This is a genomic window from Roseburia hominis A2-183 (genome assembly GCF_000225345.1).
Classification (GTDB): domain Bacteria; phylum Bacillota; class Clostridia; order Lachnospirales; family Lachnospiraceae; genus Roseburia; species Roseburia hominis.
In genome coordinates, this window is the sequence record NC_015977.1 from 2652302 (window position 1) to 3095000 (window position 442699).

The following is a 442699-nucleotide window of genomic DNA, read 5'->3' on the forward strand; positions in this document are numbered from 1 at the left end:
TTCCTCCCGGTACGGTTACGCCTGTAAGTGTTAATGTATATTGACCGGCTGTGACAGGGCGTACCGATACGCTTCCTCCGGTCACGCTAAATGAACAGCTTGCACGTCCCAATAAATGAGAGATACCATAAATATCTTCCGCATATCCCTCTACATAATAAGTACCTTGATTATATTTGTGATTGCTTATCTGAAAGTTCGAACTGTATCCTCCAACTCCCACTTTGGTTGCGTGATACCAGTATATATCACTCTGGTCTGCCTTTGACCATACGGCAAATGACACCGCACGCACTTTATCATCCGGACTTACCCCATTGACACTGAGTGTTGCCGTGCCGGCCGCATTATTCAGGTTGGTAATCTTTATACTGTCTGATGTGACATTAACCCCTTTACTTAACCCATAATACTCGGCAATTGCCGTTGCATCCGCCACTCCTAATTTCTGTAATTTTGCATCTGTATTTAAATAATTTCCTGCATCATTACTGTTGCTTACAAATGCATGTTCGACAATGATTGCCGGAATACCTGCCAGTTTACAATTCCGGATAACTCCGTAATAATCAGCTGCTGTTCCGTCCGGATACTTATCCTGCTGCGCATCCTTGATCGTAATACCACGATTATATAATCCCAATGCAACCAGATGGTTCTCTATTAACTGCGCCAATCCCTTTCCGGTCTGTGACGCGCCTGAATTATAATTGGTGTTTGGGTAAAAGACCATTGCACCATGTGCAGATGTATTTGTAGAAGAGTTATTATGTAGACTAACATAAATATCAGCGCCTACGCTTGACGCATATTTTACACGATCTTCATTGCAGACCCCTGAAGTGGTTCCAGGATATGGGCAGCTTCCATCTGTAGGTCGGGTAAGATATACTTTTACTCCACTGTACTCCTCCAATTCCTGTTTACAATATGCAGCAATTTTCAAGTTAATGGTTTCTTCTCTTAATCCATTTCCCTGCGCTCCAGTATGACTGTTGTCATGTCCCGGGTCCAATACGACGACAATGTCCCTGCGGGCACTAAACAATGCTATTCCATCGTCTTCCTCAATGACGCTGTCAAGTGCATCCTCAATGGAATTCTGCGATATTACATTTCCATCTTCATCGATCTGGACAATATCTGCATCATCCAGAACGCTGCCATCCTGTGAACTTTCATCCTCAATAATCGCATCCGGGCTTACATCGACATCCTGTTCCATACCAAATACAGCATCAATTCCAGCGTCCTTGATATTCTCGGTATATTTTTTGCCGTTAACTACGAACGTTACCGCATCAAGCTGATAGGAGCCTTCCTGTGAGGCGTTCTGAAATGCAATTTCAAATAAGATTGCTCCATCTGTTACCCCTTTAGAATCCTGTGAAAGCACTTCTCCCGTCTGCTGATTATGATACTCGAGACTTGCATAATCGATTTCTTTTTCACAGTCAATTCCAAGTACAACTTTTTGTGTCTCATTCAGAGAAATCTTATCAGATTCCATTACCAAATACTGTATGTAGTATCTCGCTTCCTCTGTTTCCTCGGTTTCCTCGGTCTCTTCTATTTCCTCGACTACTTCCGTTGCCTCGGTTTCCCCGACTGTTTCCGTTGCCTCGGTTTCCTCGACTGTTTCCGTTGTCTCCGTCCCTTCAGCTGGTTCTGTCGTTTCGGATGATTCCGTATTTTGCGAATCATCCACATTTTTTTCTGTCTCTTCCGGTATAGTATCCTCCGTTTTATCAGGCACCTGTGTTTCCTCCTGATTTACCTCGGTGGACTCAACATTCACTTGCTCAGTCCCGGTTTCTGCTGCCATTACGAGCACCTGATCATTAGGGCAGATCACGGCACTAACCATCATTGTGACTGCCAATATACCTGCTAATAATCTTTTTCTCATTATGTCCTCCCTATCCTCTTTTTTCCGCTATTGTGCTTTATAGATTGTTTTACCCTCTTTTATCGTTTCAATCACTCTGATCTCCCGGATTTTCATCTGATCAACTTCAAGCGGATTCTTCTCAAGAACTACAAGGTCTGCCATCTTTCCTTCCCTTATACTTCCTTTTTTCTCTTCCTCAAAATACTGGTACGCTGCATTTATCGTAATACATTTCAGAGCATCGTATACATCAATCTTCTGATCTTCTCCCACGATTGTGCCATTCTTACTGATCCGTTTCACTGCGCACCATACAGAATGCATCATATTGGGTTTTGTAACCGGTGTATCCTGATGAAACGTTACGTTCAATCCACGGCTCAATGCATCTTTCACCGGACTGATACGCATTCCTCTCTTCTGCCCAAAATTTTTTATATGAATATCTCCCCAGTAAAAAACATGTCCGACAAAAATTGAGGGAATCATTCCCAGTTCTTTCATCCGGTCCAGCTGATCCGTCCTGGCAGTCTGGCAGTGTATCATTACAGGACGCATGTCCCGCCCGGTCTGGTCGTTTGCAACTGCCTTTTCATAGGCAGTGATAAACTGATCCCCGGCCGCATCTCCATTACAGTGAGCTAAAATCTGGTGTCCTTCATCGACTGCCTTTTTTACATATTCATTTACCTGCTCATCCTTTAGCCATGGATATGCACAATATCCTTTTGGTTCTCCCTCATACGGCTCTGTCATCCATGCCGACCGTCCCTGCGGAGAGCCATCCAGCACCAGTTTATATCCTCCTATCTTTAATCTGTTGTGATATGCTCCTACATATTTCCTGTTTTTATGAAGTACCTCACAACCGTTTGCCGTCATTAATGGGTACGCTACCACATCCGTTTTTAACAAATGCATCGCTGCCATGCTCTTTAAAAGTGCTATATTCTGCGATGTAGACGCTCCATCCTGTATCGTGGTAATTCCATTTTGAATATATACTTCCTGCATTCCACGAATCATTTTTCGGATACTTATCTTCACAAGTTTGCCGATTCGGCTCTGTACAAGAGCCATCGCCGCCTCTTCCAGATAGCCGTTCGGCTCTCTCCCGCCATCTTCTCTTCCAATCACGCCTCCCTCTGGATCATCCATATCCCGGGTAATGCCACACATCTGCAATACTTTGCTGTTTACACACGCCATATGTCCCGATATATGCAGTATCATAATCGGTATATCCTGCGATACCATATCCAGTATCTGTCTTGTCGGATGTTTTTCCTCACACAATGTATTATGGTCATAACCAAACCCCAGCACCGCCTGTTTTGCGGTAACATGATGATCTTTTATATAACTTTTCAATTTTTGAACGATGTCATTATAGTTCATGCATTCCGTGAGATCAGCCAGCACAGACACCTGTCCCGCCATCGTAATATGACTGTGTGCATCAATAAATGCCGGCATAAGACATTTCCCACGCAGATCATATTCTTTTACTCTCTTTCCGGCTATATTTCTAAGTTCATCCAAATGTCCCACTTTTTTAATTACGCCATTCTGAACCAGAACCGCTTCCGGTTTGTCTTCCCGATTCTCCATCGTAAGAATCGGACCTCCATAATACAATGTTTTCATGTTTTAATAAGTCCTTTTTCCAAACGCCTTAAATACCCTCAACAATACCACATAAATTACCACAAGAGCACTCAAAGACACTGCCAGCACTGTTTTTCCCACTTCGCCCGATGCCATTCCCAGCAGTAAAATATACACCGGTGTACTTAGCAGCATAACAAGATTCATCATTCCCAGCTCCAGTGCTGTGGTTGTTTTAAATTCAGGATCAACAATTCTGACTAATGATATACCACTTGCCACGGTTCCTGTGCATGTTCCGTATAAGCCTAAAGTACGCTCAAAATCATTGCTTCCGCCAAATCTTTTTCCAAAGAAAAAGCATACCGCTGCCGTCAGAACCGTAATGGCAATACTGATCACAATAATCGGCATCATCCATTTCCCAAGTACCTTTACTTCTACTGCCATAAAAGAACACACCACCAGATAATCTGCCGTCCAGCCTGTAATTTTGTTTTGCAGTGTGCTTTCCTTCAAAAAGTCCACTCCAGTTTTTTTCATGATCCATTTTACGATATATGCTGCGAACATACCATTCATAAACATCAGACCGCTCATGGAACTGCCGAAAAAACCAGGAATGCAGGAAAAGATCTTTGAAATTCCCAGCGCAAGCATGTAACACACTCCTATGACCGCAAAATGAAATGTCAATGTCTCTATATTACTGTTACAGGTCGTATCCTTTACCATATACTCTGTCTGTTCTTCTTTTCTGTAATACCCGCGCAAAACCGCCGGCTCAATTCTGCCGCAGTTTGAAGCATAGCCCTGTCTGATTCCCTTTTTTGCGAACGGAATTCCCACCAGGAAGGCCATGCAGAATCCGATTACAGCAAATGTAACAGCGATCATTGCTGCATTCTGATACCCATATCCTTCGTATATTTTTCCAAACGCCGCAGATTGGCCCGGTCCCTGGGCAAACGCAAATGCTACGAGGGTTCCATAAGCATTATCCATTCCGTTGTACTTCCCCAGCACGGTAGCAATCAGCATGCCGGACAGCGCCTGTAGTGCGTACAGAATACACCAGACAATTCCCATCCCCCATACACCACTCATAATATTTTTTGCCGTATTTTTATTTTGTCCGGGCGCTGATGTAAGCGTAATAGAAATAAACGAAATTGTAAATAATTGATTAACAATTTCCGTATACATCGCAGAATCTGCTCCACAGTCAATATCCTGCAGTGACAGCACATTCAGGAAAAAGAAACCCAGAATTCCCGCTATCACACTGGAGGGCACCAGCATTTTCTGGAATACCTTCACCTTTGCCCGCAATAACGTTCCTATACAGAGCATAATACTTGCCAGACCAAATGCAAACATGAACTTCATAACGTTCTCCCTTAAGTGCTATTTCATGACACCCGTTGTTTCAAACTCAAAATTCGATCCATCAATGCAGACCGTACCGGTTGCCAATCTTCCCTGCCCAAAGCAATAGTATTTTCTGCTGCCAACCTGTATCCATCCTGCGTCACTTCCTCTTCCAGTCTCATCGAAATGCCACATTTCGCCGTTAATCTGCTGTAAACCTCTCCGCAGTGATCCGTCTTTTCCAAAATAGTAAAAGTCATTTCCAATCTGCTTTAAGCCTCTTTGCATCGTTCCATCCACATCAAAAAAGTACCAGGAAATATCGATCTGATGGAAATTTCCAACGACCAGTTTTCCATCTCCAACGCAATAATACCGCTTTCTGCCTTCTATGATCCAGCCTTCTTCCGCTTTATATCCATCGGCATTCACATAACTGAGCACGCCGTCAATCTCGCATACCCCTCTCTGCTCATATTGCTGTTTTCCAAGGTCAAGGATATCTGCATACTTCCGGCATATTTCCTGCGGCATGCGGTGTTTTAACAGCTGAAAACTTGGTTCATTATAATCTAGTGGATTCTGGATGTGTAACTCACAGATTTCTTCCAGATATTTCTCTCTGTGCACTGCATATGCCTTCAGATCAAATACTTTGCTAAAGTTCTCGAGCTTATCCAGCGCATCAATCGCCACCAATGTTTTCTTACATTTATGGCAGACACCGCAGTTATAAGCTTCTCTCACACATACATGAAGATGTCTCTGTGCAACCTCCGAATCTACAATATCTCTTATTTTCTCAAGGCGATTCCGTTCTCCGCCCTCAGAATAAATTTTCAGCCCCCGCGTAGACAGACAATTCACGGTCAACAGATCATAATGTGCACTGTCGTACATATCATTATCTTCCAGTTGAAATCTGTGAAATCCAAACTCAGAGGATGCCAGATAATAGGTCTTCCACAATTTTTGGAGACAATATACCGCATATAAATTCGCATAGGTATTTACAAACAGATGGTTGATATCCACAATCTCCTCATAGTTCGAGTTTGATATCAACATCGGCAGACCATACTCCTCTGCAACCTGTTTTGCATTTCTAAGGCATATTTCACGAACCTCATCCTCTCCTGCCGTGCTGTATGTATCGTTAAACGCTCCTACATTATAATGACATAAATGGGTTAAATGATAACTCTTACAATGATTATGCAATGACATTTCTATTGCATGAAAAGAGTCTACTCCCATTGAATTTCCCGTTCCGACACCCCAGGCGCCCTCATTGATAATTTCTGTTTCTGTCTCTGCGAATATCCTGCTTGCATACAAATTTTTGCTGCTGTTCACCAATGACGGGATTAGTTCTGTCTCTATATTAAATAAAAGCTCCTCTGTAACCGGGGCATCCAACGATATATCTTCGCCGAAGCGCATTGCGAGTGGAAGTATCCCTATGAGAAAGGCATCGCTTCTCTCGGTACACAGATACTGTTTATATTCAGCGGGTACTTCAAACCACCACTTTTTTGTTTCCTGATCCATCACGACATCTGCTGTCAGCCGAAAATTTTTACCTGCTTGTTCTATGTATGGTCTGCCTATCTGAATCATCGTTTTCTCCTTTGTTTATCTTCTTCTGAACCGTTGTATGAATCTCTTTGCCCAGCGTTTCAACGGGAATTTCTCTTTTATTTGCCTGATTTCTTCCTCCAGAGCCTGATTCTTTCCCTGCAACTCACACAGAACGGAATTCATTTCTTCCTTCTGCTGTCTTAACTGGAGGATTGCATCTTGAAATTCCTGCATCTGTTTCTGCTGTATCTCAAACAGAATTCTTCTCTGCTCGGCATCTTTCTGCAATTCCCCCAATGCACCGTCATATACTGCCAGTCTTGTATCATGTGCTCCAAGTACATTTCCATGTGCATCAATCATATTTTTCTGCCAGAAAAGCTGTTCTTCCTCTTTCATTCTTTCCTTCTGAATAATATCATAACCGGAAAGCCGGTTCTCTTTTCCGGCACAGATTGCATTTTTGAGCCATTCTCCCGATTTTTCTTTTTCTCTCTGCAACGCACTCCGTACTTTATCATACGCAATGCTCTGCCCCAGCTTCTCTTCCAGCGTATCGATCTCCTCCGCGGATACAAGATGATCTTTAAGACCAACTTTACCAAGAATTTCCGTAAAACGGTCTAATCCACGATATGCATTTCCGATTGCCAGAAACTGCTTTTCAAAAATAAGGGCAAAACAGGTTCCGTGAAAAGAATCCGTAATAAAAAATGTGCACTCCCGTATTCTACGCAGCCAATCTTCATTGGAAACATCACTTTCCATATCAAGATCCCACTGTGCACATTTTTCTTCCACATTCACGACATCCGTCATGTTTATTACCGGTAATTCTAATTTCTGTGCTGCTTTTTCAATAATCTGCTGCTTTTCCGGCGAGGGGTCTAAAATATAAGTTGCAATATATTGATTATATGCGGTCTTCTTCCCCTTATCCGCAAGCTTTTCATATTCTTCTGTCGGGCACAAAAATACCGGATCCAGAACAACCACTGCCTCCCGGTTCCACTCCTGTCGACACAGTTCTACCGCACTTTCCTCCCGCACAGATATATGATCGATTCCCTGTATATAAAATGCGGCCTCCGCCTTCTCCTCCCTGGTCGCATGATACTCGCTCCTTCCAAATGATGCTGCGTACGTGATTTTATTTTTGTTTTCATGAATATAGTCCATAAAACAAAATTTATCAAAGCATGCATATAGTCCTTCATACCACAGCTGATCCGAGCCAAGAATAAATGTATCCGCGTAGTCATTCGCCTTCTGCAGTTGCAGTCTGCTCTCAAACAATTCACACAGATCTCCGCTGTCATACGGATTTTCCCTGAATATAACCGGTGTTTCATGCGGAGCCCACCAGGCTGATTTTGGTCGTTCCATCATAAATACATCATATCCCATATGCTGCAATGTCCGGTAAAGTCCATAATAGGACAAGTTTGAACCATGGTTTTCTACTGTTGGAATTCCCACGATTCCTATATCGAATTTATGTTCCAGTACACGTTTCGCAAGGTTCGCAAAGTCATATTTCTCTTCTCTGAGTAAACGAAAAAAACGATCTCTGTATGGATGTTCTTCTATATCTGCACAAATCCGGTTCTTTTTGGAATCCTCCACCGAAATCTCTTTCATCCAGACATTCTCTTTTTTCATCTCATTCAAAAGCATCTGCCCTTTATCACTATTTACGAATATAACGCTGGTTCCTTTATGATCATCCTCAATATCCTGGCAATCTTCTATTCCATGAAAATCTCCCGTAGACAGATCTCCCCTGCGCGGAAACTCCGCAAATTTACAATGATAACAGGATTTTCTTAAGGACATATTATAATGAAATAGTTTTTCAAACCAATCATCGGTAACATCTGCCCGGTAAGCAGAACCGTCCTCATATTCAATACACACGGTATTACAATTCCAGTCACCGTCTTTTACACGAAAATTAATATATTTGGCATGCCTTCCTTCCGATACACCAGAAAGCCATTCCCGAAATACTTTATCTGAAGGTGTACCATGACACAGCATATCTATTGTATATAATCTGCTCTGGTCACATCCTTTCAGGTAGTTATATAATCCCGCGGTCTGACATGGCAATCCTGTAAATAAGACCGTCTTTCCTTCCAGTAAAAGCGTTTTTATCTTACGGTAAATTCCGGTCGCATCTGCCTGTATATACTTTGACCCGTTTATTTTTGCTATATCTTCGACTTGATCTATAACTATGTACTGTGCTTTCAGATCGGGTGTAAGCTGTACTCCACAGACAACTCCCTGTTTCTGCAGGATAACAGATGCCGCCACCGGAACCACGCCGCCTGATGAAGCTGTTTTCCGAACTTCATCGCATGCTCGAAAAGCATATGACGAAACGTCATATGCTTTTCGATTCTCATCATGGGCGACAGGGCAAACTTCTAAACACTTCCCGCATTGAATACATATGGTATCATTTACACCGGCTTCCCGAAATCCATCCTCATTCTCAGATAACTCTATTGCTCCGGCCGGACATGCATCCTTACAACAATAACATCCTGTACATTTTTTATCTTCTACAACATTTTTTATCATTGATTTTCCGATCCTCATTCTTATTACATGTTACAGCAACATATCTGTTGCCGTTCCATTGCATTAACGCACTTCCACTTTACATATCGCCTGCGCACCTGCATACGCTGCAACAATACTGGTCTCTCCCTTGCCGGTTCCACAAACCTCTCCTGCTGCACTTACCTTACATATGCTCCGATCTTCGCTTCTCCATTCCACCTGCGAATTGGCAATCCTGCATTCATTTAAATATGCGCTTAATCTTCCAACCTGTCCAACACTCCATTCTAACTCTTCCGAACTCAATGTCAATTTTTTCTCCTCACAGGCCATCCTTGCGAAACGTTCCGATGGACTCTCATACGACCAGTCCACATTCCGCCTTATGATCTTTGCCGGATTTCCTCCCAGACAGACATTCGACTCTCCCTCAAAATTACCCGTCACGACACTTGCGGCCGCCACAATACTGTTGTCCGGAATTACAGCATTCTTTAAAATGATGGAATCTGATGAAATCCAGCATCTCTCACCGATCACAGTCGCATGTTTTCTTCCGTTAATACATTCTCCGGTATTCACATCAAACATCGCATGTCCGTCAGACCCGTAGATATATACTCTTGCAGAAAACATACATCCCGCTCCGATTCTGATATCCGCATTTTCCGTCGCCAGTATCCCCACATTGTGCATGGTAGTTCCTGCTCCGATCCAAACCCGCTGCTCATTTCCATCATTGCATATAATTCTAACATTATTCAATAGGAAAGTGCTTCCAATCCGGACCTCTGCATTACTGTTATCGATAGTAATCGTACTTCCCACCGCTTTTATCGGAAGTTCCAAATACACCCGGTTATTATTTCCCTGTATTTTAATCTCGATACCTGCAACTTTTTCACTATATGTAATTTCTCTCTCCGTGCCGTTTTCTATAATAAAAATTTTGTTATTTTGTCCAGATAACTTATATACCGGCTTTAATTCCTGCACAGTATCCTGCTTTTTCTTTCCTCTTTTGAAAAACACTCTTCTTCTCCCCATAATATCATCACCTTTTAGTCATCCAGCTCCCATGTCGGAATCTCTTTTCGTCTAATGCCATAATAAAATTTAATTGCGCTCTTTCTACGCTTTGTTCCACGCGGAAACATTCCATTGGCCGCCGGCACAATAAATCCGTATTTAATCTTATTTTTTATCTTTGTGGACTTCTTCTTTCCCACGATCTCACCTGACCAAAACGCCCCACTGGCTGTCATCATTGTTCTGAACAGAATCTGCTCATACAACGGCGACTTTCTCGCTCTTCTCCAAAAATGCTCCGTCTGCATGGTATCTGCAAACAACTCACTCCATGGTTTATTCGGGCCTGTATGATGGCAGATCTTTGGATTCTTTCTTGCTACCGCATACTGTTTCTGCAAATAGTATGGCATAAATTCATATTCATATGGTCCAAAATCCGGGAAACAATCCCACTCAAGATCCAGATGCTTTACCTCACCCTGACATAACACGTTCATGATATCCTGGTCTACATAGCGATACTGACGTTTTGTTGCAATCTCAAAGATTTCTTTCTGTGTATATTTTTCACGAAATCTTGTCAGATTCAACAGCATAACGCCTGCCTGAAAATAATCATGTACATTTTTCAATTTTAGTGATTCACGACAATATTTCGCAAACGACTTATCACTTCCATTTAAAAATGCTGCGCAGCATTGATCATGTGCTGCTGCCACCATATACCCGGTCACATCCATGTGAAACAGTTCTGCCACATCCGCATGTACCGTCATATCACTGTCCAAAAACAGCACTTTATCATAATTGATAAAAATCTCAGGAATCAGCAACCTATAGTAGGTTTCTACACTGATATGGCCTGTCGCCTTCAGATGAATATTTGCCATTTTTTCTTTTACATTGTAGAAACGTATCGATACATTCTCATGCCCTTCGGCAATCAGCTTTAATGCTTCTTTATTATCTGGTCTAATGCCGCTTTCCAAAACATTAATATCATAATTATTTTCATCAGAAGCATTTTCCACAATCGATTCAAGCATTGCTGACAGGTAAATCGTATAAAAATCACTGGATGCAAGTACCATCGCTACGTTATTGTGCTCAAATGCCGGCTTCAGTTCTGTCTTCACAGTTACATCTTCAAACTCAACTACAGGTAATTCTCTAACGGTCACTCCCTGTTTTTCCTGGTATCTGCAGAATGTCGCCAGCATGACCGCAGTAAACATACTGTACTCCTTTGTCTGCTCATAAGATGCATACCGCATATCAAGCTTTTCATCCAATACTGCCAATACACTTTCTACCATCTTATTATATGTCACAAACAACTCCCGTTTCATAAGAAACATATTACACAAAACCATTTTTCCGGATTTCATATAACTTTCAAACTCACTGGAGTATTCTGGATATTTCTCTTTCAGTGCATTCTCAAACACAACAAAATGTTCCGCATCATGCTTTTTATCAAATTTTGCAAAATACTCACGCACATTTCTTGCATCATATGCTCTGGTAACCACCATTTCTGGATATATAATCTGTGCGCTTTTCATTACATCTGAAATGGAAAAAGTGTTGAGCCCATATTTTCTAGCCGTTTTGTCATTTAAGTAAGTTTCTCCAATATATGGCTTATCATATTCTGCCTGTTGGGTAAAAAACCTCCGATACTGCATCATTCCTATATAATCGCCATCCGGTTTGATGGCAAGCTGTGTGCCAATCTCACGATACAGATCCTCTTTCAAGACCTGGTATACTGTCTTATCCTTTTTTGCATTCTCATACACAAATTCATTATTCTGAACCTGATAAAAATCCTTGCCTTCATCGATACCTGCTATTACTACCTTGTTCTCTGACATCTTCATGTTCTCCTATTTATTCATATATGCTTTACATACTGTGTTGACATCCCCCTGCATGACCGCTTTTCCCTTATCAATCCAAATTGCATGATCACACAATGAAGTAACCGATCCCATTGTATGGGAGACATAGAGTAACGTAGTTCCTTGTTCCAGCATACTTTTCATTCGCATTTTACATTTTTCCTGAAACTCATAGTCACCTACTGCAAGGACTTCATCTACAATCAAAATATCCGGTCTCGTCATCGTCGCAACTGCAAATCCTAGACGTGCTGCCATACCGGATGAATAATTTTTAATCGGCATATCCAGAAAATCCCACAACTCTGCGAAATCAATAATTTCATTGAAATGTTCCTTCATGAAAGCTTCTGAATGTCCCAGCAACGTACCGTTGAGGAATACGTTTTCTCTTGCTGTAAGCTCTGCATCAAATCCAGCTCCCAATTCAATCAGAGGCGCTATGGAACCACGGATAATCACTTCTCCCTTATATGGTTTCAAAATACCGCTGATGAGCTTCAGTAATGTTGACTTTCCAGAACCGTTTGTTCCAACCAATCCCCAGGCCTCTCCGGGTTTAATTTTCAGATTAATATCCTTAAGCGCCAAAAACTCCTGGAACATCAATTCTCTCTTAATAAATTTAATGACGTATTCCTTAAGATTATCAATTTTCTCTGATGCCATATTAAACCTGACTGTAGCATCATTTACCTCGATAATATATTCACTATCCATACTTCCTCCACTAAATATACAGAATAAATTTGTCCTGCGTCTTCAAAAATGACCAGATTCCTAAAATTAATGCAATGATTGCTGCAATACAGCCGCCTGCCACACTGTGCATCATTGGGAGCTGCTGTTCCAGCACTACTGTTCTAAACTGATCAATATAAAAATAAAGCGGGTTTATGTTCACAATTACATTTTTAACATAATCCGGCAGAATTGATATCGGATAAAAAATCGGTGTAAGATACATCCATACCGTGATAAACACATTATAGATATACTGGATATCCCTGAAAAATACAGCAGCCTGTGCCAGAAACATTCCAAGTCCTAGGCAGAATACATATAATTCAATCAATATAACAGGAATAAAAAGCATATAAATTGAAAACTGTATTCTTGAAGCTATAAAAACAATCAACATTGCTCCAAGAGAGAACAAAAGATTCACCAGCGAACTTGTCACCTTGGAGAGCGTAAAAATATATTTTGGTACATACACCTTTTTTAGCAATGGCGCATTCCCCAGTATGGAATAAATCGCCTGTCCCGTGGATTCACTCATAAAGTTAAACAGCGTCTGCCCGATGATCAGATAAACCGGATAATGATCTATTTCAAACCGGAAAATCTGTGAAAAGACAACTACCATAACCGCCATAATCAACAATGGATTCAGTATGCTCCAGAAATATCCGAGAAAACTTCTGCGATATTTCAGTTTGATATCTTTTGTAACCAACTGCTTTACAAGGTCTTTATATGCATATAACCCGTTAATTCGTCTTATTAATAACTCCATCTCTTACCTTCCTACACTTATTTTCTTAATCTGTTTTCTTAGCTTACTGTCATATGGAATAACACGTGCGATCTGATCCAGCAGAACCCTTTTCCCGACTGATCGTTTAAACTTTTTTCTCTGAAACTGCTCTGCATAAAGAGAACCTTCTGCATATTTCAAAAATTTGTACCCCAGTGGTACATTTCTTCGATAACAGGGTAGCATCTCTCCGGCATAATGAATAATACATGGTTCTTCCAATGCCCTTTCATAATCCGGGTATAACTTACTGTCGCTCAGATACCGCTTGCGTTGTTTTAGATTTGATATCACAATCACATTCCACTGTAGGTCAAAGTAAAACACGCGCTCCTTATATATATGATTCAATACATCCTGATCTGCCCAGCGCCACTGCCTTTCCCGGGCGCACGCCAACAGTTTTTCTCCATCTTCCCGTAACCTGTCTATATCAAACAGAATCACTCCACCGTTAAAGTAACGCCCCTCGGTTGTAATACCAACGGTCTCTTTCAGATATTGTTTTGTCTCCTCGCTGTTTGGATTATGCCAGGCTTCCATATTTAATACCGTATCTGCCACGGCTCCAAGGGGCTTATCCTGCATATCTGCATGAAACAACTGTGCAATATCACTATTGCATACCATATCACAATCCAGATACACTACACGTTCAAAATTTTCAAATATTTGCGGAATCAGCAATCTGGCATAGGTCATCACAGATAAATATCCGTGAACATACAGATCCTTGCCCTCTATCTGCTCTCTGACACTATAAAATCTTACCGAAATATTTTCACGCTGATAGAACCGGCTGATTCTGCTCTGGTCGCTTTTACTGATTCCGTATTCCAAAATTACAATATCATAATTCTCTTGTGCATCTGCATTTGTAATGATTGATTGCAGCAAAACGCCCATTATATTCTTATAGCTGTCGCTGCATGCCATTGTAATCGCAACTTCGTGCTGCCTGATTGGATACAATTTTTCTTCCATCTTCTCACAACAAAATTACCGCAATAATCCATTCCATGATTGATTGCGGTAATCTTTCTCTATTTAGAATCCTCCATACGTATTCATGAACTGTTCAAATGTCTGCAGATTTTTGTCTTTATCTGCCAAAATTACATTTCCTAATCCACCCACTTTTTCCAATGGCCACTCTACAGCAATGTCCGGATCATTCCACATAATGCCATCGTCATATTCGCCGTAAAACTTTTCTCCACATTTGTAGCTTACGATCGACTTTTCCAACACAAGGTATCCATGTGCGCATCCTGCCGGTACCAGTATCTCATTATGCTGCTCCCCGATCAGATCAAAGCCAAGCCATTTTTTAAATGTGGGGCTATCCTTTCTAAGGTCAACAACCACGTCATAAACGTGACCATATATGCAGCGAACCAGCTTTGGCTGCTGTTTTTCGCGCTGAAAATGTAATGCCCGGATTACTCCCTTATGGGAGGTTGTATAAAACACCTCTGCAAGATCATGGTGTATCCCGTTTGCCTCAAATACTTCCTTGGAATAGTCCTTTGTAAAGCAGCCTCTGATATCATCTGCATTGAACGGAGTGACTTTGATAAGTCCCTTGATCTCTGTCTCTTCAAATTCAAACTTCTGGATCATTTATTTACTCTCCTCCTTCGCGATCTCAAGCCACCAGTCACGTGTCCGGCGACACCCTTCTCCAAAGCTGATCTCTGCTCTAAAACCGGTATCCTGCTCTGTCTTAGAACAGTCAAAGTCCTCTAACGGCTGATTCACGCCTGTAAACGGAATATCTCCAAATATAAAATCAAGTTCCGGAGCAATTGCAGCTTTCATTTCCAGCAAAAATTCTTTTAGCGGTTTTGCATTGGATGAACCGATCAGATATTCATTGAACGGCTTTCCATTTTCACCAATGAGCCGAAATGCTCTTGCCACATCATCAATATAGACAAAGTCATAATTCTGCGTTCCGGCTGTAAACTGAGGTGCTTCTCCCCGAATACATTTCTGGATCGTAGTATTGACCATTCTTGGACTTCTCTCGCCTACACCATATGCGTTAGTAATCATTGCCCACACCAGATCAATACCTATATCAGCCGCCACAGACTTGCACATTGTATGTGCCACCAGTTTTCCGCTTCCATAAATATAGCCCAATCCCGGCTTATTTCCCGGATTAAATACCGCCTTGATTGTCTCAAGTTCCATAATGCTTCCGGCATTCACAAACCTTGTACATCCCAGCTTCTTTGCAAGGCGCAGACAATCTACTGTCCACTGTGCATTTTTTAACTGAAGCGCCGTATCCGCTCTGGCCGGTCCTGCCGATCCAGCCCATGCAAAATGATAAAACGTATCAAAATCCCGGTCTGCCAATCTCTCCTGCAGCTCCTCTGCATTGTCAAGCGAAAACGGGTAAAACTCAACCAGATCACTCTCAGGCAGATTATTATTGTGCCCTTCCATATCTAATGCAACTACTTTTATTCCATTTGCAATCAACTCTCTGGTAAGAGCACCACCTACAAATCCATTTGCACCTGATACAATAACCTTTGTCATGAAATGCCTCCTAAAATCTATTTCAAATAATCGGTAATCTCTTTTTCCATCTCGGCAACCAGATCACCCTTCGCCAGATAGACCTTGCTCCACTGTACACTATTTGCAACTGCATCCTGAATATGCCACTTCGGTTTCCACTGCATCACTCTCTTAATTCTGGAGCAATCCAATTTCAAAAATCCGGCCTCATGCGGTGCATTCGCTTCTGATACATCTTTCCATGTAGCCTCTGGTCCCCAATATTTGCAAAACAGATCTACCAGTTCTCCTGTGGTTACGCAATCGCAGTCATCCGGTCCAACATTGTAGCTGCCTTCATATCTGTCTTTATCCAGATATTGAAGTTCTGCCAGCTTCAAATACGTGCATACCGGCTCCAGCACATGCTGGTACGGTCTGGTTGAATACGGATTACGGACGATAATTTCCTTTCCGGCTTCCTGCGCTCTCACACAATCCGGAATAATTCTATCCTTTGCAAAATCACCTCCTCCGATTACATTACCCGCACGACACGTCGAAATTGCGACAGTTCTGTCTCCAAAGAAAGATTTCTTGTAAGAACTTGTAACCAGCTCCGAACAGGATTTTGAATTAGAGTACGGATCATATCCATCGAGGACATCATTCTCGCGATATCCCCACTCCCATTCATTATTTTTATATACCTTGTCCGTTGTAACGTTGACAAATGACTTTACACATTCATGTAAGCGGACTGCCTCCATAATATTTACAGTTCCCATAACATTTGCTTCATACGTATATACCGGATTTGCATAGCTTTCTCTTACGATCGGCTGTGCTGCCATATGGATTACGATTTCCGGCTGATATTCATCAAACACCTGATTAAGATGTGCCAGATCACGAATATCACCTATTACCGACGTCATCCCCTTCTCCATATGCGTCATATCGAACAGACTTGGCTGTGTCGGTGCTTCCAATGCATATCCGATCACATTGGCTCCCCGCATCATAAGTACCTTGCACATCCAAGTTCCTTTAAATCCCGTATGTCCTGTTACTAAAACTGTTTTTCCTTTATAAAAACTTAAATCCATCTTAGTTCTCCCATATTTTCCACGGTGCTTTATTCTGCTCCAATAACTCTTCCAGTAAATTCTTATCTCTCAGCGTATCCATGCACTGCCAGAAACCATCATGCTTATATGCCTGTAACTGCCCCTCTGCTGCCAGACGCTCCAGCGGCTCTCTTTCAAAAACAGTCTGATCCCCATCAATATAATCAATGACCTGAGGTTCAATTACCATATAGCCGCCATTAATCCATCCGCCATCTTCTTTTCTCTTTTCAGAGAAACGCTCGATCGTATTGCTTTCATCGATATCAAGTGTTCCGAAACGCCCTCCCGGCTGAATGGCTGTCATAGTCGCCAGTTTTCCACTCTTCTTGTGGAAATCATATAACTCCTTGATATTGATGTCGCAGACGCCGTCTCCATAAGTAAGCATAAATGTATCATTGCCAATATAATCGCGCACACGCTTAATTCGACCACCTGTCATTGTATTGAGTCCGGTGTCAACAATAGATACTTTCCACGGCTCCGCCACATTATTGTGTACCACCATCTCGTTCTGCGCCGTAAAGTCAAATGTAATATCCGAACGATGCAGATAGTAATTTGCAAAATACTCCTTGATAACCTGCTGCTTGTACCCTGCACAGATCACAAACTCATTGAATCCGTACGATGAGTACTCCTTCATAATATGCCAGAGAATCGGCTGTCCGCCAATTTCTATCATTGGCTTCGGCTTTAAATGTGATTCTTCTGAGATTCTTGTTCCAAACCCTCCTGCTAATAAAACAACTTTCATTATATATCTCCTTTCACTTACGACATTCTACTCACTTCTAAAGTAATCTGCAAAAACCTATACTATCTTACAATATTGGAAAAATGTATATTTGTCAAGTCACTGTCATCTTCTAGATCGTACAATTTTGTATACAATTGTTCCAATGGGCAGCATCGTATAATTCGTTCTCCGGAGCATGGTAATGCTCTTTTTCCTTGTGGCACTGTAAATCCTGGGATACCTCTTTTTCAACCCTTGATCCCAGTTTCTTAATTCTTTCTTAATTCCAGATTCACACCCCATACTGATATAAATCTGAAACTGATTTTCCACAACCTGTGCAATACAGCGCTCAATATATCTCATACTTCCGTCAGACAGTCCATGCAGTCCCGCATAAAACTTCAACAGGCTGTCCAAAACCTTCTGATGCTGCATACGATTCTTCTGCATACTTCGGATATCCATACTCTGTCCATTTCTGCCAAGTCGATACATGTACAGGAACTTTGGATAAAAATAAACTGTTCTTGCAAACGGAATCGGGTAAGTAATATATTCACAGTCCACATAATAACAATGCTCGTCAATCTGGATGTGATTCTGTTTCAATATCGCCGACCGGATGGTCAGTGCATGCATTTTTATCACATCCACCACCTCACCCTTTGTAAGATCCACAATGTGTCCATACTGCTCTCTGCAAGGCGTACAATGCTTCTCCTGCAGGACGGTGTCCGTCTCATCCTGAATACACAAAAAACCCGCCGCCACAATATCTGTATCTGTCTCCTCCAACAGCTTCACAAACGCTTCCAGCTCTTCTGTATTCAGCCAGTCGTCCCCGTCCACCACTTTAAAATATTTTCCTGTGGCATAACGAATTCCATAATTGATACCTGATCCATGACCACCGTTTTCCTTATTATAAAGAAAATATGTCTCTGGATACTTTTCACAATACCGCTGTGCAATCTCTGCCGTATGATCCTTGGAACCATCGTTGATTACCAATACTTCTATTCTGTCTAAAATCGCTTGTATTTCAAAAGAAGCCAGACACTTTTCCAAATATTTTTCGACATTATATGCCGGAATGACAATACTTAATATCTTCTCCATAACCCTCACTCTTATTTCCGAAGTATTTTCTGATATACAAACTTCCGCATTCGTTCCGGCTGCAATGTCATCCCCATCGTAAGAATCAACGCGACGACATATTCCCTTCCATTCAGCCAGTGCATCTGCTTCTGGCTCTTTCGGAATGCCGCATACCGGCGGAAATACCTAAAACCGCCACGCCGGTCATACACGCCATCGTTGTTGCGCATGCAAACCAGCACCTCCGGAAGATTATAAAACTCCATTCCCTGTACCATCATGCGCGTCCAGAGATCATAATCCTCGAGTAGCGGAACGTGACGATAATTTCCTGCCCGAAGCACTGCGCTCTTGCGAAACATGACAGTCATATGATTCACCGGATTGCGGTACTTTCCATACTTTCTTATCTCGTCATTGTGCTGCGGCATCTGCTTCTGCCTGTGATAAGTACCTGTATCATTGAACTCCTGCATCCAGCCGCCGCAGGCCATCACAGATGGGTGTGCTTCCATATAGACATACTGATGCAGGAATCGATCCGGCATGGCAAGATCATCCGTATCCATTCTTGCGATCAATTCATTTGTGCACATTTCCACGCCCTTTGCAAGTGCGCGTCCAAGCTGTACATTTTCTCTGAGTGGACAAACCCTGAGCGCGGGATACCGTTTTTCAAGCGTTGCGATCATCTGATAGAGTTCCTCCGTCAGCGGTCCGTCCTCCATCAACACCACTTCATCCGGGACAAGCGACTGCGCAAATACACTTTTCACTGCCTCACGCAAATATTCCGGTCTTTCCTTTTTATATACTGACATTAATACTGAAAACGCCATATTCCCTGCTCCCTGTTCCAGCTTATCCTTTTAAGGCCGTCTTCTGTGTCTCATCCACGCCTTCTGTATTCTCTTTCTGAAACAGAATCTTAAACGTCAACAGCATGATCTTAACATCGAGCCACAGAGAATAATTTTCAATATAAGTGATATCGAATTTTAATTTATCGTACGGTGTCGTATTATACTTTCCATATACCTGCGCGTATCCGGTCAGTCCCGCTTTCACCTTGGTGCGCAACACAAACTCCGGAATCTCCTCAGCATACTGATCCGCGATCACTTGACGCTCCGGTCTTGGTCCCACCATCGACATATCGCCCTTTAAGATATTAAACAGCTGCGGCAGCTCATCAAAATGGATGTTGCGGATCACCCTTCCCACCGGGGTCACACGCTTATCTCCCTTTGCCGCAAGTCTGGCGCCGCTCTTCTCGGAATCCATACTCATGCTGCGGAACTTATAGATCATAAACGGTCTCCCATCACGGGTCAGCCGTTCCTGCTTATACAGAACTGGACCGCCATCATACAGCTTAACCGCCAACGCAATGATTAACATGAACGGCGATGCGATCACAATACCGATCAGTGACAGCACAATATCACAGGTCCTCTTGATGATGCGCTGATCAATCGACAATCCCTGATTGCGCGATAACAGCAGCGGCGTGTCAAACAGATGGATGTCGTCCGCCCCGCGGAAAATGATGTCTGAGATCTTCGGTGTCACATATGTCCGGATCGACTCCTGGTAACAGAACTTCATGATCTGGTTTCTCGCCTGTGCCGGCAGATCGCAGAGCACCACCGCATTGTATTTGCGGATCATCGGGTAAAGCTTCTCATGACCGATCTCGTAGCTGACCGATCCGCAGATATTGTACTTGTCGCGGCGCGTATTGATCTTCAAGATCAGCTCGTCCGGCGCATAATGCCCATAGATCACGAGCATCTGCCGCGGCGGATACAGCTTAGTATAAAGTTTTCTTATGATGTAAATCCACGGCAGAATGAAGCCTGTCTCAACTGCCATGACAACAAGCATAGGTGCCGGCTCTACATAATCACGGCAGATCAGGCAGAGTTCCAGATATCCGACGATCCCGCTCAGTAAAATGGATAAAATATGAGACAATGCAATATCCGTCATCCGCATATAGCCGATATTGTACCCACCAAATACCTTCGTAAAAAAGAAGATTACCAGCACATACAGTCCGACAACCGCCCAGTTTCCACGGCGCCAGAAGCCAAACTGCTCCTCGTAAACAATGTACCAGATGTAGCCAAAACACAAGCCTTCCACCAGAAGTGTGATAAGGTTTGCGCCATAATTCAGTAAATGCTTATATTGTTCCTTCAGATTCATTCCATTATTTCCTTTTTCATTGATGAGTAACATCTGTTATTTGTTTCTGTGCACTGACTGCGCTGCCTTCTGCGCATCTGAAGTTCCACAGGAACTTCTAATATAAACTCGTTAAAGTTCATTATATCATAATGTCCATGCTGTCGCAACTTTGCACGTTTTACATTTGTCTCTTATCAAAAATGTAATATTCCTCTGTCTCATCCACACGTTCATACCCAAGTGTTTCCAATGCAGTACATTGCACCTGGTGTTTTGCAAGTACAATCGTATTCACTCCTATTTCTGCAGAACGTATACCAATGTAATATAGCTCATCATAGGAAAAATATCCTGCTGCTGTGCTGTATAGCATATCATATAAATCCTGAACCTCAGGATTTATATTTTCCCGTCCAAAAACAAGCCTTATATTCGCATCATACTGTCTTATATTTGTGCTTACATAAACTGTTGCCAGCGCATATGGTGCATCCTCATATGTCTCGATCTTATCTGCAATCTCGATAATCTCCGAATCTATTTTATAATAATTAGAAGGAGCTATATACTTTTTCAGAACCGGTCCACCTGTTCCCCAGAGTATCACTACAATCGCCGCAATCATAATTGCTCTCACCCACAATTTGCGTTTATCCAACAGCTGTGCACCCACATATGCAATTCCAATAGTAAATGGGAAAAGCCAGAATATTCTGACATAACGTCCTGTAACCGCTCCTTTTAACGAACAGACCAGATAAATCACAACAGGGTTTAAAAATAAAATCAGAATAATCCCACAGACGAACAATAAATGCGTCACCTCTTTTTTTCTATACCGTGTCAGTAACAATAGAATAACGGCACACACCAATATTATATATCCAACATTTTGAAAATACATTTCAAAAATTTCTGCCATGTATGCGATTCCCTGCTGTATCATACTCATCACCTTCTCTAAAGCACATATAATAAAATTACTTCTGCAATCGCCAGTACTATGCATGGCAATGTGCATAAGATCAGTCTGCCTACCACGCTCCATCTTCGCTCACTGATCAAATATTCCAGTCCAAACGCTCCCATTAAAACAGGACAGAGAAAAAGAGCCATGGAGGATGTAAGACATGCTGCTAAAATTGTCACAAATAATTCTACATAAACATATGTGTTTTCCCCTTCTTTGCGCAATCTGATCAATAGATACCACAACATAGGAATCAAAATCGCCGCCAGTGCTCCTTTTCCCTGCCATACACGTTGAAGCAAGAACACGGCGCTTGTACGATCCGAATATGCGCCAAAAAGATTTGCCAGAACTACAATCAGCAGGAAAATAATTCTTTTTCTTTCGGTAAGGAAAATTTTTTTCGCTAACAATCTATATACAACATATGACCATGCGATATTTACAGCCGGAAGAATACTTCTCATCAAGATTGCCGGATGAATTTTTAACACTTTTGACCACATAGCCCAAAAAATCGGATAGGGTGACAGGACATAGTTTGCCATGGTCTTTAATTTTACAGGTGTCCCCAGATAAGGATGATATACTGATATGGTATCCGTCTGAAAAGAAGTCATCGCCATCCCCACATAGTATGCATCATCGGCATCACTCTGTAGTCCCAGACATACAAACAAAATCTGGTACAGAATCCCCACTAACACTATCAGAAGCAACGCCATCTCTTTTTTAGAAAAAGAAGGAATCTTCCCTACAGAAAACACTTTTTTTTTCGTTCTGTTCCCAATCAGCCCCACTATCATGATTGCCGCGGACAAAATCGCAAAATAGAACACTGTAACGTTTTTCAATGTCATTTTTGTAAAGGTGCCAGCTAGAACTACAATTTCAAATATCGCATGCATCAGCACCATACCAAAATTCCATTTTTCAAGCACATCTATGTCGCCTGTTTTGCGATCTAATAATATACATCCGCATCCAACAAAGTATGGTATAAAAGTCATTGCCAGAATAAATATAATACTTTGAATCATTTTTCACCTATTCTCCACACCGGCCAAACATCTTTATTTTAAAATGTTTTCCAGTGCCCTCACCATTCTCTCATTCTCCACACGGTTTCTGATCGCGATCCGAAGGAACTGTCTATCGCCACACTTTATCTTTCCGGTAAGATCCTTTAACAGGATCTGTTCATGGACTAACAGCTCACGCACCACATCGCCGGAACGTCTGCCATCCAGAAGCTCGACCATGAAATAATTTGCCTGGGTCGGATACACCCGCATATGCGCAATCTGTTCCAGTTCGCCAGCCAGCCAGGCACGTTCCTCTCTGAACTTCTCCATGGCCGCCACATAATCTTTTTTATATTTCTCCGCAATCTGCATGTAATACTCGGCAAAAGAATTGATGTTCCAGATCACTGCCCGTTTTTTCAGATCCGCGATCAGCGTCTCATTTCCGGAAGCAAGTACACCCAGACGCAGTCCCGGTACACCGTAGGACTTTGAAATACTCTTTACCACGATAAGCTTTGGATACTGTTCCAGCAGTTCCTCTGTGAGCATCTGATTATCCGGTTCATCCGCAAAATCTGAAAAAGATTCATCCCAGATCAGCGTGATCTGCTCCCTGTCACACCACGTCAGTAGTTTCATCTGCTCCCCGTGATCCAGATAATTTCCGGTCGGATTATCCGGGTTGATCATGACCAGACAGGAGATCGGGTGTGCCGTAAAGTAAGCGATCACATCCTCCGCCGTATAGGAAAAATCTTCCGTCTGCGGCACAAAGATAACCGACCTCTCCGTAGGAAAACGATTTGGATATTCCTCAAAAGTCGGACGGATAAATCCGCAGTTTCCTCCGATCTGCTCCATTACCTCTTTGATCAGCTCTGCCGCACCGTTGCCCACCACGATGTGTTCCGGACGGACAGCAAAATTTTTTGCCGCCAACAGCGCATTCACACGCATGCCGGATGGATACTGGGTCAGAAGTACATCAAAATTCGCCTGCAGTTCATCTTTCAGTTTCTGTGGCGGAAAATACGGGTTAACCAGATAGCAGAAATCCAGAAGTTTCGGATATCTCCAGTAGCCGCCATACCTTGCCCCCAGCAAAGAGACACGCTCATCTTCACTCTCTGCAAACAATGTCGTTGCAATATCCAGATCCTGCACATCATCAATCTCATACCACCGTTCTCCATGCAGCCGCTTTGCTTTTATGACCGGCTCATCCAGAATCGAGATCACACTCAAAACCTGTTCATAATATTCATTATTTCCCAATGCCTTCTGGTATGCTTCGAGGAATGGCACATAACGGTTTCTTGCAAATTCCCTGCTAAACTTATACAGATTGACTGTCTTATAGTAGGAGTCCTGTTCGCTGAATTTAAATTTCTTTCCAGGCACAAATTCTATAATGCGATCTTCTTCATCCAGTTTCACGACCGTACCATCCATCCAGCGTTCATACTTATCCACCAGTGCCAGCGTGTCTCTTGGATCATCGACCAGCGCACGCAGAACGGCTTCCTCAAAAATAATATCCGATTCCAGAAGCAGAGTATCTTCTTTTAGCAGATACTCTTTTGCAAGAGCCAGAGAATAGATATTGTTCGTCTTATCATAGATCTCATTGTTGATATACACGACCGGTGTCTGAACCGCAAGTGTACCGATATAATCGATCAGTTTCTGCCCTTCATAGCCCACCACGATCACGATCTTAGAAAGTCCTAACCGGTCCAGCTGTCCGAGAGCCCGCTCGATCAGAGAAATCCCGTCCACTTTGACCATACATTTTGTATTATCCTGTGTCAGCTCCTTGAGCCGCTTTCCCATTCCTGCTGCTAAAATAATTGCCTGCATCCTTCTCCTCCTTACGCTTCTACGCGGTACGCGGTATAGTTATGCTGCGGTTTTTGTGCTTCCTTCGGTGGAAGCTGCATATAATCCCCATATGATGTCGTAAGCATACGGTCATACTCCTTTGGTACCATGACCTGCATATCGCAGAACGGCAGTCTGGTTACCTCTTCAAAATACTCTTTTTCAAACAGTTCCGGTTCCCACACAATACATCCGGCATACCGGCTGTCCTCCCACCGGTATCTGTTTTTATAGGATTCCAGTTTGTTAAGGAAATAAGCCAGTCCCCTTTTTTTTGCATAGCGGTAAAGCAGATATCGATCCAGGCAACGATAACTTTTTCCCGGCTTTTCAAACCGAATCCGCGAAGCATAGTAACTACCCGCAATCAACTGCTGTCTGTAGTGCATTACTCGCTCCCATTCTTTTTCGTCGCTTCCCATCGGATCGATTGGATAGATATCCACGAAAACGCCCATTCCGCACGAGATCTCATTATCCACTTCGATCGGGTATTCTACATTGCACACCCGGGTAATCATATGTGGATAACCAGCATTGTTACGGTTGTTAAAAATCTTGTATGGCACAAGTTCCTGTTCGTGCTCTTCAAAGTATGCAAGAAATTTTTCATAATCTTCCCGAATCATCATCATATCCAAATCATCATCCCACGGAATAAACCCCCTGTGACGTACAACGCCAATCAGCGATCCATATGCCATAAAATACCGGATTCCGATCTCTTCCGCAATCGCATCGATTTTCTTCAATATGGCAAGTGTTACCTCATGTATTTCCTCGATTGACATTTCTATCCGCTTCATACTCTTTCTCCTGTCATTTTTTCCAAAATCGTTTTCTGATCTTCTCCGTAATCTGAAATTGTTTTTCCAGCCATAGGCATGTCCACGCCGCACATAAAAGCAGTAATCCCCACCGGATCCATCCATGTTCCATTAGAAGCAGGGAGAGTGCCCCGGCTGCCACGGCGGAAATTCCGTACAGGATCATCTTTTTCGTATCAAAAATACAAAAGCCCTGTACCCGCGTGGCAATGAAATAGTGAAATACAAAATACAGCACATAGGTCGCAAGTGTGGTGTATGCGGCTGCAACATAGCCAAAACGCGAAATAAACCACAGATTCAGCAGGATATTGATCCCCGCCGCACACGCGGTACCGATGGCAATATATTTCGTCTTTTCATGATAATACTCCACACTTGACGGCAGTGTATAAAGGAACATAAAATAGCCGCCTACGACAATCGGTATGACCGTATATTTTGCATCCCAATACGCCTTTGCACCAAGCAGCATCACAAGTTCCGGCGTGCCGAGCATAACCATTACAGAAAACAATAGCATTCCAAATGCGTATTTGCTGCTCTGTCTTCGGATCTCCTCATACTTTTTCTGCTGCATCTGCTCGTAAAACCACGGTCCCCAGACATTGTCCAGCGAATTTGCCGTGACATTGATGATTGAAAAAATATTGTACCCAAAACTGTAGATTCCTGCCTCTGCACTTCCGATCATACTCTTTATCATGATCCGATCAAATTGGGATAAGATCACCTGTGAAATGCCATGTGGGATCAACGGTAGACTGTATGTTACTGCATAAGTGACCTGCTCCCGGTTCCATTTGGGTCTTCTTTTTTTCCAGAAATACCAGATCAGCACAACCGCGATCACCATCACTGGCAATGCATTTCCGATGATACGTCCGGTTGCACGGTCATCCTTGAAAAATCCCAGAATCAGGATCACGGACATTCCCAGGTTCCCCAGTGCATTGAATGCGGAGATCTTTAAAAACGAATCATAACGGTAATCCAGCCCGACATACACATTAAAAAACTGGATCAGTGCCGTACCAAAACTGTCAAACAGCAGCAGATTGATGATGAATCTGGAAAAACCGGTCAGTCCCGCATACAGAGGATATGTGAGATTGGCAAGAAAAAGCCAGACAGCCAGACTGACCAGCATCACCAGAATACAGTTGGAGTTATACCGGTCAAATTCTTCTTTGTACCGGTATTTCGCATTTTTCAAACTGGTATGCAGTGCAATCCCCACCAGCAGGAACATAATGCCCTGATAAGCGAGATACGTATTAAAAATACCATAATCCGAGGTATCAAGAAGACGCGAGAACAGAGGAACTGTTAGAAAGCTCAGTCCCTTCAGCAGATAATTTCCGATTGTATAGCCGATGCCGGCCTTGATTACCTTGTTCTCCTCACTCATAGCTGTCCTATTTCGATTCTTTCATCAGACCGAGAAACGCCCGGTACGATTTGGTGATCTGTGTATAGTAAAAAATCTTGGCATCGCATACATCGCTGTACAGCTTCCTTGTCGTCACAGCCTCTTTATGAATGCAGGTGACCTCCGGCGAATACAGCATCCGCAGTCCGCTCTTTGCCGCCAGATAGTAGAGAATCTCCTCCTCCGCATACAAAAAGGTGCCTTCCCAGAAGCCATCATACACTTTGAAGAAATCTCTTGAAAACACAAGGCAGCATCCGTGGAGCAGCACTCCCTCGCGCTCCTCGCCGACTCTGCTGTCCGCCGCTACCGCCTCGCCGTCCACCTCGCGGGTCGCTCCGGTGCCACGCGACAGATCGCCTCCGTTCTTCTTCCCCAAGAACAGCTTGGACATCCGGTAGCTCATCGCCCGGATCCAGGATGATAAGATCTGCTTTCGCATATAGTTCAAGGTATAGCTGCGCTTCTCCGCCACCGGGTTAAAGTGCTGCGTGCGGGTCGCGTCCACAACATCCGCGCCCAGTATCGCATACGGCTTTCTGTCGTAGATCTCAAACAGGCGCTCACAAAAATCCGGCTGTTCAAACAGGATGTCACTGTTTGCAGCGACGATCAGATCCGGATCATAGTGCTCTCTCGCATAGCGGATGCCGAGATTGTTCCCTCTGGCAAATCCGAGATTCTCTCCCGACGCGATCACGCGCACCCGTTTTTCATCGATAAAATGTTCCGCAAGCCACTCCTCGCTCCCGTTTCCGGAACCGTTGTCCACGATGACAATATGCATGTTTTTCCAGGTCTGCGTCGAAAGGATCGACTCTGCACATGCGGCGGCTTCCTCGTATGTTTTGTAATTTAAGATGACATAGCAAATCGTTCTCATCGGCACTGTCTCCCTGAATTCTTATGCGCCCGAGTATCTGGTCTTCGTGCCAAGGATAATGCGGACATACGGGGTGATGGAACGCACGATTGCCGTTCCGAGTCCAAAATACTTGTGCAGGAAATGGAACCAGTCCCGAAACGGCAGTCCCTTTCTGCTCTCCTTGAGCTTAATGCGCTGCATCTTTGGCAGCGACTCGTCCTGCCAGGTTCCCTTCAGGCTGCCGTCGTTGCACTGCCCGATGAACTTCGGGAAAATACGGATCTCATATCCCATCCGGCTGATGGCGAGTCCGTAATCAAAATCACCGATACTGTGCTGATAAAACGGGTCAATCGACACTTTCATGAAAATGTCATGCGGAATGATCGCGCAGTTCGCGTTAAACGTGTCAAAACAGATGTCCTGCGCCTCCGGGCCGTATTTTTTGTACTTGATGCCCTTGACGTACTTGATGCCGCCGTAGCTCATCCTGCCGTCATCCCCGCACATCGCCCCGACCATGACCTTATCCGGTGCAAACAACGGGAGCATCTCGTCGAAAATGCCCGGCACAAACTTCGTGTCGTCGTTCATCAGCATATAATACTCGTAATCGGGATGCACCTTTTTGGCGTGCTCGATCGCCTCATACATGCCGCGGTTCCAGAACAGTCCGCCGTCGCCGTTGATTAAATCGATCTCATACGGCATCGCCGCCAGCATCTCATCCGTGCCGTCCGTGCTGCCGTCATTGACAATCACATAATCAAAGGTGACATTTTTGTTCTGCCCGAGCAGCTCCATGCTCTGCTTTGTGAGTTCTCTCCGGTTGTAACAGGTAAAAATTGCCAATACTCTCATAAGCTCTGTCTCCAACATTTTCTTCTTTATCTCTATGCCTGACCAATATAGTTTTTCCGGAATACGGCATGGTAGATCCTCTTTACCCGGCTCGGCTCTGAGATCTTTATCAGTTCTTTTTTGAGCCGCTTACGGATCTGTGGCATCTCTGCAATCACATCCGGGAACTGTGTGATGACCCGATCCGTCTTTAAGGCATGCACTGCTGTCGGAGCCTCCCCGCCACAGTGTACGCCACTGCCGTCCCAGCCGTCATTCCCGACCAATGATTTTGTCGGAGCAAGGATCAGTCCGTCCAGTAAAAAAGTGCTGTAATACCAGCGGATCGCCCAGGAATTGGTCTTCTCATCCTGCTTCTGCATCTTTAAAAGTTGATAAAAATTATAGGTATTATCATAATTAAACCGTCTTCGGTATGCCGTATCTGTCTTTAACTTCTCCCAGCCAAGTGCCTCCGCATCAAAGTAACTCCACCTGTCTGCCCAGGTCGCCCATGACCAGCTCGTCCCTGTCAGACCGCAGAGATAGGATTCGCTGTCATAGTCTGTTCTATCATCCAAAAAGGAAAACCCGGTGACTCCGGTCACCTGTTTTTCCTTCTCATAACGATCCAGTCCATCGTTCATAAAACGCAGGAAATAACGGTTTGTCACAAGGTCATCCTCCAGGACGATCACCCTGCCATAGCGGTTGACGATCTCCGTCACACCCTCTATCACGTTTCGGGCAAGCCCGTAGTTCTCTTTCCGCACAATCAACGATACATTTGCAAATCCCTGCACCGTACCGACATACTCCCGGATCTCCTGTACTTTTGCTGCATCTGCCTCCTTTTTCGCCGCATCGGAAAATACAAACAGTTCTGTCTTCTCCGCCAGCTCATTGGCAGCCAGTGCTTCGATCGTATGTTTCGTATGCTCCGGCCGGTTATAAGTAAACAACACGACCGGCGCCATCATTCTCTCACTCATATCCACCGCTCCTAATCCTGCGCCTTCGCCCAGTCCACATAAGCCGCAATTCCATCGGAAAGTTCCATCTGCTTCTCATATCCAAGCTTTCTTAACAGGGAAATATCTGCTCTCCAGTTTCTCGGATCACCTTCTTTTACTGCCCCATTAAAAGATACGATATTTTGGGGCGCGCCCAGCTTTTCTGCATAAATCTCTGCCAGTTCCCGGATCGATACTTCTTCGCCGTTCGCCACATTGATGACCGCCTCCGGTCCATCGTAAGATAAGATCAGATCAATTGCACGCATGATATCCGAGACATGAATAAAATCTCTCGTCTCCTCCCCCGTTCCAAACAGTTCAATTCTCCCAGTATTCTGATACTTCTGATATATGTCCCACAACAGCTGCTTGCGCAGTCCGTTTCCATAAGCAGAAAAAATACGGATACTGCGGATGTGATAACCATGAATGCGGTTATAATACTCACACAATTCCTCTCCCATATGCTTGTGCAGTCCATACGGTGACATCGGTGCAGCTACATCGGACTCCCTCACCGGAAGCTGTCTGGGATTGCCATACACACCGGCACTGGAAAGGAATATAATCTCCGGTCTCTTCTCAAAAGATTTCAAGGCAAGCAGCAGCTGATAAAGGCTGTGCAGATTTCCATCCAGATCTGCCATTGGATTGACAACCGAAGCTCCCACATTGGCACTTCCCGCGCAGTGCAGGATCACATCCGGCTGCACACCGGTAAAAATCGCCGCCATCTCTGCAGATTCCTGTGACATATTGCACTGATAATAGGTCATGGTATCGTCCGGTTCTCTCTCTCCACTGTAATTTGCTGCAAGATCCAGTCCCGTAATCTCATATTCTTTTTCAAAATATTCCTTTGCGTGTCTCCCAATAAATCCGTTGACACCGGTTATCACCATTTTTTTCATCGTTATCTCCATTCCGGGGATTTCATGCCGGTCAGCCCTTTGGTCTACACAAAGATATTTTCCAGTCCCCTTGCGTATGCTTCCGCTTCACGGTACATGTTTGCAATTCCCTTCTCCATGTCACCTGCAAAATATGCAGTATGCTCCGGCATGTCTGCCTTTTCTGCCGTCTCGACAAGAAGCTGTGCCAGTGCCTTCGGGTCGTGCGGATCAAACAAAACGCACTTTTCATTTTTCTGCTCCCTGTGCACCGGAATATCCGACAGCAGCACTGCCTTATCCAGTACCTTGGCATCTTCCAGTACCGTTCCCCATCCCTCACATAAAGATGGCTGCACGATAAAGGCAGCATTTTTCATAATGCAAAGCTGCTCCGTGCGCTCCACAAAACCAAGCAGTTTGATACTGCCTGCCACCGGCTGTGCCTCCATGATCTTCTTTAATTCATCGATATATTCCGGGTTGCGGTAATCCTTAAGATTTCCCGTAAATACAAAATCATAATCTGCCAGAAGCCCCTGCTTTTTTAACAGTTCAATCGCTTTTACCGCCACCACATGATTTTTGTGTTTCCAGAACTGGTTCGGCAGATAGATATATTTTCTCTGCAGCCCGAATTTTTCCGCTACCTCGTGCTCCAGCTTTGGCGTGATGGCACGCAGTTCCGGCTCAATGTAGGAAACAAAATGTATGACCTGCACCTTACACTGATGTTCCGGATAAAACCGCTCCAGATCATTCTTTGCATCCTCACTGCTAAGCACGAGCGGATTGGAAAGTTCCGTCATTCTGCGGTCCGTGACATCTTTTCTTGCCAGCTCCTCCGGCTTAAAAAACTCCGGCAGCGTCTTATGCTGGAAATCCGGTATCCAGAAGATCCCTCTGGAAGCAAACAGACTGCCGATGCGGTTGAGTTCCAGTGCGTAGCAATACTTCACGCCGTGCAGCCAGATCAGGTTCATCTCATAAAGTGCCAGCTTCACCTTGTTCGTCCCGTCATAGATGCGCAGATCAATTCGGTTTCCAAAACAGGTAAAAATATCCGCATGTTCCGGATCAATCAGTACCACAATCCGGTATTTCTTTGTGATCTCTTCACTCTGCAGACAGCTGAATATAATATTTTTCAGATAGTACAGACCACCAATCCATCCGCGGTTACCAAGTCCGTTAAATAAAATCTTCTTCATGCTCATGCCTTTCCTGTTACATAATGCAGTGCATCAATACATCCCTTTGCCACTTCCTGGAAAGAAAATGCGTGCGCGAACTCATAGCTTTTCTGTCCCATCTCTGCAAGCCGCTTTTCATCCGCAAAAATCTGATCAATCTTCGCTGCAAAAGCAGCCGTGTCTTCCGGGTCTATAATACAGCCGTTTTCTCCTTCCTGTACCAGGTCAAACGCACCGTCCGCATATTTTGATGAGATTACAGGAAGAGACGCACACATTGCTTCCAGGATCACCAGTCCAAAGCAATCTTCTCTGGTCGGCAGGATAAATACATCTGCATTATGGTAAAGCTCCCGCAGCGGTTCTCCCTCAACATATCCCAGAAAGCGGATGCGGGATGTGATCCCAAGCTTTTTTGCCTGTTCCATCAGTGCTTCCTTCTCCTGCCCTTCACCTACGATCGTAAGGCAGATATCCTCCCTGGTCTGTGCAAGTGCCGGAAACAGCAGATCCAGTCCTTTTCTCTGAATCAGACTGCCCACATACAAAAGTTCTCTTCCACCATACTCCGTTTTCTTCTGCAGATATTTCTGAATATCCACCGTGAGATAGGAAATGAAACATTTTTTTTCATCTGCCCCATAAGCAATCTGCGCCTGTCTCGATGCCGTACTGCTCGCCACAAACGCTGCCGCACGCTTTATAATATAACTGCGGGACATACGCTGCACCTTTCCGATATTTTTTTCGGAATTTAATGTACCGTCTGTCCAGCTGATAAACGGAATCTTTTTTTTCTGACACCAGTGCACCGCTCGCAGGATCGTCGGATTATACTCCATGGCAAACACGAGATCCGGATGGATCTCCTGTAGTGTCTTTTCCACGCCGACCGGAAGAAATATATACCGGTCATCAAAACGTTTGCGGATGATGATCGTCTTTGACTTTAAAAAATGTGCATTTTTCAGTTCGGCAAGTTCCACACTCCACTTCCGGTTCTCCATTCCTGCACCGGAAAAAATAACATGAAACTCATATTCCGGATAATGCTCCTGCAAGTATGCAAAAAAATCCACACGATACGGAGATGGAATATTGGTGATAAATACAGCTTTTATCATTTTGATATATCCTCATAGATCTTTATTAGTTTCTGGTAATTATCCTCCGGGCGCAGCCTGTCGGCGTAAAAAGATCTCGCATTTTTCTTGAGCACAGACAGATCCATCGTGTCAAATTTTCTGACCTTCTCTGCCAGATCCTCCGATGAATTATAGGTAAACTTCACGCCCGTAATCCCATCCTTTACCATACCTTCCATATTCCCGACCCTGCCCGCGATTACCGGAACACCATAAGAATACGCCTCAGCAATGGTCATCGCAAACGCCTCATAACACTGCGATGTCATGATGACCGCCTTCGCCTGATAGAATTTCTCGGACATCTCCTCCTTCTGCAGATATCCAAGGAATTTAACATTGTCCATATGATGCTCCTTGACATAAGTCTGCATCTCTTCCATCATCGGTCCGTTTCCCGCCACATAGAGTTTTTTATCCGGCAGTTTTTCAAATGCTTTTACTGCAATATCAATGCCCTTTAGTGCCTCCACACGACCGGCAAACAGGAAATATTCCTCCTCTGCCTGTACTTCATTCGGCACAATCTCTTCTGCAAAGGTAAAGTTCGGCTTGATGTAGACGCGGTCTGCCTTTACAATCTCGCGTCTGGTATCCAGGGACTCCAGCAGCTTTTTCCGGTTGAACTCCGTCAAACAGATAAAATTGACTTTCCGGTATGTCCCCACAAACCGGTGAATCTGTAAGATCGCCGCACTGACAAAAGACTGCAACTTGCTGTTGCGGTAGCATTTGTGACGGATCGCGCAGTGCATTCCATGTGCCACGCACTCCTCGCAGATGACATTATCCCGGAAAAAGGAACCCGCCGGACAGAGCATACGAAAATTGTGCAGTGTCTGTACGACCGGAACCCTACAGCGGAATGCCGCATAGAACACTGACGGGCTGACCATCGTAAGCGTATTGTGCACATGTACGATGTCAATGTTGTTCTCACGGATCAGCCTTTTTACCTCACGATATGTTTTCAAGGAAAAGACTGCTGTAAACGGCAATAACAGCTTTCCAGCAATTCCCTTTTCATTCAGTTCACTGTTGGAACGGTAATAGGTGTAGACTTTGTGCCCATGCTCTTCCAGCAGACGTTTTTCATTGCGTACAACGACATCTTCTCCGCCCGGGATCTGATAAAAATTGTGTATCTGTAAAATCCGGTAATTTTTCATATCTTCCTCATTTCTCTATGCCCGCAGTGTTCTGGTCCAGAATATCCGGATACAGCAGAATTCCACACAGAAGAATGAACGGATTCATAAAACCGTTCATTACAAACTGCTCTAACACTCCATAGAGTGCAAATGCCGTGATCATAGCCAATTCTTTATAATGTCCCTCACGATAAAGGCGCATCAGTGTCTTCTGCACCAATACAAAGAAGAATACTGCAACAAGCCCGCCGCAATACAGGAATACATACATATAAGTATTATCGATCAGTCCATAATACTCTCCGTAAAAGAGTTCCTGTACCCTCGGAAACAGAGAAACACCCTGTGCCTTATAGTAGCTGCTCATAATATAGCTTCTTCCCGATACCAGATGATTTAACAGGTGCATAAACGAGTTGCCTCCGTCATAAAAAATCATCACCAGAAGGCTGAAGATGGCTCCCGCCGGAACAGAAAGCGTAAAAATTACTTTATACCTGTCCTTTGCAATCTTCTCAAAAATGATCAGTGCCCAGGTAAAGAAAAATACCGCGATTCCTGTCCGGCAGAACGTGAGTTCATAGAAGATCAGCGCCACAGCCGAAGTTCCGATGAACCACCAGAGATTTAATTTTTCATAATTATAGTATAACAAAAGCAGTATTGTCAAAAAAAACTGCCAGAAATGCCGTATTCGGTTCGTTCATGGCAAAACTGTACACCGGAATCTCCACATAATTGGTATCCGGTGTCGTCTTAAATCCGATGTCAAACACACCAAATGCCGAGCCCAGCACCAGAACAAACAGACAAAACACGCGCAGATAGACAGCAATCTGGATCATCTGCCGGAAACTACAGTTTTTCATGGCGATGATCGTCATAAACAACAACAGCCACGTATTCTGTTTGGTGATAACCGAGAGCATCAGACCGATCCCCAGCAACACCGCAATCCATGCAGTCTCACGTATGGTATACTTTGTCGTGACAACCTTGATTGCCCAGAATGTCATGGCAAAAATAAAGAAAAACTTGTAGATATCATCCCCATGATCATAGGCAAATGCCTTCATGAGGATATTGATCGCAAAATATCCATAAAAAGCTGCAATGCCGACTTTTTCCCAGTCACTTGTCCGTAAAATCGTTTTTATTTTTTCCATATTGTCTGACTGCCTTCCTCATATCCCTGCTGCTTATTCGCTGATTCTGCAATACATGGCATAGTTCTCGTCGATCACAGCGACTTTCTCATACCCATAGCCGCGCAAATCTTCCGGTATCTGATGAAATGACGTATTAAATACAATGTATCTGCAGTTCGTTTCCTTCGCAATGTCCGTAATCAGTTCCACATCCGGGTTCTCTTTCGACATCTCCTCATAGACCTGCATCTCCCGATCGCCGATGATCGAGATAAATCCGCCGGCATTCCTTCCATATAAAAGACATGCGGCCGAAGAATACTGCCTGATATCACAGAGCAGTTCATTCGGGACAATCATTGTCTCCTGCCATCCCTCCAGATGTGCCTGCACATAATCGCAGATTCCCATCACTGCATCCGGAAGTTCATAAAGATTCTCTCTCTCCGAGTAAGTCTCTGCCGATAAGACCGGGCGTCCGTTCACTGCAATACAGACACACGCCAGCACCAGTGCCACCATGCGCCATACGTTTTTCCGAAACCGGAACAGAATCCTCGTCAGAGTGTAGGCAATCACGAAAGAGCAGGGGAGCATCCAGAGTAGTCGCCAGTAGATGCCACTTAAAAACCGGGTGCCAATATACTGATAAAAAAACGGATTAAAGAAAAACAGACCGACCAGCACCGATGGCCAGAACAGCTTATTCCGTTCTTCCCTTCCAAGGAAAAAACAGCAGAGTGATGCCGCTGCAAACAATACAAAGTGAATAGCGCCCACTCTTCCCCCTATGAAGTTCAGAAATTCTCCCCAGACACCCAACATGTATGTCATCATTTTCTCTTACCTCAAATAGTACAATAGATACATTCCACACGGAACTGCTGCCAGAAAAATCATAAGTGTCTTTTTCCAGTCCCTGTGACAGCAGAAATCCACAAAACCGTAGATTCCAAGCAGAATCGGTGTCGTGATAATTCCGACTCCCGACAACAGACACGCTCCCACAGCTGCCACATAAAACAGGGGCAGCCATCTTTTCTCATAATCCGGCCTCATCACACGATAAAACAGATAGAAAAACAGCGGGATCATAAAACCGGCGCAGACTGCCTTTCCCTGCCAGATCCGAAGCAGGATCATCGATGCCAGCGTATGCGTCGATGTATATCCCCACAGGTAAATCACTGACAGCAGGATCAGAAAAACGCCTGTCTTTTCCCAGTCACCGTCAAACAGTTTCTGCCCGATCAGTGTATAGAGTGCATAGCACAGAAGGATCAGGAAAAACGGCAGATATGCATGGGAAAGTACTGCCGGAGCGATTCCTCCATCGTATGCCATCATTGCCACGAACATCGTCCACGGTGAGGTCAGATCCTTGCGCACCTCCCCGGTATCCCAGTACATAAAATCTGCCGTGATCGTATCCTCGCGGTACATGCTCCCATGTACTACCGCCGATACTTCCTCCGCAATAAACCTCGCATCATCATCATCACTGTGCTGATATCTCGCCGGGATATATGCCTGTAACAGGATCAACACCGCCGCAGCAATGCCAATTACAGCCGTCCACGCTGTCATCTTCTGCCGTTTTCCCCGGTCATCCCGTTTTCCGCTTTTCTGGATTTCCCTGCCACAGAGCAAGATCAGGGAAATCACCGAGAGCACCTCCAGCAAGATTTTCCACAGCATAACCGCTTCGTACAATGTGCGCTGCAATGCCACCATCGGAACCAGCAGCAGCTGTGCCACAGCCAGCATGGTCGTAAAGCCGAGCACCCAGGCATGCAGAAACCGGTTTACCGTTCCCTCAAGCTGTAACAAGTGTACCCAGAAACTGCCGATCAGCACCGGGACAAAAAGCAGTGCACAACTCAGATAGAGAACGTCACTACCCTTCATATACCAGAACCCCTTCAATTGTGATTTCCTGCGCATCTGCCGTATTCTTCAGGCGACACAGCATCTCATTGTCCACACCGCTTCTTGTGCATACGACAAAACTACTGTTGCAAAGCCTGGAAGCCGCATAAGCATCTGCACTTGCTCCTGCATTTGGGCTGTTAATAACAATATAATCATATTTTTCGCTCATCTCGTTTAAATAAGCGGCGAATTTTTCATGCATCACAACATCAAAATTCTTTTCCTCTGCCGTATCACGACATATAGTATCCAGATAACCATTCAATGCACTCGGTACCGGCTCTCCGCTCTCCCCAAGAATATATTGACTAATTGAATTTTTCGCATCTTTTCCCTCTGCATCGATAGCCAGATCTATAAACAGTGTTTTCTTCTGCTCATTTGCGCAGCTGAATGCAAGCTTTAAAGCAGCGTCTCTCCTCACGGTTCCAATCGGAATGCAATTAATGCGCATGCATCCGTTTGTTCTTTCTTTCATATGCTTTCGTAAGAATAAAGAAACCTTTTTGTATACTTCCTCCTCACTGACCTTTCGTGTTTTCACATCGTCAATCACCGGCACGTCCAGAATCTGGCATACCTCCTCAGCACTCTTTGGTTTTCTATATAACACAAGCCAAAAAGAGTATAATGCCACTTCTGCAATAATTCCCAATAAAAATCCGGCAACCAGTCCCTTCATCACACCACGGTTGAAATCGTCCTCAGAAATAAAGTAGTTCTCTACCTTTTTATTCTCCTGACTTGCATACGGTGCATCGATCACAGAAAAGCACTCCTGTCCGTTAAGTTCTGTTGCACTCTCTGCTGTTGCATCCACAACCGCCTGTGCAAACACAATGGCATCCTCTTCCTCTGCAATACTGAAATCTCCAGTATCAATCGGATACTGTAAATAGAGCAGCACAATATCTCCTGTCTCTTCCTGCGCCATCCGAAACAGGGCCTGATAAGTCTTATAGTCAATATCACAGCCAAGTTTTTCTTTTACCTTTTCAAAGGTACGGTTGCTTTCCGCGATACGAATGAGATTATTTGCACGCTCAGTGGAACTCTCATCACTGTACGTCTGCACATATAAGGTTGCCACAACCTGTCTGACGTTCTCATAAATATTCTGCTCCAGATACGGTTCGAGAGATTTGTACTTATATCCACCAAGGACTACTGCGCACACCACTGCACAGATCAATGCAAGCCACCATCTGCGTAGATTACATTGAATAATCTCCGCTATACTGTATTCCCTGTCTAACTGATACTTCTGGTTCATATGATTCTGCCTCCTTATTCTCCACCTTTTTCAAATACAACCTTGATCGTCTTTAGTATGATTTTGATATCCAATCCAATACTCCAGTTGTCGATATACTGCACATCCAGTTTTACGACATCTTCAAAATCTTTGATTTCATTTCTTCCACTCACCTGCCAAAGTCCTGTAATTCCAGGCTTTGCACTCAGTCTGCGCTTCTGATGAGATTCGTACTGCCGGAACTCATCCACTGTCGGTGGTCTTGTTCCCACCAGACTCATATCGCCCTTTAATACATTGTAGAATTGCGGCAGTTCATCAATGCTGGTCTTCCGGATAAATTTTCCCACTTTCGTGATACGCGGATCATCTTTCATCTTGAACATAAAGCCGTTCATTTCATTCTGACTCTCCAGTTCTTTTTTGCGCTCCTCCGCATCCCTGTACATGGAGCGGAACTTATAGATCTTGAAAAACCGACCATTCCTCCCGACCCGCTTCTGTGCAAAAAACAGCGGTCCCGGTGACTCGATCAAAAGCGGCGGTGCCAGAAATACTGTTACGACTGCTGTGATTGCCAGTCCGACAATCGCTCCTGCGATATCCATCAGACGCTTGACAAATAACATTTTCCAGTCGTAATACTGATTGGAAAATGTTACGACGGGTACATTGCCCATCATATTAAAACTCTTATGATACTCATCAAAATGACGCAGCAGTTCGATCGTTATATGAACCGTTGCTCCCATATTTTCAAAATTATTGACAACCTCTGCCAGTGATTCCCCCGTATCGTAAGGTACATTGATAAATACTTCATCCACAATCTGTTCCTTCACATACTGGTACATGGTATCGTAAGTTGCCACGACCGGAATTCCCTCATACCATCTGCCAATCTGATTGTCATCAATGACCGCGATTCCGGTCAGGCGGTGTGCCCAGTCCTTCGCATTTTCGATCTCTGTCAGTGTATCCAGCACACGGTCCACAGTTGTGACCAGAAAAATCTGGCTGGTTCCTCTTTTATTCCTATAGATCTTTAGAAGGTAATACTTGATCGCGGCATGGGTTATAAAAAACAGTATCAGATTAACCACTGCAATACAGAAATACACTCCACGGGAAGCATCTGCATTATTGTGCTGCAAAAAAATTGTCAGTGCCGTCACAAAGATCATGACTACGCTGGCTTCCACTGCCGCCATAAAATCCCTTGCCAGGTTCCGTCGTATAAAATTCTTCTCAATGTCCGAAAACAGAAGCACCAGCATGTAGATGACCATTACCACTCCGAAGCTTTCCATCAGCTCGGTCTTCATATTTATTACCGACACATTCCGGTAACGCACCAGCCACAGATAACCTCCGAAGAAATAGCTGATGACAAAACATACCAGATCCGCCAGAAACAGCACCACTGTCTGGATCTTTTCTTTTGATTGGTACATATCAATTCCTCACTTTATCCCTCATAGATGATCTCACGGTTTCCCATGGAAAAATGAATACTCCATTTCTGTCCTGCCGGCAGAATCCACACACAGTCAAACCCAAACTGTGGGCGATCCACACGCCGGAGCTTTAACGCTTCTGCCACATCTGCCCGGTCACTCCGGGTTACATCTGCCCGGATCTGCTTTTCATCCGGACCATATATCCGGATATTAACCGGAATGCACCTTCCGTCCAGACATTTTGCCAGTGCCCATCCACTGCAGATCACACTCCCATCCTGCCGTTCCAGTCGATCGATATGATACAGCAGCCTGCGCACCCGGATCCATCGGGATTCTTTCACCACTTCTCCGTCTGTTGTCTGCTCTCCGGCAAGAAGCTCTTCAAACGGTATGACTTTTGTTCCCATAATGCGCTGCATATTGCGCACCGGAAAACCTCCTTCCAGCAGATACTCCTGAAAATGTGTCTCCCACTCTGCAAACTGTGCCGCTTCTTCCACGGTAATGTCCACCATCGCAAGCCACTCCGAAAGGTCTCTTCCCTGAGCCTTGAAAATCTGGTAATAAGCAAAATAGATGGCACGATAGAGAACAAACTTCTTGGGAACCGGAAATGGAAATGTCCACTCGTAGTCAATAACGGTCCAGTCTGCCGATACATCCAAAACCGTCCCGCCATTCCCCGTCTCCACGAAGATATTGGAAAAGATCATATCCACATCACTCACATCCGCACAGATGTACGCATTCTCCTGTCCTGCCGGGCCAAAAACATTCCGGAATTCCTCCGTCACAGTAAACGGGCTGTCTCCCCCCGCCTCCATCAAGCGTCTGCCATATAGACGTATGATTGTCTCTACTGTGCTCCAGTCGCCCTGCCGGAAACTGCGCTCGATCATGCTCTGTAAGGTCTCCCCCCTCACAAACGGAGAGCTGACCCGGCTTCCCGCCTGTAATTCTTCCACTTCACAGGGGCAAAAACGGATCCGACTGCCGCGATAGGCTTCCTGCAGCTGCCGGAAGCACTCTTCTATCCGCCGTACATGCGGATCCGCCGCCTTCGTTCCGGCATATTTATATACTGTTTTTCTTCCGGCAACATCTACCACGATGTCTGTCCGGATGCGGAATCGTTCTGCCCGCTCGTTGGAATATTTGGAATAAATCGTTCTATCCAACCGCTCTATCCCTCCTGCCCTGCCACAATCAGAAATGAATTGGCAAATGTTCCATACACACCTTCTGCCAACAGGGTATCTGCCATTACGCGCTCGTCAAAACATGCGACCCTGTCCCTGTCATAGTTACTTCGCCCTTCTGCAAGTTCTCCCGCGGCGGGCAGCCAGTCATCCGAGTAGATCACGGACGGAAACTTGTGATCCGGATAGGGATAATACCATTTCAAATCATCAAAGCCCGCCTGTGTAAGTAGTCTCTGATACTCACTGCGGGTATATGACCTTCCAGAATTCTCCACACAATCTATATTAGAATAACCATTAATCCCTGTAAAATAGCCGCCCACATACTCTTCCTGACACCCTGCAAGATATTTTAGCCCGATACGGTTCGCATCTGCAAGGTAGAGATACCCATCCCTACAAAGCAGATTTCTCAGATCTGTCAACTGATTCTGCCACCGGTAGAAACTTCCCGCAATAAGAATTACATCAAATGACTGCGTTTCTGTCGGAATCTCCCGTGTGAAAATAAGACGCCCATCGCGGCTGTCCGTTGCAAACCGTGCAGAGAGAATCTGTTCCTGTCTGTCATCCGTTATCAGACAAACTACTTCCTTTGCCATGGAAAGAAGCTTTCCTGTAAGCGCTCCACACTCGGGATTACACTCAAGCACACGCTTCGTCGCGTCAATCGGCAGCCAGCCAATCAGGTTCTGACGAATTTCCGACAAATGGTACAAAAAAGAGTAGGATGCCCGCTCTCTGATGATTCTGGCATACTGATCCGGTGTATTCTGTTTTATAACTTCATACAATTCTGTCAGAATCTGTGCATTCTCCATCTTTTTTCCTCCATCTCTCTGTGCTATATTCTATTCCTCCACACGCTCCACGGTCGTCTCCGAATTCATATCATAGAAACCAACCGTATTCTTGTCCGATATAACCGTAACGCCCACCACATCATACAGCCGGTGGTACGCCCGGAACTCGCCTCCCACGTAGCCGGTACAGCTGATGGACAGCAGATACTCGCCTCCCTGCAGATCCATATTCTGTTTGAAGGAGGCCACGTAGATCTCTCCCGCCCGTGCCAGTCCGACGCCGACCTTCTCGTACATGGTGTTCGTTCCCGTGACAGCGGTTCCCTGCACGGTCTTAAACGTATAGGTAAAAATCGGATCCTGAATATCGGTGTGAAACTGCACCTTTGAGCGGATAGTAAAAGACGTCCCCTTCTGGATACAGCTCGTATAGCTTCCGTACTCGTCAATCACCGCAAAATCAATGATTTCCGCTTCCCCGGTTCCGTATTCATTCACCTGCGGATTCAACTCATAGTTGGATTTCCACAGCTTCTTTGTCCCATTTTCCTTCGCGTCCGCAAGCACCTGTCCGCTCGCAATATTCTGCGACTGATTTAACAGCACTTTCTTGTACAGGTTGATCGTGTCCTTGGGATTTCCCTCCGACAGCTTGACGCCCTTGTTTAAAAGAATCACGCGGTCACAGTATTTTGCCACACTGCTGATGTCGTGGCTGACAAAAATAATCGTCTTGCCCTCCGCCTTGAAATCCTCAAACTTTTTATAACATTTTGCCTGGAAAAACACATCTCCGACCGACAGCGCCTCATCGACAATGAGGATCTCCGGATCAATGTTGATCGCCACCGCAAACGCCAGACGCACAAACATACCGCTGGAATACGTCTTGCACGGCTGGTTTACAAATTCACCGATATCCGCAAATTTCAGAATATCGTCCAGCCTTGCATCCATCTCCTCCCTGGAGAATCCCAGCATCATGCCGTTGAGATATACGTTTTCGATGCCGGTGTATTCCATGTTAAAGCCTGCGCCAAGTTCCAGCAGCGCCGAGATTCTTCCGTCGATCTCGACCTCACCGCTTGTGGGTGAGAGCACGCCTGTGATAATTTTTAAGATGGTGGATTTGCCGGAGCCGTTCGTTCCGATGATTCCGACCGTCTCACCTTTTTTCACATCGAACGTGACATGGTCGAGTGCCCGATGTTCTTTGAATCTGCCTTTTCCCGCAAGCCCCAGTGCGTCAAACAGCCGCTCCGAGGGTCTGTTGTATAGCCGGTATACCTTGCTGACATCTTCTACCCTGATTGCTAACTCATCCATTCAGTTACAAATTCCTCTCTATAATACATCCGCAAAATGCGGTCGCAGCTTCTTGAACACAGTCGTTCCGAGAAACAGTAGCACTGCCGTCACAACCCAGAAATATACGGTAAGCCCCATATCCTCCCAGAATCCGATATGATTGATCAGCGCGTTCCGGTATCCCGAAACAATATAGTACATCGGATTGAGCTTTAACACGGCAATCGCCCATCCCGGTATCTGCACCATCGTCTCAAAGTTCCACATAATCGGCGTCACCCACATGCCAATCTGCAACAGGATTCCCACCACTTCTTTCATGTCGCGGAAAAATACCGTCACCGCACTCGTCGCATACACAAGCCCTGTCGCAAACAGAATCATACAGAACGAATAATATATGACCTGCAGCGCATACCAGTCCGGCATATATCCCATACAGATGAAAAGCACAATCGTAAACGCCACAAAAAACAGATGCGTAAACAGCGCCGATATCATTTTTACCACTGGGAGCATATCGATCTGGAACACAACTTTTTTTACCAGATAGCTGTACTCCACCAGAACACCGGTGCCGCCGTTTAGCGCTTCCTGAAAATAGAACCACGGCACAAGTCCCGCTGTCAGCCACAGCACGAATGGAATCTCAATTCCGGTCCTAAGATCCGTCGCCTTGGAATTCAGTCCCTTCTCAAACACGAACCAGTACAAAAGCACCGTGATTACCGGCTGGACGAACGCCCAGACCACACCAAAGTAGGAGCCTGCAAACTTCTTCTTGATGTCATTTTTTGCCAGATTCCATACCAGGCTTCTACTTCCGATCAGATGATGAAGCAGTGATGTATCCTTCTTCTTTCCTGCCATCTATGTTCTCCTAATCTCTTTCTATCCCTCTGCAGGCGCATGTTTTTCCTTACTTTATGCCGTGCGCCGCCTTATATTCTGCGAAGCTTTTCTGCACTTTATCCTTGTCGGATAAGATCAGATCCGCCGCTGTCATTCCTTCCGGCATCGGCCATTCCACGCCGACCTCGGCATCATTCCACAGAATACCGCCCTCATCGTTCGGATGGTAGAAGTCCGTTACCTTGTAGCAGAACTCTGCCTCCTCCGACAGCACGATAAATCCGTGCGCAAAATTCTTCGGCACGAAAAACTGCTTCTTGTTCTCCGCGGAAAGCAGCACGCCGTACCATTTGCCGAACGTCTTCGATCCCTCCCTTAAATCCACCGCAACGTCAAACACCTCGCCGTTTACCACACGGACCAGCTTGTCCTGCGGATAATTGATCTGAAAATGAAGCCCGCGGAGCACGCCCTTTTTCGATGCTGACTGGTTGTCCTGCACGAACTGGCAGTCAATCCCCGCCTCCGCAAAATCGTTATAATTGTAAGTCTCCATAAAATATCCGCGCGCATCGCCGAATACTGCCGGCTCGATGACCTTCAGTCCCTCAATGCCGTTGCAATTCTCTGTTACCTTGATCTTACCCATGTTCTATAATCCCTCCGCGATTTCCATCAGATATTTGCCGTAATCCGTCTTTAAGAGCGGCTGTGCCAGCTTGATGAGCTGGTCTCTGTCGATAAAACCACGCTTATACGCGATCTCCTCAATGCAGGAGATGTATAAGCCCTGACGTTTCTGGAATGCAGACACAAAATCTGCCGCGGCAAGCAGCATGTCGTGATTTCCCGTATCCAGCCATGCGAATCCTCTTCCAAGCGTCTCCACGCTCAATGTTCCACGCTCCAGATAAGCGTTGTTGACCGAGGTGATCTCGATCTCCCCGCGTGCGGACGGCTTGACGTTTTTCGCAATCTCCACCACATTGTTATCGTAAAAGTAAAGTCCCGGCACTGCATAATTGGACTTCGGGTGCTCCGGCTTTTCCTCGATGGACAGCGCCTTGCCATTCTCATCGAATTCCACGACGCCGTACTCTCTCGGATCTCTGACATAGTAGCCGAAAATCGTCGCACCCTGCTCCTTTTCCGTGCGCTCCGCTGCGCTCTTTAACACTTTGGAAAAGCTCTGTCCGTAGAAAATATTATCGCCGAGCACCAGTGCCACCGCATCATTTCCGATAAATTTTTCACCGATGATAAATGCGTCCGCGAGACCTCTCGGCTGCTCCTGTACTGCATAGGAAAAACTCATGCCGAGCTGGCTTCCGTCTCCGAAAAGCTCCTCAAACACCGGCAGATCCCGCGGTGTGGAGATGATTAACACCTCGCGGATTCCCGCAAGCATCAACGTTGATAATGGATAGTAGATCATCGGCTTGTCATACACCGGCATGATCTGTTTTGAAATCGCTTTAGTCAGCGGATAAAGTCTGGTACCGGAGCCTCCGGCAAGTATTATTCCCTTCATCTGAAAATCCTCCCATTTTATCCAATATACGCCACGTCCATTAACATTTGTAACGGACACAGCTTAATTTTTTCTTAATTTAAAACGCAAACAAGCAGTATCGCCCAAAAGGCGGTACTGCTGCCTGCATCAACTATCTGTTCTGATACATATCCTCATAATATTTCTGATAATCACCGCTGGTAACATTCTTCATCCAGTCCTCGTGCTCGAAAAACCACGCGATCGTCTTGCGGATGCCGTCCTCGAACTTTGTCTCCGGCTCCCAGCCTACCTCTGCCTTGATCTTGTCCGGTGCAATTGCATAGCGTCTGTCATGTCCCTTGCGGTCTGCCACGTAAGTGATCAGATCTTTGCTTACCAGCTTTCTTCTCGGATCGTCCGCCGGAAGCATCTCCTGTAAGGTATCAATAATAATCTCAATAATCTGGATATTCTGTTTTTCGTTGTGTCCTCCGATGTTGTAAGTCTCACCGAGGCGTCCCTTTTCCTGCACCATATCGATGCCCTTCGCGTGGTCGTCGACATACAGCCAGTCACGCACATTCTTACCGTCGCCGTACACCGGAAGCTTCTTGCCCTGCAGTGCATTGTTGATGATCAGCGGGATCAGCTTCTCCGGGAACTGGTACGGTCCGTAATTGTTGGAGCAGTTTGTGATGTTCGCCGGGAACTTGTAAGTATCAATGTATGCCTTTACCAACATATCTGAGGATGCCTTGCTGGCTGAATACGGGCTGTGTGGTGCGTACGGAGTCGTCTCATAAAAATAAGATCCGTCATCCTCCAGGGAGCCGTACACCTCATCCGTCGATACGTGTAAAAACTTCTTGTCCGCCTTAAATGTTCCGTCCGGAAGTTCCCATGCCGCCTTGGCGCAGTTTAACATCACTGCCGTTCCGAGCACGTTCGTCTTCACGAAGACCTCCGGATTCTTGATACTGCGGTCTACATGGCTCTCTGCAGCGAAGTGAACCACACGGTCAATGTCGTTCTCCGCGAAAATCTTCGCAATGGCTTCCTTATCCGTAATGTCCGCCCGGATAAACGTATAATTTGGATTGTTCTCAATGTCCTTCAGGTTCTCAAGGTTTCCTGCATACGTGAGAACATCCACATTGATAATGCGGATCGCATCTCCGTATTTGCGAAACATGTAGTGAATGTAATTAGAACCGATAAAACCGGCTCCCCCTGTTACCAAATAAGTTCTCATCTCAACCTCCATTTATTTTCAATACTTGCAGTCTCTATTATCCATGGCCGTTTCACTGCCATAAGTCTCTTCATTTTATCATAGATTCCGTTCCAGCACAAGCTTGTGTATACACAGACCACCACATCGCCTCTACCACCAGTCTGTCCGCATCTGCTCCTTAATCTCCGACAGCCGCACGACAACACAATCCTCCGTCACCAGAACCGATCCCTCTTCCGGGAAATCGTTCATCTGTCCCGCCAGTTCCACCGCACGCTTCTTCTGCTCTTCCGTCGCATCTTCCCGCAGCACATTGCCAGTGTAAGCCTGTACAAATCCGCAGATGCGGTGTGTCGTACCGGTCGGATTCTCCATGCTGTAATCCCAGCCATAGAACGACCATCCATACATCTCAGTCCGCCTGCACCACTCTGGGAGATCCGCCTCCTGATACCCGACAAACACTACCGGAAGCCGCGGCAGTTCCCCTCCGTCTGCCCCGGCAAGGCATTCTAACAGCTGCTGTGTCTTTTGCTCATCCTCCCTGCAGCGCATCTCATCTGTCACGGTAAGACGCAGATCGTAACTCACCTGAACCGCAATCGCAACGCAGATACACACTCTGCAGACGAACAGCAGCCAGTAACCCGTACCATGGTCTCTTGCATCCCAGAGTTCCGCCAGTCGTTCCGTCACATACATTCCCAGGAACGCTCCCGCCACCGGAAGTGCAAACTGTGATCTTGTCACGATCATCTCCCCCATGTATGCCGTCAGAAGCAGCGGCGTAAGCACAAGTCCCGCGAGCCCCAGCAATGCATACACGATCTTTTTCTTCTCCCACGGAAGATTCCGCTTTTTCCGGCAGGCAAACGCGCTCCCAGCAAGCACAAGCAGGAGAATTACACCACATCCGTAAAAAGAGAAGTTTCTGGGTCCATGGCCGAGCAGCAGATTTTTCAGCGTGCGCAGCACATTCTTGATACATGCGAGCACAGGCAGCCTTCCCCAGCCCATCTGGCTGTCCATATAATCCGAAGACACCAGAAACGTGCTCATATACCAGTGATAGCACAGATACACCACACCGAAATGTGCGATCATCCAGAGGATCTGCCTGAGGTATCCGTCCTTCTTTTGCTCCGCGGTCAGCTCCGCCAGGAAGAAAACCAGGCACACTGCGACATAATAAACCGCCAGCGCCTGATACGCTCCAAGTCCGATAAACAGCAGAACACCCGCCGCAAATGCCCGAAGCAGATTCATTACGGTTCCGGTGCCGATTCCGGTCATCAGAAACGCCGCTGCAATCAACAGCAGCATTGCAAGCGCCACCTCCGCCTGCTGCAGGGAAAAGTAAATCTGATAACACCAGATGTTGGACGTTGCATAAAGGAGCAGGAAAATCCAGTACCGGCTTTTCTTTTTCCCGGAACGCTCATAAATGCCGAACGTCAGGAAATTGGCTCCCAGCCAGAAAAACAGAAAGAACAATACCCCGCTTTTTATGACCTGATGTGTGCCAAGCCCCAGAAGGCGCTTGAGCCACGCCAGCTCCCACCGTCCGATCGCAAGCCATCCCAGACTGCTTCCCGGGTGATTGATTAACTCTTCTGTATCAATGCGGATATTTCCGCAAAAAACAAGACAACCGAAACAGATCAGCATTGCCGCCATTGACGCAGCAAGCAGCCCCCAGTATTTTCTCACATAGTCATGCAAATCCCGCATTACAACACTTTTCATCCGTTCCGGTTATCCTTTCACTTTTCTGTCGGTATCTCTCTCAGCCCAAATGCTGCATATATTCATCCAGCGCGCTCTCCCAGTCAGCCATACGATAGCCGTCCGTCAGGCGCATCATGTAATTATCCAGAATGGAATACGCCGGTCTTTTCGCTGAAGCAGGATTCATCGCTGCATACTCCTCGCTGGTCACATGTCTGACGCAGGTATTCTTCCCGGCACGCGCAAATACCGCCTCCGCAAATGCTGCCCAGTTGGTATCTCCCTCGCAGGTTGCATGAAACAGTCCATAATTCTCCGTCGGTTCATAGTGATGAATCGCACGCGCAAGTTCCACTGCGCTGGTCGGTGAACCGAGCTGATCGCATACCACGCTCACTTCCTCATGGTTCTCCGACAGTCTTAACATTGTCTTGGCAAAATTTTTGCCGTCCCCGTACAGCCATGCCGTGCGGAAGATAAAATATTTTCTTGCGAACGCCTTCACGAAGCGCTCTCCTTCAAGCTTTGTTTTCCCGTATGCGCTGACCGGGCCCGGCTCATCGAATTCCGTATACGGTCTCGTCCCGTTTCCGGCGAACACATAATCCGTGGACACATGTATCAGCTTTGCGTCGACTTCCGCAGCAGCGATGGCAAGGTTGCGCGGACCGATCGCGTTGATGCGGTACGCTGCATCCCACTGTGTCTCACAGGCATCCACATTCGTGTGCGCCGCACAGTTGATGATAACCTGCGGACGCTCGGCGCGGACAAGCGCCAGCACGGCATCCACATCGGCGATGTCAAGTGCTGTGACACCATCGCCCTCCACCACATCTGTGTTGATAAACGTTACGTCTTCCTTTGCATACTCTGCGCGGATTGCGCGCCCCAGCTGACCGTTACAGCCGGTAACCAGTATCTTTTTCATCCGGTTTTCCTCTCTTACTCTTCTATTCTCCAAGTCCGTTCTCAATGGCATGCACAAGCGCCGCAAGCGCTTCCTGTTCGTCTTCCCCCTCGCATACCAGCTCAATCTCATCGCCCGATTTGATGCATGCACCGAGCACACTCAACACGCTCTTGGCATTTGCAGTATTCTCGCGGTATCGGAATGTGATGTGCGATTTGAACTGCATCGCCTCCTTGCACAGGATTCCCGCCGGTCTAAGATGCAGTCCCGTTGGATTCTTGACTGTGACTTTCTGACTTACCATGCTCTCTTCCCTCCAATGAATAATTTTCCTAACAAATCCTCTGACTCTACAACATAATGCGCGTAATCAATTCCGCAAGTCTCTTCGCTTCCTCGTCAATGACTTTCTGATCTTTCCCCTCAATCATAACGCGCACCAACGGCTCGGTACCGGACGGCCGGATCAGCACGCGTCCCTCACCGTTAAACTTTTTCTCCAGTTCTGTGATTGCATCCGCAATCTCCGGATACTCCATAAAATGCTCTTTTTTGTGATTCGGCACCTTGGCATTGACAAGCGCCTGCGGCAGAACCTCCATGATCGCTGCCAGCTCTGACAACGGCTTTCCGGTGTCCACCATCACTTCCAGAAGATGCAGGGCGCTCAAAAGCCCATCTCCGGTCGTATTGTCATCCAGGAAAATAACGTGTCCGGACTGCTCACCTCCGATATTGTATCCGTGTTCCCGCATGTTCTCCAGAACATACCGGTCTCCGACTTTTGTTTTCTCTACGTGGATTCCCTCTTTTTCTCCCATCAGAGTAAATCCCAGGTTGCTCATGATCGTCACAACAATCGTATTCTTCTTCAGTCTGCCCTTCTGCTTCATGTAGTTGCCGCAGATTGCCATCACCTGATCGCCGTCTACCAGATTGCCCTTTTCGTCAACCGCAAGCATACGATCCGCATCGCCGTCAAACGCGATACCGGCATCCGCCTTCTCGTACACAACGCGTGCCTTCAGCTCATCCATGTGGGTAGATCCGCAGTTCGCATTGATGTTGGTTCCGTCCGGGTCGGTGTGAATCGCCACCAGTTCCGCACCAAGATCGCTGAGCGCCTTGACGGACGTGTAATACGACGCGCCCTCCGCGCAGTCCACCACGATCTTTTTGCCGTGCAGATCGACCGGAACACATTTTTCCATAAATTTCACGTATTCATCCTTCAGATCAAAGCGGTATTCGATCTTTCCCACGCCGGATCCGATCGGAAGTACCACGTCCTTCATGTTGTTGCGGATCAGCGCTTCAATCTCATCCTCCAGTGCATCGGAAAGCTTGTAGCCCTCGCCGTTGAAGAACTTGATTCCGTTAAATTCCATCGGATTGTGCGATGCCGAGATCACAACACCCGCATCTACTTTATGCTTTCTTGTCAGATAGGCAATCGCCGGCGTCGGCATAACCCCCACAAAAATGGCGTTTGCACCCACGGAGCAGATTCCCGCCATCAACGCGCTGGCAAGCATTCCTCCCGATATTCTGGTATCGCATCCGACAATGATTGTCGCCTGATGTTCCGTCTCTTTCGTCAGCACATACGCGCCTGCCTGCCCAAGCTTGGTTGCCAGTTCGATCGTCAGTTCCGATCCCGCCACGCCACGCACGCCATCCGTGCCAAACATTCTAGCCATATTCTATTTCCTCCATGTTTCTTACTTTTTACGGATTGTTGCTGCTTCTCTCCACATCACTTCCAGCCGTACTGTTCTCAGTGACCGTCTTATCCGTCTTATCCGTCTTATCGGTTTTATCCGACTTGTCAGCCGCATCGCCTGCAGCGGCGGTGTCGGCTGTATCGTTCGTCTTGCTCTCACTGTCTGTCGTATCCGTATTATCCGAAGTACCCGTTTCGGCGGTGTTGTGGTCGGTAATTGTCACCGGCAGTGTCACTGTTCCAATCACCCAGCAGTGCTCCTGCTCCAGCGTGATCTGCACATTCAGGTGATGCTCGCCCGCTCCAAGGTTGGATGCGTCCGCCGTTCCGGTAATATCTTTTGCAGAGATTCCCGCAAGCTCGCTCTCCGCTCCGCTGATCTCTACCGCGACCGTGCTCTCCATGTAATTTGCATTGTAACCGTCGCGCACATTCTGAATGGTAAAGTTTGCCACTGGCACCTCGTAAGTCGCCTTGACAACCGGCTCCACCTTCGCGATCACTTCTACTTTTGCATCCGAATTCAGCACAAGGGACGTCCCGCTCGGCAGATAGGAACTGATATCCACCGTTGTGGTCAGATCCTCGGTGATACCAGAAATGTCCAGCACCTCCTGCGGAATGGTGATCTTACTGACGGTATTGAGCGTTGCCGCCTCGCCCTTGATACGCACATTATCCAGGCTGCTTTCCACGCCGGTAAGCACATAGCCGTCCGCCGGTTCGCCCTTCGCCTCAAACTCCAGCGGCACATCCTTGGTATTTAAGATCTGTGCCGAAATATTGACTGTGGACAGACTGAGTGTCAGCTTTGTCGTGTCGATCACGTTGCCGTCGGCATCATATAACACCGGCACAACGGAATCCGTCACATCCGTGGACATACCTTCCACATTGATCGTCGCCACCGCCGTATCAATCTGGCTGACGATGGATGCCGGTCCCGAAACCTTTAACAGGTTGGAGCCCACGATCTGTACCGTGCCGAGTGCACAGCCGTCCATCACGGTTCCCTTGGTTGCCGCCGTAATCGCCTTCTGGCAGGTGCCGCGGTCTTCCAGCGCCACTTCCAGATAGAGCTGTTTGGAGACGACGGAGACTTTATTGCTATACCGCTTCGCGGTGATCGTCACCGGCACGCGGTAAATTCCGCTTCCCTCATCGTACTCAATATTCTCCATGTCCGCCGTTGCGGAAAAATCGGCATTGGATAATTCATCGTGCACGCTGCGCGCAGCCGACACGCGGAATGACACTACGTTGCTGCTGTCCAGCGGTTCATAATATTTGTTCTGCGATGTGATATAGTCCGTATTCTCCGCTACAACATTGGTGGTATAGGTCTTTGACGTCGTCGGATCGTCAATGTTAATCACGACTACCCACAGCACAACCGCCAGTATGACCGCCAGTATTTTGAGGCTAAAATTATTTGTTATCGTTTTTCCGAGCCGTTTTAGCATCTTTCAGCCTCCTCTTCCACAATGCAATCTTCGATAATTCCCGTTCCCGCCTCTGGATGTACGTCAGCTTGTTCTTCAGAAACTCGGCATCTACATTGCGGTAAAGTTCACCGCCGAGCGCAATCGACACTCTTCCGGTCTCCTCTGACACAACGATTGTCAGGGAATCGCTCACCTCGCTGATTCCGACAGCCGCACGGTGTCTCGTTCCCAGATCCTTGCTGATCGACAGGGAATCCGTAAGCGGCAGGTAACAGGTCGCCGCCACGACTCTGTCCCCGCGCACAATCACGGCGCCGTCATGGAGCGGTGTGTTTTTTTCAAAAATATTGATCAGAAGCTGGCTTGTCAGAATACCGTCCACCGCGATTCCGGTGCGCTCATATTCCGAGAGAACAATCTCATCCTCCACCACAATCAGGGCTCCGGTCTTCACCTTTCCCATCTCGTAGCACGCCTTGACCATTTCATTAATGGTCTTATCCGAGAACTTCCCCGTATCCTCCTTTGAGGAATCAAAGGAAAACAGGAACGCCAGAACGTTTTTCCGTCCGAGATTCTCAAGCGCCTTGCGCATCTCCGGCTGGAAGATTACAACCAGAGCTATCACCAGGACATTTAACGTATTCCTTGCAATCCAGATGATCGTGTTCATCTGGAACAATGCTGCCAACAGAACGAAGAGCAGAATCACCATCAAACCGCGCAGCAGCATCCATGCTCTGGTATTCTTGATCCACACCAGCATATAGTAGATCAGAAACGCTATGATTATGATCTCCACGATATCTGTTATGGAGATTTTTGGAAGATTCATATAAAGAGACGCTTTCTGCCAGAAAGCATCGAGGGTAGCTAACATGTTCTGCACGCGGTCCACTTCCTTAATCTAATAATTCTTCGTCGATATCCATCTCTTCCGCAAAACGCTTCTTCGTGAGACGTTCCTTTTCGTCCTTCCCGCTGAAACGCTTTACCTGCTTGTTGGTGCCGGATACCACAGCCTTCGGCACTGCTTTTACATAGTAGTAATACTCATCATCCTCAAACTGTAACCGCTCCGTTCTCGAGTAATCCAGGTTAAAGAACAAAAACTGTATCACAAATGCAATCAGAAGAGAGATTACATTGCCCACCAGCACGCTCACCGTCTTACCGGAAATTCCAAGAAGCATATAGCCCGCAATCAAACCTATCGTCTCAAACAGGATACCGGATGCAATCGCAATCTGCCATGCATTCGCAATGGACATTCTGCGAATCAGATACACAATGATCAGCGTCACAGCCATGATGCCGATCACGAGATACATTTCCTTGTTGCCGAGAAGCTGGTTTAACGCCACCACAATCTTGGAATTCGCCTCCGTGCTCTCTTCCGCCGCACCGCCGAGCAGCTTTTCATTCTGCCGGACTCCGTCGAGGAAAAAGTAAACCACCGTACCGCAGATCACTGCAAATACAGAATATGCCTCCTCCAGCAGTCCCATTCCAACCGGAATCACATACGGGATATTCAGCCGGAAGCAGATCGGCGTCAGCAATACGCCCATTCCCTGTCTGGGAGCAAAACGAAAATAGATAAAATAGATCAGCACAAACAGAAGAAGTGCGACCAGACATACCTCAATCGATAATGCATACATATCCGCCAGTATGACGACCGCCGCAATAAAGATCGTGCCGCCCACAGGCAGGATGGCACAGAGCAGTCCTAAAATCAGCGCCACCGGTGTGGAGCTGACCAGTTCCATGTAGCCGATGTTCCTGTCAATCGTCATCAGCGCCGCAAACGCCACGATAAACTTGACGATCGGTGTAATGTACACTTCGTATTTTCCGTAGAAGCGTACTAATTTTTCTTTGAGTTCCAATAAGGTTGTCATTCCATGCCTCCCGCTCTAATCCCAGTCTTTATGATCGGATGTCCGGAGGCGTTCTTCCCTCTCATACATCTGATTCACCTTTTTCAGGTTGTTGTAATACTTCTTCACCTTGCGGCGTCCCTCTGTGTATTTCATGTTAAATATTACCCACGTGGCTCCGAGGTAAATCACCATAAACACCAGATACGGCACTACCGCTGTCATGACAAGCCCCTGGATATCGAACTTGTTCAGCTTTGCAAGCAGCTCTTCCGTCGCATACAGCCCCCACATTCCCATCAGAAGCCCGTAGCAGATGGTTCCTGTCACGAAGCTCCCCAGCAGACGCATGGAAACATAATCTTTTCTCGCATACTGCGTCATCGGCTTACACTGTTTCCCGTCATTTGTATCAAACTGTGCCATCTTAATCAGGTGGCGCAATCGTTCTTCATTTACCATACAGTAGTTATCCTTTCTCCGCCCTGCCGTTCCAGCCTGCGCAGGTCAAAATTGCACGCAATTATGCATTCTTTTTTTATTATAACACAGCACTATTTATTTTCAAAGCAAAAAACAGAGCCCGATACCCAGGCCCTGTTGATTCTCTTGGTATTATTTGAGAAAACGCATGCGGTTTTTATCCCGCTCTGTCTCCTGCGGCGGCTCCGGCTTATGAATCGACTCTGCAAGCGCGTTCGCCATATTGTTCTTGCACTTCTCGCAAAATCTTCCCGTGCGGATCGGCTTCCCGCAGGTCTCACAGACAATGCCGTCTGCTCCTGCCACGGAAAGTGACAGACGCTCCTCGCGAATCCACTGTCTGATCTGCTTCACCGACACATCCAGCTCCTCAGCGACCGTCTCCACACTTGAATTCGGATTCTCCTCCAGGAAAGCCTTTACCTCCTGGAACTTCTCCTCAAGCTTTTTCTGACACGCCGGACAAAGCGGCGCTCCCCCCATATAGTTAAACAGGCGTCCACAGCTCCTGCAATTTCTCACTTCCATACTTCTCAATCCTCCTGAATTCCCCTGTCAAAATCCCGCACCGATGCTGACGCAAATATAATAGATCCGCTCTGCGCCGCCCTTCAGCAGGACCTCCGAAACGGTATCTATCGTTGTTCCCGTCGTATAAATATCATCCACCAGCAATATTTTCTTATATTTTACTATATCTGCTGCTAATTGAAAAGCATTTTTTAAATTTGCCGCTCTTTGTCCGCCATTTAACTCCTTCTGCGGCACCGTGTTCCGCACACGGCGCACAAGCCCGGCGTCCACAGGAAGCCCCAGCTCCCTGCCAAGCGCCCGCGCGAATGTCTCGGCCTGATTGTATCCGCGCCGCCGCTTTTTCCACCGGTACATGGGCACCGGAACGATCACTTCGATTTGATTTTTAAAAACCCAGTCCTGATAAAGCGCTGCCGCCTCCCTCGCATAATACGCCGCATATTCGCGCCGGTTTGCATATTTAAACCGGTACATGGACTGCCGGATATTTCCCTGATACACAAACACGGCTTTCCCCTGGCAGTACGCATGCCTGCGCTTTCCGCAGTCCAGACAGAATTCCGCCCGCTCGCCATCCAGCGGCTTGCCGCATCGCTTGCACACCGGTTCCTCGGCAAGCCGTACAGCATCCGCGCACCTTCTGCACGGGACACATTCCGGCACCGTCACGCGGTCGCAGATCGGACATCTCGGCGGATAGATGAGACCAACGATCGTCTCCGTCCCCCACCGCAGTCCGCGTCCTGTTTTTTCTTTTCCTGTTGCGAAATCAGCCTGCATTGCATTTCCCGCTCTCCCCCCGGTCATCTGATTCCGCTTTATCCTAGCATGTCCGCCCCTTTTTTGCCATAAACATTTTCTTAATTTTTTCTTTCTTTATTTTAAGGAACGGTTGACGAATATACTTTTCCTCATTATAATTTTATCTATTAAAAGCATTAAAGCTTTAATGCAATAAAGGAGGAGATGCTTATGAAAAAAGCACACAAACTGATTTCGGCAGTATTAGTCTCCACGATGGTCTTATCCATGACCGCGTGCGGCAGTGGAGAAAAAACGTATAAGGTAGGTATCCTGCAGCAGCTGGAGCATCCGGCACTGGATCAGGCAACGCAGGGATTTCAGGATGCCCTGACCAAACTGATGGGCGATTCCGTCACCTTCGATGTGCAGAACGCACAGGGCGAGCAGGCGAACTGTTCCAGCATTGCCACCACCTTTGTCTCCAACAATTACGATCTGATCCTCGCCAATGCGACGACCGCCCTGCAGGCTTCCGCGGCGGCCACCAGCACGATCCCGGTACTCGGAACCTCCGTGACGGACTACGCAACCGCGCTCGACATTGACGACTGGACCGGCGCCACCGGAAAAAATATTTCCGGCACCTCCGATCTGGCTCCGTTAGACCAGCAGGAAGATATGCTCGTGGAACTGTTTCCAGACGCCAAGAATGTCGGCATCCTCTACTGTTCCGCAGAACCGAACTCCGTGTACCAGGCAACGGAATTCGGAAAGTATCTGGATGAGGACGGAATCTCCCACAAGGAGTACACCGTGGCAGATTCCAACGACATCGCCTCTGTCGTACAGAGTGCTGTCAGCGAAGTAGACGTCATCTACATTCCGACCGACAACACCATGGCAGGCAACACCGAAGCGATCGACAACATCACACGCCCGGCAGGCATTCCCGTCATCGCCGGCGAAGAAGGAATCTGTTCCGGCTGCGGCGTTGCGACGCTCTCCATCAGCTATTACGACATCGGCTACAAAGCGGGCGAGATGGCTTATGACATTCTGGTAAACGGCAAAGATATATCCACAATGGATATTGAATATGCCCCGAATGTCACCAAAGAGTACAATGCCGCGATCTGTTCCGATTTAGGCATCACGGTTCCGGATGATTACGTGGCAATTGATGCCGAATAATATTTTTCCTTACAAGGGGGTTTTTCCTGATGAATTATTTTATGTCGCTTGACCCGCTTGCCCTCTTCCGTTCCATGCCCGGCGCTTTCGCCCAGGGCATGGTCTGGGGACTGATGGCACTCGGTGTCTATATCACCTATCGTCTGTTGGATTTTGCGGATCTGACCGTAGACGGTTCTCTTGCAACCGGAGGTGCGGTTGCCGTCATGCTGATCCGCGGAGGTATGAGTCCGTGGGCAGCACTTATTTTTGCCTTTCTGGCAGGCATGGCCGCCGGTTTCATCACCGGTATCCTGCATACCGCTCTCGGCATTCCGGGCATTCTGGCAAGCATTTTAACCCAGATTTCCCTGTATTCCATCAACCTGAACATCATGGGCTGTTCCAACCAGGCCGTCAGTGTTGACAAGTACCCTCTGGTGGTCTCGCTCCGCTATCTGTCCGACTCCAACAGCACCCGCGTGCAGATTTTTGCGACATGCATCCTGTTCTGTTTTGCAATCGTTGCGATTCTCTACTGGTATTTCGGCACGGAGCAGGGACATGCCATCCGCGCAACCGGATGTAATCAGCAAATGGCGCGTGCGCAGGGAATCAACACCAACCTTCACACCGTCATTGCGCTCATGATCTCCAACGGTCTGGTCGGGCTTTCCGGCGGTCTCTACGCCCAGTATCAGGGTGCGGCGGACGTCAACATGGGACGTGGTGCCATCGTCATCGGTCTCGCCGCCGTCATCATCGGGGAAGTCCTTTTCGGCAGACTCTGCGCCGGGAAGAATCTCGCTTTCGCCTACACGCTGTTTTCCGTAATCGGCGGAGCGATCATCTATTATATTGTAATGAATGTGGTTTTATGGTTAAAGCTTCCTTCCGACGATCTGAAGCTTTTCTCCGCGATCGTTGTGGCAGTATTCCTTGCCATTCCTTATCTGAAATCCACACGCAAAGGAAAGGAGCGGTAACACCATGGCAGAAATGTTAAAAATAGACAATATCAAGAAAACGTTTAATCCAGGCACCATTAACGAAAAAGTTGCATTAAACGGTGTGAACCTCTCTCTCGAGGAGGGCGATTTCGTCACCGTAATCGGCGGAAACGGCGCCGGAAAATCCACCACCTTAAACGCCATCGCAGGCGTGTGGCCGGTGGATTCCGGAAAAATCTATATCGGCGGCGATGATGTGACACGCCTTTCCGAGTACAAGCGCGCCAAATATCTCGGACGCGTCTTTCAGGATCCTATGACCGGCACCGCGACGACGATGTCGATCGAGGAAAATATGGCGATCGCCGCCAGACGCGGACAGAGCCGCGGGCTCTCCTGGGGCATCACAAAAAAGGAGCGCGACGTCTACCGTGAGATGCTTGCCACGTTAGATCTCGGTCTGGAAGACCGGCTTTCCAGCAAAGTAGGGCTGTTGTCCGGCGGTCAGCGCCAGGCAATCACGCTGCTCATGGCTTCCATCCAGAAGCCGAGGCTTCTGCTTTTAGACGAGCACACCGCAGCGCTCGATCCGAAGACAGCAGCCAAAGTGCTTGAGATTTCCGACAAGATCATTGCCGATCACCACCTGACTGCCATGATGGTCACCCACAACATGAAGGATGCCATCGTACACGGCAACCGCCTCATCATGATGCATGAAGGCCGGGTCATCTTAAACATTGCCGGAGAAGAGAAGAAGAAGCTGACGGTGGAAGATCTCCTCCATCAGTTTGAGAAGGTCAGCGGCGAGGAGTTTGCAAACGATAAAGCGCTGCTGTCGTAACCGCAGGAAAGAGGCATAACGCGGTCGCAGGATATTTCGGGAGGAGAAGCTGTCCGGATGAAGTGAGCGCAGGCGGAAGCCTTTTGTGTTTCAGGATGTAACGGGCACAATCCCTTCTAATCGCAAAATCGTGTATTTCTAATCCGTGCGGCCGTTGCCTTTGCGATGATCCGTGTCTTTCCAAGTTTGGAGCACCCCCGCGGAAGCTGTCCTCAAGCTACAGACAATTTTAGGACTTTTGTGCAGCACTTACCTGCACTCTAAGCATAAAACATAACCGCGCGAAGCCGATGTCTGAGTCGGCATCTGCCCTATTTTCAATAGCAGATGCCGGCGAGTTCCGGTTCGCGCGGTTTTATGATGTCTATGCGTGAGTGCAGTTAGTGCTGCCAGAAAGTCCGCTCATTGTCTGCTGCTTGACGGACAGCTTCCGTGGGGTGTTCAAACGTGGCAAAGACACGGAACCTAAGACAACGATCGCACGGAAGAAATACGGGATTTTGCTCCAAAGAAGGGACTGTGTCCGTTGCATTCTGAAACAAATGGGCTTCTCGCCTGCGTTATCATTCTCCGTATTCCCCTCTCCAAACGCGAAATGTTCTGTAACTGCGGCAGTGCTATGCCTCTTTCAGTCGGTCACACAGCCCGCTGTATCGTTTTTGCTGCGACGTGTTCTGCACCATCTGCTCAAACGTCACCTCATTGCCGACCAGCGTCACACATTTCCGAGCGCGGGTGACCGCTGTGTACAGCAGATTCCGGTTCATAAGCATCGACGGTCCGGACAAAAGCGGAATGACGACCGCCGGGTATTCGCTTCCCTGCGATTTATGTATGGTAATCGCGTACGCCAGTTCCAGTTCATCCAGCAGTTTGTATGGATATTCCACCATTCTGCCCTCATCAAATTCCACAGTCATCGTCTCCGCGAAATCGTTGATCTCCCGGACAATTCCCATGTCTCCGTTGAATACTCCCGTTCCTTTATCCACAGACAGACCGTATTTTGTGCGGATTTCCCACTCTAACTGGTAGTTGTTCCGTGTCTGCATGATCTTGTCCCCCTCGCGGAACAGAATATCGCCGTGTTCCTTTTCACGCTTCTGCGGAGACGGCGGATTCAGATAGCGCTGCAGTATTCCGTTTAACCGCTCTACGCCCAGCAGTCCCTTGCGCATCGGCGTCAACACCTGTATATCGTACGGCGTCGCGTCCACAAATTTGGGGAGTTTCTGCTTGATCAGCTGCAATACCACGCTGATAATCACATCCGCGTCATACCGCTTCAGGAAAAAGAAATCCATGCTTTTGTTGTCCAACGTCACTTCTTCGCCCTGATTGATCTTGTGCGCATTCACAATGATGTCGCTCGTGGATGCCTGGCGGAAAATCTTCGTCAGCATGACCACATTGCACTCGTGCGAGCGAATAATGTCCCGCAGAACACTTCCCGGTCCCACACTCGGCAGCTGATTGACATCTCCGACCAGAATCAGTCTCGTTCCAACAGCAACCGCCTTTAACAGTGCATGCATCAAAGAAATATCCACCATGGACATCTCGTCGATAATCACAACGTCCGTCTCAAGCGGATTCTGCTCATTCCGCTCAAACCCTGCCGCACCGTCCACACCGCCGTTCAGTTCCAGCATGCGGTGTATGGTTCTAGCCTCAAACCCGGTCGTCTCGCTCATGCGCTTCGCCGCACGTCCGGTAGGCGCCGCAAGAAAAATATCAAGTCCTTCCATCTCAAAATACTTGATGATCGTATTGATCGTCGTCGTTTTTCCGGTACCCGGTCCTCCGGTGATAATCAGAAGTCCGTTGCGCACCGCCTCTTTGACCGCTGTCATCTGGTGCTCATCCAGTTCCATTCCGGTCTGCTTCTCAATTCTGCGAACACGCTCCTCGATTTCCAGATCCGGAACATCATAGCTGACATTGAGCTGTTTTAACATGGTTGCCGTATTTGCCTCCATGTAGTAAAAGGACGCCGCATAGATCTGCGTCTGGTTTTCGCCCTGCTTCATGATGATTTTCCGCTCGATCGCCAGATCCATATACTGCTTCTCGATCTGCTCCTCCCCGACCTCAAGAAGCTGTCCAGTTCTTCTGGTCAGTTCCTCCTCCGGCAGGTAGGTATGCCCCTCTGTGGATGCCTGAAGCAGCACATATAAAATTCCGCTCCGGATCCGGAAATCAGAATCCATGCGGATTCCTACCCGGACAGCAATCTCGTCTGCCGTGCGGAATCCCACACCCTCAATGTCGTCCGCCAGCCGATACGGGTTCTCACGGATAATCCCGTATACCTCCTGTCCATACTGCTGATATACTTTCACTGCCAGGTTCATCGTGATGCCGTACTGCTGAAGGAAAATCATCGCCTGCCGCAGATCACGTTTTTCATTCACCTGATCCGCAATCTCCATCGCCTTGCGCTCGCTGATTCCCTTTACTTCCGCCAGCCGCTCCGGCTCCTCCTCGATAATCCGAAAGGTATCCGCCTTGAATCTGCGCACAATCCGCGCTGCCAGCGCCAGACCGATTCCGCGGATCGCCCCGGAACCGAGATAGCGTTCGATGGCTTCCTCATCTTCCGGCGCTTTCTCCTCAAAACTTTCGACTTTAAACTGTTTGCCATAAGTAGGATGATCGGTATAGTCACCGGATGCCTCGATGTTCTCCCCCTCAGCGATTGCCGAGAAGATTCCCACGCAGGTAATCTCCTCCTCCCCGCTTACCAGATTGAGAACCGTATATCCGTTGTCTGCATTTCTGTATATAATATGTTCCACATATCCTGCTAACTTTTCCAAATCATTCCTCCCGCCGAAAAAAGCAGAGAACCCGTCACCTCTAACGGTGACCGCCCTCTGCCTCGTTCATTCTTAACTGCCGGCATCTATTCTATGCCATAGTTCCGTTTCATCTGCTCATAAAGCTGCTGCGTATAATTTTCTCCCACCTGATCCACAATCTCATCTGCCACCAGTTCGATCGTGCTGTCCATGTGAAAATCTGTCAGCGTACTGAGAGAAGAATCCTTATCCTCGTCATCATCCGAAATGAGATTCTCCTTTACTTCCTTTAATACCTCTTCCACAAAGTAGGACTCAAAATCCTTGCAGACCGAGAGCAGTTCTTCCTCGCTCGAGCCGGAGGACACACTACTGATCGAATTCTTCAGTGCCGACGCGCTGCCTGCGGCTGCGCTGTTCTGTGCATTGCTGACCAATGACGAAATACCGTCTATCGAAAAACTCATACTTTACGCTCCATTCCGCTTATCATCCGCTTACCGTTCGCTTATCATCTGCTTATCGTTTCAGGTTGTTCGCCATCTCCAGCATCTCATCCGATGTCGTGATTGCCTTGGAGTTCAACTGATAGGCACGCTGTGCGATAATCATATTGACCATCTCGTCCGCCACCTGTACATTGGACGCCTCCAGATAATTCTGGCGAACCTGGCTTCTGGTAAGACCTGCTGTCGTATTCTCATTCATTGCCGCACCCGAAGCTGCTGTAACTTCCAGAAGGTTGTCACCCGTTTTCTCAAGGCCGCTCGGGTTGTTAAACTGGAACAGTCCAATCTGACGGTTCATATTCACATAAGTTCCATTTGCTGTCGTGTAACCGATTCTGCCGTCGCTCGATACTGTCACACTGCTGGAACTTATATTGGCCGGAAGAACGATCTGCTGGTTATTGCTGTCCAGCACCGGATAGCCGTCCGGATTGGTCAGTGTAACGCCGTTGGTTCCCACTGCCCACACAAAATCTCCCGCTCTGGTATAGCGTGTCTCGCCGTCTGCGCAGCGCACTGCAAAAAATCCGTCTCCGACGATTGCAAAATCGGTATCATTCTCACTCGCCTGCAGCGCTCCCTGTGTGTACACGGATGTGACTGCCGCAACTCTCGTTCCGAGTCCCACCTGTGCCGGAATCGGTTTCTGCTCTCCGTTTGCACTCGTTGTCTTCGTCTGAATGGTCTGGTAAAGCAGCGACTTAAACTCTGCCTTCTCCTGCTTGAATCCAACCGTATTCACATTGGAAAGATTGTTTGAAATATTGTCCACGTTCGTCTGCTGCGCAAGCATACCGGTTGCCGCAGTATAAAGTGCCCTCATCATATGTCAGCTACCTCCGTCTATACATTTCCGACCTGATTGACCGCCTTATCCAGTGTCTCATCAATCGTGTTAATAACCTTCTGTCCTGCCTGATATGCTCTGGAAATCGTAATCATATTGACCATCTCAGAAACAACATTCACATTGGACGACTCCAGCGTTCCCTGCACGATCCTGCCGTCTGCCGCCGTCACCGTTCCTCCGTTCACAAGGTCGTACATATTCTCACCGTACTTCGCCAGATAGTCATAATCCGCAAAATCGACGATGCCGATCGTTCCAACCTGCTGATCGTTCTGATAGATATTGCCAAGCTCATCCACGGTGATCTTCTGGGTCGGATCCACCCGAATCCGTCCGTTCACATTGCCGTTTCTGGCGTCATTTGCATTCAGGACATAATCGCCGTCTTTGGTCACCAGATAGCCCTGGGTGTTGACCGTGAACGCTCCGTCCCTTGTATATTTTACGGATGAATTTCCCTGCTTATCCGTGTAGGCAATCGCAAAAAATCCATCTCCCTTGATTGCAAAATCCGTACTGTTATCGGTAACCTTGAAACTTCCGGTACTGTAATCCGTATACGTCTCACCGATATGAACGCCCATGCTGATTGTACCCAGCTTCTGCGCAAGACCGTAAGACGATGTATCTTTGATCTTGATTGCCAGCTCATCTGCAAATGTCTGGGACGTTGTGCCTTCTTTCTTATAACCATTCGTATCTGCATTTGCAAGATTGTTGGAAAGCACATCTAGACGCTTCTGTTCATTTATCATTCCTGTATACGCTGTATACAATCCCTTTACCATAGACTGCTCCTTTTTCTGTTACCTCTTGTAACTTCTGCCTGCTTCTCACCAGAATCCATCAGACGCTCCCGCATCCCAAGGGCTCTCTGTTGTTTATATCGTCATAACTGCCGTCAAACTTAATCATCGTCGCGCTTTCCGGACAGGAACTCCACGAACTTTCCGGTTCCGACTGCCACACAGGTCATCGGCTCCTCCGCTGTCATGGTATTGATGCCCGTCTTGTCCTCGATCAGTTCCTCAAGTCCGCGAAGCAGTGATCCGCCTCCCGTGAGAACGATTCCGCGGTCCGCCACGTCCGCCGCAAGCTCAGGCGGCGTCTTCTCTAACACCGAGTGTACCGCTTCCACGATCTGCAGTGTCGGCTCCTTCAGCGCCTCTTCCGTCTCCTCGGAAGAAACGGTTACCGTCTTCGGCAGACCGGTCACCAGGTTACGGCCTCTGACGTCCATGGTCTCATTCTGTGCCAGTGGGAAACAGGAACCGATCTTGATCTTGATGTCCTCCGCTGTGCGCTCACCGATCAACAGATTGTGTTTCTTTCTCATGTAACGGACAATCGCCTCGTCAAAATCATCTCCGGCGATCTTGATGGAAGTGCTGACAACCGATCCCCCCAGAGAAATCACGGCGATGTCCGCGGTACCGCCGCCGATATCCACGATCATGTTGCCGCATGGTCTTGAAATATCGATTCCGGCTCCGATCGCTGCCGCAATCGGCTCCTCGATAATCGCCACCTCACGCGCACCTGCAGAATAGGTCGCATCCTCAACCGCTTTTTTCTCGACCTCGGTCACTCCGCTCGGCACACACACGCTGATGCGCGGCTTGCGGAATGTCTTCTTGCCAAGTGCCTTCTGGATGAAATACTTGATCATCTTCTCGGTGACAGTATAATCAGAAATAACACCCTGACGCAGCGGACGGACTGCTACAATGTTGCCGGGCGTTCTGCCGAGCATCAGTCTCGCTTCCTCTCCGATTGCCTTGATTTTGTTTGTATCACGATCAAAAGCCACTACTGACGGCTCCTTTAACACTACACCTTTGCCTTTAATATATACCAGGATACTTGCAGTACCAAGATCGATACCGATGTCCGTACTCATCATATTCTAATCTGCCCCTTTCTTTTCTCTGCCAATGGTTCATCTATTCGTTGAATCTTTCTTCACGTCCAAAAGGACATAAAGATGCATTTAATCATATTTTTACATATACAGCATTATTATATACAAAAACTGGGATTTTTCAAAGCTTTTTTTCGCCCGTGCCGCCATTTTTGAAAAAAATAAGAATTTCTTCATTTTTTGTCCGGAATATCATATTTTTTCATTTTTTTATCACGTATTCATCACATTTGCGGGTTATATTTTTTTACGTACTAAATGGTGTACCAAACATACACCGCCCCGGAAATATTCCTCAAATATTCCGCGGTTAGTATAATTTTTCATAACTCATACCTTCCGGCGCAAACACCAAACGCCGGGAGGTACTCCCCGGGTATAACGAATTTTCATCCATATGAATTTTCGATGCCATATATTTCACAACATTTCTCTGACCGCAGATGCCAGCGCATCTGTTGTCAAAAAAGGCACTGTATGCCGCGTGTTTTCCACGTTTGCGTCCAGTGCCTTCTCCTTATTTCCACTATTTTTCCAGATATTTCTTGACATACTGTCCGGTGTAGGACTCCGGTATCTGCGCCACCTCTTCCGGTGTTCCCTGCGCAATGACCGTTCCACCGCCGTCTCCGCCTTCCGGTCCCATGTCGATGATGTAATCCGCCGTCTTGATCACGTCCAGATTGTGCTCAATAACCACCACGGTATTGCCGCCGTCGGACAATCTCCGCAAAATCTCGATCAGCTTGTGCACATCCGCAAAATGAAGTCCGGTCGTCGGCTCATCCAGAATGTAGATCGTCTTTCCGGTGCTTCGCTTGGAGAGTTCGGTTGCCAGCTTGATTCGCTGCGCCTCTCCTCCCGAAAGCTCTGTGGACGGCTGTCCCAGTTTTACATAGGAAAGTCCCACATCGTAGAGCGTCTGAATCTTGCGGTGGATGGACGGCACATTTTTAAAAAACTCCAGCGCCTCCTCCACCGTCATATCCAGCACATCATAAATGCTTTTTCCTTTATACTTGACCTCAAGCGTCTCCCGGTTGTAACGTTTTCCCTCGCAGACCTCACACGGCACATAGACATCCGGCAGGAAATGCATCTCAATCTTTAAGATTCCATCCCCTCCGCACGCCTCGCAGCGTCCGCCTTTTACGTTGAAGCTGAATCTTCCCTTTTTGTAGCCCTTCGCCTTTGCATCCGGGGTCGCCGCAAACAGATCGCGGATCATGTCAAACACGCCCGTGTAGGTCGCCGGATTCGAGCGCGGCGTTCTGCCGATCGGCGACTGGTCAATGTCAATCACCTTGTCCAGCTGCTCCATGCCGAGAATCGCATCATGCTCTCCCGGAATGCAGCGCGCCCGGTTCAGGTCGCGCGCCAGCCGCTTATAGAGAATCTCATTGGTCAGGGAGCTCTTTCCCGATCCGGACACGCCGGTAATGCAGGTCATAATTCCGAGCGGTATGTTCACATCGATGTTTTTCAGGTTGTTCTCCCGTGCGCCTTTGATCGTCAGAAATCCCGTCGGTTTTCTGCGCTCATCCGGTACCGGGATCTTGATTCTGCCGCTTAAGTACGCTCCCGTGATCGACTTCGGATTCTTCATGATCTCCTGTGCCGTACCGCAGGCGACCACTTCTCCACCGTGTGAGCCGGCTCCCGGTCCGATATCCACAATATAGTCCGCGGCAAGCATCGTATCCTCGTCGTGCTCCACGACAATCAGCGTGTTGCCGAGATCTTTTAAATTCTTCAGCGCCCCCAGCAGCTTATCGTTATCGCGCTGATGCAGTCCGATCGACGGCTCGTCCAGAATGTACGCAACCCCGACCAGCCCGGAACCGATCTGCGTCGCCAGACGGATACGCTGTGCCTCTCCTCCCGAGAGGGTACCGGTCGCTCTGGACAGGGACAGATAATCCAGTCCCACTTCATTCAGGAATCCGACGCGTGCGCGGATCTCTTTTAAAATCTGATCGCCGATCCGGTGCTGCTGCTCCCCCAGCTTCATCTCCGCCAGAAAGGCATTGAGATTCTTCACCGACATGGAAGTCATCTCATAAATATTTTTATCTGCAACCGTCACTGCCAGAGACTCTGCTTTCAGCCGCTGTCCCTTACAGGTCTCGCAGGGGGTAATCCGCATGAACTGCTCATATTCCTGCTTCATGACCTCCGAACCGGTCTCCCGGTACTTGCGCTGCACGTTTTTGATCAGTCCCTCAAAGGCAACATCATAAACGCCTTCCCCGCGCTGTCCTCTGTAATGGACTTTCACTTCCCTGCCGTCCGTTCCGTAGATCAGGACATGGCGGATTTCCTCCGGGTATTCGCAGTATGGCGTCTCCAGTGAAAAATGATACTCCTCCGTCAGCGCCTTTAAAATAGCGTATGTGAAACTGGACGGATCTGTACAGGACTGCCAGCCCATCACCTGGATGGCGCCTTCCGCGATGGAAAGCCGTTTATCCGGAATCATCAGATCCTCATCGAATTCCATTTTATAGCCCAGTCCGAAACAGGTCGGGCACGCGCCGAACGGATTGTTGAAGGAAAAGCTTCTCGGTTCAATCTCGCCGATGCTGATCCCGCAGTCCGGGCAGGAAAAGCTCTCCGAGAACTGAATCGGTTCACCGCCGATCACATCCACGGTCATGAGTCCGTTTGCCAGTGTAAGCACATTCTCGATGGAATCCGCCAGGCGCTTCTCAATTCCTTCCTTTACCATGAGACGGTCCACCACGATCTCGATATTGTGCTTTTTATTCTTGTCCAGTTTGATCTCTTCCGACAGTTCATACATGCTGCCGTCGACAATCACACGCACATAACCGCTTCGCTTCGCCTGCTCAAACAGCTTCTGATGCTCGCCCTTTCTGCCGCGCACAACCGGCGCCAGCAACTGGATCTTCGTGCGCTCCGGCAGTTCCATAATCTGATCGACCATCTGGTCGACCGTCTGCTTTTTGATCTCTTTTCCACATTTCGGGCAGTGCGGCACACCGATCCGCGCGTAGAGCAGCCGGAAGTAATCGTAGATCTCCGTCACCGTTCCCACCGTCGAGCGGGGATTGCGGTTCGTCGACTTCTGATCGATCGAGATTGCCGGCGACAATCCCTCAATCTTCTCGACATTCGGCTTTTCCATCTGCCCGAGGAACTGCCTTGCATAGGAAGACAGCGACTCCATATAGCGCCGCTGTCCTTCGGCATAGATTGTATCAAATGCGAGGGACGATTTTCCCGATCCCGACAATCCGGTCAGCACGACAAATTCGTCTCTCGGAATATCCACATCGATATTTTTGAGGTTGTGCTCGTTCGCTCCTCTGATTTTAATATATTTTCTTTCGGACGTTTTCTTCATTGTCTTATCCTTTCTACAGGTCACGCAGCATCCCTTTGAGTTCGATCATCTTGTCGCGGTATTCCGCCGCCGCCTCGAAATTGAGATCCGCCGCCGCTTTTTCCATCTTTTTCTGGATATCGGCAATCAGCTTCGTCAGTTCCGCCTTGTTCATCGACTCCGGAGACTTCTTGAAATTCATTTCTTCCTTTGCGATCTTCTTGGAAACAGAGATCAGTTCCCGCACCGACTTCTGAATCGTCGTCGGTGTAATGCCGTGTGCCTCGTTGTACTCCTGCTGGATCTTGCGGCGCCGTTCCGTCTCCTCGATCGCAACACGCATGGAATCCGTAATGGTATCCGCATACATGATCACATGTCCCTCGCTGTTGCGCGCCGCCCTGCCGATGGTCTGGATCAGCGACGTCTCAGAACGCAGGAAGCCTTCCTTGTCCGCATCCAGGATTGCCACCAGGGTAATCTCCGGTATGTCCAATCCCTCACGCAGAAGGTTGATGCCCACCAGCACATCGAACACATCCAGACGCAGATCGCGGATAATCTCCGCGCGCTCTAACGTATCAATATCGGAATGGAGATATTTGACGCGGATCCCCAGTTCCCGCATGTAATCGGTCAGATCCTCCGCCATTTTTTTCGTCAGGGTCGTAATCAGCACCTTGTGGTGGTTCTTGATCTCCTTGTTGACCTCACCCACCAGATCATCAATCTGCCCCTCTACCGGGCGCACCACAACCTCCGGATCGAGCAGTCCCGTCGGCCGGATAATCTGCTCCGCGCGCAAAAGTTCATGCTCATCCTCGTATACGTTCGGCGTCGCCGAAACGAACAGCATCTGGTCGATCTTGCCCTCAAATTCCTCAAAATTCAGCGGGCGGTTATCCTTCGCAGACGGCAGCCGGAACCCGTAATCCACCAGCGTGCTCTTTCGTGACTGATCCCCCGCATACATTCCGCGGATCTGCGGAATTGTGATATGGGACTCATCCACGATAATCAGATAATCATCCTTAAAGTAATCCATCAGTGTGTGCGGCGTCGCCCCCGCCGGAAGCCCCGCCAGATGCCTGGAGTAGTTCTCTATACCGCTGCAGAATCCCGTCTCTTTTAACATCTCAATGTCAAAATTCGTGCGCTCCGCGATTCTCTGTGCCTCCAGCAGCTTGTCCTCTCCCTTGAAATACTTCACGCGCTCTTCCAGCTCCGCCTCGATGTTATCGCACGCTCTTAAAATCTTTTCCTGCGGCACAACGTAGTGGGAAGCCGGAAATACCGCAAAATGCTCGAGCCGGCACTTAATCTCGCCGGTCAGCACATCAATCTCCGTTATACGGTCAATCTCATCCCCGAAAAACTCCACGCGGATCGCCGTATCGCCATAGTTTGCCGGGAATATCTCAAGCACATCCCCGCGGACCCGGAACGTGCCGCGATGAAAATCCATCTCATTTCGCGTGTACTGAATATCGATCAGCGCACGGATGACCTCGTCCCTGTCCTTCTCCATGCCCGGGCGCAGCGATACCATCATGCCAAGGTAATCCTCCGGGCTGCCCAGACCATAGATACAGGAAACCGATGCCACAACGATCACATCTCTCCGCTCCACAAGCGCAGCCGTGGCAGACAGGCGCAGTTTATCTATCTCCTCATTGATTGCCGAGTCTTTTGCGATATAGGTATCCGTCTGCGGCACATACGCCTCCGGCTGATAATAATCATAGTATGACACAAAATACTCGACTGCATTCTCCGGGAAAAATTCCTTCATCTCCCCGTAGAGCTGCGCCGCCAGTGTTTTATTGTGAGAAATAATCAGTGTCGGCCGGTTCAGCTGTTCGATGACATTCGCCATCGTAAATGTCTTGCCCGAACCCGTCACGCCGAGCAGCGTCTCAAACTGGTTGCCCTCGCGGAATCCGCGCACCAGTTCTTCAATCGCCTGCGGCTGGTCTCCAGTCGGCTTGTATTTGGAATGTAATTTAAAATGATCCACTTGCAAATCTCCTTTTATGTTCTCATAAAAAATAGAAAGCGCCCTTTCCCGGCTGTGCAGTACATGTCCGGAAAATCTTTGATGCTGCAAATCGGAAATTACCAACGCTTCATGTTCTTCTCAAACTTCCCGGTATATGCCTGCTTCAATTCATCTGCCGTAATTCCGTAACAGAGCATGACATCATTGTAGTACATAAGAACATCAGCCATTTCCTCAACCAGATCTTTTCTCAATTCTTCCTGTGTCAGGGCATTCACTGCACCATGCTTTTTGACAATATCAATCACTTCACCTATTTCGCCAACCATCCAAAGCATCTTGTTCTGTCCTGTTTCCGGACAGATCGGTTCCCATCTGTCCTTGTACTTATCCTGCAAGCTTCTCTGCATTTTCTGCATTTCGTTTATACTAAAATCTTCCATACCACATTCCTCCCCTGAAATAGTTCTGCAAATCAAAAATTTTCACTTTTTTGCAGCTTAATAAGCTGAACCTTGCCATCCATTTTAACATCCTTGACAACAAAATCATACTTCTCAATCAATGAAATTCTGCAAGTGGAAAGTTATACCGTTATTTCAATCTGATTTTCCTCTATTGCAACAACACAGCTTTCATAATAGCCATCGCCTGTTGTGCGTGGACCACTGACGACCGGATATCCTGCTTCTTCCAGTTTCATTGTCAATTCATCCACTTTTTCTTTACTGCCGACGCTGAAAGCAATATGGATTAGACCTGTTCGGTTAAGTGTTTTCTTCATATCCTCCATATCCGGCTTATTCATTATCTCAAGTCTCGAACCGCCCTCAAAAGCAAGAAAATATGGCCTGATTTTTCAGTCTATCTCTCGTTCCAACAGCCCCTAACAATCATGATTTTTCCGATTCTGCAAACTTGAATTTCATGCGCTATTTGTTTATCAACCATTCCATAGTTTCAAAATTCAAATATAGTTCTATTTCTTTTCCCCATGTCAAAAATTCAAAACAACTGATTTTTAAAATATTCTCTCTCCATTCAACAAATTTCAAATTATCAGCATTAATGGGAAGAACTATGTTTTCCATATCGCTAATCTTAGTATTTGCAAACATCTCAATGCCATAGCCGTCTGTAACTAAAATTTTTCCAAATGGTGTGACTGTTATATCTACATATTCTGGTTGTGAATAATATTCCATAATTTCACCACCATAAATATCTAGCACATACATATAATCAGAAGTCAAAACAACAATAATTCCTAATGTTGTAGAACAAGATACCCCTCTATATTTACCTCTAAATTCACCACACCAAATATCGTCTTCTTCGGTAAATTTTATCCATGTCCAATCAGTTGAATTCCATGGACTTTTTATATCATAAATTTTTTCAATATATTCCCCTGAATATGGTTGTTGAATATATTCTGCTCTAGAAATCATTTAAACGCATCTCCAAAATACCGATTTTTATTGCTAACAAGCAGACATTATCTTTCATATAAAATATGTAAATCTCCATCAACAAATCCAATACCTATTGCTTGATATTTTTTTAAACTTCCAGCATATTTCCCAAAAGAAAGGTATTCATTCAATAAACCAATAAAAAATGTTTCCATTGATTTCCAATCACTTTCACGCTCTATCATAAAAGGATTATCTCTTGTAGCAAATACTTCATCACAAGCCCAATCGTCATTATCCCTATCGAATGAAAATGTGCCGACTAATTCAATAGACCATTTATTATCTGTATCTTCATATAAATTAAAGTTAATCGCTTTTATTTCACTATTCAATTCATTCTTTAAGATCAAATCTAACCATTCAAAGAAATCTTTGTTGTTTTTATTCGGTTTTAATTTATCAAATAATCCCATACTTCGACCTCCACAAATATCGATTTCTCGATTTCAAAAACTAGAAGTTATCTTTTTCTTCCTAAATATCGGCATACTTTTGATTTGTATTGCAGGTACTCATTTCCAAATGCTTCTATCAAAAAATCTTCCTCTACATTGACTATCTGTAAATGAAAAAATACCACTGCAAAACCTGTGGCAAAGCAAAGGAACCAATTAAAGAACGAAAACAATATTCCTATATACATTAAATCAAAACCCAAAAATGCAGGATTTCTGCTAATAGAATAGATGCCCGTTGTTACCAAATTGGTCTTTTCTTCTTTTTGCACACCTGCTCTCCAATTCTCCTTCATCTGTGTAACAGAAACAATAAAAGCAAGTACACCGAACATTGTTATTACAACTCCTGTAAATTGCAACACAATATGTGCTGTTTCTGAATAAAAGACAATACTGATAATCTGTATTACAGGAAGCAAATATGTGATTATTTTAAGAGCTACTTCTATAAATTTGACAAATCCCTCTTTTCCTTTTCCTAATTGGCCTGTCTTTATGCCTTGCTTTTTCTGACTAATCAGCTTTGCAAAATAGCAGATGTAGAACACTGCCATCAGTGAAATTGTAACAATTTTTATTATCATCGTGTACCTCCAAATTCCGATTTCTCAATTTCAAAAACAGGAATTGTTCTGCTTAGTTTGGCAACTCGCTTTCTTCAACGGGAACTGCCTCTAAGTCAGTGTTGCTCCAATAAGAGCTAATATCTGCACTTGTAAAGTATTCAAAATTATCTGTGGAAGATTTCAGATTGCCTGTCTTTACTCCATCGCAGCCATAAATCAGTTCATAACTTGTTCCATCAGAAAGGTTAAATCTGAAACTGGTTATCTCTGCTCCAGCGGTTTCCTCTACTTCTTTGAGTTCCAGGGATAGCCCCTCAAACATATCATACAAGTTCTTTATGGTTTCTTCGGCAACAATGACCTTCTTTTCTGCTGACACAGGTGCTCCAACAAAGTGATACATTTCTATATTTTCAACATCACCTACCTCAAAAGGTAAATCAATATTGACTGTCTTGTTGTTGCACCCAACCAAGCCAAGCACACAAACCACTGCTAAAACTAATGCTATCAACTTTTTCATACAATCAACCTCCTTCGTCAAATTCCGATTGAGATTTCACCTGTTTTAGGGAATTTAATAACTGTTATATTTTGTTATTAAATTCTCTGCAAGCCCTTGAAAACACTGGATTTATCGCAGGTGAGCTTTCCCTTATTGTTTCCCTTGTGTTATATCGTCCCGTCAGTGTTTACGAACTCTGATAAGGGCAAATACAAGGGCAAGAAAAATCTATAAAACAGTATAACACAAAATAAAAGTGACATGGTGAACTGATTGAAATGCTTCTGATTTTTGTAACAAATGACTGATTGAATGATAAGGAGATTCTATACGATGAGAACAATATTTGCAGAATACAATCCACACAGAAACAGCATTGATATTTATACTTCTGCTGGTTATATGCTCCGCATTGACTGTTGGGAAGCCGAAAAGGATTTAAAAACCACACCCGGATCAGACTGTGCATTGAACGCACTTGCCATTGATAAACCGCTTGAATATGCAAAATTATATCTTGATGGAACAATGCAGATATGGGTAGATGCAGAAGATTCATTAGAACTATGGTGATTTTTTCAACAGCACTAAGGTTACTTTTTCCCAATCTCATTTATTGAGAATCGTCTTTTTACCGTGCATATATATTCAATATCTTTTTATCTATTATAATGAAATCAAGGGCTGGTCTAATGCCAGCCCTACAAAAATGAAAATTCACATAGAAAATAAATTTACAATTTTTCCGATATAAACCTGTTATCAACAAATACAAACATAATTTATATTATCGTATCTATTGATATGATATGTATTTCAAAGAGTTACCAGAAGTTTTTGAAAACTTTTCCCTTGTGATATTATCTAAAGCTCCTAATTTTATACTTTTCCCATGATGGAGCAGCTTATTTGACCGTATCTCTAGCACCAAAGATGTTGTATTCTATACTGATACATCAATAGAATTGCGAACTAACCTATTACCATTTTTGACAAGAGTAGATTCCACTGATTCTCTTTTGACATTATCAAGAATGCTTGTATCAAACTTTTGTCCCGGTTTCCAATTTGGATTAGCTGATTTCACTGCTGCATACATAGCAGCTCTATACTGTCCTTCGTATTGCTCTAAAGTCCATGTACCACTTAAACGTTTGTCTTTACTTACGCTTAACTGATAATCCTTAAAAATATCTGAACGCTTAGTTGTATCACCATTTGAAATACCGTTTTCCTTAATAAATTCCCTCTTCACATTATCAAACATCTTTTGACGATATTCCTCGGATACACTCGTGAGCTGCTGCCATGATGTACCTTTTCCGGTAACATCCATTCCCGCCACTCCATTTGCATTCAGTAAATCGCCATCCGAATCAAATTGCTTCATCAGATTCTTAATAATGGTATCTCTTCCACCGAATGTTTCATATATCAATCTTTCTTCTGCTGACATCATGGCTTCATTTTGCATAATACCAGATAACCGGCCTTTTTCTTTCAAAGCCTTATATTGTTTACTATTTGTGTTAATACCATTATAGGTATTGCCTAATCCGCTGATATTCATTGACATATAAAACCTCCTTGTAAATAAATTCAAAATCCGTTTAGAATTAACTCAATGCTATATAGTATATATCGTCATAAATCTCCAAGAAATAAGTTTCACTGTTAAGTGCCCTCTTGATTATACAGGTGGTTGTTGCGTGTTCTTCGTTCCTCTTTGGATAACTTTTGACGCAACCTCTTTTCCAAGTTCTCAAACTGGCGGATTTTCTTCTTTCCATCCTCAATCTCGGCTGTCCCTTGTGGGTGTCAATCAAAATTATTTTTCTTGGTCTGCGTCAACCGTTCCAGCACCGTCATCAGTATATAGCTCGGCTGGAATTGAATTGACAGCAAGTTGTTTTTCTGGCGGTATCGAATTATACCACTCAAGCCATTCAAGGGTTTCTTCGGATAAGTCCGATTTGTTAAATAACTGTCCTTCAAATTCAACCGTTTCATTTTCAGCATCTTCCATATGACTATATAAGAAATATTTACCATCAATTAAAACCACAATATTATTTTCATATTGATATACTTTAGCACCTACAATATCGTCATTGGCTTGGAAATTCTCTTTTGGCTCTTGCGATGAGCTAACTTTGCTTTCGATTTCCCCTAAATAAGTGAACTGGCTTTCTTTATCTGTAAAATCGAGTTGACTATCCGTATATTGATACAACTTGTTATTTACATAAACCATAGGAGCCAAATCTCCAGAAATAGGGGGATTAGAGCCATTAAGTAAACGCGGAATTGTAACTACGCAAATTATAAGGCAAAGACAGGCTGCCATAATTCCCCACTTTATCCATATAGGCTTTTTCATTTTCGTTTTGTAGTTGAGTGCTTCATCAACATATTTTGTATCAAGCTCGCTCATAGCGTCAGAAAATTTCTTTGCGTTCATACGAATACCTCTCTTTCAATCAAGTATTGCTTCATTTTCTCGCGGATACGGGTCAGCCGGACAGAAATATTTTTTTCTGAAAGCCCTACAAACTCGGCTATGTCCTTGTAGCTGTCGGAAAACCAATAGCGGCGCATAAAGATAACGCGGTTTTCGATAGTCAGCGTGTCTAAAAAAGACTCAATGATACAGGCTAACTCTCTGACCTCGATTTCTTCTTCAATGTTTTTCTGGTCTGCAATACAGGCTTCAATTTCCTCCAAAGCAATCGTGTAATGACTGCTTCGTTTGGCTGCTTCCTTTCTCCAATAGATTTTGAGCGAAATATTCCGAACGATTTTCAAAAGATACGACAACAATGGGTTAGGTCGTGCTGGGGGAATGGCGTTCCATGCACCTAAATAAGCGTCGTTTACACATTCCTCCGCGTCCTGTCTGCTCCCTACTATATGGTAGGAAAGATTGTGACAGGCTTTTCCATATTTTATGTCCAGTTCCCGTATGCCCTGTTCCGAACGCTCAAAAAACATTTCTATGATTTTTTCATCGTCTATCATCACACCGCCTCCTTTCCGGCTTCACTCATATACTACGGTTTCAGCGGCAAACACTACATCTAATCCGAAACTTTTTTCAAAAAATTACCATTTTGCTTTATTATAAAATACATAATCGCAGAACATGCAACTCCTACAGGATATGTTATTGTCATAGATGCCATTCATATAATTGTTCACACTAGACATTTTATAATACCTCCATTCTTTCATTAGGCTTTCGCATTAAAAACCGCCTCAAATGATATGTTTATAACTGTTTCTGTTCTCATCCGTTACAGCAAGTCCTGTTAATCCGGTATTCGGATCAATCCAGTCTCCATTTTTGTCATACTGGCTCATCAGGTTCTTAATTGCCTGAACATTTGTAAACATTGCACCGTTTCCATTTTTCATCATCTCACTCAGTACTGCTTTATACTTTTTACTGTTTGTGTCGATCCCTGCTGCTTTTAATTGTTTCTGTACAGAACTGCTATTCATTTGATAATCTGGATTACCAAAGACTGTTGGTTTATCCTTCAGAATGTACAAGCGATCAGATAACCACCATTCTTGCACTTGTAGAAGCCTATCTTCGTACATATAAAACCCATGAAACAGAATAGCAGAAAGATTTTGATTTTCTCTTGATTATTTCTGCATTTTTCTGGATAAAAACAGGGCGGTCAGCTCTCCATAGCCTTCCACCCTGTCATCTTATCTTTTCATAGAAGAAACTATTGATTATATTGGCAATTCACAATCTTTTAGCCAAAATCGCAGTTCCAACCAATGCACCAATTTGATATTTCCCTTTTACCGAATCCTTTTATGCCTTAACATCACAACTTCCTCCGATAGATGGAGCTGTACCTACTGCCTGTGCTACAACATTCTCTGTAATGCTTTTCATATCCGTACCAATTGCAAATATTGTGCGTCTATCTTCCTGAATTTTCTTCATCTTCTCTTTTCTTTCAGCTCTCCGTTCTGCAAGTTTTTGTTCATTTTCTTTCTTTTTCTCGATTTTTCTATCTTCATCAGCCTTTTTTTGTTCTTCGCTTGGTCCTGTAATAACCATGGAGCCCATATTACCATCCTTATCTATCCATACCTGACGATACTTAACTTCACTACCAGTCATTGATTTAATCATTGAGTCAGCCCATCTATCTAATGCTGGAATTTTTGACAACATATTTTCATATTTTGTGGCAACCTCTGGATTACTCATCATCCTATTTAAAATCTCAGGAGCAATCCTCACATCTGTTTTTCCTGTACGATTAGCTGTTTTTACATTTTTATCCGAACTTCCTGCCACAATATCTATTTGAGGATTTTTTTCCTGCAATTTTTTTACATAATCTTCCTGACTCTCTTCTGTTTTGCTCACCTGTGAATTTTCCTTTGTTTTTTGAATATCACAAGCTGCCTTTTTAACCGTGTTCTTGTAACCTGATGCATAATACGATGTGTAACTGCTGTTATTGATACCTGTAATTGCCATAATCCTACCTCCCTGTTATTGAAACTTAAAATAATTTCTATTATATTGAACGACTTGGATATTTAATTTCCGTTGATGTAAATTCATCTTCTGCCGAAACATTGATATGCCCACTGCTGTCAATAGCATACTCTTTACCATAAACGAAAAACGTATCTCCTTCTTTATATCCGATTTCTATCCAGTTTATATCATTTAACTGTTTTATCTTTGCGTCAACATTTATGGTCTTTCCTGATTCCTGCAATAAATAAGTGTGTTTTCCTGCTCCCGCATCTATAGAAAAGAATCCCGGAGAAATCCCGACTTTCTCACAGACGGACAATACCTCCTCATTGCTGTAGAGATACCCCCACACACTCTTTCCCTGTGCCAGATCAGACAGGATATTGCCTGCCTTACACATTTCCCACTTATAATTTGTTCCTTTTTGATTTGTATTCTCTGCAAGCAACGATTCCGAGGCTGCCCAGCCTATCCTTCCATTATTGACCGTCCATGTATATTTACTGCCACTTGATGTTGTCCATGCATAATAACTTTTATTACTTAGTACCAGAGAATTATTCGCAGCACAAATGCCTGACATGGTGCTTGTATTCATTTTCGGTACTGCATAATTAGGTACTACCTGTCTGCTCCCATTAAGGTCAAAGGAAATAACCCCGTACTCCTTAAAATCAGAATTATATCCACAGGAAACATTCTCCCCAAAATTGATTGCATCCAAAATAGCACTTGAATTATTATAGTTTGCAAAATAATAAGCTAATTCACTGTTAGAAATATTCGCATTTTTATCTATCAGTGCAGCTATGGATTGCTTTGAAAAGCCTCGTGCAGCATCAGAAATACTTAAACTGTCCTGTTTTTTATTATTTCCTGCTCCAAGCAACATCTGTATTGCTTTTTGGTGTATTCCTGCCCCTGCCTGCTTTGAATATGTCAATAGCTGGTTTACTGTGTTTACATCTGTCACTGTCTTCATAATTATTCTCCAAACCCTTTTTCAACATTAAACGCCAAACATATGCTGCAATTTGTCCAGCATATTATTTACTCTGCCTTCAACAGCTTCTGGCTGATTCCTTAATTCATACCTGCTTCCATAGTAATCATTTAAACGGTCTTTCATCTCATTACAAAATAATTTTTGATCTGTTTTACCATTTAAAAACTGATTGCAGATACCACTTATCTCTTTCTTCTCATTTGTATAAAAAGCTGTCTCATCTGAGATTATTTCTGACTTGTACTTATAAGATTCTGTTTTGCTTCCAATTCCAACAACCATGTAATCTGGTGTCATTTTCTCCATGATAGAATTACGTGCCGAATCATTAAAATGAACATATTCGTCAATCATGTCTGAAAAACCTGCTTGTAATTGATCTGGAACATACATTTCATTTACTTTTCTTAGCCCCGCTTCACTTGCACTTAACAAAAATACAGATTCATAGGAAGTTCCTCTATATCCCTCCTGAGCATTCAAAGAATCTACATCTGCTGTCATTGCATTAATCTTCTCTTTTAAATCTTTCATTTCATCTTCTGTCAAATATTCAGAAGCATTTTCGTCCAGCCATTTTTCAAAAACCTCTGATTGATTTTCCGAACAGCCTTCAAACGCATTTTGTTCTCCAGAAATGGAAGTTGCTTTCAAATCTAATTTGAATAAATTTTCACATTTATATTCTGCTGGTATTTCTTTTATCTCTCCATTGATTGACGAAAAATGCATTGTATGAAAATCCGATACCTTATTACGAGCAGTCTCAACTAACTTTCTTGCTGAATCACTGATTTTCACATCATCCTCCGAAATAATATTCTGAGGAACAGTTGTTTTCTTCTCAACCTTATTTTTTATCATCTCTGGATTATTAATATACCTATTTCCTTGAACTTTCATAGCAACCTCCTTAAGTTAGTCCACACTTTCTATACTTCTTTATCTATCTTGCTCGATGTCAAAGAACCTGCATCTATTTTCAGGTAATCTACATCACTGTCATTGCTCAATGAACCAATAAAACGATTTATATCTACTGACTTTCTGCCACTCTACTCTCTGGTGATGCCATCCAATGCACCAATTTGATATTTTCCTTTTATCGAATCCTCTTATGCCTTAATATCAAAACTTGATCTATCAGGTGCAGAAATACTCACAGATTCTGCTACAAGGCTCTGTGTCATACTTTTTACATCATTACCAGTTATGGATAAGGTATAATCACCCGTTTCTTTTCTTTCTGCCGATTTTTCTGCACGTTGCTTTGCAGCTTTTTCTTCCTCTGCTTTTTTAGCAGCTCTTTTCTCTTTTACTTTTTCCTCTTTTTCTCTGTTCTCTTTTGCTTTTCGTTCAGCATTCTCTTTCGCTATTTTCCCATCTGGATCATTTGTACCAGATATTGCCACCGAAATATTTCCGTTTGCATCAATCATATAACTCAGATTTGTCAAAGTGCCCAAACATCCATTCACCGCACTTTTTGCACAATCTGGAATGGCTGCTAAGTTTTCCTCCAGATACTTTGCTTTTTCTGGATCATTCATACACTTCTGTAAAAATGCACTTGAAACGGATACTGTTGTCGGAACCCCTTGCATTGAAGTCGTTCCCGTATTCATATAATGGTATTTTCCTTGCAAGTATTTTGAATAATCATTTACATTGCTATACCCCGTCTTAATCTGCTCTGTTTTTGTCACACCGGGACGTGATGTTTTTAATTCAACTGTACTTGTTGTCACGTTGCCGTCTTTTGTATTTGTACTATCCTTTTCACTATCTGTTTTTTTTACAGTATTCTTATAATTTGAAGCATAATACGATGTGTAACTGCTGTTATTGATACCCGTAATTGCCATAATCCTACCTCCCTGTTATTGAAACTTAAAATAATTTCTATTATATTGAACGACTTGGATATTTAATTTCTCTCAGCCTCAATATGATATGTAATCCAAGTTCTCTTTTTTCCCTATGTTCAAATGACTAAGCACTATTTATACTTACTATTTGCATTTGGCAAATTAAGATATGTATCCATACTTTTCGTCCAAAGCAACGATAAGTCAAACCTTCCCAATTTGTTTAAATCTTCTATGCTTTTTTTGAACATTGAGATAAAATCTCTTCTGTCGTTAAGTCCCATATTACCAGCTTCAAGCGGCAAAGATGTGAAACCTCCCTGCTTCTCCACTTTGTAATGTGCCTCCAATGCACGCATTTCGACTACTGTAGCACTTGATGGATTAACGTCATTGATATATATTCTTTGTTCAAACTCTTTTCCATTTTCATCCACACCTTTCGCTAACACCACCGGATTTTCATCCGTTGAATCATCCGCATATTTAAGACAATAAGAAAGACCGGTGCCATTACCTCCTGTCCACAACATATTATCTGTTGTGAATATCTGATATACCTTCGGTGTTTCTGCCGTATAAAATGTCTTTTCCCCAGATGCAGGCGTTTTCATATTATTGCCTTTTTGTTGGCGGTACATTGAAGATACCGTATTTAGACCAGAACCAATGTGCATACTTCTGTTCCTCCAATCATTTTATCTGAATTGTAAATGTACTGCTTGTATTCCACCATCGTCATATCTTTAGCAGACACAGAACCTATTTTTGAATTGCCCACTATACTTCCACTAGCTTCGCTCTTTTCTCTTACACTATCCGCAAACCTTGTATCTTCCTTCTCCTGATCTTTAGCCGCATTTTTCTGCTGGTACTGATTGTAAGCCCGTGTCATATAGTTCACATTAATTGTATTACTCATAGTAACCTCCTTTGCTTTCTTTATCGGATAAAATAACCTGTTCTCCTAGTCCCATATCATCAAACGACCATATTACGCACACAAAGACCATATTTTTACAAGATGACCACTGCCTTAGTAGAAGCTCTGTATCTCAAACTCTTTGAAATACAATGCTTCCCTGCATTTTCTATATCGGCATGTTGATATTATTACTTTACTATCCTGCACACTCTCTGAGAGTGACTGTATCTATCAAAAAAGAAGCCAGCAGTTTATTCACGCACTGCTGACTTCTTATAATACTACTCATTTTATTTACTTCGCTGCGTCTCAGACAATTTTTTTATTTTTAAACATAACCTCTGTTTTCCCGCCATCCCTTTACATACCACCTGATTCCAACATATACCAGTTGCACGAATAATAAGAGAAATAGCAGATTGATTGGCAATACTTCCTTTATCCAATCCCCAAAGTAGATAGCTATTGCCATACTTACAAGTATCACCATTATGGTAATCATATCCCAACAGTATTTCTTATATAGCCCTGCAATCTTTATTTCGATGAATGCCAAAAGTATTCCCACACCCACCAGACATCCACCGCAAATCAATATTCTTATCAGCCAGTTTATAATTCCAGCAACGACAGGATTGGATATTCCATCACTAATCTGTGCCACGTTCTTTCCTGCCAGTACAACCCAGCCAGCAATGGTCTGTGTGAAAGTTGCGATTGTATCAAAGAATACCACGCAATCAGAAATAAATATTTTTGACCGTATCATCTGAAAAAGAGTAGTTGATACGGAATACCATATCAGCAGAAACATCAATGCTTCATACATGGCTGTTTTTGTTTTATATCTGCCTGCCAGTTTTTCCCTCTGCATATCATACTTTTCCTTAGCTTTCAGATAAGCTGTCTGTTTACAATTCCCGCACTTTTGATAGAGTACCGGCTTTTCAACCGGTATCTCTACTTTTTTCTGATGGGAGAGTGCATAATCCCGTTCCTGTTCTGCCTGTCTCTGCTTATCTCGACATTCCTCTATCATGGCTTGGACGGTGTGTGTTTTCTCTTTCTCGCTCTGCAACAATTCTTTTGTTTTCCTCAAGTCGTTCTTTAAGGCTTGAATGTTCTCTGTTTTGTTCTCGCTGTTTAACTTCTCGTTCAAGGTCAGCGATTCGTCGAGCTGCACTTTCAGTTCCCTGATAGTCCGGTCTTTCTGGTCGAGTTCTTCCTGCATCTGCTCTGTCAGCAGAAGCAACTCTTCCAGTTGATCGTCGCTCTTTGAGTTTCTTAATTCGTTCATCAATCAACCTTCCTTTCTCTAATTGCTGTTCAAGTTCAGTAATTCGCTGTTCTGTTTCTGCAATAGCCGGTTCTCGCTGTTTAATTTCTGTGCCAATTCCTGCCATTGCTGATTTTCGTCTGTGAGTTTCTGTATCTGGTCTGTCTTTTCTTCCAGAAGCATCAACAGTTCTTCTGTATCCGGTAAGATTTGTAGCAGCTCTGACAATTCTTTCTCTAATTGCTGCAATCGTTCTTCCTGCTCCTGAAAGCACATCAGCTTCTCGTCCTTTTCCTGTATCTCCTGAAGCATCTCTGCCATGATATTCTGCTGTTCCTCTATCTGTGTAATCATTGCTTCCATCATGGGAATTACTTCTTTGCTTTCTTCTAATGTCATTCAACCACTCCCTCCACATCGACAATGCACCGGATACCTTACCAAAGGTTGCAATTACCTTTTGCAGCAGTGCATTTTGTTTTTTTATCATCTGGTTTTCCTCGACCTTCCATGAACCTTTCCTTATCTGCCCGGTGAGATATTTTTCCTCAATCTTCCTTGCATCTGCACCCTCATGAATCGTAGGGACTTTCAATTTGCCCTGTCTTTCATAAGAGCGGTGGTCAATCAGATTGTCTATGGATAAATGCCGGTTACACATCTTTGCCCATTCGCTTCGCCATAACTCACAATTCTTTGGATTGTTCCAGCCGGTAGCGTCAGTCAGAACCCTTTTCCATTGTTTTCTGTTTCTTGCCCCGACTTTCTGTACTCCGTTTTCATCAAGTACCGGAATACGGATTCCATGACGGTCTGGATTTTTCTTATCCTGCCACCAGTCCGGGTGGGATTCATCAACCACGATATTTCCGTCAGTATCTCTGACAAAATCCCAGTCCTTGACTTCCTTGCTGCCCCATGAGTGGTCTGGATTGAATGGTCGCATGGTTACAAGTAAATGCACATGTGGGTTCCCGTCGCCCTTATCGTGTATGCTCCAGTCGGCACACATTCCCTCGTCCACGAAAGTCTTTTGAATATATTCGGTTGTATAATCAATCTGTTCCTGTCTGCTCCATTCTTTCGGCAGGGAAAATTCAAATGAGCGTCCAAGCTGTGCATCTGCATTTTTTTCTATCTTCAATACCTCATTCCATAGACGCTGTTTCTGAAATGTGATTTTAAACTTTTCCAGTGCGGCATCTTTATCATCCGCTCTTTTATAACGGATAGACTGTTGAAACCTTTTTATATTTTCTTCCGGTACATGCAGCCATTCAGGAGGTGCATTTTCGCACATCATCAGACTGGTGTAGACGACTTCCTTTTTGGAAGTATAGTAACTGATTCTGCCTGTTTCCTCATTCTTCATCACATCTCCATTAAGATATGCCGATGCGGATATGACAGATTTTCCTTTACTGCGCCCGACAATCTTTACTGTAAAGTGAAATATCGCCATGATACGATTCCCCCTTTCTGCCGTATCCGGCATTGATTTCCGACAGCATCTTCTTCTGGTTTGGCAGAAGTGAAGCTGTCGGAACGCCCTCTGCGCAAGAGTGCCCCCTGCGGCATGAGCAGGTCTGGCTGAAAGCCCCGCCGACGGAACGAGCCCGGCAAGCGTAAGCGCAGACCGGTTGCCACTTGTGGCAAACTTATAAGGACGACCTCTGGTTGTCCATAAGTGCGCCCTTCATTCAAAGGCAATGAAGGGAATGGAAAAACCACTCCCTCCGCCATTACACTTCCTCCATATCTGTAAGTGGCTCTTTCTGCATCGCCTTTGAGAAAAACTTTCCGTTTGTTTCCTGCCTTTTTAAGAAGCCTATCAACTTTGGTAAATCTTCCTCCTCAATCGGACAGCCAAGAACCGATTCCACCGCACCGCCAATCTGACAGAGCCTGTGGGTTCGTTTTTTACTTTCCTCGGCTTTCTTTCTCTTTTCCAGTTCCTTTCGCTGTGCAATGAGCTTTTTGGTAGCTTCGATGCTTTCCTGTTCCTTTTTCTCTAATGCACGTATTCTTTCTTCATAAGTCTTTGTTGATTTCGCCATATCGTCTTCATCCTTTCTCTTATAATCAAATCTTGCTCTGCTAAGATTTGGCACACGATTCTGGTCAGCTCTGTTGACATAATTCCAATCAGAATCGTGGTGCATCCTTGCGGAGCATTATCTTGTCGATGTTTTTCCGACAAGATAAACATTAGTTCCCGGTTGCATATCAGGAGAAGCACATGGTATAATCCTCTTGCGTGTAGGTATATCATGGCTTCGGTCTGATAGAACCTTTGGCGGTTTCGTAGGAAGCCGCCTTTTTAAGTTGCCACATTTCTTGTGACAGTTTTTACATTTCCTTTATCCCTCAGATCTCGCCCCTCGTTGGCTTCCATGAACTTTTCCAGAATGTCAGTTTTAATAAGGACTTTTCTTCCGACTTTTAATACCGGAAGTTTCTTCCATTCAACCAGCTTTCTCAAAGTGTTTCTGCCAATTCCTGTATAGTCGGCTGCTTCCTCGATGGATAATGCAATCTTTCTTTCCGTCATCTTGTCACCTCCTTATGAATTGCATTATGCAATTTTTGTTGTGCTGTTAGTATAGCGGTTTTATATTGTGTTGTCAAGCGTTATGAAATTTTAAAAATAATTATTATATTGCATATTGCAATTATGTGAGGTACATGCTATAATTCATACATACCGAAAAAGGAGGCAATCAGCATGAAAGATAAAGAACTACGCAAGCTGATAGGCAGCAGGGCAAAACAGCGTCGTCTGGAATTAAATCTGACACAGCCTTATGTTGCAGAGAAGATGGGAGTTACCGCTTCCACAATCCTGCGTTATGAGAATGGTTCGATTGACAATACCAAAAAGATGGTGCTGGAAGGTCTTTCGGAAGCACTTCATGTATCTATTGAATGGCTCAGAGGGGAAACCGATGAATACGAAACCGATATTACGGATAAGAAAGAATTACAGATTCGTGATGCAATGGGCGATATTCTCAAACAGTTACCTCTCGACCTTAGTAAAAAGGAAGATGCTTTTTCCAAAGATTTACTGCTGTTGATGTTAAAGCAATATAACCTGTTTCTGGAATCATTCCAGTTTGCCTGCAAGAATTACAAGGGCAACACGAATGAAGCTGATATTGCAAAAGTAATGGGGTTTGAATCGAATGATGAATATAACGAGATTATGTTTCTCCGGGAGATCACCCACACTGTTAATGCCTTTAACGACATGGCAGATATCGTAAGGCTTTATTCCAAGAAACCGGAAATGGCAGAACAAAGGCTTGAAAATCTTTTATCAGAAGTTTTGTATGAGGATTCCGATTCGGTATAGAACGACAACCGGAGTTATGATATACTTACACGCAAGAAGCATTTCATCAGTTCCGATTGTCTGATATCGAAAGGAGACACACGATTATGGCAAAAGGATCTGTAAGAAAAAAAGGAAAGAAATGGTACTACCGCTTCTATGTAGAAGATGCAAGCGGCAATCTGGTTCAGAAAGAATACGCTGGAACAGAAAGTAAAAGTGAAACGGAAAAACTGCTCCGTCAGGCAATGGATGATTACGAAAGCAAGAAATTTGTCGCAAAGACAGATAATCTTACTGTAGGAGAACTTCTTGATATGTGGGCGGAAGAAGAACTGAAAGTCGGAACACTCAGCAATGGTACAGTGGAAAATTATCTTGGTGCAATCCGTTGTATCAAGAAACATCCGATTGCAGAACGCAAATTAAAAACCGTTACTGCTGAACATTTACAGGCATTTCTCGATCTGCTTACATTCGGTGGGGAATTTCCAGATGGAAAAGTGAGAAAAGGATACAGTAAAGATTACATCCATTCCTTTTCAGCAGTATTACAACAGGCTTTCCGGTTTGCAGTATTTCCAAAACAGTTGATTACTTTTAATCCTATGCAGTATATTAAGCTGAAAAAACAGGCAGAGGATGTGGATTTATTCTCAGATGATGAGGTAGAAGAAGGCATACAGCCTATTTCCCATGAAGATTATGAGAGACTGATAGAATACCTCAAAGTAAAGAATCCACCTGCAATCCTGCCAATCCAGATCGCATACTATGCGGGACTTCGTATCGGTGAAGTTTGCGGATTGACATGGCAGGACATCAATCTTGAAGAACAATGCCTGACCATTAAAAGAAGTATCCGCTATGATGGCACAAAACATAAAAACATCATCGGACCGACCAAGCGAAAGAAAGTAAGGATTGTTGATTTTGGCGATACTCTGACTGAAATACTGAAAACCGCCAGAAAAAAACAGCTTAAAAGCCGGATGCAGTATGGTGAACTTTACCACCGCAATTTCTACAAGGAAGCACAGGACAAAAACAGAGTGTATTATGAATATTATCATCTGGACGGAACCGAAGAAATCCCGGTAGATTACAAGGAAATCTCCTTTGTCTGCCTGAGACCGGACGGATGTCTGGAACTGCCAAGCACACTCAGCATTGCCTGCCGATCAGTTGCAAAAAGGCTGGACGGATTTGAGAATTTCCATTTCCACCAGTTGCGACACACCTACACAAGCAACCTCCTCTCAAACGGAGCTGCCCCAAAAGATGTGCAGGAACTGTTAGGGCACTCTGATGTCAGTACCACAATGAATGTCTACGCCCACTCTACAAGAAAGGCAAAGCGGAACTCCGCCAGACTTCTTGATAAAGTGGCAGGCAACGACTAAATAAAAAATTCCCTTATTTCCCTTGCTGATTCCGCATAAGGTCAAAAATAAGGGAAAATACATATCATTTCACTATTTAAGGGGCTGGAAAGCCCGTAAAATAAGGAAAGTTCAAGAAATCTCTCCACAAATTCCGATTTATCCCTCTGCCCCATGCTTACATTGCTCTTCTTCCCCCTCAAGTTCCTGCAACGCATGATAATAATTTTCCATCCACGCTGCCTGTTCCCGCGCTTTTAACGCTTCTGAATCCTCCTCCTCGATGTCCTCAGGCCACTCTTCTCCTTCTTGTAATCCCTGCATAAGCAACCAGTTGTGAGGCATTTGAAATTGAAGTATTTCTCCCAGATCACTTTCCAACGTAACCGCTGTCATCATCGGCTCGCCCGGCAAGCGTTCCTCATCTCCATCATCCATTTCGTCCATTCGTTGTATTGTCCACATTTCAAAGTTCCTCTATCCCAGTGATAAGCCCCTCAAAAATATCACGTTCATATTACGCTCCGGCAAAAGTCCGGGCGAGGCGCGTTCACATGGCGCATATCCGTCTGCCGCATGCAAGCATGCGCAACCGTCTCTGTTCATACCCGCAGTGCTCGTCCGAAAAATCATAGATTTTCCGGACTGACGGGCATTCGCCCTATCATCCGCAACATCTGCGATATATAGCCTGCAAGCAGACATATATCGCAGCCGTCACGTCTGGCACTGCTCATTGCATATGCACATTATATCACATCTTTTTTCAATTGCAAACAAATGTTCGCTTTTGTTATAAAAAGAGTTCTCTCCACAGAATGCATTTTCTTATAAAGCAGAAAAAGACACCCATCCACTTCGTACATATTACTTTGTACACGCAAACAGGTGCCTTTTCCCAACCAGCGATCCTGAAACGATCGCGCTATTTCTTCTTTTGTTATCCGTTATTTATATGAGAAAGTCTTTGCTTCCCACAAAACGCAATGATAAAGTCAGTAACACAATTACTGCTTATCCATGCTCGCTACGATCGCATCCGCAAGTGCCTCAAGCTGTCCTTCCTGCTCCGGTGCCATCGCCGATTTTATGGTGATCTGCGTATCCAGAATCGTCACATTTTTCAGTTCCGCCAGTTTTTCTCTCATCTGCTTTGCCGTCGTCGGTGCCCAGGTGCCGTTCTCCATCAGTGCTACGGTCTTGTTCTGAACCGCAAGTGCCTTCATGTCGGCGAGCAGGTTCTCCATCACCGGATAGATGCCTCCGTTGTAAGTCGGCGCTGCAAACACCACATGGCTTGCGCGGAAGATCTCACTGATGAGCTCCGACACATGGGTGTTCGAGACATCATAAACGGCAATCTTCTTCACGCCCTTTGCCGCAAGTCTTCCTGCAAGCGCATCCGCCGCCGATGCCGTGTTACCGTACATCGTTGCATACAGAATCACAACCGCCTGATCCTCCGCCTCATAGGTGCTCCACTTCTGATATTTTTCCAGAATATAGCCCAGATTCTCCCGCCAGATGGGTCCGTGGAGCGGGCAGATCACTGCGATCTCCAGCCCGGAGGCTTTCTTTAACAATGCCTGCACCGATGCACCATACTTTCCGACGATATTCGTGTAATATCTTCTGGCATCATCCAGCCAGTCGCGGTCAAAATCGACTTCATCCGCAAAAATATTGCCGTTCAATGCGCCAAACGTTCCGAATCCGTCCGCAGCAAAAAGCACCTTGTCCTTCTCATCATAGGTTACCATTACCTCCGGCCAGTGTACCATCGGCGCCATCACAAAGTGCAATGTATGCGCACCGGTTGCAAGCGTATCTCCCTCTTTTACCGTCACGGCTCTCTCCGCGAAATCCGTTCCGAAGAACTGTTTTATCATTCCAAATGTCTTGGTGTTTCCGACCACCTGCACTTCCGGGTAACGGCGCACCAGATCCCCGATCATCGCACAGTGATCCGGTTCCATGTGATTGACAATCAGATAATCCAGTTTCCGTCCGTCGAGCACATGCTCCAGATTTTCAAAAAACTGTCCCGCCACGGACGCATCGACTGTATCCAAAAGTACCGTCTTCTCATCCAATAATACATAAGAGTTGTAGGATACCCCGCGCGGAATTGGAAATATATTTTCAAACAGCGCCAGTCTTCTGTCACTGGCTCCAACCCAAACAATATCCTCAGTCACTTTTCTTACGTTGTACATAGTGTTCCTCCTTCTGTCCGGCAGTCTGCCGTCTCATATTCTACCTGTTTGGTATGAATTATAAATCAGATTTCTGGAAATTGCCACCCAAAAATGCACTCTGTATGTATTTTTCTGCATACAGATGAAAATATGCAAAAAGAGCATTCCCGGCAATAATTATCTACCTGAAATGCTCTCTCTTCCTTATGCTGTTCTGTCGACTTTTCTGCCGGATAAACAGCGTTCTGCCGTCCGCCCGTCATTGCAGTCTGCCGTTTGCAGCACTCCTACTGCGCTGCGTTTCTGCCGCAGCACTGCTTATACTTCTTGCCGCTTCCACACGGACACGGATCGTTCGGATATACCTTTGCCGCAGCACGCTTCTTCGGCGTGTTCGTCGCAGACTCATCCTTGTTCGTTCCGGTCACTTTCGCTACCTGCTCACGCTCAACCTTCTGCTCAATCTTCACATGATACAGTAGCCGGATCGTATCCTCCTGAATGCTCGCCGTCATCTCGTCGAACATGTCAAATCCTGCCATCTTGTACTCGACAAGCGGATCTCTCTGTCCGTAGGACTGCAGTCCGATACCCTGACGAAGCTGATCCATATCATCAATGTGATCCATCCACTTGCGGTCGATCACCTTCAGGAGAACGACACGTTCAAGTTCACGGAACTGCTCCGGCTCAGGGAACTCCGTCTCCTTCGCCTCATACAGCTTCACTGCACGCTCCTTTAACAGATGCTTCAGTTCCTTATTATTCTTAACGCTGTCCACGTCCTCCGGCGTCACTGCCTGCATCGGAATCATGGAGAGGATCAGCTGGTTCAGTTCATTCAGATCCCACTCTTCCTTCGGAATATCAGAAGAAATACAGGTATCTACACAATTTTCCACACGATCCGTGATCATCTTGAAAATCGCATCGCGCATGTTCTCTCCGTCCAGTACGCGGCGGCGCTCCTTGTAGATAATCTCTCTCTGATCGTTCATAACCTGATCATACTCAAGAAGATTCTTTCTGATACCGAAGTTGTTGCCCTCGATCTTCTTCTGCGCTTTCTCAATCGCAGATGTCAGCATCTTATGCTGGATCTGCTCACCTTCCGGAACACCGAGTGCATTGAAAATGTCCATCAGCTTCTCAGAACCGAACAGACGCATCAGATCGTCTTCAAGAGAAATGAAGAACTGGGACTCACCCGGATCTCCCTGACGTCCGGAACGACCGCGCAGCTGGTTATCAATACGTCTGGATTCATGACGCTCTGTACCGATGATCTTCAAACCGCCTGCAGCCTTCGACTCATCATCCAGCTTAATATCGGTACCACGTCCTGCCATGTTGGTCGCGATCGTCACCGCTCCATGCTGTCCGGCACCGGCTACAATCTCAGCCTCTTTTTCATGGAACTTTGCGTTCAATACCGTATGCGGAATTCCCTCGCGCTTCAGCATGCCGCTGATCAGCTCGGAAGTATCGATATTGATGGTACCGACAAGTACCGGCTGTCCCTTTTCATGGGATTTTACCACTTCCTCCACAACCGCCTTGTATTTTTCATTCTTTGTCTTGTATACAACATCATGATGATCGATACGGGCGATCGGGCGGTTGGTCGGGATCTCGACGACGTCCATGCCGTAGATGTCGCGGAACTCCTTCTCCTCCGTCAATGCGGTACCGGTCATACCTGCTTTCTTCTCAAACTTGTTAAAGAAGTTCTGGAATGTGATCGTTGCCAGAGTCTTGCTCTCTCTCTTGACCTTCACATGCTCCTTCGCCTCAATCGCCTGATGAAGTCCGTCTGAATAACGGCGTCCCGGCATGATACGTCCGGTAAACTCATCGACGATCATAACCTGGTCGTCCTTCACCACGTAATCCTGGTCGCGGAACATCAGGTTGTGTGCGCGCAGCGCCAGAATAATGTTATGCTGAATCTCCAGATTCTCCGGATCAGCCAGGTTCTCTATCTTGAAGAACTGCTCAACCTTCTTCACACCATCCTGTGTCAGGCTGACCACCTTATCCTTCTCGTTTACGATGAAGTCTCCGGTCTCCTCCTGCTCCACGCCCATGATGGCATCCATCTTGGAATACTCCGGCATGTCCTCACCGCGCTTCATCTGGCACGCCAGAATATCGCATGCTTCATACAGTCTGGTGGATTTGCCGCTCTGTCCGGAAATGATGAGCGGTGTACGCGCCTCATCGATCAATACCGAGTCGACCTCGTCGATGATGGCAAAATGCAGTCCGCGCTGCACCAGCTGCTCCTTATAGATTACCATGTTGTCACGCAGATAATCAAAACCAAGCTCATTGTTTGTCACGTAGGTAATGTCACAGTTATAGGCATCCCGGCGCTCATCGTTCGTCATCTCGTTCAAAACCACGCCGACTTTCAGTCCCAGGAATTCATGGACCTGTCCCATCCACTCAGAGTCACGCTTTGCCAGATAGTCATTGACTGTGACGATGCACACGCCCTTGCCCTCAAGCGCATTTAAGTATGCCGGCAGTGTCGATACCAGAGTCTTACCTTCACCGGTCTTCATCTCTGCGATACGTCCCTGGTGGAGAATGATACCACCGATAATCTGCACGCGGTAATGCTCCATGCCGAGCACACGCTTCGCCGCCTCGCGCACCGTCGCATATGCCTCCGGAAGAAGATCATCCAGCGTCTCGCCGTTCTCCAGTCTCTCCTTATATTCCTTCGTCTTGTTCTTTAATTCTTCATCGGAAAGTGCTCCCATCGCCTCGCGGTAAGATTCCACCTTGTCGACAAGCGGGTAAATCCGCTTTAACTCACGCTCGCTGTGGGTTCCGAAGATCTTCGTTATTGCACTCATAAAAAGCTCCTACTCCTGTTTTTACACAAAACTGTGTCAAAATCCATTCTCCTGCGGGACACCTGCAAAAGGGTATGACCCCGCACAATATTGTTATTGTAACACTTTTCCAGCACCACCACAATAAAAACAGGCGTAAAAGAATTGTAAATTTTTTATTAACTGCCGCTTTACTGCAAATTTTTCTTGCACACTTCCGGTTCCATGTTATACTCAAAAGTGATCTGAACGATCTATTTTTTCAATAAAGGAGGATTTCAAAATGACATACACATATAAGACCAAGGGCACCTGCTCCACACAGATTGATCTTGAATTAGAGGGCAACATCGTGCATAACGTAAAGTTCACCGGCGGCTGCAACGGCAATCTTCAAGCGATTCCGAAGCTCGTCGAGGGTCTTACCGTCGAGCAGGTTGAGGAGAAAATCGGCGGCATCTCCTGCAACGGACGCCCGACTTCCTGCGGCGATCAGCTGGCTAAGGCCTGTCGCGAAGCCTACGAGGCATCCAAGCAGGCGTAAGGAAACACCTGTAAACGCAAAACGCGCCTGTCCCGGGACAGGCGTATTGATTTTTGTGGACTAAGTTGCAGGAGTAGAAACCGAGCGCTCAATGTTCCGGCTGTAACGGAGGCGGCATTTCTAATCGCAAAATCCGCCCCTGCCAGAAGCGGCCGGAACATAAGATGCTCTGATTTTTTGCATAATAAAACGTCCCCGGCATTTTCCGTCTCTGTCTCCGCCCGGCTCCGTCAGATCTGCGTTACGTCGGGGTCTGCAGAATCGGCTGGATCTGTTTGCCGGCGAGCGCCGCCTCGATTGTGTCCGGCAGGAGCTCCATTTTTGCAATCATGGAGTTCGGCTTGCTCTTGCAGTTGTCCTGCCCGAACGGAACGAAATAAATATTTTTCATATTCATCAGCATTCCGATATTCTTAAAGCTGGCGCCGAGCGCATCGTTCGTCGAGATGGCAATCACAAGCGGCTTACCGTTGCGCATATGCGCTTTGGTCGCCATCAGCACCGGCGTATCCGTGATTCCGTTGCAGAGTTTTGCCGCCGTATTTCCGGTGCAGGGCGCAATGACCATGATGTCCAGAAAATTATTCGGTCCGATCGGCTCCGCCGCACAGATGGTACGGATGCCCTCATTTCCGGTAATCTCGCAGATTCCGTCCACATAATCTTTCGCACTTCCGAACCGCGTGTCACACGTCTGCGCATTAAATGAAAAAACCGGCACCACATTGGCGCCCATATCGCACAGCCGCTGTATTTCTTTTCTTGCTTTCGCAAACGTACAAAACGAACCGGTAATTCCAAGCCCGATATTATAATTGGAAAAATCCATCACATTTCATGCTCCTTTCGCACGAATCTCTCCACCGCCCGGTCCAGAATATAGGCGCTCTCCTTCGGCGCATATTTTCCCGGAAGTCCAAGTGCCAGATCCGCACGGATGCCGCACTCTCTGGCGCAGGCAAAATCCGTACCGCCCGGTTTGGACGCGATGTCTAAAATATATGCATCCCGCGGCAGTTCGCGGATGATCGCACCTGTAACCACAGGCGCAGGAACCGTGTTGACCAGCATTGCCGCCCCCATCGCTTCCTCCGGTCCAAACGCAAAATCCGCGGCATAAAATCCATCCTTCTTGGCAAGTTTGCGCACTTCCCGTCTTCTTGCCAGCACCGTCACGCGCGCGCCGAGCGCTTTCAGCCTCGCAGCCACCGCTCTGCCGCAGCAGCCGTAACCGGTGACGATAATTTTTGCCTCCTCAATGTTATAAGGGCTGTGGTTCACAAGCTCCGCGATCACGCCCTCCGCCGTCGCCACTGCATTTTCTTCCGTCACAATCTCATCTTTCATAAAATCCAGATAGTGAATGTCCCGGCGCTCCAAAAGCTCCTGCTGTTCTGTGGAGAAGCAGCCTCCAAGCACCAGCGTATCGTTCGTCAGGTTTTTATTCAATATATCGTTCAGCATTTTCTGTTCCGGTATCTTTGTCACCGGAATCGGGAGGATCAGCATATCCGCCTCCGCCAGAAAACTTTTCAACTTCTCGATTTGTTCTTTTACCGTCCCGCTGTTTCTGATATCCAGGCAGCGTACGTTGAGTCCTCTTTTGGTCATAATCTCCGCCAGATAAACCTGGCGCATGTCACTGATGAGAAGTATGGTCTGTCTATTCATAGAATTACGCTCCCTTCTCTTTATTATATGAAGCGCACGCTCTTCTGCCACAGCGAAGCATTTACATGTATTTTACGAAAAATATATATTATATCTATTGCATCTATATTTTCAGAATATTTTTTCGTTTATTCTTTGTTTATTGTTTTTAAATATTTTTTATTATAATTTTCTCATTTTATGCTTGACTTTTTCTCATATATCAGATAGAATAAAGACAACAAAAAGAAAGGAAAACGAAATCGAAGGAAAGGAAGGTACAAGCCACCAGAAACGTAACGATTTACCCAAAACGATATTAAGGAAAGAGAGGTACAGACCACCGAAAACGTAATTGCATTCGTTTTTTTCTAACTCCCGAAAAACACACGTGACAATCCAAATCATGGAAAGAGGAATCAGTATCAGATGAGTTAATCAGATATGATGCGATATCCACCGTCATAAGAAGAGTGATACAAGGTACGAAGGAAGCGAAGAAGTCCGAAAGAAAAAGAAAAGAGAGGTACAGTCCCATGGACGAGATAGTTTAGAAGGCGACATCGATTCAAATGAATAGGATGTCGCCTTCGTCGTTTTATTTTTTCTATTTTATCTGTTTTTCCTGCTCGCTCTCCGTCACGGACGTCTCCGTCTGCTGCCAGGGATTTTCCTCATCCGGATCAGTCGGATCCCAGTGGCAGTCCGGATCTGATTTATCCAGTTTTTGTGCCTCCGGTTTCCCGAGCGGCCCCGGGTCTTCCCCGTCGTATATTTCAACCGTAGTGCCTTCCGGGCAGTTCTCCGCAATCCATTTTGCATCCTCCACCGTCAGTCTTACGCAGCCCATCGACGCCTGCTGTCCCAGCTTGTTATACTTGTCCGTACAGAGTGTATCCTTTGCGCGCTTGTAATAGGGCACAGAATGGAACAGGATTCCCCCGTGAATCCGCGTCGCGTACTGCCCATACACACCGCCATAGAGTTCCCGCCACAGATACTTGGTGGAAATCTGGTAAGTTCCGCGCGGCGTTGCGTTGTAAAGTCCGGTCGAGCATACCATTGCCTTATAGGGTACCGTATACTCCCCCTCCTCATCCTGGGTGTAGATCGTGACGCAGTTCTGCTTGCGATTGATGCGGATATAATACGAAAATTCCGGTGTCTGCGTCTCCTTAACATCCGCTTCCGCTTTTCCGGTTCCGCTTACATCCGGCGTCTCAGTCTCTTCCTGCCGCACCGCTTCTGTCCCTTCCACCTGCAAGTCTTCCCCGTTCCCTGCATTTTCACCGGTCTGCGCCGTCCCGCCGCTTCCGTTTTCCCCCACATTCGTTTTGGCATTCTCACCACTTCCTGTGAGCGGTGTCTCTCCATCGTCTGCGAGCAGAATGTTTTCCGTGCTGCCGTCCATCACCAGTTCTTCCCGCTGGTACTCCCTGGTCCACAGTCCGTTGTCGCCGCTTAGCACCGCCAGTGCAGGCACATTCCACTCCATCTTGAGCGCAACAAATTCAAACAATGTCAGTACGCACAAAAAGACAGTGACTGCAGCCGCAATCATGCGGGCAGCCCTGCCTTCCATCATACGCTGTAATTCATTTTGCTCGTGCTTGTTGTTCTTCATATCTTAATCTTAAAGCTGGGTCTCCACGAAAATGTCATAGATCGCACGGATTGCCGGTTCAAAATCCGCATTGCTCACACCGATAATAATGTTAAGCTCAGAAGATCCCTGATCGATCATCTTGACGTTGATGTTTGCATGTGCCAGTGCCGAGAAGATACGGCCTGCCGTTCCTCTGGTCGACTTCATGCCGCGTCCCACAACCGCGATCAGCGCCAGATCACCCTCCAGCTCGATACTGTCCGGCTTTGCCAGACGGTGAATTGCTGAGATCACTGCCTGCTCCTTGCCCTCGAATTCCGGCTGGTGAACGAAGATTGTCATCGTGTCGATGCCAGACGGCATATGCTCGAATGAGATATTATTCTCCTCAAACGCGGACAATACTTTTCTCCCGAATCCAACCTCGGAATTCATCATATCCTTATCAATATTGACGGAAACAAAACCTTTTTTGCCGGCAATACCGGTAATGGTGTATTTTGACTGATGGCAGGTGCTCTCCACGATCCAGGTTCCCTCGTCATCCGGCGCGTTGGTATTGCGGATGTTGATCGGAATTCCTGCTTTTCTCACCGGGAACACTGCGTCCTCATGAAGCACGCTGGCGCCCATATAGGAAAGCTCGCGCAGCTCACGGTATGTGATCGTCTTGATCGGCTGCGGATCCTTAATGATGCGCGGATCTGCAATGAGAAAGCCCGACACATCCGTCCAGTTCTCATAGCAGGTGGCATGTACCGCACGCGCCACGATGGATCCCGTGATGTCGGAACCGCCTCTGGAAAAGGTCTTGATCGTTCCGTCCGGCAGTGCCCCGTAGAATCCCGGAATTACCGCACGCTCGCATTTCTCCAGACGCTCTGCCAGCACCTTGTTGGTCTTCTCCGCGTCAAAAGTTCCGTCCTCCTCGAAGGAAATCACCTCTGCCGCATCCACAAACTCGTAGCCAAGGTAATTCGCCATAATAATACCGTTCAGATATTCGCCGCGGGACGCCGCATAGTCAACCCCCGCTTTATTTTTAAAGTTCTCACTGATCTTTTTGAATTCTTCCTCCAGTGACAGCTTCAGATTCAGTCCATTGATAATTGTGTCATAGCGGTCCTTGATCTTCATCAGCGGCACGCGGAAATCCTCCTCCGCCTCCACCAGCGCATAACAGGCATATAACATATCTGTGACCTTGGTGTCCTTGGCATTGCGTTTTCCCGGGGCACTCGGCACTACATAACGTCTTTCCTTATCCGCCTGAATGATCTTCCCCACTTTTGCAAACTGTTCCGCACTTGCCAGAGAGCTGCCGCCAAACTTCACAACTTTAATCATTTTTCTGCTCCTCCAATTACCAGCTATCGTCAGGGACGCTTCCGTCCTCGCTTTAACGATTTAATATAACGATATATATATTATCATAAATGGCGGTTCCGTCAAATGATTTTTTTGAAAAATCGCGTTTTTCCTACAAAATGGCAACCGGTCCGGCAAGCTTCTCACGTACCACATACATGGTCATGTCCGGGCGCGTCGCCACCTTCCATTTCACAAGCGTCATCTGCATCTGTTCCAGTTCGATGGCAGTGATGCACCCGGGATGCACACAGCTTCCCGCATTCAGATACAGCTCCCCGTTTTCCGGCAGTCTCGGTCTGTGTGAATGGCCGGCAATCAGATAACGGTCGTGAAGTCTGGTCCAGCCCGCCAGGCACTGTTCATACCGGACCGCCTTTTTATAATTGCGCGCCGCACTCGTGGGATCATTCACGCCGGAGCGCTCCAACGGTTTCCACACGTAGCGCACCAGAGCTCTGGAGAGCCTCCAGCACACAGAATTAAAAAAATCCGCCTGATGCCCGTGAATCATGCAGACATCCCTTCCGCCCTCGCAATTATCTAATATAATCGCCTCCGGCAGGATTTTTCTCAGCTCCATATTGTGGTTTCCATAGATGCGGCACAGCGCATTCCGGCTTTGCAGACAAGCAAACATCTCATACACGGTCTCGTGATAGTGCACAATCCGGTCCATGCAGCGGTTTTCCCAGAGTTCCTCCCCGTCCCCCAGTTCCAGATAGAAGAATCCTCTCTTTATATAATGTTCCATCGCCGCCTCGTACAGGTACGCGTTTTTCAGGAAATTGTCATTTGTTGTCCCTTCCCCTCTGTGGCAGTCACTGATCACCACATAGCGGCTGCCCGTGCCAAGCGGAAGGTGCAGGGCATGTTCCAATGCCCTGTCAATCCTTCGATAACATCCCATGTTTTCACCTGCCCCGACATGATCTGTGCGGTTTCCTGGTCCTGCAGCGCGGTTTGCATCGCCCGCCCGAAAGCACCAGAATCTTCCGAAACCATCCCGGAAGCAGATAATATAGAAATACCATTCTGTCCGCCGTCCGTTTCCACGGGTATGTCACGATCCTAAATCCTCTGCACAGCAGCCTGTTCCAGAGAAGCACCACGCTTCTGCAGATTCCCGGAATCAATCCGTGTTCCTCCGAAAAATTCATCCGCACACTGACTTCTCTTCCGCAGATGCGAAAAAGGCTGCGCGGTTTTCCGGTTTTGTGGAGACCTTCCCAGAACGCCAGCGCCATCTCCTGCTCTGGGAAAATCAGCGTCGTGGCAAGTCTGAGGCGCGACGGTTTTGTATACACGCCCATCCGAAAGCCGGTGAGCCACCAGTGTCTGGCACAGATTTCATAAAACGTTTCCTCTGCCGTATCCAGACAGCTGCAGATTCTCGGGAGTTCTGCATCCGATACCGCTTCAAAATGCGCCGTGTGATAGGCGTGCGGCGGAATCACGCCCTTCGCATGGTAAATTCCGACCTCTCCGCCGGTGTTGATCCCGTACTGTCCCTTCCAGAATTCCACCAGCCAGGTTCTTCCCTCATAATTAAAGTACACGGGAAATGCGTCAATCACCATCCCGGCACCCACCGTCATGGTATCATATTTCGCCTCATATCCCTTGTCACGCTGCCAGGCATCCAGCCTTGAGGTAAAAATATCTTCCGACGGCAGATAAGCAAATCCAAAGGGTTCCGCCAGTTCATTGAGCAGCCGCACCCGTTCCCCGGGAGTCAATGCAAGAACTTTTTTCTTCGCCCGCACTCTGTGCACTACTGCCAGGATCAGCAGCGCCGCAAATAGTACCAGAAAGGCGATGCACAAGAGGCACCGCCCGTTTGCAAAGCACATCAGCGCGCCAGAAGTCCTCTTGCGAGATAATCAGCGAGTTCCAGCACCAGATCACTTAAATCCCGGAAGGTATCAATGCTCTGGTCATACTCACCGTTCATCTGATGTTCTATAATCTCGCGCGTCATATCCAGATAATTCAACAGAAGATTCCTCGTCTCTTTTCCTGCAAAGTAGGGATTCTGGTCAGCGAGAAGTGTTGCGATCTGATTCGCATTAGCATACCACTCCCGGATCTGCTGTTCATAATTCTCCTTATCCCCGGATTTTAACGTGCGGATGATCTGCCCCGTCATCTCCACATGTTCCACGAGCAGATTGCGCAGCTGTCTTGTGACAGCTACCGGCAGCCGCTCTGCAAAAACATCCGTGATTGCATCTGCAGTTTCCAACAGGCGTCCCTCCACTGCATACTGCTCTTTTGCATCTGCCCCGGAATCCACACTCATCATATACATCCGTGTCCAGTAGATCAGTTCCAGCCACGCCAGACGCATTGTCTCAAACAGCTGATTCACTGAATTCTGCCTCTCTCCCGCTGTCTGATTTCCGCCCGGGCGCTGTCCACCCGGAATCACCACTCCGATACCGATGTTTCCGCCCACGCCGGCATTACTGGTATTTCCACCATTTCCAGCATTACCGGTGTTCCCGGTGCTTCCGCTGTTTCCCGTGTTCCCGGTGTTTGCGCTGCCTCCCTGGGGCGGTACGTAGCTTTCCCCCGGGCAGACATAGAGCTTCATTCCTACCTGCAGGTTGTAGGGGTTTACCCCCGGATTTCCGAGTATCAGTTCCGTGACGGTTGTGTGGTACTGTCTCGCAAGGCGATACAGTGAATCCCCCTCCTGCACGGTGTGTACCATTCTATTCTGACAATACATAAAGATTCCACTTCTTTGTTTTCTCTCTTTATCTTATGTCAGATATAAGATCCTGGTGCATAATGATCTGCATATAGGGCAGGCAGACCGCGTGCTACATAATTCCTGCAAATACCGGTGCCAGCACAACTGTCAGAAGTCCCGCAACCGCAATGGCAAGACTGCTCATCGCACCTTCGATCTCTCCTATCTCCATCGCCTTGACTGTACCAACCGCATGGGATGACGCTCCGATTGCAATTCCCTTTGCCACCGGCTCCTCAATCTTAAATATACGGCAGACCGTCTCCGCCAGCATATTGCCAATCACTCCGGTAATAATAATCACAGCAACCGTGATGGTCACATAACCGCCAAGCTCCTCCGATATTCCCATGCCGATCGCGGTCGTGATGGATTTCGGCAGAAGCGTCACATACTGCGCATGATCAAAATGAAACAACAGTGCCAGTACAAGCACACACACAAGACTCGTAATCACACCGGAGATCAATCCAAGCACGATTGCCTTGGAATGTTTTTTCAAAAGCTCCACCTGCTCGTAGAGCGGGATCGCCAGACAGACCGTTGCCGGCGTCAGAAGATAGCTCAGATATTTTGCTCCCGCGTTATAACTCTCGTAAGGAATATCAAACGCGACCAGAAAAACGATCACCGCGACGATCGAAATTAAAAGTGGATTACATATCGGCCACTTCAGCTTCTTTTTCAAAAATACTCCCAGTTCATAGGTCAATACGCTGATTGCCACACCGAAAAATACAGACTGATTTAAAAATTCCTTCATTGTTTTATGCCTTTCTGTTTCTGCGAATTACAAACTGTGTCACTCTTCCCGAAATCACCATAACCACAATCGTGGATACAAACATGATCACAACCACCTGCACACAGATCGGCTTTAAAGCGCTCCAGGACTCGACCAGCCCCGCCCCCGCCGGAATAAACATCACCGGCATGATCTCTATCAAAAATTTCCCTGCATCTTCCACTGCAGAGAGTTTTATTATTCCAAGCTCCAGTGCCGCAAACAACAATACCAGTCCATAGATGCTTGCCGGTACCGGAAGTGGAAGCAATGCCTTTAATCCTTCTCCAAGAAATGAAAAAAGTAAAATAATCAAAAATTGTTTCAAATGCTTCATCCTGCCGTCTCCTCTCATCGGAACTTATTATAGCAACAGTATCACAACTTTTACATCGACATTCCGACGAAATGCATGCCTTTCTTTTTCTATTTACAGTGCAACTTTCTAGTTCTTACTGCCTATATACCCCGCAAGTGTATCCAGAATCACCTGCGGTTCGATCGGCTTTGCAAGATGAGCGTTCATCCCGGCCGCCAACGACTGGCTGACATCTTCCTCATAGGCATTGGCCGTCATAGCAATTATGGGCACAGTCTGTGCATCCGTCCGGCTCATTGCCCGGATCTGTCTGGCTGCCTCCAGTCCGCTCATCACCGGCATCCGGATATCCATCACGATTGCGTCAAAATATCCCTCCGGATTCTGCTCCACCATTTCCACCGCTCTTTTTCCATTTTCCGCATGTTCCACAATAATTCCCCTTGATTCCAGAATACGTCTGGCCACAAAAGTATTGATCTCATTGTCCTCTGCCAGAAGCACCCGTCTGCCTTCCAGGTTCTGTTTTGCCATGACTGCCTGTGGCATTTTTTCCGGAGCATCGATGCCCGAGATCGTAAGCGGCAGATCGAGGATTACCCCGGTACCCGCTCCTAATTTACTGTGAATTTCAATCGTGCCGTGCATCATGACCACCAGTTTCTTTACGATCGCAAGTCCAAGACCGGTTCCCTGCCATTGCAGGGCAAGCGTGCGGTTACCCTCCTGCGAAAACGGTTCAAACGCATGCTCCAGGAATTCCTCACTCATACCGATTCCACTATCCCGCACCGTAAAACGCACCCATTCAACGTTTCCTTCCGTGCGGAGCCTTTCGGTCAGAAGCCACACATTTCCGCCCTCTGGCGTGTATTTTGCTGCATTGGACAGCAGATTGAAGAAAATCTGCTTGAACCGCACCGCATCAGTGTATATCATTTCTTCCATATGCTGCAGATCACACTGGAACGTAATGTTTTTCTGCTCCATCAGCGGGCCGATCGTGGTATTGATTGCCGTTCCAAACGTCTTTCTGCTCATCTGCTCCGACTTCAGGTTCAGATTACCGCTCTCTATACGTGAAATATCCAGCATATCATTGATCAGTCCGAGAAGAAACTCACTTGAGGATTTGATTTTATCCAGATATCCGCAGATCGTCTCATCCTGACATTCCTGCCTTGCAACGGATGTCATGCCGATAATCGCATTCATAGGTGTCCGGATGTCATGACTCATATGGGCCAGGAATTCACTCTTGGCGCAATTCGCCCGCTCCGTTTCTTCAATTGCCCGCTCCAGACGTTCCTGCTTCTTCTTCTCCTCCGTTACGATGTCTTCGATGTCCACACAGCTTTTGAATACCGTCCCCATCTGCTTATCCATATAGGTATAACGGATCATTTTACGCCGCACTGAGCCATCAGACTCTCTCACATCAATTTCCTGTATGTAAAGTGGCTCTGCCTCAAGGTTACGACGGATTTCCTCTGTCTGCATTGCCCGGATGTGTGCTTCCAGCTGATCCGTCACTGCGACTCTGGTAAGATAATCACGGATATCCGCATCGTAGTCTGTTCCTCTGGCGCTCGGACACATGGAACTTTTTTCCTGCGCCATAATCTCGAAATGACCATTCTGCAGACAGATGTATTCCACATAATCATAGTCGAACTCAATGATCAGCTGCATCATACGGTCACGGTTTTTCTCATGCGTGACATCCCAGTTATTGTAAAAGGCAAACAAATCTCCCGTATCCAGCTGCGGTACAATCCTCACGTCCACACGCACCCAGATAATGTCGTCCGTGTCCCGCCTCTTTGCCCAGTAGTAACGCGATATCATTTCCTCTCCCTGCCAGTAGGCTTCCATCAATGCCTCTGGCTGTAGATCCGCATACGTCTCCCCAGTCATATGAATTTCCGAGAAAATCTTTTCAATGCGCTTCCGGTAGTCTGCTTCCTCACGCAATTCTTCGGTAAAATCCCCCAGACCATTGTATTTGACGGATTCCACATAACGCTGCGTGAGATTGACGCGGCTGGTTCCAATATTCGCATCTGTTCCTTTCTGATCCAATCCTCTGTCGATTATCATACTTCCATCTCCTGCCATACATTATCCGCAGTTTATTTTAACCCTGCCTGACCGGCCATCGCTCTTCTCTCCTCATACTGTTCATAGAAGTCCTGCTCCGGTTCATATGGTTTTATAAAAAACAGATTTAACAAAAACATGTTGATCGTCTTTGCCTCCTGTTCACCAATTCCGTCTTTCACCTGCTTCTCCAGCTGCTTCCGCAGGCCATGCCAGTCCATCAGAAACCGTTCGTATCGTTCCATCTGCGGAGTATCGAGCCATTTTCCAACCTTCACTTTGCTGCGCCCGGGCTTCTGACAGGCATCCATCTGCAGAAAGTAGCGGATTCTGCTTTCCTCATAGATTCTGCCAAGCGGAAATACACGACACAACCCGGGACGCATTGCGTGGATCCTGCATCTTCCCTGTTCATTCAAGAACACACACTGCTCTTTTTCTCCGTCCATCCTCAGGTTCGGAAGAATCACGCCGTCCACTACCTGCAGCTCTATCGTATCGACCAGCAGCTGCTCAAAATTTTTCCCGGTCACGGTCGTCAGACGCCATATATCACAGGGATCAAGCACAATGGATGTCCCCATTTTCTCACAGCAGGCATGACATCCCGCGCAGTCTCCGCACGCCGCCCGAACCATATCATTGCAGCCATATATTTTTCCATCTGATATTTCCTGCAGATCCCGTAACATTGCAATCTCCTCATTTCTTTTTTCTGTGTCTATTTTAACTGTTTTTTGCAAAAGAAGCAATAAACTCACATAGCCTATAGAGTGAAAAAAGAAACCGCCACAAAAGTGACGGCTTCTTAAATCCTGATTTTATAATATCTGTTCTATGCCCCTATGCAGCAGCTTTCTCAGAATCATTGTCTTTCATGACAAGCTTTAAGAGAATCGGGGTGATCAGCGTCGTTACAATAACAACGAGAACGATCGGAGCAAACAGGACATCATCTAACATACCGCTTGCATATCCCTTCTGCGCCACAATCAGTGCAACCTCACCTCGGGAAATCATACCGATACCGACCTGGAACGCTTCCTTTCCGGTACATCCGCATATCTTTGCACCCAGTCCGCATCCGACAACCTTGCTTAAGATGGCGATAACAAGCAGAATGATTGCGAAGATCCAGATGCTGGCATCCATTCCGCCGAGTGTTACCTTAAGACCTACACTGGCAAAGAATACCGGTGAGAAAATCAAGTAAGACGGGATCTCGCATCTTCTTGCAACATACGGTCCAACTTTCATCGTGCAGAGCATCAGTCCTGCGAAGTAAGCACCGGTAATATCTGCAATACCGAAGTATTCCTCTGAGATATAGGAAAGAATGAAGCAGAGCGCTACACAGATGATAGCGGTTCTTCTCTTCTCATCCTGCTCTTCCACAAATACCTTTAACTTTGTAAGCACGAAGATCAATACTGCAATAAATACGAAATACAGTACAATCTTTAACACAACTGTGATCGGGCTTACGCTGGTATCCTTTAAGCTGGTTACGATTGTGAGTACGATAATACCGATGATATCATCGATAACAGCTGCGCCAAGGATTGTCGTTCCGACTTTTCCTTTCAGCTTGCCCATCTCACGCAGCGTCTCAACTGTGATACTTACAGATGTTGCTGTCAGTACAACACCGACGAACACTGCCTTTAACACCTCATCGTAATCGCTGAAGTCTGTGTGGAAGAAAAATGCATACCCCAGGAATCCACCAATCAACGGAACAATCACACCGATCAATGCTGTTACGAAAGATGCCACACCATTTTTCTTAAGTTCGGACAGATCCGTCTCCAGTCCTGCGTTAAACATCAGGAGGATAACACCGAGCTCTGCCATCTGCTCAAGAAAGACGCCGGTATCTCCGGTCAATGTAATCAAGTTCAGACAGGACGGTCCTAAGATCACACCTGCAACTAATGCACCGACAACCGCCGGCATATGAATCTTACGGGTAAATAAACCCAGAATCTTGGTTGAGATCATAATGATCGCCAAGAACAGTAAAAATGAATACGATTCCATATCTATACTCCCTTTCTGTTAATAAATTATTAAATATGTATAAAGTATTCTTATAGCATAGCTATTCTAACGCTTTATCTCACAAAATGTAAGTGGCGTTTTTCAAGAAAAAACATCAAAATAATAACATTTTTTAGGAATTTTCAACAGATTTTCGGGGGATTTTACAGAAGATTTCGTTCGCATGGAATATATATTTCATTATTGTGTGTCCACAACTTCAACTACTTTACCTTTGCTTCTTCGACATATCTGTCTCATGCACAAAACTCTTGATGTTGATAAATGCACCAGCAAAACCAAGTCACATCAAAGCTATTATTTCATCCCCCCTATTACGTAGTGAAGAGGGATAGTTTTTTAGTATCTTTCGCTATCTCGAAGATGTAATAGTTGCGACTTTGGCCAGAAGTGGTAGATACAAACGTGTTTTCTTCGCAGAGTACGAAACACAGCCATGCTATCCCTTCTATATTATTAGCGATATTTCAACCCACACTCCCCTCTCTGGGAATAACTCCACTCTCACGCCTGTCTCCAAGCTGAGATCAACCTTCCAATCCACACTTTCCTCGCTGCGAGCGATCCAGAACGGGCAACAACATCAGCCATCTGACTACTTCAATCCTCGCTCCCCTCACAGGGAGCGACAAAACCAAACAATACAACGAGAGATCGTTGTAAAATTTCAATCCTCGCTCCCCTCACAGGGAGCGACCCAGAATATCGGTGATCGTGGTTGCTTCTTCCAATTTCAATCCACGCTCCCCTCACAGGGAGCGACTAATAAAAACGCAAATGGGTCATACTGATATTAATTTCAATCCACACTCCCCTCACAGGGAGCGACTTTTCTTGTTGATACTATCATATCACTTTAAAAAATTTCAATCCTCGCTCCCCTCACAGGGAGCGACACCGTGAAATCCATGTTCTGCTCCACATATCCAATGATTTCAATCCTCGCTCCCCTCACAGGGAGCGACAGTTGCGACCGTGGAGTCCGGGAACACTACAAAATTTCAATCCTCGCTCCCCTCACAGGGAGCGACAAATAATGACTTGCCCTCTTTCATGTAATTCGTATTTCAATCCTCGCTCCCCTCACAGGGAGCGACGCCACAGTTATCTCCTGTCCCGGCAGCCACTGCGATTTCAATCCACGCTCCCCTCACAGGGAGCGACGTAGCTCCGCTGTTTTTATAATTGTAGCAAGGGATTTCAATCCACGCTCCCCTCACAGGGAGCGACACACTATTCCCTTGGTGCTTTGCCTGTATCTGTGATATTTCAATCCACGCTCCCCTCACAGGGAGCGACACACTATTCCCTTGGTGCTTTGCCTGTATCTGTGATATTTCAATCCACGCTCCCCTCACAGGAAGCGACACAAAGATGCTTCTTTTTGGTGTATATCCGATCAAATTTCAATCCACGCTCCCCTCACAGGGAGCGACGCGCGTGCGATGGAAACTTTGAAGTACAGGTCGACATTTCAATCCACGCTCCCCTCACAGGGAGCGACCGATCTGCAATGCAGTGTATTTTTTCAATTCAAAATTTCAATCCACGCTCCCCTCACAGGGAGCGACTGATTTTTGTGGCGGGAATTTTAAAAAATCCTTCAATTTCAATCCACGCTCCCCTCACAGGGAGCGACAAATCATAGTGAAGTTAAATTTGTAAAAGATATATTTCAATCCACGCTCCCCTCACAGGGAGCGACAAAAGGGGTGGTGCTAATGATAATTAAATACATAATTTCAATCCACGCTCCCCTCACAGGGAGCGACTTGGAAATAGTATACGCAAGTCAAATTGCAGATATTTCAATCCACGCTCCCCTCACAGGGAGCGACATAGCTGCGCCACTTGATATTGCTTCGCCATGGCGATTTCAATCCACGCTCCCCTCACAGGGAGCGACATATATCCGCATAACCACTCTATATCTTCAAAATATTTCAATCCACGCTCCCCTCACAGGGAGCGACGCACCTTGCGGAACGGAAATTCACTACACAGTAGATATTTCAATCCACGCTCCCCTCACAGGGAGCGACGACAACGCCATTGACCTTGTATGCGACAAGAAAATATTTCAATCCACGCTCCCCTCACAGGGAGCGACTGTTGCAAACATGAGAAACGGCATGGGAGTATATATTTCAATCCACGCTCCCCTCACAGGGAGCGACAACAGCTTCGGAGCTCCCCAAACTTGGAAACGGATTTCAATCCACGCTCCCCTCACAGGGAGCGACTTATGACGCGGGAAACTATGGACGGTTAAATGCATTTCAATCCACGCCCCCCTCACAGGGAGCGACACGCCGTGCTGTCGGCATCTGACATGGAGTATTTTATTTCAATCCACGCTCCCCTCACAGGGAGCGACATCCTTTACAAACATAAATTCATAACCTAAATTATATTTCAATCCACGCTCCCCTCACAGGGAGCGACATTGGATTACACCTAAAAGCATCAATCAATGAGATTTCAATCCACGCTCCCCTCACAGGGAGCGACATATACGGTCTCGCAGCGGAAAACGCAGAAGAGGGAATTTCAATCCACGCTCCCCTCACAGGGAGCGACCACAAGCGACGGTAACAACACATCACAAGCAGATCATTTCAATCCACGCTCCCCTCACAGGGAGCGACCAGTAGTCATTGATCTGATTTCTTACGTTTGCCATATTTCAATCCACGCTCCCCTCACAGGGAGCGACGTGTGAAGAACAAGGTAACAGATGCCGGATGGTCAATTTCAATCCACGCTCCCCTCACAGGGAGCGACCGATTAAACTTATATTTCACAAACACTTTCGACAATTTCAATCCACGCTCCCCTCACAGGGAGCGACTGTGACTCGTCTTGATCTTGCTATTGACAATGTATTTCAATCCACGCTCCCCTCACAGGGAGCGACACAGCTCCTGGGTGGTACTTGATGCAAACTGGGGCATTTCAATCCACGCTCCCCTCACAGGGAGCGACATCGTGACTGCGTGTATGTGCAGACCAAGACGGGCATTTCAATCCACGCTCCCCTCACAGGGAGCGACTGATAACGCCTAGACTTACACCGTAGGCGCGCAAATTTCAATCCACGCTCCCCTCACAGGGAGCGACTTCTTTGGTGAATTGTATCGGATAGGTGCATCAATTTCAATCCACGCTCCCCTCACAGGGAGCGACTTGGACTCACGGAAAAACACCGCAAACATCTGAAAATTTCAATCCACGCTCCCCTCACAGGGAGCGACGGGCATCGGGCAATGGATGATGCATGGAGCCATAATTTCAATCCACGCTCCCCTCACAGGGAGCGACGATGGCGTACTGGCTGTCAGAACTTGCGCTTAGTATTTCAATCCACGCTCCCCTCACAGGGAGCGACGGCGTTAGGGTCTGGCGTGCTCCGTGGCGATGAGTTATTTCAATCCACGCTCCCCTCACAGGGAGCGACCATATAAGACGCCCTGGAATTCTGCGCCGACAGATTTCAATCCACGCTCCCCTCACAGGGAGCGACGACATGGCTATTCTGAAGAACTGCGGCATCTCCAAGATTTCAATCCACGCTCCCCTCACAGGGAGCGACCGGACAGATGGGCGGTAAGATGCTCGGAGGCGGAATTTCAATCCACGCTCCCCTCACAGGGAGCGACGGAGATCGCACAGGCAATAGCTGACGGAAACCTTATTTCAATCCACGCTCCCCTCACAGGGAGCGACCGATCAGACAAACGTGACGATCTCCGTCGATCTCGATTTCAATCCACGCTCCCCTCACAGGGAGCGACAAAACAAACTCATGTTACGGTCGATTATGTACATGATTTCAATCCACGCTCCCCTCACAGGGAGCGACAAACGGGCGTAGCTTGTCACGTATGACGCTATTTATTTCAATCCACGCTCCCCTCACAGGGAGCGACTTTTGCGGCGGCAAACTGGGATGAATACCTCTGCATATTTCAATCCACGCTCCCCTCACAGGGAGCGACTGTCAAAGACGGAGTAACCAACTTGGACAACATATTTCAATCCACGCTCCCCTCACAGGGAGCGACCAGACACGGTAAATCTTGCCAGCACCTATAACTTCTATTTCAATCCACGCTCCCCTCACAGGGAGCGACGGCGTTTGGAGTTATCAAAGAGATAATTCAATCATTTCAATCCACGCTCCCCTCACAGGGAGCGACGACAACGCCACAGGATAACGACGAGGAGCAGGTTATTTCAATCCACGCTCCCCTCACAGGGAGCGACTCTTGCAAGCCGTCAAAATCGTCTGCAATAGACTATTTCAATCCACGCTCCCCTCACAGGGAGCGACCACAAGCCTGTCATCCTCAATGTCGGAATATGATTTCAATCCACGCTCCCCTCACAGGGAGCGACATCTGCAATTCAGCAGCGGATTCAGCAGATTGAATTTCAATCCACGCTCCCCTCACAGGGAGCGACTGTCAAAGATGGAGTAACCAATCTAGATAATATATTTCAATCCACGCTCCCCTCACAGGGAGCGACTTGTCCAAACGTCCATTATAAAATGCACACGACAGATTTCAATCCACGCTCCCCTCACAGGGAGCGACGACGAACCGAACGGCGAATCGACGTTAAGTTTTATTTCAATCCACGCTCCCCTCACAGGGAGCGACATCGAAGCGGCGGCACAAGCTAGGCATATAGCGATTTCAATCCACGCTCCCCTCACAGGGAGCGACGAAGAAAGCGTTAAAAGCCACATGAATTCCTATATTTCAATCCACGCTCCCCTCACAGGGAGCGACCTCAACCTTTGCTTCCATATCAATCATCTGCATATTTCAATCCACGCTCCCCTCACAGGGAGCGACGTGTTTCCTGTTCATTAGCTTTCAATGGAATCAGGGATTTCAATCCACGCTCCCCTCACAGGGAGCGACTCCGTCTTGATGTGCTCGTCGACCCTGCTCGCAGATTTCAATCCACGCTCCCCTCACAGGGAGCGACTCACAGGAGCTAAACGTTTAGGTCACTTTATAACAATTTCAATCCACGCTCCCCTCACAGGGAGCGACCTCTGCTCCATGATCTGCTCAACTAAAGCGTTAGCATTTCAATCCACGCTCCCCTCACAGGGAGCGACATTGCTGCGTTGGAATCCGTCATCATCATTTTTTATTTCAATCCACGCTCCCCTCACAGGGAGCGACAGCTGCGCGAGGAGTACAAGGATTATGGTTATGCATTTCAATCCACGCTCCCCTCACAGGGAGCGACCATCATGGTAAGAGTCATCAAAAAAAGAGTGAGCATTTCAATCCACGCTCCCCTCACAGGGAGCGACGCCAGACAAGAAAAACATGGAAAAATGGCTTGATATTTCAATCCACGCTCCCCTCACAGGGAGCGACGAAGCATAGGGGGGGCGGTTTTATGGATATTATGAATTTCAATCCACGCTCCCCTCACAGGGAGCGACGAATATTGGCGATAAGATTGTCTCTATTATCAATATTTCAATCCACGCTCCCCTCACAGGGAGCGACGCATACTTTGCGTCCGTCTGTGCCAGCTCTACATCTATTTCAATCCACGCTCCCCTCACAGGGAGCGACGTATAATATGTATAAAAGAGATTACCATCCAGACATTTCAATCCACGCTCCCCTCACAGGGAGCGACCCGTACATGCCATTCTTACGCCGTGCAATGCCGTATTTCAATCCACGCTCCCCTCACAGGGAGCGACTCTGCTCCATGATCTGCTCAACTAAAGCGTTAGCATTTCAATCCACGCTCCCCTCACAGGGAGCGACTCGCTGTGGAGTGAGCACCTGTGTGCCGGTATAGCATTTCAATCCACGCTCCCCTCACAGGGAGCGACTCGATCAAGTATGTATCTTGCCACTTAAGACCAGGATTTCAATCCACGCTCCCCTCACAGGGAGCGACATGAACACAAGTCCAATAGCGGCGCCCGTAGTAATTTCAATCCACGCTCCCCTCACAGGGAGCGACAGCAAATATACACATAAAATTCCTTTGTGACCTCCTGTTTTCAACGCTTTCTTCCAAAAATTCCTTTACTCTTTCACGTTTTCCACAGACGATAACTTGATTTTGTGCTATTTGCACTGATAAATTGTGCGCGAATGTTCCGCTGTATTTATGTACACTTTACATTCGCACTACTCTAAAAACTCTCAGATAATCAGCGGCGCCGTGACATCAAATGCCCTTTGCACACCGATATGTTCCACCTTACTCTTATACTTTTCCCCCATGACATAGTACCTCACACTGTCTTTATCCACATCAATGATATCCTTCAACTGCTTTTTCAACATGACATACTGCGTCTGATCAACAATGCACTCAAATACAGAATTTTGTACCCGCTGTCCGTAATTCGTACAGATTTTCGCTACCCGGGCAAGTCTTCGTACTCCCGCCGCAGTCTGTGTATTCACGTCATAAGTAATCAGCACTAACATAACTCACCTTCCTTCCAAACAGCATACAGTTTATCTTTACCGTTTAAAATATGGTGGATATGCATTGATATCTCCCCGCAGATACCGGGCAAGCAGCATCGCCTGCACATATGGCAGCAGCCCGACAGCTACTTTTTCTTTTAGGTAAGGATGCATGATCTCTTCACTCTTTAATTCCTGCCAGTTCTGTATCAGCACTCTGCGTGTGTCATCATCCATAACAACCGCTCCGCTTTCCATTTTTCTGAACCCTCTTGCATTGATCTGCTGCTTGTTAATCATTGTAAGAACAAAACGGTCTGCCACGGGTGCCCGGAATTCTTCCATCAGATCTAACGCCAATGACTGCCTTCCCGGACGGTCGGTATGCAAAAATCCAACATAAGGATCAAGTCCGACCGAATAGGCTGCGCCTGCGCACTCGTTTACCAGCAGCGCATACGTAAATGATAACATTGCGTTGACATTATCCAGCGGTGGACGTTTATTCCTTCCGTGAAATACGAAGCTCTCTTTGTTCTGAAGAATCAGTTCATCAAATACACTAAAATAAGTGCTTGCCGCTTTTCCTTCATATCCCCGCAGTTCCTCCGAACTACCACTGTCTTTCACCGCTCTTAGATACTGTTTTAACTGCTCCGACGCATCTTTTAGCTTTTCTGTATCAAGGCGCAATGCATGATCCCGGATTGCCCGTTCAAGTACATAACGCTCATTATGTACCTTTCCGAGAATCATATTTCTTGCAATCGCAAGACTTTCACCTTCCCGCTCCGACAGCCGATATTGTATTTTCCGCAAAACGACATTACCGTTTTCCTGTCCGATCATTCTGGCACAAAACGAATCATTGTGAAAAAAGCTCAGATTCACATTGTTCTCATTGCATTTGCGCATGAGCGCCGGACTGGCACCTACATAATTAAACGCAACGATTGCTTCTACATTGTGAATCGGTATCCGCATTGCCACCCGATCCTCTTTTTTGACGACAACGTTTTCTCCATCCAATGCAAGATATACATCCGGTGTTGTTACATAAAGAGTATTCAGCAATTTCTTCATTGCAATTCCTCCTTTAACATCTCCGACACATAGGCATCCGCAGGCTGTGCTCCGGAAAGTTCCGGCAGACAGATGTTGTTTAAGGAACACTGCCTGCAATATGTGCCTGTCTTTACCATCGGTGTATATTTTCTGCTGTAATATGCATGCATTTCTTCAAAACAAGACCGTACACTCTGTCTCAATTCCTCTGTAAACAGCACTTCCGTTCTGCGTCTCGTTTCTCCATAATACAAATAGCCCTTTGGAATTCTGGTCATAAGCATCTCTTCCAGACACATTGCCTGCGCCATAAGCTGCATTTCATCTGCATTGTGCGGCTTTGGTTTTCCGCGCTTATATTCCACCGGCACGGCAATGTACGTTCCCTTTTGTCCAGCTAATGTGATGCCCTCCGGTGCCGGATGAAACTCCACAACATCACATTCTCCGCTGATTCCCATCTCTCTGGAGAAAACCTTCATCGCCCGCACCATGATAACCCCGTTTCTTTTTTCGTGAAAGTCCGCATTGTGCGCATTTTCATGCATGACCCTTCCCTCAAATGTCCGTACATTCTCTTCCCACTGCTGCTCAATATGAATCAGAGCCCATTGTCTGCGGCAAAAAACGAAATGCTGAATTCCCGATAATAATAAATAATCCTCCTCCTGATATTCCATATGTTTCTCCCTGCGATAGCCACGCAATACTATTCCATACAGGTACAGGTAACTCCCTCAGGCAGCTGCTCCGGCAATGTAACCTCATAATCTGAAAACGCCCTTGCCAAATCAACTCCAGGTTTTCTTGCCACCTTGACAGCTTCAAACAATTTATAAGACGGTGCATTTCCAAGTTCGCTGTCGTGCTTAAAAATGATCAGTTTTCTGACTGCCATCTTGCCGCGTGCCGCCGCATGATCATTCTCAAACATATTCAGAATTGCTTTCCAGAGCAATTCCAGATCCTCTTCCGAAAAACCGGTCACTTTTCTCGCCAGATTTGCAGACACATATCCCTCTACCCGGTACAGACCATACGGAACAATATATTTTCTTCCCATTTCCGTTCCTTTTTTGGCAGCATCCTCCTCCGTCGTGATTGCCACTCTGGTAATCGTGATCTCCTGTGGAAGAATCGGATCAACGGATTTCGCAAATCCCATCTGCACCGGTCCGCGTACCTGTCCACAGTTTAAATTTGCTTTCACAAAAGTGGTCATAACTGCTCCGAATGTACGAATATCATAGAAATTCTGACACATAAAGTCACGAACCTTTACGTCCAGCATTGGATCTGTCTTCTTTAAATTCTTAATCTCCTTTTCGTCAATGCCAAGTGACTGGAATGCTCCAAGATCACTGCGGTTTAACGGCACATTGTCCTTGATATAGATTTTATATCCGGTCGTATCCTCCTTGAGTGTCTCCACATAGTTGCGGATCTTTCGCTTCAGGCACACATCTGTCACGAGACCGTAACCCGTTTCCGGATCAATTCTCGGCATATTGCCGGCATCCGGATCTCCATTTGGATTTCCATTCTCCACGTCAAATAGTACTACAAAATCATATCTGTTCCTAATTGCCTCTCCCATCTTAGTTTTCCTCCTTCTTTGTATATCGTTTCTGTGTCTGGCAATAATACCCCAGCTGAAAGGCTCCCTGTTCCGGCAGATTTAAACGCTTTGGGAAACTCTCCCCAATCACTTCCGCAAGTTTCCCAATCTGTCGGTTAAAATAAACTTTGTGTCCTTCGTTTGCCAGTTTCCGCAGATGCTTCTGCGCCAGATTCAGCAATAGCGGAAAAATCTGTGCCGGGGTCGCTGCTGCCGAATTGAAGTACTTGTCTTTGATCGTCGTGTTAATTCCTGGATTCGCTTCCTGCTGCAAATGCTCTAAAACCGCAAACAGGCGCCCCAGTGTGTATGGTACATTTTTGCTCTCCTCATTTATCATTTCCTGCAATACCTCCTTGGGACAGTCTTTGTTCTCATTCTTCAGATAATAGGCCTTTATCATAGCCGCTCGCTCTCGTGTTATCCTGTGTTCCGCCCGGATTCTTAACATAACGGCGTTTAGCAGCGATGCCGGATACTTTCCGCCTGTCAGAACCGCTTTTAGCGTATCCGCTGCCATCTGTGGTGACGGAGACTTGTCTCTCGCATTTTGGTTTACGGTCTCTGACATCAATTTCCAGATTGGAATGATGGGATACTCCTTTTGCCGCGCATTAACAATCCGCAGACGCTCCTGATGTTCATTGACATGCCGGATCATAGTGCCAAAAGAATCCCTCATAAAAAATCGGACAGTCAGTCTGGCCGCATTCGGTGCAAGTCCCAGCACATAAAAATGTCTGTCGGGATCCAGTCGTATATCCTCGATCTGTACCGGCTCCCCGTTTGCCACCTTCCCGATAATTGCCCGAAGTTCGCCATCTGTCATACCACTCTCATCTGTCAGACCGAACATCGCCATCATACCGACATCCTGATAGAGGCTCTCTCCTCCTTCCGCCCAGCATACCACGGTTGTATCCCCGATAGTTCCCGTGTGAGCCCGGTCATTCAGAAGTTCATTTAACGCTGTGGTGTAGGCAAATGCCGCATACTCACCCACCGGAGCATTGGCACCCTGTTCCTTCTCATAGGAACAGAAGGACGCTGCATTAAAAGATACCAGTGACGCTCCCATCGCCTGTGCGCCGCGAACCCCCTTAATGCTCGGATGCAGCACTGCAAGCTTGTCTTTTTTCCCGGTAACCAGACACAACGTCTGCCCGCTTTCATCCTTCCTGTCATAAAACTGCTGCCATGCTTCACGTATTGCAGGATCCTCTGTCACTGCTTCTCCTTCATAATAAAATAGAAGATTTACTCCTGCCATCAGATCGCTCCAGTTATCCTCTATGTCAGTACACTGGCGCGCCGCATCCGGGCTCCAATACTCGAAATAATGACAGATCGCTTCTGCTGCCGGCGTGTGGATATCAGAAAGCAATTCCATGTGCTTTTCCATGCAGGCTTCATAGCACTGACTGGTTCGCTCTGGTTTTCCTTTTTCATCAACACCAAGAATATAGGTCGCATTGTCGCACAAAAAGTTCGGGCAAACCGCCACGGATCTCTTCTCCGGATGAGGTACTTCCATCATCCGCGCAACAAAAACCGTTTTTTTCTTGCTGCCTCCCGTCTCCTGCGCCACCTTCAACGGGATCAACCCTAGTACGTGTCCCTGCCGATCCAGATTCAGTCCATAGGAAACTTTTACTTTTCCCCAACCCGGCTTTGCAATCCGCCCCTGCTTCAACAAATCTTCATAATGTTCCACCAATGCCTGTAAAATCATCGCAGCACCTCGCAATCTGCCACATGGATCACGCCGTTTTCCATCTTTGCACGAAAGAACAGCGGACGAATGTTTGCCGGATCTGAGAAGTCAAGATCCCACAACATATAGCCGAGATCCCTTGTCTCCTGAATAGCCGGAATCTCTCCGCCCTCCCACTCCTTGAAATTCGCCGGGAATTCCCGACATCCAAAATATGGTTCGTGATAGCACTGTCCCTTTCTCAGGCGGCGCTTTATGATATCCTGAAACTTTCCCGGATTATCTCCGGCTGCCGCCTTCTCTGTAAGGGTAAAATGTGCTTCAATCACATATCTGACATCCTGCAGAACCAATGATGCTCTCTGCACAATATCCTTTGATGTGTTAATATACAGTTCTGTGCGTCCGCCGGTCATAGCTGCTCTTACACTGCTCCCCAGCACCTTGGACTGCACCTCATTTCTCCGTATGTTTGTCATCTGAATAGGCGCCAACACATAAATGTTGTCAATATGCCACTGCAGGCCTGGGTGCCAGTATACTGCCTCGAGCATTCCCCGCGCCGCCGACGGTGTCATCACATCATAGCTGACGCGTTCCACCTTCATCTCCGGCCGGCTGAAGCATGCAAAATTCCCCCACACTTCCATTTTTACTGCCACATATCATTCCTCCTTTCATTTATTTTTTCATTTAATATGTTTTAAAGTATTTATACAATATAATATATTATTATGTTTGTCAATACATTTTTTATTGAAAAAAACGTTATATTTGTATACACTGATTTTGTCACTTTATAAGTGTGGATTGAAATATTTAATATGTTTTTCTTTCATCAGGGCGGCAGATTTCTGCCGCCTTTTGACCACTCTTTTATCCGAACAATCCATATCCTGTACTCACATCCATCTGAAGTCCGGTATCCTCATGATACTGGTTCATATCCCGAAGCACATACATCCCCTCTCCGATTCCTTCCACACAGCCGGCATCGTACAATGCTTTTAAATGATTCGGATATACATTCACCGCATACTGCCCCAGCTTTCGCATAAGTTCTCTTGAGACCTTTCCCTTTTCCATCTCCTCTATCCACAATTCCGCTTCACCGACCGGAATATAAATCGTCTGTGTCTCACTCTCAATCAGATGAAATTCCCTTGCCACCGTTGCAAACGGAAAGCAATCCCCATTGATTCCTTTTCCGGCAGTAAATGCATCCATTATCTTCTTTTGATCCAGATTCTCTCTCCCCAGAATCTCACGATACTGCTTAAAATAGAATGCGATCGCCTCCGGCGCTGCCGGATCTTCGTAACAACGCAGGGTCTGCCTTAACGCGCTGATGTTCTGTGCAAAATATACCGATGCATCGCCTTTCAAACCGAACAGATATACCTTGCTCTCCTCTGGGGAATGCGTCCCCTCCCGGTTGCATCTGCCCGCCGCCTGTATGAGTGCATCCAGTCCGTTCTCCTGACGATATACACACGGAAAATCCAGATCTACGCCCGCCTCCACAAGTGAAGTAGCGATCACCCTGCAGGGCACATGATGTTCCAGTCTCTCTTTGATCTCGCGCAATTTCTCTTTGCGATGCTCCGGGTACAATAATGTTGTGAGGCAAAATGCTCCCTCTCTCGGAATTTCTTCAAAAAGTTCCTGTGCCAGATTTCGACTGTTTACAATGCAAAGCACCTGCTCCTGCGCAGTCAGACAGTCGATCAATTTTTCCCGTTCCATATTGCCGGCTGCAACAATCGATGTTCTGCGCAGTTTTTGAAAAAGAATATCTGTATGTTCACAGATTTCTCTTACCTGCGTCTGCGGTATATATTTTTGGATCATTTCATCCAATACCGGCTGCGTAGCCGTACAAAGAACGATTGTTGAATGGTAATGCGCCGCCAGTTCTGCGATTGCCGCAACACACGGTTCCAGATATGGAATCGGCATTGTCTGTGCCTCGTCAAAAATAATGACACTGTTTGCCATGTTATGAAGCTTTCTGCATTTTGAACTGCGGTTCGCATACAACGATTCAAAAAACTGCACCGCAGTCGTCACGATCACCGGCATGTCCCAGTTTTCGGTGGCCAGAGCCTTGCGGTATGCCGCTTCATTCTCCGCCTTATCCTCCGTCAGATCGTAGAGAATTCCGGAATGATGTTCCAGAACATTTTTCTCTCCTAAAATAGAGCGGAACACCTCTGCATTCTGGTCTATAATCGATGTGTACGGTATCACATAAATAATCCGCTTCATCTTTGATTGTATCGCATGCCGCAGTGCAAAGCCCAAAGATGCCGTGGTTTTCCCGCCTCCCGTGGGTACCGTCAGCGTATAGATTCCGGGCGGCAATTCACTTCCTTTGCTCATACAATCCTGCAAAACCTGATTTCTTATACTGCAGAGTATTTTCTGTTTGTCGCTTTTGAAATCCGTTTTTTCCAGCCATTGTTTTATATGGTTGTCAAAACGTTCTGCCAAAACCTTCAGGGAATCATATTCTCCCCTGACTGCCTGATTCTCCTTCATAAACGCTTCCGTATCCAGATAATCCGCATCTACCAGGCAGGAATACATCATCCGAATAAAAAAAGACATCGTAAAACAGGGATTGCTTCCATCCCTACAAAATGCAGGAATATTCACATCCTCCGGTACGATATCTCTCTTCCATGCCGCATAATCCGGCAGACTTTCCGCTCCTTTTATTCTTCCAAAAAACGTGCCGTCTCCTTTATTGGAAATCCGGTAGACGCCTCCGTTCAACAACCCAGAATGATGCTCGGCAATCGTCATTGCAAGCGGTATGTTTTCTTTTGCTATTTTCATCGCCTCAACCGCCCCCGCAGTCGAATGATCCACCTTTGCCGTGTGTTCCGGATCCGCAATCCGCCTCTGAAATGCCTCGGAATACTTTCCAATATCGTGAAGAAGTCCGCAAAAATATCCCTGTTTTCCACAACCGAACTCCTCCGCAAACTGCTGTGTCAGACATGCGGTCCCCTCAGAATGGCTTTTTACTGTCTGAATCTTTCCGCTCGCATTGATGTGAGCAATCATACGCTTCCCCGTCACCTTATCTTCTACCACCAGCGTCCCCCTCTCTTTTGTGCCTGCCGGCGTTCCAGCGAATATATCATCTTTTTTTGCGCTGCTTTCTGCGCATCTGAAGTTCCGCAGGAACTTCTAATATGAATCTGTCAAGATTCATTATATCACAAGCATAGTAAGTTCAACATATAAAAACTGCATTTTACATTCTTTGTATGTTCCCCCCAATGAAAAACCCCCGGGACATCTCTGTCCCGGGGGTTTTTCGAGGAGTTTAGTTATGAAAATGTTAATCTATATAAAGGAATCTTCACCGAAAGGTTCTGCAGAAATATGACCTTTATTCCACATCTCTGAGCTGCTGGGAACGAAGCTCTGGGAAACCGTCCTCAGCTCCTTTCGATGATGTTAGTATACGGAAAAAATGTGTCCGAAGTATGTCGATTTTCATAAAGCTTTCTAAAAAAACGTTCAATGTTATTTAGATTTCTTTAATATTTTATTTCTATTTTTTTATAATTGCCTGCACCGTGCCCGACTGGAGCAGCCGGATCTCCAGCTGTTTCATCTGCTCCGACGCAAGACTGTTGCACAATTCCACGGTTCCTTGCTGCGCTCTGCCACTGCACAGACCGCAATCCTTAAGCCTGCGTTCTGTCTCCCGCGCGGTCCCCGCTCCGCCGTCAAAGATCTGCACTCCGGCTCCGAGAAGCTTCTGGATTGTCTCCCGCACAAACGGATAATGCGTGCAGCCAAGCACGACACAATCCACCGGATGGCTTTGGTACGGTTCAAACAGATTTGCAAGAAACGCTTCGAGTTCTGCGCCCTCCAGCACGCCCTGCTCCACATACTCCACCAGCCCCGGACACGGCAGCCGGAGAATCTCGGCATCCGACTCAAACCGCTGCATCAGGGCGTGAAACTTCTCCTCGCGCAGGGTCATCGGTGTTGCCATGACCAGAACACGCGGGTGTCCGCCCGCGTGCACTGCTGGCTTTAATGCCGGCTCGATTCCGATTACCGGCATATCCGCATATTTTTCCCGAAGGATCCGGATGGCCGCGCTTGTCGCCGTGTTGCATGCCACCACGAGCGCCTTTACGCCGCGTGACAGCAGATATTCGGCATCCGCACAGGTCAGCTTCTGCACTTCCTCCAGCGTCTTTGTACCGTAGGGCGCATTCTTAGAATCCCCAAAAAAGATATAATTCTCGTTCGGCATCTGTGCCACCAGTTCCCGCAGCACACTGATTCCTCCGACTCCCGAATCAAACACACCAATCGGACATTCCTGTCTGTTTTCATACTTTTCCACTGCTATTCCTCCCAGACTGCCTCGCTTCCGTTCTCCGTGCGCGTGACATAAAGTCTGTGTTCTATCTGTTCTTTTAATTCTGTCACATGGGAGATGATTCCCACCAGGCGCTCGCTTCCCGCGAGCTGTGACAATACTTCAATCGCCTGTTTTCTGGACTGCGCATCCAGCGTACCGAATCCCTCGTCGATAAACATCATGTCCAGATGCACGGCCCCAGCCTTGCGGATAGCAATATCCGAAAGTCCCAGCGCCATGGCAAGCGCTGCCAGAAACGACTCGCCGCCGGATAAGGTACGGATATCGCGCTCACTGTCCGTGACCAGACTGTACACCGACAGATCCAGACCTTCGTTGGATTTGCGTCCGCTGTTTTCCGTCTCTTTCAGTTTTAGCATAAACTGATGTCCGCTCATCGTCAATAGCCGTCTGTTCGCCTCGTAGATCACCTGCCGGAAATACCGGCGCTGCACATACGTCTCAAAATCAATCTTCGCCGAGCCCGCCAGGCGCCCATCCGCCGTGCAGTACAGTCTTTTCAGCACCTGGTTTTCCGCATCGAGCCGCTCGTGTGCGGCGAAATATTCCCTGCAGCGCTCCACCACTTTCGCATCCGTCTCGTATGCGGTGTGCATTGCAAGAATCTCCTCATGAAGCTCCTGCTGGCGCTGTTTTTGCGCCTCCAGTTCCGTCTCCCATGCCAAGATCCCAATCTCCTGCTTTCCCTCGGTCAGCTTCTGCATAGTCAGAAGCCTGCCCTCACTTTCCACGCGATTCCGGACGTATGCCTCAGACTGCTGCACGAGCGTCTCCCGCCCGCTCTCTGTAAGGAATGCTTCGTGGTATGCCTCCTCCGAAGAAAATCCGGCATCACGCAGCGCCTGCCGGTATTCTTTCTCCAATTCCAGACACTCCTGCACAAGTCCGGCATTCTTCGTCTGCTCCTGCGTCAGCATTCCCTCTTGTCTGGAAATGTCTTCCTTTTTCTTTTGCAGTGTTTCCTCTGCATCAGCAAGGCGCTTCGTACGCCGGTCTGCCTCATCCGTCAGCTGCTGCAGCGCTTCCTCTGCCCTTTCTTTCGTCTCAAATGATAACTCTGCGCGGATCCGTGCCGTTTCCCGCTGGTCTTCTTCCCAGTCGCGCTTGAGCGACTCAAGCTTCAGGCGGTCCACCGCCTCTCCCGTTTCCCCGGGATGTTTTTTCCCCTCCCGTGAAAATCGCTCCGCCTGCCGTCCACGCTCTGTCAGAGACCTCTTTTTTGCTGCAGGTTCTTCTGCCGCCTGCTGTGCGGCAAACGTATAAAGTTCTTTCTCTCTGTCACCGCACGTATCTCCCGCAAGCGCCAAGAACTGCTGCTTCGCCTGCTCCAGACGCAGTTCCTGCTCTGCCGCCGCGCTTTTCTGCCCGTCAAATTCCTGATACGCAGCATCGCGCGCCGTCTCCGCCTGCTCCCGCTGTTCCTTCGCCGCCTTTACCGCCGCTTCGCTGACCGCATTCTCAGCAAGGGACGCCGGATGCGGATGTGTCAGGGAGCCGCAGACCGGACAAGGCTCTGCCTCCCGCAGATTCTGTGCCAGAATTCCCGCCTGTTCCTTTAAAAACAGCTGGTACACGTGCTCATATTCCGCAGACGCCTCCGTGGACCGGGCGGATGCCCGCTCCCACGCTTTTGCGGCGCTGACATACTTTTCCTCGAGCAAAAGCTGCCTGTTTTTTTCCGCGAGCAGCCGGCTGGCTCCTTCCCGCACCGCACGCTCATAATACTGCTTCGCCGACTCGTACGCCTGCTTTGCCTGCTGTTCCCGCTCTACTGCCTCTCCCAGGCGCTCATACACCGGAAGCTGTTCCCGGATGCGGAGCATTTTCTCCGCGTCGGCTTCCGCCGCATCGGCGCTCTGCATCTTAAGCGTATTAAAGTCCTGCTCCTGCCTGCCATGTGCTTCCTTTTCCTCCGCGATAAGGCTCTTCATCCGCTCCACCGTCTCGTCGGACTGCCGCCGCTCATCCAGACGCTCATTGCAGCGCAATTCCTTCACATGCACCCTCTCCGCACGTACTGCCGCCTCCAGCTGTTTTTTCCGGCGCGCTTCCACGGGCTCTTCTTCCTTTAACTTCTGTACCTGCTGTTCACAGTCTCTTAACCCTTCAAACAGTTCATTGACTTCCTTCGCCTTAGAGATTTCCGCAGTCAGCCTCCGTATCGCCTCCCGCACGGTCTCCTGTGAAGCCGTCAGCTCCCTCTCCCAGATACCGATCTGCTCCACCGCTTCCGGAAGCGGAAGTTCTTTCAGTTCTTCGCGCGGCAGAATCACGCGCGCCCTCTCCTGCTCGGCAGCCCGCTCATTTTCCGCAAGCACCCGGTCCATCTCCAGTGAACGCCGCTTTAAGTTCTCCTGGATTCTCCAGTATGCATCCGTGTGAAACAATTTGGAGAAAATCTTTTTCCGGTCGTCCGACTTTGCATACAGAAGTTTTAAAAAATCGCCCTGCGCGATCATGGCAGTCTGTGTGAACTGCTCCTTTGTCAGTCCGATCAGCTCTTCGATCTTCGCATCGGTCTGGCTCCTTTTTTCCGGATACACCGTTCCGTCCGGCAGCGTCAGTTCCACAACTGCCAGAACCTTCTGCTCCCGCAGTTTTCCGTTTTTCAGTTCTTTTACGATCTTATATTCCGGATTTCTCCGCACGCGGTATGACTCGCCCGCATACAAAAAAGAGAATTCCACATAGGTCTCCGTCACACTTTTGGCATACTGGCTCCGCATCATGGCTCCGCTTCTGCCTCCGCCGCTCGCCTCCCCGTACAGCGCATAGGTGATGGCATCAAAAATTGTGGTCTTCCCGGCGCCGGTATCCCCCGTGATCAGAAATAGTCCGCCTGTCTGCACCGTAAAATCAATCTCCGTGCGTCCCGCATACGATCCGAACGCCGACAGGATGAGTTTTTCAGGCTTCATTCGTCCCCCTCCATTTCCTGCGCAATCACCTGACGCATCAGTTCCCGCTCCTCAGGCGTCATCTCTCTCCCGTTCATCTCCGCAAAAAACATGGCAAACGCCTCCTCCGGCCGCACTTCGGCAAGCTGCTCTTCCGTGTCCGACAACAGCTTCCTCGTCCGCGCATTGTCAATCCGTATCTCCAGGATGTGGTCGTATTTTTCCTCCAGACGCTCCTTCGGCTGGAACGCCTCCACGTCATCCGTGAGGGTAATGCTCACAAATGCGTGGCAGACCTCCTGCCCCGCCTGCTCCAAAATCTCATGCAGCGTCCCGGTCAGCTTTTTTACCTCCCGCACCGGCGTAAGCGGAATCTGCCGGATCACGGGCGGCTGTCCCTTGGCTCCCAGTTCCACGACCGTCACGCTCTTCTCCTCCCCCGCCTCGCTAATGGAATACGGAAAAGGCGTCCCGCAATAGCGGTATTTTTCCGCTCCTATATGCTGTGCGCGGTGGATATGTCCCAATGCTGCATAGTCAAACGGCGCAAGCACGCCGGCATCGACATTTTCAACGCCACCAACATAGTGGATTTCGGAGTCACAGGTCGCAGGCTCCTTTCCGCCCGCCGTATAAAACTGGTGTGACAGGATCACGCATCTCCGCGCCGGATCTATCTCCTCGCGCTCAATCAGGCGCCTTACCGCCATGTCATAGCCTTTTATTTCCTCGTCAAACAGCTTTCTCACATAACCCGGCTTCACAAACGGAAGCAGATAAAAATCCACCTCACCGTATCCGTCCGCAAGCGTCACGCGGCGGATCGTCTCCCCCTCCTGCATCGGCGGAAGTCCCGCGATATACACCTCATGTTTTGCAAGAATACTGCTGGCAAAATCAATTCTTCTTGCACTGTCATGATTCCCCGCAATGATCATGACCGCAATCTGCGGCTCTATCTCGCATAATGCCGACAAAAACGCATCAAAGACAGACACTGCCTCCGCCGAAGGCACCGGTGTGTCGTAAATATCTCCCGCAATCAGGATGGCATCCGGGTGCTCGCTTTTTGCAAGCGCCACAATCTGCGCCAGTGTCTTGCGCTGCTCTGCCGCGAGATTGTAGTGATGCAGCTGTTTTCCTATATGAAGATCCGACAAATGAAACAGTTTCAAATCGTTTCCTCCCCGCTAAGCTTCTGCTAAGTTTCTTTTCTTTTCTACGTGATAAAAAGTTTTCATTCACCGTCGTTCATGGTATAATGAATCTATAAACAGTGAACATGGAGTAAAGACGAACGCCCATGCCTGCATGCGGCGGACGGATGTGGCAGCATACTACCGGAGGTGACAGACGATGGAACAACCACAGGATTTATTTGGGAACTATAAATATTGTGAAGAATGCAAACGACCGCTTCCATTGACATATAAAGAGAATCTCTGCCCGTCGTGTATCGAGCAGAAGCTCTTCCGCGAAGTCAAAGAGTACATCCGTGAGAACGATGTAAATGAATACGATGTCGCACAGCACTTCCACATCCCGCATATGCAGGTCAAAAAGTGGATCCGCGAGGGGCGCATTGAGTACAAGGATGACCATCTGAACACGATTACCATGCACTGCACCAGATGCGGCGCACCGATCTCTTTCGGGACTTTATGTGCCAAATGCATGCGCCAGAAGGATGTCTCCATTCACTCCTCTGCCCGTGAGGATATCTCAGACAGCCGGATGCGTTTCATTGAAGACTGATCCACGGATCTGTCCTGATTCATCATATATGATATAAAAAGGTGTCCCGATCGCTTTACCGATCCGGGCCACCTTTTTTGTTTTCTACTTTATGACCGCACGCGGATACTTCACCATGACTGCGTCGAGCATCTCCTCATCCGGTTCAAATTCATAGCGGTTGATTCCCTTCTCGCCTTTGAAAACGAGTTCGTAAATCTTCGTGCCGCTCTCGCCGGAAGTCAAATCCTTACAGGCAAGAGAATTATCATTCTCATACTTGTATACACTCCGGTCCCCCTTCGGTGCCAGTGCAAGGACATCTTCCATCTGAACTCTTCCAAGTCCCTTTCTCTTGCGCTTCGCCTTGATTCTCGCGAAACGGAACTCTCCGTCATAATAGGTGTACTCATACTCAATATCAGAGCGGAATGCCTGAAAATACCAGATGATGGCAAAAATAATTGCCGGCACCGCAAATAAAATCGGCACCCACATCGCAAATAAAAAGCACAGGCATGCCAACACAAACCATACCACGTTTAAAATCTTCTTCACCGTAGATTTCTTTCTCGGAACAATCACTAATTTCTCGTGCATGTAAAACCTCTTTCCGCGCAGTATCCCGCCTGCGCCTCTTCCTTCCAAAAACTGCTCACTGTGCTATATTTTAGCATGTATCCCTTTTCCCGAAAAGACCTTTTGTGTTTATTTTTCAAAAATTTAAGATTCTTACAAAACTTTTTTCTTGACATCCTAATGGCTTTCCTGTAAAATAAATTTCTGTGAGACGCCCAGTTAGCTCAGTTGGTAGAGCAGAGGACTGAAAATCCTCGTGTCTCTGGTTCGATTCCGGAACTGGGCACTTCATGCGGGTGTAGTTCAATGGTAGAACACCAGCCTTCCAAGCTGGATACGTGGGTTCGATTCCCATCACCCGCTTTTCTTAATTGGAGAGCGAAAAAGAACAGAGCAGATGGAGAGATTCTCTCACTGCTCTGTTTTTTTATAATTTTTTCATTCTTTTTTCCTTTTTAACCTTCCATTTCTATGTTATTCTTGTACTAGTTCATTTTAGAAACGGAGTACCATTATGGAGAAAAAGGCTGATTTTCATTCACTTTCCCGCAAGGCGAAAGTGCAGTATGTCTGGGATTATTACAAGTGGCCGATCGCCGCTGCGATCGCTGCGCTCTGCTTTGTCATTTACCTCATCTATCATTACGCGACCTACCGCGACCCGCTGTTAAACGTCATCATGATGAACTGCAACGATTCCATAACCGCCGACAGCAAGGGCTTCGATGAATTTCTCGAAGCCTGCGGCTACGACCCGAAGGAAGATTCCGTCTCCCTCACATCGTCCTTACAGTTCTCGGACGGCGAGTATTCCACGTCCTACAACGACACGCAGGTGCTGACGCTGATGCTGGCAGCCGGCGGACAGGATCTCTTCTTCGGAACCGGCGGCGAATATCTCGATTACGCCAACCAGGGAGCTCTTATGGATCTGTCCACCGTATTATCCGACGAACTGCTGGACCGCTACCAGGATCATCTCATCTACACGACCGAGGACGGTGCCGTCGCTTCCTATCCCTGTGCGATCGAGCTCACCGACAATGCCTGGCTTCACAAGTACAACTATTATGATTCCTGCTATTTCGGCATACTCTATCAGAATCAGAACTTAGACGCCGCCTTACAGTTTGCGGACTTTCTTCTGAATTATAACGACTGATCGTTTTCTCTCCTGATGCTGCCGGCAGCAGAGCGGCTGATTGTTTTTTCAGATCTCTACTTCAGGATGGCAACACCGTACGCCGGAAGCGTCAGCGTTCCATCCTGCCAGGAAGCCGCACGGATTCCGGTCAGCAGTTCTCCTGCCAGCTTCAAATCCCCGCTTTCACTGTCTGCAGATATCTGTGACAGATCCACGGTGCGCTCGTCCTTCGTGCAGTTAAACACGACGATCACCGAGGAATCCTGCCAGCTCTTGCGCAGCACGCACACTGCATCATCCGACAGATTTTCAAGGAACTCTGCCGTTCCGTGCGAGATCTCCGGATAAGCATTCCGCAGACGCAGCGCCTCCTTCACATACCAGTAGATGGAATTGCCGTCGTCCTGCTGCTCCGCAAGACTGTCATAGATCATCGTGATCGCATCCATATCCTGCGGTCCGAGACACATCCCCTCTGCACCGGCATCCTTGCTCCAGTACATCGGCGCACGCTTGTTCTCATCTTTTCCGGCGCCTTTCATTCCCAGTTCTTCTCCATAATATAAGAAGCTGCTTCCGGACATCAGAAGATTCATCGCCTGCGCCAGCTTGGTCTGCGCCTCCATAGTATCGCCGGAGTAATACCCTGCGCCCCTTCCCATATCATGGTTGGTGTAAAACGGCGCATCGATATAGCTGTCACTGTAAGTTCCCAGCGCGTCCTGCAGCCGCACGATCGCTTTTCCGTAAGAAGAGGCACCGCTCGTTCCCTTGACCGCCTTCGCAATCACACCGTCCTTGTCTGCAAACGTAAAGTCAAAGCTGCTGTCAATTCCGCTCTGGTAATACTGTGCGTATGTCTCCAGATCCGACCACACCTCTGTCACAATATACGTATCACTCTTCTTTTCTTTTACCATATTATTAAACCAGGATAGAATTTCTATGTTCGAGTCGATGCTTCCGGTCTCATACTCTTTTGCCGCATCCAGACGGAAACCATCTACGCCCTTTTCCAGCCAGAAGTCTGTAATCTCATCAAACTCCTGCCGCACCGCTTCACTCTCCAGATTCAGATCCGGCATCTCGCTCCAGAACTGTGCCTCATAATACCAGTCCGTCCCTGCCAGCTGGCAGTATCCGCTGCCTTTCTCCCTGGAAAAATGATAATAATCCACATACGGGCATGCCTCTGTATCCGGCTCCATTCCCTCCGGCAGATCCTTCAGATACTCTGCCGCCGTCTGAAACCACGGATGCTGAGACGAAGTATGATTCATCACAAAATCAATCATGACACGGATTCCCCGCTCATGGCATGCGTTCACGAATGTCTCGAAATCCTCCATTGTGCCATACTGCTCATCGATCGCACAGTAGTCCGTCACATCATATTTGTGGTAAGTCGTCGCCGGCATCACCGGCATCAGCCAGATCCCATCACATCCCAGATCTGTATCCGTTGCCGGATTACCGTCATTGATATAGTCCAGCTTCTCCGTCAGTCCCGGAAGATCTCCGATGCCATCCCCATCGCCGTCATAGAAGCTGTAAACGAACACCTCGTACCAGCTCCGGTAGAGATCATCCGTTCCTGCAGCTTCTGCCGGGTTTACCTCCCGCATCAGAGACAGCGCCGTCTCTTCCATGTTCTCCTGTGCTCCCGTCTGCGCATCCGTGCCCTGCCCGGCTGCCGTCTCCGTGTCCTGCCCGGCTGCCGCTTCCGCCGTACCTGTTGCCGCGTCTTTCTCCCCGGCATCCGCTCCGCACGCCGCACTTCCAGCAAGCAACGCCACTGCCAGCAGTGCCGCCAGTTCTCTCTTTCCTCTTCGTCTCATCCAAACGCCCCTCTTTCTGTCAGATTTTCTGTATCCTTTTTCCTTATCATACAGGACTGGTAACGTTTTCACAAGCTGTTTCTTCCTACTTTTCTCTGTCAAACACTTCACCCACCACCTTGAAGTTCTGAATCACGAACGTCGGCAGCACCGCCATCACACCGACACAGCCCAGCTGCATGCCATTCATCGTCTCCACCTCAAAAAGGGTTTTGAGTGCCGGCACAAACAGAACGAGTGCCAAAAGCAGCACACCGAGCGCAAAGGCTCCCAGACTGTACCGGTTTCTCCGGAATCCGATTTTTACAATGGAGTGACGGCTTCTGCAGTTAAACCCGTGGAACAAGCGTGCAAGTGTCAGTGTCGCAAACGCCATGGTGCTCGCCAGCGCCGCACTCTCTTTCAATCCCACCTCAAAGGAAATCATGGTACAGACGGCAATCAGCGCCCCCTGCCCCAGAAGCAGCGCCATAAAGCGCCTTTCCAGAATTCCGCCTTTTGGATTGCGCGGTTTTTCGCTGAGGACATCTCTCTCCGCCGGTTCCATACCGATGGCAAGCGCTGGAAGGGAATCGGTCAGCAGATTGATAAACAAAAGATGCACCGGCTGGAACGGGACCGGAAGTGCTGCAAGCGAGGTGTAGAGCACCGCCAGTATTCCCGCCATATTTCCGGAAAGTAAAAACAGGATTGCATTTTTAATATTCTTGTAGACATTTCTTCCGTTCGCGACCGCCTTGATAATCGTGGCAAAATTGTCGTCGGTCAGGATCATGGCTGCCGCGTCTTTGGACACCTCGGTTCCGGTGATTCCCATCGCCACGCCAATGTCCGCCGCCTTCAGTGCCGGTGCATCATTGACGCCGTCTCCCGTCATGGCGACCACACTCCCCCTGCGCTGCCACGCTTCCACAATGCGGATCTTATTTTCCGGGGAGACGCGGGCAAACACGGCGATGTGTCCGATCAGATGGTCCAGCTCCTTATCCGGCATGGCGTCCAACTCGGGCCCGACCAGTGCGATATCCCCCTCCCCGAAAATGCCAATCTGCTTTGCGATCGCCGTCGCCGTCACTTTATGGTCCCCCGTAATCATGACCGGTCGGATTCCCGCTCTCTTCGCATCTGCCACAGCCGCCGCAGACTCCGCGCGCGGCGGGTCGATCATCGCCACAAGTCCAAGAAAAATGTAATCACACTCCCCGGAAAGCGTCAGCTCCTCGCTCTCTTTCAGTTCCCGGTAAGCAAACGCCAGCACACGAAGCCCCTCCCCGGAAAATCTTTGATTCTGCTCTAAAATCTCCGTACGGTCTTCCTCCGTCATCCGCCGGATGCCCTGCTTCTCCCTAAGATAGACCGCGCGCTTCAAAAGGACGTCCGGCGCCCCTTTGGTCAGCAGTGTCGGTACACCGTGCAGCGCATAGACCGTGCTCATCAGCTTGCGGTCCGAATCAAACGGCAGTTCCTGCTGTCGTTCCATTGCTCCCCGTAAGAAATCATCATCCACGCCACATTTCCGCACCATCTCGAGCAGTGCTGACTCCGTCGGGTCGCCAATCACTTTCCCGTCATCCATGCGCGCATCGTTATTTAAAATCGCATCATACATCAGATAACGATGAAGCTGATCGTTGATCTGCAGCGCCTCCGGCATGATCGCCGTATGATCCAGATAAATCTTCTGCACGGTCATTTTGTTCTGTGTAAGCGTGCCTGTCTTATCCGAACAGATTACCGACACACAGCCCAGACTCTCCACCGCCTTCAGATCTTTGATGATCGCATGCTCCCTCGCCATTTTCTGGGTTCCCATCGCCTGCACGATCGTCACGATCGAACCGAGGGCTTCCGGAATCGCCGCAACTGCAAGCGCGACCGCAAACATCATCGCATCCAGAAGCGGCATATCCCGGTACATGGACAGACCAAACACCAGCGCACAGACAGCCAGAATCAGATATGACAGCTTTTTTCCAAAATCATCCAATGCAATCTGCAGCGGCGTCTTTTTTTCCTTCGCATTGCTTAAAAGTCCTGCGATCTTACCGATCTCCGTGTTCATCGCAGTCTCCGTCACAAAAACCTCTGCCCTTCCGTAAGTCACCAGACTTCCCGAATACACCATGTTCACGCGGTCGCCAAGCGCCGCCTCCTGTTCGATCACACCTTCTCTTTTCTCAACATTCGTCGATTCTCCCGTCAGCGAGCTCTCATCCACCTGCAGTGAATAGCTGCGCCGGATTCTGCCGTCCGCCGCCACCATGTCTCCCGCCTCCAGCAGCAGAAGGTCTCCCGGCACGACTTCCTTCGCCGGAATCTCCACCTTCACGCCGGAGCGCAGCACTTTCGCGTTCGGCGACGTCAGATCCTTCAGACTCTCCAGCGACTTCTCCGCCTTTACATACTGGACCGTTCCTAGCAGCGCATTGAGCACGATCACAACCAGAATGACAAAGGTGCTCTCCGGATTCCCCGAACAGGCGGAAATCACGGCTGCCACAATCAGAATTCCCACGAGAAGATCCGCAAACTGTCCGAAAAAAACCGCAAAAACACTCTTTTTCTTTCCCTCCACCAGCACATTCTCCCCGTATTGCGCCAGCCGTTTTGCCGCCTCCTCCGTTGTGAGTCCATGTTCTGAGGTCTCCATCTTCTTTTTCACTTCTTCCGCTGAAATCTGATACCACTCTTTCATTTCTGCCTCCTGTTTTCTTAAAATTAAAAAAGAGACTTCCAGCACGAAATGTATCTCTGCGATACTTTCCGCGCTAAAAGTCTCATAACCACGGGTAATCTTCATGGTACACAGCGCCAGGTCCAAGACCGCGTATGTTGACGCTGCAATTTAAAACTACTCCCCTTTAGCAGTTCTGTTATTTAAGATTGTATGGAGTATAACAGTCCGACGCCGCCTTTGTCAATCCTCTCCCTGCAACCTTAACGCATCCTTTACCTCTCCCGCGCAGGAAAACAGCACCAACAGTTCATGTGCCAGCAGCGGCATTGCCGCAAGTCCAAGCAGCTTCGTCCACTCCAGAGCGGTAAGTCTGCAGGTTCCAAACAACTGTACAAAATACGGTACCTCCGTGACCATCAACTGAAGACCAATTCCCACCACAAACGCCGCCAACATCAGACGATTTTCCAGATGATTCATGCAAAACACCGAAGTCTCCACATCGCGCATGCCGACCGCATGGAATAACTGCGCCATGCCGAGCACGGTAAATGCGTAGGTCTGCGCCCGTGCTAACACCTGCACGTCTTTAAGCACCGCCTGCAGGTGTGGAAGTGTCAATGTCATCCCGGCGCCTTCGATCATACCGACCGGCACCTGCAAAAAGGCAAGCATACTGATTCCAGCGATCAAAAGACCATAGAAACAGGTGCATCCCCAGCCGCCTCCCGCAAACAGGCTCTCATCCCTGTGTCTCGGCGGACGGTTCATGTAATCCTTCTGTTCTTCCACATCCACCCCGAGCGCCAGTGCCGGCAGCGAATCCGTAATCAGGTTGATCCATAGAATATGGCTTGACTTTAGGGGCGATACCAGCCCCATGGCAACTGCTGCCAGCATTGTGATAATTTCTCCAAAATTGGATGACAACAAAAACAGCACCGACTTGCGGATATTTTCATAGATGCTGCGTCCCTGTGCAATCGCTCCTGCAATCGTTGCAAAATTGTCATCCGCCAGCACCATATCTGCTGCATTTCTGGCAACGTCCGTTCCCGCCATTCCCATGGCAATTCCCACGTCCGCAGATTTTAACGACGGGGCATCATTGACTCCGTCCCCTGTCATAGCGACAATCTCCCCGTTCTTTTTGCATGCGGACACGATTCTGACCTTGTGCTCCGGGGATACATGGGCAAACACCCGGGTTCTACTGATCCGCGCCGCCAGCATCTGTTCGTCCATCCGCTCCATCTCCTCGCCCGTCACACATTCATCCCTCCGCTCGGCAATGCCGAGCTGGCGTGCAATCGCAAGCGCCGTGTCCGCCCTGTCCCCGGTAATCATGATCGTCCGAACTCCGGCACGTGCAAACTGTTCCACCGCCTCCGCCGCCTCGGGGCGTACCGGGTCTTCCATTCCTGCCATCCCCAGAAACGTAAGCCCGCTCTCCTCCATCTGTGCCGCTTTAGGATGCATGCCAATCGCCAGCACGCGAAGTCCCGCTTCCGTCATCTCGGCAAGTCCCCGTTTTGCCTGTTCTCTCGCCGCCGCAGAAAACGCCGCCGTCTTGCCGTTGCTCCACACATACCGGCACCGCTCCAGGATTTCATCCGGCGATCCCTTCGTGAAAGAGATTCTGCCGTCCAACGTCTCATGCAGTGTCGTCATCCGTTTCCGCTCTGAATCGAAGGCAATCTCGTCGATCCGCGGCATGGTGTCCTCCAATGTCTCCCGCTGTATGCCGAACGCTGCCGCCATATCCAAGAGCGCTAATTCTGTCGGATCGCCGCGGCGTTCCCCTCCGTGGAGGGATGCGTCGTTGCAGAGAGAAAATCCCTGCAAAAAATACCGGTCGCCGGCCGGATGCAGTTCTTTTACCGCATGCACTCTGCCGTTCACGTAACATTTTTTTACAGTCATGCGGTTCTGTGTCAGTGTTCCCGTCTTATCCGAGCACACAACGCTGACACATCCCAATGTCTCCACGCTCGGCAGGCGCTTTACAATGGCATTTGCCTTCACCATCCGCGAGACGGAAAGTGCCAGCACCATCGTCACAATGGCGGGAAGTCCCTCCGGCACCGCCGCCACCGCAAGAGAGATCGCCGTAATCAGCATCTCTCCCACATCCCGTTTTTGCAGGATTGCCATGCCAAAAAGGAGCACACATAAGAATACGGACACCGTGCCCAAAATTTTACCGAGGTCCGCCAACCGCTTCTGCAACGGTGTCAGCTCGACCTTCGCCGCCTTCAGCATCCCGGCAATTTTCCCGATCTCTGTATCCATACCGATGGCAGATACTCTCCCCACGCCGCGCCCGTAGGTCACATTTGTCGACATATATGCCATGCGGTTCTGCGCCGTATCCTTGTTGACCGGAACAGACTCGCCGGTCAGTGCGGATTCTTCTATTTTCAGGTTCACCGCTTCTGTCAGCACAAGATCCGCCGGAACCTGACAGCCGGCTTCCAGCACCACAAGATCGCCCGGGATCAGATCGGCAGCCGGAATCTGCCGCACTTCATCCCCTTCCAGAAGCAGTGCATGCGGGCTGGTCATCTGTTTTAACACCTCCAGCGATTTTTTCGCTTTTCCCTCCTGTATCACTCCCACCGTCGCATTTAACAGCACCACAGCCAGAATAATTGCCATATCGCCGTATTCCCGCAGCAGCAGGGAGATCGCCGCCGCCACAAACAGGATAAAGATCAGAGGATCGTTTAACTGTTCCAGAAAACTTTCCGCCCAGGATTTTTTCTCCTCATCCTCGAGCACGTTTCTCCCTCGTTCTTCCGTTTTTCCGCGATAATATTCCTGCATATGCGCTGCCCCCATCCATCGAGTTTCCCACAAAGTAGCACGTCCACCGCTTTGCCGTTAACTCATCCTATGAAAATGTGGACGGGTTTATGCCTGTCTGCGTGAAAAAGGGTATGCCGACGTGATTCCGATGCACAACATCGCTCCAACATCTGCATACCCTTTTCCCTGCAAATCATATTTTATTTACTGTAATACAAACTGGCTCACAATCTCACGCAGCTTCTCCACATAAGTATAACACTCTTCCACCATGTCGTGCGTGGTGCCTGTCTTCTCCACCATGTCGCTGGTCTTCTCCGCAATATCGCTGACGCCGATCGACGACTCGCCCACTGTAGAGTTGATTCCGCTAAGTGCCTGTGCAATCGCGTCGATAGAATTGGCAAGGCCAGCCATCGCATCGCTCACGTCGTTCATACTGGTCTTGAAAGTATCCGCATCCTCCTGGTACTGCTCGCTGACCTGCTCAAATTCCTTATACTCCGTCAGCACGGTATTCTCCAGGAATCCGGTGGTCTCTTCTAAGCATTCTGCCATATTGGAAACTGCTGCGTTGACAGCATCCACAATCGTGCCGATATCCTTGATCGCCTTGGACGTCTGATCCGCAAGGCTTCCGATCTCCGTTGCAACCACCGCAAATCCACGTCCTGCCTCCCCGGCTCTTGCCGCTTCGATGGAAGCATTGAGTGCAAGCAGTCCGGTCTGGGATGAGATCTCCATGATCGTGCCGGTCAGTTCGTTGATCTTATCGACCGCCTTCGATCCCTCGATGGCTTCCTGAGCCTTTGTCTTGACGTTGTTGTACATCGTCATTGTCTTGGTGCTTGCCTCAACTGTCTTGGTGCGTAGATCATTTGCCCGCATCATGATCGCTTCCGAGGTCCGTGCGCCCTCCGTCGCCATACTGTTAATATCATCCGCTCCGCTCTTGATAACCTCGATATTTTCGTTGATTGTTACTGTGGTTGCCGCCGTCTCCTCCATGCCTGCCGCAAGCTGCTGGCTTGTCGCGGAGTTGTCGGAACACATGTGATCCACCGTGGTGGTAATCTCCTGCAGACCATCCACATTCTGTGTGATCTGGTTACTTGCGGTATCAATATCGCCAATCATGGAACGCAGGTTCCTGCGCATCACATGTACCGCATTTGCCATCTCTCCCGTCTCATCCCGGCGGCTGCGCAGCTTTGCGCCGTTCGGATTTGATCTGAAATCCAACTGTGCGGTATCGACAATAATCGTTGTAATCTGCTGAATCGGTCTGCAGATAAACTGGCTTACTACGTATGCCAGAACAATCGCTGCAGCCAGTATCCCCAATGACAGCAGCATAATCTTACTTACTATCTGATTCAGCGGCTTCATGATCTCGTCTTCATCCGCCGTCACCACAACAATCTGACGGTTCGCCGTGATCGCGTAAGCCGCATATTTGGTAACGCCCTTAAAATCATACGTCACTGTCTCATTCACCGGTACCTGTCCCTTGGCAAGCTCTGCAACGACGCCAAGCACGACAGCATTCTCCACCGGCTGTCCGATCTTTTCCGCGGTCGGGTGATATAACATGGTGCCGTCCGTGTCAACAAGATAGGCGTAGGAAGAATCAATTCCCTCCATACTGATATCCGCTAAGGCATTCTCATATGCTCCTGCATCCGCCTCCTGTGGAAGATTGTTCACAATCTCCACTCCCATCTCCGCCATGCTTAAAATATAATCTGCACTGACGTCTCCGACAACCTTCTTTGCTCCCGCTTCCGCCCGGAATGCGACGATCAACACCGACATAACCACTGCAAGCACGGTCAGCAGCATGATCTTTGCTGAAATTGAGTGAATAAATGATACTTTCTGCTCCTCTTTCATGGTACTTCTCTCCATTCCCCTTCGTAATTGCCGGGAAATTTTACTCCCAGCTTATATCTGTTATTTTACCACAACATACAGCCGAAAGAAACTCTTCTTCTACAAAATATTGCAAAAGAAATTGTTGCAATCAGCATAGACCGCTTTGGGATGATAAGTAATATTATTAGAAGACCAGAGAACAAAAAAGTTCCAGAATAAACAGACGGCGGGAAATTCTTTGAAGCAAAATTCACGTATTTCTTCCATGCCGTGGCTGGCATCCCATTCCGTGTCTCTTCCACGTTTGGACACTCACGGAGTGTGTCCGACAAGCCGCAGACAATGAGCGGACTTTCTGGTGTCCCTAATGGCACCTCTTCACAGACAATATAAAAACCGCGCGAACCGAAACTCGTTGCCATCTGCTATTAAAAATATGGCAGATGGCAATTCAAACATCAGCTTCGCGCGGTTATGTTTTGTTCGACATAAAGATGGCATTTATGCCATCTGTTGTCTGGTGCCGCAAGGGACACACACAAAAGTTCTAAAATTGTCTGCTGGCTTGCGGACACAGTCCGTGGAGTGCTCCAAACTTGGAAAGACACGGATCATCGAGGATGCCAGCTGCGGCATGGTTAGAAATACCGGATTTTGCGGTCAGAATTTGCCGCCGCATGTTTATCTGGAACTTTTAAGTATCTATTGTTCGTAATATTACTTATCGACACAAAACACAATATGCTGATTTCGACAATTCTTTCCTCTATTTGCTTAGTCCTCAAACGGGATAACAGCTCCGTCATAGGTGTCGTTGATGTACTGCTTGATCTCATCAGACTTTAATACTTTTACAAGTGCCTGGATGCCAGGGTCATTCTCATGTCCCTCTTTTACTGCAATGATGTTCACGTAGGTCTTCGCTGCCTCGGAATCGGATGCCTCGTAAGCCAATGCATCTTTTGCAACGGAGAAGCCCTGCCTGTAATGCATAGTTACCGTTTAATACGACGAATGCAACCTCCGGAGCCACTCTTGCAACCTGCTCTGCTGCCAGCTCCTCGATCTTGACGTTGTGCGGGTTCTCTGCGATATCATTAACAGTTGCCTCTAATCCGGCGCCTTCCTTTAAGGTAATGATGCCGTTATCCTGTAACAGAAGAAGTGCTCTCGCCTCGTTTGTGGTATCGTTCGGCACTGCGATGGTGTCGCCGTCAGCCAGCTCGGAGAGATCGGACTTTGTTCCCGGATAAATGCCGAACGGCTCATAGTGGATGCCGCCTGCATTGACCAGATGGGTTCCCTTCTCTTCGTTAAAGCTCTCAAGGTACGGAATGTGCTGGAAGTAGTTTGCGTCAAACTCGCCGCTTTCTACCACTTCGTTCGGCATTACATAGTCGTCGAAAATCTTGATCTCCAGATTCCATCCCTCATCGGCAAGAATCTTCTTTGCTTCCTCAAGAATCTCTGCGTGCGGTGTTGCGGATGCAGCCACTTTGATGGTGCCGCCTTCTGCTGCGGTATCGGTGCTCTCTGTGTTCTCAGCACTCACAGCCTCCTCCGTTGCAGCTACGGGCGTCTCTTCCTTTGTTGCTGCACTGGTGTCTGTGCTCTCCTCCGTGCTGCTTCCGCATCCTGCGAATGCGGATAATGCGAGCACGCCTGCCAGAATCGTTGACAATACTTTCTTTTTCATAATAGTGTCCTCCTTAAAACTTAAAAATATATGCAAATTTGTTATTGCTACTTTCTGCGATCCAGCCGATTCGCAATCTTCATTCCGATCGTCTGGAAAATCTGGAATAAAATTACCAGAAGCACCACTGTGACAACCATGATATCGGTCTGCCATCTGGTGTAACCATAGCGGATGGCAATATCTCCCAGTCCGCCTCCGCCGACGGTTCCTGCCATCGCGGAATATCCTAAAATCGTGCCAAGGGAAATCGTTGCTCCGACAATCAGAGACGTTCTCGCCTCCACCAGCATGACCTTGGTCACAATCTGAAAATCGGATGCTCCCATGGAGCGCGCTGCCTCGATGACGCCTGCATCCACCTCTTTTAATGAGGATTCTACCATTCTGGCAATGTAAGGTGCCGCCGCAATCGTCAGCGGGACGATCGTCGCCGTCGATCCGTAGCTTCTTCCCACCACAAATCTGGTGAACGGAATCAGCACAATCAGCAAAATAATAAACGGAATACTGCGCAGCAGGTTGGAAATCACATCCAGCACCTTGTAGACTGCCGCATTCGGACGGATGCCGTCCTTGTCCGTGACAGTCAGCACAATTCCCATCGGAAGTCCGATGATATATCCAAACAATGTGGACGCTAAGGTCATATACAGGGTGTCCCGGATTCCCTCCAAAAGCATGATGATTACCTGACTATTCCACATCTCCGGTCACCTCCTCAATCTCAAGTCCCTTTTCCACCAGATAAGCCTCCATCTGCTCCTGCAGCCCGGCGTCTGACGGAAGTCCCAGAATCATCTCACCCTTTGCCACTCCGCCGACATTCTTGGTATCTGCGCGGAGGATGTTCACCGGCGTACCGAACTTTAACACCATATTGGCAATGACGGGCTCAAATGCGGAATTCTCTGAGAATACAATACGAAGCTTCTTATCGTCGCCGATGCGGTCCCGCTGTCTGCTCTCACCGCTCCATCCGGTCAGCTCCGCTCCATCCGCAGTATCACCTTCCGCCCCGGAATATGACGCGGCATCCGCAGCACGGTCGCTCAAGATCAGGCTTCTCGCCACACGGGATTTCGGATGGTTGAAAATCTCCTCGACCAGGCCGACTTCCACGATGCTTCCTTTTTCCACAATCGCCACATGGCTGCAGATTTCCCGGATCACGGACATCTGATGCGTGATAATCACAATCGTGATGCCGAATTTCCGGTTGATCTCCTTTAAGAGTGCCAGAATGGACTGCGTTGTCTGCGGATCTAAGGCACTGGTTGCCTCGTCGCAGAGCAGAATCTTCGGATCCGTCGCAAGAGCTCTGGCGATCGCCACTCTCTGCTTCTGTCCGCCGGAAAGCTGTGCCGGATAAGCGTCCGCCTTGTCGGCAAGTCCGACAGTCTCGAGCAGCTCAAGCGCTCTTTTCTTCGCCTCATCCTTCTTTTTCTTCGCAATCTGCATCGGGAAACATACATTGTCCAGCACACTCTTTTGCATGAGAAGGTTGAAATGCTGGAAAATCATTGCGATGTCGCTCCGCTGCTCCCGCAGTTCTTTCTCGGTCAGCGTTCCCAGATCTCTACCACCGATGATGACCTCACCGCCCGTCGGCCTCTCCAGATAATTCAGGCACCGCACCAGAGTACTTTTCCCGGCACCGGACATTCCGATAATTCCGTAGATGTCTCCCTCCTCAATGTCGAGCGAGATATCCCGCAACGCTTCCACACTGTTTCCCTTCTGCTCGAAGGTCTTTGATAAATGACGTATCGCAATTGCTGGCATGCACTGCCACCTCCTAAAATGTTATTTCAAAAACATAGAATTAAAAAGAATCTCGCTTGCGAGATTCTCCGCGCGCGAGCGGTTCGCAAAGCAATATTTTCCTTACCGCGAGCTGCGCATCCTCGCGGAGCGTTTTTTATTTCATAGGAAAGTTCCACTTTCACACATGAATGTATCACGGTATTTCCTATGAAATAAAAAAAAGCAGCCCTGCGGCTGCCCCAACCTGCGCTCCATAGCGCCGGTATCTATCTGTTCTTCCAAAGGTCTGAAGAATCCGGGAAAAGCCGCACAACATTCACATCCATGCCACCATACATGGACATCCGACACATCCTGTCACACATCATCGCTGTTCTCATCTGCCACGCTGTGTCTCTCATACCCGTTTCCTCCTTCCTGCTTTTTGCTCCATGCCATCTGTTATCTGCATGTTTTTTTTGATTACATTGCCTATTATAACAGGCAGTTTGGGAAAGTGTTAATACAGGAAGCCGATAGTTGGCTATAGGTGAAACCTATAGCCAACCACTACATAATTTTCTCTTTATATTTTTTCAATTCTTCGATATAGATCTGTCCGATGTGACTGATTGATGCCCCTTTGCGCTTCACATAGCCAATCCGCATCTTTTCCGTCTCCTTGAGTGGAATTGCCATGTAATCGCTGCCGTTTAGCTCCTCGCAGATAATTCCCGAGCACAGCGTGTACGCGTTCAGCCCAATCATAAAGTTTAGCAGTGTTGCCCGGTCGTTCGCCTTAATCAGCCGCTTATAATCGTAGGTGCTCTTCATCTCTTCCGCGAGGTAGAGCGAGCTGTTCCGTCCCTGGTCAAAGGACAGGCACGGATACTCGTCCAGTTCTTCCATGGAGATCACGCTCTGCCCTGCAAGCGGATGTCCCGACCACAGATAGACATAGGTATCGCAGGCAAACAGTTCCTCGAACTCCAACCCCTTCTCCCGGATGATCTTCATCAGCACCTGCTCATTAAAATCGTTCAGATACAGAACGCCGATCTCGCTCTTAAAATTGCGTACATTCTCCATAACGTCGTATGTGGTCGTCTCGTTCGCCGCGAATTCATAGCTGTCCATCCCTGCTTTCTTTACAGTCTCCACAAACGCTTTGACTGCAAACGTATAGTGCTGCATGGACACACTGAACTTTTCCTTGCGCTGCTTCTCCACATAGCGCGCCTTAAGGATTCCGTACTGGTCGATCACCTGTCTGGCGTACCCCAGAAACTCCTCACCCTCCGGTGTGATGATGATTCCCCGGTTCGAGCGCATAAAAATCTGCAGCCCGATCTCCTGCTCCAGTTCCTTTACCGTCTCGGACAGACTGGGCTGCGATAAAAACAGACGCTTTGCCGCCTCATTCATCGATCCGCAGCCGGCTATCGTCAGTGCATATCTCAGTTGCTGTAATGTCATGAATTCTCCTTTTCCAGATAACGCTTTTTACTTGAAAAACCGCGGCCGGAAACCTCACTGACACGATTGATCACAACAAATGCATCCTCATCCACCGAATGGATCAGCTTCTCCGTCTTCGCCAGTTCCTGTATTGACACCACCGTAAGCAGCATCTCTGTCTCCCGCTCCATGTATCCGGTCTCACTTTTTAACATTGTAACACCGCGGTCGATATCTGTTAAGACTGCTTTTCTGATCTCATCGATTTTCTCACTGACTACTTTGATCTGCATCTTTGCAGTTCCAAGCATCAGGCACTTATCCAGCACCACGCTGTAGACAATCACCAGCAGAATACCATAGAGAAGCTGTTCTCCTGTACTGTCAAACGCCTGGAGCAGCAAAATCAGCATATCGAATACATAAATGGACTTTGACACCGGTATCTTAAAATAACGGTTCAACACAAGCGGCGGTATATCCATGCCGCCAGTCGATGCGCCCGCACGGATCACAACGCCGATGGCTCCTCCGATACAGATTCCTCCAAAGATCATGCAGAGAATCATATCGTCCGTGATCGCATAGCCGTGCAGAAGCCGTGTAAACAGCTCCAGCGCTACCGGATAGCTGAAGGTGCTGACCAGTGTGTTTGCTGCAAATTTTTTCCCGAATACCGCAAATCCGATCAGAAACATAACCGTATTGAACAGCAGTACAAACACGGAGACGGAACAACCCATCATGTGGTGCACAAACAGCGCAATTCCCGTCGTTCCGCCGGTAATCAGTCCTCCCGGCACAATGAACATTGCCACACCGAATGCATACAGGCAGTTCCCCAGAATCACCACGCACGTCTCGAGCACTCTTTTCCAAAATTCATTCATCTTTCCTGTCTCCTCTGATCAGATTTCTTATCAGCTTATAAATACCCCGCACAACCGAGAACACAAGGAACATTACAATGAATCCGAATACACCCATCACAATGTCTGCAAATTCCATATTGCCGGTGCCTGTTACTTTCTGCCCGATCTCTATGGCAAACGTGATCACGATAATCAGTGTCAGCACATAAATCCACGCAATTACCATGACATGATCATGCTTTGCCAGCCATTTAAAAACAGGATACACGACAAAAATGAATCCCATTCCCATCATACCAATGACGAGAAAATGCAGTTCTTTATCTGTAAAATTGTATTCATACGCATCATTCAGACGAAGAATGTGGCTGTGAATCTTCGCAATCCATTCCACAATCCAGTACAGCAGCTCTTTCATAATTACCTCCTGCTTCTAGTTTTTGGAATAAGATTACTACGAATCTCAGCCACATGCAAGTCAGCGTATTAGCGGAATAAAATCTCAGCACAGTGTATTTTTGTACACCGTTCCCCCTTTCATAATCAGGCGCAGATGATCGGTGTCTGCAAGAACCGATACACTTTTTGTCGGATCTCCATCCACCAGAAGCAGATCTGCATAGGATCCCGCCTCCAGCACACCGATCTTTCCCTTCGGGTAAGGATTCTGGTAGGTCGTAAGTGCAAACACCTCGTTTGCAGTGCCCGTCAAAGCCCTCAGCGCCCGCATTGTGCCGAAGCGCTTTTCGTAATACCGGATATCCTCGCTCTGCTCCACCTGATAATCCGGTCCCGTGATCATCATATCCGTTCCGAACAAAAGCCTGATATCCTCATGCCGGTTTAAGATCTCGGTAGCCGTCGCCTCCGCACAGCACACCATCTCGTCTTTCGGCGGCATGTTCTCTACACCGAGCATGTCCTCATACTTTTTAAACTGAGGCATGGGATTTAAAAATGCTCCTGCCGCCGCCACCTGCTCTGCCGCCGTCTCGTCGATGAGATGTGCGTGCTCGAGACTCCGCACGCCCGCTCCCAGCGCGCGCAGGATCGCCTTCGGCGTATACAGATGCGCCATGACGTAGGTTCCGTAATCTGCTGCCACATCGCAGGCGGCTTTCATCTCCTCCGCTGTAAACTGTACGGTCTCAATCGGGTCACAGCTGGACATGCAGCCGCCGCCCGCCATCAGTTTGATGTGGGATGCACCGCGGTAGAACTGCTCGCGCACTGCCCGGATGATCTCCGGCACCCCGTCCGCCAAAACGGTGCTGGACGGATGCCTGTACTGGATGTCGCGATAGGTATGCGCATACTCCGAATCCCCATGCCCGCACGTCTGGCTGATGTAGGCACCGCAGGGATAGATGCGCGGACCTGGAAGCACACCCTCGTCAAACGCCAGCTTTAATCCCTCGCTCACACTTCCCGCATCACGGAACGTGGTAAACCCGGCCATCAGCGCATCCTTACATTTTGCGACGGTCAGCACCGTAGCGTAATCCACCGGGAATTCTCCCTTTGCGAACAGACAGCCCATGTGAACATGCGCGTCCGTCATTCCCGGCATCGCCACCATGCCCGTGCCGTCAAATACCTCGTCAAAATTTTCTTCCGATACTTCATCCCCGGTAATCTCTGTGACAAGATCGTCTTCAATGACAATCTTTTTCCCATGCGCCAGCCCACTGCTGTGCCCGTCGAATACCGCTGCGTTTTTGATCAGTTTTTTTCTGTGTTTTTCCATGCCTTATCCTCTGTGGCACTGTGCAGTCTTACGCACACTGCCCGTCTTATGAAAATTTATCACGCACCACTTCCGCCAACAGTCTCGCTGTCATATCGACTCCCAGAGTTGCGCTGTTGACCATCAGATCCATATGGTTCATATCGTTCGGCAGATACCCCGCATACCGCATATGGTAGGCATCTCTCGCCTTGTCCACATCACGGATCATCCGCTTCGCCGCCTTTGTGTCCATGCCGAGATCATTGACACAGTTGACAATGCGGTCTTCGTACGGCGCATAGATAAAAATTCTGATCAGATGATCGCAATCCTCCAGAATTGCGTCCGCGCATCTGCCGACAATGATGCAGGATTCCTTCACGGCAAGTTTTTTTATCATCTCGCTCTCCGTCTTAAACAGGGCATCCTGCGTCGCCGTGGTTCCGCTGCCGAGTGGGAAACTCATGAACAGATACTTTGCCGACTCCTCCAGATTGCTCGCTTCCTTTAACGGAATGTTGTGAACTTTGGATGCCTCCTCCACAATATCCCTGTCATAGTATTCAATTTCCAGAAGTTCTGCCAGTTTCTTTGCAATCGGTCTTCCCAGACTTCCGAATTGTCTTGAAATCGAAATCACATATTTCTGCATATCTTTCTCTCCTCTCCGTCTTCGCACACAGCTATGACTCTTCCTTTAAAATACGTTTTAAGAATTTTCTGGTTGCCTCCTCCTTCGGATGGTCAAAGATCTCCTCCGGCGTTCCTTTTTCCACAACCACACCGTCTGCCATGAAAATAACCTGGCTTGCCACTTCTCTTGCAAACTGCATCTCATGTGTTACCACAATCATTGTGACTCCCTGTTTTGCGAACTGTTTCATGACATTTAACACCTCACCCACCAGCTCCGGATCGAGTGCGGACGTCGGCTCGTCGAAAAGAATGACCTCCGGATTCGCCGCCATTGCCCGTGCAATTCCGACACGCTGCTGCATGCCGCCGGATAGCTGTGCCGGGTAATAATCGTACTTTCCTGCAAGACCAACCTTGTCTAACAGTTCTTTTCCGATCTTCTCCGCCTCTTCCTTTTTCATATGGCGTCCCACGGTAAGCCCCAGCGTCACATTAGAAAGAACCGTCTTGTTCACGAAGAGATTGTAATTCTGAAAAACGAAGGAAGTATTTCTCCGAATCTCCAGCTTTTCTTTATTTTTTACATTTTTTAAGTTATATTCTCTTCCGTTTAAGACCATCGAGCCTTCATCCGGTTTTTCCAGAAGATTCAGGCAGCGCAAAAAGGTGGTCTTACCGGAACCGCTCGGTCCGAGTATGACGATGACGTTCCCTTTCTGTACATCAAGATCGATTCCTCTTAAAATCACGTTATCTCCAAAAACCTTTTTTACATTTCTCACTTCTAATACTGCCATAGCCCTGTTTCCTTCCTATTATAATAATGTACGATGCCGTACCGCATCTCAGCCTGCCAGTGTCTTAACGCTTTTTGAAAATTTCCGCTCCACATAGTGGCTTAGCCGCTCTAACACAATTCCGATGCCCCAGAATACCAGGGCTGCCGCCACATACGCCTCCAGGTAAGAGTACGCCGCGCTTGCCGCATTGATGGAATCCGTCAGAATATCCGACACTCCGATGACCGACACTAACGCCGTTCCCTTTACCAGGGAGAGAATATCGTTCGTGAGCGGCGGAATGACCGCCCGCACCGCCTGCGGCACAATCACATGGAAAAAGGTCTGTGCTTTTGTCAGTCCCGAGGCATATCCCGCTTCATACTGTCCCTCTATTTTTAACGCCGCTGCTAAAACTGATGGGCGCCTCCGGCAATCTGCTCACCGCTGCGGAACAGTACGGCAGAATCATGATTGCAGGCGGCGTCATCCAGGTTTTATCCTGCGGACTTGCACCTATATTAAGGAATGAGAACCGGCAGGTCGGTGCCATGACCATCATGGTCCTGGGGTTCCTCTTTAATCTCACGATGGATTTCGTACTGCTTTACTTTTTCCATCTGGGAATCGGAGGCGCCGCTCTGGCCTCTTTGGGCGCGCAGCTGCTGACCACCGCCCTCTGTTTTCTCACACTTTTCGGTGTCACAGACCGCCTCCGCGCGCGGCTCGGCCTTCCGGGCTCTGCCGGCACATCTCTCTGCCCCCTGCACAGGGAGCAGTTCGTCTTTGAGAAAGACTGCTGGAAGCGCATTTTTTCCATCGGAATCTCTCCTTTCGGAATATCACTGACGCCGTCGCTTTTAATTCTCTATCACAACATCGCCTGCCTGAATTACGGGGATCTTGCCGTGAGCGCATATGCGCTGATCTCCTCAACCATCGGCTCGTACCGGATTCTGCTGATCGGCGTTGCGGAGGGAATGCAGCCGCTTGCCAGCAAAGCCTACGGCGCATCGCAGAACGGAAATGCCACTCCCGCAGAGCGGATCGCCGCCTACGACGAGATCCGGCATATCCGTAACAAAGCCATCCGGACTGCGATTGCCGCCAGCGTTCTTCTGTTTTTGTTCACCATCGCCACCGCCTCCTTCTATCCGGCTCTGTACGGCTATCAGGGAGACGCTGCTGCTGCCGGCTATCACGCGGTTATGCTTACCGCTGCCCAGCTCATCTTTACCGGCATCGTGAGAGTAACCAACAGCTTCTTCTATGCCGTAGGAAAGAACCGCTATTCTTTATTTATGATCTATTTTGATCCACTCTGTCTGACTCCTGCAGCATTGGCAGTGCTGCCGCATTTCTTCGGGACGGACGGAATCTGGCTGACTGCCGTGATTACACAGTTTCTATTAAACCTTGTCGCCGCCGGCATGTTTGTGCGGCACAATGCGCAGATGAAACGTGAGCAGGCAGCTCTGACAAAAGGAGTATAACCATGACACTACAACAAATGAGATATGTGATTACAACCGCAGAATGTTATTCCATCACAAGTGCTGCTGAGAAATTCCAGCTGTCACAGCCCAATCTGTCGAACGCGATCAAAGATCTGGAGCAGGAACTCGGCATCCAGATCTTCGAGCGGAAAAAAAGTGGCGTCTCTTTAACCCCCGACGGCGCCGAGCTGGTTCGCTCGATCCAGCCGATCTTAAACCAGGTGCAGCGCCTTGAGGACACCTACAAACAGCCGAGCAGCCACAGGATCTCTTTTAGCGTTGCCACACAGCACATTTCCATTGTGACAGAGGTCATGATTGCCTTCATGAAGGAGCAGGACCCGCACTTTAACGAATACAATTTCCAGTATCTCCAGCTGCGCACCAAGGAGATCTTAGATTACGTCGCATCGGAATTCTGTGAGATCGGCGTTCTGTTGAAAAACCGTGAGAACCGCGTTCTCGACTGGGAGATGGAGCAGCAGGAACTTGATTTTCATCTGCTGGCAACCATGCGCCCCAAAGTCTATGTTCCCAAGCAGCATCCGCTCGCCGGCAGGACGAAGGTATCGATGGAAGACCTGGCTCCCTATGTCTACAGCCACTATTTTCAGGGAATCGACAGTTCCAGAGACCGCTTCTTCTCCGAGGAGCTTGTGGAGAATACCGTCGCAAAAAAAACAATCACCCTCACGGACGAGATGGCAGATGCCAGCATCGGCATGGAGATGAACACCTATACCATCGGTTCCGGCATGTCCGGTGAAAATCTGCTGGAAAAAGATTACGCCGTCATGAATCTGGACACGCATCAACGGATCGAACTTGGCTGGATCTCCCGCAGGGATCACGAACTAAGTAATTTCGGCAAGCGCTTTCTGGATCTGCTGGCAGAAAAACTCAACTCCATGCAGTTGGATTAGCGAATAGGTAATCTTTGGACACGTTTTTGTGTAATAGGAACGAAGTTTCCTATTACAGTCGCCGCCACCCTTAAAAAGGGTGGCTCGGGACGCTGGGTGTAACCCCTTGGTACCCGACAGCGTCTCAAGGCGCCCTAGACTTTCTCTTCGTTCAAGTCACTATTGCACTTGACGCGTTGCTTATGCCCATGAATGGGCGTTTGTACTACTTCGACTTAACCCTTAAAAGGGTCTTCGTACTCCTTCACACTTAATTTATCTTGCATGATATCGTACTTTTCTTGATCTTGAATATACTTTTTTATTGTCGCTTCATTTAATCCTACGGTGCTGACATAATATCCCTCTGACCAGAAATGTCTGTTTCCAAATTTATATTTGAGATTTGCATGTCTGTCAAAAATCATAAGCGCTGACTTTCCCTTTAAATATCCCATAAAACTCGACACGCTCATCTTTGGCGGAATACTTACTAGCATATGAATATGGTCAGGCATGAGATGCCCTTCAATAATCTCCACGCCCTTATATGCACATAACTGTTTCAGAATATCACGTATATCCTCTTTTAATTGATTATAAATAATTTTTCGTCTATACTTAGGAGTAAATACAATATGGTATTTACACATCCATTTTGTATGGGCGAGATCATTAGACTTATTCGCCATAAAACACCTTTCCTTTCTTGCAATAGTGACTGAACAACTCTATTGTAACGGAAAGGTGTTTTTCTGTATAACGATTTGACTCCACCCGCATAGCAGGTGGGTTTTTGCTTTATGCGTACTTCGTTTCTCTGTTGAGAAACTCGTAAACACGCATTCAGCAGGCTAAAGCCTAATGACGAAAAAGGGACAGGGGCGCACAGCACTTCGTGCTGTGCAGCTCCCTGTCCCTTTTCTCCTGTCATCTGCAGGCGTATCGCTTAGTAAACATGCTTTTTCGACTTGTGGGCTTCTCTCGCTTCCTCGACCGCCTCATGGTCTGCCATATTCACCTTTGCTGCTACTTTTTTTCTTCTTCAACGGATGTTTTGGATTCTTATCTGACATGATCATACGCTTCCTTTCTCTCTGTCATCCTTATCCTTCAATCGCAATGTATTTCTTCTGCTCTACTGCAGGCTTTGCTTCCTTCTTCGGAACAACCAGCGTTAAGATACCGTGCTTGAACTCAGCCTTGATATCCTCCTCGGTTACGCCCTCGCCCACATAGAAGCTCCGGCTGCAGGCACCTGCATAACGCTCTCTGCGGATGTAACGTCCGGATTCTTTCTCCTTCTCGTCCTGATCCAGTCCCTTGGCGGCACTGATGGTCAGATATCCGTCATCCAGCTCTACGGTAATCTCATCCTTCTTGAAGCCCGGAAGATCAACTTCCATCTTGTAGCCATCCTTCATCTCCTGAATATCTGTCTTCATCAGGTTACCGGCTCTTCTGCCGTACAGCTTCTTGTCAACCTTGCGCAAATCTCTGTCATCGAAAAATGGAAAATCATCAAACCAGTCATCAAATAAGTTCTCTCCAAAAATACTAGGTGTTAACATAAGTCATCTCTCCTTTTCTACTTCGTACCTGCCTTCGGCAGATACACTCATGCTGTTTCCTTGTTTCTTTGGAACCGGGATGTTCTGGGAACTCATAGAACTCATTTCCTGTTCTCCTTTTGTTCCTCTCCTTTGTTCTGACTATGTTATAACACCGTTTATTAGCACTGTCAAGTGTTGAGTGCTAATTTTCTGTGAACTTTTTGTGAAATCCTGTAATTGCTTGATTTTACAGCATTTCAAGCGTTGTTATCGTCCAACTACGCATCATTTTCCTTGATTTCCCATGTTTTCTTCCCAAAGTACCGGCATCCGGAAGATCTGCACGACGAGCGGAATTACCATGATAAACCACACGAGCGGCTCCGCCACAATGACACCGGTGTAGCCTAACATCGGCACAAGCGTGGCGGCGATCACGATTTTCCCGACCATCTCAAGCGAACTCGAAATGAGCGGCGTGATATGATCGCCCAGTCCCTGCATGGCGTTTCGGAGCACGCAGATCACCGCCGTCACATAGTAGAACAGCGTGTCGAATTTCAGGTAGTTGGTCGCATTTAAGATCACAACCTCATTCGTGCTTCCCGTCACAAGATATACCAGCCATCTGCCAATCGTGTAGCTCGCCACCGCGGAAAGCGTACACCAGATGCAGGTGTAGAAAATGCCGAGCCGGATGCCTTTTTTGACCCGGTCGATCCTGCCCGCGCCCAGATTCTGTCCGCAGTAGGTCGCCATCGTCTGTCCGAAGACGCTGAACATCGTCATAAAAATCTCGGAAATTTTCCGCGCCGCCGTGTGCGCCACGATGATGTCCTGCCCCAGCTTATTGATCGCCGTCTGGAGTGTCAGCGAGCCGATATTGACCAGCGAGCTCATAAAGCCCATCGACAGCCCCGATCCGAGCATGTTTTTCACCATCGCCGTATCCGCATCCCGGAAATCCTCCTGTGCAAGACGGAGCATTTCATACCGTCTTAGCATGTAGATCCAGCAGATCACAAACGCCAGAATCTGTGCCAGAACCGTGGCGGCGGCAGCTCCGCGCACACCCGCCTTTAACACCAGCACGAACAGAAGATCTCCCGCGATATTTAACGCCACCGACACTGCCAGAATCACGAGCGGCGTGACGGTATCCCCGAGCGCCCGAAGTGCTGCGGCACACGCGTCATAGAGGAATGTCGCAAGAAGTCCCGCTATGATGATAAATATGTAAGGTCCTGCCACCGGAATCAGATGCTCCGGCACATTTAAAAACCGCAGGATCGGCTGTAAAAACACCAGTCCTAGCACCGTCAGCACGACCGAGATCACCGTTCCGAGCACCAGGGAAGCGGCAAACGATTTTTTCACGCCCCGGATATCCTTCGCGCCGAACCGCTGCGCCGTGATGATGGCAAACCCGTTCGCCAGTCCGAGCAAAAAGCCGATGATGAGATTGCTGAGTGTCGTCGTTGCACCGACTGCAGCGAGCGCATCCTCCCCGAGAAAAGAGCCGACAATTCTCGTGTCGGTCACACTGTAGGTCAGCTGCAGCAGATTCCCCAGAAATATCGGCAGTGCAAACGCAAGAATCAGCGTTGACGGTTTTCCTTTTGTAAGATCTTTCATTCGACCGGTCTCTCCTTTTTCGCTACCGGCTTGCGCCGGATTCTGTGATACTGCGGGCGGAGCGTCACCTCCGACACCGCCACGCCCTCTCTCTGCCCCACGATATACGCCACCGCCTCCGCGACGTCCTGCGGCAGAAGATAGCTCTCCGTCTCCTCCCCCACCGTAAAGTCTGCATTGCGATACAATTCCGTCTTCGTCATATCCGGGGATACCGTCGCCACGCGCACACCGTATTTTCGCGCCTCGTCAAAGAGGCTGCACGAAAAGCTCGCAAGTCCTGCCTTTACCGCGCCGTAGGCACAGCCGTGCGGATTCGACTGCTGCGCCGTCACGGATGCGATATTGACGATGCAGCCCTTGTTTTTCTTAAACCCGCGCAGCAGCTGCTGGCTTAAAATCATCGGCACTTCCAGATCTGTGCGCACCATCTCCTGAATCTTCTTCGGGCTTAGTTCCTCGTGCAGTCCGTAGTACGCGCTGCCGGCATTGTTGACGAGCAGCGTTACCCCGGCTTCCGCCACAATCCCCCGCACCAGCTTCAACATTTTTTCCGTGTCCAGAAGATCGCAGACCACCGCATGAAACAGCGGATTATCTGCAACGTCCGGAAACTGTTCCGCGAAACTGCTGCCGAACGAGCGTCCGATGCCAAACACTTCATATCCCATTTTGCACAGTCTGGCACTGATCGCCGCCCCGATCCCGGAGGACGCCCCCGTGACAATCGCCGCCTCGTTTTCTCTACACTGCTCCATGTATTCTCTCCTTATTCCTTCCACTGGAAAATCCGCTCTGCCGGAAGATAAGCGGCAAGTTTTTCCGTCATATACTGCTCCATCTCCTCCATGAGCGCCGTCGGGTAATGGTACACCCCGCCGTCATTCTGGTAGGGGAACTGCACCACCGCCGAGTCCGGCTCATTTTTCCGCATCTTCTTCAGATAATCCTGGGAGATGCGGAAGGTTCCGACGCTGACATCCGCCAGTTTTTCCAGGTCCAGCGTCCCGCAGACCTGCGCAAACATCGCGTCATAGTGCTTCTTCCAGTCGCTGCAATAGATCATCGGGTCAAAGCAGAGACGCACCGAAAAGCCTTGTTCCATCGCCGCTTCCGCTCCTGCCAGCCGCCCGGCGAGCGAAGCCGTACCGTGCTCATATGCATCAATCACCTGCTGCGGTGAGATGGTAAACGCACAGATGACACCTGCCTCCGGCCGGACCGTCTGCCACAGGCTGCCTCCGGTTCCCTTGGTTCTAAGCTCGATGCGCAGCCGCTGCCCGCCGGTGTTCATCCTGCGCACAAACTCAATCCAGCGTGCCGCATAACCGGTCAGATGCTCTAACGCCAGCAGATCCGTGTCGTAGGACACGCACAGGTAGACCGGGTGCGCGTCAAGTCTCTTTTCCACTTCCGCAAAAATATCCTCAAGATTGACGAACACCACCAGGTTGGCGGACGGATACATTCCCTTCAGATAGCAGTATTCACAGTCAAACACGCAGTTCATCACACAGGAGGTGTAGTAAAAATGCTCATTTCCAAAGTTCTGGCAGACCGGCGCGCCGGGGTAGAGCAGCTCACCGTGCTTCGCCGCCAGAATCAGATTCTGCGCCGCATGCTGCCTGACATAGTCCTGCCTGCTCCGGCAGAAAACATCCTTATAGTGGTCGATGTCAATCACTTCCGCCTGCGGAAACTGCGCAAGCATCCGCTTAGTCTCCGGATCTTCCGCCACTTCCCGCTCCACATAAATATGGGAAAACGGCGGATTATAATAAGACCTGTTTAAGTTCTTCAAGCCGCACCTTCCCTTCCCGCCTGTCTTTGCACGGGAGCAGCCCCCGCGCATACCATTCTTCCAGTTCCGCTTTCCAGTCGTATCCGGTAAGCGCCGCATACGTGATATACTGCCGCGCCGACGCCCGCATCGTCTGCGAGCAGTGCAGCGCCGCAAAAAGCCGCTCCAGCACCGTCTCGTCTTCCTGCAAAATACCGTCGTTTCGCAGCGTCTCCTCCTCGTCTGCCGCCTCCCGCAGATTTGTAAGAAATGCCACGACCTCCTTTACATGCTGCTCCAGCAGCCCCGTGAGCGCCTCCGCCGTCATTCTCTCCTGCCCTGCAATTCCGAAATCCGATACCACCTTCAAAAAAAGCATCCGGTCCGGAGAAAAAAAGCGGATGCCTGCCTGATAGACGGCCGCCGCTTCCATATCATATAAAGCTCCGTGTGCCGCTGCTCTTTGCAGCGGCTGCATCCCGGTCACAAGTTCACGTTCCTTCCACGGGTGCCGGTACAGAATATCCGGATAGAACGTTTTCCCGGTCGCCTGCTCCGTGATCTTGTGACACACGTACAGGTCTCCGATCTGTGCGGCGTGTGCCGCCCCGTATCCGCTGTCCATGCCACTGTCTACAGTTTCACAGCCACTGTCCGCGCCAGCGTTTGCTGCCGCGCAGCAGCCGATATTGATGAGAAAGTCTGCCGCATCAGCTCCATCCTGCGCACAGACTGCGGCGACCACCGCGGCCGCCGCAATCTCCCCCACACCGGTCACAACCAGCCGGATGCCGGCGTTCTCATTGTCAAACACCTCAAATGGCGCATACGCCGTGTTCTTTTTTAATTCCAGTTCCCGGATGAATCCGTGTGCCTCCTGATAGAGCGCCGTCACCACATAAATCATCGTCTGTCTCTAACCTTTCCAATACGCCCGGATGGCGTCTTCCACAAGCTTCTCTCCGATCACAATCAGAACGTCCTGCCCGTTTGCAATCGGCTTTCGCGTGATCTCCTGCTGTGTTGCATTGATCTCCAGCCATGTGCCGTCCGAATTCTGCAAAAATCCCTTCACACGGAAAATATGTCCGCACGACGGATCTTTCAGCATCTTCTTCACCGCCGCCGTAACCGCATCCCCGTCCAGGTGCATATCCAGAAAATACAGCGATTCAAACGACTGTCCCTTCGCAAAGTCCGGCTTCTCATAGCTTGCGATGTGATAACCGCAGGAGAGAATTGTGGCAAAATCCTGATCCGGGAGCGGTTCTGCGCCCTCGCACAAAACCTTCTGATCCGCCCGCTGCTTGCAGCCGAGTGCTGTAAGCGACCGCTTCAGATGCGCGATTGTATTCCGCCGCTGCTCCTCTGTCGCCGTGTCGCACTTGCTTAAAATCATACAGCCGGCATTTGCCGCCTGCGATGCCAGCAGGTACTCCGCCTCCGGCGAAAGCGCGTCCTCCAGCCGCGCGTCCACCACAGCGATCACATTGCCGATCTCATACCACCGATCCAGCGGCTCCTCGTGCAGCACGTCAAAGAACTCGTCCATGTCGTAGATTCCCGACGGCTCCACGAGCACGCGGTCATACCCGCACATTCCCATGGCGATCAGCTTGGTGCGGAACCTTCTGCGGTGCGTCTCGGGGTCGCAGCCACCGGAGATCATCTCCAGCTCGCACTGCTCCCCCTCTAACTCCTGCAGCAGCATCATATCGACATTGACCGCGCCGAAATCATTTTCCAGGATTCCGATATTCTGCCCCTGCTCCATCAGGCGTTTCGCATATTTTTTCAAAAACGTCGTCTTCCCAGATCCGAGGAAACCCGTGATCAGATCAATTTTTACCATGGCAGTCCTCCCTATGCATCCGATCTGGAATATGCATTCTTCATCTGGCCGCTAAGTTCATATAAAACCTTGTCCAGGGTATCTGCCGTCTCCTTCTGCAGCATCTTCGCAATACTGCGGTTTGCCTCCTCGCGAAGTCTTCTGCGCATCACGGCATCCGTCTCCTTGGAGAGGAGCGCGTCGTAGTGATGGATCAGCTCGTGTCCCTTCGCCATCACATGCTCCTGATAGCGCTCGATATGGAACACCGAGCTCCGGTAGGATGCGTCTGCCATCGCCGCAATCAGCCGGCTCGACCAGTAAAAGTTCTCCGTGGACACCTCGCCCGTCGTGTTCGCCAGATATTCCGGTGTCTCCTCCACATCGGCATAGAACGGCACCAACACGTTAAATGCGTTCGACGCAAATGCCAGCCATTCAATCACGCCGTTCTCCTGCTCCATCTGCGGGCGCATCTGGATCACTGCGAGAAAATCGTTCCGGTTGATGCCGATCGAGCGGTATGCACCGCGCAGGGACTTATCCCCGTAAGCGGCATACGGATCATACGGCGTTCCCTGGAAATGGGAGGACAAGACGTATTTGACGTCCTCCACCGTCACCTTTTTCTCCGGCACCATGCACCACGGAAGATCATCCGAAACCGGTGTGAAATCCGCATGCGGTCCGTCCCACACCTTCGTGTGCGGATTCAGATAGCGCTCCATGAACCACGCACGCGGCGTGTTGTATACATGATCCGCATCGTCATGGCTGCCGAACGCGTCGCGCGGATGAAACTCGCCATCCTGTGAGAGATCCAGATGATACGTCTTTACGAATTCTTCCAGATCCGCCGAGCACATATATTCCTTCTGCTCCCCGAGGGCATCGGAAAAATCAAACCGGTCGATTCCAAGCTGGTTCGGCATGACCACATAGACATCATCCGGCACTCTGCGCGCCATCCAGTGATGTCCGCCGATTGTCTCCAGCCACCAGATCTCATCCTGATCCTGAAATGCAATGCCGTTCATCTCATAGGTGCCGTACTGCTCCAGCAGGCTTCCCAGACGTCTGACACCCTCTCTGGCGCTGCGGATATACGGAAGTACAAGACACACAAGATCTTCCTCGCCGATCCCTCCACATATCTCCGGCTGACCATCCTCTGCCTTCTGGTATACCACCAGCGGATCTACGCCGAGCACGCGCGGATTCGAGGTGATCGTCTCCGTCGCCGTCATGGCAACATGCGCCTCATTCACGCCGCTTGCCGCCCAGATACCTTTCCCGTCGACCGCATTCGGCACCGCCGTGTAGCGCATCGGCTGCTCCGGCAGCTCGATCTTCACATGTGAAATCACAGACTCGTAGTGTCGCGGCTGCTCCTGGGGCTGCACGACCACAAATTTCTTCGGTGTAAAATGTCCCGAACCCGAATCGTCGTTGCGCGCAATCATCGTTGATCCATCATATGATGCTTTTTTTCCCACTAAAATCGTTGTACAAGCCATTGTCCATTCCTCCTTGGTATGTCTATCTGATTTTCCTGCCTCTTCGCCGGAAGCAGAAATTCCTGAAAGCATATTCCACATTGCATAAGAATCATAGCACTTTTCGCTTGTCTTCTACAAGTCCCATCTAGGAACCGGACGGAATCCGCACGAGAATCCGCTTCCCGCCGCGCTCCGCCATGGCAAGCACCGGCACGTGCTTTTTCCGGAGCAGATGCACCACCGGATATGCCGCAAATACATCCCCCTCGACGTAAACGGCCTCCGGACGGCACTGCAGGATCTGTTTCACATAATCCTTGTTCCGAAGCTTCCAGTCGGCTTTTTCCATCGCCACTTCACCGTAACTGCCGTCCTGTTCCAGTTCCGGCAGCTCTGGCAGCGGCATGTGATAGATCTGCGCTTCCGCCATCCCCGGCAGTTCTCTTAAAAGTTCATCCGCTGTCTCTCCGCCGCCCACGTTTACAAGCGCCTTCTCCTCCTTAAAGCTGTCCAGACTGATCCGGCATGCCTCCACTGCATCGGAAAGTTCCCCGACCGTCATGAGAAAACCGCCCTTATGGCAGAAAACGGCGCTCTCTAAACCTGATGCCTCCGCCAGTTCTTCCTTTTCCAGTCCGAGCCAGCATTCCGGGAAGCTGCACTTATAATGGAGAGAATACTCCCGCTTCTGCGGCTGGATACAGTATCCGCCCCGGTTCGACGGGAAAATCACAAACGCAATCCCGGTCTCCGACAGGCGTTTCTGGCACGGGATAAAATAGGGCAATATGAGAATCGCGGCATCGCGCTCCGCCGTCTCCCCGGACACTACGGCACGCTCATGCGCCGCCAGCACTTCCTCGATCTGACGGTCGGCGCGCTCATTTCCGCGATAGCGCTCAAATTTATTTTCAAGAATCATGCCTGCCACGCTGACCGCCTGAAAAAAGGCGGCATCGCTTCCGCCCTGCGCATCCCATGCCGGGTTAAAATTGCCAATGAGCGTCGCCAGCTCGTTTTTCTCCCCGGTGTTGTCGTTATTATCCAACGGCTGTACAAACGCCTCGTCAAATTCCGCCGCCAGCTCCTCCCCGAGGATTGCTCCCCCGAGTTCCTCCCACAGCAGTCCGAACGCCGCATAGGGCACACCGTTCTCCCGCACCCGGCTGTCTTTCTGATGATGGTCGTACCGTCCTCTTCCGATGTCAAACACGATCCCGGCAAAATTCTCCGGCACCCTGTTGCCGCGCGTAATTACAATCTCCGGATTCAGGTAAAGCAGCAGCGCCGCGGAAAACACATCGTCTGCATGAAATTTCCCTCCGTGTGTAAACGCCGCCGCGTCTTTTCTCTGAATCTGTTCCAGTAAGTCTTCCGTCATTCTTTTTCTCCCTCATTTGCTTCTTCCATCACAACACTCGCCTCCGGCGCGCTGCCCGCCTCCACATAATCGAACCGGAGCACCGCCTGCTGCCAGTTCACACTGACTCTGGCGCTTTTTTCTCGCTCCCTGCCGGCCGCGGAAATCTGTTCTAACAGTTCCCCCAAGACCTCCCTGGTGAGATACCCGCCCCTCCAGTGAAAGGTAAACGTTTTTCCTTTTTTTGCTGTCTGAAGCGCACGTTTATAGACATCCTCCATCTTCGTGAAGGAAAGCTTTTTCTCCCGATAATAAAAATGCTGTGCATCCGTACATTCCGGCGCAGGCGCGATCAGGGGCTGATGATCCCGGAATACGCTCTTGTCGCAGAGATTGAAATAATCGTACCGGATCTGTGCTCCCGCACCGAGCGTGTTGTCAAATGTGGCATCCAGATGATAATACTGCCCGCCGATTTTTACAATGTTCCACGTATGGCGGTATTTGATCCCCTTCTCTGGGCAGTTTCCGCACAGAGCAATCACGCACCAAACGCCAAGCGCATCGCAAAGCACCTTTACTGACTTTGCGATTCCCTCACAGACGCCCACACCCTGTCCGAGAGGACCTATGATCTCATGGGAATACGGCTTTTTCAGCTTATCGTAGTGCACGTTTTCGCAGATAAAGTCATGGACGTATTTTTCTTTCTCCCACTCGGAGAGATTCTGCGCCGCGCGCGCCAGTTTTTCCACCCGCGCCTTCATCGCCTTCTGGTGCTCTCTGATCTTGCCTTTTTCAAAGAGGTATTCCGGCAGGAACACAAGGTTCGCCGACTCCGGATAATACCGGTACTTGTAGCCGGTCGCCCAGAAAATCTCCGGATGATCCAGCCGCAGCAGGAAAAATACCTGATAGAGATCCTCCGCCTCAAGGCGCGGCATCGGAATGGCATCCTCCAACGCCAATAGTCCCTGCAGCATCGCATGATATGCCGCCTGCTTTGTTTTGTCCATTTTGCTGTAATAATATGCTTCCATCGTTGTCTCCGTGTAGTTATATGAGCTGGACTATGAGCTGGGGTTCCTGTCGGATTCTGGGATTGGGCTTTTGCCTCGATCCGGCAGAGTTCCGACAGATGACCTGTCACTTTCCACTGGGTTTCCTGGCTGATTGAGGAATCAGGCTTCCTGTCCGGCGAGCGCCTGACTTCTCCGGTGCACTCTCCGTCTCACAAAGTAAAAACAGATTACCTGCAGGACAATCGTGATAATCCACGACGCTGGATAAGATATAAACAGAATCGCCAGTGATCTGTGGTATGGAAAAATGCCAAAAATCCACACCACTCTCGTACCAACCGTTCCGATGACCGACAACACCATCGGCACCGCGGAATATCCCATGCCGCGCAGCGCCCCCGGGAACAAATCCATCCAGCCGCAAAGAAAATAGGTGATCGTCGTGTATGCAAGGATCTCCATACCGCACGCAATTACCTCGGCATCCTCCGTGTAGATCTGTAAAATTTCCGGTCCGAACCCATAGCAGATGCATCCCAAAACCACAGCGACCACGACCGATAAGATCATGCAGTCTGCCAGCACACGATCCATGCGCTTTAATTTTCCAACGCCGTAATTCTGGCTGGTAAAGCTCATGCACGCCTGTGTGATGGAGTTCACCGAGACATACAAGAAGCCGAGCAGATTGTTTGCCGCCGTGTAGCCTGCCATCGCCGTCGATCCGAACGAATTGACCGAGGACTGCAGGAGCACATTGGAAAAGTTAATGACCGTACTCTGGATTCCTGCCGGAACGCCGACCGAAAAGATCTGCTTCAAGTAGTACCCTTTCATGCCAAGCTCGGAAAACCGCAGCCGGTAACTGCTCTCCGACCGACAGAGGCACCGCAGCACCAGCACGCAGGAAATCATCTGCGAGATGACCGTGGCGATCGCCACACCGGCAACGCCGAGCTTGAATACAATGACAAGCACCATATTCAAGCACGCGTTGATAACTCCCGCAATCATCAAAAACAGCAGCGGACGTTTTGTGTCCCCGACGGCGCGCAGAATCGCCGCGCCATAATTGTAGAGCATGAAAAACGGCATTCCCAGAAAATAAATCCGCATATAAAGTGCCGACAGTCCGATGACGTCGTCCGGTGTCCCCATCAGCGCCAGCGCTCCCTTGGAAAAAACAAGTCCCACCAGCGCCATGATAATTCCACTGACCAGTGCCAGGGTTATCGCGGTATGTACGGTCTCAGACACCTCTTTCTCACGCCCCGCCGCATAGAAACGCGCCGTCAGTACATTTGCCCCCAGCGAAATTCCGATAAACAGATTCGTGAACACGTTGATGAGCGCACTGGTCGATCCCACCGCTGCCAGCGCCTGGCTGCCGGAAAACCTGCCCACCACGATAATATCTACCGCATTGAACATCAGCTGTAAAATGCCCGACAGCATGAGCGGCAGCGAGAAGGAAATCAATTTGTCCATAATCGTTCCATTGCACATATCAATCTCATATTTATTCTTTTTTGCCGTTGTCTGTTCCATCTCTGTCACCGCTCCTGTTCTGTGTCTTATCTGTTTCATCCACTTCCCGTTCTATCTTTTCTTAAATCCAGTTAAAGTCTCCGCCGGTAATCGCAAGACTTAAGAGCGCATCCATTTTCGCCACTTCCTCCTCGCCCTCGATTTTCTGCAGAAGCACTGCCGTATCTGTCACGTCCGCAAGCGTTTCATCCGGCCCGATCTCATAATCAACCTCCGATGCACAATCCGGACAGGGAATCCGCGTCATCGTCTGCAAGGACAGAAACCGATTCCCGCACTTTTTACATTCATAATATCCGCACTGCTTTGTGCCATCCGGTACATAATACATGGTAAAACCTCCTTTTGCCTGTCACTATGTATCCCATTTTAGCATGATAGCTTTTAAAACACAAATGCAGGGTATGTCTTGAGGGCAAGACATACCCTGCATGGGAGAGTCGAAAGATGACGGCAAATGACAGGGCAATGGTCTATCCTTACCAAATTGATTTTATTTGAATTACAATTTCTTCTCCACCTTCTCCAATTCATCCAACAATGCCGGTTTTCTTGGATATCTCTGCTTCAATTCCTCAATTAAAGACTTAGCGGTATCATTACCCTTCCATTTTATAAGCTGTGCCATATTCTTCGTTATCTTCTTATATTCTCGTCTATCCTTTGCCTGAGCACAGCTTTCACTTATTTCCTTATAACACAACTCATATATCTGCTCTGGATATTCCTTCACCAAATATTTTCCATAATAAAACAAATCATACGGATTCTCCATTACATCTTCAAGTAATCTCTTCTTTTCATTTTCTGAAATAAGAACACTGCGGTAGCAAACAGTTCGCTTGCTATCCTTTAATTCATCCAATAGACTCTTGTAATTCTCATTCCATGCACCACACTCTCTGTAAATCTGTTTCAAAACACCCCAGAACTTCTCATTTCCCATTAATAACAGCTTTTTTGCCTGTGCGATTTGCTTTTCCCTGTTGTTTGCTGTCTTATATATGTCATATAGCACATTATTCCAATCTTCCGGATCACCACTACGATAATGCCATGTATTTTCTGCATTTGCCTTCTCTAAACAAAGCTTCTCTGCTTCATCATAATTCTTCTCTTCCATAGCATCCTTAATCGCTATAATACAGAGTTAATTTATCAGAATATTCTGATATAACTCCTTCTGCGTATTCTCTTTGCCATATAAATGTCTATGTAAAAGATATCTTACAATCAAATCTTCTTTTTTCGTGTATTCTGGAAAATAATCCTCCCGCGAAATTTCCAACAAAGTATCCAAAACTTTTTCAAGTTTCTTTGCACTCTTTTCATCACACAGGCAAATCCCACTTTTCAGCAGGTTATAGCGCCAGTCAGTCCAACCATCAAACACACTCTTTTTTGCCTCTTTTATAATTAATGCAAGTGCTTGATCCCGCATTTGTTTGTCTTCTTTTTCGATTTCTTTTGTGCATTTGTCTATCAGTTCGTATGTACACATGATAACATCTGTAAGCATTCCCGAACTACTATCCGCATGAGATGCTAACTTAACGCTAGATACCAAAATGTATGCAGCCGCCTCAAGTGCAGCCATATAGCCACGCATTTCTAAGGTCTCAGCACACATATCAAGGCATGCATGCATATCCATACAAATATTATCACAGCTGCTCCAACCAATGTATCCCCGATGGGTGTTACATTTAATTGATGCAGCAATCGTTTTTTTCACTATCGGCATAATATCTTCTGTGGGTATCATAGCAGCTCTTTTCTTTTATTCAACAATATCAATCTTATGCCTTTCACACCATTGCCTTGCGATTTTTTTATAAGCTTCATCACGACGTATTTTTTTCATCGTGTCAGGCGCAATTTCTGCCTTTTACGCAAATCAGATTTGCTCATTTTTTTATCCACTAATAATTTTCATAATTTGTTATATGACACAGCCATAGCAATATCTCCTACTCCCACTCCATATCGTCTATTTTTTACACATTTATTATATCAATGAAACTCGGAATAAACTCTCTGAAGTACCTTCTATTTTTCCAATCATTTATATTACCAATAAATGCTATTCTATATTTTGCTCTGGTGCATGCAACATTAAGTATATTAGCTTTCTTTACCACCCAATTCATTGCACCTGCACTTTTATTTGAACAACCTAATACCAAAAGTACCTCATTCGCATCTTTCCCTTGAAAAGTATGTACTGTACCAACACAATTTTTCGTCCACTTTGACAAAATTTGCTTATCATATCCTTTTACTGAAAAGTAGCTAATGATAAACTTACGCATTGATTCTGCAACTGTTCTAAAAGGTGTAATTATAAAAATCTTATCATCTGTCTCAAACAAATCTGAATATATATGTACTGCATCTTCCATTAATTGGCATACTCTCTCTGCTTGATTTTTCACAAAATGATCCTTACCACCATTTTCTTCCCCTTCCACATTAATCCATCCAGATTTTTTTATCAAAAATAGATTTTCCGGTTTCAAATATTCTTCCTTCTTATTTGTTTTATTAAACATTCTATTGTCATATGAAATCAAATTTGAAATAGAAAACATTGGTTCTATGCACCTTCTGTGAACAACCAACGGGCAACCAACCTGGCGTTCCCCGATCATACCATTAAACTCATTTATATTATCAGAAAAAGTCTGAACTGAATTTTCGATCACCTTATATGCATTTGCTACGCAAGTACTATCAGCTAGTATATCAATTAACACTTTAGGAATTGTTACAACAGGTTCTACTTGCAACGGATCTCCCACAACAACAGCCCGCCTTGTTCTATAAATTGCTCCTAAAGCAGACTGTGGAACTGCCTGTCCGGATTCGTCAATGATAAGCATACCTAAACTCATATTCCCAGCATGTTTTAAAAATCTTCCCACCGAAGCAAAAGTAGAAGACAACACAGGTATCACTACTGACAATGAATTAAACAAATGTGGAAACATCTGTTGTTTTTCTGCTATTGTGTATTTTCCATTGTTATATGCTTCATATACAAACAGATTTCTTTTTATATATGGCGATTCTAAAATAAACGCTTTTCGCACTTGTAATGAAGCATAAAACAATGCCTCCCTCGCCATATCATATTCCTCAAATGTCCATGGACACGCATTCTGCGAATCCTCAGATTCCTTAATATTTTTATAGAAATTCCTATCCGCAAAATTATTTTTGTATTTGTTTTTTAAAGACTCCTTATCTCCATATATTTTTTCTTCAAGTATCTGTACCTGCTTTTCTAAAGTAGAGATTATACTATATTGCTTTTCAATTTTTGTACATACTTCTTCTGTATTTTTCACAGCCAAACTATATCTATGTTTAATATCTTCGTGCTTAATTATTAACCCATCAATATATTTTTGTTTTTCAGCAATATGCCTGCCTATTTTCCCTATTCCAAAAAGGATAAGTAGTTTCTTAAAAATAGAGCTATGTTCCTTAATATACTTAATTTCCTCTTCCTGCTCTAAAGTCAACTGTTCATTACTTTCTAATTCCGTTCTTACCTCATTTAACTTTACATTTAACTGCTCCTTTTCTATGAGCAACTGTTTTAAATCCAATTTACTCTTCGCAAAACTCTCTCCTTCTTTATAAAAATCATCCAAGAGTTTTTGGTCCTTTTTTATGCCTTCTCTTAATAACAAAACCTTTCCTTTAGCTACATTAAACTTATCAACAGCTTCCTCCCACGAAATACTATCTTCTCTTGCAAGATCTAATGTTACTTTATCCGAAGCATCATTTTTTTTAGCGAATACACAAGATTCTAAAACTTCTGTAACATAGGATTTTCTACCCATACGAGCTGATATTAATCCCCATGCACCGCCCTCTTTACCTAAAAGATTATCTGCTACCGCTGAAAAATACACTTCTTTATTTATTTCTCTGTCAAAGTAATCTGTCCTAGTTTTATCCTTTCCCATATCGCAAGATTTCGGTAAATCGAGTGTGACATTTTCTACAGCTCCATTATTATTTGATACCACAAGAATTCCATATTTAGAAATTTCTTCTGGTATTTCATAATATTTTTCTGTATAACTAGCATTTGATGCAGATTCAACTTTCCTAGGAACAAAATTACTACCACCTATTCCTTTTTTAATTAAAACTTCTGCTAGTTGGACAACATTTGAAGCTATTATTTCTTTCAAAAGAGTTGTTTTTCCCGTTCCTGGTGGTCCATTTACTGAAAATATTTTTTCTTTTCTATCCTTTTCTGATATAGCTATGTTTATAGCTATTTGCTGCATTAATGTCGGAGAAAACTTTGATGGATATTTTCCCATTGGAAATCTATCTACTTCCAACCATTTTTTCATGGAACAAACATCGCTATCTATCATTATCCTTTTTTGTTTTTCTTCCAATAATGAAGTGGTATATTTTATCAAATTCTCATTATTCTCATAGTTTTTCTGAACATTTTCTATTTCGTCCAAATAAAAACTGGTAAAGTCACTTGTTTCATCTTCTTTTTTCAAACCTTTGCACGCATATACTTTATCCGAAGCACTTTTTAGCCCAATTTCATTTTCAGACTTAATTCTCAGTTTATCAAATATAATATTTTTTACTATTGTTACATCTTCAAACTCCAATATTCGTACATTATTTTGTTTAAGTATTTCATTTACTTCTTCATCTAGCTTCCATATATTTTCTTGCATAATATTAACATTTATGCCCTCGGCTTTTATCATGCAAAGTACAGCGTAAAAGAACGGGCTGACTTGCAAACCCTCTTCTGTAATTTTCCCATCTAAATCTATCTGAACAGAAAAAGCATAAAACCGTCCTGTCAATTCATTTATCTCCGCATATTTTTCCCTATCCAATTTGCATTTTTCAGCCATTTTTTCAACAAAATCTTTAGTTCTATAACAGCCACAATAAATATTTGCTCGATTATATAAACTCTCATCAGATTTGTTCTTCTGTCTCAAATACTCATTATGAGCCTTGTATCTTTTTAATGGCAAACTTCTGATACTGTGATCATTGTAATACGCATCAAACGGAATATTCTGTTTTCCCTCTTTTATTGTTAAAACCAATGCCGGATAATCTGATGGTGTAAAATATTCTTCTAATTTCCAAAAATTAAATATCTTATTACATTCCGCTGTTAAAGAGCTGTTTATCATTATATACCTACTTTCTAATTGGAACACACATAGCTATGCTTCAGCTTCAGCTCCATTTCATCTTCCATTTTTACAAATCCATACTTTTCATATAACGGTCGTCCCATCTCTGTCGCCTCTAAAGCAATCTGTGATACGCCCTGTTTCCTTACATCCTTTACAAGTAAATCTAATGTATGAAATGCAATCCCCTGTCTCCGATATTCTGATGCCGTATACATATTCATAATGTACGCCTTTTTACCAGTTGGATTATGATATGTTGGCATAACCTGATAAAAGCTGACACCGCCGGCACCAATAAAAGTTTCGTTATCATACACAAGATATGCAATATGCTCACCATTTTCTAATGTTCGCTTATAATACTCATAGGATTCTTTTTCCACCAATGACATATCCACATCATCCGACAGTTTATTGGCAGCACGAAGGACAATGATTCTTGTTCTTACCAGTTCATTGATATCTTCTATCGTTGCTTTTTTGTATTCATAGATTTCTTTCATCCTACACCTCTACCAGCAAAGACTCTCCCTCAGAATAATCTCCGCTAGTCCATTTCCATTTCTCCGAAAGTTCCATTTTCCCTTTCTCTAACACCATTGGTACACTATGACACTTACGTTCCAGATAAACTTTCATGCTGCGGTAACCAGCGACTCCCTTGTGCGAGTGGTAGATCTTCTTTTATTTGATTCTGTACTTCTGATTTACGGGTATAACAATCAGCTTTCCTGCGTTTTAGGTAGTTATAGTAAGCATTTGGACAGATTTCCAGCCTTCTGAGAAACCAGCGCCGGCCAAATTCAATATGATGTTGTTCTGTGAATCGATAAGCCTCTAATCGATTTCCTTTGCAAAGAATGCCGCTGTTTTTTTAGGAATAGATTCTCTTTTTTGCTTCTTCCAGTTCTTTTCGTAACCGGAGATTCTCCTTCATGAGTTCCATTTCATTTGGTAAATCAGGATCTTCGTGAGCTTTAGCTTGACATTCTTTGCTTAATTCGCTGCACCACTTGGAAATGCTGGCTTTGGATAGCCCATACTCAGCAGTGATGCTTTTGCAGGTACATCCTCTTCCGTATGAAGGCGTACAATTTTCTTCCTAAATTCAGGAGTGTAACTTTGTGGCATAATATAACCTCTTTCCTCTGTTGAATTTATTATATCATCTTTTCTGCGCTGTTTTCTGCGCATTCGAAGTTCCGCAGGAACTTCGAATATGAACTCGTCAGAGTTCATTATATCTTATCAGCCACTCCTGTTACAACATTAGTATAGCACAATATATCAAAATAAAATTTTATACCCAATCGTACCCAACGCCATCAAAAAATCCCTACAAAGCCCATAAAAACAGGCTTTGTAGGGATTTACCTATTTATTCAAACTCGCAGAATCTAGTTTGATTTAGGTTATTTCAATATGGTTATCTATACTGTTTTGTATTGATATCCTATGCCTTTTCCACACATTATTTTTCGTTTCACATATTTTTAGTACCAATCCAGTACCATTGCATTTTTTCATTATTGTGTGTAGTTCCGGTGGCTTGCAGGTTTGTTTACTATTCACAAAATAATATTCTGTCGGTTTGCTTGTCCACCTATTGAAATTATAATCTCCAAGCGATATTTCAGCAAGAAAATATTTTGTGGTACTAATCGTTAGTACCACGATTGTTTTCTATGTACTGAGCAAAATCAATTACCTTTGCTGGCTCTCTCTTAGCAGCAATCCCTAATCGTTCCATGTCTAATTTAAAAAGTTCACTCGGATATCCATACGCATCAAATCCCTCTGGCTGGCAAATATCTCTGTTCAGATACTCACTAAGTTCCCATTGATACTTTGCTTCTTTCTCCAGCTTCTTACCAAAATACTGTGCATCCATTACCATTCTGTTAATGCCACCAACCGATTTCCTACCATGAGTTTTTGTTACAGTTGTATCGTCTGACATTTTAAAATACTGACCTATCTGATCCTCGGAGTATCCCATTTCCTGCATCACGCCATGAATCACACTGCGGATAAACATTGTATAGTAATTCCAGTTTCTTGGTTCAATATCTGTCATTGCTATTGTATAACGATTACTGGCATTCACAATAAACAAGACATTTCTTCCTTTTATTTTCGTCAAATGTGTGTCCCAGCAGAACACAAGTGAAGCACCTTTGCTTTCTTCAATTTTTGTTGTTTTTAGTCTATCTTGAACTGCTTTTGTTGCACCAATCTCCATATGTATCACCTGCTCATCTCAAGTATTCTTTTTACTTCATTCTGTAATTCATCACTAAAGTCTGATAAATCATCATATGTAGTTACTTTCAGTCTAATGAGACGAACGATATCCCATATTACCTCTGATTTTTTCAGTTCCATGACAACTCCCGGATGACGTTTATCTTCTTTTATCCGTTTTTCAAGTTCCCAGAATTTCTCTGATGCAGGCTTTTTATCATCATTCAGAAAATTTGCATACTCTTTAACAAGACCTTCCATATAATTTTCCTGCCAGCCTGATAATCTTTCTCGAAATAGCTTCCAATCTTTTTTACTTATGTCCATGATTTTGAACCTCCTCAGTCTCATGTTAGTCTCAACAAACAGTGTCAAAAATAAGACCGATTTGAAATTGTACTCATACGAATCAGCCATAAATTCCGATTTTATCGCATTTTTGCCATATTATGTATTCTCTCCAAATCTTAAATCTCATTGAAAGCAATATCACTCTTTTAACGAGACTTTAATTTTTTGTAATATTAAAAATCCTATAGATTGGGGGTAATTTCTTCTGTTTCTACATCCACACATTCGTTTTTCTCAACTATTTCCTCTCCGTCATTCGTTTGTAAATACTTCATATCATTAAGCTGTAAAATCACTGGTTGTTTTAGCCCGATACCTTTTCCAATAGCAATTGCGTGTCTTTCTTCCAATGTCGGCAAAGTATCCGAATAATCCCTACCAATATAGTTTTCCAAGAAAGATTTTCCTGTATCGTCAAATACTCTTAATGCAAAAATTGTATTGCATTGGTTCAATATACTCTTGGTTACATTTGCCGTACGCTGCGTAACTATAATGCAACCAAGTCCGTACTTTCTACCTTGCAAAATAACTTTTGCAGTGCCATTCGCATGAGAGTTATCATCTTTTACTACAACTGAATTAAACTCTGGAGTCAATGAATGCGCTTCTTCATAAACAACACAACATCTCGCCCTATCTATTTGTCCCAAATCCATACACTTTTTAAGAACTATTTCAGAAATAATTTGAACCTTTTCAACCAAAGATACATCCTTCAGCTCTGTAATTCTAAAATCAGTTGCAGCTTGTCTAACAATATATTTTTCAGGATTAAGTACCATCACAGATTTGTTGTTAGCATCCATAAATCCAGACACTGCCGATTCCATCAGCTTTTTAAAATTCTCAACATTTCCCCACGAAGATTTTGAATCACTTGTACCTGTACGCATTGATTGTGACTCAAGTTCATCTATTTTCTCCTGCAGCAAATCACTTACTATTTGTGCTTCAGGAATATATTTGTACAAACCATTATCACTTGCATATTGATTTGTAATATCTAAACATATAACTTTTATTCCAGCAGCAACAATTTTTTTAATCAACTCGAACGTTAAACAAGATTTTCCAACTCCCAATATTCCTAATACTGCTGTATTATGAGTTACAAGAGCATTAATATTCTTTATAGGTATACTCATATCAGATCCCGGTAACCGACCAATAGAAGTTTTTGCTATTTCTTGCAAATCAATATCTCGATTTACTTTGCAAAGGTATACAGGCTCATAAACTTTCGGTGTCCAATTAACATGTTTTATCTCATGATGTTCGGCATCATAATGCCCCAATTTTCTTGCTACTGCACACATATATCCATACTCGCTATCCGCACTGTTACTAGCTATCTTTGTAATGCCATTGATTACTTGGTAAAGGACTTCACTTCCTGCAATATGTGTTTTAACTATTGTTCCTTCTGTTAATCGCATTTCATCTATTTTGCACGTATTAAACCTGATAGTACTAACATTCGATTCAGGAAGAACAAATCCTATAAAATCATCGCGTTCCATAAAAATAGTTGATGATTTCAACTGTTCAAGAATTGATTGTTTTATTTTTCCTTCATTCAAAACATGTGCAGCTCCTAAATTTTCCGTATAATTAATGTTAATTCCTATATCTTCCAAATCACTTAGTGTAATTTCCAGCTCTGCATTATCCAATAACATTATGCTTATCCAAATTGAATCAATAAGGTTCTTTCTTTGTGTTTCTATCCCCAAACAATAAGAATCAGAGTCTACCTTTACAGCATACACAGAGTTTCTACTTGAAGATACAAGTTTTTCTTTTTCATCTGTTTTAGGAACTGAAATTGTATATAAGTTTGACTCTGAATTTTTTATAGCTACTCCAATACACGAATCAATATCTTTTTCTTTTATTATCCCCATCAACTGACTAAATTGGGCAATAATACTTTCTACAAGTCCAATTGGTACCATACATATCCATAAAGCAATCGCTGCGAATAACATAGGTGTATTATCTCTAAAAAACGAAAATGCCGAGACAAGATACACCACAGAAAACATCGTTTTAGAACTTCCTAAATGCTTTAAACACCAAAAACTAATCCTCTTTGCCTTTTCATTATAATTTTTTACAATCATATGAAAAATACTCAATATAAACATACAAACTGCATAAACAAGTAATTCAACGTAACCATTCAATTCCTGCCGATTTGTTATAGCTAGTAAAACCAATATCAACGAAATACTATTAGATAATGTGTCTGTTGGCGACGAAAAATATGGTTCAGTTACATACATTCCCATTATAATCAATAAAATCCCAGAGAAAAACCAAACTGATGCAGCCTCCGACTGATTCAATATATCCGCTATTCCCCCATTTAGCAATCCATCTATCATAACAATTATAAAAATATATATTCCCGCCACAAGTAATCTCTGCAATTGTGACAATTGTCTCTTCATTTATCATTCTCCTTTTTTAATTTTGTGATAACTTATCTGAACTATTATCACATTGGATTCTTTGCCATAAAATATGCCTGCTTAGTCCCCTTTAATCTCCCAGTGCCCACTATACCCACTTCCAACATATACAATATTCGTCATTTGCTTAATTCTTCTCTTCACAGTCCTTACACCAACACCTAACTTTGCTGCGATTTCTGATGTGGAAATTTGAGGATTTTCTTCTATCATATCAAAGATTTGTTTCTGCAATTTGTCTTGAGTGCCATCTTGGGTGCCACCTTGAGTGCCACCTTGAGTGCCATTCCTAGTATCATTAACATTCATCACATAATCATGTCCATAATTCAAATTATACAAAGTCAATGTAAAATCATCATTATCTGCATCAAAGACAGGCATCTTGGACTCATCAAATTCAACCTGACCCTCATAGTCTGCCAATATCTTCTTAAATCCACTGCCTCTACGCTCCATGTATTTCAAACGGCTGAATATATCAGCTAATATCGGATTTCTTCGCTTTGATGGGATTTTCAATAAATCTTTTCCCTCTAAAGATATTCCACTTACCATTCCACCCGGTGAATATATTTCAATTCTGTCATCAAACATATCTATATGAACTTCGCTGCCTATCTCTATATAATTTCTATGAATCAATGCATTTACTACCCCTTCAAGCACTGCACGATCCGGATAATCAGGCATTTCAATTCTGCCGTCACCTACCTTACGCCATGCTTTCTTGGAATTATTTCTGACAAAATCTGTTCCTGCCTGTAATAGTGTGACAAGACTTCCCGTATATTCCTTATCATCAAGTGCATCTACAATTCCAGATGCCTTCGTAAGTCCATTCCATCTTGTACAAAATAATCTGGAATGACGAACCGGAGATTCATCTGCCAGAAGTGCTCCTGCATTCGTCAGATTGCCTTTCTCATCAATCAAACCAAAAGATTCATAATCTGTATCTTCAAATGCATTTCCTGTTCTTTGCTTATATACCGATTTTAATTTTGTGAAAGACATATTGCTAAAATCATATCTTGACTTCAGACTATCATAACTTTCACCACTTCCACGAAGTACCAACTCTCTTAACTGTGAAGGTGTTGCTGGAACACTTTCATTTCCAATACGCATAAACGCAATAAGTTGTCCATCGCCTTCATAATAGTATGGTGTCTGCTGCCCTTTCATAACTTCCACAATAACAAACGTCTTGTCTTTATCTTTTTCAAATGAAAGCTCAAACTCTGGTATTGGATTAAGGTGTGTTTTAATTATCTCACTAATTTTTTCTGCATCTCCTTCAGCATCCGAAAGACCAACCAACGCATCATCATTTGCCACACCAAATACCAGCTTACCACCATAGCAATTTGCAAATGCACTTATACTCTTGCACCAGCTTTTGGGTTTCTTTATCTCAAGTGCAACCTTTTTATCGTAATCTGTGGTTTCGCCGATTAGCTGCTTTATATCCATAGTTCTCACCATCCTTCTACATTAAACAAGTGCCTATTTACATCACATGGGTAACAAAGCTTCTTTTGTAATTCCCTTTTCTTCCAATTGTTTCATTATCACATTTTTTAATCTTGCAGGAATGACCACCTTTACCAAAAAATTACCTCCGTCCAATTCTTTAGGCGCTTCCGGCTCATGCGGGCACAATATATTATTCCCCGCATTAACACTTGTTCTCATTTTATCAATCGGAGTTTCAAATTTCACACCACAAACATATAAACACCCTTTTTGTCTTTGTATTCTCATATTTTCCAAATACGGATTGCGTGGTTGCATAATCATAAAACCATGATCCAAATAAGAAACTAAATCAGTATAGAAATCCTTTTTATAAGTACAATTGTCTTTCAATCCCGGATATTTCTGCAAAAGTATCTCTGCATATTCACTTACACTTATGCGTTGCTTTTTAACATTAACAAGTTCACACTGTATCTTTATTCTTGTCCATTTAGGATCATACGGAGAATATGACCATATAAATATAGCCGCATCTTTTTCAATATTTTCACAACAAGCAAAAAACAATGCTACATTTATATCCATTGTAAAGTCAATTAATCTTGTAGCATGTATATAATGCTGATTATATGCCATTACTTCAAATAGTAAATCTCCAGATTCCAGTATACTCTCATCCACAGATGTATCTCTGCATATACTTGGAGTGATTTTCCAAGAAGAATCGCTTTGTCCTCTATAAAATGCCTGTAAGTAAGTTCGTTCATCACCTGGGTCACCTCTACCTGATCTTGGTAAATCATAGAACGAATTATAATCATTTGCAATTTGATATATCTGCGAAATATCTTCTACCATAATTTCCTGATAATCATATTTTTCTTCAAAATCTGACATATAGCCACCTCTGCTAAAACTTGCTAAATCAATCGTAACGCTCTATCCATCATTTTATATTCTTTTCTAGTTATTATTGGCATATATACATCAATATAGTTATTCTCCGCCCATTTAAGTATCTCATCTAGATCAGCATACATCTCATTCTCTTTTTTATTATGTAACATACGATTATTGTTATTCTCAGCGACTGTTTCCTGCTGTCTACATCCAATATATATTTCTCGTGGCAAAACAAAATCTTTTATTATCCCTGATTTTCCCATATTAATATCATCTTTAATTACTATCCGCCATTCCTTTTCATGAATCCACTCATCTGACTTGGTTAATGTATTAGCCAATATGTTTTTTTCAGAACTATCTTCTCTGTAAAATATTAATTTATCGCTATAGATTACCGGCATACATTTGTATTTCTTAACAAGCTCATAAAGGTTATATCCTAAACATATTCCCTTGTGATCTGCCGCATAATATCCCCACATAGGAAATGAATTATTAACTTCAGAAAAACAAGCAACAAATAATGAACTTCTCAATGCTTCTGTTTTCCTATTTTCAGTTTTCTGTCTCATATAGGTTTCCATAGCTTCTTTTCTCTGGCTCTTCGGATAACTGGCTTTCAATCCGCAATCAACTGTAACTAAACAATCATATGGATCGTTGAAATTAAATGCACTACTTAACCATAATTGATGATTTTCCAAATTTCGCAAATCCCTATTCAAACCTCTGCTATACCGATAAATCATTTGAGTCTTATCAATATTATCTAATATCACATTTCTTGCTTCTTGCATATTATTTAATGAAATCTGCTCTTTATAATCTGAAAACCATTCTTTGTTCATACACTTAGTTTCCTTTCACAATCTGGCTCATCCAACCATCATAAAATCTTTTGCAATTCAGGTTGAATGAGACCCGTTTTAACTAAATCTTTGCTTTCCCTTCCATAATGTCTGTTCCTTTAAGCATTTCGTATTTCATTGAACTCTCTACTGCAACCTCCTCAGCCGCTGCTCCTTTCGCCTTTACTACCGGATCGTCTATCATATTGTCACCTTTTACTTCCAAAATCAAATAACTTCCATCATCCATTTTTACTAAGAAATCTGGATAATACTTCCTTAACCTATTCGATTCCGGATCAATATATGGAACATAAAAATCAGTCTGGTCAGCAGTAAACATTCCCGTGAAATAGGCTTTTTTTACGTGCTCATTTGCAAGCAACTGTAAAAATAATTGTAACTCAGGCTTCGAATCAAAAACATAGGTATCTGCGTGAAAACTCTTGTCTTTATTTTTCACAACAACAGAATCCTCTGAATTCTGCATTATAATCAAATCCTCATTTCCACTAAACTCATAATATCCACCTTCTTTAGGCTTCTTAAGTAATTTAACATCAACATTTTCTTTTACAATCTCTTTGTTAACCCGGTATAATGCCTCAAATATGGTTGGCACAATTTTATCATAAATAATATCATTATGTTCATTGACAGCTACTAATATTTTATCAATACCTTCTTCTGATTCCCTCAGTATCCTAGCAACTTCTGTGCATCTGATATCAGGAAAATATTTTGCTACTTCTGCCACCAACGTTATCTCAGTATACGCTAATTTACTAACCATATAGTTAACATTGCTTTCACACACAACAGACGAAGTTGTAAGTCCTTCTTTAACATACATTGTCGCATCATAATTTTCTGTTTCTATTTCTTTCAAACCAAACGATAATCTACTATCATAATGCTTAGTTTCCAAAGAATATTTATAATGCAATCTGTTCATGCGCAATGTTCTAGGTGGTTCTTTCACACGTACAGGAACTTTCTTACGTTTTTTATCCTTCTTAACTACAAGTTCCTCTATGCTAGTTCTAAAATTCTTTTTAAGCTCATCATCCAATATATCCATATTCTCTTTTGACAAGTACACTGTGGCCATTAGTTGTTCATCTGTAATTTTTCTCAAGCATCTCATTGTTGCTTGAAGCACAAAAACTTTTGACTTTGGACTTCTAAAAAGAGCCACGCTAAATAATGATCTACAGTTCCACCCCTCTCTACCTTTATTAACAAGCAATATAAACTGCTTCTTACTGCCTGCTGTTCCAACTATATCAAGATTGTTAAAATCTCTTATGTCTTCAGATTTAGTAATCTTTTCGTCTCCAACATTAACTAAAATTTTATCAAGAGGTATTCCCAATTCAGATAGTACTTCTTCAACAACTGGCCTGATTTCATCACGAACTTCTGCTATCTCTGCACCAAAAATAGCCATTTTAGGTGCTAATCCTTCATATTCTTTTCCACCATACTTTGCCCAGAAATCGGCAATAACAGCTTTTAGGAATTCTTTGCTTTTTACGTTACTATAACCAATAACACTAGTATCTTTTAAGAAATTATTTCTAATTGCCGCCTGCAATCCATAAGCATATATAACTTCCGGAAGAATCTTATTATTGACGTATGGTGTTCCTGTAAAATTATAACAAGCAATCACTTTACTTCCATGCTTAGATAATTCCTTAGACAATTCATTTATAGTATTACGCAGGCTAGTGCCCTTACCATTTTCGTGCAAAGCCTTCTCCAAGTCTGCTCCAAACATATGATGTGCTTCATCTACATAAATACCCATTTGTGAAAGCCTGGTAAGTTTCTCAAAACGTTGATTTGACATCAAATCATCGTTGTTACTGATTTCCTGTAATATTCCAAGAACATCATCCAAAACGGATTGTCCTGGTATCTGATCACTAAACAACTTATCTACAGAACTTTTTTCTTTATGCTGAGCCTTTAATATGATTTTCTGTGTATTAGAAATAATTATATTATACTTGGAACCATCTAATGTATTTAATGTGGTTCCACTATCTTCAAGAAAATGCACCTTAATATTTGTATCTAATACACCAATATATTCCTGAGGTACAACCTTACTCTTATCAAAAATTACTATTTCTTTTAACGATTGTAATACTGTTTTGTCCGGCGCAAAAACCAATGCATTATGACAATACCTATCATCACGAGGCCATTTTGATGCAAGAAGAAACTCATAAAAAATACATGTAGCCATGAGAATTGTCTTACCTAGTCCCATAGTTAATGCAAAAATATAATTTGGATAATCTTCCGCATATTTCTTTATCTGCAAAAAATAATCATGATACTGCTTTGGAGAATAAACATCATATAATGTCATCTGCCCAGCTTCATCATAGAATCGTCTATCTGCAAACACACCATTTCTCTTTGACCAGTCATCAAACATCTGATACATCTGCTGATTATTCATAAATTCTTTTACAAACACATACATTTCTAAGGCTTCAAACTGTGGGGTTCGTAAAAATGCGTCTGGGTTCTTTTCCTTGTCATTGTAATCCAGATATTTCTTAGTTATTTCACGATACCTATTTCTTATAATTCCTCTATTATCTACATAGAATGAACGAAGGAACTCAAAAAAGGCAAATTCCATTCCAACTTCTTTTGCCATATCTATACCTCCAGCTCAAGTGACTCAGATAACAAATCTGTTATCTTTATTTTAATTTTACCTGCTGAAGCTGGAATTTTATATATACCAGATACCAACTCATCTTTTGCAGGAATATCACAAATTGTCGGCCTCATTGTCTGTCCATCATAATTCCAGTCAATATAGATAGATTCTACCAACTGCCTCCAATCTTCAACTGATTCTTTCTGCATGCTTAATTTCTGTAAAAGGTTCATCGGATAAAATTCTTTTATTATAATCTGATCGTTTTCTTTAACAACATTGGCATCTGCTTCTCTCTTAAATTGTAAATCTTTCTTATCCCTAAGGATATCAACTATCTCTATCTCCAAATTATACGAAGAAAGTTCCTGTTCCAACGATGCCTTTAAATCAGCCTCATGTCCCATGCAAATAATCTTAATTTTTTCCACCACGCCATTCGGATTTTCTTCCTTACGCTTTTCAAATGTATGGTATGGTAAATTAGCCTTGAGTTCTTCTAAATCAGCCTTAGTTGCAATACGATTTGTAGGCATTATTTTAACCATCCAACCATCTAATTCGCCGTCATATACTGTTGATGAATCAAATTTTTGGATACCTAATGCATCAATAATTAATTCTTTGGCTTCTACTGGATTTCTAAAGAAATCATAATTATTTACATTATAAACTTCAAATCCTGAATAACATTTATCATCAAGTTTTTTCATTGCAGAAATCAAACGCTTAGTTGTAGTTTGAATTGCACCTAAATTAATATCTGCGCCAATAAACTTACGTCCTAATTTCATAGCTACCGTTTGTGTTGTTCCTGACCCCATAAAACAATCAAATACCAAATCCCCCTCATTTGTAAGTGTACTTATTATTCTTTCAAGTAGTTTCTCAGGTTTCTGTGTCGGATATCCATTTTTTTCTTGATTCATCGGACCTGTTGGTACTTTTATATCTGTCCACCAATCAGTAACTGGAGTTCCTCTATCTACATCTACCATAACTCCTTTATGTATACTTCTCATTCTTAATGCTGTCTGTTCATTATATGGTCTATACTCAGTATTAAATGTCCAACCTGTATTAGATTTTACATACCGTAATAAATTATCATGTTTTCTCGGCCAATCTTTCGGTGGTAAGGCTCCACCATTATATGTCCATATTATTTCGTTTCTAAAATTATCCTGTCCAAAAACCTCATCCATAATCAATCGTATATGATGGCATTTATGATAATCCAAATGAACTATAATTTGACCGGTATCTGACAATAATTCCTTTAAAAGCACGAATCTCTCATACATAAATTGTAAATACTCATCATTTGTCCAAATATCACTATACTGTTTTTCTTCGAATGATGTATTATCATTGTAGACAACTACTCCTTTTTTCTTAATTTTTTTCTTATAATCAGCCTTACTATCAAACGGTGGATCAATATAAATTAGATCTATCTTTCCTCTATAATCCTTTAACATGTGGCTCATCACCTGAAGATTATCTCCCCAAAATATCTTATTCATCCAACCATCCTTAGGTTCTCCATATGATTCCTTAAGCTGTGCAGGATAATACTGTGTCGATGTATATGGCCTTTTCCCTGTCCAGTGTAACTCCGGATATCCTTTTATTGGTTGTCTTTGTTCAAATGTAAATGAAATCTGTCCATCCATTAGCAATCTCCTTTTCTTCTACAGTAATGTCTCATATCACAGTTGGCACAAAGATTTTTATCTTTGGCTCTACCACTAAAATCTTTACTTTGTATTTTTTCAACCACTGCATCAAATTCTTTTATTGTTTTATCAATCATTTCCGTTGACTTATTAAATGTTACTGTTGGTACACCATTATCCTCACCTGTATAATACAAATGCATTTTACTTACCTTTTTACCTGTCTTTTCCTCAATAAGATGAGCATACACTTCAAGCTGTCTCCTATAACGATTCATCTCCGCTGTTTCAATTAAAACATCTGGTTTCTTCTCGGATTTAAAGTCAACAATCTCTACTGTATCACCTTCGCCCCTGATAAGGTCAACCTTTCCAAGCAATATATAATCAGGCTTTACTAAACTTACTTCCACCTCTGCATCTTGAATTCGACTCCAGTCACTCTGATTTCTCTCAACATACCTCAAAACCTGTTTATACGCAGCTTCTATCTGCGGTTGTCCTAAATAAGAATGCTCACTTTTCGATAATGTCATATAATTTGTATCAAACCACTCTCGTATTGTTTCCGGCACTATTGTCTGTTCTTCATGACGCATAGCTGCACGATGAATGTCTTCTATTGTCTCATGCACTAATGTTCCAAAGAGTGTTGCACCTACTCTTACCTGCGTAAATCCAAGTTCTTTGAAAAATTTATACTGTAGTGCACAATTCTCATACAGAGCAATGTGCGAAGTAAAAGAATATGTATCCTTTATATTTACAGGCTTTACCTTTTCTAACTTTATTTCAGAAAGATTTACATCTTCATAAGCAGGTAGCTTCTCATAGCACTCTTCAAAATATTTGCTTGGTGTGGCTCCATGACCTTTCTTTTCACAACAAGAGAGTACCAATAAATTTTGTGCTCTTGAAAATGCCGTATAATATAATCGCCAAAAATCAAAAAATTTTATATCTTCCCTCGTCTCAAAAACTTTTCTATGGAAATATTTATTTTCTATTTCTTCTAGCAAATGATTTCCACTACTTCTCGGTGTTCCATTTAATGAATCAACAATCACTATTGGAAACTCCATTCCTTTTGACTGATGTATAGTCATAAATGAAACGCACCCACTCGGAGCATACTCCGAATCATCTTCATACTCTGTAATTCCTCCATCAAATAAAAAGCGAAAATACATATTAAAAAAACGTTCTACCGACTCTATAATATTGTTTTCCGTGAAGACATCTATCCGATGTAGATATTCGTACTTTCCCAAAATTGACGATAAAATTGATAAGTTTCTTGCAGGTCTTTCATCTATCACCCCTGATTTCATATCTATCCCTAAGTATGTACTAAATGGTTCAAACTGCAATAACTGATACAGTAATCCTGTAAATGCGTAATCTGCATTATCCTTTTTTAGATTAGCGTGTTTATGCATCTTCTCTGCAATCCATTTACCCAATGTATCTCTATACTGTAAAATGAGCTCTCTTGCAGCAGCTATACATTGAGTATCGTAATATTTATAGAGATTTTCAAAATCATACGAAAAATCTCTTTGTTGTAACTTACGAACATACTCTGGGAAACATAAGATCATACACCCTATTACCTGTTTTATCTCTTTTCTTTCAAAGAACATTTCCGAACGAGGTGAATAAACTTTAATACCATGTTCCTCAAGATATTCAACCATACCTATGATTTTATCCCCTTTAACAGACTTGCAAAGAACTGCAATCTGATTGTAATCAGTTAGTACACCACTACTTTTTAATTGTGTAATAAATGAATACACTTGTTCATACCAATCATCTAACAAATCTTTTCCCGAACATTTAATAACGCCTACTTTAGCAGCCTTTTTCCCTTCCGGCGGAACAATCTTCTTCTCAAACCTAAAATTCTTCCACATAAAATCATATGCTCTACCATCTGTTGTGCTCATCCACTTATTGTAAAAATCAATAATTTGTCTCTCTGAACGATAATTTGTAACAAGTTTAACCTGCTTACATTCTCCTTCTGCAAAATGGCCTGGAAATTCCAATATATTTCTTATTGTTGCTCCTCGAAAACGATACAAACCTTGATCATCGTCTCCCACAACACATATATTTTTATTTTTTCCGGCAATCAAAAACACAAGTAATTCCTGTATGTAATTTGTATCCTGATATTCATCCACCATCACATATTTAATTTTCTGCTGTATTTCTTCCAATATACTTGGTTCTTCGATTAATAATTTATATGCTTCTGTTTGAATACTTGAAAAATCAATTAAATTCTCATCTTCCATCAAGATATTGTACTGTTTCATAATATTTGCAACAGCTACAATATGTTCATCCGCGTCTCCCTGCATTTCATCAATATCAACCAATTCTTCAGCAAGATTATTAACATACTTAACTATTTCTCCGGCTTGTCTCCAAGCTCCTTGCTTTTTATCAAATATAACATCAAAATAAGGTAAGTTCCTAAATCTATTAATCTTTTGAAACACCATATACTGTTGATCAAAATTATCCAGCATCCTATAATTTTTCTTAATCCTTGTATATTCAAGATGATCTTTAAGAATTCTCAGACAAATTGAATGAAAAGTACCAATATACATTTCATTCAGATTTACGGATACTCCTATTGCATACAATTCATTTGTGATACGTGTAATCAGTTCTTTCGCAGCCTTTTCTGTAAATGTAGCAATCATTATTTCCTCAGGAAGCACATCTTTTTCAGTTATAAGATAAACAATTCTCTTTACTAATGTATATGTTTTCCCTGTACCAGGGCCTGCAATAATCAACAACGGACCATCTGTTGTTGAAATAGCACTTCTCTGTGCTTCATTTGCGTTTTCAAAATCAAATGCCATATCAGTACCCCCTCTGCATTTAATTATATATTCTCATATATTTATAAATTCTATTTCGTATTACATCTTACTTTTCTGACTTCTTCTTGTATCGTCCATCAGCAGGCTTTATTGCATCTGAAGGAATTAACCATGTTTTTCCTTTTTTTATTGCACCTTCAATTCTTCCTTCTGCACATAAAACACCTATTCGACGTGAAGTGATATTCCACCTTTCTGATAATTCCACAGTCGTTAAATACTCCATAATCTTACCTCTTCAAAATCATACATAAGTAGAAACATAAAACTAGTTTGATTATACATCGTTTATCGGAATAATACAAACAAAAAAGAGAAGGATCTCTCCCCTCTAATTCATTACTCCAATACCTCATCTAACATATCATTAAGTTTCATATACTCTATACCTAATGATTCACATACCATTGGAATTCCATTATTCTTGTTTCCTTCATCAGTTACTATAATCCCATCTTCTAAAATAGCTGTTGCAATCAAAAATGGATCTCCATTTGAGCTTCCCTTTGTTTGAATTTTTATTATTTGTGGAAATTGTTGTAATATTTCTGTAGTCTTTAACTGTACTTCCTTTGATAAAGGCAAAAAAGCATCTTTGTGTTCCTTTGCCCATTTTACAATATCATCATCTTTTAATTCTTCAAATATTTCCGAACTTGAAATAAGTTGTCCATTTTCTACAAGTTCATTAAAAGCCTGCCATATATGTGAAAATGAATGTCCTTAAGGACACCGCCTATCCTGTTCGCAGAGAGGATAGGCATTTTTATTTTCGCCTGCTCTTCCTCGAAAAGTTTTTCTCTTTATCGAGAAAGGCAAGCAACGCTATAATCAAGCTACCAAAGGACATCAACAATGCTAATATCCCAATGAAAATCGAAATGATCTCATAAGCCGTCATCGGCGCTAAGCAAGCACCCCCAGACACTTAACGCCCTGTCATGGGTACTTTCCTTAAAGAGTACCCTAACATATATCATATGTTCTGCAATATTGTAATTTGAATCTTATTTTATAGACTCATCCCCTATAAATATTTTAATACATCAGATAAGTTATTAATTTCCATATCAGCTTTTTCACTCTCATCTGTTATATTCCACAAACTTCCAAATCCCTGTTTTACCCATATAGTTTTCATACCCAACTGTTTTGCGGGTACAATATCATTATCAATACGGTCACCAATCATGACTGCATTCTCTGTCTTACAACTGCTTCTTTCCAATGCAATTTCAAATATGCACCTATCTGGTTTTGAAACGCCTTCTTCTGCTGATGCGATAATCAAATCAAGATATTTTCGTACTCCAAGATTTTCTAATCTCTCAGAAGTTCCTAATGATTGGTTTGCAATTACACCAATTTTATAAATTCTACTTAACTTTTTCAAACAATCTTTAGTATCTGTATACAGCCTCTCGTATTGCGATTCCCATTTAGGTAATTTCACCCCCAATTGCCTTGCTACCTCTAAATCTCCTTTTTTGTTTTCTTTATAAAACGACATGGCATATTTATAAATTTGCTCGTAAGTTAAACCTGATAAATCCGCTATCCTTTTCATCCTGTCTTCATAAACTTTGCTTTCATCAACCAATGTCGATCCAACATCAAAAAATAGCCATTTTATTTCGTCCTTTTTGGGCAAAATCCTCTTTTCCTTGCTTCTTCCAGCAGTTTGGGTTGAATTTCTGGGTAAGTCCAATTAATCGGTAGTTCATCCATAATTACTATTTTTTCAATTTCACTGTGAAGCTCTTTTTCAAATGTATGTATATCTGAGAAGAATAATTTTCCAAAAGTCTCCATTCCATCGAAATTATCTGGTGCAGTCACAGAATATATACAAATTGGAGTAATATCAAAAGTTATTGCCCCTGTTTCTTCATATAGTTCTCGTTTGGCTGTTTCAAGAATATCCTCACCATCTTCTCTATGTCCCCCCGGTGCCTCCCATGTATTTCTTTCCTTGTGCTTGCAAAATACCCATTTACCATTATGTCTGGCAATAATAACTGCAAACTTCAGCATTGAATCATTAACACTATCATAAAAATTCACTTTCGTCATATAATGCTCCTTATTAGATTTCATATATTTTCTTGCCATTATTGCGCCCACAAATAGAGCCAAACTAGAGCCATTTGATAAAACAAATGCCGGAAACCCGCATAAATACAGGCTTTCGGCATTTTAGTCCGTTATTCAAACTCAATCGTTCCCGGTGGCTTACTGGTCAGATCATAGAATACTCTATTCACCCCGCGCACCTCATTGATAATCCGGCTCATCACCGTCTGCAGCACCTCGAACGGGATCTCCGCCGCCTCCGCGGTCATGAAATCCACCGTATTCACAGCACGCAGTGCAACTGCATAATCATAGGTTCTCTCGTCTCCCATGACGCCGACGCTTCTCATATTGGTGAGCGCCGCAAAATACTGACCGATCGAACGGTCCAGTCCGGCTTTTGCAATCTCCTCGCGGTAGATGGCATCAGCGTCCTGCACAATGCGGACTTTGTCTGCCGTCACCTCGCCGATGATGCGGATGCCGAGTCCCGGTCCCGGGAAAGGCTGGCGGAATACCAGGTTCTCCGGAATGCCAAGCTCAAGACCTGCCTTGCGCACCTCATCCTTGAACAGATTGCGCAACGGCTCGATGATCTCCTTGAAATCAACATAGTCCGGCAGACCTCCGACATTGTGGTGCGACTTGATGACTGCGGATTCCCCGCCAAGTCCACTCTCCACGACGTCCGGATAGATGGTTCCCTGCGCCAGGAAATCCACTGCACCGATCTTCTTCGCCTCTTCCTCAAAGACACGGATGAACTCCTCACCGATGATCTTGCGCTTCTGCTCCGGCTCTGTCACTCCTGCCAGCTTCGCATAGTAGCGCTCCTGTGCGTTGACGCGGATAAAATTCAGGTCGAACTGACCGTCCGGGCCAAATACGCTCTCCACCTCATCGCCCTCATTCTTGCGCAGAAGACCATGATCCACGAACACGCAGGTGAGCTGCTTGCCGATCGCTCTGGATAAAAGTCCTGCTGCGACTGAGGAATCCACACCGCCGGACAGCGCAAGAAGCACCTTGCCGTCACCGACCTTCTCGCGGATCGCCTCGATCGTGTGCTCCACAAAATGATCCATGCGCCAGGTTCCGGCACAGCCGCAGACACCGCGCACGAAATTGTGCAGCATCTTAGTGCCCTCTTGGGTGTGAAGCACTTCCGGATGGAACTGGATTGCAAAAAGCTTCTTCTCCCGGTTCTCCGCTGCCGCCACCGGACAGTCTGCCGTGTGCGCCGCAATGGAAAATCCCGGAGCAACTTTTGAAATATAATCAAAATGGCTCATCCAGCAGATCGTCTTCTCAGACACATCGCCAAAAAGTGGCGATGTCGTATCGACAAACACCTCTGTCTTGCCATACTCACGCACCGGTGCCTTCTCAACCTTTCCGCCCAGCACATGCATCATAAGCTGTGCGCCGTAGCAGAGTCCCAAAACCGGAATTCCAAGTTCAAACAGTTCCTTCGTGTACGTCGGAGAATCCGGCTCGTAGCAGCTGTTCGGACCGCCGGTTAAAATGATACCCTTCGGATTCATCGCCTTGATCTGCTCGATGTCTGTACGGTAGGAATAGATCTCACAGTAAACATTGCACTCTCTGACACGTCTGGCAACCAGCTGATTGTACTGACCGCCAAAGTCGATGACAATGACTTTTTCCTGTGAAAAATTGTTGTTCATTTCCACACTCTTTTCCTCCTGATGTTTTTCCGCCGCAAAGGGCGGTTTGCTCAATTGCTACTATTATAAGATACGCTCCCGCAATTTACAAGGCGCATTTCTATATTTTCCACCATTTCACAATTCAATAATTTTCAATGTTCCGGTTATACTATCTCCATGAAAAAACATGACCGTCTTCCGGATTTTTCCAAACTCTGCGCACCGGAGCAGACTCCTATATCGTTTTTCCTCTCCCAGCAGATTTATTTCTTCTTTCTCGGCTCGATCGGCGGGTTTCTCTGGGAGGTTGCCATCTTCCTGTATCGGGACAAAACCTTTGCCAACCGCGGCTTCCTCTACGGGCCGTGGCTTCCGGTCTACGGCATCGGCGCAGTGCTTTTCTATCTGCTGCTGGGATGCAGGCGAAAAAAAATCCACCCGGCCGGCGTCTTTTTCCTCAGTGCTGCCATCGGCACCGGTCTGGAACTCCTGATCGGATGGTTTCTGGATACCTTCTGGAATCTGCGCTACTGGGATTACAGCGGCTATCCTTTTCATTTTCATGGCTATATCTGCCTGTACGCGGCGGTCGGCTTCGGCATCGCGGGCGTGCTCTGGATCTGTGTGCTGGAGGCGCCGCTCACCAGGCTCTGGAAACGACTCACCCCCAAAGTGCGCCTTGGATTAAACACCCTGCTTCTGCTGCTCTTTGCCGCGGACTGCGCGGCTGCGCTCATTTTTCCAAACCACGGAGCAGACATTACCTTCCCTTAAGATAGCGCTCCATCTCCGCCCGAAGCTCTGCGAACTGCGCGTTTGTCACAGCGTTGCGGCTCTCAAAATGCAGCAGCTTTTCCAGATAGCCCTGCTCTTTTACAATCCGCACACTCTCCGGAAATACCAGTTCAAACACCAGCGAAATATGCCCCACCACATGATCCACCGGCGTGCGCTTGATACTGCGCAGCGTCGCGTGATGTTCGTAAAAGCTATCCATCACTGCCGGTGTGACGGCTGCATTGCGCAGTTCCTCCGTCGTGGTATTATAAATCTCCTCCAGCGGCACATCCACATTGACCCGGAGAATATCGATCTTATCGGCGTCCCGCAGGATATGGCACAGCTTTTCCGTGCGCGGCGCAAGCCCCTCCGGAATCCGGTAGGCACTGTGCACTCTTATGGCAGTCTCAATCACCTCATCCTCCGCCGCATCGTCCACATACGTGCGGATCAGACCTTCCCCCGCAGACAGCGGACCACCGAACAGAATATCCGCTCCGAGTGCCGCGTGGTCAATGGAATCTGCATCACTGAATGTTCCATATCTCCGAAGCTGCTCAAATCTTCCCACATCGTGCAGCATTCCAAGAAGCCATGCCAGATCAACCTCTGTCTTCTCCATCTGCTCTGCCTTCGCGATCCGCTCGCACAGTTCCGCCACCCGGTAAGTGTGGTCAATTTTCAATTTTATTTTCTCATCGGTCGCATCATAAGCATCCGTATACTCCCGGAATGTTTCTCTGACCCGTTCACGCTCGATTTTCATCTGCCGGTATCTCCTTCTGACTTTCTTATTCTTTTCCCCTGCCCGGTTGGAAGCCTTTTCATCCTGCTTAGGTGCGGTTCGCCTTTTTCGCGGTCTTCTCCTCATACATGATAGCATCCGCCTCACGCACGTAGTCGTCCAGATCGCGCACGGTCGTCATATCCGTGTGGACACATCCCGCACTGACCGTCAGCGGAAACGGCAGTTTCATCTCCGCCGAACGTTCCCGGATCTCCTCCCGGATCTCTCCGATGATCTTCCCGATCTCTGCATCCGCAGTCTGCTCCAGCACAACGAGGAACTCATCCCCGCCACTCCGGACCGCGACCGCTCCCTCCGGAATATATTTTAAAATCGCCGACGCAATCGTCTTGATCGCCCAGTCCCCATGGATATGCCCAAATTCATCGTTGATGCTTTTGAGCCTGTCCATATCCATGAAAATAATTGAAAGATTCTCCCCCGTCAGCTTCTTTTTCTCAAACATACGACACGCCAGCTTCTGGTAACCGAGCCGGTTGTACATTCCCGTCATGGCGTCCTTCACGTACAGTTCTGACAGCACCTGATTCAGATAGGCAAGGCGCTCCTTCTTATGCAGATTCTCCATCGCAGACGTCAGCACGTTGATAACCTGGAACAGATACTGCTTCTCCATCAGATACACAGCATTCCGGATGACAAAATATCCCACCGTGTGTTCCCGGAAATGAAGCGGCAGAAACAGAAAATCTTTTCCGCCCTCCGTGTAATCGAAGGTCGGGAAAATCCCCTCCACGACCGTCTCCTCGCTCTCTTTTACCACACCGTCCTCATAGGCGAACTCCATCTGCATTTTCTCCGGATAACCGTGCACGCAGAACTCTTCATCCTCAATCAGATGTCTGTCATAATAATCGCTCAATTCCCGGAAATCATTCATGTGCTCATCCATGATCAGATACATCGCGTCACACCGCATAGCCGGAATACATTTCGGAATCCAGCGCGACATCTCACGCACCGTCTCGCACTGCAACAATTCATACTCCAGCGAAAGCACCTGCTCCTCAAATTCGTCCGTCTCGATTCCATAGACAATCTGCGCCCTGGAATGTTCTGCCTGATCCACCGCAATGCCGGCGTCGCAGCCGCAGCTTTCCCAGAAAATGCACTGGTGCCCCGTATAATTAAACCGCGGTACCATCTCGCCCCTCCACAGCCGCAGAAGAATATCCGCACAGTGGTATCCCACCTGCTCGCGGATATGTCCGACCGTTGTGATGTGCGGTGAATAATAGCTCGCCTTGTCAAAATTATCGAATCCGGTCACCAGAAAATCGTCGGGTGCCTTGTAACCGTGGGCTGCCGCTGTCTCACACACGCCGACGGCAATGTTATCGTTGGCACAGATAATGGCATCCGGAAGTTTCCCGTGCAGCGTGAGCAATTTTTCAAATCCATGCACTCCACACTTGTATTCATAACTCTCGCAGTAGAGATCCCTGGCATCCCACAAAATCCCGTGTGTCTCTGAAAAATCGCGCAACGCAGCCACACGCCGGTTGCTCTCGTAATTATCGTCCGGTCCCATGACATACCAGAAGCGTCTGCAATTATGCACCTCATAGAGATGCGCCGCTATTTCCTGCATGGCGGAATAGTTGTCAATACCGACATAGTAAAAATCCGCAATCTCATTTGCAATAGAAATCACCGGCTTCCCGGTGGCCTTTGCCGAGGAGATCACATACTCCCGCACCTCGGAATAGCGGATATTGTTCAGATCTACAATAATGCCGTCGAAATCGTTTAAGTCCGGCAGCCGATAGATGTTGTACTCTCCGATATTGTAATCCTCATCCCTGCTCCAGTCTCCGGAACTGTTGAAAATATACAGATTCACGTCCTCATTCGTCTCTCTGATACGCTCCAACACTCCGGCGGGCCATGCATATGTGAAGAATCGCTTCCATCCATCCATGATCAACGCTATCTTCTTCATCTGCGCTTATCCTCCATCTATCCTGCCGTTATCTTCTCCTATTATATAAAAACGTTTTCATGCCGTCAAATGCTTCTGCGTTTTCACACATGCTGATGCAGATACTTCTCCTTTGTCGCCATCCCGCCGCGGATGTGCCGCTCGGACTTGTTGATGTCCAGCACCTTGCGCGTCTCCGCCGCGAGCGACGGGTTGACCTGCGCAAGGCGCTCGGTGACGTCCTTATGTACCGTACTCTTGCTGATCCCGAAATGTTTTGCCGCCTGCCGCACGGTCGTGTTATTGTCAATGATATATCTGGCAATCTCCATAGCTCTTTCCTCAATATAACCTTTCAAACGAAATCCCCTGCAATACTTGTTTTTACATTGTATGCAGGCTTATTTTCGTATATACTATCTTTATCAGATGTAAAGGAGGATATTGCCGTGCCATTTATCAATACGAAAACCACCGTTTCCCTGAGCAAATCCAAAAAGGATTCCCTGACCGCAGAGATCTGCCGCATTACCAGGGAGTGTCTCGGCAAGGGAGAGAACTGGGTTATGACTGGTTTTGAGGACAATGCCAGCCTGTTCTTTCAGGGGGATTCTGCCGCTGTCGCTTATGTGGAGGTCAAAAGCTTCGGCACGCCGTCCGCTGCAGGCACCAGCCAGATGACCGGAAAGCTCTGCCATCTGCTCTCCGGCGAACTTTCCATTCCTGCCGACCACATCTACGTGGCATACTTCCCGACTGACAACTGGGGCTGGAACGGAAGCAACTTCTGACTACAGCAGAAAAAATGCGGGAATTCCCGCATTTTTTCATTTTCTCTCTTCCGCCTTGATCGCTCTCTTTTTCTCGTACATCTTCACATCCGCACGGTTCCTTGTCTCTTCCATATTTTTATCATACTGCTCGTCAAAGATCGCGTAGCCGTAAGCGATCCGCATCGGGACGTCCGTTTTCCCTTCATTATATTTCCGCTCGAGACATTCCAGTCTGCGCAGACGTTCCTCGACCCACTCACTTCTGGCATGGCGGATCACGGCGCAGAATTCATCCCCGCCGATCCGGTAGCACACCCCGGCAGGTTCAAACACTTCTGCGATCAGCTTTGCCGCATCCTGAATATACTTATCGCCCGCCGCATGTCCGAACGTGTCATTGCAGTACTTCAGATCATTCAGATCGAACGTTACAATCGCCGTCTCTCGGTCTCTGGCATTTTCCGACGCCCACTCATCATAAGCGTTGCGGTTGTACAGTCCGGTCGGCATATCATGCTCCGCCAGTTCCCGGTAGATCTCCGCCTTGCGTCCCTCATCAATCTTCTCCATCGACACCGCAGTCGCCTCTCTCGCCAGCAGGCAGATAAACAACAGGAATCCAAATCTGCCGATCACATCCGTTCTTCTCCATCCGATGTAGTACGCCGACATGTCGACCGCGTAAGACACTAGCAGAATTACAAGTCCCCAGATACAGACACGTACCCGCCGGTCCATTCCGCGCGCCCGGTAACGCTGCAAGATCACATAGAGCAGATAGAGCAGGTCACATGCCATCAGAAAATGCGTGCAAAATACCGTATTTTTAAACTCGCAGATCCCCGTCATGTGGAGTACGGTACACACTAAAACATTCGCAAATGAACAGATGCAGATAATATTTGATATATACTTCTCCTCCACCTCGGAGAACTCCTGCAAAAATGCTGCAAACGGCGCAATCATCAGCATAATCAGCATATAACCGGCGTACGAGGCCGCCGTCCGGCTTTTTACCATGTAGGCAACCAGCTCCGCCTCATTCATGGACCACATTCCCATCATCAGGGTAAAAATGCCAAAATACAGGATGCCCGGTCCCATCTTTACTTTGCGTCTTGCAATTGCATAATAAATGAGCAGCATAATACCGATCGCTCCGTCAACTGTGCTGACCATGATCTCCGGAACCGATCCTCTCATCGTCTGATAGACCATCTGTCCGTCATTCTCCTGATAGAACCTCGTCACATGATCCCGCACTGCCGGGTACACCGCCTCGATCCGCACACTGAAACTCTTCACGCCCTCCTGCAGCTGGATCGTATTCCATCCGGTTCCGGGCGTCCTCCCGAACACCGTACTGCTCTTTTCCAGCGAATAAATCTGCTCGCCGTCCGCATACACTTCCACGCACTGATGTACGCTAAAAAATGTCAGTTCCGAAAACTCCGACTGCATCTGATTACTGTCGAAATAATACTCCCTGACATCTTCACTCACTTCCACCACGCGATCGGGCTGCAGTTCGATTCGTCTGGAATCCTCCGCAAAGCTTGTATTCTTTTTACCTGCAAACGCAAAGCTCAACGCCATCAGAATGAATCCGATGACAAGCAGCACTCCATAAACGATCGATACTGATTTTTTCATTTGTCCTCACCTGTGGAAAATTCTGGCAAACAAAGATTTTTTCGTATTCTCTGCACTGGTTGTTATCTCCGCAGCGGCAAGTGCCTCTTTTCCTGCCTCTTCCTTCGTCTCCGGCAGAGCCTCCTCGAGGAAGAACTCGTCAAACACATCGTCCCTCTTGTTGATCTTCTCGCACATATCCTTGGTGACCTCCATCATGGTCTCCATCATATGTCTTGCATTCTGCCCCATGCGGTCTTCAAAAGTCATCCCCTGATCCGGTGCCTCCTCGCCCCAGATACAGTCATCCCCCAGCACACGCAGCTTATTCAGCCGGTCGCGCTGCTCCTTGCGGACGACGCTCAGAAAACGGCTCACCATCACGTTGTGCTCGTTTTCGTCCGTATAACACAAAAACTCTTCCAGCGAAGCGTTCCCCGGATAGCCGATTTGATAATATGTATTATAGATACGACAGATCCGCTCTGTTGTCTGGCGCAGAATGATGCCGCATTCCTGCGGTTTTCTCCAATAATAATGCTCCGCGCGCTCCAGTTCCTGCAGAACATTGTCATACATCGCCTGAAGCTCGTCCGACTCCAGCCTGCACTCTCTTATAAACTCAAAATTCATCTCCCGCTGCCCCTCTTATGATCTGTCTTCTACCGCTTTCAGGATCTCCTCACTGATGGCATCCACGTCCTTGCCGTCCGTGTCCACGCAGATATCCGCCACCGCTTCGTAGCGCGGCCGGCGCTTCTCCATGAGTTCCCGGATATATTCCACATTCATATTCCCGTTTAAAATCGGGCGGTTCGTGCTGTCCTTGACTCTTTCGTAGATCGTCTCCGGCGTCGCCCGAAGGAACACGATACAACCGTTCTCCTTCATCAGCGCCGCATTCTCATCCCTGAGTACACTGCCTCCGCCGCAGGATACCACATATCCTGTGCTCTCCGAAAAAGACCGCAACAACTCTGTCTCCAGGTCGCGGAAATAATTCTCCCCATGTGCGGCAAAAATATCTGTGATTGCCATCCCCTGTTGTTCCTCGATGAGCTGATCCATCTCGATTCGCTTCGACGGACATTTTTTCGCAAGCGCTCTCGCAATGGTACTTTTCCCAGCGCCCATAAAGCCGATCAGATATAAATTCTTCATGCCGCAGTTTCACCTTTCTAGCTAAAAAAACGCTCTTTGACTTCCTCGACCGGCATATCTTTTCCGGTATACAGTTTAAAGGCAGCCACGCCCTGCCACAGCAGCATTCCCTTGCCGCCGATACAGGTTGCTCCGGCTTCCTTCGCCTCCCGGAGCAATCTCGTCTCCTCCGGGTTGTAGACGGCATCCGCCACCACTAACCCCGGTCGGAATGCAGAAGTGTCCTTTACCACACTCTCATTTTCCATCGGCTTCATGCCTACAATCGTTGCATTTGCAAAAATATCGCTGGACGCGATCTCCGCAGTCATCCGCGCAGTATCCGCAATATCATAGACATTTACCACGCACGACGGAACCGCCGCACGGATCTTCTCCGCCGTTTTCAGCGTTCTCTCAAAAAAAGCATCCTTGATATTGAAAATAGAGATTTCTCTTGCACCGTCAAGCGCGCACTGCACCTGAATGGCAGTAGCGGCACCGCCTCCGCCTGCAACCGTGATCTTCTTGCCCTTAATATCGATCCCGTGATTCTTCAGATTATGCACAAATCCCTCGCCGTCAGTAATATGGCCGGTCAGTCTGCCGTTGTCATTTACGATCGTGTTGACCGCTCCGATAATCTGTGCTGCCGGAGACAATTCATCCATGTATTTGACAACCTCTGTCTTGCACGGCATGGTGACATTGCAGCCGCGCATTTTGAATGTGCGCATGGCGGCAATGGCGTCTGCCACTTCCTCCACCTTGATATCAAAAGCAACATACACATAATCCAGTCCCAGCCGCTCGAAGCTGTAATTATACATTGCCGGCGAACCCGAATGTCCGACCGGCGAACCAATCAATGCCAATAATCCTGTGTGTCCTGAAATTCTGCTGTCCATATTTCCTCCATGATCCGGCGCCCTTTTTCTCTCTGCGCCAATAACAGTATCATAGCTGTTTTTTCTTATCATTTCAATACACTAAAGCAAAAAAGCATCCCTTTTCTACTCTGTAAGTATCGGCTTAAAATCTTCCGTATCGCCGCAGAATATGCCGCCGCATTCCTGTAAGATGTGCCGCATTACAGGCAGTACCTTTTCATATTCCTCCGCAGAAAATGTCACCAGATACACTCTGTCGCAGTCATGTTCCTCTGCAAATGCCGCAGTCACCTGATCCCGGGGATGTATTTTTCCTTCCTCCATGTCCATGGAGGCTTCTCCGCCGTACATAATCTCAAGTACGCCTGCTTCCTGCCAGATTTCCATCTCACAGGTTCCTTCCAGCACGTCTGCAATCTGCCGCACGCCCACAGTCTCCGGTGCAAGATAGAGCCATTCGCCCGGCACATCTGCCTTTTTCTCCTGCGCGGCCTTGTTCGCCAGAACCGCTGCTTTTCCCAGCGTTCCGTGCCCCGCCTTCTTCATCGAAGCCGCTTTTCCCGCTGCTCTGTGTCCCGCTTTCTTCATCGAAGCTGCTTTTCCCGCTTTCTTTCCCAGCTTTTTCATCCTGCCTCCTGCTTACCAGCAAAGAACCTCGTGACCGTCCTCCGTCACAAGCACCATAATCTCCCACTGTGCAGACGGAAGTCCGTCCTCCGTGTAGACCTCCCAGTCGTTTGCATCATCGACATAGATGTCCACTTTTCCCATGTTGACCATCGGCTCGATCGTAAAGATCATGCCCGGCACCATCAGCATCTCCTGACCGCGCTTGCTATTATAGCCGACCCACGGCTCCTCATGGAACTCCAGTCCCACGCCGTGTCCGCCGATCTCACGCACAACCGTATAACCGTTTGCGAAGGCGTGATCGTGAACCGCCTGCCCCATATCGCCTAAAAATCCCCACGGTTTTACCTCTGCGAGACCTTTTTCCACACACTCCTTCGTGACATCCACGAGACGTTTCTTCTCCGGGCTGACGTCGCCGATGCAGAACATTCTGGAAGAATCGGAAAAATAACCGTTCAAAATCGTGGAAACATCCACATTGATAATATCTCCCGACTTCAAAATGACATCCTTTGACGGGAATCCATGGCACACCTGATCGTTCACCGAAGTGCACACGCTGTACGGGTAGCCCTGATAATGCAGCGGTGCCGGAATACCGCCCATGCTGGTCGTCATGTCGTAGACAATCTTGTCGATTTCCGCCGTATTCATGCCCTCATGAATGTGCTCCTGAATATAATCGAGCACCGCGATATTGATCTTGCAGCTCTCCTTAATCCCTGCAATCTGATCTGCATTCTTGATAATGTCATGGGTCGGGACGATATGTCCCTGCGCAGCGATCGCTGCAATCTTCTCGTCAAATGCCTGATGGCATGCCTTGTATTTCCGGCCGCTTTTGCACCAGCACGGATCATTTCTTCCAATTTTTACTGACATATTCTTCTTCTCTTCTCTATTTTATTTTTTATATTATATTCTGCCTGCCGCAAATGCTTTCTTCACATATCGGCGCATATCCTGCTTCACGCAATGGAAAATCTCTGTCTTTCCCTCTTTGTTCAATGATCTACCGTGATGCTGCCGAACGGCACGCGGTCCCAGGTAGTCTCGTCTAACTCACAGGTATGCTGTGCCAGAAGTTTTTCGTATTCCGTGCCGCCGATGGAATAATCCTCGTAATCGACCTGTTCCATCTCCGCAAGAATACTCTGATATTTCTGCGCCAGCGCCATTTTTCGCATGGATGCATCAATCGTTTCCTCATCGACACCCAGGCGCGCTCTCTGCTCCTCGGTAAGGTCACTCCAAAAATCCTGCTGATCATTGGCAAGATACTGTTCCTCCTCCTCTGAGAGCGTGATTTTCTCTGCTGTTGCCATCTGGTAAAACAGCGTATCATGAATGGTCATATCCACCACTGTCTGTTTCGCCTGCTCCCGTAGGAACGTATGATTGATATACAGCTGCCAGTATTCGTCCGTATTATCCGGATTATAGATGATGGCCGCATCTTCCATATTGCCTTCCTCATATGCGATATAAAATGCCATCTCCCGCAGAGTTACCGTCTTCCCGTCCACCGTCACCACCACAAGATCCAGTGATTCCGGAAATGACAGCTTCTGCCGCTTTCCCTGTTCGCGGTAGGATGCTGTCCCCAGAATGATGACCAGAACGACCAGAACAGCAGTAAATCTTAATTTCTGTCTCATGCCTGACAAAGCCCTGCCACCACCTGATTGATCACGCTGCCCTCTGCCTTGCCTTTCAGTTCCGGCATAACAGCCTTCATGATCTGTCCTTTGTTGTGGCTTGCTACCACGTCCGCGAACTTCTCTGTGATAAACGCCTCCACCTCGTCAGCCGACATCATTTTCGGCGCATATTCCATAAAAATATCGTAGCGCGTCTTATATTCTGCAAGCAGATCTTCTCTGGATGCCGGGCAGGTATCGATCTGTTCCTTCACGGACTTGATCTCCTTTAAAATGACCCGGTCCACAAGTTCTTCCCGAATGTCATCGCGGCAGCCCTCATCGATTGCCACCTTCTTCGCAGCCGACACCAGTGTGGAGATTGCATCCTTGCGCACCTTGTCTCTTGCCTTCATTGCTGCGATCATATCATCCTGTAACTGTTTGAACTGCATTTTTTATTCCTCCATCTCTTATTTCATTTCTATCCAGATTATAGCATTTTGCTTTTGAAAATACAAACCTACAACACACGCCGTACCGAAGTGATCGTACGGTAGGTTGCATTTCCGTAGCAGATGCCGGTTCTCGGGTTGGACGCATGGATAATCCGTCCACCGCCGATATAGATTGCCACATGTCCCGGATAGCAGATAATATCGCCGGGCTGCGCATTTTCATAGCTGACTGCCTGTCCACAGCCGCTCTGCGAATAGGAAGATCTCGGCAGGGAAATGCCAAAATGCTGGTAGACCGCCATGACAAAATAGGAGCAATCCGTTCCGGATGTCAGGCTGGTACCTCCAAGGACATAGGGATTCCCCAGAAACTGGCTCGCATAGGACACGACGTCACTGCCGCTGACTCCGGTCGTGTAGGACGGATTTAGTCCGCCGTCCGTCAGACCTGTGGAAGAGCTGCCGGAGGTACTGCTGCCCGAAGTCGAGGTATCCGTCCCTGTCGAAGCGGTATTTCCGGTCGTATTCGAGGTCGTTCCGGTGCCGGCTGTCGAGGCATCCGTTCCGGTGGTGCTGCCGGTCGTTCCTGCCGCAGCAGCCGCCTGCGCCGCCTTTTTCTTCGCCGCCTCCGCAGCCGCCTGTTTTGCCTTCTCCGTCGCGATGATCTGGTTCTGCTGCTTGATCGTCTGCGCATACTGGCTTGCAAGACTCTGTGCATTGGCAAGCTGGCTGTCAAAATCCGCCATCTCCGAACGCTTTGTCGCAATCACCTGCTCCAGAGAACTCTGCTGCTCCTGATAGCTGATCTGAAGCTCCTCCATCTCCGCCATCTCACTCTCAAGCTGTGCCGTCAGATCTTCCACCTGCTGCACCACTTCCTGATAGTTCGTCAGCATATCGCGGTCATACTGGTAGACGTCCGAGACATATTCCACCCGGTTCAAAAGATCCGTAATGCTGTCCGCGCCGACTAACGCCGTCAAAAAGGACTGGTCTCCATTCTCATACATATACTGAATCCGCTGCTTCATGGCGTCATACTGCTGCTGTTCCTCCGCTTTCGCATTTTCCAGATCCGCGTTTGCCTGTTCGATCTCCTGCTCCTGCGTATCCATATCGCTCTGCAGGATGTCCATATCGGTAAGCAGGCTCATGAGTTGATTGTCATAATTATTCATCTCTGCCTGAAGGCTGTTCTGCGCCGACTGGATATTCTGAATCTGCTGGTTCACCTGATTCAGTTCCTGCTGTGCCTCATCCTTTTTATCCTGTGCATCCTTGATTGCCGAAGCAGACACAGACGCATAGTTTCCGATTCCGACTGCTCCCGCCAGAAGCAGTGCCAGAACACGTTTCTTAAAATGTCTCATGCGGTATCTCCATCCCAAATATCTGAATTATCTTTCATTGCGTACAAAAAACGGGTATGACTCTGTTATCATACCCGTTGATTATATCATACTTCCTTATAAAATTGTCACAGTTTCCATAATTTTTCGATTTTTCGGAAATCAGATCAATCCCATCCGATATACATCAGTTCCAGATCGCTCAGCTCGCCATCATAGAATGTTACGGAAATGGAGTTTTCATCCATATCCTCGTAGGTGTCGCTGTGGCTGTACCACTGATAAGACTGGTAGTCGCCGGTATCCGACTCATACTCATAATCCGGCTCGCCGTAAGCAGTCATAAAGTCGTCGTTGACCGCATCCTTTGTCAGACCGTTCGGCAGAAGGATCTCCAGATCGTCATTGTAGTCCATGCTGGTGAATGAGAAGCCGAACACCGTTCCGTCTGCAAGTGTCTGCGGATCGTCGGTTACATTTCCAATGTACACCTCTCCCAGTTCATTTCCCTGTGCATCGTAGAATGTCGGATAGTAATATTCATTCTTGTTGGATACATACTCCTCATCCTCGGAGTCGATGGAAAAACCGAGTGCCTTGAAATCGCTGTAGCTCATAGGAAGCTGCACCAGGATACCGTTGACGGTAATGTCTCCGCTGTCGAACGCATCCCCTGCTGTCACGTCAAGCGGAGCTGCCGTTTTGGCATCCTCTGTATCCTCGCTGTCATCGGCAAGAAAATCGTCGGTGTCGTACTCTTCATCACCGGAATCACCCATGAAATCATCCGTGTCGTAATCATCGCTTACACCTGCGGCCTCGTTATATCCTTCCATAAACGCATCCTCGATGTCGTTGCTGTAAAGTACGCTGAAAATAATGCTGAAGACCAGCCATACCAGTGCGATCGCAAAACCGATCCACAGGCAGATTGTCGCCGACTTGCTGTTGCGCTTATACTCCTGCACATCTCCGGACTTGTAGGCACTGTTCGCCTTGCTCGTGAATACGCATCCGATAATACCCATAATCATGGTAATCAGGTTGCATCCGCAGCAGCACAGAATCTCAAGGATGGAGAATGTAATCTTCATTCCGAACGAGTTCTTCACTGGCTGACCGTTCTCGTCGTTGAGCACCGTCGCCTCGCCATAGTTTACGCCGGCATATGCATTTCCCGCATACTGGCCGTTCGCCTGACCATACGCCTGCTGACCGTTCGTCTGCTGTCCATAGGCATTATTCTGTCCGTAAGCGTTATTCTGTCCATAGGCGTTATTCTGTCCATAGGCGTTATTCTGTCCGTAAGAATACTCTCCCTGGCCGTTCGTGCTCTGCTCTCCGTAATTCTGCTGACCGTAAGGCTGGCTCACATTCCCCTGGCCGTTCGCATTTTCTGCCTGACCGTAGTTCTGACCGTAAGGCTGGCCTGCATTCTCCTGTCCATAAGGCTGACCTGCGCTTTCCTGTCCATAACCGTTTCCCGGCTGGCCGTAAGCATTCGCTCCCGGCTGGGCATCCGGCTGCGTCATTCCGCTATTCGCTGCCACGTCCGGCTGACCGTATGCACCCTGTGCTCCCGGCTGACCGTACACATCCTGCGTTCCCTGCTGATTCTCTGCCCCCGCAGATCCCAGCTGTGTCTGTCCCGGGTCGTTCTCTAAATTGTAATTTTTGTTCTCATTCTGATCCATCTTTTGTCTCCCTGTTTTCAAAATTCTTTCAAAAAATAACACTCATAACCACTTTAGTATAACAGAGCGTCTTCTATTACTCAAGCAAATCTGTGCAAATAGTACCTTTATCCTATCTGTTTGACGATCAGCACCGCATCTCCCGGCTGCAGATTTTTTTCCGTCCAGCCGTTGGTTTCCAGAATATCCTGTATGGTCGTATGATTCTCCTTGGCAATCGTCCACAGATCATCGCCCGCCTTTGCAATATAGCCCACCAGACCGGGGCGGTTCTGTAATTCTTCCATATCTAAAGGCTCTTCTGTAATCTCTTCGATGTTCTGTATTTTCTGCGGCAAAAACGCCATCAGGTTTAACTGGATCACCGCTTTGATCTCAATATGTTCCTGATCCATCATCACCGCGGACAGCTGCTCTAATCCGCAGTCCATCTCCGCCTCCACGTCCGGCTGCATATCGGGAATCTCAAGGATCTGGGAAAACGGATAGATTTCCCTTGCCGACTGGATCGGCATATTGTCATCCGTTGTGATATAGAGAAGTTCCGCCGTGATCGTTCCCTCCGCCCGGATTCCGTTCTCCACAGGCTCGTATTTTTCCAGGCGCACCGTTCCCTCGCAGGCACAGATCTGCAGGATTTTCTCCTGGCTTTCCGGAATTTCCAGCTGTTCCGTTACCCGGCATTTTGCCGCATTTTTTACAAGGAGTCTCTCACCGATCCGCTCCCTGACTACCGGAACGGCTTTTTCCCGGAGCGAGTAGAGATCGGTCAGAAGTTCCATCTCTTCTTCCCGCCACACGCGGACATCGACCGAGACGGAGAGTTCGAGCACAAGAATGCGCTCCTCCCCGTCGTAATCCGGCTTGATCTCCAGTTCCGCCGACAGCGGGACAGCCGATATTTTAAAAATGCAATTCTCCCCGGCAGCGTCACAGTCGGCCGCACATTCCAGAGGAACCGTCGTCTCATACCACTGCAGGCGCTCGCTCTCCTCTTCCTCACTGTAGAGCACCGCCGCCAGAATCTCACCTGTGACGACCGCCTTCCCATCCTCCACATGGCTTTCGACGTTGCGGAGTTCTACACTGCGCCACAGAATTTCCCGCACATTGGGTTTGTTCGACGGCAGAACAATCTCACTCTTCTGCCGGCAGACATCCCGGCAGGATGCGAGCAGATTGAGCGCTCCCCAGGTTCCCGTCTTCTGCTGGTAATCCCCCGGCAGTTCCAGTCTGGACGTAAACTCCTCCAACACCTGTTCCTCCGCCGAGGCACGCAGCACAACCACCGCACGGATGCTCAATTTTCTCGAATTGATTACGCCGACTGTCAGATCCTCGATCTCTCCGGCGGCATGTACCTCCCCGTTCTCCTGCAGCCCGTCTATATTGAGTTTCTCCTGAAACGGAATCTCTCCTTTGAGGCAGCTGATTTTTCCATCACTCTGCTCACACCGGTAAAGAATGTGAAACACCAGGCTTCCTTTTACCCACACCGCCTTGTTTGCCGCCTTCACCTCGTCAAACCGCAGTTCGCCATTTTCTTTCAAAACCTTCATGATGTCCGGCCGGTAGTCCGGGACATTATAGTCATCATCCAGCGTGATCTGGCTGACCGCCGTGCCATTCTGCTGTATTCTATGTATCTTTACTTTTTCGAGTTCCAAAAAAATATCCCCCATATCCGAATCTTTGAAACATCTTATTCGAATACGGGGAATATTATACCTGATACCTTATGTTAACATAATTTCATCCGAATATCTCTTGTAATGATATCCGAATAACTGAATGAAAGTAACTGAGGCGGATTTTCTTCCTGCTCGTCATTCACCAGTATTGTAAAAACACTCGGATATGCGTTCTGAATGACTCCTTCCTGGATGTCGACCTTGTTGCGTCCTCTGTCAAGCTGAATCAGTACCTTCCGTCCGCACTGCTGATACACGGAAGCGCGTACCTTATGGATGTCTGCCTGTTGCATTGTCTACCTCCCTGTTCCGGCTTCTTATCGTCCTAACACCGAATACCATTCCGCTTTAGTTTATCACTGTACTAAATTTTTGTCAAACAAACCGGAGAATTTTTTAAAAATATCAAGAAAATTCACTCAAATATGGTACTTTCGTCACGTTTTTCGGTCTTTATTACAATATAAGGATAACTCGGTCCGCTGCTTACCTGTTCTCCCTTTCTCGGTCCCACAAGTTCCGTATCGAACAAAATCGCATTCGACGTCAGATACAGATCCCGGATGCAGATGCTGTAACCTCCCGTCTCCTGTTCTCCATACCCGCGCACTATGTACAGATCCCCGTCGAGTTCATAGGTCGTTTTAAAATCAGCCGCCTTTTTTTCCTCTATCACAGCCTTCACTTCCTCCGGTATCTGCGCCTCCTCCACAATCTCATAGTCAAGATCGGCAACCTTCGCTCCGTTTGTCGTCTCAATGCTGCACCCGGCAGCAAGCAGGGCCGCCGCTGCCAAAAAGACCAGACACCCCTTCTTCCATCTCTTCCCATACCAAAACATCTGACAGTCCCCCAAATTTTCGGTTCTATCCAAAGTATATGCCGCGTCTTTTTTAAATATGCCTGCGAATTCTCTTTTCCGCGTCTTGTGTTTCCTCTTTTCAGGATTTATAATAAAAACTATGTAAAAATCTACGGGGCGCTTGCCCGGAAAGGACCTTCTTATGTTACGAGCCATCCTTGCTCTGCTGTTTGCCATTCTCTATCTGATCATCGGGATTCCCGTCCTCGGAATCGAATGGATCATCAGCAAGTTCAACCGTAAGGCTGCCGACATCAGCCAGCTGCGCATGGTGCAGTGGGCGTTTCGCGTCATTCTGTTCATCTGTGGAACCAAAGTCACCGTTATCGGCGAAGAAAATGTTCCAAAGGACGAGGCTGTTCTGTACATCGGCAATCACAAAAGCTACTTCGACATTATCATCACCTATGCCAGATGCCCGGGTCTGACCGGCTACGTCGCCAAGAATGACATGGCAAAAGTTCCGCTTCTTTCCCTGTGGATGAAGCGTCTCTACTGCCTGTTCATCAACCGTGATGACGTCAAGGAAGCCTTAAAGACCATTCTTGCCGGCATCGATCACATCAAGAACGGCATCTCGATGTGCATTTTTCCGGAGGGAACGCGCAACAAGACCGACGACCTGATGCTTCCTTTTAAGGAGGGAAGTTTCAAGATGGCAGAGAAAACTGGGTGTGCGATCGTCCCTATGGCAATCACCGGTTCCGCCGATATTTTAGAGAATCATTTTCCGAAGGTAAAAGCAACGCACGTCATCTTAGAGTACGGCAAGCCGATCTATCCGAACGAGCTGGATAAAGAGACGAAGAAGAAAATCGGTGCCCACTGCCAGGGCATCATCGAAGAGATGCTCGTAAAGAACGAAAAGCTGCGGTAATGACAGACATGCAGCAGGAGACAGCAGATCGTCGGATCGCTGTTGCTCGTTAAAGGGCATAACGCGAGCGTTCCAGCGAAAAACAGGCGGGAGGATTCTGATCACAAAATACGGAATTTCTAACTCCGCCGTTTTTGCCAGCTGTGATGATCCGTGTCTTTCCAAGTTTTGAACACTCCGGAGGCGTGTCCGCAAGCCGCAGACAATTTTAGGACTTTTGTGTGTGCCCCTTGTTGGCACCGCTAAACAAAACATAACCGCGCGAAGCCGATGTTTGAATTGGCATCTGCCTTATTTTCAATAGCAGATGCCAACGAGTTTCGGTTCGCGCGGTTTTATATTGTCTGTGAAGCGGTGCCGCTAGGGGCACCAGAAAGTCCGCTCATTGTCTGCGGCTTGTCGGACACATCCTCGCGGAGTGTCAAAACGTGGCCAAGACACGGAAGGAACTGGCAAAAACGGCAGAGAAGAAATTCTCGCATTTTGTTTCAAAGAATCCTCCCGCCTGTTTTCGCTGGAACACCGGAGTTACGCTCTTTAACGAGGATCACCGGTACAGCCAATCTTCGCTGTCTCCTGCCGCAATATCTGTCATTGCCGCAGCTTTTCTTCTATTCCGTCGCACTCTCCGTGACGGTCTCAGTCTCCGTATCCTCCACCGTTGTGGTGAACAGGTTGTCAAATGTTACCTTCGCCCACACGGAATCCTTCACGATCCAGTCATGCTCATCTTCCCAGCCTTTGAGCGTCTCGTCGTACAGATCGCTCTGGCGCTGGCTGATAATGTTCTGTCTGGTCGTCTCGGTTGCATCCGCATCCGTCTTCTCATCCAGACGAACTACATAGTAATCGGTATCTGTGTCGATGACATCCGACACCTCCCCTTCGTCCAGTCCCTGCAGTGCCGTAAGAACCGCCTCATCGAGTGTGCTGTCATCCGCGGTAAACGTTCCGCTGCTCACCGTATAGTCATACTGCTCTGCCGCATCCTCCAGCGTGCCCGCCTTGGCGTCCATGTCAAACATACCGACCGTCTTGCCGAGCAGTGTGAGCTCGGTGTCGGTGTACTCCACGGTATTGCCATCCTCATCCGTATGGGACTGCTTGGACACCTTGACATAGCTGTAGGAGCTTGTGTTGGCTTCCTCATCCGTCACATTGGTATCGGCATCCGCAATGATCGCCGTGTGCATCCGGTTCTGGATCGTCGCCAGTGTCAGATAACGCTCCACAGTCTCTTCATCTGCACCAAGTGCATCCAATGCATCCTTGCTGTTGTCTGCAATAAACGCAGCCGCTGTGTCTGCGATCTCCGCCTTGTCATCCTCCGTCAGCTCCACATCGTACTCTGCCATGTGCGCTTCCAGTGTATACATATCGAACAGTGACTGCATCACGCTGTCCTTGATATTGTCCTGCATCGTGGTGCCGTTGTTGTACAGATCGGATGACCATACGTCCTCGCCAAAATATGCCACATAAAAATCATCATATGTTGCCTGCAGAAATCTCGCTGCAAAATTTGCTACTCCAAGCGGCACTTCCGTCTCATCAAAAGTTGCCACTGTCTCATTTTTATTCATTCCACATCCTGTTAACATGGATGCTGCCATAACACCGCTAAGAAGCAGTGCGCTCCATCTCTTTGCTCTCATAGGTTCCTCCTGGTATATGCCATGACAGCTTGCCATGGCAGTCTTGCTCTATTATAGTGCAATTTTCTCCGGGTCGCAATATTTTTCATACTTTTTTCAAGCTTTTCCGACGCCGGAGAGCCGGTCCACCGGTGCCCGAAAATTGGCTTTCTACACCTTTTTACCCTTCCTTTGGTGCTTCCCGCTCCGCCAGAAATCCTCCTGCGTCGGCTAGGAACTGCTCCACCACCGATTTGATGTCCACATTCTTGTCCCTCGAATTCTTTTTCAGGTGATATGTGAAGTACGGATTCTTCGGATCAGCGGTAAACGTCACCTTCTGACCGTATGCCGCCACCAGTTCCGGAATCTTCGTCACATCAATCCGTGCTTTCTCATAGAGAGTAAAACGGACACTCTCACCCTTCTGCGCCACTTCCGTAAAATAAAGCCGGTGCGCCATCGATTTGATTTTTGCAATGTAAAGCAGATTTTCCACGGACTTCGGCGGATCTCCGAAACGGTCGATCAGTTCCTCCGTCATCTCCTCCGTCTCCTCCTGCGTCTCAATGTCTGCGATGCGTTTGTAGATGTCCAGCTTCTGCAGTTCATTTGGAATATACCCCATCGGGATATAGGCGTCGATCACAATATCGATCGACGTGTCAAAGCTTTCCTCCACCGCGATGCCCTTCGCTTCCTTGACCGCCTCGTTTAGCATCTTGCAGTACAGATCATAACCAACCGCTTCCATGTGACCGTGCTGCCGCTCACCGAGCAGGCTGCCCGCTCCGCGGATTTCGAGATCACGCATGGCAATCTTAAAGCCACTTCCAAGCTCCGTGTACTCTTTGATTGCGGCAAGCCGCTTCTCCGCGACCTCCTTTAACATCTTATCCCGCTTATACATCAAAAACGCATACGCCGTGCGGTTCGATCTGCCCACACGCCCGCGGAGCTGATACAGCTGGGAAAGACCCATATTGTCCGCATCGTGGATAATCATCGTATTCACGTTTGAAATATCCAGTCCCGTCTCAATGATCGTCGTGGATACAAGCACATCGATCTCGCCGTTGATAAACCGATACATGATATTTTCCAGTTCGGTCTCCTTCATCTGTCCGTGCGCATATGCCACGTTCGCCTCCGGCACAAGCTCCGCAATCTTCGTCGCAACATCGGCGATCTCGCGCACTCTGTTGTATACAAAATACGCCTGCCCGCCGCGCGCCAGTTCCCTGGAGATTGCCTCCCGCACCAGTTCCTCATTGTACTCCATCACATATGTCTGGATGGGCACACGGTCCATCGGCGGCTCTTCCAGCACGCTCATATCCCGGATGCCAATGAGACTCATGTGCAGCGTCCGCGGAATCGGCGTCGCGGTCAGTGTGAGAACATCGATGTTGGTCTTAAGCTGCTTGATTTTCTCCTTGTGCGCCACGCCGAAGCGCTGCTCCTCGTCGATGATTAAAAGTCCCAGATCCTTGTAGACCACATCTTTGGACAGCAGCCGGTGCGTGCCGATGATGATGTCCACCTGCCCCTTTTTCAGCTTTTCGATCGTCTTTTTCTGTTCCGCGCTACTTCTGAACCGGCAGAGCAGATCAATGTTGACTGGAAAATCTTTCATGCGCTGCACAAAGTTGTTGTAATGCTGCTGGGCGAGGATCGTCGTCGGCACCAGAAATGCCACCTGCTTGCCATCCTGCACCGCCTTAAACGCCGCACGGATCGCAATTTCCGTCTTTCCGTATCCGACGTCGCCGCAGATCAGACGATCCATAATCTTCGTGCTCTCCATGTCGGCCTTGGTCGCTGCGATGGCAAGATCCTGGTCTTCCGTCTCCTCAAACGGGAACATCTCCTCGAACTCCTTCTGCCACACGGTGTCCGGTCCGAACGCAAATCCCCGGTCATTCTGGCGCACTGCGTAAAGCTTCACGAGGTCTTCGGCGATCTCCCTGACCGCTCCCTTGACCCTCGACTTGGTCTTGTTCCACTCCTGTCCGCCAAGCTTGTTTAACTTCGGCTTTTTCGCCCCCGCGCCTGCATATTTCTGGATCTGCTCCAGCTGCGTCGCCAGAATGTAGAGATTGCCCCCGCCTGCATACTCGATCTTGATGTAATCCTTCTCGGTCTTATCCACCTCGATCTTCTCAATACCGCGGTAGATGCCCAGTCCATGGCTCTCATGCACCACGTAGTCACCGATGTTCAGATCCGTAAAGCTTGCAATCTTCTCTCCCTCATAGATGCGCTTGCGCTTCTTTTTCTTCTTCTCGCCGCCGAAAATATCGCTCTCGGAGATCACAACAAACTTCAGCATCGGATACTCATATCCTTTTTTTATCTTGCCGTAACCCGTCATGATCTCGCCGGGCTTTACCTCGTGATCGTAGTCTTCCGAATAAAAAGCGTTCAGCCCCTCCGCCATCAGATCATCCGCCAGACGCTTCGCGCGCGTTCTCGATCCCGACAGCAGGATCACCTGATAGCCGTTCTTTTTGTAACGCTCCAGATCCTTTATCAGAAGTTCAAAGCTGTTGTTGTACGGATTGACCGTCTTAGACTGGATATTCAGCCGTGTTCCAATCTCCAGATGCGGATTCTTAAGGTCGAGTGCCACCAGCGAGATGCATCTGCGCCCCGCAAGTTTTCCCAGAATCTCCTTGCAGGTAAAAAGTTCCCGCATCTGCCCCGGCAGAATATAGCCTTTTTCCAGGCGCTGCTTCATGCTCTCCGAAAATTCGGTCTCCGTCGCCATTCCGCGCTCAATGCTCCGCGGCGTCTCATCCAGGAACACCAGCGTATCCTGTTTTCCAAAATAATCGAGCAAAGAGACGCGTTCCTCGCAAAAATAGGACAGGTAGGCGTCCAGCCCGGCAGAGAGGCCCAGCTCCCCGGCTTCCTCCGCCACCTGGTCCGCCGCAGACTTGACGCGGTACGCCTCCTCGGTCTTCATCTCCCCGCGGAGCTTTTCCGAAACCTGCTTTGCTTCTGCCAGAATGCGCGCAATACCGGCGTCGCGCTCCTCTTTGGTCAGCACCAGTTCGCACGCCGGATAGATGTGGACCTCATCCAGATTCTCGATCGACCGCTGGCTTTCCGCATCGAATGAGCGGATTGAATCGACCTCATCATCCCACAGTTCAATCCGGAACGGATTCTCCTCCGTCAGCGGGAAAATGTCAATGATTCCGCCGCGCACGGAGAATTCACCGCTTGTCTGCACCTGATAATTCTTCTCGTAGCCCAGTTCCGCCAGGTGCCTTGTAAACTGCTCCAGATCGATCACGTCCCCGACCGCCACTTTCCGCACCGCACTGATAAACTGATCCGGCGACGGCATCGGATTCATCAGTCCGTCAAACGTCGTTACAATTGTGCACGAGCGCTTTTCCGCCATCATCTTGAGGGCATTGATACGCTCCGCTGTCAGCACATTTCCCCGGATATCCGACTGGTAAAACAGAATATCCTTTGCCGGATAATAGGCAGCGTTCGGATCAAAAAAGCGGTATTCCTCCGCCAGTTCCTTCGCTTTTTGTTCCTGAAACGTAACAATGATTCTGTTTCCAGAACCATTGCCAATGCTGTACATCATATGTGGTTTAGCTGCATCGATACAGCCGGAAATCTGAATGACGCCGGATAGCTTCGGCAGTGCCGCTTCCAGGTCTTCAAATTCTTTCAGCCCCTGCATGGGCTGTGTGAATGTCTTCATGACTGACTCTCCCGCTTTTTCCTGTTAAAATCATTCATTGCCTGATCAATCTCATCCTCCAGGATCATCTCCGCAGCCTTTACGGATTCCTTCACCGCTTCCTCAAATGCCGCGCGGTCTTCCTCACTCATGCGTCCGAGCACATGATCCGCCAGATCCCATCCCGCCGGTTTTTCGCCGACGCCCACCTTAATCCGCTTAAAGTTCTCCGTCCCGGTCATTGCAATAATGTTCTTGATTCCATTATGCCCGCCGGCGCTCCCTTTTTTGCGGATACGGATGTTCCCCGGCGCCAGGCTGATGTCGTCAAAAATGACAAGAAGCTCCTCCTCGGGATCGATCTTATAATAATGTAAAAGTTCCGCCACGCTCTCGCCGCTTAAGTTCATAAATGTCTGCGGTTTTGCCAGAATCACCTTCTGTCCGCCGATCATCCCTTTGCCGAAAAGCGCCTTGTGTCCACTTTCGCTGATACTGATATTATATTTTTCCGCAAGGGCATCCATGACATCAAATCCCGCATTATGGCGTGTATGCTCATACTGCCTGCCCGGATTCCCCAGACCTACGATCAAGAACATCGCTATCTCCTATTCTTTGCTTTGTTGCCTGCAATTCTCCGCCGGATCACGACTGCTGCAGCCGCAAGCTGCTCCTGATCGTTGACCCCTGTGATATCCTCCGGGTCATCCAGCGCATACGCATCCACCTTCAGTCCCTTTTCCTTAATAATTGTGAGCGTATCCGGCAGATAGTATTCACCCTGCGCATTATTCGGCAAAATCAGATCCAGCGCCTCACGCAGCTCCTTCGTATCAAAAATATACATACCTGAGTTGATCTCGTGGGATGCCAGTTCCGCCTCCGTCGCATCCTTGTGCTCCACGCTCTTCACAAAATTGCCGTCTGCATCGCGGATAATTCTGCCGTATCCGGTCGGATCCTCGACCATCGCTGAGAGCACTGTCACTGTATTTCCACTCGCAATGTGATGCTCCCTTAATTTCTTTAAGGTCTCTGCCGTGATAAGAGGGGTATCTCCAAACAGAATCAGTGTCTGTCCTTCCTCCCCGAGAAATTCCTTTGCACACCGCACCGCATGACCGGTTCCCAGCTGCTGCTCCTGTAATACAAACTTTACGTCCTTGTGCGAAATGCTCTCCCGCACGATCTCGTATTTGTAGCCGACCACAAGGCAGATCTCACCGGCGCCGGCTCCCTCTGCCGCCTCAATCGCATAATCTACCAGACATTTTCCCTCTATGGTATGAACCACCTTCGGCAGATCCGACTTCATTCGTGTCCCTTTTCCCGCTGCAAGTATCACTGCTTTTAACTGACTCATCATACTCCTCCTGCCATCTATTGTAATTGACGATTCCTGCTGTCTTTTGTTTGATCTTGTCACAGTTCACGTTTCATTTTACCTTAGTTTGCAGATTTTACAAGAGTTTTCTGCACCGCTGCCCGATCCCTGCACGTATAAACAAATGCGCACAGGCTTTACCTTCCCGTAAAACCTGTGCGCATTTATTTTCCTGGGTAAGCTGCCATCCGGCTTCTTCCCGGTATTATTCCTCAGCAGCCATTGTCTCCTGGTATTTCTGAAGGATCAGAGTCTGTATCCGCTCTCTTGTGTCCGAATTGATCGGATGAGCGATGTCGCGGTATTCCCCGTCCGCGGCCTTTCTGCTCGGCATTGCGATGAACAATCCCTTGTCTCCCTCGATCACCTTGATGTCGTGTACCACGAACTCTTCATCGATGGTGATGGACACCACCGCTTTCATCTTGCCTTCCTTCTCGACTTTTCTGATTCTCACGTCCGTAATCTGCATAGATTCTGTCCCCCTTTAGTCCCTTCTCTACAGTACATACCTTTCGTTGTTCTCGGATACAATCTTGATACCGTTGTCGCCGCAGTAATAGGTGTTCGCCTTGAGTGTATCACGGCTCTCGACAATGCAGTTCTCAATATGTGTATTGTCGCCGATATAAACATCATTCAGAATGATGGAATTCTTAATCACACAATTCTTCCCGACAAATACCTTCTTGAACAGGATCGAATTCTCCACCTTGCTGTTGACGATGCATCCGCTGGCGATTAAGCTGTTGCGCACATCGGAACCGATATTGTATTTTGCAGGCGGGAGATCATCCACTTTGGAGTAAATCTTCGGCTCATCATGGAAAAAGTATTTCCGCACCTCCGGTTTTAAGAAATCCATGTTCGTCTGATAGTAGGATTCTACGGTCGCAATATTGCTCCAGTATTCCTTCATCTTATAACCATAGATCTGTTTCATATTCTTATAGCGGATCAGAATATCCGTCACAAAATCCCAGCGTTCTTCCGCTGCGCTGCGCTCTAGCATCTCAATGAGCTGTCTTCTGCGCACGATATAGATTCCGGTCGATACCGTGTTCGACTTGGATACCATCGGTTTTTCCTCGAACTCTACAATCTTGGAATCTTCATTCATCCGGACCACGCCGTATCTGCTGACATCCTCTCCCGGCGCCATATCCTTGCATACCACCGTAATGTCTGCCTTCTTCTCAATGTGGTAATCAAGTACCTTATTATAATCCAGCTTGTAAATGCAGTCACCGCTCGTGATAATGACATATGGCTCGTGGCGCTTCTTCAAGAAATTGATGTTCTGATACATGGCATCCGCTGTTCCGCGGTACCACCAGCTGTTATCCACGGTTACTGTAGGATTGAATACAAACAATCCGCCCTGTTTGCGCCCGAAATCCCACCACTTGGAGGAGCTCAGATGCTCGTTTAACGATCTCGCACTGTACTGTGTCAGAACCGCAACAGTCTGCACATGGGAGTTGCTCATGTTGCTGAGTGCGAAATCAATGCTTCGATAGCTTCCGCCGATCGGCATTGCCGCAATCGCCCTCTTGTTGGATAATTCCTGCATACGGCTGTTATTACCACCAGCTAAAATAATTCCTATTGCCTTCATACCGAGTCACCTGCCTTAATGATTACTTCACCGCTCTCAAGAATTCCGTTCGGGTAATCTTCCTTGTCCGTCGTACCGGAAATTGCCGTGTTCTTTCCTATCTTAACACCGTCCGGTATCACACTGTCTTCTCCGACCGTCACCAGACCAAAGGAATAGATGCTCGCATTGAGCTTATTCGGTGCCTCTTCTCCAATGCCAAGCTCGGTGTTCGCTCCCACCTGGCAGTTCTCTGCTATAATTGATTTATCGATGATAGCATTCTCGCCAATCGTTGTTCCTTTCATCACAATGGAATCCCGGATCACTGCCCCCCTGCCGATCGTGACGCCCGGTCCGATCACGGAACTATGTACCTCGCCGTATACCTCGGTTCCTTCACCGATGATGCTCTTCTCCACAACGGAATCCGCGGAGAGATACTGTGGCTCGATAATATCACTCTTCGTGTAGATCTTCCAGTATTCCTCGTACAGATTGAACTCCGGAATCAGGTCGATGAGCTCCATATTTGCTTCCCAGTAAGAGCCGAGTGTACCGACATCCTTCCAGTAGCCGTTGTATTCATATGCAAAGAGACGTTTTCCATTCTCGTGGCAATACGGGATGATATGCTTACCAAAATCACATCCGCTCTGATCCTTCATGGCATAGAGCGCTTCTTTTAAGGTATCCCAGCTGAAAATATAGATACCCATGGACGCCAGATTGCTGCGCGGCTTTTCCGGCTTCTCTTCAAAATCCATGATCTTCTTGTTCTCATCTGCGATCACGATACCAAAACGGCTTGCCTCCTCAATCGGCACCGGCATCGTGGCAATCGTCACATCCGCATGATTCTCCTTATGGAAATCAAGCATAACCTCATAATCCATCTTATAAATATGGTCGCCGGATAAGATCAGCACATATTCCGGATGATACTGCTCCATATAATTCATATTCTGAAATATTGCGTTTGCCGTTCCGGAATACCACTCGCTGTTATCGCTCTTCTCATAAGGCGGTAACACCGTCACTCCCCCGCTGTTACGGTCCAGATCCCACGGAATACCGATTCCGATATGGGTATTCAGACGTAATGGCTGATACTGGGTCAGAACTCCGACCGTATCAATTCCGGAATTGATGCAGTTACTCAGAGGGAAATCGATAATGCGGTACTTTCCTCCGAACGCAACTGCAGGTTTGGCAACCTTCGCTGTAAGCACTCCCAGGCGGCTGCCCTGGCCTCCAGCTAATAGCATGGCTATCATTTCTTTTCGAATCACGTCAATCACCTCTCGTCTTTCTAGTCAGTCTATTCCTCTTTGCACTTATAATTATAACATAATCGTCCACCCATGTACATCATTTTTCACAAATTTGCCAGTACATTTTTCTATTTTTTGACATTTTCGTCAAATCTTTTCTCTTTCTACACTCCTCTTTCACTTTCTGTCGAAAATATTTTATCCCAAAAGAATTTGCAAATCAGTAAGATAAGGTTATAATGAACTTTATCATAGAAAGAAAAACAGGCAGGTAGAATTATAATGTATAAAATCAATTTCAAAGAACCCATACATATCCATTTTATCGGGATCGGCGGCATCAGCATGAGCGGGCTTGCCGAGATTCTCTCCGAAGAGCATTTTACGGTATCCGGATCCGACGCAAAGGAATCTGATCTGACCAGACACTTAGAGCATCTCGGCATCAAAGTTTACTACGGTCAGACAGCCGCAAACATCACGGATGATATTGATCTTGTCGTCTACACCGCTGCCATCCACGAGGACAATCCGGAATTCGCCTGTGCGCGCGAAAAAGGAATTCCGATGATGCCGCGCGCAGAGCTGCTCGGACAGATCATGGACAATTACCGCAACTCCATCGCGGTGGCAGGCACCCACGGCAAGACGACCACGACATCCATGATCAGCCAGATCCTTCTTGCAGCCAAGTGCGACCCGACCATCACGGTCGGCGGTATTTTAAAAGCGCTCGACGGCAACCTGCGGGTAGGCAAGTCCGATTTCTTCCTGTCGGAAGCGTGTGAATACACGAACAGCTTCCTGCATTTTTATCCGAAATACAGCATCATTCTGAATATCGAAGCAGAACATCTCGACTTCTTTAAAGATATTCAGGACATCCGCCATTCATTCCACCAATTTGCATCCAACACCCGGGAGGACGGCGCGATCATCATAAACGGCGATATTCCGGATTATACCGAGATTACCGCCGGATTAAAGCCGCAGGTAATTACCTTCGGTCTCAGTGACAGCTGCACATTCCATCCGGCAGACATCACATTCGATGAAAAAGCCTGTGCAAGCTTCACCGCCATGAAAGGACAGGAAACTCTGATGAAAGTCACGCTTCACGTTCCGGGCATGCACAACGTATCCAACGCACTGGCTGCCATTGCGCTGGCAGATGATCTTGGTCTTGCCGCTGACGCGGTCGCAAAAGGATTATCCGACTTCGGTGGTGCCGACCGGCGTTTCCAGTACAAAGGCTGCGTGGACGGCGTCACCATCATCGACGACTATGCGCATCACCCGACGGAGATCCGCGCGACGTTAACCGCTGCCAAGAACTATCCGCACAAACGGCTGGTTCTCTGCTTCCAGCCGCACACCTACTCGCGCACCAAGGCATTTTTAGAGGATTTTGCCGATGTGCTCTCCCTCGCTGATGTGGTTGTCCTTGCCGACATCTACGCCGCCAGAGAGAAAAATACCTACGGCGTCTCCTCCCGCGATATCCTCTCCAAGCTCAGGGAACGCGGCACGGAATGCTATTATTTTCCGTCATTTGAGGAGATCGAAAAATTTTTATTAAAAAATTGTGTAAACGGAGACTTGTTGATAACTATGGGCGCCGGAGACATTGTAAATGTTGGCGAACATCTTCTCGGCAAATAAGTTATCCACTTTATCCACATTCAATTGGGGAAAACTTCAACTTTTGAATGTGGATTTTTTTGTTTACATAATCCTTATACACGTTTCCTGCACTTTTGCCGTCTTTGCCGTCTTTTGCGCCAAACCTTTCGTTTCCATAATCCGGTTTCCACCGGATTCGTTTTCTTTATCCACATTATCCACATTTCTGCGGTCGATTGTCTGTGCCGGATGTGTTCCGGAAAAGATACTTCTCATTCCAGTTTTCCTGTGCTATAATGCATCAGGGAATGTCGGCGGCTGCCGTACATTTCGCTTGTTACGTTTGAGAAAGAGGAGTCGGTTTCAATGGCAAATATTAAGCTACACAGTGACAGTCCAGTCTCTGCAACCAGTGTTTCCAACACGTTTATCGATGAATATATGTCTGATGCCAACGGGGAATTCGTCAAGATTTACCTCTACTTGCTGCGCCTTATGAATGCGCCGCAGGCGTCTTTTTCCATTTCTTCCATCGCGGACAAGTTCGAGCACACGGAGAAGGATGTCAAGCGTGCCCTTGCCTATTGGGAGCGCATGCACCTGCTGCAGCTTGAATATGACAATGATAAGAATCTGACCGGTATCCGCATGCTGGATTCTTCGTCCAGAGATGCCGCCCCGTCTGATCCGGGGACTTCCGGAAGACAGACAGAGCCAGCCGGCGCACCGGTACAGAACGCCCCTGCTTCCGCCGCTTTGGCAGAAACACCGGCACCGGCGCAGACAGTTCCTGCCAAAAAGAGCTATTCCGCGGACGATATTTTGAATTTCCGCCAGAATGAATCCGTCGCAGAGCTGTTCTTCATCGCAGAGCGTTATCTCGGCCGCACCTTAAGCGCCACCGACATCAATACGCTTCTCTATTTTTATGATGTGCTCGGATTTTCCACCGAGCTGATCGTATACCTGATTGAGAGCTGTGTGAGCAACAATCACACCAGCATCCGATACATAGAAAAAGTCGCACTTGGCTGGGCAGATCAGCATATCACGACCGTCGAGGAGGCCAAGCAGGGTTCCCCGGTTCTTGGCAAAATGTACTACGCCGTGATGAACGCGTTCGGCATTACCGGACGCAAGCTGGTTTCCACCGAGATCGCTTATATCAGCCGCTGGACGAACGAGTACGGTTTCGACTCTGACATCATCCTTGAGGCATGCAAGCGCACCATGGCAAGTCTGCATCAGCCGAACTTCAAATACACGGATTCCATTCTTTCCGACTGGAACAAAAAGCAGGTTCACCATCTGTCCGACATTGCAAAACTGGATGCGGTGCACCAGGAACGCAAAAAAAGTTCCGCTTCCGCTGCCGCCAATACAGCATCCAAAAACAAGTTCAACAATTTCACGCAGCGCTCCTACGACTACGACGAACTGGAGCAGATGCTTTTGACCACGAACGTACACTGATTTAAAGGGGAAACAGATGCCGCTAAGCAATTCACAGTATGACGAGATATTCCGCAAATATGACGAAAAACAGTTAGCCAGCCAGCACCAGCTCGAGCGCCGCACAAAGGACGTCTACGCCCGGATTCCGGCACTTAAAGAGATCGATGACGCGATCGCTACCTGTTCTGTCGAGCAGGCACGCCGGCTGTTAGACGGAGATGAGGCCGCTCTGGCCACGCTCCGTGAAAAGCTCTCGGACTACCGCAGGCAGAAGGAGCAGTTGTTGCAGGAGCACGGGCTTACTTCTGATTATCTGAAGCCGGTGTACCACTGTCCGGACTGCAGGGATACCGGTTATGTGAACGGCAGACGCTGTCACTGTTTTGAACAGGCAGCCATCAATCTGGTCTATACCCAGTCCAACTTAAAAGAGATTCTGGAACGTGAGAATTTTTCCACGTTTTCCTTTGATTACTATTCTGCGGATGACATCAATCCGGCAACCGGACGCTCGTCCCTTGAGACAGCAAAGGATGCCGTCGCAAAATGCCACGATTTTATCGATCATTTCGACAGCACGTTCTCCAATCTTTACCTCTACGGAGATACCGGCATCGGCAAGACCTTTTTGTCCAACTGTATTGCCAAGGAGCTGTTAGACCGCGGTCATTCCGTCATTTACTTTACCGCATTCCAATTATTTGATATATTAAGCAAGGGCGTGTTCAAACGGGACGAGGAGGCACTGCTTTCCCACCGGAATATTTTCGACTGCGATCTGCTGATCATCGATGATCTCGGCACGGAGCTGTCCAATTCCTTTACGACCTCGCAGTTATTTTTATGTATCAACGAACGCATTCTGCGGCAGAAATCCACGATCATCTCCACAAACCTCGGGATGAACCAGCTTGCCGATATTTATTCAGAGCGCGTTTTATCCAGAATATCCAGCAATTACACATTATTAAAGCTCTTCGGCGCGGACATCCGTATCTTAAAGCGCAACCGTTAACATTTTTATCCATGTATTTCATTAGAGCAATCTATTGAAAATAAAACCTATGTAACTATTCTTTAATGGAGGAACCATTCATGCCAAACGATGAAAGAAACTTAGAAACCATGCCTGACGGAGCATTGGGTCTCATCCCACTGGAAAGCTGCAAAGAACTCGGTCTTAAGGTAGACCAGTACCTTGTCGGCTGGCGCGAAAAGAGACAGCACCAGCACCAGAACGACCCTGCGTTCAAGGGCTATCGCAGAGATTCTTATATCATCTCAACCGCAGTGCCGCGTTTCGGAACCGGCGAAGCAAAGGGTGTCATCAAAGAGTCTGTCCGCGGCTATGACCTGTATCTGATGGTCGACGTTACCAATTACAGCCTCACCTACTCTGTATGCGGTTACAAGAACCACATGTCTCCGGATGACCACTATGCAGATTTGAAGCGTATCATTGCTGCTGTCGGCGGAAAAGCAAGACGTATTACCGCGATCATCCCGTTCTTATATGAGAGCCGTCAGCACAAGCGCACCGCCCGTGAATCCTTAGACTGCGCGCTTGCCCTGCAGGAGCTCACCGCTATGGGTGTCGACAACATCATCACCTTTGACGCACATGACCCGCGTGTACAGAACGCCATTCCGCTCAAGGGATTTGAGACCGTACAGCCTGCTTATCAGTTCATCAAGGGTATCTTAAGAGAAGTCAAAGACTTAAAGATCGATGCAGAGCATATGATGATTATCAGCCCGGATGAGGGTGGTACCAACCGTGCCGTATATCTGGCTAACGTGCTCGGTCTGGATATGGGTATGTTCTACAAGCGCCGCGACTACAGCAAGATCGTAGACGGCCGCAACCCGATCGTTGCACATGAGTTCTTAGGTTCCTCCGTCGAGGGCAAGGATGTGATTATCATCGACGATATGATCTCCTCCGGCGAGAGTATGATTGATGTTGCTACCGAGTTAAAGAAGAGAAAGGCAAACCGTATCTTCGTTGTTGCAACCTTCGGTCTGTTCACCAACGGCCTGGAGCGCTTTGACGAGGCTGTTGCAGGCGGCACAATCTACAAGGTCGTAACCACCAACCTGACCTATCAGACACCGGAACTGCTCGCAAAGCCATATTATATCAACTGCGACATGAGCAAATACATTGCTTATATCATTGATACGTTAAATCACGACAGCTCGATCAGCGATCTCTTAAATCCGTATGACCGCATCCAGCGTCTGGTTGCAAAGTACAAAGCAGAGCAGAACTAAACAAAATCCAAAAAGGGACTGCCCGCTAAAAGCGTCAGTCCCTTTATTATGCCTATGTATTAAAACAAGTCTACTCTGCCAGCAATTTTCTGATTGATCACATAATACGCTGCGTTCTCTTCCGGCTTTAAGTAGAGCTGAAGTGATTTGATCGTGGATGCTCTGTGACCTTCTGCCACAAACTGCTCTGTCACTTTCTTAATGGCATCCTCTACCACGCCTTCACGTCCCTGATACTGGATATACACTTCAGGCTTAAGCTCTTCCTTTGCTGCCTTCTTCGCTGTCTTTGTTCTTGGTTTTCTTTTCTTTGCGGTCTCAGCTGCTGTCTTCTTCGGTTCTTCTACCTTTGTAGCCGCCTTTACCTCTGTCTCTTTGGCTGCGTTCTTCGTCTCCTCGACTTTTGCCACAACCTTTGCAGTTGCTTCCTTCGCTGCTGTCTTGGTCTCCTCAACCTTCGCCGCAACTTTTGCTTCTGCTGCCTTTACTGCTGCCTTAGTCTCATCAAGTTTCGCTGTCGTCTTTTTTTCCATTATGAGAGCCCTCCTCCTCATCAAAAAAACTACTCACATACTAAAAACTTTTCCATTGCTACTAATGCTTCCTCTTCATCACTGCCCTCGGCAACGATGTTCACCGTCATTCCTTTGGACGGGTTAAATGCCATGATTCCCATAATACTCTTCGCATTTATCCGGCGGTTGTTACTCTCAAGTGTAATATCACTGTCAAATCTGCAGGCAACCTGAACCAGTTCTGCAATCGGATTACTATGTTCCTCTGAGACATTCGATACAACAATCTCTTTTCTGCTCATAATCTCTCCATTTCCTCTTTTCAAGTACTACGTCTCAAAATATAACCCATCTATTTCCAATTTGCAATAGAAGAACATGAAATCTGTTAAACTTACACGAATAATTTCCTACTTTAAGAGCTTTTTTATGCACTTTCATTTCACCAGATATGTGAAAAATACATTTCCTGCCGCTGTAAACATCTCATCCGCCTCGGTCAGAGTCTTCCGGTATGTCGTCCCCAGCGCTGGGTCGAATATCACGACGCTGTTGCTGTCATATCCGATGATCAGCACCGCATCCGTGCTTCCTGTCATGGAAAATACAGGGCTGCCGCAGCTGACATAATAGAGAACCTCCTCAATATTGCATCCGGTCAGATCCAGCACCTGCATATCCTTCATCGTATTGTTCAGGATACTCTTCGGCGTCTCTCCGCCCTCAATGAGTGCGTTCACGCTGATATTGATTCCTTCTTTTTCCAGCATGGCATTGATGCACTGCGCAATGCTTCCTGCGCCGGCGTCCTCCGCACCGACCGCGATATCCGACAGTGCCGGCTGTGCGGACTTTCTGGAGCGTTTCCATACATACTGGAGGTTATCTCCAATCACGACTCCCATGCTGTCGTTTGCCGCCGTGACGGCCTCTGTGACATCGTCTGTCGCCAGCACCACATCACCTTTCACGTATACATAATAGTGCTTTGTGCTGCCCTCTTCCTTGATTGCCACCGTGCGCTCTTCCTCTAAAATCGTCTCCTTCGGCGTGAGAAGCTTCGGCGTCTTTTCCGCGGACGCTCCGGCAATCGTAAGCTGCACCTCGGTCTCTTTTTCCGCCGAACTGCTTGTTGCAATATTGACAAGTTTTCCGGAATCTCCCTCGCGGTTCATGATCATATCCTGATCCGCCGGGACATATGCCGTGCCGTTATACTGGATGCGGTTCAAGTGCATCGTGTAGTCCTCGATCGACACACCGCTCACAAAATAGCCGCTCTTTTCGTATGTTTTCTGCACGGTAAGATCTTTTGTCGAGACATCCACAATCCGGATCTGGTACATCGGAAATGTCACATTTCCGGCGGCGTCCTCGAAAATATCCGACTGTCTGGCAATGCCGTACACAAAGTCCTCGTCCATGAATCCAAGTGGCTTGATGGCTTCCCCGGTGCCCGCCGCAATCTCCTGCGTGCTCTGATCCGACAGATTCATCACATGGATCACACTGCTGCCCATCTGGGAATCCCCCTCCGTCTCCATCCACGCAAAATAGTGGTTGGACGCGGACACTGCAAAATCCTGTACATTCAGATCCGTCACCAGTTCCCGCACTGAGAGAGTATTTAAATCGATTCCGTAGACACACCCGTCCAGCATCAGGAAAAGCTCTCCGCCCTCGTTTACGTACATGAGCTGCCCGAGCTCCGACTTCATCACCTCATACGACTTATCTGACGGGATGAAAACCAGCTCTTCATCGGTATTCGCCAGGCTGTCGTAATGATAGACCGCAATTCCGACTTCCCCCTCATGAATTCCGCGGTTCATGTAACCGTACACGATATAATCCACGCTTCCGGCTTCGTCCACACCGACGATCTTGATGTCGTGTTCTCCGTAGTTCTCGCGGCTGTCAATTCCCTCGTAACCGCGGAAACTGAACACTTTTGCAAGCGTATTTTCCACCGTATTGTAGCTCCAGAGTTCTCCCTCCTGCACGAACGCCACACTGGTTCCCGCCTCATTCGCCTTGTATTCAACGTTCGCTTCGCGGATTCCAAGCTGGATATACTGATCGTAAACGCTGTCATTTTCTCCGCGGAAAATCTGGTTCATGGTTCGCTCGAAATTCAGCAAATAGATGCGGCTTGTGGTGTAGCGCACCCTGTAATATTCTTCTATATTATAGTATTCAATCTGACCGCTCTCGTTGACACTGGATACCACATAATCGAGCACGATCACGTTGTAGGTCGGTGTGATCTCCTTGATTGACGGAACCGGCTCTGTCAGACGCTCTCCCTTAAAATCCGCCCAGCTCACCTGCTTTAGAGAAGAATTTAACGACACGAACTGCAGCGTCGTGTTATCCCCGGTCGTCCGCTCCATGTAAGTCGCCAGTGTTCCGGAGGTCTCATCGTTGAACGTCTTATCGTTAAAATCCTTGACGAATGCGACGCACTCGCTCACATAGCAGTCGACTGGCTCCGCGATCCTGGTATAGTAACAGATCGAACGGTCTCCGCTCCCGAGGCGGATAATCATCAGATACTCTTCGCCCTCTTCCAGCAGATTCTGGATCTGCAGATCTGCCGTGATCTTCCCGCTGCGCTCCTCATAGGAGGTGACATCCGCATTCGCAATCAGGCGTGTGGCATCGAGACTGCGGATCTCATAGGAAATCGTGTCGACCGCCGTCTGATTCGTCTGTATCACAATCGGAAGCTTCCGGTCTTCCCCCACCGGCGTAATGGTATCGCGCATATATGCGGCATCCATCTCCGTCACATACCCGTGTAGTTCATTCAGCTCCTGATCGCCCTGATACATGGTGATGACCGGCAGCGTCGCCTCCTTCATCTCCGTCGTCAGATCCTCGTTAGTATCATTCATAAATCTTCCAAATATAAGCACTGCTCCGATGAACACTGCCGCCAAGACTGCTGCCTTTATGGTTCCCTTCCGCAACGGTCATTCCTCCTATATAACGCAAAATAACTACCGCGCACAAAAACGCGATAGTTATATTAACACAAAATAACTATCGCACAAAAACGCGATAGTTATATTGTATGCATTTTAAAATAAATCCGCAATGACTTTCTCTGATTTTTAAGAATTGTTTTCGATCTTATCCGGGGCTTCGCACCCCCGTTACCACCAGCGTCTGCAGCGGCGGTGACGGCAGCGTCTCCGGTACATTTCGTTGTTTAAAATCACACCGATCAGCTCCCGCAGATGATCATTCTGTCCGGGCGGCGGCGGTGGCGGCGGTCTGTGTCCGGGCGGCGGCTGCATGCCTCCGTGAAACTGCTCTGCCTCCAGTTCGCCGTCTTCTCCTGTGACTTTCTTCTGGATGCGGTCTACCACCATCTCAATCATCAGACGGTCCGGATACTCATCAAACATCAGGCTGCCCTCGTATTCCATTCTGTCACATTCGTCTTCCACGCACTCCACAATCCTGCCAACCTCTTTGGGATACAGCTCCTTCATGCGGTCCATATCCTTCTCATACTCCATCTCGGTCAGATACAGATTCTGCATGGGGTAGCTCATATAAAAAGGCATCTTGGGCACATCAAACTGCGCGCGGAAAAACTGCTCCTGATTATAGTCCACTCTATACTCCCTATAGATAACTTCGCTATATCATATGCAGTGCGCGCGCGCCGGGTTACTGCGCCAGATTCTTTAACTCGTCCAATAAATCCAGATCGGACTGGAGCACCTTCATATTGGTCGTGATCGGCTCCTCGCCCGGCTTGGTGACGGTGATTTCAATTACTGTTCCCTCCGTAATGCCCGCAGAAAATACCGCGTTTAAAAACGCCGCAAACTTCGGATGGTTCTCAACGAACTTGTTTCTCGCATTCATAATCTTCATAAGTGAAGCCGGATTCATCATAATATCATACTCCCTTTCTTCTGTTGTGTCGTTCTGTCTCCCAGTATAGCACAACTGCCGCGGCACTTGCCAGTATTCTTCATCCATTTTCTGAGCATGGCACTCGTTGTATTTCTGATCCACCGGAAAACGTTCTATCTGCACTATACCTGCATCGAGGCTCTGTTTGAAGATCTCCTTGGGCAGATCACCGAAGAGTATTACCATGCCATCGACCAGCTCCCGATCGATGCGCCTTTTACGGAAGTAAACCGCGTCTTTTTCGAGTTTACCGCCAGACAGGAGCCGTACGCCGAGCGCCTTTTATGCGCACCGGGCTACCGCGAATTCGCCGATAAATTATTCTTAAACACCATGATTCACAATCGCACGAGACATAATCCCTACGCCGCATTTTCCAGGGAGGAGCAGAATATCATCAACACGTTTTTATGCGTCACCTCCGTCAATATTTACCGGCAGTGGGTGGCAGACAAAAAAAGAGTGCCGCTTGAGAGGCTGATTGCGCTCTCCGGCACCCTGTTAAATAACGGTGTTGTTTCTTTATTTTAAATCTGTCTTTTCCTTTTCGCGCAGACTCACCACAAGCTCATAGACCTCCGGTCTTCTCTGCTTTAAATGCTCATCCAGTACATGTCTGCGCTCCTTGAAGCGCTCCGCAAGCTCCGGATGCTCTGTTGCAATGCGGTCATGCACCTCCCTGCGGTGTTCCTCCAGACGTCTTGCGAGTGTCTTCTCATCCTTTCCGGAGATGTTCACAATCTCCTTTAAGTGTTCTTCCAGATGTTCCAGCCACTCGTCTTCATCCATTGCTTCCATGTGTGACCATCTGCCATGCAGCAGATTTTCCACATCACCGCCCTCCTTCAGCTGTTCAATCTGCAAAAGAATCTGTTTTTCAATCTGTTCCTCCGTCTCCGTGCCAAATGCCCAGACAAATTCCTGCACGCGGTTGTCCGCGCGCTTTCTCGAGGCACTGCGGTCGTCATTGTCCACACCGCCCTCCAGCGGATACGGGCGCTTGATTCCCATATCTTTTAACGCAATATGGATCGTTCTGCGCACGCTTCCTTCTTCGATCATGTAGCCAAGCCCCAGTTTCCGGAGCTGTTCGTTTAAATCGGCGATGTGCTCTGTCATGTAAAAGCGGATGCCTTTTTCTTTCAGCGACTGATATAACATTCCCAGTCCGTCCGCCGCCGTGATGTCCATACTGCCAATGCCGCTCGCATCCAGGATGACCGCCCTTGTCTGCTCCGTCACATGGTCCTCGATGTCCTGCTTTAGCACCTGTATGTTGGCAAAAAACAGGTTGCTGCTGAACCGGTAGATTAACACTCCCTCAACCGCATGGATCTGGCTTCCTTCTTTCAGATCGCGGAAATGCCGGTGCCCCGGCTGAATTCCCAGAAAACAGCGCGCCGGCTTTGCAGTGCGGATAATCATCTCGGAAAAGGAGAGGATGATGCCGATCAGTACGCCGTTGATCGTCCCGAGCATCAGCACTCCGAAGAATGCACCGGCAAAGATCAGACATTCCGTGCGGCTGACTTTCCACAACCGGACCGCCAGCTCAAACTCCGTCGCGCCAAGCAGAGCGGAGATCACGATTGCCGTCAGCACCGGCACCGGAAGATAGCCGATAAACCCGGTTCCGCCAAGCAGCAGCACGATCATCGAAAGTCCCGCCACAATCCCGGTCAGCTGTGTCTTTGCCTGATACTGCTCTCCCATCGCCGTCCGGGAGACCGAGCCGTTGATCGGGCAGCATCCGGTCAGCGCCGCGGCAAGATTGCCCATCGCAAATGCCAGGATCTCCTGATTGTCGTTGATGCGGTACCCGTTTTTCTGTGCAAAATTATTTTCTGCGAGCAGCGTCTCCGCCATGATGACAACCGCCACCGACAGGCTGATCGTAACCGCCTCCCTTACCGGCACCGCCGTAAAATCCGGCAGGCTCCAGACCGGAAGTCCCGGCTCCACAGCATCCAGCGTCTTAATGCCCCAAGCGCGCAGAGGCAGGTACTTTGTCATCAGAGCGCCCGCTGCCATCAAAAGGACCGCCATCGGGAATTTCGGCATGAGCTTTTTTGCAATCAGCAGTATCACAAGCGCAGCCGCGCCAAGCGCCAGGGACGGCAGGTTGATCTCCCCCGCCGTCTCCGCGATATGCTCCGCAAGCTCAAAGAATTCTCCCGTCCCCGCAGTGCCGCCCAGAAGCTTCGGCACCTGCATCAGGATGATGGTCGTACAGATACCGGTGATAAAGCCTCCCATCACCGGCGCCGAGATATAGTTGACCAGCTTTCCCGCCCGCATCACGTAAAACGCGAGAAGCCACAGCGCCACAAACGCGGTCAGCACCGGCACTGCCGCCAGCGCCTCCTCTGAGCCGCTCTCGATGTGCAGATCCAAAAGCGCCGCTCCGATCAGCGCGGCAGGCGCGGCGTCCACGCCGAAAATGAACTGCGGTGACGTCGAAAACAACACAAACAGGAGAATCGGGAACACCGATCCGTACAGTCCGTATACCGCCGGCAGTCCCGCAATCTGCGCGTATCCCATGGAGATCGGAATCGAGACCGCCATGATGATGAGCCCGGCGGTCAGATCCTTCCCGAGATTTTTCTTGTCATAATTTCTTATTGTCTGTACAAGCCTGATCTTCATCTGTCACACTTCCTTTGCTGCTTTTGTGTTATTTTACCACTTTAAGAAAATAATGTCAGCAAAAGGGATTCGATGTTTTTATGGCTGCAGTTCAAAATGCTGCACCAGCTCATTGAGCAGTGTCGCCTGGGATGCAAGTTCTTCCGAGGTTGCGGAGCTCTCCTCGGCAATCGCCGAATTGTCCTGTACTCCCTGCGAGATCTCCTCGATTCCTACCCGGATCTGTTCCATGCTCTGTGCCTGATCCGCCGCGTTTTCCGCCGTCTTCTGGATCATCGTGTTGACTTTATCCACGGCTTCTACCGCCGTCTTCAGGGAATCCATCACATGATCCGCAATCTGATTGCCCTTATCAATCTCCTCCATCGAAACGCTGATCAGATTCCGCGTCATATTGGCAGCTTTTGAGCTCTCCTGTGCCAGTTTTCCGATCTCATCCGCCACAACCGCAAATCCTTTTCCGGCCTCGCCCGCACGCGCCGCCTCTATAGATGCATTCAGCGAGAGCAGATTGGTCTGATCCGCGATCTGCTCGATCGTCGCAATGATTCCGACAACCTGTTCCGACGTCTCGTGGATTTTCTGCACTGCCTCCATCATTTCCTGCATTTTATCCTGACTCTGTTCCATCATGGCTGTCACTTTCTCCGTCTCCTCGGCAGAATGCAGGGCGTCTTTTTTGCTCTCCTCCACCTGCTCCACCACGGAAGTCGCCGTTGCGACCAGTTCCTCCACTGCTGCCGCCTGCGTGCCGCTGCCCTCTGCGAGCTGCTGTGCCGCATTTGCCAGATCGCCGGCACTCGAAGTCACCGTCTGGGAACTTGCGCTGATATTTTTCATGACATCATTCATCGAACTTGAAATATGAAGAAGCGCGTCTTTTAACTGACGGAATTCCCCGACATATTCCTGTTCGAGATGAATCTCCAGCTTTCCGTCTGCAATCTGATCCAGTGCGCCGGATGCTTCTTTTAAGTAGGCAATGTATTCCTTCAGGCGCGCGACCGTCGCCCGAATCGATTCCGCCAGTTCTCCGATCTCATTCTTTGCCGTAACATTCAGCTCGACATCCAGATCTCCCTCTGCCAGCCTGCTTGCCGTCTCGTCCAATTCTGCGATCGGTTTTGACAGCGCATATGCGCTCTTGTCGATGCTGCGCATCACCACGATAATTCCCACTGCGAAAATGACTAAGAGTACGCCGATCGTCGCAAACAGCATCTGATAGTATTCAAGGAACGGCATGTTGCTGACCACCAGATATCCGGTTTCTCCTACCAGCTGTACGGAACCGTATTTTGTGGTACCGTCCGCTTGCTCTGCTTAACAGCCAACGGTCCTTTCAAGACAGTCATCAGCAGATATAATCCTTGCTCTGTAAATACATGAGGATTATATCTGCTCTTACTGTTAAGATTTGCGGTCAAAAAATTTGACCGCAAATTTTCTACCTCGTCATCCGTAAGTTCAAACATAAAATCTTCATCAAATTTCTCAATATTATTTTTTACTTGTTGATTAAATGCTTTTGTAGTATAACCATATATTTCAGAAAGATCGGCATCTAAGATTACTCTTTGTCCTCGAATTTCATAAATTCTTTCTTTCAAATATTCTTCTGTAATATCAATCACAGCAATTTCTTCTTTCTTTTTATCTTCTGCCATAGAACTCCTCCATCCATTTTGCGGTCAAAAAAATCGTCCGCAACTCTCATATAACATATTGCTGACATCAGCAAAATGGTCTATTCTTCTTTTTTCTTCATTTTGTCATAATACGCTTTATACCTATAAATCGTCCTCTCACTGACATTGTTCCGCTTCGCAATTTCTACCATTGTCATGCCGCTCTCATACCCAACAACAAACAAAACAATCAATTATAAAGAAAAAATCTGTTTCAAGCAAACTTTCACACTAACCTCGGTATCTTTGATGGATACAATAGGACTTAATGATATATTGTACCTCGAAAAAGTGACGGTCAAATAGCAACCGTCACTTTTTCGTGCAGATATTGTAATCTTAGGGAACTAAACAACTTCTTTGCATATTGCTCCATATAATCGTAATCTGGCTGACCGTTAGCTGCAGTTGGCAATAGTATCATCTGTTTCTGCATACGTTCTTCATTGAATTTATAGCCGTAAGCATACTTGTTTTTTTGTTGAAGAATTACAGTTTTCATAAATAGGTAAATATATTTGTTTCCATTGTGTTTTCGCAAAACAAAGCGTTTTACATCATCTGAAAAAATACAGGTATATGGGTGATAAAAATTTTCGACCACACTGCCATTATAATTTACTCCTAGAACATTTCGATCCTCTGACGCATTCGTATTGCCTACAAAAGCCGTTACGCCATTATTAGAATCGGACGCACCTATAAAGGGTTTTGTGCCAGATTGCATATTACTTCTTGTTAATCGCTTTCCAGGGCGAATAACAAAAATATCACGTAGGTAAAATTCTTTCCATTCCTTTTCCTTCAACGGCGGAAGTCCCCCCCCCCGAATTGGATATTTTTACCAGTATATTCAATGTATTTTTGTACAATTTGCTGTTCTCGTTCTTTAATATACTGCTCCATAAAGTCATAATCAGGTGTGCCAGATTCATCAACAGGTAAAACAATTTTTTCTTTGTTTATTCGCACATCATTTATTTCACGGTTGAAACTATATTTTTCCTCAAGGCGCTGGACAATGGTTGCTATAAACAAATAGCTGTATTTATTTAATCTATCTGATTTCAATGATGTTACATGGTCACTTGCAATAAATTCATAGCTGTGATAAAAAGTCTTTCCAACACTGCCACTATTTGCCAAAGTTAGGCATTCCTTATACTTTCTTACTTTGTCATCATTCCCTATAAATGCGTCAACACCATTATTTATTGCAGAAGATGATACATAAGGAGTCTTTCCCTGTATATGGTCAGCATTTTTTAATCTCTTGCCACGCTGAATATCTGGGAAAATATCACGTAAGTAGAATTCATTCCATTCTCTATCATGCAACTCAAGCATTATTATCACCGCCTTTCTGTTCAAACAGATACCCTTTACCATGTGTGACCATGTTAAACTCAAATGTCAAATAGTCAGCAATACTGTTCATAAAATCGTCTTCTGTTGGTATTTCATCGTTATAGTAGTAGAAGGAATGTAACCATTCGTCCGTATCTTCAACAGTTGTTTCCACCATGAAACTTGATGGAAAATCCGCCACCTTGCCACGCCAACAATCAAGAAGATACTGCTGTTTATCTTTTGCACGTTCAGTTTCCACTAATCCCAAGTGCTTTTTGACTTCAAACCCATCATCTTCAAAATTGATGAATTTTGCAATCTTATCTGCCGGATGCGGTTCACCTGCTGTAAAAACAGCGATACATGGAACAGTACCGACCCGATAGAATGTATCTTTATTTAAGCTGATAACACCCTCTAAAGTATGTTTTTTCAGAATATCCTGCTTGACGGCTTTATCTTCTTTTGTTTTTCCAATCATAGCGGACACAGGTACAATCACAGCTACACGCCCGCCTGTTGTAATTGAATTAAGCAAATGACGGATAAAACACAATTCCGAAAGGTTTGCTGTGTCCTTGCCTTTTGCCTGTGAATACGGTGGATTCATAAAGCCTACTGTAATGCCACCCCCCTTTAACTGCAATTCACCAGGGTCTTGTGCCAGAAAATCTTCACAAATCAAGTTACTTTGACCGTCCCCACGCAAAATCATATTCGTTGTTGCAATCGAAAACATATCGTCACGAATTTCTATTCCATAAATTTGTTGTTGCTTGATGTGCTTGCGTTCTGCATCACTTTTTGCTAACCGTAGCATTTTATGCATTCCAGAAATCAAAAATCCACCCGTGCCGCAACACGGATCAAATATAACATCAGTCGGTTTTAAATCTACCAATTCACAGAACAATTCCGTGATATGACGAGGTGTAAGAACAACACCAAGTGCCTGACCATCACCTCCCGAGTAAGAAACAAATTCACCATAAAAACGTCCCAAATAATCTTCACGCCCATTTGATACAATCGCCTGAAAAATGTTGTTGTTAATATACTCTGCAAAATATTTCAGAGGTGTTTTATCTCCTAAATCCGCACGCTTTGTGTTTAACTGTGGTCTATCCTTTATCAACGTAAACTGATTCAAAACACGCTGTTTTTTTACTTCTGGGGCAACTTTTGCACGTTGTAAATTTTTTTCAAGATATTGATACAGAATAGCACCGTCCGTGTTGCTCTCCAGTGTATCTCCCGTCAACTGATTTAAATTAAAACCGTATTCTTTTTCACGCAAGGCAAGAAGAATTGCTGATACCACAAGTGGCTTTTCATCTTCCCCAAGTCCACCATAATTTCGCAGATATTCATGCAGTTCCTTTGCCTTTTTTAAAATATCTGCAAGTTCAATATCTTCCGGAGGTGTTTCTTCAAGCACAAGTCGTTTGTAATATTCCACAATATGTGCCATTGAAAAGTTTTCAAAAGTTTGGACTTCCGGTAGCCATTTATATCCGTTCTTATCTACAAAAAGTGGCTGTAAAGTGTGATGTTTGCTATCACCAGCATTGCCAAACGCAAAGACCTTTTTGTAGGTTGTTTTCTGCAAAATGTGCTGTGCATAATGCAACGCACCATTAACAGCATAATCGGTTGTTGCCTGTACCGTCATAGAAATAGTGCCATCTGCTTCTTTTAAACAAAGATTCGCACGGTCCGCTTTATCTTCCATGACAAGGACAAAATCATCTACAACCGCTATGTATTCTGGAAATCCTACCTTACCTGTTTGGTGTTTTGACGCTGTTTTCAGTGCTTCATTGATAGGTACAATGTTACTGCCCTGTGTATCTGCCTGAATGCCAGCTTCAACTAACAGATCGTGTATATATAAATCAAAATTTGCTTCTTTTTTAGCCATAGTTCCGCTCCCTGACCTTCTATGTGTTTTGGGTGCAAAACCCAAATATAAGAATATCATAAGTTGGCAAAAATCTCAATCTAGGCATTACGAAGAATCATGAACAAACCTTGTCTCATATCATTTACTTCCATTCAATATCTTGTAGTGGATTCAATTAGCAAACAGTCCAGTACCAAAGTCAAATACCGGGCTGTTAATATATACTAAAAGCAACCAAAGTTCCATCAATCCATATCTTCTAATCAGATAAGATAGATATCATTCATATTAGTCTTATTACTTCAGTATCATTACCTTGTCCCTTGAACACTTCCATATCAGCAAAAAAGACATCCCCTGACCTGTAAAATCTACAGTTCCGGAATGTCCTTTTCCCATACTTTACTATATTTTTAACACACGATGCTACTTATTCACAATCTATATGATTCCAAAATGTCTAAATGCCTGCATAATCGCATCTTCCTTCTCCGGTGTGCACTGTGGCTGTCTGGCATTCTCTGATTTAGCCAGATTGAAGTTCTCACTGACATCCAGTCCGCATTTCTTCTTAATCTGTGCAATATACAGCGAAGAAACCTTAAGTCCAGTCTGTTCCAATACATATGCCTTTATCTGCTCATAAGTTGCTTTTCCCTTAAATTCAGCTAGATCCATATCCTCCAGAGAGAAGTCCACCTTCACTTTCCTGCTGTCGACCATTCTCCGTTCCACTTCGGTCCGCGCTGAGCAAAGGTCCACCGGACCTTTGCTCAGCGCCCTTGGAAAGTAAGGCAACCGTCTCCACATGCCATGAGTGTGCAATAAAGATGCACATCCCCTGGCTTTTCGTTAAGCCTTGGATTCAAAAATGATGCAACGGTCCTCTATCGGACCTGCAAAAATAAGCATGATGCACCACTTTGCATCTGCCATAGAAAAAGATTAGATTTGTTTTGAGATACAGGTCTGACTGACCTGCGTGTGATTTGTGTTCTGCTCTTTCTCTATGGTTCACTTATCCGTGGATAACTTCTAGGATATTGTACCATAGATTGTTTATTTCGGAAATTACTTTCCTCTAAAAATGGGCAGAAGAAAACCTCCAAATCTTTGTGGACTTGGAGGCTTGATTCTACTCATTTTGATAAAGTAACAAAATCATTTATCTACTTTATAACATTTTGCATACAGTCTTACACCATGTATGAACTAAATTATTCAGGATAAACCGTTTTCGCCAAATCGCTAAAATACTTTCTTACACGTGCTTTTTCTTCCGAAGTATTATTATAATTTAAATTTTCTACAGCGATAACCTTCCTAAAAACTCTTCTAACATAATCATCGATATCTGTCGATAATTTCACCAAATTTTCCCTATTGTTTTCTTGCAAATATTTCAAATTATCTCCATGAGAGCCATCCGAACGTACCCCATAGGCATCTCTCATATTTTCCCTAATTCTTTCTTGTTCCTCACTATCTTTCCCTATGTATGCAGCAGTAATATTGGATATATTCTTCTTATGTTCTTTCTTTATGGCATATATACATTCCAAAACAGAACAATACTTATCTATTTTACTCGATAAGACTCCTGTTCTACGAGCTTCTTGTAATATTATCAAAGCTCTTGCAAAACTTTTTCCCTCCGTACTTATTGCTTTATCGATATTCCATACCTGTGTTCCTACGCTATATGTATTTTCAACTCGCCCCATTGCGGACTCATCTGGCAATAAACAACGATATACTTCATACATTCTATCAATTGCTTCTGCCATTTCAACATCTGTTAGGCATATTTCTGATATCGTCCCATTACTCATAGTTATGGGCATATCTCTTGTATCTTGTGAATTATATCCATTAAGCATATTAATCCAATAAATAAAATTAGCCATAACGCAAGAATCCTTTACAAACCAACATCCCAAAGAAAATGCCTGCGCAAAATTATTTAAATGTATTAACTTCATACCATATGTCATATCGAGTTCTTCTTTGGTACTTTCAAATTCTTTTTCTTGTGTAGGGATTAAAAAAACCATCATTGGCTTCCTTAATATAGCATTATACATATTTTCACCTATTTGATTTTTCAAACCTGATTTTTTTATCAAAACCATTATATCCTTTTGGTTAACCAAAAACTGACCATTTGCACCAACAATCATTCCATCCATATTTATATCCTTCTTAATATTTTCAGGAATAAACTCAAAACTTTTGCTACCAATATCCAAATTATCCAATCTATTAATCAAAAAGTTCATATTATTTCCTCTCTCGTATCCTAAGCCTATCCATTATCCCTTATTTTCATGATGTAATCTAGCCGTATAATTTACCATCTATACTTATTTCGTGGAAAACGCAATCCTGACATCCCCATGTCCTCACAAATCGAGGATAAAATTTTCAGTATTTCTTCACGAGTAGAATCAAACCACTCTCCTAGTTGCCTGTCACTAAAGCAATACATTACCTCTCCTTCACCATAGGTAGAATAAGCCCCTGCTGCCTTAGCTATTTTTAATCGTCTTCGTAATGCAGATAACATATCTCCAATTACATTAAGTTTTTCACGCCACTCATCATTACTAATGGCTGATTTCCCCTCTGATTTTCTTAAAATATTTCCGTCTCTAGTTCTAAGAATACCTGTATTTAAGGCAATTATTGTATCCTCAATTGCTTTATCAAAATCTTCCATTCTTCCTTCCTGACAAATTGGATCTCTAAATGCCGGGCGGTCAAAACAACATACAAGAAACTTAATAATTTCTCTGTCTGTTGTATATCCACCTTCTGTCCCTGTCTCTAATTCAAGTACAGCCATTTGTTCTGATATTTCTTTCCATTTTTTAAGTTTATCTACCGAGTATCGTTGTACATCTGAATCAATCAATTTTGAACATGACTGGCACAACCATATTCCATTCTCGTATGATCTTCTTTCTTGGGAAGTCATATTATTGTCATATCTGGGACCGCCCTTAGCTGCCGCTGTAATATGAGCTGCTACCCCAATATTAATCACATCTGTCGATTCTGTTCCTGCACCTCGTGTCGTTCTTCTGCATCCCGGATTACTACATTTCCATCCAACTCGATTTGCCAATAAGTTTATTGTTGATTGTTTAAAATCATCTCTCATCATATCATTCCTTCCAACCATTTTATTTCTAGGAAATCTATGTTCATGACTTCTTTTTTCGTTTTCTTTTACTTCTAAATGTTTTAATTAGGAACATTGATTTCTCTAATATTTCCATACTGATACATCTCTGTTTATCCGGCTTTACTCTCCTGTAATAGCTTTCAACGACTTCTCAATCTCCTCTATCGAAGGAAGTGAGCTTTCAATTTCCTTCGGAAGAACTTTTGACAACTGATATTCAGAAATCCCTATCGGTACACTACTAGCTTCCAGTGAATATTCAGCAACCACATTGTCCTTTGTTTTACAGATAATCAATCCTATTGTTGGATTATCCATCTCTGTTTTTAATTGATGATTTACTGCAACAACATAAGTTCCGATCTGGCTGGTATAAGATGCATCAAACTCGCCTACTTTTAAATCAATGACAACATAACACCTCAATTTCATATGGTAAAACAGAAGATCCATTGCCATTTCTTTTTGACCAATCATAATCGGTTGCTGTCTACCGATATACGCAAACCCTTGTCCTAATTCCAACAAAAATTTTGTTATATTATTTGTCAATGCATCCTCAAGTTCTTTTTCTCGGTATCCCTCTGTTAATGTCAGAAAATCAAAGTTATATGGGTCTTTGATTACTTCTTTCGCCAAATCACTTTGCAAAGCCGGAAGCTGTCTGTCAAAATTTGTTATTGCTTTTCCCTGTGACTTATAAAGATTCACATCCAGAAAATTAAGCAGCATTGCTCTGCTCCAACCATTTTCTAATGTTTTGTGTACATAAAATAATGCTTCTGTTACATTTTCGCATTTTGTCATTATTAGAATATGGTGTCCCCAAGGTATTGAACATATTTTTTCCAAATCGTCAACAACCTGTTGACGATTTTCATTATCACTTTTGTAAAATTCAAAAAAGCGTTTCATGTACTTCAAGTTTGTCACCGAAAAACCACTTACACTTGGAAATTCCTCTTTTAAAGACTGGCTCATTGTCTTATAGAAACCCGTTCCCCAAATTGCATCTGCATGCTTATCCGAAATTTCTTTTCCAATATGCCAATACATTCTTATCATTTCTGTGTTTACTTGAACTGCCGCTTTTAATTGGCTGACATGAACCAGTTCCTTTATCTCACAAATCCATTTCTGATAATTCTCATCATTTATAATTTTTAATTCATTTGACATAATATCATAGCCCCTTTTCAGCGTATTATATTAATAATCTCTTTTTCAAACCAAACACTTTACTATCCTCATCAAATTCCATTTGATATGCTTTGCATACATCAATACTCTTAGCCACTTCAACAAGCTCTTTTCTATATTCTTCTTTACAATTAAGACCTATGTAAATTTTGGAAGGAATTGCCGGAAAATCATCTCGATGACAAATAATTCTATACTCTCTTTCATGCTCCCAACTTTTATGTTTTGCTGCAAGAGATAAAATCAACATCTGCAAATAGACATTTGCATCCGCTGATGTATCTGTATACTCTCTGCCTTCCTCTTTCATTTTCATATATTCATATAATAAATTTGTAGTAATAGCATTTGCAGATACTCTTTCTGGCTCATAAGTTACAGGAAAAATATATTTCTTCTGCATATCACATAGCAGATATTCAACACAAAAACCCTGATGATTGTTTGCATAATAAGCCCACATTGGCATATTATTTTCATCAGTATTACTCAAGCAAGTGTATCGGAATCCATTCGCCACAGAAGTATAGTAATCTACTACCATCTCTTTATCCCAACCACTCTTTTCCAGTTTATCTTTATCAAACTTAAAAAATTTTCCCTCAAATGGATCATTAAATCCGGAAGCTGTACTTAAAAATATTCTTTGCTCTTTTAGATATTGTAATTTTGATTTATTAACAGTTACGTTATCATTCAAGCTATAATACTTTACTAATCTTGTTGGAACTTGAGTTGCCTTATACTCAACAGCCTCTTGAAATTTTCCCTGTCTGTATAATTCAATATATCTATCATAATCCATACCCTATTCCCCCTCAATGTATTCTTTCATTAATTCAATAATAAAATCAGCAGCTGTTGGTGTATAATTCGGAGAAACACAGAAGGTTAAATAATCAAACTCTCCATTGTAACTGATATTCTCAGCACACCTTACAATTTCAAAATCCACCTCTGGTTCACGCTTTGCTGTTGCATAATACCTTTCTGTATTTGACGCAATCTCTATCGCTTTCATCTCTTCATTATGAACCAACTGAATTTTATCATTTGGTTCCATCCCATCTTTCAAAATCATCCACACATAATCATTTCCTATGTCTGCAGGATTACACACATAAACAAGTTTTTTAATCCATCTGAACGCCAGTGCAAATAACAAATAATCTCCTATTCTTGGCTCATAATACTTTTCAAACATGTTACCATAATTTTCTATTTTTGTTCTTTCTTCTACTGGCACTGTAATCAAAGAGTCAATAATAAATGTCCAAGAAGGATATCCCAAACCCAAATCAGCATGTGAATCAATATGTACTACTTCAAAAGGTATCGACAATCTCTCTTCTTGTATTAACTTTCTCCAATAATATAATGCCTCATTATGGTGGGTGACTATTTTCCCCTTAATTTTTGTTTCTTTAGAAAGCCCCAGTTTATTTTCCAAAAAATCAATCACTTCATCTTTGCTCCATACTTGATAATCTTCATCTGGTAATCTATCTGTATTGTTTTCCGATATTATAATAGGGATTTCCTTTAAGAAATAGTCCATATCTATATCCACTATTCTCATATTATTCTTCATTCTATTTCAATACCTACGCTTAGCATAATTATCAAATTTATTGTATCAATATCAGCATTAAGTTACAATTCACTTTTCCCATCATTTACTTATGCCAACAATAAAACGCCCGAACTGCTGTGGTCAAGCATTTTTGTAACACTTGTGGCTAAAAAATATCTTGCTCCAGCTACGCCACCCTTGCTTCATGTGGAGTAGCGTAACCATTATAACTATGCGGGCGCACATAATTGTATTCAACATATGAAAAATCATCTACCGTTTGATAGAGGGCTTCCTCTGTCTCAAATTCATACAGGTTGGTGCACTCATTTTTCAATGTATTAAAATAACGTTCCATCGGAGCATTATCATAAGGGTATCCCGCTTTGCTCATACTTTGTGTGATATTCATGGACTCACAAAACTCGGTAAATGCCTTAGATGGGATAGACGAAAAGAAACGGCGGCTCTGAAAATCAAAGCCGCCGCAAGAAATAGATGCATGGCAATTTGTCTGCTATACGACGGCTTTTTCTTTGCCGTCGTCCGGCAGATTTTACATATTTACTGGTAAGATGCAGTATCAGCCTCTTCTTGTGTTATCTGACCATCTGATACAGCCTTTTCAATCGCATCGTCCAATTCCTCCTGAGTGGCAAAATCACCAATGTGGAAAGAACTCCCGTCGCTCCGAACAAAATTCGCCCCATAGACAGAGACAATATCTTTGCCATCCGGGGGGATCTGTGCATAGCCGATACCCTCGTCGTTATCTTTGGAATACAATGTGCCAGATTTGATCTCGTCCAAGATTTTCTCGTACTCTGCGATTTGGGCATTTACGCTGTCTTGTGTCCATTCATGGAAAACGCCCTGCCCATCATACCAACCATCTCCTGTGCCAATAAGAGCCTCAAGTTCGGTTTTTTGCGTGGCTATCCAATCTTCATATTCAGAAGCAGTCCACCAGTCGATTTTGGGAATTTCTTTTTCATATTCAGATTGCGGCATCCAGCTATTACCATCAAGGCTGAACTGTAAGCCATTTTCCCCGGTTCGGCACAAGACTTCTTTCTCCAAGGAAATGGGAGGCTCGGCTTCGGTTTGATGTTGAGCTGCTGCGGCTGTGCCGAAACCGACAAGGCTAAGCAGTAACAAACTTCCCAGCCCGATACCAAGTAATTTTTTTGTTCTCATAAGCAATACCTCACTTTCAAAAAATATAGTCGCCCCTTTTGGGGACGACTATATCATATCAAAGCGATTTGGATTTAATTTGCAGGGAATGTGGATTTTTGATGGAGTTACCTTATTGCTTTTTCGGAAGTCTCAGCCAGAAACACACACCATTTTCGGTGTTCTTGATACCATATTCTGCATTATGATTTTCAAGTATTCCTCGGACAATATACAGACCTAAGCCGGTGCCACCGGTTGCGCTATTCCTTGAAATGTCTACGCGATAAAACGGTTCAAACAAGTGGCAAATCGTAGTTTCTGGAATTTTAACACCAGTATTTTCGATACTACAGCTTATTATAGTATTAGTTTCAGTGACAGTAACAATGACTTGCTCGCCATCTGGTGAATAGCGTATAGCATTTATTAGAATATTTTGAATAGCTCGTTCCATTTCCGCCCTATCCAAAGGGCAACTCACTCTATCTGGTATATTTATGTGTAGGGATAGTTTTTTCTCTGAAATAAAATCTGTTAGTTCTGCAATCACTGTACGGAGTAATTCTGCAAAATCAATATTTGCAAATTGTATAGAAGTTTTATTTTTTTCAATTCTAGAAATATAGAGAAGTTCTCTTATAAGAACTTCCATTTTTTCCGTAACAGCTAAAGAGCGTTGGAGATATTTGGAGTGATTTTCATAGCCAACCACACCATTCAACATTCCCGATAAATGCCCCTTTAGAACAGTAAGCGGCGTTTTTAATTCATGGGACGCAGCACCAAAGAAGTCCATTCGCTGACGTTCTAATTCTCGTTCTTTTTCAATATCTGTTTTAAGCTGTGCATTTGCTTCTTGCAGTTCCAACATGGAGTGTGAAAGTGAGTCGGACAAGCAATTCAAATTATGAGCCAGACATCCCAACTCGTCAGATCGCGTTTCATCGCACCGCCCCGAAAAGTCAAGACTTGCCATTTGCTTTGAGGTGGCACTCAATTTTAGAACAGGCCGAGTAATAAAACGAGAATAGAACAAGGCACACAATATTGACAGAATAAACACCATGACGATAACATAGGGAAATGTAGACAACAACACTTCCGTTGATTGCCGCACAACATAAAGGTCTGTTATCACAACGAGCGTGTAGGATGCCCCGTTTTTCAATGAAAACTGGTAAGCTTTTGTATCTTTTTCCGTCGATACTACATTCTCATCTGTTGTATTGCTACCGTCAAATGTAACATAACTATCGGCTGTAACCATGTCTTGTTCAGTCGTAACATTCGAGGGATAAAGAGTATTGCCATATTCGTCATCAAGCCAGACCGTTGACCCTGTTTGAATTTCAAAGTCGGATATAGCTTTTATGCACTTGTCCAGATTATCATAAGTAGACAGGGTATCCAGCAACTCTAAAGATTGTGCCTCTGCATTTCGGTTTAAGGTATCTAAGTATGAGGATGGCATAATTTTTAAGATACAGAAAAAAGTCCCGCTGCAAGCAGATACAAGTAGCACAAACGTAATGAGAAAGACTTTTCCCGACAGTTTTTTCTTAATTGCTTTTATCAATTCTATATCCCACCCCTCTAATCGTTTCTATATAATCTACGTTTAATTTTTTCCTTAGATTTTTGATATGGCTGTCAACAATACGGTCTTCAACATAGGTATCAAAATCCCATAGCCGATCAAGTAGCATTTGTCGTGTAAATACTCGACCTTGATTTTCAAGTAAAAGGCGAAGTAAATCAAATTCTTTCTGCGTTAATATAACTTCTTGCTCTTTACAATACAAATGGAAACCCTCAATATCCATGCGTAAATCCTTATAAATGATAATGTCCTTATCAATGTTATCTTGTAAACCGCGACGTAGAATAGCAGCAATTTTACAGAGCAGAATTTTGGGCGAAAAGGGCTTTGGAATATAGTCATCAATTTGTTGTTCAAATCCTCGCAACTGGTTTTCTTCATCCGAAAGAGCTGTCAGCATAATAATGGGAACTTTTGACTTTTGCCGAATAACCTCACACACACCATAACCATCAATCTTAGGGAGCATAATATCCAATAATACGAGGTCAATTTCTGAATTGAATTTAGCAATTCCAGCAACACCATCAGAAGCAATAATTACTTTATATCCAGCGTCAGTCAAGTAATTATTCAATATTTCTTGAATATCAATATCATCTTCGACGACTAAAATATTTTGCATAAGCCAACCTCCTTTTTTAAAGAATAGCATATAAAAATGAATTTCTGATGGAGAACTAAATGAACCACATCACCGTAGAACTAAAATCCGGTGTCAGCATCGACGTTGATGCATGACTCCATAGACGCACGAAGGCTCCTCACCACTGGATAATCTCCGGTGATGGGGAGCCTCTCTTTATTTAGTGTATGTTACAATTCCAGACAAATCTCCATCTGAATGCTTAGATTTTATAGAGTATTCGATATGGAAACTGTCTGTTAACGGATTTACTAACAAGGCTGGTCCTAACCATTTCTTTTCTTTTGCTCTTAAAGATCCAATAGAAAATTCAAACTCAATATCGTTGCTTTTAGCTTTAGGCATTGCAATATACTTTGTTATCTCCCTGCCATAATCATCTGAATTATATCGAGGATTTCCGTTAATTCCAGCACCACTGAACTGAGCTCTCACTGATGCCTGACTTTCAGCCAAACTATCTGCTAAAGTGTATGATATATCGGTATCATAAGAAATATCTGATGATTCAGGCATCATCAAAAGTTCCTTTATAACATCTTCTTCATAAATCAAACCCTCTAAGCCTCGCATATCTGGATTTATGAGCTCCTTCGATGGAATAATCACTTCTACAACACCTTTATTTATCTTAACGTGTACATCTACATCCTCATCGTACACTTTAGATGCATTTTCAATTGCAAGTGGTATAAAAAACAATCCGTCAAAAGTCGTCGCATACCAATCCAGCATTCGCACACGATGTAAATTATATTCAAGCATCATGATACTATCATATTTGTTCTCCTCGTCTTTCGTCCCCTCATAAGAATATGATGACATTAAATCATATTTTCTTTCTAAGTTTCCAATATTGAAAAAATCTGTATCTTCATATATATCTATTCCAAGATAATTTTTGCACAAATCTATTATCGTATTTCTATCCTCATCCTTGATATGTACCCTCTGTAATTTGAAAAGATTTAATTTCAAAGAGCTAGTGACAGGAGTTAGAACTGAGCCATCTTTTCTAATAATAGCAGTTGCATTGCTTGTCTGTTTCTCATCTGCATTACTTGCCTCTTCTGTATTTAGGAGTTCAGATGGTTCTGTAATTTTCATACTTCTGATTTGTTCTACCAGCTTCAAAGATTCGTCTAATATTTGTGTTTTGTGCTTAACAAAAGAGACTGAATTTGATACCTCAATCGGGTGAAGCATATTAGAAATAGAGCCGTCATCATAACAACCCAGACGTAAATCTGAAAAACCTGTTTTAACACGCTTTCCATTTTCTAATATGTTTTCGACAATATCTTGTATTACCCCTTTTATATATCGTTTTATCTCTCCCTTACTTTTCCCATCTTTTAATGAAAATGGGGTCAATCTTCGACTTGCAATGTCAAAAGGCATATCCTCTGGTGCGCCATAATCAGCATTTAAAACACATATTACATTGTCCCATCCTACAACATGAGTAGCATATCCTAATTCAAGCATTACATTAGGATTCGGCATATATTTTACTTTCTTGTTTCCATCTTTATCAGTTGCCTCATATCGACATACAGCACTAACGTCAGCAACAAAAATATCGCAATCGTCGATTTTTGAGAAAATAGTCTGCGCAATATCAGGTGAACCAAATTCTCCTTTTGTATCACGGTCAGCTTCAATATCGACTGTATCTCTCAGTAAACGAACTGCATCTTTTATACTATCCTGAATTATGTTTCTAGTCTCACTTCCCGGCAAATCAGATTGCCAAGAATAAAAAATTGTAATCTGAGAATCACTCACATTACCGCCTCCTATCTCCGTTATCTATTCCACTGCCTGCTACTCCTTCGAGTATCGAGTGAGCTGAACTGCGGTCGGCTCTGACAACAATCCTAGTGCCTCAACCTCTGACATCTAATCCGCAGTCTAAACCCTACCGCATTTTTCACCGTTTCAATTCCGGTCATGCAGACTGTCCGGTAGATAAGTTCTCATACAAGAAAACCGGACTTTTCGCAAGGCTCCCGTGATGGTGTTAACCTCGCAAAAGGCCCGGAAATACGCCACTTTTTGGTACTTATTTATCTTTCTTAGACATCAAACAGACCGTCTCAACGGTACTTTCGTTGTCCCAACAAAGTTCCTGTGTCTCCCTGTCTCCAAAATACACCGGAAAACGGAACTTTATGTGCTTCAGAAATCTGCCATCTGGCTGCTCCTGCTCGTAAATGTCCACCTGTTCCACAAAGCTGTTAAGAAATTCTTTCTTCTCCAGGTCGGTGAACTTATCATATAGTTTATCAAAATATAAAAGAAATTGATAGACGTTTTCTTCTGATATTTTCTGTTGCTGAATATTCAACAGGCGATTCTTGACTTCTTCTATACTGTTCTCCACGCCTTCAATTTCATCATACAGACGGTATAACCTTGTCTCCATATCCTGATATTTCTTCTCATAAAATTTATCCATGATATCCAGACTGTCCATCTGCTGTCCAAGTCTTGCTTTTGCTCCGGTCAACTGCTTGTGCTGCTTTTCCAATCCTTCAATCTCTTTTTCTATTTCTTCTGTATCAATTCTTGAACCGATTTTATTCAGAATTGCTTCTTCAAATTTAGGATTCTTCACCAGCTTCCGGATAACTTCTTCCACTGCATTGTTAATCTTCTCCTCGCTCCATTGTTTACGATATCCACATTTATGACCGTCTACCAGACGACGATGTTTACAGGCATAATAGAAATAATCTTTATATAAGGTTCCGTCTTTCTTTTTCTTTCGGTTCACGTTCCCATACATACCGCTTCCACATAACGGACATCTCAATATTCCAGATAAGATATGCTCATGATCCAGACTATGCGTTTTTTCATATTTCACACCTGTTTTTTCCCGTTTTTGATGTGCCAGCTCCCAATCTGTTTCTGAAATAATCCCTTCGTGGATACCATCATGCAGCATATAATTTTCCTGTTTTACAATGCGATATTCATTTCTTGTACCAGAAACTTTCTCGTTTTTTCTTCGTCCATAAGCCAGCTTTCCACAGTATACCGGATTATCCAGAACGCCTTTTATAAAGGAAGAGGCAAATGCGTCCAGTGTATTATTCTGTCGTTTTTTCTTTTTATATCCATGCTGGTTCAGCCATGCAGCAATCGCAGAGATTCCCATATTTGTATGAATAAATTTGTCATAAATCAGACGGATAATCTCCGCTTCGTCCTCTGCAATCTGTAATTCTCCATTTACCAATTCATAACCATATGGAGCGAATCCTCCGTTCCATTTTCCTTCCCTGGCTTTCTGCTTACGTCCTTCCATTGTCTGAACAAGGATATTCTCTCGTTCAATCTCTGCCACCGCAGACAGAACAGAAATCATCAGCTTTCCACTATCTTTTGAGCTGTCAATTCCATCTTCTACACAAATCAGATTCACTCCAAAATCCTGCATCCTCTGCAAAGAATTTAATACATCTGCCGCATTACGACCGAATCTGGAAAGCTTGAACACCAATACAAACTGTACCTCATCTGTTCCATTCTCAATATTATCCAACATTCTCTGAAATTCCGGTCTGCCCTCTACGCTCTTTCCAGACTTACCTTCATCGGAATACTCATTTACAATTTCCATATTCTGAAATTCCGCATATCTCTTGAGTTTTTCTTTCTGAGCATCCAGACTGTAGCCATCTACCTGCATGGTTGTGGATACTCTGGTATATATATCGCATTTAATCTTTTTATTCTTCATAATCTTCCTCGCAGTATAACTCTGTTTTATTGTCCCAACCTTATTTTAGTACTTGTTCCAACTATTTTCAATACTTATTTTCCGTATTGACGCATTTCTTCGCCAATCGTATAATTAAGTTAGATACAGAGCATTTCTGTTATCAAAATATTGCCCGCCCACCATTGGCGACTTATAAATGATTGGCTCGAAAATATTGTTCGCTTACCGGAAGCGTCTAATAAATGTCCGGCTTGAAAATTATTTAGAAATAATTTCTGTTTTTGATATTGTGTTTTTATCACACATTGCATATACTATAAATACACAAAAAAGCCAAAAAAGAGGAGGTGTTAGTATGGCTACTTCAAGTATTACTCATAATTTTGTCGTATCCAATCCAAATAGCGTAAAGCGTTTTGTCGCAGCAATTGACGAAGCCGACCGTGACCGCACACCAAAGCAGACACTTCCCGGACGTCAGTTAACGAACCCACAGGAAATCTTAGCTTTAATGTCAAAAAGGAAGAAAAAACATGTCTGATAAATATTTTACCGTTAATATTCGGGCATATTTGGATAAAGACGAACCGACATATATCGGAGAGGAAAGTCTTTACGACTTACTCTCCGATTTTTCTTGTCCCAAAAATCCCGATGTGGAATACTTTTTATTACATAATGCGATTGAGTTTACCAAAAAAGATCAATCTATCACTTATCTGGTATTTGATGCTGAAGATGCTTCACTGGTTGGTTATTTTTCACTTACAATAAAACCAATCTCTGTCCGTGCTTCAAATATCAGCAAGACAATGGCAAAAAAACTGTCCCGTGTCAGTATTTTGGATGAAGAAACACAATCCTATACTACCGCAGCTTACCTGATCGCCCAGTTGGGAAAGAACTATTCTCTTCCAAAGGAAAAACGAATTCCTGGAAATATTCTACTGGGATTTGCACTGGAAACCATATCCAGTCTCAAATATTCCGTAGGTGGCGTTATGGAGTTTCTTGAATGCGAAGATAATGAATTTCTTCTGAGCTTTTATACGCAGAATCATTTCAAGCCATTTGATACGCGTATTACCGCTTCTCAGAATAATGAGCCACACACTCTGCATCAGCTTTTAAAATTTATTTGATTTAAAAATGCATGAAAAAAGCGACAGTCTGATTTACATTTTGTATTTCAGGAAACTGCCGCTTCTTTTTCTTCCTTATTCTGTTTTTTTTCCTCCAACTCCCGGAGGACTTCAGCGCCGTACTTATCAATCATCCGTACCAGAAAATCAATGCACCGCTCAAATTCAATATTCTGTTGCATAAGCTCCTCCCGTTATTGTTTTGATCTGAGCTTATTTTACAGAACCTGCCGGAAAACCACATTGAATAGAAATTGATTGTAAATTGACACAATCAATTTAAAAATATCCGCATTTTCTTGAATCGAATATATGTTCGTGTTATGATAGATATACTTAATCTTAACTACGAAAGGGGAATTTCTATTGAATCGATGCGATTTTTCTTCTATTAGCACTTGCTTAAAAAATCATATCAGCGAAAGTAATCAAATGAGTCAGCCTGATTTTTTATACGAATTATTTGAAGATTTTATGGATGATCCGGTAAATCAGGATTTTTCAATGGACAACGGTCTGGTTTGCCGCTGGATGACTGGTCAGGCTAAAATCAGTCCTAAAATATCCGCTTACTATTCCAAGCCATCCAATCAGGAAAAATTAGCCCATACCATCCACCAGAATCTTCTTCCACTGATGTCTGACTGTAATATGGCTATACAAGATATTTACACTTTATTCATTCAGGATGACAGCATCTCAGATGCAAAAAAGAAAAATCTGACTCCCTTATATAAACCAGCCAGTTCAAGACTGCTGTTTCTTGCAAAACTGATTTCTTTTGGCATGGAACGCCAATTCATCAAACGTAATACCAAAAATCAGAAGCTGCTCGCCGGAGGCGCTTTATCCCCCATTGTGCTGGATTATATTATGGACAGTGAGGTTCCGAAACCATGCCGTCATTTTATCGGAAGAGATAAAGAACTGGAAGAATTATATACCGTGCTTGAGGAAAACCGTCATGTTTTCCTTTGCGGAATCGCCGGAATCGGAAAAAGTGAACTTGCCAAAGCCTACGCAAAGCGGTACATAAAGCAATACACCAATATACTTTATATAGAATATACCGGCAATCTTCATCAGGATATTACTGACATGGATTTTATTGACGATCCGCCGGAAAGCACTGACCAGGAACGGTTTCAAAGACATAACCGTTTTCTGCGTTCCCTGAAATCTGATACTCTGCTTATCATAGATAATTTTAATGTCACTGCGACACAGGACAGCTTTCTGTCAGTAGTATTAAAATATCGCTGCCAGATTTTGTTTACAACCCGAAGCAAACTGGATGAATACTGTACTCTGCCATTAAAAGAAATAGAGGATATGAACGCTCTCTTCCAGCTGGCATCAGTATTTTATTCAGAGGCAGACACGTACCGGGCAACAGTTGAAAAGATCATCGAAACTGTTCACTCTCATACTTTTGCCGTGGAACTGGCAGCAAAACTTCTGGAAAATGGAATCTCAACTCCAGACCAGTTATTAACAAGACTTCAGGTGGAAAAAGCATCTTTCCATAACGAAGATAAAATTAAAATAATCAAAGATGGACAAAGCAGCAAAGCCACCTATTACAGTCATATCCATACGCTGTTTTCTTTATACACTTTATCTCTTGAACAGCAGGATATCATGTGTAATATGTGCTTTCTTCCTTCCACCGGTATTTCTGCCCGTATATTTGCCAAATGGCTGGAAATGCCCACACTAAATGAAATCAACGATTTAATTGAGACTGGTTTCGTTCAGACAACAACACGTCGCACCATCTCTCTGCATCCGATGATTCAGGAAATCACCCTTTCAGAGACAAAACCATCTGTAAGTAGCTGTCACATATTACTGGATTCTTTACAGAAAATATGTTTAATGCATGGAATTGAAGTCGATTATTACAAGAAGCTGTTTCAGACAGCAGGAAACATCATAGAATTGATTGAAAAAGATGATATACCAAAATATCTACTTTTTCTGGAAAATGTTTTTCCATATATGGATAATTATAATTACCAGAAAGGTATGAAAGCAATCATTCAGGAATTGAAAAATTTTTTGAAGCGTAAAGACATTGGCACCGATTCTGACCGGGCATTGTTACTGGATTTTCAGGCTACTCTTGAAATCAAGCCAGAAAAAGCAATAAAACTGGAAAAGGATGCACTTGCCCAGATAGAAAATATCACTGCTGACAATGCTCGCCTTGTTTCCAACCTTCATGCCAATCTCGGTGGACTTTACCGCATGAACGGTCATCCCGATCTTGCAAGAGAACACATGGAAAAAAGTATCTCACTGCTTGACCAATTTAACCTGCTTCATATAAATGACAGCATACCTCAGATTGCCAATTATGCAATGTTCCTGACAGAACAGCAGGAACCCGAAAGAGGCATCTCTGAATTGCAAAAATTATCCGGCATCATCAAGGAATACCATTCCGATGACTGTCTGGATTATGCCAAAGTACAGGAAACCCTTGGAACCATTTATCTGATGACTGCCAATCTTCCGCAAGCCAAAACACATTTTAAAAGAGCTTTCAAAATATATGAAAAGATCTGGGCTGATGAACCAGAAATGATTGGAGCAAAATATCAGGAAATTCAGGAGTTATATCCACAGATTGGATTTTGCATTGGAAAAAATCTATCCGGTCTTTTAACAAAATAAGCATAATTTACGGCGGGCAACTTGCCCGCCGTTATATTCAACTATTCGTCAAATAAATATATGCATCTTCCAAAGTGATATCATTATCCAGGACACAATTCTCATTTGGCTTTCCTTTGCTTAATACTTTCATATGAATTCCATTTTCTACATACTGCTTAGATGATATAGAATAATTGGCTTCTAACAAACGGGCTTCTTCTGCGTTTTGTACCGTACAATTCCAAACACAGCCCTTTGCATTTTCCAGCAACCCACTCACGCTTCCAGAATATAAAAAACTTCCCTTTTTCATAATGGCAAGCTGTGTACAGGTTGCTGCTAAATCTTCTACTACATGAGTGGAAAACAGCACAGTTCTATCCTTTGAAAAATCAACCAAAAGATTGCGGATCCTGATTCTTTCTTCCGGATCTAACCCGGTGGTAGGTTCATCAATAATCAAAAAATCCGGATTATTAAGAAGTGCCTGTATGAGTCCGACACGTCTCTTCATACCACCAGATAATTGCCGCATTTTTTTATTCTGATGCTCTGTAAGAGAAGTCTTTTCCAGATAATAGGTAATTCTTTGTTCGAGGTCATTTCTGGCTACTCCTGACAGTCCCCCCATATATACAAGACATTCTTTCACCGTAAGATTCGGATATAAGTCGATTTCCTGTGGAAGATAACCAATCTTTTTCTGTATTTTCTCATAATTTCCCTCGTTATACAGAATTCCATCAAGGGAAACCATTCCTTCCGTTTGTTTTAAAACAGTTGTAAGAACCCTCATCAAAGTGGTTTTTCCGGCACCATTCTCACCCAAAAGTCCGTAAATTCCCTTAGGTATTTCAAGAGATGCCTTATTTACTGCAACTACACCATTTTTAAATCTAACTGTTAAATCATTTATTCTAATACTCATAATCTATCCTCTTTTCTTTAAAGTCATTGGTAATACTGCAAATAAAAACAGCCCCGCTATAAAAGACACAAGCGTTCCATAAATCCAACTCTCGGACATTAATTGAGTAGGTTCACAAAAGCTGAAAGAAAACAATCCCAGATTTCCGAAAAATGAACTTCCCGCTTTTGATATAAGTCCAATGACAATTCCAAATAAACATCCAATACCTGCCCACATATTTCGAAGCAATGTACACAAAATCACAGAGCATATACTCCAAAGCCAGATAGTTCCAAACATTGCAATGAAATATAAAAGAAATATCTGAATACCCGAAATGCCTTCGTTTACACTGCCCGGTTTTTGCCAGAAAAACAAAACATATCCAACACAGGAAAGTATTAATAAATATAATATTTGAACGCCCACTCTCTGCGATATTACTTTTAACTGCTTTTTTTGATCATACAAATGAAATACATCGGCACGCTTACTTTTTACTTCCATCAAATATGTGTCACTACAAAAAATAATTGTTAAAAATGCTATTGGCGACTGAATCGCTGAACCGATTTCTTCATAGTATATAATCGGATGAATAGCACACAATATCAGTATAAATGCACATGAATAAAAAATCTTATATAACGACAGGCAGTTTTTTAGTTCCGTTTTCAATGAACCCTCCTCCTTTTCCAGATTGTAACAGAAATACATACTAATATAACTGATGAAATTACAAGAATAATCTGATTTATGTTTGACATTTTGGCTACATGTGTTTCAAAAAATCTGCCAGGGAATCGCACCATAATAGAGAACGGTCTCATATAATAAATATCATTCTTCATGGTCAGCATATTTGAATATATAATGTGTAAAAACAAGATTGGTGCTGCCGGAAGCGGATTTTTAAATATTAATGCTGTAATTGTATAGACACAACATATCATCAAAAGATTCGGAACAATATAGATCAGAGAATTCACGCAAAAATCAATTGGTGTTACTGGAAAGCCCGATTCTAAAGACGTTTTCAAACACAGCATAAAGAATATAACATTCAAAATCACTAATACTCCCAGCATACTAATGAATCCGCTTATTACTTTCCCACATATATATTGGATTGCCGTAACAGGCTTTGTATGTAATAATTCATAGGTACTTTTTCGTGTATCCTGAATAAATAAAAATGATAGCAAGACTGTTGCAAAAAAGGCCATATGCAATCCTGCAAAATCCGTAAATTTTTTGGCAAAGTACCAGGAAAAAGAATGTTCGGATAATTTCCGCTCGATATAATGATTGATTTCTTCTGCTGTCCCCTTATGAATTTCAAGGTCCTCATAAGCATATATTGCATTATAATAGCCATATTGGGATTCCAAAAACTCAGAAGCAGTCTTTACATCCATATTCTGAATTTCTTTCATTACATGATCTGCTTCCTGCCTGCTAAATCCAAAACCATTTTTGGAGGTGTCCATTAACGTCTCTTTGATCGTATCTTCCCACTCCCTTCTTCTTTCTTTATCATCAGATGTGGGAATGTACCCATCCATGACATCAGCATCTTCCAATGCTACGTCATTTTGTGTGATCTGTTCATTCTGTTTGATATAATGAATTTGCAAATACGATGACAGACATTGATACATACTGGCAACTATAATAATCAAGCCAATCCACAAAACAGGGTTCTTTAAATAATCAAGTATACTTCTTTTTATGATTGTTTTCATTGTATCTCTTCCTTTCTTTATTTCTTTAACAACATCATACAAATCAATTCTCAATAAATTCACAACAAAAAAGACTAAAACCACTTTATTTGTGATTTCAGCCTTATAAAGTATTTTTATTCAGCTTTGAAAAGAGCTTCTACATGAGCACCGCCTTGTCTGGCATTATATATTTTCAAATTTCCTCCATGCTTTTCACAGAAAATACGAGAAATATACATACCAAGGCCAAAATGCTTTAAATCATCTTGTGGATTCTTATGATAAAATGGCTCTGTTACTTTTTCCTCAGTATCCACAAATCCTATTCCATCATCTTCAACAGAAATTATAAGAAAACCATCCTTTTTCTTTATCTGCAAAGCAATACTTTTTTGTGCATATCGAACCGCATTTTCCAGTAAATTGTCTGTCACTTCCATGACAAGTTCCTCATCCACTTTCACAATGTTTTGTTCCTGCGCTCTTTCTACCTTACATAATTTACTTTCCTTCTTGGACAGCATGGCAGCTTCTGCCTCAATCTTTTTTGCCAGTTCCGATAATTCTATCTCTGAGCATTGCAGTTCCCTCTGTTCTAAATGGGACATTTTTCTCATGTTTTCCGTGAAATGCTCTATACGGTCAATCTGATACATGCCTGTTTGTAAGATATCAATAACATCCTCTGTTTTTATACTCTCAGCAGAAACAAACTCTAAGAGCATTTCCTGATACCCACGCAATATGGAAAGTGGAGAACGTATATCATGTGCAATTGCATTCCGCAAAGCCTTCTCGTCATCAATCATTCGCCACATCTTTCTGTTGTTATCTGCTAAATCACTTCGCATCATTTCAAATTCTTTACACAAAGTTCCCATCTCATCTTTATTTTCATAGGACACATGAAAATCCAGTTCATTATCTGCAATCATTTGTGAGGCATCTTTTAGTTCCTGTAGAGGTGTCTTTAACTTATTTTTATAAAAAAGGAATACCGCAGCAACACTCCCAACAATCGAAAAAATCAGTACCGAATATGTTTCCATAAAGTCACACATTTCCGAAAGATGATAGTCCAAACGATTCATCTGCGATTGATTAGGTCTTGATATCTCAATCTCGTATTTCTTTCCATATTGCTGAAACACGTCCGTATAATCTGCATAATCAATATATTTTTCCCATATTTTATTCTGCATATTTCTTGCAAAATGAACTGTAAATCCAGATAACAGAAATGCTGCCGTTAAGCTGATCACAAAATAAAGCAGAATTGTTTTTTTCAGTGACAAGTTTCTTATTTTTTCCATCGGTATCCAATCCCCCATACAGTTTCTATGTATTCTTTTTCTGAATAATCCGCTATTTTTTTCCTTATACGCCGTACTAATTCCGTTATCGTTCTACTGTCCCCTTCCGCATCATATCCACAGACTTGTGCATATATACGTTCTTTATCAAACACCTGCCCCGGATGCATGGATAAGAATTCAATAATCTGATATTCAATTTTTGTGAACTCCATCCTGTGTCCAGCTATAGCTACTATTTTTTCAGAATAATCAATCAGCATTTCATCCATGAAACGGTATTCCGTTTTTTGTTGATGCCTTTCTTCTCTCTTTATGTTTGTGACAATCCTTGCTTCCAACTCCCGAAGACTAAATGGTTTCGTAATATAATCATCCCCACCCGAAAGCAACCCATTAATTTTATCATCTTCATCAACTCTTGCTGTTAGAAACAAAATCGGACATAACACTTTACTGCGTATCAGACGACATACTTCAATCCCATCCATACGTGGCATGTTGATATCCAATAAAATAATATCCGGTTTCATTTTTATTTTATTTAATGCTTCCATTCCGTCTGTAGCCGTAATGGTTTCATATTGTTTCATATTAAAATAACTACAAAGCATTTTCACCAATTCTTTATCATCATCGACAACTAAAATCTTGTATTTCATCCAAACCACCTCCAGTATCCATATTATACGATAAAAAACAATGAAATCACAACAAGAGTACATGAAGAATGTACGCACAATATATCTTTTTTCTCAATTCCAGCTCAATTTCCACTCAATGTCTTTTACCTCCGATTTTCGTATGCTTATCTCACAGCAAAGCAGTACCACACCGGTATGACCTGCTGAATCAATCAATACGAAAACGGAGGTATTTTTTATGCGAGAACTCAAAAACACAAAAATCATCGCTGTAGATCATGGCTATGGCAATATGAAAACAGCAAACACCGTCACACCAACCGGAATCAAAGCCTATGAAACCGAACCAATCTTCACCGGGAATATTCTGGAATATAACGGCATTTACTACCGGATTGGCGAAGGACACAAAGAATTTATCCCGGATAAAGCTATGGACGAAGAATATTATCTTCTGACGCTAATGGCTATTGCAAGGGAACTGAATGTCTTTTCCATCCGTGAAGCAGATGTTCATCTGGCTGCCGGACTTCCTCTGACATGGATCAGAAATCAAAGAGAAGCTTTTCGTTCCTATCTGCTCCAGAATCCAGAAGTCCATTACCGTTTCAACGGCAAAGAATATCATCTCCACTTTGCGGGATGTAGCCTTTACCCACAGGGATATCCGGCTATTGTAAACCACCTTGAAAATTTCAAGGGAACTAATCTCCTTGCAGATATCGGAAACGGAACCATGAACATTCTGTATATTAACAATAAGAAAGCTCAGGAGAGCCGATGCTGGACAGAAAAACTTGGTGTAAACCAGTGCATGATTGCCGCAAAGAACGCTGTTCTGGACAAATTCGGAGTGAAAATTGAAGAATCCACAGTAGAACAGATTCTGCGGTTTGGAACAGCTGACATTTCAGCACCATATCTGGATTGTATCAGTTCTATTGCCAGACAGTATGTGGCAGAACTTTTTTCCACGCTCCGCAAATATGAATATAATCCTGACCTGATGCGCCTGTATGTGGTTGGCGGCGGTGGATGCCTGATCCGTAACTTCGGAACGTATGACAAATCACGAGTCACAATCATTGATGACATCTGCGCCACTGCCAAAGGTTACGAATCTCTGGCTTATATGAGCCTGAAAAGGAGGGGATAAACCATGCAGAACAATATCCGCAACACAAACCTGCGCTTTAATCTGGACAAAGAACAACAGCGGAGAGCCTGGGAATATTTACAGACGATGGACAGGCAGGATTTTAAATCTTACAGTCAGGTAATCTCTCTTGCACTGGTAGATTATTTTGACCGCTACTACCGCACACAGGCTGATTCTTATCTGGAAACAAGAGAACGGGAAGAACTTTTTGTGAAACAGATTGTAGATGCAGTGGAAAACAGTCTGAAACAGGAATTGCCACTTTTTCTTTCCGGACTGACTGTAGGCATGGCGCAAAGGGAGCCCCAAATCAGGGCGTCCTTTCCAACACCTGAAAATTCACAGCCGGATAATGATGTAGACTGGGATTTTCTTGGAGAATAACTGATTGGAGGTGAACACATGACGGACTTTCTGACAGCAGACACCAACCTGCCATCTTATATGATGTTTCCCCGTTTCCTTCTGGACATGGAAATAAACGAAACTGCCAAAATGCTTTATATTATCCTGCTCGACCGGGCAAGGCTTTCCCAGAAAAATGAGGGCTGGTCAGATATCGATGGTCATGTGTTCATTTACTTTACAATTGAAGCACTGGCAGAAGTTCTCCACAAAAGCCAGATGACGATTAAAACTGCTCTGGCAGTACTGGAAAAACAGGAGCTTATCTTCCGAAAACGGCAGGGACCCGGACAGCCCAATCGAATTTATGTAAAACTCCCAAAAGAAACCATCCACTATACAGACAGATTTCTTTCCCTAAGACAGACAGAAAACTGTCCTATTGACAGACAGGATTCTTTCCCTGATACAGACAGAAAACTGTCTGGTAATAAGAAAGAGATAAAAAAGAACAATTTAGCAATAAGAGGGAGTAAGGAGCCACTCTCACCCTATGGAAAATTTCAAAATGTTTTTCTGTCAGAAAAAGAGCTTGAAGATATCCGGCAGACAATCCCTGACTGGAAAGATTATATTGAACGCTTATCCGGTTATATGGCTTCTACCGGAAAACAATATCAGAACCATGCAGCTACCATCATCAGTTGGGCAAGACAGGATCATCCTGCTTCCCGGCAAAGAAATTACGAAAGTGAGGAATACGAAACACTATGACAAGATTTACAGGAAAAGCAACCGCTATAACACCAAACAGAGAGCTTCAGCCTGATGAATATTTTAACGAAACAGACCACCTGATCTACTGTTCTAAATGCAATACGCCAAGGCAATGCAGGCATAAATTACAGGGAAAGGTTCTTATTCCTTCCATCCGCTGTAAATGCCAGCAGGAAATCTTTGAGCAGGAAGAAGCCCAGAGAAAACTTCATGAAAAACAAATGGAAATAGAGCATCTTAAAACCAGCGGCTTACAGGACAAAGCACTCTATGACTACACTTTTGCCAGGGATAACGGCATCAATCCGGAAATAAAACTGGCACACAATTATGTAAGCAACTGGGAAGAGATGAAAGCAAACGCTTCCGGACTTCTCATCTGGGGTGATGTCGGTACTGGAAAATCTTTTTTTGCAGGCTGCATTGCCAATGCCCTTCTGGAAAAAGGCGTTCCTGTACTGATGACCAACTTTTCCCGAATTCTGAATACCCTTACCGGAATGCATTTTGAAGACAGAAACCAGTTCATCAACAGCTTAAACCGCTACAGTCTTCTGATTATTGATGATCTCGGAATTGAGCGGAACTCTGACTTTGCACTGGAACAGGTATTCAATGTGATCGACAGTCGTTACCGCAGTAAAAAGCCCCTGATCATAACGACCAATCTCACTTTATCAGAACTGAATAACGCCGCTGATATCGCACACAAACGAATTTATGACCGTATTCTGGAGAGATGTATTCCTGTCCGTATCAATAACCGGAATATTCGTCAGGACAATGCAACAGCTAATTTAAAACAGGCGAAAAAAATCCTGTTGAACAATCATGCTCCGAACCAGAATTGACTCGAAAAAGTATAACACAATGATTACTTTTCACTGACAGTGGTACTACTTTCTTTCCTCATTTATTACCGGAAATATGTCACTGTCAGTTATCTAAAACCATAGTACCAAACCAAAAGATTTTAAAACCAAAACTGCCCGGATACGGGCATAAAAAGGAGGTGCCAGATATGGCAGATAAAAAAATCATGACACCGGAAGAAAAAGCACTTTTACAGGCAAGACACCGCCAGGAAGAAGCCGAAGCAAGAAATCGCAAAAAAGAACGTGATGCCAGAACACACAGGTTAGTCCAGGAAGGAGCAATTCTGGAAAGTATTGTTCCCCATATTAAAGAAATGGATTTAGATTCCCTGAAACGGGAGCTGATGATCCGGCTACGGGGAATGTAAACGCACAAGTTCCACTCCCGAAGGGCGCACTTACTCACCACCTGATAAATCAGGCAGTGGTATCCCCTTCGGGGCTCGTGCGCTCTGCCGAGGGCTTTATCCGCTGTTGCAGGCAACATCGAAAGGAGGTGCCAGATATGGCAATTTATCATATGCAAGCCAAAGTCGTCAGCCGTGGTTCCGGTCGATCTGCTGTTGCTGCTTCTGCTTATATGAGCTGTAGCCGCATGTACAATGATTATGACGGCATCCAGCATGACTATACCAGAAAGCAGGGGCTGATCTATCAGGAGGTGATGCTTCCTCCAATGGCTCCATTGGAATGGAATGACCGGGAACAACTCTGGAATGCTGTGGAAGAAAACGAAAAGACCAAAGACAGCCGACTTGCAAGAGAATTTGTTGTCGCACTCCCCGTTGAGTTGGATAAAGACAGCAATATTTCTCTTCTTCAGGATTTTATTAAAAAGAATTTTGTAGATATGGGGATGTGTGCTGATTTTGCCATTCACAATACAGATGGTCACAATCCCCATGCACACATTCTTCTTACTGTCCGACCACTAAATGAAAATGGAACATGGCAGTATAAAACCGAAAAAGAATATCTCTGTATCAAAGATGGAGAAGAAAAAGGATTTACTGCTTCTGAATTTAAAACTGCTCAGAAACAGGGATGGGAAAAGCAATATCGCTATAAAGTTGGGAAAAAGAAAGAATATCTGACTTCCTCTGTTGCACAGGAAAAAGGATATGAACGGAATGATAAACACCCCAAGAGCAGCCGATATGGCAGACAGAATCCTATTTCCGAACAATGGAACAGTGATGAACAACTTTGCATCTGGCGGGCAAACTGGGCAGATGCCGTAAATGAAATGCTTGCACGTAATCAGATAAATGCTACCATTGATCACCGCAGCTTTGCAGATCAGGGAATCACCGAACAGCCAACCATCCATGAAGGCTACATTGCCCAGAATATGGAAAAGAAAGGCATGATAGCAGACCGCTGTGAAATCAACCGTCAGATTCGTGCGGATAACAAAATGCTCCGAGAATTAAAAGCAAAAGTAGCAAAACTGGCTGAAGCTGTAGAAAAGTCTATTCCAATAATTGCAGAAACATTGGAAGCAATCCGAAATCACATGATTTTTACACAATATCATTTGCTCCACAATGAGATGCAAAAAGAAGTGATCCATGACTGGATGAATCATTTTAATCCAATACTGAATAAATACAACACCGTTAAAAAGAAACTCAAAGCTAAAGTTACAGAGCGGAAAGAACTGAATGTGAAAAAAGAGAAAACCAGTATTTTGAATCCCATCCAGCATATAAAATTGAATCAGCAGCTTACCACTATTACCGAAGAAATCGAAGAACTGAAATCAAGGAAAGAGCAGCTAATCTTCCAAGCAGAATGCTCTACCGATAAAGATATGACGAATCTATCCAAAAAATATGACCAGATGAATAACAATCTGGATATCCTGGATTCTCAGGACATCTCGCTCAAAAAACAGCTTGAAAAAGATGCCGCCGCTTTCCGGGAAGAAAAATTTCGTCCTGAACCAGAACAGTACACAGAATTGCTGGATACCAGAATCCAGATACGTCCTGATTTTCGGGATAAGCTGATTGAACAACTCAAAGGTACTTTCGGTAAATATTACGACTATCACCGTCGTGATATTGCCGCCAATGAGGTGGATTATCTCAATGTGGAGGATCCTGATGTTTTCTCCCATCGTGCATGGGAACTTAAATATCAGAGAGAACAGGAAATGCGGCGAAATCAGTCTGCTCGGACTAAGAAAAGGTCACATGATATGGAATTGTAATCATCTAAAGTATTGTCCTGGCACCATAAATGGTGCCGAGACAATGAATAATATTCACACATTATTATTTTAATATTCCAACTATTTACTTTTATTTGAAATCTAAGTCATAGTCTAGCATTTTCAATGCCTATACTATCAACATTCTTTTTCTTCGATTAAATAGACACTGTCTGCTAAAACAATCAAGCTACAACGATTTTACTGTTCAATCTTTTTCTGTATGAAATGTTCAATAACATTATTGAACATAATGTCATCAAATTTTTCTCCTGAAAATACGTTATCACAAATTTCTATTAACCAATCGACATCTTTGACCGGAAGCTTGTTCTTCAATAAACAAAGCATTTCCGTAATGTTGAGCTGAATATCTTGCGTTTGAGCTGCAAGATAACACGCATCTTCTGGTTCCGTCAACAACTCCACAGATTTAGAATATATCCATAGTTCTTCTGCAATATATCCTATTGGAAGTTCATCGACATCGGTGACTTTTTTTTCAGGCAAATCATATTTTTCACTAAAGCAGTCAAGCATTTGTGCTGTCACATTCACAGGATATGGAGGCACCAGTTTATCAAGCAATGAATGATTTTCTGATTCGATTGCCTTCTTGACGTCAACGAGCATCCGTCGAGGGAACTGTAAAGCAGTAGAATCTATTTCTTTGGACTCGTTTGCAGATAATATGACTAGGTAATCAAAGGGAGCATCAGCAAATGCGATACAGCCCAGAAGCCATTCGGTTAAATTGCTTTCCGATGCCATATCAAAATTACCAACTATGATGGGATAATAGCTCAACATGTCAATGGTGTAAATCTGATCAGGAAAATGAATCGAATACTTTGATTCTAATTCCGACAATCCGTCTTCTACTATCTTTCTCTCATCCCGACAATGCCCGTCATACCAATTGCTAATTTGATATTTATTAAAATACTTATTTGGCGAATGTGTCTGGTAGTAGCTACAGCACATTATTAGTCGCTCTATGTTTTGTGTTTCCATAACACAAATAGTCAACTGTCTTTCCTGAAAGCTAAAATCAATTGCAATTTCTGCAAAGTAATTCTGCATTGTCACAAGAGCACTTTGAGCTATTGTGAGGTTAACCATAGCCAATCTTTGTTTTTGTTCATTCTTAATGAGGAACCCTGCAAACTGATTCATAAAGTTTTGTATGCTTTGAAAGTATTTACTCTTTATTTTTCCTAACCTCTCGGGCACTGTAGCTTTTTCTTCAAAAGGACGATCTTCTTTAGGATATCGCTTTTCACCAGTAGTAATTAGGGCAAATTCTTCACGAAGTTGATCTACCTCCCCGGCCAAACTCCCTAATGGTTTTCCGCCAAGGAGTTTGTAAATACAGGCACAGCACTTATCTGCAAGCAAACATATATGTTCTCTCACATCAAACCAGTAATTTAACCATTCTGTCGCGGTATCAAATTCGTAATTGCTCATAATGGTCTTGTTCCATAGCGACGTAAGATTCTGATGGAACATGATTACAATATTTTTAATGGGCATTTCTTTATGTGCATCGTCGGGAACAGGATAAGCCGAGAGCAAATCAACTGTCGGCTTGAGAGCATCCGCGCAATACAAATCAAAAATAGGCAAGGCTTTACAAAGGAATTTCAGCCTTGAGACGCTCTGCTCATTTCCCGTTTTAATATTGTGCAATCGAAGGATATATTCAATGTGAATCGCTTTTTTTTCGGAATCAATAAATACCCTATGTGATCTGGTCCACTGCTTAAGGTACGTAAGAATACTCTTAAGATTTCGTTCCACAAATTCCATATATTTCTCTCTGTTCCCGCAGTAGGAGAGATACATCAGCGTAGAAACGCACTCCAGCGTCAATTTTTCTGGCTTGCTCCAAAGATCGTCCAGAGAAAATCCGGCCGATACATTCCACTCTGGATTGATGTTATAGATCCACTCAGAAATGGAGGTATAGGACGTGATGTCCTTTATTCCGTCAAAACGAAAGGTGCGCATTTTCCTATATAAACAATCGCAGAAAATATAGACATACGTTTCCTGCAAACAGCAGGTGGGAATACGCTCCCGTAATCGGCAAAGATATTCTATATTCTTATTATCCGGAAATGTTTCCCGCATTTTGTCCAGCGTATCCATCGACACACCGAAATCCTCGAATACAGCAAAGGGGCACATTTCGGTCGATAGAAGAAAAAGACCGCCGTGGGCATCTGCATCGTCAAACGCAGCCCGGTTAGAAAGGAAATACTGCATCACACTCCCTGAAAAAAGCCCCTGTATTGCAGAAGTATAGTTTGAAAGGTCTTTTTCATCCCATAGACTCTCGACCGCATCGCGGAAAAACGTTTCTTTGTTCAGGGTAAACTCCGGCAGATGAGAAAACAGTATCGATAGGTCCGCTTTGTCCGCCATTTTCATAACTGAAATGGCGGTATTGTCAATTGGCAGGAATTCATGCAGCCTCTTAACAACGTGCTTTGACCGAATGGGATGTAGCCCCTCAATATACCCACTCTCTTCATTTACATGCACAAGGAACTCCGATTCCATACCTTTTAAAAGCTCCCCAAAATCCGAGCCAGAGTCTTCTGATTGACTCGCAGAAAGTTTGATAGCAGAAAGCCTGACTCCGCAAAGATCTGCAAAACATACTTTGCGTAAGATTTCACATTTTGCTTTGCCAGAAGATGATTGTCCTATTTCGGATATTTGTGAGGCTATTCTTTCTGATAACATCTCACCATGAGTAAGCAAGTAGACATACTCTATAAGTAGTTGCCTTTCTGCAATCTTATTCCATGCTCTTTGCCAGCTTGTTATGCTTGGGTGAAGTTGCTTAGCCTCTCTGAATAGATTGAATATCTCTATTGCTTCCTTTTCTTCTAAAACCGGCTTAATTACTTTCAAAGACTGGATATTGCTCAAGTCACCACTATAATTATACCAATCCATCTCTCGCGATGTGATGAGCAACTTATAATGACAATGCAATTCGGATTGTAAGAGCTGAACAAGATAATTCCATTTGCTGAGATGGTTATCCAGATTGTCAATTAAGATAAGAATCTTTTCACCAAGCTGAATTCTTGCTTTGAAATATTGGACAATATTCCCAATTTCTTTTATCTCATCACACCATAGTAACTGATATGGTATATATTCATTTTGGAGAATATAAGCTGCCCGCAAAGCCAGCGTGGTTTTTCCTTGCCCACTAGAAGCTTTAATTACAGTAACCATGTTTTCGCAAATAGAATTAATAACATCTTTTTCTAAACTCGGTCGTTTGATTGGAAACCCACTTACTATATCTGCTGGTGTTGCTTTTTTCCCTTCGTAAAAACTACACCCTTCATCAATGCTAGGCTTAGAGTAGTCCAGTTTACGAATCCAACTATGAGCTGGATTTTGAGGACCCTTACTGATATCTATTTTGACAGATTGGATTTTGGAATCTAATTCTGCTTTTGTCACATAGGCCCGCTGCTCCATTTTTTCAAAGCAAAGAATTTTTATGCTATTTGCAAATAATGAAACATTGTCTGTGTTAATCTCATAAATTCTAATTAAGGTTTTTTCAATTTCAGTAGCAAGTATAGATTTTTCAATCTTCTCAAATGACAGATGTGAAATAAATTTATCGAAATCATAAACAGACCAATTCCAAGAAGGATTGTTTTTCTTGATATTTGAAATCACGCCAGCCCAATGGGTGCGTGATTTTTCGTCTAACTTAGATGCAAATATCTTACTTAGATGGCCTTTTGCAACAGGGAAATCGTAAACAAGCTTAAAAAATCTATTTTGATCCAGCAAATATGCTTCAAGAAAATTTTTGAGCACATCAGTTAAAAAGCTGGCATCCTGTTTGTTGACAGAATATTTCAACTGTATATGAGTAATATCATTACTACCATTTTTCTGCATGATACAATCAATATCTTCAATCCCCTCAAGCTGGAAAAAATTGCTTGGATTTGATGACGAAAGAATTAAATAACACGAATACAAAAATTGATATGAATACCCCCTGAGTGCAATTTGTCCGCCATCCCTAGAAATACTTAATTCCTGAATATTTGCTTTTGGAGCTGTAATCTTTTTGTTTTTCTTCTTTGTGCTTTTTCCCATATTTTTCCTTTCGTTCTCTTATTACATCTACACGTGCTCTAATCTGTACTTATCAAATTTTCCAATTCAGAATATCGAACGATTCTATTTCTATTAGGAAGTTTAATGGCATTCATCAATTCCATTTCCTTGTAATGAATAAAACATTTTAGATACTATAATAAAAAAATCCCGTTGCTTTAATAATACCATCTTCTTAACCCATTTTCTATATAATCTCTTCCAAACAGCGAAAAGCTCCCGAAGGAGCTTTCCATTACCTTAAATATACACTAATTCTTTTAACACAATCTCTTCTGCAGCATTCCGGATATTGTTTACCGCTCTGACCCATTCCATCTGATCACGAGCTTTCAATTCTTCCGTAATGCCCTGCTGCTCCATCATCTGACGTACCAGAATATCCATTCTCTCCTGTGCTTCATCGTCCACAAGATTCAGATGTTCCACCAGTCTGTCTTCCAACATATACAGTGAATACATTGCCAGACGATGCTCTTTCAGATATGTTTTCCGCATCATTCCATATTTCCCATAATGCGGTTCTTCATCTGTACTGACAAGATTCGGATAGTAAATTCCGTCTGCGCCAAGTGTGTAGGTTCCACCCATTTTTTCAAATGTGCTTTTCATGTGTTATTCCTCCTTGAAATCAGCGATGTCCTTAGATCATCGCAAAATATTTCAGGGCAGCCTTGATAGCTTCTTCCTTCTCTTTCGGGCATTGTGGAACTCTTGCATTTTCTGATTTTGGAAGATTATAGTTTTCTCCCACTTCAATTCCACATTTGCGTTTTACCTGAGAAATATATAAACTTGAAACCTTCAAGCCAAATTCTTTCAGCACATAATCTTTGATTTCCTGATAGGTTGCTTTCAACTCGGCACTGGTAGCATCCAGCTCGTCCAGGTCTAAGTCGATCTCTATCGTGTCATCCGGCTTCTGTTGGGACAAAAGAACAACTGTCTCAACGTGTTTCGTCCACGGGAACATATCCACCGGCTGGCACTCCTGTGCCCGGTAGCCATGCTTTGTGAGATACAAAAGATCCCGCGCCAGCGTCTCCGGATTGCAGGAAACGTAAACGACACGCTTCGGTGCCAGCGTCACCACCGAGGAGAGGAACGCCTCATCGCTTCCGGCGCGCGGCGGATCCATGAAGACGACATCCACCTCGTCTGCTCCGCTCTTCTCTCCGCGCTTCGCATCCGCGCGGTATTCCGCCATCTCTACCATGAACTGTCCCGCGTCTGCGTTGTAAAATTCGATATTTTTGACGTTGTTACACTTCGCATTTTTCACCGCATCGCGCACGGCATCGCGGTTTAATTCTACACCGATCACTTTCTTCGCTGATTTCGCGGCAATAATGCCAATCGTGCCGGTGCCGCAGTACGCATCCACAACCGTCTCGTTTCCGGTCAGCGCCGCATATGCAATGGCTTTTCCGTAGAGGAGCTCTGTCTGCACCGGATTGACCTGGTAAAACGACTTCGGCGAAATGCGGAAGGTGCATCCACAGAGCGTATCCTCAATGTAGCCCTTACCGTAGATCACACTCTCCTTGTCGCCCAGCACCATGCTGGTGCGCTTGTCGTTCACGTTGACGATCACGGTCGAAATCTCCGGGTGAAGTTCCCGCAGCGCCATCACAAAATGATTCTTCGATGGCAGTACCGGCGAGCCAAGCACCAGGACAACCATCACCTCCCCGCTGTGGAACCCGCGGCGCACCAGCACATGGCGCAGCAGACCGTAACCGGTGTCCTCATCGTATGTCTTAATTTTAAAAGAATGCAAAAGCCCCCGGATATCACGGATGATCGCGCCGGACAGCTCATCCTCGATCTGACAGGCATCGATATTGATGACCTCATGCGTTCCCGCTTTGTATACACCCGAAATGATCCCTCCCGGTGCCGGCTTTGCCGCTAATCTTCCCTTTTTGCCGTTTCCCTGTTTTCCGTTTGCGGCTTTACCGTTCCCACGAACGCCGGGACGACTGCCACGCTTTTTTTCAATATCAAATACGGCGTGCACCTTGTTCCGATAATGATACGGCTCGTCCATCCCCAGAATCGGCAGCACTTTGCAGAATGATCCGACCTGCTTTTGCACATATGCCTGCTTCTCCTTGAGCTGCTTCTCATACGGCATGCCTTGATAGTCACATCCACCGCATTTCTTCGCGTAAGGACAGACCGCATCTGCGCGCTCCGCCGGCTTATTCAGTTTTGCCGGTCTCGACGATTTTGCCGGTTTCGACGATTTTTCCGATTTTGTCTGCTTTCCCGTGTTTGCCGCCTTTGCCGACTTTGCCGACTTTGCCGGTTCCAACATTTTTTCCTGCGTTCCCCGCCGTTCTTCTTTCTTCTTATTTATCTGCATTTTCTTTTTCATATCTGCTCACTCCTGTGGTTCTTCCAATGTCACAAAGACCGGTTCGTGTTCCAGCGCCGGAACAATTTTTTCCCACATGTCTTTCTGTCTTATGCGAAGGCTGGACGTGTTGATGCACGGATGGCACCCGATGTAGTCGCCTTTCAGCACATCCCGGTCCACCAGAAGCTGGACACGGTGTTCCCTGTCGTTCATCAGACCGAGCACACTGACCGACCCGGGCGTGATGTCTAAAAACTCCTCCATATACGTCTCTTTTGCAAAAGACAGGCGCGACGAATGGATCTGTGCCGACAGATCCTTTGTCTTAAACTTCTTATCTCCCGGTATCATCAGCAGGTAAAATGTTGTCTCCTGCCGGTTGCACAGGAACAGATTCTTGCAGATCATTGCGCCGAGCGCTTCGTCGACATCTGCACACTCTTCCATCGTCATTGCCGCCTCGTGGTCGATGCGCTCATATTCGATATTCAGTTTATCCAGAAAATCGTACGTCCGGACTTCTTTTTCCAGACGTCCCGCGCAGTCGGCAGGACGTCCCTTCTCTAATTTTAACATATGCTTACCTCGCTTTTTTCATCATACATCAGGAATGATCGCTTGAAAAGCTTTCTTTTTCGATGCAAAAGACTGTCAAAAGAAACAGTAGTAAAATGACGCCGAGCAACAGTAAAACCGTCTTTAACCCCCACCGGTCTGCAAGTGCTCCCGCCAGCGGGAACAGCACAATCATGACGATGGAAAAGCACATGCTGTCGACCGAGATCAAGGTTGCCCTCTGCTCTGACGGAATCAGTGCGTTCAGGGAGTCCGACTGGATCGGATACAACGCCGCGTTCGCAAATCCGGCACACATAAGAGCCGCTATCGCCACGCCCGCCTTCCCTGCTCCGTAGCAGAGTATTGCCCCCGCAATGATAACCGTCTCCGGTATCAGGCACTTTTTCCCAAACCACCGGTACATTTTTTCACTGACGAGAGCACCAAGGCAGGAAGCGCCTCCCACGAGCAGCATAATAACACTGATCTGCACTTTATTGTAACCGAGATCCGCGAAATATTGCTGGCTGTAGAAAAACAGCAGCGTGTGCGCCGCAAAAACGACAGAATAGAAGCCGATGATTTTTCCGATTCTGACATCCTTTTGCAGGATACACGCACTGACTGCAAAATGATGCTTCACGGTCTCCCGGATCGTTCTCTGTGCCGGAGTTCCTTCCGCCGCATCTTCCACACCCTCCCCGGCCGTATCAGCTGCCTCACCGCACTGCGTCGGCTCCGCCATCCACAGTACCGGCAGCAATGCCAGCACCGCAATCACAACACATGCCGCATAGCACCAGAAATAGGAGAATTCTGCCAGCGCACCGCCGGCGACCGTCGCAAGCCCCTGCGCCACTTCGATCAGCACATTGAGTCTTCCATAGACACCCATGTAGTGTTCTTCCTGCCCCAGGCACTTCATGCTGTCATATACAAGCGCTTCCTCCGAGCCGGAGTTTAAATTATTTCCAAGTGCCTGTACGACAAAGCTTACCGCAAAACACCCGAAACTTTTTGAGAACAGCATGATCACGCAGGAAACCGCGATGCAGATGTTGCTCAAAATCATGCAACGTTTTCTGCCCAACAGATCGGCTGCAGCCCCGGAAGGAATCTCACACACAATGCTTGTCGCATGGTAAATTCCCTCCAGTAGTCCGATCTGTGCCAGGTGCATCCCGCAATATGCGAGATACAGCACCCAGATCGAGCTTTGCATGTTCATATTGGAAAGAAACGTATGGACATAGTCCAGCCCAACATTTCTCTTAAGTCGAAGATTCTGTTTTTCGTTCATCTGTAATTCCTCTTTTCTTTTTATTGTTATCAATAAAATGAAAAAACAGCCCGATCCCACACCTTTGCGAGATCAAACTGTTTCGGAATTACTGCCGCATTTTTCTTTGTACAGAAACGCTAAACCTTCTTAAAAAAGGGCGCAGTAATCCCGTACACGCGAAAAATATCTGTTTTTGACAATGCACTGCTGCTGCAGACCGGTGCATAACCCAGACCGTTCATCCTGCGTCCTCCTTTCTTTTCCTCAAAATCCAATTCAGTATACGTCAATTTCTATCTGCTTGTCAATCCCACGCACTGACCTCTTCCTGGTGCTCTCCCCGCCTCGTCATACACGTCATAGGAATCTGTCCACGAAAACACTCTCTGTTTGATCAATAACCGCATATTTCCTATCTTCTCCATACCATGACCGGCGTATACATCAATGCAATACGGATGCAGCAACACCTTAACATTTTTACTCTTCTAAACTTTCCTTCATTCTGCCAAGCAGACCTGATTTTTTCAGCGGCAGCGTAATAATAATAGCAATGAGTGTTCCACCGCAGGTACTAATCAGGAACGGAACAACAAACGTAAATAGCGCCGCTGCTTTATTCCCCATGACAAGATATGCCACCGGATAAGAAAGCATTCCGCCAATGATTCCGGTTCCTGCCACCTCGCCGAGATAGGCAAACGGAAGTTTCTTCCCGTACTTATAAAGAAGTCCGCCAAGCAATGCACCGCACATGCTTCCCGGGAATGCCAGCGGACTTCCCAGTCCCAGCAGATTACGGATCAGCGACGCAATAAAAGCCTGTGCCAACGCCCACCATGGTCCTACGGTAACCGCGCATAAAACATTTACCAGATGCTGTACCGGTGCGCATTTGGAACCGAATACCGGGAAGGAAAACAAGCTTCCCACCACTGCTACCGCTGCTAAGATTGCTGTGACCGTCAATTTCTTTAAATTCAGTTTCTTCATTTTTCATCCTCTTTTCCTGTTGTGTGATGCCCCCGCAGCTTTTTCCACAATCAGGCAGAGAATGACTGTGATCACCATATCCGGCAGTGTATTTCCGACCGGTGTATCTACCTGCATCAATATGCGGTAAATCATAAAACCGGCAAGCCATACCACCAGATTACGCCACTGGAAAGCAGATTTTTCGGCATCTGCCTTCTTTAAAATGAAATAATCTGCGATCTGTACTGCGATCATCGGAGCAAAAACAGAACCGATCAGATATAAAAAGTTTGTAATGTTATCCATGGGATACACAATCGCTGCAGCCGTTCCGATCACGGTAACAACGATCGCCGCCCATTTTTCCTGAATCTTTGAAGAAATGGAAACACTGGAAACTCCTGCGGAGTAAGCATCCAGAAAGGTGGTTGTAACCGTGGAAAATACAATAATAAGAAGTCCGACAACGCCAAAACCGGTTTTTAACATAATCTGTGCAATGTCATATTCACCGGTAAAAATAGCCGCTCCCATGCCGATCATGTACATAAAAATGCTGACCAGACTGTAGACAAGCACACTGGCAAGTGTTGCTGCAAACGGCTTTTCTGCTTCTCTTGTATAATCGCTGATAAGCGGCAGCCAGGAAAGCGGCATTGCTACCGCAAGTTCTACCGCCGCACCAAACGTCATTGTGTCATCACTTGCTGTAATCAGCATCACAAAATCTGAATTAAAAAAGATCTCTTTAAATAGTACCAGTGACAAAATAAAAAGTGCTGTCATGGCAACCGTATTTAGCCTGCCGAGATTGGTCAGCCCAATGAAAATCCAGACAATAATCAGAACACCAATGACGAGCGCCCACACCCAGTTTCCAATATGTAACACACCATCCGCTGCAAGTGCGCCGTCATAGATCATGATCGCCGTCCATCCAACAAGCTGCAACACATTTAATACGGCAAAAAGAAGGCTTCCCTTCTCGCCGAAGCTCATTTTTACAGTTTCCATGGCGCTTTTGCGCTCTTTCGCTCCGATCATTCCTGCCGCAAACATCATAAGACCGCCGATCAGATGACCAAGCAGGATTGCTGCCATTGCTTTTCCAATACCGAGCGGTGCAAAATAGGTACCTGTCAGTATTTCCGCCAGAGATACGCCTGCGCCAAACCAGATTAGTCCGTTTGAAAAAACGGAAGTTCTCTTTTTATTCATCCTTTGTACTCTCCTTCGACTGCAAATGCATGGTTCATGGGACCGCTTCCTTTTCCAAGGTCAAGCATGGCGGCAAGTGCGCCGGAAATGTAATTTTTGGCATACCTGACGGAAGTTTCTAAGTCCCTTCCCTTTGCAAGATTCGATGCAATCGCCGAAGAAAGCGTGCAGCCTGTTCCATGGGTATTGGGGTTGTCAATTCTCTTCCCGTGAAACCATACCGTTTCTTTTTCTTTCTGGAAAAGAAGGTCGTTGGCATCGTTTAACTGATGTCCTCCCTTTAATAAAACTGCACAGCCTAAGGTGTTACAGATGATTTCTGCTGCTTTTTCCATATCTGCTTCTGTTTTAATCTCCATTCCGGAAAGAACTTCTGCTTCCGGGATATTCGGAGTGATAACAGTTGCAAGGGGCAATAATTTACTTTTCAATGTGCCGATGGCATCCTCGCTGATAAGCCTTGCTCCACTCGTTGCCACCATGACAGGATCTACCACAATATTTTTTGCGTGATACTCTGTCAGTTTGTCCGCAATCGTCTCAATCAGTTCACTGGATGAGACCATTCCGGTCTTTACTGCATCCGGATAAATATCCGTAAAAATACTGTCCAGCTGCTCTGCCAAAAATTTGGGAGTTACTTCCATAATATCTGTTACGCCGGTCGTATTCTGGGCAGTCAAAGCCGTGACCGCACTCATCGCGTATACGCAGTTGGCGGTCATTGTCTTAATATCTGCCTGGATGCCGGCGCCTCCACTGGAATCACTTCCAGCGATTGTTAATGCTGTGTACATAAAATCCTCCTCTGCATTAATTTTATATAGCGACCTAAGGTGGTGCCCCCAATCTGCCGCTGTGATATATCATTTTTCTTACTGCTGCCTTATCGGCGCAAACGGCCAAAAAAAGTGCAGGAACCCAACGCAAAGATTCCTGCACAAATAACTCTTGTGACTTATTATCTCCCTACGTTGGCATTATCCAAATCAGGTTCTGGGTTAAAGCATCCGCTTACTCTCAGCCCGCCGTGCGAGCACCCCGTTTTCATTATCCTTATCACTTCTGTAATGGTCTGTTTTATAACAGCTTTATTATACACGCCTGTTTTCAAAATGCAAGCTTTTTGTTCTGTGCTTTTCTGAAATTATCACAAATCCAGCTACATAGCCACATCAGATATTTTGCTATTTCCCAGCTCATTTTTAATATTCCGACAAAATCTGTAGTCCCATTACAATAATCCACATATATGCACAGGTCTTCGGAATCATTAATAGTCCTACTTTTGGTTTTGTTTTACTGAATAACGTTACTGGAAGATAACAGCCAAATGAAATAATAATAGCCGCAGCCATCCTTGTCATATGATATCCATAGGTATTTCCCGAAATTAAATATAAAATAATTATCCCTGTACCAGTAACTGCAAAAACTGTATTTCTGATAATAGATAATCTCATATTTCCTTCATCTGTGCACCAGTTGTTCTGCGGGAACAGGCATATCACAATTCTGACAACCGCTGATATCCATACAACAACTTCAATTACCACCGGTATTTTAAATTCCGGAAATGTAAGCTTCCAGATATACATCAAAATAATATAAAATACTGTCATTGTAACAGACGATACCTGCAGTCCGATTCCCAGCTGCCGCTTTATTTTATCATTACTTCCACGTACTGCCCTGATAATTCTCGGTACCAGATGAAAAGCATCCCCTCCGCAAAGTGTCAATGTTAATATTCCATAAAGAATAAATAACATATTTCCCTTTGAAAATATGAAAAAAAGCATTGCAGCAACCAGATCAAAAGTCAAATACGCTGCATCAAATATTGCTTCCATCACATCTGGGATCTGTGGTTTGTAATTGTTTTCTTTCATCGTTAGTCCTGCCCCTTTTTCATCAATCGGCTGTAAAACAAATAATTTCTGGTAAAAATAACTCCTGCTATCATCCAGACAATGCCTGCAATCAACAGTAATGTTTTTTCTTTACACAAAATTTAGTTCTCATTTGCATTCTCCCTGTAGTCTCTCAAATGTTCTTCTGCATTGTTACAGATCTTATCAAATACATTGATACACATATGTATTTCTTCTTCTGTCAACCCGCTTAATACATTTTTGGCGAACTTTTTTTTGTGCATTTATTCCGGCTTCCACAATCAACTCTGCCTTGTCTAATAAAACAATTTCAATATGCTTTTTATTATCTTCGCTTTGTATTCTTTCAATCAGACCTTCATTTTCCAATTTTTTCAGTGAAGTTGATACATGGGATTTTGTTGATTTCCTCACCTTTACAATCTCTGCTGCGGTATTATGCTGTGGATTGTTATGTAAAAACATCAGTATATCATATTCCATCTGTGTTAACCCGTACCGGTCGCATACCTCGCCGGATAACAGTTCATAATATCCTGTAATTGTTTTATGTTTATCCCAGAAATACATCTCAACCCCGCCTATAATCGTTCTATTTAGAACGATTATAGGGTATTTTTTCTGCCATGTCAATATTTTTCTTTAACGTTCCAATATATTCTCCATTATTATATACAAATGGTCCGGCTTCCCCCTCTTCTCCGAAGTATTCCGCTCTTAATGACATGATATTGAGCAATTCATCTACAGTATGCACTTTTGTCGCCTGATAGGGCTGTTCAAAGGCGATCTTTTCTACAAATAAATAATAGTCACTGTACTTTATCAGTATGCCGGTATGCCCTACGAAAACAACCTCAGAATACGGGTCATATATCACGATACTAAGAAGAGATATCCTGTCACTATTTATTTGAAATCCATGATATTTCCAGCTGTCGGAAAACACAGTTTCCGGAGAGTTGCCCTCTGTTACACGCTTTTCGCCATAGAGTGTAGTAAACATATCCCTATTCTTTTTTATGATTTCATATCTGTCCACGTTATCTATCGCTTCCGTGTCAAACATTAAATATGTGCCTGTATAATTGCTTTCTGTTGACTCCGAGCAAAGCATCCCATCCAGCAAAAGGAACGCTGTCATCCTGCAGTCAGCGTCTGAATAATCATGATTCTGTTCCCAGCCATCCATACATTTTACAATATCTGCTTTCATCTTCGCAGGATCTGACCAGGCATCCTCCAGCTTTGCATTCTTCCCCGCAGAATCCGCAAAATCGACCACCCACTCCTGAAATAAATCTACATGGGAAGCTCCTGCAGCGTCCAGTTCCCTGCAGATCCCGGTAATGGAAGCCTTCCCGCCCATATAAGTTGCGGCAGGTATCTTCTGTTTCTGTACATTTTCTGCACAGGCTCCCAGTATCGCAGATGCGAGTATAATAACCGCCAGTAATTCAGTCGCTTTTCTGGCCTTATTGTGCCTTTTCAACAGATATTACCTCTCCCTCAAACGGATCTACCTCTGAAATTGTTCCGGTATATCTTACAGTCACAGTATCTCCGTTGCTGACATTCTCCAGTCCTTCCGGCTTTTCCTCAAAAGTAAAGCTATATGGTGTATCATTCTCATCTGTAACGACAAACATGAAATCTTTTATCTCATCAATCGTTCCGGTCACTTCTTTTTCTTCTGTTGTTCCTTCCTGTTTTCCCTCTTCGCTATTGCTTATTGCAGTATTATCCTGCTTCATCCCGGACTGTCCACAGCCGCCAAATAATCCAGCACAGCACATCACGCAAGCCACAATCATAATTATTTTTTTCTTCATCTTCAATCTACCTCATTTCTTATTATTCGTACTCTGTGAATACTTTTCAAAAGATTACCTTAGTCTTTCATTAATGTAAATAGTATGATTCCAAAATTAAAGAAATATTCATTTTTTGCCGCCTGTAGCCGAGTTTTCAATATCACGGAAAGTGCATTCATAAATACCGTTTTCCCCATAATCCTGCCACCCGCTTCCCACTATCTGGGCGCGTTCGGGACTTGCACCCGTCAGAGCGCCCATGGCGCGCAAACTAAAAAAAGAACCGATTTCTCGATTCCTTTTTTCAGCTCCTGCTGATTTCTTTACAAATTCAATTTTTCTTTTTGCATTATCTACAACTGGAATTTATATAATTATTCCTCTAACTTTCCCCATTTTATAGGCTTTCCCGCCTGTCCATTAGTGAAATGATATGTAGTTTCCCTTATTTTTGCCCTTATGAGATAATCACAAGGGAAATAAGGGAAATTTTTTAGTCATTGCCCACCACTTTATCAAGAAGCCGAACTGATTTTCGTTTCGCATCTCTTGTGGAGTGAGCATAGACGTTCATTGTGGTACTGACATCTGAGTGTCCCAACAATTCCTGCACATCTTTTGGGGCAGCTCCATTTGCTAAAAGGTTGCTTGTATAGGTGTGACGTAACTGGTGGAAATGAAAGCCTTCAAATCCCTCTAATGTTTTTGCCACCTTTCTGCAAACAGTCCCCAAAGTAGTTGGAAGTTCCAAACAACCATCCGGTCTTAAACAGACGAAAGAAATTTCTTTATAATCTGTCGGGACTTCCTCTGTTCTGTCTAAACAATAATATTCGTAGTACACTCTGTTTTTCTCTTTGACCTCTTTGTAGTAGTTCGTGTGATAAAGTTCTCCGTACTGCATTCGATTTTTTAACTGCTCTTTCCGGGCATTACGGAAAATCTCTACCAGTGTATCTCCAAAATCAACAACCCTTACTTTTTTCCGCTTGGTTGGTCCGATGATATATTTGCGCTTTGAGCCATCATATCGGATGCTGCGTCTTATGGTAAGGCATTGTTCTTCCAGATTTACGTCCTGCCATGCCAAACCGCAGGCTTCTCCAATACGAAGCCCGGCATAATAGGCTATCTGGATTGGAAGTATTGCGGCTGGGTTCTTTTTTTGCAGATAAGCAAGCAATCTTTCATAATCTTCTCGTGAAATTGGTTGGACATTTCCGTCCATATCCTCATCGGAAAACAAATCCACTTCATCCGTCTGATACCGCAGTTTAATATACTGCATGGGATTGAACGTAATATACTGCTTTGGAAATACTGCAAAACGGAAGGACTGCTGCATGACTGCGGAAAAAGAATGGATATAATCTTTGCTGTAACCCTTTCTCTCTTTTCCGTCGGGATGAACTCCCCCGAAGGAAAGCAAATCGAAGAAGGATTGCAAATGTTCAGAGGTTACATTTTTCAGTTTCCGTTCTGCCAATGGGTGTTTCTTGATATTTCGGATTGTTCCGAGGTAATTCTCCACCGTACCATTGCTGAGCGTACCTGTTTTTAATTCCTCCTCTGCCCACACATCCAAAAGCTGTCCGACTGTGAGATTTTCCGCTTTGGCAACAAATTTCTTTTTCTCATAATCATCCATTGCCTGACGGAGCAGCTTTTCAGTTTCACTTTTGCTTTCTGTTCCAACGCATTCTTTCTGAACAAGATTGCCGCTTGCGTCCTCTACATAGAAGCGGTAGTACCATTTCTTTCCTTTTTTTCTTACAGATCCTTTTGCCATAATCGTATGTCTCCTTTCGATATTAGACAATCGGAACTGATGAAATGCTTCGTGCGTGTAAGTATATCATAACTCCGGTTGTCTTACTATACCGATTCGGAATCTTCGTATAAGACTTCTGATAAAAGATTTGCAAGCCTTTGTTCTGCTGTTTTTGGTTTCTTGGAATAGAGCCTTACAACGTCTGCCATCTCATTAAAAGCATTGATGGTGTGAGTGATTTCCCTTAAGAACATAATCTCATTATATTCATCATTCGATTCAAACCCTATTGTTTTGGCAATATCCGTCTGACCAGCATTCCCCTTGAAGTTTTTGCAGGCGAACTGGAAGGAATCCAAAAACAGACCATATTGTTTTAACATCAGCAGTAATAAATCTTTTGAAAAAGCATCTTCTTCTTTGGTAAGGGCAAGCGGTAACTGTTCCAGAATATCTCCCATCGCATCACGAATCTGTAACTCTCTCTTATCCGTAATGTCGGTTTCATATTCATCTGTTTCCCCTTTGAGCCATTCCACAGATACATGGAGTGCTTCCGAAAGACCTTCCAGCACCATTTTTTTCGTATTGTCAATCGAACCATTCTCATAACGCAGGATTGTAGAAGCGGTAACACCCATCTTTTCTGCGACATAAGGCTGTGTCAGATTCAATTCCAGACGGCGCTGTTTTACTCTGCTGCCTATCAGCTTGCGTAGTTCTTTATCTTTCATGCTGACTGCCTCCTTTTTCGGTATGTATGAATTATAGCATTGTTTTTCTGTAATTGCAATATGCAACTTAAAAATTATTTTTAATATTTCGTAACGCTTGACAAAAAGATATGAAAAGGATATACTTACATCACAAGAATTGCATAATGCAATTTATAAGGAGGTGATTATATGACGCAAAGAAAAATTGCATTATCCATCGAAGAAGCTGCTGACTATACGGGAATCGGCAGAAACACCTTAAGACAGCTTGTAGAATGGAAGAAACTTCCAGTATTAAAGGTTGGTCGCAAAGTCCTGATTAAAACCGATATTCTGGAAATGTTTATGGAAGCGAATGAAGGTCGTGATTTGAGGGATAGAGGAAATGTAAAAGCCGTAACAAGAACTGCGGCAAATTAAAAAGGCGGCTTCCAAAGAAACCGCCAAAGGTTCTATCAGACCGAAGCCATGATATACCTACACGCAAGAAGATTATACCATGTGCTTCTTCTGATACGCAACCGAGAACTTATGTTTGTAAAAGAAAGGGGAATGTAATCATGGCAAAATCAACAAAAAGTTATGAAGAACGAATGCTTGAAATGGAAAAGAAGGAACAGGAAAGCCTTGAAAAAGCAAAACGATATGCAGCACAGAAGAAAGAACTTCTGAAACGAAAGAAAGCCGAAGAAAGTAAAAAACGAACCCATAGGCTCTGTCAGGTTGGCGGTGCGGTGGAATCCGTTCTCGGTGCGCCTATCGAGGAAGAGGACATCCCAAAGCTGATTGGTTTTCTGAAAAAGCAGGAAGCCAATGGGAAATTTTTTTCAAAGGCAATGCAGAAAGAAACACATACCGATATGGAGGAAGTGTAATGGCGGGGGGGGATGAGTTTTTCATTCCCTTCATTGCTTTTTCATGAAGGGCGCACTTATGGACAACCAGAGGTCGTCCCAATAAGTTTGCCACAAGTGGCAACCGGTCTTCGCTCACGCTTGCCGGGCTCGTTCCGTCGGCGGGGCTTTCAGCCAGACCTGCTCATGCCGCAGGAGGCACTCTTCGCCAGAGGGGCGCATTCCATGCAGGCTGCTATGCGCAGGGCACTCTTACGCAGAGGGCGTTCCGGCAATACTGCTTTTTCTAAAACTGAAAGCAATGTTGCCGGAAATCTATGCCGGATGTGCAGAAAGGGGGAATCCAGACATGGCGATTTTTCATTACACAATCAAAATAGTCGGACGAAGTAAAGGGAAATCTGTTATCTCCGCTTCCGCATATCTCAATGGGGATGTGATGAAAAACGAGGAAACCGGGCGAATCAGTTATTACACTTCTAAAAAAGAAGTGGTCTACACCAGTCTGATGATGTGCGAAAACGCACCTCCTGAATGGCAGATAGTACCAGAAGAAAATATAAAACGCTTTCAAAAATCTGTCCGATACAAAAGGTCAGAAGATAAAGAAGCTGCTTTAGAAAAATTTAAAATCACATTTCAGAAACAACGGTTATGGAATGAGGTATTGAAGATTGAAAAAAGTGCAGATGCCCAACTTGGCAGGTCATTTGAATTTGCCCTCCCCAAAGAATGGAGCAGACAGGAACAGATTCAATATACAGCCGACTATATCAAAAAAACATTTGTGGATAAGGGAATGTGTGCTGATTGGAGTATCCACGACAAAGGGGATGGCAATCCTCATGTCCATCTGCTTCTGACAATGCGCCCTTTTAACCCGGATCATTCTTGGGGGAAGAAAGAAGTCAAAGATTGGGATTTTGTCAGAGATAAAAGCGGAAATATCGTGATTGATGAATCCCATCCGAACTGGTGGCAGGATAAGAAAAACCCTGACCGTCATGGAATCCGTATCCCTGTATTAGATGAAAACGGAATCCAGAAGATTGGTGCAAGAAACCGCCTGCAATGGAAACGGGTACTGACCGATGCTACGGGATGGAACAATCCAAAAAACTGTGAACTGTGGCGGAGCGAGTGGGCAAAGGTGTGTAATGAACATCTGCCTTTGCATAATCAGGTCGATCACCGTTCTTACGAAAAGCAGGGAAAACTCCAGATTCCTACCATCCATGAAGGTGCTGACGCAAGAAAGATTGAACAAAAGTTTCTTGCCGGGCAGGAAATAAAAGGTTCGTGGAAAGTAGCGGAAAATCAAATCATAAAACAACAAAACACGTTATTGCAAAAGATACTGGACACCTTTGGGAAAGTATCAGGTGCATTATCATTATGGAAGGAGCGATTAAATGACATTAGAAGAAAGCCGGGAAATTATACCCTTAATGGAGTCCATGATTGGGCAAATCGAAGAACAGCAGACCTTAATGGCAGAAATGCTTCTGGAAATGCAGAACCGGGACACCCAACTCTCTCTTATGCAGGAACAGAATCAGAAATTGCAAAAATTAAACAGCGAGTTATCCGAGCTGCTCAACATTTTGCCAAATACCGAGGAACTACTTTCCAAGATGGAAGAACAGAAAACGAAGATAGAACTTTTGGAAAACGAAAATCAGCAATGGCAGATATTGGCACAGAAGCTGAACAGCGAAAACAGTTTATTACTGAAACAGAACACCGAATTGCTGAACTGGAACAGCAGGTAGAGAAAGGACGTGATATAGATGAACGAATCCAGAGAATTAAAGAACGCCGAACAGTTGGAAGAACTTCTGCTCTTGACCGAGGAGATACAAGAAGAGTTGGAACAGAAAGACCAGCTTATCGTGGAACTGAAGACGCAGCTCAACGAATCTCTGACCTTGAACGAGAAATTAAACAAAGAGAACAGAGCCGGGAATATTCAAGCATTAAAGAACGACTTGAAGCTGGCAGACAGAGCATTGCGGATCGAGAAAGAGAAGTTGCGAAGCGCAAACGTCATGATAGAGGAATGTCAAGATAAAATATGCTATTTAACACAGGAACGGGATTATGCCCGGACACATCAGAAAATCGTAGAAATACCGGTAGAAAAGCCGGTACTCTATGAAAAATGTGAAGCCTGTAACCGGACAGCCTATCAGAATGCAAAAGCAAAATACGAAACACAAAAAGAGCGACTTGCAGGACAGTATAAAGCAAAAACGGTAATGTTCCAAACAACCTTGTTCCTTCTTGCATGGTATTCGTTGACAACCACTCTTTTTCAGGCAGTACAGTCAGATATGTTCCTTGTCGATTGTAAATCATTCTTCAATGATTTAGCATCATTCATACAAACCTTTGTCGGATGGACGATTGATGCCGGGCATTCTGCGGCACAGATTAGTACAAAAATTCCAAATGCTTTTATAGCCGGAATGGTATATTGGTTATTGCTAATATTGATTGTAGGAATATGTATGGCAGGAACAGGGATGCTGGCGATACTGATAGAAATAAAGGTTATAGAATTATATAAGAAAAACTGTTGGGATGTTATTACTCTACTAATGATACTGACAAGTGTTGCTATTGTCATTTATTTTGGAGAATCAATCAAAAAAGTACTGTCAGTAAATCTTCTATTGCTTTTCGTACTTTCGCAGGGCGCATATGTTGGAATTAGATGTTATCTTAAAGTTTGGTTAGAAAAAAGACCATATTAGTATTTTCAACTTACTGTATAGACAGTAAAATTACTCCATACCAGCCTAGTGAAAATTTACTGTATGAAAAGAAGTATTACAGAGAAAAAAGGCTGTAAAAACAGGAACAGCCAGCCCGAAAGAATTTACGGACTGGCTGTATCAGCAGAGTAATGTAATTGTGGAGCTGACCGAGATATGAAAAGCTTTCTATCATCAATTTCGCATTATTGCAATAACAGATTGCTTCTTCCATGAATGAATAAGCAATATTGTCATCAAACTTTCAAGCATAAACATAGCAACAGCAAAAAGAGTAAAAGCAACAACCGGAAATACAAATCCCGTAGACATGCCTGCATTTTTCAAAAATATACCGATTGCATATCCGCCGGGGATTCCAACAACAGCAGTTATAAGCAATGCAATCAAAGTAGTAAAAAGACCTTCCATCATAAATGCTTGCTTCAACTGCTTATTTGTCATACCAATAGATTTTAGTGTGCCCATTTCCTGTTTCTGTGATAAAAGATTTGTCACAGTAAGATTGATTTGATTGATGACCGCAAATATCCACAAGATGGCTGCAATCGCATAAGCTAATGTAAAACCTGCACGATTGTCTGATTGGTGTTCTACAATAAAATCTTGAAGGGTTTGTAAGCGAACATCCCTATTGTCAGAAACGAGTAATTTGAGTTCTTGCTCGATTATCTCCTGATATTCAGCTTCTGCTTGTATTTCGATTGCGTATGTACAGTCATAACCTGCAAGTTCTTTGAGCATATTTTCCGGCATTCTGAAAATATAGCCACCCATTCCATCATTGCTGGAAGTGATTGCACCAATTTTGAATGCTTTTGTTATTGTTTTACCACTATGATTTTTGAAATTAAAGGTCACAGTATCCCCAATTTGAGGTTTCCAATGGTAAACATCATAAATACGTTCGGGATCACTTACAACTAATTCTGTATCATCAGTAATATTTCCAGACAAAACCGCTGCATTTAGCGACGCCAAATCCTTTTCATTATAGCCGAGCATCAAGGTGCTATCTGAAATATCATTGTCTGTTGAGAAATCAACTGGTACGGTAGCATAAGTAAATATATTGCTAACTCCCTCTATATCTCCAACACGCTTTACATAATCAGAAAAATATTCTTTCTGCAAGAGAGCATCCAAATTTTCACTTTCGTTTTCTAAATCAATGCTGATTTTGAAATCTCCGTACTTCATATCCCAATAACGAGCCATACTCTCGGCATTAAAAGAACTCTGATAACTTGCTGCAAGGAAAAATATAACTCCGCACAGTCCCAATGATAAAATGGTCAATAGAGATTTTTTTCTGTTTCTGGAAAAGCTGATTTTCGCTAAATATACAGGCGTAATACGATGTCTTTTGTGAGTGCGGTAATTTACAATTCCCACTGGATTTTTCAGGGCGGAAATTGGAGAAGTATTCGCTGCAATTTTTGCTGGTTTACGAACACTAATATAAACAAGCAGTATTCCAAAAAGGCATGCGCCACATAGAGAAACAATAAATGCAAATACTGACCAGCCTTTTGATTGCAGACAATAGCTGATGATCGTTCCCATGATACTACCAATTAAAATCCCCGGAACTGCAAGCATATAACCCTGTTTAAGAACTATTTTATAAATTTGCTTTTTACTTGCCCCTATTGTCCGAAGCTGTCCGAACTCAGCAACTTTTTGTCCAACCGAAATATAGAAAATGCTGTAAATTACAAGTGCGGCAGCTAAAAACAAAATGGCAGCAACTACACCATATACCGCATAATTACTGAAGGACAAAGTTGTATTTACATAATCATAGTAACTGCTGACTGTCCAATTATTCAGTCCAGTCTCCTCTGAAATTTGAGATAATATTTCTGTTGCTTCGTCTTTTGTAAGGGTATCTGCATTTTCAAGCCAAACATATCCATTAAGCAGGTTATTTCCACGTAATTCCCGGCATTTTTCAAGTGAAACAAAAACAGGATAAGCGGTAGAAGTTTTATCATGATAAATACCAACAATAGTATAATTCTTCAAAGTACCATCCAGATTCAACTGAACTATGGCGTTGATTTCCGGAGACTTATTTTCACTGGCAAAAAAGGCATCTGTAACAGCAATTTCACTTGCTTTCTCTGGATATTTTCCGTCAAAGGCAGGAATCAAACTAAGCATGTCATCATCATAATAAATCAGAGACAGTTCTTTAGAATTTTCTTTCACTGTTTTGATATTACAGGAAAGTCCTACACTTTTTACTTCTTCGTTTGCTAACAACTTTTCTTTACTGTCCTGCGTAATGTCAAAGAAAATCCCTTGATGTAATCCTTCGATTTCTTTCTGATTTTGATAAATGATATTTTGCACTGTGAGCAACGACATCATTATCATAGCAACGGCTACAATAATTGCCGAAAGGCAAAATAAGTTTTTCTTCTTATCAAAACGCACACTTTTTCGTGCTAATTTTTTAATTACTGCACTGGTATCATTTTCAAAAGGATAATTCATAATTCCCACCTCCTTTAGCCAACAATTTTACCATCTTCAATCCGTACAATGCGGTCTGCGAGTTGAGCGATCTCGTTGTTGTGAGTAATCATTACAATGGTCTGATTAAATTCTCCGCTGGTATGCTTCAAAAGCCCTAACACATCTGCACTGGTCTTGCTATCAAGATTTCCGGTCGGTTCATCAGCAAGGATAATCGCAGGCTTCGTAATTAAAGCTCGTGCAATCGCTACACGTTGCTGTTGACCGCCTGAAAGATTGTTCGGCATATTTTCCAGTTTATCTTCTAAAGCCAACATATACACAACTTCGTCCATAAATTTCTGGTCTACTGTATCGCCATCCAGTTCCACAGGCAGGACGATATTTTCATATACATTCAAAATCGGAACCAGATTATAATTTTGGAAGATAAATCCGATGTTACGACGGCGGAAAATTGTCAATTCATCATCATTCTTTTTTGCGAGTTCTTCTCCCCGTACAATCACGCTGCCGGAAGTGGGGGTATCAAGTCCTCCCATCATGTGAAGCAATGTAGACTTACCGCTGCCGGAAGTTCCAACTACGGCAACAAATTCTCCCTGTTCCACAGTAAAATTTACACCATTAAGGGCACGAGTAATATTTGGTTCTGTGCCGTAATACTTCTTTAAGTCGATTGTTTGTAAAATGCTCATATTCAAATGCTCCTTTCAAGGCTTTCTATCTGTTGATAAAGCCATTGTAAACCACAAATGTTACACAAATGTCCGAGATAGAAAAAATTTTTATCGAAAATCAGAGTGAAATGTTACAACGCTCGGACATTTCAAAAAAAGTGGTTATATCTTACCTTACAGGAAGCATAATAGAAAATTCTGAGCCTTGCCTCAGCTCTGAAACAACCTTGATATAGCCCCCTTGCCTTGTTACAATCTCACGAGCCAAATACAAACCTATTCCCACACCCTGTTGATCGTGTACTTCTTCCTCACGATAGAAGCGCCGGAAGATGGCAGCCTGATTGCTTTCTGAAATGCCCTTGCCGGTGTCGGTCACTTTGACCTCTACGTACATTTCCCACTGAACCACTGATACAGAAATCTTTCCACCTGACGGAGTGTATTTTACTGCATTGTCCAGCAGATTGAAAAGGGCTTCGCTTGTCCACTTGCTGTCATGGGAGATTATCAAATTTTCCGGGCAATCCACGGATACAGCAATTTCTTTTTTCTCTGCGGCATATACAATACTGCTCATGGCTTGTGCAAGCGTATGGAATAAGCTGCTGTCTTTCTTTTCTAATCGTATTGCTCCGGTTTCCAACCGGGACGTTTTAACCAGTGCTTGGAACAGAAAATCCAGTTTATCAGTCTGACTACGTATGCCTTGTAAAAAGTCCATCCGTTCTTCTTCTGAAACAGGCTTTGTTAAAAGTGTGTCCGTTACCATTTGCAAATTGCTGACAGGCGTTTTAACTTGATGTGAAATATCAGAAATCAGCATTTGAAGCTCCTGTCGTTCCATGTCTACCTTGTGCCGGTTTTTCTGCATAATCTCATACAACCGAATTAAGCGGTGGTTGATACGGGCAAAAAGAGTTTCACTATCATTTGACTTTTGTAATTCCTCGTTTCCATCAATCATGTTGTCCAGCGTCCGGCACAAATTAGAAGTAAAATGAGAAAGGCGTTTTCCAAAAATCAGCACCAATAGCCAAATCCAGAAAAACGCACAGAGTGTCAATGTTCCACCCACTATAAAAATTCGTATATCCTGCATTATACCGCCGAAAATACCGGTAATTACCAGCATAGAGAAAACCATGCCAGCACTAACCAGTCTACAAATTTTCTTAGCAGAAAGGTTATTCAGATTCATTTCTTTTCGCCTCCTGTCCATTGATACCCCATACCATAAACCGTTTTGATATATGTGTCGCCATCCGCTTCAATCTTACTGCGAATACGGCTGATAGAAGTAGTAAGGGTATGTTCATCTACATATTTTTCATCAACATCCCACAGTTTTTCTAAAAATTGTTGGCGAGTAAGTACCTGCTTCGGATTTTTAAGAAATAGGTTCAACATTTTATATTCCATCGCAGAAAGTGCTAATGGTTTCCCGTTCAAACTTGCAAATTGTTCCGAAAAATCCAGAAACAAGCTACCATCCTCGTAAATATCCTTAGCTGGTTTGTGATGCTCCAACATAGCGAACATGGCTTTGATTTTTCGCTGCAAAGCACTAATCGAAAAAGGTTTCGTGATATAATCCACTGCACCAGCTTCATATCCCCGTATCTGATTGCTTTCCTGATCGTTGGCAGTTAGAAATATAACTACTGTATCAGGATGCTCTGGCTTGATAAGACGGCATAGGTCATAACCATTTCCGTCTGGTAAATTTATATCCAGCAATACCAAATCAAAAATGTTTGTTTTTAATGATTCAGCGGCTGTCCTTGCATTCAGAACAGAAGTTATTGTGTAACCGTCCAATTCCAAATTATAAGTAAGCGTTTTATTCAAAAGATTATCATCTTCGACAATTAAAATATGCTTCATATTATCACTTCCTTTTCTTTTTGCAGATAGTATAACAGGCAAATGTCCGAGAATTGTTACAAGGACAAATATATTTTTCATTTTACAGCTTTTTTCTGTGTACTGCAATTTTATAAAAGAAAGGACAGCAGTGTCAAATTGCTGTCCTTTCTTTTATCATAGCTGGTAGTGTATAAGCGTGGGTTCATCATATCGGGTGTGGTATCTTTAACTACAGGAAACTCCCTACAACACTATCTCACTTCTTGCTTAATAAAGTTCTAATGAATCTTCTGTATCCACCCACATCTGTAAATTGCCATCAAGATATAATCTTGCATATTCCAAAGGCTCATCCACAGCCAATGAAGTAAGCGCACATTCTGATCCATATGTGGTTTTTAAATTTTTTTCAGCTTCCCAGCAATCAATGCGAAGCATATATCCAGCACTTGTGTAAACATCAATACTATCGTGGTTTATATTATATTCTGCATAAATTGTTCTCATCGTATCTTATCTCCATTTTCTTTTGATAATCAGTTACAGAGTTAAATATCGAAAACATTTCAATCAGTTCACCATGTCGTTATTGTTATATGTTATATTGTGTTATGAAATTTTCTTTCCCTTAATTTTTCCCATATTAAGGTTCATGAAAAGCAATGGGAAAATGTAACACAAGGGAAAGAGTAAGGGAAAGTTCACTTGCTACAAACTTAGTATTTTCAAGGGTTTGCGAAGAATTTGATAATCAAATATAACAGTTATTAAATTTCCTAAAATATGTGAAATATCAACTGGAATTTATTTAATGACCTTTCATTTTATGACAGGCAGAATAAAAACCGGTTTCTAATCCAAACCATTATTTCGAATATTCGGATTGACATTTTTTATATCATATAGTATTATCTATCCATAAAGGAAATGGGTTTTTTGTCTGGTAAGCGATTATTCGCCGAGAGGGTTGCTCGTTTCTTTTTTTATATCTATAATGTCGTACAAATACAATTTCTCGTCATTTGAATGACGTATTAACATAGATGCATGGAAAACATTGTATCTTTCAATTTCCCCGTCATTTCCATACACAGGAAGCGCGAACCTGGAATCATATCTGTACCATCCATTTTTTGCGTCTCTCTTATGTTTCATTTCCTGATTTATACGAAAGTGTTTTCCTACAGCAATCTCTATCATTTCCGGTAAGCCGGATGCAGCATTTGCCTTGGCCTTGGAGGTTGCTCCTTTCAGGCTATTTGTATACTTTGATCCGCTATATTCGCTGGGGAGATCAGACCCAATATATATCACATCTCCCGTAGAAGCTATTTTATAAAAATCTCCAACGTATTCTTTTATATACTCTTTTACGTCTTTCCAGTTAACCGACCGTTTCCCTTTAAAGCGGATATCATTTATCACTACAATGTTATTCCCATCAATATCCTGAATAATTGATACATTACGCTGCCTCTTTTTTGCCGGACAGCTATCATTGATTTCATTGCAGATTTCCAGAAGTTCAAAGTACCTAAGAATTCTTCTCTTATTATCGGCGTCGGATTCTCTGAATAATTCCATTATATAATTATCACCAATCAAATAATCTGTTGGTGTTGTCTGCTCTGTATTTTCTTTGTCACAAAGCAAATCCGCAAGGGACATATCCAGTGCTTTACATATTACCGATAGTTTATCTGCCTGGGGATTGATCTGCTTTTTCCGCCAGTCACTGATGGTACTGGTAGCAATGCCGGTTCTTTTGGATAGTTCTGTCTGGCTCATATGCAGTTCATTAAGTCTTGCAAATATTTTTTCATATATCTTCATGGTACAATACTCTTTCACAATTCCGATTTTTCGGATATTGTACCATGAATACTTAATAGAGACAATATTATTCCAGAAATACTTTTATTGTTTTTGCAGATATCTGTATGCTCGTTTTGCCATAAAAACGCTTTATAAAGAATAGCTTTCATGCTTTCTTCTTCATTGTCTCTGGCAAAATTTTCCTTATTTCCTGCTCATATAGAATATATCCATGGCTTTGCTTGCAAACTCCGCAGTGCCTGTACCACCAACATTGTCAATATTTTCCGTAAGTTCTCCTCCACCAGCATACATTCTTCCAAGACCACATAAAATCTTATCAGAACATGTATAAAAATGATTCGTAATGTAATCCTGAAGTTTCCTTACCTGCAACTGCACCTGCTCATCTGCCGGGTTTGTTTCCTTCATTTGTCCAAATTCAACAAATAATTGCATAAACTCATTTGCGGCAGTAGCTTCGTCATCTTTCGTCCAGTTCTTTGTTTTCTCTTCAAACTCCTTGAACTCAGAGGTTTGTCCCCATTGTTCTTTTGCTCGTTTAGAATACTCATCAATCTTTCTTGTATCAAATACTTTAAAATCCATATATTTCACTCCTATTCCTTTGATTCCTCGAGCGAAACTAATAAGATTTTCAAGATGCTCCTTTTTCATCGTAAGCAATGCAATCTGCTGCTCTAATGCTTTGTTCCTGTCAAAGTTAGGAGCATCGATTATCTTTTTAATCTCCTTAAGTGGAAATTCCAATTCTTTAAACAGTAAAATTTGTTGCAGCCTTTCCAAGGATGTATCGTCATACAACCTATAACCTGACTCTGTATATTCAATAGGTTTTAAGAGTCCAATGGTGTCGTAATACTGCAGAGTGCGTATACTCACTCCTGTTAATTTACTTACTTCATTCACCGTCATCATTGTCATTTCCTTCTCTCGATAAGCATACTCTAAACTATTACGTTACGTAGGAGTCAATAGTTTTTCAAAGAAATTTTCAAAATTAAACAGCTTGATAAACAACGATTTGTTTACTTTTTGTTCCACTAATAAAACCCTTTCATGCATTACAAATAAGGCTTTAAAGACTTAAAAACATTCAAATATCCATTTGCATACATATGTACACCATCAATGGCATACTCCGATTTCTGTTCACCATGTTCATCAACAAGTGCTTCATTACAATCAAGATAACGACAACCGTATTTTTCTGCTATTTCTTTTAATCGATGATTACATAATGTAAGATTTTCAGGAGTACGGAGTTTCATCCATTGGATTGATTGTTCTGTCTGCCATGGCAGGTGAAGATTTGCAAGATAAAACGCCATGATAAAAATTTCCACATCTGGAATACGGAATTTGATAATTTCCATGATTCTACAGATATTATCCATTAAATGTGACATCCACTGATCTCCAAATCGTTCTTTTGTAATATCATTAGTGCCGATATTGATAAATATCTTTGATGGCTCAAGATCTAAAAGCAATGTATCGATATTTTCCAGAAACTCATCTGTATTCAATCCACTAACGCCGCGATTATATATCACTTGTTCGATGCCCTGGCTTCGTGCAATTTCACAGACAGGAAACATTTCCATCAAGGATGATCCTGTAAAAAGAATTTGCCCTTTTAATGCTCCTTGGTTTAAATACCCGAAATTTCTGATTTTCATCCTTTGATTATCGTCCATAATATTATTCCTTTCATTTGTCCTGTTGATTCCCGATTTTCTTAATTCTACAAACCAGAAGTTATCGCATTGTTCCATCTTTAGGAAATTTGAATCATTGCTCCTACTGCATTATAGATTACATGTAACAGGAATGCTCCCCATAGGCAATTTGTCCTTTTATATACAGCATCGCAAAAAAAATGTAGTACAAGAAGCGATACTATGTATACCGTCGATAATGCATTGATAAATATTGCTCCAGATACTATCCATCTTACAGGATAATGTATGGATAAAAAAAGAACTGAATTAATTATACTAACAATCCATTGACCGTTTATGAGTCCAAACAGTCTTGTCTGTATGTACCCTCTAAATAGTATTTCTTCTTCAAAAGCAGCAAATAGAAATATAACCCAATTTAATAATGTAGGATTGATAAATGATACTGATTTCCCTTGGATTATATATAATGCCGTCTGTATAGCAAGTAGTACGAAACCTCCCGCTAAACCAAATACTATACTATTTTTGATATTATCAGAATTAATTCCAATACTTCTAATATTCTCTTTACTACAGTAAAAAAAGCAAAAGAATACTGCAATTAAAACCAATGGAATCAATATCTGCGATAAATTTAAAACAAAAACATTTGCATTTGTTGTATAAAGCCAACCTTGAAAGAAAGCACTACACATTATTAAGCAGTATGTTACAAGAGCTTTCATTCCATCCTTCTTTTCGTATTTTCTCAAATTACTTTTATACTGTACATTTACCCAGTTCATTTGATTTCCTCCACATACAGACTGATTCTATAATGCCTATATAAATATCGATTTGTTTAACTCTTTCCATGCTCCATCTTCTTGCCCTTCGGACAAGAAGCGTCCCTCGCTTTAAAGAGCTCGGTCAATTCCGATTTCTTAGTTTCAAAAACTGGATGTTATTTTTCTTCTATAGATTCTGTTACATTAGTTCTATATTTCTCTTCACATTCTTTTAAGTAATCAAAGCATAATCCGCCATCACATCTATAAAAAAATGGATCTTTACAAATTGTATTATCACTATTGAGAATAAATACAGGTATGACATCTTTATCGTTGCTGTTTATATAACTAATTTTGAAACTGTATCCTGTTCTTCCAAGTGAAATGCCATCTCTTTTCATTGAAATACCTTGAATATTCGCCACTATATATTCGATATCTTCTGAATCGGTGATAGTAAAACCAGTTCCTGTATTTCCATCGAACACATTTATATGGTCTACCTCAGAAGGATTTACATTCTTACCGAATTTTTTTGGCATGAAATAGCAACCTACTGTTCCTACCAATAACACAGCAATTAAAATAACCAGAATACACAGTTTCTTTTTCATACACTCTTTACCTCCTCAACTTCCGATTGAGATTTCACCTGTTTTAAGAGATTTAATAACTGTTATATTTTGTTATTAAATTCTCTGCAAACACTTGAAAACACTGGATTTGTCGCAGGTGAACTTTCCCTTATTGTTTCCCTTGTGTTACATCGTCCCGCCAGTGCTTACGAACTCTGATAAGGGAAAATACAAGGGCACAAGATGTCCGGTGGACATCTGCTCTGTGCCGACCGAAGCGGCAGCGGAGACCAAGAAAAATCATATAAAACAGTATAACACAAAATAAAACTGACATGGTGAACTGATTAAAATGCTTCTGATTTTTGTAACTGATGATTTATTGATCAATAAGGAGATAAGATACGATGAGAACAATATTTGCAGAATACAATCCACAGTGTAACAGTATTGATGTTTATACCAGTGCAGACTATATGCTTCGCATTGACTGCTGGGAAGCTGAAAAGAATTTAAAGACTACACCTGGTTCAGACTCCAATGATTTGTCATATATATCATTACCGCATTTTTTATTATAAGCAAACTGCCTTCCTACTCTTCTTTCATCTATGATCTCTGGCACACTCATTACCTAGGCAAAACGTGGTGGAAAAGAATCTCCGGAAACTTTGTGGCAGATTCCAGCTTCAAGAGATTTTAGAATTATAGGAAAAGACCGGCATCCTCACTTTCTGAGATTGTCGGTCTTTTCATAATGCTGATCATCGAAGATATTTCCCCGTTATGCTTCCTCTGTCACTGGCAATTTCCTCCGGGGTTCCTTTTGCAATGATTCTTCCACCGGCTTCTCCGCCTCCTGGTCCCATATCAATGATATAATCAGCATTGCGGATCACGTCCAGATCATGCTCAATGACAATGACTGTTGCACCCTTGGATACCAGACGGTCAAAAACCTTCAAAAGAGTCTGCACATCAAGAGGATGCAGACCAATCGTCGGCTCATCGAAGACGAACACCGACGCATCCTGTTTGCGTTCCATTTCCGATGCAAGTTTTAGTCTTTGTGCCTCTCCACCGGATAAGTTTGGAGTTGCTTCGCCTAATGTCAGATAACCCAGTCCCAGATCCTTTATAATCTGCAATCTTGAGCATATCTTTTTCATATCCTCACAGGCACGTAGAGCCTGTTGTACATCCATATCCATCAGTTCCGGCAGAGAATATAACTCTCCAGACTTTGTTTTCCTTTTAATATTCCCAGCGTCCCTGTTATATCTGCTTCCATGACAATCCGGACAAGGTACTTCCACATCCGGTAAAAACTGCACATCAAGGCTGATAGAACCTGTTCCATCGCAGGTCGGGCAACGCAGTTTTCCTGTATTGTAAGAAAAATCCCCTGCTTTATATCCCGCTTCCTTTGCATCCGGAAGTTTTGCATATACCTTTCGCAACTCATCATGCACATTTGCATAAGTTGCCACCGTAGAACGCACATTGATTCCAATCGGTGCCGCATCAATCAGTTTTACCTGTTCAATATCTTCCGCAGTAATATTTTTCACATGAGAGGGAAGTTTTGTTCCATTTATCATCGACTCTAATGCCGGAATCAGACTTTCCAGTATCAATGTCGTTTTCCCGGAACCGGAGACACCGGTCACCACTGTAAGTCTCCCTTTTGGAATATCTGCTTCCAGCGGCTTTACCGTATGAATAGCATCTGTCGAAAGGTGGATGGTTCCCAAAGAAAACATTTCCTGTTCAGATGCTTTCTTCCGATAAATGGGATGCATTTCTTTCAGAAATGTTCCAATTTGGGAATCCGGATTTGCTTCAATCTCAGGAATCGTCCCCTGTGCAATGATTCTTCCTCCGTCTGCCCCGGCTTTTGGTCCCATCTCCACAAGCCAGTCTGCCTCTGAAAGAATCTGCTTATCATGATCCACCAGAATAACAGAATTGCCATCCGCAATCAGATCATGCATGACATCCGTTAGTCCCACGATATTGGATGGGTGAAGACCGATAGACGGCTCATCAAGCACGTACAATACTCCTGTAGTCCGGTTTCTGACTGCCCGTGCAAGCTGCATTCGCTGCCGTTCCCCTGTCGAAAGAGTAGAAGCCGCTCTGTCCAATGACAGATAACCCAGACCCAGATCCATCAGCCGTTTTGCAACCATCTGAAAAGATTCACAGATATTTTCTGCCATTAACCGCATTTCTTCTGGCAGGGCATCCGGCACATGATTTACCCACTCTACAAGCTCTGAAAGTGACATCTTACAGGCATCTGCCAGTGTGATGCCGCATAATTTTGGCAGTCTCGCTCTCTTAGAAAGTCTTGTTCCGCCGCAATCCGGACATACATCCTCTTTCAAGAAACGTTCCACACGTTTCATGCCTTTCTCGTCTTTTACTTTGGATAAGGCATTCTCCACGGTATATACAGCATTGAAATATGTAAAATCAAGTTCGCCGGACTGGTTTGTATTTTTTGCTTTATAAAAAATATGCTTTTTTTCTGCCGGTCCATGATATACGATCTCTTTTTCCTCTTTTGTAAGTTCCTGAAATGGTACATCTGTACGGACTCCCATTTCCCTGCATACATCTGTCATGAGTGACCACATCAATGTTTTCCATGGAAGAACCGCACCTTCATCAATAGTCAGTGATTCATCCGGAACCAACGAAGCTTCATCTACTTTCCTAACAAATCCCGTTCCGCCACAAGTCTGGCAGGCTCCCTGCGAATTAAAAGAGAGTTCTTCCGCTGATGGTGCCAAAAAATGTGTTCCGCAGACAGGACAACAAAGTTCTTTCCCTGCCGCCACATCAAGTGTGGGTTCCAGATAATGGCCATAGGGACAACAGTGATTTGCAAGTCTTGAAAATATCAGTCGTAATGTGTTCAACAGTTCCGATCCGGTTCCAAACGTACTCCGGATTCCCGGAACCCCCGGTCTTTGGTGTAATGCCAGTGCCGCTGGAATATGCAGTACCTCATCCACCTGTGCTCTCGGTGCCTGTGTCATTCTTCTTCTGGTATAGGTCGATAACGCATCAAGATATCTCCGTGAACCTTCCGCATACAGCACTCCCAGTGCAAGGGATGACTTTCCGGAACCGGACACTCCGGCAATTCCCACAATCTTATTTAGTGGAATATCCACATCGATATGTTTCAGGTTATGAACATGTGCATTTCGAATTTTAATCACATTCGGATGATTCTGTTCCTTCATTTTCTTATCCTTTCCGTATAACAATTTTCATATGATTAGCGCCTATTAGGAAAACACACTGTCAAAGGGGTTCGTAGCGGGGGTTAGCCCGCTACTGCGGTATCTTCCGTAGTGTTGATTTCAATGTACTCGGCAATCTTGCGGAGCTCGTCAGCAAATTTGAATTTCACGCTGATATTACCGTTTTCATAGACCTTGATATAGTCCACAAGCTCAACCAAGATTTCACGGTTGAGGGCTTCAATGTTCTGATACTTCATAAAGGCTACCAGTGCAGGATGCTCGTTGTCTACACCGTTTGCCAGTTCTGCGCGTTCAGCGTTCAGACGAGTGAGCACTGCGGAAATATCAGAAGTCTGCCGTTCATAGTCTGCCTTCATATCCCGGTATTCCTGCTGGGTGATTTCACCGTCTTTCCAGTCCTGATAAAGAGATTGCTTGTAGCGTGTTATTTTTGTCAGTTCTCGCTCTTTTGCAGCTATCAGATCGTCCAGTCGGTAAGACTGGCTTTTTTTGATTGGAGCGGAATTGATCTGCGTGACGATTTCCGAGTAGGAAACAGCCAAATGTACCTGATGCTGTACAGCGAACAGAACAGCAGCCTCCAGCCGTTCATGCTTGATTGAGTGCATGGTGCAGGCTGTCCGGGAACGGTTCTTGTAGGTTGAGCAAGAATAATATACATTGTTGTTCTTGCCAACGCATCGGGTAATGGCCCGCCCGCAATCGGCACATTTCAGAAAGCCGCTGAATAAATGTACCTCACGGCCTTTCGGGGAAGTACGGGTATCACGCTGTAAGAGAGCCTGTACCTTGTCGAAAGTTTCATAGTCGATAATGGCCTCATGCGTTCCAGCCACTTCCACCCATTCCTCGCGGGGAACAGCTTCAATCTGGTGTACCTTGTAGCTTTTCACCCGGCTTCGGCCTTGGGCTAAATCCCCGGTGTAGGTCGGATTGGTAAGAATGGAGTGGATCATGCGGACTCCCCACATAGGATCGTCATACCCTCTTGTCGAAACAGGCAAGCCCTTTTGTACCTTGTAAGCCGAGGGGCTCGGTACGCCGTGTTCGTTCAGGTACAGCGCGATAGCACGTTTTGATGACCCTTGAATAAGCATTGTGAAAATGAGTTTGACATTTTCAGCAGCATCGGGATCAACAATCAGCCTGTGCTTGTCCTTTGGGTGCTTTACATAGCCGTAAGGAGCAAATGCTCCGATATACTGGCCGTTGCGCCGTTTGTAATCAAATACCTGCCGGATCTTTTTGGAAGTCTGATAGCAGTAATTATCGTTCATCACGTTTGTAATGGGAACGATGATATTTGAAACGCTGTCGGGGTTCTTGTAGCTGTCCACATTCTCAGCAAGGCTGATAAAGCGAACACCCATTTGAACAAACAGGTTATCGATCAAACTTCCGGCATCGCTATAATTTCGTGCGAAGCGGGACAGGTCTTTTACTATAACGCAGTTGATTTTACCACTCACGACATCCGCCAAGAGCCGTTGAAAATCTTCACGGTTAGCGTCCGTTCCAGTATGTCCGTCATCTACATATTCCGTGATACTTTCAAACTCGTCAATGTTGCGTCGGTAAAAATCGTTCAGTAGGTCACGCTGGTTCTTTACGCTGTTGCTATCGTCTTTTCCTTTTTTCAAATCTTCCTTTGAAAGCCGGATATAGATGCCCAGCCGCCAGCGGCGGATTGTGTAAGAGGGAGAGAAACTCTGCTGATACCCTCTGTTTTTTGCTCGTGCCATTGTTCCTCCTTCCCTATCACATTACACTTATATTATAACTCTGTCCGGGGAGGACAACAAGGATGCCTCCGCTTCGGGACACTTTGTCTCGAAGAAGCAAAATGAGCTGTAACCGAAGTTACAGCCCGCTTCTTTGCCGCAGCAGGAAATCCGTCAGCTTATCTTGGAGAGATGGCCCGCTTTCAGCAAATTCAATTTTCACGCCAACACCACCGATGCAAAAGCAGTATGGATTTTTGACAGTCTGCAAAAATCGAGAGATGCGCTCCTTTCGGGAAAGCGCATTGTCAAAGGTCATACCGCTCACATCAGGCAGGGACTCGGCAGCCACCGCGCCAATGTCAACGCTTCTCATTTGTTCAAGTTCCTGTGTAGTTAATTTCACGGTAAACCTCCTTCGCAGATTGATAGAACGCCTCCCTCTGTTTGGTGGGGAAACGCAACAGACCAGCACCGCCGGGATGCTGGTCTGTTGCCTTACTCCACCTTGGGACACTTTGTCTCGAGGTTTATTATAGTTTTTGAATATTAGAGAGCGCCGCACATATTTACTTGGCCTGTCCAAAGACAATCGTTATTTTCTGTGCGGCGCTCTCAACGCAAGCAAAGCGACAAGCCCGGAGGAACAGGCAGCCAACCTGTTCAGCGCCGGATCATGGCCTTGGGATGGCCGGGCCCATTTACAGTGTTGGTGTTGTTCGCTCAATCTCTTTAGGGAAATGTCACCGCGCACCCACCGTCTGGCTCCCCGTACTTACTCAGGGTTGCCGTTATTCCCTTGCGTTAAGAAGAAAACCTCCTCTCATAAACCGAGACATTTTTTCATCAATTCCAAGTGGGTTAAGAAGAAAAAATCAAAAATTTTTTTTCATGCGTTCAAGGCCACGCTTGATCGACTGGCGAATAGACTCCTCATGTACGCCCTCGGCCTCGGCAATTTCCTTAATCGACTTGCCAAGAATGATATGTGCGTCAATTCTACGGCCTTGGATCTCCGGCAGAGAATTGAGAGCGTTCCACAGACGAAGAAAGGTTTCCATCCGTTCAAGGAGCTCCTGCGGGGTCGGCTCATGCAGGCAAGCGGAATACTCAATCCCGTCATCGCAGTCCAGAGAATACTGCGCCTTGTGCCGGGAGAGCCGCCGCTGGTAGGCCATTTCATAGCGGGCATCGGCCTTGAATACCTCGGCCACCTCGTCAGAAACTTCGATAAGCTGATCCTGCGTGTACCAATAATAAAAATCTTTCAAATTGATAGTAGTCATCGTAAAATCCTCCATTTCAGTTTGTTCGGGGTTGGTCGGAAACGAAATGGAGTAACGGCGGAGAACGGCACCGCACCTCGGGACACTTTGTCTCGAAGTCTGGAAAGCAAAATGCGCCTGCGCGACACAAGGCCGCACAAGCGCATGAAAATATATTATCGGTTATGTACTGTTTAATTTCACATTCAAAGCCGGACTGCTCCGATGGGGGAGCTACGCTTTTTTTAACTGGTGCAGGTCATGGATACTGCGAAATAAAAAGAAGGACACGGTAAATTAACCTCCAATCGGCTACCGTGTCCCTGCAAGTCGTCATAGGTTTGTGTAAACGCAAAGAAACGGCGGCTCTGAAAATCAAAGCCGCCATTTCATAGGCGCGTGAAAATGTGTCTGCTGTACGACGGCTTTTTTTCTTTTGCCGTCGTGCGGCAGCTATATTTTAGGTGATAATCAATTATCTATTCTCTTTATTGCGGTGCTGTATATTCTTTTTGTACGGCTGTGGGAAGCTCGTCATACTGAACTTCAACCCATTCCAGCACTCCACGAATGGGCATTACCGTCAGACGAATAAAGGCGTCCTCTTTCAATTCCCTCGATGTTCCAAAGGTAATGTCCTTTTCGTTTCCGTCCTCGTCATAACAACGCAGCGTGTAGGAGTAGTCCATGCTTCCCCCAAAGTTAATTACACCTCCGGCAGATCCCGTCTGCTCGATCTTGGTGTTGTCGATCTGTGAATAGTAATAGGTGCTGCCTGCACCTGAAAGCAGTAAAATACCAAAACAGATTGCCACGAAAGCACCGGCACCAATCCCAATCAATATTTTTTTCTTCATGTGTAAGTCCTCCTGTTTACCAGCCTTTTTTGAGGGCGGTTTTTTTCGGCTTTTTAACAACTTTTGCGGATGAAACATTTTTTGTTGTAACTACAATAGCCACAGAAATCAATAAGACGACTATCATACTTAGGCTGCATAAGCCTATATTCCAATGAACAGCCGCATCATGGCTTCGGTACTGGATCAGTCCCATACTCGCTGTAATCGGATAGAGATTTGCAAGGGACATATTTCCGGCTGCGAACATTCCCCCGTAGCCATAGACAAATGCAAGAATAACACCTATCATGTGCCCGTTAGGAATACGGGCGGTAAAGGCTATAATCGGAGTTACGGCTATATACAAAAATAAGGTATTAAGGGTGATCTGTATCAAAGCCTGTATTACGGCTGTTACCGAAAATCCCGGAAAGCCAACAAGTAATTCCGCAGCGACAGTAAAAAATGTACTTGCCATACCCAAAAATACGGACAGGAAACCGCAAACAATCAGTTTTCCGCCAATCAACGCAGGGTAGGAAACAGGTATTGTCATAATGCTTTTTAAGGTATCATCTGATTTTTCACGAGCAATGATATATCCTGCAATCAGAGTAATGCACATAGGAAAAATGGTTGTCGTATTATTTTGAATGACGCGTTCGACCAAATGAGGGAAAGTCCAAACTGTACCATCTAATGCAGTAGAAGCAAAAAGAGTAATTCCAACGGAAAGAAGCATTAGCAGAATACCAGCCCAAATGATATGATACCGCTTTAACTTCCATAATTCTGTTTTAATGATCCGATACATTTTATTCCCCCCTTTTCTTGTATAAGAAGTCGATCAATGAGATTGATGCAACAGCCATTATCCCAAGAATGATAACCGTCTGAAAGGTTGAGGGAATAATTGCTTCCAAGGCATTTACATTCAATGGAAACCCATGTTTCACCATATCTCCCGCACCCCAGAGCGTTGTAAGCGGGATAGGCATGAGCCAACATAACCATTTAGGCAATGTTCCGAACAATGTTTCGACGGTAAGGCTCACTACACTGTAAAACACACATAGCAGAATGGAGAAGATGTATGTTTTGCTGAAAAAGACCACAAGTACGATAATCGGCAAAGTTCCCGCTGTAATGAATATTCCAAGTTCAACTGCAACAAGTAGTTTATAGGTAAGACCATGCACTTCCATTGAGAAACTGCCGCAAACAATGGTAGCAAGCATGGAAGCAAGGCAAAAGATAACTCCAAAAATAAATAGCACAATGATCTTTGCCATAATCATCTGTGTACTTGTTACCGGGATTGTGCGTAAATTTTTGAAAGTGTCATTGTCCCGTTCCATAAAAAACAGCATTGCTGCAATGACACCGATGATACACGGCAAGAGAAAAATAACGCCATATCCCATAACCATATTGAACAATCCATCAAAAAGGACTGATTTATTTGGGTACTTCTCCAACATTCTCGGTGTTGCCATCAGAAAGGTAATGGGAATAGGAAATAAAAAAGCGGACAAAAACACAAGTGGGATGATTTTTTTTCTCTTCAATTTCGCGAACTCACATTGAACCAGTTTAAGCAATTCCCTCACCCCCTGTTACTCTCTTGAAATAATCCTCAAGACTTTCTTCACAGGTATGCGCCTCTGATACCTCCAATCCGTTTTCTACAAAGGCAGTTACAATTTTCCCCACAGGTAGATCAAGGTTGTGCAGGCGCAAATTGTGGTCGTCCTGTATGGAGAAATGGTTTTCATGGAAATTGCGCTCCAAAATTCTTGCCGCCTGTGCAGTATCAGAGAGCGTAAACCGGATATGCTTACTGCTTTTTTGCTCCAGCTCAGCAAGGCTTTCTTCTTCCAGCAATGCGCCGTGGTCGATAATTCCAATATCGTCAGCCAGCAAGGAAATCTCCGAAAGAATGTGACTGGAAATCAAAATGGTTTTTCCTCGCGCGTCACAAAGCTCACGAATAAAGGAACGTACTTCTGCAATACCGATGGGGTCGAGGCCGTTGATCGGCTCATCCAAAATCAAAAGCTCCGGATCGTGCATAACGGCAAGGGCGATGGCAAGCCGCTGCTTCATGCCAAGAGAATACTGTGAAAAGAGCTTTTTATCTTTGTAGGGCAGTCCTACCAGATCCAGAGCATCTTTGATAGCATGATTGTTTGGTACGCCCCGCAGAGTAGCAAAGATACGCAGGTTCTCTGTGCCGGTCAGATTGGGATAAAAGCCGGGGGACTCAATTAGACTGCCAATGCGGGGGAGCAACTTCTTTTCATTCCCTTGCAAAGACTTTCCCCAGATTTTGACCTCCCCGGAAGTCGGCTCCGTTAAGCCCAACAGCATTTTCATGGTAGTGGTTTTTCCGGCTCCGTTTCTGCCCAGCAGACCGTAAATTCTCCCACGCTTCACATGAATATTTAAGTCAGCCACACTCTTTTGTGAGCCGTATTGCTTCGTCAGATTTTTTGTTTCAATGATATAATTTGTATCCATATTCAAAACCTCCTGTTCTGTAAGGTATTCTATCATGCCAACCTTGCATTAACCTTGCCGCAACCTTGCATTAACCTTGCAATTTGAAATCCAGTAAAATGACAAAGGCTCCCGCCATAAAGACGGGAACCCGCTTAACTCTCCAAAGGAAAAAGCAACATAAATTCAGTTCCTTTTCCCGGCAAACTTTCAACTGTTATACTCCCACCCATCTTTTCTACAAGCTGATGGACAATAGAAAGACCAAGACCGCTTCCTTTTTCAGACCGTCCTTTGTCACACTTATAGAGCCGTTCAAAAATGTGTTTCAAATCTTCCTTCTCAATTCCCACTCCATTATCCGCCAGCAGCAACTCCATGTTATTTTCCTTCTTTGACAGGGCAATTTTGATTTTGTCTGCATGGCTGTGAGCGATTACATTTTGAATAAGGTTATTGATGATCCTCATATAGCTGTCCATATCCAATCTTACCCGGACAGGCTGTTCGGGAATATCGATGTCATACTCAACCTGTTTATCCTCAAAAATCGGTATCCAGTCAATGAGGATATTTCTTGTCAGCTCTGCGGCCTCAACGCTCTGGATTTCCAAAGCAAACTCGTTTGAATTTAACTTGAACCAGTCAAAGAGTACATCAATATATTCTTTCAGATCATGGGCTTTCCGGCGGGCGGTTTCAATATAATCATCCCGGTCTTTTCCTGTGACCAGTCCTTTGTGTGCAGCGTCAAGATACCCAATCAGAGTAGTAAGGGGCGTTCGCACGTCATGGGAAAGGCTCGTCATAAGTTGGCGGTTGGTTTCTTCTGTCTGCCGTACAGTTGAAAGTCTGCTTTCATAGGCCACAACGATCTCATTGATTTCATAGGCAAGAGGTGCTGTCAGTTCATTTGTTGCAGATAGAATACGCCGGTTGCCATTTCCGTTTTTCACATCAACCAGCACATCGGTCATTTCTGCTATTTGTTTTTTTACACGCCGAACGAGAACGATGGAAGTCAATACAGCCACAACAGCAATCACAATGGACAAGGATACGATAATTTCCATGCTGACTACACCTCCTTATTAAACCGGTAGCCAATCCCTTTGACCGTTTGTATATACTTTGGGCTTGAAGGATTGACTTCTAATTTTTTACGAAGTCGGCTGATAATCGCCATAATGTTACTGTCATCATAGAAATATTCTTCGCCCCATACTTCCTCATAAATCTGCTGTTTGGTCAAAATTTTCCCTTGATGTTTTGCACAGTACAGGAGCAAATCAAATTCCTTTGGGGGCAGTTCAAAAGTGCCGTTTGATGTAGTAACAGAACGATTTTCAAGGTCAATCTGCAATCCGTAAAAATTTAGCTTTTGTATGGCTCCAGCTTGCTGATTAAAGCGAGTGTAGCGGCGAATAAGAGACGCAATACGGGCAATCAGTTCATCCATATCAAACGGTTTTGTAAGATAATCGTCCGCTCCGGCCCGTAAGCCCCGTACTTTAGAAATGCTGTCATTTTTAGATGTGAACATCAAAATCGGCAAGCTGTACTCCTTGCGAATTTCTTCCAGCGTTTCAAACCCGTCCATGCCGGGCATCATCACATCCAGCACCACAAGCTGGTATTCCTGCTCTCTTAATTTTTGTAAGCCCTCTTTTCCGGTATTACAAAAATCAGCTTCTATGTTTTCTGCTTGTACGCTACGTTTAATCAAAGTGCACAGCTCTTTGTCATCATCTATAATCAGGATTTTATTCATGGCGCAACTCCTTTCCTTGTTTTGTCCTTCCGTCAATCGGCTTTTCCGCATCTTTTGGAATTAGCCAGATAGTTGCCATCTTTACAGCACCAGGAATACGCCCGGCAGCACAATAGTAATTTACTCTACGAGGTGTCACGCCCCATTTTTCGGCGGCCTCTTTTAGTGTCATATAATCCATTCTGCACCTCCATAGAGTATATTATAGTTCTTCGACTCGAACAATACAAGTTTTGGAAGAAAAGAATGTGAAATTAAATAGTCAGTAGTATGAAATACACAGTCGTTCAAATAATATCACATGAAATGTAAAATCATATCAGGTGATGTTATGAAGATAGAACGAGATGAAAGACGCTTTGATTTTCACGATATAGGGCTCGCCATCAAGCGTGCAAGAGAAGCCAGCGGTATGACACAGGAGCAACTGGCCTATATTGTTGACCGCGCTCCGCGTACCATTATGTATAATGAAAATGATGGTCAGCATCCAAGCTTCAACACCTTTTATCAGATGGTCACAATGTTTGATATATCGGTGGATCAATACTTTTACCCGTCCCAGAATAGCGGGAGCGAGTGCAGGAAGCGGATTGATGCCATGTTGAACGCCTTGGACGAAAGAGAATTGAAAATCGTTGAAGCTACAATCCAAGCGATGAAAGCGGCCAAGGAAACGGAGGATGCGTAAAGAGAAACACGCGCCTCCGTTTTTTCGCGCCACTTCCGGGGTTGCGCGTTTCGGCAAGCAATTCGGGTGTGGCCACACTCCGAAATTTTTGCTGGCCGCAGGCCCGCAAAAATGCTTGTTGGGGAGCTCCCCAAACCCGCTGGACTTCGGGACAAATTGTCCCAAAGTTCCGGCGCTATGCGCCTGTTGTCTGCGGCCTGTCGCTATCGCTCCTGGGCCTTATTTTCCCGCCCGTCTGTCACGCCGAGCAGATGATCTATGTTCGCTTTGACCGCCACAGCCTGCCGCATATCCGCCTGGGCCTTGCGGTATTCCGCATAGAGGGCTTTTTTCTTTCCCGCCAATTCCTGGCGGGACTTTTTCATATCCGCCATCTTTGGCAATTTTGCACCGTCCAAAAGCTCATTCATAGTGGCCCGGGCCGCCCGGTAAGCGGCAAGCTCCGCCTCATGCTCCGACAGATATTTTTTACTGTACCGGGCCGCCTTGTAACCGTCAAACACAGGCCGGGTTTTTGCGTAGTCCACAGTAGCCGCCATGAGCCCGGAGGTCTTTTCCAGCTCCGCCTCCGTTTGCCGCAATTCCTCGGACAGCGTGTGAAAACGCTCTACTGCCTTTTCTGTACTGGCCGCCAGCGCCTCATAGTCCATCAAATCATTTTCCCGCAGGTACTGGAGCGCAGCAGCCATCTGTTTCAGATTGTAAACCTTGGCCCACCGTTCATAGGCCGGGCCCTTGCCCTGTGCCATGCGCTCTTGAATGTCTATAATCAGATTAACACGCCGGGCAGGAGCCGGAGCCTCCTGCGGGAGCTCCGGGATCGGACGCTCCCCGGCAATCATAGCCCGGATGTCCTCGGGATCAAAACCATCCCCGAGGGTAGATGCCCGCAGGCGGGTGGGCTTATCCTGTCCGGGAGCAAGAAAGGAGATCACACCGCCACGGCCATGCTTTACCAGAAAGCCGGTCTCCTCCATGAGCCTCAGAAACGCCGGAAAATCGGCGGGCTGTTTTTTCAGAGCCTCCACGATGGCCAGCCGCACCCGCTGTTTTGCAGAGGGCGGCTTTTCCACAATCCACTGGCCATAATGGAGATACCGGCCCTTGCTGTGCTGTTTTGGATTTTGGATCACAGAGAGGTCATGCTCAACGCACACCCGGTCAGAGAGCCGCCGCAGAGCAAAGCTGGAGCCGATAAAATTATGGAACTTCCGGGAGCGGTCAAAGGCCGTTGAATTGAAATAAATGTGATTGTGGAGGTGGCTCTTGTCTGTGTGGGTGCAGACAAAAAACTGATACTTTCCCTTTGTCCAGCGCATGGCTGTTTCATAGCCGATCTGGTTGGCCTCCTCTGCTGTTACTTCGCCGGGTGGGAACGCCTGCCGGATTTGAAAAAACAGGGCTCCACGCTCTACGGCCCGGCCCATTTCCGCCTGGTACTGACTCTTTACCAGCAGAAACTCAGCGGGAGCCGTGGCCGGATCGCAGAGGTATGAGGACAGGGCTCCCAGCTTTTTCGGATTAAGCCCATAGTTAAAGCGTTCCTCCATTGTCTGGACAGCGCCTTTCCCAGCCGCCACCTTGTAGGGCCGGATATAAGTTGTAGCCGTGAGCACACCTCCTTCCAAAAGAAAACGGCGGCTGTCCGTCCAGCCGCCGCAGGGGGCTTCGGGACAAATTGTCCCAAAGCGTTATCCTGTGATAAAACTCTTTAGCGAGTAGTTGAGACTGTCCAGCTTGTCAATGAGCCACTCCGCCACAGCGGGCAGGCCGAAGGGCGAAACAGCAAAGGCGATCACAAGCCCCTGTATGCCCCAGCGATCCCCCGTGATTAAAGCAAACAGGGCTCCGATCAGACAGAGAAAGGACAGGGCGCAGAACACCCATGACGCAAAGGAAAAAGCAAAATTCAATACTGCCACAAGGAGCGTGAGGGCCAGAACAAAGGGGGCCGCTAAAAGTTTCAGAATGATCCGCATCGCTTGATACCTCCTTGAAAAGTGTGGTTTATGGTTCCTTACATGATAATTATACCTCTGTCCGGGAGGGACAACAAGGATGCCTCCGGCTTTCAGCACCTCGGGACAAATTGTCCCGAAGTAGTGAAAACCGGGGAGCGGCATACGCCACTCCCCGGCAGGATCAGAGCTCCACCAATGCGGAGAGCTTTTTCAGCAGATCGAACAGCGGCCCCCACAGGGCGGCATAGTCCCGTTGCAAAGCGGCGATCTCCTCGGGGTAAATCCCGCCGTAGGTGTTGGCCTGGATCGCCACTTGATTGAGGTTGTTTGAGCACCGCCGCTGGAGCGATACCAACTCCCGGACGGGCGAGAGGTCAACATGGAGCACATAGCCATTGAGGGCCATTTTCCGCATATAGGCCCCCATATTGCGGATGCCCGACTCGGCCATGCGTTGTTGAATAAGGGCCTGCTCCTCCTCGGACACCATCACATGGAGATGGATCGGGCGGCGGCGTTTCTTTGTCATCGTTCCTCCCGTTCCCGGCTCCGGCGCTTGTGGGGCGGTTCCTTAACCTTATCCAGCTCCTTTTCCTCCGGGGGTGGGGCCTGGTTATTGAGAACACCGTCCAGCATATTGTAATTGTGCTCGGTGGCGATCTCCGCACTTTTCATCGGGTTATATCTTTCTTCCATACAAATCCTCCTATCGGTCGCCCCGGTCGGGGGCCTTTTTCTTATGGATGGGATCGCCCTGGCTGGCTTCGGCCAGAGCTCCGGCCTCTTTCATCTGCTGGGCAATCGAGAGGGGCCTGTCATCGTTTTTTCGGGATAATTCAGAAATGACGGAGGCAGGACGGAGCTCATAGTCAGACGCCTCCTTTTCGGTCAGCGGTCTTGTATAAGTCAGATGCCCCCATGCCAGAAATGCGCCGCCCTCCACCGGGATGCGGCGGTCATAGTTGACGATCTCATCCGGGGCATTGTGGGGCGGTTTGGGGAATGTCCCGATGTCCACAGGCCGCTGGGTAGAGTAATATTTGTAAAGGCCGGGGGCCTCGGTCTGCACGATCCCCACATAGTAAAGCCGCTGATAGTCCTTTACCCGGTCTGAAAAATCCTGTTCCATAGCGGCCAGATCGTTGCCGTAATGTCCCCATTCATACTGCCGCTGGCCGTTCTTATCATCGTAACAGGCCCATGTGACATAGGGGGATGGAGCTGTGGGATGATGCCCCAGCGCAAAGCCCCTGCCATTTTCCAGCATCACAGCCTTCAAAATGGAATAGCCTTGATTTTTGTCCACAAATACACCTCCTTCATCGTGTCATATCCTTTTCCGTTTTCCGGGCAAAGGGCTGGAGCTGGTAAGGGCTCTGCCCATCCTCCGGGCGCAAAAATTCCATCCGGCCCGCCGCATATATGGCATTTTTCGTAAGCTGTCTCTGCCATGCTCCCTGGCTGGGAGCCCACTTAAAACCGTTGCTTTTCAGTTCCCGCCGCTGTTCCTCCGATGGCTTTTCCTCAAAAAAGAGCTGCAAGCGGTTTTCTCCTTCGTTGATTTCCGCCCGTCCCCCGGGAAAGGCCCAGCCCGCATATTCCGACTGGCTTTTCAAATCCTCAATGCGCTGGCGTGTGCGGCGGATGTTGGCGTTGTTGTTGGTAAGCAGATAGGACGGATAGGGTACGGGATTTTTGCGCCAGTCGGATGCCATAGAGGACTGGAACTTTCCAATTTCCTCGGCGGACAGGACGGGACAGCCCTCCAGCGTTTTATGCTTGCGGTAGTAGGCATTGACGGTTTTCATTTCCTCCTGCATGGCCTCCAGCCCTGCCAGCTTCGCCTCCAGCTTTTCCACGGCCCGGTCATCGTCTGCGCTGATCCCGCCCATACCTGTTGAGCGCACCTTATCCAGCAGGCCCTCGATCTGCATATATTCGCCCATATTCTTATCCCGGGCGGCGTTCTGCTTTTCCTTTTTCCGCACCGGGAAGTTGGAGCCTCCGGCGATGAGGATCGAGGGTACACGGGCATCTATGAGATTGCACTGGTTGATGTTCTCCGCCAGCTTGCGGGCATAGCGGTCTATGAGCCCGTCAATCTTTTCGTGGTACATGGGATCGACACGCCCTTTCTGCTGTTTCCCGAGGGTATAGGCCCGATCCACCATTTCACGGTAAGCGGCGGTGGCGGAGCCGGGAACATAGTCGGAAAAGCTGTTGGCGTTTTTGGCACGCCGGGCGGCCTCCTCATTGATGGGGTAATATTTCGGCATAATTCCTCCTCTCAGAAAGCGGGTACTTCGGGACAAAGTGTCCCAAAGTCCCGCTGTATGGATGTTGACAGCATCGGGGCAAACGGGGCCAGACCGTAGAATGATACGGCAGGCCAACGAAATGGCCCCGGAAAGCCTTGCTATAAGCGGGTTTTACAGGCCCTAATTGTCAACGGATGCACCCCGCTTTTTCCGCATATATTCCCGTTGCTGGCGGCGGTGGGCTTTCTTTGCACAGGCCGCCGAGCAGTACGCCTGCCGCCTGTCCGGGGGAACAGGCCCGCCGCATACCGGGCATATCTTAAAATCCGGCCTTGGGCCCTCGCTCATAAGGGCCACTTCCAGCGCCGGATCAAGGGGCAGGACGGACTCCCGGAAATAGCGGCAGTATGATCCCGTCCAGCATTTACCCAGCATATAGCAATCGCTATCCAGCGGCAGGCATCCGTATTCCCGGTCATAGTTAGCGCACCATGTTACCACAAGAGAGCGGATCGCTGTCTTTTCCTTGCGTGTCAGTTCACGGGACAATCCATCACCTCCCGCCAGCCCCGGCCTTCAAAAGCTCCTTGTAGCAGGACACACAGGCGATCCCCCGCCAGTAACAGCAGCCATAACAGGCGGAGCCCCTGGGCGGCCTGTTCTCAGCGGGAGCCTGGGGACGGGGTTTTTCTTTCATCATTCGTTCAAAGGGACTGTTGGTAAAATTCATCTGATTTCCTCCTTTTCTTCGGTTTCGTCCTCCTCGTCCCACGGGGGGCCGTCATCTTCAAACTCGTCATAGTCCGGGTACTCCCCGCCATCGTCCTCCTCGGGCTGGTCAGCTTGCTGGTGTTTCGGACAGTAAATCTTGAAATACCATGCGGCCCCGCCGCCGATGCCCATGACAGCCAGCACCAAAAGGATCATCCCGGCGTTGCCCGGCTTCTCGGGTTCCGGCTCCGGCTCTGGGGCAGGCTCGGGCTCCGGCTCTGCGCCTACGCATTTTGCCAGATTGACGGAGCACACCGGGCAGTCTGTATTCACAGTCCCCGCCGCACATTTCTCCGGACAGGAGCAGACCGCCTGTTCCACGCCAGCGGCCTCGGCTGCGGCCAGCAGATCCCCCTCATCCACAACGCTGAAAAAGTAGGTTTCATACTGTTCACCTTCCTCGTCCACAGGCTTGTCATAATCAATGACAATGTAAAAGGTATTGCCGCCGCTGGTCTGTACGGTAATAAACTGCTTGTTGGTGTGCTCGTCATAGAGCAGATCACGGGTTACAAGGTTTCCCTCCTCGGAAAAGCCCTCGCCCGGCGTAATAGTCGGCTCCGGGGCCGGGGTTTCCATTGTGGGATCGCCGTAGTCCTCGCCCTCGCCGCCTGCGTAGGCATAGGCGGGAACGCTAAAGCCGCATAACAAAACAGCGGCACAAAGCACCGCTGTCAAAACTCGAAACCGTTTCATATTCAGTTTTCCTCCTTTTCCTCATCCTCGGACTTCGGGACACTTTGTCCCAAAGCCCCGCCGCCTTTCAGCTTTTCAAACAGCAGGGGCAGTTCCGCAAGGGGGATGCTCATGCCACGCACGATGTCCACGATCTCGCTGTTTTCCGCCTCCAGCTTTTTCTGCTCCAGCTCCCTGAGCCGGGCCTGCTGTTCGCTGATTTTGGCCTTGACCTTATCAATCTCGGCTTGGATTTTCATGCTTTTTGCTGTTGCCATAAATGACCTCCAATCATGGTAAACGCCCGTAGGCGTAAAAATGAGACTGCCAGTAGCTTGTATTTAAGTTTGCGTATCCGATGGGATCTCCGCAGTGGAGCATCCGCCCATCGCCTACATAAATCCCACAGTGGCTCACGCCCGGGGTATCATAGGTTCCCTTGAAAAACACAAGGTTGCCGGGCCTTGGGGAGCTGGTCGGAGTGCAGATGTTGTAAAGCCCCTGCGCCCCAAGACGACCCACATTCCAGCCGGAGTGATTGATCACCCATGACACATAGCCGGAGCAGTCAAAGGATGTAGACGGGCTGGAGCCGCCCCACACATAGGGATAGCCGATGTATTTCTCTGCCTCCGAGAAAATAGCGGCGAATGTTTCATCGTCCAGATATTCCCCCGGAACCTCATAGCCCTCCGGCGGGTTGGTAATGTATTTGTCTACATAGGGGGAGTCGGGAAACAGGTCGGGACGGTTGCCGAGGGTGGACATATAGATGGAGTACCGGGACATCTGTTCTTCGCTCAACAGGGAAACAGGCAGGTGGGACAGGTTTTTGTTTTCCAGCGTCACATAGCAGATGTACCACGAATAGGGTTCATCGTCGCTGTCGTAGCGTGTCTCCACCTCCACACGCTCCGTCAGAATATACTGGCGGTCAAAGAGCATTTGCAGGGAGCCCTCCACCTGTGAAAGCGTCCATTCCCCCTCATGGAGCGCCGACAGCAGGGAAATGAGCACATAGGGATCGTGTTCGATCTCGTCCAGATCGAAGTGGTACTCGTCATAATCGTGGGTGCTTTCGTAGGTATCAAGGTAGGTTTGCAGTTCTGCCTCCAGCCCGGCATAAGCCGCCTCCGCCCCTAAAATCGCCTCATCCTCAGAGGGGTAAGTGGTGGCCCCCAGCGCCCCGGCTCCGGCGTTGCCGATGGACACCAGCGAGGACGAACAGGACTGGAGCAGGACGATCACAAGGACACAGGCCAGAGCCAGCAGGCATCCGACTGGATGGCGCTTCACAAACCCGGCGGCCCGGGCTGTCAGCTTTTCCGTGGCGGCGGCTGTTTTCCCGGCGGCTTTGGCTCCCTGTTTTGCGGCCTCCTTCGCCCGCTTCTGGTATTGCCTTCTAAGCCGCTGTTTCTGCCAGTACCGGGTAAAATAGTTTTGGGAAAGCTCCGGGTGCTCCTGTGCGGCGGTGTGGAAATGATAATCCGCCGCTGCTTTCTGATACCTGGCCTCGGCCCGGCTGGCCGCCCTTGCCGGATGCTCCCGGACTTTGCGCTTTACAAACCGGGAGCCATGCCGCAGGATAACCTCCCCGGCAAGTTCCGAACGGTGGGCCCCTTCCGTTCCTACATTTTCCTGCTCCACCTCGTAGAGCTTGCCATGCACAAAGCCGTGAACGCCCCATCCGGCGGCCCCCGCCGCCTTACGGATCGGGCCTTTTTGTTTGGGCGGCTTCTGCTTTGCCAGCTTTTCCCGGGCGGCTTCCCGTTTTTCGCCCCGCTTTTCCATGCGGAGCTTGGATGCCGCCGCCTGTTCCTGCTGGCTTTTCTGCCGAAATTTTGACTTTGGGACACTTTGTCCCGAAGTGCCAGCCGCCCCGGGCGCCTGTTCAGAGCCAGCCCCAAAAGCAGGGCCACCGGGCTCGGCAGCTCCGCCTCCGGGTTCCGTATGCGTTTGGGACTCCGGGCGTGGTTTATTCGGTTTTCGCTTCATTCTTCATATCCTCCGGTCGGGTGGTTAAGAGGTCATAGATTTCCCCCTTCGGGAACCGATCCACAAACGGGATGGTCACATTCCCGTAAAACAGCAGGCCCTCGCCGGAATTAGAGTGGGTAATGTAGGAAAGCTGATGCTCGGAAATACCGAGCTGTCTTGCCAAAATCGCCCGGTCGCTCTGAGCTTGCGAGAGCAAAATCATAAAATCGGTGTTATCCAGAATGTTCTCAATCTCCCGGCTGGCCAGAAGGTCTTTTACATTCTGCGTGAGGGCGCTGGGAACGCAGCCTTTCTTTCTCAGCATTTTCCACACCGCCACAAAATAGCTGGCGGTCAGCGGATCACGGAGCAGGACATGGAACTCATCGAAGTAGCACCATGTCGCCACGCCCTCCCGGAAGTTGGTATCTACCGCCTGGGACACAAATTCATTTGTGATGTGCATGGCGATCTTGCGGAGGTTTTCTCCCATGTTTTTCAGCACGATACACACCACCCGGCTGTCGGTTTTCACATTCGTGGGATGGTTAAACAGGTTGAGGGAGCCGGTGCAGTAGAGCTCAAGGGCGGTTGCCACACGCCGGGCCTCGGGCTCCGGCTGTTTCAAGAGCTCCTCGTACAAGTCCTGCAAAAGCGGGGTTTTTCCCGTATCAAGCCCAAGGGCCTGTTCCCGGTACACCAGCCGCACACAGCGGTCAACAACTGTCTTTTCGATGGGCTGTAAGCCTTCCTTTCCGCCTACCACCAGCTCGCACAGGGAAAGCAGGAAATCTGCCTTCATGGAAAGAGGGCTCTCCCCGGCGGCCATGTTAAGCTCCACATCCATCGGGTTTAGGTGGTGGTGGCTGTCCGGGGCAATCTCGATCACCTGTCCGCCCAGCCTGCGAACCAGCGGGGCATATTCGCCCATCGGATCGACAATGATAATCCGATCCTGGGGGATGGTCAGAAAGACATTGAGCAGTTCCCGCTTTGCCGCAAAGGATTTTCCCGAGCCTGTAGAGCCGAGGTACATTCCGTTGGCCGACTTCAGCTTTTTGCGGTCAGCCATAATGACATTGTGGGAAAGGGCGTTCATGCCATAGTAGAGGGCCTGCCCGTCCATCCGCAGCTCCCTTGTCATAAAGGGGATAAAAATTGCTGTGGAGCTGGTTGTCATACCACGCTGGATCTCCACTTCGTTGTAGCCGAGGGCCAGCGAGGACACAAAGCCCTGCTCCTGTTGCCAGTCCAGCCGCTTGAGGGCGCAGTTGTATTTCTGTGCGATGCCGCCCACGGTAAACACATCATTTTCCAGCCGCTGGCGGGTAGGGGCCATATTGACTACCGTAAAAGTCAAAAGGAACATCCTTTCGTTGCGGGACTGGAGGTCGGCAAGGAGCTCCGCCGCATCCTTGGAAAAGGTAATGAGGTCGGGCGGGAGAATGTCGGGATCATACCCGGCCCGGACAGCCTTCCGCTGTTCCTCCACCTTCATTTTCCCGATGTCGGAGATTTTTCCCTTGATGGTTTTGATGGCCTTTAGCTGATCCACCGTCTGGATATGGAGGGTTACGGTCATTTCCGCATCCAGCTCCAGCATTTCTGCCAGCAGTTTATCCGAGAGCTCAGACGCCAAAATCTGCAAGTAGGAAACAGCGCCCCAATACTGGCCCACCCGGAACAGGCGGGAGTGCCGGAAGTCAAAGCTGTCCGGGGCGATATAGTCCTTGGTGCCAAGCCCCGTCTGCGGGATGTCCTTCCATGAAAAGCGGAACGGTTCCCGGTTGCCCGGATGCATCTGGCTGTGAAGCAGGGCCAGCCTTGCCCGTCCGTCCATCGGTTCACAGGGAACACCCAGCCGCTTAAAGTTGCCCATCACATCGGCTTCCACACGCTCCAGACGGGGCCGGGCCTCCACGATCCCTCCGGCTGGGATGCCGAAAGTAATGTACTTGGAGCGTTCAATCCCGTTGTTAGACCGGGCGATCTGGTTTTTCAGCATCCCGGTAAATTCCTCCCGGACGCTGTTAAAATCATCATCCGCCTGGGGAATGTTTACCTTATAGCGGCTCCGGGAGTGGGAGCGGCGGTTGATAAAGGAAAGCTGGAACGGCAGGGAGCTGTCAAAGTAGTTGAGAAATGAGCTCCAACCGCCAAAGATTGCAGTCTGATCCTCAGTGGATGCCACGGAATAATTGATGTCCTCATATTCCACGGTCTTTGTGTAGAGCCCGCCGGGGAGCTTGCATACCCCGTCCGGATGCATCGCCACATAGGGGATCGTCTGCTGGGCGGACAGGGCCGCCCGGTTTTTAGCCTTTGCGGTTTTTCTTCCGCTGGTTGGATTTGCCTTTCGCAATCACATCCTCCTTTCTCACAGCGCCCCGTTCGGCAAAGGGGGCGTAAATGTTTTGTGTCTGATAGGGCCTGACTCCGGACCGCAGAAACCGGGCCCGTATGATGTTTTTCAGCACCTTTTCCGCCGGGAGCCCGTCTTTTTCATACATGGCCAGAAGAAACGCCGGGAGCATCACGGCCAGCATAAGGAACATGGCCCCGGTATTGCCGATAGAGCCCCGGGCCAGCAGATAGGACGGGATGCCTACCGCCGCCGCACAGCTAAAACAGATGAGCTGGCGCTTGGTAAGGTTTAGGGCCATTTTGGTTTTTACTTTTGACAGGTCGTTGGGTACATTCACATAGGGCATGGATCAGCCTCCTTTCCGGCCCCTTTAACCTCGGGACACTTTGTCCCAAAGTCCGGGATCGTGCTTTTCACTTCATTTCCCCACACCTCCCAGCCGGGCGGGGACTGTCTGGCAAAGAGCTCCACCCGGGGCAGGTCGCCCATAAGGGCCACGATCTTTTCCCGGGCCTCGTCCGGCTTTTTGCTGTGGGCTTCAATCGGGGAAATGATAAACTGATGGATATTTGCCGCCTGCCGTTTGGGATGGCCCTTGGTAGCTAGCAGGCAGATTTCTGCATTTCCCCTCGTCCAGAAGCCAAGGCCATAAAACCAACTGTCCGCCTTTTTATTCTTTTTCAGCCAGACAAAGGCCACAGACTTATAGCGGAAGCCCCACGCCTCTATGAGCCGCAGGGCCTCCGGGAGCTGGGGGAAAGTCGCCCACAAAAAAAGTGCACTGTCCGGGGCGGCCAGATCAGCCACCGGGAGCGCACACAGATCGTCAATCCCCATTGTGGGATAATGGTTTTCTGCCGCCCCCTGTACTTTATTGCGCTGGTACTGCCAAGGGGGATCGGCGTAAATGATAGAATAGTTTCCGATAGTCATACTCCTTTCTGCCCGGCTTTGACCGCCTCAGTAGCCAGCCGGATGCGTTCTGTAGCTGGGGCGTAAAAGGCCGGGGCGGTTTCAAAGCATACAAAGCGGCGGCCCGTATTGACGGCAGCCACAGCAGTCGTGCCGGAGCCAGCGCAGATGTCTGCCACTACCTCCCCGGGCCGGGTATAGGTTCTGATGAGATACTCGCACAGCTCCACGGGTTTCTGCGTTGGGTGGACGGTACGCTGTACGGAAGAAAAGGCCAGCAGGTTTCCGGGAAAACGAAGGCCATCCTCTGATCCGCTGCTGGAACGCAGGAATTTTCCATAGTTGGGGCTGTTGTCCCCTGTCCGGGAAATTTTCTTATAGGGCTTGCCCTGTTCAAACTGCGGATCGTAATAGGGCAATTTTTGATAAAACACCAGAATGTTTTCCGTCCGCTTTAGGGGAGCCCGCCTTGCATTGAGAAAGCCAGTACACCTGCTTTTGTACCACACCCATTCATAGCGGAGCATAGAGAGGTTGGATGCCCCCAGCACCTTATCATAGGGGCATTGTGCGAAAAACAGCACTGCGCCATCCGGTTTGACAGCCCACTTGACCGCCTCCCACAGCTCCGGGAGCGGGAGCGGCACATCCCAAAAATTCCGGGTAGTGCCATAGGGTGGATCGGTAAGGAGCATATCAACCGAGTGCTTCGGCAAAGAGCGCAGCCCTTCAATCCCGTCCATCAAAAACAGCCCCTCCGGGCAGGCTGGAGACTTCGGGACAATTTGTCTCGAGGTCACATCACCTGTCATTCCGGGCCTCCTTTTTCTTTGCCGGGGCGGTTCGGGCGGCATTTTCCTTCCCAGCCTCCCTTGCGGCCTGTGCCATCTGCTCCTTGATCGGGGTGGGGCGGACTGCCTCGGCCCGGGCGATGAGCTTTTCCACCGCTGAATGGTACGCCTGGGCTCCCGCCGCATTGAGCCGCTCCTGGGTGGCCCGGTCATTGATCCGCACCGTGGAGCGGTAGCCCGTCCTGCTGGTGGGATCGGGTTTGCTGGGAGCCCCGAGGAAAATCCCGTTCTTGCCATCCACCACCTTGAAATCGTCGATCACTACACCGCCATAGTTGACGCTGGCAAAGCCGATGAGCTTGCCTTGGGGCTCAATCGGGCGAACCGTAACTTCGATGGGAACAGCGGCCTCCTGCAAAATTGCGTCCGTCCGCAGCTTAACTGCCTCGTCCACCGTCACGCCTTTTACCTCGGCCAGCTCCGCAATCGGCGCATCAAACAGCCAGCGCCGCTCCTCGGCGGCGATCTGTTCCGGGGTTAATATGACATCCTTACTCAAAATTGTTTCCTCCTTTCCCGGCCTCGGGACACTTTGTCCCGAAGTCCGTCCGTTTAATGCGCCCCGAAGATGCGCTGGGCGATGCCGCCTGTCTTAAACAGCATGAAGCACAGAAGAACCGTATAGCCCACGGTTCCCCATATCGCTCCAATCGGATCGCCGCCTGTGGCGATGCCTTGAATAAGCACCGCATAGATCGCAACACAGACCAGTATGAGCATCCCTTGAAAGCCTACGGCGAACAGGGATTTTAGGTAGTTCTGCCCTGTGCCGCCCAGCTCCCGGTTGGAAAGCGTGGCAACGGGCAGGGGTGCTAAACTGGTCATTAAATATATTTCAATCATTCTTCCGTACACCAGAACGAAAATGATGATCCCCATGATCTGCATGGTCAGCCCGATCACAGAGGACTGGAGCCACAGGCCAAGGAGCGGCCCCAAGTCCATGCCCTCCAGCGTGATTTCCAGCTCCGTCAGCATATCCGGCGTAATGTCGGTGGAGCCTTGGATGAGCCCCGCCGCATCCGCAATCACGCTCTGCGACACATCGAACACCGCCATGACAATATTAAAGGTGTTGGAAAGAATGAGGATGGCACAAGCGGTTTTGAATACCCATTTGTAGATATTCGCCACATCAAACTCGTGCATATTGTTCTTTTCCAAAAGCATCTGTATCAGCTCGTAGGTGGCAACAAAGGTCAGCACCAATCCGGCAATCGGCAGGATCACCGTTTCGGAAAGCTGGCGGATGAGGGAGAAAACCCTGGCGTTCCATGCCGCCGGGGTAGTCCCTACCTGTACCGCAATCTCTCCGACTTTGGCATTGACGGTATCAAAAAGCCCTTCGAGGTTCCCCATGATACCGCTGATCAACAGCTCTTTCAGCCAGTTCGTGAGCCAGTCGGTGAGAAAATCCATAAGCCCTCCTTAGAACAAGCCAGACAGCAGGGGGATCAGCGTGGTTCCCAAAAGGATGATGCCGCCGCCAGCCATGAGCTGCTTCATGCCCTGGCTCTTGGAACCTGGGTTGTCCGATCCATAGCCCTCCAGCAGATTGACAACGCCCCACACGCCAAGTCCAGCGCCGAGGGCTACAACAAGAGTCTGCAAAGTATCAATAGCGGAAGTGAAAAACTGCATAGAGCCTCCTTTTCTCCGGGGGGTATTCCCGGCCATGAAAAAAGCCGCCATTTCTGGCGGCAGGTTACATACTTCGGGACACTTTGTCCCAAAGCCCTATTTATGCAAAGGCGTCCGGATCGTCGATGTCATCATAATTGAGGATGTCCTCGTCCTCGCTTGTGAGCCCATCGTCCGGCACAGCCACGGCATACACCTCACACAGCTCGTCCGGCCCGGGCCGCCTGCGGCGGTTAATGAGCCGGTCAAGGTCAAAGGCGTTTTTCTTTTTGTCGGCTTCAGCCGTATATCGGTAGTTCGGGTGCTTTTTCAAATCGTATTTTGGGGAATAGAACGGGGGCAGGCCCCGAAGCTGTAAAATACACTTATCCCCGGGCATGGTCGCCAGTTCGCTGGGTGTCATCAGCTCCCGGCCCAGCCGCTGGTTATTTTGGCTGTAGCTTTCCGACTGGCCACGGGAGCGGCTGTCGGTCTGCATGGAGATTGTAGCCTTACCCAGCCAGTTCTCGGATATTTCCTTGATGGTGCTGGCCTCCCGGCCCCCGAGGAATATCACGCTGTCCATATTTCCCAAAATGGTTTCGGCGTGTTTATCGTAAATCGCCTTACACTGCGCCAACTGCTGATAGAACAGCGTTAAGCTGATCTCACGGGAACGGATGACAGCCACGATCTTTTCAAGCTGGGGAACCTGCCCTGTGTTGGCGGCCTCGTCCCACAGCACCCGTACATGATGGGGCAGGCGGCCTCCGTGAACATTGTCGGCCCTCTCGCACAGCAGATTGAACATCTGCGAAAAGGCCAGAGCCACAAGGAAATTATAGGTTTGCGTAGTGTCCGAGATGATAAAGAACACCGCCGTTTTTCGATCCCCGATGCGGTCAAGCTCCAGCTCGTCATAGGCCATGACCTCCCTAAGCTGGGGGATGTCAAAGGGAGCCAGCCTTGCACCGCAGGAAATAAGGATCGACTTTGCTGTTTTGCCGCTGGCCAGTTTGTACTTTTTATACTGCTTGACCGCAAAGCAATCCGGCTTTCGTTTTTCCAGGCCCGCAAACATATAGTCCACGGCGTTCATAAAATCCTCGTCATCCTCCTTGACCTCCATCCCGGAAATCATGTCAACCAATGTGTTCATGTTCCGATCCTCGGCGGGGCCCTCAAAAATGATATAGGCGATGAGGGCGCAGTAAAGCAGGGTTTCCGATTTTGTCCAGAATGGATCGCCTTCCTTGCCTTCGCCTTTTGTGTTGGAAATGAGAGCGTCCACAAATTTAAGGATGTCGGCCTCGTTGCGGATGTACGCCAGCGGGTTATAGTGCATGGATTTTGTGAAATCAATGGAATTGAACACCTTGATCCGATACCCACGCTTTTGCAGGAAGTGGCCCACCTGCCCGAGAACGCCTCCTTTGGGATCGACACACACATAGCTGCATCCGCCGTTTTTGTCTGCGCTGGCCTGCAAAATCTGCGGGGTAAGCCAGAACCGGGTTTTGCCGGAGCCGGACGAACCGATCACACAGGCATTGAGGTTGCGGGCGTTGGCCGGATTTTTCGGACGGGTATTCATGGTAAGGAACTCCGTCCCGGTCAGAATGATGTTGTTTTCAAACTTTGGATCTACGAAAGGGGCTATATCTTTCGGACAGCCCCAACGGGCTGATCCATACTCCTCATCCCGCCGAAATTTTTTAGCGTTTTTACTTTTCACATAGACCATTACCCGGAACGCCACAGCCCCCACAATGCCAACGAGCCAGTCAAAGGGAGCAAGCCCCGGGGCAAAGTCGGCAAAGGCCGGGCCAATGGTCTGGCCCAGCCCCATGAGCTTATGAGCAAAATCCGCACCCGCCGCCAGACGGTAGGCCGTCCCCAGCTTGAGAAAGGCCCACAGGACAAACAGATACGGGATGTTGGGAATAAGGTATTTTTTGATGCTATCGTTCTTCACGAACCACCTCCTTTGTCCGTTCCTGTGTTTTGGGCGGTTCCTTTACAAGCTGTTCCGCCGCTTTTTTGAGTTGTTCCCGGATGGGGATGCGGCTGGATTTTGACTGTTCCAACAGCCTGCGGGAGTACCGCTCAAAACAGGCGGTAATTGCATCCGCCTGTCCTGCCTTGAAAAACAGCAGGTATTTGTCCGGCCCGGTTTTGTAAAAAGCATAGTCCACATTGAAACGGCGGGCCATGCGGTCAAAGAGCTTCGGGGCCTCCACCTCGATGCTGTTCACATTTTCGCCGTGGGCCATGAGCTTTTTCACGCTCTGCCTGCCGTGGGGCCTTTGGGCTTTCTTATGCCGTTTGGCGATCTGGCGGCCAGCCGCCCGGAGCACATAGGCCAGCCCCCGGGCTGTCAGCTTGCTGGCCCGGACAGAAATCGCTATGGAGCTCCGGGAAATTTCTTCATCAATCAGTTACACCGCCTCCTTTCGCCTTGGGACAAATTGTCTCGAAGTCCAGTTACCGTTCCTCATGGTGTTTTTCAGCCAGCCGCCGGAACCCCTCCTTTGAGGAACCGTCAATAATTTCTTGATAAGCGGCCATCTGCTCCCGGATCGAAAGCTGAGGGTAAGCAAAAACCCTGTGTTCAGCGGGGATGTCCTGGGGGCCGTGGTAGACCTCCCGGAAATCGTCACTCACCTTCGTCACATAGCCGCCCGGTGCAAAGTGTCCGTTTTCGTTGATGGAAATGTCCTGCCCGTATGCTTCAAAGTCAAAGTAGGGTTTTATATTGTCCGGCACTTCGAGACTTTCCATATCCTCCACATAAAGGCGGCCCAGCATTTCCTCATTGTCCACACCGGGATGCAGGTCGTAGCAGTCCAGATTTTGCGTAAGGTTGATCAAGTCCTGCACCGAGCCACAATGCTGGTCGCTGTCCATAACCGCCTCCAGCGTTTCCCGTTCTGATGGGGAGAGCTCCTTCAGCAGATGGGCCAGGTGGTTGAGCTCGTCAATGTTTTCATACTCGCCCAGATAGTCATAAAGGCCGAGAATGTCGCTGTCAAAGGAGATAATAAAGTATTCCTGGCAGCGCACCCCGTCCACGCCGATCCGCTTTAAGAGGGACTGCACCTCCTCCGTGTTGGTGGGGAAATGCAGCGTTTCCCCCACCAGATGCCCCGCACTGTAAAGGGCAGGATTTGAAATGAAAGCCTCAAAAACAGACTCCATCAGCGTTTGCCCTGTCCCTTGACGGTCAGGATGCCCTCAAGGGTGGTGGCGGTAATTCCCAGCCGCTGGGCCACGGCAATATCATTTTTCATGGCCTCGGTCATGGTGTGGCCGCAGACCACCAGCACATGGGAGCGGCGGAGCAGGTCACGGCCCATGTCGATGCCGCTTTTATGCTCCTCGGGTACTGCGTCATTGAGAAACAGGGGCAGATAAAGGGGCGGGCAGATTGGGGAAAAGCCTGCCTCATAAACCGCCCGGCAGTAGCGGGCGGCCTGTTCTGCGTTTTCACTGTCGCCGCTCAACCATGCGGCGGTAATGTATGCAAGGGGACGCTTCATAGTCAATACCTCCGATATTTTAATAAGAAAGTTCAACCCAATCCCCCCGCCCTTTCCCAATCATGGGAAAGGGGGCGGCTCTGGAGGATATACCCCCGCCGCTTGCCGGGGAAATAGCACAGCCGGGGCAGACCGTCAAGGGCAGGCCGCCGTAAAACGGCGGTGCGATGCACCCTTGACAGCCCGCTCCCGGCTGTACGAAAAAACAGGCGGCGACGGGGGATATATACCACCAGAGCCATGATGCGGAGGGCAGGGCCCTCGGGACAAAATGTCTCGAAGTGGTTACTTGTCCTGCTCCATCTTTTTCGGAGCCTTCGCCAGTTCGGGCGGCTGTTTCTCTTTCCACTCGTCCAGCAAAGTCATGATCTGCTCCTTCATTTTGGCGGGAGTGGCTTCCTTGCCAAAATACTTTTCCAGTTCAGCGGTAGAAATAATCACGCCTCGATCCTCCTTTTTCTTTTCTGATAAGATGCCATCAATGACATCACCATTGAGTTTCCCGTCCTTGTCCAGCTCCCGGAGCTTTTTCGCCTGGGCCAGAGAGGGGGATGCCTGTTCTCCGTCAATGGAAACAGCGATCAGCCGCTGGTTTTTGGGGCGGATATAGGAAATCTCCACAGCGGGCATAAAGCCCATTTTTTTATCGTCCACCTTGTCCAGCAGTTCCGGCACAAGGGAGTTCAGCCGCAGATAACGCATGACCTTTTTATAGTTCATGTCGTGCGCCTCGCCCACGATCTCAACGGAGCGTTTTCCAATATCGCCCTCGGCCACATTTTTCAGCCGCCCGCCCTGGTGCTTGATGTCCTCCACTTCCAGTTCCAACAGGGCGGCCAGTTCGCTGGGGAGCGTCTGATCCCTCTGCTTGTTGCTGTCCTTCATGGCCTGTACCGCCTCGTGGTCAGTCATTTCCCGGACGATAAAGGGCATTTCCTCCAGCCCGGCCAGCTCACAACCATGATGGCGGCGATGGCCTGCCACAATTTCATAACCCTTGCCATCCTTTTCCGGGCGGGCAAGACCGGGAACCATTACGCCGTTTGCCTTGATGGACGCTACCGTTTCCTGCATTTTGGCATCGTCCCGCACCTTAAACGGGTGGGGGCGGAATGTGTGGAACGGATGCATTTCGGAAAGCTTCAGATAGACCAGCTTTCCTTCCTCCACAGGACGGGGCGGAGCGGCTGGCTCAGGCGGAGCCTGTTCCGGGGCCGGAGCCGCATTTTCGGGTGGGGCCTTTTCGGGTTCCGGGGCAGCTTTAACCTCCGCAGCCTTTTTCCCACTTCGGGACAATTTGTCTCGCTTAGTCGGCGTGGCCTCGCCGGGGGCCGCCTTATCCGCCTTGGGTGGGCGGCCCTTGCGGGGCTTCGCCGCCTCCTTGCCAGCAGGATCCGCTTTTTCCTCTTTTGGGGGACGGCCCCGACGGGCCTTTTTAGGTTCATCATCCCCAGCGGTGGGAGGTTCCTCCTGCGTTTTCTCCTTCGGCTCTTTTGCCGCCTCCTCTTTTTCTACCTCGGCCCGGGCTGTCTGCCGCTTTTCATTCATCAGCTCATTGATTTTGTCAAAGGACACCACCACATCACCGGGCTCGGGCTGGGCAGGCCCCTCCTGCTGGGGTGTGGGAGCGGCAGTTTGTTCGGGAGCCGGAGCCTGGGGCTCGTCAACCGTAACAGGAGCGGGAGCCTCCGGGAGCTTCTCCTCACCGGGGCCTGTGTTCAATTTTTCATCTGCCATTCACTATCCTCCTTTTCGTGAAAGTTGCACAATTTTGCGGGTTAAATTTCTGTAATTATTTTTCCGCCTCCTTCCGGTCTATCCACGCAAAAAAGCCGCCCGATTTGAACGCCGGACGGCTTTTTGTGTAATGTGATAGATCAAATATTATTTTTTGTGGTTCGTAGGCTCCGAAAAGCCTTGTATTTACAGCGTTCCTAATAGGAAACAATCATATCCTATTATACAGCAAAAGCGTATTGCCGGTCGCATAAACCGCAATACGCTATTGCCTTTATGAAGCTATTTTGTTACACAATACTCATAAACCATTCCACTGTTTCCGGTGAATAATGGGAAAAGAACAAACTCTTTCCGGTATCAAGTGTTTCAATCTGCTTCATTTCCTCATCTGTCAGCACAAAATCAAATACATTGAAATTCTCCTGCATTCTTTCTTCGTGCGTTGATTTTGGAATCACAACGACTCCATTCTGAAGCAGGAAGCGAAGTGCCACCTGAGCTACACTCTTTCCATATTTTGCTCCGATTTCTTTCAGTGCCGGAGTATTGAAGAAATCATTCTTTCCTTCTGCAAATGGTCCCCAGCTCATGATCTGTGTATGATATTTTGCAAGATATTCTCGAGCCACTTTCTGCTGCTGGAATACATGTGTTTCCACCTGATTTACCGCTGGAACAACTTCTGCGAAATGTGCAATGTCGATATAACGGTCCGGATAGAAGTTTGAAACACCGATTGCACGTGCCTTGCCTGCTTTATAGGCTTCCTCCATTGCACGGTATGTTCCGTAATAATCACCAAATGGCTGATGAATCAAAAGCAGATCCACATAGTCTGTTTTCAGTTTCTTCAAGGATTCCTCAATCGAAGCCTTTGCCTTTTCATATCCTGCATTGCTGATCCAGATCTTTGTGGTAATGAAAAGTTCCTCTCTTGGCAGGCTGCATTTTACAATTGCCTGACCTACGCCTTCTTCATTACCATATGCCTGAGCAGTGTCAATGCTGCGGTATCCGTTTTTAATTGCAGCAAGTACGCAGCGCTCTGTTTCTTCCGGCGGAGTCTGATAAACTCCATAGCCAAGTTGCGGCATTTTTACACCATTATTTAATGTAACATAATCCATTGTTTCGTCCTCCTTTTGTATTCATTTTATGAAATATGATATTTCTTGTTTTCTGTTTACGTTCAAATTATATTCTGTTAGAATGAATATATACAATATCAATTTCGAAATCTACTATTCATATTATGAATAGAAAGGAGTATCAAAATGTTAGACTTATCAGACCTTTACCAGTTTGTAACCTACGCAGACTGTGGTACCTTATCTGCTGCGGCAGATAAACTTCATATTTCTCAGCCCACTCTTACCAGAACCATGCATGATGTGGAAGATGCTTTTGGGGTTCCACTCTTTCATCGTGGTAAAAACCGTATCGAATTAACCGATACCGGTGAAGTAGCGGTAGAACAGGCAAGGTCTCTGCTTTCTGAAGCAGAAAAAGCGGTTGAGACCGTACAGACATTTGAACGCAATCAGCATACGATTACCATTCATTCCTGTGCTCCCGTACCTCTATGGTCATTATTGCCTGAATTGTCACGCAGATTCCCTGATAATATTATTTCCTCAAAACTGACAAATATGGATGAAATCCTTCAAAATGTCAGTTCCGGCAATGCTGATATCGGTATTCTTCCACAGTCCTGTTCAGATAAAAATCTTCTCTGCATCCCTTATCTTAAGGAACAGCTCTATGTCTGCATCCCGAAAGAACACAAACTGGCAGAACATTCACAGCTGAGCCTTCCACAGCTTAACGGTTTTAACTGCCTTCTTCGTGATGAAATCGGTTTCTGGACAAATCTGGTAAAGAGCAAAATGCCAGCATCCCGCTTTCTGATACAGACAGATGAATTTGAGTTTGAAGAATTGGTCAGGACTTCCACATTATTATGTTTTTCCAGCAGTAAAGCACCCGGCTCAGAGCAGACTCTGAAAGGGCGGAAACGGATTCCCTTAACTGATCCTGAAGTAAATGTTACCTATCACCTGATTAGTTCCGCTAAGAGTACTATTTTACAATCTATTTCGCCCACTTTTGAATTTCGTTATCAGAAGTAATCTGTTTTTCTTCATTAAAGCGTACATTGAGTCCCGCATGAACCGTTTTTTTAGACATAAACCAATAAAATATAACACAAAATGCTAAAGCAAACACAACACCAAAAACATTTTGAATCACTCTAAGACTAACCGCTTCTTGTAGTCCATAAGTCTCTGTAGCAATGGCTAAAGCACCAAATGTGTTAAATACTGCCTGCCAGCCATATTGTGCTGAAAATCCTACACCGATTCCACCAAGAATTCCTATATATGCATAGATTGACGAAGGAAGCAGAAAATATAATACTGTAAAACATATAACACCTGCAATATTTCCGACAATCCTTTTACGGACTCTGTAGTGCATATCTTCCATAAACGGCAAAATCGCTGACATGGCCGCAATACCAGCCCACATTGCACGTGGCATATTACAAAGTTCTGCAATGCAAAGGACAATCGGTACGCATAAAATCTGACATATCTGCCATTTTGTTCTGGAAGAAGTGATATCAAATTCTTGTATCAGATCTTTCAGATTTCTTTTATAAGTTCTGTTTTTATGATTTCGATAAAATACGAAGCAGGTAAGTGCTGCACCTAAAGCCATTCCGACTAATCGCATTTGATAGCTTTTTCCCGTAACATCATAACCATATAGCAGCAGATACCCAAGAACCAATGTAGATTGATTAAACATGAATGGATTATGGCATCCGAACAGAATCAACACAGCCAGTGCCGCAATATTTAACAGCATTCCCAATACCGGTGAAAACTGATTTGCTAAATGCGGACATACAGTCATAATTACAAAGAACAAAGCCAAAAGCATCGTAGATTGTCCGGTGTGGATCCCCAGATCCGCATTTCTAAACACCATGAGACATAATAAGACTACTACACCTACAATGCTGTTCTCATTTCCAAATAGGATACTGAAAATACTAACAAAGAAAAAACAAAATGCCATTGTAGCAGCTATCTTCACCAGATATACCCACATATGATATAATTTTTCTTTTAGTGTTTCACTCTTTTTCAACAGGTTTTTAGAACCTGCCTGATTTAACTGCAACTCCTGATAAAATGTCATGTAATTCCTCCTCTATCTGTTTTTCTTAAACTTATATGGTCTCATCTTTCTGTATTGGAAGCTCTACAACAAATTTGCATCCACCATATTCACGGTTTTCTGCTTTGATTGTTCCTCCGGCACTATCTACAATCCGTTTTACAAGTGCAAGACCTAGGCCATTTCCTTCTGCTTTATGAGATCCATCTACCTGATAGAACTTGTCAAATATTCTGGATTTTACATCATCCTCTATTCCTGGTCCTTCATCTTCCAGAATGAACTTAACAGAATCCTGTTCTTGTTTCAGAAACATCGTAATTGTCCCCTTTGAAGGACTGAACTTAATCGCATTATCCAAAAGATTTATCCAGATATGCATAAAAAGTCCTTCATTCCCAGTATATTTAACTTCCTCCAATTCTACCTGAAAACCAATTTCTTTTTCTGTCCATTTTGTTTCCAATGAAAGAAATGCCTGGCGGATCTGTTCATCCAGACGATATTCTGTTTTTTTCATTGGTATATTCTGATTCTCTAACTTGGATAACAGCAAAATATTACCAACCAATCCGGAAAGTCTTTGGGTGTTAAATAAGATTTTTTCTACATATTCCTCTTGATCCGGAGACAGTTCTTCTCCCTGAAGCAGCATTGTATATCCTTCAATGGCATTAATCGGGGTCTTAAACTCATGAGAAACATCAGATACAAAATCCATCTGCAGCACCTCTGTTGCACGAAGTTCTTTTGTCATAACGTTAAAACTTTGATAAGATTCTCCAACTTCTGCTATACGGCTGTTCGTTTCCAAATGCTGTTCAAAATCTCCCTGAGAAACTTCCTTCATTGCTTTACTAAGTCTGGTAATTGGTTCCAGTAACTTTGCATTGATAAAGGAAGTGATCAGCCCTGCAATCAATGTATTGAAAATCAAAAGCCAGCCAAGCACAGGTATGCTACCAGGCAGATTAAAAAAATGATTCAAAAAAGCAAATAATAACGCAGATATGACTGTTGAAAATACGAGTGCCAGCCAGATTGCACCAGTCAGACAGGATCGGATCCGCAATCCTTTTTCTTTCTTTTGTTCCATTATTTTTTCACCACCTTGTATCCAATTCCACGCATTGTTACGATTTCAAAATCAGGGTTATCTTTAAAACGCTCTCTGATTCTTCCTATATGTACCTCTATCGTATGTGGGTCTGCCTCCGTCTCGTATCCCCATACTTCATCCATCAACTGTTGTTTTGTAAATGTTCTGCCTGGCGAAGCTGCAAGCTTATATAAAAGCAGGAATTCTTTTTTAGGCAAAACAAGACTTTCCTTATCAGTTGTAACCGTCATTGCATCATAATCAAACTCTGTTGAACCGATCACAATTTTGTGTTCATTCAGTATCTGTGCACGGCGAAGCAGTGCTCCAACTCTTAAAACCATTTCATTCACATTTACCGGTTTTACCATATAATCGTCACTTCCCGAAAGAAATCCCTGGCGCATATCATCAAAGGAACCTTTCGCAGTGATCATAAGTACCGGTATCTGATATCCTGCTGAACGGAGTTCCGACACCAGTTCATAACCATCCATAACCGGCATCATAATATCGGAAATGATCAGATCAATATACTCTTTATCCAATATTTCTAATGCCAGTGCTCCATCCGATGCACTTTTGACCTGATATCCATTCTTCTCAAGCACTTTTTGGAATAGCTGGCTTAATTCTTTATCATCTTCTACAATCAATATTTGAAACACGTTTTCCTTCCTCCTTATTAAAACAGATACCTTGCCCATCCAAGCAGATGCTGTACCAAAAATATTTTTCTCTGACGTTTCTTTGTTAATTCGATTGGCTCTACATGATATGGATCACGATAGGTTCCATCTTCCAATACCTGGCGGGACACTCTTTCATATTCCATCATGCCCTCTTCCAACTGTTTATTAATATCTTTACTGCGAATTACAAGCATCAGTTCCGTATCCAGATATGCACTTCTCATGTCCATATTAAAGGAACCGATTACAGACAGATCATCGTCAATCAGAATACTTTTTCCGTGGTATGAATAACCGCCTTCATATTCCCAGATATTAATTCCTGTACTTAAGATTCTATTTCTGTTTTTCGCATAATCGGCAGCCCCAAATGGATTCCCATTATTTGCAACTGAATTTGTCATGATAGAAAAATCTGAATCGTTCTCTGCAATCTCCTCCCATGTATTATACATCATATCATTACAGATAATATATGGCGTGTGGATCTTCACACGATTTTTTGCATTTTTCATCAATTCTCCCAACTGATACCACACTACTGGTTCTTTGGAACCTGTGTGAATAGGATTTGACACTAATGCAATCTTTTCTGTCTCAAAAGTTTCGTCCGTGTAATCGGTATCGCAGATTCTTTCCTTATTCTCTTCAAAATATTTCTGATAGCCGTTCTGCAGCTCTAAAACTGCGTTCTTTACAGATTTTCTATTTGCCAGTTTTTTATTGTCATGAAAATAACCACTGTCTTCTTGTTCCCATATCGTTTCAAAATACTCTAACAACTGGTTAACTGAATTTTCTTTCTCAGGTTCATCGCAAACTACTAACACGTCTCTGTCATAGTTCTTATGTCCCGGAAAATCACCCAGGAAATAATTGTATGTATTTCTTCCCCCAAGAATATATCTCTTTCCATCTGCAATCAAATATTTATCATGCATTCTACCCATCATCTTCCATGGTTTCAACGGATTGGCCTTATTATATAGTTTAATTTCAACATTCTCATGGGAAGATAATCCATAGAAATACGGATTTCCTTCCATATCAATCCAGCTCTCCATTCCATCTACTAACAGACGAATATGTACACCTCTGTCTGCCGCATCATGCAGTGCTCCTAAAATCAATTTTCCACTTTCATCGGATTGAAATGCAAAAGTAGAAAGAATAATTTCCTTTTTTGCATTCTTGATCAAACGCACTCTTTGTAAAAGCGCTTCTGGATTCTTTTCTATGATTACTGCCCGTTCTGTATTTTCACTGCATTCGTTCCATGACCCATTTTTTGTTTCTTTTTTGGTTGTATTGGACACTTCCGGCTGCTTTTTATATGCAACGCAGATTCCGAGCAATTCATAAAAAGCCATACATAAAAAAATTGCCAGTATAACAAGAAGGATTTTACATATTTTATACTTTTTCATTGTACATCACCTGATTCCTTTTTATTTCATACTGATACAATACAAAGTCAATCTCAATTTAACCTCAACAAAATTTATTTTTCATAAAAAAATATGACAGGCTTCTTTTTAAAGAAACAGTCATATTTTTATTCTAATATATGAAGGAGCTTTTCTTACTCCGTTGTATTAATCACTATTTTATTTCTTCCATAAGCTGTCGGATTTTTCTCAATGTACACCGTGTAACTTCCAGGTCATCTTCTTGTATATTCGATATGATTTTTTCATAAGCTTCTATCATTTTTTCTTTCTGACAATTACTTAATTCAATTGCCTTGTTCGTCAAAACAAGGTACGTTCTTTCTTTTTTTTCATCTAATTTCCAGATAATATATCCTTTATTTTCAAGACTTTTTACCATCTTAGATGTTTCTGGAATCGATAATTTCATGTATTCTGCCACTTCTGAAAGATATACTCCTTCATGACAGTCTGATTTTTCAACACATTCCTTTATACTATAAAGGAACAAATAATCTGTTCTTTCGACAAATTCAAATATACTTTCAACATTGATGCTCTTTAAAAAAAAACTCCTCTGCACTGGTTCCTGCTCCCATATTATCGTTCCTCTCTTTCTATATATTCTTTTTTGCTGACTAGACTCTTATATGCCGGGCGAATGATCTTATCTGTAGTTATCAATTCTTCCAGGCGATGTGCACTCCAACCAGCAATTCTTGCTATCGCAAATAATGGCGTGTACAATTCTCTTGGAATATTCAACATGTCATACACAAAACCACTATAGAAATCTATATTAGGACTTACTCCTTTGAATATCTGACGCTGCTTTGCAATCAACTTAGGTGCAATCTTCTCAATATTGTTATAAAGGGTCATATCTTTCTCACGTCCTTTATCCCTTGCGAGTTGTTCTACAAAGCCTTTGAACACCCTTTCTCTCGGATCGGAAATAGAATATACAGCATGTCCCATTCCATAAATAAGTCCTTTCTGATCAAACGCCTCTTTCTTCAAAATCTTACTCAGATATGATGCAATTTCCTCTTCGTCTTCATAATCTTTCACATGACTTTTAATATCATCCATCATATTCATTACCATCAGATTTGCACCGCCATGTTTTTTTCCTTTTAAGGATGACATTGCTGCTGAAATAACAGAATAAGTATCTGAACCTGAAGATGTTACTACCCGTGTAGTGAATGTAGAATTGTTACCACCACCATGTTCCATATGTAACAATAATGCTATATCCAGTACTCTTGCTTCCAGTTCTGTGAATTTTGTATCTGGTCTTAATAGGCGCAGGAAATTTTCAGCAATAGATAAATCTTTTTCAGGTCTATGAATATACATACTTTCGTTTTTTTCATAATGACAATAAGCATGGTATGCATATACTGCTAACATAGGAAATACTGCGATCAACTGCATACTCTGCCTTAGCACATTCGGAATTTCAAGACTTTCTTTCTCCTTATCGTAAGAGCCCAATGTAAGAATACTTCGAGTCATAGAACCCATAATATCTGATGTAGGTGCTTTCATAATGACATCTCTGGTAAAGTTAGTCGGTAGTTCCATACAATCAGATAGTCTTCCCTGAAATTCCATTAACTGTGTATCAGTTGGCAATTCTCCGAATAAAAGAAGATATGCTCCTTCTTCAAAGACAAACCTTTTTCCTTTACTTCCTGTTACTAAATCTTTTATATTATAACCACGATAAGATAACTCGCCATCACATGGACTCTTTACTCCATCACAATATTCAAAAGCTTTTATATCAGAAATATTTGTAAGCCCCGTCAACACACCTTGGCCTTTTTCATCTCGTAAGCCTCTTTTTACACCATACTCTGAATACAGATTCTTACTAATGCTATCATTTTGTTCACAAAAAATTGCTTGCTGTTTCATATAATTTTCCAAATTGCTCATTTGAATCGCTCCTTTCATTCTGTTACGAACTTACATACTATACTCAGATATTCTTGTTTCCAGAGCATTCAGCATTGTCTGTTCTTTTTCTTATTCTTATTCATTAGCAATACAATACAATGGAAAACTCAATTTAACCTCAACAAGGTTTGTTTTTTCATCCATGCAAAATCTTCTTTGTACAACAGACTGTTAGATATAGCAAAAACGGCCTTTCAAAAACAGTTAACTTCTAAATCAACTGTTTTTTGAAAGGTCGTTCCATCAGATTCTTATAGCAATCCAGCAAATAATCTCATAAATAATTGTCCCAGTCGCAAATATGCACTTCGTCCGGTTTGATATTGGTCTGTCACATCACGACATTCTCCCATCGTTCTTATCAGATCATTTTTTATTTCCACAACTGCCTGACAATCTGCCATAAAACAGCCGTTTTCAAAATGGTGATATAAACTTCGATAATCCAGATTAATTGTTCCACAAGTTGCCATACAGTCATCTGCCACACTCATTTTTGCATGACAGAAACCAGGAGTCCACTCATAAACACGAACACCATGTTTAACTAATCCATGATAAAAAGAACGAGTTATATTATAAATGAATTTTTTATCAGGGATACCAGGTGTGATAATTCTTACGTCTACCCCTCGCTTAGCAGCCAGACATAACGCATGCGTCATTTCATCTGTTATGATTAGATATGGAGTCATAAACCAACAATATTTTTCAGCTTTATTTATCATACTGATATAAACTTCTTCTCCTACTTGCTCATTATCCATCGGGCTGTCTGCATAAGGTTGAACAAACCCAGTTTGCTGTGCCGCATAATCATAGTGGAAAAGGTATTTACTAAAATCAGAATCATTAGCATCCTTATCACTTACTGCATTCCACATTTCCAAAAATGTCACCGTAAGCGACTGAACAGCATCTCCTTCTAAACGAATACCTGTATCTTTCCACTGTCCATACGGGTGTGTGTAATTAAAATATTCGTTTGCTAGGTTATATCCACCTGTAAATCCGACTTTTCCATCAATAACTGTTATTTTTCTATGATCACGATTGTTCAAAAACAGATTTAAACCTGGCATAAACGGATTGAATACACGGCAATGAATTCCTATTGCCTCCATCTTTTTCACAAAATCTGTGTTAATAAAGCCTATAGAACCCATATCATCGTAGAATACTCTAACTTCCACACCTGCTTTTACTCGCTCTTCCAGAACATCTTGAATCTTATGCCATGCTTCAGCGTCTTCTATCGCATGATATTCCATAAAGATAAACTTCTGTGCTTTCTCCAAATCCTTAAGCTGTGCCTCTAATCCTTTCACTGCTTCATCAAAATACACAATATCCGTATTCTGATAGATTGGATACTGCGAATTTCTTTGTATGTAACTTGCTATATTTCCTGCTTTCGGAATTGTTTCTTTTATTCTGCTCAAACACTCCTGACTGTCCGGAAGCATTGGTAACAATTTGCTATCAATTTCTGCATATCGCTCACGCATTTTATGTGTGCCACCATTCAAACCAATCAACAAATACAGGCCTACACCCATAATTGGGAAAATTAGAATTAAGATGACCCAAGGCATTTTCATAGAGGATGTCTTATTTGATGCGTACAATCCCAAAACCAAGATTCCACTCAAAATCCTTGTAAATAAATTTATGATTTCTGCATATTCATTCAAGCGTGTTACGATAGTAATAATAAAAATCACTTCCAGAAGAATGCAGATTATGGAAAAACACAGCCGTTTTACCCCATTTTTTGTTTTTGCTTTGCCCTCTAAAGTATCTTGTTTCATATATATTCCACCTTCCTACTTGCTCAGTTTTCTCCCTAAATTTCGTGTAACATACCAATTTTGTCTTTTATTCTCTGCATTTCATTATCTGCTTCAATGATAGCTTCGATAACCATCAGTTTTTCAAACCAGGTATCCATAGCTAGGATGAATTGACTTACGTCTGGCAATTCTTGCAGCATTTCGTTTAGGGTTTTGTGCTTCACATATTTCTGCACATACACCCAACAGGCAACGCTACTGGCTTCTGATACAATGTCAGCTATGGTTTTGCGCATAAGTTCTTCAAATTCAGCAATTTCTTCTTTCGGAACAACATCATACAGTGTTGGTGCCTGATGACTTATCTTTACTCCATTTTCATTTGCATCTTTAAGCAGATTCTTAACTTTTTCTCTTGAATCCTCCGGTACTTTCATGTACTCCCACATAAATGCTACCACATCGGCTGGCCTTATTTATATCATTTCACTCTTTTTTGAAATAGAACAACACCACAGCAACAACTCAAATCGACTTAAAATTCCAGACTATTCGCATTCAGCAAGAAATACTTCATTCCCATGATGACAAAACCTTCATCATTTCTCCAAGGCTTTTTGCTGCCATTTACAATGACGATCTTCTTGAAAGAGTCCGGGATATTACGCAGAGAATTGAACTCCTGCGTCTGTTTTTCTTCCGAAGTCATGTCATATGCAACCTGGATATAGTATCTCTGGTTTCCTTGATTCACCACAAAGTCAACCTCCAACTGCTTGCGAACACGTTTGCCCTCTTTATCCTTATCGAAGATATCCACGACACCCACATCAACATTATAGCCACGGATCAACAGCTCGTTATAAACAATGTTCTCCATGATATGAGTAGGCTCCTGTTGTCTGAAATTCAGACGTGCATTTCTCAGTCCCAGATCCGTAAAGTAGTATTTCAGATTTGCACCGATATACTTTCTGCCCTTAATATCGTATCGGCTTGCCTTGGAAATCAAAAAGGCATCTGTCAAATAGTCGATATGCTTGGAGATGGTTTTATTAGCATAAGTCATCTGGCGCTCACTGGCAAAGATATTGGCAATCTTTGAAGGGTTGGTCGGTGCGCCAATTGCAGATGCAAGCACATCAACCAGAATCCCAATCTCATCCACGTTCTGAATCTTATTTCTTTCAATAACATCCTTCAGATAGACATTTGCAAAGATGTTCTTCAGATAGTCCGCTTTCTGTCGTTCGCTCTGGAAACTTACGATCTGCGGCAATCCTCCGTAGATCATGTAGTCATCCCATGCATCATCATAATCGCCGTCATAGACAGAATAAAACTCTGCAAAGGAGAGAGGGTAGATTCTAATCTCATCACCTCTGCCACGGAATTCGGTCACAATGTCGCTGGACAGGAACTTGGAATTACTTCCGGTGACATACACATCAATATTGCTCATGCGGAGCAGGCTGTTCAGCACTTCCTCAAATTGTGACATAAACTGCACTTCATCAAGAAGCAGATAGTATTTGCCATCGTCTTTCATGGCATCTTTGATGTACTTGAAACACACCTTAGGATCTCTTAGTTCCTCATTTTCAATACCGTCCAATGCAATCTCAATAATATGATCAACATCAACACCGTTCTCCAGTAAGTATCTCTTAAAGATGGTAAACAGCAAAAAGGATTTGCCACATCTACGAATGCCGGTAATCACCTTTATCATTCCATTATCTTTTCGCTTGATCAGCTGCTGTAGGTAAGCGTCTCTTTTAATCTCCATCGTTACACTCCCCATTTCCGTGCATCTGCACACTTTTTAGTAATAAGATTCTATCACAGAACGACCTGAATTTCAATATATATTCCCATTTTATGTGCATCTACACACTTTTATGTAATGTTGATAAATATATTTTCAGATTTTTTTGATTGCAGTGTCTATAATCGACTACTCCAATCGTTATTATAGGTAAACAACAAAAAGAAGATGGTTTCGATGTTTCATTAAATATGTTCGTTAGTCTTTTACGTTGTATGAATGAAAGGGAGCACATTTTATGAAGAAGATTATGAGTCTTTCTTCTGGACTGCCAGCTGATGAAACTCCTCAGACAAGTATACTCGTATGACGAAGACTGTGAAATACCACATCCGGCAGTCCTTCCCTTATTCTGTAGCTTTATTCATTGTTAATGGCTCGCCTGCTGATATTGCTTTCTATGCCAGACAGTTCTGCTCGTGTACGCCAGTACATAAGTACGTATTGGCTATGCGTGCCAGCTTTTGACGGTGCAACAGCTTCTTGAAACTGTCATAGCAGAAGCGGTAATACAGAAAAGCGACAAGTACACATATACCCGTCGCTATCAGTATGGTTATGAAGTTGTAAGGGAAAAGCGTCAAGCCGTTCTTCAATAAGCTGAAATGCTCCCAATCGGTACGCATGAGCTGTCCCATGTTCAAAAGCAATAGTACCGCTAAGAACAGAAACAGAAGCGTACCTGCACAGAAGCGGTAAACAAGTGTCTTGTCGCTGGCTCTGATACGGTGTCCTCTATTTAACATCATTCTCATAAATCAATCACTCCTTTCTGGGTATGGAAAAAGCGGTCAATCATAATGACTAACCGCTTAATGAACATAAATTTATTTTGCTCGCTTTTTTAGAATAGCATAACTTGCAACTAAAACCACGAAGAATAGTAATATGAAAGTTAAAGTATGAAATATTCCATTTGGATAAGGTGCTACCCAGCCTTGTTTGAAAACAAGGATAGAAATATATCCCGTAATCATAGAAATAGGCATAAAAGCAATCCCAATTATATTAAACCAACTTACATAAAATGTTGCTTTTTCTTCTGATAATATTCTTGCAATAAAATACCCAACAATTCCTACCGCTTGAATAATCATTGAACCTGCAACAGCTTCCATTGTTTGTAATTCATACCACCCACCAAAAGCACAGAGTAACCCAATAGCAACAAAAGCTGTTGATGAGATATAAAGTATTTTGCTTGCAATCTCTTTACTTTTTTGTTCCTTATCAGTAACTGGCTCAATGCCTTTTAGAATGTAATCAGTAGTTACTCCAAAAAAGTCGCTCATTATAATTACTTTTTCTAAATCTGGTGTACTTTGCTCACTTTCCCATTTAGAAACAGCTTGTCTTGAAACACCAACCTTATCAGCAAGTTCCTCTTGTGATATTCCTTTTGTTTTTCTTAAATATTGTATTCTGTCTGACATATTCATTTTCAGCACTCCTTTCTTCATGGTTATTGTAGCAATATTGGCAGTTGCACAGCCACCATTTAGGAATGGAAATATGTCAACTGACAGTTGCAATCGTGTTTTTTTGCAAAATATTCAAATATTCTTGACTATAAATCGTACTTTTAACATATTCACATTATAACAATTTCATATAATCGCTACAATGAAAATCTAGTTTACCAGCTTACTTTTTCTGCTGTCCCTGCGGAGCATTGTTCTGTGGATTGCCAGCTTGACCGCCTTTGTTCTTCAAAACAATATCATCTGCCTTGATGTACCAATCAATCGTAGTCCCTCTAAAGTTGGCATTTGCCACCGTATCAGCTACGGGATTGACAAGCTCGACTTCTGCATTGTAAGGAAAATCCTTTACGGGAACATCAGCAGAGATTGATACTTGTATCATGCGTTCCTGCACGCTACATTTCAAATCATAGGTACGACGCTTGATTTCCTCGCTTGTCGTCCCGTCCTCATTCTCTACACGCACCTCATGTCGAAGTGCAGAGAATTTCAATACTCCAAAAGTTTTCTCGTTATCTAATACAATTCCATTTGCTAATCTCATAATCGAATACCCCCTTATTTACTTTCTGCTGGTAACATATCATCAGCCATTAAAATGTAGTTTGTAAATCCACGTCCCTTGACGTTGTAGCCCTCTGCGGTAATCTTTGGATTGATAAGTTTGACACGCTGTTCTGGTTTAAAGTTTTTCTCGCCAGCCTTTGCAGGAAGCACAACGATAATATCGTCGGCTCTTTGAATATCCGAATACAAGTTGTAGCTTCTTGATACGGGAGTGTAGCGTCCGTTGATACGTTGCTGTTCTACTTTATTTTCCCCAGCAAATTCCAAGTTTCCAAAAGTCTGTGCCACGTTCGGCACGATATATTTTAATTCCATAGTGTTTTACCTCGTTTCTTTCCTTGAATTTGATTGTTGTTTATTCTGGCAGTTAATGAGATACCAGCAATCCCCCAGATAGTAAAGGGTAAATAAATGCTAACGCACCCTTGACTATCCGTGTTCTTGCAGGTTGTCGGTAGACAAGCCAGAATAAGATATAGTCTGCCTATCTAAGCTACGGCGGAGAACGTGATTTTTCTTTCTTCATATCGTTACCGCCTTATGATTTTTTCATCTTACGGCGTTTGAAGAAGTATGTACCAGCTAAACCGCCAGCAGAAACAAACATCATAATCGCAAAGGCAAGGATATTTGTATTGTCGCCCGTTTTGGGACTGTCTGTTTTTGTTGGTGTATCTGGTGTGACTGGCTTCTCTGGTTCTTCTGGGGTAGGCGTTTCTGGTACTTCTTTAATAATAACCGTCTGTCCGTCGTCCTCAATGTCCTTATGTTCAGTAACTTTGATAGGTTTATCTGGATTACTTAAATCGTATAATTCCTCAAAAGTTACAAGTTGTTTACCGCCAAGAGTGGAAGCGTCAAAAGTAAACTCGATTTTCACTTCCATAGTTTCGCTGTCAGCCGTAAAGATGTAATCATTCTCAACACGTTTATCATTGATGATTAGCTCGGCATTTTCTTCTTTTAACATCTGCCAGCCCACAAGCTGATACTTCGTGCCGACTTCTAAGCCCTCTAACTTGACCGTATCAACGATAGTTACATCTTTTCCAGCTTCAATCTCTTTTTTGCCGTCTTTGTCCGTAGCCGTCGTATGAATTTTGATGATACGCTCTGTGATAAGCACCGTCTGTCTGTCGTCCTCAATGTCCTTGTGTTTGCGTACTGCTTCACATATTCAATAGATAACGCAACGTCGGCTATCTGGTCGGCACTCATACGTGAACTAGCGTCAGCTCTGGTCTTATATCGATTTTTAAAATCGGTGTTGATGTCAATACAATAAGCGTCCTCGCCCTCAACTTTCATGTGTCCCTCATTGAATGTAGAACCAATCGAAGCGTCATTCATTACTTTTTCAACGATACCGACACGCTCATCACTTTCCGTCCAATACTGTGTATCAGACGCATAAACTGCCGTACTCGGTAAAGCAGTAACGACAGTCGCAAAGGCAAGGAAGCCCGTACACAATCGTTTTAATATCTTTTTCATAATTCTAAATGCTCCTTTCATTTTGTTTTTGGGTAAAAAAATAGACGCTCAATTTTGAACGTCTTTTAACAAAAAAAGAATACCGTTTTATAGGTATTCTCTAATCTATATGTTATTCAATTTTATTGTAAAGATTGTAAAAAGTCGTTTGTTGCTGTTATGCGACTTTTAGCTGGTGTCCCAATGTTACATTACCATCTCTAAACGGATGGATCATATTAATCTCACCCAGATAATAGGCTAGTCTCTCGCTCATTTCTTCCTTATCGGTTATGTCAGCTAAGAAATTTTCCTTTTTCAGCTTACAATACAAATCATCAAACTGGCTTTCGATAAACTGCACCAAACAGAAAACGGTTCCTTTGGAAATATCAACCGTTCTCGTCTTGCCCGCCCAAGAATATACATCACTGAATAAATGCTTATGTATAGAGCAAAGATGCTTAAAAGAGAAATCCCCGGTAACGCCTTGACCTACAAGTTCTGCCTGACGTACTGCCGAATAGTCTCTTTCAGCCTCGTGCAATGTATCTAAATCTTTTATATCCAGTTTATTCTTTAATACATTTGTGCCCGGATAACAGTACTTAGCATCCTGTTCATCATCATAGAAATAATCATACTCTTGATCCTTCAACCTGCTTCTTGGATACTCTGTATTTCTTATTTAATTCTGAAATTGCATCTGCCGCAGAAACCTTCTTGACCAAGACATTTCTTACTCTTTGACGACATTCTGCATCAAATGGCATGCCTTCCATTTTGAAACTGGATTCAATACTGCTTACTCTTCTATCAACTGTCATACGCGTATCCTTTCTCCTTTCCCTTTCGCAGAAAGGTATTTGTTCTTCTATAGTATACCACAAAACGCTACATCTATACTAGAAATTTCCGTATTATGAAGAGCGAACGTATAACCTTCTCCGATATCATTATCATTTCATAGTTACCACTCATTACATTTTAGGTGCTTACCACTCAGACTTACCACTTTTCTTACCACTTTATACCACTGTGATACGATATTTTGCGATATTTTACGAGGTTTGCAAGCTAAGCACTAAACACCTTCCACCCCTTGTAAATCAAGCATTTCCGCCACTTTCAGCCGCTTACTTTTCATCACGAACGCTTAGCGTTCGTCTACCACCTGGAAGATAAAAAACTTCAGATAATAGCTCTCTGGCACATTCGCCGAATTTGCCCAGAGAATCGGATGATCCGGTGCCTGCGTTCTGAATTCTACCTGCCGGAGTCTCCTGTGCGTCGCCTTTGCTGCTTCTTTCACGGTCTTCTCCAAAAGCTCCTGTGTCATAAAGTGTGAACACGAACAGGTGGCAAGATAGCCGCCGTCCTTCACAAGCTTTAGGCCTTTCATGTTAATCTCACGGTAACCTTTAATTGCATTTTTCGTCGCCTGACGCGACTTCGTGAATGCCGGCGGATCAAGAATCACGACGTCGTACTGCTCGCCGCTCTGTGCCAGCTTCGGCAGTTCATCCAGCACATTGGCACAGCGGAACTGCACCGTGTCCTCCAGCCCGTTCCGACGCGCATTCTCCCGCGCCTGCTCCACCGCATACTCGGAAATATCAAGTCCCGTGACCTCTGCGGCGCCCGCAATTCCTGCATTTAAGGCAAACGTTCCCATGTGTGTAAAACAGTCCAGAACCTTTTTCCCCTTACAGATCCGCTGCATGGCAAGGCGGTTGTACTTCTGATCCAGGAAAAATCCGGTCTTCTGTCCGTTCACGATGTCCACCATATAATGAACGCCATTCTCCACAATCTCCACGTTCGTGTCGAACTCCCCGCCGATAAATCCCTTTACCTTCGGCAAGCCTTCCTTCGTGCGCTCGTTCGCATCGCTTCTCTCGTAAACGCCACGGATGCAGATGCCATCCTTCACCAGAGTCTCCTTTAAAAGTTCCACGATCGTCTCCTTGAACTGCTCCATTCCAAGCGCCAGGCACTCCACGACCAGCACGTCCTCATATTTATCTACAACCAGTCCCGGCAGGAAATCCGCCTCCCCGAAAATCACGCGGCAGGAGGAGGTGTCCACCGTCGTCTTGCGGTAATCCCATGCATTCTGCACACGCATCTGCAAAAATGCGCGGTCTATTTCCTGATCGATCTTTCTTGTCAGCATCCGGACCCGGATCTTGGAATTGACGTTGATAAAACCTCTTCCCATCGGATAACCGTCAAAATCGTGTACCAGCACCACTTCGCCGTTCTCAAATGTTCCGGTCACCGTGTCAATCTCATTGTCGAACACCCACATTCCTCCGGCTTTGATGGTTCTTCCCTCACCTTTTTTTAATGTAACAATCGCGCTCATAGGTTCCTCCTTTTTTATTCTGTCTTTTCCGGTCGGTTTACAATGTAAATTCCCATGCATACCAGCACCAGCGCAGCCACCGGCATCACACTTAAGCTGTCCGTCTCACCGAGCAGAACTGCGGACAGGATCACACCACACACCGGATTCATAAACCCGAAGACTGCAACATTTCCCGGGCTGCCACACGACGATCGTCTTCTGCATAAATTGTTCTTTTTGTCTCATTTATCTGTATACTCCGTTTCCATCTGTCTTCCGTCCGCCCTGCAGACATAACCACCGCTCATTTTAGCACAGAACCTTCCATCTTGCCACGACAATTTATTTTCCTGTTTGCCTGCCATCCCCCGCTGCGTTATACTTAGGATAGAAGTTATCACGCACGGGGCAGCGGCATATCACTGCCTCCCACAAAGGAGAAACTATGGCAACTATCAGTTTATGTATGATTGTAAAAAATGAGTCCGCAGTGCTGGCGCGCTGTCTGGACAGCATCGCCGATCTCATGGACGAGATCATCATTGTAGACACCGGCTCCACCGACAACACGAAAGAAATTGCCGCACAGTACACCTCGCGGATCTACGATTTCAAATGGACCAGCGACTTTTCCGCCGCGCGCAATTTTTCCTTTTCCAAAGCAACGATGGAATATATCTACACCGCCGACGCCGATGAAATTCTTGACGACGCAAACCGCGAGCGTTTTCTCCGTCTTAAAGATGCCCTTCTGCCTGAGATCGAGATTGTACAGATGAAGTATGTGACGCAGGGCACATTCGATACCGTTTTGAATGCAAAAAAGGAATACCGTCCAAAGCTGTTCCGCAGACTGCGCACGTTTACCTGGATCGATCCAATTCACGAGACCGTCCGCTTAACGCCGGTCACTTTTGACAGCGATGTGGAGATTCTGCACTGTCCGCAGTCCCTGCACAGCAAGCGCGACTTCTCCATCTTCATCAAAGCGTTTGAACACGACGGACAATTTTCCCCGAAAATCCGTACCATGTATGCCAAAGAACTTCTAAAGACTGGCGACAAAAAGGATTTTACCGATGCAAAACCGATCTTCCAGCTCATTTTCGACAATGACCCGGCAGATGACGCCCGAAAGGAAGCTGCATGCGTCCTCGCCCGGATTTACCGCATGGAGGATAACAAGAACGAATTTTTCAAGCTGACCATGAAGGACATGCTCACCACACCGTGCGCAGAAATCTGCTACGAACTGGGAACCTATTTTGTGGGACAGCGCGACTACGCGGAAGCGGTTCTCTGGTTCTACAATGCCGCCTATGAGACGGAAAGCATCCTGGACGTTCACACAAGCGGGGATCTTCCGCTGCTCGGTCTTGTCGAATGTTACGAGACGCTCCTCGCCGGGGAGGAAGCCAAAATTCCTTCCGACACAGCGCTTACCATCCAGTACGAAATGATGCTCGACAAATACCGGGAGGCTTCCAGAGACTGGCGGATGCCGGAGGAGACCTGATCTTACAAATCTCCGGAAATACGCTCCGGCAGGGCTTGTAAAATACGACATAAAGTGATAGGATGAAACTATGGTAAAATTTTAACAATCTTTTGTGTGGGAGGTATTTGAGATGGATTTTCGTGAAGAATACAAACAGAAGCTTGTCTCCGCAGATGAGGCGGTAAAGCTCATCAAATCCGGAGACTGGGTAGATTACGGCTGGTGCACCAACACCGTTGACGCACTGGATCAGGCTCTCGCAAAGCGCACCGACGAACTGACAGACGTCAAGCTGCGCGGCGGTATCCTGATGAAGCCGCTGGCTGTTTTTGCACGTGAGGATGCAGGTGAGCATTTCTGCTGGAACTCCTGGCATATGTCCGGTATCGAGCGCAAGATGATAAACAGAGGCGTGGCTTACTACTGTCCGATCCGCTACTCCGAGCTGCCGCGCTACTACCGCGAGCTTGACTGCCCGGATGACGTTGCCATGTTCCAGGTTGCTCCGATGGATGCGCACGGCTACTTTAACTTCGGTCCGAGTGCCTCACATCTGGGTGCAATGTGCGAGCGCGCAAAGCACATCATCGTAGAAGTCAATGAAAATATGCCACGCTGCCTCGGCGGTACCGAGTGTGGCATCCACATTTCCGATGTCACCTACATCGTGGAAGGCTCCAACCCGCCAATCGGTGAACTGGGTGCAGGCGGTCCTGCTACAGATGTGGATAAGGCTGTCGCAAAGCTGATCGTCGATGAGATTCCGAACGGTGCCTGCTTACAGCTCGGTATCGGCGGCATGCCAAACGCTGTCGGTTCCCTGATTGCAGAGTCCGACTTGAAGGATCTCGGCGTTCACACTGAGATGTACGTGGATGCATTTGTCGATATTGCAAAGGCAGGTAAGATCAACGGTTCCAAAAAGAATATCGACCGTTACCGCCAGACCTACGCTTTCGGCGCCGGCACCAAGAAAATGTACGATTATCTGGACGACAACCCGGAACTGATGAGCGCTCCGGTCGACTACACGAACGACATCCGCTCGATCTCCGCACTGGATAACTTTATTTCCATCAACAATGCCGTGGATATTGATCTCTATGGTCAGGTAAATGCAGAGTCTGCAGGCATCAAGCAGATCAGCGGCGCAGGCGGACAGCTTGACTTCGTGCTCGGAGCTTATCTGTCCAAGGGCGGCAAGAGCTTTATCTGCTTATCCTCTACCTTCAAGACCAAGGACGGTCAGGTGCAGTCCCGTATCCGCCCGACGCTGGCAAACGGTTCCATCGTTACCGACGCAAGACCGAATACACACTATGTTGTAACCGAATACGGCAAGGTGAACTTAAAGGGTCTGTCTACCTGGCAGAGAGCCGAGGCTCTGATCTCGATCGCGCATCCCGATTTCCGCGACGACCTCATCAAAGAGGCGGAGCAGATGCACATCTGGAGAAGAAGCAACCGCTAGTACCGGAGGACGACTGACGGACGGGACGTGGAATGTTGCATATAGTTTCACTATCTGAGGCCAGAAGAACAGCCATGTTCCAGATGAAAGCAGGCGTGGAGAATCCAATCGCCAAATACGGAATTTCTAAGCATGCCGCTTTTGACATCTTCGATGATCCATGTCTTTCCAAGTTTGGAACACTCCGCAGAAGGTGTTCGCAACCTGCAGACAATTTTAGGACTTTTGTGTGTGTCCCTTACGGGCACCGCTGAACAGAACATAACCGCGCGAAGCCGATGTTTGAATTGGCATCTGCCTTATTTTCAATAGCAGATGCCAACGAGTTTCGGTTCGCGCGGTTTTATATTGTCTGTGAAGCGGTGCCCTTAGGGACACCAGAAAGTCCGCCCATTGTCTGCGGTTTGCCGGACACCTCCTGTGGATTGTCCAAACGTGGCAAAGACACGGAATATAATGTCAAAAGCGGCATGCAAGAAATTCACGTATTTTGCTCCAACGATTCTCCACGCCTGCTTCCATTCTGGAACAGGATGATTCTTCCCCTTCAGATCCTGTCAATCCTGTTACCATTCCACTTCCCATCTGTCAGCCGTCCTCCGGCACTAACCGGTTGTCTACAGGGTTCCAGCCATCCGGTCGCGGATCTCTACCCCGGTCGGCGTCCCCGCAAGCCCTCCTTTTCCGGTCTCACGGATATCCTCATTCATGCTGCGCCCGATACTGCGCATCGCGTCAATCACTTCATCCGGCGGAATCTTACTGAAGATCCCCGCCATCGTCATATCTGCAGAAGTCATGGCATTCACGGCTCCCATGACATTGCGCTTCACACACGGAACTTCTACAAGTCCCGCCACCGGATCGCATGCCAGTCCAAGCAGATTCTTAAGCGCCAGCGCCGCTGCATTGGCAATCTCATCTGCACCGCCGCCCAGAAGATACGTCACACCACCTGCCGCCATCGCGGAAGCCGAACCAATCTCCGCCTGACAGCCGCCTGCCGCGCCTGCCAAAAACGCCCGGTTTGCAATCACGCCGCCGATTCCGGCTGCCACGTACAGGGCTTCCACCATACACTCCTCAGAAAAACCGCGCTCCTCCTGCACACTCAAAAACACTGCCGGTACCACACCGCAGGAGCCTGCGGTCGGTGCCGCCACGATCCGCTTCATGCAGGCATTGGACTCGCTGGTCTTCAGCGCTTTTTCCATCACTTTTCCGATAAAGTCTCCGCAGAGCAGCGTTCCCGCCTCCCGCGCCCGCTTCATCCTGGTTCCCTCTGTTCCGACCAGTCCACTTGCTGACTTTAACGTCTCATCGTAATGTGCATCTGCATACTGCATTGCCTGGTACATCCCGCGCATCTGTGCAAACGACTCCTCTGCGCTGATGCCCTGCTCCACGCAGTCATCCTCCTGCACAATTTTCCAAAAAGGCTTCCCGGTCTCTCTCTCCATCCGGCACAGTTCCTCCAATGATCGGTACATTGTCATCCTCCCTCTGTTTTTCTATCATCCAGACGGTTCACACCGCCTTCCCGTCACATACGCTGCATCTTTCTGCCCATCTGATGTATCTATGCTTCCAGCATGCTTAAGTAGGTAACCTTTAAAATTCCCTCCAGATGCTCCAGCCACTCGATTGCCTCTCCCGGCACCTCTCTGTCGCACTCGATGACCATGACCGCCCTGGTGCCCCGGCTCTCGCGGTAAAGCTGCATCGTAGCAATATTTACCGACTTGTGCGCCAGCATCGAAGTCACCTCAGCCACATGCCCTGGCTGGTCGATGTTGTGCACGATCAGGGTCGGATAATCCCCGCTGAAATTCGCTGTCAGCCCGTCCAGCTCGCAGATCCGGATCTGTCCGCCTCCTACCGACGCCGCAATGACTTCCAGCGTACGGCCGGATTTTCCGGTCAGATTCATCTTGACCGAGTTGGGATGTACATCTCCAAGATCAATCCCCTCCAGTGTAAAACTCATCCCAGACTCCTTTGCCATCGTAAAGCTCTCCGGGATTCTCGGATCATCCACCTGCATCCCGAGCAGTCCTGCCAGGATCGCCTTATCCGTACCGTGTCCCTTGCCCGTTGCCAGAAAAGAGCCATGAAAATATATTTTTGCGTCCGCAACCTCCTCCGCTAAAAGCTTTCTGCTGACTCTGCCGATCTTCACAGCTCCCGCTGTATGTGAACTTGACGGTCCTACCATCACAGGTCCTATGATGTCGAGTAAATTCATCCTTTTTCTATTCCTTCCTTTGCGCTTTTCGCGTAAAATAAGGGGTATATCCCCGATATACCCCCTTGTCTGCCAAATTCTTTCCTTATTATATAAGCATTGTACAAAAAAGACAACCTGTTTTTTTTCGGGAGAATATGATACACTGAATGAAATGCAACGAATCGGAGGAATCCCATGAAAACACAGAAGACTTCCACAGCAAATACACATATACACGCCGACGGCATCACTCATACGCACGTTGACGGCACCACTCATACACACACCGACGGCACCACTCACACGCATGCTGACGACACCGTTCATACTCATGCCAGCGGCTCCGTTCATACTCATGCCCACGGCTCCACTCACACACATCCGCATCACCACGAGAATACCAAGGCGGTCTTAAACCGCATGAACCGTGCGATCGGACATATGGAGGCCGTCCGCACGATGATCGAAGACGACAGGGACTGCAGCGAAGTGCTTGTTCAGATTGCGGCGGTGCGTTCCGCCATCAACAATATCGGTAAAATCATTTTAGAGGATCACATCAGCCACTGCCTGGTCGACGCCGTTGAAACCGGGGATGAGCAGGTCATCCGGGACTTAAATGACGCGATCGACAAGTTTGTAAAGTGATACATTTTTCATTTGGACATAGTTTGTTCATTTTTTATTCATATTTTATAGAAATCCAGGAAATCTTAAACCTTTTTTATTCATCTTCCCGATTGATTTTTGATGCAATTAGCGCTATATTCTCTTAGTATCGAAATTTAGCTTTACTTCCTTTTTACAGGAGTTTTACACTGGAGAATCGGCAGCCCGGCTGCCCACATATATTGCACGCGTGAGCGTATCGGTGTTTCACACCGCCTACAGTCATTTTGGGAGGGTTCTATGAAAAAATTATTTAACATTCTAAAAGAAAAGCTTGCACCGCTTTCCAGTAAGCTTCAATCTCTGAAGAGCATTCTTCCGCAGAAGAAGCCACACAGTGAAAAATACTATAAACGGATTGCTTTCCTTAATAAGTATTCTCTTATTTTCCACTTTTTATTAGCCTGTCTGTTAATTCTTGCCGTGGAGACGATTTCCAGACGGGACTTTGTGAGCGCTATAACTTTCATCAGCAATCACACGCTTGCATTCTTATATAATGCGCTGATTATCTTTGCATCTCTATCCCTTGTCTATCTGACAAAATATCGTACACAGATGCGTATCTTAATCAGCGGTTTGTGGATTTTCCTTGGAACCGTCAACGGTCTGATTCTGTCAAACCGTGTCACACCGTTCAGCTACACAGACTTAAAATGTCTGCCGGATCTGTTCGCAATGCAGAACACCAACTATTTTACAGCGGAGGAAGCAACCATGGTCGTGTCCGTTGTGGTTGCCTTCTTTGTCATTCTTGGTCTTCTCTTTGCAAAGGGACCCCGTTATCAGGGAAAACGCCATACCGTGCTTGGTCCGGTCTCCATTGCCGCTCTGATTTTAATCGGTCTTCCGATTACCACACAGGCAGCACAGAGTTCCAACATTCTTGCTTCCTATTTTGCAAATATTGCGCAGGGCTACTCTGATTACGGTTTTGTGTACGGTTTTTCCACCAGTGTTGTCGGAAGAGGCATGGATAAACCGGAGGATTATTCCGAGGAAACCGTTGATGCGATCAACACCCTTGTTGATTCCGCCAGCAGCCCGACCACTGTTTCCACAGGCAGCGAGCCAAATGTTATCTGTGTTTTACTGGAGTCCTTCTGTGATCCTTACGAAGTAAACTTTTTAAATATGTCCGAAGATCCGATTCCGAATTTCCACAACCTTGAGGCAAACTATTCCACCGGTTACCTTACCGTACCGGTCGTGGGTGCAGGTACCGCCAATACGGAGTTCGAGGTTCTGACCGGAATGAGCATGCAGTATTTCGGTACCGGTGAGTATCCTTACAAGACGATCTTAAAACAGACGGACTGCGAAAGTATTGCCGATGATCTCTCCCAGATCGGTTATGGTACGCATGTCGTACATAACAATACCGCTACTTTCTACAGCCGCAACAATGCTTTTTCCATGATGGGATTCGATACCTTTACCAGCAAGGAGTGCATGAACATCTCCCAGTACACGCCGAATGGCAACTGGCCGACTGATGATGTGCTGGTACAGGAGACTGTAAAAGCTATGAACGCGACGGAAAACCAGTCCGATTTCGTATATACCATTACCGTGGAAGGTCACGGCGATTACCCGACCGAGAAGATTCTGGAAAATCCGGATATTCTTGTTTCCGGCGCCGCAGATGAGGCTTCCAACAACCAGTGGGAATATTATGTCAACATGATTCATGAAGTGGATGACTTCATCGGAGATCTGATCACAGCGGTTGACCGCCGCGGAGAGGACACCATCATCGTGTTCTTCGGCGATCATCTTCCAACGATGGGACTCACCGATGCGGATATGAAGTCCGGTGATATTTTCAAGACCAAGTACATCACCTGGAACAACATGGGGCTTGCAAAAAAAGATGCTGATCTGACCGCTTACCAGCTTCTCGCTCACATTACCGATCAGGCAGGTATTCATGAGGGAACCATGTTCCGTTATCATCAGACACAGACCGCTTCCGAGACCTATCTTTCCGGTCTGGAGGATCTGCAGTACGATCTGCTGTACGGCAAACGCTACACCTACGGCGGAGAGGACCGCTACCCTGCATCCGACCTTGTGATGGATGTGGAGGACGTTACCGTCTCCTCTGTCCGCAAGAATACAAGCAACAATACCTTGACGGTGTACGGTGCGAACTTTACCAAGAATACGAAGATTTTTGTAAACGGCAATAAGGTTCCTACCACGTTCCTGACATCGAACCTGATTACGACCAGCCTGGACAATGTGCAGAACGGCGATACCATTACCGTGAATATCCTCGGTTCCAAGAGCCTACTGCTCCGTGCCGGTACCGGCGAGGTTATCTACGAAGATCCGGATATTGTTCCGGAGACAGAAGATCCGACCGAGATTCCGGAGACGTCCGCTACCGAGATGAAGAACACAGAAACAGAAAACTCTGAAATGAAAAGCTCTGAGACCGAAAGTTCCGAGATGAAGAACACAGAAACAGAAAGCTCTGAGACAGGCAGCTCCGAAACGACCTCCAAAGCCGACAGCTCAGCCGTCACTTCCGAAGCTGCATCAGATTCCAACAACTAGATGCTAAAAGGAACTGCCGTAATAAGCATACCGTACTTTACTTTGATAAGTAATATTACAGGAAGCGCATGATGCAGATTTCGGGTGGAACTGCATATGAAACATTCGTTGGAGAAAAATGTGTGTATTTCTTCCAGCCGGATGACTGCATCTGATTCCGTGTCTCTTCCACGTTTGGACTCTCTCGGAGTGTGTCCGACAAGCCACAGACAATGAGCGGACTTTCTAGTGTCCCTAATGGCACCGCTTCACAGACAATATAAAACCGCGCGAACCGAAACTCGTTGGCATCTGCTATTGAAAATAGGGCAGATGCCAATTTAGACATCGGCTTCGCGCGGTTATGTTTTGTTCATTGGTGCCATAAGGGACACACAAAAGTCCTAAAATTGTCTGTTGGCTTGCGGACACAGTCCGTAGAGTGCTCCAAACTTGGAAAGACACGGATCATCGCAGATGCAGTCACCGGCTGGTTAGAAATGCCGCATTTTTTGAACAGAATGTTCCATAGGCATTCCACCAGAAATCGCAGGGGCATGCTTCTCATAATATTACTTATCACTCCAAAGAGGACTCTGCTTATTGCGGCAATTCCTTTACATCCGCAATCTTCTTCGTTTTATTTTACATAGGCATGATCAACCTTAATCTTCGGGTAGTAATTATCCCCCAGGCATTCCGTGACTCTTCCGCAGATCGCCGCAACCAGTTCCTCATCGCTCATCTTGAACTGGAACGGCACCAGCACATCGAAGATCAGGTTGGAATGGGTCGGACCGCTGACTACCCTAAAATCATGGATCGTAATCACATCATCTATTCCCTTTGTGATCGATACGACAGCGGCTTTCAGTTCACTGACGTGCTCATCGGAGGTCACAATCGGGTCCATATGTATCGTCGCCTCACACCCCAGCTTCTCCCGCAGTTCATTCTCCACGTTGTCAATCACATCATGTACTTCCAGAATATCGCCGTCTGCCGGCACTTCCGCATGCAGCGTCACCATCTTGCGCCCCGGACCGTAATCGTGCACGATCAGATCATGGATCCCGCAGATCTCCGGATGCGACATGACAATCCGGTCGATCTGCATGACAAAATCCTCTGCCGGCGGCTGTCCCAACAGCGGATTGAGTGTCTCCTTCGCCGCGCTGATCCCCGCATACAGGATGAATACACCAACCAGCACACCGCACCATCCGTCGATGTGAAGTCCTGTAAAATGTCCGATCAGTGTTGCCGCAAGAACTGCCGTTGTCGCGCAGGTATCACTCAGGCTGTCGATCGCTGTTGCCTGCATTGCCGCGGAATCAAGCTTTTTCCCGATCATGTGATTGTAAAAATACATATACAGCTTCACCAGAATCGACAACACCAGAATCACAACAATCAGTCCGGAGAACTCTGTCTCCTCCGGATGTACGATTTTGCCCACCGAATCCCGGATCAATTCATATGCCATCAGAAGAATCGCTGCTGCCACCACCAGCCCCGAGATATACTCAATCCTGCCATGTCCGAACGGATGCTCCGGGTCCGGCTTTGTGCCTGCCAGCTTGAAGCCCGCCAGCGTCACGATCGAAGATCCCGCATCCGACAGGTTGTTGACCGCATCTGCCGTGATGGCAATGGAATGGCTGATGGTACCCGCAAGAAATTTTCCCGCAAAGAGCAGTACATTGAACAGAATACCTACCACACCGCACAGCACACCATATTCTTCACGAATCTTCGCCTGATCGTTCTTCTCCTGAATGAATATCTTCGCCAATAATGTAACCATAAAACTACCCCCTCGATCGCTTCTCCCCTACTCAAGCTTTCCAATATCATGCACCGGCCAGTAGATCACTGCCGCCTTGCCCAGAATCTTATCCTCTCTCACATACGGATTCGTCCAGTATCGTGCGTCCCACGAATCATTCCGATTATCCCCCAGCATCAGATAAGAGTCTTCCGGCACCTCAAAATGATAATTCCCCGTCGCCACCGTCCAGTCCTCTTTGAGATAATCCTCGTCCAGCGGCGTATCCGCTCCGTCAATATAAATGTATCCGTCCCGGATATCCACGGTCTCGCCCGGAAGCCCGATCACACGCTTCACATACAGTTCTTCCTCGTTGTCCGGATAACGGAAAATGACAATATCACCGCGCTCCGGCGACTTGCTCCGGTATGCCAGACGGTTTCCGATCAGACGATCCCCCGGCATGATGGTGTTCTCCATCGACCCGGTCGGCACATCGGCATTGATGATAATATAATTTTTCAAAAACATCGCAACGGCAAGCGCGATTACAAACGGTATCACCCAGCTTAAAATCTCACGGATGACCGCTTGTGCTGTCCCCTTTTCTCTTTTCTCTTCCTTTGGTTGATTCTGTTTTGGCATCTTTTTCCCTCTGTCTGCTTTCTATGTCTGCTTGTTATTGTAACACACCTGACGGAAAATGAAAACGCATGATGGCATCTAATTCTAAAATGTGCTATGATGTCGGTATGCGCTGCGGGCATCCGTCCGCACACACATACGGATTACTTTTGGAAAAGGAGTTCTTCATGGAAACTTATAACGATCAATTATTTCCCCCCGCATTTCTTGTAAACTACACGAAGGAGCCTGCCGGCAGACAGCGTGTTCTCACCTACTCGCTCTTTCGTTTTCTATCCTGCGTGTCAGAAGAGCATCCGGATCTCGCACAATTCCTCGCAGATCAGGTTTCCTGCCCGTCGGCCGAGGACAGCTTTGAGACACTGGAGGATTATCTCTCTGCAGACGACTATTTCTCGCCTTCCATCGCAGCGGACGGCTTTGAACCGTTTTATCTGTATGCCGCCATTGTGCTGACTGCAGGGGTTCCTTTCGGCACCACCACACCAGTTATCAACTCTCTGATAGAAGATCATGCGCCAGAGGCTGCCAGCCTGCCTTACGCAGACGGCAATCTGCCGCTGGATGCCCTGCTCGTGGACTGCCGGAACTTCTACGCAGCACTCTGCCTGTGCCTGATGCATCACACGGACGCACTGGCTGTTTTGCTGCCGCAGTTTTTAAATGCATACCGTCCGGAATATCACTTCAGCTGCGAGTCTTTTGTTCTCTATGACTTTATGGACGAGTATTTTGAGCAGCATGACTGTCTGCACCATCCGTCCTTTGTCCAGTTGACGGATACCCTGGTCGCTGCCACCTTAAACTACTACAACACCGATTTTGGCACACTTCTCGAGACCGAGATCGCCCAGAACCTTTCCGGAACCGGCTCCCGGTTTGCAGGGCTTAAGCGCTATGGCAGCGTGCGTCTGCCTGCCATCACTGACACAGATAAGGCATGCCATATGCTCGCCAACCTGTTCCGCTATGCCGCCCTTTACGAGCTGCGCAGCCATCTGTTTGATTTTCATCTGGATGAAGACCGCCTGATCACACTCGACAACTGGCAGACGGAACTTCACTGGCACTATGTACAGTATGCGAATGTCTATCAGCTTGCGCTTGACTCCTTTCAGTCTGCTATACTCTCCAGAGAGCTGCTGCACCGGCAGTTTCTGCTTAATCTTTCCTGCCTGAACCTCTGATTGCGCGTTCTGATGCAGTGTGACCCCTGCAAATTTTGCTTTATAAAATGCAGTTCTCTCTGCGTTCAAGAAGCGGCAGCCAGCCGATCTCATGATCGACTGGCTGCCGCTTTTTTATCTTCTATTATATTCTCTAAATGTTCTTCGCCTATTCTGTCTTAAATACGGCGATCTCGGTCTTAAGACCTGTCATATTATCTCCCAGGCTCTCCGCCGTGCCGTTTAAGTTCTCTACATTCTGCTCCAGACTTGCGGCAACCTTCTTCACCACTTCGGCGCTTGCTGCCGTCTCCTCAATGATAGAAGAAATATTATGTACTGCCTCAAGCGTATCCTCGCGCTCCTTATCGGCACGCTCCGTTCCGGCAAGAATCTCCTTTAATCCGTCAAACAGCTTATCCATGGCATCGCTCATATCCTGGAATACACCGATAACCTCACGCACTGCTTCGGTCTGCTGTGCAACCATCTCGCCCGCCTGCTTTGCGCTCTCGACGCTCACGCCGGTCTGCGCACTGATATTCTCCACATTATTGCGGATCTCTCCGGCAGCCTCCGCCGAATTGTCTGCAAGCTTACGGATCTCCTCGGCTACAACCGCAAATCCGCGTCCTGCCTCTCCGGCTCTTGCCGCCTCAATCGATGCATTGAGCGATAACAGGTTCGTCTGCTCCGAAATATCTGTAATGACAGAAACAAACTGATTGATCGTCTCCGATTCGCGCTTCAAGTCTTCGATGCTTTCTTCCACCTTCGCGGTCACAGCTGTCGTCTCATTCGCGCGCTGTCCCAGCTGTTCGATCCGGTCCATACCTTTGCGGATCATCTCCTCCGCCTCAGACACAAGCGTCTCTACCTCGCGCGCCACACGGTTGACTTCCTGAATCTCCTCGGAAAGCGTTCCCGTCTTGCTCACGCACTCCTGCGCATGTGTGGACTGCCGCTCCATGCCCTCGTTGATCTCACCGATCGCGTTTGCTATATCCTGCGAATACTCCTGAATAATACCGGATGCATTCGTCACTTCACCGGCAGATGCCGCCAGCTTATCCGTCGCCTGGCTGACCTTCTGCACCAGCTGCTTGTTGTGTGCGATCATGTCATTTGCCGCAGCAGCAAGTCCGCGGAACTCGTCGCGTCCCTTCACGGACACGGTCGTTGCCAGATTACCTTCCGCCACAACCTCAAGGCTTCCGGAAATACGCTTCATATTCTTGCGGATTCCGCTTGTCACTGCGGTTCCGATCAAAAGTGCAATGATACTGGAGATCAGAACTCCCGCTATCGTGATCTGCTTAATGGACTCTGCCTGTCCGGTAATGACCTTTAACGGCACCAGTGCACACATCGTTGCCCCGGTATCCTCACTCTTGCTGTGGAAAAACAGATACTCTGTTCCGTTGTACTGCACCTGGCTTACGCCGTCCGTCTCACTCGCCTGCAGATAAAAATCCTTGTCTGCAAAAATCGTCTCTCCCTCGACCGGCGTTCCCTGTTCGTCTCCCGCATTGCGCTTCACTGCAAGCTCTCTGCCGCCTGCAGTCACGAATCCCACAATGCTTCCGTCTCCCAGATTCAGTCCCTGCATGAACTCTGTGACTGCCTCCGCCTTGATGTCGATTACGATAACCGCCTTACCGTTCTGCGCGGTTGCCTGATATACCATAATGTATCCGGACGGGTCGATGCTCAGATACTCATCCAGCGCATTGTGATGGTCATCCCACTGTCCCAGCTTGCCATCAGCCGCCATCTCATCCATGTACTCTTGGTAAATGCCCTTCTGCGCCTTGCTCTTCGTCGAGATCATCTGCAGATCGCCGGAAGGAATAATATAGATATTGCTGATATAGGAGTTGCCGACCTGGGAAGCAAGAATTCTTGTCTTCACCTGGTCAATCAACGCCCGCTTGGACGTTGGATCATTGTCGTAAATCCCCACAAAATACTTTCCAAGATCCGAATCCACCACGTATTTTAATGCCTCTGCACTGATGAACGAGTTGCTCGTATCGATATTCTGCAACGCCATCTCGATCGTCTGCTGCGTGGAATCGCGATAGGAACTGCTCATTCCGTCCGCCGCCTTGCGGTAGGAAATAATTCCAAGCACAATCATAAACAGAACCGGCACAAGAAAACACAGCACGATCTTCTCCCGGATTCCAAATGCCATCGTAACATTCGCGTTTCTTCGCTTTGCCTGCTTCTTCCCCTTTTTCATATTGATAACCTTCTCCCTGTTTCTTAACATATTACCCTTATTATAGCAAAAAACACAAATATTGCCATATATTTCTACGAAAAAGTACTTTATTTAACAAAATATAGCCATTTTGTTCAAAAAGCATACAATATTGCCTCTGCCTGGCTCCCGCTGCTAAAAAAGTGTTAAGTCTCTTCCTGGTACACTATGAAAAAATTAAAAAAAAGCGGCAAAATCCCCCTCCGTTTTCCTGGCTGTTATACTTGATGACAACTGAAACCAAAGGGGGATTTTATATGACAATCTTTGAACACATTTTTTCTGTGATCGGTATTCTTATCATTATCGGAGGTTTTATCTACGGAATCTATGATTCCTATTTTGAAGGCAAAGGCACTTCATCATCCAAAGCTTCCGCTTCAACCTCAGCTCAGACAACCGATGCCGTCTGACTCTCAAGCATGCGGTAGCCCACACGCGGGATCGTGGTAATGTACGTCGGATCCATCGGGATCTTCTCTATCTTCTTGCGGATATTTGTCATATTGACCCGCAGAATACGGCTGCCGCTGCTTGCATACGGTCCCCATATCTTCTCTAACAACATCTGATACGTCACCACAGTTCCCGAATTGAGGGCAAGACACTCCAGAATCCGGTATTCCACTGGCGAAAAATGAATCTCCTCCCCGGCAAGGCTTACCTGTCGTCTTGAAAAATCAATCTTCAGATCTCCTGCCTGATAAAAGCTTCCCTGTCCTCCCGGAATCCTTCTGCGCAGCGCGGTGTAAATTCTCGCCGCAAGCTCCTGCTCATGAAACGGCTTGACAATGTAGTCGTCCGCTCCCGCATACAGGGCATTGACTTTATCCATATATCCCGTCTGTCCGGATACAACGAGAATCGGACAATCCGTCCACTCTCTGAACCACTGGATCAGACCAATCCCGTCCATATCGGAAAGCTGGGTATCCATCAGAATCAGATCCGGGCAGATACTGGTGCTCATCTCCATGCCGGAGCGTCCGCTGGTGGAAGTATAAAGCCTATAGTTCTCCCGCAGCAGCACCCTGCGGATCAGATAAAAAATACTTTCATCCTCATCAATCAGCAAAATCTTTACTCTGTCACTTATTTGGTTTTTATAGTTCACTGAAACTGCCTCCTGTCATTACGTTTTTCTATATATGTAAGTAATTCAGAAAGCAATCTCCTTTCTTTCCATCTGTCTGGTGTATATAATAGATATTCTCCCAATGGTAAATCATGCGACATCCGTAACGGCGGCTTAGAATCCGGCAGACAACGCATACCAGAAGCATCACCCACACAACCACCGCCAGCAGTTTGGACAGCAGGCTGCGCATGCCCGCCTGCTCCCGCATGACGACTTCATCCAGCACGGAATGAATCATCGTGAACGTATCTGTGCAGGCATCCGGATTTGCGTCCCTTGCTTCCAGCAGCGTCTGTGCAGACATCATATTCTGCCAGGAACCTTCGTGCCTCATCTCTCCCGTCAGAGCAGCCTGCCCGTCTGCCACGCAGGCTGCAGCATTTCCACGCTCCGCCTTGCCTGCCGGATCCGGTACCACATAAAAAAAAGACAGCAGGAGAGCCATCGCCATCAGACAGCATACCAACTTATGTCTTTTGCTGTTCGCCATTTCTCCCACCATCCTTTCCGCATTTGCTAATTATTGTAACATATATTCTTTTTATATCAAACTTGTATTTGTAAAATCATCTTTTTCTTAATTTCTTAGCGGTTTCTTAACGGCTTTTTCGTATATGACGCGTTTACACCGGCAACCCTAAACAGGTAACCATCATTCACCTCCCCCGGGAGGTTCACAGAAAGGATGCCCTATGAAAGCAAATGTGATCGAAGGCTGTATCAGCTGCGGGCTGTGTGCCAGTGTATGTCCGGAGGTCTTCCGGATGAACGATGAAAATGTATCGGAGGTCTATCATCAGCCGACGCCGGAACAGGAAGATGCCACGCAGGAAGCCGCTGACGGCTGCCCGGTGAGCGTCATCGAAATCGAGTAATCCCCGGCAGAGAAAAAACATCTGCCCGCCGCACCAGTCAGTGCTCAGCGGGCAGATGTTTTTTCTTGAGTTCCTCCACGTTTTTCTCCACGCGCCGCTTATCCAGCGGGTACACAAACCACAGAATCGCTGCCACAACAAAAAATCCGATCGCAGGCACCAGCGTTGCTGTGGTGTACAATCCACGCCGCACCACATCCGTCTGCGCCGCCGCAGCCGGCTCATACCCGATCACCTGCAGCGCCCATCCTCCGATGCCTCCTGCCAGCGCCTGTCCGACCTTTCTGGCAAACGAATATACCGCATAGACGGTTCCGTCATCCCGGTGCCCGGTCTGCACTTCCTGATCATCGATGACATCCGTGATATTCGCCCAGATCACTGTATTAAAAAAGCCAAGCCCGAGATATCCGATTGCCCCGAGCCACAGAAACAGCCACATATTCTGTAATTTCAGCACATACATGACTGCAAATACAACACCGGAGAACAGCATCCCCGCCACGGACGCCTCCTTTTTCCCAAATCGTCTGGAAACAGGCACACCGAGCGGCGCTACCACCAGCAGAATCACCAGTGTGGACAGCAGCGTGAACAGCGAGATGCCGCGGGCATCCCCGAAGTAATCCGGATAAATATAATTGTTCATCGTGCTGATTAACAGCTGGGAGAGCAGCAGAAATACCGCGGCTCCAATCATTCCGAGAAGCGCACGGCTCCTCGCAATCGCACCGAGCGTTGCCGCAAAACTCACAGATTCCGCGTCCACGTCACGCTCCACCGCCACCCGCTCCGTAGTCATGCGGTAACAGACCAGATAGCAGAGTAACGCGAGAATCGAGAAAATGCCCGCAACCACCGTAAATGTTCCGCCGCCGCGCACGACCTGATTGCCGTCTGCATCGGTCGTGTACAGAAAAAGCGGCGTCACGATGCCGATCACAAGCCCCGCCAGTGTCGCCCCAATCGACCGGAATGTCGATAATGCCGTCCGCTCCGATGCCTCCGTCGTGATCGCAGATGCCATCGAACCATACGGAATGTTGATCGATGTATAAAAAATACTTCCCCACAAAAGATAAGTAACATACATGTAGACAATCTTCCACGGCATAGATGCCTGCGCCATGGCAGTCTGGTACATTAAAAAACTCGACAGCGCCACCGGTCCGCACATCCTGCGGATCCAGCATCGGAACTTTCCATCCCGCGCCGGCGGTGCCGCGTCGACGATGCGTCCCATCGTCACATCCGTGAATGCATCCACAAATCGTGCGACCAGAAACAGTGTCCCCACCATTCCACCGCTGATACCGAGTACCTTGGTATAGAATACCATCAGAAACGAGCTGGCAAAAATAAAGGTAAAATCGTTGCCAAAGTCACCGAACATGTAGCCGATCTTATCCCGCCTGCCAAAGTCTCTCACTTCTCCATCCTTCATTGCACTAACCCTCCGTCTTCTGCTCCCATCGGAACGTATGAAGAGAGTATGCCCGGATTATCTGTCCTGTATACCTTTTTTCTGGCGGTACATGCGCTCATCCGCAAGCGCCAGCAGTTCATGGCTTTTTTGCTTTCCCTGCTCTCCCCGCATCGCGCAGCCGATACTGATCGACAGCTGCCACGGGGTATCCGCTCCCCAGGCAATTGCATTTACATTCTCCTGTGTCTGATGAATAATCACGTCCATCTCGTCCTGCGTCTTACCTTTTACAATCACAACGAATTCATCCCCGCCGTAGCGTGCCAGAAACGCCTGCATATTGCCAAAGGTGCGCTTTAACTGCTCCGCCACCAGCCTGAGCACCTCGTCGCCGGTCACGTGACCGTAGGTATCGTTTACTTTCTTGAACTTGTTCACATCCATCAGCAGATAGCAGCAGGTCTCCCGCTCTCCGCTGCGCTCGTCAAGTTCCCACATATACTGATCCAGTCTGCGTCTGTTGTTAAGACCGGTCAGTCCGTCCTGCGTTACCTGACCTTTCTGAATACCAAGATACACCCACAGCAATGCTGCAACCGTGAACGCCCATGCGGCATCCATGGAAAATATTTTTTCTACCAGAATGCCCGCAGCAGGGAACAAAAACGCGGCGGCAAGCTTCCCCAGTTCTCCCCTGCGCTGCGCACTTCCGGCACGGCGCGCACCAAACGCAGCAAGAAGGAATGCCACCACAAGGTATAACATGCCCACGGCAGGTATCAGATATGCCGCAGGTCCCTTTTTATAGTAATTCACCATATTGATAAAATAGACCGCCTTCGTCCACGGGTTTGAGAGCAGCACAGCACTGCCGATCAGTGCCGGTATCGCCAGAATCCAGCATTTTATCCCTCTCTGTCCGTTTCCGTCCTGCGCCACATCCAGCACATACAAAAAGCACAGGTAGGCGCATGCCAAAAGGCCGAACGCATACCACACCCCCAGCCCCTTTAACAAAATCCTTGGACCAAATCCGCCTTTTCCGAGATTGCACAAAATCGCTGTGCGGCACAGTAAAAGCAGTACAAACAGCAGCATCTCCGTGCGCAGCACGCGTGTCCTCCACGAAAAAGACAGCGTCCGCCTGGTATTATGGCGCATCATAAGCAGCGCAACCGCCGGTATGAAATTGATCTGTAAAAATGCTGCCGTACTCACGCAGTCCGCCTCCCCATGCACCGCGCTCTATGCGCGCATACGTTTCTTTTTCTGTTTCTCCTCATACATCCGCTCATCCGCCTGCTGTATCAGGTTCTCCCCGCGCCTTCCGGCTTCATGCCAGAACGCGTAGCCGATACTCATGGACAGCTGCAGCGGAAGCTGTCCCTCTTTGTTAAACCGGTCGATACCTTCCTGGATCCGCGCGATCGCTTCCTCAATCTGTTCCTGCCCAAACCAGTCTCCGAGCACCGCAAACTCATCCCCTCCATAGCGTGCGAGAAATACCGGATCTTTGCCGAACACCCCCCGCAGAATATCCGCTGTATGCCAGAGCGCCTCATCGCCCACCGCATGTCCCAGTTCATCGTTGATCCGCTTGAAATCATCCACATCAATCATCAGAAGTCCCCACTCGTGCTCCGGGCACAATTCGATCTTCCGCTGCAGATGTGCGTCAAACTCCCTGCGGTTATTCAGTCCGGTCAACCCGTCTGTCGTGATCTGCCGGTTCTGCGCATTCAGATAAATAAACAGTACTGCCAGTGCCACAAAAGGTCCTCCCGTGCGCCAGCTCTCCGCAAAGCTCTGCACCATTCCGCCCACAAGGCTGAACACGCCTGCCTCAAGCAGATAGCGCGTCTCTTTCTGCCCTTCCTTGGTAACCTCCTTCGGATACGCCGTCGCTGTCAGAATAAGTCCCATCAGATACATCGCAATACTTACCAGCTTTGCCGGCAGACTGCCGTGATTTAAGCTGTAGGACACCGCATGCACGCCCCATCCTTCCGTGCTCAGTCTCCAGGGAATGATCACCGTAAGCAGCACCACAGCAATAGCGGTTCCTGTCATAACATGGCATACCGCAGCCGTCCACCGCCGGTTATGCCGCACAGAAAGCTTTCCGTTCACATACAAAAGCCAGGCATACGGTACTGCTGTCAGGAAGAAGCAGTACACCAGATACCCGGCATACAGCACCGTAAACCGATGTACATAAAGCTGCAGTGCATGATACGTCACATCACTGCCCATCATGCAGATAATCAGAAACGGAAGAAACCCGAAAATCCGGTCTCCCTGCGTCCGTTCCTCCCGCTTCCAGTTATTCATTCCGATGGCAAGGAGCATCACTATAGGAAACAGGTAGATTTCAAGCTGTTTAAACTCTTCCATCATGCATCCTCCTTACCTAAGATTCTCCTATTATACCATTATTGTTTCTGTCTGTCAGTAAAAAACAGGGAAAAAGTACCACAATACCTTTCCCCTGTTCCCAGTTGTCATTCTATTCTTTGAGAATTACTGATATTTTCTGCGAAACTGCACCGGCGTCATCTCATACGCTTTTTTGAACAGCCGGTTAAAATGCTCCACATTCTCGTAACCCACGTAGGCGGCAATCGACTCTACGGTCTGGTTCGTCTCCTTTAACATGGTGCGTGCTTTTTTCATGCGTGCCTTCTTCACCGCATCCTGGAAGGTCATCCCGGACTTTTCCTTAATGTATTTGGAAAGGTACGGTTTGGAGAGATTAAACTGATCTGCCAGCACATCCAGCGTCACATCCGCATAGTGATTCTGTATGTAATTCATGATGTCAACAATCCGCTCCTCGCGTCCCTCCACGATGTTCTCACTCTTTAACATCTTGTTGGCAGCGGATACCAATGCCGCGATCGAGCTGGTGATAATATCCTCGTCAATTCCGACGCCCCAGTAATTCTTGCCCTTGCAGATAATCTCCACATACGCCGCAGCCTTGGAGGAGGATCCTTCTGAAATGGCGTGCTCCTCGTATACGGCAAGCTCGTAGCTGATGCCGAAATACATCTTGATTGCGTTGCTCACGGCGTCCAGGCGGCCGTTTCCTGTCGTCTCAATCGTGCGGCGCTCCTTGTTGTGCTCGATCACCAGGCGTGATGTGATGCCGTCCTTCTGCTCGAAATGACACTCTGAAATCTGAAAAGCATCGCACAGGTTGACATAATGTTCTTCAAAAATCCGGTAAATTGCTTCCGGCGAGAGTTCCTGATGTCTGCGATCCGATACACCCTTGACCAGATAACCGACTTCTTCCTTCATCTTATCCGGCAGATCCATACCGAAGTTCTGCTTTAATACGAATGCGACTCCGCCCTTGCCGGACTGGCTGTTGATGCGGATGACATCCGACTCGTATTCCCTTCCGACATCCTTCGGATCCAGCGGCAGGTACGGCACATCCCAGCGGTCGCCGCTCTTGCCCGCTTCTCTCCACGCCATACCCTTGGAGATGGCATCCTGATGGGAACCGGAAAATGCGGTAAATACCAGATCTCCGGCATACGGTGTACGCTCGTAAACCCGCATACCGGTAAAGCGCTCGTATTTCTCGCGGATCTCGCTGATATTGGAAAAATCAAGCTTCGGATCGACACCGTGGCACACCATATTCATCGCCAGCGTCACAATATCAACGTTTCCGGTGCGCTCTCCGTTTCCGAAAAGAGTGCCCTCCACGCGATCCGCACCGGCAAGAATACCGAACTCCGCATCGCTGATGCCGCATCCTCTGTCATTGTGCGGGTGAACGCTCAACACCACATTATCCCTGTATTTCAAATGCTTGTGAATATACTCGATCTGGCAGGCAAATACATGCGGCATCGCAATCTGTACCGTGGTCGGAATGTTGATGATCGCCTTGTGCTCTGCATCCGGCTTCCAGACATCGAGCACTGCATTGCAGACCTCCACCGCATAGTCCACCTCTGTGCCCGGGAAGCTTTCCGGACTGTACTCAAACGTAAAATTGCCGTCCGTCTCCGCCGCGAGTGTCTTTAACAATTCTGCCCCGTCCACTGCCAGCTTCTTGACTTCTTCCTTGCTCTTCTTAAACACCTGTTCCCGCTGTGCCACCGAAGTGGAATTGTACAGATGAATGACTGCGTGAGGCGCTCCCTTGACCGCCTCAAATGTCTTCCTTATAATATGTTCTCTTGCCTGGGTTAAAACCTGCACCGTCACATCCTTCGGGATCATGTCGCGCTCGATTAACGCACGCATGAAATTGTATTCCGTGTCCGAAGCTGCCGGGAAACCGACCTCGATCTCCTTAAATCCGATGTCGACCAGCATCCGGAAAAATTCAAGCTTTTCCTCCAGTCCCATCGGCTCAATCAGCGCCTGATTACCATCCCGCAGATCCACGCTGCACCAGATGGGCGGCTTCTCAATGCTGTCCTTCTTCACCCAGTCATATGTCACCTCCGGCGGCATAAAGTATGATTTTCCGTATTTTGCTGCAATATTCATATCTTTCCTCCATACAAAATAATTCAAGAAAGTTGATTTCTGTTATTCATTTCGTATATACTATCATACCCCTTACGCTTCCGCAAGGTGCGTTTTTAATCAAATATATTGATTTATTTTATCTTTTTCTAAATTCCGGCCTTTTTGCAGATGTCATTGAGACAGCAGCGGTCGCAGTACGGTGCTGTCCGCGCGGTACAGACTGCACGCCCGTGATCCACAAGCCTGTGGCAGAAATCATTGCTCTCCTCCGGCGGAATCAGCTTCCAGAGTGCCATCTCCACTTTCTTTGGTTCCCTGATCCCGTCCACAAGCCCGATGCGGTTCACCAGGCGGATACAGTGCGTATCGGTGACGATTGCCGGCTGTCCAAAGACATCCCCCATCACCAGATTGGCGCTTTTTCTGCCGACTCCCGGAAGTTCTAACAGTGCATCAAAATCTTCCGGTACCTTTCCCTGGTACTTTTCCTTCAACATCTTCATGCAGGCGGAGATGTCGCGCGCCTTGCTATGTCCCAGCCCGCACGGTTTTACAATGCGCTCAATCTCCTCCACATCTGCATCCGCAAGTGCATCCACATCCGGGAATTCCCGGTACAGATCCTGCACGACCACATTGACTCTCGCATCGGTACACTGTGCCGCCAGTCTCACACTGACCAGAAGCTTCCATGCATCGTCATAATCCAGCGAGCATCCCGTGTCCGGATACTCCTTTTTCAAGCGCTCTATCACCTGAAGTGCCAGTTCCTTTTTTTGCATATTTCTCCTCCGTCTCTCTTAAATCCGGAACTTCTTCCACTGATACAGTTCCATATCCACATAGCCGTCAGTTACTTCGACGCCCTCTGCCTCCAGCAGCAGCTTCTGCTCATTCACACCGCCGAATGCAAAGGCATCCGAAAGTCTGCCTTCCCGGTTCACCACACGGTAACAGGGAATATGCGCGGGATCCGGGTTCACGTGAAGCGCGTAGCCAACCACTCTTGCCCATCTGGGATTCCCTGCAAGCGCCGCCACCTGTCCGTAAGATGCCACACATCCCTTTGGAATCTGCTTTACGATTTCATAGATCTTCTGATAAGAATTGCCCGACTCCGCCATGATTGCCGCCTTTCTTCCTATATCATTTATTATCATCTATCTTAGCATACAATCCGGCTTTTCACATCTTCTTTTTCCTGTAAAATGTCTTCCATTTTTCCCAGTTTTGCTCACCTTTCCATGTGCTTGTATTTTTTCCCATGCGTTCTTGCGTTCGCGTTTGTAAAGTGCTAAAATTCTGACTTGTGTTTATAAAAATTTAATAATTACAGACTGAGGAAATGAAAATGAATGAATTGAAACCAAAACTATTTGACGTCTTAAAGGACTACAGCAAAGAACAGGCCATGCGCGACGTGATCTCCGGTATCATCGTTGCCATCATTGCCCTGCCACTGTCGATCGCGCTTGCCATCGCATCCGGCGTCGGGCCGGAGCAGGGGCTCTATACTGCCATCATCGCTGGATTTTTTATCTCGTTTTTCGGCGGCAGCCGTGTGCAGATCGGTGGTCCTACGGCAGCCTTTGTAGTCATCATCTATGGCATTGTCACGGATTATGGCACGGCAGGCCTTACTGTCGCAACCATTCTTGCCGGCATTTTTCTGATCGTAATGGGAATCTGCCACTTTGGTTCTCTCATTAAATATATTCCTTATACCATCACAACCGGTTTTACCTGCGGTATCGCTGTGACCCTGTTTGTCGGCCAGCTCAAGGATTTCTTCGGACTCTCCATCGCATCCGTGCCGTCCGGGTTCGTGGATAAGGTCATTGCCTACGCCACAAATATTTCCACCATCAACTGGACTGCCACCGCTGTGGGCGCCGCAGCTATTGTCATCATGCTGCTCTGGCCGAAAGTCACCGACAAGATTCCGGGATCTCTGATTGCGATTATTGTCACGACCGCCGTTGTCTACTTCGCGGATCTCCCGGTCAACACCATCGGCAGTGTCTACGGAGAGCTTTCTTCCTCCTTCCCGACACCGCATGTTCCGGCACTGTCCATGAAACTGGTGCAGGAAATGCTCTCACCGGCATTTACCATCGCGCTGCTGGCAGGCATCGAATCCCTGCTGTCCGCTGTCGTCTCGGACGGAATGATCGGTGATACCCACAAATCCAACGCCGAGCTGGTCGGTCAGGGACTCGGAAATATTTTTTCCGGTATTTTCGGCGGTATCCCGGCAACCGGTGCGATCGCCCGTACCGCAGCCAACGTCCGCAACGGCGGCCGCACCCCGGTCGCCGGCATCGTGCACTGTATTACCTTAACCATTATCCTTCTGGTGCTCATGCCGCTTGCCGCTTTGATCCCGATGACAACGCTTGCCGCTGTTCTTCTGATTGTGGCTGCCAACATGGCAGACTGGACTTCCTTTTTCCGTCTCTGCAAAACAGCGCCAAAAAGCGATGTCATTGTGCTGGTGGCAACTTTCCTGCTCACCGTATTTTTCGATCTTGTGATCGCGATTGAAGTCGGCGTTGTGCTCGCCGCCATGCTTTTCATGAAGCGTATGGCAGAAACCGCCGATGTGACCGCATGGAAATATCTGGATGAGCCGGACGTTACCCCGGGCGAAGCGGAAAAACTGCGCGATATTCCTCACACCATCCGTGTCTTCGAGATCAGTGGTCCGCTGTTTTTCGCCGCCGCAGACCAGATCTTACAGATCAACAGTGACAAGGCTACCCGCGTGATTGTCATCCGCATGCGCAGCGTCCCTGCCATCGACGCCAGTGCCATGAAATCACTGCGCGAACTGGCCGACCGTGCAAAAAAGAAAAAGATTACACTGGTTTTCTCCCACGTCAACGAACAGCCGATGTCCGTAATGGTCAAAGATGGCTTTACCGAGTACGTCGGAGCCCAAAATTTCCATGCAAATATCGTAGAAGCTCTGGATTATGCAGAAAATCTGGTAAAATAGTCCTGTTCCTCTTACATCTACTTTATGAACATCCGCCAAACTGTTACAATAATAACAGGAAAAAGGCATCGGTGCACAAGATGCACCGGTGCCTTTTTTACATTTAGAGTAATACGGTATTTACAAAGGAGGATTCTTTCTATGGATAATCGTTTGACCGATCTTTCCCATCCGGCAGTTGCAGCACAAAGCCGCAATAAGACAGCCATTGCCGGCACCTGCACAATGAATACGGTACTTGCGGCGGCCTACATCGCAGAAGTCTTAAAAGGCGTGCGCAGTCTTCCGTCGTATCTGATTTTTCTTCTGCTCTGTCTGCTGCCCTGTGTCACATCCATTCTTGCCTACACAAAGCAGAAGGATACCTCTAGTGTGCGCTATCTCTGCGGCGGCGGCTTTGCCCTTCTGTATGCCTATGTGATGTTTATCTCATCAACAGATCTGACGTTCTGCTATGTAATCGTAATGCTGTTGATTCTTCTGGTGTATGCAGATAAAAAGCTCGTTTCCCTGCTGTGTACTTATGCACTGGTGATCAATATCCTTGTTCTGGTCTTTCGTGCCGTTACACAGGGTTTCACCGCTGCCCAGATTACCAATGCCGAGATTATAATCGCCTGCATTATCCTTTCCTATATTTTTGTATTGATGTCTGTCACAAAGATTGCGCAGATCAACGATGCCAACATCAAAAAGGCTGACTCTGACCGCAGCCAGTCCGATGATCTTCTGCAGCTGACCTTAAAGGTTGCCGGAGATATGGCAGGAAATATCGATCAGGTTTCACACAGCACCTCACAGCTTCGAGATTCCATCGCCGGCACGCAGACCGCCATGGAGGATCTTACCAGCGGCACTTCCGAGACCGCCGCTGCCATCCAGGTGCAGCAACAGCAGACAGAAAACATTGACCAGCAGGTACAGAACGTATCATCCGTCACTGCCGAACTTCTCTCCTCCACCGCAGAGACCTCTGCCAATCTGACGGCAAGCAAAGATGTTATGAAGAATCTTGTGCAGCAGGTACAGGTCTCAGAGGCTTCCAGTACACGCGTCGCGGATTCTATGGAAGAGCTGAAGGAATATGCTGACAAAATGCAGAGCATCGTTGCCTTAATCAGCAGTGTTGCTTCCCAGACAAGCCTTTTAGCGCTCAATGCCAGCATTGAGGCAGCACGCGCCGGTGAAGCCGGACGCGGTTTTGCCGTTGTCGCCGAGGAGATTTCCAGCCTTGCCGGTCAGACCAATGGTGCTACGGGAGATATCAATCAGTTGATTGAGCACATCTCGCAGTCCATTTCCTCCGTTACCGACTCCGTCACTGAACTGTTCGACAGCAACAGGCACCAGAGTGAATACATTACTTCTGCTGCCGGATATTTTGATCTCATTGAGAAAAATACCGCAAGCATTACCTCCGGCATGTCCGAGTTAAAGCAGGGTGTGGATGCGGTATCTGATTCCAACAGCCAGATTATCCAGAGCATCGAAAATGTATCCGCCCTGACACAGGAAGTTACCGCAAGCGCTGGTGCGACCCTTGCCGGCTGCCGCACCAATCTGCAAAGCGTGGACGACATTGCCCTGATCATGCAGCAGCTTCAGGAAAATGCCAATGAACTGCAGAAAAATACACAGTAATCTTTTCTCTTCCATACAAAACGGGACTGTCGCATCAAACAGCCAGTCCTGTTTGATGTGGTAAGTAGTATGAAGAATGACCATGTCCTTCGATTTCAGATGGAATGCATCTGGAAATTCGGATCAAAAATGTGGCATTTCTAACCAGCCGGTTTTTGCATCTCCGATGATCCGTGTTTTTCCAAGTTTTGAACACTCCACGGGCGTGTCCGCAACCCGCAGACAATTTTAGGATTCTCGTGTGTCCCTTGTGGCACTGCTGAATAAAACATAACCGCGCGAAGCCGCTGTTTGAGCCGTCATCTGCCTTAACTTCAATAGCAGATGACGGCGAGTTCGGTTCGCGCGGTTTTATATTGTCTGTGAAGCAGTGCCGCTAGGGACACTAGGGAATCCGCTCATTGTCTGCGGTTTGTCGGACACATTCCGTGGATTGTCAAAACGTGGAAGAGACACGGAATTCGATGCAAAAATCCGGCAGGAAGAAATGCGCGCATTTTTTTCAACGAATGTTCCATCTACATTTCCATCTGAAATCGATAGGATGATCTTCCTCCTTATATTACTTATCACGTCAAACGGGACTGTCCGCTTTATGCGGCAGTCCCGTTTTTATAGATGTTCTTAGCGTCCGAGCTCCTGGCGGAGCTTTACCGTACGGCAGATTTTCTCATATCCGGTATTTGTTCTTAAAAGCCGGATCGTTGCCCACTTTTTCCGGGTGTCATCCCAGTAGCGCAGCACACTTCCGTCGATGCCTTCGGAACGGATAGAGGGCGTCTGAAGATGCTCGATCACGCACCCCATCGTATCCGTCCGCACTCCCTCGAGGTACTGCTGCGCCATGCTGCGGAACTCCTCGCTGCCCAGATACTCCCGGCGCCATTTCCGTCCTTTTTTCTCCTCGGAGAGCACCTTGTAATTATGTACGATCTCCCCGGCTTTTGTCACCGGTGCGGGTCCGTAGTCGCGGGCTGCAAAATGAACATAATACAACTGCCAGTCACTGGTGAGAAGGAACGCCCTGGTCGGCGTATTTACAATCTCCCCCACGCAGCAGATTGCCCCGATAAACCCGACCCAGAAAACTAATGTGAGAACACACGCCGCAAGCCCGAGTGCTCTACGGTCAAGGTTTGCGGCAAGCAGCGGGATCACCGCTATCGATCCCGCCGCTATCACGATAAAAACTGCCGCCGTAACAGACTGCCCCGTTCCCGCTCTGCGGTTGACGCCAACTTCCACCGTCATCACTCTGTCGTTGCCCCGTCCTGCGCATCCGGCTGTTCTGCGCCTTTCTTTTCATCTTTTACCACAAGATTCACGGAATCGAGTCCCGACACATTGATGTTGCGGTTCACCTGTGCATCGTAGGACTCTGCGTTGATGATGTCTGCCAGATCAATACCGGTCGCCTCTTTCATGCTCTCAAATACTTTTGCCATGACAACCGGCACATTGCCGGCAACCTGATCCACACCGTTTCCACCTTCTCCGCCGCCGATAATCGTGATCTTGTCGATCTGGCCGAGCGGCTCTGCCACTTTGGCTGCAATGTCCGGAAGTACCTTGATCATCATCTCTGCCACTGCCGCTTTATTGTACTTTGCGTACGCCTCCGCTTTCTTCTCCATCGCTTCCGCCTCTGCAATACCTTTGGCCTGGATCGCAGATGCCTCTGCCTCACCGACCGCACGGATACCGGCAGCCTCCTGTTCCTTGGCGTAACGCTCTGCCTCTGCCTGCGCTTTTCTCGCCTCCGCCTCGCGCTGTGCCTCGAACTGTCTCGCCTCCGCGTCCTTCTGACGCTGGTAAAGTTCTGCTTCCGCGCGCTGCTGCGCCGCATACTTATCCGCTTCCGCCTGTTTCTTGATCTCCGCCTCCAGAGACTGCTCCTTGACTGCAACCTCTTTCTGCTTCAGCTCAATCTCACGCTCCTGCTTTGCAATATCCGCGTTGGCGGTTGTCACCTCGATCGTCTTACGCTGCTCCTCTTTCTGGATCTCGTAAGCCGCATCGGCCATAGCCTTCTTCGTGTCCGCCTCCATCTGAAGTTCGGACTTCTTGATGGCAAGCTCATTCTGCTTCTTCGCGATCTCCGTCTGCGCCGCAACCGCTGCATCATTGGACTCTTTGTCTGCCGCTGCCTGTGCAACCTTGATGTCTCTCTCACTCTCGGCACGGGCAATCGCCGCACTCTTCTTGATCTTTACAATGTTGTCAATACCCAGATTTTCAATGACCTCATTGCCGTCCACGAAATTCTGGACATTAAAGCTGATGATGTCGAGTCCCATCGCCGCAAGATCCGGCTCCGCATTTTCCTTGACCAGGTTGGCAAACTTCTGGCGGTCGGATACCATCTCCTCGAGCTTCATCTTACCGACGATCTCACGCACATTACCCTCGAGAACCTCTCTTGCCACCCCGGCAATATACTCGGTGTTTTTATTTAAGAAGTTCTCTGCCGCAAGCCGCAGCTTCTCCGGATCGTTGCTGATCTTGATGTTGACGGTCGCATCGACATTGATATTGATGTAATCCGCTGTCGGCACGGCATTGCTCGTCTTGACGTCGATCGGAATCAGCCGCAGGTTCAGCTTATCCAGACGCTCAAAAAACGGAATGCGGATGCTCGCTTTTCCGATGACCACCTTGGACTTCTTCTTGACACCGGAAATAATGTACGCCATATCCGGTGGTGCTTTCACGTATCCGACGCACAGCAGTACGATGAGCAGCACGATCACAATCAGTGGAATCAATACTGTCGCTGATAAAATTGAATTCATTTGTAAATTCCCCTTTCTTTTGTATAAATGTTATGCCTTGTCTCTCCTTCATATTATAGCGGATTACCATTCTGTTTTGTGAAAAAAATAACAAATTTAAGAAATTCTTTTGTTCTGTCTCACTTATTTGCTGATAATTCTGACAGAAAGCGCTGTCACATAACCCGTATGGCTTACCATCACTATGCCTGATCCATGCCCCGCACGCCATTCTCCTGCGCGGCGGCCTTCTTCCCAAGGTATGCCAGAATATCTTTTCTCGTCACAATACCGATAAACACACGCTTGTCGTCCACGACGGGAACGAAGTTCTGGTTCATCACCTTGCCGAAGAGGTCTTCCATCGACTCGTCAATCTTGACTGCCTCATTGTCCCTGCGGCGCTGGATGGAGGTGATCGGCATATCCTCAAGCAACTTCAAATCCGGAAAATTGCGGTCCTTTAAAAACCAGAGCAAATCACCCTCCGTGATCGTTCCGATATATTTTCCCTCGCGGCTAAGCAGCGGGATTGCCGTATAGCCGTGATGCTCCATCTTCTCCAGAACCTGACGCATGGTATCGTCCTCATCTACATGCGCCACATCTTCCTTCGGGGTCAGAAAAAATAATATATTCATGATCTGTATAATCTCCTGTTGTTCTTTTTTTCTCATCTATTTTACCAAAAATTGCGGCACAGTGCCACCGTTTCACAAAAGATTCCCCAATCCTTGCACCATGCCTTGTAATCGCTACCGCAAAATGGTAGTATAGAAAGGTCGTTTTAACGTTATACCATTCAACAAAGGAGGTTTCCCATGCAGGAAAATAAAATGGGCACAATGCCTATCGATAAATTGATCATATCCATGTCTCTGCCAATCATGATCTCCATGCTGGTACAGGCTCTCTATAACATCGTGGACAGTATTTTCGTGGCTCAGATCAGTGAAAACGCACTCACTGCCGTATCTATGGCTTTCCCGATCCAGAATCTGATGATTGCCGTAGGTGTAGGTACTGCGGTCGGCGTCAATGCGCTCCTCGCCCGCTCACTCGGAGAGAGGGATTTCGACAAAGTCAACAAGATTGCGGAAAACGCTGTTTTTCTGGTATTGCTCAGCTATCTGCTGTTCCTTATCATCGGTCTGTTTTTCGCGGAACCTTTTTTCCGCAGCCAGACGGATATTGAAGAAATTGTTCTCTACGGAAAGCAGTATCTTACTGTATGCTGCTGCCTGTCCTTTGGCTGCTTTACCCAGCTGATGTTCGAGCGTATGCTGCAGGCAACCGGAAAAACCGTCTACACCATGATTACCCAGACCACTGGAGCGGTCATCAACATCATCTTAGATCCGATCCTGATCTTTGGTCTGTTTGGTTTTCCGAAAATGGGCATCACCGGTGCTGCAGCCGCCACCGTCATCGGTCAGATGATTGCTGCGGTTCTCGCTGTCGTCATCAACCAGACCAGAAATAAGGAGATTCAGCTGAGTTTAAAAGGCTTTCGCCCGGACGGCACCATCATCGGTCAGATCTATGCCATCGGCGTGCCTTCCATTGTCATGCAGGCGATCGGTTCGGTCATGAATTACGGTATGAACCGTATTCTGATCAGTTTCTCCTCCACGGCAACGGCAGTGTTCGGCGTTTACTTTAAATTACAGAGCTTCGTGTTTATGCCTGCGTTTGGTCTGAACAACGGTGTCATCCCGGTCATGGCATACAACTACGGCGCCGGCAGCCGCGAGCGCGTGGTCAAGACCTTACGCCACACGGTCACCTATGCCGTCTGCATCATGGCGGTCGGACTTCTGATCTTCCAGCTCTTCCCAACGCAGCTGCTTAAAATGTTCAGCGCTTCCGACACCATGCTTTCTCTCGGCGTCCCGGCGCTCCGGATTATCAGCTTAAGCTTTATCCTTGCAGGATTCGGCATCTCCTGCAGCAGCATTTTCCAGGCGCTCGGCAAAGCAGTCTACAGTATGTTTGTCTCGATCGCAAGACAGCTGGTTGCACTGCTGCCGGTTGCTTACTTTCTGGCGCAGTTCGGCAATGTCAACCTGATCTGGTGGGCGTTCCCGATCGCAGAGCTGATCTCCATTATCATGACGATCCTCTTCATGTTCCGGATTTTTAGGACGATCGTAAATAAGATCGGGGAAAAAGAGATGGTGTAAGGATAGAAGAACCACCTAAAAATAAAGCTTTCATAGCGTTTTGTATATTACGCATAATTACTATGGTAATTAAATGCCTACCTTCCACCAGTCAGGTACGAAGGTAGGCATTTTTATTTTTATTTTTATTTTTACTTGTTATTCCATCATTTTCTTCCGTTTAATTTAAAATATCTTCGTAATGTCCTGATGCCGATTCACCACCCGGTAAATCTCCACATACTCTTTTCCAATCTTATACAGCACAACATAATTCCCACAAATCACATATTTATAATCCGTCCGGAAGCTGACCCTTTTAGCAAGCTCCGATCCCATATACGGAAGTTGCTGTATATTCTCAATTCGAGCATATATCTCCTGAATGGTCTTTACTGCCATTTCTTCATTGTCTTCCGCAATATACTCTTTCATTTTCTTCAAGTCCTCTGCCACAATAGAATTAATCCGTAATTTCATCATAGGCTATACCCCGACAGATTTCTTCAGTTCATCCAAACTCATCCAGGCGCTTTCATCCTTAACTGCTTCTTCTGCTTCCTGTAGCTTCATCAACAGCTTTTTCTCTGCCTTCTCACGCTCATAGTCCTCAATATCCATAATTACAAACTTGCCTCTGCCATTTTTTGTCAGGAACACTGGCTCTCCAACCTGGCAATTTTTCAACACTTCATTATAATTTCTTAAGTCTGATACAGGTAATATATTCGGCATAAAATCAACTTCCTTTCCTGGATATCTTTTCTTTATTTACATATATTATACGAAATTAAGCTGTAAAATTCAACGTAAAATTCTACAGCTTCAAATTTTTTTAATAACATCCCTTCCATTTATCAATATTCTCACCATTCACATGTCTTATATATGCATAAAGAAAAGTCCCATAAACACCAGTCAAATCGAAGATTTGATTTGTTTACAGGACTTAACCATATCTTATATTATCTTAGAAATTCTCGATTAGCAAACACCCTGAGCGAGCATAGCAGCTTCTGAGGTGTCCGCAGATTTACCGGGGTTTTGAGGTCGTTTGTATATCACGTGTATAGAGTGATTGTCGGAGAATTTCGATTAACACCTATTTGGGAAAGGACATGAATTATTAAAACAATTATCGAAGAACACAGAATTAACTATACTTTAGTATCGAATTCTTTATCATCTATCTTTCATTCTCTCAAAATATACTTTTAATTAGAAATTCTTTAGTACCTATACTGTTTTCTTGTTTTTGAGTATTCCGTATGAGTAGTGCTCATTTTGAACGGAATACTCATTTTATATTTCTTTTAAAATTTCTACTATTTTTCGTTTATATTCCAGTTCGTTTGATATTGCATTTCGGATTAATGACTTTTCTGTATGTTCGTCAAAGTATACATATTCTTTAAAATAAAAAATTATTAACAAAACATTTACCGTGCTAGATAACATACTGACCTGTTTAGTCAAAAAATTTATATCTTTTTTCACAAACTTAAATTCATCAACATACTGTGTCTTTTGGAAAAAATTACTATTAGTTCCATGAACATAATTAGACAATTCCCTATACTGCGTTGTCCAATTTCCAATTACCATTGACATCAGCTCTTGAAGTTTCTTGTCTTCAAGATTGTATTTCATTGAGAATGGATAGTTCTTAACATACTCTTTTAAATCATTGAATCCCCCTATTGTTCTTGAATTATCATCCATTTCTTTTTTATATAATTCTACTGGATGTTCACTATAATAAATATATGTTAATATCAATTCTTGTGTTCTTCTTAACATAATCAATGTTGGAATTTTCATGTCAATATTTCCTAGTAATATTATATGAATAGCATTAGATAATATCTCTTGAAAATACATTTCCGTTTTGGGGGTCACCTCAAAATACGGAGACAAATGATTCTTCCATATCTTTACCGACAACATAAATGTTAATGAAGCTTTTGTAAAATCTACTGACTGTTCTTTTGTTTTTATATTAATCCCATATTTTTGGTTAATAAAATGAGCTACAGCATTAAATTCTTCTTCTAACTCATAACCATATGTTTCCATCATTCAACACCTTTATAACTATCAAAGAACTGAAACCACGCATCCATAAAACCTATATTTTCTACATTCTGTTTCGCATTCATATTTTGATGATTCGTCTCATTGCTAAACTCATTCCATGCCTTTAAAAAATTATTAAATTGTTCTGGGCTCTGCTCATAAACCTCGTTAATAATTATCCCTACCACTTCTGCCCTAGAACGTTTTTGCCAATAATTCTTAATTTTTATATTCAAACACTTTTCGGCAAACTTCAAAATTTCTTTTGTAGACGGGAATTTTTTACTATCTAATAAAATAACCGGCAAAACACCTAACAGCTCGTCTGTACTACTATCAAGAATTGTTACTTCCTTTTTATCACCAATAACATCCAAAACCTCTTTTCTAATGCGATTAGCTCTATCTATATCTACTTTAATAAAATCAATGCTTCCTAACATATCCATCAAATCCAACAATGAATATAACGCATCCTTGGTTTCTTTTTTCATAATTACAACCTTCCTCTCTGAATTAGTTGCTTTGTTATATTTTTTATTTGATCAACAATTATAGGATCTCTCATATCCAATATATATTTTTCATTAGACAATTCAGGATCAAGCCCTTTCACAATTTCTTCGCATTGCTTTAATTCATTTTGAAACAACTTATTTTTCCATCTTCTTTGAATTATCGGCTTATTTTTCTTGTATAACAATCTCTCTGGAATAACCATATTTAATACTATTCCGACAAATTCTATTTGATGTTGAAAATCCTTTTCAATAGTTTCTTTCACATAATTCTCTAACATAGGAAGACCAAACACTGACAATGGATCTGCCTTCATAGGAACCAAATACATATCAGATGCAAGCAGCGCCACCTTGGTATATTCCGATATAGTTGGCGGACAATCAATAATTACTACATCATATTTTTCTCCCAATTCACCTTTAATATACTGATCCAATTTATGCGGCCTTGCCGATAAATTCAATGTCATAATATCCAAACTTGATGGAATAATATCAAAACCATCTACATGAAATATCCATTTTTCTTCACTAAGTTTTGTATAGCCTTCCAATACTGAATTTGCTTGATAATCTGGAGACAGGCAGCCATAAACTGATTTATTTCTATCTTCCAAAATTTCTTGCATTTGTTCTTCTTTTAATGTGTACTGAGTTGCATTCATCTGTGGATCCATATCGATAAGTAATACTTTCCTACCCTCAATTTTTGATAATGTATATGCAACATTTACTGCAAGCGTTGTTTTACCAACCCCACCTTTCATATTTATAAATGTTATAACTTTAGCCATTTTTTTCTCCTTATCTCAAAGTTTTTACATATCACACTATTTCATCCGATTTTTAATAATATTTTTTATAATTTCGCCACTTACATTTTCAATTTTTAATTGTTGTGAAGAAATTTTCTCTATAACCGCTTTTACTTCTTTATAATTAGCTACACTTATATCCACACTGGAATATTCTGTTTTTAAAATATTTAAAACATTATCAACAGCAAATCTTGGCACGCCCAACTTCGATACAATTACCGCTTCCTTGCTTGATACCCCATAATAAATATAAGAAGGTAACATTTGTGCATTTTCTGTCTGCAAATCAAAGCTCACGGCCTGATATATATTTATTCCCCATGGCATATAAGACTTCATCTGGCTATTAAGATAACGATTGCATAAAGAAATTGCATCTTCATCGCTTTGCCCTGGTCTTTTAATTTCTTTCGCAATATCTCTTACCTTATCGCCATTTACCCAGCCCATAAGTAACTTAGCTATATTTTCTGGATCCAGCTTCCCTTGCCCTAACATATCAATTTTTATTTCAGGAATTTTTGCAATAATATTAATAATCTCTGTCAAACGCTCAATATTCTTAGTTCGAAGAATAATTTCTGAAGCCTTATACTCATGATCTCCGTTTTCTTTCAGTCCATGGATAAATGCACCTATTATAGATTTAACCTTTGTATAACTTATATCACTAATACCTAATTCATCAGCCTTCGCCATATCCTCCTTTTTATTTTCGTTAACATGTCGAATATATTGTGTTACAAAAGTATTTAATTTTCTTTGTGCATTAATAAAACCTTCCTGTTTACTCAAACTATGATACAAATAAGAATCTGTTAATATTCCCCTAATTTTAGCAATATCTTTTGGACTAATATCATAATCATAGCTAATGTTCAATATATGATTTATATATTGCAACAGATTTAATATTGGTGCATTATTTGGTTCTTTTAACACATTGTAGTCAATACTTATAGTACTATTTCCCGTAAAATAAGCATTCAGTGAAGATATTACTTCTTTTAAATCTGATTCAATATATCTTTTCACTGTTGACTTGGTTTCTTTCTGGGAATTAGAATAGGAGAGAATAATATATCCCTCTTTATCCTTGTATGCTCTACCAGCACGCCCTGCTATATTCCAAAACTCAGCGTTTGATAAATCACCTTTATTACGCAATTTAACTGTATCAAAAATAACCGTATTAATCGGGAAATTCATTCCTTGCGCCAATGTTGTTGTTGCAAATATAAGTTTTATCTTATTGTTTCGGACTAATTCCTCGATAGTTTCCTTGACCAGACTTGATAAGCCAGAATTATGATAACAAATACCAAATTTCAAACATTCGATTAAAGGATCATTTTCTCCATTTTCTAACTTTACAATCTCTATTGCACGTTGAATTTCTTCGTCACAGCTCATATCAGGCAGCATACCTTTTTCTTCAAAATACATTTTCGTATAAGATGCCAATTTCAAAGTGGTACCTCTGCCACCACACAAAACTAAAATATTCCCTTCCTGTTCAATAAAATCATTCAGAACCACACAAAGTCGAACCGTATTATCAATACTATCTAATCTAAGCTCTTCTTTCACATCCTGCGGGTTCAAGTTCAAGGAAATTTCAACATTTTCTGTCCCCAATTGGTTTCTTGGTGATTTGTAAAATTGCAGAACAGATTTTGTTTTCTTACTATCAAGTAAATTACAACCAATATATTGTTTGGTTGGTGCCCACTCTATGGAAATAGTATCTGCATTTCTTGGTGAGTCGGCTAACCACTCGCTAATTTCCTGAGCATTACTAATAAAGGGGCTTAATAAAAGAAAATTTGCCTCTTTCATATTTTGCTTTATAGATGATAAGACCAGTTCAAATTTAGAACCCCGTGATTTGTCTCCTAAATTGTGCGCTTCATCCATAATAACTAAACGAGTGTTTTGTATTGCCGGATGGTTTTGTCTTACAAGTGCCTCTAATTTTTCGGGTGTACTAATTAATATATCAATATGCTCCCGCGTCAAAATTTCATTTTCTATCTCATCAACATCATAATATGGTAATGCTGTTTCTATATTAAAATTAAATTCCTTAAAATCACTTTGCAAATCAATTTTAACTTGATCAATAAGTGCATTAGTTGGAACAATATAACAAACTGTAGGATTAAAATCGGCTGTTTTATAGTTATGAATACTAAATAATATCTGCATCTCTGCCAGCAACGACTTTCCTGCACTAGTCGGCATTCCAACAACAATACTCTTTTTAGGCGTTAACACATCCGAAATAACCTCTCTCTGAGATGGCAATAAAGAATATATGTATCTATTACCATTGGAAAGGTTTTCTTCGATGAACTTTCTTATTAATGGTGACTTTTCTGCAATGTTCCATATTGAATTTTCCGCTACTCTTTCATATGCATATCGCAACAAATGCCCAATAAGTTTCAAGTCAATGCTTTCATTATCCAGCAAATGAAATGCATTATATGAATACATATCGATAACACTATATATATCTTGATTTTCCGAACTATCAATCTCACCGCTAAAAAGATATTCTTTTAAAACCATCGTCAAATAAATAATATTTCCATAAGAAGCAATCTTTAGACCAACCGGTATATCTAACTCAGCTTTTGAAAGTTCCTCCCTTTGAGCCTCATTCAAATTATCATTTGCTCTTTTAATATAGGAATTTAACTGTGTCAATCCATCATAATTTTTAATATTACTCATCAACAATACAATTAGATAATATGTATCATATTCTAATTTCTGCATCGTTGGAAATTCATTGTATAAACTCATCATTTTGGTAAATTTAACATTATATTCCTTAATAGCCAAATCAGACATTGTCTGTCTATCTGCCATATAAGATAACATACTATACATAACCAAGTACGACATATTTTCCCAACACTCATTATCATTAATCTGATCTAAAACTTGCTCATACAGGGATGCTACTGTTCCACATAAACCTACAAGTAACTCTTTTCGTTTGTCGCTCTCAATTAAATCCATATTTGGATTTTCTAAAACAATTTCCAATAATGCATTCAGCAAATTCGCCTTAGAAAGTAAATCACTATTCAAATATTTCTTACTTTGTTCTTTTGCAGAAAACTTATTATATAAATGACTAGTTTCAATATCTGCGAGCATAACAGTAAGCGAAGAAATATTTTCTTCGCTTACATCAAATACTTTCTCTATTGAATTAATTATGCTCTTAATATATTCCATTGCTATTCACCTATTGCCTCTTCATAGACTTCATTACTAAATTCAGAAAATTTCTTTCTAAATGATAAGATTATATTCTCGACATTTTCTCTTTTAACTCCCTGTAAAGAAAAATTTTTATAATCGTCTATGTTCATCTCCGGAACAATTTTCTCGTTATTTCTAAGCAAAAATGGGAAAAACATTATATTATCTGCTAAGTCTTCCTTTTCTCCAGCAATTAAATTCGCTAAAAAGTCTACTATTTTTTCTAATATATCATCCTGCATTTTAACATTTCTTATACCATGCATATATTCCAAAATTTCGTGAGAAACTCGATTGTCTACATCATCAATAGCTTTCTGAATATCCTGTCGTAAAGATTGCACAGAATCACATGGTATTTGATTTGTTTCAGATGCCTTGACCTCACATACAACAAATCGAATTCTATCATTATCCATCCAAATACCAGGTACATCTATCCCGTCAGTATGTTTATCAATTTCAACGGTTTTCAAATTTACTCTTTTATCAGCTTCATCATAAAACTTACAACCATATTCTTGTTCTAGCAAATACTGTGCCATCCATTCTGTTACGCGTTCTCTGCGAACATCAAATTGTGGTATTTTCGTTTTTTTAGGAATATTGATTTTTGCAACCTGCTCATTAAATCTGGCCACAAAATCTGGATTCAAATTTTTTGTTCCATAATACGTCAAATCATATTCTTCTATATTATGTACTTTAGATATTTTTACTTTATTAACTAAATATGCTTTTATCTCATTGAAGCTTTCTTCATTTTCAATATCAAATTCAAAAAGATTAACCTTCAAACCGTTCAATTCTGTTTCCAGTACTTTTGATATACCTGCCATTGTATAAACCACCTTCGAATATGTTATACATAAAGTCCACCCAGTATATTTACTATAACACACTACCCTCTCTTTTTCTATACATTTTGCCTATTTTTTGTCATCTCTTTTATTACTCTAAAAACATTTTTCACGAAAATAGCCACATGATTTATGTTGAAATCAATGTGGCTATATTTTATAACATTTTCTGATTGAACCGATAGCCAACACCCCAGACTGTCTGTACATAAACAGGCTTGCTGGGATTATCCTCTATCTTTTCCCGTATGTTGCGTATATGGCTCATGACAATGTTATAATCGCCGGAATAAGATTCCTTCCAGACAATATCATAAATCTGCTCCTTGCTGAACACTCTGCCTGGATTGTTGGCTAACAGATAGAGGATTTCAAACTCTGTAAATGTCAAATCTATTTCCTGTTTCTGTTTTCTTACCGAACGATTTATATCATCTATTTCTAATCCATTAAAACTCAAATTCTTTTTTTCATTTTCAACTACTTGATATGCTCTTGATCCCGCACTGACACAGGATATTATATGATTTAGAATTTCCTCCTCACTATCTTCAAATGTCAGTATCATCATTTTCCCATATACTCACCCCCTTATAACAAAATAGGCTTCCATTCCCATTGGTTCATCCAATTTTAAGTTCAGAAATCACTTCAAAACATTATTGAGTGCCGAAAAAAAATGCTCTGAACCTTTATAGTAAAAGGTTAAATCTTCTTCTGACACACCACCACTTTTTATGGCATCTTTGCTAATAACTACCTTAACAATATCTGAATCCTTATATGTGGTATATTCCATGATTTTCTCATAAGCATTTTCTTTATCAGGTTGCACTCTAGTATGTGTCTTTTCTTGATACAGCTCTATTACATATTCAGAAGCCAGTTTTTCATCAAAGTTCTCGCATTCGGTCCATTCATCCTCATCAAAAAAATCATCTACATCAGCTTGAGACTGTTGTTCTAATGTTATAACATCTGTGTTATTCTCATTTCGTATTTCGATACGGCACATCTTTTCTGTTTTGTTCCCACAACCTGTCAACAGACAAACTATTAATAATATTGTTAATAAATATGTCCTTTTTATCATTTTTTCTTCTTCCTCCTCCAATACTCTTCATTCATTGTTAATAGCCTATATGCTCGCCATATCCCCCATGTATAAATTGCAAAGCATCCACCTATTCCCTGTACTGCATCTCCTAACGCATACCATATATACTGCAAATCTTCTGGAACAGTCCAATAGAAATCTGGTAAAAACAGAAATCCTATTAAAAATACAAATGCGCCCCCTAATATCATTATCTTATACTTTTTCTTATTTTCCGCAAATGTCACTCTTAATCGTTTCAACACTTCGGCATCAAAAACCAATGGTTCTGTCCAAATCTTTTTATATGGATTGTCTGATATAACCATACTGATTATCAAAATAATAGCAACTATTATGATAAACGTACTAATCACATCACCAACGTTGTTATACATATTCATATAAGAAAACACACTAGACACACACGCCAGTAGAAAACAAATACCTATTTTCATAAACTTTGATTTTTGATGTGCCAGAAAGCTTTCTGCCAACTCATTACTGACATACCAACCTTTTTCTGATATATCCTCTCCCGATTTTTCTTGTTCGTTTCCAACTAAATAGTCTAAGCTCACTTGATAAATCTGACTTAAACGTATGATTTTTTCCATCTCTGGATAACCATTATCATTCTCCCATCGGCTAACAGCCTGCCTTGATACACCTAACTGCTCTGCCAATTCCTCTTGAGATAGGCCAGCCTCTTTTCTTCCTTTTTGTATTCTTTGTCCTAATGTCATATATCACTACTCCTTTCTCACTCAGCGTACCATTTTTATCTTGTGAAGACTATCAAAATACAGTTGCAACTAAGCAATTTTAAGTTGCAATAGCTGTGATTACGGCTTACATAATAGAATCAACTTACAAATTATACCATACAGTCTGTCATCAATCTATCGCTTATACCTCAAGGCACCTTTCTTACATTGGTTACAATTATATACCTTCAATTTCTTTCCTTATTATTTTTGAGTTATTTATTATGTATCAACGGCTGTTTTTTCAACATCGCCTTCTGCGTCTTCCACACCTCGTCCATAATTACTTTCACTTCTGCCATATCCTCTTTATAAACGTTTCCAGTGCTGTTAATTCTCTTCGCAATCTGATTCAGATTCCCACTGATTTTTCCAAGCGTTTCGTTGTATTGCCTTAGATAAGAATAATCCACATCATAAACAAATCCAAAGAGTATCAGTGTCCTAATATAATCCGATGCACTCTTCCTCTTTGACAACTCCACCTTCCTGTCCAGGATATATTTTTCGTTATCACTCAAATAAATCTTCAGCTCATTTTTCCTCGTTCTGTTTGCTCTATCCTTTGCCATATCGTTCCATCCTTTCAAATGATTTTAAGGGTTAGGGAATTCTCCCTGAATGATAAATTTGAGCATTCCTTCGATAAGAGAAATCGCTCATTTTATCGCCTGTGAGGGAACACAGGCAGTGCTTGCTAAGTTAGTTTTTATCCTTTTCCTGTTCTATTGAATTTTGCCCTTTCTGTACCAGTTCAGCCAAGCGATTCTGCACCATTTCTCGTAAGTTCGGCAATGCACTTCCTACGTTCACTTCTGTTATTTTCCGCCTTTGGATGGCTTGGTAGATTTCTGCAAATCTTGCCCGGTCAGCAACAATATTTTCTGACAGGCAGATATTCTGAAACCCCAGACGCTTAACAACTTCTCTGGTAACTTCATCAAAGCTTTCCATTGCAACTTTCTCCTGATACATTCCATAGTGCCCGATTGCCCTGCTGACTTTCTTCCAGCCTTCACTCCAATCAGTAATCACCGGGCTAACCAACTCTGCATATATCTCTCGTAACTCTGCAACGGTTGGCTTGAATTTATTTGTCAGCATATATTGTTGAAGAGCCTTGGATAAAATCTGATAGTCCAGATCATGCAATAAAGCGTACCACACATCCAACGCTTTTTCCGTCCCAATAAAATCTTCTCCATACATTGCCTGCATGGCTACAACTAATGTCGCAAATTCCTGTTTAGTCACCGAAAGCACCTCCCGTACTTTGTATCTTTTCACGCTCCAACCATGAGCTTACATTGCTTCCGCTTACCTTTTCCTTTTTCCCTTTCAACGGAAAGAAATCCGTCCATCCATTCTGAATTGTCTGCTTAATAATTGCCACTTGTTCTGCTGGAGAATTCGATAGACTTTCCAGCTTATCAATGCAATAACCGATTGCTTTCCCCTTCACTTCCTTGCCATTTTCTTTTCGGTATTCCAGGTAAGAAAGAAACATACTATTCAGCACTGTATCAGCAAAGTAAGAAGGAATTTCCTCTATCTCTGGTTCTCCCTCTTCCTTTGGCTTTTTCTCTTCCTTCTGACTATTTTCTATCTCTGTGCTACAAGAAAATTCTATGGTGTTACCTTCCGTTACAGTTTCATTACATTGTAACGCTGCCTGCTCTTTTTCCTTTATGAGCTTTTGATTCGCCCTGTGATTTCTGACTCTGGATGCTGAAGCACTCTCACTTCCAACCATGTCCCCCAAGTACAATAACTGTAATGATTGATCATCCAAGAACACAGCCGCATGATATTTACACAAGGCAGAAATCGTCAGCTTCACAAGTGCCGGTTTCTCTCCCGTATCCAATGCTATTTCCTCATCTAAGGATGGCAAAATATTTTGATAGTAAATAATCCCTTCCGTATTGATTGCCTTCAATAACAGTTTCAAATAAAGCAGGACGATACTGTCTCCCTCCGGCAAAGTTTGCAGTTGTTTGATAATCAGTTCCTGAAAGAAACCGACCTGCAATTTCAACCAGTAATATCGTTTCCCTGCCATTTAGCATTTCCCTCCACTCTGGATAAACGCATCCAGCATACTTCTGTAAATGATGTAATGATAGCGGCTCTTTCCATCCTTCTTGATGGCATATCCAATCGGCAGCCGCTCCTGCCTCATCAAAAACTGTAAAGTCACAACATCCATGTTAAGCAATTTTGCAGCCTCTTTTGTCGTAACTCGTTCCATTAGTGCCCCTCCTTTCCATTTGTCTCCTCTTTACCGCTTCTGACCTTCTTAATTGCCGAATTCAGCCGTTCAAGCTGTTTCCCTTTTAAATCCTTCCTTAGCCATCTGCAAAGCGTAAATTCGGAAATTCCCATTGCTTCCGCAACTTCCCACTGCTTTACCTGATTTTGCTTCATCAGCAGTTTTACTTCTTCTTTTTTCACTTGTTTCTCCTCCATATTTTTGTTGACATTGTTGCTGTTGTTGTCTATACTAATTATGTACTATATAGTACATGCAAGCAATCCTGTTTCTCATATGGTACGAGCAAATATGATGTGTAAATGAAAGGAGTACATGAAAAATGCTGAAAAATCAAGATGAAATCCGGGGACGGATCATTCAAATACGAAAAGAAAGGGGGTTATCACAGAACCAGTTAGCAAAAGACTTTGGAATTTCCAGAACGCATTACTGCAACGTAGAGAATGGTAAGAAACCTGTAACAGAGAGTTTTCTCAAAGTGCTAGCCAGCGGTTACAAAATACCTATGGAAGCGTTTATTCCTAATGAAAATGGAGATTTGATGCAATACTGCGAGTGCACCAATGATTTTGTTAATGCAATCATCGATGACTATTTCAATTCCTTTGAAATACGCAAATACTACATTGATGAATATGAACAGCCTTATTACGGTGTTCTCTCCTACCTGCATGATATCGGCTATACGATTGAATATGAGCTTCTTCAGGAAGCCCATTTACAGGATTCCTTCGATACTGCAACCGGATCTGTTGATGTAAAAGAAATTGCTGAAGATGGCGTAATCCATGTCTATTCAAATGAGTCTGGAAAAGACGTTGCCCAGATACCATTAACCAAGCTGGCAGAACTGGAAAAAGAAGTGAAAGATTTTGTTGAGTATAAGCTCTCTGCGTACAAAGTGGCTAATCCTACCAAACGTTCTGACCTGCTTCCGAAGTCCATTTATGCTTTTGATATTCCAAATGAAATTGCAAGAGTAAAACGCTACAAGGAATATGCAGAGTATTGCCTTAAACAATTAGAACAAATGCAGAAAGAAGGTTAAAGTATGAAGTTACCAAACTCTTACGGCAGCGTAATCAAGCTTGGTGGCAAACGACGAAAGCCCTACGCTGTCCGTATCTCGAAACTTGTGGAAGACGATACCGGGAAGGTCAAGCGAAAATACACCTACCTAGCTTACTTCTCCAAACCGGAAATGGCTTATACCTATCTAGCTGAATACAATAGCGGTGCGGTTGTTCCGGAACATATGAAATACTCGGACTCTCCCACCTTTGCAGAGATGTACGAGAAATGGAAGAAATACCGAAAATCTCTTAAAAACCAGATTAGTGATTCCACGTGGCGAAATTATGAGATTGCTTTTCATCATTTCAGTGAACTGCATGACCGCAAATTTATTTCCATCAGGACAAATGATCTGCAGCAATGCTTAAATGCCTATAATCACAAGTCGCAGACTACGATTTCTTCTATGCGAGCCGTCCTGAAGGCTATGTATCAATACGCTAAATTGAATGAATACATAGACCGGGATTTAACAGAAGGTCTGGTTTATGAATGGACAAACTCTACGGAGCAGATACACGACAGGTATTCCGATGAAGAAATCAAAACACTCTGGTCGAAGCTATATGAAATCAACAATGTAGATATCATCCTTATAATGATTTACACCGGCTTGCGACCAACCGAGCTGTTGGAAATCCAGACGGAAAATGTCCATTTAGATGAAAAGTACATGGTTGGCGGCATGAAAACCGAAGCCGGGAAAGACAGAATTATCCCACTAAACGATAAGATTATTCCTCTCGTCAAGAACCGCTACGATCCGAACAAGAAATACCTGATCAATAACAAGTTTGGAAATCATTACACCTACGGAACCTATATGAACGGGAATTTTAATACGTGCATGGGAAAACTCAAAATGAAACATCTGCCCCACGATGGCAGACACACCTTTGCTTCACTTATGGACAGCGCCGGGGCAAATGACGTATGTATCAAATTAATTATGGGACACAGTATGAAGAACGACACCACCAAGGGAACGTACACCCATAAGACTTTAGAAGAACTTCTTACAGAAGTAAACAAGATTTAGGAGCAAAAACTGAATACACTTATAATGTTGTTGTGGTATCAACATTACACTCATGTTCAGCCTGAATCATCCTGAAAAGTAACAGATGGAAACGCTTTAAAAAGCATCCAAAATCAGTAAAAACAAGTGTATACCACATGTATATCACTTGTGTACCACGTGTATATAACGACCTCAAAATAACGTATATTATCTTCTATTTATGAATATTCTGACAATTCTTTTGTCATTTCAATACATAAAGAAAAGTCCCATAAACACTGGGTTTACAGGACTTAACCATATCTTATATTATCTTAGAATTTCTTAATTAGCAAACACCCTGAGCTAACATAGCATCTACTACCTTCTCAAATCCGGCAATATTTGCACCTGCAACGTAGTCTGTCTGTCCGCCAACGGTTGCATTGTATCTCTTTGCAGCATCTGAAATGTTTGCGTAGATGGTCTCCATGATGCCCTTGAGCTTTCCATCCACTTCCTCGAATGTCCAGGAAAGTCTCTCGGAGTTCTGGCTCATCTCCAGTGCAGAAGTAGCAACACCACCGGCATTGGCAGCTTTACCGCCTACGAATAATACGCCGTTTGCCTGAAGATATTTGGTCGCTTCCAGTGTGGTAGGCATGTTCGCACCCTCTGTAACAGATGTAACGCCGTTTGCAACCAGCATCTTCGCATCCTCGATGTCGAGCTCGTTCTGTGTTGCACACGGAAGTGCCAGATCTACCTTGTACTGCCATACACCGTGCTCACCATTCTGCTTTGCATGATATTCTGCAGAAGGTCTTGCTGCCGCGTACTCGGTAAGACGCGCACGTTTTACCTCTTTTACTTCTTTTAATAATGCAACATCGATTCCTTCCGGATCATAGATCCACCCGGTAGAGTCAGAGCAGGTCACAACCTTTGCTCCTAACTGATGTGCTTTTTCAATCGCATAGATTGCAACATTACCGGAACCGGAAACTGCACAGGTCTTGCCTGCAATGTCGATGCCGTGATCCTTCAGCAATGCGTTGGTCAGGTATAACAGACCATATCCGGTTGCCTGTGTACGTGCGAGAGAACCGCCGTATGTAAGTCCCTTACCCGTGAGAACTCCCTCGTATAATCCGCGGATTCTCTTGTACTGGCCGAATAAGAAACCGATCTCTCTTGCACCTGTTCCGATATCTCCGGCAGGTACGTCGGTATCTGCACCGATATATTTGTAAAGCTCTGTCATGAAGCTCTGGCAGAATGCCATGATCTCTCTGTCAGACTTGCCCTTCGGGTCAAAATCGGAACCACCCTTGCCGCCGCCGATCGGAAGTGTTGTAAGTGAATTCTTAAATACCTGCTCAAATCCCAAGAATTTGATGATACTTAAGTTTACAGAAGGATGAAGTCTTAATCCTCCCTTGTATGGTCCAATGGCATTGTTGAACTGTACACGGAAACCTCTGTTTACCTGAACCTGTCCATTGTCATCTACCCACGGAACACGGAACATTACCTGACGATCCGGCTCTGTAATGCGCTCTAAAATCGCATTCTTTTTATACAGTTCCTCATTTGCCTCAATCACCGGTCTTAAAGACTCCAGCACCTCTTCAACTGCCTGAAGGAACTCTGGCTCGGAAGCATTTTTCTCTTTTACTTTTGCAAGAACTTCATCTACATATCCCATTTTTTTGTCTCCTTACTCTTAGTATATTGTGCTGTGTATACACTGCAATATTTTCATCAGATACATTTTAGTATAAAATGTTTTCATGTGCAATCTTTTTTTCTTTATTCCGCTAAATTGTTAAAGCTTTATAGCAGGATAGCAAAACCGGAAAAAACGCCTCCGGCAGAAGACTCTCTCCTGCCGGAGGCGTTTGGCTATTCTTTCCTAATTTCAAATCTCTTAAATCAAGCGATAAATAATAATCGCAATCAGCACGCCGATAATGCTGGCGATGGTAATCTTGATTGATAATCCGAATGTGATCACCAGAATGCCCAGATCCAGCACAATCGGGCTGGCGAAGCCGAAGCTCTGCCCATAATTCAGCCAGCTAAGTCCCGAAACACCTGCAGCAGCATTTCCGATAAAACCGCCCAGCATAATTCCTGCCAGAAGCATTAAAAACAGCGCCCAGTTATTCTTGCCCAACGCTCCTCTGCTCATATGTCTATTCCTCCTCCAATCCATATTCCTCTTGAAAATAGTCCACGAGCTTTGCCAGCGTATAGATCAAAATCGGCGTCTCCTGCTCATTCAGCTGTCCCTTGATGTTGGCGATCATTTTGCGGTGAAACTCTTCGTGATGCGCATATGCCGCTTTTCCTTTGTCCGTCAAGTACACCCACACCACGCGTTTGTCCTGCTTGCTGCGTTCTCTTACGGCATACCCCTTCTCAGTCAGGCCATCCATCGCCTTCGTCAGCGTACCGGTCGTGACATCCATCAGCTTTGCCACCGCCGTCATGCTTTTCGGCTCCTTTAATCCGATGGCTTCTATAATATGAAAATCGTTGTAGCTGATGTCCTTAAATTCCTCATTCACCAGACATCTCGCCTCAATCTCCATAATATCCTTGAATAGCCTTACCAGTAATTCGTTCAATGTCTCATCCGTGGTCATGTATCATACTCCTGTTCATAGCAGTATCTGTTCCCGACCACACCGCCTACACCGCCTGCCAGCGGAGCACTGCTGCGCCCCACGTAAGACCGGCTCCAAAGCCTGCCAGTACTATTTTACTGCCTTCTCCTATCATACCATGATTATTGACATTATCAAGTAAAATCGGCACGCTCGCCGAGGAAATATTTCCATACTTCTGCAGATTTGTGGGAAATTTTTCCATCGGCTGATGCAGGCGTTTCGCCACTGCCTCGATGATTCTAAGGTTCGCCTGATGCAGCAGGAAAAAATCGATTTCATCCATCGAAAGCCCTGCCTCTTCCACCGCCCCGGCAATTACTTTCGGCACCGTGCGCACCGCAAACTTATAGACCTCCTGCCCGTTCATGGACACGTACGAGAGCGCGGTGTCGCCCTTCACATACGGATTGTGATTTCTGCGGTTGTCACAGCGCAATACCATCCCGCCCGCGCCGTCCGTTCCAAGCACGGTGCTTAAGATGCCCGCATGCTCCTCCGCCTCATCTGCTTCCAGCACTGCCGCACCTGCGCCATCCCCAAACAACACACAGGTACTCCGGTCGCTCCAGTCCATGATCCGCGACAATGTCTCCGCACCAATTACCAGCGCCCGCCGGCTTCCGCCGGCTTCCAGATAGTGGCGTGCAATATCCATCGCGTATAAAAAACCCGAGCAGGCGGCACTGACGTCAAAGGCGACCGCCCGGCATGCCCCGAGTGCGCTCTGCACCTCGCAGGCAAGGTTCGGGAGCAGCCGGTCCGGCGTGATCGTCGCCGCAATGATCAGCTCCAGCTCCTCCGCGTCCATATGTGCAGATGCAAGTGCCCGCTTCGCCGCCTCCACTGCCATTTCTGTCGTTGTCTCTCTCACAGCCAGATGTCTGGTCTCAATTCCCGTCCGGCTTCTGATCCACTCATCCGATGTATCCATCCATTGACTAAGATCATCGTTCGTCACACATTTTTCGGGGACTGCACTTCCGGTGCCCACGATCTTTACCTTCATATCGGGTCTCCTTCCTTTTAAAACACGCGGAATCTCTGATAGCGCTCCGCAGCGAGCTGATCCCCGGTTTTTCCGTTCTGTTTTTTCAAAAATGTTTTTATATGCCTCTTCATGTAACGCGATATGGAAATCAGTGCCGGCTGATCCGCCATGCCGTACTCCGGTATGATCTCCTCAATCACGCCGAGCGCTTTTAAATCCTGCGCGGTAATTTTCATGACGCCACTCGCTTCTTTTGCCCGTCTGCCATCCTTCCAGAGAATCGATGCAAACCCTTCCGGCGATAAAATGCTGTAGGTCGCATTCTCAAGCATCCAGACCTCATTTCCAACAGAGAGTGCCAGCGCACCGCCGCTTCCGCCTTCCCCGATCATAATGCAAAGAACCGGAACCTTTAAGCCGGACATCTCATACAGGTTTCTCGCGATCGCCTCGCCCTGTCCGCGCTCCTCCGCCTCCATGCCGCAGAAGGCGCCGGAGGTGTTCACAAATGTAATGACCGGACGCTTAAATTTTTCCGCCTGCTTCATCAGCCGGAGTGCTTTCCGATATCCCTCCGGCGACGGCATTCCATAATTCCGGTGCATACATTCCTTTAAATCTTTTCCCTTATGCACACCGATCACTGTGACCGGCTGGCCATCCAGATACGCCACACCGCCGACAATCGCCGGATCGTCCCGGAACTGCCGGTCTCCATGTAATTCCATAAATTCGTCAAAAATCTGCTCTATGTAGTCCACAGACGCCAGCCGGTCCACCTTTCTCGCTGCCTTGACCTTCTCCCACGCGGACAATGCTTTCGCCTTTGTGGCGCGCTCTTTCATCAGTTCTGTCGCCTCGAGGCAGTCTGCCTCCCGCACCGGATCGAAATTGGCATAACCTTCTTTTTTGTGATGCAGCTTTAAGATGCGGTACAGGGTAAGCTTTAGCTCCTTCCTCTCCACAATCCTGTCAACAAATCCGTGCTCCAGCTGAAACTGTGCCCGCTGAAAACCTTCCGGCAGCTTTTCCCCGATCGTCTGCTCAATCACGCGCGGTCCCGCAAAACCGATCAGTGCCCCCGGCTCCGCCAGGATGATGTCTCCAAGCATGGCAAAACTTGCCGTCACGCCCCCGGTCGTCGGGTCTGTCAGCACCGGAACATACAATAGCCCCGCTTCCGAATGCCGCTTCAATGCCGCAGATGTTTTTGCCATCTGCATCAGGGAAACGATCCCCTCCTGCATTCTGGCGCCACCGGAGCAGCAAAACAGGATGACCGGCAGACCTTCCTCTGTCGCGCGTTCCACCGCACAGGCAATTTTCTCCCCCATCACATGCCCCATGCTGCTCATCAGAAATCTGGCGTCGCAGATGCCAAGCACCGTGTCCTCACCGTATATTTTACAGTGACCTATGGTGACCGCCTCATGCAGTCCGGTCTTTTCCTTTGCCGCTTTTACTTTGTCCTCATATCCCGGGAACTCCAGCGGATTCGCCTCCGCCAGATCCTCGAACCACGAGGTAAACGTTCCCGCATCCGCCACCATGCGGATGCGGTTTCTGGTGCGCACCCTGAAATAACTGCCGCACTCATAGCAGACATACAGATTTTTTTCCGCTTCCTTTTTATTGATCTCCCTGCCGCAGGCCGGGCACACAATCGTCTCCTGCAGCGCCTGTGCTGCCTCCACCGGTGTTTTTTCTGCCGGTTCTTTTTTCCGCTTCTGAAACAAAGCCGCCATTTTTCCTCTACTCCTCCTTGCTGCCGATTGCAAACGTAAGCTCCGCCGTGCAGACAACCTCCCCGCGCACAGACGCCGTCGCACTGCCGATGCCGATCGGTCCTTTCTGCCGGATGATCTCCGTCGTCAGGGTCAGCACATCCCCCGGCACCACTTTTTTCTTAAATCTGGCACGGTTAATCTCCGCAAAATACGCGGTCTTTCCACAGTTTTCCTCCATACTTAAGATTGCCACCGCACCGGTCTGCGCCAGTGCCTCGACAATCAGTACCCCGGGCATCACCGGTTCCCCCGGGAAATGTCCTCCGAAATAAGGTTCGTTGTAGCTGACGCATTTTCGCGCCACCGCGCGTTTTCCGGGCTCCAGTTCTTCCACCGCATCGATCAGCAGAAACGGCTGTCTGTGCGGAAGGATCTCCATGATCTGTCCGATCTCCAGTTCCATCACGCCTCGCCTCCATATCTCTTAAGTAAAAGGCTCGCATTGTGCCCGCCGAATCCAAGGGAGTTGCTGAGCGCGTACGGCACCTCCATCGCCACCGCCTCCCTGCAGTAGTCAAGATCCAGTTCCTCATCCGGTGTCTGGTAGCCGACGGTCGCGTGCACATAATTTTCCTGCATTTCCTTGACGCAGGTTACAAACTCCACGGCGCCCGCAGCCCCGAGCAGATGTCCGATCATCGATTTTGTGGAATTGATTTTAAGCTTCGTGGCATGTTCCCCAAACGCAAGCCTGATTGCGCGCGTCTCAAACAGATCATTCAGATGTGTCGCCGTTCCATGTGCATTGATGTATGGAATCTCGTCCGGTTTTACCCCCGCATCCTTCATGGCATTTTCCATCGCACGCGCCGCGCCCGCACCGTCCTCCGCCGGAGATGTAATATGGTAGGCATCTGAGGAACATCCGTAGCCGGCTACCTCTGCATAAATCTTCGCTCCACGCTGCTTCGCATGCTCTAACTCCTCCAGCACGACGATTCCCGCGCCCTCTCCCATGACAAACCCGCTCCGCTCCTTATCAAACGGCAGGGAACATCGCTTCGGATCGCTCTCGGACGACAGTGCCGTCAGCGCCGTAAAGCCGGCAATTCCGATCGGACAGATGCTGCCCTCCGTACCTCCTGCGATCATGACATCCGCTTCCCCATACTGGATGCTCCGGAACGCCTCGCCGATCGTATTCGTGCCGGTCGCACAAGCCGTCACATCGTTGATGCTTTTTCCCTTGAAGCCAAACTGGATCGACACGTTGCCTGCTGCCATGTTGGAAATCATCATCGGCACCAGAAGCGGATTGACACGTCCCGGTCCCTTTTCCAGAAGCTTCTTATATTCGCGTTCGATCGCCTGCAGACTTCCGACGCCGCTTCCGATCGCTGTTCCCACCAGATACGGGTCTTCCTTCTCCATCTCAAGTCCGGCATCCGCGATGGCCTCTTTCGTTGCCGCCACCGCATACTGGCAAAACAGTTCCATGCGTTTTGCCGCCTTGGGATCCATATAATTTTTCCCGTCAAAATTCTTTACTTCCGCTGCCAGATGGCATTTATATCCAGATGCGTCAAAATGCGTGATTTCCCCAAATCCTGTCTTTTCTTCCCGCACCGCATTCCAAAATTCTTCTACAGAGTTCCCGATCGGCGTTATCACGCCCATTCCGGTTACTACGACCCGTCTTCTCATACCTGCCTCACTTTCTTTCAGTTACTACTCCCTTACATACACATGCCGCCGTCCACAGAGATCACCTGACCGGTGATATACGCGGCCTTGTCTGATGCCAGAAATGTCACAAGTTCTGCCACATCCTTTGTATTTCCGCATCTCCCCAGTGGAATCTGTTTTTGAACGGCTTCCTTTGCGCTCTCTGTCATGGCATCCGTCATATCGGTCTCAATAAAACCGGGTGCCACCGCATTGCAGGTGATCCCCCGCGACGCCAGTTCCCTTGCCACACTTTTCGTCAGTCCGATCACCCCCGCCTTGCTTGCACTGTAATTTGCCTGCCCGGCATTCCCCATCACACCGGACACGGACGAAATATTGACAATTCTTCCATAACGCTGTTTTAAAAAATAGCGGGACGCGTGCCGTATCGTATGAAATGTTCCCTTCAGATTTGTCGAAAGAACCGCTTCAAAATCCGCCTCGCTCATCTTCATCAGCAGACCGTCCCTTGTGATTCCGGCGTTGTTGACTAAAATATCGAGATGCCCATACGTCTCTATCATCGTTTTGATCATGTTTTCGCAGGCTTCAAAATCCGCCACATCGCACTGCATGGCGACTCCGCCGATTTTCTCCGCCAGTTCCTGTGCCGCCTGTCCCGATCCGCGGTAATTCACGACAACAAACGCGCCTTCCCTTGCAAGTGTTTCTGCGATCGTACTGCCGATCCCTCTTCCCGCTCCGGTCACAAGCGCTACCTTTCCTTCCAGCATCTGACTCTCTCCTCTACTTTGCCATATATTCCTTGAAGTCACCCATAGTTTCCACATTGTATACCTGCACGGTATCTGCCGGGACTTCGGTCTGCTTTAAGATCTTTTTCATAAATCCGCTCAGTGTATGACCTGGACCGATCTCCACAAACGTATTCACACCATCCGCAAGCAGACGCTCCATAGACTGCTGCCAGCGTACCGGTGCACACACCTGCTGTTTCAGCAGCGGCTTCACAGCCTCCGCTTCCCGGACATAGTCCGCCGTCACATTCGCCAGATACGGCAGCTTTATCTCCCGGAGTGTTACCGCCGCAAGCGCCTCTCCCAGCTTCTCTCCCGCCTCTTTTAGCATGGGCGAGTGAAACGGCCCGCTGACCTTAAGCGGCACCGCACGCTTCGCACCGCTCTCTTTGCACTGTTCGCCTGCCACCGCAACTGCCGCTTCCTCTCCGGTGATTACAATCTGTCCCGGGCAGTTGTAATTCGCAATGGATACCGTGCCCGCAGTCTGTCCGCAGATCTCCTCTATTTTTTCCGCGTCCAGTCCCAGCACCGCCGCCATCGCGCCGCCGGCCGGCACCGCCTCCTGCATGTAGATGCCGCGCTTTCTCACAAGCGCAAACGCATCCCTCTGCTCCATCACGCCGCTTGCCAGCAGTGCCCCGTACTCTCCGAGACTTAATCCTGCCGCCACATCCGGTGTTCTTCCTTCTGCAAGCAACGCCTGAAGGATCGCCGCCTCCACGGTCAGCATGCCAATCTGTGTGTATTCGGTGATATTTATTTTCTCATTTTCTTCAAAGCAGAGCGCCGCAATATCCAGACCGGACGCCTCGGATGCCGCCGCAAACACGTCCCTGCTCACGGGAATCTGCTCGTAAAAATCTCTGCCCATACCGATGTACTGTGCTCCCTGTCCCGGGAACAAAAATGCTGTCTTTCCCATGTCATTCTCCCTTATCCGATGTGCGTCCCAAGAAGACGCTCTTCTTTTCCCAAAAATCTCCGTCACCTAAAAGCCCCGCGGTCTGCGCCATCAGTTCCTCTATCATCTCCTGACAGGTCTGTTCTTTTTTCACAAGTCCCGCGCACTGTCCTGCCATCAGGCTGCCGTGCACCACATCCCCGTCCATCACTGCCTTTCGCAAGGAGCCAAGCGTCAGCTGCTCCAGTTCCTCAAATCCGGCGCCCTCTTTTTCGAGTTTTAAATATTCGCGGCTCATCGCATTGCGCAGAACCCGGATCGGATGTCCGGTGCTCATGCCTGTAACCTCGGAATCAATGTCGCGCGCCTTTACGATCCGTTCCTTGTAATTTTCATGTACAATAGACTCCTTCGCCACGACAAACCGGGTTCCCATCTGTACCCCCTCTGCGCCAAGCATAAAGGAGGCTGCGATCCCTCTTCCGTCCGCGATACCGCCCGCTGCAATGACCGGAACCGACACAGCATCCGCCACCTGCGGCACCAGCGTCATCGTCGTCTGCGCACCGATATGTCCGCCGGACTCCATTCCCTCTGCAATCACAGCGTCCGCGCCAGCACGCTCCATCATCTTCGCCATGGCAACGCTCGCCACGACCGGGATGACCACCACGCCCGCCTGCTTCCATGCCTCCATGAACTTTGCCGGACTTCCCGCACCGGTTGTGACAACCGGCACTTTCTCTTCTATGACAATCTTCGCCACTTCCGGCGCGTTTGGATTGAGCAGCATGACGTTCACGCCAAACGGACGGTCCGTCCGCGCCTTTACCTCACGGATCTGTTCTCTTACCACTTCCGGCGGCGCGCTTGCCGCTCCGATGATTCCGAGTCCACCCGCGTTCGACACTGCTGCCGCCAGGTGATATTCCGCCACCCATGCCATACCACCCTGAATGACCGGATATTTTGTTCCAAGCAATCTGCTTACCCTTGTTTCCATACTTCTCCTCTTTTCTTCCTGCCGGTCTTTTTTCTTACCCTTAAACACCGGTATGTCCCGGCTGCTGTCTTCGCCTATGCTGTAACCCCGCGGTTCTTCAAATATGTGATCACATCTCCGACCGTCACGATCGATTCCAGATCCTCCGACGGAATCTCCACGCCGAATTCCTCCTCCAGCGCCATGACAAGTTCAAACAGATCCAGCGAATCCGCACCCAGATCTTCCTTTAACTTTGTGTTCTCTTTAATCTCAGACTCCTGTACGTTTAACTGCTCCGCAATGATCGGTCTCATCTTTTCTAACATGTTTCTTCTCCTTTTCCCTGTTCCTTTTAATTATTTGCTTTTCAAATATTTTGATAATCAAATTATTCGCCTTTCAAAGTATATGTCTGTCCTGTTTGATTGTCAAGGTATTTTTTGGAAACGTTTCGCTAAAATTGCGTTAATGCGTTGAAATATCATGCAAAATTGCTTACAATATTCGTAATAAGATGTGGGAGGAGTTCGCTGATGAAACAATATTTTGGAATGAGCCAGACAGGAAACTTAAAAGAAGCTGCACAGGGCGTTCACGCTCCGGGACTTCTTATCCTGATGTCCAACGCAGACCAGTTTGAGGCACACGTTACAGAACTGGAATCCCTTTTCCCGGGAGTCCCGAGCATTGGCTGTATCGGCATGAGTTACAGTACCAGGGTCGTCGAAAAGGGAGTCGGTCTGGTTGCTTTTTATGACAATGTCACCGCTGTTGCCAACGTTTTGGAGCAGGCATCCACCATGCCCGTCAAATACATCGAACGCATGGAACAGGATTTAAAAAATGTCCACGCAAGTTCGAAAGATACCGTCTGTATTGACCTGTGTACCGGAAATGACGCCTGTGTGCTGACCACGATCCACAGCATTCTCGGCAAGGTGGGAATTCCGCTTGTCGGCGGCACCGGGGATAGCGGAAAAGTCTCTGTCAACGGAACGATCTATGAAGACGCCGATGTCTACGCTTTTGTGAAAAACAACGGAGGAAAAGTTGCTGTCTACAAGGAGAATCTCTACAAACCGATGCCAGGCTACCGCTTCATCGCTTCCAATACCGACCGCAGCAGATACTATGTCGGCGAGTTAAACGGCAAATCTTCCAAGCAGGCTTATATGGATGCCTTACATATCAGCGAGAGCAATATCATCAACCAGACTTTCCACAATCCGCTCGGCAAAATGAACGGACAGGACATCTGTATTATTTCCTTAAAGGAAGTATCCGGGAATGGTCTCTGCTGTTACAGACAGGTCAATGATTCCGATGTGCTCGTTCTTCTGGAAGAACAGGATTACAACGAGATTCTGGATGAGACGCTGCAGCGCATCCGCCGCGATTTCAACCATATTTCCGGCGTTTTCTCCATCAACTGTGTTTTCCGTTACCTTCTGTTCTCACAGGAACACCATATGGAAGATTATCTGAAAACCATGTCCACACTCGGTGATCACGCCGGTCTGATCGGATTCGGAGAACATTATAATCAGCAGTTCGTCAACCAGACCATGACCTGTGTCGTATTTGAATAATCTGTGATAGAAAGAGGAGGATTTCCATGTTTTCATTAAAAACACCAAAGAATGCAGCTGCTGCACCAGCCACGTCCACCAGCCGCTTAGATCTTCATCCTGTTACGCATATTGCGGACTGCCTGTTAGATTACCAGAAGCAGCTCTCCACCAGCGAAGTGCACTCTTTAGATGAACTGCAGTCCATCACACAGGCATTCCAGCTCGTTCTGGACGAAAATGCCGCGCTCCGCGAAAAGCTGGATTCCTTTCATGAGCTGTTCGGCGATGTGGACAGGGCTTCCGGTGAATTTGCTTCCGTCAAATCTGACATTGCCAGCTCTGTCGGTCTTGCACAGCAGCGTGTTGACGGATTGAAAGACAGCTCCAAAGAAGTGCAGGAGCGCTTTTTGGAAATGCAGAACACCTTTTCCGATTTCCAGGTTTCCGTTCAGAAGATCAAGGACTGCATGGCACAGATCATCTCAATTGCCAACCAGACAAACATGCTTGCCCTGAATGCTTCGATTGAGGCTGCCCGCGCCGGAGAGCAGGGAAAAGGCTTTGCGGTCGTTGCCGAGGAGGTCAAAAATCTTGCGAGTGAGATCAAGAGTCTTGTCAGCACGGTAGATATCAGCATCGGCGACGTCGAGCAGGGCACCGCCAACCTGAATACCAGTATTTCCACCTCGCAGGACGCCTTGAACCAGAGTATGGAAAATGTTGATTCCACGTATGAAGTGTTCGATCAGATCACAACCGCTGCCGGCGGTGCGGACACTGTACACCAGCAGATTACAACCGCCATGTCCGCCGCAGAGCAGAAGCTGGACGAAGTCAGCCAGTCCTTCAGCCTTGAGGAACGGCAGTTTGACGCTGTTATGGAGCATATCAATCACGCCAATGATCTCGGAACCACCAAGAGTTCCCTCTTCGAGGACATGACCAATCTGCTCACACAGATTGCGCCGCTCACAGAAGAACTGGAGAAGAACACAATCGTACTTGACAATTCCAAATAGAATCGTTATAGTAAAGTTCGTTATAATAATATCGAATATGAAAACGCTAGGGGTGCAGATTCTGCTGAGAGATGATCGTTCATTGACCCTTATTACTTGAACCGGATAATACCGGCGTAAGGAAGCTTTTTGCAATAACGCAGACAAATCCTCCTGGCTACATATTCACCAAGGAGGATTTTTTTATGAATAACTTTTTTGCTACACCGGAAGGCGGCTGGGGTGACGGTTCCGTCCATCTGACTACCGTCGGTATTGCAATCGTCATCGCAGTCATCGCCCTTCTTCTGATTGTTGCCGCTATCGTGCGCCACAAGAACGCCACGCACAAGTCCGCACTGACCACAAAGCAGCTCGTCTACTCTGCTGTTGCGATCGCGCTGGCCGTTGTGTGTTCGATGATCAAGCTGTTCGACATGCCAATGGGTGGTTCCGTCACTCTGCTGTCCATGCTTTTCATCGTTCTGATCGCTTACTGGTATGGTCCGTATGTCGGCATTATGACCGCAGTGGCTTACGGCCTGGTGCAGTTCGTACTGGAGCCGATTTTCTACACAATCCCGCAGATGCTCTTGGACTACCCGCTGGCATTCGGTGCTCTGGGTCTTGCCGGCTTCTTCAATAAGAAAAAGTGGGGACTTCAGATCGGATATATCGTTGGCGTTATCGGACGTTTTGTATTTGCAACGATCTCCGGCGTTGTATTTTTCGCAGCATACGCCCCGGAAGGCATGAGCCCGCTGGCATATTCTGCCGGCTATCAGGCATCCTACCTTGTTCCGGAGGCAATCATCACCTTGATTATCATCTGCATTCCACCGGTATCACATGCACTTGCGGAAGTCCGCAAACGCGCCGTGGAAGCGTAGGCAGCGCTATAAAAAGGACTGCCGCCCCCGCGCTTTGCACTTTAAAACGGGATACGTTTTATTATAAGAATATTGGAGAATATGAAGTTCCAGAATGCAACCAGAGGCGGCAATTCTTTGAAGCAAAATCCGAGGATTTCTTCCGTGCCGCGTCGAACATCGAGTTCTGTGTCTTTCCACGTTTGGACAGTCCCCGGGGCGTGTCCGACAAAACACAGACAATGAGCGGACTTTCTGGTGCCCCTAGTGGCACCGCTTCACAGACAATATAAAACCGCGCGAACCGAAACTCGTTATCATCTGCTATTGAAAACAAGGCAGATGATAACTCAGACATCGGCTTCGCGCGGTTATGTTGTGTTCAGTGGTGCCAACAAGGGGCACACACAAAAGTCCTTAAATTGTCTGCGGTTTGTGGACACGCCACGTGGAATGTTCCAAACTTGGAAAAACACAGATGATCAAGGATGTTCGACGCGGCATGGTTAGAAATACCGGATTTTGCGCTTAGAATTGCCGCCTCCGGTTGCATCTGGAACGTGATAGTCTCTGCTTCCCATAATAAAACGTATCCCGTTTATAGTGCGATGCACGCGGGCGAAAGCCCTTTTTAATCTAAGAGCATCTCTACGCAGCCGTACATTCCGGCGTCATTCCCGAGTCCCGCAAGTACGAACTTTGTGTTGGCGCATGCGTGGAATGAAGTGGCAACAAAGTGCTTCTTCACTGCATCCGTGAGAATATCACCAGCTTTGGAGACGCCTCCACCGATTACGATGACCTCCGGATTCACAACACATGCGATATTGGAAAGTGCTGCTCCTAAAATGCCACATACCTCATCGACAACTTCAAGCGCCACTTTATCACCCGCTTTGGCTTCGTCAAATACGTCCTTTGCGGTCAGATCTGCATGTTTTCTAAGCGCAGTATCTTCGGATGCCTTCTCGAGGGTACGCTTCGCCACACGCACAACTCCGGTTGCAGACGCATACTGCTCCAGACAGCCGTACTGTCCGCAGTTACACTGCTCCTTCTCGTGTGCATTCACTGTAATATGACCAATCTCGCCACCGGCTCCGTCAAATCCGGCTACAACTTTTCCGTCGACAATAATGCCGCCGCCGACTCCGGTTCCCAGCGTTACCATGATGACATCTCTGCAGCCTTTTGCCGCACCCTGCCACATCTCGCCGAGTGCCGCCACGTTTGCATCATTTCCTGCCTTCACCTTCAGTCCGGTCAGATCTCCAAGTTCTTTTTCTACATTTACAACACCCCAGCCGACGTTCACGCAGCGGTGTACCACACCGTCATTTTTTACCGGTCCCGGCACACCGACACCGATTCCCTGCACATCGTTCCTGGAGATTCCCTTTTCTGTCAGCTTTCCCTCAATCGCCTGAGCCACATCCGACAGAATCGATGCTCCGCCGTTTTCCTTATTCGTCTTGATCTCCCATTTGTCAATGAGCTTTCCATCCGTCTCAAAAAATCCGATCTTGCAGGTCGTTCCCCCTACGTCAACTCCAAATGCATATTTTTTCATGCTTCCATTCTCCTGTTCCCTATTTGTATCCTTGCATCGTTTTCTGTCCGTTATGTACTCTGCCGATGCCTTTACCCATGCTTATGATAACGTTTCCAGTCTTATCTGTCAATGTTAAGGTGTATTCTCTTAAGGTGCCCCGGGCGCTGTCTCCTGCGGCGTATCCGAAGCGTTCTCCCCGGATGACTGCGCTGCATTTTCCTGCGCTGCGTCGGATGCATTTTCCTGTGACGTTCCTGTTGTATTCTGCTGCGAAGCGTCTGACGGCTGTTCCTGTGTGGCATCCGGCGTATCCGATATCCCCTGCCCGTTTTCCTGTGAAGATGACGGAACATCCGTCGCACTTCCCTGTGGCGTGTCCGGTGTATCCGTCACATTCTCCTGCGGTGTGTCTCCATTCTCCGCCGGCGTTTCCTCCTGTGCGCTTCCCTCATCCGTTGCTGCATCCTCTGCGTCTGTCTCCCCGGAAGAAGCATCCGGAATCTGCGTATAGGGCAGAAAATCCAGCCATTCCAGTCCTTCATGTGCCTGCTCCATAAATGTCTGCCAGATTTTTCCCGGGTAGGTATTGCCCATCAGGCTGTCCATCTCTTTTGGCATATCGTATCCAACCCACACGCTGGTCGTGTAATATCTCGTATAGCCGGCCAGCCAGCCGTCTTTGTGGTCGTTGGTGGTTCCCGTCTTTCCGGCGCACGGCATATCCGACAGTCCAAGTCCGCGCCCCGTACCGTTGGTAAAAACTCCCTTCAAAACATCCGTCATCATCCGCGCCGCATTCTGCCGGTAGACTTCCTGCCCCTCCTGCGCTGCAAGATAAACATCCGCCCCGTCATCGCCGGTGATCCGCATAATACAGGTCGGCTCGCGGTACACCCCGTCATTGGCGAGCGCCGCATATCCGGCCGCCATCTCCAGAGGCGACACACCGTTGGTAAAGCCGCCCAGCGCCGTCGCCGGTACATAATCCGCCGCATCCAGCCTGGAAAAATGCATGTTCTCAAGATAGGACAGACCGACCTGCGGCGTCAGTTCTTCATAGAGCTTCCACGCAATGGTATTGATTGATTTTTCGACTGCGGTGCGCACCGTCACATTTCCAAGGTAGGTACCGTTCGCATTTTTCGGTCCGTCTTCCACCGGTTCATCCACAACAATGCTCTCCGGCGTATAATTCCGCTCGAACGACGGCGTGTATACCGTGAGCGGCTTAATCGCACTTCCCGGCTGACGGTAGCTCTGGTAGGCGCGGTTTAACGTGTATCCGTCAAAATCCTGCTCCCTGCCGCCCACCATCGCGCGCACGTAGCCGCTATCGTTGTCAATGCAGACTGCCGCCCCCTGCAGATCATAAACACCCTCGTCATTTTTCTCCGTAAAAGCGGATAAGGTATCGTCAACTGCCGCCTGCAGTTCCTCCTGAAGCTGCAGGTCAAAGGACGTATAAATCTGATAGCCCTCCGTGTACAGCTGCTTCTGGCACTCGCTGTAGGATTCGCTGTAAGCCTGCTCGTAAGCCTCCCTCTCGCCCTCCGTTGCAAACTGATACTGGAACACAAACCCGGCCTGCTCCATCAGAGCACGGGTCGCACAGTAATAGGCGTACGTTTCCACGTAATTATTTTTTTCCATCGCCTCCGGCCGCTTTAAGGTAATGTTCTCCGCTACCGCCGCTGCATATGCCATCTGTGTAATCTTGCCGTCATCCCGCATTTTACCCAGAATCCGGTCGCGCCGCTCGACTGCATGATCCATGTGGGTAACCGGATCATACACGGTTGGATTGTTGGGAATCGCACATAAAAATGCGATCTGCGAGAGATCCAGATCCCCGACCTCACTGTCGAAATAGCCGCTGCCTGCTGCTCCGATTCCATAATACCCGTTGCCATAGTAAATATTATTCAGATAAAATTCCAGAATCTGATCCTTGGTATATTTTTTCTCCAGATTCTGTGCAATAAAAATCTCTTCCACCTTGCGCTGCCAGGTCTTCTCCTGCGTCAGAAATACATTTCTGGCAAGCTGCATTGTGATCGTGCTTCCCCCCTGCGTGATCTTCCGGTTTTCAAGCAGTGATTTTGCCGCGCGCACAAGCGCTCTGAAATCCACGCCTCTGTGCTGGTAAAAACGCTGATCCTCCATACAGACCACCGCATCGATCACGGGCTGCGGTATCTCGTCGCGCTTTAGATAATAGGACGCTCCCTGGTCATTAAGCCTGGATATCACACTGCCGTCAGCCGCATACACAACGCTTGTGCGGTACCTCCGGAACGTCTCCTCCGTCGAATTCCGTACCAGACTGTCCGCTTCCTTGCGGATGCTGCCCACCTCTGAGGCATATCCGCCAAGGACATAGTAGCCCAGCCCGCCGAGCACCAGCAGGGAAAGGACAAACTGTACTTTGACAAATATCCAGAATCCCCGATATTTTTTCTTCTTTTTCTTTGCAGCCACCGTATTCCTCCCTGCCCTTTTCTCGCGTGTCACGCTGTGCCGTCCTGCCCCTCTTTGCCTACAACGTAAACGGTACTATAACTCTATCATGTGATATGCGATTCCCAGTTCCTCCAACAGCTTCTGCTCCCGTCTCTGGCAGGTAAACAGGATCGTCTGCGTCCCGTTCGCCGCCAGCAGCCGCAGCGTCTGCCGCAGACGGTCATCGTCATACATTGCAAAGGTTTCATCCAGAAGCAGCGGCAGCGGTTCTTCCTGTGTCACAATGCTTCCGACTGCCATGCGGAACGCAAAATAGAACTGTTCCAGCGTTCCTCTGCTGAGCGCCTCCGGCAAAACCTCTCTTCCCTCCGTCTGCACGCGGAGCTTTCCCGTTTCGTCCACTTCCGCCAGATCGTATTTTCCCTCTGTAATCGCAGAGACATATCTGGATACCACACTGTTGATCTCATCTCTCCGCTCGTCCCCGTATTCCCTTGACAGGCGGATGATCTCATTTTTTGCCATCTCGACGGCATCAAGTTCCAGCTGGAGTTCTCTCTCCCGTGCGCCCGCTCCGCTGCATACTTCCAGCTGTTCTGCCAGATTGCATCGTCTCGTTTCCTTCTCCGCGAGTGTTTCCTCCAACCCTGCAAGCAAGCGTCTGCTCTGCTTTTCCGACTCCGCAAGCCGGATGCGCACCGCGTCCTCCGCTGCCGCGCTCTCTGGCGCCTCCGCCGTCTCCTTCCCATTTTCTCCTGCACGCGCCTGCCCCGCGCTCCTATGGCGCAGTATGCCTGCCACTCCGATGCCGAGCAGAATGGCAAGAACGCCTTCCGCCGCCGCAAACAGCTCCGGCGCATAACCCGCGCGGTGATACCACCATGCATTTCCTGCCAGTCCCACTGCTGCCGCCAGTCCCAGAAAAAGGCTTCTCACAGGAAAACCGTTTCCGTCAGCTCTCCTTTCCCTGTCTGACGCAGTCCCCGCATTTTCCGCAGTTCGGGCATCTTCCGGTCGCTGTCCGTCTCTCACCTGCGGGTGCATCCTGGCATACGCCCGCATATCCGCTGCCGCCTTCTCGATCTGCTCACGAAGCCTGCCGCAGTCCTCCTCGAGCATGCGCCGCTCCACGGTAAGCTGCTGCAGCTGTTGTTCCCGCTTCTCCTGTTCACTTTTGATCTGCGACTGCAGGCTTCTCTTTTTCTGCTCCAGTTTTTCCACCGCACGCGTCACGCGGATTCCCGCATTGCCCCCGTCCGACATATCGGAAAGATACTCTGCCAGAAGTCCGGTCAGCTCTGCTCCCGTCACCGCCCGGCACTGCGGAATATCACAGGTGTTCTCATACGCCTCCCGGGTGACCCCTCCTAAAAGCATTCCAAGATCTCCGTACGCGACGGACAGTTCCTCCCCGTCCGCCAGATTGCAGAGGCGTGCTCTCGGTTCTTTATGGTAAAAATTGCGTTCCAGATAAAACGGTCTGCCTCCGACGCTAAACTGCAGCGCGCCGCTGTAATAGGACGGTGCATGCCACGGCTCATAGCGCAGATAGCCCTCCGTCCCCTTTGCCCGTCCCCGGCCTTTTTCCAGCCCGAACAGCATCGCGGTCAGAAACGCGTGCAGCGTCGTCTTACCGGCTTCGTTTTTTCCATATACAATGTTGATCCCCGGGGCAAAATCCACGGTTCTATCTGCCAGCTTTCCAAAGCGAAAAATTGCGGCTCTGTCAATCTGCATGTCTGTCCCATCCTTTGCTTTTTGTCATACTTCAGGCATTCCGTCAGCAGTCATAGCCGAGCAGCGCATTCACACCGTACTCCAGTGCCTTTGCGGTGCAGACGCCCGGTTCTTTTTTTCGCATACTGCGTATGTATTCCCCAAGTATCGAATCCGCGTGCTCCTCCAGCAGCTTCTCGTAATCATAATCCGGCACCGTCTGGTCTGTAATATCCACAATCCGGTCGAGCTTCCCGATCTCCTGCACATCAAAGGAATACTCCGGATCTTTTTTCCCTTTGATATACAGACGGAAATACTGATACTCCGGTCTCTGCTCCAACAGCTCCTTTGCCCAGTCCCACAGCATACGGTCTGTCGTGTTCCGGTCTGCCTGATACATCTCATGACAATATTCGCAATGGCGCAGCGGATAAAAATACACATCTGCCCCCGCTGCACCGAACGTTCCCATCCAGTATCCGTGCGGCCCGGTGTCGTTGCAGTCTGTCGGCTCCAGGCTTCCCGCCATTACCGCCTTGTGCGGCATGAGCCAGCCGCTCCTGTGAATGTGTCCCGCCGCAATATAATCAAATCCGTTCTGTAATATCCGCTCCGCCGAAAACGCAATATGGCGCTCATCGCCGCCATGTGCCAGCAGGATGTTGCACCTGCTGCGGTTTACAGGGCGCAGATCATCATACCGTCTGTCACGGATCTCCCTGTGCCAGTAGCTTAGCCCGTATACGGTCGTGTTGTATTCCGGAAAATCGACTGCTTCCGCTTCCTCTTTCTTAAATACTGTCACGTTATCCGGCCACAAATCCGCGAGGTAATACGACTTTTCCCTGAGATAATCATGATTGCCGGCAATCAAAAGAACCTGTGTGTCCGGAATCTCTCCGAAAAGGCGGCTGACCTCCCGCACCTCCTTTTTGAGCGGCTGTGCGTGGAAAAGATCCCCCGTCACAAACAGAAACTCCGGTTTTTCTCTTTTTGCCACCCCGATCACATCTGCAAAAGAATCCCAGATCTGCCGCGCCCGCTGCTCACTCCACGGCTTTCCCTGATCCGGCTTTACCCCGAGATGTACGTCTGCGATATGTATAAATTTCAAACTGCATCTTCTCCGTTCTGCGTTAATTACCTCTATTGTACACTGTCGCGCCATGTTTCACAAGTTTATCCGGCATGTACCCTCTCCCAAAAATAACTGCCGGATTTCTGAAGCCGGAATGGACGATGTTTTATGATGGAGATGTCAGAAAATACGAAGTTCCAGAATACAGCCGGCAGCGACATTCTGATCGCAAAATCCGGTATTTCTAACCATGCCGCGTCGAACATCCTCAATGATCTGTGTTTTTCCAAGTTTGGAGCATTCCACGGGGTGTGTCCGCAATCCGCAGACAATTTTAGGACTTTTGTGTGTGCCCCCTTGTTGGCACCAGAAAGTCCGCTCATTGTCTGCGGTTTGTCGGACACTCCCCGTGAACTGTCCAAACGTGGAAAGACACAGAATTCGATGTCCGACGTGGCACGGAAGAAATACTCGGATTTTACTCCAAAGAATTGTCGCTGCCGGCTGCATCTGGAACTTATCGTTTTCTCTCTCTCCATACAAAATATATGCCATTCTATGCTTCAGAAATCCGGCAGTTATTTTTCCTCTGAGGTGTCCAGCAGAAGTTTCATGCTGCCGTACATGCCGGCATCATTTCCCAGACGTGCCAGTTCAAACGGAATGTCCGCACCTGCCGGCAGTACATCGGGTCTGTAATACTTCTGTACGATACGCAGGATGATCTCTCCCGCCCCGGCGATTCCTCCACCGATCACAAAGACCTCTGGATCTATCACTTCCGCCACGGCTGCGAGCGCGCTTCCAAGCGCTTTTCCCAGAACCTCCACAGCATCCAGTGCCAGACGGTCGCCTCTCTTTGCCGCATCCAGAATCTGTTTTGCCGACAGTTCCGGTGTGTCGACGAGTATCGTGTAGGGATCCTTTTTCTCCAATAATTTTCTCGTTATGCGGATCAGTCCCTTTGCGGAAGCATACTGCTCCACGCACCCGTATTTTCCGCAGACACACCGCTCAATCTCCTTGTGGAACACGGTCATATGCCCGATCTCGCCCGCGATTCCATGGGCGCCTGCGAGCACTTTTCCATTCAGGATGACCGCTCCGCCCACGCCTGTTCCAAGCGTTACCATCACCATATCGCGGTACCCCCTGCCGCCGCCCTGCCACAGTTCTCCGAGAGCCGCCGCATTTGCGTCGTTGCAGACACAGACCTTTTTCTGCAGGCGCATCTTTAACTGCTCCTGCACCGGACATGCCTCCCATCCCAGATTCACAGCGCCTCTGACAACTCCATCCCGCCCGGCAATTCCCGGTGTGTCAATGCCGACGCCTATGATCTGCTCATCCGCAAGCCCCCGCTCTCTCTGTCTGCGTTCCAGTGATGCTGCCACATGTTCTATAATATGTTCCCCCTGTTCACTGGTATCCGTTGGAATCTCCCATTTTTCCATCAGTTTCCCGCTGTCTGTAAACAGACCAAGTTTGCAGCTTGTGCCCCCGACATCTACGCCAAAACCATACTTCTCCATGTTTTCCCCCTGCCCGCAGCATCTGATCGTCTTCTCCCCCGTCAGACGCCGCCTTTTTTCTTTGTCCTCATTATAGGACAGATCCATACTGTGGAACAATTACACATCTTGGCTTTATTTTGCCATATTTGTTCTTCTCTGTATCTTTCCAATCTCCGTGCACCGTAATACAGTCTCATCTCCACTCACACGCCCGGCTGCTGTCACATCTCTCTCCGGGATACTGGTATTCTTATCCCCGTCTTGCGGTTACCTGATGTGGCTTGTGATGATTGTTCCAACCGTACGCAAAATAAATTTTCTCAGATCTGCTTCAGACATGTTGCCCACATCTATTCTGTCGCCGCTCATTTTTTCAAATTGAACCTCCCCACTGATCGAAATCACAAGGTTTATATCATGCTCACCATTATCAATCAAAAACTCATAGCCCCCTTCTTCCCCTGCTGCTTTTCCTGTCAGTTCCAGTATGGAATGCTCACCCTCCAAATCCTCTGCGAGCAATTCCAGATTCTGCATTCTGTATTCTCCTCCCTTGAACAGCAGGCGGAATGCCGTATCAGACTTTTCCGCCTCCGTAACAACCGCTGCCAGTTTATTCTGGTACACATAGACTTTTACATTGATATCCCCCATACTGCATGCTCTATCTCTGAGCTGCGAAAAGTCCTCCCCCAGCTTCAGCTTCAATGCATCTGCTGCTCCACCGTAATACGCATCGTATACCTCCTTCACTCCATCCATTACCTGCAGAAGTTCATCCTCTGTGACGGTAAATTCATACCCGTTACATTTTCTGGCGCTGCCGTCCACTATGAATTCTTCTTTTTCTGCTTTTTTTATATCGAGCGTCTTGTACTCATCGTATATTACGGACAGGATCTCCTGCGCCGCTCTGTTCTGTTCTTCTTTCGAGGTAAGTTCACGAAGTGCCGCATCGATCGATGCAACCCCATCCGCTCCCAGAAGATCCACTATGTAGCCGTCTTTCTCTTCTTTGTAATTGTATACCAGCAGATTATCTGTAAGCATCGGGATGCTTGCGCAGAGCTGCTCATCATCCAGGTTTGCCAGAAAATCCAGATTCTCCCTACCGAAAAGTGAAATCGTTCCCCCTGCCTGCAGCTGTGTATCTTTGTATTTAAACGTTCCATCAAAGTCTTTTCCCCTGACAGCCCCTTTTACACCAATCGTATATTTCCCGGATGCTATAATATCTGCAGCATTCCTATTCTCAACAACCGTGGGCAGATCTTTTATGGTATTTCTTGCTGCAAGCAGAATCCTGTTACTTCTGCTCAAAAATGCTCCGCTGCAAATTCCAATGATCAAAATAATTGCCGCCACAGCCACTACGCCGATCGTCCATATGATTTTTTTCGGCACCTTCCTGCCAGACTTTCCATCTGCTTTGGTCATTTCCCCCATCGTCACGTCAGGTTTTTCGCTCATATGTTTCCACCTTTCTAACTTTCCATGAAACTCATTTGCTTTATGAGATTACCATGTCTCCCGGCTTCTTTCAAGGCATATGCCCAAAAAGGCACCTGAAACACACTGTTTCAGATGCCTTTTTCCAGTTCTGTTCTACTGTTCCATCTGTCTGCCCAGAAAGCCTGCCGCCGCCGCCGCAAGTTTGCTCTCTGTCTCTCCCATTTTCTCCCGTTCTTCCCGTGAGCAGAGGATCACTGCGCCAATGGCGTCCCCCTCACAGATAATCGTGCTGATTGCCTGCTGTCTGTACTCGCCGGCATCGTCCGCCGTCAGTTTTACAAATGCCTTTTCGTCGTCAGAAGCTACCAGACTTTTCCGCTCACCGATGATCTCCTCCAACTGTCCGCTGATGGGCTTGCCCTCAAAATCCTTCTTGCCACTGCCGGACGCCGCGACCACATGATCCCCGTCCGTGATCAGCACCAGATATCCCGTCGTGTGCGCCAGACTCTCGGCGTATTCCCCGGCAAACTGGCTCAATTCTCCGATGGGCGAATATTTTTTTAAAATAATCTCTCCCTCACGGTCGGTAAATATCTCAAGCGGATCTCCCTCACGTATGCGAAGCGTTCTGCGGATTTCTTTGGGCACCACAATTCTGCCCAGATCATCTATTCTACGCACGATTCCCGTTGCTTTCATAAATTTTCCTCCAATGCTTTATTTTCGCAAGAGCGCTTTGTCTGTTTCCATCTCTGTAGATAAAGCCTCTCTTATTTGCTATATATTAGCTTGGGAGTTAGTATATGGGAAAACTGAAAAATTTATTCGGGAAACTGTCCGCTACCCATTGCATTATTTCAAACATGATACTGCTGTTTTTATCAATTTATCTTTCATTCCTATCGATCTGCAGATTTTTATAATATTGCATTGGAGTAACACCATACTCTTTCTTAAATGCCCTGAAAAAATGATTGTATCCGCCAAATCCTCCAAGTTCATAAACCTCACGGATACTTTTTCCCTGTTCTATATAGTGTCTGCACAGATCCAGTCTGCTCTTTACAATATATGAATGTGGCGTTTCGCCTGTCATCTTCTTGAATTCTCTCACAATATGATAGCGGCTTACATAAAACTCGTTTTCCAGGCGCTCCAATGATATATCTTCTGTCAGGTGTTCTCTTATATATATGAAAATATCATCCATTACAACATGCTTTTTCTTATTTAATTTTAGCTGTACGTCCTCCTTGACAGACGACCGCAACGCAAGTACCAGAAGCATTGTCAGTAGGCTTTTCTCATACAATGTGTGCGCAAATTTAGGAGATTCCTTAAGCATTGAATACAGCTTTTTGGAAATATTCTTTATAAGCATGGCAGATTCACTCTCAGAATGAACTGTCTTAACCTGAAAGGGAACGATATCAAATGCCTCGTCAAGTCTTGTATTTTCATCTGATAAGCTCTGCAATAACTCTGTTCCCACATAGAGCACATATAGTTCTAACGGATATTTGTTTTTTCGATATTCAATCTTCACTTTATTGCCAGGCTTAATAAATATTAAGTCCTCCATGGTACAGACCGCCTTTTCATTTTCCTGACGTAAATATCCCATACCACCTGTCACAAAAATAATTGTATGGTTTTTCTTCTGTCCAAAACTGCGCTGTCCGCTATCTTCTATTTTTATATATTCCATCTCATAACTCTGTTTTTTCATATGTTAATTTTGCACATTCCAGCATCCATATTTTTGTTCATTTTGTCAATTTATACAATACATCAATTTTCCATAGTTTGCAAGCAATTTTTGTATATGTTTATCTCTCTAATCCCCATATAATGAACATGTAGCTACCAAAACAACACAAAAACGAGAGGTATTTTATTATGAAAGAAACAAGACCATTTTCCATGAAGGACAAAATCGGTTACACTCTTGGCGATTTGGGATGTTGCTGTACAGAACAGTTCCGAGCCATGTATCTTGCTATTTTTTATACCCTGGTGCTGAAGGTCAACCCGGTGCACGTAGGAATCCTTATGCTTATCACAAAGCTTTGGGATGCCATAAACGATCCATTAATCGGTGCACTTGTTGACAGTCACCAGAACAAGGGTAAGGGCAAATTCATTCCGTGGATTAAATTCTTTGCTTTTCCAACCGCAGTCCTTTGTATCTTAGGCTTCGTCAACGTAAGTAATTTTGCTTATGGTGCCCGTCTTGCTTACATGTTCATCACATATGTTGTATATGAAATTATGTACACATGTGTAAGCGTACCATTTGGAAGTCTTTCAAGTGTTATGACAGATGATGTAAACCAACGGACCGACCTTTCACGCTTCAGAAGTCTTGGCGGCACAATCTTTATGACCGTCATCGTTATTGCCGGTCCATTATTCTTATACAAAGACAACCAGCCTGTACCAAGCCACTTCCTTATTATGGCAGCCATCTGTGCTGTTATCGGTTTCATCTGCCTTATGTTTACATCACACTGGTGCAAGGAGCGTATTATCACCGAGCCAGTTGCCAAAGAAAAAGAGAAGCTTAACTATTTAGACGTGCTGAAAGCCATCTCCAAAAACAAAGCTTTACTTGGTGTTATGTTATCCAGCTTTATTGGTATCGTTGGTGCCGGTATGGTAAACGGCTTAAATACCTACTTATTCCGTGACTATTTCGGAAATGTCGCCATTATGGCAGTTTCAGGCATGTTAAGCGTTATCTGGTCGCTTATCGCATTCATTGGGACAAAATTTGTTGCAAAGAAATTTGGAAAGAAAGAATGGATTATGTATAGTGCAACTTTCTCAGTTGTTGTTTATGCTATTTTATTCTTTTTCCCTCTTGAGAACCCAATGCTCTTTATTATTATCAACGGAATCTGTTATCTTGGTGTCAGCGGTTTCCAGGTATTAGTCTGGGCCCTTGTAAATGACGCAATTGACTATCAGGAACTTCAGACCGGAAAACGTAACGAAGGTATCGTGTACTCTGCATATACATTTTTCCGTAAGCTTGCTAATGCCGTATCCGGAAGTATGAGCAGCTTTGCACTTGCAATCGCAGGCTTTAACGTAAATGAGGCCGTTCAGAGCGAAGCATTCTCCGGACGTCTCTGGAAAACATATACCGGATTATATGTAGCCGGGTACTTATTAGCTGTACTTGTATTAAAGTTTGTATACCCTCTTACAAAAGAGAAAACAGCTGAAATGTTACAGAATTTATCAGACAAACGAAATGCTGCAAACGCAGAATAACTTCAGAAACCGAGGTATCTTGCATTGACAAAACAAGTTGAAATAACAAACCGCTCAGGTCATGTCTTACGCGGAATTGTAAATATTCCGGATGAAGGCTCGCGCTTCCCCGCCATCATTAACGTACACGGATTTACCGGAAATAAAAGCGGATACAAAAATATCTATACCCACACAGCCAGATTTCTGGCTGAAAACGGATTTGCCAGCGTCCGCTTTGATTTATACGGAAATGGCGAAAGCGACGGTGAGTTCGAGGACATGACATTCACCGGTATCTTACATGATATCGAAGATATTATAAACTGGACAAAACAGCAGGATTTTGCCAATCCTGATAAAATTATTTTATCAGGCCAGAGCATGGGCGGCTATGCAGCTGCCACTGCTGCGCCTATCGTTAATCCACATGCTCTCATACTCATGTGCCCGGGAGCCGGCATGTGGTTTGGATGTAAAGACCGCGCCGAGGCAATGGAAGCACAGGGAATCACAAAAGCAGATATAGAAGGGCTTTGCTTCCCTACTTCTTTTAACCATGATTTATATCAGTATGAACCGTTTTCATCCGCAGCGGGATATACAGGTGCTGTTCTTCTTATCAGAGGAACGGCAGACGATCTGGTAGATGATGCTACCTGTCATCGATATGAAGCACTCTATAATGGCAAATGCAGTTACAAAACAATTGAAGGCGCAAATCACAACTTTGCAAGCGGTTCTGCAAGAGCTGAATTAGACAGGCTCATATTAGAGTTTTTAACACCATTGAAATAAGATAATCACTTTGAAAGGATGTGTGCACAATGAAATTATTAGAGCCCATTAAAGTTGGAAACATTGAATTTAAAAACCGTATTATGTTTCCCCCACTTACAACAGGATACGAAGAAAAAGATGGATCTATCGGCGAACAGAGTTTTCGTTTCTATGAGCGCCTTGCAAAAGGTGGTGTTGGATACATTGTCATTGGAGACGTTGCTCCTCTTTCAACATTCTCTCCTACACCAAAACTTTACTCTCCTCAACAGGCAGAAGGCTTCCAGCGGCTTGCCGATGCATGTCATAAATACGGTGCAAAGCTTGGAATCCAGCTGTTCCATCCAGACTATAACGTCGCAGCTTTAAACGAAATGTTTCACCAGGGAAAAATGCAGGAGGCAAGAGCCAAACTTCACCATGATATGCAGCACTTTGTAAATGAAGTAACTGCGGAAGAACTGGATGAAATTATTAAGCACATGGAAAATTGTGCTGTTTTAGCCCACAAAGCAGGCGTTGACTGTATCGAAGTACATGGAGACCGCCTTGTCGGATCGCTCTGCTCTCCTATTTTAAATCACAGAACAGATGAATATGGCGGAGACCTTGCAAACCGTACACGTTTCGCCTTAACTCTTGTACGACGTTTAAAAGCAATTGTCCCAGATATGGTTATCGACTACAAGCTTCCAATCGTAACTCCTCTTGGAGATAACGGCTTTCGGGGAAAAGGTGGTCTTCCACTTGATGAGGCCTGCATTTTTGCAAAAGAATTAGAAGCTGCCGGTGTTGACACATTGCATGTCGCGCAGGCTAACCACACCGGAAATATGGGGGATACCATTCCTGCTATGGGGACACAGCCATATGGTTTTATGGTTTCATACTCTAAAAAAATCAAGGAACTCGTTTCCATTCCCGTATCCGTGGTTGGTCGTATTGTAACACCAGAAGCTGCTGAAGCCGTTATTACAAATGGCTCTGCTGACATCGTTGCACTCGGGCGTTCACTGCTTACCGATCCTGATTTTGCAAACAAGTGTGCCGATGGACACTGCTGCGATGTCAGAACATGTATGATGTGTAATAAAGGATGTACAGACAATATCCAAAACCGTGCATTCCTAAGCTGTGTATTAAATGCCGAGAATGGTTATGAGACAAGCCGTCAGATTACTCCTGCAGTCACAGCAAAGCGAATTGCAATTATCGGTGCAGGAATTGCAGGACTTGAAGCAGCACGTGTCGCCGCTCTGAGAGGCCATCAGGTAACTATATTTGAAAAGTCACTCCAGATCGGTGGTCAGCTTCTTATTGCCAGCGTTCCACCCCGAAAAGAAGAAATGATGAGAAGCATTAACTACTATCTTAACGTGCTTCCCGAATTATCAGTGACATTCCGTCTGGGTCAGGAATTTACCGGAAAAGACTATGATTCGTTTGATGAAGTAATTGTTGCAACAGGTGCAACGAATGCAATCATTCCCGTTCCGGGCAAAGATCTTCCAATCGTTACAAGTGCATGGGATATTCTTGCTAAAAAAGAAATTGTATTCGGCAACGTATCTGTCATCGGCGGTGGTCTTGTAGGTGTTGAAACTGCGGAATACCTTGCTGCCCGCGGATGTAACGTTACAATTATTGAAATGATGGATCAGATTGCAAAGGAAGAAAGCAGCACGATTCTCCCAACTTTGATGAGTGAATTAGAGCATTCCAATGTCCAGATCCTTACCTCTGCAAAACTATCAGAGATCAATGACCATGCAGTTATTGTTGAGAAAACAGAAAATGAAAAAACCTCGGTCTTAGAGATCAGATCGGATTTCGTTGTAATGGCTGTTGGTGCAAGAAAGAATCTTCCGGATCTTTCGGCTTGTCCGCTCCCGCTTCATTATATTGGCGATTGTGCCGGAGAGCGTCCGAGCAATATCGATCATGCCATTAAATCAGCATATGATGCCGCATGTGAAATATAAAAGGTTTTTTCCCTATTCGTACCCAGTATATATTCACATTCGCAGAATATCTGCAGACATGAAATTACGGGCGTGTCAGTTTCTGACACGCCCGCTTTCATTCTCATCTTATCATTTGTATTCTTGCCGCAGTCTTCCTACAACCGGAAATGCTCCATGCTGTCTGCAAGCACTTTCATGTCGCCCTCCAGCTTCTCGATCATTCCACTGGAGCGCTCCACCGTTCCCTCCAGCTCAGTTGTCATACTGGAAGTCTCCTCCGTGGATGCCGCATTATCTGTCGCAAGATGCGTCAGCACCTCGATGCTCTGGGTAACTTTCTCACGCTCCTCATTCGCAGTGCGGATCATATCCGTCACCACGCGGATGGAATTCGTGCACGCCTCCAGTGCCTTCTGCATATCCAGAAACATCTCGCTGGTATGATTCAGCGCCTCTACCTGCTGCTTCGACGCATCATTCATCTGTACCATAATGCCCATCGACTTCTCGGAATTCTCTGTCAGCTCTCCGATAATGTCGTTAATCTCATGCGCTGTATCTGCCGACTGTGTCGCAAGACTTCCGATCTCTTCCGCAACTACCGCAAATCCGCGTCCGGCTTCTCCCGCGCGCGCCGCCTCGATCGAAGCATTCAGTGAAAGCAGATTCGTCTGATCTGCGATCTCACTGATCAGCGTCGCCGCCTTGCTGATCTTATTGACGGATGCATTGGTACTCTCCGTCTGTGTATACATCGACTCGATATCCGCCTCTGTCTTATTGTTCGTATCGATCAATTCACGAAGCTTAGCGAGCGACTTATCGGAATACTCCTGCATCTGATTGGCATTGCCGACCAGTTCTTCCATCTCGCTGGAGATCTTCTCGATGCCTTCCGCGATCGTCATGATACCGTTGGACGCTTCCGTCGTGGATCCTGCCTGCGTCGTGCTGTTTTCCGCAATCTCATTGACGGCAACCGCAACGTTTCCGATGGACTCCTGCATCGAGGAGAAATTACCAGTAAACGACTGCAGTGCATTCCGCAGATCTGTTGATGCCGTGCTGATGCTTCCTATCAGGGAAACAATCTGCTTCTGCGCGGCATTGAGTGCCTCTGCCGTGTCTCCCAGCTCGTTCTTCTCCCTTACGTTCACGGTCGTTGTCAGATCTCCGTCGGAAAGTCTGGATGCCAGCCCCTGGATCTCCACCAGCGGCTTGCAGAGCTTCGCCGCATAGATTCTCGCCCACACGAACGCCATCACAAGCATAACAGCCATCATTATGACTATCACAATGCAGAGAACCTCGAACTTCTGGTTGATGCGTCCTTCCACACCCGTCATCTCTACCTGCATGTCATCGACGTAGTTACCGGTGGAGACTGCCCATCCCCACGGTGCAAACAACTCGGAATATGCTACCTTCGGCGCAACCGTCACACCGTCAGCCTTCGTAAAGTAAAATTCATTGAATCCGCCTCCATCGGCACTGTTACAGACCTTCATAATCTCCTGGATGATCATGACACCATTCTGATCCTCCAGATCGTAGCGGTTATTTCCTTCCTGCTCCGCCAGAATCGGATGCATTACCAGATTGTAATCCGTATCATCAATCCAGAAATATCCGCTTCTGTCATCGCGGTAACGCATGGCGCGGACGATCTCCTTCGCTTCTGCTTTCGCTTCTTCCTCTGTCAGTTCCCCTGCCTGGCTCTTATCATATTCTGCCTGCAGCACAGCAATCACCGTCTGGACCTCAGACTTGATCTCTGTGTTGTAACCGGAATCCATCGCACTTTCATATTCCGTCAGCGCCATATTGGTCGTATTCCGGATACTGAAAATGGAAGTTGCCCCAAGCAACAGGGATGCCAGTAATACCAGCATCAGACAGGTCATCGTTAACGTATGTTTCACACTTCTTCTGTTCATACCATGCCGCCTTCCTTGTTGTGATTCCGCACAACTCTTCTGTGTTTCTCATTATTTTTATTGTACTTTATGTACAAAAATCATGCAATGGTACTTCCTTACCAAAAGTGAAACATTTCTCAACAGACCTACGCATTCAGGAAATCTCTGATCTCCTCCGGTTCGCGGACAAAATGATCTGCACCATGTTCTTTTAAGAACGCTTCCTCCCGGAATCCCCACAGGACGGAAATGCACGGCAGACCGGAATTTTTCGCTGTCATCACATCCACCTCGGAATCTCCGACATACACGGCGCCCTCCTTTGGCATGCCAAGCTCCTTTAATGCCGCATAGACCGTATCCGGCGCCGGTTTTTTCGCCACTCCGGCACTCTCGCCGATTGCCACTTTCACAATTCCCTCAAAATAAATCTCCGCCAGTTCCTTCACCGCAGAATCCGGCTTGTTCGACACGATCGCAAGCGCATATCCGTCCGCCTTCAGTTCCCGGAGCAGATCAATCACTCCGTCATAGGCTTTTGTATTGTCATTGCAGTGAATATCATAATACTCCCGGAAAATCGCAAGCGTCTGCTCAAAGACTTCCGGTGCCGTTCCCTCCGGAACCGCCAGCTCGATCAGGCGCGCCACACCGTTTCCGACAAACCGGCGCACATCATCCAGTGTGCGCTCCGGCATATTCATCCTGCGCAGCGCATAGTTTGTCGCTTTTGTCAGATCCTCCAGTGTATACAAAAGTGTTCCATCCAGATCAAAAATGACTGTCTCGTATTTCTTCATTCTCCCACTCCTCTTCGCCTCACGTGTGCATTACGCGCATTGCATGTCGTTCTGCATGTCTGCGCATCTCTTATTTTACGCTGACTTCTCCCGCCAGTACCCGCTTGTAATCTTCGTAATTCTTCGCAAGCAGTGCCGGTGTGTCCAGTCCGTACGGACATTTGCTCTTGCATTTGTTACAGTGCAGGCAGCCCTCAATTTTTTTCATCTTCGCCTGCATCTCCGGCGTCAGCTGTGCCTCCGACGGCGCGCGGCGCAGCATCAGGGACATTCTCGCACAGTTGTTGATCTCAATTCCGGCAGGACATGGCATGCAGTAACCGCAGCCACGGCAGAATTCGCCCGAGAGTTCTTTTCTGTCATGCTCGATCACCGCTGCGATCTCCTCCGTCATGACCGGCGGATGTTCAATGTAGGAAATGAACTCGTCCAGTTCCCGCTCTCTCTGCACGCCCCAGATTGGCAGCACATTCTCATACTGTGCCTCAAACGCGTACGCTGCAGCCGAATTGTTGATCAATCCTCCCGAGAGCGCTTTCATTGCAATAAATCCCATTCCCGCCTGCTTACACTTCTCCACCAGCTCGATGTCCTTCTCTGTCGCCAGATAGCAGAACGGGAACTGAAGCGTCTCATAAAGTCCTGACTCGATCGCCTCATCTGCCACGGCAAGCCGGTGGTTCGTGATACCGATGTGGCGGATTTTTCCCTGTGCCTTCGCTTCCAGCATCGCCTCGTAAAGTCCGGTTCCGTCGCCCGGCTTCGGGCAGAAGGATGGATTGTGGAACTGATAGATGTCAATGTAATCCGTGCGCAGATTGTGCAGGGAAATGCCAAGCTGCTCCCAGAATTCATCCGCATTGGCAGCCGCCGTCTTCGTCGCAATATAGACTTTTTCCCGCATGCCCTCAAACGCTTCGCCAAGCTTCTCCTCGCTGTCCGTGTAGAACCGCGCGGTATCAAAAAAAGTGATGCCGGCATCATATGCCTTTCGCGCCAGCTTCACGGCATCCTCCGTGCTGATCCGCTGGATCGGAAGTGCGCCAAACCCGTTCTTATTGACGGTAATCCCTGTTTTTCCAAGTGTCACTCTCTCCATTTTTTTGCCTCCACATTTTTCTTACACACATTGCCCGCTAAAAAGCTACATCTCTGTTGCTTTCCTGATACTATTTCAGATAAGGAAAGAATACTTCACTCTTTTCCTTTTTGTCAAACATGTTGTTGTACTGCAAAATATTATAGTTCCGGATCCAGTCCGCTTCCTCCCCCGTCGCTTCCTCGATATGCAAAAATCCTCCGGCAGACTTGGAATAATAGCCTCTGGAATTGATTGCCGGAATGGTCTCCATCATGTCCGCGAGGAACTGATTGTACGCCGGAAGCTCTATTCCTGCCCTCTCCAGTGCCAGCGTCGAGAGATAATTGATGCTGGTGACCGGCAGTTCCACCTCCGTGCTCTCATAGTTCGTCCAGATGAAAAACGGTATCGTATACAGATCTTCCAGTTCATCCTCGGTCAGTCCCGAAAGTCCCTTGCCGTTTAAGTTCGGATAAAAGCTGGACGAAAGGCTCGGCTGGTGATCGCCGAAAAATACGATCTCCACCGGATCATCCACATTTTGAAAATAGGAGATCAGATACTCCAACGCCGAATCACTCTCGTGCACCAGAGAGAGATACTGATTGACATCCGGATAGTTTAAGCCCAGCAGGCGTACCTTCTCATCAAAATTATCGTACTTTTCCGTATAACCGCCATGGTTCTGCATGGAAATGCTCATGATGAACAGATCCTCATTCGCCGCACGGCTCTCATAGCGGTCAATGATTTTCTCATACAGTTCCCGGTCGGTAATATATTCCCGCAGAAGCTTCGTCTGGTCAAAATCGTCGATAAAATGTGTCTCATCAAACCCGAGATCCGGATACACTGCATTGCGGCTCCATCCGGTCTCATAGTACGGATGCATTGCCACACAGGTATAACCGTCGTTCTTTAAGTTGGACACAATCGAGGTCGGCGTCTTGGAAATATACTGCTGGTATACCACGGAACCGCTCGGCAGAAATGCCATGGAGTTCCCGGTCATAAACTCCCACTCCGAATTCGGCGTCTTCGCACCGAACACGGAAGACAGCGCATATCCGTGAATGGCATTCTCCTTCAGGGAGTGGAAATAAGGCGCCACATCAATATTCGTGGAAAAATCTCCCACCACCGAAAGATCCGCATACGACTCGCTCATGACCACGATAATGGCCGGCTTTTCTCCCGGATCAGCCGCCACATCCGCATATGCCGAGGCAGCGTCTTTCTCTCCCTGCTTCTTCCCGCCGCTATCACCGCCAGAATACTGTTCTTCCAGCGCTTTCACCGCCTCACTGGAATACCCGTCGGGCGCAGCGATAAAACAATCTCTTACACTCAGCACAAAATTCAGAATATATCCGTTGCGGTAGCTTCCTTTCTGCTCCCAGGTCTCTGTCACTATGTACTCCGTCTTATGACCGATATACACGCCGCTCAGCACGGCAAGAGAGATACAGATGATCGCCATCGGCACTCTCTTTTTAAAGGAAACGTGAAGCTTGCGGATCAGCGCCACATAGAGCGTGGAAATCAGAATCACATAGCCCGCCCGGTCATCCATCACGAACTCATAATTGCCCGCCACCGAAAGTCCGGTCTGGATGGATTTCAGGTCGCTGAAAATAAATTCGTTCCCGCGGAACAGATATACGAAATAGTTGATTCCCGCCAATGACACCAGAAAAATGTGGGAAATCATGCAGGTAAGTCCCGTATTATTGGTAAAAACCTGTACCGCCAGAAATACCACCAGACAGCACAAGATATTGAGCAGCATCTTCGGCTGTGTGATCTTGGCGCGAAGCTCTGCATCCAGCAGCAGATACTGCACATGATACGCCGTGAAAATACTGCTGGCGCCGATCATCAGTCCGGTCCAGACCCACGGGATCTTCTCTGACAGTTCCACCTCCAGGCTCTTAAATAGGAAGTAGCACGCTCCGAATACCGGCAGCGCCCACACCGAAAAGCCGATTTTCCAGAACAATACCGCGGCAAAGATCATCGCCACCGCAAGTCTGCCCAAATTACCCTTGTCAAAATATAATTTTATTTTCATATGTTTCCTTATTTACGCTTTCTTTACATATTTTTTGCATGCCAACGTTAATTTTATCATGACTTGTGCGTTTGTCAATTTCCCAAACCTTAAACTTTTCAAAAGAGGCGCAAAATGAGGCTCGCACACAGGGCGGAGAATAGATTGCCGGTCACAATAAAATGTAAGATGCAATAAAGTTCCAGATAGAAACAGTGCATAGGATATTCGTTGGAACAAAATGCGAGAATTTCTTCTCTGCCGCTTTTTATATCCAATTCCGTGTCTTTCCACGTTTTGACAATCCGCGGGATGTGTCCGACACGCCGCAGACAATGAGCGGACTTTTTAGTGTTCCTAACATCACCGCTTCACAGACAATATAAAACCGCGCGAACCGAAACTCGTTGGCATCTGCTATTGAAAATAAGGCAGATGCCAATTCAGACATCGGCTTCGCGCGGTTATGTTTTGTTCATTGGTGATGTAAGGAACACACAAAAGTCCTTAAATTGTCTGTCGGCCTGCGGACACACCCGCGGAGTGCTCAAAACTTGGAAAAACACGGATCATCACAGATGTAAAAAGCGGCAGAGTTAGAAATTCCGTATTTTGCGATCCGAATTCCTACGCACTGTTTCTATTCTGGAACTCTGCTGTACTTACTGTTATCGTATCACTGCCAGTCTATTCTCCGCCCTGTGTACCAGCCTCATATCACAGGCGGCGCTATCGTTTGGCTTGTCCCGTTTTTTTGAGGTAGATGCGGCGTATGATGACCACAACCGCCCCCACCAGAAACGGGAATACGAAGGTACCGAAGCGGTACAGAAGCGACGCGGAGCCTGCCAGTCCGGTTCCGACAATTCCGGAAAAGAGTGCAGTAAAGACGAACTCGGTAGAGCCGATTCCCGCCGGTGACGGAATGACTGCCGCAAGCATGACAGAAAGCGATGTGACCGCCATCGTCTGCGGGAGCGTAATCTCCCCCTGCCCCAGAAAGATCAGATACGGGATGGAATACCAGAATGCGAACTTGATGAGGTTCAATCCCACTGCACCCGCAACCAGCCGCTTCTCTCCCATCAACTGTCTGGATGCATCCTCCAACATCTGGCACTGGTCATGAAGCATTGCTGCCTGCGGATCAAACCGCCCTTTCGTCTTTCCATTGAAGAAATCCACCACCCAAAGCAACATGCGGTGAAACTGCCTGGAACAGCTGAACAGAATTAAAACCACGGTGATGATCAGCGTTACAAGATATCCCGCCAACAGCAGCCACATATACTCCCCAAAATGTACCCGCATATAATTCCAGTTCAGTGCGAACAGAATCATTGAGAAAAACGCGATACTGATCTTATGAAACGCGTACTGCAGCATATACATTCCGAAGCTCTTGGAATACTCTATACCGTGCTCTCCCAGATAGACAATCGCGGCAACCCCTGCTCCGCTGCCAAGTGTCGCCACGCGGTAAAAAGAGCACAAAAAGGCATTGGTAATACCCATGCCTAATGTGAATTCACGATTATATTGTTTTGCAAGCAGCGTGGTAATCACGCCCTCGACACAGTGATACACGACAGTCATTGCACAGATGCCTGCAATGACCGCCGGTGTCGTTTTTTCTAATTGTTCTAAGATCGGTCCTGCTGAATCCCGGAATGTATAAACAATGATTCCGATGATGACAAGTACCAATGCCCATTTTAAGATCTGTTTTTTCGCCTTGCTGATAACGATCGCCCCTTATTTTTTCTTAAAGTTGGTGTAGCCCTTCTGCTGGTACGGATGCTCTGCCCACAGCTTATCTGCTGTCTCTTTCCACTGGCATGCATACTCCATACATTTTCCGCAAAGATGCTCTACCGGCTCCGCCTCCTCAACATCCGTTGAGTGTGCACCGCTCTCGTGTACCATCTTCTGGAGCAGCTCCGGATTCTCTAACATTGGACATGGACGAAGCATGTTCTCATTGAACGGCTGACCGTCTCTGTACGCCATGAACAGCGGCTGCTGTAAACACTCTAACAGAGACTTCTCACGGATATTTGCTCCTGAATAGTGAATAAATACACACGGCTCAACATCACCCTTCGGGTTGATGTGGCAGTAGTTTCTTCCTCCGGCGATACATCCGCCAACATACTCTCCATCGTTCTGGAAGTCCATAACGAAGATCTCTTTACCGCCTGTAAATCCACGTACCTCACGGATTCTGTGGTAAATATATTCTCTCTGTTCTCTGGTCGGCATCAGTTCCGGTGAAGCCTTCATACCTACCGGCATCAGATGGAAGTACCATGCGAAACGGCTCCCGTGCTCGATCAGAAGATCAAAGAACTCATCCGATGTAACGGCATCCATGTTCTTGCTGGTGTAGCATACGCTGTTACCGAAGATCAGCCCGTTCTCATGAAGCAGATCCATTGCATGAAGAACCTTGTCAAATACACCTTCGCCGCGGCGGAAATCATTGGCCTCCTCAAATCCCTCAAGGCTGATGGATAAGGACAGGTTGCCGACACGCTTCATCTCGTCACAGAATGCCTGGTCTACGAGAGTTCCGTTTGTGTAGCAGTGAAATGCACACTCGTTGTGCTTCTCACAGAGCTTAATGATATCGTCTTTTCTGACTAACGGCTCACCACCGGTCATCATATAAAAGTAAATACCAAGCTCCTTACCCTGTGTCACGATATTGTCAAGCTCATCAAACGTAAGATTGAGCTTGTGTCCGTACTCAGCAGCCCAGCAGCCGGTGCAGCGCAGGTTACATGCACTGGTCGGATCCATTAAGATCAGCCACGGGATGTTACAGTTATGTACTTCCCTCATCTTACGAATCGTCTTCGTTCCCACAAATGCTGCCTGATATCCCAGATTTAATGCTGTCATCTTTGCTACATGGGGATCGGTCTCATCCAGAAGACGATTTACATAATGCATCCATTTATTGTCCGGATCCTGAATCATCTTTCTGGCTCCGTCATACGCTTCCTTACGGAAGTTATCGCCCATGAACTTTTCTGCAAGATCAACAATCTGAAGCAGGCCTTTTTCACGATCCTTATTCAGATGCTTCAATGCTGCATCAATCGCCACGCTGAATGCCTTTCTCTCTACTGACTGTGCTAAATTTGCCATCACTTAATCCTCCGTTTTCTTCCATACACACTAATTCTTTTCTAAGATGAAAGTATAAGGAATACTGCTCTTTTTTTACATATGCAATGCATTTTAAGTGTTGCCACCCGATATACATTTTCCTTGTTTTGTCTATCATCTTATGACAATCTGACTGTTTTGATTATCGCCGAACTATATTATATAGTTTCCATTACTACGTGATAGTATAACACTCTTTTTTTGATTGTCAATCTATTTGTTTTATTACATTTTTCTTAAATCTTCCATTCCTCACTTAACACCTTCCTGTAAAATGGTTATACTCATGATGAACGAAAGGAGGAATTCCCATGCCAGGTTTTGTTACACATTATCTGTTTGGCGAAGAAATCTATCACCAGTTAAAATGTAATTCCCAGAAAAAAAATCTGTTTTATAACCGCAGCGCTTATGCGTTCGGACTGCAGGGACCGGATCTGTTTTTCTATTATCTTCCGTCCTATGCCCTGCACCGCCACAATCTCGGTGCCCTCGCACACACCACGGAGCCGCGTGCCTTTTTTCACGGACTGCTGGAAAGTTACGGGCGTCTCTCGTCCGCCGCAGACCGGGGCATTGCCGAAGCCTACATCTCCGGTTTCCTGGGGCACTATCTGCTCGACACCACATGCCATCCCTATATCTATGCCATGACGCATTACCATGACAAGAAGGAGAAAAGCTATTTTTCCAGACATGCCTATCTCGAGACAGAGATCGACACCGAACTGCTTGCCAGAAAGCGCCACAAGACACCCTGTGAATTCCACGCCGCCGATACGATCCAGCTGACTTTTGCCCAGAAACGCGTGATTGCCGGGCTCCTGTACGATGCCTATCATTACGCATTCCCCGAACTTTCCATTCATCGCAGCACCATGTGGATGGGAATCATCTCGCTTCCGCTCGGCATGCGGATTCTTCACGATGAAACCGGACAAAAAAAGGTTCTTTTCCGGTTCATGGAGAAGCATTTTCTGGGATACCCGTTATTTTCCCCGTTGATACCGAGCGACACACTGTTTTTCCGCACGGATCCTTTTAACCTGAGGCATGCCTCCTGGAAGAATCCCTGGGATGCCACACGCGTCTCCACAGAAAGCTTTTTTGATCTGTACGAAAAAAGCAGTGCGCGCTGCCTTACCATGATGCGAAAGCTTCACACATTACTGCATACAGAACCAAAAAGTGAGCTGCAGAAACAGCTCACTCTGGAATTTCTAAAAGAATACGGCAATCTGTCCTTCCACAGCGGTCTGGATGCGCAGATTCCAAGCTGATGCGCCCCCAAATAGGCGCATTCTTTTACAGATGGAAAAATTCCCGGATCTGTCCCTCAATGATCTTCATCAGACGCGCGCGTGCCTCAATGCTTGCCCATGCGATATGCGGCGTAATCATCAGCTTATCACTGTCCTTGATCTCACGCAGCGGATTGTCTGCCCGCATCGGCTCCGCCGAGAGCACATCCAGCCCCGCTGCAGCGATTGTACCGTTCTTTAACGCCTCCGCCAGATCTTTCTCCACCACGATCGGTCCTCTTCCAAGGTTCAGGAAAATCGCAGATTTTTTCATTTTTGCAAACGCCCCGGCGTTCATAAGCCCTTCCGTGTTGGCATCCAGCGGCGCATGCACCGACACGATGTCCGACTCCGCGAGCAGCGTGTCAAAATCCACTCTCTCGTATCCCGGCTGATCGTGCTTTCCGGAGGTGGAATAGTAGAGCACCCGGCACCCGAACATACCCGCAATGTCCGCCACTCTTCTGCCGATCGCGCCCAGGCCGATGACGCCCCATGTCTTTCCGCTCAGCTCATGAAACACATTGTCAAAATGTGTAAAGGAAACATCTCCCACATATTTTTCTGATTTTACATACTCATCATAATAATGTAACTTTTCAAGCAAATAGAACAATAACGCAAACGTATGCTGTGCCACTGTCTCCGTGGAATAGCCCGCCACGTTGCGCCATGCAATCCCGCGCTGATCCAGATATTCCTTGTCGAGATTGTTGGTTCCCGTCGCCGTCACACATACCAGCTTTAAGTGCTCCGCCTCGCCGATGGACTGCTCGTTGATCACAACTTTGTTGAGAACAATCACATCCGCATCCCGGGTGCGCTCTCTTGCCTCCTCGGGTGTGGAAAATCCGTATTTTACAACTTCACCAAGAGCATCATAACCGGACAGATCAATGTCGTCACCAATTGTCTTTGCATCCAAAAATACAATCTTCATCGTTTGTTTTCTCTCTTTCTTATCCCAGATATGCACGCAGTTTTTGCATGCTTCTTTCTGTCAGTTCATAACCCTCGTCGTAAAGTCTCCGGAGCTTGATGACGTCCGTGGTTGTCCGTCCCACCCCATAAGTGGATTCCGGAGCGATGACGAGGATTTTTCCCTCCTGCTCGAGTTCCTGCAGTCTGGTCATACATTCATTGTAGCGCTCCGCCCGGGAATCCATGCTCTCCACAATCTTCGGATATTTCTTGTACAGCTTATCCGTAAGGCGGACTGCTTTCTCCGTCTTCTTCACATATCCGCGTTCTCTTGTAAGCACCACGATGAGTCTGTCGCATCCCTCCGCCAATGCGTGTTCATACGGGATGGAATCGGCAATCCCGCCGTCCAGATAATAATGTCTGCCAAGCTTCACCGGCTGGAAAAGGATCGGCAGCGAACAGCTCGCCACCAGCGTATCGCGCATATCCCGTCCCCTCGGCACTTCGACATATTCGGCTTTTCCGGTATGAATGTTGGTCACTGCCGCTTCGACTTTTCCCGGATACGCCGCAAACGCGTCATAGTCAAACGGAATCAGTTCATTCGGCACTTCCTCAAACACGAACTTCGTATTAAAATACGCTTTTTCGTTCCGGTTAAAAAGATGCCGCATGCCCATATACCGCTTGTCCGCAATATAATTTTCCACTACCTCTATATTTCTGCCCTTCTGCCCCGACAGGTAGGATACACCGTACGCAATCCCGGCGGAGACGCCGATCAGATAATCCGGCATCAACCCCTCCTCCAGAAACGCATCCATCACTCCACAGGAGAACACCGTACGGTTGGCGCCTCCCTCAAATACCATTCCAAGCTTCATATTATTCTGCCTCTTGCTCTGTCTGCGGCGGTGTCGGAACCTGCGGCATCAGTCCGCTTTCCGTGACATACATGGTCACACCGCGGATCTCCTTTACCTTCACGATCGTTCCCGCCTCATATCTTTTTCCATCCTCGCTGGCTCTTGCCGTCCACTCCTGTCCCTTGTAGACCGCAGTGCCGGTTCCTCTCTGATTATCCACCGTCTCCGTCAGACACACGTTTTCACCGATCGCCTGCTCGTAGTTGGTCCGGATCAGGTGCGGCTTTAAATACTTCATCGCCCACGGCCGGGTAAATGCCACCAGAACCAGGGAGACCACGAAAAATACGCCGATCTGCCAGCCCAGTCCCACGCCGCACAGGCACAGAATCAGGGAAATCAGCGCGCCCCCTGCGAACCAGATGGACGTCAGTCCTACCGTCGCAATCTCAACCAACACAAAAAGAATTATCAGACCTATCCAGATCATTGCTTCCATATGATATCCTCCTCTCACACATCCCATTTACCAGAATTCGTATTTCCTGCTTTCAGGCGAATTCTTTGGAATTTAGTATAGCATATCCGTTTTTTGTTTTCTATGGTTAATTCTATGCCGCATTCTGCCGAAACATATTAGAGAATCTTTTTAAGGAGGAATCACTATGTCAAATACAGCGTATATCGGATCCGGCACCACCTTAAGTTCCAAATATTACCTGCGCAGTTTCTACCGTTCCGACCGGGAAGCCGGCACTTCCTCCAAACGCCGTGAATTCAGCGGCAACCAGCTCGCTCTCGCCGACGGCAGGGCGCTCCGCAAGGCAGTGCGCCGGCTGACATCCTCTGATTTTTCGGACGACCAGGGCACCAATACGCGCAACAGCGTGCTCGCCTATATCCAGACCTACAACAACATGCTTTCCTCTGCCGGCAGTTCCTCGGACCGTACCTTAGAGCGCAATGCAAAGCAGTTGAAAAATATTACAAGCGAATATTCTTCCGAACTTGACAAGATCGGCATCACCGTCAATGATGACGGCACGCTCACAAGCCGTACCACCCTGTTTGAAAGCGCAGATCTCTCCAAGTTCAAAGAACTGTTTTCCGCTGACGCGACTTACATGCAGCGCACTTCAACGTATGCCAAACGGTTTGCAAACCGCGGTGAGGCGCTCGTTACCTCTGATAACAACCTGCTGATGCAGAAAAAAAATGCCGCTGCCACAGGTTCTTCCGCAGCAGACGGCACCACTTCATCCGGCACCACAGAGAAACTGGATGATGGCACTGTCACCACCGCGGCACAGATCGTATCCCAGAGTCTGGATCTGGATACCCTCTTAAACACCGGCATCGGCAAAAATATTAACATTATTCTATAAATATTCCATCTTCACGGAGATGTCATTTCCGTTCACCTGCACCGTTGCATAGCTTCCGCACACCAGCGGCATCATCGGTGCAAGGTGTCCGATATCCACATCCATAACGACCGGCACCCCGTAATCTTTCAACAGATCCCACACCGCATGGTACTGGTCCAGCCCCATCAGTTCCTGCCCGTAGACGGCAGGTCTTCCGATCAGAAAAGCTTTCACATGGGAAAACCAGCCGGCATGCTTCATCTGCCAGACCGCCCGCCGGATCGCCATCACATTAAGATCACAGGATTCCAGGAACCAGATCATACCGTCATTCTTATACTTTTCCACAAACCCGGTTGTTTTATCATAAGTTGTCCCCAGAAGATTCACCAGACAGTCCACACATCCGCCGATCAGGCGTCCCTGCACCGTAAGTGCCTCCGTCGGTTCCGGGAAAACATGCAAAATTCGCTGTTCCGTGACATGGTATGGCACAAGCGGATGCTCGGCATCTTTTAAGCTTTCCTTTTCCCAGAGATCATATCCGTTTACCGTATGCTTCTGTCCGCGCAGAAGTGCATATGCATCCGAAAGACTCGGATGCCACGGCTCCATGCCGAACGCTGCCGCACACGGGCCGTAGATCGATGCGGTATCACAGAGCGTCGCTAAAAGATATGTCATGTTTGTATTGTCGGAATATCCCATGTACCACTTCGGTACCGCTGCCCGGATCTGTTCAAAATCCACCGCGTCCAGTGTCTCACACATCAGTTCCCCGCCACCGCAGGAGATCAGCACCTCATTCTTATCGCTGCAATAATACTCTGTCAGTTCTCTGCCGCACGCCTCCGGCGTGTTGCTGATCCCGATTCCGCAGTCGGCATAACAATTCGGTCCGAGATCCAGGGGATGTCCCATTTCCCGGAATTTTTTCTGTGCGTTCAAAAATGCGGTGTGATACGGCTCAGTCGCACACCCGAAGGATGGCGCCACAAAACCGATCGTTCCATGTTCGGATAAATTTTTCGGATATCTCATCTGTGTCTGTCTCCATTTTCTTTTATTTTCCACCGGCAGATCTATGGATTCTGCCGTCTCCACTCTGCTTCCCTTTTCTGTTCTTCCAGGGACGCCCGGTACCCCTGCATATTTTTCCGGATATGCGCCAGGCTGATGGTTCCCGTTATCTGCTCCGCCGGATGATCCATCCACGGCTTCTGTTTCTCAGGCGGATAGATCGATGCGATCGTATTGCTTCCGATCCGCAGTCTCTGCCCCTCGAGCAATATCTCATTCGTCTCCACAGTGAGCGCAGCCTCCCACGCATTCCACGGGAGCAGTCCTTGCGCAAGTACCGTTGTACCGCGAAGAATGAGATACGAGACGCCCGTTTCCTTCGGCGTCACCTGTAACATCTTTGGTTGCTCCGGTCTGTGCATGATTTTATCAAACAGCCAGTCAAGCGGCTTTAAAATAAGAACCGTCAAGACCAGCGCCATACCGTAGGAGACATCGCCGACCACACCGCCCCAACAGGAAAGCCAGACGGAAAATGCCGGCGTCTGCCGCTGTACCGCAAACAGATAAACGACCGTGGCACAGAGCACAAACGCGTCAATGATGATCGTCACAATGGCAAACGGCATCAACTGTTTTTCTTTTTTGATGCCCCATGCGGCGTAGCTGCTGCGCTCGTCCTCCGTATAAAGAACCGGCAGATAGTAGGTTTCCGCCCCGGCAGTTTTGTATGAACTGTCTGCGTTATCATAGATTTCCATGTATGTTTCTCCCTTTTACAACAGTTGTATCGCATTCTTCATTGCTGCCGCTTCGGCTGATAGCGGATATCTGACACCGTGTATACCGTAATGAATGCATGTGGGTCCTCACGACTGATATAATTCATGAGTTTCTGATACTCCGCCTTGTCCACGATGGCGATGATTTCGTTCCGCTTCTGCATATTGTATGCACCGATCGACTCATAGATCGTCGCTCCACTGTGCAGATCCTCTATGATAAACTTGCGCAGTTCTTCTTCCTTTTCGGTGATGATGCAGACACGGCGCTTCATGTCATGGTCAAAAATAAAATGATCCAGCACAATACCGTTGAAATATGTACCGAGGATACTGAGCACAACCGTCTTCTTGTCATAGACGAGTGCCGCCGAAAGCGCCACACACATGCCGGACAGCGACATGGCTTTTCCCAGCTCCATATGCAGATATTTGTTCATGATCTTTGCCACAATGTCCAGTCCGCCGGAAGACGCATTCCGGTTAAACAGAATGCTGAGTCCCACACTGACCACCAGAATATAGCACAGCACATCCAGTTCCTGGCTGCCGGTGAGCGATTCGTAATCCGGGAAGATTCTCTCAAAAATTCCCAGAAACACCGGCAGCGCCACACTGGTGTAAACCGTCTTCACGCCAAATTCCCTTCCGCAGGTAAAAAATCCGATAATTAAAAGCACAACATTTAAGATCATCGTGATCGCGGACAACGGCAGCGGTATAAAATTGGACAGCACGATTCCAAGACCGGAAATGCTGCTGACGGATGCGTGGCTCGGCACCAGAAAAAAGTATACGGCTGTGGCGATAATCGCCACGGCAGCCGTCAGGATTGCCGTCTCTTTCGCTAGTTCTGTGTATGTCATCTCTTTTTTCATCTGGTTTCCAACTGTCTCCTTTCAGCATCTGTAACAACGCTTCGACATTCTTCGTCTCCGCCGCAGTATATCCTTTCTCCGATCCGGATCGCTTTCGCGTCATTTCCGTGACCGATTTCCTGTGTCTTTGCGATCGGAATCTGCGTCCCTGCCGCCTCCCTCACCAATGCAGTGATATCCGGGCTGCACGCATGCGCCTCCATCGCCGTAAATGTTCCGAGCAAAATTCCTCCGACCTTCTCAAACGCCCCCAGCTGCTTTAGCTGCGCCAGATACGTCGCCATCTGCGGCACTTCGCCGCCGTATGCTTCCAGCAGCAGAATCTTGTCGCAAAGATCCGGAAAATAGCGGGTTCCCGACAGCTTCAAAAAGCAGCGGATATTCCCGCCGACAACAACGCCTTCCATCTTCTCCCCCTGCACAAAGCGAACCTGCGGGTCAAACAGCGCCGCACGGTTCTCAAATCTCCGCCGCTGCACCTCTTTTCCCTCTCCCCAGACCATGTTCTTGACCTGATAGAGCACGCTGCTTTTCCCGGTCTGTGCATAGATGGCGTTGATGACCGTCGTCAGATCGCTGTAGCCCCAGAAAACCGCCCTGCTTCTTCGGATGGCGGCATAGTCCAGCCCGTCCAGCACCTGATTAGCGAGATCTCCTCCGGAAATGTCATAGATCTCCTCCACCTCCGGGTCATTGAAGAAACGCATCAGTTCCGCGGCGCGCTCTGCTCCCGTACCTGAAAATGCGGCATTTTTTTCATAGATATCATTGCTCCATAAAACCTTGTGTCCCGTTTCCTCCAGATACCGTGCCAGTTCCTCGTTCTGGCTTCGATATTCTTCTTTCTGCCCGTTGGAACACGCCACGATTGCAACTGTTTTCATTGGATTTCCCTCTTCCTGTATCGCAGTGCCGGTACGGGAAATCAAAGATTTCCCGTACTGACGGGTATTCGCCCTATCATCCACGTCTTTGTTTCATGCCCACTTTTGCCTTCGCGAACATTATATCCTCTTTTCTGCGCCGACTTCTGCGCATCCGAAGTTCCGCAGGAACTTCTAATATGAACTCGTCAGAGTTCATTATATCATATTCATCTCCACTTCAACACTGATCTCTCACAGAAAGTGGTTGCAATCTTTTTTATTTACGCTATAATAATAGTATGTGTTTTGCAGACATAGTACATCGGTAGTATATCAGCTTCCCAAGCTGAGGAGGCGGGTTCGATTCCCGTTGTCTGCTTATTCCAAAAAGCCCGGTAAAATCCATTATGGATTTTACCGGGCTTTTATTTTGTCTTTGGTGGTCAGACCCCCCGCCGCACTTTTCGCATATCATAATAGAGCTTGAAGCGTAATCCTATTTCCAATATCCTCCTATTGCAGAATTGTTACATAATTGTTACAATTCTTTTGTGCTTAGCTAACACAAATAAGAATAAGGAGGACGAAACTATGTGCTTTAACTTCAATAGCTGTTCCGAGTTATTTACTGCTCTTTGCAAATACTTTAACCTCGGATGTTAATTACCCACAGGATAAACGATGCAGATTCTGACATCCGCATCATAAAACACAGGATGTAACACATCCCAAAAGCGCCGGCACCGATGAACTTCACCCATCGGTGCCGGCGCTTTTTCTATTCTACACTCTTTAAAGCTTCCACCGGATCAATTTCATCCAGGGAGCGGTTCGTCAGCAGATCCACCAGGATCGCAAACAAAAATGAGAGGCCTGCCGCCATGGCATAGCTTTTCCCGTGAAGGGACACCGCCAGATAAATCGACGGCATGTTCAAAACATACGTTAAGGTCTGCGCAAACGCATATCCCAGCGGAATTCCGCAGACAATGCCGATCGCCGTGAGTATCATGGTCTCTTTGTTGACATACAGATGCACTTCACGGTCAAAAAATCCCAGCACCTTAATCGTCGCCAGCTCTCTGCTCCGCTCGGAAATATTCGTCGTAGACAGCGTAAATAAAACCACGAACGCGAGCGCCGCCGCCATGATAATCACAATGTAGACCACCATATTGATCAGGGTGAACGCATCCGAGAACTCATCCGAAAGCTCCTGCTTGCTGGTGTAGGACACGATACCCTCTTTTCCGCCGAGATCATCTGCATAGGCAATTTCATCCGAACATTCTTCCGACAACTTTAAAAATACTCCGTTCGGTTCATAATCGCCAAACAGCGATTCATAGGTTTTCTCTGTCATATAGACGTTATTGCCGAGGTAATTGCGGACGAGACCGCTTACCGTCACTTCCCGCTGATTCAGATCCTGATCCTGAATCTCCACCTGATCGCCGGCCGCAAACCCAAGCACATTTGCCGCATTCTGCGTCACCAGAATCTCGCCGTCCAAAAGGCCGATCTCCTCATCCTTAAGATTGTACAGACCAATGTACTCTGCAAGAGGCTCATCCCCCGGCACGACAATCATCTGTGCCTTTTCTTCCTTCCCGGCAGCATTCTTCAGCTTCACCGTGGAAATCTGCACGTTCAGCGCACTTTGCACATTCGGATCCCCATTTACATAGGAAAGAATCTTGTCATTGTCGGATGCTGCCCCCGCCGCCATGACATCATACCGGTACACATTCTCATACTGGCGCGGCAGCAGGTCTGTCACCGAATCCCTCACCGCGAATCCGAAAAGTAAGAGCGCCATGCATCCCATAATTCCCGCTACGGTCATGAAAAGACGCTTTTTATAGCGGAACAGGTTGCGGGCGGTCACTTTATTGAGAAATGACAGGCGCTTCCATACCGGCGTGATGCGCTCCAGCAGTACGCGGGAGCCTGCGCGCGGCGCTTTCGGCCGCATCAGAACTGCCGGCATGTGTACAAGTTCCGCTTTACATGCACAGGCGGTAGCGATGACAATTCCGGCCGCAAAAAGTGCAGCTCCGCCACATCCGAGCAGCGGCATAAAGCGCAGCAGATATTCCGGGAACAGATACATCGTATCAAAAATCCGGAAAATAATCTCCGGCAGAAGAACAAATCCGCACACATTTCCCAGAATTCCGCCGGACACACTCGCCGCACATGCATACACCAGATATTTTCTGCGGATCTCACGATCCGTAAAGCCGAGCGCTTTGTAGGTTCCAATCAGACCGCGGTCCTCCTCCACCATACGGGTTATCGTCGTCAGGCTGATGAGAATGGCAACAACGAAAAATACCATCGGGAACACCGTACCGATCGCCTCAATCGACGCCGCATCGCTCTTCACATTGGCATAACCGCTCAGAGACGTGCGATCCTGTACATACCACTGTGTCATGTCAATGTCCGCAATCTTTTGCTCTTCCTCCGCAATCGTCTCATTGAAGTCCGCAAGATTTTCTTCATATTCTGCCTTGCCGTCCGCGTATTCCGTCTCACCTTCAAGCAGCTTTTCCCGTCCTTCGGCGAGATTTTCCTCACCGTCCTTTATCTGCGCCGCAGTCTCCTGTTCCTTTTGCGCCAGCTGCGCCTCGCCTTCGGAAAGCGCCATACTGCCGTTCTCCAGCTCTGCTCTCTTATCGGCAATCTGCGATTTTCCGAAGATGATCTGTGCTTCCCCTTCGTTCAGTTCGTTCCATGCCGCATCAAACTGCTGCCGTGCCGTCTGTTCTGCCGTATCCAGCTGCGCCTGTGCCTCGCCGAGCGCCTGGATTGTCGCCCGCACATTTCCCAGTCCCATTGCAAGCTGTACCAGCTGATCGGCTGTGGGTTGCTGCAGCGCCTCCAAAAACGCACTCTGGCTGTCCGCCACCAGTCCCGGCACCGCCGCCTGTGCCTGCGAGGCATCCTGCTCTGCGACCACCGCTCTTGCTACGGGTAAATACGCCTCCACTGCCGCCTGCACATAGGCGTCCCAGGCCTCAGCGGGCCATGCTTCCCCGTACGCCTGGATGACCTCCTGCGCCTGCGCTTCCAATGCCGCCTCCGTCTCCGCTGCCTGTTTACTGCTCTCTGTAAGCTGTGCGCGTGCCGCGTCTAACTGTGCATAGGTTTCCTCTTCCTTTGCCGAAAGCGTCTGCTTACCGGATGCCACCTGCGCCTCGCCTTCCGAAAGCTGCTGCTCCGCTGCATCCAGCTGCGCGCTGCCATCGGCAATCTGCTGCTTTCCCGCGGCAATTTCATCTCTCGCTTCCGCAAAACCATCCTCCGCCTGCTGTTTTTCCGCATCAAATTCCTCCTGGCCGTCGGAAAGTTCCTGCCAGCCCTTATCCAGCTCTGCTCTCGCATCGGAAAGCTGCTGCTCTGCCTCAGCAAAGGACTCTTCCGCCTCCGCTTTCGCATCCGCAAGCTTCTCTTTCGCCTCATCCGTGACTTCCACGTACCGTGCCTGCTCCCGATTTTCCTTAATCTGCGTTTCAATCGCATCCGTCACCTGTGCGACCTTTTCCTCATAGGCATCGGAATAGCAGAACAATTCTGCAGCACCATCGACGGTAAGGCAGACTTGTGTGTAAATATCGCTGTCTGCCGCCTCCGGCAAGATGAACACAGTGTCATCCTCCGACTGCCCGGAGCGGAACGCCGTCGCTCCCTTTGCATTGTTGACATCCTGCACATCCACCACAATTCCCGTTACGGTAAAGCGGCTGCAGAGCAGCGAAGACTCCTCATCATCTGTTGTATCCACCGCGATGACATCCCCGATGCCGCATCCCGTCTCATCGGCAAACGCGGTTGTAACGGCGGTCTCATCCGCACTCTCCGGCAGCCTGCCGGACAACACATACGGCTGATTGATTCCCCTGTCATTCAACGTGCAGACTGCAATGCTGACCTCATGATCGTTTACTTTCGCATGTACCGTCTCACTGTAGACGCCGACCGCATCCGCGACACCGTCCAGTGCCTTTAACGCATCCACATCCTTCTCCGTAAGTCCGAGCGTCGAGACGACACTGATATCGTACAGTCCCTGTCTGTCATAAAACTGATCTGCCGAATAGCGCAGATCCATGCAGGCAGCCCGCAATCCGGTGAGCATTCCGACACCCAGAATCGTGATCAGCATGATGGAGAAAAACCGTTTTTTCCCCTTGCGGATCGCCCGCCATATCTCCTTATTATATGCACTCTTCATCAGTATCCCTGCCTTTCTCTTCTGCCCCGCTACCACTCGATCTCCGCGATCGGCGTAGGGTGCGCATTGCAGGTAATCTCTGTCACCTTTCCGCTCTTAAAGCGGATCAGGCGGTCAGCCATCGGTGCCAGCGCAGAGTTGTGCGTAATCAGAAGTACCGTAATCCCATCGTTCCGGCAGGTATCCTGCAGCAGCTGCAGAATCTGTTTTCCGGTGTTATAGTCAAGCGCTCCCGTCGGCTCATCGCAGAGCAGGAGTTTCGGATTCTTGGCGATCGCACGCGCGATAGACACCCGCTGCTGTTCTCCTCCGGAAAGCTGCGCCGGAAAGTTATTTTTGCGGTCCGCCAGTCCCACTTTTGTGAGCATCTCCCCGGCATCGAGCGAATTTCTGCACACCTGCGCCGCAAGTTCCACATTCTCTATCGCTGTGAGATTCGGCACCAGATTGTAGAACTGGAATACAAACCCGATATCGGTACGCCGGTATCCGACGAGCTGCTTTTTGTTATACTTTGCAATATCTCTGCCATCCACCTTGATCTCGCCCGCAGTCGGCACATCCATTCCGCCTAAAATATTGAGCGCCGTCGTCTTCCCTGCACCGGAGGAACCGAGAATCACTGCCAGTTCGCCCTTCTCCACAGAAAATGAGGCTCCATCCAGCGCTTTGATCGAAGTCTCACCTGTCTTATATTCCTTCGTTACATTATTAAATTCGATATATGCCATAAAAGGCCGCCTTTCTTCCCAGACTCTGTTTTTTATCTCTATGCAGATTCCATTTTCTATGCCTAATGTACTCCCCGCGCTGCCTTTCATCAATCAACAGATTCTCCGCACGTGTTAAAAAATTGAAGACAACACGTTGTCGTGCTATAATTTACGTGAAGACAAAATGAACACAAATCTTATACCGGGAGGTTTTCATGAAAAAGCAGCCCCATATCACAGAACAGACCAAAAATAATCTGCGGATCGCTTTCTGGTCTCTCTACGCGCAAAAACCGATAGAAAAAATCTCCATCAAGGAGATTACCGAGCTTGCCGGTTACAACCGCGGCACCTTTTATCTCTACTATAATGATGTATATGATCTTCTTCATCAGATTGAGGAAGAAATCCTCGGGAAAATTACAGATGTTCTGAATGATTCTCTGGAAAAAAATGATACCTTTGACCTTTCCGGTCAGATGGGAATTCTTTTAGATCTGATGCAGACATATGAAACCTATGCTGCTGTACTCTTAAGCGATCATGGCGACCCGCATTTTGCGACCCGCCTGAAAGAAGTGGTATGGCCCCTCTTAAACCGTTATTTTGTTCCCTCGGAGGGACATGACGATTACGAGATGGCACTTCTTGCCGATTTTTACCTGTCCGGCCTTCTCGCCAGTGTCATTCGCTGGCTGCAGAACCCTAAAATGACACTGGAAGAGTTTTTGGATTTTATGGTGGGAACCATTTTCCCTAAACCTGATTCCCCACAATCTTATAGTAGCTGCGGGAAGTCAGCGCAAACACCAGCAGATAAATCAGCAGAAACACCAATGCCGTAACCGCAACGCATAAGGCAAACAGTGCGGTATTGTTGAGGCTGAACGCCGCCAGAATCCATTTGATCATCGGGAATGCCATGACAACATGAAGTACTGCTGCCCCGATCGGCAGGAAAAATACCGTCAGGATCTGTGTACGGATACTCCGCTTTACCTCGGCATTGCTCATGCCGACCTTCTCCATGATGGCATACCGTTCCTTGTCCTCGTAGCCTTCCGAGATCTGCTTGTAAAAAATGATCAGCACCGTCACCATGAGGAACATCGCGCCCAGAAACAGACCGATAAAAAGCAGACCACCGTTTAAGCTGTAGTATTCATCCCGGTTCTGTGCCCGGCATTCGACATACGTTCTAGAATAAGAGTCCTTTGCATCATCCGACGGATGCCCGTCATTGTATGCGGTAATCGCCGCATGAAGCGTATTTTCCGCTGCCACTTTTTCTTCTGCTGTTCCGTCTATGTCAAACGCCATATTGTATTTGATCTGCAGGCTTACACGCTCCTCGTCCCAGTTCTGTTTCAACTCCGTAAAAATCTGCCCCAGCGCCTCCCTATCCGGCACAATCATAAATACACTGTCGTCTGCCATGTCATCCAGATAATCGTGATCCGTCTCAGGATATGCGTAGATCTGTTTTACCTGATATGTCTCGTTGTCAAGCGCCAACGTCCCTTTTTCATAGGCAGAGGATGCTGCCAGTGCAATCTCTCCGCAGCCAAGTTCCCCGACCGTTTCACCGGTGTAATTCTCCCAATCGGATTTTGGCAGAATCGTGAGCAGCACCACATCACTAATACTGTAATCTGTGCCTGCCCCGATGCCGGTCACGGAAAATCCATCGTCCGTGCGCACCGCGGTCAGCGACATGTTCAACATGGCGCTGTGCCCCGTCAGTACCCGTCCGGAATCCTTCAGGGATGCTTCCGCCAGGGCATCCACTTCCTCCGGATGTTCCGGCATTGCATTATAGTAGGACACCACAGACACCTCATGTGCAAAACGCCGTTTTAGGGCGTCTTCCACTCCCAGATACATACACAGGGTGGTAGAAACCGTCACCAGAACCATCGTCGACAGAATACAGATATTGGCAAGTCCCACCGCGTTCTGTTTCATCCGGTAGATCATACCGGAAACCGTCGTAAAATGTCTTGATTTGTAATAATAGTTTTTATTTTTCCGAAACAGTTTGAGTACGGCAATACTGCCCGCAGTAAACAGACAATACGTTCCCAGAATCACAAGCAGCACCGCCACAAAAAACATGGTAATGGCAGAGACTGCGTCCGCCACCGTAAGCGCCAGATAATAGCCGCCGCCGAGTGCCGCCGCTCCGATCACCGCCAGCAGCACTTTCGTCTTCGGCTCCCGCTCTCCCGCATTGGCGCTGTGCAGCAGTTCCATCGGATTGGAAAGCTTTATCTGCATAAAGTTATAGAAAAGTGTGACCGCGTATATACAGCCGAAAAGCACCAGCGTGTGGCGGCATCCCGTCAGCGAAATGGTAAACGGAACGCTCTGGTTGAATCCTGTCATGCGGTACAAAAGCATCGTCATCAGCTTGCCGAATGCAATGCCGAACAACAGGCCTCCGCCGATCGTAACCGCCGCCGTAAACAGCATTTCCAGAAAAAGCACCCTGGCGATATGTTTCTTCTCCATCCCAAGTATATTGTATACGCTCAATTCCCGCTTGCGCCGCTTCATGATGAAGCTGTTGGTATAAAACAGGAAAATCGCCGCGAACAGTCCGACAATGATCACTCCGAGCAGCAGCGTTACCGCCACATAGGCGCCGCCTCTCATCTGCTCCAGCCCCGGGTTATCCTGAATGGACATTACCAGATAGAACATCGCTGCCGAGAACACCCCCGCCAGAAGGTACGGCAGGTAAAGCTGTCTGTTATTGCGGATATTGACTGCTGCCAGTTTGACATATAACTTACGCATGACAGCCTCCCTCTTTGCCGGTGGTAAGAACCGTCAGCGTATCCGAAATCCGCACATACAGCTCCTCATTCGTCATATTCCCGCGGTACAGCTGATGAAATACTTCGCCGTCCTTGATAAAAAGAATCCGGTTGGCATGGCTCGCCGCTTTCGTGGAATGTGTCACCATAAGAATCGTCTGTCCTTCCCCGTTGATCGTGCCAAACAGCTTCAACAGTCCGTCGGTCGCCCTGGAATCCAGCGCCCCCGTCGGTTCATCTGCCAGAATCAGCTGCGGACGGGTGATCAGTGCGCGGGCAACCGCCGCCCTCTGCTTCTGTCCGCCGGAAACCTCATAAGGATATTTCTCAAGCAGCACATCGATCCCAAGCTTTTCGGCAATCGGCCAAAGCCGCTCCTCCATCTCCTGCACCGGTGCATCTGCCAGGACAAGTGGCAGAAGAATGTTATCTTTTAATGAAAAATGATCCAGCAAATTAAAATCTTGAAAAACAAAGCCCAGGTTCTCCCTTCTGAATTTGGAAATCTCCCTCTCGCCGAGTGTCACAATGTTCTTATTATTCAACAGCACTTCCCCCGCGGTCGGTTTGTCTAACGCCGCCAGAATATTAAGCAGTGTCGTCTTTTCTGAACCGGACTCTCCCATAATTGCGACATACTCCCCTTTTTCCACGGAAAAATTCAGATCTGCAAGCGCCTGCACCTGATTTCCCCCAAACCTTGTTGTATATATTTTTTTCAAATTATGAACTTCCAGAATAGCCATGTGTCTCTCTCCTTTCCTTGACTGTACCCAGTATAACAAAACAGAGAAATGCAAGCCATTTCTTTGGATTACATTTCTCTGCTGTTTCTTACGTTTTTGTAAGATTCTTCTATGACTCTTCCGGGAAGCCGATCATCACCCGGGTTCCCGTTCCTTCCTGCGATGTGATCGTAAAGCTGTGCCCCAGCTTTTTTAAAATTGTGCTGCAAAGATACAGCCCGATTCCGGTCGATTTCTGGTTGGCATGACCGTTATATCCGGTATAGCCTTTTTCGCAGACTCTCGGCAGATCCTCCGCGCGTATTCCGATCCCCGTATCGGTAATGGTAAGGCGTCCCTCCTCCATCCCAATCGTAATGCTCCCCTCATGCGTGTACTTGAGCGCATTCGACAACAGCTGTTCGATGACAAAGCCGAGCCATTTTTCATCGGTGAGCACCCGTGCCCCCGTCTCCTCGTAGTGCAGTACGATCTTCTTGCTGATGAAATGTCTCGCATAGCGGCGCACCGCCATCCGGATCACTTCGTCGAGATCTGTCTGCCGCAGCACAAAGTCCGTGGTCTCCGATCCGAGACGCATATACGAAAGCGCCATGTTCACATACTGCTCAATCGCAAACAGCTGCTGTAGTTCTTCATCCTTGCGCTTCTCCCTCTGCCGCTGCAGCCTTTCCCTGTCCGCTCCCAAAGGCTCCTCTGCACCGGGAATATCCGCTTCCTCCTCGATTAAAAGCTTTAGCGCCGCAATCGGCGTCTTGATCTGGTGCACCCACATGGTATAGTATTCCATCAGATCGCGCTTTTCGCTGACTGCCGTATTCCAGATACGCATTTTCTCCTCCGCCAAAAGCCCAAGCAGCCGTTGATAATCCTCCTCCAGGATTTCGCCGGGTTCCGGAAGATTCTCCAGCGATACCGTTATTGACTGCCGCAATGCCAGCAGTTCCCTGTGCCGTCTGCCGTAACTTATCCTATCCATCGTCACTGCAAGCAGCAGAATTCCCAGACACAACAGCATGCCGTAGGCAATCTCCCCGGCAGGCACTTCATTTAAAAATAAGACTGCCGTCATCACGATCCCGCAGCCAGTCACTGCGGCAATCCATTTCAGACGGCATTTTATGTAGGATCTTCCTATTTTCTGCTTCATCAAAATCCCCTACCCGATATGGTACCCGATTCCTTTCTTCGTCAAAATAAAATCCGGAAGTCCTGCTGCATCCAGCTTTTTCCGCAGTCTTCCCACGTTGACGGAAAGGGTGTTCTCATCCACAAAGCTGTCGCTTTCCCACAGCTTCGTCATCAACGTATCGCGGGACACGATCTTCTCCTTGTTCTCCATCAGCACCTGCAGTATCTTAAGTTCGTTTTTCGTTAAGTCCACCCGCGTCTCCCCGCAGGTGAGTGTCGCATCGCCCAGATTTAAGAGTGCGCCTCTATGCTCCAGCACCGTATTCTGCCCGGCAAAATCATAGGTGCGGCGCAGAAGCGCCTGAATCTTCGCGGTCAGCACATCCAGATCGAACGGCTTGGCAATGAAATCATCGCCGCCCATATTGACCGCCATGACGATATTCATATTATCCGACGCCGACGACACGAAGATTACCGGAACCTTCGACATCTCCCTGATCCTGCTGCACCAGTGGTACCCGTTGTAAAAGGGAAGCTTGATGTCCATCAGCACCAGCTGGGGCGCCGCCCCCGCGAACTCCTTCATAATATCGGAAAAATCCTCCACGCAGACCACATCATAATCCCAGCTTTCCAGATGCTTTTTTAAGCTTCGCGCAATGATCTCATCGTCCTCCACGATCAATATCCGGTACATTCTCTCTCCTTTACCACAGTTCCGCCAATTCGTAGATCAGCTTCTCGGTCTTCTCCCAGCCCAGGCACGGATCCGTGATCGACTTTCCGTAACAGCCGTCACCGACCTTCTGTGCTCCGTCTTCTATATAACTCTCGATCATCAGTCCCTTCACCAGCTTTCTTATCTCTCCTGACACCTTACAGCTGTGCAGGACATCCTTGCTGATGCGGATCTGCTCCATAAACTGCTTGCTGGAATTGGAGTGGTTCGTGTCTATGATGACCGCCGGATGTGCCAGCTCGTGTCCGGCTTCCTTCGCCTCTTCATAATGCTCCAGCAGATTCTGCAGATCCTCATAATGATAATTCGGAATATTTCTGCCAAACTTGTCCACATATCCGCGCAAAATGGCATGTGCATACGGATTGCCGGTCGTCTTGACCTCCCAGCCACGGTATAAAAACGTATGTCCGTGCTGTGCCGCAATGATCGAGTTCATCATAACGGAAATATCTCCGCCGGTCGGATTCTTCATTCCTGCCGGAATTCCCACGCCGCTTGCCGTCAGTCTGTGCTGCTGGTTCTCTACCGAGCGTGCTCCAATCGCCACATACGACAGCAGATCCGAAAGATAGCGGTGATTCTCCGGGTAGAGCATCTCGTCCGCACAGGTAAAGCCGGTCTCTTCCACCGCCCGCATATGCATGTGACGAATCGCAATGATCCCTTTTAGCATATCTGATTCCCGCTCCGGATCCGGCTGATGCAGCATGCCCTTGTAACCGATTCCGGTCGTGCGCGGCTTGTTGGTATAAATGCGCGGAATCATAAAAATCTTATCCGCCACCTTCTCCTGCACCGTGCGGAGTCTTGAAATATAGTCGATCACAGCATCCTCATTATCTGCTGAGCATGGGCCAATCACAAGAATCAGCTTGTCCGATTTTCCTTCAAAAATATTCCTGATCTCGTCATCCCTCTTCGTCTTGGTAGCTACAATCTGTGCACTGACCGGATGCTGCTCCTTTAACTCCTGCGGAGTAGGCAGCTTCCGCAAAAATTCCATCTCCATTTCCATATCTATTGATCCTTTCTGTCATACGCACTGCTGCATATGGTATCTTCTTATATTTTCACACTGCAACGCGTTGCAGTGTGAATCCACTTAAGTATGATACAGCTTTATGCCGGGACTGTCAACCTTTTTTCACTATAATACATAAGATTCCGCAACATGGCAAGCAACATCGCCCTGCCGTTTTTCCAGATGCTCTGAAACATCATGTTCGCGCAGACCGTCATCGGCTGAAAGAACAGCGCCACAAGCTGGACCCGGAGCGCCCCCTCTCCGATCGCCACCACCTCGGGATCTTTCTGAAATACCGCCACAAGCTGTGCCGGGAAAAACATCCCGATGACCGCAATCGCGCCGAGCAGCACTTCTCCCGCTGTGAGTGTGAAATAGAAGCCCTTCCGGACCCTTCCGTATTTTTTTGCGCCATAGTTGAATGCCGACACCGGCTGGAATCCCTGACCGATTCCAAGTCCGACCGAGAAGACGAACATGCAGATCCGGTTCACAATCGACATGGCAGCCACCGCCGCATACCTAAAAGAGTATTTGGCTGCTCTGCCCGGCTCATACCTTTTTACCTGCCGTGATGGGTCCATCATGACACATTCAGCGTATGTCAAGATGTGGCAGTTGATCGTGAGAAAAATGAACCATGCCGCCGGTGGTACCGGTGCGTTCCCAGTCATATCTGATCTGACCGCCCATATCTTCCGGCACAACTACTGCTCAAACCTCTGCTATCAGGTACCTGCGATCAGCATTAAAAAAATCGCCCAGCTGATGGGTGACACCGAAAAGATGGTGCTGGACGTCTACAACCACATCATGGACGAGAAAGAAGATGCCGCGGCGGTCGTGAATGATATTCTGGCGGTTTAATTTGCAGACGCACTGCGGACATTGGTGTCAAAATACCCCTTGCGGACGCGCTGCGGACATTAAAAATCATCAACTTTTGCTTACTTTTCCCTACTGGGAAAATGGCATAAAAAGAGCGGGAAGCCTTGAATTTACCGGCTTTCCGCTCTTCATTTCCTAATGAGACACGGGGGATTCGAACCCCCGACAACCTGATTAAAAGTCAGGTGCTCTACCAACTGAGCTAGTATCCCATATTATTTTTAAACAAAACACAATGCCCAGTTCCGGAATCGAACCAGAGACACGAGGATTTTCAGTCCTCTGCTCTACCAACTGAGCTAACTGGGCACAAATGCTTTCGCATTGAGTTGCGGGAATAGGATTTGAACCTATGACCTTCGGGTTATGAGCCCGACGAGCTTCCAGACTGCTCCATCCCGCGCTATGAAATTACTTCTGATAATATTTGTTATCAAAAGAATGGGCAGAGGTGGATTCGAACCACCGAAGCAATTTGCAGCAGATTTACAGTCTGTCCCCTTTGGCCACTCGGGAATCTGCCCATTTACACACAATATGAAATTATGTGAAAAGCCGATGATCGGACTCGAACCGATAACCTGCTGATTACAAATCAGCTGCTCTGCCAATTGAGCCACATCGGCATATATAATAAGAAATGGGACCTATAGGGCTCGAACCTATGACCCTCTGCTTGTAAGGCAGATGCTCTCCCAGCTGAGCTAAGATCCCATATAAAAACGACCCAAGCGGGACTCGAACCCGCGACCTCCGCCGTGACAGGGCGGCGCTCTAACCAACTGAGCCATTGGGCCATAAAAATTGTACCTTCAAAACTTCATACAGAAATCATCCAACAAACTTTTTGGTCAAGCCCTCGATCGATTAGTAACAGTCAGCTCCACACGTTACCGTGCTTCCACCTCTGCCCTATCTACCTTGTAGTCTTCAAGGGATCTTACTCACTTATGTGAGGGATATCTCATCTTGAGGGGGGCTTCACGCTTAGATGCCTTCAGCGTTTATCCCTTCCGGACTTGGCTACTCTGCCATGCCGTTGGTCGACAGCAGATACACCAGTGGTCCGTCCATCCCGGTCCTCTCGTACTAAGGACAGCTCCTCTCAAATATCCTCCGCCCGCGCCGGATAGGGACCGAACTGTCTCACGACGTTCTGAACCCAGCTCGCGTACCGCTTTAATGGGCGAACAGCCCAACCCTTGGGACCTGCTACAGCCCCAGGATGCGATGAGCCGACATCGAGGTGCCAAACCACTCCGTCGATGTGAACTCTTGGGAGTGATAAGCCTGTTATCCCCAGGGTAGCTTTTATCCGTTGAGCGATGGCAATCCCACTTTATGCCACCGGATCACTAAGTCCTAGTTTCCTACCTGCTCCACCCGTCGGTGTCGCAGTCAAGCTCCCTTCTGCCTTTGCACTCTTCAAATGGTTTCCAACCATTCTGAGGGAACCTTTGAGCGCCTCCGATACCCTTTCGGAGGCGACCGCCCCAGTCAAACTCCCCGCCTGGCATTGTCCCACCGCCGGATCACGGCGGCTGGTTAGAAATCCAATACTGCAAGGGTGGTATCCCAACAGCGACTCCCTTGAAACTGGCGTCCCAAGTTCTTAGTCTCCCACCTATCCTGTACATGCAGTACCGAATCCCAGTACCAAACTGGAGTAAAGCTCCATGGGGTCTTTCCGTCCTGGCGCGGGTAACCAGCATCTTCACTGGTACTTCAATTTCACCGGATGCATTGTCGAGACAGTGCTCAAATCATTACGCCTTTCGTGCGGGTCGGAACTTACCCGACAAGGAATTTCGCTACCTTAGGACCGTTATAGTTACGGCCGCCGTTTACTGGGGCTTAAATTCAAAGCTTCGCTTACGCTAACCTCTCCTCTTAACCTTCCAGCACCGGGCAGGCGTCAGCCCATATACTTCACCTTTCGGTTTCGCATAGACCTGTGTTTTTGCTAAACAGTTGCTTGAGCCTATTCTCTGCGGCCTGCGTTAGCAGGCACCCCTTCTCCCGAAGTTACGGGGTCATTTTGCCGAGTTCCTTAACAATGCTTCTTCCGCCGGCCTTAGGATTCTCTCCTCATCCACCTGTGTCGGTTTACGGTACGGGCACACATGAAACAATAGCGGCTTTTCTCGGCACATGGCTCACACGCTTCGCTACTTTAATTCGCTCCACATCACGTCTTCGGATTGCCTGGCGGATTTGCCAACCAGACTCCTTCTCCGCTTGTACCGGTATTTCCATTCCCGGCTCGTGCTCTCCACATGCGTCCCCACAGTTCTGTTCATATGTGGTACAGGAATCTAAACCTGTTGTCCATCGGATACGTCTTTCGACCTCTCCTTAGGCCCCGACTTACCCAGAGCAGATCAGCTTTACTCTGGAAACCTTGGATATTCGGCCGAGAGGATTCTCACCTCTCTCTCGCTACTCATTCCGGCATTCTCTCTTCTTATCCCTCCACTGCTCCTTCCGGTACAGCTTCGTCGGTCTTAAGAATGCTCCTCTACCAATCACTTACGTGATTCCACAGCTTCGGTGTTGTGTTTTAGCCCCGGACATTTTCGGCGCAGGACCTCTCGACTAGTGAGCTGTTACGCACTCTTTGAATGTGTGGCTGCTTCTGAGCCAACATCCTAGTTGTCTTTGAAATCCCACATCCTTTTCCACTTAACACACACTTTGGGACCTTAGCTGGTGGTCTGGGCTCTTTCCCTTTTGACTGCCCAACTTATCTCGTGCAGTCTGACTCCCATTCATCATCTACATGGCATTCGGAGTTTGATATTCTTTGGTAAGCTTTGACGCCCCCGCGGAAATTCAGTGCTCTACCTCCATAAGACTAAAATGAGGCTAGCCCTAAAGCTATTTCGAGGAGAACCAGCTATCTCCGGGTTCGATTGGAATTTCTCCCCTACCCACACCTCATCGCCACCCTTTTCAACGGATGTGCGTTCGGTCCTCCATTGCCTTTTACGGCAACTTCAACCTGGACATGGGTAGATCACCCGGTTTCGGGTCTACGGATACTGACTTGACGCCCTATTCAGACTTGGTTTCCCTTCGGCTCCACACCTTAAGTGCTTAACCTTGCCGGTACCCGTAACTCGCCGGACCGTTCTACAAAAAGTACGCGGTTGTGCATATAAAGCACTTCCACAGCTTGTAAACACAGGGTTTCAGGTTCTCTTTCACTCCCCTCCCGGGGTCCTTTTCACCTTTCCTTCACAGTACTATGCGCTATCGGTCACTAAGGAGTATTTAGGCTTACGGGGTGGTCCCCGCTCATTCCATCAAGGTTTCTCGTGTCTCGATGTACTCTGGATTCCGCCATGTCATCTTTCCTTTCGCTTACGGGGCTTTCACCCTCTCTGGCAGGCTTTCCCAAAACCTTTCTGCTAGGATTGACGAATCAATTATGCGGTCCGAACCCCGGAATGCACGCATTCCGGTTTGGCCTCTTTCCATTTCGCTCGCCGCTACTTTGGAAATCGATGTTTCTTTCTCT

Annotated in this window: 403 protein-coding genes, 10 tRNA genes, 1 rRNA gene, 10 pseudogenes, 1 CRISPR repeat array and 2 riboswitches (2 of these 427 cut by a window edge); of the genes and pseudogenes, 60 read left to right on the forward strand and 364 right to left on the reverse strand. The window is 46.2% G+C overall.

All coding sequences use genetic code 11. The annotated features are described in order from the left end of the window. From RHOM_RS16575 to RHOM_RS12095, 54 genes and pseudogenes are all read right to left on the reverse strand, one after another. Positions 1-1909 carry the 5' portion of a GBS Bsp-like repeat-containing protein gene (locus RHOM_RS16575; RefSeq protein ID WP_014080552.1) on the reverse strand. The gene continues 3452 nt to the left of window position 1, outside the view, so the window shows 1909 of its 5361 coding nt (coding positions 1-1909); it begins with the start codon at positions 1907-1909; the stop codon falls past the left edge of the window. 27 nt (positions 1910-1936) lie between these two features. After that, a complete protein-coding gene (locus tag RHOM_RS11855) occupies positions 1937-3502 on the reverse strand; it encodes an amidohydrolase (protein WP_014080553.1) in 1566 nt (521 codons plus the stop codon). Positions 3503-3541: 39 nt separating this feature from the next. After that, positions 3542-4888, reverse strand: a complete 1347-nt coding sequence (locus RHOM_RS11860) for a sodium/glutamate symporter (protein ID WP_014080554.1) — start codon at positions 4886-4888, stop codon at positions 3542-3544. Positions 4889-4906: 18 nt separating this feature from the next. Further along, complete coding sequence (locus RHOM_RS11865; RefSeq protein ID WP_014080555.1) at positions 4907-6490, reverse strand: N-acetylmuramoyl-L-alanine amidase family protein; 1584 nt, start codon at positions 6488-6490, stop codon at positions 4907-4909. A 15-nt stretch (positions 6491-6505) separates the two neighbouring features. Further along, the gene (locus RHOM_RS11870) at positions 6506-8779 is read right to left on the reverse strand and encodes a polysaccharide pyruvyl transferase family protein (protein WP_242823132.1); all 2274 of its coding nucleotides are present in this window, start codon (positions 8777-8779) and stop codon (positions 6506-6508) included. Next, entirely contained in the window at positions 8704-8865 is a 162-nt protein-coding gene (locus RHOM_RS18000) for a hypothetical protein (protein ID WP_242823192.1), read from the reverse strand. Before RHOM_RS18000 ends, RHOM_RS11870 begins: the two co-directional genes overlap by 76 nt. A gap of 16 nt (positions 8866-8881) precedes the next feature. Further along, positions 8882-9058: pseudogene (locus RHOM_RS18385) on the reverse strand (4Fe-4S dicluster domain-containing protein); the annotation flags it as partial. Between the two features lie 45 nt (positions 9059-9103). Continuing rightward, positions 9104-10069 (reverse strand): acyltransferase, encoded by a 966-nt coding sequence (locus RHOM_RS16580; protein ID WP_014080558.1) that lies wholly within the window; start codon positions 10067-10069, stop codon positions 9104-9106. A gap of 14 nt (positions 10070-10083) precedes the next feature. Beyond that, positions 10084-11931, reverse strand: coding sequence for a glycosyltransferase (locus RHOM_RS11880; RefSeq protein ID WP_014080559.1), 1848 nt, complete (start codon positions 11929-11931; stop codon positions 10084-10086). Between the two features lie 12 nt (positions 11932-11943). Beyond that, positions 11944-12678, reverse strand: a complete 735-nt coding sequence (locus RHOM_RS11885; RefSeq protein WP_014080560.1) for an ABC transporter ATP-binding protein — start codon at positions 12676-12678, stop codon at positions 11944-11946. A gap of 10 nt (positions 12679-12688) precedes the next feature. Further along, positions 12689-13477, reverse strand: a complete 789-nt coding sequence (locus RHOM_RS11890) for an ABC transporter permease (protein WP_014080561.1) — start codon at positions 13475-13477, stop codon at positions 12689-12691. Between the two features lie 3 nt (positions 13478-13480). Next, a complete protein-coding gene (locus RHOM_RS11895; protein ID WP_014080562.1) occupies positions 13481-14482 on the reverse strand; it encodes a glycosyltransferase family 8 protein in 1002 nt (333 codons plus the stop codon). Positions 14483-14545: 63 nt separating this feature from the next. Then, positions 14546-15121: a dTDP-4-dehydrorhamnose 3,5-epimerase gene (gene rfbC, locus RHOM_RS11900; protein WP_014080563.1), complete on the reverse strand. Its 576-nt coding sequence runs from the start codon at positions 15119-15121 to the stop codon at positions 14546-14548. Next, positions 15122-16051: an NAD-dependent epimerase/dehydratase family protein gene (locus tag RHOM_RS11905; RefSeq protein ID WP_014080564.1), complete on the reverse strand. Its 930-nt coding sequence runs from the start codon at positions 16049-16051 to the stop codon at positions 15122-15124. A gap of 17 nt (positions 16052-16068) precedes the next feature. Then, complete coding sequence (gene rfbG, locus RHOM_RS11910; RefSeq protein ID WP_014080565.1) at positions 16069-17121, reverse strand: CDP-glucose 4,6-dehydratase; 1053 nt, start codon at positions 17119-17121, stop codon at positions 16069-16071. Between the two features lies 1 nt (position 17122). Next, positions 17123-17902, reverse strand: a complete 780-nt coding sequence (gene rfbF, locus RHOM_RS11915; RefSeq protein ID WP_014080566.1) for a glucose-1-phosphate cytidylyltransferase — start codon at positions 17900-17902, stop codon at positions 17123-17125. Between the two features lie 105 nt (positions 17903-18007). Continuing rightward, positions 18008-19006, reverse strand: a complete 999-nt coding sequence (locus RHOM_RS11920) for a glycosyltransferase family 2 protein (protein ID WP_014080567.1) — start codon at positions 19004-19006, stop codon at positions 18008-18010. Positions 19007-19017: 11 nt separating this feature from the next. Then, entirely contained in the window at positions 19018-19827 is an 810-nt protein-coding gene (locus tag RHOM_RS11925) for a glycosyltransferase (protein ID WP_014080568.1), read from the reverse strand. Between the two features lie 22 nt (positions 19828-19849). Then, positions 19850-21199, reverse strand: coding sequence for a sugar transferase (locus tag RHOM_RS11930; protein ID WP_014080569.1), 1350 nt, complete (start codon positions 21197-21199; stop codon positions 19850-19852). Positions 21200-21359: 160 nt separating this feature from the next. Further along, on the reverse strand, positions 21360-22127 hold the full coding sequence (locus tag RHOM_RS11935) for a hypothetical protein (RefSeq protein ID WP_014080570.1): 768 nt from the start codon (positions 22125-22127) through the stop codon (positions 21360-21362). Between the two features lie 14 nt (positions 22128-22141). Continuing rightward, positions 22142-23191, reverse strand: coding sequence for a DUF6077 domain-containing protein (locus tag RHOM_RS11940; RefSeq protein WP_014080571.1), 1050 nt, complete (start codon positions 23189-23191; stop codon positions 22142-22144). Positions 23192-23224: 33 nt separating this feature from the next. Continuing rightward, complete coding sequence (locus tag RHOM_RS11945) at positions 23225-25039, reverse strand: aminotransferase class I/II-fold pyridoxal phosphate-dependent enzyme (protein ID WP_014080572.1); 1815 nt, start codon at positions 25037-25039, stop codon at positions 23225-23227. A gap of 11 nt (positions 25040-25050) precedes the next feature. Next, a complete protein-coding gene (locus RHOM_RS11950) occupies positions 25051-25866 on the reverse strand; it encodes a LicD family protein (protein WP_014080573.1) in 816 nt (271 codons plus the stop codon). Between the two features lie 13 nt (positions 25867-25879). Further along, positions 25880-27298, reverse strand: coding sequence for a lipopolysaccharide biosynthesis protein (locus RHOM_RS11955; RefSeq protein WP_014080574.1), 1419 nt, complete (start codon positions 27296-27298; stop codon positions 25880-25882). A gap of 7 nt (positions 27299-27305) precedes the next feature. After that, on the reverse strand, positions 27306-28202 hold the full coding sequence (locus tag RHOM_RS11960; RefSeq protein WP_014080575.1) for a glycosyltransferase: 897 nt from the start codon (positions 28200-28202) through the stop codon (positions 27306-27308). Between the two features lie 21 nt (positions 28203-28223). Next, positions 28224-29045, reverse strand: coding sequence for a glycosyltransferase family 2 protein (locus RHOM_RS11965; RefSeq protein WP_014080576.1), 822 nt, complete (start codon positions 29043-29045; stop codon positions 28224-28226). A 32-nt stretch (positions 29046-29077) separates the two neighbouring features. After that, on the reverse strand, positions 29078-30016 hold the full coding sequence (locus tag RHOM_RS11970) for a glycosyltransferase (protein WP_014080577.1): 939 nt from the start codon (positions 30014-30016) through the stop codon (positions 29078-29080). Between the two features lie 11 nt (positions 30017-30027). After that, on the reverse strand, positions 30028-30951 hold the full coding sequence (locus RHOM_RS11975; protein ID WP_014080578.1) for an NAD-dependent epimerase/dehydratase family protein: 924 nt from the start codon (positions 30949-30951) through the stop codon (positions 30028-30030). Positions 30952-30995: 44 nt separating this feature from the next. Further along, a complete protein-coding gene (locus tag RHOM_RS11980; protein WP_118097114.1) occupies positions 30996-32141 on the reverse strand; it encodes a glycosyltransferase in 1146 nt (381 codons plus the stop codon). Between the two features lie 2 nt (positions 32142-32143). Next, entirely contained in the window at positions 32144-33247 is a 1104-nt protein-coding gene (locus RHOM_RS11985; protein WP_014080580.1) for a glycosyltransferase family 4 protein, read from the reverse strand. Continuing rightward, a complete protein-coding gene (locus RHOM_RS11990; RefSeq protein WP_014080581.1) occupies positions 33244-34437 on the reverse strand; it encodes a glycosyltransferase family 4 protein in 1194 nt (397 codons plus the stop codon). Before RHOM_RS11990 ends, RHOM_RS11985 begins: the two co-directional genes overlap by 4 nt. Positions 34438-34444: 7 nt before the next feature. Next, a complete protein-coding gene (locus RHOM_RS18005; RefSeq protein ID WP_242823133.1) occupies positions 34445-35089 on the reverse strand; it encodes a hypothetical protein in 645 nt (214 codons plus the stop codon). Then, positions 35061-35585 (reverse strand): hypothetical protein, encoded by a 525-nt coding sequence (locus tag RHOM_RS18010; RefSeq protein WP_014080583.1) that lies wholly within the window; start codon positions 35583-35585, stop codon positions 35061-35063. Before RHOM_RS18010 ends, RHOM_RS18005 begins: the two co-directional genes overlap by 29 nt. A gap of 33 nt (positions 35586-35618) precedes the next feature. After that, positions 35619-36404, reverse strand: coding sequence for an LTA synthase family protein (locus tag RHOM_RS12000; protein ID WP_044024689.1), 786 nt, complete (start codon positions 36402-36404; stop codon positions 35619-35621). 6 nt (positions 36405-36410) lie between these two features. After that, on the reverse strand, positions 36411-37475 hold the full coding sequence (locus RHOM_RS12005; protein WP_014080585.1) for a DUF6077 domain-containing protein: 1065 nt from the start codon (positions 37473-37475) through the stop codon (positions 36411-36413). After that, on the reverse strand, positions 37465-38772 hold the full coding sequence (locus RHOM_RS12010) for a P-loop NTPase family protein (RefSeq protein ID WP_014080586.1): 1308 nt from the start codon (positions 38770-38772) through the stop codon (positions 37465-37467). The genes RHOM_RS12005 and RHOM_RS12010 overlap by 11 nt, the downstream gene beginning before the upstream one ends. Positions 38773-38786: 14 nt before the next feature. Then, positions 38787-40208 carry a sugar transferase gene (locus RHOM_RS12015; protein ID WP_014080587.1) on the reverse strand — a complete coding sequence of 474 codons (1422 nt, stop codon included), beginning with the start codon at positions 40206-40208 and terminating at the stop codon, positions 38787-38789. A 14-nt stretch (positions 40209-40222) separates the two neighbouring features. After that, on the reverse strand, positions 40223-41395 hold the full coding sequence (locus tag RHOM_RS17060) for a hypothetical protein (protein WP_014080588.1): 1173 nt from the start codon (positions 41393-41395) through the stop codon (positions 40223-40225). Positions 41396-41400: 5 nt separating this feature from the next. Then, positions 41401-42240, reverse strand: a complete 840-nt coding sequence (locus RHOM_RS17065; protein ID WP_014080589.1) for a class I SAM-dependent methyltransferase — start codon at positions 42238-42240, stop codon at positions 41401-41403. Positions 42241-42270: 30 nt separating this feature from the next. Next, entirely contained in the window at positions 42271-43548 is a 1278-nt protein-coding gene (locus RHOM_RS12025) for an ABC transporter ATP-binding protein (RefSeq protein WP_014080590.1), read from the reverse strand. Positions 43549-43566: 18 nt separating this feature from the next. Then, positions 43567-44400 carry an ABC transporter permease gene (locus tag RHOM_RS12030; RefSeq protein ID WP_014080591.1) on the reverse strand — a complete coding sequence of 278 codons (834 nt, stop codon included), beginning with the start codon at positions 44398-44400 and terminating at the stop codon, positions 43567-43569. Positions 44401-44449: 49 nt separating this feature from the next. Further along, entirely contained in the window at positions 44450-45031 is a 582-nt protein-coding gene (rfbC, locus tag RHOM_RS12035; RefSeq protein ID WP_014080592.1) for a dTDP-4-dehydrorhamnose 3,5-epimerase, read from the reverse strand. Between the two features lie 3 nt (positions 45032-45034). Further along, positions 45035-45913: a glucose-1-phosphate thymidylyltransferase RfbA gene (gene rfbA, locus RHOM_RS12040; protein WP_014080593.1), complete on the reverse strand. Its 879-nt coding sequence runs from the start codon at positions 45911-45913 to the stop codon at positions 45035-45037. A gap of 133 nt (positions 45914-46046) precedes the next feature. Continuing rightward, a complete protein-coding gene (rfbB, locus tag RHOM_RS12045; RefSeq protein ID WP_014080594.1) occupies positions 46047-47129 on the reverse strand; it encodes a dTDP-glucose 4,6-dehydratase in 1083 nt (360 codons plus the stop codon). Between the two features lie 132 nt (positions 47130-47261). After that, positions 47262-48857: a glucosyltransferase domain-containing protein gene (locus RHOM_RS12050; RefSeq protein WP_014080595.1), complete on the reverse strand. Its 1596-nt coding sequence runs from the start codon at positions 48855-48857 to the stop codon at positions 47262-47264. A 40-nt stretch (positions 48858-48897) separates the two neighbouring features. Next, positions 48898-49770 (reverse strand): dTDP-4-dehydrorhamnose reductase, encoded by an 873-nt coding sequence (gene rfbD, locus RHOM_RS12055; RefSeq protein ID WP_014080596.1) that lies wholly within the window; start codon positions 49768-49770, stop codon positions 48898-48900. Between the two features lie 22 nt (positions 49771-49792). Continuing rightward, the gene (locus RHOM_RS12060) at positions 49793-50056 is read right to left on the reverse strand and encodes an HPr family phosphocarrier protein (protein ID WP_014080597.1); all 264 of its coding nucleotides are present in this window, start codon (positions 50054-50056) and stop codon (positions 49793-49795) included. Positions 50057-50102: 46 nt separating this feature from the next. Then, entirely contained in the window at positions 50103-51452 is a 1350-nt protein-coding gene (gene glmM, locus RHOM_RS12065) for a phosphoglucosamine mutase (protein ID WP_044024690.1), read from the reverse strand. A gap of 28 nt (positions 51453-51480) precedes the next feature. After that, positions 51481-52938 carry a CdaR family protein gene (locus tag RHOM_RS12070; protein ID WP_014080599.1) on the reverse strand — a complete coding sequence of 486 codons (1458 nt, stop codon included), beginning with the start codon at positions 52936-52938 and terminating at the stop codon, positions 51481-51483. Then, positions 52904-53800 carry a diadenylate cyclase CdaA gene (cdaA, locus tag RHOM_RS12075; protein ID WP_044025023.1) on the reverse strand — a complete coding sequence of 299 codons (897 nt, stop codon included), beginning with the start codon at positions 53798-53800 and terminating at the stop codon, positions 52904-52906. Before cdaA ends, RHOM_RS12070 begins: the two co-directional genes overlap by 35 nt. Before the next feature lie 22 nt (positions 53801-53822). After that, a complete protein-coding gene (locus tag RHOM_RS12080) occupies positions 53823-54824 on the reverse strand; it encodes a hypothetical protein (protein ID WP_014080601.1) in 1002 nt (333 codons plus the stop codon). Between the two features lie 15 nt (positions 54825-54839). Continuing rightward, complete coding sequence (locus tag RHOM_RS12085) at positions 54840-55265, reverse strand: hypothetical protein (protein WP_014080602.1); 426 nt, start codon at positions 55263-55265, stop codon at positions 54840-54842. Between the two features lie 153 nt (positions 55266-55418). Further along, positions 55419-55814, reverse strand: coding sequence for a flagellar protein (locus RHOM_RS12090; protein ID WP_014080603.1), 396 nt, complete (start codon positions 55812-55814; stop codon positions 55419-55421). A 27-nt stretch (positions 55815-55841) separates the two neighbouring features. Next, a complete protein-coding gene (locus tag RHOM_RS12095; RefSeq protein WP_014080604.1) occupies positions 55842-56627 on the reverse strand; it encodes a ComF family protein in 786 nt (261 codons plus the stop codon). A 165-nt stretch (positions 56628-56792) separates the two neighbouring features. On the opposite strand from RHOM_RS12095, the gene RHOM_RS12100 reads away from it, so the two are divergent. The 3 genes from RHOM_RS12100 to RHOM_RS12110 are packed head-to-tail and all read left to right on the forward strand — an operon-like array spanning position 56793 to position 59528. Beyond that, positions 56793-57755, forward strand: coding sequence for an ABC transporter substrate-binding protein (locus RHOM_RS12100; protein ID WP_014080605.1), 963 nt, complete (start codon positions 56793-56795; stop codon positions 57753-57755). Between the two features lie 29 nt (positions 57756-57784). Beyond that, positions 57785-58720 carry an ABC transporter permease gene (locus tag RHOM_RS12105; protein ID WP_014080606.1) on the forward strand — a complete coding sequence of 312 codons (936 nt, stop codon included), beginning with the start codon at positions 57785-57787 and terminating at the stop codon, positions 58718-58720. A gap of 13 nt (positions 58721-58733) precedes the next feature. Next, positions 58734-59528: an ABC transporter ATP-binding protein gene (locus RHOM_RS12110; protein ID WP_014080607.1), complete on the forward strand. Its 795-nt coding sequence runs from the start codon at positions 58734-58736 to the stop codon at positions 59526-59528. Positions 59529-60145: 617 nt separating this feature from the next. Here RHOM_RS12110 and recD2 read toward each other — a convergent pair. The 13 genes and pseudogenes from recD2 to RHOM_RS12175 form a co-directional block, all read right to left on the reverse strand. Further along, complete coding sequence (gene recD2, locus RHOM_RS12115; RefSeq protein ID WP_014080608.1) at positions 60146-62347, reverse strand: SF1B family DNA helicase RecD2; 2202 nt, start codon at positions 62345-62347, stop codon at positions 60146-60148. A gap of 86 nt (positions 62348-62433) precedes the next feature. After that, positions 62434-62796 (reverse strand): hypothetical protein, encoded by a 363-nt coding sequence (locus RHOM_RS12120; protein ID WP_014080609.1) that lies wholly within the window; start codon positions 62794-62796, stop codon positions 62434-62436. 52 nt (positions 62797-62848) lie between these two features. Then, positions 62849-63664 carry a flagellar basal-body rod protein FlgG gene (gene flgG / locus RHOM_RS12125; protein ID WP_014080610.1) on the reverse strand — a complete coding sequence of 272 codons (816 nt, stop codon included), beginning with the start codon at positions 63662-63664 and terminating at the stop codon, positions 62849-62851. A gap of 17 nt (positions 63665-63681) precedes the next feature. After that, a complete protein-coding gene (locus RHOM_RS12130) occupies positions 63682-64476 on the reverse strand; it encodes a flagellar hook-basal body protein (protein ID WP_014080611.1) in 795 nt (264 codons plus the stop codon). A gap of 119 nt (positions 64477-64595) precedes the next feature. After that, complete coding sequence (gene mreB, locus RHOM_RS12135) at positions 64596-65591, reverse strand: rod shape-determining protein (protein WP_014080612.1); 996 nt, start codon at positions 65589-65591, stop codon at positions 64596-64598. A gap of 544 nt (positions 65592-66135) precedes the next feature. Next, a complete protein-coding gene (gene uvrA / locus RHOM_RS12140) occupies positions 66136-68976 on the reverse strand; it encodes an excinuclease ABC subunit UvrA (RefSeq protein ID WP_014080614.1) in 2841 nt (946 codons plus the stop codon). 13 nt (positions 68977-68989) lie between these two features. Further along, entirely contained in the window at positions 68990-70972 is a 1983-nt protein-coding gene (gene uvrB, locus RHOM_RS12145) for an excinuclease ABC subunit UvrB (RefSeq protein ID WP_044025025.1), read from the reverse strand. A 98-nt stretch (positions 70973-71070) separates the two neighbouring features. After that, positions 71071-71397: a MazG nucleotide pyrophosphohydrolase domain-containing protein gene (locus tag RHOM_RS12150; protein WP_014080616.1), complete on the reverse strand. Its 327-nt coding sequence runs from the start codon at positions 71395-71397 to the stop codon at positions 71071-71073. 143 nt (positions 71398-71540) lie between these two features. Then, positions 71541-71807 (reverse strand): annotated as a pseudogene (locus tag RHOM_RS12155) (VOC family protein); the annotation flags it as partial. A gap of 79 nt (positions 71808-71886) precedes the next feature. Further along, positions 71887-72405 (reverse strand): hypothetical protein, encoded by a 519-nt coding sequence (locus RHOM_RS12160; RefSeq protein WP_014080618.1) that lies wholly within the window; start codon positions 72403-72405, stop codon positions 71887-71889. Positions 72406-72452: 47 nt separating this feature from the next. Then, on the reverse strand, positions 72453-72845 hold the full coding sequence (locus RHOM_RS18015; RefSeq protein WP_014080619.1) for a hypothetical protein: 393 nt from the start codon (positions 72843-72845) through the stop codon (positions 72453-72455). 47 nt (positions 72846-72892) lie between these two features. Further along, complete coding sequence (locus RHOM_RS12170) at positions 72893-73474, reverse strand: methyltransferase family protein (RefSeq protein ID WP_014080620.1); 582 nt, start codon at positions 73472-73474, stop codon at positions 72893-72895. Positions 73475-73526: 52 nt separating this feature from the next. After that, a complete protein-coding gene (locus tag RHOM_RS12175; RefSeq protein ID WP_014080621.1) occupies positions 73527-73979 on the reverse strand; it encodes a hypothetical protein in 453 nt (150 codons plus the stop codon). 315 nt (positions 73980-74294) lie between these two features. Between RHOM_RS12175 and RHOM_RS12180 the strand changes: the two genes are divergently transcribed. Continuing rightward, entirely contained in the window at positions 74295-74534 is a 240-nt protein-coding gene (locus RHOM_RS12180) for a DUF6061 family protein (protein ID WP_007890424.1), read from the forward strand. Between the two features lie 370 nt (positions 74535-74904). On the opposite strand, the gene RHOM_RS12185 is transcribed toward RHOM_RS12180, so the two are convergent. From RHOM_RS12185 to RHOM_RS12255, 15 genes and pseudogenes are all read right to left on the reverse strand, one after another. After that, positions 74905-75531 (reverse strand): DUF3879 family protein, encoded by a 627-nt coding sequence (locus tag RHOM_RS12185; RefSeq protein ID WP_044025027.1) that lies wholly within the window; start codon positions 75529-75531, stop codon positions 74905-74907. A gap of 258 nt (positions 75532-75789) precedes the next feature. Then, the gene (locus RHOM_RS12190; protein ID WP_014080623.1) at positions 75790-76422 is read right to left on the reverse strand and encodes a hypothetical protein; all 633 of its coding nucleotides are present in this window, start codon (positions 76420-76422) and stop codon (positions 75790-75792) included. Then, on the reverse strand, positions 76419-76979 hold the full coding sequence (locus RHOM_RS12195) for an RNA polymerase sigma factor (protein WP_014080624.1): 561 nt from the start codon (positions 76977-76979) through the stop codon (positions 76419-76421). Before RHOM_RS12195 ends, RHOM_RS12190 begins: the two co-directional genes overlap by 4 nt. Before the next feature lie 240 nt (positions 76980-77219). Beyond that, positions 77220-77513: pseudogene (locus RHOM_RS12200) on the reverse strand (DUF3879 family protein); the annotation flags it as partial. A gap of 277 nt (positions 77514-77790) precedes the next feature. Next, positions 77791-78471, reverse strand: a complete 681-nt coding sequence (locus RHOM_RS12205; protein WP_014080626.1) for a DUF6033 family protein — start codon at positions 78469-78471, stop codon at positions 77791-77793. 40 nt (positions 78472-78511) lie between these two features. Continuing rightward, a complete protein-coding gene (locus tag RHOM_RS12210) occupies positions 78512-79459 on the reverse strand; it encodes a hypothetical protein (protein WP_014080627.1) in 948 nt (315 codons plus the stop codon). 27 nt (positions 79460-79486) lie between these two features. Then, on the reverse strand, positions 79487-80386 hold the full coding sequence (locus tag RHOM_RS12215) for a hypothetical protein (RefSeq protein WP_014080628.1): 900 nt from the start codon (positions 80384-80386) through the stop codon (positions 79487-79489). A gap of 212 nt (positions 80387-80598) precedes the next feature. Beyond that, positions 80599-81348, reverse strand: coding sequence for a hypothetical protein (locus tag RHOM_RS12220; protein ID WP_014080629.1), 750 nt, complete (start codon positions 81346-81348; stop codon positions 80599-80601). Positions 81349-81482: 134 nt separating this feature from the next. Further along, positions 81483-82028 carry a hypothetical protein gene (locus RHOM_RS12225; RefSeq protein ID WP_014080630.1) on the reverse strand — a complete coding sequence of 182 codons (546 nt, stop codon included), beginning with the start codon at positions 82026-82028 and terminating at the stop codon, positions 81483-81485. Further along, positions 82007-82273, reverse strand: coding sequence for a hypothetical protein (locus RHOM_RS12230; RefSeq protein WP_014080631.1), 267 nt, complete (start codon positions 82271-82273; stop codon positions 82007-82009). Before RHOM_RS12230 ends, RHOM_RS12225 begins: the two co-directional genes overlap by 22 nt. A gap of 331 nt (positions 82274-82604) precedes the next feature. Beyond that, a complete protein-coding gene (locus RHOM_RS12235) occupies positions 82605-83315 on the reverse strand; it encodes a DUF6040 family protein (RefSeq protein WP_014080632.1) in 711 nt (236 codons plus the stop codon). Continuing rightward, positions 83293-85014 (reverse strand): MobA/MobL family protein, encoded by a 1722-nt coding sequence (locus RHOM_RS12240; protein WP_008115703.1) that lies wholly within the window; start codon positions 85012-85014, stop codon positions 83293-83295. Before RHOM_RS12240 ends, RHOM_RS12235 begins: the two co-directional genes overlap by 23 nt. Beyond that, positions 84990-85295 (reverse strand): hypothetical protein, encoded by a 306-nt coding sequence (locus RHOM_RS12245; RefSeq protein ID WP_005345966.1) that lies wholly within the window; start codon positions 85293-85295, stop codon positions 84990-84992. The genes RHOM_RS12240 and RHOM_RS12245 overlap by 25 nt, the downstream gene beginning before the upstream one ends. Continuing rightward, positions 85295-85609 carry a hypothetical protein gene (locus tag RHOM_RS12250; protein ID WP_014080633.1) on the reverse strand — a complete coding sequence of 105 codons (315 nt, stop codon included), beginning with the start codon at positions 85607-85609 and terminating at the stop codon, positions 85295-85297. Before RHOM_RS12250 ends, RHOM_RS12245 begins: the two co-directional genes overlap by 1 nt. A 263-nt stretch (positions 85610-85872) precedes the next feature. After that, a complete protein-coding gene (locus RHOM_RS12255; protein WP_008115699.1) occupies positions 85873-86103 on the reverse strand; it encodes a helix-turn-helix domain-containing protein in 231 nt (76 codons plus the stop codon). 174 nt (positions 86104-86277) lie between these two features. Between RHOM_RS12255 and RHOM_RS12260 the strand changes: the two genes are divergently transcribed. Together RHOM_RS12260 and RHOM_RS12265 are read left to right on the forward strand one after the other, a co-directional pair. Continuing rightward, on the forward strand, positions 86278-86907 hold the full coding sequence (locus tag RHOM_RS12260) for a helix-turn-helix domain-containing protein (protein ID WP_003505395.1): 630 nt from the start codon (positions 86278-86280) through the stop codon (positions 86905-86907). A gap of 86 nt (positions 86908-86993) precedes the next feature. Continuing rightward, positions 86994-88289: a tyrosine-type recombinase/integrase gene (locus tag RHOM_RS12265; RefSeq protein WP_014080634.1), complete on the forward strand. Its 1296-nt coding sequence runs from the start codon at positions 86994-86996 to the stop codon at positions 88287-88289. A gap of 138 nt (positions 88290-88427) precedes the next feature. Here the strand turns inward: RHOM_RS12265 and RHOM_RS12270 are convergent, their stop codons facing one another. From RHOM_RS12270 to secA, 3 genes are all read right to left on the reverse strand, one after another. Beyond that, a complete protein-coding gene (locus RHOM_RS12270) occupies positions 88428-88715 on the reverse strand; it encodes a hypothetical protein (protein WP_242823134.1) in 288 nt (95 codons plus the stop codon). A 560-nt stretch (positions 88716-89275) separates the two neighbouring features. Continuing rightward, positions 89276-90484 (reverse strand): FprA family A-type flavoprotein, encoded by a 1209-nt coding sequence (locus RHOM_RS12275; protein ID WP_014080636.1) that lies wholly within the window; start codon positions 90482-90484, stop codon positions 89276-89278. Between the two features lie 269 nt (positions 90485-90753). Further along, positions 90754-93330 carry a preprotein translocase subunit SecA gene (gene secA / locus RHOM_RS12280; RefSeq protein WP_014080637.1) on the reverse strand — a complete coding sequence of 859 codons (2577 nt, stop codon included), beginning with the start codon at positions 93328-93330 and terminating at the stop codon, positions 90754-90756. Positions 93331-93592: 262 nt separating this feature from the next. Here secA and RHOM_RS12285 point away from each other — a divergent pair, with 262 nt between their 5' ends. Further along, positions 93593-93853: a TIGR03905 family TSCPD domain-containing protein gene (locus RHOM_RS12285; protein ID WP_014080638.1), complete on the forward strand. Its 261-nt coding sequence runs from the start codon at positions 93593-93595 to the stop codon at positions 93851-93853. Between the two features lie 241 nt (positions 93854-94094). Here RHOM_RS12285 and RHOM_RS12290 read toward each other — a convergent pair whose 3' ends face one another. From RHOM_RS12290 to RHOM_RS12395, 22 genes are all read right to left on the reverse strand, one after another. Next, complete coding sequence (locus RHOM_RS12290) at positions 94095-94682, reverse strand: dipicolinate synthase subunit B (RefSeq protein WP_014080639.1); 588 nt, start codon at positions 94680-94682, stop codon at positions 94095-94097. Further along, complete coding sequence (locus RHOM_RS12295) at positions 94682-95524, reverse strand: dipicolinate synthase subunit DpsA (protein ID WP_014080640.1); 843 nt, start codon at positions 95522-95524, stop codon at positions 94682-94684. The genes RHOM_RS12290 and RHOM_RS12295 overlap by 1 nt, the downstream gene beginning before the upstream one ends. Before the next feature lie 586 nt (positions 95525-96110). After that, entirely contained in the window at positions 96111-97127 is a 1017-nt protein-coding gene (locus tag RHOM_RS12300) for a L,D-transpeptidase (RefSeq protein ID WP_014080641.1), read from the reverse strand. A 9-nt stretch (positions 97128-97136) separates the two neighbouring features. Beyond that, the gene (locus RHOM_RS12305; protein WP_014080642.1) at positions 97137-98456 is read right to left on the reverse strand and encodes an aspartate kinase; all 1320 of its coding nucleotides are present in this window, start codon (positions 98454-98456) and stop codon (positions 97137-97139) included. 133 nt (positions 98457-98589) lie between these two features. Continuing rightward, on the reverse strand, positions 98590-99387 hold the full coding sequence (locus RHOM_RS12310; RefSeq protein WP_014080643.1) for a metallophosphoesterase family protein: 798 nt from the start codon (positions 99385-99387) through the stop codon (positions 98590-98592). A 4-nt stretch (positions 99388-99391) separates the two neighbouring features. After that, positions 99392-100303 (reverse strand): DUF4474 domain-containing protein, encoded by a 912-nt coding sequence (locus RHOM_RS12315; RefSeq protein WP_242823135.1) that lies wholly within the window; start codon positions 100301-100303, stop codon positions 99392-99394. A gap of 26 nt (positions 100304-100329) precedes the next feature. Further along, a complete protein-coding gene (locus RHOM_RS12320; protein ID WP_014080645.1) occupies positions 100330-101211 on the reverse strand; it encodes a LysM peptidoglycan-binding domain-containing protein in 882 nt (293 codons plus the stop codon). A 94-nt stretch (positions 101212-101305) separates the two neighbouring features. Beyond that, the gene (locus tag RHOM_RS12325; protein ID WP_014080646.1) at positions 101306-101998 is read right to left on the reverse strand and encodes an LrgB family protein; all 693 of its coding nucleotides are present in this window, start codon (positions 101996-101998) and stop codon (positions 101306-101308) included. A gap of 4 nt (positions 101999-102002) precedes the next feature. Then, positions 102003-102356, reverse strand: coding sequence for a CidA/LrgA family protein (locus RHOM_RS12330; RefSeq protein ID WP_014080647.1), 354 nt, complete (start codon positions 102354-102356; stop codon positions 102003-102005). A 108-nt stretch (positions 102357-102464) separates the two neighbouring features. Next, entirely contained in the window at positions 102465-104438 is a 1974-nt protein-coding gene (locus RHOM_RS16590) for a hybrid sensor histidine kinase/response regulator (protein WP_014080648.1), read from the reverse strand. A gap of 32 nt (positions 104439-104470) precedes the next feature. Next, entirely contained in the window at positions 104471-105130 is a 660-nt protein-coding gene (locus RHOM_RS12340) for a YkgJ family cysteine cluster protein (protein WP_014080649.1), read from the reverse strand. A gap of 151 nt (positions 105131-105281) precedes the next feature. Beyond that, the gene (locus tag RHOM_RS12345) at positions 105282-106478 is read right to left on the reverse strand and encodes a cation:proton antiporter (protein WP_014080650.1); all 1197 of its coding nucleotides are present in this window, start codon (positions 106476-106478) and stop codon (positions 105282-105284) included. Between the two features lie 618 nt (positions 106479-107096). Next, a CRISPR array of direct repeats spans positions 107097-112508; the repeat unit is 33 nt; unit sequence ATTTCAATCCACGCTCCCCTCACAGGGAGCGAC. 185 nt (positions 112509-112693) lie between these two features. Beyond that, on the reverse strand, positions 112694-112984 hold the full coding sequence (cas2, locus tag RHOM_RS12350; RefSeq protein WP_014080654.1) for a CRISPR-associated endonuclease Cas2: 291 nt from the start codon (positions 112982-112984) through the stop codon (positions 112694-112696). A 36-nt stretch (positions 112985-113020) separates the two neighbouring features. Continuing rightward, positions 113021-114049, reverse strand: coding sequence for a type I-C CRISPR-associated endonuclease Cas1c (gene cas1c, locus RHOM_RS12355; protein WP_014080655.1), 1029 nt, complete (start codon positions 114047-114049; stop codon positions 113021-113023). Then, entirely contained in the window at positions 114046-114711 is a 666-nt protein-coding gene (gene cas4 / locus RHOM_RS12360) for a CRISPR-associated protein Cas4 (protein WP_014080656.1), read from the reverse strand. Before cas4 ends, cas1c begins: the two co-directional genes overlap by 4 nt. A 29-nt stretch (positions 114712-114740) precedes the next feature. Further along, a complete protein-coding gene (gene cas7c, locus RHOM_RS12365) occupies positions 114741-115628 on the reverse strand; it encodes a type I-C CRISPR-associated protein Cas7/Csd2 (protein ID WP_014080657.1) in 888 nt (295 codons plus the stop codon). Position 115629: 1 nt separating this feature from the next. Continuing rightward, positions 115630-117381, reverse strand: coding sequence for a type I-C CRISPR-associated protein Cas8c/Csd1 (gene cas8c / locus RHOM_RS12370; protein WP_014080658.1), 1752 nt, complete (start codon positions 117379-117381; stop codon positions 115630-115632). Next, positions 117378-118013, reverse strand: a complete 636-nt coding sequence (gene cas5c, locus RHOM_RS12375; protein WP_044025030.1) for a type I-C CRISPR-associated protein Cas5c — start codon at positions 118011-118013, stop codon at positions 117378-117380. Before cas5c ends, cas8c begins: the two co-directional genes overlap by 4 nt. 226 nt (positions 118014-118239) lie before the next feature. After that, the gene (locus RHOM_RS12380; RefSeq protein ID WP_014080660.1) at positions 118240-120465 is read right to left on the reverse strand and encodes a CRISPR-associated helicase/endonuclease Cas3; all 2226 of its coding nucleotides are present in this window, start codon (positions 120463-120465) and stop codon (positions 118240-118242) included. 466 nt (positions 120466-120931) lie between these two features. Beyond that, a complete protein-coding gene (murI, locus tag RHOM_RS12385; RefSeq protein ID WP_014080661.1) occupies positions 120932-121744 on the reverse strand; it encodes a glutamate racemase in 813 nt (270 codons plus the stop codon). 2 nt (positions 121745-121746) lie between these two features. Beyond that, positions 121747-124701, reverse strand: coding sequence for an AAA family ATPase (locus tag RHOM_RS12390; RefSeq protein ID WP_014080662.1), 2955 nt, complete (start codon positions 124699-124701; stop codon positions 121747-121749). After that, positions 124698-125855: an exonuclease SbcCD subunit D gene (locus RHOM_RS12395; RefSeq protein ID WP_014080663.1), complete on the reverse strand. Its 1158-nt coding sequence runs from the start codon at positions 125853-125855 to the stop codon at positions 124698-124700. Before RHOM_RS12395 ends, RHOM_RS12390 begins: the two co-directional genes overlap by 4 nt. A 181-nt stretch (positions 125856-126036) precedes the next feature. On the opposite strand from RHOM_RS12395, the gene RHOM_RS17810 reads away from it, so the two are divergent. Continuing rightward, the gene (locus tag RHOM_RS17810; protein ID WP_014080664.1) at positions 126037-126435 is read left to right on the forward strand and encodes a FeoC-like transcriptional regulator; all 399 of its coding nucleotides are present in this window, start codon (positions 126037-126039) and stop codon (positions 126433-126435) included. A gap of 84 nt (positions 126436-126519) precedes the next feature. Here the strand turns inward: RHOM_RS17810 and RHOM_RS12405 are convergent, their stop codons facing one another. Next, a complete protein-coding gene (locus RHOM_RS12405) occupies positions 126520-127014 on the reverse strand; it encodes a hypothetical protein (protein WP_014080665.1) in 495 nt (164 codons plus the stop codon). A gap of 192 nt (positions 127015-127206) precedes the next feature. Between RHOM_RS12405 and RHOM_RS12410 the strand changes: the two genes are divergently transcribed. The 3 genes from RHOM_RS12410 to RHOM_RS12420 all read left to right on the forward strand — a co-directional run bounded on the left by RHOM_RS12410 (position 127207) and on the right by RHOM_RS12420 (position 128155). Then, a tRNA-Phe gene (locus RHOM_RS12410) sits at positions 127207-127279 on the forward strand. A 6-nt stretch (positions 127280-127285) separates the two neighbouring features. Then, positions 127286-127356 (forward strand) — tRNA-Gly (locus RHOM_RS12415). Positions 127357-127507: 151 nt separating this feature from the next. Next, positions 127508-128155 (forward strand): extracellular solute-binding protein, encoded by a 648-nt coding sequence (locus RHOM_RS12420; protein ID WP_014080667.1) that lies wholly within the window; start codon positions 127508-127510, stop codon positions 128153-128155. A 56-nt stretch (positions 128156-128211) separates the two neighbouring features. Here the strand turns inward: RHOM_RS12420 and RHOM_RS12425 are convergent, their stop codons facing one another. The 15 genes and pseudogenes from RHOM_RS12425 to RHOM_RS12490 form a co-directional block, all read right to left on the reverse strand. Then, positions 128212-129975, reverse strand: coding sequence for an alpha-amylase family glycosyl hydrolase (locus tag RHOM_RS12425; protein WP_014080668.1), 1764 nt, complete (start codon positions 129973-129975; stop codon positions 128212-128214). An 85-nt stretch (positions 129976-130060) separates the two neighbouring features. Continuing rightward, complete coding sequence (locus tag RHOM_RS12430) at positions 130061-132670, reverse strand: cation-translocating P-type ATPase (RefSeq protein WP_044025032.1); 2610 nt, start codon at positions 132668-132670, stop codon at positions 130061-130063. A 222-nt stretch (positions 132671-132892) separates the two neighbouring features. Next, positions 132893-135478 (reverse strand): cation-translocating P-type ATPase, encoded by a 2586-nt coding sequence (locus RHOM_RS12435; protein ID WP_242823136.1) that lies wholly within the window; start codon positions 135476-135478, stop codon positions 132893-132895. A 186-nt stretch (positions 135479-135664) separates the two neighbouring features. After that, positions 135665-137353 (reverse strand): methyl-accepting chemotaxis protein, encoded by a 1689-nt coding sequence (locus tag RHOM_RS12440; protein ID WP_014080671.1) that lies wholly within the window; start codon positions 137351-137353, stop codon positions 135665-135667. Positions 137354-138109: 756 nt separating this feature from the next. Next, positions 138110-139031, reverse strand: a pseudogene (locus RHOM_RS12445) (MetQ/NlpA family ABC transporter substrate-binding protein). A 47-nt stretch (positions 139032-139078) separates the two neighbouring features. After that, entirely contained in the window at positions 139079-139738 is a 660-nt protein-coding gene (locus RHOM_RS12450; protein WP_014080675.1) for a methionine ABC transporter permease, read from the reverse strand. Continuing rightward, entirely contained in the window at positions 139728-140816 is a 1089-nt protein-coding gene (locus tag RHOM_RS12455) for a methionine ABC transporter ATP-binding protein (protein WP_014080676.1), read from the reverse strand. Before RHOM_RS12455 ends, RHOM_RS12450 begins: the two co-directional genes overlap by 11 nt. 248 nt (positions 140817-141064) lie before the next feature. Next, on the reverse strand, positions 141065-141199 hold the full coding sequence (locus tag RHOM_RS18135) for a hypothetical protein (protein WP_014080677.1): 135 nt from the start codon (positions 141197-141199) through the stop codon (positions 141065-141067). Between the two features lie 148 nt (positions 141200-141347). Continuing rightward, positions 141348-142253 carry a LysR family transcriptional regulator gene (locus tag RHOM_RS12460; protein WP_014080678.1) on the reverse strand — a complete coding sequence of 302 codons (906 nt, stop codon included), beginning with the start codon at positions 142251-142253 and terminating at the stop codon, positions 141348-141350. Further along, a complete protein-coding gene (locus RHOM_RS12465) occupies positions 142250-143125 on the reverse strand; it encodes a YitT family protein (protein WP_014080679.1) in 876 nt (291 codons plus the stop codon). The genes RHOM_RS12460 and RHOM_RS12465 overlap by 4 nt, the downstream gene beginning before the upstream one ends. Then, complete coding sequence (locus RHOM_RS12470) at positions 143118-143525, reverse strand: hypothetical protein (RefSeq protein WP_014080680.1); 408 nt, start codon at positions 143523-143525, stop codon at positions 143118-143120. Before RHOM_RS12470 ends, RHOM_RS12465 begins: the two co-directional genes overlap by 8 nt. Positions 143526-143609: 84 nt before the next feature. Beyond that, on the reverse strand, positions 143610-144854 hold the full coding sequence (locus RHOM_RS12475) for a metal-dependent hydrolase family protein (RefSeq protein ID WP_014080681.1): 1245 nt from the start codon (positions 144852-144854) through the stop codon (positions 143610-143612). 46 nt (positions 144855-144900) lie between these two features. Then, positions 144901-145488, reverse strand: a complete 588-nt coding sequence (locus RHOM_RS12480) for a cytidylate kinase-like family protein (RefSeq protein WP_014080682.1) — start codon at positions 145486-145488, stop codon at positions 144901-144903. A gap of 31 nt (positions 145489-145519) precedes the next feature. Beyond that, on the reverse strand, positions 145520-146269 hold the full coding sequence (locus tag RHOM_RS12485; RefSeq protein ID WP_014080683.1) for an amino acid ABC transporter ATP-binding protein: 750 nt from the start codon (positions 146267-146269) through the stop codon (positions 145520-145522). A 48-nt stretch (positions 146270-146317) separates the two neighbouring features. After that, complete coding sequence (locus RHOM_RS12490) at positions 146318-146584, reverse strand: ABC transporter permease subunit (protein ID WP_014080684.1); 267 nt, start codon at positions 146582-146584, stop codon at positions 146318-146320. Positions 146585-146598: 14 nt separating this feature from the next. Here RHOM_RS12490 and RHOM_RS12495 point away from each other — a divergent pair, with 14 nt between their 5' ends. Beyond that, a complete protein-coding gene (locus tag RHOM_RS12495; RefSeq protein ID WP_243132402.1) occupies positions 146599-147744 on the forward strand; it encodes an MATE family efflux transporter in 1146 nt (381 codons plus the stop codon). Between the two features lie 2 nt (positions 147745-147746). Continuing rightward, positions 147747-148670, forward strand: a complete 924-nt coding sequence (locus RHOM_RS12500; RefSeq protein WP_081468002.1) for a LysR family transcriptional regulator — start codon at positions 147747-147749, stop codon at positions 148668-148670. Between the two features lie 215 nt (positions 148671-148885). On the opposite strand, the gene tnpA is transcribed toward RHOM_RS12500, so the two are convergent. From tnpA to guaA, 31 genes are all read right to left on the reverse strand, one after another. Continuing rightward, complete coding sequence (gene tnpA, locus RHOM_RS12505; protein ID WP_014080687.1) at positions 148886-149341, reverse strand: IS200/IS605 family transposase; 456 nt, start codon at positions 149339-149341, stop codon at positions 148886-148888. Positions 149342-149755: 414 nt separating this feature from the next. Further along, positions 149756-150220 carry an Hsp20/alpha crystallin family protein gene (locus RHOM_RS12510; protein ID WP_014080688.1) on the reverse strand — a complete coding sequence of 155 codons (465 nt, stop codon included), beginning with the start codon at positions 150218-150220 and terminating at the stop codon, positions 149756-149758. A gap of 267 nt (positions 150221-150487) precedes the next feature. Further along, on the reverse strand, positions 150488-151837 hold the full coding sequence (locus RHOM_RS12515) for an MATE family efflux transporter (protein ID WP_014080690.1): 1350 nt from the start codon (positions 151835-151837) through the stop codon (positions 150488-150490). Next, complete coding sequence (locus RHOM_RS12520; RefSeq protein WP_014080691.1) at positions 151834-152595, reverse strand: SDR family oxidoreductase; 762 nt, start codon at positions 152593-152595, stop codon at positions 151834-151836. Before RHOM_RS12520 ends, RHOM_RS12515 begins: the two co-directional genes overlap by 4 nt. An 11-nt stretch (positions 152596-152606) precedes the next feature. Continuing rightward, positions 152607-153638 (reverse strand): SPL family radical SAM protein, encoded by a 1032-nt coding sequence (locus RHOM_RS12525; RefSeq protein ID WP_014080692.1) that lies wholly within the window; start codon positions 153636-153638, stop codon positions 152607-152609. Continuing rightward, positions 153610-154524 carry a hypothetical protein gene (locus RHOM_RS12530; RefSeq protein ID WP_014080693.1) on the reverse strand — a complete coding sequence of 305 codons (915 nt, stop codon included), beginning with the start codon at positions 154522-154524 and terminating at the stop codon, positions 153610-153612. The genes RHOM_RS12525 and RHOM_RS12530 overlap by 29 nt, the downstream gene beginning before the upstream one ends. 9 nt (positions 154525-154533) lie before the next feature. Beyond that, the gene (locus tag RHOM_RS12535) at positions 154534-155469 is read right to left on the reverse strand and encodes a GTP-binding protein (protein ID WP_014080694.1); all 936 of its coding nucleotides are present in this window, start codon (positions 155467-155469) and stop codon (positions 154534-154536) included. A gap of 11 nt (positions 155470-155480) precedes the next feature. Next, the gene (locus RHOM_RS12540) at positions 155481-156965 is read right to left on the reverse strand and encodes a C69 family dipeptidase (protein ID WP_014080695.1); all 1485 of its coding nucleotides are present in this window, start codon (positions 156963-156965) and stop codon (positions 155481-155483) included. 127 nt (positions 156966-157092) lie between these two features. Further along, positions 157093-158328 carry an MYG1 family protein gene (locus RHOM_RS12545; protein WP_014080696.1) on the reverse strand — a complete coding sequence of 412 codons (1236 nt, stop codon included), beginning with the start codon at positions 158326-158328 and terminating at the stop codon, positions 157093-157095. Further along, positions 158325-159347, reverse strand: a complete 1023-nt coding sequence (locus tag RHOM_RS12550; RefSeq protein WP_014080697.1) for a transglutaminase domain-containing protein — start codon at positions 159345-159347, stop codon at positions 158325-158327. The genes RHOM_RS12545 and RHOM_RS12550 overlap by 4 nt, the downstream gene beginning before the upstream one ends. A gap of 141 nt (positions 159348-159488) precedes the next feature. Then, positions 159489-160916, reverse strand: coding sequence for an MATE family efflux transporter (locus RHOM_RS12555; RefSeq protein WP_014080698.1), 1428 nt, complete (start codon positions 160914-160916; stop codon positions 159489-159491). 22 nt (positions 160917-160938) lie between these two features. Continuing rightward, a complete protein-coding gene (locus tag RHOM_RS12560; protein WP_014080699.1) occupies positions 160939-161208 on the reverse strand; it encodes an FmdB family zinc ribbon protein in 270 nt (89 codons plus the stop codon). A 171-nt stretch (positions 161209-161379) separates the two neighbouring features. Continuing rightward, on the reverse strand, positions 161380-162000 hold the full coding sequence (locus tag RHOM_RS18025; protein WP_014080700.1) for a hypothetical protein: 621 nt from the start codon (positions 161998-162000) through the stop codon (positions 161380-161382). Between the two features lie 27 nt (positions 162001-162027). Continuing rightward, positions 162028-162642 carry a hypothetical protein gene (locus RHOM_RS18030; protein ID WP_014080701.1) on the reverse strand — a complete coding sequence of 205 codons (615 nt, stop codon included), beginning with the start codon at positions 162640-162642 and terminating at the stop codon, positions 162028-162030. 232 nt (positions 162643-162874) lie between these two features. Continuing rightward, positions 162875-166081 carry a DEAD/DEAH box helicase gene (locus RHOM_RS12570; RefSeq protein ID WP_014080702.1) on the reverse strand — a complete coding sequence of 1069 codons (3207 nt, stop codon included), beginning with the start codon at positions 166079-166081 and terminating at the stop codon, positions 162875-162877. A gap of 14 nt (positions 166082-166095) precedes the next feature. Continuing rightward, entirely contained in the window at positions 166096-166590 is a 495-nt protein-coding gene (locus tag RHOM_RS12575) for a GNAT family N-acetyltransferase (RefSeq protein WP_014080703.1), read from the reverse strand. Between the two features lie 493 nt (positions 166591-167083). Next, complete coding sequence (locus tag RHOM_RS12585; RefSeq protein ID WP_014080705.1) at positions 167084-167326, reverse strand: hypothetical protein; 243 nt, start codon at positions 167324-167326, stop codon at positions 167084-167086. Between the two features lie 418 nt (positions 167327-167744). Continuing rightward, entirely contained in the window at positions 167745-168329 is a 585-nt protein-coding gene (locus RHOM_RS12590; protein ID WP_014080706.1) for a DUF6933 domain-containing protein, read from the reverse strand. A gap of 5 nt (positions 168330-168334) precedes the next feature. Further along, the gene (locus RHOM_RS12595) at positions 168335-168658 is read right to left on the reverse strand and encodes a hypothetical protein (protein ID WP_014080707.1); all 324 of its coding nucleotides are present in this window, start codon (positions 168656-168658) and stop codon (positions 168335-168337) included. A gap of 206 nt (positions 168659-168864) precedes the next feature. Then, entirely contained in the window at positions 168865-171138 is a 2274-nt protein-coding gene (locus tag RHOM_RS12600; protein WP_014080708.1) for an ATP-binding protein, read from the reverse strand. An 81-nt stretch (positions 171139-171219) separates the two neighbouring features. Then, the gene (locus RHOM_RS12605; protein WP_014080709.1) at positions 171220-172635 is read right to left on the reverse strand and encodes an ATP-binding protein; all 1416 of its coding nucleotides are present in this window, start codon (positions 172633-172635) and stop codon (positions 171220-171222) included. Positions 172636-172677: 42 nt separating this feature from the next. Next, positions 172678-173538 (reverse strand): FRG domain-containing protein, encoded by an 861-nt coding sequence (locus RHOM_RS12610; protein WP_014080710.1) that lies wholly within the window; start codon positions 173536-173538, stop codon positions 172678-172680. A gap of 23 nt (positions 173539-173561) precedes the next feature. Continuing rightward, positions 173562-174395 (reverse strand): DUF2971 domain-containing protein, encoded by an 834-nt coding sequence (locus RHOM_RS12615; RefSeq protein ID WP_014080711.1) that lies wholly within the window; start codon positions 174393-174395, stop codon positions 173562-173564. 82 nt (positions 174396-174477) lie between these two features. Next, positions 174478-177075 (reverse strand): TnsA endonuclease N-terminal domain-containing protein, encoded by a 2598-nt coding sequence (locus RHOM_RS12620; protein WP_014080712.1) that lies wholly within the window; start codon positions 177073-177075, stop codon positions 174478-174480. A gap of 2 nt (positions 177076-177077) precedes the next feature. Beyond that, a complete protein-coding gene (locus tag RHOM_RS12625; RefSeq protein ID WP_014080713.1) occupies positions 177078-178757 on the reverse strand; it encodes a site-specific DNA-methyltransferase in 1680 nt (559 codons plus the stop codon). Next, complete coding sequence (locus RHOM_RS12630) at positions 178757-181645, reverse strand: ATP-dependent helicase (protein WP_014080714.1); 2889 nt, start codon at positions 181643-181645, stop codon at positions 178757-178759. Before RHOM_RS12630 ends, RHOM_RS12625 begins: the two co-directional genes overlap by 1 nt. A gap of 67 nt (positions 181646-181712) precedes the next feature. Continuing rightward, positions 181713-181892, reverse strand: coding sequence for a transposase (locus RHOM_RS12635; RefSeq protein WP_014080715.1), 180 nt, complete (start codon positions 181890-181892; stop codon positions 181713-181715). 113 nt (positions 181893-182005) lie between these two features. Continuing rightward, entirely contained in the window at positions 182006-182371 is a 366-nt protein-coding gene (locus RHOM_RS17075) for a DUF4411 family protein (protein WP_081468003.1), read from the reverse strand. A gap of 322 nt (positions 182372-182693) precedes the next feature. Then, positions 182694-183317 carry an HAD family hydrolase gene (locus RHOM_RS17725; protein WP_014080718.1) on the reverse strand — a complete coding sequence of 208 codons (624 nt, stop codon included), beginning with the start codon at positions 183315-183317 and terminating at the stop codon, positions 182694-182696. Continuing rightward, positions 183296-183739, reverse strand: a complete 444-nt coding sequence (locus RHOM_RS17730; protein ID WP_014080719.1) for an NUDIX hydrolase — start codon at positions 183737-183739, stop codon at positions 183296-183298. Before RHOM_RS17730 ends, RHOM_RS17725 begins: the two co-directional genes overlap by 22 nt. Before the next feature lie 131 nt (positions 183740-183870). Continuing rightward, positions 183871-185427: a glutamine-hydrolyzing GMP synthase gene (gene guaA / locus RHOM_RS12650; RefSeq protein WP_044025036.1), complete on the reverse strand. Its 1557-nt coding sequence runs from the start codon at positions 185425-185427 to the stop codon at positions 183871-183873. 159 nt (positions 185428-185586) lie between these two features. Here guaA and RHOM_RS12655 point away from each other — a divergent pair, with 159 nt between their 5' ends. Further along, positions 185587-186183 (forward strand): putative ABC transporter permease, encoded by a 597-nt coding sequence (locus tag RHOM_RS12655; protein WP_014080721.1) that lies wholly within the window; start codon positions 185587-185589, stop codon positions 186181-186183. Here RHOM_RS12655 and RHOM_RS12660 read toward each other — a convergent pair. From RHOM_RS12660 to spoIIID, 3 genes are all read right to left on the reverse strand, one after another. Further along, positions 186170-186955: an HD domain-containing protein gene (locus RHOM_RS12660; protein ID WP_014080722.1), complete on the reverse strand. Its 786-nt coding sequence runs from the start codon at positions 186953-186955 to the stop codon at positions 186170-186172. The genes RHOM_RS12655 and RHOM_RS12660 overlap by 14 nt on opposite strands. Before the next feature lie 67 nt (positions 186956-187022). After that, a complete protein-coding gene (locus RHOM_RS12665; RefSeq protein ID WP_014080723.1) occupies positions 187023-188939 on the reverse strand; it encodes a GGDEF domain-containing protein in 1917 nt (638 codons plus the stop codon). Between the two features lie 83 nt (positions 188940-189022). Continuing rightward, complete coding sequence (gene spoIIID, locus RHOM_RS12670; RefSeq protein WP_044024693.1) at positions 189023-189277, reverse strand: sporulation transcriptional regulator SpoIIID; 255 nt, start codon at positions 189275-189277, stop codon at positions 189023-189025. A 90-nt stretch (positions 189278-189367) separates the two neighbouring features. Here spoIIID and RHOM_RS12675 point away from each other — a divergent pair, with 90 nt between their 5' ends. Beyond that, positions 189368-189709 carry a phenylpyruvate tautomerase MIF-related protein gene (locus tag RHOM_RS12675; RefSeq protein WP_014080725.1) on the forward strand — a complete coding sequence of 114 codons (342 nt, stop codon included), beginning with the start codon at positions 189368-189370 and terminating at the stop codon, positions 189707-189709. Between the two features lie 36 nt (positions 189710-189745). Here RHOM_RS12675 and RHOM_RS12680 read toward each other — a convergent pair whose 3' ends face one another. From RHOM_RS12680 to RHOM_RS12740, 13 genes are all read right to left on the reverse strand, one after another. Further along, positions 189746-191344: a GGDEF domain-containing protein gene (locus RHOM_RS12680; protein WP_014080726.1), complete on the reverse strand. Its 1599-nt coding sequence runs from the start codon at positions 191342-191344 to the stop codon at positions 189746-189748. Positions 191345-191350: 6 nt separating this feature from the next. Next, a complete protein-coding gene (locus RHOM_RS12685) occupies positions 191351-191956 on the reverse strand; it encodes a hypothetical protein (RefSeq protein WP_014080727.1) in 606 nt (201 codons plus the stop codon). Positions 191957-191971: 15 nt separating this feature from the next. After that, positions 191972-192484: a shikimate kinase gene (locus tag RHOM_RS12690; RefSeq protein ID WP_014080728.1), complete on the reverse strand. Its 513-nt coding sequence runs from the start codon at positions 192482-192484 to the stop codon at positions 191972-191974. 17 nt (positions 192485-192501) lie between these two features. Then, positions 192502-193371: a shikimate dehydrogenase gene (gene aroE, locus RHOM_RS12695; protein ID WP_014080729.1), complete on the reverse strand. Its 870-nt coding sequence runs from the start codon at positions 193369-193371 to the stop codon at positions 192502-192504. Between the two features lie 105 nt (positions 193372-193476). Further along, complete coding sequence (locus RHOM_RS12700) at positions 193477-193980, reverse strand: hypothetical protein (protein ID WP_014080730.1); 504 nt, start codon at positions 193978-193980, stop codon at positions 193477-193479. 12 nt (positions 193981-193992) lie between these two features. Next, complete coding sequence (locus RHOM_RS12705; RefSeq protein WP_014080731.1) at positions 193993-194868, reverse strand: methionyl aminopeptidase; 876 nt, start codon at positions 194866-194868, stop codon at positions 193993-193995. A 122-nt stretch (positions 194869-194990) separates the two neighbouring features. Continuing rightward, complete coding sequence (locus tag RHOM_RS12710; RefSeq protein ID WP_014080732.1) at positions 194991-195644, reverse strand: hypothetical protein; 654 nt, start codon at positions 195642-195644, stop codon at positions 194991-194993. Beyond that, on the reverse strand, positions 195641-196081 hold the full coding sequence (locus tag RHOM_RS12715; protein ID WP_014080733.1) for a GatB/YqeY domain-containing protein: 441 nt from the start codon (positions 196079-196081) through the stop codon (positions 195641-195643). Before RHOM_RS12715 ends, RHOM_RS12710 begins: the two co-directional genes overlap by 4 nt. 68 nt (positions 196082-196149) lie before the next feature. Further along, positions 196150-197454, reverse strand: coding sequence for a C40 family peptidase (locus RHOM_RS12720; protein ID WP_014080734.1), 1305 nt, complete (start codon positions 197452-197454; stop codon positions 196150-196152). A 146-nt stretch (positions 197455-197600) separates the two neighbouring features. Next, on the reverse strand, positions 197601-199127 hold the full coding sequence (locus tag RHOM_RS12725; protein WP_014080735.1) for a CD225/dispanin family protein: 1527 nt from the start codon (positions 199125-199127) through the stop codon (positions 197601-197603). Positions 199128-199234: 107 nt separating this feature from the next. After that, positions 199235-200794 (reverse strand): DUF3794 and LysM peptidoglycan-binding domain-containing protein, encoded by a 1560-nt coding sequence (locus RHOM_RS12730; RefSeq protein ID WP_242823138.1) that lies wholly within the window; start codon positions 200792-200794, stop codon positions 199235-199237. A gap of 74 nt (positions 200795-200868) precedes the next feature. Further along, on the reverse strand, positions 200869-201111 hold the full coding sequence (locus RHOM_RS12735) for a Veg family protein (protein WP_014080737.1): 243 nt from the start codon (positions 201109-201111) through the stop codon (positions 200869-200871). A gap of 122 nt (positions 201112-201233) precedes the next feature. Further along, on the reverse strand, positions 201234-201659 hold the full coding sequence (locus RHOM_RS12740) for a protease complex subunit PrcB family protein (protein WP_014080738.1): 426 nt from the start codon (positions 201657-201659) through the stop codon (positions 201234-201236). A gap of 163 nt (positions 201660-201822) precedes the next feature. Between RHOM_RS12740 and RHOM_RS12745 the strand changes: the two genes are divergently transcribed. Further along, a complete protein-coding gene (locus tag RHOM_RS12745) occupies positions 201823-202557 on the forward strand; it encodes a lysophospholipid acyltransferase family protein (RefSeq protein WP_014080739.1) in 735 nt (244 codons plus the stop codon). Between the two features lie 611 nt (positions 202558-203168). Here RHOM_RS12745 and RHOM_RS12750 read toward each other — a convergent pair. The 7 genes from RHOM_RS12750 to RHOM_RS12780 all read right to left on the reverse strand — a co-directional run bounded on the left by RHOM_RS12750 (position 203169) and on the right by RHOM_RS12780 (position 212176). Further along, positions 203169-204212, reverse strand: a complete 1044-nt coding sequence (locus RHOM_RS12750; RefSeq protein ID WP_014080740.1) for a peptidylprolyl isomerase — start codon at positions 204210-204212, stop codon at positions 203169-203171. A 160-nt stretch (positions 204213-204372) separates the two neighbouring features. Then, positions 204373-207921 (reverse strand): transcription-repair coupling factor, encoded by a 3549-nt coding sequence (gene mfd, locus RHOM_RS12755; RefSeq protein ID WP_014080741.1) that lies wholly within the window; start codon positions 207919-207921, stop codon positions 204373-204375. Beyond that, positions 207918-208502 carry an aminoacyl-tRNA hydrolase gene (gene pth, locus RHOM_RS12760; RefSeq protein WP_014080742.1) on the reverse strand — a complete coding sequence of 195 codons (585 nt, stop codon included), beginning with the start codon at positions 208500-208502 and terminating at the stop codon, positions 207918-207920. The genes mfd and pth overlap by 4 nt, the downstream gene beginning before the upstream one ends. Before the next feature lie 2 nt (positions 208503-208504). Further along, positions 208505-209266, reverse strand: coding sequence for a sugar phosphate nucleotidyltransferase (locus RHOM_RS12765; protein ID WP_014080743.1), 762 nt, complete (start codon positions 209264-209266; stop codon positions 208505-208507). Between the two features lie 226 nt (positions 209267-209492). Beyond that, a complete protein-coding gene (gene spoVG / locus RHOM_RS12770) occupies positions 209493-209759 on the reverse strand; it encodes a septation regulator SpoVG (RefSeq protein ID WP_014080744.1) in 267 nt (88 codons plus the stop codon). 27 nt (positions 209760-209786) lie between these two features. Beyond that, positions 209787-210905: a glucose-1-phosphate adenylyltransferase subunit GlgD gene (gene glgD / locus RHOM_RS12775; RefSeq protein ID WP_014080745.1), complete on the reverse strand. Its 1119-nt coding sequence runs from the start codon at positions 210903-210905 to the stop codon at positions 209787-209789. After that, positions 210902-212176 carry a glucose-1-phosphate adenylyltransferase gene (locus RHOM_RS12780; protein ID WP_270853890.1) on the reverse strand — a complete coding sequence of 425 codons (1275 nt, stop codon included), beginning with the start codon at positions 212174-212176 and terminating at the stop codon, positions 210902-210904. The genes glgD and RHOM_RS12780 overlap by 4 nt, the downstream gene beginning before the upstream one ends. A 264-nt stretch (positions 212177-212440) precedes the next feature. Here RHOM_RS12780 and murC point away from each other — a divergent pair, with 264 nt between their 5' ends. Beyond that, entirely contained in the window at positions 212441-213820 is a 1380-nt protein-coding gene (murC, locus tag RHOM_RS12785) for a UDP-N-acetylmuramate--L-alanine ligase (protein WP_014080747.1), read from the forward strand. Positions 213821-213883: 63 nt separating this feature from the next. Here the strand turns inward: murC and RHOM_RS17600 are convergent, their stop codons facing one another. Further along, the gene (locus RHOM_RS17600; protein WP_014080748.1) at positions 213884-214057 is read right to left on the reverse strand and encodes a hypothetical protein; all 174 of its coding nucleotides are present in this window, start codon (positions 214055-214057) and stop codon (positions 213884-213886) included. A 90-nt stretch (positions 214058-214147) separates the two neighbouring features. Between RHOM_RS17600 and RHOM_RS12790 the strand changes: the two genes are divergently transcribed. From RHOM_RS12790 to RHOM_RS12800, 3 genes are all read left to right on the forward strand, one after another. Then, positions 214148-215254 carry a DnaD domain protein gene (locus RHOM_RS12790; RefSeq protein ID WP_014080749.1) on the forward strand — a complete coding sequence of 369 codons (1107 nt, stop codon included), beginning with the start codon at positions 214148-214150 and terminating at the stop codon, positions 215252-215254. A gap of 16 nt (positions 215255-215270) precedes the next feature. Beyond that, a complete protein-coding gene (locus RHOM_RS12795) occupies positions 215271-216251 on the forward strand; it encodes an ATP-binding protein (protein WP_014080750.1) in 981 nt (326 codons plus the stop codon). Positions 216252-216331: 80 nt separating this feature from the next. Beyond that, complete coding sequence (locus tag RHOM_RS12800) at positions 216332-217510, forward strand: ribose-phosphate pyrophosphokinase (RefSeq protein WP_014080751.1); 1179 nt, start codon at positions 216332-216334, stop codon at positions 217508-217510. Between the two features lie 59 nt (positions 217511-217569). On the opposite strand, the gene RHOM_RS12805 is transcribed toward RHOM_RS12800, so the two are convergent. From RHOM_RS12805 to RHOM_RS12825, 5 genes are all read right to left on the reverse strand, one after another. Continuing rightward, on the reverse strand, positions 217570-218043 hold the full coding sequence (locus tag RHOM_RS12805; protein WP_014080752.1) for a DUF6465 family protein: 474 nt from the start codon (positions 218041-218043) through the stop codon (positions 217570-217572). Between the two features lie 29 nt (positions 218044-218072). Next, the gene (locus tag RHOM_RS12810; RefSeq protein WP_014080753.1) at positions 218073-218327 is read right to left on the reverse strand and encodes an HPr family phosphocarrier protein; all 255 of its coding nucleotides are present in this window, start codon (positions 218325-218327) and stop codon (positions 218073-218075) included. A gap of 135 nt (positions 218328-218462) precedes the next feature. Further along, a complete protein-coding gene (locus tag RHOM_RS12815; RefSeq protein WP_014080754.1) occupies positions 218463-220997 on the reverse strand; it encodes a hypothetical protein in 2535 nt (844 codons plus the stop codon). A 186-nt stretch (positions 220998-221183) separates the two neighbouring features. Further along, positions 221184-221651 (reverse strand): hypothetical protein, encoded by a 468-nt coding sequence (locus RHOM_RS12820; RefSeq protein ID WP_014080755.1) that lies wholly within the window; start codon positions 221649-221651, stop codon positions 221184-221186. A 55-nt stretch (positions 221652-221706) separates the two neighbouring features. Continuing rightward, a complete protein-coding gene (locus RHOM_RS12825; RefSeq protein ID WP_014080756.1) occupies positions 221707-221937 on the reverse strand; it encodes a hypothetical protein in 231 nt (76 codons plus the stop codon). A 96-nt stretch (positions 221938-222033) separates the two neighbouring features. Here RHOM_RS12825 and RHOM_RS12830 point away from each other — a divergent pair, with 96 nt between their 5' ends. Continuing rightward, positions 222034-222489 carry a TetR/AcrR family transcriptional regulator gene (locus RHOM_RS12830; protein WP_197736946.1) on the forward strand — a complete coding sequence of 152 codons (456 nt, stop codon included), beginning with the start codon at positions 222034-222036 and terminating at the stop codon, positions 222487-222489. On the opposite strand, the gene RHOM_RS12835 is transcribed toward RHOM_RS12830, so the two are convergent. The 19 genes and pseudogenes from RHOM_RS12835 to RHOM_RS12920 all read right to left on the reverse strand — a co-directional run bounded on the left by RHOM_RS12835 (position 222481) and on the right by RHOM_RS12920 (position 242684). Further along, positions 222481-224607 carry a SulP family inorganic anion transporter gene (locus tag RHOM_RS12835; protein ID WP_014080758.1) on the reverse strand — a complete coding sequence of 709 codons (2127 nt, stop codon included), beginning with the start codon at positions 224605-224607 and terminating at the stop codon, positions 222481-222483. The two genes, RHOM_RS12830 and RHOM_RS12835, sit on opposite strands and share 9 nt — an antisense overlap. Before the next feature lie 78 nt (positions 224608-224685). Then, entirely contained in the window at positions 224686-225852 is a 1167-nt protein-coding gene (locus RHOM_RS12840) for a methyl-accepting chemotaxis protein (RefSeq protein WP_052298528.1), read from the reverse strand. Positions 225853-225911: 59 nt separating this feature from the next. Beyond that, positions 225912-226274 (reverse strand): annotated as a pseudogene (locus RHOM_RS12845) (ORF6N domain-containing protein); the annotation flags it as partial. Positions 226275-226354: 80 nt separating this feature from the next. Then, positions 226355-226453, reverse strand: a complete 99-nt coding sequence (locus RHOM_RS18320; RefSeq protein ID WP_021884829.1) for a helix-turn-helix domain-containing protein — start codon at positions 226451-226453, stop codon at positions 226355-226357. Positions 226454-226593: 140 nt separating this feature from the next. Beyond that, positions 226594-227103: a restriction endonuclease subunit S gene (locus RHOM_RS12855; RefSeq protein WP_044024694.1), complete on the reverse strand. Its 510-nt coding sequence runs from the start codon at positions 227101-227103 to the stop codon at positions 226594-226596. After that, complete coding sequence (locus tag RHOM_RS12860) at positions 227100-227642, reverse strand: restriction endonuclease subunit S (protein ID WP_052298530.1); 543 nt, start codon at positions 227640-227642, stop codon at positions 227100-227102. Before RHOM_RS12860 ends, RHOM_RS12855 begins: the two co-directional genes overlap by 4 nt. After that, positions 227635-229566: an HsdM family class I SAM-dependent methyltransferase gene (locus RHOM_RS12865; RefSeq protein ID WP_014080762.1), complete on the reverse strand. Its 1932-nt coding sequence runs from the start codon at positions 229564-229566 to the stop codon at positions 227635-227637. Before RHOM_RS12865 ends, RHOM_RS12860 begins: the two co-directional genes overlap by 8 nt. A 423-nt stretch (positions 229567-229989) precedes the next feature. Next, the gene (locus RHOM_RS12870; RefSeq protein WP_014080763.1) at positions 229990-230271 is read right to left on the reverse strand and encodes a hypothetical protein; all 282 of its coding nucleotides are present in this window, start codon (positions 230269-230271) and stop codon (positions 229990-229992) included. A gap of 494 nt (positions 230272-230765) precedes the next feature. Further along, positions 230766-231827 carry a HEPN domain-containing protein gene (locus RHOM_RS12875; RefSeq protein WP_014080764.1) on the reverse strand — a complete coding sequence of 354 codons (1062 nt, stop codon included), beginning with the start codon at positions 231825-231827 and terminating at the stop codon, positions 230766-230768. A gap of 71 nt (positions 231828-231898) precedes the next feature. Continuing rightward, a complete protein-coding gene (locus tag RHOM_RS12880; RefSeq protein WP_014080765.1) occupies positions 231899-232714 on the reverse strand; it encodes a hypothetical protein in 816 nt (271 codons plus the stop codon). A 141-nt stretch (positions 232715-232855) separates the two neighbouring features. Beyond that, complete coding sequence (locus RHOM_RS12885) at positions 232856-233914, reverse strand: PDDEXK nuclease domain-containing protein (RefSeq protein ID WP_014080766.1); 1059 nt, start codon at positions 233912-233914, stop codon at positions 232856-232858. Positions 233915-233939: 25 nt separating this feature from the next. Continuing rightward, on the reverse strand, positions 233940-234740 hold the full coding sequence (locus RHOM_RS12890; RefSeq protein WP_014080767.1) for a DUF2971 domain-containing protein: 801 nt from the start codon (positions 234738-234740) through the stop codon (positions 233940-233942). Between the two features lie 3 nt (positions 234741-234743). Further along, positions 234744-235514: a peptide arginase family protein gene (locus RHOM_RS12895; protein WP_014080768.1), complete on the reverse strand. Its 771-nt coding sequence runs from the start codon at positions 235512-235514 to the stop codon at positions 234744-234746. A gap of 181 nt (positions 235515-235695) precedes the next feature. Next, positions 235696-235962: pseudogene (locus RHOM_RS17085) on the reverse strand (transposase); the annotation flags it as partial. Between the two features lie 110 nt (positions 235963-236072). Then, on the reverse strand, positions 236073-236705 hold the full coding sequence (locus tag RHOM_RS12900) for a hypothetical protein (RefSeq protein WP_014080769.1): 633 nt from the start codon (positions 236703-236705) through the stop codon (positions 236073-236075). Between the two features lie 112 nt (positions 236706-236817). Then, entirely contained in the window at positions 236818-238263 is a 1446-nt protein-coding gene (locus RHOM_RS12905; RefSeq protein ID WP_014080770.1) for a HAMP domain-containing sensor histidine kinase, read from the reverse strand. Beyond that, on the reverse strand, positions 238247-238912 hold the full coding sequence (locus RHOM_RS12910; RefSeq protein ID WP_014080771.1) for a response regulator transcription factor: 666 nt from the start codon (positions 238910-238912) through the stop codon (positions 238247-238249). The genes RHOM_RS12905 and RHOM_RS12910 overlap by 17 nt, the downstream gene beginning before the upstream one ends. Positions 238913-239089: 177 nt before the next feature. After that, positions 239090-240721 carry a hypothetical protein gene (locus RHOM_RS12915; RefSeq protein WP_014080772.1) on the reverse strand — a complete coding sequence of 544 codons (1632 nt, stop codon included), beginning with the start codon at positions 240719-240721 and terminating at the stop codon, positions 239090-239092. A gap of 277 nt (positions 240722-240998) precedes the next feature. Further along, the gene (locus RHOM_RS12920; protein ID WP_014080773.1) at positions 240999-242684 is read right to left on the reverse strand and encodes a recombinase family protein; all 1686 of its coding nucleotides are present in this window, start codon (positions 242682-242684) and stop codon (positions 240999-241001) included. Positions 242685-242862: 178 nt separating this feature from the next. Between RHOM_RS12920 and RHOM_RS12925 the strand changes: the two genes are divergently transcribed. Together RHOM_RS12925 and RHOM_RS12930 are read left to right on the forward strand one after the other, a co-directional pair. Next, positions 242863-243207, forward strand: a complete 345-nt coding sequence (locus RHOM_RS12925) for a hypothetical protein (protein WP_005348506.1) — start codon at positions 242863-242865, stop codon at positions 243205-243207. Beyond that, complete coding sequence (locus RHOM_RS12930) at positions 243200-243808, forward strand: hypothetical protein (protein ID WP_005348504.1); 609 nt, start codon at positions 243200-243202, stop codon at positions 243806-243808. The genes RHOM_RS12925 and RHOM_RS12930 overlap by 8 nt, the downstream gene beginning before the upstream one ends. A gap of 47 nt (positions 243809-243855) precedes the next feature. Here RHOM_RS12930 and RHOM_RS18140 read toward each other — a convergent pair whose 3' ends face one another. Then, a complete protein-coding gene (locus tag RHOM_RS18140) occupies positions 243856-243990 on the reverse strand; it encodes a hypothetical protein (protein WP_014080775.1) in 135 nt (44 codons plus the stop codon). Between the two features lie 250 nt (positions 243991-244240). Between RHOM_RS18140 and RHOM_RS12935 the strand changes: the two genes are divergently transcribed. Then, on the forward strand, positions 244241-246487 hold the full coding sequence (locus RHOM_RS12935; RefSeq protein WP_014080776.1) for a tetratricopeptide repeat protein: 2247 nt from the start codon (positions 244241-244243) through the stop codon (positions 246485-246487). Positions 246488-246524: 37 nt separating this feature from the next. On the opposite strand, the gene RHOM_RS12940 is transcribed toward RHOM_RS12935, so the two are convergent. The 5 genes from RHOM_RS12940 to RHOM_RS12960 form a co-directional block, all read right to left on the reverse strand. Beyond that, a complete protein-coding gene (locus RHOM_RS12940) occupies positions 246525-247397 on the reverse strand; it encodes an ATP-binding cassette domain-containing protein (protein ID WP_005348496.1) in 873 nt (290 codons plus the stop codon). 3 nt (positions 247398-247400) lie between these two features. Continuing rightward, positions 247401-248057 (reverse strand): hypothetical protein, encoded by a 657-nt coding sequence (locus RHOM_RS12945; RefSeq protein ID WP_008705633.1) that lies wholly within the window; start codon positions 248055-248057, stop codon positions 247401-247403. Then, on the reverse strand, positions 248054-249124 hold the full coding sequence (locus RHOM_RS12950) for an ABC transporter permease subunit (RefSeq protein ID WP_009265790.1): 1071 nt from the start codon (positions 249122-249124) through the stop codon (positions 248054-248056). The genes RHOM_RS12945 and RHOM_RS12950 overlap by 4 nt, the downstream gene beginning before the upstream one ends. 116 nt (positions 249125-249240) lie before the next feature. Beyond that, on the reverse strand, positions 249241-250419 hold the full coding sequence (locus RHOM_RS12955; protein ID WP_014080777.1) for a sensor histidine kinase: 1179 nt from the start codon (positions 250417-250419) through the stop codon (positions 249241-249243). Further along, the gene (locus RHOM_RS12960) at positions 250407-251081 is read right to left on the reverse strand and encodes a response regulator transcription factor (RefSeq protein ID WP_014080778.1); all 675 of its coding nucleotides are present in this window, start codon (positions 251079-251081) and stop codon (positions 250407-250409) included. The genes RHOM_RS12955 and RHOM_RS12960 overlap by 13 nt, the downstream gene beginning before the upstream one ends. A gap of 220 nt (positions 251082-251301) precedes the next feature. Between RHOM_RS12960 and RHOM_RS12965 the strand changes: the two genes are divergently transcribed. The 6 genes from RHOM_RS12965 to mobQ all read left to right on the forward strand — a co-directional run bounded on the left by RHOM_RS12965 (position 251302) and on the right by mobQ (position 256434). Continuing rightward, a complete protein-coding gene (locus tag RHOM_RS12965; protein WP_014080779.1) occupies positions 251302-252219 on the forward strand; it encodes a ParM/StbA family protein in 918 nt (305 codons plus the stop codon). 3 nt (positions 252220-252222) lie between these two features. Next, positions 252223-252606 carry a hypothetical protein gene (locus RHOM_RS12970; RefSeq protein WP_014080780.1) on the forward strand — a complete coding sequence of 128 codons (384 nt, stop codon included), beginning with the start codon at positions 252223-252225 and terminating at the stop codon, positions 252604-252606. A gap of 18 nt (positions 252607-252624) precedes the next feature. Continuing rightward, positions 252625-253341, forward strand: a complete 717-nt coding sequence (locus RHOM_RS12975) for a replication initiator protein A (RefSeq protein ID WP_014080781.1) — start codon at positions 252625-252627, stop codon at positions 253339-253341. Next, the gene (locus tag RHOM_RS12980; RefSeq protein WP_014080782.1) at positions 253338-254195 is read left to right on the forward strand and encodes an ATP-binding protein; all 858 of its coding nucleotides are present in this window, start codon (positions 253338-253340) and stop codon (positions 254193-254195) included. Before RHOM_RS12975 ends, RHOM_RS12980 begins: the two co-directional genes overlap by 4 nt. A gap of 170 nt (positions 254196-254365) precedes the next feature. After that, a complete protein-coding gene (locus RHOM_RS12985; RefSeq protein ID WP_014080783.1) occupies positions 254366-254587 on the forward strand; it encodes a DUF3847 domain-containing protein in 222 nt (73 codons plus the stop codon). 137 nt (positions 254588-254724) lie between these two features. After that, entirely contained in the window at positions 254725-256434 is a 1710-nt protein-coding gene (gene mobQ / locus RHOM_RS12990) for a MobQ family relaxase (RefSeq protein WP_014080784.1), read from the forward strand. A gap of 201 nt (positions 256435-256635) precedes the next feature. On the opposite strand, the gene RHOM_RS12995 is transcribed toward mobQ, so the two are convergent. The 14 genes from RHOM_RS12995 to RHOM_RS13060 form a co-directional block, all read right to left on the reverse strand. Further along, complete coding sequence (locus tag RHOM_RS12995; protein ID WP_014080785.1) at positions 256636-260583, reverse strand: P-loop NTPase; 3948 nt, start codon at positions 260581-260583, stop codon at positions 256636-256638. A gap of 261 nt (positions 260584-260844) precedes the next feature. Beyond that, positions 260845-261216, reverse strand: a complete 372-nt coding sequence (locus RHOM_RS13000; RefSeq protein WP_014080786.1) for a TnpV protein — start codon at positions 261214-261216, stop codon at positions 260845-260847. A gap of 31 nt (positions 261217-261247) precedes the next feature. Then, complete coding sequence (gene rlmD / locus RHOM_RS13005) at positions 261248-262984, reverse strand: 23S rRNA (uracil(1939)-C(5))-methyltransferase RlmD (protein ID WP_014080787.1); 1737 nt, start codon at positions 262982-262984, stop codon at positions 261248-261250. Positions 262985-262990: 6 nt separating this feature from the next. Beyond that, on the reverse strand, positions 262991-263542 hold the full coding sequence (locus RHOM_RS13010; protein WP_014080788.1) for a prolyl-tRNA synthetase associated domain-containing protein: 552 nt from the start codon (positions 263540-263542) through the stop codon (positions 262991-262993). A gap of 28 nt (positions 263543-263570) precedes the next feature. Beyond that, positions 263571-264824 carry an MFS transporter gene (locus RHOM_RS13015; protein WP_014080789.1) on the reverse strand — a complete coding sequence of 418 codons (1254 nt, stop codon included), beginning with the start codon at positions 264822-264824 and terminating at the stop codon, positions 263571-263573. A 462-nt stretch (positions 264825-265286) separates the two neighbouring features. After that, positions 265287-265799 (reverse strand): energy coupling factor transporter S component ThiW, encoded by a 513-nt coding sequence (gene thiW, locus RHOM_RS13020; RefSeq protein ID WP_014080791.1) that lies wholly within the window; start codon positions 265797-265799, stop codon positions 265287-265289. Between the two features lie 3 nt (positions 265800-265802). Beyond that, positions 265803-266999 carry a putative hydroxymethylpyrimidine transporter CytX gene (cytX, locus tag RHOM_RS13025; RefSeq protein ID WP_014080792.1) on the reverse strand — a complete coding sequence of 399 codons (1197 nt, stop codon included), beginning with the start codon at positions 266997-266999 and terminating at the stop codon, positions 265803-265805. Then, positions 266996-267796 (reverse strand): bifunctional hydroxymethylpyrimidine kinase/phosphomethylpyrimidine kinase, encoded by an 801-nt coding sequence (thiD, locus tag RHOM_RS13030; RefSeq protein WP_014080793.1) that lies wholly within the window; start codon positions 267794-267796, stop codon positions 266996-266998. The genes cytX and thiD overlap by 4 nt, the downstream gene beginning before the upstream one ends. A gap of 152 nt (positions 267797-267948) precedes the next feature. Further along, a riboswitch (TPP riboswitch) is annotated at positions 267949-268053 on the reverse strand. Positions 268054-268204: 151 nt separating this feature from the next. Beyond that, positions 268205-268891 carry a hypothetical protein gene (locus RHOM_RS13035; protein WP_014080794.1) on the reverse strand — a complete coding sequence of 229 codons (687 nt, stop codon included), beginning with the start codon at positions 268889-268891 and terminating at the stop codon, positions 268205-268207. A gap of 186 nt (positions 268892-269077) precedes the next feature. Next, positions 269078-269377: a MarR family transcriptional regulator gene (locus RHOM_RS13040; RefSeq protein ID WP_456300003.1), complete on the reverse strand. Its 300-nt coding sequence runs from the start codon at positions 269375-269377 to the stop codon at positions 269078-269080. 109 nt (positions 269378-269486) lie between these two features. After that, positions 269487-270263 (reverse strand): DUF4300 family protein, encoded by a 777-nt coding sequence (locus tag RHOM_RS13045; protein WP_143761834.1) that lies wholly within the window; start codon positions 270261-270263, stop codon positions 269487-269489. A 106-nt stretch (positions 270264-270369) separates the two neighbouring features. After that, complete coding sequence (locus RHOM_RS13050; protein WP_014080797.1) at positions 270370-270726, reverse strand: hypothetical protein; 357 nt, start codon at positions 270724-270726, stop codon at positions 270370-270372. A 475-nt stretch (positions 270727-271201) separates the two neighbouring features. Next, positions 271202-272497: a tyrosine-type recombinase/integrase gene (locus tag RHOM_RS13055; protein WP_005608354.1), complete on the reverse strand. Its 1296-nt coding sequence runs from the start codon at positions 272495-272497 to the stop codon at positions 271202-271204. A gap of 86 nt (positions 272498-272583) precedes the next feature. Next, on the reverse strand, positions 272584-273213 hold the full coding sequence (locus tag RHOM_RS13060; protein WP_005608353.1) for a helix-turn-helix domain-containing protein: 630 nt from the start codon (positions 273211-273213) through the stop codon (positions 272584-272586). Between the two features lie 171 nt (positions 273214-273384). Here RHOM_RS13060 and RHOM_RS13065 point away from each other — a divergent pair, with 171 nt between their 5' ends. From RHOM_RS13065 to RHOM_RS13080, 4 genes are all read left to right on the forward strand, one after another. Continuing rightward, on the forward strand, positions 273385-273615 hold the full coding sequence (locus RHOM_RS13065) for a helix-turn-helix domain-containing protein (RefSeq protein ID WP_004843519.1): 231 nt from the start codon (positions 273385-273387) through the stop codon (positions 273613-273615). Between the two features lie 140 nt (positions 273616-273755). Next, positions 273756-274070: a hypothetical protein gene (locus tag RHOM_RS13070; RefSeq protein WP_005608351.1), complete on the forward strand. Its 315-nt coding sequence runs from the start codon at positions 273756-273758 to the stop codon at positions 274068-274070. A gap of 328 nt (positions 274071-274398) precedes the next feature. Next, entirely contained in the window at positions 274399-276120 is a 1722-nt protein-coding gene (locus tag RHOM_RS13075; protein WP_014080799.1) for a MobA/MobL family protein, read from the forward strand. Continuing rightward, a complete protein-coding gene (locus RHOM_RS13080; RefSeq protein WP_008394183.1) occupies positions 276098-276805 on the forward strand; it encodes a DUF6040 family protein in 708 nt (235 codons plus the stop codon). The genes RHOM_RS13075 and RHOM_RS13080 overlap by 23 nt, the downstream gene beginning before the upstream one ends. Positions 276806-277000: 195 nt before the next feature. On the opposite strand, the gene RHOM_RS13085 is transcribed toward RHOM_RS13080, so the two are convergent. The 10 genes from RHOM_RS13085 to RHOM_RS13130 all read right to left on the reverse strand — a co-directional run bounded on the left by RHOM_RS13085 (position 277001) and on the right by RHOM_RS13130 (position 286767). Further along, on the reverse strand, positions 277001-279328 hold the full coding sequence (locus RHOM_RS13085; RefSeq protein ID WP_006859032.1) for an ABC transporter permease: 2328 nt from the start codon (positions 279326-279328) through the stop codon (positions 277001-277003). 14 nt (positions 279329-279342) lie between these two features. Further along, a complete protein-coding gene (locus tag RHOM_RS13090) occupies positions 279343-280008 on the reverse strand; it encodes an ABC transporter ATP-binding protein (RefSeq protein ID WP_006859033.1) in 666 nt (221 codons plus the stop codon). Between the two features lie 151 nt (positions 280009-280159). Beyond that, complete coding sequence (locus RHOM_RS13095) at positions 280160-281191, reverse strand: sensor histidine kinase (RefSeq protein WP_006859034.1); 1032 nt, start codon at positions 281189-281191, stop codon at positions 280160-280162. After that, positions 281188-281877 (reverse strand): response regulator transcription factor, encoded by a 690-nt coding sequence (locus RHOM_RS13100; protein WP_009265522.1) that lies wholly within the window; start codon positions 281875-281877, stop codon positions 281188-281190. Before RHOM_RS13100 ends, RHOM_RS13095 begins: the two co-directional genes overlap by 4 nt. Before the next feature lie 249 nt (positions 281878-282126). After that, entirely contained in the window at positions 282127-282366 is a 240-nt protein-coding gene (locus RHOM_RS13105) for a DUF6061 family protein (protein ID WP_006859036.1), read from the reverse strand. A 444-nt stretch (positions 282367-282810) separates the two neighbouring features. After that, positions 282811-283692 carry a helix-turn-helix domain-containing protein gene (locus tag RHOM_RS13110; protein ID WP_014080800.1) on the reverse strand — a complete coding sequence of 294 codons (882 nt, stop codon included), beginning with the start codon at positions 283690-283692 and terminating at the stop codon, positions 282811-282813. Between the two features lie 186 nt (positions 283693-283878). Further along, entirely contained in the window at positions 283879-284613 is a 735-nt protein-coding gene (locus RHOM_RS13115; RefSeq protein WP_014080801.1) for a MerR family transcriptional regulator, read from the reverse strand. A gap of 146 nt (positions 284614-284759) precedes the next feature. After that, entirely contained in the window at positions 284760-285395 is a 636-nt protein-coding gene (locus RHOM_RS13120; RefSeq protein ID WP_044025049.1) for a GDSL-type esterase/lipase family protein, read from the reverse strand. A gap of 80 nt (positions 285396-285475) precedes the next feature. Then, positions 285476-286168, reverse strand: coding sequence for a CPBP family intramembrane glutamic endopeptidase (locus RHOM_RS13125; protein ID WP_014080803.1), 693 nt, complete (start codon positions 286166-286168; stop codon positions 285476-285478). A 158-nt stretch (positions 286169-286326) separates the two neighbouring features. Next, positions 286327-286767: a hypothetical protein gene (locus RHOM_RS13130; protein WP_014080804.1), complete on the reverse strand. Its 441-nt coding sequence runs from the start codon at positions 286765-286767 to the stop codon at positions 286327-286329. Between the two features lie 368 nt (positions 286768-287135). Here RHOM_RS13130 and RHOM_RS17735 point away from each other — a divergent pair. Further along, positions 287136-287264, forward strand: a pseudogene (locus RHOM_RS17735) (DUF6061 family protein); the annotation flags it as partial. Positions 287265-287492: 228 nt separating this feature from the next. On the opposite strand, the gene RHOM_RS13135 reads toward RHOM_RS17735, so the two are convergent. The 11 genes from RHOM_RS13135 to RHOM_RS13185 form a co-directional block, all read right to left on the reverse strand. Next, positions 287493-289985 (reverse strand): excinuclease ABC subunit UvrA, encoded by a 2493-nt coding sequence (locus RHOM_RS13135; RefSeq protein ID WP_014080806.1) that lies wholly within the window; start codon positions 289983-289985, stop codon positions 287493-287495. Positions 289986-290068: 83 nt separating this feature from the next. Further along, a complete protein-coding gene (locus RHOM_RS13140) occupies positions 290069-291751 on the reverse strand; it encodes a recombinase family protein (RefSeq protein ID WP_005933562.1) in 1683 nt (560 codons plus the stop codon). A gap of 118 nt (positions 291752-291869) precedes the next feature. Further along, positions 291870-292136: a DUF6870 family protein gene (locus RHOM_RS13145; protein WP_007884026.1), complete on the reverse strand. Its 267-nt coding sequence runs from the start codon at positions 292134-292136 to the stop codon at positions 291870-291872. Positions 292137-292605: 469 nt separating this feature from the next. Then, entirely contained in the window at positions 292606-293016 is a 411-nt protein-coding gene (locus RHOM_RS13150) for a sigma-70 family RNA polymerase sigma factor (RefSeq protein WP_014080807.1), read from the reverse strand. A gap of 467 nt (positions 293017-293483) precedes the next feature. Continuing rightward, complete coding sequence (locus tag RHOM_RS13155; RefSeq protein ID WP_005933575.1) at positions 293484-293852, reverse strand: YxeA family protein; 369 nt, start codon at positions 293850-293852, stop codon at positions 293484-293486. A gap of 16 nt (positions 293853-293868) precedes the next feature. After that, positions 293869-294648, reverse strand: coding sequence for an ABC transporter permease (locus RHOM_RS13160; RefSeq protein ID WP_005933580.1), 780 nt, complete (start codon positions 294646-294648; stop codon positions 293869-293871). Between the two features lies 1 nt (position 294649). After that, the gene (locus RHOM_RS13165) at positions 294650-295435 is read right to left on the reverse strand and encodes an ABC transporter permease (protein ID WP_014080808.1); all 786 of its coding nucleotides are present in this window, start codon (positions 295433-295435) and stop codon (positions 294650-294652) included. After that, positions 295428-296354 carry an ABC transporter ATP-binding protein gene (locus RHOM_RS13170; protein WP_014080809.1) on the reverse strand — a complete coding sequence of 309 codons (927 nt, stop codon included), beginning with the start codon at positions 296352-296354 and terminating at the stop codon, positions 295428-295430. Before RHOM_RS13170 ends, RHOM_RS13165 begins: the two co-directional genes overlap by 8 nt. A gap of 134 nt (positions 296355-296488) precedes the next feature. Further along, complete coding sequence (locus RHOM_RS13175; RefSeq protein ID WP_005933586.1) at positions 296489-297406, reverse strand: sensor histidine kinase; 918 nt, start codon at positions 297404-297406, stop codon at positions 296489-296491. 5 nt (positions 297407-297411) lie between these two features. Beyond that, the gene (locus RHOM_RS13180) at positions 297412-298104 is read right to left on the reverse strand and encodes a response regulator transcription factor (protein ID WP_007884039.1); all 693 of its coding nucleotides are present in this window, start codon (positions 298102-298104) and stop codon (positions 297412-297414) included. Beyond that, positions 298097-298285 (reverse strand): helix-turn-helix domain-containing protein, encoded by a 189-nt coding sequence (locus RHOM_RS13185; RefSeq protein ID WP_007884040.1) that lies wholly within the window; start codon positions 298283-298285, stop codon positions 298097-298099. Before RHOM_RS13185 ends, RHOM_RS13180 begins: the two co-directional genes overlap by 8 nt. Before the next feature lie 150 nt (positions 298286-298435). On the opposite strand from RHOM_RS13185, the gene RHOM_RS13190 reads away from it, so the two are divergent. Next, positions 298436-298795 carry a helix-turn-helix transcriptional regulator gene (locus tag RHOM_RS13190; RefSeq protein ID WP_014080810.1) on the forward strand — a complete coding sequence of 120 codons (360 nt, stop codon included), beginning with the start codon at positions 298436-298438 and terminating at the stop codon, positions 298793-298795. Between the two features lie 203 nt (positions 298796-298998). On the opposite strand, the gene RHOM_RS13195 is transcribed toward RHOM_RS13190, so the two are convergent. The 23 genes from RHOM_RS13195 to RHOM_RS13300 form a co-directional block, all read right to left on the reverse strand. Further along, complete coding sequence (locus RHOM_RS13195) at positions 298999-300345, reverse strand: relaxase/mobilization nuclease domain-containing protein (RefSeq protein ID WP_044025051.1); 1347 nt, start codon at positions 300343-300345, stop codon at positions 298999-299001. A gap of 141 nt (positions 300346-300486) precedes the next feature. Further along, complete coding sequence (locus RHOM_RS13200) at positions 300487-300774, reverse strand: CD1845 family protein (protein WP_014080812.1); 288 nt, start codon at positions 300772-300774, stop codon at positions 300487-300489. 163 nt (positions 300775-300937) lie between these two features. Further along, on the reverse strand, positions 300938-301285 hold the full coding sequence (locus RHOM_RS13205; RefSeq protein ID WP_005933598.1) for a plasmid mobilization protein: 348 nt from the start codon (positions 301283-301285) through the stop codon (positions 300938-300940). Continuing rightward, a complete protein-coding gene (locus RHOM_RS17100) occupies positions 301282-301452 on the reverse strand; it encodes a DUF4316 domain-containing protein (RefSeq protein ID WP_005933602.1) in 171 nt (56 codons plus the stop codon). The genes RHOM_RS13205 and RHOM_RS17100 overlap by 4 nt, the downstream gene beginning before the upstream one ends. 10 nt (positions 301453-301462) lie before the next feature. After that, a complete protein-coding gene (locus RHOM_RS13210) occupies positions 301463-302062 on the reverse strand; it encodes a defense against restriction DarA-related protein (RefSeq protein ID WP_005933606.1) in 600 nt (199 codons plus the stop codon). A gap of 13 nt (positions 302063-302075) precedes the next feature. Beyond that, on the reverse strand, positions 302076-303032 hold the full coding sequence (locus RHOM_RS13215; RefSeq protein WP_005933609.1) for a hypothetical protein: 957 nt from the start codon (positions 303030-303032) through the stop codon (positions 302076-302078). Positions 303033-303194: 162 nt separating this feature from the next. Continuing rightward, on the reverse strand, positions 303195-303563 hold the full coding sequence (locus RHOM_RS13220) for a cysteine-rich VLP domain-containing protein (RefSeq protein WP_005933611.1): 369 nt from the start codon (positions 303561-303563) through the stop codon (positions 303195-303197). Positions 303564-303740: 177 nt separating this feature from the next. Further along, a complete protein-coding gene (locus RHOM_RS13225; RefSeq protein ID WP_005933614.1) occupies positions 303741-304481 on the reverse strand; it encodes a DUF4366 domain-containing protein in 741 nt (246 codons plus the stop codon). A gap of 2 nt (positions 304482-304483) precedes the next feature. Further along, positions 304484-304738 (reverse strand): DUF4315 family protein, encoded by a 255-nt coding sequence (locus tag RHOM_RS13230; RefSeq protein ID WP_005933616.1) that lies wholly within the window; start codon positions 304736-304738, stop codon positions 304484-304486. Between the two features lie 13 nt (positions 304739-304751). After that, a complete protein-coding gene (locus RHOM_RS13235) occupies positions 304752-306455 on the reverse strand; it encodes a C40 family peptidase (RefSeq protein WP_005933618.1) in 1704 nt (567 codons plus the stop codon). Continuing rightward, entirely contained in the window at positions 306436-308739 is a 2304-nt protein-coding gene (locus RHOM_RS13240) for a VirB4-like conjugal transfer ATPase, CD1110 family (protein ID WP_369122137.1), read from the reverse strand. The genes RHOM_RS13235 and RHOM_RS13240 overlap by 20 nt, the downstream gene beginning before the upstream one ends. Before the next feature lie 13 nt (positions 308740-308752). Continuing rightward, a complete protein-coding gene (locus RHOM_RS13245; RefSeq protein ID WP_005933624.1) occupies positions 308753-309148 on the reverse strand; it encodes a PrgI family protein in 396 nt (131 codons plus the stop codon). Continuing rightward, entirely contained in the window at positions 309136-309735 is a 600-nt protein-coding gene (locus tag RHOM_RS13250; protein WP_005933628.1) for an MT-A70 family methyltransferase, read from the reverse strand. The genes RHOM_RS13245 and RHOM_RS13250 overlap by 13 nt, the downstream gene beginning before the upstream one ends. Further along, on the reverse strand, positions 309732-310526 hold the full coding sequence (locus RHOM_RS13255; protein WP_005933631.1) for a DNA-methyltransferase: 795 nt from the start codon (positions 310524-310526) through the stop codon (positions 309732-309734). The genes RHOM_RS13250 and RHOM_RS13255 overlap by 4 nt, the downstream gene beginning before the upstream one ends. Further along, positions 310516-311064, reverse strand: a complete 549-nt coding sequence (locus tag RHOM_RS13260; RefSeq protein WP_005933634.1) for a septation protein SpoVG family protein — start codon at positions 311062-311064, stop codon at positions 310516-310518. Before RHOM_RS13260 ends, RHOM_RS13255 begins: the two co-directional genes overlap by 11 nt. Before the next feature lie 53 nt (positions 311065-311117). Then, positions 311118-311984: a VirB6/TrbL-like conjugal transfer protein, CD1112 family gene (locus RHOM_RS13265; RefSeq protein WP_005933636.1), complete on the reverse strand. Its 867-nt coding sequence runs from the start codon at positions 311982-311984 to the stop codon at positions 311118-311120. A 9-nt stretch (positions 311985-311993) separates the two neighbouring features. Then, the gene (locus RHOM_RS13270) at positions 311994-312206 is read right to left on the reverse strand and encodes a Maff2 family protein (RefSeq protein WP_014080814.1); all 213 of its coding nucleotides are present in this window, start codon (positions 312204-312206) and stop codon (positions 311994-311996) included. Positions 312207-312306: 100 nt separating this feature from the next. Next, positions 312307-314160, reverse strand: coding sequence for a VirD4-like conjugal transfer protein, CD1115 family (locus RHOM_RS13275; RefSeq protein WP_005933642.1), 1854 nt, complete (start codon positions 314158-314160; stop codon positions 312307-312309). Next, positions 314147-314542 (reverse strand): PcfB family protein, encoded by a 396-nt coding sequence (locus tag RHOM_RS13280; RefSeq protein ID WP_005933643.1) that lies wholly within the window; start codon positions 314540-314542, stop codon positions 314147-314149. The genes RHOM_RS13275 and RHOM_RS13280 overlap by 14 nt, the downstream gene beginning before the upstream one ends. 127 nt (positions 314543-314669) lie before the next feature. Then, positions 314670-315383 carry an antirestriction protein ArdA gene (locus RHOM_RS13285; RefSeq protein ID WP_005933645.1) on the reverse strand — a complete coding sequence of 238 codons (714 nt, stop codon included), beginning with the start codon at positions 315381-315383 and terminating at the stop codon, positions 314670-314672. Continuing rightward, a complete protein-coding gene (locus RHOM_RS13290) occupies positions 315383-315724 on the reverse strand; it encodes a DUF7768 domain-containing protein (protein WP_014080816.1) in 342 nt (113 codons plus the stop codon). Before RHOM_RS13290 ends, RHOM_RS13285 begins: the two co-directional genes overlap by 1 nt. Positions 315725-316009: 285 nt before the next feature. Continuing rightward, entirely contained in the window at positions 316010-317461 is a 1452-nt protein-coding gene (locus RHOM_RS13295) for a ParB/RepB/Spo0J family partition protein (protein ID WP_005933648.1), read from the reverse strand. A gap of 290 nt (positions 317462-317751) precedes the next feature. After that, positions 317752-318591, reverse strand: coding sequence for an aldo/keto reductase (locus tag RHOM_RS13300; protein ID WP_014080817.1), 840 nt, complete (start codon positions 318589-318591; stop codon positions 317752-317754). Positions 318592-318738: 147 nt separating this feature from the next. Here RHOM_RS13300 and RHOM_RS13305 point away from each other — a divergent pair, with 147 nt between their 5' ends. Then, positions 318739-319593 carry a LysR family transcriptional regulator gene (locus RHOM_RS13305; protein WP_014080818.1) on the forward strand — a complete coding sequence of 285 codons (855 nt, stop codon included), beginning with the start codon at positions 318739-318741 and terminating at the stop codon, positions 319591-319593. Here RHOM_RS13305 and RHOM_RS13310 read toward each other — a convergent pair. The 19 genes and pseudogenes from RHOM_RS13310 to RHOM_RS17605 all read right to left on the reverse strand — a co-directional run bounded on the left by RHOM_RS13310 (position 319556) and on the right by RHOM_RS17605 (position 335504). Then, a complete protein-coding gene (locus tag RHOM_RS13310) occupies positions 319556-320671 on the reverse strand; it encodes an FUSC family protein (protein WP_014080819.1) in 1116 nt (371 codons plus the stop codon). The genes RHOM_RS13305 and RHOM_RS13310 overlap by 38 nt on opposite strands. A 31-nt stretch (positions 320672-320702) precedes the next feature. Beyond that, on the reverse strand, positions 320703-321746 hold the full coding sequence (locus RHOM_RS13315) for a HAMP domain-containing sensor histidine kinase (RefSeq protein ID WP_014080820.1): 1044 nt from the start codon (positions 321744-321746) through the stop codon (positions 320703-320705). Next, complete coding sequence (locus tag RHOM_RS13320) at positions 321746-322456, reverse strand: response regulator transcription factor (RefSeq protein WP_044024695.1); 711 nt, start codon at positions 322454-322456, stop codon at positions 321746-321748. Before RHOM_RS13320 ends, RHOM_RS13315 begins: the two co-directional genes overlap by 1 nt. Beyond that, entirely contained in the window at positions 322435-323868 is a 1434-nt protein-coding gene (locus RHOM_RS13325; protein WP_014080821.1) for a phospholipase D family protein, read from the reverse strand. Before RHOM_RS13325 ends, RHOM_RS13320 begins: the two co-directional genes overlap by 22 nt. Before the next feature lie 175 nt (positions 323869-324043). Next, on the reverse strand, positions 324044-324454 hold the full coding sequence (locus RHOM_RS13330; RefSeq protein WP_014080822.1) for a MarR family winged helix-turn-helix transcriptional regulator: 411 nt from the start codon (positions 324452-324454) through the stop codon (positions 324044-324046). A gap of 17 nt (positions 324455-324471) precedes the next feature. Next, on the reverse strand, positions 324472-325836 hold the full coding sequence (locus RHOM_RS13335) for a citrate/2-methylcitrate synthase (protein WP_172623729.1): 1365 nt from the start codon (positions 325834-325836) through the stop codon (positions 324472-324474). A gap of 254 nt (positions 325837-326090) precedes the next feature. Then, on the reverse strand, positions 326091-327650 hold the full coding sequence (gene cls / locus RHOM_RS13340) for a cardiolipin synthase (protein ID WP_014080824.1): 1560 nt from the start codon (positions 327648-327650) through the stop codon (positions 326091-326093). A gap of 35 nt (positions 327651-327685) precedes the next feature. Continuing rightward, positions 327686-328069, reverse strand: coding sequence for a hypothetical protein (locus RHOM_RS13345; RefSeq protein ID WP_252193435.1), 384 nt, complete (start codon positions 328067-328069; stop codon positions 327686-327688). Between the two features lie 98 nt (positions 328070-328167). Next, positions 328168-329421, reverse strand: coding sequence for an ATP-binding protein (locus tag RHOM_RS13350; RefSeq protein WP_014080826.1), 1254 nt, complete (start codon positions 329419-329421; stop codon positions 328168-328170). A gap of 488 nt (positions 329422-329909) precedes the next feature. After that, positions 329910-330215 (reverse strand): annotated as a pseudogene (locus RHOM_RS13355) (cell division protein FtsK); the annotation flags it as partial. A 72-nt stretch (positions 330216-330287) separates the two neighbouring features. Continuing rightward, complete coding sequence (locus tag RHOM_RS13360; RefSeq protein ID WP_014080828.1) at positions 330288-330899, reverse strand: helix-turn-helix domain-containing protein; 612 nt, start codon at positions 330897-330899, stop codon at positions 330288-330290. Between the two features lie 205 nt (positions 330900-331104). Further along, complete coding sequence (locus RHOM_RS13365; RefSeq protein WP_014080829.1) at positions 331105-331488, reverse strand: YdcP family protein; 384 nt, start codon at positions 331486-331488, stop codon at positions 331105-331107. A 14-nt stretch (positions 331489-331502) separates the two neighbouring features. Next, the gene (locus RHOM_RS13370; RefSeq protein ID WP_014080830.1) at positions 331503-331826 is read right to left on the reverse strand and encodes a YdcP family protein; all 324 of its coding nucleotides are present in this window, start codon (positions 331824-331826) and stop codon (positions 331503-331505) included. A 223-nt stretch (positions 331827-332049) separates the two neighbouring features. After that, positions 332050-332676, reverse strand: a pseudogene (locus tag RHOM_RS17110) (VaFE repeat-containing surface-anchored protein); the annotation flags it as partial. Beyond that, positions 332673-333005 (reverse strand): annotated as a pseudogene (locus RHOM_RS18390) (hypothetical protein); the annotation flags it as partial. The pseudogenes RHOM_RS18390 and RHOM_RS17110, both read right to left, overlap by 4 nt. A 157-nt stretch (positions 333006-333162) precedes the next feature. Then, positions 333163-333642, reverse strand: a complete 480-nt coding sequence (locus RHOM_RS13380; protein WP_014080832.1) for a Fic/DOC family protein — start codon at positions 333640-333642, stop codon at positions 333163-333165. After that, on the reverse strand, positions 333623-333811 hold the full coding sequence (locus tag RHOM_RS13385; protein ID WP_014080833.1) for a hypothetical protein: 189 nt from the start codon (positions 333809-333811) through the stop codon (positions 333623-333625). Before RHOM_RS13385 ends, RHOM_RS13380 begins: the two co-directional genes overlap by 20 nt. A gap of 329 nt (positions 333812-334140) precedes the next feature. Then, the gene (locus RHOM_RS13390; protein WP_014080834.1) at positions 334141-335352 is read right to left on the reverse strand and encodes a class I SAM-dependent rRNA methyltransferase; all 1212 of its coding nucleotides are present in this window, start codon (positions 335350-335352) and stop codon (positions 334141-334143) included. Positions 335353-335366: 14 nt separating this feature from the next. Then, complete coding sequence (locus tag RHOM_RS17605; RefSeq protein ID WP_014080835.1) at positions 335367-335504, reverse strand: hypothetical protein; 138 nt, start codon at positions 335502-335504, stop codon at positions 335367-335369. A 275-nt stretch (positions 335505-335779) separates the two neighbouring features. Between RHOM_RS17605 and RHOM_RS13395 the strand changes: the two genes are divergently transcribed. Both RHOM_RS13395 and RHOM_RS13400 read left to right on the forward strand, forming a co-directional pair. Next, positions 335780-336850, forward strand: coding sequence for a glycosyltransferase family 2 protein (locus RHOM_RS13395; RefSeq protein ID WP_014080836.1), 1071 nt, complete (start codon positions 335780-335782; stop codon positions 336848-336850). Between the two features lie 112 nt (positions 336851-336962). Next, positions 336963-338303 carry a butyryl-CoA:acetate CoA-transferase gene (locus tag RHOM_RS13400; protein ID WP_014080837.1) on the forward strand — a complete coding sequence of 447 codons (1341 nt, stop codon included), beginning with the start codon at positions 336963-336965 and terminating at the stop codon, positions 338301-338303. Positions 338304-338920: 617 nt separating this feature from the next. Here the strand turns inward: RHOM_RS13400 and sdaAA are convergent. Beyond that, positions 338921-339793 carry an L-serine ammonia-lyase, iron-sulfur-dependent, subunit alpha gene (sdaAA, locus tag RHOM_RS13405; protein WP_014080838.1) on the reverse strand — a complete coding sequence of 291 codons (873 nt, stop codon included), beginning with the start codon at positions 339791-339793 and terminating at the stop codon, positions 338921-338923. 89 nt (positions 339794-339882) lie between these two features. Next, on the reverse strand, positions 339883-340548 hold the full coding sequence (gene sdaAB, locus RHOM_RS13410; RefSeq protein WP_014080839.1) for an L-serine ammonia-lyase, iron-sulfur-dependent subunit beta: 666 nt from the start codon (positions 340546-340548) through the stop codon (positions 339883-339885). 228 nt (positions 340549-340776) lie between these two features. Here sdaAB and RHOM_RS13420 point away from each other — a divergent pair, with 228 nt between their 5' ends. Both RHOM_RS13420 and RHOM_RS13425 read left to right on the forward strand, forming a co-directional pair. Beyond that, positions 340777-341178: a metal-sensing transcriptional repressor gene (locus RHOM_RS13420; protein ID WP_044025055.1), complete on the forward strand. Its 402-nt coding sequence runs from the start codon at positions 340777-340779 to the stop codon at positions 341176-341178. 261 nt (positions 341179-341439) lie between these two features. Beyond that, positions 341440-343761 (forward strand): sulfatase-like hydrolase/transferase, encoded by a 2322-nt coding sequence (locus tag RHOM_RS13425; protein ID WP_014080842.1) that lies wholly within the window; start codon positions 341440-341442, stop codon positions 343759-343761. A gap of 619 nt (positions 343762-344380) precedes the next feature. On the opposite strand, the gene RHOM_RS13430 is transcribed toward RHOM_RS13425, so the two are convergent. Beyond that, positions 344381-345547, reverse strand: coding sequence for a cation diffusion facilitator family transporter (locus RHOM_RS13430; protein ID WP_014080843.1), 1167 nt, complete (start codon positions 345545-345547; stop codon positions 344381-344383). A 27-nt stretch (positions 345548-345574) separates the two neighbouring features. Next, on the reverse strand, positions 345575-346156 hold the full coding sequence (lepB, locus tag RHOM_RS13435) for a signal peptidase I (RefSeq protein WP_014080844.1): 582 nt from the start codon (positions 346154-346156) through the stop codon (positions 345575-345577). Between the two features lie 68 nt (positions 346157-346224). Between lepB and RHOM_RS13440 the strand changes: the two genes are divergently transcribed. Next, entirely contained in the window at positions 346225-347343 is a 1119-nt protein-coding gene (locus tag RHOM_RS13440) for a hypothetical protein (protein WP_014080845.1), read from the forward strand. Between the two features lie 148 nt (positions 347344-347491). On the opposite strand, the gene RHOM_RS13445 is transcribed toward RHOM_RS13440, so the two are convergent. Beyond that, entirely contained in the window at positions 347492-349567 is a 2076-nt protein-coding gene (locus tag RHOM_RS13445; RefSeq protein WP_014080846.1) for a methyl-accepting chemotaxis protein, read from the reverse strand. A 278-nt stretch (positions 349568-349845) separates the two neighbouring features. On the opposite strand from RHOM_RS13445, the gene RHOM_RS17740 reads away from it, so the two are divergent. Then, positions 349846-350001 carry a hypothetical protein gene (locus RHOM_RS17740; protein ID WP_014080847.1) on the forward strand — a complete coding sequence of 52 codons (156 nt, stop codon included), beginning with the start codon at positions 349846-349848 and terminating at the stop codon, positions 349999-350001. Here RHOM_RS17740 and RHOM_RS13450 read toward each other — a convergent pair. Continuing rightward, positions 349980-350702, reverse strand: a complete 723-nt coding sequence (locus RHOM_RS13450; protein ID WP_014080848.1) for a response regulator transcription factor — start codon at positions 350700-350702, stop codon at positions 349980-349982. The two genes, RHOM_RS17740 and RHOM_RS13450, sit on opposite strands and share 22 nt — an antisense overlap. Positions 350703-350730: 28 nt before the next feature. Next, positions 350731-351216, reverse strand: a complete 486-nt coding sequence (locus RHOM_RS13455; RefSeq protein ID WP_014080849.1) for a hypothetical protein — start codon at positions 351214-351216, stop codon at positions 350731-350733. A gap of 202 nt (positions 351217-351418) precedes the next feature. Between RHOM_RS13455 and RHOM_RS13460 the strand changes: the two genes are divergently transcribed. Beyond that, the gene (locus RHOM_RS13460) at positions 351419-351601 is read left to right on the forward strand and encodes a ferredoxin (protein WP_014080850.1); all 183 of its coding nucleotides are present in this window, start codon (positions 351419-351421) and stop codon (positions 351599-351601) included. A 37-nt stretch (positions 351602-351638) separates the two neighbouring features. Here the strand turns inward: RHOM_RS13460 and RHOM_RS13465 are convergent, their stop codons facing one another. From RHOM_RS13465 to RHOM_RS13490, 6 genes are all read right to left on the reverse strand, one after another. After that, positions 351639-353045: an MFS transporter gene (locus RHOM_RS13465; RefSeq protein ID WP_014080851.1), complete on the reverse strand. Its 1407-nt coding sequence runs from the start codon at positions 353043-353045 to the stop codon at positions 351639-351641. A 57-nt stretch (positions 353046-353102) separates the two neighbouring features. Further along, positions 353103-354245: a GGDEF domain-containing protein gene (locus tag RHOM_RS16605; RefSeq protein WP_014080852.1), complete on the reverse strand. Its 1143-nt coding sequence runs from the start codon at positions 354243-354245 to the stop codon at positions 353103-353105. A 27-nt stretch (positions 354246-354272) separates the two neighbouring features. Then, positions 354273-355424 (reverse strand): GGDEF domain-containing protein, encoded by a 1152-nt coding sequence (locus RHOM_RS16610; RefSeq protein ID WP_081468009.1) that lies wholly within the window; start codon positions 355422-355424, stop codon positions 354273-354275. A gap of 123 nt (positions 355425-355547) precedes the next feature. Further along, a complete protein-coding gene (locus RHOM_RS13480) occupies positions 355548-357542 on the reverse strand; it encodes a 2-isopropylmalate synthase (RefSeq protein ID WP_014080854.1) in 1995 nt (664 codons plus the stop codon). 128 nt (positions 357543-357670) lie between these two features. Beyond that, positions 357671-358306, reverse strand: a complete 636-nt coding sequence (locus RHOM_RS13485) for an endonuclease III domain-containing protein (RefSeq protein WP_014080855.1) — start codon at positions 358304-358306, stop codon at positions 357671-357673. Between the two features lie 18 nt (positions 358307-358324). Continuing rightward, positions 358325-358684 (reverse strand): MGMT family protein, encoded by a 360-nt coding sequence (locus RHOM_RS13490; RefSeq protein ID WP_143761732.1) that lies wholly within the window; start codon positions 358682-358684, stop codon positions 358325-358327. Positions 358685-358875: 191 nt separating this feature from the next. Here RHOM_RS13490 and RHOM_RS13495 point away from each other — a divergent pair, with 191 nt between their 5' ends. Together RHOM_RS13495 and RHOM_RS13500 are read left to right on the forward strand one after the other, a co-directional pair. Beyond that, positions 358876-360522: a SulP family inorganic anion transporter gene (locus RHOM_RS13495; protein WP_014080857.1), complete on the forward strand. Its 1647-nt coding sequence runs from the start codon at positions 358876-358878 to the stop codon at positions 360520-360522. A gap of 141 nt (positions 360523-360663) precedes the next feature. Continuing rightward, positions 360664-362163 carry a methyl-accepting chemotaxis protein gene (locus tag RHOM_RS13500; RefSeq protein WP_014080858.1) on the forward strand — a complete coding sequence of 500 codons (1500 nt, stop codon included), beginning with the start codon at positions 360664-360666 and terminating at the stop codon, positions 362161-362163. A 624-nt stretch (positions 362164-362787) separates the two neighbouring features. Here the strand turns inward: RHOM_RS13500 and RHOM_RS13505 are convergent. The 3 genes from RHOM_RS13505 to RHOM_RS13515 all read right to left on the reverse strand — a co-directional run bounded on the left by RHOM_RS13505 (position 362788) and on the right by RHOM_RS13515 (position 365575). Continuing rightward, a complete protein-coding gene (locus RHOM_RS13505; protein WP_143761734.1) occupies positions 362788-363417 on the reverse strand; it encodes a hypothetical protein in 630 nt (209 codons plus the stop codon). Continuing rightward, on the reverse strand, positions 363414-364955 hold the full coding sequence (locus RHOM_RS13510) for a flotillin family protein (protein WP_014080860.1): 1542 nt from the start codon (positions 364953-364955) through the stop codon (positions 363414-363416). Before RHOM_RS13510 ends, RHOM_RS13505 begins: the two co-directional genes overlap by 4 nt. Before the next feature lie 182 nt (positions 364956-365137). Beyond that, on the reverse strand, positions 365138-365575 hold the full coding sequence (locus RHOM_RS13515) for a CBS domain-containing protein (RefSeq protein WP_014080861.1): 438 nt from the start codon (positions 365573-365575) through the stop codon (positions 365138-365140). 180 nt (positions 365576-365755) lie between these two features. Here RHOM_RS13515 and RHOM_RS13520 point away from each other — a divergent pair, with 180 nt between their 5' ends. Continuing rightward, on the forward strand, positions 365756-367117 hold the full coding sequence (locus RHOM_RS13520) for an MATE family efflux transporter (protein WP_014080862.1): 1362 nt from the start codon (positions 365756-365758) through the stop codon (positions 367115-367117). Between the two features lie 165 nt (positions 367118-367282). Here RHOM_RS13520 and RHOM_RS13525 read toward each other — a convergent pair whose 3' ends face one another. The 15 genes from RHOM_RS13525 to RHOM_RS13595 form a co-directional block, all read right to left on the reverse strand. Next, positions 367283-367579, reverse strand: a complete 297-nt coding sequence (locus tag RHOM_RS13525; protein WP_014080863.1) for a type II toxin-antitoxin system RelE/ParE family toxin — start codon at positions 367577-367579, stop codon at positions 367283-367285. A gap of 3 nt (positions 367580-367582) precedes the next feature. Beyond that, positions 367583-367831 (reverse strand): type II toxin-antitoxin system prevent-host-death family antitoxin, encoded by a 249-nt coding sequence (locus tag RHOM_RS13530; RefSeq protein WP_014080864.1) that lies wholly within the window; start codon positions 367829-367831, stop codon positions 367583-367585. A gap of 567 nt (positions 367832-368398) precedes the next feature. Then, a complete protein-coding gene (locus tag RHOM_RS13535; RefSeq protein WP_143761736.1) occupies positions 368399-369175 on the reverse strand; it encodes a hypothetical protein in 777 nt (258 codons plus the stop codon). Beyond that, positions 369172-369666 carry a hypothetical protein gene (locus tag RHOM_RS13540; RefSeq protein ID WP_014080866.1) on the reverse strand — a complete coding sequence of 165 codons (495 nt, stop codon included), beginning with the start codon at positions 369664-369666 and terminating at the stop codon, positions 369172-369174. Before RHOM_RS13540 ends, RHOM_RS13535 begins: the two co-directional genes overlap by 4 nt. 2 nt (positions 369667-369668) lie before the next feature. Beyond that, a complete protein-coding gene (locus tag RHOM_RS13545; protein ID WP_014080867.1) occupies positions 369669-370487 on the reverse strand; it encodes a ParA family protein in 819 nt (272 codons plus the stop codon). A gap of 36 nt (positions 370488-370523) precedes the next feature. After that, complete coding sequence (locus tag RHOM_RS13550) at positions 370524-373763, reverse strand: DEAD/DEAH box helicase (RefSeq protein ID WP_014080868.1); 3240 nt, start codon at positions 373761-373763, stop codon at positions 370524-370526. Between the two features lie 2 nt (positions 373764-373765). After that, positions 373766-374629 (reverse strand): hypothetical protein, encoded by an 864-nt coding sequence (locus tag RHOM_RS13555; protein WP_014080869.1) that lies wholly within the window; start codon positions 374627-374629, stop codon positions 373766-373768. 178 nt (positions 374630-374807) lie between these two features. Next, positions 374808-375221, reverse strand: a complete 414-nt coding sequence (locus RHOM_RS13560; RefSeq protein ID WP_014080870.1) for a winged helix-turn-helix domain-containing protein — start codon at positions 375219-375221, stop codon at positions 374808-374810. Positions 375222-375296: 75 nt separating this feature from the next. Then, positions 375297-375743 (reverse strand): hypothetical protein, encoded by a 447-nt coding sequence (locus RHOM_RS13565; protein ID WP_014080871.1) that lies wholly within the window; start codon positions 375741-375743, stop codon positions 375297-375299. Next, positions 375740-376492, reverse strand: a complete 753-nt coding sequence (locus tag RHOM_RS13570; RefSeq protein WP_014080872.1) for a helix-turn-helix domain-containing protein — start codon at positions 376490-376492, stop codon at positions 375740-375742. The genes RHOM_RS13565 and RHOM_RS13570 overlap by 4 nt, the downstream gene beginning before the upstream one ends. 236 nt (positions 376493-376728) lie before the next feature. Next, a complete protein-coding gene (locus tag RHOM_RS13575) occupies positions 376729-377085 on the reverse strand; it encodes a plasmid mobilization protein (protein ID WP_014080873.1) in 357 nt (118 codons plus the stop codon). Between the two features lie 130 nt (positions 377086-377215). Beyond that, complete coding sequence (locus RHOM_RS13580) at positions 377216-377767, reverse strand: replicative helicase loader/inhibitor (RefSeq protein ID WP_014080874.1); 552 nt, start codon at positions 377765-377767, stop codon at positions 377216-377218. Next, positions 377760-378575, reverse strand: coding sequence for a phage replisome organizer N-terminal domain-containing protein (locus RHOM_RS13585; RefSeq protein WP_014080875.1), 816 nt, complete (start codon positions 378573-378575; stop codon positions 377760-377762). Before RHOM_RS13585 ends, RHOM_RS13580 begins: the two co-directional genes overlap by 8 nt. After that, positions 378576-378764 (reverse strand): helix-turn-helix domain-containing protein, encoded by a 189-nt coding sequence (locus RHOM_RS13590; RefSeq protein WP_014080876.1) that lies wholly within the window; start codon positions 378762-378764, stop codon positions 378576-378578. After that, on the reverse strand, positions 378764-378967 hold the full coding sequence (locus RHOM_RS13595; protein ID WP_014080877.1) for a hypothetical protein: 204 nt from the start codon (positions 378965-378967) through the stop codon (positions 378764-378766). The genes RHOM_RS13590 and RHOM_RS13595 overlap by 1 nt, the downstream gene beginning before the upstream one ends. Positions 378968-379107: 140 nt before the next feature. On the opposite strand from RHOM_RS13595, the gene RHOM_RS13600 reads away from it, so the two are divergent. Beyond that, positions 379108-379836, forward strand: coding sequence for a helix-turn-helix domain-containing protein (locus RHOM_RS13600; protein ID WP_014080878.1), 729 nt, complete (start codon positions 379108-379110; stop codon positions 379834-379836). 3 nt (positions 379837-379839) lie between these two features. Continuing rightward, positions 379840-380901, forward strand: a complete 1062-nt coding sequence (locus RHOM_RS13605) for a tyrosine-type recombinase/integrase (protein WP_014080879.1) — start codon at positions 379840-379842, stop codon at positions 380899-380901. 310 nt (positions 380902-381211) lie between these two features. Here the strand turns inward: RHOM_RS13605 and gdhA are convergent, their stop codons facing one another. The 11 genes from gdhA to acpP form a co-directional block, all read right to left on the reverse strand. Then, complete coding sequence (gdhA, locus tag RHOM_RS13610) at positions 381212-382570, reverse strand: NADP-specific glutamate dehydrogenase (protein WP_014080880.1); 1359 nt, start codon at positions 382568-382570, stop codon at positions 381212-381214. Between the two features lie 222 nt (positions 382571-382792). Next, positions 382793-383056, reverse strand: coding sequence for a DUF4321 domain-containing protein (locus RHOM_RS13615; RefSeq protein WP_014080881.1), 264 nt, complete (start codon positions 383054-383056; stop codon positions 382793-382795). Positions 383057-383060: 4 nt separating this feature from the next. Next, on the reverse strand, positions 383061-383513 hold the full coding sequence (locus RHOM_RS13620; protein ID WP_014080882.1) for a MarR family winged helix-turn-helix transcriptional regulator: 453 nt from the start codon (positions 383511-383513) through the stop codon (positions 383061-383063). 46 nt (positions 383514-383559) lie between these two features. After that, positions 383560-384543, reverse strand: a complete 984-nt coding sequence (locus tag RHOM_RS13625) for a beta-ketoacyl-ACP synthase III (RefSeq protein ID WP_014080883.1) — start codon at positions 384541-384543, stop codon at positions 383560-383562. Between the two features lie 17 nt (positions 384544-384560). After that, positions 384561-386270 (reverse strand): acetyl-CoA carboxylase carboxyl transferase subunit, encoded by a 1710-nt coding sequence (locus tag RHOM_RS13630; RefSeq protein ID WP_014080884.1) that lies wholly within the window; start codon positions 386268-386270, stop codon positions 384561-384563. Between the two features lie 7 nt (positions 386271-386277). Further along, positions 386278-386715: a 3-hydroxyacyl-ACP dehydratase FabZ gene (gene fabZ, locus RHOM_RS13635; RefSeq protein WP_014080885.1), complete on the reverse strand. Its 438-nt coding sequence runs from the start codon at positions 386713-386715 to the stop codon at positions 386278-386280. Next, positions 386715-387956, reverse strand: coding sequence for a beta-ketoacyl-ACP synthase II (gene fabF / locus RHOM_RS13640; protein WP_014080886.1), 1242 nt, complete (start codon positions 387954-387956; stop codon positions 386715-386717). The genes fabZ and fabF overlap by 1 nt, the downstream gene beginning before the upstream one ends. A 32-nt stretch (positions 387957-387988) precedes the next feature. Continuing rightward, positions 387989-388714, reverse strand: a complete 726-nt coding sequence (gene fabG / locus RHOM_RS13645) for a 3-oxoacyl-[acyl-carrier-protein] reductase (protein WP_014080887.1) — start codon at positions 388712-388714, stop codon at positions 387989-387991. Between the two features lie 13 nt (positions 388715-388727). Continuing rightward, on the reverse strand, positions 388728-389663 hold the full coding sequence (gene fabD / locus RHOM_RS13650; protein ID WP_014080888.1) for an ACP S-malonyltransferase: 936 nt from the start codon (positions 389661-389663) through the stop codon (positions 388728-388730). Position 389664: 1 nt separating this feature from the next. After that, positions 389665-390645, reverse strand: coding sequence for an enoyl-[acyl-carrier-protein] reductase FabK (gene fabK / locus RHOM_RS13655; RefSeq protein WP_014080889.1), 981 nt, complete (start codon positions 390643-390645; stop codon positions 389665-389667). Between the two features lie 74 nt (positions 390646-390719). Beyond that, positions 390720-390953, reverse strand: a complete 234-nt coding sequence (acpP, locus tag RHOM_RS13660) for an acyl carrier protein (protein WP_014080890.1) — start codon at positions 390951-390953, stop codon at positions 390720-390722. A 207-nt stretch (positions 390954-391160) separates the two neighbouring features. Between acpP and RHOM_RS13665 the strand changes: the two genes are divergently transcribed. The 3 genes from RHOM_RS13665 to thiT all read left to right on the forward strand — a co-directional run bounded on the left by RHOM_RS13665 (position 391161) and on the right by thiT (position 394086). After that, positions 391161-392216 (forward strand): FIST signal transduction protein, encoded by a 1056-nt coding sequence (locus RHOM_RS13665; protein WP_014080891.1) that lies wholly within the window; start codon positions 391161-391163, stop codon positions 392214-392216. A gap of 26 nt (positions 392217-392242) precedes the next feature. After that, the gene (locus tag RHOM_RS13670; RefSeq protein WP_014080892.1) at positions 392243-393217 is read left to right on the forward strand and encodes a methyl-accepting chemotaxis protein; all 975 of its coding nucleotides are present in this window, start codon (positions 392243-392245) and stop codon (positions 393215-393217) included. Positions 393218-393255: 38 nt separating this feature from the next. Further along, positions 393256-393357, forward strand: a riboswitch (TPP riboswitch). A 45-nt stretch (positions 393358-393402) separates the two neighbouring features. Continuing rightward, complete coding sequence (thiT, locus tag RHOM_RS13675) at positions 393403-394086, forward strand: energy-coupled thiamine transporter ThiT (protein ID WP_014080893.1); 684 nt, start codon at positions 393403-393405, stop codon at positions 394084-394086. 610 nt (positions 394087-394696) lie between these two features. On the opposite strand, the gene RHOM_RS13680 is transcribed toward thiT, so the two are convergent. The 8 genes from RHOM_RS13680 to RHOM_RS13720 form a co-directional block, all read right to left on the reverse strand. Continuing rightward, complete coding sequence (locus RHOM_RS13680) at positions 394697-395635, reverse strand: ROK family glucokinase (RefSeq protein WP_014080894.1); 939 nt, start codon at positions 395633-395635, stop codon at positions 394697-394699. A gap of 129 nt (positions 395636-395764) precedes the next feature. Next, positions 395765-398095, reverse strand: coding sequence for a PBP1A family penicillin-binding protein (locus tag RHOM_RS13685; protein WP_014080895.1), 2331 nt, complete (start codon positions 398093-398095; stop codon positions 395765-395767). A gap of 75 nt (positions 398096-398170) precedes the next feature. Continuing rightward, a complete protein-coding gene (locus RHOM_RS13690) occupies positions 398171-399814 on the reverse strand; it encodes an ATP-binding protein (RefSeq protein ID WP_014080896.1) in 1644 nt (547 codons plus the stop codon). 43 nt (positions 399815-399857) lie between these two features. Then, complete coding sequence (locus RHOM_RS13695; RefSeq protein WP_014080897.1) at positions 399858-400910, reverse strand: metallophosphoesterase family protein; 1053 nt, start codon at positions 400908-400910, stop codon at positions 399858-399860. A gap of 542 nt (positions 400911-401452) precedes the next feature. After that, a complete protein-coding gene (locus tag RHOM_RS13705) occupies positions 401453-402406 on the reverse strand; it encodes an ROK family glucokinase (protein WP_044025060.1) in 954 nt (317 codons plus the stop codon). A gap of 249 nt (positions 402407-402655) precedes the next feature. Further along, on the reverse strand, positions 402656-403858 hold the full coding sequence (locus tag RHOM_RS13710) for a hypothetical protein (protein ID WP_014080900.1): 1203 nt from the start codon (positions 403856-403858) through the stop codon (positions 402656-402658). A gap of 135 nt (positions 403859-403993) precedes the next feature. Then, positions 403994-404542, reverse strand: a complete 549-nt coding sequence (gene spoVT, locus RHOM_RS13715) for a stage V sporulation protein T (RefSeq protein ID WP_014080901.1) — start codon at positions 404540-404542, stop codon at positions 403994-403996. Positions 404543-404729: 187 nt separating this feature from the next. Beyond that, positions 404730-405572 carry a helix-turn-helix domain-containing protein gene (locus RHOM_RS13720; protein WP_014080902.1) on the reverse strand — a complete coding sequence of 281 codons (843 nt, stop codon included), beginning with the start codon at positions 405570-405572 and terminating at the stop codon, positions 404730-404732. A 170-nt stretch (positions 405573-405742) separates the two neighbouring features. Between RHOM_RS13720 and RHOM_RS13725 the strand changes: the two genes are divergently transcribed. From RHOM_RS13725 to bilR, 3 genes are read left to right on the forward strand one after another with little or no spacing between them, the layout of a single operon-like run. After that, positions 405743-407122: an MFS transporter gene (locus RHOM_RS13725; RefSeq protein WP_014080903.1), complete on the forward strand. Its 1380-nt coding sequence runs from the start codon at positions 405743-405745 to the stop codon at positions 407120-407122. A 24-nt stretch (positions 407123-407146) separates the two neighbouring features. After that, positions 407147-407899, forward strand: a complete 753-nt coding sequence (locus tag RHOM_RS13730; RefSeq protein WP_014080904.1) for an alpha/beta hydrolase family protein — start codon at positions 407147-407149, stop codon at positions 407897-407899. A gap of 29 nt (positions 407900-407928) precedes the next feature. Next, positions 407929-409863, forward strand: a complete 1935-nt coding sequence (gene bilR, locus RHOM_RS13735; protein WP_014080905.1) for a bilirubin reductase, long form — start codon at positions 407929-407931, stop codon at positions 409861-409863. Positions 409864-410000: 137 nt separating this feature from the next. On the opposite strand, the gene RHOM_RS13740 is transcribed toward bilR, so the two are convergent. The 6 genes from RHOM_RS13740 to RHOM_RS13765 all read right to left on the reverse strand — a co-directional run bounded on the left by RHOM_RS13740 (position 410001) and on the right by RHOM_RS13765 (position 418848). Further along, positions 410001-411782, reverse strand: coding sequence for a methyl-accepting chemotaxis protein (locus RHOM_RS13740; RefSeq protein ID WP_014080906.1), 1782 nt, complete (start codon positions 411780-411782; stop codon positions 410001-410003). A 128-nt stretch (positions 411783-411910) separates the two neighbouring features. After that, positions 411911-412564, reverse strand: a complete 654-nt coding sequence (locus RHOM_RS13745; RefSeq protein WP_014080907.1) for an HAD family hydrolase — start codon at positions 412562-412564, stop codon at positions 411911-411913. A gap of 70 nt (positions 412565-412634) precedes the next feature. Beyond that, a complete protein-coding gene (locus RHOM_RS13750) occupies positions 412635-413663 on the reverse strand; it encodes an aldo/keto reductase (protein ID WP_014080908.1) in 1029 nt (342 codons plus the stop codon). A 70-nt stretch (positions 413664-413733) separates the two neighbouring features. Next, a complete protein-coding gene (locus RHOM_RS13755; protein ID WP_014080909.1) occupies positions 413734-415716 on the reverse strand; it encodes an LTA synthase family protein in 1983 nt (660 codons plus the stop codon). Positions 415717-416424: 708 nt separating this feature from the next. Then, positions 416425-417402, reverse strand: a complete 978-nt coding sequence (locus RHOM_RS13760; RefSeq protein WP_014080910.1) for a lysylphosphatidylglycerol synthase transmembrane domain-containing protein — start codon at positions 417400-417402, stop codon at positions 416425-416427. 48 nt (positions 417403-417450) lie between these two features. Continuing rightward, a complete protein-coding gene (locus RHOM_RS13765; protein ID WP_014080911.1) occupies positions 417451-418848 on the reverse strand; it encodes a radical SAM protein in 1398 nt (465 codons plus the stop codon). A 332-nt stretch (positions 418849-419180) separates the two neighbouring features. Here RHOM_RS13765 and RHOM_RS13770 point away from each other — a divergent pair, with 332 nt between their 5' ends. Next, entirely contained in the window at positions 419181-420149 is a 969-nt protein-coding gene (locus RHOM_RS13770; RefSeq protein WP_014080912.1) for a zinc dependent phospholipase C family protein, read from the forward strand. A 25-nt stretch (positions 420150-420174) separates the two neighbouring features. Here RHOM_RS13770 and RHOM_RS13775 read toward each other — a convergent pair whose 3' ends face one another. Genes RHOM_RS13775 through RHOM_RS13785 form a run of 3 tightly spaced genes read right to left on the reverse strand, consistent with a single transcriptional unit; the run spans position 420175 to position 422459 of the window. Beyond that, positions 420175-421110, reverse strand: a complete 936-nt coding sequence (locus tag RHOM_RS13775; RefSeq protein ID WP_014080913.1) for a D-2-hydroxyacid dehydrogenase — start codon at positions 421108-421110, stop codon at positions 420175-420177. A 19-nt stretch (positions 421111-421129) separates the two neighbouring features. Then, positions 421130-421978, reverse strand: coding sequence for a patatin-like phospholipase family protein (locus RHOM_RS13780; protein WP_014080914.1), 849 nt, complete (start codon positions 421976-421978; stop codon positions 421130-421132). A 1-nt stretch (position 421979) separates the two neighbouring features. Then, positions 421980-422459: an NfeD family protein gene (locus RHOM_RS13785; RefSeq protein ID WP_014080915.1), complete on the reverse strand. Its 480-nt coding sequence runs from the start codon at positions 422457-422459 to the stop codon at positions 421980-421982. Positions 422460-422625: 166 nt separating this feature from the next. Between RHOM_RS13785 and RHOM_RS13790 the strand changes: the two genes are divergently transcribed. Beyond that, complete coding sequence (locus RHOM_RS13790; RefSeq protein ID WP_014080916.1) at positions 422626-423345, forward strand: hypothetical protein; 720 nt, start codon at positions 422626-422628, stop codon at positions 423343-423345. Here RHOM_RS13790 and RHOM_RS13795 read toward each other — a convergent pair. From RHOM_RS13795 to RHOM_RS13810, 4 genes are read right to left on the reverse strand one after another with little or no spacing between them, the layout of a single operon-like run. Beyond that, positions 423340-424368 carry a S66 family peptidase gene (locus tag RHOM_RS13795; RefSeq protein ID WP_044025062.1) on the reverse strand — a complete coding sequence of 343 codons (1029 nt, stop codon included), beginning with the start codon at positions 424366-424368 and terminating at the stop codon, positions 423340-423342. The two genes, RHOM_RS13790 and RHOM_RS13795, sit on opposite strands and share 6 nt — an antisense overlap. 41 nt (positions 424369-424409) lie before the next feature. Beyond that, positions 424410-425108, reverse strand: a complete 699-nt coding sequence (locus RHOM_RS13800) for a hypothetical protein (protein ID WP_014080918.1) — start codon at positions 425106-425108, stop codon at positions 424410-424412. A 38-nt stretch (positions 425109-425146) separates the two neighbouring features. Then, a complete protein-coding gene (locus RHOM_RS13805) occupies positions 425147-426007 on the reverse strand; it encodes a YitT family protein (RefSeq protein WP_014080919.1) in 861 nt (286 codons plus the stop codon). Beyond that, positions 426004-426891, reverse strand: a complete 888-nt coding sequence (locus RHOM_RS13810) for an LD-carboxypeptidase (protein WP_014080920.1) — start codon at positions 426889-426891, stop codon at positions 426004-426006. Before RHOM_RS13810 ends, RHOM_RS13805 begins: the two co-directional genes overlap by 4 nt. A 290-nt stretch (positions 426892-427181) precedes the next feature. Between RHOM_RS13810 and RHOM_RS13815 the strand changes: the two genes are divergently transcribed. After that, positions 427182-427252 (forward strand) — tRNA-Gly (locus RHOM_RS13815). A gap of 399 nt (positions 427253-427651) precedes the next feature. On the opposite strand, the gene RHOM_RS13820 is transcribed toward RHOM_RS13815, so the two are convergent. Then, positions 427652-431113 carry an ABC transporter permease gene (locus tag RHOM_RS13820; protein ID WP_044025065.1) on the reverse strand — a complete coding sequence of 1154 codons (3462 nt, stop codon included), beginning with the start codon at positions 431111-431113 and terminating at the stop codon, positions 427652-427654. 29 nt (positions 431114-431142) lie between these two features. Beyond that, positions 431143-431844 (reverse strand): ABC transporter ATP-binding protein, encoded by a 702-nt coding sequence (locus tag RHOM_RS13825; RefSeq protein ID WP_014080923.1) that lies wholly within the window; start codon positions 431842-431844, stop codon positions 431143-431145. 197 nt (positions 431845-432041) lie between these two features. Here RHOM_RS13825 and RHOM_RS13830 point away from each other — a divergent pair, with 197 nt between their 5' ends. Further along, positions 432042-432671, forward strand: a complete 630-nt coding sequence (locus RHOM_RS13830; RefSeq protein WP_044024698.1) for a TetR/AcrR family transcriptional regulator — start codon at positions 432042-432044, stop codon at positions 432669-432671. Here RHOM_RS13830 and RHOM_RS13835 read toward each other — a convergent pair. The 6 genes from RHOM_RS13835 to RHOM_RS13860 all read right to left on the reverse strand — a co-directional run bounded on the left by RHOM_RS13835 (position 432583) and on the right by RHOM_RS13860 (position 438878). Then, a complete protein-coding gene (locus RHOM_RS13835; protein WP_014080926.1) occupies positions 432583-434625 on the reverse strand; it encodes an ABC transporter permease in 2043 nt (680 codons plus the stop codon). The genes RHOM_RS13830 and RHOM_RS13835 overlap by 89 nt on opposite strands. Continuing rightward, positions 434618-435391 (reverse strand): ABC transporter ATP-binding protein, encoded by a 774-nt coding sequence (locus tag RHOM_RS13840; protein ID WP_014080927.1) that lies wholly within the window; start codon positions 435389-435391, stop codon positions 434618-434620. Before RHOM_RS13840 ends, RHOM_RS13835 begins: the two co-directional genes overlap by 8 nt. A 109-nt stretch (positions 435392-435500) precedes the next feature. Then, positions 435501-436541, reverse strand: coding sequence for a sensor histidine kinase (locus RHOM_RS13845; protein ID WP_014080928.1), 1041 nt, complete (start codon positions 436539-436541; stop codon positions 435501-435503). 9 nt (positions 436542-436550) lie between these two features. Continuing rightward, positions 436551-437222, reverse strand: a complete 672-nt coding sequence (locus tag RHOM_RS13850; protein WP_014080929.1) for a response regulator transcription factor — start codon at positions 437220-437222, stop codon at positions 436551-436553. A 10-nt stretch (positions 437223-437232) separates the two neighbouring features. Beyond that, on the reverse strand, positions 437233-438282 hold the full coding sequence (locus tag RHOM_RS13855) for a 3-deoxy-7-phosphoheptulonate synthase (RefSeq protein ID WP_044024699.1): 1050 nt from the start codon (positions 438280-438282) through the stop codon (positions 437233-437235). Positions 438283-438386: 104 nt separating this feature from the next. After that, the gene (locus tag RHOM_RS13860) at positions 438387-438878 is read right to left on the reverse strand and encodes an MATE family efflux transporter (protein WP_143761738.1); all 492 of its coding nucleotides are present in this window, start codon (positions 438876-438878) and stop codon (positions 438387-438389) included. Between RHOM_RS13860 and RHOM_RS13865 the strand changes: the two genes are divergently transcribed. Then, entirely contained in the window at positions 438877-439158 is a 282-nt protein-coding gene (locus tag RHOM_RS13865; RefSeq protein ID WP_408639123.1) for a site-specific integrase, read from the forward strand. The genes RHOM_RS13860 and RHOM_RS13865 overlap by 2 nt on opposite strands. Positions 439159-439318: 160 nt before the next feature. Here RHOM_RS13865 and RHOM_RS13870 read toward each other — a convergent pair. From RHOM_RS13870 to RHOM_RS13905, 8 genes are all read right to left on the reverse strand, one after another. Further along, positions 439319-439391, reverse strand: a tRNA-Lys gene (locus RHOM_RS13870). A 24-nt stretch (positions 439392-439415) separates the two neighbouring features. Next, positions 439416-439488, reverse strand: a tRNA-Phe gene (locus tag RHOM_RS13875). A gap of 20 nt (positions 439489-439508) precedes the next feature. Then, positions 439509-439582 (reverse strand) — tRNA-Met (locus RHOM_RS13880). Positions 439583-439621: 39 nt separating this feature from the next. Then, a tRNA-Tyr gene (locus RHOM_RS13885) sits at positions 439622-439703 on the reverse strand. Positions 439704-439732: 29 nt separating this feature from the next. Then, positions 439733-439805: transfer RNA gene (locus RHOM_RS13890), tRNA-Thr, on the reverse strand. Positions 439806-439820: 15 nt separating this feature from the next. Beyond that, positions 439821-439893, reverse strand: a tRNA-Val gene (locus RHOM_RS13895). Between the two features lie 9 nt (positions 439894-439902). Continuing rightward, positions 439903-439976 (reverse strand) — tRNA-Asp (locus RHOM_RS13900). Positions 439977-440026: 50 nt separating this feature from the next. Continuing rightward, positions 440027-442699 (reverse strand): 23S ribosomal RNA (locus RHOM_RS13905) (it continues 216 nt past the right edge of the window).

What these genes read in the sequence shown, in the direction of transcription:
- glmM (WP_044024690.1), bottom strand. Translation starts at nt 51,452, where the DNA reads ATGGCTAGAATGTTTGGCACGGATGGCGTGCGTGGCGTGGCGGGATCG.
- RHOM_RS13095 (WP_006859034.1), bottom strand. Translation starts at nt 281,191, where the DNA reads ATGAATCTGAATAACCTTTCTGCTAAGAAAATTTGTAGACTGGTTAGT.
- RHOM_RS13015 (WP_014080789.1), bottom strand. Translation starts at nt 264,824, where the DNA reads ATGAACGAAAAACAGAATCTTCGACTTAAGAGAAATGTTGGGCTGGAC.
- RHOM_RS12895 (WP_014080768.1), bottom strand. Translation starts at nt 235,514, where the DNA reads ATGAGAATAGTGGATATAGATATGGACTATTTCTTAAAGGAAATCCCT.
- RHOM_RS11955 (WP_014080574.1), bottom strand. Translation starts at nt 27,298, where the DNA reads ATGAGTGAGGAGAACAAGGTAATCAAGGCCGGCATCGGCTATACAATC.
- RHOM_RS13690 (WP_014080896.1), bottom strand. Translation starts at nt 399,814, where the DNA reads ATGCAGATTGACAGAGCCGCAATTTTTCGCTTTGGAAAGCTGGCAGAT.
- RHOM_RS13535 (WP_143761736.1), bottom strand. Translation starts at nt 369,175, where the DNA reads ATGATGGAAACATATGGTTATGAGTTAGAAGAAGAATTTAATGCTGTA.
- RHOM_RS12285 (WP_014080638.1), top strand. Translation starts at nt 93,593, where the DNA reads ATGACATACACATATAAGACCAAGGGCACCTGCTCCACACAGATTGAT.
- RHOM_RS12620 (WP_014080712.1), bottom strand. Translation starts at nt 177,075, where the DNA reads ATGGCAAAAGAAGTTGGAATGGAATTTGCCTTTTTTGAGTTCCTTCGT.
- RHOM_RS13000 (WP_014080786.1), bottom strand. Translation starts at nt 261,216, where the DNA reads ATGAAAAGCACATTTGAAAAAATGGGTGGAACCTACACACTTGGCGCA.
- RHOM_RS17740 (WP_014080847.1), top strand. Translation starts at nt 349,846, where the DNA reads ATGACAATCTTTGAACACATTTTTTCTGTGATCGGTATTCTTATCATT.
- RHOM_RS13365 (WP_014080829.1), bottom strand. Translation starts at nt 331,488, where the DNA reads ATGAGATTAGCAAATGGAATTGTATTAGATAACGAGAAAACTTTTGGA.
- RHOM_RS12235 (WP_014080632.1), bottom strand. Translation starts at nt 83,315, where the DNA reads ATGATAGAGGAATGTCGAGATAAGCAGAGACAGGCAGAACAGGAACGG.
- RHOM_RS12980 (WP_014080782.1), top strand. Translation starts at nt 253,338, where the DNA reads ATGACAAGATTTACAGGAAAAGCAACCGCTATAACACCAAACAGAGAG.
- RHOM_RS13225 (WP_005933614.1), bottom strand. Translation starts at nt 304,481, where the DNA reads ATGAAACGGTTTCGAGTTTTGACAGCGGTGCTTTGTGCCGCTGTTTTG.
- RHOM_RS13485 (WP_014080855.1), bottom strand. Translation starts at nt 358,306, where the DNA reads ATGCAAAAAAAGGAACTGGCACTTCAGGTGATAGAGCGCTTGAAAAAG.
- RHOM_RS12005 (WP_014080585.1), bottom strand. Translation starts at nt 37,475, where the DNA reads ATGAAGGGTAGTGACGTTCTCTATCTGAGTTGTGCACTGCTTTTTGTC.
- RHOM_RS12420 (WP_014080667.1), top strand. Translation starts at nt 127,508, where the DNA reads ATGGAGAAAAAGGCTGATTTTCATTCACTTTCCCGCAAGGCGAAAGTG.
- RHOM_RS13555 (WP_014080869.1), bottom strand. Translation starts at nt 374,629, where the DNA reads ATGGCAGGTATATCAAAAGTACTGGAAACAGAATTGAACGGTTTGAAG.
- RHOM_RS12080 (WP_014080601.1), bottom strand. Translation starts at nt 54,824, where the DNA reads ATGACAACCTTATTGGAACTCAAAGAAAAATTAGTACGCTTCTACGGA.
- RHOM_RS13765 (WP_014080911.1), bottom strand. Translation starts at nt 418,848, where the DNA reads ATGGCAAATTTAGCACAGTCAGTAGAGAGAAAGGCATTCAGCGTGGCG.
- RHOM_RS13105 (WP_006859036.1), bottom strand. Translation starts at nt 282,366, where the DNA reads ATGAGAACAATTTATGCAGAATATAATATAAACCACGATAGTATTGAT.
- RHOM_RS12215 (WP_014080628.1), bottom strand. Translation starts at nt 80,386, where the DNA reads ATGAAAGTTCAAGGAAATAGGTATATTAATAATCCAGAGATGATAAAA.
- RHOM_RS11965 (WP_014080576.1), bottom strand. Translation starts at nt 29,045, where the DNA reads ATGAGAGTATTGGCAATTTTTACCTGTTACAACCGGAGAGAACTCACA.
- RHOM_RS12255 (WP_008115699.1), bottom strand. Translation starts at nt 86,103, where the DNA reads ATGACGGAAAGAAAGATTGCATTATCCATCGAGGAAGCAGCCGACTAT.
- rfbA (WP_014080593.1), bottom strand. Translation starts at nt 45,913, where the DNA reads ATGAAGGGAATAATACTTGCCGGAGGCTCCGGTACCAGACTTTATCCG.
- RHOM_RS13790 (WP_014080916.1), top strand. Translation starts at nt 422,626, where the DNA reads ATGTCAAATACAGCGTATATCGGATCCGGCACCACCTTAAGTTCCAAA.
- RHOM_RS12310 (WP_014080643.1), bottom strand. Translation starts at nt 99,387, where the DNA reads ATGGGATGTTATCGAAGGATTGACAGGGCATTGGAACATGCCCTGCAC.
- RHOM_RS12705 (WP_014080731.1), bottom strand. Translation starts at nt 194,868, where the DNA reads ATGTCAGTAAAAATTGGAAGAAATGATCCGTGCTGGTGCAAAAGCGGC.
- RHOM_RS13295 (WP_005933648.1), bottom strand. Translation starts at nt 317,461, where the DNA reads ATGGCAGATGAAAAATTGAACACAGGCCCCGGTGAGGAGAAGCTCCCG.
- RHOM_RS13090 (WP_006859033.1), bottom strand. Translation starts at nt 280,008, where the DNA reads ATGAGCATTTTACAAACAATCGACTTAAAGAAGTATTACGGCACAGAA.
- RHOM_RS11975 (WP_014080578.1), bottom strand. Translation starts at nt 30,951, where the DNA reads ATGAAAAAAATGGTGATAACCGGTGTCAACGGATTTATTGGGAGACAC.
- RHOM_RS13170 (WP_014080809.1), bottom strand. Translation starts at nt 296,354, where the DNA reads ATGGATACAAATTATATCATTGAAACAAAAAATCTGACGAAGCAATAC.
- RHOM_RS13175 (WP_005933586.1), bottom strand. Translation starts at nt 297,406, where the DNA reads ATGGAAATTATCGTATCCTTGTCCATTGTGATTGCTGTTGTGGCTGTA.
- RHOM_RS12530 (WP_014080693.1), bottom strand. Translation starts at nt 154,524, where the DNA reads ATGATTTATGTGGTGACGGCGCTCTATCAGGAGGCACACGGATTCATC.
- RHOM_RS12435 (WP_242823136.1), bottom strand. Translation starts at nt 135,478, where the DNA reads ATGCAGGAATATTATCGCGGAAAAACGGAAGAACGAGGGAGAAACGTG.
- cas1c (WP_014080655.1), bottom strand. Translation starts at nt 114,049, where the DNA reads ATGAAGAAATTGCTGAATACTCTTTATGTAACAACACCGGATGTATAT.
- RHOM_RS18135 (WP_014080677.1), bottom strand. Translation starts at nt 141,199, where the DNA reads ATGAGAGACACAGCGTGGCAGATGAGAACAGCGATGATGTGTGACAGG.
- RHOM_RS12555 (WP_014080698.1), bottom strand. Translation starts at nt 160,916, where the DNA reads ATGAAACAGATAAGACACAGAACAGGAGCGGTGACAGAGATGGAACAG.
- RHOM_RS12805 (WP_014080752.1), bottom strand. Translation starts at nt 218,043, where the DNA reads ATGGAAAAAAAGACGACAGCGAAACTTGATGAGACTAAGGCAGCAGTA.
- RHOM_RS17065 (WP_014080589.1), bottom strand. Translation starts at nt 42,240, where the DNA reads ATGGAGAATGCACAGATTCTGACAGAATTGTATGAAGTTATAAAACAG.
- RHOM_RS13520 (WP_014080862.1), top strand. Translation starts at nt 365,756, where the DNA reads ATGCAGGAAAATAAAATGGGCACAATGCCTATCGATAAATTGATCATA.
- RHOM_RS13840 (WP_014080927.1), bottom strand. Translation starts at nt 435,391, where the DNA reads ATGGCTATTCTGGAAGTTCATAATTTGAAAAAAATATATACAACAAGG.
- RHOM_RS13615 (WP_014080881.1), bottom strand. Translation starts at nt 383,056, where the DNA reads ATGAGCAGAGGAGCGTTGGGCAAGAATAACTGGGCGCTGTTTTTAATG.
- RHOM_RS13770 (WP_014080912.1), top strand. Translation starts at nt 419,181, where the DNA reads ATGCCAGGTTTTGTTACACATTATCTGTTTGGCGAAGAAATCTATCAC.
- RHOM_RS12765 (WP_014080743.1), bottom strand. Translation starts at nt 209,266, where the DNA reads ATGAGTCAGTTAAAAGCAGTGATACTTGCAGCGGGAAAAGGGACACGA.
- RHOM_RS12455 (WP_014080676.1), bottom strand. Translation starts at nt 140,816, where the DNA reads ATGCCAGCAATTGCGATACGTCATTTATCAAAGACCTTCGAGCAGAAG.
- RHOM_RS17600 (WP_014080748.1), bottom strand. Translation starts at nt 214,057, where the DNA reads ATGAGAAGTATCTTTTCCGGAACACATCCGGCACAGACAATCGACCGC.
- RHOM_RS12610 (WP_014080710.1), bottom strand. Translation starts at nt 173,538, where the DNA reads ATGTCAGATTTTGAAGAAAAATATGATTATCAGGAAATTATGGTAGAA.
- RHOM_RS11905 (WP_014080564.1), bottom strand. Translation starts at nt 16,051, where the DNA reads ATGACAAAGGTTATTGTATCAGGTGCAAATGGATTTGTAGGTGGTGCT.
- RHOM_RS12800 (WP_014080751.1), top strand. Translation starts at nt 216,332, where the DNA reads ATGCCAAACGATGAAAGAAACTTAGAAACCATGCCTGACGGAGCATTG.
- spoVG (WP_014080744.1), bottom strand. Translation starts at nt 209,759, where the DNA reads ATGCAGATTACGGACGTGAGAATCAGAAAAGTCGAGAAGGAAGGCAAG.
- RHOM_RS12095 (WP_014080604.1), bottom strand. Translation starts at nt 56,627, where the DNA reads ATGACCGGGGGGAGAGCGGGAAATGCAATGCAGGCTGATTTCGCAACA.
- RHOM_RS13490 (WP_143761732.1), bottom strand. Translation starts at nt 358,684, where the DNA reads ATGATAATAAATGATATAGGAAGAAAGGCGGCAATCATGGCGGAGTCG.
- RHOM_RS18025 (WP_014080700.1), bottom strand. Translation starts at nt 162,000, where the DNA reads ATGGAAGAGAAGAATTATGATGAAGCAGAGAAGCTTTGTTTAGAGAAG.
- RHOM_RS12510 (WP_014080688.1), bottom strand. Translation starts at nt 150,220, where the DNA reads ATGTTAACACCTAGTATTTTTGGAGAGAACTTATTTGATGACTGGTTT.
- RHOM_RS12740 (WP_014080738.1), bottom strand. Translation starts at nt 201,659, where the DNA reads ATGTTTTGGTATGGGAAGAGATGGAAGAAGGGGTGTCTGGTCTTTTTG.
- RHOM_RS12900 (WP_014080769.1), bottom strand. Translation starts at nt 236,705, where the DNA reads ATGAGAACAAAAAAATTACTTGGTATCGGGCTGGGAAGTTTGTTACTG.
- mobQ (WP_014080784.1), top strand. Translation starts at nt 254,725, where the DNA reads ATGGCAATTTATCATATGCAAGCCAAAGTCGTCAGCCGTGGTTCCGGT.
- RHOM_RS13425 (WP_014080842.1), top strand. Translation starts at nt 341,440, where the DNA reads ATGAAAAAATTATTTAACATTCTAAAAGAAAAGCTTGCACCGCTTTCC.
- RHOM_RS18010 (WP_014080583.1), bottom strand. Translation starts at nt 35,585, where the DNA reads ATGGAAAAAATAAAAACGATTTTACGGACAAGTGACTGGGAAAAAGTC.
- RHOM_RS12795 (WP_014080750.1), top strand. Translation starts at nt 215,271, where the DNA reads ATGCCGCTAAGCAATTCACAGTATGACGAGATATTCCGCAAATATGAC.
- RHOM_RS13320 (WP_044024695.1), bottom strand. Translation starts at nt 322,456, where the DNA reads ATGGGCAAGGTATCTGTTTTAATAAGGAGGAAGGAAAACGTGTTTCAA.
- RHOM_RS12575 (WP_014080703.1), bottom strand. Translation starts at nt 166,590, where the DNA reads ATGAAAGAAATCTATGAATACAAAAAAGCAACGATAGAAGATATCAAT.
- RHOM_RS13185 (WP_007884040.1), bottom strand. Translation starts at nt 298,285, where the DNA reads ATGGATTATATGACACTAAAAGAGGCCGCCGAAAAATGGGGCGTGACA.
- fabK (WP_014080889.1), bottom strand. Translation starts at nt 390,645, where the DNA reads ATGGAAACAAGGGTAAGCAGATTGCTTGGAACAAAATATCCGGTCATT.
- RHOM_RS12100 (WP_014080605.1), top strand. Translation starts at nt 56,793, where the DNA reads ATGAAAAAAGCACACAAACTGATTTCGGCAGTATTAGTCTCCACGATG.
- RHOM_RS13065 (WP_004843519.1), top strand. Translation starts at nt 273,385, where the DNA reads ATGACGCAAAGAAAAATTGCATTATCCATCGAAGAAGCTGCTGACTAT.
- cas8c (WP_014080658.1), bottom strand. Translation starts at nt 117,381, where the DNA reads ATGATTTTACAGGCATTGGTGGAACATTATGAAGATTTGTTGAAGCAG.
- RHOM_RS12195 (WP_014080624.1), bottom strand. Translation starts at nt 76,979, where the DNA reads ATGATAGACGATGAAAAAATCATAGAAATGTTTTTTGAGCGTTCGGAA.
- RHOM_RS13545 (WP_014080867.1), bottom strand. Translation starts at nt 370,487, where the DNA reads ATGGCTAAAGTTATAACATTTATAAATATGAAAGGTGGGGTTGGTAAA.
- RHOM_RS11920 (WP_014080567.1), bottom strand. Translation starts at nt 19,006, where the DNA reads ATGGAGAAGATATTAAGTATTGTCATTCCGGCATATAATGTCGAAAAA.
- RHOM_RS11885 (WP_014080560.1), bottom strand. Translation starts at nt 12,678, where the DNA reads ATGGATAGTGAATATATTATCGAGGTAAATGATGCTACAGTCAGGTTT.
- RHOM_RS12560 (WP_014080699.1), bottom strand. Translation starts at nt 161,208, where the DNA reads ATGTATTATGTACCGGATGGCACAAAGCAGTGCGGATATTATGAATGT.
- aroE (WP_014080729.1), bottom strand. Translation starts at nt 193,371, where the DNA reads ATGGACAGCAGAATTTCAGGACACACAGGATTATTGGCATTGATTGGT.
- RHOM_RS13820 (WP_044025065.1), bottom strand. Translation starts at nt 431,113, where the DNA reads ATGAAGAGTGCATATAATAAGGAGATATGGCGGGCGATCCGCAAGGGG.
- RHOM_RS13725 (WP_014080903.1), top strand. Translation starts at nt 405,743, where the DNA reads ATGAAAGAAACAAGACCATTTTCCATGAAGGACAAAATCGGTTACACT.
- spoVT (WP_014080901.1), bottom strand. Translation starts at nt 404,542, where the DNA reads ATGAAAGCAACGGGAATCGTGCGTAGAATAGATGATCTGGGCAGAATT.
- RHOM_RS13670 (WP_014080892.1), top strand. Translation starts at nt 392,243, where the DNA reads ATGTTTTCATTAAAAACACCAAAGAATGCAGCTGCTGCACCAGCCACG.
- RHOM_RS12430 (WP_044025032.1), bottom strand. Translation starts at nt 132,670, where the DNA reads ATGAAAGAGTGGTATCAGATTTCAGCGGAAGAAGTGAAAAAGAAGATG.
- RHOM_RS13745 (WP_014080907.1), bottom strand. Translation starts at nt 412,564, where the DNA reads ATGAAGAAATACGAGACAGTCATTTTTGATCTGGATGGAACACTTTTG.
- RHOM_RS12050 (WP_014080595.1), bottom strand. Translation starts at nt 48,857, where the DNA reads ATGAAAAGTGTTGTAATGCGGGATTTGCATGACTATGTGAGAAAATAC.
- RHOM_RS12685 (WP_014080727.1), bottom strand. Translation starts at nt 191,956, where the DNA reads ATGAATTTTGAGTTTATAAGAGAGTGCAGGCTGGAGTCGGACGAGCTT.
- RHOM_RS12390 (WP_014080662.1), bottom strand. Translation starts at nt 124,701, where the DNA reads ATGAAGCCTGAAAAACTCATCCTGTCGGCGTTCGGATCGTATGCGGGA.
- RHOM_RS12085 (WP_014080602.1), bottom strand. Translation starts at nt 55,265, where the DNA reads ATGGTAAATGAAGAACGATTGCGCCACCTGATTAAGATGGCACAGTTT.
- fabZ (WP_014080885.1), bottom strand. Translation starts at nt 386,715, where the DNA reads ATGGAACTGGAGATCGGACAGATCATGGAGATCCTTCCGCACAGACAG.
- RHOM_RS12500 (WP_081468002.1), top strand. Translation starts at nt 147,747, where the DNA reads ATGACACTACAACAAATGAGATATGTGATTACAACCGCAGAATGTTAT.
- RHOM_RS11985 (WP_014080580.1), bottom strand. Translation starts at nt 33,247, where the DNA reads ATGATAAAAGCTGTATTTATCACCAATATTCCATCTCCGTATCGTGTG.
- RHOM_RS13390 (WP_014080834.1), bottom strand. Translation starts at nt 335,352, where the DNA reads ATGAGCGCGATTGTTACATTAAAAAAAGGTGAGGGAAGAACCATCAAA.
- RHOM_RS12330 (WP_014080647.1), bottom strand. Translation starts at nt 102,356, where the DNA reads ATGAAGCATTTGAAACAATTTTTGATTATTTTACTTTTTTCATTTCTT.
- RHOM_RS12405 (WP_014080665.1), bottom strand. Translation starts at nt 127,014, where the DNA reads ATGCACGAGAAATTAGTGATTGTTCCGAGAAAGAAATCTACGGTGAAG.
- RHOM_RS11960 (WP_014080575.1), bottom strand. Translation starts at nt 28,202, where the DNA reads ATGAGAACGATTTGCTATGTCATCTTAAATTACAAAACATACGAGGAA.
- RHOM_RS13755 (WP_014080909.1), bottom strand. Translation starts at nt 415,716, where the DNA reads ATGAAAATAAAATTATATTTTGACAAGGGTAATTTGGGCAGACTTGCG.
- RHOM_RS11940 (WP_014080571.1), bottom strand. Translation starts at nt 23,191, where the DNA reads ATGATTCAAAGTATTATATTTATTCTGGCAATGACTTTTATACCATAC.
- RHOM_RS11945 (WP_014080572.1), bottom strand. Translation starts at nt 25,039, where the DNA reads ATGCAGGCAATTATTTTAGCAGCAGGAATGGGAAAGCGGCTCAAGGAG.
- sdaAA (WP_014080838.1), bottom strand. Translation starts at nt 339,793, where the DNA reads ATGTACCGATCATTGGAGGAACTGTGCCGGATGGAGAGAGAGACCGGG.
- rfbF (WP_014080566.1), bottom strand. Translation starts at nt 17,902, where the DNA reads ATGAAAGTTGTTTTATTAGCAGGAGGGTTTGGAACAAGAATCTCAGAA.
- gdhA (WP_014080880.1), bottom strand. Translation starts at nt 382,570, where the DNA reads ATGGGATATGTAGATGAAGTTCTTGCAAAAGTAAAAGAGAAAAATGCT.
- RHOM_RS13055 (WP_005608354.1), bottom strand. Translation starts at nt 272,497, where the DNA reads ATGGCAAAAGGATCTGTAAGAAAAAAAGGAAAGAAATGGTACTACCGC.
- RHOM_RS13530 (WP_014080864.1), bottom strand. Translation starts at nt 367,831, where the DNA reads ATGCCGAATATATTACCTGTATCAGACTTAAGAAATTATAATGAAGTG.
- RHOM_RS13805 (WP_014080919.1), bottom strand. Translation starts at nt 426,007, where the DNA reads ATGAAAAAAGAGATGACATACACAGAACTAGCGAAAGAGACGGCAATC.
- RHOM_RS12480 (WP_014080682.1), bottom strand. Translation starts at nt 145,488, where the DNA reads ATGCAGAAATATGTGATTTCGATTTCAAGACAATTCGGAAGTCTGGGA.
- RHOM_RS18000 (WP_242823192.1), bottom strand. Translation starts at nt 8,865, where the DNA reads ATGATGAGAATCGAAAAGCATATGACGTTTCGTCATATGCTTTTCGAG.
- RHOM_RS12485 (WP_014080683.1), bottom strand. Translation starts at nt 146,269, where the DNA reads ATGGCAGTATTAGAAGTGAGAAATGTAAAAAAGGTTTTTGGAGATAAC.
- RHOM_RS12230 (WP_014080631.1), bottom strand. Translation starts at nt 82,273, where the DNA reads ATGAGTAATACAATTAATGTGAACTATATGACACGGGCTTACAATCAG.
- RHOM_RS12010 (WP_014080586.1), bottom strand. Translation starts at nt 38,772, where the DNA reads ATGAACCAGAAGTATCAGTTAGACAGGGAATACAGTATAGCGGAGATT.
- RHOM_RS12225 (WP_014080630.1), bottom strand. Translation starts at nt 82,028, where the DNA reads ATGCACATTGGTTCTGGTCTAAATACGGTATCTTCAATGTACCGCCAA.
- RHOM_RS11930 (WP_014080569.1), bottom strand. Translation starts at nt 21,199, where the DNA reads ATGAATCTGAAGGAACAATATAAGCATTTACTGAATTATGGCGCAAAC.
- thiT (WP_014080893.1), top strand. Translation starts at nt 393,403, where the DNA reads ATGAATAACTTTTTTGCTACACCGGAAGGCGGCTGGGGTGACGGTTCC.
- RHOM_RS12295 (WP_014080640.1), bottom strand. Translation starts at nt 95,524, where the DNA reads ATGAATAGACAGACCATACTTCTCATCAGTGACATGCGCCAGGTTTAT.
- RHOM_RS11865 (WP_014080555.1), bottom strand. Translation starts at nt 6,490, where the DNA reads ATGATTCAGATAGGCAGACCATACATAGAACAAGCAGGTAAAAATTTT.
- RHOM_RS12870 (WP_014080763.1), bottom strand. Translation starts at nt 230,271, where the DNA reads ATGGTCGACAGCAGGAAAGTGAAGGTGGACTTCTCTCTGGAGGATATG.
- RHOM_RS13440 (WP_014080845.1), top strand. Translation starts at nt 346,225, where the DNA reads ATGATGGCATCTAATTCTAAAATGTGCTATGATGTCGGTATGCGCTGC.
- cas5c (WP_044025030.1), bottom strand. Translation starts at nt 118,013, where the DNA reads ATGGAAGTGTGGGGGAATTTTGCATGCTTCAGCCGGCCGGAGATGAAG.
- RHOM_RS16590 (WP_014080648.1), bottom strand. Translation starts at nt 104,438, where the DNA reads ATGATAATCGACAGAGGATTGGATCAGAAAGGAACAGATGCGAATATT.
- RHOM_RS13800 (WP_014080918.1), bottom strand. Translation starts at nt 425,108, where the DNA reads ATGGAAATCTATGATAACGCAGACAGTTCATACAAAACTGCCGGGGCG.
- RHOM_RS12460 (WP_014080678.1), bottom strand. Translation starts at nt 142,253, where the DNA reads ATGACATTACAGCAACTGAGATATGCACTGACGATAGCCGGCTGCGGA.
- RHOM_RS13310 (WP_014080819.1), bottom strand. Translation starts at nt 320,671, where the DNA reads ATGACATTTTATCAGGAGTTGCAGTTAAATCAGGCAGGTTCTAAAAAC.
- RHOM_RS12535 (WP_014080694.1), bottom strand. Translation starts at nt 155,469, where the DNA reads ATGGTAAAAATTGATCTGATCACGGGTTTCCTCGGATCTGGGAAGACG.
- RHOM_RS12665 (WP_014080723.1), bottom strand. Translation starts at nt 188,939, where the DNA reads ATGAAGAAGATAGCGTTGATCATGGATGGATGGAAGCGATTCTTCACA.
- RHOM_RS13270 (WP_014080814.1), bottom strand. Translation starts at nt 312,206, where the DNA reads ATGCAGTTTTTCACTTCCGCTATTGATACTTTGCAGACTCTTGTTGTA.
- RHOM_RS13750 (WP_014080908.1), bottom strand. Translation starts at nt 413,663, where the DNA reads ATGGAGAGAGTGACACTTGGAAAAACAGGGATTACCGTCAATAAGAAC.
- RHOM_RS13525 (WP_014080863.1), bottom strand. Translation starts at nt 367,579, where the DNA reads ATGATGAAATTACGGATTAATTCTATTGTGGCAGAGGACTTGAAGAAA.
- secA (WP_014080637.1), bottom strand. Translation starts at nt 93,330, where the DNA reads ATGAGTGCAATAACGAAGATCTTCGGAACCCACAGCGAGCGTGAGTTA.
- RHOM_RS12735 (WP_014080737.1), bottom strand. Translation starts at nt 201,111, where the DNA reads ATGCAACAGGCAGACATCCATAAGGTACGCGCTTCCGTGTATCAGCAG.
- RHOM_RS12885 (WP_014080766.1), bottom strand. Translation starts at nt 233,914, where the DNA reads ATGTCAAATGAATTAAAAATTATAAATGATGAGAATTATCAGAAATGG.
- RHOM_RS13230 (WP_005933616.1), bottom strand. Translation starts at nt 304,738, where the DNA reads ATGGCAACAGCAAAAAGCATGAAAATCCAAGCCGAGATTGATAAGGTC.
- RHOM_RS11935 (WP_014080570.1), bottom strand. Translation starts at nt 22,127, where the DNA reads ATGATACAGCAGGGAATCGCATACATGGCAGAAATTTTTGAAATGTAT.
- RHOM_RS12750 (WP_014080740.1), bottom strand. Translation starts at nt 204,212, where the DNA reads ATGAGAGCAAAGAGATGGAGCGCACTGCTTCTTAGCGGTGTTATGGCA.
- RHOM_RS12090 (WP_014080603.1), bottom strand. Translation starts at nt 55,814, where the DNA reads ATGGAAGTGAGAAATTGCAGGAGCTGTGGACGCCTGTTTAACTATATG.
- RHOM_RS13120 (WP_044025049.1), bottom strand. Translation starts at nt 285,395, where the DNA reads ATGGACGATAATCAAAGGATGAAAATCAGAAATTTCGGGTATTTAAAC.
- RHOM_RS12955 (WP_014080777.1), bottom strand. Translation starts at nt 250,419, where the DNA reads ATGGAAAAAATAAGAAACTTGTCACTGAAAAAAACAATTCTGCTTTAT.
- RHOM_RS12210 (WP_014080627.1), bottom strand. Translation starts at nt 79,459, where the DNA reads ATGAAGACAGTGACAGATGTAAACACAGTAAACCAGCTATTGACATAT.
- RHOM_RS13255 (WP_005933631.1), bottom strand. Translation starts at nt 310,526, where the DNA reads ATGACAGGTGATGTGACCTCGAGACAAATTGTCCCGAAGTCTCCAGCC.
- RHOM_RS11980 (WP_118097114.1), bottom strand. Translation starts at nt 32,141, where the DNA reads ATGAAGAAGATTTTATTTAACGGACTTGGTAACCGCGGATGGATTGGT.
- RHOM_RS12545 (WP_014080696.1), bottom strand. Translation starts at nt 158,328, where the DNA reads ATGACGGAAGACTTACTGGAACAGATTCAGAGAAAAGACGCGGCGGCG.
- RHOM_RS12325 (WP_014080646.1), bottom strand. Translation starts at nt 101,998, where the DNA reads ATGAAGGAATTTTTAAATCAGTCTGTATTTTTCGGTGTGGCAATCAGC.
- fabF (WP_014080886.1), bottom strand. Translation starts at nt 387,956, where the DNA reads ATGAGAAGACGGGTCGTAGTAACCGGAATGGGCGTGATAACGCCGATC.
- RHOM_RS13665 (WP_014080891.1), top strand. Translation starts at nt 391,161, where the DNA reads ATGAAACAATATTTTGGAATGAGCCAGACAGGAAACTTAAAAGAAGCT.
- RHOM_RS12110 (WP_014080607.1), top strand. Translation starts at nt 58,734, where the DNA reads ATGTTAAAAATAGACAATATCAAGAAAACGTTTAATCCAGGCACCATT.
- RHOM_RS12585 (WP_014080705.1), bottom strand. Translation starts at nt 167,326, where the DNA reads ATGAACTCTGACGAGTTCATATTCGAAGTTCCTGCGGAACTTCGAATG.
- cls (WP_014080824.1), bottom strand. Translation starts at nt 327,650, where the DNA reads ATGAAACAAGATACTTTAGAGGGCAAAGCAAAAACAAAAAATGGGGTA.
- RHOM_RS13010 (WP_014080788.1), bottom strand. Translation starts at nt 263,542, where the DNA reads ATGTTAAAATTAGAGAAGGGACGTCCTGCCGACTGCGCGGGACGTCTG.
- RHOM_RS13110 (WP_014080800.1), bottom strand. Translation starts at nt 283,692, where the DNA reads ATGAAGATATATGAAAAAATATTTGCAAGACTTAATGAACTGCATATG.
- RHOM_RS13785 (WP_014080915.1), bottom strand. Translation starts at nt 422,459, where the DNA reads ATGGAAGCAATGATCTGGATAGGTCTGATAATTCTTTTTGTGTTGGTT.
- RHOM_RS16610 (WP_081468009.1), bottom strand. Translation starts at nt 355,424, where the DNA reads ATGATGGAAGAGTTTAAACAGCTTGAAATCTACCTGTTTCCTATAGTG.
- RHOM_RS13350 (WP_014080826.1), bottom strand. Translation starts at nt 329,421, where the DNA reads ATGGAGATTAAAAGAGACGCTTACCTACAGCAGCTGATCAAGCGAAAA.
- RHOM_RS13825 (WP_014080923.1), bottom strand. Translation starts at nt 431,844, where the DNA reads ATGGCATATATCGAATTTAATAATGTAACGAAGGAATATAAGACAGGT.
- RHOM_RS12975 (WP_014080781.1), top strand. Translation starts at nt 252,625, where the DNA reads ATGACGGACTTTCTGACAGCAGACACCAACCTGCCATCTTATATGATG.
- RHOM_RS12960 (WP_014080778.1), bottom strand. Translation starts at nt 251,081, where the DNA reads ATGAAATACAAGATTTTAGTTGTCGATGATGATAAAGAATTGGTGAAA.
- RHOM_RS12320 (WP_014080645.1), bottom strand. Translation starts at nt 101,211, where the DNA reads ATGTATTGTCAGAATAGAATGGTACACACCGTGCAGGAGGGGGATTCA.
- cas2 (WP_014080654.1), bottom strand. Translation starts at nt 112,984, where the DNA reads ATGTTAGTGCTGATTACTTATGACGTGAATACACAGACTGCGGCGGGA.
- fabG (WP_014080887.1), bottom strand. Translation starts at nt 388,714, where the DNA reads ATGCTGGAAGGAAAGGTAGCGCTTGTGACCGGAGCGGGAAGAGGGATC.
- RHOM_RS13115 (WP_014080801.1), bottom strand. Translation starts at nt 284,613, where the DNA reads ATGATGACGGTGAATGAAGTAAGTAAATTAACAGGAGTGAGTATACGC.
- RHOM_RS13605 (WP_014080879.1), top strand. Translation starts at nt 379,840, where the DNA reads ATGAAGTTACCAAACTCTTACGGCAGCGTAATCAAGCTTGGTGGCAAA.
- RHOM_RS11855 (WP_014080553.1), bottom strand. Translation starts at nt 3,502, where the DNA reads ATGGAGAATCGGGAAGACAAACCGGAAGCGGTTCTGGTTCAGAATGGC.
- RHOM_RS13795 (WP_044025062.1), bottom strand. Translation starts at nt 424,368, where the DNA reads ATGAGATATCCGAAAAATTTATCCGAACATGGAACGATCGGTTTTGTG.
- RHOM_RS12655 (WP_014080721.1), top strand. Translation starts at nt 185,587, where the DNA reads ATGAAAAAACATGACCGTCTTCCGGATTTTTCCAAACTCTGCGCACCG.
- RHOM_RS12720 (WP_014080734.1), bottom strand. Translation starts at nt 197,454, where the DNA reads ATGAGACATTTTAAGAAACGTGTTCTGGCACTGCTTCTGGCGGGAGCA.
- lepB (WP_014080844.1), bottom strand. Translation starts at nt 346,156, where the DNA reads ATGCCAAAACAGAATCAACCAAAGGAAGAGAAAAGAGAAAAGGGGACA.
- RHOM_RS12590 (WP_014080706.1), bottom strand. Translation starts at nt 168,329, where the DNA reads ATGGAGATTGGTGCAACAAAAGCAGTTCAAGATAGACTAAAAACAACA.
- RHOM_RS13495 (WP_014080857.1), top strand. Translation starts at nt 358,876, where the DNA reads ATGAATGAATTGAAACCAAAACTATTTGACGTCTTAAAGGACTACAGC.
- RHOM_RS13290 (WP_014080816.1), bottom strand. Translation starts at nt 315,724, where the DNA reads ATGAAGCGTCCCCTTGCATACATTACCGCCGCATGGTTGAGCGGCGAC.
- RHOM_RS12340 (WP_014080649.1), bottom strand. Translation starts at nt 105,130, where the DNA reads ATGTTACGGGATCTGCAGGAAATATCAGATGGAAAAATATATGGCTGC.
- RHOM_RS18030 (WP_014080701.1), bottom strand. Translation starts at nt 162,642, where the DNA reads ATGATACCCACAGAAGATATTATGCCGATAGTGAAAAAAACGATTGCT.
- RHOM_RS13865 (WP_408639123.1), top strand. Translation starts at nt 438,877, where the DNA reads ATGACACATTCAGCGTATGTCAAGATGTGGCAGTTGATCGTGAGAAAA.
- RHOM_RS13285 (WP_005933645.1), bottom strand. Translation starts at nt 315,383, where the DNA reads ATGGAGTCTGTTTTTGAGGCTTTCATTTCAAATCCTGCCCTTTACAGT.
- RHOM_RS12345 (WP_014080650.1), bottom strand. Translation starts at nt 106,478, where the DNA reads ATGGAATCGTATTCATTTTTACTGTTCTTGGCGATCATTATGATCTCA.
- RHOM_RS13460 (WP_014080850.1), top strand. Translation starts at nt 351,419, where the DNA reads ATGAAAGCAAATGTGATCGAAGGCTGTATCAGCTGCGGGCTGTGTGCC.
- RHOM_RS13550 (WP_014080868.1), bottom strand. Translation starts at nt 373,763, where the DNA reads ATGGAATATATTAAGAGCATAATTAATTCAATAGAGAAAGTATTTGAT.
- RHOM_RS13575 (WP_014080873.1), bottom strand. Translation starts at nt 377,085, where the DNA reads ATGGCAAAGGATAGAGCAAACAGAACGAGGAAAAATGAGCTGAAGATT.
- RHOM_RS13045 (WP_143761834.1), bottom strand. Translation starts at nt 270,263, where the DNA reads ATGGGCGGGAAGGCTTCCATTACCGGGATCTGCAGGGAACTGGACGCT.
- RHOM_RS13300 (WP_014080817.1), bottom strand. Translation starts at nt 318,591, where the DNA reads ATGGATTATGTTACATTAAATAATGGTGTAAAAATGCCGCAACTTGGC.
- RHOM_RS11860 (WP_014080554.1), bottom strand. Translation starts at nt 4,888, where the DNA reads ATGAAGTTCATGTTTGCATTTGGTCTGGCAAGTATTATGCTCTGTATA.
- RHOM_RS12450 (WP_014080675.1), bottom strand. Translation starts at nt 139,738, where the DNA reads ATGTGGAATAGTCAGGTAATCATCATGCTTTTGGAGGGAATCCGGGAC.
- RHOM_RS12260 (WP_003505395.1), top strand. Translation starts at nt 86,278, where the DNA reads ATGAAAGATAAAGAACTACGCAAGCTGATAGGCAGCAGGGCAAAACAG.
- RHOM_RS12025 (WP_014080590.1), bottom strand. Translation starts at nt 43,548, where the DNA reads ATGGATGAGTTAGCAATCAGGGTAGAAGATGTCAGCAAGGTATACCGG.
- RHOM_RS12890 (WP_014080767.1), bottom strand. Translation starts at nt 234,740, where the DNA reads ATGGATTATGATAGATATATTGAATTATACAGACAGGGAAAATTTCAA.
- RHOM_RS12660 (WP_014080722.1), bottom strand. Translation starts at nt 186,955, where the DNA reads ATGAAAATCGAGCGTGAACGGGTCAGAGAAACATTCCGGGAGTATACG.
- RHOM_RS12825 (WP_014080756.1), bottom strand. Translation starts at nt 221,937, where the DNA reads ATGATGAATCCGGCTTCACTTATGAAGATTATGAATGCGAGAAACAAG.
- RHOM_RS13215 (WP_005933609.1), bottom strand. Translation starts at nt 303,032, where the DNA reads ATGCCGAAATATTACCCCATCAATGAGGAGGCCGCCCGGCGTGCCAAA.
- mreB (WP_014080612.1), bottom strand. Translation starts at nt 65,591, where the DNA reads ATGATGAGTACGGACATCGGTATCGATCTTGGTACTGCAAGTATCCTG.
- RHOM_RS13245 (WP_005933624.1), bottom strand. Translation starts at nt 309,148, where the DNA reads ATGCCCTATGTGAATGTACCCAACGACCTGTCAAAAGTAAAAACCAAA.
- RHOM_RS12000 (WP_044024689.1), bottom strand. Translation starts at nt 36,404, where the DNA reads ATGATGACATACATGTTGGGTGTCTGGGGAGAATTTCTGAACTTCATA.
- RHOM_RS12300 (WP_014080641.1), bottom strand. Translation starts at nt 97,127, where the DNA reads ATGAAGAACAACAAGCACGAGCAAAATGAATTACAGCGTATGATGGAA.
- RHOM_RS12615 (WP_014080711.1), bottom strand. Translation starts at nt 174,395, where the DNA reads ATGAACAAAGAATGGTTTTCAGATTATAAAGAGCAGATTTCATTAAAT.
- RHOM_RS13455 (WP_014080849.1), bottom strand. Translation starts at nt 351,216, where the DNA reads ATGGCGAACAGCAAAAGACATAAGTTGGTATGCTGTCTGATGGCGATG.
- RHOM_RS12425 (WP_014080668.1), bottom strand. Translation starts at nt 129,975, where the DNA reads ATGAGACGAAGAGGAAAGAGAGAACTGGCGGCACTGCTGGCAGTGGCG.
- RHOM_RS12290 (WP_014080639.1), bottom strand. Translation starts at nt 94,682, where the DNA reads ATGGATTTTTCCAATTATAATATCGGGCTTGGAATTACCGGTTCGTTT.
- RHOM_RS13075 (WP_014080799.1), top strand. Translation starts at nt 274,399, where the DNA reads ATGGCGATTTTTCATTACACAATCAAAATAGTCGGACGAAGTAAAGGG.
- thiW (WP_014080791.1), bottom strand. Translation starts at nt 265,799, where the DNA reads ATGAAGAAACTGAATTTAAAGAAATTGACGGTCACAGCAATCTTAGCA.
- RHOM_RS13250 (WP_005933628.1), bottom strand. Translation starts at nt 309,735, where the DNA reads ATGACTATCGGAAACTATTCTATCATTTACGCCGATCCCCCTTGGCAG.
- RHOM_RS17810 (WP_014080664.1), top strand. Translation starts at nt 126,037, where the DNA reads ATGGAACAACCACAGGATTTATTTGGGAACTATAAATATTGTGAAGAA.
- tnpA (WP_014080687.1), bottom strand. Translation starts at nt 149,341, where the DNA reads ATGGCGAATAAGTCTAATGATCTCGCCCATACAAAATGGATGTGTAAA.
- RHOM_RS12205 (WP_014080626.1), bottom strand. Translation starts at nt 78,471, where the DNA reads ATGGCAATTACAGGTATCAATAACAGCAGTTACACATCGTATTATGCA.
- flgG (WP_014080610.1), bottom strand. Translation starts at nt 63,664, where the DNA reads ATGATGAGGGCACTTTATACTGCGGCAACCGGTATGCTTGCGCAGCAG.
- RHOM_RS13205 (WP_005933598.1), bottom strand. Translation starts at nt 301,285, where the DNA reads ATGACAAAGAAACGCCGCCGCCCGATCCATCTCCATGTGATGGTGTCC.
- glgD (WP_014080745.1), bottom strand. Translation starts at nt 210,905, where the DNA reads ATGAAGGCAATAGGAATTATTTTAGCTGGTGGTAATAACAGCCGTATG.
- RHOM_RS13620 (WP_014080882.1), bottom strand. Translation starts at nt 383,513, where the DNA reads ATGACCACGGATGAGACATTGAACGAATTACTGGTAAGGCTATTCAAG.
- RHOM_RS13315 (WP_014080820.1), bottom strand. Translation starts at nt 321,746, where the DNA reads ATGGAACAAAAGAAAGAAAAAGGATTGCGGATCCGATCCTGTCTGACT.
- RHOM_RS11890 (WP_014080561.1), bottom strand. Translation starts at nt 13,477, where the DNA reads ATGGAGTTATTAATAAGACGAATTAACGGGTTATATGCATATAAAGAC.
- RHOM_RS12245 (WP_005345966.1), bottom strand. Translation starts at nt 85,295, where the DNA reads ATGGCGGAGGGAGTGGTTTTTCCATTCCCTTCATTGCCTTTGAATGAA.
- mfd (WP_014080741.1), bottom strand. Translation starts at nt 207,921, where the DNA reads ATGAAGACATTCACACAGCCCATGCAGGGGCTGAAAGAATTTGAAGAC.
- RHOM_RS12930 (WP_005348504.1), top strand. Translation starts at nt 243,200, where the DNA reads ATGTCTGATAAATATTTTACCGTTAATATTCGGGCATATTTGGATAAA.
- RHOM_RS12840 (WP_052298528.1), bottom strand. Translation starts at nt 225,852, where the DNA reads ATGCCGTTCCTTGAATACTATCAGATGCTGTTTGCGACGATCGGCGTA.
- guaA (WP_044025036.1), bottom strand. Translation starts at nt 185,427, where the DNA reads ATGAACAACAATTTTTCACAGGAAAAAGTCATTGTCATCGACTTTGGC.
- cas7c (WP_014080657.1), bottom strand. Translation starts at nt 115,628, where the DNA reads ATGGGAGAGGCAATTAGGAACAGATATGATTTTGTAGTACTATTTGAC.
- RHOM_RS12715 (WP_014080733.1), bottom strand. Translation starts at nt 196,081, where the DNA reads ATGCAGTTCAAACAGTTACAGGATGATATGATCGCAGCAATGAAGGCA.
- RHOM_RS12440 (WP_014080671.1), bottom strand. Translation starts at nt 137,353, where the DNA reads ATGAAAGAGGAGCAGAAAGTATCATTTATTCACTCAATTTCAGCAAAG.
- RHOM_RS13500 (WP_014080858.1), top strand. Translation starts at nt 360,664, where the DNA reads ATGGATAATCGTTTGACCGATCTTTCCCATCCGGCAGTTGCAGCACAA.
- RHOM_RS12965 (WP_014080779.1), top strand. Translation starts at nt 251,302, where the DNA reads ATGCGAGAACTCAAAAACACAAAAATCATCGCTGTAGATCATGGCTAT.
- RHOM_RS12985 (WP_014080783.1), top strand. Translation starts at nt 254,366, where the DNA reads ATGGCAGATAAAAAAATCATGACACCGGAAGAAAAAGCACTTTTACAG.
- RHOM_RS12130 (WP_014080611.1), bottom strand. Translation starts at nt 64,476, where the DNA reads ATGGTAAAGGGATTGTATACAGCGTATACAGGAATGATAAATGAACAG.
- RHOM_RS12600 (WP_014080708.1), bottom strand. Translation starts at nt 171,138, where the DNA reads ATGAAGAGACAATTGTCACAATTGCAGAGATTACTTGTGGCGGGAATA.
- bilR (WP_014080905.1), top strand. Translation starts at nt 407,929, where the DNA reads ATGAAATTATTAGAGCCCATTAAAGTTGGAAACATTGAATTTAAAAAC.
- RHOM_RS13345 (WP_252193435.1), bottom strand. Translation starts at nt 328,069, where the DNA reads ATGAAAGTACCGGAGGATTCAAGAGAAAAAGTTAAGAATCTGCTTAAA.
- RHOM_RS13855 (WP_044024699.1), bottom strand. Translation starts at nt 438,282, where the DNA reads ATGGAAATGGAGATGGAATTTTTGCGGAAGCTGCCTACTCCGCAGGAG.
- RHOM_RS13370 (WP_014080830.1), bottom strand. Translation starts at nt 331,826, where the DNA reads ATGGAATTAAAATATATCGTGCCGAACGTGGCACAGACTTTTGGAAAC.
- RHOM_RS13360 (WP_014080828.1), bottom strand. Translation starts at nt 330,899, where the DNA reads ATGAATATGTCAGACAGAATACAATATTTAAGAAAAACAAAAGGAATA.
- RHOM_RS13850 (WP_014080929.1), bottom strand. Translation starts at nt 437,222, where the DNA reads ATGTACCGGATATTGATCGTGGAGGACGATGAGATCATTGCGCGAAGC.
- RHOM_RS13135 (WP_014080806.1), bottom strand. Translation starts at nt 289,985, where the DNA reads ATGAAGGAACAGAATCATCCGAATGTGATTAAAATTCGAAATGCACAT.
- RHOM_RS13565 (WP_014080871.1), bottom strand. Translation starts at nt 375,743, where the DNA reads ATGATAAAAAGGACATATTTATTAACAATATTATTAATAGTTTGTCTG.
- RHOM_RS13860 (WP_143761738.1), bottom strand. Translation starts at nt 438,878, where the DNA reads ATGATGGACCCATCACGGCAGGTAAAAAGGTATGAGCCGGGCAGAGCA.
- RHOM_RS18140 (WP_014080775.1), bottom strand. Translation starts at nt 243,990, where the DNA reads ATGCAACAGAATATTGAATTTGAGCGGTGCATTGATTTTCTGGTACGG.
- RHOM_RS12250 (WP_014080633.1), bottom strand. Translation starts at nt 85,609, where the DNA reads ATGGCGAAATCAACAAAGACTTATGAAGAAAGAATACGTGCATTAGAG.
- RHOM_RS12635 (WP_014080715.1), bottom strand. Translation starts at nt 181,892, where the DNA reads ATGGAGTATTTAACGACTGTGGAATTATCAGAAAGGTGGAATATCACT.
- RHOM_RS12070 (WP_014080599.1), bottom strand. Translation starts at nt 52,938, where the DNA reads ATGCTAAAACGGCTCGGAAAAACGATAACAAATAATTTTAGCCTCAAA.
- RHOM_RS13040 (WP_456300003.1), bottom strand. Translation starts at nt 269,377, where the DNA reads ATGGAATATGATATACTGATGTTTTTACATAACAATCCACAGCATAAT.
- RHOM_RS12880 (WP_014080765.1), bottom strand. Translation starts at nt 232,714, where the DNA reads ATGATGAGAGATGATTTTAAACAATCAACAATAAACTTATTGGCAAAT.
- RHOM_RS12305 (WP_014080642.1), bottom strand. Translation starts at nt 98,456, where the DNA reads ATGATTAAAGTTGTGAAGTTTGGCGGCAGCTCTCTGGCAAGTGCGGAA.
- RHOM_RS11970 (WP_014080577.1), bottom strand. Translation starts at nt 30,016, where the DNA reads ATGAGTGAGAGAATGATGGCGCCGGTCGTGTTGTTTACTTATAACCGG.
- RHOM_RS13705 (WP_044025060.1), bottom strand. Translation starts at nt 402,406, where the DNA reads ATGGAGAAGTATGGTTTTGGCGTAGATGTCGGGGGCACAAGCTGCAAA.
- RHOM_RS12240 (WP_008115703.1), bottom strand. Translation starts at nt 85,014, where the DNA reads ATGGCGATATTTCACTTTACAGTAAAGATTGTCGGGCGCAGTAAAGGA.
- RHOM_RS12745 (WP_014080739.1), top strand. Translation starts at nt 201,823, where the DNA reads ATGTTACGAGCCATCCTTGCTCTGCTGTTTGCCATTCTCTATCTGATC.
- RHOM_RS13515 (WP_014080861.1), bottom strand. Translation starts at nt 365,575, where the DNA reads ATGAATATATTATTTTTTCTGACCCCGAAGGAAGATGTGGCGCATGTA.
- RHOM_RS12810 (WP_014080753.1), bottom strand. Translation starts at nt 218,327, where the DNA reads ATGAGCAGAAAAGAGATTGTTGTATCGAATGTCTCAGAGGAACATAGT.
- RHOM_RS13325 (WP_014080821.1), bottom strand. Translation starts at nt 323,868, where the DNA reads ATGAAAAAGTATAAAATATGTAAAATCCTTCTTGTTATACTGGCAATT.
- RHOM_RS11880 (WP_014080559.1), bottom strand. Translation starts at nt 11,931, where the DNA reads ATGTCAGAGAACAAGGTAGTAATAGCAGGTATCGATGAAGGCAAGGAT.
- RHOM_RS13395 (WP_014080836.1), top strand. Translation starts at nt 335,780, where the DNA reads ATGGCAACTATCAGTTTATGTATGATTGTAAAAAATGAGTCCGCAGTG.
- RHOM_RS13480 (WP_014080854.1), bottom strand. Translation starts at nt 357,542, where the DNA reads ATGAATATTGCAGCAAAATACGGAAAATCATACTTTATGCCGCCGGAG.
- RHOM_RS13720 (WP_014080902.1), bottom strand. Translation starts at nt 405,572, where the DNA reads ATGAAAAAACAGAGTTATGAGATGGAATATATAAAAATAGAAGATAGC.
- RHOM_RS13080 (WP_008394183.1), top strand. Translation starts at nt 276,098, where the DNA reads ATGATAGAGGAATGTCAAGATAAAATATGCTATTTAACACAGGAACGG.
- RHOM_RS12940 (WP_005348496.1), bottom strand. Translation starts at nt 247,397, where the DNA reads ATGAGTATTAGAATAAATGATTTAACAGTTAGATTTAAAAATGGTGTA.
- RHOM_RS13160 (WP_005933580.1), bottom strand. Translation starts at nt 294,648, where the DNA reads ATGTATCGGATCATTAAAACAGAATTATGGAAGTTAAAGCGGTATCAT.
- RHOM_RS13130 (WP_014080804.1), bottom strand. Translation starts at nt 286,767, where the DNA reads ATGAAAAAGAAACTGTGTATTCTGGTTATTTTAATTGCTGTGTTATTG.
- RHOM_RS13540 (WP_014080866.1), bottom strand. Translation starts at nt 369,666, where the DNA reads ATGAAAAAAGAAACCAAGGATGCGTTATATTCATTGTTGGATTTGATG.
- RHOM_RS13195 (WP_044025051.1), bottom strand. Translation starts at nt 300,345, where the DNA reads ATGGAGGAACGCTTTAACTATGGGCTTAATCCGAAAAAGCTGGGAGCC.
- RHOM_RS18015 (WP_014080619.1), bottom strand. Translation starts at nt 72,845, where the DNA reads ATGGGATTATTTGATAAATTAAAACCGAATAAAAACAACAAAGATTTC.
- RHOM_RS13155 (WP_005933575.1), bottom strand. Translation starts at nt 293,852, where the DNA reads ATGAAGAAAAAAATATTGATTGGGATTGGTGCCGGTGCTTTCGTGGCA.
- RHOM_RS13125 (WP_014080803.1), bottom strand. Translation starts at nt 286,168, where the DNA reads ATGAACTGGGTAAATGTACAGTATAAAAGTAATTTGAGAAAATACGAA.
- RHOM_RS11895 (WP_014080562.1), bottom strand. Translation starts at nt 14,482, where the DNA reads ATGGAAGAAAAATTGTATCCAATCAGGCAGCACGAAGTTGCGATTACA.
- RHOM_RS12185 (WP_044025027.1), bottom strand. Translation starts at nt 75,531, where the DNA reads ATGAATATCAGCGGATTAGGCAATACCTATAATGGTATTAACACAAAT.
- RHOM_RS12120 (WP_014080609.1), bottom strand. Translation starts at nt 62,796, where the DNA reads ATGAGTTTTTCGATAGACGGTATTTCGTCATTGGTCAGCAATGCACAG.
- RHOM_RS17730 (WP_014080719.1), bottom strand. Translation starts at nt 183,739, where the DNA reads ATGACGAAAGTGAATTTTTATGATAGTGTTAATGATTCAATGCTGAAG.
- RHOM_RS12190 (WP_014080623.1), bottom strand. Translation starts at nt 76,422, where the DNA reads ATGAACGCAAAGAAATTTTCTGACGCTATGAGCGAGCTTGATACAAAA.
- RHOM_RS12160 (WP_014080618.1), bottom strand. Translation starts at nt 72,405, where the DNA reads ATGATTTCTAGAGCAGAATATATTCAACAACCATATTCAGGGGAATAT.
- RHOM_RS13845 (WP_014080928.1), bottom strand. Translation starts at nt 436,541, where the DNA reads ATGAAGCAGAAAATAGGAAGATCCTACATAAAATGCCGTCTGAAATGG.
- RHOM_RS12690 (WP_014080728.1), bottom strand. Translation starts at nt 192,484, where the DNA reads ATGAAGAATTTATATCTGATCGGCTTTATGGGCGCTGGGAAAAGTACC.
- RHOM_RS12725 (WP_014080735.1), bottom strand. Translation starts at nt 199,127, where the DNA reads ATGGATCAGAATGAGAACAAAAATTACAATTTAGAGAACGACCCGGGA.
- cytX (WP_014080792.1), bottom strand. Translation starts at nt 266,999, where the DNA reads ATGAATAAAAAGAGAACTTCCGTTTTTTCAAACGGACTAATCTGGTTT.
- RHOM_RS13600 (WP_014080878.1), top strand. Translation starts at nt 379,108, where the DNA reads ATGCTGAAAAATCAAGATGAAATCCGGGGACGGATCATTCAAATACGA.
- RHOM_RS12920 (WP_014080773.1), bottom strand. Translation starts at nt 242,684, where the DNA reads ATGAAGAATAAAAAGATTAAATGCGATATATATACCAGAGTATCCACA.
- RHOM_RS13810 (WP_014080920.1), bottom strand. Translation starts at nt 426,891, where the DNA reads ATGAAAACAGTTGCAATCGTGGCGTGTTCCAACGGGCAGAAAGAAGAA.
- RHOM_RS13570 (WP_014080872.1), bottom strand. Translation starts at nt 376,492, where the DNA reads ATGACATTAGGACAAAGAATACAAAAAGGAAGAAAAGAGGCTGGCCTA.
- RHOM_RS12275 (WP_014080636.1), bottom strand. Translation starts at nt 90,484, where the DNA reads ATGTACAACGTAAGAAAAGTGACTGAGGATATTGTTTGGGTTGGAGCC.
- RHOM_RS12175 (WP_014080621.1), bottom strand. Translation starts at nt 73,979, where the DNA reads ATGAAAAAGTTGATAGCATTAGTTTTAGCAGTGGTTTGTGTGCTTGGC.
- RHOM_RS13510 (WP_014080860.1), bottom strand. Translation starts at nt 364,955, where the DNA reads ATGAATTCAATTTTATCAGCGACAGTATTGATTCCACTGATTGTGATC.
- RHOM_RS12790 (WP_014080749.1), top strand. Translation starts at nt 214,148, where the DNA reads ATGGCAAATATTAAGCTACACAGTGACAGTCCAGTCTCTGCAACCAGT.
- thiD (WP_014080793.1), bottom strand. Translation starts at nt 267,796, where the DNA reads ATGTACACAGCATTAACAATCGCTGGAAGTGATTCCAGTGGAGGCGCC.
- RHOM_RS12710 (WP_014080732.1), bottom strand. Translation starts at nt 195,644, where the DNA reads ATGAGACAGAAATTAAGATTTACTGCTGTTCTGGTCGTTCTGGTCATC.
- RHOM_RS13385 (WP_014080833.1), bottom strand. Translation starts at nt 333,811, where the DNA reads ATGACAGTTGATAGAAGAGTAAGCAGTATTGAATCCAGTTTCAAAATG.
- RHOM_RS13235 (WP_005933618.1), bottom strand. Translation starts at nt 306,455, where the DNA reads ATGAAGCGAAAACCGAATAAACCACGCCCGGAGTCCCAAACGCATACG.
- rfbD (WP_014080596.1), bottom strand. Translation starts at nt 49,770, where the DNA reads ATGAAAAAGATACTGGTTACCGGCTGTAACGGTCAGCTGGGGCGCGCA.
- RHOM_RS13100 (WP_009265522.1), bottom strand. Translation starts at nt 281,877, where the DNA reads ATGAAGCATATTTTAATTGTCGAAGATGATAATCTTTTGAATAAAACG.
- RHOM_RS13050 (WP_014080797.1), bottom strand. Translation starts at nt 270,726, where the DNA reads ATGAAGAAAAAAATAATTATGATTGTGGCTTGCGTGATGTGCTGTGCT.
- RHOM_RS13780 (WP_014080914.1), bottom strand. Translation starts at nt 421,978, where the DNA reads ATGAAGCTTGGAATGGTATTTGAGGGAGGCGCCAACCGTACGGTGTTC.
- RHOM_RS12630 (WP_014080714.1), bottom strand. Translation starts at nt 181,645, where the DNA reads ATGGCATTTGATTTTGAAAACGCAAATGAAGCACAGAGAAGTGCTATT.
- RHOM_RS13140 (WP_005933562.1), bottom strand. Translation starts at nt 291,751, where the DNA reads ATGGCACGAGCAAAAAACAGAGGGTATCAGCAGAGTTTCTCTCCCTCT.
- fabD (WP_014080888.1), bottom strand. Translation starts at nt 389,663, where the DNA reads ATGGGAAAGACAGCATTTTTGTTCCCGGGACAGGGAGCACAGTACATC.
- RHOM_RS17605 (WP_014080835.1), bottom strand. Translation starts at nt 335,504, where the DNA reads ATGAATCCGGTGTGTGGTGTGATCCTGTCCGCAGTTCTGCTCGGTGAG.
- RHOM_RS12015 (WP_014080587.1), bottom strand. Translation starts at nt 40,208, where the DNA reads ATGTACCAATCAAAAGAAAAGATCCAGACAGTGGTGCTGTTTCTGGCG.
- RHOM_RS12030 (WP_014080591.1), bottom strand. Translation starts at nt 44,400, where the DNA reads ATGGCAGGAAAGAAGAAGGATACATCACTGCTTCATCATCTGATCGGA.
- RHOM_RS12105 (WP_014080606.1), top strand. Translation starts at nt 57,785, where the DNA reads ATGAATTATTTTATGTCGCTTGACCCGCTTGCCCTCTTCCGTTCCATG.
- murC (WP_014080747.1), top strand. Translation starts at nt 212,441, where the DNA reads ATGTATAAAATCAATTTCAAAGAACCCATACATATCCATTTTATCGGG.
- RHOM_RS13445 (WP_014080846.1), bottom strand. Translation starts at nt 349,567, where the DNA reads ATGAAAAAGGGGAAGAAGCAGGCAAAGCGAAGAAACGCGAATGTTACG.
- RHOM_RS12925 (WP_005348506.1), top strand. Translation starts at nt 242,863, where the DNA reads ATGATTGGCTCGAAAATATTGTTCGCTTACCGGAAGCGTCTAATAAAT.
- RHOM_RS12680 (WP_014080726.1), bottom strand. Translation starts at nt 191,344, where the DNA reads ATGAAAAAATCAGTATCGATCGTTTATGGAGTGCTGCTTGTCATCGGA.
- RHOM_RS13830 (WP_044024698.1), top strand. Translation starts at nt 432,042, where the DNA reads ATGAAAAAGCAGCCCCATATCACAGAACAGACCAAAAATAATCTGCGG.
- RHOM_RS13265 (WP_005933636.1), bottom strand. Translation starts at nt 311,984, where the DNA reads ATGGATTTTCTCACCGACTGGCTCACGAACTGGCTGAAAGAGCTGTTG.
- RHOM_RS12060 (WP_014080597.1), bottom strand. Translation starts at nt 50,056, where the DNA reads ATGGTAAGTCAGAAAGTCACAGTCAAGAATCCAACGGGACTGCATCTT.
- RHOM_RS16580 (WP_014080558.1), bottom strand. Translation starts at nt 10,069, where the DNA reads ATGGGGAGAAGAAGAGTGTTTTTCAAAAGAGGAAAGAAAAAGCAGGAT.
- RHOM_RS13710 (WP_014080900.1), bottom strand. Translation starts at nt 403,858, where the DNA reads ATGAGCGAAAAACCTGACGTGACGATGGGGGAAATGACCAAAGCAGAT.
- pth (WP_014080742.1), bottom strand. Translation starts at nt 208,502, where the DNA reads ATGTTCTTGATCGTAGGTCTGGGGAATCCGGGCAGGCAGTATGAGCAT.
- RHOM_RS13150 (WP_014080807.1), bottom strand. Translation starts at nt 293,016, where the DNA reads ATGACTACTATCAATTTGAAAGATTTTTATTATTGGTACACGCAGGAT.
- RHOM_RS12860 (WP_052298530.1), bottom strand. Translation starts at nt 227,642, where the DNA reads ATGCTTGAGTTGCATGATAGAGAATGGAATGAATTCTACTTACGTGAT.
- RHOM_RS13430 (WP_014080843.1), bottom strand. Translation starts at nt 345,547, where the DNA reads ATGGTTACATTATTGGCGAAGATATTCATTCAGGAGAAGAACGATCAG.
- RHOM_RS13400 (WP_014080837.1), top strand. Translation starts at nt 336,963, where the DNA reads ATGGATTTTCGTGAAGAATACAAACAGAAGCTTGTCTCCGCAGATGAG.
- RHOM_RS13200 (WP_014080812.1), bottom strand. Translation starts at nt 300,774, where the DNA reads ATGCGGATCATTCTGAAACTTTTAGCGGCCCCCTTTGTTCTGGCCCTC.
- RHOM_RS13560 (WP_014080870.1), bottom strand. Translation starts at nt 375,221, where the DNA reads ATGATGATACTGACATTTGAAGATAGTGAGGAGGAAATTCTAAATCAT.
- RHOM_RS12995 (WP_014080785.1), bottom strand. Translation starts at nt 260,583, where the DNA reads ATGGGAAAAAGCACAAAGAAGAAAAACAAAAAGATTACAGCTCCAAAA.
- RHOM_RS12830 (WP_197736946.1), top strand. Translation starts at nt 222,034, where the DNA reads ATGGCACTCGTTGTATTTCTGATCCACCGGAAAACGTTCTATCTGCAC.
- RHOM_RS11925 (WP_014080568.1), bottom strand. Translation starts at nt 19,827, where the DNA reads ATGGCGTTTTCAGTATTAATGTCAGTATATAAAAAGGAAAGACCGGAA.
- RHOM_RS12910 (WP_014080771.1), bottom strand. Translation starts at nt 238,912, where the DNA reads ATGCAAAATATTTTAGTCGTCGAAGATGATATTGATATTCAAGAAATA.
- RHOM_RS13190 (WP_014080810.1), top strand. Translation starts at nt 298,436, where the DNA reads ATGAAGATAGAACGAGATGAAAGACGCTTTGATTTTCACGATATAGGG.
- rfbB (WP_014080594.1), bottom strand. Translation starts at nt 47,129, where the DNA reads ATGAGAACTTATTTGGTAACAGGGGGAGCCGGTTTTATCGGTTCTAAT.
- RHOM_RS12700 (WP_014080730.1), bottom strand. Translation starts at nt 193,980, where the DNA reads ATGAAAAAGCTGGGAAAGAAAGCGGGAAAAGCAGCTTCGATGAAGAAA.
- sdaAB (WP_014080839.1), bottom strand. Translation starts at nt 340,548, where the DNA reads ATGAATTTACTCGACATCATAGGACCTGTGATGGTAGGACCGTCAAGT.
- rfbC (WP_014080592.1), bottom strand. Translation starts at nt 45,031, where the DNA reads ATGGGTAAGATCAAGGTAACAGAGAATTGCAACGGCATTGAGGGACTG.
- RHOM_RS13465 (WP_014080851.1), bottom strand. Translation starts at nt 353,045, where the DNA reads ATGAAGGATGGAGAAGTGAGAGACTTTGGCAGGCGGGATAAGATCGGC.
- RHOM_RS12970 (WP_014080780.1), top strand. Translation starts at nt 252,223, where the DNA reads ATGCAGAACAATATCCGCAACACAAACCTGCGCTTTAATCTGGACAAA.
- uvrA (WP_014080614.1), bottom strand. Translation starts at nt 68,976, where the DNA reads ATGAAGAAAACGTCCGAAAGAAAATATATTAAAATCAGAGGAGCGAAC.
- rfbC (WP_014080563.1), bottom strand. Translation starts at nt 15,121, where the DNA reads ATGATCCAGAAGTTTGAATTTGAAGAGACAGAGATCAAGGGACTTATC.
- RHOM_RS13775 (WP_014080913.1), bottom strand. Translation starts at nt 421,110, where the DNA reads ATGAAGATTGTATTTTTGGATGCAAAGACAATTGGTGACGACATTGAT.
- RHOM_RS12875 (WP_014080764.1), bottom strand. Translation starts at nt 231,827, where the DNA reads ATGAACTTTTTGATTAATAGATTGGATAATTTGGATATTGGTAGCAAA.
- RHOM_RS12520 (WP_014080691.1), bottom strand. Translation starts at nt 152,595, where the DNA reads ATGGAGCAGTGTAGAGAAAACGAGGCGGCGATTGTCACGGGGGCGTCC.
- RHOM_RS12935 (WP_014080776.1), top strand. Translation starts at nt 244,241, where the DNA reads ATGAGTCAGCCTGATTTTTTATACGAATTATTTGAAGATTTTATGGAT.
- RHOM_RS12570 (WP_014080702.1), bottom strand. Translation starts at nt 166,081, where the DNA reads ATGATAAACAGCTCTTTAACAGCGGAATGTAATAAGATATTTAATTTT.
- rlmD (WP_014080787.1), bottom strand. Translation starts at nt 262,984, where the DNA reads ATGAAAAAGAAAATGCAGATAAATAAGAAGAAAGAAGAACGGCGGGGA.
- RHOM_RS12150 (WP_014080616.1), bottom strand. Translation starts at nt 71,397, where the DNA reads ATGGAAGATTTTAGTATAAACGAAATGCAGAAAATGCAGAGAAGCTTG.
- RHOM_RS12950 (WP_009265790.1), bottom strand. Translation starts at nt 249,124, where the DNA reads ATGAAAACAATCATAAAAAGAAGTATACTTGATTATTTAAAGAACCCT.
- RHOM_RS13835 (WP_014080926.1), bottom strand. Translation starts at nt 434,625, where the DNA reads ATGCGTAAGTTATATGTCAAACTGGCAGCAGTCAATATCCGCAATAAC.
- RHOM_RS12835 (WP_014080758.1), bottom strand. Translation starts at nt 224,607, where the DNA reads ATGAAGATCAGGCTTGTACAGACAATAAGAAATTATGACAAGAAAAAT.
- RHOM_RS12475 (WP_014080681.1), bottom strand. Translation starts at nt 144,854, where the DNA reads ATGGAAAAACACAGAAAAAAACTGATCAAAAACGCAGCGGTATTCGAC.
- RHOM_RS12270 (WP_242823134.1), bottom strand. Translation starts at nt 88,715, where the DNA reads ATGGACGAAATGGATGATGGAGATGAGGAACGCTTGCCGGGCGAGCCG.
- acpP (WP_014080890.1), bottom strand. Translation starts at nt 390,953, where the DNA reads ATGTTAGAAAAGATGAGACCGATCATTGCGGAGCAGTTAAACGTACAG.
- RHOM_RS13590 (WP_014080876.1), bottom strand. Translation starts at nt 378,764, where the DNA reads ATGGAACGAGTTACGACAAAAGAGGCTGCAAAATTGCTTAACATGGAT.
- RHOM_RS18320 (WP_021884829.1), bottom strand. Translation starts at nt 226,453, where the DNA reads ATGACAATGGTAGAAATTGCGAAGCGGAACAATGTCAGTGAGAGGACG.
- RHOM_RS13630 (WP_014080884.1), bottom strand. Translation starts at nt 386,270, where the DNA reads ATGGCGGCTTTGTTTCAGAAGCGGAAAAAAGAACCGGCAGAAAAAACA.
- RHOM_RS13085 (WP_006859032.1), bottom strand. Translation starts at nt 279,328, where the DNA reads ATGAATTATCCTTTTGAAAATGATACCAGTGCAGTAATTAAAAAATTA.
- RHOM_RS13070 (WP_005608351.1), top strand. Translation starts at nt 273,756, where the DNA reads ATGGCAAAATCAACAAAAAGTTATGAAGAACGAATGCTTGAAATGGAA.
- RHOM_RS12180 (WP_007890424.1), top strand. Translation starts at nt 74,295, where the DNA reads ATGAGAACAATATTTGCAGAATACAATCCACACAGAAACAGCATTGAT.
- RHOM_RS13060 (WP_005608353.1), bottom strand. Translation starts at nt 273,213, where the DNA reads ATGAAAGATAAAGAACTACGCAAGCTGATAGGCAGCAGAGTAAAACAG.
- RHOM_RS11990 (WP_014080581.1), bottom strand. Translation starts at nt 34,437, where the DNA reads ATGAAAAATTACCGGATTTTACAGATACACAATTTTTATCAGATCCCG.
- RHOM_RS13680 (WP_014080894.1), bottom strand. Translation starts at nt 395,635, where the DNA reads ATGAAAAAATATGCATTTGGAGTTGACGTAGGGGGAACGACCTGCAAG.
- cdaA (WP_044025023.1), bottom strand. Translation starts at nt 53,800, where the DNA reads ATGTTAGCTACCCTCGATGCTTTCTGGCAGAAAGCGTCTCTTTATATG.
- RHOM_RS13625 (WP_014080883.1), bottom strand. Translation starts at nt 384,543, where the DNA reads ATGAAGGTAAAGATCGTGGGCACCGGAAGTGCAGTCCCCGAAAAATGT.
- RHOM_RS12865 (WP_014080762.1), bottom strand. Translation starts at nt 229,566, where the DNA reads ATGGCTAAAAAAGAAGCAAATTTTGATTTATATATACACGATCTGTTA.
- RHOM_RS12625 (WP_014080713.1), bottom strand. Translation starts at nt 178,757, where the DNA reads ATGGATGGACAGATTTCATTTACATTTGAACAAAGACAACCAATAAAA.
- RHOM_RS13180 (WP_007884039.1), bottom strand. Translation starts at nt 298,104, where the DNA reads ATGAATAAAATCCTGATTATAGATGATGACAAAGAGCTGTGCACTTTG.
- RHOM_RS12605 (WP_014080709.1), bottom strand. Translation starts at nt 172,635, where the DNA reads ATGGATATAAAGCAGCTAATCGGCGAAACCACAGATTACGATAAAAAG.
- RHOM_RS13740 (WP_014080906.1), bottom strand. Translation starts at nt 411,782, where the DNA reads ATGAACAGAAGAAGTGTGAAACATACGTTAACGATGACCTGTCTGATG.
- RHOM_RS17100 (WP_005933602.1), bottom strand. Translation starts at nt 301,452, where the DNA reads ATGGAAGAAAGATATAACCCGATGAAAAGTGCGGAGATCGCCACCGAG.
- RHOM_RS12550 (WP_014080697.1), bottom strand. Translation starts at nt 159,347, where the DNA reads ATGGAAGCATATTATTACAGCAAAATGGACAAAACAAAGCAGGCGGCA.
- RHOM_RS12170 (WP_014080620.1), bottom strand. Translation starts at nt 73,474, where the DNA reads ATGATAATAAAAATTGTTACAATTTCACTGATGGCAGTGTTCTACATC.
- RHOM_RS13035 (WP_014080794.1), bottom strand. Translation starts at nt 268,891, where the DNA reads ATGAAAGAAAACAATTACAAACCACAGATCCCAGATGTGATGGAAGCA.
- RHOM_RS12465 (WP_014080679.1), bottom strand. Translation starts at nt 143,125, where the DNA reads ATGAATGAATTTTGGAAAAGAGTGCTCGAGACGTGCGTGGTGATTCTG.
- RHOM_RS12470 (WP_014080680.1), bottom strand. Translation starts at nt 143,525, where the DNA reads ATGAAAGAGCTGCTGTACTGGATTGTGGAATGGATTGCGAAGATTCAC.
- cas4 (WP_014080656.1), bottom strand. Translation starts at nt 114,711, where the DNA reads ATGGAATATCAGGAGGAGGATTATTTATTATTATCGGGAATTCAGCAT.
- RHOM_RS12595 (WP_014080707.1), bottom strand. Translation starts at nt 168,658, where the DNA reads ATGGACATAAGTAAAAAAGATTGGAAGCTATTTCGAGAAAGATTATCA.
- RHOM_RS13335 (WP_172623729.1), bottom strand. Translation starts at nt 325,836, where the DNA reads ATGAAAGGAGCGATTCAAATGAGCAATTTGGAAAATTATATGAAACAG.
- RHOM_RS12515 (WP_014080690.1), bottom strand. Translation starts at nt 151,837, where the DNA reads ATGAAAGATCTTACAAAAGGAAAACCGTCAACGCTGATTCTTGCGTTT.
- RHOM_RS11950 (WP_014080573.1), bottom strand. Translation starts at nt 25,866, where the DNA reads ATGAAGCGGATAGAAATGTCAATCGAGGAAATACATGAGGTAACACTT.
- RHOM_RS12540 (WP_014080695.1), bottom strand. Translation starts at nt 156,965, where the DNA reads ATGGCTTGTACAACGATTTTAGTGGGAAAAAAAGCATCATATGATGGA.
- RHOM_RS12265 (WP_014080634.1), top strand. Translation starts at nt 86,994, where the DNA reads ATGGCAAAAGGATCTGTAAGAAAAAAAGGAAAGAAATGGTACTACCGC.
- RHOM_RS12220 (WP_014080629.1), bottom strand. Translation starts at nt 81,348, where the DNA reads ATGGCAATTACGGGTATCAATAACAGCAGTTACACATCGTATTATGCT.
- rfbG (WP_014080565.1), bottom strand. Translation starts at nt 17,121, where the DNA reads ATGGATTTAAGTTTTTATAAAGGAAAAACAGTTTTAGTAACAGGACAT.
- RHOM_RS13585 (WP_014080875.1), bottom strand. Translation starts at nt 378,575, where the DNA reads ATGGCAGGGAAACGATATTACTGGTTGAAATTGCAGGTCGGTTTCTTT.
- RHOM_RS13305 (WP_014080818.1), top strand. Translation starts at nt 318,739, where the DNA reads ATGTTAGACTTATCAGACCTTTACCAGTTTGTAACCTACGCAGACTGT.